This is a genomic window from Aquimarina ulvae (assembly GCF_053613295.3).
Genome location: NZ_JBSIBP030000003.1, coordinates 115,344 through 576,716 on the forward strand (window position 1 = coordinate 115,344; position 461,373 = coordinate 576,716).

The following is a 461,373-nucleotide window of genomic DNA, read 5'->3' on the forward strand; positions in this document are numbered from 1 at the left end:
CATTGCCGGATTGGTAATTCACGCTATAGAAAATCAAATTTTTGTTAGGAATCAATATATCTGATATTACCTTAGTATATTGAAGTATTTATAATATCTGGGCTTGCAGATTTTTATTAATTAAAATAACATAAAAATTCCCTATTAACATATTTTTATGTTAATAAGACGTATCAAAGGTTAAAACCCGTTAAAGCCCTTGACAAAATCGCTATTCGCTATATATTAATAGTGTTGATTTATTAAAACAATGTAATCAGCATTTCGGATTTGATGGCGTAACGTCTTGAATTCGTTATAATTTGAAATCTTGAAGAGTTAAAGGATGTATAGTATAGACATTTTAATTGTTATCATTGTAATAGCAATTTTCGTGGCAAGTGCTATTGCCGATTAACTTTTTTCATTCGCTTATAGATTATTAGAGTATGATTCCTTGAAATAGGATTGGATTTTAGATTTTTTTCAAAACTAATTTTTAACATTTAAAACTAAAGTATGTCAAACAACAGTAACACAATAATCGGATTAGTAGCAGGAGCAGCATTAGGAGCAGTATCAGCATTATTATTCGCACCCGATTCAGGAAAAAATACAAGAAAGAAAATAAAGGTTAAAGTAAAAGATACTAAAGATGACTTAGCCGAACGAGCCAATAAAATATCAGATGAATTAACTTCAAAATTCCATTCTCAAAAAGCTGAGTTTTCGAAAGAAATAGATGGATTGGTAGGAGATATGAGTCTTAAAGCAGATGATGTAATCGTTACACTGGAGAAAAAATTGGAAACGTTGAGAAAAAGAAATGAAAAGATTAATGCTAACTAACGGCCTGTTAACGTCATTCATGATTTAAGTAGAATTAAGAAGAGTTAGTATTTAATAATTTCAAAAACAACCGCATGAAAATTTTTAATAAAATACCATTTGTAGTTTTATTATTCAACTTTGTAACTATTAGTGCACAGGAGCACAATATGGAAGTGATGAAGGAAACTACAGTAAAAACTTACAACTTAGATAAAGGAGATATGACAATTCCTTATGAAGTTACCATATGGAATAAAGAATTAGATCCTATTAAGTTAGAAAAAAATGATGAAAATAAAGTGAATCAAGGTCGAGCTGACACTCAGGAAAGAATTACTAAGGTGATCAAAATTGATGATCAGTATGACAATTCTTTTGATAACACCATTCAAGTATCATACTTAAAGAAGGCAGATAAAGATTTTAAAATTATGCCAACTGACGAGGGGTTCATGATTATGGTAAAGGGTGAAGAACTTAGATATTCTGTTAGAAATAAGGATTATAAAGTAAAAGAATCATCTAAAAAGGATTTCTTTACAATAGAGAAAATGTCAGACTCTAAATAAAATTTTTAAAAAATCTTATATTGATTGAAAGTTCGGGTTGCATTTAAATTAGTTTTGAATGTTGACCCGGATTTTTTTACATACCAATACTACTCTCTCATTCAGGCAATTTATAGTAAAAAATAAAAAAATATCCCCACCATCTTTTATTTTGAATTTTTTGCGTATTTCCGAAACACTTTCAGGAAAGTTACGTGTAGTAATATTTGCCTTTATAAACTTCTCTTTCTTTAAAACTTGTTTTCGATAGGGCAGAATTGATATTATTTGGAAACTTCTTCCTGGAAAAATAATCAACTCATTGGATGTGTATAAATGTGAATGTTGATGAAGTTTTTGTGCGCTAAGAATCCTTGTGACACTTTTGAAACCTCCAGCTTTCATAATGGCGGCATTTGGCTCGTAAAGGTACTTTTTGGGTAAAGATAATTCAGCAGAAATATTGTTTTCGTTTTCTAACAAAAAAGAGAACTTTTGGCTGTGACTATCTATTATATTAATAGATTTAATCATAACCGCATCTTTAATATTTTTTTCTAAAACCCAGAGTAATTCTTTTACTTCATTCTGTACAGCTACAACGTGAATTTCTTTTACGAATTCTAACGAATTTAATCCTGCTCGAATATCCAATAGCGGAGAGGTTTTTATTAATATTTTATTAGACTTAGAAAACAAAAAATCTAGGTTTTTGGGTACATTAGGCAAACAATCTTCCATAAAAAAAACTTTACCTTTATTATCATTTCTTCTAGATGGATCTATATAAATCCATTCAGCTTTACTAAGGTTTTCAAGAGTTTTTAATCCGTCTCCCAGTATAGTCTTTACACTAGTCGATCCTAAAACTTTAAAATTATGAGAAGCTATTTCGTTTAATTCCGCGTTTAGCTCACAATGAATAACCTGCGTTATTTTTTTTGAAAAATAATAGGCATCGATGCCAAAACCTCCAGTAAGATCTATTAGCAGATCACCAGAAACAAGGCTACTTTTATAGATTGCAGTAGCTGCAGAAGAAGTCTGTTCCAGGTTTAGGGTTGGTGGGTAATAAATACCTTTTGTTTGGCTCCATATGGGAAGTTTTTTTTTTGCTTTTAACCTACCATTTATTTGTTGTGCCAATTCCTGAGGACTTACATTATCAAATGGGATTCCAGAAAGAATTAACTTTGTAAGATCGATATTTGTTTCAGATTTTTTAAAAATATAATCCTGTACTTCTGTATGTAGAATTTGGGTATTCAATTACTATAATTCTTTAGTCAGTTGTTTTACGATCTTATATTCAGACAAAAATTCTTTGGCAACAACTTTAATTGCAGTATAAAAAGGCACTGCCACGATGAGTCCTCCAATACCAAATAAAGCTCCAAAAATAAGAATTGCTAGAAAAATTTCTAAAGGATGTGATTTTACACTATTTCCAAAAATTAACGGTTGGTTGAGGAAATTATCAATTAATTGTATCACAATGTACCCGATGAGAATATATGTTAATTTTGGTAAGATTATGGATTGAAAATCATATCCCAAATTACTGGTGGTAGCTAAGGTCAATACCAAAGCTCCACCAAACAGAGGTCCAATATATGGAATCAAATTAAATATAGCAGCAATTAAGGCAACAGCAATTGCATTATTGACTCCGAAAATCAATAACAAAACTGAATATAGTAAGAACAGGATTAATACCTGAAGTAACAGCCCTACAAAATAACGAGATAAGAGATCTTTAATTTTATTAAATGCTCTTCTAAATCGCGTTTCATTCTTTGACTTTGCAAAAACCAACATACTATTCACTAATAGTTTGCTATCTTTTAATAAGAAAAATGAAATAAACAAAACAGAGAATAACCCTATTAACACAGCACCAAAACCACTTAAAAAGGTATTAATAGCATTAGGTATTGCTTTCAAATTTAAAGATTCGATAAAATCGGTTTGTTTCATCAACTCTTCAAAGTTTAATTTTTCTATATTAAAATAATCGCTGATTTCCTGATTTAAACGATCTAGATCATCACTCACTTCGTTAATGTCTATAGTACCAATCAATTGACCTTGTTCCGTAATAATGGGAACGAACAGTAAAAAAAGACTTAAAAATAACCCTATTGTGATAAATAAAGCAAAGACTACTGCTAGTGTATTATGGAATTTCAATCGCTTTTTTAGAAATAAAACGAGCGGTCTCCCCATAAGAGAAATTACTGCTGCAAAAGTAATGTAGAGCAGAATAGATTGTATTTTATATAAAAACCAAAGTAGTGCCAAGATACCAACAATTACGGCAATAGCTCTAAGAATACCGTATGCGATTGTTTTAGAATTCATATGTTACATGTTTTCAGGTAAATGTAAATTTTTCTAGAGTATATCTATTTCTATAATTATTTTTCATGACCCATCAACTGCCTGGTGATCTCATAAAGAGCCACACCTGTTGCTATGGCCACGTTCATACTACTATTGGTGCCATACATATTGATATGTACACATTTAGTAACTTTTGCTAAAATATCTTCAGAAATTCCTGAGTTTTCTTCTCCAATGACCAAAGCAATTTTATCCTTTGAAGAAAAAGTATACTTGGCAACCGGAATACTATTTTCGGTAATTTCTAAACCAATAATCCTATAACCATCAGCAATTAGGGTATCGATCACTGGTAGAATAGCATCTGTGGTCTGATAAGGTATGATCTCGTGAGTGGCTCTTGCCGTCCGTTGCATTCTTTTACTTATTATGGTGATATCTTCTCCACAAAAAATGATCTTTTCAATACCAAAACTATCAGCAATCCTAAAAATACTACCAATATTAGCTGGAGAATTGACTCGGTCGCAAACCAGTGTAATAGGAAATTGTTTTTTTACAAAAGTTGTGGTATCGTGCTGTAACTGTTCTGCCATTTAGTTAATTCTCAAAAGCGTATTTGATAATGTTTGCTCCCATTTTTAATGCTTTTTGACGCACTTCTTCAGGGTCATTATGAATCTCAGGGTTCTCCCATCCATCACCCAGATCACTTTCAAAAGTAAACAACAGAACTAGTCTTCCTTCGTGTATGATTCCAAACGCCTGAGGTCTTTCTCCATCATGTTCATGTATTTTTGGCAACCCTTGTGGAAAAGTATAATTAGCTGAAAAAATAGGATGTGATGCAGGTAATTCTATCAATTCCTTCTCAGGAAAAATCTTTACCAATTCCTTTTTGATATATGGTGCCATCCCGTAATTATCATCGATATGTAGAAACCCTCCGCTTAGTAGATAATTTCGAAGGTTTTCTGCATCTTGCTCTGTAAAAAACACATTACCATGACCCGTCATATGGATATACGGATACTGAAAAATGTCTAAACTTTCTGGTTTTACAGTTTTTGGCTTCGGACTTATTGCAGTACGAATATTCTGGTTACAAAAACTAATTAGGTTTGGCAATGCTGTAGGATTGCTATACCAATCACCACCGCCATTGTATTGCAATATTGCAATATCTTGGCCAAACATAACTCCCGAAAACAACAAAAGGAAAATAAACCGTGTAAGCTTTGTGATCATCATCGTCTAAATAATAGAGTCTAAAAGTACTAAAATAAACGAGATGATAAGAAACCTTTTGATAGTATTAACGATCACAATTTATTCAAATACCACTGCTCAACACGATAGTAAATCGATTGTGGTTATGGAATTATTCACCTCTCAGGGTTGTAGTAGTTGCCCTCCAGCAGATGAACTATTAGATGTTATAAAAGATACATATGAATATAATAATGTATTTGTTTTATCGTACCATGTAGATTATTGGAACCGATTGGGATGGAAAGATCCTTTTAGTACAGAGGTATTTAGTGATTATCAAAGAGATTATGCGGAACAGTTTAAAAGTCGATCGATTTATACTCCTCAATTAGTGGTCAATGGCAGCGAACATTTTACAGGATCTAATCGCTCAAAAGCATTAGAAGCTATTGATCGGTATTCAAAATCCACACCAGGTAATTCCATCAAATTAATGAATCTTAAAAATGATGACCAGCAGATTGTTTTAGAATATGATATTGAAGGTTCTACGTTTGATCAAGTTACCTTCGCATTGGTAGTATCGAAACGAATTACAGAAATTAATAGAGGAGAAAATAGAAACAAAACACTTAGCAACTCCAATATTGTAGCCAATCGTTTGGTTATGAAAGATGCATCTGGATGGGTTACCATCCTAGTCCCTAATTGGATTGACGAAAAAGATAAATTGTCGATTATTGCGTACACGCAGAATAACGAGTTGGAAATTACGGGAGCAAGCAGTACAAACATCTAATTAAGAAAAGTAATAGCGTATTAGAACCACAGCGACTTGTTGTGGTTTTTTGTTAATAGAATTTTCCTTTTCTTTAAAGAAAATATATTTTATCTTGGATGAAGTATTTATGAACTTGTTTAATCAATGACTAACTAATATACTTTAATAATTAATTTATAGATAAGTTATATAGCATCAAAATCAATGAATGTAACGTCCAGTTTTCAGAAAAGTTTAGCAGTATTTGGAATACCATTGTTTATTATTGGATTAATGATTGTAATTGTTAAGTCATCAATATTCAGAAATAATCCAGATGAATTAGCTATTGGTATAACGTTTGACTTACTGTTAACAGTTCCTCTGGTATATTTCTTATTGATCAGAAAAACTAAAATTCCAAAAATAACGATTGTCCCTTTTTTGGTTTTAGGTTTAATCATCTGCACATTAGTACTTCCTTCAGAAAATCATTATTATCTCAATCTTTTTAAGACTTGGGTTTTTCCAATTGTGGAATTATCGGTTTTATTGTTTGTAATCTACAAGATTAAAAAAGGGATTAAAAACTACAAATTAATTAACACCGCATCTCTTGATTTTTTCAGTACTTTGAAAAATACCTGCTATGAAATACTTCCTAAAGGACTTGTAATCCCTGTTGTTACTGAAATTGCAGTTTTTTATTATGGATTCGTGTATTGGAAAAAAAGAAAGTTAAAAGAAAATGAGTTTTCTTACCATAAAGATAGTGGTACCATAACATTATTTATCGCAATCATATTGATTGTCGCGATAGAGACAGTAGTACTTCATATTTTAATCGCAAAATGGAGTGATATCGCAGCTTGGGTTCTGACAATTTTAAGTATATATTCTGTAATTCAAATATTTGGATTTTTAAAATCGATGTCTAAAAGACCAATTGCAATTGATAACAGTAAACTTTATCTTCGATATGGTATTATGACAGAAACGACTATCCCCTTAAAAGATATTGATAGAATAGAAATTTCATCAAAAGATATGGAGCTCAACCAAGAAACAAGAAAGTTATCAGTCTTGGGTTCATTAGAAAGCCATAATGTTATAATTCATTTGAAAAATGATAATGAATTGATTGGACTTTACGGAATAAAAAGAAGATATCGTATTTTAGCATTATATGTCGATGATAACATTGAATTTGAGAACCAAATAAGGTACGGTTTACAAAAACTTGTATAGTGAACATTCTATAGGATTATAGAAGCAAAAGTACCATACAATAGCTATTCGTTTTAGCACTAATTGCAAAAATAGAATGTGATGAAAGTCTTTTTTCAAACTAATTCTATTTTTATGATTTTTTAAAATAAAATTATTACAAGACAATTAGAAAAATAATACAAATAAAGAATTGGAATATAAAGCTATCTAAATTCCAAGAATAGATAAAGATCCGGAACCAATAGAAGTAACAAGTTGAAACTGAAAAAACGTGTCTAGTTTTAGCATGACGTATTATACAAAACAGTTTCTATCAAAATACTTTTAATAAGTTATCTAATAAAAATATATGACTCTGAACAAAATTATAGTTTTCTTTTTTGTTATTGTATTGTATACAAGTTGTCAAAAAGAAGAAAAAGATAAAGCAAACGATGAAATCACTCACTCACTGGATTTCGAACAAGAGAAGCACGCCATTTTGAAAACATTGCATAATGAAACTAAAGCAGCTTTTCAAAGGGATTTTAAAAGTTGGCGGTATCATTGGATACAAGATTCAACTATCTACAAAACGTACATAAATTTTGAAAAAAATAGTTTTTCAGAATCTATTGGATGGAGTGAAATTAGCAGTTTTGTTAAGACATTTATTGAAGAACATCCCGAACCAGAACCAGTTCCAGAATTAGTGAAAGATATTGAAGTTCGATTATACAATAATGGCGCATGGGTTACCTATGAACAACAAGACTCTATACGCGGTCTAAAACGCGAAACGAGACTTATGGAAAAAACAGATGGAGTATGGAAAATTGCCGGTATGCATACGACAATTTATGGATTGAAAAAGAAAAAATAGAAAGTTGTTTTAATAAAAGAACATGGTTATGTACTGTACTAATGGTTGAGAGTTCAGTTCTATTATAAGCTTGTTTGATTACTATCTTAGTATATCATCTGAGGATGACCATCAATCATATCCACACATAAATTACTTAGATATTCTGGAAGAGATTATAGATGTATTTTTTGATAGAGCATTAGTGAGGAGTGGAAGCTAAATAAACGATTAAACACCGAATTGGGAATATTAATATGTTATAGGTAGTCTTACATAAAAAGTTAAAAAATGGAGAAAATAATGAATCTTAAAGAGAACAAAAAGAACGCTGTTGCTTTTTATAAAACAGCGTATGAGGGTAACCCTAGAAAAGCAGTGGAGCAATATGTTGGTAAAGCATACATTCAGCATAATCCAGATGTTTCAGATGGAATAGATGGGTTTATATCTTATTTTGAAAGAATGCAAAAAGAGTATCCGTATAAGTCAATAGAATTTGTTAGATGTATTGCCGAAGAAGATTTAGTTGCCCTCCATACACACCAAAAATGGCCTGGGAATGATCAATATATAACCATGGATTTCTTTCGCTTTGATGAACAGGGTAAAATATGTGAGCATTGGGATGCTATTCAACAGATCCCAAAGAAATCAGCTAATCCAAATACAATGTACTAAAAGAATCGAAATTTAGGAATAAAAAAGAGCATTGTTGATTCCAACAATGCTCTTTTGGTAATTGTAAAAAATGCTTATTCAATGACTAATTTCTTAGTTACTGATACATCATTTTGGTCCAACCTAACAATATAAATACCATTGTTAAGATTAGATATATTTAAAATATTTTCGTTTAGCGTTTGCGAAAACACCTGTTTTCCTAACATATCAAATATACTCACAGTTACCACAGCATTGGATTTTGTAGCAATATTAATAAAGCCTGTGTTTGTTGGATTAGGGAACATGGTAAAGTTTTCGGATAGCTCATCAAATGAATCAACTGATAGCACTGTGTTGTCATTTTCTTCACCTGGAGTACCAAGGTCACCGCTGCCAAAAGGCGAAACAGCCTCTAACCAGTTAATACCATCATCGTTATCTGTACTATTGAGATGATTTATAGATAACTCCATGCTAGCTCCTGTTGGATCAGGAAACGTGGCTCCATTATCCCATATAACCTCATCGATAACTGCAGAATTACATTCTATAATTATACCATCGGTACCATTACCTAAAGAAAAACCAGTAGCATAGGCATAGTCTGGCGTGATTCCACCGTTAGGAGTAGCAGCATTTGCAAGTAATACATACCCCATTGCAGGTACAATTACCGAGCTAGCTATCACATGAGTTTCTCCAGCTTGATTATCATCTTTGATAACCCAGCTTTGAATATCAATCGGGTTTGCTGTAGTATTGTATAACTCAAAATATTCTCCGTTAGGATCATTTCCCGCGGCAGCAGGGTTTTGCATTACTTCGGTTATGATAATATCCCCAACATTAGCACATACTGCCACAGGTGATACGATACCATTTAAACCTAATGTTTGATCTGTAGCACCAGCTGATGATGCTGTAACATCTCCAGCATACGAATTGGCTGTCAGACCAGCTGCCATTCTTACAAAAATTTCAGTAGCATTAACAGTTCCCATGGATGGTGTAATTGCTACAGTAGATCCAAAACCTGTTCCCGTGGTAAGCGACACTTCAAAATTCATCGGAGCCGTAACCGTAAGGTCGCCAGTAAGAAATAAACCTTCCACATTGAAACTGTCTTCTGCAGAAGGGCCTGATCCTTCAAAATAAGAAAAATCCCCAACAAAACCTGTAACTGTAATCTGAGGATCATCTGGTGTTACGATTCCGCTTAATGAAACTGTTTGATCAGTTACTCCTGTTGAAGACACTGTTGCATCACCCGCATACGAATTCACGGTTAAACCTGCTGCCAAACGCACATATACTGTTGTCGTCGCCACAGATCCCATATCAGGAGTAACATTTACTGTGGTACCAAAACCACTTCCAGAGGTCAATGAAATCTCAAAATTGGTTGGAGCAGAAACTGTTATGTCAGCTGTAAGATTTAGTCCGGAAACCGTAAAGGTTCCTTCATTGGAAGGGCCATTTCCTTCAAAATAGTCCAAACCTGAAACTGCTCCACTAACATTTATTGTCGGAGTCGTAGAAACAGTGGTAGAATATGTACCAATACCCCCAATTAGTGTTTCGAAGGTATCATTTCCTCCATTACAAGTTCCTAAATTATCTAAAGTATTAGCCCCTGAAAAAGTCCAGTTTAATCCGGTAAAACCCGCATCAGGACCTGTACCATCTACACGTTTTGCAAATGAGTCGAGATATTCCCAAGATTGTACTGTTCCATCTTGACCATCAACACCATATTGATCAACTGTAGCACCTGAACTATCTAAAATGATTCTAACTCTATCATCACCATTAACATTGAGTGCTCCAGAAGTGATTATATTAGCCATAGATAAGGAAGGAAATTCAGAGCTAATACTTGCGGCACTTCCCGTAGTAGTAACATACACAAAATCATCAGTAACTACACCGAACCCAGCAAGATTCTGTGTATTTCCCCAAGTAGTATTAGCATTGGTTTGATTTTCTATTGAATATAATGAGAAGTCAACCGTTCCATCCGCGTAAATCTCTAATAATTTTGGATTTCCTCCAGTGCAGGTTCCATCTACAATGGCCGTAATAATGGGACTTTGCCCAAATGAAGCAAACGAAAATGTAATAGTAAAAAGTAAAAAATAAAATTTTTTCATAATTGTAATTATAATTGAGTGAAAATTGATATGCAATATACAAAGAAATCGGTGTGGTAAAACCATAGTTTGCAGGATTTTGTAATTCTTAATTATAACTTAACAATGGTGCATTTTTCTGATATTATCGTTAATTGAAGTTATTTATTAATAAAAATTAAGGGAGTATCCTAAATTCAATCAGTTAGTTTAATTGTGGAAACAATGTAGTAAAGTTATTATCAGAGATAACTAGCGGAGATGTACTGAAAAAAATAGCGTGAAACAAAGGAGTATACGGTTTTTCTTATCTTAGCTATTAACCTTATATATATTGGTGCTTACTTTATGAGTTAAGAAAAGAAACACTATGTGCTGCCACAATCGCGGCAGTTTCTGTTCTAAGTCTCGTTTCACCCAAAGTTACTGGTAAATACCCTGTTTTTACTGCAGTTTCAATTTCTTTACTAGAAAAATCTCCTTCGGGACCAATTAAAATAGTTGTATTGCGCTGCACAGTAAGTACATCTTTTAGGGATCTTTTTGTAGATTGCTCACAATGTGCAATCAGTAATTGATCTATACTTTCTTTCTGTATAAACTCAGCAAAAGAAATCGCTGGATTCAGTTGTGGTAAAAAGCACTGTAAAGATTGTTTCATAGCACTTTGTAAGATACGTTCAAAACGTTCTAGTTTAATTACTTTACGTTCACTGTGATCACAAACAATAGGAGTAATTTCATCAATCCCGATTTCTGTTGATTTTTCTAAAAACCACTCATAACGATCGTTCATCTTGGTAGGGGCTACTGCCAGGTGTAATCGGTAATTTCTGGAAGTTTGTAATTCTTTATTTGCTAATGTTATGATGCATTTATTAGGGCTTGAAAAAGTAATAATTCCTTCACATAAAAATCCTTTTCCATTGGTGATATGAAGTGTGTCCCCCTCTTTTTTTCGCAATACTTTAGCGATATGTTTACTTTCTTCTCTTGAGAATTCAAACTCATTAGTAGTCTCAATAATATCTTTACTATAGAATAATTGCATGTTTCAGTTTTCAGGTTTCAGTTTTTTCTGATTGAACTAAAGTAATCTAAAATTTAGCAATCAAATAGTCCGATCAAAACATTATATCCAATTCGGACGCCTTCATAGTTCTCAGTTTATATTAATTACTTATTGCTACATTCAAAACTTAATTCTCGCTTTAGCGACAATACTCATATCAGCAAAATCTTTTTTAAGGTATTTTAAATAGCCTACAATTCCAATCATAGCAGCATTATCAGTTGTATATTCAAATTTTGGTACAAAAGTTTTCCAGCCATATTTTTGTTCCCCATCCTTGAGAGCTTTACGGATTCCTGAGTTCGCAGAGACTCCACCGCCAATAGCGATTGCTTTTATTCCAGTTTCTTTAGAAGCTTTTTTCAATTTATCAATTAATATATTAATAATGGTATATTGAATAGATGCACATATATCCTCAAGATTTTCTTTTATAAAGTTTGGATTTTCTTTCACTTGTTTTTGTACAAAATATAATACCGCAGTTTTAAGACCACTAAAGCTAAAATTCAATCCACCTACTTTTGGTTTTGTAAACGGAAACGCTTTGGGATTTCCTGATTGGGCGTATTGGTCAATTAATGGTCCTCCAGGATAGGGAAGCCCTAATATTTTTGCACTTTTATCAAAAGCTTCTCCAACCGCATCATCTAAAGTTTCACCGATGATTTCCATATCAAAATGGTCTTTTACTTTTACGATTTGGGTATGCCCACCACTAATTGTTAAGGCTAAGAAAGGAAATAAAGGTTTGTTAAATCCTTCTTCCTCTATAAAATGAGCAAGAATATGAGCCTGCATATGATTAACATCAATAAGTGGAATATCTAATGCCAAAGCTAGTGATTTTGCAAAGGATGTACCAACCAACAGAGACCCCATCAAACCAGGACCTCTTGTAAAAGCAATTGCACTTACATCGGATTTGTCAATATTGGCTTGTTGTACTGCCTGATCAACTACCAGAACGATATTCTGCTGATGTGCTCTAGAAGCCAGTTCGGGAACCACACCGCCGTATTGTTCATGAATTTTTTGAGAGGCTACAACATTTGATAATACGATATCGTTGCATAATATAGATGCAGAGGTATCATCGCAAGAAGATTCGATACCTAGAGTGTATACATTTTGTGAACTCATTATGAGGAAAAGGGCATAGAAATTGTTAATATTGTCAACAAAGTTAAAACAATAAAACGTATCAAAAAATTCGGGAAAATATTGAAGAGGGTATTGCTTACCCTTATTTCACTTTTTATAGTACTGGTGATCCTATTTTCTATTCCTGCAGTACAGACTTTTTTTGGTAAAAAAATCACTACGTATCTTCATGACCAATATAATGTAGATATCAATATAGGAAGAGTAGGGCTTACCTATTTTGGTGATGTTGATTTAAGAGAAGTATTTGTCAGAGATCATCATCAGGATACTCTAATATACGCAAAAAGCATCGCCACTTCAATTCTTAATCTTCGGGAAATTTCTAAAGGTCAACCAGAGTTAGGCAATGTCTCGATAGATAGCCTAACATTTAGAATGAAAATGTATAAGGATGAAAGTAGTGACAATCTTATGACCTTTATCAGGAAATTTAATACTGGTAACAAACCTACATCCAGTTCAAAGTTTGTACTTACTACTGGTAATGTAACTATGGAGAACAGCAAGTTTAGTTATATAGATGAAAATTTAAGTTCTTCTAGAGTAGTAGTGCTGCGAGATATTAGGCTGGATGCCCAAAGTTTACGAGTAGATGGAGAAGATTTTTATATAATAACTAATCTACTTTCATTTAAGGATTATAGAGGTCTAAATGTTTCTAACCTTACAACCAATTTTTCTATTACCCCCACAGAAATGAAGTTTAAAGAGTTGTTGATAGAAACAGCAGATTCTAAAGTCGAAGGTGAAATCGTATTTTCTTATGAAAGAGGTGGTATGATTGATTTCGAAAACAAAGTAACTATTATTGCTGATTTTAAAAAAGCTACAGTATCTACTAATGATTTGATACCATTTTATAAAGAATTTGGAAATAATGAAGAGTTGCTACTTAAAAATACGACCGTAAAGGGAACTCTTAATGATTTTGAAATACTGAACTCAGATATTTCTGGGTTAGACAGATCAATAATTAAAGGGGATATTAGAATACGAAATGCGGTAACAAACGTTTCAAAATTTCGATTAGACGGGGATTTAAGAAACCTTACGACCAACTATTATGATCTCGTAAACCTTCTGCCCAGAATTTTAGGTGAATCATTACCAAAACAACTATATCAATTAGGAAGCGTAAAAGCTGTTGGGTCTACAATAGTGACAATAAAAGATGTCGATGTAGACATGGATTTTTATTCTCAACTAGGAAAAATAAATGCTTTTGTACTATTAGGGGATCTTGATAACGTGAAAGAAGCAACGTACAACGGAAATATTATATCTAATAATTTTAATTTAGGTCAATTATTAAGTAAAAAAAATCTTGGTAACGCAGCTTTTAATATACATGTAGATGGAAGTGGATTTACATTAAATAATCTTGATACAAAGCTAGAAGGAGATATTACAAAACTAGAATTCAATGGATATACCTATACGAATCTTAATGTTGTAGGGAATCTAAAAGACCCTGTTTTTGATGGAAAACTTGTTTCTGATGATCCAAACGTGAAATTTTCTTTTAATGGAGTGGCTGATTTGTCAAAAAAGATCAATAATTATGATTTTACAGCAAATGTGGATCATATTGATCTAAATCGATTAAATATTTTTACAAGAGATAGTGTGTCTGTATTTAATGGGGATGTTATTATGAAAATGAAAGGAACTGGTATCAATGATGCTTTTGGTACAATTTCTTTTGAAAAAACATTGTATAAAAACCAAAATGCAAGTTATTATTTTGATGATTTTAATATTACTTCGAGTTTTGATGAACAAAATGTAAGAACTATCACCGTGAACAGTCCTGATATCATTGATGGGAGTGTTAAGGGAGTGTTTAGATTTGAAAACGTATATGATCTGTTTCGCAATTCGATAGGTAGTTTATATACCAATTTTGAACCGACAGAAATTACGGATAATGAGTTTATGGAATTTAATTTTAAAATCTACAACAAAATTGTAGATGTGTTTTTTCCAGAAATTGAATTTGCGTCAAATACTTTTATTAAGGGTAAAGTAGAAAGTGATGATTCTGAGTTTAAACTTACCTTTAAATCCCCTTCTATTAAAGCGTTTGATAATCTAATGATGGAAGTAGATATACAAGTAGATAATAAAAACCCTTTATTTAATACATATGTAGCCATTGATAGTATCGATACACAGTACTATGATGTGTCTAAATTTAGTTTAATTAATGTAACACTAAAAGACACGTTGTTTATGCGTTCAGAATTTAAAGGGGGAAAAAATAATGTAGATAATTATAACCTTGAGTTTTATCATACAATTAATGAAGATAATAAATCCGTCTTGGGGCTTAAAAAATCTGACTTTACCTTTAAAGGATATACTTGGTATGCAAATCCAAACAGAAGCAAAAGCAACAATAAAGTTATTTTTGATAATAATTTTCAAAATGTAGATATACAACCTATCTTATTAAAACATGAAGATGAAACAATCAGTGTTTCAGGAACGATGAAAGGCAAAAAAAATAAAGATATTAAAGCTAATTTTAAAGATGTTGACTTAAACAAGATTACTCCGTATATAGAGAATCTTAAATTATCAGGTATAGTCGATGGAGATCTTAAAATACTTCAAGATAAAGGGGTTTATTTTCCTAGCTCTACAGTGATAATAAATGATCTGGCAGTAAATGAAACAGATCTGGGAGAATTACGTATCAATGTTTCTGGTAATGAGTCCCTAACAGAATATAATATAAATACCAGATTGGTAAACAAAAAAAGTGTAAAAACACTTTCTGCAATTGGATCTATAGATGTTTCTGATCATAATCCCAATATGAATATCGATCTAAATTTGGATCAGTTAGACATGTCTGGATTTAGCGCTTTGGGTGGGATCGTCATATCAGACCTTAGAGGCTTGGTTACTGGTTATGCAAAGGTAACTGGTAAGTATATAAACCCTACGATGGATGGTGTTTTAAAATTAAACAAAGCAGGTTTGAAAATTCCATACCTCAATGTCGATCTTGATCTTGATGAAGACTCCAGAGTTATCTTAAATAAACAGCGCTTTAATTTTGATAACGTAGATATTACCGATACAAAATACAAAACCAAAGGAGTTTTAGGAGGGTTTATTGGCCATCAACGCTTTACAAAATGGGAGTTAGGACTCAATTTAACCGTTAATGAAAGGTTACTGGTGTTGGATACAGAAGAAGATGAAGAATCATTATATTATGGAACAGGTTTTATCAGTGGTGACGCAACTATTGAAGGTCCTACTGATGACTTAGTGATTAACGTAAATGCAACAACAGAACGAGGAACAGTTTTTAAAATCCCTTTAAATGAATCCGAATCTATCGGAGATAACTCATATATCCATTTTTTAAGTTCAGAAGAGAAACAAGCCAGATTAGATGGTAAAGAAATTGTAATAGATGATATCAAAGGTTTATCGCTTAATTTTGATTTGGATGTAAATGATAATGCATTGGTAGAGGTTGTGGTGGATAAGAAAACAGGTAGTTCTCTAAAAGGCAGAGGAGCCGGAACATTACTAATAGAAATTAATACAAATGGTAAATTTAATATGTGGGGGGATTTTGTAGCCTATGAAGGAAGCTATAATTTTAGGTATGGAGGGTTGGTTGGAAAGGATTTTACAGTTAGATCAGGAGGAAGTATCAATTGGGATGGTAGTCCAACGAGAGCTAAACTTAACTTAAGTGCGGTATACAAGACAGAAGCAAATCCTGCCGTACTTTTAGAAAATGCAACCATTAACCGAAAGATCCCTGTTGAGGTCGTAGTAGATTTAAATGGAGAGTTAGCGCAGCCTGATCTTAATTTTAATATAGAATTACCTAATTTAAGTTCTGTTGCCAAAAGTGAGTTAGAGTATCAGTTAGAAGATCAGGCAACCAAAGAGCTTCAAGCGCTGTCACTGGTAACTCAGGGACAGTTCTATAGCGGCAACCTAGATCCGACTTTTATCACTGGTAACCTCGTGGAGCGTGCAGCGGGACTAGTGAATGGTATATTCTCTGGAGATGATGACAAATTTACAGTGGGCGTCAATTACGTACAAGGAAATAGAAATATTGATCAAGAAGCAGCAGATCAGTTTGGGGTTACTGTTTCAACCCAGATCAATAACAGAATCCTAATTAATGGGCGTGTTGGAGTTCCTATTGGAGGCGTTAGTGAATCTGTAGTAACAGGAGATGTAGAAATAGAATACTTATTTAATGAAGAGGGAACGCTAAAAGGGAAAATTTTTAATCGTCAGAATGAGATTCAATATATCGGTGAGTCACAGGGATATAAACAAGGTATAGGTATTTCTTACTCTGTAGATTTTAATAATTTTAATGAGCTTTTGGAAAAGGTTTTTAAATCTAAAAAAGAAAAAGATACATTGATAGTAAAAACTCTTGATACAACTAAAACTGAAACTCCTGAATTTATTAATTTTACAGATAAGAATAAGTAATTTGATTAAATTTAACACAGTATATGGCCAAACAAATTAAGACTATTGGGGTAATGACTTCCGGAGGTGACTCACCAGGAATGAATGCTGCTATCAGAGCTGTCGCTCGAGCCTGCACTTATTATAACGTAAAGTGTATCGGTTTTTATAGAGGATATCAGGGAATGATAGAAAACGATTACTGTGAGTTGAATGCCAGAAGTGTTCGTAATATCATAAGTGCAGGAGGAACCATTCTTAAATCTGCTCGTTCTGAAGCATTTAGAACACCAGAGGGAAGAAAAAAAGCAGCAGAAAACTTGAAAAAGGTTGGTGTTGATGCCATGATATTGATTGGAGGTGATGGCACTTTTAGAGGCGGCAAAATTTTTAGTGAAGAGCACGATATTCCTGTAATAGGAGTACCCGGAACTATTGATAATGATATTGCTGGAACGAATTTTACAATCGGATATGATACAGCACTCAACACTGTTGTTGAAGCAATCGATAAGATTAGAGATACTGCCAGTTCTCATGACCGTTTATTTTTCATAGAGGTAATGGGGCGCGATGCCGGCTTTATCGCATTAAATACTGGTGTAGGAGCAGGAGCAGAGGAAATTTTAATTCCTGAAGAAAATTTAGGATTAGATAGACTGCTGGAGTCTTTAAAAAGAAGTAAACGTTCTGGTAAATCATCAAGTATTGTAGTAGTTTGTGAAGGTGATAAAATCGGAAAAAATGTCTATGAACTTGCCGATTATGTAACGGAAAACTTACCCCATTATGATGTGAGGGTAACAGTATTAGGGCATATGCAGCGTGGAGGTTCGCCTTCTTGTTTTGATAGAACATTGGCAAGTAGACTTTGCGTAAACGCAGTAGAGCTATTATTGGATGGAGAAGAGAACGTAATGGTAGGTTTACTTAATAACGAAATTGTTGCCACTAATTTTAACGATGGGCTAAAAGAAGATCATAGTATCAATAAAGAGTTATTGCGTATTTCGGATATACTCTCTGTTTAATAAATAATTATGACAATCGCAATCATTGCTCACGACGGTAAAAAAGCAGAAATGGTTCAATTTCTGAATGAACATCAGGAAACTTTGCAATCCAAAAACATAAAACTTATTGCTACAGGTACTACTGGCGAAAAAGCAAAACGAGCGGGTTTTGAAGTAAACGCTTTGCTTTCTGGGCCTCTGGGTGGTGATGCCCAGATAGCTTCTGGAGTAGCAGAAAGAAAAGTGGATATGGTCATATTTTTTAGAGACCCATTGGCAAAACATCCTCATGAACCGGATATTTTTATGTTAATGAGGTTGTGTGATGTTTATGATGTGCCTTTAGCGACCAATCCAGCGACAGCGCAATTACTATTAAAAGGATTGTAGATTTAATAGGAATCATTTATTATAAATATTCTTTACTTTCTAACGGCTCTTATCCAAAAAAAACTCCAATAATCTCAGATGAGTTATAAGTTAATTATTTAAAAATCAAATATTTATAAAAAACTAGAAATTTTTTCCAAGTTTACTATTGCATATGGTGTTAAAGAAACTATTTTACCGCAATTACTGAAATTTCTACATTTACAAATTTTGGTAAAGCTGCCACTGCAACCGTTTCTCTTGCAGGTGCTGTGTCTTCGTTGAAATAACTTCCGTATACTTCATTTACTTTAGAGAAAGTATTCATATCATTTAAGAAAATAGTTGTTTTGATAATATTTTCAAAAGTCATTTGTACTTCTTCCAATATGCCTTTCAGGTTTTGCATAACCTGTTCAGTTTCTACCGTAATGTTATCCATTACGAGTTCGCCAGTATCTGGATTGATTGCAATTTGACCAGAAGTATATAGCATATTTCCACTCATAATAGCCTGATTGTAGGGGCCAATTGGAGCTGGTGCTTTTGTGGTAGTTATGATTTTTTTCATGATGTATAAAGTATATTGTATAATTTGATTAAGAAAACAGTTATTAAATCCTTCAAAATTAACCTATAACTGTCTGTCTGGTTCCCGCCTTTTGTCATATTTAATATCACTCAGTACCGAAGACTTGATCCCAATAAAGAAATTCCAAGAGGTACGCTCACTAAAAGGTATCCAATTAAAATTCATAGTCCAACTATCCAGGTCCCTCTGAAATCTCAAATTCGTATAGGTAAACCCTGGGTTTTTTAAATCATATCCAGAAGAAACTCCAACAGTCCATTTTGGTGCTAATTCTACATCGCCAGAGAACATAATTGAATGTGATGATATTTCGTTTTGTCTGGCATTGTTACTGTAATTTACAGTGTATGATAAACGCAAAGACCACGGAATTTTATAATTGTAATTGGTAACATCGTTCTTCTCATTATTTGTGTTATCCTGTTGGCGATATGATTGCTCCTCTCTAAAATCAGTTCCTCCACCAAATAAATTATCTGGTCTACCACCATTTTGTAAAGTTTGATTGGTTAGTGGATCTAAATCAGTTTTACCTTTTTCAAAATCTTTACTGGAGAAAGAATACCCAAAATTAGCACTAGCTCTTGTTAGTCTAAAGAGACTTCCTCCATTATTAATATTCCAAACATCAATTTTACGATTATTATTGTCCAATGCGTATGGATCTAACTCTGCATTAAAATTAATATCTAGTTTATTTTGGATAATTGGTATATTTCCAGTTACGGATAATGGACTGAATTGAAGAGAATCTCCTGCAATATTATAGGCGGTTCTAAAGTTCAAATTATTTAACAGCACTACTTTTCGAGGTTCTAAATCTGTCGTATCTTTACTTTGAACCTTTGCTTCTAGATTATTACTCAAAGAGAAGCCAATACTACTAGAAAAGGTATTGCTCGGAGCACCAAAGTATCCGCCTTGAAAACGAGAATATTCAACCACTTCACGTTCATTAATATCCACCGTACTTTGATCATCAGGTATAATATATTCATCATAGAATTGATCAAAAGCAGGATTAATACTATAACTAACCGAAGGTCGCATCGTATGTCGAATCGCCTGTATTTTTTTATCTTTCTTAAAATTAAAAGTTCCGTATACAGTGGTTCCTAAACTAGCAGAGAAATTATATGTTCTAAAGGCATCAAAGCCAGCAATGGTATCTCTTACTACTTCTCCGGCGCCATCGTTGGCATCTTCATCATAACTTTGTTCAATCGTCTCAAATACCCAGTTTTCCTGAAAACTGGTTCCCATAGTAGCACTTAAGTATTTAAAAATCTTAAAATTAGTACTAATTGGGATTGAGTGTTGCATCCCAATTCTGGCACCCTTGAACATTTCTGCAGTAAAAAGTTCCTCGTCTGTAGTAGTAATTCTGTTTTCCCCTCTAAAGTTGTATTGCGTATTAATATTATGGATAATTCCTTTTTTAACACCTACTTTTGGAGCAAAAGGAAATATTCTGGACATACTGGCACTAACATTAGGAAGGGATAGATTTACTACCCCGGTATTCGTATTAGAATTATGCGTAGCAGCTACATTAACATTAACCTGAGGATCTCCTTGAAAAGTTTTTGCATAAGAAATTGAAGAACTAAGCTGGTTATTTAAGAAGTTCCCTGTATTAAGTTGATTCGTAGATTGCTGAAAGAAATCACTACTACCAAAGTTTACCGAAGCTGAAAACCTAGAATTAGGATTGGCTTTGGCATCCTGAGAATGAGTCCACTGAATGTTATAGGTAGTTCTTTGTGCAAAATCAGGAAAACCTCGCTCACTAGTCAAGTTATTTTCAAACCTAAAACGAAGATTACCTCTGTACTTATATCGTACTGCATATGCCGATTCTGTAAGAAGGGTATAACTACCGTTGGTATAATAATCACCAGTTACAGTTAAATCAGCGTAATCACTTAAGGCAAAATAATATCCGCCATTTTGTAAAAAATATCCTCTATTGTTCTCTTCTCCGTAACTAGGGATAATAAAACCGGAAGTTCTTTTTTCTTGTAATGGAAAATAGCCAAAAGGCAATCCAAGAGGTGTAGGCACATCTGCAATAAACATGTTAACAAGACCAGTAACAATCTTCTTTTTAGGAACCAATTTTATTCTTCTTGCATAAAAGTAATAATCTGCATTGTCCACATCTTCTGCAGTAGTAAACTTTACATTACTCATGTAAATAACAGAGTCATTTACGCGCTTCGATACTTCTCCTTTAACATTCATTTCTCCCTGTTTTGTTCGAGAGTTATAAATAAGTGCTTTTTCTGTATCAAAATTAAAACGTATAGAATCCGGTTCTACTACATTCTGAGCCTGTTTAAAAACAGGTGTTTGGCTGTAGTCGCCAACAGAATCTTTAATTCCGTATGCATATACTTCATTTTTGGCATTGTCTACAATGATAAGACCTGCATTAATTTGCATTTCACCATATATAATCTCGGCTTCATTGTAGAGAAACATTTTGTTTTCTCTGCGACTTAACCTCATATAGTCCGTAGACTTATACTTCACTTTATCAGTAAGTAATTGAGGTGGTTCTACAACGGTGTCCTTTTTCGTAGTATCCTGATCTTTCTCATTTTGGAGTACCTCTGATTTTGGATTTGCTTTTTTCTCGGGCGAATTAAGAGAATCTTTCTGAGCGGGAACTGGCTTCGCAGTAGTTTTATCAAATTCTTGTGCAGTTGTATAACAAATACAAAATAGTGAAAAACTTAGTGAATAAAGTATGTTACGTACCGTTGTTTGCAATGGTTTAAATCCTATTTTTGTAAAACTATGGCTTAGTTTTTGAAGTGCCAAAATTACATATATTTTTTATGTAGAGATTGTAAATGATAAAAAAATAAATATTTATATCAAATACAGCACTCTGACGTTATTTTAAATAAAAACTTACATAGTAATTCATAAGATCATAACCATATGATTTTAGAATTAGTATACTAAATACTGAAACTATTAAAGAATGTTTCAAGTTAAGTGATAATTTTGCATAATTATGAAGAAGAAAATAATATATAGCTCCTTGTTGATGGTATTAGTATCTGTACTATCCGCATTTTCGATATCCCCTAAAGGAATCAGTACTAAAGAAAAGTTTGTCGTTGTTTTGGATGCTGGCCATGGAGGTCATGATCCAGGAAATAGAGGAAATGGATATAAAGAAAAGGATATCGCTCTTAAAGTAGTGCTGGCAGTTGGAGCTGCTTTAGAAAAAGATGACCGTTTTAAAGTTGTGTATACCAGAAAGACTGATAAATTTATTGAATTACATGAAAGAGGAAAAATTGCAAATAAGGCAAAAGCTGATTTATTTGTATCCGTTCATTGTAATTCTCACCATTCTCAAGCATACGGTACAGAAACATTTGTTCTTGGTCTGCACGCTAATGAAGAAAACTTTAATGTGGCAAAGAACGAAAACTCGGTTATATTATTAGAAGATAACTATCAGGCAAATTATGATGGTTTTGACCCTAATTCTCCAGAATCAATCATTGGACTTACCCTGATGCAAGAAGAATATCTCGATCAGAGTCTTATCTTGGCAAGTTTTGTACAGAATAAATTTAACAAAGCATTAAAAAGAAAGAGTAGAGGAGTCAAGCAAGCTGGATTTGTGGTGTTACATCAAACCTATATGCCTAGTGTATTGATAGAACTTGGTTTTCTTACTAATAATAAAGAAGGTAAATATCTGAATTCTACAAAAGGCCAAGATGAAATGGCAAAGTCCATCATAACCTCTATAGTTGATTATAAAGAGAGTTTGGATGCTACGTACTATGTACCAGAAACAAAAACTCCAGAAATTCCTGAAATGATCCAGAATGACTCGATAACAAACAATGTGGAAGAAGACTTGTATGAAGGAATAACTTTTAAAGTTCAGATTGCTGCGGGTTCTAATGACATTAAATTAGAGCCAGCAAACTTTAATGGTCTGGATCAATTATCCAAAGTTCAGTTTGACGATTTATATAAATATTACTTTGGGAGTACGTCTAATTACAATTTAATCAAGGAGTTAAAAGACGTTGCAGTACAGAAAGGATATCCCTCTTGCTTTGTGGTTGCTTTTAAGGAAAATGAAATAATTCCACTTGCCGAAGCATTAAAAACAGATACTTCATCGAATTGATCTAAATAAATACTGATAATTCGTTCGTTAATAATCTTTGGAAGTATATTTTTTATTCTAAATTTGTGTTCTAAATATATACTATTTTGAAATTTACTCGAGAAGTTAAAACAGGAATTTTAGCGCTATCTGCTATAGCACTTCTGATTTTTGGTTATAGTTTTCTGAAAGGTAAAAACCTTTTAGAAGACGACCGAACATTTTATGCGATTTATGATAACGTAGAAGGGCTAATACCCTCTTCTCCGGTAACTATTAATGGCTTGGTCGTTGGAAAGGTACTATCTATTGGTTTTGCAGACAAAACAGGCAAGCTTATTGTAAAGTTTAATGTGGACAGCGAGTTTTCGTTCTCTAAAAACAGTGAGGCAAAAGTTTATGGAGGCGGATTAATAGGAGGAAAGTCCTTAGCAATAATCCCCATTTATGAGGCGGGTTTGGAAGCAAAAGATCAGGATACATTACCTGGACGAATCGAAGCAGGACTTTTAGAGCTAGTAAATGAAAAACTTACTCCTTTACAGCTCAAGCTAGAAACTGCTATTTCTGATGCTGATACTCTATTAACTTCAGTCAATGGCGTATTATCCACAGATAATAAAAAAAATCTAAATTCGATTTTTAATGACCTAAGTGTCACAATGAAGAATTTTAGAAATGTTTCAAACTCTTTAAATACTGTGTTGGCAGGAAATGAGAAAAAATTAAATACAACGTTTAATAACCTCGAGGAAATGTCTTCAGAACTTAACCAATTTACCAATTCATTATCAAAAGTTGATGTAGAAAGACTAGGGAATGATTTAGAAACCGTTTTAACTAATATTAATAAAACAGTTACTAGTTTGGATCAAGGAACCGTTGGGAAATTAATAAAGGATGATAAATTATATGATAATCTAGAAAGAGCAACCTACGAACTGGAGCTATTATTAGAAGACGTGCGATTAAACCCTACTCGATATATTAATGTATCGGTCTTTGGTAAAAAGAATAAACCATATGTACCACCGACAGATACGATAAACTAACTATTCCAAACTATGCAATATATTCCTAATATCGTATTCATAATTGCTTTAATAGCAGGGATTGGATATTTTACTAAAAACATTCGTAAGGTCATTCGAAATATTCGATTAGGTACGGATGTAGATCGCACAGACAATAAAAAAGAGCGTTTCAATAATATGATGTTGATTGCTTTTGGGCAGTCTAAAATGGTAAGAAGGCCAATTGCAGGGATATTGCACGTCATTGTCTATTTAGGATTTATTATTATTAATATTGAAGTTCTTGAAATTATCATAGATGGTATTTTAGGGACACATAGAATCTTCAGCTTTTTAGGAGGCTTTTATGATTTCTTGATTGGTTCTTTTGAAATTTTAGCCCTTTTAGTTTTAGTAAGTGTTTTTATATTTTGGATTAGAAGAAATGTGATCAACATACGACGGTTTAAAACGTTAAAAGGGTGGCCTAAGAACGACGGTAATATTATTTTATATTTTGAAGTTGTTCTCATGACATTGTTTCTCACCATGAATGCTGCAGACTTACAACTGCAGAGTCTGGGTGCAGCGCATTATGTAAAAGCAGGAGCTTATCCTGTTAGTCAATTCATTACACCTTTGTTTAATGGGATGGAAGAAGGAACATTAATTCTTATAGAACGAGGAGCTTGGTGGTTACATATTATAGGGATTTTAATATTTCTTAATTATTTATATTTCTCCAAACATTTACATATTCTTTTGGCATTTCCTAATACCTACTATGGAAGTCTAAAACCAAAAGGACAAATGGATAATCTTGAAGCAGTGACTAAAGAAGTTATGCTTATGATGGATCCTAATGCAGATCCATTTGCTACTCCTGCCGAAGAAGAAACAGAAGCAGAGCCTTCAACATTTGGTGCATCTGATGTAATGGATCTTAATTGGGTTCAGTTACTAAATTCATATACCTGTACAGAGTGTGGCCGTTGTACCAGCGAATGTCCAGCAAACCAAACAGGTAAGAAGTTGTCGCCTAGAAAAATTATGATGGATACCAGAGATCGCCTGCAAGAAGTAGGAGAAAACATTGATAAGAATGGTAGTTTTGTGGATGATGGAAAAAAATTGTTGAATGATTATATAACCACAGAAGAATTATGGGCGTGCACAAGTTGTAACGCATGTGTAGAAGCTTGTCCTATAAGCATCGATCCATTATCGATTATTTTAGATATGAGAAGATACTTAGTTATGGAGCAAAGTGCAGCACCATCAGATCTTAATAATATGATGTCAAATATAGAAAACAATGGAGCTCCTTGGCCATTTAACCAAATGGATAGATTAAACTGGAGTAAGGAATAATTTTATTGTTTAATTATTATTTCTATTAAGCGTTTTGATTTCAATAATCAATATGAAAAGAAGTAAAAATTAATAATTAAGAATTTATAACGATTTTAATTAACCATAACTATTAACCAAAAGTTTTAAAAATTAAAGAGAACTTAGAAATTATGAAGAAGGAAGAAGTAGAGAAATTATTACACGATAAGGTAGAAGAGGGTGAGCATATTAGTCCTGTCTTACCAGAAGGTATTAAAAATTATCTTATTGACATTGATGGAACCATTACCGAAGACGTACCTAATGAAGAGCCAGAAAGAATGGTTACTTGTGAACCATTTCCAGATGCATTAACTACATTAAACAAGTGGTATGAAGAAGGACATATTATATGTTTTTTTACCTCCAGAACAGAAGACCATAGAGAAGTAACAGAAACGTGGTTAAATACACATGGATTCAAATATCATAGTCTTTTAATGGGTAAACCAAGAGGAGGAAATTATCATTGGATTGATAATCACCTCGTAAAAGCTACTCGCTACACTGGTAAATTTACTGAATTAGTAGAACGAGTGGTAACTATCGAAGTTTTTGATGATGGTAAACATGATTAGATACAGGTTTTTGGTTCGAAACTTTTCAAGCCAAAAATCCATTTACATATAAATAGTATATACATATGAGTGAAACAGTAAAGGTGCCAACAATGGCAGAGTACATGGCAGAAGGAAAAAAACCGGAAGTTTTATTTTGGGTTGGCTGTGCTGGTAGTTTTGATGACAGAGCCAAGAAAATTACGAAAGCTTTTGTTAAGTTACTTCATAACGCTAATGTAGACTTTGCTGTATTAGGTACAGAGGAAAGTTGTACTGGTGATCCTGCTAAAAGATCAGGGAATGAATTTTTATTTCAGATGCAGGCAGTTACCAATATAGAGGTAATGAATGCTTATGAAATCAAAAAAGTGGTTACGGCTTGTCCTCATTGTTTCAACACATTAAAAAATGAGTACCCTGTATTAGGTGGTGATTATGAAGTTATGCACCATACACAGTTCCTAAAGTCTCTTTTGGATGAAGGAAGGTTATCTGTCGAAGGAGGTAAGTTTAAAGGAAAACGAATAACATTTCATGATCCTTGTTATCTGGGCAGAGCCAATAGTGTATACGAAGCTCCCAGAGATCTTCTAAGAAAACTAGAAGTTGAGCTTGTAGAAATGAAACGTTGTAAACGCAATGGTTTATGCTGTGGAGCAGGAGGAGCACAAATGTTTAAAGAGCCAGAACCTGGTCATAAAGATGTTAATATCGAAAGAACTGAGGATGCACTGGAGACAAAACCTGATATTATTGCAGCTGGATGTCCTTTTTGTAATACCATGATGACAGACGGTGTTAAAAATAAAGAAAAAGAGGATAGTATAGAAGTGATGGATGTTGCAGAACTGATTGCTAATGCTCAAGACCTTTAGAATATTTTTATATAATTTATACAATAATGAAGGAGTTGATATGTTTGTTCATATTAACTCTTTTTTATTACTAAAATTAGAAATAGTTTTTGTTATTTTAGAAAATAAAAAGAAAGCAGATGTTAGTAGATTTTAATGAACTTTCGGATACCTCAAGAATTTGGATATACCAGGCTAACCGATCCTTTACGATAGAGGAGTTAGATGAAATAAAGGACAAATTAAATACCTTTATTACCGCCTGGACCGCACACGGAGCTGATCTCAGAGCAGGATATGATATAAAGTATAAACGATTTATTACCATTGCGCTGGATCAAGAAATGAATCAGGCAACGGGTTGTTCTATAGATGCTTCAGTACGTTTTATACAGAAACTGGAAAGCGATTATAATGTAGACTTAATGGATAAGATGAATGTATCTTATAAACAAGGAGAATTTATTGCCTATAAGTCATTAATAGATTTTAGGAAGATGGCAAAGAACAAATCGGTATCTCCTAACACTATTGTATTCAATAATTTAGTCACTAATATTGCCGAATATAAGACAGATTGGGAAGTTCCTGCTAAGGATAGTTGGCATAATCGTTTTTTAAACTAGTTATTTGTGCAATATATTTTTGAAAAATATTTTTCCTTTATAATTTTTATTTTCACAGTATCTCTTTTTTCTCAAGAATCTGATGTGGTAAAGAAAGATACTGTTGCAGGAAATAAGACTGACTCGCTGACATTAATTCTTAAAGCACACCAAGTACGATTAAATCCGCTTGTGGTCGAAAAAGAATATGATGCGCAAAGATTATGGGTAGATAGTATTTACAATAAAATGACTTTAAAGGAAAAAGTAGGTCAGTTATTTATGGTAGATGTTTTCTCTTCAAAACCTAAAAAAGATACAGATAAAATAAAAAAGCTAATTGAGGAGTATCATATAGGGGGTGTGATCTTTTCCAAAGGAGGACCACAACGACAGGTTAAATTAAACAACGAGTATCAAGCATTATCCAAAGTTCCTTTGCTTGTCGGGATGGATGCAGAATGGGGGTTGGCTATGCGATTGGATTCTACTAAAGCATTTCCTTGGAATATGACCTTGGGTGCAATTCAGGATAATAGTTTAGTAGAAGAAACGGGTAGGCAAATAGCAAAACATTGTAAACGATTAGGAGTTCATATGAATTTTGCTCCGGTTGTGGATATAAATACGAATCCCAAAAATCCTATCATAGGCAATCGTTCGTTTGGAGAAGATAAAGACAATGTCACAGAAAAAGCACTGGCCTTTATGACAGGCATGCAAAAAGAAGGGGTACTGGCCAGTGCAAAGCACTTTCCAGGTCATGGCGATACCGACAGTGATTCTCATAAAACATTACCAACTATTATTTTTGATCAACAAAGAATCGATAGTATCGAACTATATCCTTACCGAAAATTGATTGCGGATGGGTTGTCGAGTGTTATGGTCGCACATCTTAATATTCCGAGTTTAGAAGCCAGATCGGGATACCCATCTTCAATTTCTGAAAATGTAGTGACTCGTGTTTTACAAGATAGCCTTGGTTTTAAAGGATTAATTATAACAGATGCATTGAATATGAAAGGAGCTTCGGATTTTAAAGCTCCCGGTGATATTGATCTGGCCGCACTAAAAGCAGGAAATGACATTCTTTTAATATCTGAAGATGTTCCATTGGCGTCTCAAAAAATCGTTTCAGCTTATTATGCAGGCGAAATTACCGAAGAGCGTTTATCAATTTCTGTTAAAAAAATTTTGCTGGCCAAATACAAAGCAGGACTTCATACATATAAGCCTATAAAAACAGAGTACCTAAATGAAGAACTTAATAGTATTGCTAATGAAGTGCTTCATCATAGGCTAGTAGAAAACTCCTTAACACTAATTAAAAATAAACATGGAATTCTACCTGTTAAAAATTTAGATTTAAAAAAAATAGCCTATGTTTCTCTGGGTAGTGATTCCGGAGAAGAGTTTTTAAAAGAATTGAATAAATACACTAGAGTAGACTGGATTAAAGGTAATCAGCTTTCGGATATTTTGGATCAGTTGCAAAATTATAATTATGTTATTGTTGGTTTGCATACATCAAATGATAACCCGTGGAAGGATTATAAATTTGAAGATAAAGAATTGGTGTGGCTTTATGAAATAGCCAGGCTTAACAATACTGTGCTTAGTGTTTTTTCTAGGCCTTATGCTATGTTAGACCTACAGACAACCACCAATTTTGAAGGAATCTTAATGGCATATCAAAACAGTACTGTGACACAGCACAAAGCTGCACAATTACTTTTTGGCGCAATTGAGGCTAAAGGAAAGCTTCCTGTAAGCCTGGGAGCCGATTTTCCTATAGACACCGGACTGGAGACTAGGTCTTTGAAACGCCTTACCTATGGTATTCCGGAGACAGTAGGTATGAATTCTCATAAATTAGAACGGATTGATTCTATAGTTAATATCGCACTAAGAGAAGAAATGGTACCAGGATTGCAGCTTATTGTCGCGAGAAAAGGCAAAGTAATTTTTAATAAAAATTACGGATATCATACGTATGCAAAATCCAGAAAAGTTAAGAGTACAGATATTTATGACCTTGCTTCTTTAACAAAAATTCTTTCAACATTACCGCTCACGATGGAACTCAAAGATAAAGGTATTTTATCGTTAGATACTCGGGTAGGAGAGATGCTTCCTTCTTTTAGTGATTCCAATAAAAAAGATATTACCGTGAGATCGATGCTGTCTCATTACGCACGATTGAGAGCCTGGATTCCTTTTTACTTAAAAACCCTAGACACAATAACCTCAAAACCAGATAAGAAATATTATAGGTATAAGCGTTCTGATGATTTTAATATTAAAGTAACCGGCAATCTTTATCTGAGAAGTGATATGAAGGACTCGCTGATGTTGCGAATAAAAGATAGTGAATTAAGAAGTAGGCTAAGTTATAAGTATAGTGACCTTCCGTATTATCTTATGAAATCATTTATAGAAAAACACTATGAAAATAATTTAGATGCACTGACACAGCAACACTTTTATCGAGTAATGGGAGCAAATAATATGGGCTATTTACCTTTAAATAAATTTGATAGAAAACGCATTGTTCCCACTGAGAATGATCAAGCTTATAGGAAAGAAATTGTTCATGGATATGTGCACGATCAGGGAGCAGCAATGTTTGGGGGTATTGGTGGTCACGCAGGGTTATTTGCGAATGCAAATGATGTTACGAAAATGATGCAAATGTATCTTAATGAAGGATATTATGGAGGTAAACAATATATAAATAGTCAAACAATAGCAGAATTTAATACCTGTACATACTGTGATAAAGACGTGCGAAGAGGTGTTGGTTTTGATAAACCCCAATTAGGTACTGTAGGACCAACCTGTGGTTGTATCTCCATGAATAGTTATGGCCATAGTGGTTTTACTGGCACATTTACTTGGGCAGATCCAGATGAAGAAATTATTTATGTGTTTTTAAGTAACCGCACGTTTCCGGATGCTGCTAATCGTAAGCTGATATCAAATGATATTCGATCAGAAATTCAACGATTGATTTATGAAGCTATAAACTATTAGTAAGTTGTTTTTTTTTTGAGTGCCATCAAAAATTTAAAAGAGAATGAATACAAAAATTTCAGAAAATGGACCGATATTTTCCAAGATTGTAGCAGGTTGTATGAACTGGGGTGTATGGGGAGCAAATCTTACAACTAATCAGTCACAAAAATTGATAGAAGATTGTCTTTCTATTGGGGTGACTACATTTGATCATGCTGATATTTATGGGCATTACACTACAGAAGCCCTATTTGGGAATGTTATAAAAGGGAATATTGCATTAAGAGAAAAGATGCAATTGGTCACTAAATGTGGTATAAGACTTGTGACACCTCATAGACCGGATAATCAAATAAAATCATATAAGACTACTAAGAAATATATCATAGAATCGGTAGAACAATCGCTCAAAAATTTACAAACAGACCGTATAGATCTATTGTTAATTCACAGACCAAGTCCTCTAATGAATCCTTCAGAAATAGCAGAGGCTTTTGATAAATTAAAATCTAATGGAAAAGTATTACACTTTGGAGTATCTAATTTTACCACTTCTCAGTTTCAGATGTTACAAGCTGTTTTTCCTTTGCAAACAAATCAGATTGAAGTTTCTCCTGTCCATTTAAATCCCTTTACTGATGGCTCTTTAGACCAATGCCTAAACTATAATATCAAGCCTATGGCATATTCTACTTTAGCCGGAGGTAAATTCTTCTCAAAAAACCCAAGTGAGCGGGTAATACGAATTAATAACGTTGTTAAAACGCTAAAAAACAAGTATGGTGTATCGGCAGATCAAATACTAACCTCTTGGTTAGTAAAACATCCTTCTCGGATAATACCTGTTATTGGATCCACTAAAATAAATCGTATTCACTCTGCAGTTGATGCTTTGTCGCTAGAAATTACAGATGAAGAATGGTTTATGATATGGGAAGCATCAACAGGCGAAGAAGTAGCCTGATTACTTTGATTTATGAACTCAAAAAGAGATTCTATCGGTAATTTTATGAGTAGGTACAGATAGGAAGTAAAAATCATTGTTAAATATTGATTTTTGTGCGTCGTAATAAGTCAAAAAAAAATAGAATATCAAGGTAACAAAACAATACTGAACGACACATGTATAAAGTACTTGTTTCGTTTGATCATAATGGTAGGCATTTAATTCAGATGAACGTTACTAAAAAATCCATGGTTATGGTTGTGTAGGGATATGTGTGCCGTAGCTTGATTTTTATAAGATGTATTGGTAGTCATTTCAATAAGGTTGTGAGTAATTATGTGTTAATTGTTAATAAATTACGGTTAAACTATTTGTTTTATTATTTTTTTGTACATTTAACTGGCTTAACAAACGACCTCTATGATTTTATCCAGAATTATTAAAATCATAATGTACTAAAACAAACACAAATCGTCATTACTTTAAACCTCGTAACCCCGCTAATGAACAATTACAAACTTACGATCATCGGATTATCTATATCTGTGTTCGTGTATTTCTCCGCTATTTTTTTAGAAATCGATCTTTATGAGCGTCTATTACTATTTCTAGCCACGTTAGAGCAGTATGAGTTTGATAAGTTTATCATTCCTTTTTTGATATTCTCTATCTTCCTTGTATTGGATATGCGCAGACGTGTTAAAAAAATCAAATTAGAAAATGCAAAATTGAAGATTTATAAGGCAATGCTTTCTTCTAGTCATCATATCCTTAATAATTTTATCTATCAGATGGATATCTTTAAAATTACCGCAGAAGATACTCCTGGTTTTGATGCAAAGATATTGGCCTTTTATGAAGATATTATTAGCAATACTTCACATCAGATCCATTCGCTCAGTAATCTTTCCAGTATAGATGAATATTCGATACGGACTTCTGTAATGACGGGATAGGTTGTTATCCTATCACACTGCTTAGTTTAAACATAGGTAAATACATAGCAATCAAAATAACTCCTACGATAATCCCAACCATTATAGTTAAAACAGGATTTAAAACGTTTGAAATCAATTGGGATTGATGTTTTACCTGTTGATTATACTGCTCATTAAGCTTTTGAAAGATAAATTCAGTTTGATTAGTTTCTTCAGCTACTCGAATCATAGCGATTAATTTTTTATCAAAAATTGGACTTTTTGCAAATGCTGTACTTAATTTATCTCCTGCAATAACAGCTTGATTAGTTGTGTGCAAACCTTTTTGTAGGGGATAAAAATTAATCATATTTTTCACTAAATTTATACTATCCACCATAGGAACTTTTGCGTAGGTTAATAAAGAAAGAGCCTGCGTAAATTGAGCCATATAGATTCTTCTAAAGTAATTTCCAAGGATAGGTATTTTAAGCTGTAGATTTCCTAAAAACTTGCGATACCATTTCTTTTTAGATACCAAAGTAATTGACACTATTCCTATAACGATACCCCCTAATATAAGCAAGCTGTGATCGGCAGTAAAATTAGAAAAGTTAATAATCGCCTCTGTAATCCAAGGGAGATCCACTTTATTTTGTTTAAAAATATCAACAAACATGGGCACTACATATCGTAGCATAAAAAAGATTACTATTAATGCTGTAAGCAGTACTATAATAGGGTAGGTAAGTGCAGAAATGATTTCTCTTCGTAAATCATTTTTTCTTTTATAAAACTCGCTTAACTCTAATGTAATTTGTGCTAATTCTCCAGTTTGCTCACCGATTTTTACTGCATAATATTCGTAATCAGTAAAATTTTTATCTGCTTTTAGTATTTCGGAAAAAGCGCTACCATCGATGAGTTTAGATAGCATTGAGGTCATTAATTTTTGATCTTTTTCTTTTTTTTGGGTTTCTGACAACAATTCTAAACCACTTTTTAGATCAATTCCGGATTTTAATAAAACACTAATCTCCGCATACCATTGTTCCTTTTTTTTACTGCTAAAGGCACTTCCAAATAAGGTAATTTCTTTCGTGAGAATTTCCGTCATATTAAAAGAGTTGTTCTTTTGTTTTGTGTTATTTGTATTTTCAATTTTAATTCCCATGTTCAGAAATAGATTGTCGGATCATTATGTTTGTAAATAAAAATACGATGTAAGTCAGTCGTTTTATCAAAGGTAAGTTTTATAGCGTCTATATCTCCAGTAGTTACTTCCTCTCCTTCAAAATAATAGATGATGTCCTTGGTTTTTAGTATAAATAAATCGATATCATTGGAGATGCTGTCAGAACTAAATGTATACACTCTTTCTTGAATGGGTGACGAAAACCTTAATATATTTTCATTTGGATTCAGCTGTATTCTAGGGTATCTATTAAAATCTACTGTCAGGGCTACTTCCAGAGATTGTATTTGCGATTTGTATTCATAATTATTTTCAATACTTCTCATATTGTTTTGAACAATTCCTAAAATAGTAAAGGCCAAACCGACTACAATGGCAGAAAGCACGATAACAACCATCATTTCGGTTAAGGTAAAGGCTTTTATTTTATGAGAAGCATTATTCAAGTATACTTAATTGTTTTTCGTAAGTACTATCCCCACTACTATATACTACAATATTTTTATTATTTCTGGTAATAATTTCTATTTCCCAAAGACCAAAATCTTCTGTATATGGTAATGTTAGGTTATCGTGAATTATATGATATTTTAATTCTTTTATTCTGTTTTCTATGGCACTTTGATCCCTTTTTAAATGGTTGGTGAATATGTTATTAAAACTTAAACTAGCGATCATAAACACAATAATAATCAGTACCGAAGCTGTTAGGGTCTCAATTAAAGTAGCAGCACGTATTTTTTTTAATATAACCATTTTGCTATACTCTTTTTTGAGTTTTTAAACGGAAGTCCTGCATACTTACGAATAGGGTTTACAAGAACTTTACCGTTATATAAGTGATTAAGATACACCGACCCTGATTGATGAGCTATGAATTGTTGGGTATATAAAGATCCTTGTACAGTGCCCAAAAACTCAATATTACCTTGGCAATAGACTTCACCAATTATTTTAACGTTGCTTTCTACTTTTAAATGTGTTTTAATTCGGTCTCGGATAGCTGATTTCTTTTGTAAGTAGCTTATAGAACCTTCAATAATTGTATTTTTATCAATACTGAAGTCTGGGATTCTGTTTTGAGAACCATTCGCCTGATTTACTTTTGGAGTACTATTTTTATCTAAAAGTGTAATCGAAGAAGGGTAAGAGAGGTGGCACTGTTTTCCAACTTTAATTTTTTTGGATGCAATTAGTTGAAATCGTCCTTTTGTATAATCCTGAACAATAATGGTTGGGGCAATCAATACAACGTCTGTCAATTGAGAAGCAGCGGTAATTATGATGCTAGATGCTGATTGTATGATCACATTTCCGGATATTTTTTCATCTCCCAGAATAATAGATTTTTGACTATAAATAACCTTCGGAGTGTTATGAAATGAGTTTTTAACTTCCTTTTCAAGTGAAATCATTAGATCTTCTTTGATATACCCTCCTTTTAAAAGGGATTCGAGGTAGGAGTGCCATTGATTATCCAGCTCCGGAATTATTTCTTTACTCTCTATCGTGCGTCCATAATACAAACTGGATCCCTGATAATAAGTGCCTGATATATTACCTGCTTTGATACCTTGTTTTGGAACATAACTAATGCCCTCTAGTCGTGTATTACCTACTACTACCAGTGGAGCATTTTTATTAACTAAATATAGGTTGGGTGTTTTTTGATTTAAAACAGCTCCAGAAAAAGCAACCTTGCTAACTTTTCTTTGTCTTAGGATTACTTCTGAAAATGTTTTTGTCCAAGCTCCGTGATAATCAGTAGTTAATTTTAAAGTTTTTGTATCTAGAACAGTACGAATAGTATCGTTTGATATAGTTGCCGTATCCAGGGATTCGAATATTTGGAGGTTAGCTAATTCCGTAGTTTGGATTAACTCTTTAGATTTAATCCTAAAAAATGACTGTACGTGGGTAAGCAATAAAAAAGCACTCAATATGATTGCAATAATTACAGAAATGAGCAATGCAAACTGCATGGCTTGCGCTTTTATTTTGTAGAATATTTTCAATTCAAAATTTGAAATTGCTTGGTTTCACCTTTGTAACGTAGTTTTATCGAGCCAGAAGAACTTTTGATAAGTTTGATTTCAGAAAATGAATCTTTGATTTTCATCAATTGATCCGATCCGTTGATTTCTACCAAAAATATTACGGTAGCATTGTTTTGATCAGCCACCAAACCTTTATAACGGATAGATGGCCAGACAACCTCTTGTTTTTTTATGATGGGCTTTGTACTTATTTTAAGTATCTTTTTTGGGCGATAGATAGTTCCTAAAAAAGGATCTCGATCTACTTCTCCAATAGTAAATTTTTCTCGCTCTTTGGTTTCTATTGCTGCAAAAGATACCTTTGTAATATCAGAAACAACAGGGTCGTCATCAGAAAATGCATCTACTACCTGAAAAATGATAGCTCCCCAGATAAATACCACGAGTGGTAATAAGATATACAATCCTTTTTTTCCTTTTAACATCCTGCTAATTTATTGTAAAACTGAAGGTATCACTGGCTTCACTTTGATTGGACGCTTCATCAAAAGCTTTGACGAACCAATAATAGGTGTCACTCGCATCTAATGTAATATCTGCAGGAGAAGTCACCTGATCTTTAGTCGCCAGATCTGTTAATTGCTCATTACGGTATACATAAATACTGTCTAACTCTGTAGTACCTTCCAGGGTTTCCCTAGTCCAGGAAAAAGAAACGACGGTATTGGTTACTGTTGTCTGGTTAGCCGGTGCTGTCGCAACTGGTTTTAGAGGGTTCATGGTGTCAACCGTAAGTGTCCTACTAAAATAGAGTGTACTTTGGGTATCATTTTCCGCCCGAACCTGCCACCTGATAATTCCTTCTGGAAACACACCCTGAATAGAATTCGTAGCACTTGTACTTTCATCAATCACCTGATCATTATCATTCAATAATTGTATACGATACGTTATGGCATCCGTTACTGGTTGCCATTGTAACGTAACAGTCGTATTATTTGTAATCAGATTATTTTGTGGAGCTGATAATAGTACCTCTCTGGCAGAAAAATCTTCACTTTCTATCACATTAAAACCTGCAGTCGTGTACGTGGTTTGTGATGCCGAATTCTGAGCACGTACACGCCATTCATACTCGTTTTTTACCAGGCTAACACTAAAATTAGTGTTTGTTACTGTAGTATCTTCTACAATTTGTACTGCGTTCTCAAATGTGGGTTTCGCAATCTGAAGTCGGTATGAGGTAGCCTGATCTACAGCATTCCAACTAAAAGAAACTGATGTGTTTTCTACTTGCGATCCATCAGAAGGAGCAATCAAGATAACTACAGCATCGGTTATGTCTTCTTCAAACAAGATTTCTTCGCAACCTGGAACAATTGCCAACAGTGCTAAACTATATATAAAGTGTTTTTTCATATTTATCTTTTTAGTAATACTTGTTCATTTTCTTTGTTTGCCCAAATAAAACGGAACCAAAATAAAGCACTTTTTAAAGATGTTTTTTAGTTTCACTGAAAACCAGATTTTTCACTAAAATCTTTCCAAGGCTTCATGATTTCTTAAAGTAAAAGAAATCTTACACTGGAAAAAAAAGATTTTTAAAGCGTTGTTTTATAACGATTATCAATTCTTTTAAAGAATACATTGATTACAACTTACTATATTTATTATCACTTAAAATAATTTATTTTTTCTTTCGCTTTTTCAGCATTTTTATAGGTATGTTTTGGGCAATTATCATTTTCATCTACAATGTCAAAAAGCGCTGCTCTTCTTTTATCATTTTCTCCCCAGCAGAAATAAGATAATCGGTATCCAAATATGGTAGTATCTGCAAAATCGATGGTTTTATAGGTTTTACCATCTTTTACCAAAGCTAATCCATATTGTTTGTAGTTTTCGTTTACTAAGAACACTGCTTCTGCTTTTTGTATGTCAGTAATAGTCTGTTGGGACACTGCTATAGAAACAGAAGAGATTATTTCTGCATCCGCTTGTCGTTTTAGATATGCTATAGTTTGTTGATTATATTCTTGCTGAAGTTCTGCAATAATGGTGACCCAATCAATCAATTCAATTTTTAGAAACTCTGGTTTAGTTTCTAAAGAATCTATGTAGACAATTTTTTGATTGTCATTAGTTGAAGCCTCCAGATATGCATTGTAAGTAGTTTTATTAAAACCTGTTGCAGTAATTCCTACCCGGATTCCTTTTTTATAAATCGGTATGGCGGTTACCTGAAAATTGGTAGTACGCATATGATTTTCATGTATCCCGATAACCCCTATTGCTACCGGAGTTGTGGTAGCAGTGTGCATAGCAGATTTGTTCACGGATATACTACGACATCCGGCAAAACAGATAACACTAATTACTACTAAACTATATTTTTTGAATTGCATAAACTATGTTTTGTATCTACCACAAAATGAGCCGCCAAAGATAATAGAAGACAGCTAATTATACTAGTAAGGCGCTGATTATTATGAGTATTATGACCGGTACCTGTGGTTTCTTATTATATAGTGTCAGTTTGGTGTAAAATGTTACCCCTGTTTTGATTAAATTTTTGGTTTGGGTGTTTCGTATTGGATGTTGCACGTCGGATGTGCGAGGCTAGACGTTCAATGTTTTATTATTTTGTTAAAAAATTAACAATCCGTTGTGCTAAAGGGGGCACTTCATAAGTACCCTTTCCCTACCTCCAGAGCACCTAGGGGGCACTTATATAAGTGGGTTTTGAGTATATTTCTACGATTTTTGTTATAGAAATGTTAAATATTTATTTTAAAATTCGTATCAGAATTACTAGAAACTAGACTTTTATTTTGGAAATCAAAGAGAAAATCAGACTATACTATTAAGTGTTATTAATGATGCGATCCATCCTGAAGGCTGAGGCTTTCGAAGTTCGATAAAACATTAACAATATCCTATAAAAACATCAACAAGCTATTTTATAAGATCGTTACTATTTCTAATATGTTTTAGATTTTTAATTCAATTCTGTAGTGAACGAGATTTCAACAAATTTCTTGCTGCCTGAACTGCTTCTTTTTGATAACTACCTTCATTAAGTATAATATTTTCTAGTTCTTCTTGAGATTTACTTTTGAATTTCGACATCAAAGCATTAATCCTTTCATTGTTATTGTTTTCTTTTCCTTGTCGTATAGAAGAACTGGAAGAAGATAAATCAATTAAAGGAAATAATCTTCTTTTTTCAACTATCAGATGACTAGGTATGAATTTCTCAAATTCATCACATAATAAACAAGTCACAACTATTTTTTCTCCGTTTTTTAATCGCACAAGGGCATAGTAGTATTCATCCCAAAAAAATAATCTAACATTGTTATAATAGAGTGGAAAGGATTGATTAAAAACTACTTTGTCAATACTCTCTACTCTAAAGGTGAAAGAATTTAAATTTTCCTTATTGTTGTAATAGTGAATATTATGGTTTTCAATTTTTAAACTAATGTTTCTATTTTTTTTCCTATAGTTAAAAAATAATATCAATAAAGGGAGTAGATAAACTAATATCCCCCATAGCATAGTAACCTGAATACCTCTAAGCGCTACTGACTCAGAACTACCTACTAGAACAAATGATAGTATTCCTAAACTTATTAATATCATTAATATCAAGGGTTTGTATAGAAATACTTTTTTATATGGTAAATTGGAATACTCTTGCATCATCTTTTTAATAATTAACGAAACATACTAAACCCTCTATTTATATTAGGAAAACTAAAGTTAAAATTTAGATTTCCTTGAACTGGACCATCAGGATTAACGAAAACATCATATCCTTTTTCAACCGTTGCTGCTCCTACACCAAATAGTGCTCTCGGTCCAGCACTTTTCTGTGGATTGTTGATAATCCACGGTTCTATTTTTTTAAACTAAAGCAATAGAAGTTTTGCACAGTAACATAGCACTATGCAGCGATTATATCTTAAAACTTTGTTATTCTTCTATTTTGGGGTAGCAAGAAGAAGAGCGCGAGTATAGTGGTTTAAGGCAAAACCGTAAAGGGAATTTTACTATTGTTAATAAATGCTTAAAAATGTTAAGAAGTAATCTTTCGATACTCCACGTAATACCAATATTGCTCATATAATTTTTAATTTAGCTACTGTTAATTTTATCTCTTTTTTCTTTATTATATAAGTAAGTGTCATTATGTCTGATTATGTTACCATAGAAATTTGATTTTTTCCATTTTTTTCTGATTTGGTGTTGGATTTCAGAGGCTGGATGTCGAAATTCAGAGGTGGTCTGTAAGAGGTTGAGTTTAAATATTAAAAAATCAGCTATTTAAAATTAGATGTAAGTGGCTGAATGTCGTAAGTCAGATGTTGGAAGTGTAAGAAACCAACTTACGGCTGAAGAGTTGGGATTTCACTATTTAGCGCTTTATAAGCTTGGTGATAGTCAAAGTTATTGCTTGTAACTCTTAATGAATTCTCTGTAATAAAAGACTACATTGCAAAAAACTCTTTCCTGTTCTAAAATTCTTTTTCTTTTCGAAATTAACGTGGATCACATTACCAAAACTGTATTTTTGTTCCAATGCATACACTACCTGAATTAATGACTTGTAATCTCCCTGTAAAGTAAAGTTATAAGTGGTTGTGGTTTCTTTTGATGTCTCGTCGTAATAGGTATGAGGTTCTTCAAAAGTGATGATCTTGTATTTTGAATCTCCAGACAAGGTGTTGAGTACTTTTAGTATACTATTTTGCAGCGAGTTTCCTTCTACATTATTTTTTTTCAGGATTTCATCCAGTTGCCGTTCCTTGTTGGTTAATGCAGCCAGTTGAGCGGGAGCAGATTGATATGCTTCTTTTTGACTTTGTAGGGCAACCATTTTGTTGTGTATCGCAAAAGTTTTGGCAAAACCAAACTGATACGCCACATACAAAACCAGTAATAAGCTTATAACTAATAGTATGTTTTTATTTCTCTGTGTCATTAATTAAAAGTATTGCCAGTTCGAATGCAGATGTGTTTTTTTGATCCCATCCATAATTAATCGTGGTAGTCTGTACAAAAGATACATCTTCAATCGTATCTACCCAGGCAGTAAAAGCAGCCTTATCTGATGAGTTTCCTGTAATTAGTAATGTATTCTTTTTTATCATAATTGGTTTATCATCTCGTATTGTTTTACCAATCGGTTGATATGAAAATGATTTGAGAATAACTGTGGACGGAAGAGATTGTATAATTTGATCAATATAATAAGAACTCTTGGAGAAACCAGTGGTTAGTATGCTGGTCACAATGGCCTCTTTAGTATGTACTGTAGATTTACGCTTTTTGATATGCTCTTTTTGTATAGCATAAATTTGTTCTTCTTCCTGAAGCCCTTGCCAGGTTTTATAGGAGCTGTTAAAAACGAAAAAATTAATCAATAAAGAAATTAATAAAAAGCTAATTCCGTATTGCAAGGTATTTTTGAAAAATAGAGATTCTTTATATACGTTAAAGAGTTCTATGTTTTTTTCTTCAGTATTACCAGAAATAGCCGATTGACCGGAGATCGTATCCAGAATGCATGAAAAAGGTAACGTATGCGTGCTGGAAATAGTCGTTGTACCAATTTTATAATCTTCTTTTACATCTTGATGTGGCTGAATAGAGAGAATCTTTTCTTGATCGTTTTTGATAACTGCAGTATACGTGATTAATTCTGTATTCGATAAATACGATAACAAAGACGAGGTTGTAAGGTTACCCAAATCAATTTTAGTGATTAGTATATTTACCTTTTTATACGCATCTACTAAGCTGTGAATATACTGTTTTCTACAAAGCGCAACGAACGATTTCGTATCTGTTTTTAAGATTTGATAATAAAAATCATCAAGGTCAACATTTGGATAAGCATCCGCAAGAATTTCCTGATCCGTACCTGTAGTATGTACTTCTTTACTAAGAATCTTACTATCAGTAATCACTAAATTTGCTCTTATAGAAGATTTACAATATTCTGAGATATTACCAATGTCATCAACTACAAAATCTTGAATGATATCTAATTCGTCATTATTTTGTTGTACTTCAATTCCAAGAATTACAAGATTATTTTCTTGCTCGGAGTGTTCAAAAGCAAAACTTTTCTTTTTTAATAGCTTATATTTTGAAAATGGTGCTCCCATTAATAGAATACTGTAGGTTTTATAATTACATTCAATTTTTTCCTGGAGTCTTCTCTTCTTCTTTTACTAAAAAGCCATTTTAAGATCGGTATACGGGATAATAATGGAACTCCTGATCCGGAATCATTTTTTACTTTTTCTTCGATACCTCCTAAGATGGCAACGTCATTTGCCTGCATTCGCATTATTGAAGAAAACCTTCTGCTGTTAATATCTGGTGGTGCATCTTCTGCAATGCGTTCCCCACTAAAATTAGATTGTATAACTTGTATGTTTAAAGTGATCTGACCATCTCCAGAGACAAAAGGTTTAAATTCCAATGCTAATTCTGCATCGATAGGTTGATAATTTACAATCTCTGATGTTTGTGGGTTTTGTGATCCAAAAATATTCTGACTGGTTATAGCATAATACGTAGTCTGCCCACTTGATAAATATGCTTTATGACCATTGAGCGTGCTTAGTTTTGGAGTGGATAATATTTTTACATTTCCATTAGACTCCATGGCTTTAATATCCATATAAAAATTAGGAACTACGTTACCAAGGTTCAGTGATCCAAATCCATCAAATCCACCTATAATTCTATTGATTGTTTGTGCGCCCAAAGTAATATTTGCATTTGGGTATGTAACTCCTTCTGTTGTAGAAGGTTCTTTGCCGATACCAAATTCCAAGCCAGCTTCTACCGTAGCACTTTTGCTTACCTCCAAAATCATAACCTCTATAAGAATGAGTGGAACAGGTTTGTCAATATAAGTTACAAACTTTTTAAACTTTTCTACCCGGGTTCCGGATCCACTAACGATAAAGCTGTTCAGTTCTGTATCTATTTTAATATCTAATCCCTGGATTACAGATGCAGGAAAAATATCAGAAATAGACCCAGCTTGTGTATTTCCAGACCTATTAGATGAAGCATTTCTTGAAACACCTGTATTGAGTCCTCTTTGATTTGTGGTATTTCCTCCATTTTGATTAAAATTAGAATTTCCTTGGTTACCAAAAAAGTTAGTCCCTCCCGTAACAAAACTATTATTTCCAAAACTATTTCCTCCTAATCCTCCTGCCGGATTCGCATCACCCAGCATTGCGATAGAACGATGCATCATTTGTACAATTTCTACTTTCTTAATGGTTAATTGATTTTCTGTACCAAAATAATAAACATTACCTTCTTTTTTGAAAGTAAAATTGGTTGATGTTGCAGTTGCGGCATTGTTTTGAAAGCCTCTCTGTTGACTCGGGTTGTTATTATTTCTGCTGTTCTGGTTGTTTGTTGTTGAATTTGGTGCTACGGCGTTGGATTTACTTTCAAAAATCTTAACAAGTAAATCATCAAAACTTATCGCTTCTGCTTTTACGGTTACCGTACCGGCATTCTCTAAGGGAGAAGCTGTAAAAATATTAAGGTTTAGATCTTCTGATACATCTTGAATAAGTGTCGCTACATCAGCATTCTTTAAATCAACTGATAAAACGCTATGCAGCGTATCTACTACCTTGTAATTAGAATTTCTTCTACTTCTTCTGTAGTTCGAACCAGTATGGTTAGAACCATCATTTAAACCTGGGATACTTTCAAATTCGTAGAATCCGTCTCTTGTTTTATTATAGTTTAAATTATTTGTTTCTGCTAGTTTTTGTAAAGCAACTTCTATAGGTACATTACGTAAATATAGTGTTACGTTTTTTGAATTTAATTCTGGAGTGTAAAGCAGGTTTTTTCCAGAAACTTCAGTGATTTTTCTAAATACTTTAGGTAAAGGGTCATTTCTGAGGTCTGTAGATAAAGTTCCAGCTACCAGATCATAATTGATAATCAGTTCTTTTTCTTTTGGAATTTGAACAGGAGGTATGTACTTCTTTATTGATAATATATTGCCGGTAAATTCGATATCTAATTGATATTCTTTCGCTAAAAATAACAGAAGATCCTGCACATTAACATCATTAAAACCATTTACGATCGTAATCGTGTTGAGTTCATCAGAAAGATTGATATTCATGTTATGAACCTGTGAAACTGCTCTTAAAAAATTGAGTAACGTAGTATTAGAAATATTCACATTTACTTTTTCTCCCAGACCTGGTACTTCTAAACTGAGTAGCCGCAGTTTATTCTCTAATGTAGCAATTCTGGTGTTACTTTCTGATTGCGTTTGAAACGTATCCTGAGCGTAGGAGAAGGTTCCAAGATTTAAAATAAGATATATTAAAAAGATATTCTTTTTCATAGCATTAGTTGTTTGCCAATAATGCATAAACTTCTTCTGCAGAAGTTACACCTTCTTTTACAAGGCGTATCGCATTTTTTTGGAGCGTATCGATATTTTGGGTCGCAATGTAGTCATCAATTTGTAGGTTGTTATGACGTATTGCAGTTTCTAATTCTTTAGTAATAGGTAACAATTCATAAATTGCCTTTCTACCTAGGTATCCTGTTTGATAACAATGATTGCAACCGGTTGGGATATAGAGCCTTATTATATTTTCTGGAATATCAAATCCCAAAGGAAAATCTTTTGCTTCAACTATTTTTTCTTTCTTGCAATGAATACACAATTTCCTTACCAATCTTTGCGCAATGCTCATTGTTAGGGTGCTGGCTAATAAGAAAGAGGGAACTTTCATGTCAATTAATCTGGAAATAGTTGCCCAAGCTGAATTAGTATGTATGGTAGATAATACCAAATGCCCGGTTAAAGCAGCCTTAATTGCCATATTAGCTGTTTTATCATCCCTAATCTCACCAACCATGATGATGTCTGGGTCTTGACGTAAAAAAGCACGAAGAGCCGCAGGAAAATCAAATTCGATATCTTCCCTTAATTGTACTTGATTAACTCCTTCTAAGGTGTACTCTATAGGATCTTCTATAGTTAATATATTAGAAGTTTCTTTATTTAATTCTTTTAAAGTAGCATATAATGTTGTTGTCTTTCCAGAACCTGTTGGGCCAGAAATAAGAATAATTCCCTGTGGTTTTTTTGTAGCTTCTCTATACAGATTAAGCTCTTTATTGGTAAAACCAAGATCGTGGAGTTGCACATCCTGTGTGTCACGGTTTAACAGACGTAAAACGATTTTTTCTCCATAGAGGGTTGGCATTGTAGAAACCCTGATGTCAAATTCTTCAGTGCCATTTTTAAATGTAATACGCCCGTCTTGTGCCAGTCTTTTTTGAGAAATATCCAATCCTGATCGTATCTTAATTTGATTGATGAGTTGAGGGTATTCTTTATTACTAATTGTGTATTGTTCTTTCAGTTTTCCGTCCAATCGTAATCGTACCCTGCAAAACTTTTCGTACGGTTCCATATGAATGTCACTACTTCCAAAATCCTTGGCTGTCGTGATTAACTTCTGTAAAAAATTATCTTCATAATGTAATTTACTATTGGAAGCAGCGGTAGTTTTCCGATAGTTTAATGTAAGATAAGATTGTAAGTTTTCCTTTGTTTCAGGAATGAGAACAACCGTTTGATTAAGAATAATAGAAAGCTCTTTTTGCAGCATTGAAGGGTTTTCTGAATCAGTTTTAAAACTTACAATGTCATTCTGTTTAGAAAATGGAATTATTCTATAATGAAAAGCTTGATTGGGAGTAATCAATTGTTTTATATGAACCGGTATTTCAAAGGAATTTATTTTCATTAGAGTGCATATAGGTTAATTGATGTATAGATCCAACTACCGGTGTAAATTAATATCAAAAAAACTGACATATATCCAGCTAGCGGTATTGTCTTATGCTTAGAATACTTTTTTTGAATCAACCATAGTATAAAAGAGAATAGTATGGAGAATACAAATAGAATTGTAAAGTTTACTGTAGGAAAAGCTACAGCAAAGACTAAAAAAAATAGCACATCACCGAGTCCAAATACCTCTTTGAAAAATGGTCTTCTAATCCTGATTGTAGCGTAAATATAAAGTATAACCAGTATGGAGGTTACTAATGCTATATTTATTAAAATTGCATTTTTGAAATGAATCAGTAAGACGGTATCATAATGAAGAAACCCAGACAAGATTAGTAGACTTAAAAACAAAAACCAATAAACTTCGCGATGAAGTAAGTCTTGCCCAGCGATATAACCAAGGTTAAAAAGTATGAGTCCTTTCAAAATAAGCATTAATCTTTAGTGATTTGTTTAGGACTTCCGCTTTGGTCAATTTCCCATACGTTAAAAACCCCATCTCCATCAAAATCAATTACAGCAGTTGCTCTTGCCTTGAAGTTTGAAATGGAAGCTTCAATAATTTCATAACTATAGTTCGCTGTACCACCGCTTTTGACGGTAACCGGAGATTCATAATTTATTTCATTAAAGTCCAAGGAGTATTTAGAGTTAAGATATCTATATTGGGTTTGCATATTACTAATAGTCTTTAGTTGTATTTTAGCCTCCTGTGCCTTTGTTTGTGCAATAAGAGGCAAAAAATTAGGTAGTGCTATCAATAATAATATTCCTATAATTGCCAAAACCAAAAGCATTTCCTGAAGATTGAATGCTCTGATTTTGTGTATGTTGTATTTCATGTTACGTAGGCGTTAACTAGTCTTCTGTTTTTAGGTTTGCAAAAATATACTTTTTTTGATTTACTTAGCTGCCTGATATTCATAATATTGATAATTTATAAACACCCGACGTATATACTAGTGTCATGAAAGCAGATTTTGTTACCATGTACATTTGAAAAATTATTGTTCTTTTAAGTAGTACCTAATCGATTATAACAATAAAATGTAAGGAGAAGATGATTGATTCTCTGATTATATAGCGTGAAACGTACTATACCGGCACTAGTTATAGTGGTTATTTTGTAAAATATAATAAAGGTTTGACAGCGATGTAGGGTTTCTCATAAGAAGAAAAATAAATATATAGCAGGAATATTTTAAACAGAATGTTTATGCTGGATAGCTACGTTGAAAAGATTTATATATTTGGTTTTTACTAAGTTATGTACTTTTCCGAAAGTAGAGACACTACCATTATTAAAGTATTTTTTCTTAAAAATTCTAAATACTTAAAGTAGTTTTAATAAATAAAGGAGCCAAACTTTCGGTAAGACTCCTTTAGACACACAATAATATTTCTTTTAATTAAACTGACATACTTTGTATGACGAAAAAGGAGAATATCGGCATGAAACATCTCCAGGTCCTAAAAAAGGAGAAAGATTCCAACAGTCTGCATTGGTATTACAACGTGTTCCGGCGATATTTCCTCCATTGATTTCTTTTTGTTGTGCTCTCGTTAGAGATGCTCCTAAATCTTTGATTTTTTTGATCATAATGTAAATTTTACGTATTAGATTTCCCTAATATAAATTTGTAATCATTACGAAAATGACTGTTGTGGAGTTTCGACAGAATTATGTGGATAAACGGTTGTTTTTTATTAAAAACTGAGTTTGGATTTGTTCCTTTAAAGATAATCAACAGGTTTTTTCGAAAAAACTAAAAACAGATCCTCCATATTTACGGGAATTCTTAAAATTGATTACATCATCTAATGTAGTATGTTTGGAATGTTCGATGATTAAAACACCATCTTCATTAAGCAAGTCATGTTCAAATACCAAATTGGCTATTTTTGCAAACTGCTCATTTGTGAAATCATATGGTGGGTCAGCAAAGATAATATCTGATTTTTTCTTTACTTTTTCCAGATAACTGTATACATCACTTTTAATAGTGTCTATAGTAAAATCAAGTTCTTTAGCAATACTTTTAATATAGCCTACGCATCCATAATGTGTATCTACTGCAGTAATATTTTCAGAACCTCGAGAAGCAAATTCATAACTTATGTTTCCGGTTCCGGCAAAAAGATCGAGTAATGTGACTTGAGAAAATATATAGTGATGGTTAAGAATGTTAAATAACCCTTCTTTGGCCATATCTGTGGTAGGTCTGACCGGTAGTTTTTTAGGCGCCTGTAAACGCTTTCCTTTATATTTTCCTGAGATAATACGCATATTAAAAGTTACTTAATAAAACAAAATGCTGATGATCCTCCATAGGAGGTAGATCATCAGAGATGTTGAGGTTGCTATTTCTTTCTCCAAAACGTACATTACGAATATAAGTATGAGCAATAGTGCAAGTAGTACTATCTTTAGAGATATCCCCTAAAAAAATTAATTGAAATTCTTCTGGGTTCAATCGTAATTGTTCTGCAGCAAACATCACATAATACAAAAAATCTTCATGCGTTTCATATACATAAGAATTACCCAATAATAACTTTCCTTTTCGAGTTATTACCAAATCAAAGGATCTGGCACTCATATGGGCAAATACGCTGATAATTTCACTGTTTTTTTCCTTTGTTAGAATACTATCGATAAGTATGGTTGTGGCATGTTTATAAGTAAAAGTACCAAAGGTTTCAAAAAAGAAATTATTAATATTAGCATACGGAATATAAACAATTACTATTTCGTGTTGATCTAATTCATCATAAGCTATGAAATCATTTTCTAATACTTTGATAGTGTATTTCAAATAATCTTTTAGAGATTCACTGTCAAATAAAACTTTGGGGACACAGGTGTATAAATCGTTTTGATAAATTACTTCTACCGTATCAAAATCATATTGAAGATTCGGGTTGTTATCAAAAGTGTATTTGATTTTTTCCAGAACCTGTTCTGGAGATAAATAGACTCCAAAATTATCCTGTTCTAAGGCAGTTATTTCACCATCAGTATTTACCGTGCAAAAAGAAAGTCCATTCAGGCTTACCTGAATGGACAATGTATTTTTTGTAATACCTGAATTATTACTCTTGTTTTGTATTTGAATCATACGTTTTAGGCCAGTTACCAGTGGTGTTAACTTCTTGCATAGAACCTACGGACAAAAATGGTCCATCTACACCCTCTACAGAAACCACTTGCTTTTCCTGATATAATAAATCCTTATCCAGATCGTGTAATAACACATCTTTAGAAACTTTAGCTTCAAAAACACTGATTCTGATTCCGTTTTTATCAATAAAACCAGCATCCAGATCAAATTTAGCATCGACTCCTTCTATTGGAACATTCATCATTGTTTTATAACGATCGCTTCCTCCAAATAAAGAATCTTTAATTGACGCATAACCAAGCGTATCTACTACAACAGTATCTCTCGGCTCATCAATTTTCAATATTTTATTAAATCTGATAAAACTAGAATCTCTACGTTGAACAAGTGTAAATTTAGCAGTATCTATAAAAGCAATTAATTTAGCAGGATCTTTTTCAAATCTCCCGACTACTGTATTATGCGCTAGCTCTGCTTGTCGAATATCTCTTAGGTTTTCAATGGCTTTTTCATAACGAACTTTTTTAATCTTGTTAAATCGTACAGGACCCATTACTGAATTGTATACCATGTAACCCAAGGCTGCGATAATTACCCATAGAACTAGTTGAAGAACAATTTTCATTTTATAATTTAGCTTTTAGACATTAGTGTATACGCAAATCTACAATTTTTTTTTAATCGTAAAAGTTTATAGCCAAAAAATCATTACTATCTTTGATTTATTAACAGATTAACGCAGTAAAGGAATACAATTTTTCATGAGAGAAACAGAGTTTTATCAATTGCTTAGAGATGATTTTCCTTTTGAACCTACACTAAAACAGGATATTGTACTTCAGAAACTTGCAAATTTTATCTTATCCGATACCAGAAACAGTCTTTTTTTGCTTAAAGGGTATGCAGGAACAGGAAAAACAACTTTAATAGGCACTTTGGTCAAAAACCTATGGAAGGCCAAGCTTCATTCAGTATTATTAGCTCCTACGGGTCGTGCAGCCAAAGTAATTAGTAACTATTCTGGTAGACCAGCACAGACGATACATCGAAATATTTACTATCCAAAAAAAAATAGTAGTGGAGGACTGGCTTTTCAATTAAAACAAAATAAAAGCAGAAATACAATTTTCATTGTTGATGAGGCTTCTATGATACCGGATACGCCAAGTGAAAGTAAATTGTTTGAGAATGGTTCTTTGCTAGATGATCTAATGATGTATGTATACTCTGGTCATAATTGCAAAATACTGTTTATAGGGGATACAGCGCAGCTACCACCTGTGAAATTAGAGGTAAGCCCCGCGTTGGATTCGGATACATTGTCCTTAAATTTTGATAAAGAGGTAACTCAGATAGAATTAGATGAAGTAGTAAGACAAGCCGTGGATAGTGGAATTTTAATGAATGCAACCTCCTTAAGAGAATTATTGAACGATGGGTTTTATGAATCTTTCCAATTTAATATTTTAGGATATCCAGATATCATTCGGTTAATTGATGGACACGATATTATGGATGCATTAAACGATTCGTATGCTAGTAAAGGTCATGAAGAATCTGTAATTATACTGAGATCTAACAAAAGGGCCAATATTTATAATCAACAGATTCGATCCAGAATACTTTTTCAGGAGGATGAGCTTTCTGCCGGAGATTATTTAATGGTTGTAAAGAACAACTATTTCTGGTTAGATACTAAAAGCGAAGCTGGATTTATTGCCAATGGAGATATTATTAAAATCCTCGAAATTTATGCTATAAAAGAGCTCTATGGATTTCGATTCGCCGAGGTTAAAATATCCATGGTAGATTATCCTGATCAAAAATCTTTAGAAACGGTTTTAATTCTAGACACCTTAACTTCTGAGAGTCCTTCTTTATCCTATGAAGAGTCTAATAAACTGTATCAGGAAGTGTTGAAAGATTTTGAAGATGAAACATCAAAATATAAGAAATTTATGGGAGTGAAAAACAATAAGTTTTTCAATGGATTACAAGTAAAATTCTCGTATGCAATTACGTGTCATAAATCGCAAGGTGGACAATGGGATACTGTGTTCATAGAACAACCTTATTTACCCGAAGGTATGAATAAGGATTATTTACGTTGGCTGTATACCGCAGTGACGAGAGCCAAAGAAAAATTGTATCTTATAGGATTTAAAGACGATTCCTTTACCGAAAATTGATAAAAGAAGCTTTTTAGTTTTTTTCATTATAACTAAGAATAAGATAATAGTGGTAAAGTGAAAGCGTGTTAATTGAGTTGATTTTGAATGCAATATGCAAGAAACAATTTTAAGTATATGTCTTGGAGTCGGATTAGCCGCTTCTGTAGGGTTTAGAGTGTTTTTACCGCTATTGGCAATGAGCTTGGCGGGTCATTATAATATAATTCCACTAAATGATAATTGGCAATGGGTTGGAAGCAATACGGCATTAATTGTATTATTGGCGGCTACACTGATAGAGATTTTAGCCTATTATATTCCGTGGTTTGATAATTTACTGGATACGATTGCAATTCCGCTGGCTGCCATCGCCGGAACAGCCGTTATGGTATCTACTGCTGCTAATTTAAGTCCTGTAGTAACCTGGGCATTAGCTATCATTGCAGGAGGAGGAACAGCGGCAACTGTAAAAAGTACCATGAGTGCATCCAGATTAACTTCTACAGCGACAACAGGAGGGTTGGCTAACCCTGTTATTTCTACAGCAGAAACAGGAACTGCAACGATTATGTCTGTATTGTCTATATTCCTTCCCTTATTGGCAATAGTTGTTTTAATAATTTTATTTTTTGGTTTAAGAAAAGTTTATAAAAAACTATTCATTAGCTCTTCTTGAAAATCGATTTAAAAAAGTTATTTTTGACCCTGCAAAAGCAAGCAATTTTGAACAAAACGAACCTGAAAACCATCGCAATGATCCCTGCGAGATATGCTGCATCCAGATTCCCTGGAAAATTAATGCAGGATCTTGAGGGCAAATCTGTTATTTTACGTACGTATGAAGCAGCGGTTAATACATCATTATTTAATGAAGTATACGTAGTTACGGATAGTGAAATTATATTCGATGAAATTACATCAAACGGTGGTAAAGCAATCATGAGTATCAAAGCACATGATTGTGGAAGTGATAGAATAGCAGAGGCGGTAGAAAATATGGACATCGATATCGTAGTCAATGTTCAGGGTGATGAACCTTTTACAGAAAGAGAAAGTTTAGAAAAGGTGTTGGAAGTTTTTGAAGGAGATGATGCCGATAAGATAGATCTTGCAAGTTTAATGACTCCTATAAACGATTGGGATGATATCGTGAATCCTAATAGTGTAAAAGTGATTGTGGATAAAGACAATTATGCTCTTTATTTTTCTCGTGCTCCCATACCTTATCCAAGAGATAAAGAAATACATCATACGTATTTTAAACATAAAGGAATCTATGCGTTTAAAAAGCAAGCCATTCTGGATTTTTATCGCCTACCGATGAAAACACTAGAAGCTTCTGAGAAAATAGAATGCATACGATATCTTGAGTATGGTAAGAATATTAAAATGATAGAAACACATCATGAAGGTGTGGAAATTGATACCCCGGAAGATTTAGAAAAAGCTAGAAAACTAATTAACAAACAAAATCTTTTGAATATAACAGCTACAAAGACTCCTAAGGTGAAGGAAGCTCTTCATAAAAATTTCCCTATGGTACCAAGAGTGGTTTTTGGTAAAGGTTCTTTTGACCAATTAGAACAAATCCTCTCTTCTCAACGAAAAAACGGAGCTCCATTTATTTATCTAATTGATGATGTTTTTGAACAGAATAAAGCATTCATTGAAAATAGAATACAGCTATCAGGAAATGATAGAATAGTATACGTCTCTACCAAAGAAGAGCCCAAAACATCACAGGTTGATATGCTTGTTTCAGAATTTAGGAGCAACTATAGTTTTGTACCAAGTGGTATTATTGGTATTGGAGGTGGATCTATAATGGATCTGGCAAAAGCAGTTGCCATAATGATGAACAACACAGGTAGCGCTACAGAATATCAAGGTTGGGATCTTGTTGGAAACAGAGCGGTGTACCATGTTGGAATCCCGACAATTTCAGGTACCGGTGCAGAAGTTTCGAGAACTACAGTATTAACTGGTCCTGAGAAAAAATTGGGTATTAACTCTGATTTCACCCCATTTGATCAGGTAATTTTAGATCCTGAGTTGATTAAAGATGTACCAAAAGATCAGTGGTTCTATACAGGAATGGATTGTTATATACACTGTATAGAATCCTTAAAAGGAACATATTTGAACGCTTTTAGCCAAAGTTATGGAGAAAAAGCACTCGACCTTTGCAAAGAAATTTTCTTAGACGAAACACTAGACAAGGAAGAAGCAGATGCAAAATTAATGATGGCTTCTTGGCATGGAGGGATGAGTATTGCATATTCGCAAGTTGGAGTAGCTCATGCAATGAGTTATGGACTTGCCTATGTATTAGGAACGAAACACGGTATAGGAAACTGTATTGTATTCGATAAATTGGGCGATTATTATCCTGAAGGTGTTGCACTCTTTAAAAAAATGAAAGAGGTACATAAAATAGAACTGCCAACAGGAATTTGCGCTACAATCACTGAAAAACAACTAGACACTATGGTATCTGTAGCCTTAGGTTTAGTGCCATTATGGGAAAATGCCTTGGGTAAGAATTGGGAGGATAAAATAAGTGCGGATATATTAAAAAAGATTTACCGAACTTTATAGCTGATTTTTCATAACTGAAATTACCATGACAAAACTAGCATCTTTTATATTTTATAAAATCATGGGATGGAAGATGATTGGTGACTTCAATAGTAAGACTATAAAAAAATGTGTCGTTATTGCAGTTCCTCATACAAGCTGGCACGATTTTTATCTTGGATTATTAATTCGGAAGATACAACAGGTAAAAATTAGTTTTATGGGAAAGAAAGAACTTTTCAAATGGCCATTTGGTTGGTATTTTAGAAAAGTTGGGGGGATCGCTTTGGATAGAACACCTGGGCAGAATAAAGTCGAAGCGATCGCAAAAGAATTTGAAAAACGAGATGAACTAAGATTAACACTGGCTCCAGAAGGCACTCGAAAGAAAGTGACTACTTGGAAAACAGGATTTTATTATATTGCTAAAGCTGCCAATGTTCCTATCATTATGGTCGCCTTTGACTTTGGAAAAAAAAGAGTAGTAATTTCTTCTCCTTTTTACCCAACAGATGATATTGATAAAGATTTACAGTTTATGTATAGTTTCTTTAAAGGTGTTAAAGGTAAAATTCCTAAATATAGTTTTGAACCAGAAGCCTAGAATTTTCGAGTTTCCTGTTTTTTAATAACTTCTTTTTTAGTTTTTTCTTCTTCTAAAGACCCAGCACCAAAAAGTAATTCTGTGCTGGTAAATGTAGTTCCAAATGTTTTTGCAGCCAAATATACCTGAGATAATGCGTTTTCTACTTGTTCGACACTCAATTCTTCTAGTGGATGAACATATGCCGACCAAAGAATTCCATTAGAAATGGCATATTTAACATCCAGCGCCGAATGAAAATTAGCTGTCATAGCATCTAATAATAAATCTTTATCAAGATGGGTTGACTCTATGATAGGTGCAATGATGCGCATTCTGTTGTTTTTTGCATCAGTAATACAAAGCATAGTAGTTTGCTTATAAACAAACTGCCAGTTCCCTGATATTCCACCTAATGTATCTGCTTTTTTAGTTATAATTTCGCCTAAAATATCATTATTCATGTCTTGTGCTTGAGCAACTAATCCAAAAAAAAGAAATACCAAAAAAATCCAAGGTTTCATAATCGTGCTGATTTTTAGTTAAGTCGAAAACATATTTTAAACTTAACAAAAAAAGACTGCCTTTTGTTGGCAGTCTTTTTATAAGGTATTGTTGTTAATTTAGCTATCCATCAGAAGAGGACTCTTCCATCGTATGATATACGTTCTGAACGTCATCATCTTCCTCAATTTTTTCCAAAAGTTTTTCTACATCTGCTGCTTGTTCTGGTGTGATTTTTTTTGTTACCTGTGGAATTCTTTCAAAACCAGATGATAAAATTTCGATCTCCCGACTTTCTAATTCTTTTTGAATGGTTCCAAAACTTTCAAAAGGTGCATAGATCAATATTCCATCTTCATCCTGAAAAACTTCTTCTGCTCCAAAATCTATAAACTCTAATTCTAATTCTTCAGGATCAAGACCTTCTCCATCAATTCTAAAGTTACAGGTATGGTCAAACATGAATTCTACCGACCCAGATGTGCCTAGGTTACCATCACATTTATTAAAATAAGATCTAATATTAGCGACGGTTCTATTGTTGTTATCAGTAGCAGTTTCTACTAGAATAGCTATTCCGTGAGGTGCATACCCTTCAAAAAGTACTTCTTTATAATCTCCCTGACTTTTGTCAGAAGCTCTTTTAATAGCACGTTCTATATTGTCCTTTGGCATGTTTACAGATTTAGCATTCTGTATAACCGCTCTTAACTTTGAATTGGAATCAGGATCGGGACCTCCTTCTTTTACCGCCATAACGATATCTTTGCCAATTCTAGTAAATGCTCTGGCCATTGCAGACCAACGTTTCATTTTTCGTGCCTTTCTGAACTCAAAAGCTCTTCCCATAATCTAAATTTAAAATCAGAATACAAACATAAGTAGAAACCAAAAGTTTCACAAATGCATATTCATTTCCATTTTATCTTTTATTCTTCTTCTTCTACAATTCCATCGATGGCTTTGGCAAGTTGAAAGTCTTTTTCAGTTACTCCATCAGCATCATGTGTTGATAGGCTTATAGTAACAACATTGTATACATTGGACCAATCAGGATGATGATTTAAAGCTTCGGCTTCAAAAGCAATTCGAGACATCGCTGAAAAAGCATCTTTAAAGTTTTCAAACTCGAATGAAGTATGAAGCGCATTATCCTCATATTCCCAACCTCCCATTTTTTCTAGACGTGATACAATCTCATTTTCAGTAAGTTTCATAATTTATATAATTTTGTTTATTTAAGGTTATTATTTGTAAAGTTATTAAAGCCCTAATTCTTTTCGGAGTACTTTATCTACATTACTATTTTTATTCCAGTAAGGAGATTTCATGCGCTTTATCTTGGTAGCTTTGGTAGTTAATTCTTTTACATTTGCACCAAACCCACTTTTAAAGGTCTCCGTCCAGCTTTCTATCTCGTAAGGGAAATCACTATTGAAAATGACACCAATACTTCTGTTCAACGATGGATAATCTATTGTATAGGTGTATAAACTATCGCTTTTTTGTAAAGTAGCTTTGGCAGAATATGCTTTGATCTCTTGATGCTTAAGTCGGCAATATTCTAATGAAGGAATAATTTTTAGGTCTCCCTCAGGAAGATTATCAGGGTCAATTCTGATTTTTGTCCATAATTCGTTCTCAAGAATTTCTTTTTCTAATGTAAACGCCTGATCCGCTTCTCCCTGAAAATAAGAGTGAGACATAATATCAAAGGTTTCTCTATTGTTTAATTGTGCATACACATGACCACACCATTCTTGTATAGAGCTCGATACTTTGATTGCATGCTGGTTATCTGCTACAGGGTAAAAAGTACTTTGCATAATGGAATATGGATAAATTCCTGTAGTAAACTTTTTAGTAGCGTTTAGTTTTAGAATCGGAATATTTGTATCGTTCTGGTGATCAGCTTTTACCTGTTCTTTTGGCAAAAAATCTTCAGTTACATAAATAAGAACAGCTTTTCCCTGTCTGATTTCACCATATCTGGCTTGTTCTAGTGTGTAGGAAGTGATTTCGGCATTACCGGCATACCAGTATTCTTTAAAAGCTGGAGAAAGCTCTTTAGCTTGTTTTACAACCGGATCTGTATTCTTTACTACTGTTTTTTTTGTATTTCCATTCTTTTTATCTGCTTTGATATTGCTGCAAGCAATAAATACCAAAGCACCTAATATCCCTAATAGGAACAATGACTTCTTCATAGTTTTATTTTTTGGTATTCGTGTAATTTCTTATAAAACCTATAGGTCGAATGTATAATATAACACTTCCCTATTTTATTGTTAAACTAAAGTACGATAAAGCTACGATCCGACAATTTCTCTTAACGTTTCATAAACAAGTTGTACTGGTAATCCCATCACATTAAAATAACTACCTTCAATATGGGTGATGCCAATATAACCGATCCATTCTTGTATACCATAGGCGCCCGCTTTATCAAAGGGAGTATATGTATCTACATAGTAATTAATTTCTTGAGAAGTTAACTCTTTAAAAGTTACTTTGGTTGTTTGATGTATAATTTTGGTCGTTGTGGTTGTCTTAAAACAAACAGAGGTAATAACTTCATGCGTTTGTCCTGAAAGTGAAGATATCATGTTTTTGGCATCCTTTGCATCTGTAGGTTTTCCCATGGCTTTTTCATGATGCCAAACAATCGTATCACTAGTAACCAGAATATCTTTGGGTTGAAGTTCTGTAAACTCATCCGCTTTCAGCTTTGCTAAATAATCAGGTATCGCCGAGGCTTTCAGGTGATCTGGATAAATTTCTTCAATTTCCTTTAATTGAATGGTGAAATCTAAATCTAAATCTTTGAAAAACTGTTGTCTCCTGGGTGATCCTGAAGCTAAAATAAGACGGTGGTTTTTTAATAATTCTCTAAGCATACCCCTATAGTAAAATAAATTGATACAGTAATAATGATAAAGAGGACAGAAACAAAACTATTTTTAAAATAAGTCGTAACGTTTTAAAATCTTTGTTGTTATCTGCATTCCAGCTCCTAAACATAAAATATAACAACGGCGCCACCAGTAAACCTAAAACCAATACCACTGTAACAGAATTGCTGAAAAGATAGGTATATACATAATAAATGATCAATCCAACAGGAAGTATGGTCAATCCACTGATAAGTTTGGCAGTGCGATCTTTTCCTAAGGCAATTGGAATGGTTTGTAAACCAGTATTATGATCTTTATTAATTGTAAGACAGTCTTTTACAATTTCTCGTATCGTAACTAGAACGAATGCAAAAATAGCGTAGTCCACAATAATTAAAAAGATAACTTTCTGTGAAGCCCTGTTCTGTTCAGTAATAGCCGGTAGTAAATCAAAAACAGCTACAGCGATCAATCCTAACGCCATTAAAATGCCTATAAGTAGATTTTTGACAATTAAAATTTCTTTTAGGTATGTGGCATAAATATAAAATATACCAGAAACCACAACAAACAATGCCGCTAATTTTGGTTTTCCAATAATGTTCGCTAGATAAAAGCCCATACCCACACCGATTACATTAAAAATTATAAAAAGGCGATTAGCAGTTTTTTCTGATATCATCCCTTTTGTGTTTTTTTTTAAAGTAGTATGTTCCTTATTTTGGATATACAGCATAACATTTGCAGCTGCTACTAATAAAATTGTAGAGAGGATCAAAAGGGAAATTCCAAATCCATTTAAGGTAATGTCAATCTCAAAAGGCTCAAAAAGACCGTATTTAATACATAGTTGTGCTATCGCAATCAGGATAAGATTATCAAATTTAATTAGCTTCAAATAAGATTGCATATGCGATTTGTTTGATTCGTTCGCAAATGTAATAATTAATACTTTTTATTAGGGTATTAACTTAACTTCTTACATCCATTATTTAATAAAGAAATTAACACATATTAACGTTAACGGTGGGTTAACGATGTTGAATTTTTCGTTTTGATTGCAGGGATCCTCTACATTTGATTCCATCAACAATCAAAAAAAGAATAGTAATGTTACGAATCATCATCATTTTGTTTGTAGTTTCTAGTTCATTTGGACAGACAAAATATCAAAAAGACTTTGATTATTATTGGAAAACGGTAGATCAATACTTTGCATATTTTGATGTCCAAAAAACAGACTGGGATGAAGTAAGAAGGATTTATCAACCTACGGTCGATACAATTAAAAATGATGATGATTTTATTCGTTTATTAGAGATGACCAATAACGAATTGTACAATGGGCATATAAGTCTGAATACTAATTTGGTTTCTTCAACCAGGTTAATACCATCTGGAACAGATATCTGGGTTTCTCATAAGGATAATGATTTTATTATAACTGCTATTAGGGAAGGTTTTCCTGCTGAGGAATCGGGTTTAAGAATTGGTATGAAAATAACAGCATATAACGGAGTTCCAATCTCAGAAGCGATGAAAAAGTATTTACCGAAAAGTATAAAGAAACATACAAATTCAATCTACGAATACGCGGTAAATCTTTTGATTGCTGGTACGCACAACACAAAAAGAAGTATCTATGTTAATGACTCATTAACTTTCAATATAGAAAATGTAAAAAATGATAGCCAAAAAGAATTAGTAACATCAAAAATTATTGACAATACAATCGGTTATATAAAAATTAATAACTCTTTAGGAAATAATAACACCATTGAAGCTTTTGATATGGTTATGAATAATCTACAAAATACCAGTGGAATTATTTTAGACCTCAGAGATACACCTGGCGGAGGCAATACTACAGTGGCACGAGCTATTATGGGATGGTTTAGTACAAAAGAAATACCTTATCAACGCCATAGTTTTCCTTATGAAGAAAAGCTATATGGAATTAAGAGAAATACGATTGAATTGGTTTCTCCCAGAGGAAAAAGTTATGAGAAACCGCTAGTCATTCTTAGCGGAAGATGGACAGGTAGTATGGGAGAAGGAATTACAATTGGATTTGACGGGATGAACAGAGCAGCAATTGTGGGCACGGAAATGGCGGGCTTATTAGGAGCAATTTATAACTATACAGTAACAGAAACAGGTATTGGGTTTCAGATTCCTGTAGAAAAGTTGTTTCATATTAATGGAACACCCAGAGAGAAGTTTAGACCAAAACATTATATCTTAGATACCAATGATCAATTGCAAAAAGCAATTGAAATTATCAAAGCATCCTTCTAATGAAAAAAAAGATAAAGATACTGATCATCACATCTGCAGCAGCCTTAATAGCACTATGCGCCATACAAGCTTATCTAATACACAATACGTATCAACTTAAGAAGGATGTGTTTATTCGAGAGACAAAAAGTGCTATTAGTGATATTGATAACACTAAAGAGATGGATTCGCTAGCAGAACTTTGGTACACCTATTTAAGTGAAAGTCTATTAGAATATAAGAAAAATAATATCCTCAAAAAAGAAGCACTCAATAGTTTTAAACCGAAAACAGATTCGTTAAATGGTTTGTTCATAGCGTATTATAAAAAAGAAATTGCAAACCGGAATTTAGAATACGATATACAATATAAAAAAGATATTAAAAGCATCGTGATTTTTGATAACGAAGAGATGGACTCTATTTTTTCAGCAGTAGATGGAGAGAACAGGTACGCTTTTGGAGAAAAATTTCCCAAAAAAGATGAAGTTGTAATGAGTAGGGGACGCTGGTTTACTGATTTTGATTATGAAAATGAAGTTAATAATGATGTAATCAATGTCTCATTAAATATAGAGATCAAAACAGTAGATTATATCAATATTATAGGTTGGAAACAGATCGTGTTTAAACAGATGGCGACGTTATTTATATTTTCAGTGTTATTATTTCTTTTTGTAGTGAGTCTAATGTTTTATTCCATCAGAAACTTGATTCGACAGAAAAAATTAGCGGATATAAAAACTGATTTTATTAATAATATCACTCATGAATTGAAAACTCCGATGGCGACTTTGGGAATAGCTTCTAAAAGTTTGAGAAAAACAGCGATACAGAATGTTCCGGATGCATTTTCGAATACACTAGACATTCTGGATCGTCAGAATAACAGGCTACAAAAACTAGTGGATCAAGTAGTGACGAATAGTTTGGGTTCTGAAGAAATAGAGCTCAACAAAGAAGAAGTATTGGATGACGTTTATTTTCAAAATGTTTTAAAGGATTTTGAATTATCTGTTCAAGATAAAAATGTGAACATTACATCAAAAATTGAATTCAGAGAAGTTCTTTTGAGTATAGATAAATTTATGTTTACCACAGCCTTGTTAAATATTTTAGAGAATGCTGTAAAATACGGTAAAGAACCTGTAGATATTGTTTTTAGAACATATCTTAAAGAAAATCAATATGAGATATCCATTCATGATAACGGAATAGGGATTTCTGAAAAAGAACAACGTAAGATTTTTGAAAAGTTTTATCGTATTACTAAAGGAGATGTTCACGATGTAAAGGGTTTGGGATTAGGGTTGTTTTACACAAACCAGATTGTGAAAGCACATCAAGGGACAGTTACGTTAGAGAGTAAATTAGATTTAGGAACTACGTTCACTATAACAATACCTGTAAACGAATAATTATGAAGCATATATTATTAGCAGAAGATGACTTTGATTTTGGTAGCATTTTAAAGCAATATTTAGAACTTCATGGATATAATGTGATTTGGGCTAAAGACGGTAAAGAAGCTTTGCAGGTATTTTCTGAAGAACAATTTGATATTTGTGTTTTTGATGTGATGATGCCAAAAATGGATGGTTTTACATTAGCAGAAAAAGTGATCGATATGAATCCTGAAACTCCATTCGTTTTTCTTACTGCAAAAAAAATGAAAGAGGATAAAATCCGTGGATTAAAACTGGGAGCTGATGACTATATCGTAAAACCTTTTGAAGCAGATATTTTGATTTTGAGACTTCAAAATATTCTAAAACGATCCCAACGGATCATGGCAATACGCGAAGAAATAATATCTGTAGGGGATTACAAATTTGATGCAACTAATCATTGTTTAAAATTAAATGGAGAACGTCAGAAACTTACAGAAAAGGAAACTATCTTAATTCAATATCTATATGATCATAAAAATACCCTGATAAAGAGAGAGAATCTATTAAAAGAAGTTTGGGGTAATGACGATTTCTTCTCCGGTAGAAGTATGGATGTATTCATCAGTAGATTACGAAAATATTTTAAAGAAGATAAAAAGATAAAAATAGAAAGTGTGAGAGGAGTAGGGCTTACATTTTATTTAAAATGAATTTCATCAATCATCAATCATCAATCAAAAAACGAAAAATATGAGAACCATTAGTTTCATTTTATGTCTTACAATCTCTTTTTGTGTGAATGCACAATCATTAGAAGATCAGTTAAATGAAAAAATAGACTCCTTATATAAAACTAGTAATATAGCTGGTTTAGGAGTGTCTATATTAACAACTGATACAATACTTTACAAAAAAGGTTTTGGTTATGCGGATATCAAAACAAAGAAAAAATATACCGTAAATACGACACAAAACATTGGTTCTGTTTCAAAGACTTTTGTTGGTGTCGCTTTAATGAAAGCGATTGAGGATGGTAAAATAACAATCGATACGCCTATCAATAATATTTTGCCGTTTAACATCAATCATCCAAAATATCCCGAAGTTGCTATTACGGTAAAGCACCTGGCAACCCATACCTCTTCTATTTTGGATACCGATGCTTATGAAAAGAGTTATGTGATGGAAGATGGAATAGTACTAAATGAAGGGAATTTTACAAAAAAAGAATGGAAAGAGTTGAAAGCAATGAGAGCTAATAAAGATGATAATCTTGAAAACTTTCTAAAAAATCATTTGACTCCAAAAGGGGAATGGTACAAAACAAATAATTTCTTGAAGTATAAACCAGGAAGTAGGTACGAATATTCTAATATAGGATGTGCATTACTAGGATATATTATCGAAATAGTGACAGATACTTCTTTTCCCGAGTACACGCAAAGACATATCCTGGAACCTTTAGAACTAAATAATTCTGGTTGGTCATATAAGGTCGTTAATAAAGAACAATATGCTTCTACTTATACAGAGACAGGAAATAAAATACCACGATATCATTTAATTACTTATCCCGATGGAGGATTTAAAAGTAATATAGAAGATTTGTCCAAATATCTACAAGGCTTAATGAGAGGATACTACGGCGAAGATGCTATTCTCAAAACATCATCCTTTCTGGATATGATGTCACCTAAGTTAACTAAAGAACAATTTAATACTAAAAAAGAATTAAAAAATAACTACGGGTACTTTTGGGAAGTATCTCCTACTGGAAAAATGGGGCATAGCGGAGCTGATCCTGGTATATTAACATTAATGTATTTCAATAAAGATGAAAAAGTAGGAGCTATATTTTTAATGAACACAAGTTTAGAGGGAAATAAGGATATGCTTAAATCAGTCCGAGACATATGGAATGTAATAAAAGAATATAAAAAACAATACATCAATATTATATAGAAACATCAATCATTAATCAGTCCTCCTATGGAGGATCAAAAAACGAATATTATGAGAACATTATTTTTAATTATTACAAGCTTGATTATGGGCTTGTTCACAGTAAAAGCCCAAACAACAACTAATACATCAACATCTTCTTCTACCAAAGTATCTGTAAGTATTGATGGTGATACAGAAAAAGAATCATATTACAGATCGTTTGTCACACTAGATATGGACAATGATTATAAAATTAAGGTTCGGTTTATGAAGGATATGAAATCTGATGTAAAACTCTATTTGATCGATCAATTTGGAAAAGAAAATATGGCTGCAAAGGATGGCACATACGCTTGGTATAAAAAAATAGACGAAGAAGAGATATATGAAGTGAGATTAAAAGGTACTAAATTAAAGATTCATTTAAACAAGGGGCTTGCATCTGATGCGCTTCTTAAGAGATTTAAAGCAATAGGTAAAGAACTAAAGTCTATTACTTCAAACTCAGAAAAAAGCTAATTCTAGAATAATCAACATCAATCAATAACCTGTCCGCCTAAGGTGGATTATTAATCAAAAAAATGAATAGTATGAAAACCATCATTATTATATTATGTATGATATTTACTATGCCGATGATCAATGCACAAACGAACGCTACTTCTAAAGTAACAGTTAAGTATTCCAATAATGATGCTAGCGAGAATGGATATAGAATAAATATTTCTATCTCTAATACCAATGATACTTATACTTTGAACGCAAAGTTCCCATCTCACAAAACCGAAGAGGTGAAGCGGTTTTTAAACGATCATTTGGATACAAAATTTTCTAAGAATTATGGGGCTTATACTTGGAACTATCATAATACCGGAAAAGAAGTATATACCGTAAAACTTAGAAAAGGAAAGTTATCCATTTTTTTGAATAAAGAATATGCATCTATCGACCTTGTCGAAGATTTGCTAGATGTTTTTGGAGATTTAAGGGACTTAATAAAAAAGGAGTCATAATTTTTTGAAACAACTACGAGTAACAAAAAGTCTGTTAGGTAATCAATCAAATAATTAAATATGAGAAAAATATTCATTTTGCTATTCGTATGCATTGGTTTCTTGTCTTGCTCAAAAAGTGAAGAAGACAAATTAGTATATGAAATATCGCATAGTGTAACAGATAGTATTTCTTTAATCAAAATCAACATGAAATTTAAACCAGATCCTGGCAAAACAACAACACTTCGGTTTCAGAATGATGCTTGGGGAGAAAAAGATCTTCATAAAAGTATTCATAAAATGAACCTGGTAAACACAAAAGGAAAAGCGGTTAAAAACAGCGATAGTAACTGGATACAGATAACACACCCCAAAGGAACAAAGGAGATTCATTTCGAGTACGTTCTTAAACAGGATTTAAGTACTGACTTGGTAGCTCAAAATAGATATAGACCAATAATTGACAAGAACTATTTCCATATTTTTTCACATAACTTGTTTATGCTTCCAAATCATCTTATTCGACAAAAGGAAGATACATTTGATGTAGTTTTACATTGGAAGAATTTTCCAGAAGACTTTATCATTCATAATAGCTTCGGAAGTAAAAAGCGAAGACAATACATAGAGGATGTAACAGAAGAAGAATTTCATTCGGCAATTTTTGTTGGAGGCGATTTTAGAATCTATACCAATGACATACAAAATAATCAATTAATATTTGCCACCCGAGGAAGTTGGATACCTTTTAATGACTCTATTGTATCTGATTTACTCTACAGAACGGTCAAGGCCCAACGTAATTTTTGGAGCGATCATTCACAAGAGTATTTTACGGTAACTATGATTCCATTTCCCCAAAAAGAAGGAAGCAGCTTTGGCGGTACTGGATTGACCAATTCATTTGCTACTGCAGTTTCTAATAATGATCAAACATCTATTGAGCAACTAAGTTATTTGTTCAATCACGAATTGATGCATAACTGGATTGGTCAGGCTATCAAAAACGAAAATGAAGAAGCACAATATTGGTTTAGTGAAGGCTTTACAGAGTATTATACACAAAAAAATATAGCTAAAAATAAAATACTAGGATTCGATGAAGAGAATTTTATTAGAGAAATGAATAGTACGATCAAAAATTTATTCTCATCACCGGTAGCAGATAAACCCAATAGCGAAATTAACTACAATAATTTCTGGTCTGATCGAGATTATGAAAAGCTCCCATATTATCGAGGTTCAGTGTTTGCGTTTCTTTTAGACTTAAAAATAAAAAAAGAATCTAATGATCAATATAGTCTTGATAATGTAATGAAGACTCTTTTTGAGCAATCAAAAAAAGGTAAAAAACTGAATTCAAAAATGTTTATTGAAACAGTTAGTAAATTTACATCAAAGCGTATTGATTCCTTTTTTGAACGACATATTATAGAAGGCCAATTGTTTGATCTAAGCGTTATTTTTAATGATTTGGGTTTAGAATATAGTTCAAAGGCTAAAGTTTTTGATCAAGGCTTTTCTTTTGATAAAAAAACGAATACTGTTAGAAATGTTGATGATAGATCAGCTGCATACAAGGCAGGTCTTCGGTCAGGTGATTTGCTAAATGGATGGAGCATACATTATGGCAATATCAAAAAAGAAGTAGAACTTAAAATAGATAAAGAAGGCAAAGAAAAAATGATAACCTATGTACCGGTTAAAGAGATAGCTGTTCCGCAATTACATGTTAATGAAAGTACTAGCAAAAAAATTAACCTATAATTATCGATGATGATAAGGCTCATTTCTTAAAATGGTAAAGCCTCTATATAATTGTTCTATAAAAAACAACCGAATCATTTGATGAGAGAATGTCATTTTAGATAATGAAATTTTACCATTCGCTCTATGATATATTTCTTCGCTAAATCCATACGGTCCCCCAATCACAAAAATTAATTGTTTGATACCACTACTCATATGCTTCTGTAAGAGTTCAGAAAAACCGACCGAATCAAACTGCTTTCCCTTTTCATCCAATAGAACAAGAACATCAGAAGCAATAGTTTTGTTTAAAATTAGTTTGCCTTCTTTGTTTTTTTGTTGGGTTTCGCTCAGGTTTTTAGAATGTTTTATATCCGGAATAATTTCAAAAGTAAATTTCACATAAAACCCCAATCTTTTGATATATTCAGAAATAAGATTTTCTAGTTGTTGATGATCGGTTTTACCGATTGCGATTAATTTAATTGTCATGGATATGGTTTCTTTAAGTACTTTGTACAGCCAACTTCGTACTTCTAATTTCTTTTCCTACTTTAGCAAAAATAACCATTCAATATGATTACAAAAACTCAATTTGATACCGAAATTGAATTAATAATTGCAAATGCCATCAGGGAAGATGTGGGGGACGGGGATCATAGTTCTTTAGCCTGTATTCCAGATACCGCAACTGGAAAAGCTAAATTGTTAGTCAAAGATGAAGGAGTTTTGGCAGGTGTTGATTTCGCAAAGAAGGTATTTAGTTATGTAGATCCAGAACTGAAGGTTGAGATACTGATTGAAGATGGATCAAAAGTAACATATGGAGATATCGCTTTTTATGTGTCTGGAAGTTCTCAATCCATTCTAAAAGCAGAGCGATTAGTGCTCAATGCAATGCAAAGAATGAGTGCTATCGCTACCAAAACAAATAAATTCGTGCAATTGTTGGAAGGAACAGGAACTAACATTTTAGACACAAGAAAAACAACACCCGGTATTCGTGCATTAGAAAAATGGGCGGTAAAAATAGGAGGAGGAGAGAATCACAGATTCGCTTTATACGATATGATCATGTTAAAGGATAATCATATTGATTTTGCGGGCGGTATTACGAAAGCTATAGAGAAAACAAAAAAATACCTCACAGATACTAATAGAGATCTTAAAATCATTGTAGAAGCTCGTGATCTTGATGAAATAAAAGAAATCCTAAAAACTCCGGGAGTATATCGAATACTGATTGATAATTTTAATTATGAAGATACCAGAAAAGCAGTAACGCTTATAGGAAATACGTGTCTTACTGAATCTAGTGGTGGAATCAACGAAAAAACCGTTCGTAGGTATGCAGAATGTGGAGTAGATTTTATAAGCAGTGGTGCATTAACCCATTCGGTATATAATTTAGATTTGAGCTTGAAAGCAGTATAAATTATGTCAAAAGTAGTTGAAGATAAGCTAAATAAAATACCAATTATTAATATTTTAGTAAAAATTGGTAAAAGGATTATTCTTCCTGGCTTTGAAGGACTTTCACTCTATGATCTGGTAGAAATTTATACTATTGGAATCTTAAAAGGGACTTTTTCGGCAAGAGCAAGTTCTATTTCTTGGAGTTTTTTTTTGTCGCTGTTTCCTTTCCTATTATTCTTATTGAATCTAATACCTATTATACAAATTGAAGGTTTTCAGGAAGATTTTTTTGAATTTATAACCTCTGCATTACCAAATCAATCTAAATTATTTTTTGAGGGTATTTATCAAGATATTTCGGCAAATCCAAGGACAGGTTTATTATCTACGGTTTTTGTGCTTTCCTTGTTTTTAATGACAAATGGAATAAACGCAGTGTTTTCTGGATTTGAGTACTCCTATCACGTTACGTTAAATCGAAATTTTGTAAAACAATATATTGTAGCTTTAGGTGTTTCGTTAATTGTGGCATCGTTATTGTTAATCACAGTCATAGTAACATTGTATTTTAGTTATTTGTTAGAAAATTTAAAAGAAATGGGCGTTATGGATAATACCGTTTTCTGGTTACAAGTTGGGAAATACGGATTGTTCACACTGATGATTTTTTTAGTTGTAGCAACTCTTTTCTATTTTGGCACCACAGAAGGTAAGATGAATCGATTTTTCTCACCAGGAGCATTTATGACCACCATACTCATAATGATAACTACCTACCTGTTTGGAGTATATATTGATAACTTTTCTAACTATAATAAATTATACGGTTCTATAGGAGCAATGCTAATTTTAATGGTTTATATATGGCTCAATGCAAATTTACTTTTGTTAGGGTTCGAATTAAATGCATCTCTTATTAAATTGAAGAAGAATTTTTAATATTTTAGCAACATACAAACAATTAATTTAATAAAAATGAAAAAATTAAGCTTATTATTTATTCTTTTAATAACTGTTGTAGGATCTACTGCGCACGCACAGGTTAAGGTTGGAGACGCTACTTTGCCAAATAAGGTAACTTTTAGTGGTGAAGACTTAATGATAAATGGAGCAGGAATGCGAGAAAAGTTTTTTTTCGATATATATGCAGGAGGATTATACCTTAAGAAAAAAAGTGCGAGTGCAAGTTCAATTGCTGCGGCAGACGAAACCATGGCGATTAAATTACATATTTTATCTGGCATGATGTCTAGAAGTAAAATGGAATCAGCGCTAAGAGACGGCTTCAAAAAATCTACTAATGGTAATACTGCTTCTTTAAATAAACGAATAAATACTTTTGTTGGATTTATAAAAGATGAAATAGAAGAGGGACAGATTTATGACATCGTTTATGAGAAAGGTAAGGGAAGTGTAATCTATAAAGATGGAGTAGAAAAAGGACATGTGGAGGGATTGGACTTCAAAAAAGCCTTATTTAATATATGGATAGGAGATAATCCTGCCGATAAAGGATTAAAAAATGAAATGTTAGGTGCTTTTTAGGATAAAAAGCATTATTTTAGCGGTGAAATACACAAATTAACGTTTTTTTTTCGGTTGTTGCTATGCGCGCATAACATATATTTAGTACTTTTGCAAAAGAAGGAAAAATTTAATATTAATACACCCCAGATAAAACTTTAACAAAGATGAAAAAAATTACTTTACTAATTGTAGCACTTATTTCTTTAGCTACCGCTACAGCACAAATCAGAGTAGGTAAAGCTGTATTACCTTATGAAGAGAATTTCGGGGAAACAGATCTTAAGTTAAATGGGGCAGGGATGCGTGAAATGCTTTGGATCGATTTATATGCTGGAGGACTTTATCTACAGGAAAAAAGTAAAGACCCAAGAGCAATTCTGGATGCAGATGAAACCATGGCGATAAAACTAAATATAGTATCTGGTTTTGTAACACAAAAGAAAATGATCAAAGCAGTACAGGATGGTTTTGTAAAAGCAACATTTGGTAATATCAAACCATTAGAAGAGCGAATTAACAAATTTATTATGTTTTTTAATGAGCCGATCGTGAAGAATGATATTTTTGATATTGTATATATAAAGGATAAAGGAGTGAAGGCTTTTAAGAATGGAAAGGAACTAGGAGTTATCGAAGGAAGAGACTTTAAATATGCTTTATTTAAAATTTGGTTAGGCGATGAGCCCGCGAGTGAAGGAATTAAAAATGGAATGCTTGGGCTTCAATAATTCAGTTACCTAAAAAACATAAAAAAAAGCTATCTAATTTTAGATAGCTTTTTTGTTTTTATCATATTTTCTATATTCACAAAAAATAAAAAATTAGTTCAGATGAATATATCCAAAACCTTTACCATAGTACTAATATTTTTGGTAAGTATTATAAATGCCCAAAGTGAAGTCATTGGTAAGTGGAAAACTATTGATGATAATACAGGTGAGGCCAAATCCATTGTAGAAATCTACAAAAAGGGAAATAAGTTGTATGGTAAAATTGCTAGAATTCTTAAAGAATCAGACAGGGATAAATTATGTGTAGCTTGTGAAGGGGATGATTATAATCAACCAATCGAAGGAATGGTTATTCTAAAAGGCTTACAAAAAGATGGTGATGAATATGAAGATGGAACCATTATGGATCCAGAAAATGGGAAAGTGTATAACTGTAAGATTTGGGTTGATGAAGACGATCCTAATACATTGAATGTTAGAGGGTATATAGCGTTTTTATACAGAACTCAGCGGTGGGTTAAGGGATAGTTTATCCATAAATCTTTTTCTTTTAAATGAAACTTTAACACTTTTACTGTTAGTTTTTTAAAAGTTATGGAACTAAGTTCCTATAATTTCTTAAAAACTAAATCATGAAAAAAATAGTTACACTATCCATTTTATTAGTCCTTACCACCATTACCACGGCTCAAATTAGAGTAGGAGAGGCTGTTATACCATACAAGGTTACCTTTGAAGGAGAAGAGCTTACACTTAATGGGGCAGGTGTCCGAAAAATTTTAGGTGTTGAGACTTATTCAGGTGGATTATATACTGTTAATAAATATACAGATGATGGCGCTGTTTTAGATGCAGACGAGAGCATGTCTATTCGTCTTCAAATCAATAATAAGAGAGTGACCAATAAACGAATGGTAAAAGTGTTTAAAAAAGGTTTTGACGATGCGATGTTTGGTAATACCCAAAGTCTGGATGCAAGGATTGATACATTTTTAGAGCTTTTTGATACGCAAACACAGATCAACGACTACTATGATTTAGTTTATATCAAAGGAAAAGGTATTAGAACTTTTAAAAATGGAGAAGAAGTGGGGTATATAGAAGGAAGAGATTTTAAATATGCTTTGTTTAAAATTTGGCTAGGAAATGAACCTGCTTGTAAACTAATTAAAGGCGGAATGCTTGGACAGAACGGATAAATAAATTGTCTTTAAAATAAATAAAAGCCTGATCAATTGATCGGGCTTTTGTTGTATGTAATAAAGTTAATCATGTATTTTTGTTTAGAATCAAAAGTATCAATGACATATTTTATAGATGTAATTCTTCCTATTCCTCTTGATAAAGAGTTTACCTATTGTATTAATCAAAATGAAGCTTCTTTCTTGAAACCGGGAATGCGGGTGGCCGTACAGTTTGGTAAAAGCAAGGTCTATGCGGCATTGGTTATCAGAGTGCATCAAACTCCGCCGCAAATGTATGAAGCTAAAGATATAGAACATATTTTAGATGAAACTCCTATAGTCACCGATGAACAACTAGGACTTTGGACTTGGATTTCAAAGTATTATATGTGCTCCAAAGGAGAAGTGATGCGAGCTGCTTTGCCCAGTGCCTTTTTGTTAGAAAGTGAAACTATTATTTTAAAAAACCAGAAGGCATCTATCGATGAAAATTTGCTCAAAGATGATGAGTTTCTGTTGTATGAAGCGCTACAGCATCAAAGTTTGCTTCGGATACAGGAAGTAATGGATATTATAGGTAAAAAAAATGTACTTCCCGTCATTAAAAGATTAATAGAAAAACAGGTAATTACGGTACAAGAAGAAATCTACGAGCAATACAGACCGAAGTTAGTCAGGTATGTTAAGTTACAATCAGAATACACTGATGATGCTGGTTTACAATCATTATTAGATGATTTGACCCGAGCACCAAAACAAAGAGATGTGCTTATGCATCTATTTATGTTGCAAGCTCAGAGTGAAAAAGCAATTAAGGTGAGTGAGCTAATAAAGGCGGCAAGTAGTAATGCTAGTGTTATTAAAGCCTTGATTGATAAAGAAATATTAGAAGAGTACCACAAACAAACCGATAGGGTACAATATGAGTTTAGTAACGTAGGAGCTACCAAAGATCTCAATACATATCAAGATAAAGCATTACAGGAGATCAAAGAATGTTTTCTGGAAAAAGATGTTTGTCTGTTTCATGGAGTTACATCATCAGGAAAAACAGAAGTCTATGTTAAATTAATTGAAGAGCAATTACAAAAAGAAAAACAAGTTCTGTATTTATTACCCGAAATTGCGTTAACCACACAACTGATTGTTAGGCTCCAAGAATATTTTGGAGAAAAACTTGCTGTGTATCATTCTAAATATTCTGTAAATGAAAGGGTAGAAGCCTGGAATAATGTGAAAGAAGCAAAGTCCAAAGCTCAAATAGTGATCGGAGCAAGATCTTCAATCTTTCTTCCTTTTACAAGTCTTGGATTGATTATCATAGATGAAGAGCATGAAAGTTCCTTTAAGCAATACGACCCTGCACCAAGATATCATGCCAGAGATACTGCGATAGTATTGGCGAATATGTTTAAAGCAAAAGTAGTGCTTGGATCCGCCACACCTGCTTTAGAATCATATTATAATACAGATCAAGGAAAATACGGGTTAGTGGAATTGAACAGGCGTTATGGAAATGTATTGATGCCAGATATTAATCTGGTAGATATCAAGACTAAATATAAAAAAAAGGAGATGACGGGGCATTTTAGCGATACCCTGTTATTAGCTATTCGAGAAGCGCTAAAAGAAAAAGAGCAGGTTATTTTATTTCAAAATCGAAGAGGGTATTCTCCAGTGGTAGAGTGTAATACGTGCGGACATTCGCCACAATGCCCTAACTGTGATGTGAGTCTTACCTATCACAATTACCGCAATCAGTTGCGATGTCATTATTGTGGGCACCATATAGCGATGTTGCAAAAATGTATGGCGTGTGATAGTCACGAATTGTCTACCAAAGGGTTTGGAACGGAGCAGATAGAGAATGAACTTAGAGAATTGTTTCCTGATCATAACATGGGTAGGATGGACCAAGATACTACCAGAGGAAAACACGGATATGAGAAAATCATAAACAAGTTTGAAGATGGAGAAATTGACATTTTGGTTGGGACACAAATGCTTACAAAAGGATTGGATTTTAGAAATGTGACTTTGGTAGGAATTATGAATGCTGACAACCTTCTTAATTTCCCGGATTTTAGAGCCCACGAGCGCAGTTATCAACTGATGCAACAAGTAGCAGGTAGAGCAGGCAGAACAAGTAAGAGAGGAAAGGTGTTGATCCAGACATATAATCCATTTCATCAAATTCTTCAACAAGTATCAATCAACGATTATATAGGAATGTATAAAGATCAGATTGAGGAACGGTATCAATATAAGTATCCGCCTTTTTACAGAATTATTAAGATCACAGGACGTCATAAGGATTACAACAAAGTTAATGAAGCGACGCATTGGTTTGCAAAATCTCTGGCAATAACGTTTAAAGAAAATGTACTAGGTCCAGAATTCCCTCCAATTTCAAGAATAAGAAATCGGTACAATAAAAATATTTTAATTAAAATTCCTAGGGGACAATCGTTAATCAAGACAAAAGAAGTTATTAAAAAAATAGAAAGTTCTTTTAAAAGCATTAAAGAATTTTCGGGGGTTCGTTTGATTATTAATGTAGATAATTATTAATTTTTCAAATAAAAAATCCCACTTACAAAAGTGGGAGGAAGATATTTTATGAATAAATGTTTTTATCCACTTAATGCTTCGATTAAGGAATGTTTTTTATGTCGACTTAGCGGAATCTTTTCATCTGCAATCTCAATATTACGACTATTATAGCGCTCTACTTTATCGAGATTTACGATATATGATTTATGTATTCTAAGGAAACGATCACTTGGCAATTCAGCTTCAAAAGATTTCATGGTTGCTAACACTACAATTGGGTCGCCATCTTCCATAATTAATTTTACATAATCACCTAAAGCCTCAACATACTTCAGTTGACTTAAAAAAATCTTTCGCTTTTTTAGATTACTTTTTACAAAAATATAATCATCATCCTCAATAGATGCCTGCTCCGAGTTTAAGCGTGACATACTGATCGCTTTTTCTACCGCAGCATTGAATCGATCTTTTTTAAGCGGTTTTCTTAAATAATCAATTGCATCATAATCAAAAGCTTTAAACGCGTATTTTGTTTTTCCAGTAACAAAAATAATATGAGGTTTGTTTTCAAGATCATCCAAAAGATCAAATCCAGTAAGGATCGGCATTTCGATATCTAAGAATAACAAATCTACCGGAGTATCTAGTAATCCATTTTTTGTCTCAATAGCATTGTTCCACTCAGCCACTAATTCTAGTGATGAATGTTCATCTATTAATTTAACAATAGCCAGTCTTTGCAGACGAGAATCATCTACTACTGCGCATTTTAATTGAGATTGTTCCACTTGCATAGGTTAATATTCTATACAATATTAATGAATATATATTATTTCCACAAACATTTGAAGCTTTTTATCGATAAAAGATGTGTTTCATCGAAGTGGTTTTTAGTTTGAAAATCAAAAAAATAATGTTACTTTTGCAGCCAATTTAATTAAAATAGATTTTTTATGAATCATTATGAAACTGTTTTCATCTTGAATCCCGTTTTATCTGAAGAACAGATAAAGGAAACAGTTAAGAAATACGAAGACATTCTTGTTTCTAACGGTGCCAAGATGATATCCAAAGAAGACTGGGGGCTGAAAAAGCTTGCATATGCAATCCAGCACAAGAAAAGTGGTTTTTATCACTTATTTGAGTACACTGTACCAGGTGAGGCTATCAATACTGTAGAAGTAGAGTTCAGAAGAGACGAAAGAGTAATGCGTTACCTCACTGTTCGTCTAGACAAGCACGCAATTGCTTGGGCTGAAAAAAGAAGAAATAGAAACAAACAAAAAGCTTAATTATGTCATCTATAGAACAACAAGCTAAAGGAAAAAAAGATGGAGAGATCAGGTATCTTACTCCATTAAATATAGATACTTCAAAAGCAAAGAAGTATTGTCGTTTCAAAAAATCAGGTATTAAGTATATCGATTATAAAGACCCTGATTTCTTAATGGCATTCGTAAACGAGCAAGGAAAATTATTACCTCGTCGTCTTACAGGTACTTCTTTAAAATACCAACGTAAAGTAAGTGTTGCAGTTAAAAGAGCAAGACACCTGGCCTTAATGCCATACGTAGGTGATTTATTAAAATAAAATTGGTCATAACATTATGGAACTTATATTAAAAAAAGATGTTGAGAATCTAGGATTCATCGACGATGTAGTAGAAGTGAAGAACGGTTATGGACGTAACTTTTTAATTCCAAGAGGTTTTGCTGTTTTAGCAACTCCATCTGCTAAAAAAGTATTAGAAGAAACGTTAAAACAACGTGCTTTTAAAGAGAAGAAAGAAATCGAAGATGCTGAGAAAATAGCTAAAAAAATCGCTGGACTTGAAATTAAGATTACTGCCAAGGTAGGATCTGGTGATAAGTTATTCGGTTCTGTATCTAATGCAGATGTTGCTGAAGCTTTAGCTAAAGAAGGTGTAGAACTCGAGAAAAAATTCATCACCGTACTAGGTGGAACGATTAAGCGTTTAGGTCAGTATGAGGCATCTGTTCGTCTTCATAGAGCAGTTATTACTCCATTAACTTTTGAAGTTATAGCGCAAGCTAAATAAATATTGATTTTTAAAACCGGTTAATAACTGGTTTATAAGAATATAAAAAACCGTTCTTAGGAGCGGTTTTTTTGTTTAATTTCATTGGAACTCACACAAAAGTATTAACCAATGAAAAAAATATTAATCACCTTAGTTTTTGCGCTATTAGCAACTACTTCTCAAGCTCAGGTAACTACATCAAATATTTCTGGTTTAGTATATGATAACAATAATCAGCTATTGCCTGGAGCGAACATCACTGCCATACATTCACCAACAGGAACTACCTATGGAGGAACTACTAATTTTGACGGTCGATTTGATCTTATCAATTTAAGAGTAGGAGGGCCATATCGAGTAACCATTAGTTATGTTGGTTTTAAGAAAAAAGTATACGATGATGTTTATTTACAACTAGGACAAACATATAACATAGATGTTGTCATGACAGAAGATGATAATCAACTGGAAGAGGTTGTTATTACGACAAATAAGAATGCTACTTTTAGTAGTGAAAGAACAGGAGCAGAGACAAGTATTGGCAGTAGAGAATTAAAATCTTTGCCTACCATTACCCGTTCTGCGGCAGATTTTTATCGTTTAGAACCTACAGCTTCCAGTAATGGGTCTTTTGGAGGGAGAAATGATCAGTTTAATAACTTCAGTTTGGATGGTTCAATTTTTAATAATCCTTTTGGACTGGATGCTGCAACTCCAGGAGGTCAGACCAATGCACAACCAATTTCTTTAGATGCAATTGATCAAATTCAAGTTTCTACAGCGCCGTATGATGTTACACAAGCCGGATTTACGGGGGCATCCGTTAACGCAGTGACCAAAAGCGGGACTAATGAATGGAAAGGAACTGTATATGGTTTTTATCGTAATGAGGACTTAACAGGGGATAAGGTAGGGGATGATGATATTATCGTGCCAGATTTGACACAAGCACAATACGGATTGAGTGTTGGTGGCCCGATCATCAAAAATAAATTATTCATTTTTGGAAATTTTGAAATTGATGACCGCGAAGATTTAGGATCTAATTTTTTAGCGTCTAGACCTGGATTGACTGGAGCTAATGTTTCGAGAGTAACGGCAGAGGATTTGGACTATGTTTCTCAACAATTAAGTTTGTTAGGGTATGAAACTGGACCCTATGAGGGATACACGCATAACACAGAATCAACTAAAGGGATTTTAAAATTAGATTGGAACATTAGCGATCATCACAGGATGGCGTTGATTTATAACTTCTTAGATGCTTCACGTGATCTTCCCGCCAATCCAGAAGCTGTAGGAAGAAGAGGTCCAGATCTAACGACACTTCAATTTAGAAATGCAGGGTATACTATCAATAATAAAATTAATTCTTTCTTAATAGAATTGAATTCTAATTTTGGAGGAAATATATCTAACAAATTTCAAGCAGGATATACATTTTTTGATGACAGTAGAAATCCTTTTTCAACACCAGCACCACCCATTAATATCGCACAAGATGGAGTTCGATATATTGTAGCTGGTCATGAACCATTCTCTATAAATAATAGATTGGAACAAAAGGTATATCAAATAACCAATAATCTAAATATTGTTGTTGGTAAGCACACAATTACCTTAGGTGGAAGTTTTGAACGTTTTGAATTTGATAATTCATTTAATCTTGGTGTATACACATATTTTAATGCAGATGGTGGAGTGGGTACGTTTGCACCTGATTTTGATAGTGTTCGTATAACGCCTGGTTCTACGAATAGCTTTGAACAAGCTATTAATAATGGTCTTATCGCAGAAGCCTTGGCAAATGCTCAAAGTATTTTTGATACTAATAATACAACTGATAATTGGGCATTGGCCGAAACAAATGTAGGTCAGTTAGCATTTTATGCCCAAGATAAATGGAGAATGAATGATAAATTTACGATGACTTATGGTATCCGGGTTGATCAACCACTTTTTTTTGATACCAGAGACAAGATTGCTGAAAATATAGAAAGAGCTGCTGGTGGCGAATTCCCTGATGGGGATTACCAACCGGGTATTACCTATTTTGATGAAAACGGAACCCCCACAAACTTAAACAGCTTGGATTTACCTTCTAAAAAGTTGTTGATTTCTCCAAGGTTGGGGTTTAATTATGATGTAAAAGGTGATAAAACGATACAGATACGCGGTGGAACTGGTATTTTTACAGGTCGTCTTCCTTTTGTGTGGATCGGTAATCAGGTGGCGAACCCTAATTTCTTTTTTTATACCACATCAGCACCAGATTTTCAGTTTCCTCAGGTATTTAGAAATAGCTTAGGAGTTGACTACAAGTTTAAAAATGGTCTTATAGCTTCTACTGACATCATTTATACAGAGGATATCAATGCGCAAATGGTAAGAAACTATGGATTGTCAACTCCTTCCGGAACGCTAAGTGGAGCGGATGATAGGCCAATATATCTAGCTTCTGACAGGGCTGTGGATGAATTTGGAGGTATTACCAATGCCTATGTTTTCACAAATACAAACGTAGGGTATTCATTTAATTGGTCTTTTAAATTACAAAAGAATTTTGAAAATGGAGTATTTGCTAGTGTGGCTTATAATTTTTTGGAAGCAGAAGATGCCAGTTCTTTGGATGCCGAAATTTCTAGCGATGCTTATGATAGAAACCCTGCGTTTGGTAATGTGAATCAAGCAGTTAGTACAGCATCCAGATATGGAGATAAGCATAGAATCGTAGGACAAATTAATAAATCCTTTACGTACGGAAAAAATAAACAATGGAGAACTTCGCTTGGAGCTTTTTATGAGTATGCACAAGGAGGAAGGTTTTCATACACCTACTCTGGGGATATTAATAATGATGGTTCTGTATTGAATGATTTGATTTATATTCCGACTGAAACTGAATTAGGATCTTATGATTTCAGTGGCACTCCTGCAGAACAAGCAAGCCAGAGAGCTGCGCTAGAAGCATATATAGAACAAGATGAATATCTAAGAGAACGTAGAGGAAATTACGCTGAGAAATACGCTATTTTAAGTCCGTGGAGAGGAAGATGGGATGTAAAATTATTACAAGATTATAATTTCCAAATTGGCGATAAAACAAACACGATCCAATTAAGTGTTGATATTCTAAATTTGGGTAATTTATTAAACCCTGACTGGGGTGTGATCGAAATACCTGTGAATGATCAACCTATTGGAGTTACCGTAGATGCGACCAATACACCAACGTATTCCTTTGATACTTCCCAGACAAGTACATTTGCAAATGATTTTAGTTTGGACTCCAGGTGGCAGGCACAGGTTGGGCTTAGATACATTTTTAATTAAAACTGTATATTTATAAGAGATTTAAAATCCATTCTTAATTTATAAGGATGGATTTTTTATTATTACTATTTTTGCTGCCAATTTTACCAGAAAGCATGAAATATAAAAGACTTACCAAAGAACAGTTAGAAGAATTACACCAAGAGTTCATCAATTTTTTAGCCACGCAATCTATCACAGCAGATGAGTGGAAAGAAATTAAAGAAAATAAACCTGAAGTTGCAGAAGAGGAGTTGGATGTTTTTAGTGATTTGGTTTGGGAAGGCGTATTAAGTAGTGCCAAGTTTTTAGAACATTTTTCTAAAGATCAAATACATCTTTTCTACTTAGGAGAAACAGAAATGAATCTAATAGCCATTAAAGTGAATGCTCCTGATATAGATATTACCACACAAGAGGGATATGATTGGTTACGAAATAATCTATTGGATGATCAAGTTGCTTTTTATAATGCTAACAAAGAATATAGTGAGGACCCTAATACGGATAAGTTTAAACTTATCTTACAAGGAGCTAATATTACCAAAGGTGAATTATATCAGTATTTTGAAAAGTTAATTAGTAATAGAGCCTAAGGTAGCTAGACTGTTTTTTTAAGATATTAGTTATCATATCAATACATTGTCTTTATGAACTACTTTATTCAGTGTCCACTACTCATACCTTAATGACTCAATAGGATCTTGTCTTGCGGCTTTTACAGCAGGATATGATCCAGAAACTACTGCGGTTAAAAAAGACGTTACCACAGCAGCAAAAATGGCTAACCAGGGAATGCTGAATTCAAAACCTGAAACAGTAACTATGATTGCACCTATAGTTATGCCTAATATAATACCTACAATGCCACCAATTTGTCCTATGATTACAGTTTCCATAAAGAATTGAACGGATATCGTATTCTTTTTGGCGCCAAGGGCTTTACGAACTCCAATTTCTCTGGTTCGTTCCGTTACAGAAACAAGCATGATGTTCATCAATGCAATAGAAGAACCAAAAATAGTGATGATACTTATGATCCAGGCTGCCCAATATAAATAAGAAGTAATACTAGAGATACGATTGATCAAATCATCACTTCGTTCTATCCCAAAATCATTTTCTTCTACAGGATTTAAGCCTCTTATCTTTCTAAAAGTAATAATCGCTTCATCTTGCGCACCTTCCAAAAATTGTTTGTCATCTACCTTTACACTAATATTATAATTGATGCTTGGTAAAGTATAAATAGAACGGGCAACTTGTAATGGTATCAAAACTTTAAGATCCTGATTATCTCTAAAAGTAGCTCCTTTGCTTTCTAATACGCCAATTACTTTAAATTTAACACCTCTTATGCTAATTGTTTTGTTGAGTGGATTTGTGTCTTTAAATATATTTTTTTTGAAATCAGATCCTATTAAACAAACATTAGTATTATTTTCTATATCAAAAAAAGTAAAACTTCTTCCGAATTCTACTTCAGTCCCTGTGTTTTCCAGATAATTTTCGTTCACGCCAACAACAGAAGCTTCAGGATCTGTCTTTTCGTTTTCATATTTAACTTCAGCATTTCGCGTTCCGGTAAAAGAGACAGAGGTTTTAGAAAATGGATATTGAAACTTTTCTTTAAACTGTCTTACATTACGATAACTAATAATAGGATTTATTTTTTCTCTTTCTCCACTACCACCGCGCCTGGTCGTAAATTCATAACGTTGGATATTAAAGGTGTTTGAACCCATCGAGGCAAAATCACCAGTTATGGTCTTTTCCAGAGCGCCAAGAAATGTTAGGATACCAACTAATGCGGTAATACCGATAGCAATAATCAAAACAGTAAGAATCGTTCGCAAAAGCTGCCCTTTGATAGAATCTAAAGCAATACGGATATTCTCTCGAAAAAGTGAAAACATAGTAGGTAAATTAGTTTCGTTTGCAGTATAAGACTACAAAATGAGCTTAAAGTTACTTAAAAAAGTAAATTTTATAGATATATGTAAAACTCTTTATGCTTTTCCTGTAAAATTTTAATGCTTTTTAAGATATTTACATCCGTAAGAAATTGATAATTGTTGGTGGTTTTTAAGTAACAGGACACCCATCATTAACTAAATTATAGAATAAGATTATACATGGCACAAAAACCATCCATACCGAAGGGTACACGTGACTTTTCTCCTGTAGAGGTAGCAAAGAGGAGTTATATTATGAATACAATCAAAGAGCAATTTCAGTTGTTTGGATTTCAACCGATAGAAACTCCAAGTTTTGAGAACAGTGAAACCCTAATGGGAAAGTATGGAGAAGAAGGAGATCGATTAATTTTCAAGATTCTAAATAGTGGGGAATATCTTAATAAAGTAGATGATGCCTTATATGAAACTAAAGAGACTGCGAAGATCACTTCTAAAATTAGTGAAAAAGCGCTTCGTTATGATTTAACAGTTCCTTTTGCTCGCTATGTAGTACAACATCAGAATGAAATTAGTTTTCCGTTTAAACGATATCAGATACAACCCGTTTGGAGAGCAGACCGACCACAAAAAGGGAGGTTTAGAGAATTTTATCAATGTGATGCTGATGTAGTAGGGAGTGTCTCTTTGTGGCAGGAGATTGATTTTATTCAGTTATATGATAAAGTGTTTAGCAAACTTGGTTTAGAAGGAATTACTATCAAAATGAATAATCGTAAGGTTCTTTCTGGTATTGCAGAAGTTATTGGAGCCAGTGATAAATTGATTGATTTTACGGTTGCGTTGGACAAGCTTGATAAAGTAGGAGAGGATGGGGTTAAAAAAGAAATGCTGGCTAAGGGGATTTCTGAAGTTGCAATCGAAAAAGTACAGCCGCTTTTTAACTTTTCAGGGAGTACCTCTGAAAAAATCAGTAAGCTAAAAGAATTATTAGCGTCTTCTGAAGAAGGAATGAAAGGGGTTAGGGAGCTGGAGTTTATAATTAATACGATTATTAAACTCCCCTTGGATACAGCCACCCTGGACTTGGATGTTACCTTGGCTCGCGGACTAAATTATTATACAGGGGCAATTTTTGAAGTATCCGCACCAGAAGGTGTGAAGATGGGCTCTATTGGCGGAGGAGGAAGATATGATGATCTTACTGGGATTTTTGGTTTGAAAGACGTAAGTGGTGTTGGGGTTTCTTTCGGATTAGATCGTATATATCTGGTATTAGAAGAGTTAGGGCTGTTTCCTGAAACGGTAGCACCATCTATAAAAGCATTATTTATTAACTTTGGAGAAAAAGAGGCGTTATATTGCTCAAAAGCGATAAAGGAATTAAGAAGTAATGGGATCATATCAGAGTTATATCCCGATAGTGCCAAAATGAATAAACAGATGAAATATGCCGACAAAAGAACAATCCCTTTTGTAATTCTTGCGGGAGCATCAGAAATGGAAAACGGTCATTTTACTGTTAAAAATATGGAAACCGGTACTCAAGAAACCAAAAACATAGAAGAATTAAAAGTATTTTTACAATAGGCAAAGTTGTATGAAACCAAGCTAAAAAATAATTATTATTTAACTACCCTAAAATTGAAATTATGAAAAATTTCGTATCGAGTTCGCTGGTGTGCTTGTTATTGGTATCAGTAATATCTTGTAAAAAAGACCCTAAATCTGATAAAGAAGAAGTAATAGAAGAAGTAATAGAAGAAGTTACGGATTCAACCGATGTTGTAGAAGAGGTTGTCGAGGAAAAAAAAACTGTTGTAAAAAAGAAAAAGAAGCCTAGAAAAAAGAAACCAAAAAGTAATGTTGTAGAGGTTCCCGCTGGAGCTCCAATTTTTGAAAGTATGGCAGCTAGAAAGTATATTAGAGACTACGAAACATATGTATTAAAATATAAAAAAGCTGTGGAGTCTAAAGCGGATATGGATGCTTTTTTGAAGTTAAGTGAATCCAGTAGTGACCTAACGAAACAGTATAGAAAACTAATTTCTACGCTTCCTGCCGGTGAAATTGAAAAAATGAGTAAGTATATGCAGGAAAAAACAAAACAGATTGATGCGCTGAGCAGACAAATGTAAATATATAATATTTTAGAACCATCCACTTTTGTCGGATGGTTTTTTGTTTACGGCTTACAGATGTATTATTACATTTAATTAACTAGAATTCTTCCATAAAACAAAAAAGTCCTTAAAAATAATGGCTTTATCGAATCAACTGTAGCGAGAGGGGGGCACGCCCATCCGCCTTAGGCGGATATGAATCTTTACTTCAGTTGGTCAGTTTGTTTTTGACCCATTCTCTTCCTTTACCAGATTTCAAGAATTTCTCTTTAATAATTTCTTTTTTTTTAGTTTTAATAAATTCCAGATAGACAACTTTCCAGGGTCTATATCGTACTGTAAACCCTTTTGTTGCAAATTGATTATGAGATCTAAAACGACTAATTAGGTCAGCAGTATATCCTGTATACGTTTTGTTATACTTTTCGGAATATGATCTATAGACTACGAACTCTTCCATAAAATAAAAAAGCCCTTAAAAATAAGGGCTTTATCGAATTAACTGTAGCGAGAGGGGGGCACGATCCCCCGACCTCTGGGTTATGAATCCAACGCTCTAACCAGCTGAGCTACCTCGCCAAATAGATGCTACATCCTTTTAATTCGGGTGCAAATATAAAAACAAAATAGATTGTAGCAAACAATAAAACAGAATTAATTTTTTTCAAATACTTTTAAAGTCAATAATTAATCTATATATTGGCTTACTAACAATTTCAAATATGTCTGAAAAAATAAAGTACGAACTAGAATTCGTAATACAATCCTCTCCTCAACTGTTATATCAATATATTTCTACACCATCAGGGCTTTCTGAGTGGTTTTCTGATAATGTAAATTCTCGTGGTGAAATGTTTACGTTCATTTGGGATGATAGTGAAGAAGAAGCAAAACTATTAAGTAAAAAAAGCGGAGAAAGAATTAAATTCAGATGGGTTGCCGATGATGAAGATGGGAGCGATTATTTTTTTGAAATGCGAATTCAGGTAGATGAGATTACCAAAGACGTATCCTTAATGGTTACAGATTTTTCTGATGACGATGAAATCGAAGAAAGCAAAATGTTATGGGATAATATGATCAGTAATTTAAAACAAGTTTTAGGTTCTGCATAAATCCTTTATTTTATAATGTATATTTGCCCCGCCCAATAGCTATTGCTAATAAGGGGCTTTTTTATGGTAAATATTAATGGAAAAATAATAGCAGATAATGATGCTATGTTATCTACTGCTAATAGAGGATACGCATACGGAGATGCGTTGTTCGAAACGATACGCGTAAATTCTGGAACGGTTCTTTTTTGGGAAGATCATTACTTTAGATTGATGGCTTCGATGAGAATTTTACGGATGGAAATTCCAATGAACTTTACACCAGAGTTTTTACAACAAGAAATTCTTGAACTCATTGAACAAAATGGTTTGATAAATTCTTCAGTGAGAGTCAAAATAAATGTGAATCGAAAAGAAGGTGGTTTATATACTCCATTAATGAATACAATTGACTACTGTATCTCGGTCAAACCTCTGAGTACAAAGTTTTTTACGCTTTCTGAAGAGGACTATGAAGTAACCTTATACAAAGATCATTATGTTGCTCCTGATTTACTTTCAACGGTAAAATCGAACAATAAATTAGTGAATGTTTTAGGAAGTATTTTTGCAAAGGAAAATAGTTTTGATAACTGTTTATTATTGAATACTAATAAAATGGTGATTGAGGCATTAAATGGTAATCTGTTTTTAATAAAAGGGAATATGATTAAAACGCCACCCGTAACTGATGGTTGTTTAAAGGGTGTCTTGAGAACCCAATTACTAAGGATTCTTGAAAAATTACCAGAATTTCAACTAGAAGAAACTTCCATATCTCCATTTGAATTACAAAAAGCAGATGAACTTTTTATAACTAATGTAATCACTGGATTACAACCGATTACTAAATTTAGAAAAAAGCACTATACTTCAGAAATAACGCGTAGGTTATTAGGGGTCTTAAATGCTAGAATACGAATTCGGGATTAATTATAGGTGGGATCTTCTGGAGCGTTAGACCATAGTAAGTATTCTCCGCCCAATTCTATCATTTTTTCTTTCCAAAAAGTGTTATACGATTTACTAATAATGTTTTTTTCATAAGTGTTTTTTACGATCACCCAGGAGTTAGCCTCTAATTCCTGCAGCAATTGTTCTGCATCCCATCCAGAATATCCTAGAAAAAAACGAATTTCCTTAGAAGTAATTTTATTTTCAGCAATTAATTTTGATACGACAGAGAAGTCCCCACCCCAATAAATTCCGGACGAAATTTCTACACTGTTAGGTATTAAATCAGGGATTTTGTGAATAAAATATAAATTGTCTTGTTCTACAGGTCCACCATTGTAGATTTTAAACTCTGCTTCTATCTCAGGAACAAGATCAGATAGCACATAATCAAGCGGTTTATTCATAATAAAACCAATAGATCCCTGATCGCTGTGATCTGCGAGAAGTACAACCGAGCGATTAAAGGAAACATCACCGATAATGGATGGCTCTGCAATGAGAAGATGTCCTTTTGCGGGTTGAAGTGATATCATTGATGGTGTAGTTTATATTAAAACTAAATAATTATTTCTAATAATCAAAGCAGTTGCCCTATTTTTACGAGTAAGACATAAAAAAAGCTTCCTAAAAAAAAGGAAGCTTTCTATAATATCAAAAACTAATTAGATTAGTTAACTGAACTCGATAAATCTGCACCAGCTTTGAACTTAACAACGTTTTTAGCAGCGATCTTGATAGTTTTACCTGTTTGAGGGTTTCTACCTTCTCTTGCAGCTCTTTTAGAAACTGACCAAGAACCAAATCCTACTAAAGAAACACGGTCACCTTTTTTAAGAGAACCTTCAACATTTCCCAAGAAAGATTCTAAAGCTTTCTTTGCTGCTGCTTTTGTAATTCCAGCGTCAGCCGCCATTGCATCGATTAATTCTGTTTTGTTCATAATTCTGTTTTTAAATTAATTGTTGGTTAAACCAAATTTTTGTTAAACGCTTTACAAATTTATACGGATTTATGATTCATGCAAGGATTAGCCCAGTAAATACGGGGTTTTGTTGATAACTCAGGGCGATTGTTAATAAACAAGTAAGATTTTTATGAATTTTCTTACTCTACTGATAGCAAGGGCTCAGCCCATTTTTGCATCTTTATAAAAGGTATACCCATTTAAGAGCGCTTTAGACTCCATAGCTTTTTTCCCTGGTAGTTGAATTTTACTAATAATGATATATCCATTATTAACGGCCACTTTTATTAGAGAATCTTCTACAATAACTTTTCCAATATCGAAATTATGTTCTTGATTTTCCAGCGCTACTTCGTATATCTTTACAGATATTTTTTCTCCTTTATTGTATAAATAGCACCAAGCAGAAGGATATGGACTTAAACCTCTGATAAGGTTATAGATGGTTCGCATATTCTTATTCCAATTGATCTTGGTATTATCACGATGTAGTTTATAAGCCGTTTTAAGTTCACCTTCCTTAGGCTGCTCTTTTGTGGTAACAGTTTTATTTTCTATCGACCTTATTGTATCTATGACTAGAGAAGCACCGGATTTCATTAACTTATCATGAAGAATCCCAGCAGTATCATGTTCCTGAATTTCGATTTCTTTCTGTAAGATAATATGACCTGTGTCAATTTTTTCATCGATAAAAAAGGTGGTAATACCTGTTCTTTGTTCCCCATTAATAATAGCCCAATTAATTGGTGCAGCACCTCTGTAGTCAGGTAATAACGATGCATGAAGATTAAATGTTCCATACTCCGGCATATCCCAAACGATTTTTGGTAACATTCTAAAGGCGACGACAATATGTAAGTTGGCCTTTAGTTGCTTTAGTTGTTCAATAAAACCTTTATCTTTCAAATTAGTTGGCTGTAAAACATGTAGTTTTTTAGCTAATGCAAATTCTTTAACTGCAGAAGCCCTAAGCTTTCTGCCTCTTCCGGCAGGTCTATCAGGAGCAGTAATAACACCGACTATATTATAATTATTTTCTACAATTGTTTTTAGGATTTCTACCGCAAAATCTGGAGTTCCCATAAATAGTATTTTTAAGTCTCTCATTGTATGTTATAGTAGTTGATAGTTATTATATGGATCGATTTTTATGATGTTATGTTCGTTCAACTCCCTTAAAACCTCTAGCACATTTTCTTCGGGACAGGATAATTGTGTCATAATCTCTCGTGAGGATAAATGTTGTTTTTGTAGAAGTGCAATGATACTATTTTTAATTTCTATAGGGTTTAGTATTGCTTTTTTATTTCTTATACAAACGCTGCAGATGCCACAGTCTTTAGATTTATTTTCTCCAAAATAGGTGAGTAGCTGTCTACTTCTACAAACCGATTCATTTTGCACAAAATCAATCATTGCTTTAACCTTATTAGTTTTGGAAGTACTTAATTCTTTAATATAAGGTTTTACTCTGTTAATCGTACGGTCATCTTCTCTTGGTACTAAAAAAATAATATCTGCATCAGTTAATTGATGATCGAACTTTAGTAATGCTACGTCTTGCAGTTTTTTTAAAACTTGGATCACGTTTCCTTCCGTGGTATTAACTTTTGAAGCAATTAGCGATATGTTAATAGGCACCTCTTCATCAAAAACACCACTATAGGTACGTAATATAGCTTTGGTAATCAATTCTAAGTGCGAGTGCTGTTCTAAATATTTAAGGAGATGATTTCCTGTGGTGGTAATATGGACAGTACTTTTTTTTGTGAAGCGCTGTGTAAAGTTGATAACACTACAACGATCCAAAAATTGCAATGCATTATAGGTTATCAGGGTATTTAGGTTGTAAGTTTTACAAAAAACATTAAAATTGAAACCATGTGTAGATCGTTCTCCTTCTCCGTATGATATTCTGAAATAATTGGACAACTTACGGTAGACTAGTTTAATAAAATCTATATCAGGGAGTACCTTTATAAATTGATTTTGTACTCGTATGATATCATTTTCATTTTTTAGGAGAAAAGCATAGGAGGTTGCTCCATCTCGTCCAGCCCTTCCAGCTTCCTGAAAATAACTTTCGATACTCTCAGGAATGGCGTAGTGTATAATGGTTTTTACATTGGATTTATCAATACCCATCCCAAAAGCATTCGTAGCGACCATAACTCTAATTTCTTCTGTTAGCCATTGCTGGAACCGTTTCGTTTTTTCTTTAGCATCAACGCCTCCGTGATAATATGTAGCAGCATATCCGCTTGCATTCAGGAAATCACTAATTTCTATCGCTGCTTTTCGATTTCTAACATAAATGATGGAACTTCCTTGATAACGCTCCAGAATGCGGATGAGTCTATCATTTTTATCTAACGTATGATACACCATATACCCCAAATTATTTCTATAAAAAGATTGCCGGAATATTTTAGGTTGAAAAAGATCAAGTTCTTTAATGATATCATCTACCACTTCAGGAGTAGCAGAAGCCGTTAAGGCGATTATGGGTACAGCAGGTTTAATTCCCCTTAAGATTTTGATTTTTTTATAAGAAGGTCTAAAGTCATTACCCCATTGTGAAATACAATGCGCCTCATCAACTGCAATCAGGTTAATCTTCATTCTTTTAAGTCGCTCTTTTACCAAATCTTGCTGAAGACGTTCCGGAGAAAGGTATAAGAATTTATAATTACCATAAATACAATTATCCAACAATGTATCCAGTTCAGAATACTTAATTCCACTGGTAAGTGCAATCGCTTTAATCCCTTTTTGCAGCAAATGCTGCACCTGATCTTGCATTAACGCGATGAGTGGCGAAATCACAATACAAATTCCCGGTTGGAGTAATGCGGGTATTTGAAAACAAATAGATTTGCCGCCACCAGTTGGTAGTAATGTAAAAGTGTCATTCTTTTCAATTACAGAATTGATGATTTCTTCCTGCAGTGGTCTGAAAGTATCATAATTCCAATTCTCTTTTAATAGTTGTATTGGGGTAGTCATCAATACTATATTACATGTTGTAATATAAAGGTACTACGTTCTTTTACATTTCCAAAAGGAACTTCTACACAATTATATCCAAACAAGGAATAGGTTTCTAATAAGTGGCTGTAGATAAGTTGTGCTTCTTCAAAACTTTCGTATCGTTCATCATCAGATATATAGATTTCTTTCCAAGGAGGTAGTAAAAAGACTTGATTGTAAGAGTGGTCGTTACACGCTTGCACAAATGTTTTATCATATTTTTGATTAAAAAGATCCATATATGCAAGCACATCTGGTATTCCTCTATCATAGAAAACAATTTCTTTATCATCAGCAACCGGATCTTTATATTGTCGTATCCTGCCATTTAACAATTGTATATTAAAATCGTAAGGATCAGCAACAGAAACTATTGGATTAGAAACAATCGGTGTAGCGTTTTTGCTTTTTGCTTCTTGAGTGATACTTCTTATAAATTCATGGAAACAAAAGAAACCTTCTTCTTCAAGTCTTTTAATAATGGATGTCTTTCCTGTAGAGGGACCTCCTGTAATAACTATTTTACGTGTTGCCAAAGAAATAATTTTAGCTTCAAATTACGGAATTATAAAGCGATTTTAAAAATACTTTAGTGAGTATACTATAAAGCTCTGTTAAAATTAGATTTGCTAACCGGTATTTTTAGTAACTTCAGAGGCCAAATAGTGATTTATATGCTATTTAAACTAGTTAAATACAAATCCTAAAAATTAAACTCATGCCTGTTTATAATCTTCAAGTAAATGGTCAATCACTCTCTGTAGAAACTGATGAAGACACTCCTCTTTTATGGGTATTACGTGATCATTTTGATCTGGTGGGAACTAAATTTGGTTGTGGTGTCGGACAATGTGGAGCGTGTACGATTCATGCAGATGGAGTCGCAACAAGAAGTTGTTTGTTAAAAGTTTCTGTAGCAACCGAAATGGACATCAAAACAATAGAAGGTTTATCGAAAAATGTTTCACATCCGGTACAACAAGCTTGGAAAGAAATAGATGTTCCGCAATGTGGATATTGCCAAGCAGGTCAGATTATGACAGCAGCAGCTTTTCTGGAACAAAACCCTAATCCGAACAGAGAAGAGATTCGAAATGCTATGAGTGGCAATATTTGTAGATGTGCTTCTTATAATAGAATCGAAAAGGCGGTGCAACAAGCTGCAAGTAAAATAAGCTAACCAATTTAAATCCCACGATAATGAAACGTATAACAACTCCTTCGGTAAGTAGAAGGTCATTTATAAGAACATCCGCGTTAGCTGGTGGAGGAATATTGATTGGTTTTAACCTATTTCAGGCGTGTAAACCTGAAGTTGCTCCTCCTACAGATGTAATAGATATTGCCGATCTGAATTTCAATGATTTCAATGCTTTTATAAAAATTGCGGATAACGGAATGGTAACTATTTTTTCTCCAAACCCAGAAATTGGTCAAGGTGTTAAAACTTCTATGCCTATGCTCATCGCAGAAGAGTTGGATGTTGCTTGGAAAAATGTACACGTAGTTCAGGGCGCATTAGATACTAAAAATTTCACACGACAAGTTGCTGGTGGAAGTCAATCACTTCGACACGGGTGGGAACCACTTCGACAAACAGGAGCTACTGCTAGACAGATGTTAGTTAATGCCGCTGCCGCGAAATGGGGTGTAGATGCTTCAACGTGTAATACAGAAAACGGAGTAATCACAAATAAAAATGGTGACGAACTTGGATATGGAGAAGTGGTCAAAGAAGCAGCCTCTTTAAAGGTGCCTGAAAACGTAAGTTTAAAGAATCCAAAAGATTTTAAAATTATAGGGAAAGATATTCCTAATGTGGATGTTGATAAAATTATTACCGGAACACCTTTGTTTGGTCTGGATTATAAGGAAGAAGGTATGGTTTATGTTTCTGTTGTTAGACCTCCTGCTTTTGGTAAAAAATTACAGGATTTTGATGCTACCGAAGCAAATGAAGTTTCAGGTGTAATAGATATTTTTAAATTTGGAGATAAAATTGCCGTACTAGCCAAGGATACTTGGTCTGCGATGAAGGGAAAAAAGAAGGTGAAAGCAAAATGGATGATTGATACTACGCTTGAAAACACAAAAGATCACGATAAAATATTGGTTGACCTTCTAAATGGTAATGAATTCAACACTATGCGTGCAGATGGTGATGTCAAAAAGGCATTTGCAGCAGCTGATACGGTGTTAGAAAGAGTATATGAGTCTCCATTTCTTCCACACAACTGTATGGAACCTATGAATTTCTTTGCTCACGTAACAGATAAGAAGATTCGGTTAGTTGGGCCAATTCAAACACCAGCAGGAACAGCCAGAAGAGTTGCTGAATTGTTAAACAGAAAGCCAGAAGAGGTTTCTGTAGATATGACAAGAATGGGTGGCGGTTTTGGAAGAAGATTATATGGTGATTTTGCTTTAGAAGCTGCTGAGATTTCTAACATATCAAAAAAACCAGTGAAGGTGGTATACTCTAGAGAGGACGATATGTCTGCTGGAATTTACAGACCCGCAATCAAGTATAAAATAAGTGCTGCGATTAAGGATGGCAAGTTAACAGGATATCATCTTAAAGAAGCCGCCGTTAACTCTAATATGTATGGGCTGATTCCTAATTTCTTTCCGGCAGGAGCTGTGGAGAATTATCAGGTGGATGTCGCAAAGTATGATAGTAATATCACGATCGGTGCTTGGAGAGCACCATATACTAACTTCTTAGCATTTGCAGAACAAAGCTTTTTTGATGAGTTGGCAGATGTGATGAAAGTTGATAATGTTCAACTTCGATTGGATTTATTACAGAATGTTAAAGGAAATACAGACGATAGGATACAGTATTCACCAGAGCGATTGGAGCAAGTAATCAAGACTGCAGTAGAAAAATCGGAATGGGGTAAAAAACCCGATGGAGTGTTTCAGGGATTTAGCTCCTATTATTGTCATAACACTCATGTTGCTGAAGTAGCGGATGTAGTTCTAGAAAATGATCTGCCGGTAGTTAAAAAGGTAACTTGTGTAGTCGATTGTGGAATCGTGGTAAATCCTTTAGGTGCAAAGAATCAAATAGAAGGAGGAGTAATCGATGGAATTGGTCATGCGATGTATGGTGATTTCTCTTTTAAAGATGGTGAACCACAAGATACAAATTTTGATACCTACCGTTTGATCCGTATGAATGAAACTCCGATTGTAGAAACTCATTTCATAGAAAGTGATATAGCTCCTACAGGGTTAGGAGAACCTACGTTGCCACCCGCTGGCGCAGCAGTTGCTAATGCTATCAAAGCAGCAAAAGGTATCAGGTTAACTAAACAACCTTTTGTCAAAAACATGGACAATAAAGCAGTTTTGGGATAGTATATGACACATGAGTTTAAAGAAATAATTGCATCATATCAACAAGCACGTCAAAAAGGATATCGTGCTGTCATGGCTACTATAGTAGATATTGACGGCTCTTCTTACCGGAGACCTGGAGTGGGAATGTTAATCTTGGAAAATGGACAAATGACAGGTGCAGTAAGCGGTGGCTGTGTAGAAAAGGAAGTTTTTAGGCAGTCACATTCAGTTTTTGAAACTGGAAAAGCTAAGGTAATGACCTACAACGGTCGATATCGTTTGGGGTGTGAAGGGGTATTATATATACTGATCGAACCTTTTTCGATTAGTAAGGATGTAATTACATCAATTCAAGAATATTTGATTTCCCGTGTTTCTTTTCAGGTGGTATCTTATTTTATAAAAGATGAGGAGTCTGATAGTCCCATGGGGTCTATAGTTTCGTTTGAAGACGATCACCAATTTAAGTTTTCCGATCATTTTGATATGAATATGGTAAAGCAAAATGTTCGTTTGGATTGTTTTGACCGTAGTATGCAACCTTGCTTTAGGTTAGTTATTATTGGATCCGAACACGATGCAGTACAATTAAGCAGTATAGCAAGAGCAACTGGTTGGGAAGTTGAAGTGGTCAACTCTCCTAAGACTCCAAAAAAGATATCTGATTTTCCCGGTGCAAACAAAGTGCTCAATGAATCTCCCGAAAATCTAGTAATTGATAAGGTAGATAGACAAACTGCAATTATTCTGATGACCCACAATTTTGCAAAAGATTTATTATATCTGCAGGCTATTAAGGATGAACAACCGATATACATTGGGTTGTTGGGGCCTTCAAAAAGGAGAGAGAAATTATTGTCTTGTTTTATAGAATATGTACCAGATGTAACGGATGAATTTATGGATTGCATCCGCGGACCTGCAGGATTAAATCTGGGGGCAGAAACACCTCAGGAGATTGCTATTTCAATCATTGCCGAGATACTTTCCGTTGTTCGTGACCAGAAACCAATTCCGTTACAAGATAAAAAAGGAGGAATACACGTGGATATGCGAAAGAAAACAATCGATAGTATTGCAAGCAATCAGTAAGAAAATCGGACATATTATCTTAGCAGCAGGATCTTCAAGTCGTATGGGAAGTCCGAAACAGTTATTACCGTGGAAAAGTAATAGTTCCTTAATATTACATGAAATAGAAAAATCATTATCACTGAAAAAGTTGACCACTTTTGTAGTGCTAGGCGCCAATTTCGAAATGATCGAAAAAGAAATAATCCATTTGCCGGTAGAAATTCTTTACAACCAGCATTGGCAATCAGGAATGGGGACCTCTATTAGTTGCGGATTACGACATATTCTTCAGGATGAAGTTAACGTTGAAGGAGTATTGATAACTTTAATAGATCAGCCCATGATTGACGAGAATCATCTAAAAAGTTTAATTTCGAAATTTGATAAGGGTCAAGAAGGAATTGTTGCTACTATAACCAACGAACGAATAGGTGTTCCAGCTATTTTTTCTAGTCAATATTTTGATGAGTTATCAGTTCTTAATAATGATTATGGAGCACGGCAGATCATCAAAAAATACAAGAAAGATATAAGTACCATTAATGGAAAGGGGAAAACAGATGATATTGATACTATCGAACAGTATAAAGCGCTATTAGAAAGGGTTAAAGAGTAGGTAAAACAATTCTGATATATGAGTAAGAAGGTGTATCTTTGTCACAAAATTTGTGATCCATGAGTGATGCTCCTAATTCTGAAGAATTTTATAAAAAATTAAAAATACAATTAGCGGACACCGCATTGTGGCCAACAGCGTATTTATATAAATTTATTGTACCAACAGATAGAGATAAGGTAGATCAAATTGAAGGTATATTTGACAATCTTGGAGCGGTAATTACTAAAAAACAATCCAAAAATGGCAAGTATACTAGTGTATCTATAAATGTACGAATGAAAAATCCAGACCAAGTAATTACGAAGTATAAAGAAGTAGCAGTAAAGGTTGAAGGAGTTATTTCCTTATAAACAAAATATTTTAAGCACTTCAATAAACATACTAATTTTATTTTAGTATTTTGCAAAATAATTAATGAGCTACTAAAAAGTCTACACTTTAGCAAGTCTGTTTCATAACTTACCATTCTTTTTTAGATAAGCTCATGCTACAATATATTTTATGGACGTTAATAATTATATGGAGATTAATAATTTAGAATACAATACAGAGCGTGATAAGCTCATTATACCTGAATACGGTCGTCATTTGCAGAAGATGATTGATCAAGCTGTCGAAATTGAAGATAAAGAAGAAAGAAATAAAATAGCAAAAGCAATTATTGCTGTAATGGGAAATTTGCAACCTCATTTAAGAGATGTACCAGATTTTCAACATAAACTGTGGGATCAGTTGTTTATCATAAGTGATTTTAAACTTGATGTAGATGCACCTTATCCTATCCTTACTAAAGAAAAACTGGAAGAAAGACCAGAACCCTTAGAATATCCTCAAAACTTCCCAAAATACCGTTATTATGGTAACAATATTAAAAGGATGATTGATGTAGCAAACAGCTGGGAAGAAGGTGATCTAAAAACGGCGTTGATATATACCATTGCCAATCATATGAAAAAATGTTACTTAAACTGGAATAAAGATACGGTAGACGATCAGGCAATTTTCAACCATCTTTTTGAGTTAAGTAATGGTAAAATAGACTTAAGAAATAGTTCAGAGGATTTAAGCGCTGCTACAGACTTAATGAGAGGCAAGAAAAAAAATTACCGTTCGGGCGGTTCCGGAAAAAAGAATTATCGTGGCGGAGGAAGCAATCGCGGTAAGAAACGTTATTAGCCAATACCAAAAACCTATAACCATTCAACTTTTATGAGTACTTTTCAGATAGAAGGAGGGCATCAGCTCAAAGGTGAAATTACGCCTCAGGGAGCCAAAAATGAAGCCTTACAAATCCTTTGTGCCGTATTATTAACCCCCGAAAAAGTGACAATCTCTAATATTCCTGATATTCGGGATGTTAATAAATTAATAGAGATTCTTAGAAATCTCGGTGTTAGCATCCAAAAGTTGGGTAAAGGAAAATACACATTCAAGAGTGATGAGCTTAATTTAGAGTACCTAGAAAGCGAACAGTTTAAAGAAGAAGGCAGTAGTCTTAGAGGATCTATAATGATCGTCGGACCTCTGCTAGGAAGATTTGGTAAAGGGTATATTCCACGTCCAGGAGGTGATAAAATTGGACGTCGTAGATTAGATACACATTTTGAAGGTTTTATTAACCTTGGAGCAGAATTTAGATATAATAAAGAAGAACGCTTTTATGGAGTAGAAGCACCTGAAGGGCTAACCGGAACTTATATGTTGCTGGACGAGGCTTCTGTGACAGGTACTGCTAATATCGTCATGGCTGCAGCGCTGGCGAAAGGAAAAACTACCATCTATAATGCTGCTTGTGAACCATACTTACAGCAGTTATGTAAGATGATCAACGCTATGGGTGGAAAGATAGAAGGAGTTGGTTCTAATTTGTTGACTATAGAAGGTGTAGAATATCTGGGAGGTTGTATGCACTCCGTATTACCAGATATGATAGAAATTGGTTCCTGGATAGGATTAGCTGCGATGACTCAAAGTGAGATTACTATTAAAAATGTGAGTTGGGAAAATTTAGGTGTAATACCAAATACCTTTAGAAAATTAGGAATCACATTAGAGCGCAAAGGAGATGATATATATATCCCTCCGCATACCGAAGGATACCAGATCGAAAGTTACATCGATGGGTCGTTTATGACAATTTCTGATGCTCCTTGGCCAGGTTTTACACCTGATCTATTAAGTATTGTATTGGTTGTAGCAACACAGGCTAGAGGAGAAGTGATGGTACATCAGAAAATGTTCGAGAGTCGCTTGTTCTTTGTGGATAAGTTAATTGATATGGGAGCAAAGATTATTTTATGTGATCCGCATAGAGCAACTATCATAGGTCACGATTTTCAGTCCACATTAAAAGCTACTACGATGGTATCCCCTGATATTAGAGCAGGAATTTCTTTATTAATTGCAGCATTGAGTGCTAAAGGAACGTCTACAATACATAATATCGAACAAATAGATCGTGGTTACGAAGATATAGACGAACGCTTGAGAGCCATTGGAGCAAAAATTATTCGAGTAAAGGCTTAATTTTGATTCTAGGCAATAAGTGAAAGAATACAGCTTATTTGGATATAGTTTTTCTCTTTTTTTTCTGAATAAGAAATTAAAATAAATGATGGTATCCCGAATAAGATTGTTTCCATTAAAATGGAAGGGTATATTATAAGTTCGAGAAATTAGTGCTGTATTTCAACATTGATTAGATCAACGAAACTCGTACTTTTTTCTTTTTAAGTTTAGTATTTGTGACTTGTTCGATAACCTTTTTAGCTTTGCTTGCTTTTACCCCTACAAAGGCGCAGTCTGGTTTAATTTCGATGATCCCCAGCTCATTTTTACTTAGTTTACCTTGTTTAAAGAAAAGCCCGGCAATATCTCCTTTAGAAATTTTATCTCTTCTTCCTCCTGAAATAAATAAAGTCCTCCAATCAGATGATGTTGGAATAGGAGCTTCTTTTAGTTCTTGTATTTTAGGGATACCAATAAAATCGGGTAGTTCTTCATTTTTCCATTGTAAAATATAAGCATTTCCATCAGCATTCATCCTGGCGGTTCTTCCATTTCTATGAGTAAATTCCTGACTTTTAAGCGGCAGATGATAGTGAATAATATATTTGATTTCAGGAACATCAATACCTCTTGCAGCCAGATCTGTGGCAATAATAATTTGATGAGTTCCATTTCGGAACTTGATCAAAGCTCGTTCTCTATCTTTTTGTTCCATGCCTCCATAAAAACAACCATGATTGATCTTATGTTCTTTTAGATAGTCACTTACTCGCTGAATCGATTCTTTATAGTTGCAAAAAATAATTACAGGTTGATTACCGATATGGCTCAATGCTTTTACCAATGTCGGTAACTTGTCTTTGGTTTCGGAAATAATAGTTTTGATTTGTAATTGCGAAGAACTTTGATCCAGATAATCAATTTGAACGGGGTTTTGTAACCCTACAAATTCTGGCACAGCTACTTCTTGAGTTGCAGAGGTTAAAACTCGTTTTTGGATGTTTGGTAAAGCAGCTATTATTGCTGTCATTTCTGCTTCGAAACCTACCTCTAGCGATTTGTCGAATTCATCAAGAACGATCGTATTAATATTATCTACCGAAAAATTATCTCTACGCAAACGATCTGCAACTCTTCCAGGAGTTCCAATAAGAATTGCAGGGCGATGCCTAAGGTCTAACTTATCCTGTGATCCAGATCGACCTCCATATACGGCGTTGATTTTGTAACCGGTTCCCATATCTCGAGCCACTTGCTCGATCTGTATGGCAAGTTCTCTGGATGGCACTAAAATCAACGTCTGGATGTTATTACAATCAGGATCTAAATGATCGATAATTGGTAGTAGAAAGGCAAGGGTCTTACCCGTTCCTGTTGGAGATAGTAATATTACATTATCGCTAGAAGAAATTGCTAGTTTTGCTTCTTCCTGCATAGGATTTAACTTTTCGATCCCTAGCTTTTGTAAAATAAGCTGCTGGTTTTTTGGTGTTTTTGACATCCAACAAAGGTACAGTTAATAGAAAAATATTCCAGTGCTTTTTATCATTGGACTATGGAATAATGTATTTAAACTTTTTTGTACTGTTTTGAAACCTAATTCCCTAACGATATGATACTATTCTATAGTAATCAACAATATAATGCAGTTTTTTGAGCTTTTCTTCCTCAATTTTGTTCATAACCAAGGTTATTCACAAATTTTTGTTTATCAAGGATGTGTTTTTAATAATTTTGTTTGGGTTATTAACATTTTTTGTAGGACAAAAAGACTTATTGTTATTAATCTGCAAAAATTTAATGTTTTTAATCGGTTAATGATGCTTTATGTATAGTTATTAATAGTACTTATCTTAAATTGTTGATTATATGTTAATAACTTAGCATATTTACTATAGTTTAATCTTACATCACACCGTCATGAATCAGTTTTATTCTTCTATCGATTTTATTTTAAAAAATGTTTTAGATTTCTTAAAAGACCTTCCCGGCGCATCCAGTTATGCGATCCGTAAATAATAAATTGTTTAGTGTAGTTAATGAATGTTTAAAGAGATTGATCCCATAAGCAATCTCTTTTTTTATACACTTCTGTTCCACGAAACCTTAAGAGTATATTTGGTGTAAGATGATGTGACGGATTGGTTTATCTAAATATGATTAAATAACAAAAACAATATTATAATCTGAATTATAACTTTTATCACGCTTGCCCAATACCTAAATATTTTGTTCTTTCGCTAATACAGCCCAATATCTTGAAAGATTTAGAACAAAAAATACGCTCCTTTACACCTATTAGTGATTCTGATATGGAGTATGGATTGCAATTTTATAGGAAAGAGACTTTTATAAAAGGAGAATTCATAGTACGACCGGGTCAGTACCTTCAGAATTTTTATTTTATGAAACAAGGCTGTGTCACCTTTTATTCTATAGAAGAAGGAGTTACTAGGGTCATGGAGTTTTTTACAGAAGGTTCTTTTTTCACAGACTTGTATCCCTATATACAGGAAATTCCTTCTGAATCTTATTTAGAAGCCACAGAAGATACCATAGTTTATACCATTTCAAAAACAGACGCTTTAAAAGCTTTTAACCATTCACATGCCTTAGAACGTTTTGGAAGATTGTCTATGCAAAAAGCATTTATCAATAATTTTCAACGAATCAAACGAATCAAAAACCTATCTAATCAGGAACGATATCTACAATTGCTCGAGAAACGACCATCCCTTTTTCAACGGGTGCCACAATATCTTATCGCTTCCTATTTAGGATTAACACCAGTGGGGCTTTCTAAAATCCGTAAAAGATTAAGTGAACAATAGCTAATTTAATTACTGTATCCTTTGTCATTTTGAGCGGAGTTAGGAGGTTTCGATGTTCTTCTTAAAAATTATAATCTATACAGTTGTTTTTCTGTAAAAACCAAAGAATATCCTAAAAATCAATTTTTATTAAACCAGTTTAATGGGAATTTCTTAAATATTCACGAAATTTATTGTATTGTTAATAATCATCTTCTTAAAACTTCTCACAATGGCCAAAAAATATGTAGATATAGATACCCTAAAATACCTTTTATATGATGTTCATCAACTAGAAGAGATTTTACAGCAAGAGCGTTTTGCAGATCACGATGAGGCATCCCTAAATTTATTTTTAGATTCTGTTAAAGAATTTTCTGACCGGGAATTGTTTCCATATTTCAAAGAAATGGACGAAAAACCTGCGTATCATAAAGATGGTGGGGTAGTTGTACATAAACAAGTAGAAGTAATGATGAAAAAAGGTGGCGAGATGGGACTCATTTCTGGTACTTTTGATTACGAAGCTGGAGGATTGCAATTGCCGATGATGCTATATACAGCATCTGCTTTTATTCAAGAAGCAGCAAATAATCATCTACCTGGCTATGTTGGATTAACACTTGGCGCAGCAGAATTAATCGTTCATTTTGCCAATAAAGATTTGAATGATACATATGTTCCCAAAATGCTTTCGGGAGATTGGGGTGGGACTATGTGTCTTACTGAACCACAGGCGGGTAGTTCCTTATCTGATGTGGTAACCAAAGCAACACCACAAGAAGATGGTTCTTATAAAATTTTAGGACAGAAAATCTTTATCTCTGGTGGTGATCATCAATATGCAGAGAATTTTGTGCATCTCGTGTTAGCACGTATTGAAGGAGCACCTGCAGGAACAAAAGGAATATCTCTATTTATTGTACCTAAAAAACGACCAGATGGAAATGGCGGTTTGGTTGCTAATGATGTAACCACAGTTGCGGATTTTCAAAAAATGGGGCAACGAGGGTATTGCACCACACATTTGGGTTTTGGCGATGCGGATGATTGTAAAGGGTGGTTAGTAGGAGAACTGCATCAAGGTTTAAAATATATGTTTTTGATGATGAACGGTGCTCGTATTGCAGTAGGAAGAGGAGCAGCGGCAATTGCTACAGCTGCTTATCAAGCTTCATTACAATACGCAAAAGAACGCCCGCAAGGCAGAAAATTAGCCAGTACTGGTAAAAAAGATCCTGAACAAGGGCAAACTCTTATTATCAATCATCCCGATGTGCGAAGAATGTTATTACTACAAAAGGTAATAGCAGAAGGTTCATTAAGTCTAGTGCTTTTAGCTTCAAAATATTATGATTTTAAAGAAACACTCCAAGATAAAGACGAGAAAGAAAAGTATTCCTTATTACTGGAATTAATAATACCCATGGTTAAAACGTATCCATCTGATATGGGGGCACACGCGGTTTCTAATGGATTACAAGTATTGGGGGGCTATGGATTTTGTTCAGACTTCATTTTACAACAATATCATAGGGATATTCGTATTTTTCCAATATATGAAGGTACAACAGGAATCCAATCTCAGGATTTATTAGGAAGAAAACTTTTAATGGAAAATGGAAAAGCTCTAGAATTACTGAATAACGAAATAATGCAAACGGTACGATTAGCTTCATCATTTGATGATCTAAAAGGATATGCCAATACCCTTGGTGAAAAATTATTATTAACTCAGAAGGTAATTGGTTTCTTGGTAGGTTTTGCAAAAAACGGAGACTATGAACGTTTTCTGTCTGATGCTACACCATTTATGGAATTCTTTAGCAATATTACGATTGCCTGGATATGGTTAGATATGGCTTGTAATGCTAAAAAAGCGATCATCACCGGGAAGAAGACCTATTCTGAAGATTTCTATGAAAGTAAGATTCATGCTATGAAATTCTATTTTAGATATGAATTACCAAAAACCAGTGGTCTCGCAGAGATTTTAATGGATGAGGAAGCATTAACTATCGCTGGAGAGAAGGAAGTTTTCAATTAATCTATCAAATTATTTACTAATTTTTATCATCATAATATTAATTCATTAACAACCTAATGAACAGTATAAAACAATCATTCAATTTAGAAGGAAAAGTCGCCATTGTTACTGGCTCTAGCAAGGGAATCGGAAAATCAATAGCACAAGGATTAGCGGAACACGGGGCCAAAGTAGTTATTAGTAGTCGAAGTCAGGAAGCTGTGGATAACGTGGCAACCGATTTCAAAAATGCAGGTTTAGAAGCAATAGGTATTGCTTGTCATATTGGCAAAACAGAGCAACGGCAAAAGCTTGTCCAAAAAACAATAACACATTATGGCGGAATAGATATTTTAGTCAATAATGCTGCAATCAATCCGGTGTATGGTCCTATCCAAGATGCAGAAGAGGAAGTGTTTGATAAAATCATGGACATTAATGTAAAAGCACCATGGATATTGTCTAATCTTATTTTACCTTCTATGCAACAACGCGGTGGTGGCAGTATTATTAATATTGCTTCAGTAGAAGCACTGCATCCTGGTGCAGGATTAGGATTATATAGTACGAGTAAAGCTGCTTTATTGATGCTTACAAAGAATCAGGCTAAAGAATGGGGTCAGTATGGAATTCGTGCCAATGTTTTATGTCCCGGATTGATTAAAACCAAATTTAGTGCAGCCCTATGGCAAAATGAAAAGTTACTGAATAAGATAGAAAAAACTTTACCAACTGCCCGTATGGGAATGCCTGATGAAATGGCCGGAATGGTATGTTTATTAGCATCAGAAGCAGGTGCCTATATGACCGGAAGCGTATACAATGCAGATGGAGGTTATATGATTTCCGGGTAATTACCAATACAATAGTAAACTAAATATTATTTGACTGTATAGTCAATATATCACAAGATAGATACACATGAATTTTGATTATTCAGAAAAAATGATAAAACTCCAACAAAAGCTTACGGCTTTTTTTGAAGAACATATCTTTCCAGTTGAAGAAGAGGTAAATACTTTTCTCTACAATCCCGATAACCGATGGAAGTCTTGGCCAGGAATGGAAGACCTGAAAAAAAAAGCAAAAGAGGCTGGTCTGTGGAATTTGTTTTTACCAAAAGGTTATGGAGACTTAAGTCCGGGATTGACAAATCTGGAGTATGCACCTTTAGCAGAATTTATGGGGTGTATTTTATGGTCGTCAGAAATATTTAATTGTAGCGCTCCTGATACTGGAAACATGGAAGTTTTAGCCAAATATGGCTCTAAAGAACATCAAAAACAATGGTTAGAACCCTTAATGAATGGAAATATCCGTTCTGCCTTTTTAATGACAGAACCTCAGGTTGCTTCCTCGGATGCAACAAATATCGAGACTTCTATTATAAAAGATGGCGACGAGTATGTTATTAACGGTACCAAATGGTGGTCTTCTGGTGGCATGAATCCTGACTGTAAAATCGCTATTGTAATGGGTAAAACTGATCCCAATGCCCCAAGACATCAACAGCAAAGTATGATATTGGTCCCGATGAATACACCTGGGTTAAAAATTATTAGGCCTTTATCGGTATTTGGATTCTATGATTCTCCAGAAGGTCATGCGGAGATCGTTTTAGATAACGTAAGAGTTCCGAAAGAGAATTTGATACTAGGCGAAGGTAGAGGTTTCGAGATTGCACAAGGACGATTGGGACCAGGACGTATCCATCACTGTATGCGTTTGATTGGTATGGCGCAACGTTCCTTAGAATTAATGTCTAAACGCGCCGCAGAACGTATTGCTTTCGGAAAAGCATTCAAAGATTATAGCAGTATCCGTCAAGAAATAGCACAGTCACAATGTGAAATTGAACAAGCAAGATTGTTGACACTTTCGGCAGCAGATAAAATGGATAAGTTAGGGAATAAAACGTCCAAAAACTTAATTGCAATGATCAAGATCGTAGCGCCTAACATGGCGTTAAAAGTAATTGACCGAGCTATGCAAGTACATGGAGGAAAAGGAGTAGGACCCGATACACCATTAGCACATTTCTTTGTTGCAGCCAGAATGTTACGCTTAGCAGATGGTCCGGATGAAGTGCATATGTACCAGTTAGGAAAAAGTGTAATTAAAAAATACTCAGAATAAATATGCAAAACGTACGCAAAGGTGAAGAATTAAACGAAAAGAACTTAAAATCATTCCTGTACGAAGAAGGATTGATTGGTGATGATCAGAGCAGTTTGCAAGTGGATCAATATGCGCATGGATATTCTAATCTCACATATTTATTAAAAATAGAAGATAAAGCGTATGTATTACGCCGTCCTCCCTTTGGAGCAATAAAACGAGGTCACGATATGGGTCGTGAGTATACTGTGCAATCAGGGATGTATAAAGCATTTCCCAAAGTACCTAAAATGTTTGCTTATACAGAGGACAAAAATATTTTAGGCTGTCCTTTTTATATCATGGAAAAGGTAGATGGTATTATTCTAAATGCTCAAGAGGCCAAAAAAAGGAATATTTCTGCAAGTAATTTTAAAACAATTGCAGATACTTGGTTATATACTTTTGTAGAACTTCATCATATAGATTATGAAGCAGTAGGACTAGGAGGTCTGGGTAAACCTGAAGGGTATGTAGAGCGGCAAGTTGAAAATTGGTCGAAACAATACCTCAAGGCGGCCATTGATGATGTGCCAGCTTCAAAAAAAGTAATGACTTGGATGCAAGAACATCAACCTAAAAAATATAGCTATAGTCTCGTTCACAATGACTTTAAGTATGATAATGTGGTTTTTAAAGATGATAGCTGGAAAGAGGTAAGTGCAGTATTAGACTGGGAAATGGCTACCCTTGGTGATCCATTGATGGATTTAGGAACTTCTTTAGGGTATTGGACCATGAGTACTGATCACGAATTTGTTCAAAAAGGGATCCCATCACCAACAATTATGGAAGGAAACCCGAGCCGAAGTGAGATGGTTACGTTATATGAGCAAAAAAGTGGAAGAGCGGTTGATCATCTTGTTTTTTATTATGCTTTTGGGCTTTTTAAGATTGCCGTGATTGCGCAACAGATTTATTATCGATATCAAAAAGGATTAACTAAAGACCCTCGTTTTGCTCAATTAAATAAAGCAGCAGCGTTACTTTGTAATTTAGCGTGGCAAGCTATTCAAGAAAAGAAAATAGATTAAAAATAATACAATGGACTATGTAACTGAAACATTCTATTTTGATTATGAAACCGATGAAATCCAAGATCTCATTGTAGAATTTAATAGAGACACCCTAACAGATAAAGAAAAAGCTACACTGTTATATCTTAAGGTTAGGGATCACTGGCGCTATGATCCCTATCACATAAGTCTTAAAAAAGAAGCATATAAAGCAAGTACTATAGCTAAGAAAAATAGTGGGCATTGCCTCGATAAATCAATACTCTTGATTGCCTGTCTAAGAGGGTTAGGGATACCAGCTAGAATTCATCTGGCTAAAGTAAAGAATCATATAGGAGTAGAACGATTGATAGAAAAGTTTGGCACTAATGAATTAACGCCGCACGGTATGATTAATGTTTACCTAGATGGGAAATGGCTGAAAGCATCACCTGCTTTTAATAAGGCATTATGCGAAAAATGCAATGTTGCACCACTGGAGTTTGATGGAGAACAAGATTCTATGTTTCAGGAATATGATAATGACGGAGGTGTTTTCATGGAATATATCGAGGACTACGGTCATTTTGAGGATGTACCTTTTGATTTTATATTACGTAATTTAAAAGAGCATTATACCACAATCCTTAAGCAATATGAAGGGCTTACGGAAATCAGATTATAAAAACAACCAGTATGGATATCACATATACAGGAATTACTCAAAAACAGTTTCATGATTTTATGGAGTTACCGATCGATGGCTCTTTTCAGATGATTAATTTATTAAAATTTAAAGAGAACGTAAAAGAAACAGGAACCACCGGAGCCCAAGCGTATGCAGAATATATGAATGCGATCATACCTTTTTTTCAAAAGACAAAAGCTAAAGTGGTATATCAAGGGAAACCCATATTTGGTTTAATTGGTCCTGAAAATACTGTAGAATGGGATAAAATACTTATAGTCGAATATGAAAGTAAGCAAGAATTTATAGAAATGATTACTAAAAAAGAATATCCGGCAGAAATGCGTAGCCGTGCTTTAGCGGATTCCAGATTGATTATGTGTACGTCAAAATAATAAGGAATAACCAACTTAAATAAGTTTATGCAAGTAAAGAATAAAATAGTTATAGTCACAGGAGCAGGCTCGGGAATAGGAGCAGCTACCGCAAAACATTTTGCAAAACATCAAGCAACTGTTGTGGTTTCTGATATCAAAGAAGAGAAGGCAAAGTATATTGCAGATGATATTAATAATGAAGGTGGAAAAGCAATTGTTATTGCAGCCAATGTAGCTAAATTTGAAGAAGTAGAACAATTAGTAGCTAAAACAACAGAACAATTTGGACAATTGGATATTATCGTAAACAACGCCGGAATAGGTCCAAAAAACATGTCCAAAACTGCCGAATATACGCTGGACGATTGGGATAGTGTTATTGCAGTAAATCAAACTGGAGTGTTTTATTGTATGAAATTAGCATTACAACAAATGATGAAGCAAGGACACGGAAATATAGTTAATATCGCATCTTTAGCGGGATTAAAAGCTTCTTTAAACAATCTTTCTTATTGCGCCAGCAAATTTGCAGTGGTCGGAATGACAAAATCTGCAGCTTTAGAATACGCAACAAAAAATATAAGAATTAATGCAGTATGTCCTGGATATACAGAATCTGCTTTATTAAGTAAATTGTTATCAGTACGACCAGATATGGATCAAATGCTAAAAAGTGTGATCCCAATGAAACGATATGGGTTGGCAGAAGAAATAGCAGAGGCAGTTGTTTGGCTCGCTTCAGACAGTACCAAATTTATTACAGGGCAAACGATTACTTTAGATGGAGGAACATCCTTATAGCATATAGAATTATTTATAAAATTAGCCTAAAATCTTAGAGATATTCTATTATAATATAAAGAAAACAATAGGAGCTCATTGCATTGACTTAGAAGTGGTTTAACCAAAATCAGAAACCAATTCTGAGATTGTAAGTACCAAGTAAATTTTGTAAAGATTTAGAACGTATGAAAGAAGTCTCAAAAAGGTGAACTTATATTGAACCATTGCACTATGATGGAAACCAAAATAACGATAGAAATAAAGCGTAAATTAGGAACTACTTAGAAAATAACTCATTAAAAAACAAATAAAACAGTACACAATGAATAAGCAAATCATCTTAAAAAGCCGCCCGGAAGGATTACCGGACAAACACACTTGGGGACTACACGACAATCCAATTCCTGAACCCGCTGAAGGAGAGATATTAGTTAAGCATCATTATATTTCACTTGACCCGGCAATGAGAGGCTGGATGCGTGAAGGCAAGTCCTATATAGAACCTGTAGAGCTGGATGACGTGATGCGTGCAGGCTCTATCGGAAAAGTGATAAAATCCAATAATCATCCCAAGTTTAAAGAAGGAGATTATGTAACCGGTTGGGGAGGTGTGCAACAATATGCTGTTACTAATGGAGATAATTGGTATGCAGTTGATGCCGATTTAGCACCTTTACCAGTATATATTGGCACCTTAGGTATGCCTGGAATGACAGCATATTTCGGAATCTTAGAAGTTGGAAAAATTAAAGAAGAAGATACGGTGCTGGTTTCAGGAGCCGCCGGAGCAGTTGGAAGTGTAGTGGGACAAATTGCAAAAATCAAAGGTTGTCGTGTTATCGGAATCGCAGGAGGAAAAGATAAATGTGATTATATAAAGAATAAACTTGGTTTTGATGGTGCAATCGATTATAAATCTGAAGATATCTATGAAGCTATAAAACGTGAGTGCCCAAAAGGTATTGATGTCTATTTTGATAACGTTGGTGGAGAAATTTTGGATGCTGCATTATCAAGACTTCGTATGCATGCACGAATTGTGATTTGCGGAGCTATCTCTCAATATAATAACAAGAAAGATGTGCAAGGACCTAAAAATTACTTGTCATTATTGGTAAACCGTGCAACGATGCAAGGAATGGTTGTTATGGATTATTCCAAAGATTATGGAAAAGCAGCCAAAGAAATGGGAGGTTGGTTAGCCCAGGGAAAGCTTAAAAGTAAAGAAGATATTTATGAAGGTATTGAAAACTTCCACGAAACATTTTTACGTTTATTTTCTGGTGATAAAATGGGAAAATTAGTCCTGAAGGTTATTGAAGAATAGATCTGAGTCTGTAAAAGTATTTGGATTTATTAATCTCGGTCATATGGAAATGAGTCAAAAAGAATGATGAATCATGTATTTCTTGACTCTGCTCAAAATAAAAGAAACGTATTTATATAACTCACACATAAAAACTCAAAAGCTAACGATGAAAGCGATAATATGCAAAAAATATGGACCTCCATCTGATTTAGAATTAGAAGATATTGAAAGTCCAAAACCAAAAAAAAATGAAGTAATAATTACAGTTAAAGCTTGTGGAGTCAATTTCCCAGATACGTTGATTATTCAGGGTTTGTATCAGTTTAAACCAGAGCTGCCTTTTACTCCGGGAAGTGATGTTGCAGGTATTGTAAAATCAGTAGGATCAGAGGTAACCCATCTTGCAATAGGTGATGAGGTTTTTGGTTTTGTCATGCAAGGTGGGTATGCAGAAGAAGTCGCTGTGCCCGCCAATGTTTGCTTTAAAAAACCACCACAAATGGATTTTCCTATTGCAGCATCCTTCATGATTGCCTACGGTACATCATACCACGCGTTAAAAGATAGGGCAAAATTAAAAGAAGGAGAAACGTTGTTAGTTTTGGGCGCATCAGGAGGTGTAGGACTTGCAGCAGTAGAATTAGGCAAATTGATGGGAGCTAAAGTAATTGCTGCCGCCTCTTCTAATGAAAAACTGAAGTTATGTAAAACATATGGAGCTGATGAGGTTATTAATTATACAGCGGAGGATTTAAGATCTAGAATCAAAGAACTAACTGATGGTAAAGGTGCTGATGTGGTATATGATCCTGTGGGTGGCAATTATTCAGAATTTGCTTTACGTGGTACAGCTTGGGAGGGAAGATATCTTGTTATAGGCTTTGCAGCAGGTCATATTCCTAAAATACCTTTAAATCTTACACTTCTAAAAGGTTGTTCTATTGTTGGTGTATTCTGGGGTAATTTTGCAATGAAAACTCCTAAGAAAAATATGGAAAATACGATGCAACTAATGAAATGGCTGGAAGAAGGAAAACTAAAACCACATATTCACAAATTATATGCACTAGAAGAAGCTCCCGATGCTTTGGAAGAGATGATAAGCCGAAAAGTACGAGGTAAAGTTGTGATTCAGTGTTCTTAAATCATTTCAAAAGGTAAATAAACCTATCAGTTATCAACTTTAGTTTCCTCAAGAGGCGACTTAGTATGATGCTGCAGAATTAGGTAAATAATATTCAATATGAGATTAAAAGATAAAGTAGCGATCATTACTGGTGGTGCCAGAGGAATAGGTAAAGCAATTTCAGAGTTGTTTGCTCAAGAAGGAGCCAAAGTGATTATATGGGATTTGTTGCCCGAAGGAGACCATGTTGCTAAAGCTATTGTCGAAAATGGTCAGGTTGCAGAATTTATAACTATCTCAGTAACTGATAAGACAGCGATAGCGGCTGAAGCAGAGAGAATTTATAAAAAGTATGGTGCCATAGATATTTTAATCAATAATGCTGGTATTACGAAAGATCGCACGCTTCATAAAATGAGTGAAGCCGAGTGGGATGCAGTGATTGATGTAAACCTAAAAGGTGTGTTTCTATGTACTCAGGTGGTTTCACAATATATGAAAGAAGCAGGATATGGACGTATTGTTTCTGCAGCGTCAAATGTGGGATTGCGTGGTAATTTTGGACAAACCAACTACGCAGCAACCAAAGCCGGAGTGATTGCCATGTCTAAAACCTGGACCATGGAATTAGGAAAATACGGAATTACAGCCAATGCATTAGCACCAGGCTTTACGTTGACAGAAATGACAGAGCAGATTCCAAAAGAACATCTTGCAGGAATCAAATCTCAGATTCCGTTGAAAAAAGCTGCAACACCAATCGATATCGCCTATGGATATTTGTATTTGGCTTCAGATGAAGCTTCTTATGTTTCTGGTATTTGCTTAACGATTGACGGAGGAATATCCAGATAAAATTTACAACGGTTCATTTGGTGTTTTTTGTTGTTTTTAAGTACAAGGGATACCTATGAAATAAGATTTAGAGGGTTTTTTTGTAGTGTTGAATATTTTTCAAGGAGTGAAAGGGAGTTAAATGTACTGATATTAATTTATTAAATATAAAGTCATGAATCAACTAATGTGTAAAAACTTTGAAGAATTTAAAACTCATGAAGGAAAATCATTACCAATAGGCGAGTGGTTGCAAGTCACACAGGATATGATCAATTCCTTTGCAGAAGCAACACAGGATTATCAATGGGTTCATGTTGATCTCGAGCGTATTAAAAAAGAATCTCCCTTTAAAAATCCAATTGCCCACGGATTTCTTTCAGTATCATTGATATCCAAAATGTTGATGGATTTGATCCATATAGAAAGTTTAGCGATGGGTGTAAACTACGGATTGAACAAAGTTCGTTTTCCACACCCAGTATTGGTCGATAGTAAATTGCGACTACATAGTAGTATCCTAACCATTGAAACTTACGCAGAAAACGGGCTAAAAATTACTTGGGACTGCTCGGTAGAAATAGAAGGTGGTAATAAACCTGCTTGTGTGGCGGAGTTTGTTTCTTTGATGTTTGAGAGGTGATCAAACCACCTTTTTATTCCTCAATATCATTGTTTATTTCTTCCCCTTTTGCATTAAACTGTTTATCTAAAAAATGTAAACCATTCATAGTATCTTCATAGGTTATTTCTGCTATACCATCACTGTTTTCTGTAAGATTGCCATTTTGATCATAATAGGTGACCTTGCCAATAAGACTCGAAGCTAAGCGTTTGTATTCATATTCTGCAATCCCTTCATCATCATTTGTAAGCGTAAGATCGATTCCATAAGTACTTTCCTTAACTAACATATCAGAATCATTATATTCATAGTTGACCTTATGGTATCCATAGGGTCCGGTTGTTGGGAGGCCTTTTTTATTGAAATATTCGTAAGAAGTTATGTTTCCAGCAGTATTAAGAGTTTGTTTTTCGTGAAAAATACCATTTTCGTCATGGGTCGGTTGATTATAGATATTATAATACTTACTGCCAATATGGCGTTGTCTATGATCGTAAAGGTATTCAATCGTACTTATGCTATTATAAGATGTTCTTTGATTTTTAGAATTATAATAGGTCTGACGCATTATTTTGCCATATTGATTATATGCATAACGTGTTATACTGACTCCTTTGATAAGTTTATTTTTGGTATTAAATTCCTTTACAAGTGTATCTTGACCAAAGATGTTTGGAAAATACGTTGTTCTAAAAACACCATCTAACAAAGTAGGCTTCATATTTTTATCATAATTGGTACGCTCTATAATAAGGTTGTCTTTATTATAGGTGAAAAAATGATATGAAACATTTTGACGGGCATTGGCTAATGTTTCTTCTGCATTATAGTAAGTTGTTTTCGTCTTGTTATTATGGCTGTCATATTCCCAACGTGTTGTTGATATATCAAAACTATATGTTTTTGACTTACCTAACGAATCTAATCTGGTTTCCTGAATAACGTTGCCATTTTTATTATAAGCATATTCATGGATTTCTACCCCATCTGCAGATAAAGCAAAGCATTCTTGTTTGTCTAGAAATATCTCTTTTACAATTTCACCTTTTGCATTTTTATGTTGTTTTCTTATGGCGAATCCAAAATCGTTTTCAAAGATGGTATCATAAGCATCAACATTTAAAACTAGATAAGTAGAATCATTTATGTATTCATATTTTGTTGCACCATTTCTATTATTATCAAACGCAAGTACGTAACCATCGTAATACTTAGCAGTAAAATCAATTCTGTTTTTATAGTCGTAATCCCATACTTGCATAAAATAATCATCATTTCCTATAACAGGTAACTCTGCTGCGTTGTATCTCTTAACACTTGTGTAATTATCTTGTATGTCATAAGAATATTTATAAATGCAAATCCCTTCATTATTCTCAGTTTGATCTCCATTTTGATCCAGATTAACAAATTTTATTAAATTGCCTCTTTCGTCATAGGTATAATGCATATTATATTCGTTTATATGCATAGCAAAACTTCCATCTTTATCATATAACCTCGCTCTTTTTACTTTGTGGGTTTCACCGAAAACATAGTTATAGATAGCAACATAATCCTTATCATTCATTGGCTTATGTTCTGAATCAAAATTGGCTATTTTTATAGTTCTTCCCTGATTGTCAAACTCCCTTTTTTCATGAAAAACAAGATCGTTATTTGTCGTGGAGTTGCCATGAATATCATAATATGTAGAATACCGTTTTTTAGTCTTTGGGTCATATTTCCATACCGTTTTGTGTATGGACTTGTGTACTACAGGATTATCATTAGCGTCATAATAGGAAGAAATTATGTCATTATTTTCGTTCCGCACTGTTTTGACAATAGACCGTTTAGAAATAGTATTTAGAGTTAGATCTTTATTATAATAACGTATTTCGGTATTGATTTCATCCAGTGTATTGATTTTGGTGATTGCTGTTTTAAAAATTCCTCCGTTAGTTAGTTCTCCATCCTTATAATATTCAACTACGACTTCACCATCATTGCGTACTACCTTATAGCAGTCGCCTTTAATATGATCTACTTCACTAGTTGGGTATGAAGTCAAAATTTGATGGTCTAATGTATGATAAACATGTTTATAGTATTCAGTACTTTGTTTTGTGTAGTTGTAATAGCTAAAAACATTTGGGTTTTTGTAGTAGGCCGTTTGGCGTAATAAGTCATCAATTTTTAATTCCCAATACCGTTGTTTTTTGAAATCTACGTTATGTTTAGAAACATCATCATATTCGAATTGCATGCTTGCTCTTTCTTGGTCATATTGATCATATAAAACTTGAAGCGCAGCTGTTGAAATGTTTTCCTCTCCTCTTTGCACAATTTGTTTACGTAATAAACGTGCGTGATATTCTGTGATGTTAAAATGATACTGTTCGTGTTTTAATAATTGAGGGTCAAGCACCGAATCTTTTAATCTTTTAGATTGATTAGGATCCATAAAAGCATATACCAGCGGCGTATCATAATCAATACTGTTTGGGCAATATATATTTGAAAATATTGTAGCATCAAATTCGTCATCAATTTGATCCACTTGCTGAAAATCTAACCAGTTTACTGGACGATCAGACCATTTAAGGATATCTCTGAGTTCAACTTTGTTTACATAGCCTACAGTAAATATTAAAAAGAATAAGAATAGGGAAGTATAGAGATAGTGTTTAGTTTTCATCTTTAATTTCCTCCTTTCTTTCTTTAAAAATTGATTTATAGAGTACAAGCGGAATATAAGTAATGCCCAGTAGCGCAACTATTATGAAAATCGAATAAAAGATGTTTTCTAATTCAAATGTATAGTAATTAAATGTAAGATTGTATAAGTAAATACTTAATGAAAGCATCGCGGAGTAGGCGAATCGTTGCCTAAATAGATATGGAGTTAGTTTTGGCAGCGGATGTTTCTTATTGGTAAGTATAAGTAACAAAAAGTAACACACCAGAATAGAAAGAAATATACTCAATATTCTAATGAATTCCTTTTCCACGTAATTATTAAAAAGTTGGATAAGTAATGTATTTAATAATGCAAAACATAGCACTTCGATCAGGATATCTGTGGTTGATTTTCCTGGTGGTAATGGTGTTTTTAGCTTAAAAGGTTCTCGTTTAATGATAGGAGCATCAATTTCTTTTGGATTGTAGCCATATTTATTAGTACCGTGATTTCCTTCTCCGAAAATCATAAGAAGTCCGTAAAACGGAATCAACTGATAAAAACCACTATTACCGAGATCATGACACCGTTTAGCACCTTGTGCTATTAAAAACCAGTATGAAGGTATAATCATTAATACGATAATGGATTCGACTTCCGGAACTATTTCGGTAAAAGCTCCTACTAAAAAAAAGGAAGCCATGAATATGATATAGGTAAGGCCATATTCCAACCTGCGTATCCTTCCGGAGAAGGAAAAGGGATTTTTAAACATATCTTTGGGGCGTATGTTACTTTTGTAATCCGCGAATATAAAAGTTTTTTGAGAAAATTAAAATTTCCCTAATTGTTTTAATAATAAATATAAGCTACATAACTTTATAAACTCTTCTTTTTGTGTGAAGGGGTTTTAGTTTTTCGAGCGATTACTCTTTTTTCTCCTAAAAACAGCAAAATCTACTGCGAATATGATAATCGCTAAACTCCCAATGACCATCATCAGCATCATTTTTTCTTGTAATATTGCAAATAAAAGTGTGTCTACTTTTCCAGTTTTCCAATATACTCATTCACTTGATAGTTTTGTTGCTAGTATCGGATGTCCGGTTTCTAAAATTATAATACCATCGCCATTACTTGGGTTTAGGCGAAACGCAGTATTAATAGGAGGTGTACTATTTCCATCATGCCTAATAATAAAATCATTAATCTCAGGAGGTGTATACAACATTGTGCCTAACCCCCAAATATCTTCTCCCAAGACCTTGGCATGAGGTTTTCTCATCATCCTAAGAGTCTCTGGTTTTAGAATGTTTCTTCCTATAGGTTCATTGTTTTCTCCTTTTGAGTAAAATTTAAAAAACAATTCTAAATCAGATAGAGAGGTGTAGAGGGAAGTAGCTGCTTGAGAAGTGTATACATAATGTTTCGCAGGCGTACCATCTTCGTGATAAAATTCGCACAAATTATGATTAGAAGAATCTTTCCATTCATAACAGCAATGATTCATTTGCAATGGTTTGAATATATTCTCCATCATAAAATTATTAAAAGATTGTCGGCTGTTTTCTTATATTATAAGTTGGAGTAGGGTGTTACCTCCGCCAGAATATTTAAACTGAATTCCAGGCGCTATACCGACTTTTACCTCTCCATTAGAGCCATCATCAGCATCTGAAGCTTTTGTTAATGATGCTTCAATATTTTGAGTTTCTTTTCCGAATTCGACCCCAGAATATCCTAGTTCATCTGTAAGTCCCGCGGTATGACTTAGTAAACGCCTTATCGTAACCTTGTCATTATCAAATGAACTAGGAGGAAGTTTCCATCTACTTATATATTGATTTACCGGGGTATCTAAATCAAGTGTGCCATCTTCTACTAATTTCATTATTCCAATAGCAGAAACCAGTTTAGATAAGCATGCTACCTGAAAAACCGTTTGCTGGTTTACAGGGGTTCCATTCGATAAGAATAAACGGTCTACAACCTTACCTTTTTCAAACAGTACTAAAGCAAGGTTGCCAACAAATTCCTTATCGATTATTTTTTTAGAAGCTTCTAAAAAATCCTGATTTGTATTTTGATGAGTAATTGGCTGATGATACCAACCAAGTATAGTAGCTAAAAAGATAAGAGTGATCCATATCAATTTACAAACGATTACAAATCCAATATATTTTAGTATTCTTTTCATCGATGTATTGTTTAGATTAGTCTAACAATAATACTTTTCAAATGGATAAGACGCAATTATTTGCTTTGTATTATCCCCGTCATTCACCCGACTTTTATTTTAAGTGTTTGATTTTTAGTTATAGTTAGAAGTAATCCATTTGGTAAAAACAATACTCAGTGTTTATAAGAGGTTTGGGAAAAAACCATATAATTAGTGTAGATTTGTTTTAGTTTCACGAATTCTTACCTATAGACAAGGTTCTTGTGGGCATTGTTTACCTGCTCAATAAAGCAGATGATGGCTATTATAATATATAGAGACACTTTCGCTAGACTTTGATTTTAGTGGTATATTTATATATGGAACATCAGGAATTCTATTTTAATTTTAAAGAACACAGGCTCTTTGGACAATATTGGCTACCAGAAGAGTGTAAATCAATAATTCTCTTAGTACATGGTATGGGCGAACATTCTTCTAGATATGGAGATTTTGTAGTTCCTGAGTTACTTATAAAGCATATTGGTGTTATTACTTTTGATAATTTTGGACATGGTAAGAGTAGTGGTAAAAGAGGGCACTGCCCTGATTACAATGCGCTAATGGAAGTAATAGATATCGTTTGTCAAAAAGCGAAAGAGATCGCTAAAAATCTCCCTGTTTTCTTGTATGGCCATAGTATGGGAGGGAACTTAGTGATTAACTATGTTTTACGAAAAGATCCAAACATCACAGGAGCGATTTTAACAAGTCCGTTTTTACGATTAGCATTTAAACCTCCAGCTTGGAAAATAATAATGGGGAAGTTTTTTTTAAAAATAGCTCCTTCCATTACATTGCCCTCAGGGTTAGATGTAAAAGCTATTTCGAGGATATCTGAAGAAGTAGAGAAATATAAAAATGATCCTCTTATTCACGATCAGGTGAGCCCCAATTTTTCAATACCCATTATGAATGCTGGTTTGTGGGCAACAGAGTGGGGATCATTACTTAAAAAACCAGTTTTACTGGCACACGGAACAGCAGATCAATTAACCGATTATCAAGCAAGTTACATGTTTGCAAAATCTTCTGAATATGTTGACTTTTTTTCCTTTACTGATGGATATCACGAGCTTCACAATGACATAGAGAGAAAAAAGTTGATAATGACCATAGTCAGTTGGATTCAAAAAAGGTTGTAAGATACTGGTTGTATGTTGTTTATAATTAATTTTTGTAGGTGTATTCATACCGGATTATTAATGGGATGATGTTAATTTTCCTTATTTTTAATCACGATATTTATGTTTTGCCAAATACTACCAACTTTTAAAATAAACACAAAAAAACAAAATTATGAGTGAAGTAACAGAAAAAAGACAAAAGACCTCGGTTCTAGATATCAACCCCGAGCAACAGATTGGAATGAACAATTGTTGGGCAGCAGCTTTATCAATGGCATTACAGAGTTATGGGTTGCATATGCCAGAAAAAAAACTGGATCAAATGTTTGAAGCCGATAATCAGGGTATGGATTTATTTACTTTACAACCACAGTTATCTTCCCATTTTAGTTATATACATAGCGAGTACAGAAGCTTAATTTCTGGAAAAGATCCCATTTTAACTTTTAACGAGATACAAGGTCTGATTGATGTCAATCGCCCTATTCTTATTGGAACGCAAAACTATAATAGTTTTATGGCTCACGCATTGTTAATCGTTGGTTACACTGATGATGATACGGTTTTTATCATTGATTCGTGGGTAGGAGCGATGAAAGAAATCGAATACACAGAATTAGGAAATTATTGGGTAGAGACCATAATTTTTGATGGATAAAAGATAGCTCAATTTAATGTAAAGAGAGGGAAGGTGTTTTAAAAGCAAACATTGCTATCAAGCTTTGGAGTAGGGAATTGTAAAATAGAAAGCAGTACCTAAATCTATTTTACTTTCTAACCAGATGTTACCACCAAGCATCTCTGTATAAGCCTTGGCAATAGATAATCCAATACCTGCACCTTCGATAGCATAATTGTTCTCTATGTCAGCTTGTACAAACCGTTCGAAAATAGCTTTCTGACGATCTTTGGCAATACCCATGCCTGTATCCTTTACATAAAACTGTAAGAATTTGTCTCGTAACTTATACCCAAAAGATATAGATCCTTCTGGAGTGTATTTAAGAGCGTTTTTAACCAGATTGGTTAGAATGGCGTTAAATTTTTCTTTATCTGTTTTAATTAGCGCTACATCATCCGCTAATTCATTATTAAACGTTAATTGTAGTTCCTTTCTGTCTGCTTCAGGTTTAAAAAATTGGTATAAATATGCTACCTGGTCGTTTATATTTACATCAGAAAGATACACTTTTACCTGTCCGGATTCAATTTTGGAAATATCGATAATGTCCCTAATGATGTTAAGCATTCTAGCACCACTTTCTTCTATTAAACTGATATATAACTGTTGTTCATCTCCAGTAAGTATGGGCTCTTTAAGTAATTCGGCAAAACCCAAAATTCCGTTCATCGGAGTTCGAATTTCGTGACTCATATTTGCTAAGAATGCTGATTTTAATCGATCACTTTCCTCTGCTTTGTCTTTCATCTTATTCAGCTCTATTTCATAGAGTTTTAATTCGGTAATATCTGTAGTCGTACCTACATACCCAATGATTTCATTTTTCTCGTTATATTCAGGTATAGCTTGCCCTAAAACCCATTTGATAGTGCCATCAGAACGTAAAAACCTATATTCGGCGTGTGACGAATCACTTCTTTTCGCGTCGTCATACCATCCGGATTTTAGTTTTTTTCTATCTTCAGGGTGTACCGCTTTCAGCCATCCATCATCCATAGCTTCATGCTGCAATAATCCCGAAATTTCGCACCATCTTTCATTTACAAAAGTTGTTTTGCCATTTGCTGTAGTCATGAAAATTCCTACGGGAGAAATATCAGTAAGCGTTTGGTATCTACTTTCGCTAAGTTGTATTACCTTTTCTGCTTCTTCAAATTTTTGTCGATAGGTTAGGGAATGATAAACATCTTTAAAGGTCGAATATGAGTTTTCAGAAACTTCTCTCTGAATATATTTTAGATATATTGTAAACAGTATTCCGTAATAAAAACTCATGGTTATTTTGGATACTAATCCTGAAATAAGAAAATTAACGAAGTTATCAGAATTCCAAAAAGCAATTACACTGAACATGACCGCATCAAAAGAAAGAACTATTAGCATTGTCAAAAACACCCTTAAAAAAAGGCTCTTAATGTATTTGGAAATGTATTCGAATATAAAAATCAATAAAATCGAATCAATAAACAGTAGTATTGTTCCATAGACTAATAGAAAAACGTTTGTATTAAAGAAGTCCGCTAGAATCGTAAATGATACTTGATGCATATTAGAATCCTTTAAATTGATACCTAAAAGGAGCAGAAGAATAACGATCATAAGATTAGCCGTTACCAGCGCATAAATAAGTCTTCTGGTTATTGAAGCATCTTCTTTTATGTAAAATATCAAAATAGTAAAAAGGGTAACAGAGAATAATAACGAAGAACCTGGCGATACCGTAATACCATCGTATAATTCAAAATACATCGTAGTGGCGGTAAATACTTGAATGAACTGAAACATCCCTAAAGCGGTAAATAACAACCCATTACCTGTTACTTTACGAAAATGAAATAGCGATAAGACTAAAAAGGAAATGACGAATCCTTGTAAAAGAAAAATTGATATTTGATAAAAATTAATTGCTTCCATAGATCATAATGAATCATCTATATCTTTTAGTAGGTAAACAAAGTCTTTTAATAATAAGAGCCCGAAAGATGATCAAAGTGCGTAAATTCGTTAAGGGAAATTTATACTACCTGTATTTTCGAAGATACAAAAGTAATTGGATTTAAAGGACTTAAAAGAATGTAACTTTTTTGTTTAAAAAATTATATAATAGTTTATCGGATACTATGAATGTTTTGTGGTTCTATTGCTAGATCAACGGATTAATCATCGTAATGGGATGATCTTTGCCTGCCCGGAACTTAGTACCCTCGGATAATAAAGGAAACGCATGAATTACTTATAATGTACCAATGATAATAGATATTGCTTGTATCTTACAAAAAAAACTAAACATTAGTTTCATGCCAGTTAATTCGCTAATTAACATTCCAGAAAAATCATAATTGTTTCTAAACTGAAGTGATGTGGGTACGCCAAAAAAATGAAAAATATTATGAAGTAGCGTAAGGCACATTCTAGAATATTTTTGAACCTCATAAACAATCCTTAGCTATCTGAGGATTAAGCAAAAAATATTGTTATCATTTTCGGTTGGAATTAAGTTTTAGCAATTTTTATTCTCCAACATATGACAAACAACAAGGTGATAACAGAAGGGGATAACCAAACCCATAAATTGCTGTAATCTAATGCCGCTAGTAAAAAAGCAGTAACTGCAGCTCCATAAGCACCTGACATCTTGCCTATATGATTGGATAGATGTGCCTTAGGATCCGCTTTAAATGTCTTATAGAGTGAAATATCCCTTATACTTGCCATAATACCAAACCCGCCAAAAAAAAAGAATAAAGGACTCTTAGGAATTTCATGAACACAACGATGGATGCCAACGGATATCATTCCAATAAAAACTAGTCCCATAATACTGGTAATCAATATGTCTGTAATTCCTAATGTGTGATTTTTTTTAAATTGAAGTACACGGTTACCAGAAACGACAAGATATAAAGTAAAAATGGAGAGAAGATGAAGAAGTAGATTTCTATGGCTAGGAAATAAGGTAATAGGAATAGCTATCGAAGCACTGATAAACATGGTTATTGAAAATACAACTCCTGCTCTTTTATGATAAAACCCTCCCTTCTTTCCAATAATGCTTATAAGGCCAGATAATAGTGCAATGCCACCAAAGATAGCATGAATATAAATGAAGGTTACGGCTATTGATTCCATCAATGCGACTGAGTAAGTATAAAAATATAAATAAATCGCGAAATAGAATAATAAATCCTTAGGAGGAAATAAATTTCATAAGGTAATAAACCAACCTAGCAGCCAATCTTGCAGTACAATTATCAATATCATATATGGGGTTTAGTTCTACGATATCTGTACTGATCAATTTACCAGATTTACAGATTTCTTCAATAACCGTTAATACGATATCTACGGAAAAACCAAATGGAGAAGGAGCACTTACTCCGGGTGCATATGCGGAGGAAAAACCATCCAAATCTATAGTCAAGTATAAGTAGTCTACTTCGCTTATAAATTTTTTAAGTATCGATAAAACATGATCTTTATTTTGCATGGTAAAATCGGTATTCTCTATGTATTGTACTCCAAGTAGCCGAGCTGTATCAAATAACTCTCTGTTATTAGATGCTTCTTGAATTCCTAAACAAATATATTTGAAACGATCGTTCTCATCAGCAATTTGATAAAAAGGTGTTCCAGAGTTTCCTTTGTTTTCTAATTTTCTTAAATCAAAATGTGCATCAAGATTAATAATTCCAATAGTAGAATCTGACATCTTTTCTTTAAGACCATTATAATGTGCATAAGCCAGATCATGTCCGCCGCCAATTACGATTGGAAAATACTTGTTTTCAACTATTTGAGCTATTTTATGTGAAGTAAAACTTTGAGTTTGTTCTAAGTGATTTTTGTTGCAGATAATGTTTCCTGTGTCTATAATTTGAACCGTATTATCAAAATGATTTGGTAGGGTGGCCATTATTGTTCTAATGGTATCAGGGGCCAGTGCTGCACCAATTCTTCCTAAGTTTCTGCGAACTCCTTCATCACAGGCGTATCCTAATATCGCAAAAGAAATATGTTTATTTTTAGGTAATTTTTCGTTTTCTAGATTAATACATATTATCTTTTCATGAAGGTATAATTGATCTTCAGATATCCGTCCTGTCCAAATATTTGTATCTGTTTTTTTGTAATTGTTCATGCGTAAAATATTGCTTGTGTATAAAATATTACACAAATGTATTTTTTGTTAAAATAGATCTTTTAAGACACTATTGTCTAAATAGTTAGGAACAGTTACTTTGAGTTTAGGTGTACGTTTCATTTCTCTTTTTATCGCGAACACAGCCTCTTCATTTCTAGCCCAGCTTCTTCGAGAAATACCGTTGTTTACATCATAAAAAAGCATGTTTTTTAATTTTCTTGAAGCTTCGTCAGATCCGTCTAATAAAAGACCAAACCCTCCATTGATGACTTCACCCCAACCGACTCCACCGCCATTATGAATGGAAACCCATGTAGCACCTCTAAAACTATCCCCGATCACATTATGGATCGCCATATCGGCTGTAAATTTACTTCCATCATAAATATTGCTGGTCTCTCTATACGGAGAATCGGTTCCACTTACATCATGATGGTCTCTACCTAACACAATTGGAGCTTCTATATACCCCGAATTGATAGCTTTATTAAACGCCTCAGCAATTTTTGCTCTTCCTTCGGCATCAGTATACAAAATTCTTGCTTGAGAGCCTACAACGAGCTTATTTTGGTTTGCTTCCTCGATCCAGGTAATATTATCCTGCATTTGTTGCTGAATTTCCTTTGGTGCATTCGTTTTTATTTCCCTCATAACTTCTAATGCAATCTGATCTGTTTTGTCCAAGTCACTGGAATTTCCTGAGGTGCAGACCCATCGAAAAGGTCCAAATCCATAATCAAAACACATAGGGCCTAAAATATCCTGAACGTAGGATGGGTATTTAAAATCAATTTCGTTTGCTGCCATCACATCAGCACCTGCACGTGAAGCCTCTAAAAGAAATGCATTTCCATAATCAAAGAAATAAGTACCTTTTGCGGTATGCATATTAATTGCCTTTGCATGTCTTCTAAGTGATTCCTGAACTTTATGTTTAAATGTCTCAGGATCATTAACGATCATATTGTTTGATGCTGAATAACTAAGGCCTACAGGATAGTAGCCACCAGACCAGGGATTGTGTAATGAGGTCTGATCAGACCCCAGATGCACGTAGATATGCTCTTCATAAAAGCGCTCCCAAACATCAACGATATTTCCTTGATACGCTATAGATACAATCTCTTTATTTTGTATTGCTTTTTGTGTACGTGCAACTAATTTATCTAATTGGTCGATAATTTCATCAACCCAGCCTTGTTCATAACGCTTTTGAGCAGCTTCTGGATTCACTTCTGCGCAAACTGTAATACATTGTGCGATATTACCTGCTTTAGGTTGTGCGCCGCTCATGCCTCCTAAGCCTGCAGTTAAAAAAACCTTCCCGGCCGATTTTTCTTCAGGCTGTAATGTTTTTCTGAAAGCATTCATGATGGTAATAGTGGTTCCGTGTACGATACCTTGCGGACCAATATACATATAGCTTCCTGCGGTCATTTGGCCATATTGGGTAACTCCCAGCGCATTATATTTCTCCCAATCATCGGGTTTGGAATAATTTGGAATCATCATCCCATTTGTAACCACTACTCTTGGAGCTTCCTTTGAGGAAGGGAAAAGACCCATAGGATGACCTGAATATATATGCAATGTCTGATCTTCTTCCATCGTAGATAAATAGTGCATCGTAAGTAAATATTGTGCCCAATTCTGAAACACAGCGCCGTTTCCACCGTACGTTATTAATTCATATGGATGTTGTGCTACAGCAGGGTCGAGATTATTTTGTATCATAAGCATAATTCCTGCTGCTTGCTTAGTATTGGCGGGATATTCGTCTATAGATCTGGCATACATACGATAATCCGGCATAAATCGATACATGTAGATCCTTCCATATTCATTGAGCTCTTCGAGAAACTCTTTGGCTAATTCTTCGTGCCAGTTGGGTGGAAAATACCTTAATGCATTTCTAAGGGCTAGCTTTTTTTCTTCAATGGATAAAATTTGCTTTCTTTTTGGAGCTCTACTTATTTCCATATCAAACTTCTTTTTGGACGGAAGTTTTTTCGGTATTCCAATGATGATTTGTTTTTTGAAAGTTGTCATGCTGATAACGTGTAATTTCTAATGAAACTTTTGTTTGTCAAAATATTACTTTGATTCAATTTTTTTTATAAACGGCCTCTCCTCGTTTCCATACTTGTGCAGGAGTTAGTTTACCTTGGTGATATAAGATTTCGTTGTAGTGGTTTGTGGAAAAAAGACAGAAATCTGCCAGCATTCCGGGAGCAAGTTTGCCGCGGTCCTCCAATTTCAAAGCAGCGGCAGCTCTAGATGTAATTCCGGCCAATACCTCTGCACTGCTAAGTTTCTGAAAAGTTCCCAAAATAGATGCTTGCGTGAGTAAATCTCCCATAGGAGCGGACCCTGGATTCCAATCACTGGCAATCGCCAAAGCTCCACCAGCATCCAGAATCTTTCTGGCAGGTGTAAAATCACACCCCAATCCGATAGAAGCTCCTGGTAGAGCAACCGATATAACATCACTATCTGCCAACATCTTAATTTCTTTGTCTGTACTGGCTTCCAGATGATCAGCACTAACTGCATTAATTTTTACTGCTATTTCACTGCCTCCGGGAGTGAATTGGTCTGCGTGAACTGTAATGTCAAAACCCATTTCCTGTGCTTTTCTGAGATACGGTTCTATATCTTCTTTTGAAAAGGCGCTTTCTTCAACAAAGGCGTCAATTCTATTGGTCAGGTTTTCTATTGTAAGAATAGGAAAAAGTATAGCGGCTATTTCAGAAAGGTATTCTTGGTGGTTTCCTTTGTAATCCCTGGGCAGCATATGCGCAGCCAGACAAGTTGAAATAAGATCTGTTTCAACGTATAAATTAGCTTCTCTTATGGCTCTCAGCATTTTAAGCTCCTCGTCTATAGAGAGTCCGTACCCGCTTTTAACCTCTACTGTGGTGATTCCACTTTTAAGAAGATGGTTGGCTCTCTTTACAACCGCATGACACAATTGCTCTTGGCTGGCGATTCTTGTTTTGGTAACAGTGTCCCATATGCCTCCTCCAGCTTTTGCGATTTCCAGATAAGATTTACCTGAGTTACGCATTGCGTAATCATTTGCTCTGGAACCCGAGAAACAAATATGAGTATGCGCATCAATAAATCCTGGAAGGCACACATAATCTGATGATAACTCTATAATTTCTGCATCAAAACTAGCTGCTGTTTCTTTTAAATCAGTATAAACTCCTATGTCATGAATGTATGCTCCTTCTATGAGTATACCAGCATCAAGAATTTTGGGAAGTTCATTGTCTTGTAAGGTACCTTTTAAAGGCAACCCATGCATAGATACAAGTTGAGAGATAGGACCAATAAGTTTGTGTTTTGCCATAAATTAATATACTTCAAATTGAGTGGAGAACCTAGTTTCAATGGATAGTTTTTCTCTTTTAGCTACACTATCAGCTAATGTAATGATGGTTTTGCTTTTGATAAGATCAATACCTTTTTCTATATCATCTGAAAAAACACGGTCTTTTTCAGCAAATGAAACTTCTTTTCTCACTGCCTTATGAATTTCATCGAGTATAATACCTGACTTCATTGGTTTTCTAAATTCAAAAGCCTGAGCTGCAGTGAGTAGTTCTATAGCTAATATTTTTTCAACATTTTCGATTACTCTTAATGCTTTTCTTCCTCCGATCGATCCCATGCTCACGTGGTCTTCTTGACCAAGAGATGTTGGTATACTGTCTGCACTTGACGGAAAACAAAGGCCTTTATTTTCACTGGCTAAGGCGGCGGTGGTGTATTGTAGAATCATATAACCTGAATTAATACCAGTATCTTTCATCAATAGTTTTGGAACTCCAGGAGAATTACCTTCTAATGCTAAATATATTCTACGATCAGAGATGTTACCAACTTCGGATGCTGCTAAACAGGCATAATCTATTGCCATTGCTAAAGGTTGTCCGTGAAAACTTCCGCCACTTATCGTCAGCTCTTCATCTATGATTATTGGATTGTCAGTTACTGAATTTAATTCAGTTTCAACTAATTCCTTTAAATGGAGCCAGGCATTCCTGGAAGCTCCATGTACTTGTGGAATACATCGTAAAGAATAGGGGTCCTGAACACGGTCGCAATCGATATGATCTTCCATTATTTCCGAACCTTTCAATAGAGATTTAACTCTGGACGCTACATGAATGTTACCTTTAAACGGTCGCAAATCGTGCAATTCATTATAAAAGGGTTTTACAGAACCTTGTAACCCTTCTATCATAATCGCTCCAATAATATCTGCATGCGAAAGGCAACCATGAAGTTTTTCAACCACTTTTATAGCATGTGCCGCAATAAATTGTGTGCCGTTAATGAGTGCAAGACCTTCTTTTGGACCAAGCTCTAGAGGAGCGAGGCTTTTTTCTTTAAAAAGAGTAGCAGCGGTTATTTGATTTCCATTATAAACTAATTTTCCTAATCCAATTAAAGGTAAGAAAAGATGAGAAAGAGGAGCTAAATCCCCAGATGCTCCTACAGAACCTTGAGCAGGAACTACAGGGATCGCATTGTTCTCAATGTGCCAGAGAATACGGTCTAAAGTAGTTTCTGATATACCAGAAAACCCTTTGGATAATGACTGAAGCTTTAAGATGAGCATCAATTTGGCTATTTCCTGATCAATAGGTTCACCAACACCTACACTATGACTCTTCAATATATTAGATTGAAGTGTTTTTGTCTCTTCTTTTGAGATCATAGTAGTACACAAAGGACCAAAACCAGTATTTATACCATACACAGGGTGACCTTTGTTCACTATGTTTTTAACAACCTGATGGCTTTTTCTAATTTTTTCTCTGGAAGGTTTGGATATTACTCCCTTAATTTCTCCAGATGCTATTTTGATGGCAATACCACTGGTTAAATAATCTTCTCCAAATCGGAATTTTGATAATATATTAGACATTATATAACATTCATATTTGTGTAGACTAAGATAATATGTATTTTTAATACCTATAAATACTTATTTTATCAATAATTAATAACTATGAGGTATCAGTTAGAGTTACGTCACTTTACCTATTTTTTGGCTGTAGCCGAAGAATTACACTTTAGGAAAGCGGCAGAAAGACTTTTTATTTCACAACCGGGTTTGAGTAGGCAAATCAAACAAATGGAAGAAATTATCGGAGCCGAACTTTTCATTAGGAATAAAAGAAATGTAAGTTTGACTGTTGCCGGCAAATATCTTAAAAAAGAAATTGCCTATATTTTTAACCATATTGATTTTACTGTAAAACAGACCAGATTAATTGACAAAGGAAGTGAAGGTGAAGTTAGAATTGGTTTTTTGGGTTCTGCTATTCAGACCGTAATACCAGATCTTTTGGTGCATGTGGATAATGAGTATCCTAAAATACAGTTTAGTCTGGAAGAAATGTCTAATTATGACCAGGTGAATGCTATTGTAAGCGACGAACTGGATATAGGTTTTGTCCGATTGGCCAGAGTGCCTAATGGTTTGTGCATAAAAGCAGTACAAACAGATACATTTTCCTTGGCATTGCCCAAAAATCATTTTTTGAATGAAGATAATTTTAAAGACGTAGCACAGGTTGCTGAAGAGCATTTTGTATTGTTTTCTTCTGATTATAGTTCCATTTATTATGATAAAATTATGAGCATCTGTGAGGATAAAGGATTTACACCTATTGTGTCTCATAAGTCTGTGCACGCCCAAACAATTTTTAAGTTGGTAGAGAGTGGATTAGGTGTTGCGATTATACCAACTTCCCTGCAATACGGATTTGATTTAAATGTTAAGTTTTTAGAAATTCCTGAAATAACTCAAAGAGCAACATTATCAGTTATTTGGAAAAAAGATAATCGCAATCCCGCTTTAGAGAGGGTAAGAAAGTTTTTGTAAAATATAAGGTTTTAAAAGTAGTGAATAATAACTAGACCTAGCCTGAAATGGATATAGGTAGACATAAGCTATTAATTTTCCGATTTTGATTATTTTACTGTGTCGGCATCGAGTAAAAGAATTGTTCTTCGACTATTTTACCATTGGTAACATTATATACAGCTAATTCTTCAATTTGCATACGTCCTTGATTTTTAAAGGTGCAGTCCATCTTCATTTTACAGGAAAAATGGTTTTCTGTAACAACTGGATCCGAAATTTCACTTCCATGAAATTCCTCTACGCTGGCGTACCATTCCTGACTTTTTTTTGTTACTGCATCTTTACCACTAACAACAGCATTTGGTGCTCCTGGCATCTCTTTGCTTACAATATCCTCTGCATACAGTTCTTTTAGTGCTTGCATATTTTCACCTTGACGGCAAAGTTCCACTAAGCGGTTAGCTACATCTTGTGTTTTCATTGGTCTGAAGTTTATTGGTTTATGTATGTTTTACGTGCCATTAAATTACAAAAAACTTCTATCCATATTTTTAAAGAAATGTTATAATTTGATTATTATGCAACAGCTTCCTTATACGCTTTTAAGCAACGCTCTCTTGCCATTTTATGGTCTACAATGGGTTGGGGATATGTAAGTTCATTGATATCTTTTACCCAAGTATGTATATATTCGTGATTTTTATCAAATTTTTTAATCTGTGTTGTGGGATTAAAAATTCTAAAATATGGTGCTGCATCCACTCCGGATCCTGCTGCCCATTGCCAGTTACCAACATTTGCTGACATATCATAATCCAATAATTTTTCTGCAAAATAAGCTTCACCCCAGCGCCAATCGATCAATAAATGCTTACATAGAAAACTAGCAACCAACATTCTCACTCTGTTATGCATATACCCAGTTTCATTAAGTTGACGCATACCAGCATCGACCAAAGGGTAACCAGTTTCACCTTTTTTCCAGGCTTCAAATTCCTCTTCATTATTTCTCCATTCTATACGATCATACTTTGACCTGAAAGCTTTGTTTTCGGTATGAGGATAATGCCATAGAATTTGCATAAAGAATTCACGCCAAATCAATTCTGACCAAAAAATCTCGTTTTTTTCGGCAATTGCTTTTTTCATCATTTTACGAATACTTACGGTACCAAAACGCAGATGAGGGCCCAGTCTAGATGTCCCGTTTTCTTTGGCAGGAAAATTTCGGGTATCTTCATAATTATCAATAAGTGTTGGAGTAACAACGTATTCGGGCACTTTAATTGACGATTTTTTAAACCCTATATCTGATAATGATAGATTGGGTAACCGGGTGTTTTTAATCAAATTATCTATATACTGACTAGTATAATGGATTGTTAGTTTTGATTCATCAAATTCTTCTTTCCACTTATTTTTGTATGGTGTATAGACAACATAAGGGTTACCATCCGATTTTACGACTTCACTTTTTTCAAAAATTACTTGATCCTTATATGTTTTGAAATCTATAGTAGTATCCCTAAGTAGTTTGCCTATTGATTCATCCCTTTCCTTAGCATATGGTTCATAATCGTGATTGGTATATACTTTTTCAATAGTGTAATCTTTGATCAATTCTTTAAACACATTGATAGGTTTGTCGTGGAAAAAAGCGATAGAGCTACTGTTATTTTCCTGCAATTCTTTACGCATATCCTGCAACGTATCATATATAAAAGAAAGTCTAGCATCGTCTTTGGGAAGTTTATCTAAGATTTCACTGTCAAAAATAAAAATTGGCAATACAGGTTTATCATCTTTAAGCGCTTCAAGAAATCCTATATTGTCATCAAGCCTAAGATCTCTACGAAACCAAAATATATTTATTTTTTGGGACATATGTTAATTAATATTTAAGGTAGACATACCTCCATCAACGCCGAGTACTTGTCCTGTAATCCAACTACTATCATCACTTAATAAAAACTTAGCAATATTAGCAATATCTTCTGCTTCTCCAACACGTTTTAGTGGGTGACGCTCATCCATTTTCTCACGCTTTTTTTCATTTCCCAGTAATCTTTTAGCGAGAGGGGTATCTGTTAAGGAAGGTGCTATTACGTTTACTCTGAATTTTGGCGCATACTCTGCAGCTAATGCTTTAGCAAAACCTTCAATAGCACCTTTTGCAGCAGCTACGCTAGTATGGAACGGCATACCTACTTTAACTGCTACAGTACTGAAAAAAATTAAACTTGCCTGCTCCGAATTTTTTAACTGAGGAAGAATAGCGTGCATAATTTTTATTAAAAACATAAAATTAATTTGCATATCCTCTTGAAATGAATCTGGACTCAGCATCTTAAAAGGTTTTAGATTAATACTTCCAGGACAATACACAAAACCATCAATTTGCTCTGGTAACTTTGATGTATCAATTTCATCTGTAGAGGCATCGTACGGAATATGGGTTACTTCTAAATTTCCTAAATTCTCAGAAGTACGTGAAGCTATATAAATATTGTGATCATTGTAAAGTTTTAATGCGATTTCAAATCCAATTCCATGACTACCGCCAATTAGTAAAATATTTTTTCTCATACTTTATACTTAAACCAGTTCGACTTTTTTTTCATTTTGATGCTCAAAATCACCAAATAATTCTAGTAACTTTTTTTCTCTGTAATTAAATATTTCTTTTAGCTTAGGTTTTACCAAAAATGGATGCACTAATTGCCCTAATATACCAAATGGAACTTTATAATCAATAATGTCTTCCATTTCTACGCCTCCCGGAATTTCTTTAATAAAATGTTTATGATGCCAAAGCGCATAGGGACCAAACCGCTGCTCATCTACGAAATACCTTTTATCAACGACATGGGTTATTTCAGTAACCCATTTTGTTTTAATTCCAGCCACAGGTGTTACAATATATTGAATGAGTTGCCCAGCATACATTGCTCTGTCTGCACCAGACACTATTTCAAACCCCATATAATCAGGAGTTATAATTTTTAGATTTTTTGGATCAGAAAGAAAATCCCAAGCTTCCTGTAAAGAAATTGGAAGGTTTTGTTTTGCTCTTAGTGTGTATATTTTCATCTTTGCACCTATTTTCAGGTTAAAGGTACAATGATTTTGTTTAATCTTTAAACAACAAATGTTAAACAAAAAATAAAGTTGATATACAATTTATTCTTAATGTTTAAATGTTCAAAATGACTATGTTGATAAAGCTTATAAAGTGGTCAGCATTCATTACAACAATTGTCTGCTTTGATAAGTTTACAGGTCATAACAGCCAGTAGTGCTCCTATGATCGGTGCGATCATATATAACCACTGATGTTCCCAATGAGTTGATAATAATGCTGGTCCTAATGATCTTGCCGGGTTCATAGAGGCATTGGTCATGGGACCGGCAAACATAGCTTCTAGAAGAACTACACCTCCGATAGCTATTCCAGCCATCATGCCAACTTCTTTTGATCCGGTTGATACATTAATTATAACTAGCATTAAAAAGTAGGTAAGTAGTAATTCTAAAACAAATGCTCGTAGATTATCGAAAGCGGGTAAAGTACCACCCAGAAATTCACTATCAGGAAAAAGAAAAAGCAAGATGCTACTAGCTGCAATTGCTCCAGTGCATTGGGCAATAATGTATTTAGGGACTTCTTTCCATTCAAATTTTTTTGCATAGGCAAAACCGATGGTAACTGCCGGATTAAAATGCGCTCCTGATATATCCCCAAAAGCATAAATCATTGCCATTACGATAAGACCCCAAGTTACTGCAATACCTACATGAGTAACATCGCCTCCAGTGATTTCGTTAATGGTCATAGCACCTGTACCACAAAACACCATCGCAAATGTTCCTATTGTCTCTGATATATATTTACGTCTCATAATCGTTAGAAATGATGGCAAATATAGCATTACTTATTTTAAGTTTTTGTTAACTCTTAATATAGGTGTAATTGTTAATTTCGTTATAAGTAAACTAATTAATAGACTAAATATAAACACAATGAAAAAGATTATCTTATTCGTATCGGCTATCTTTATTTCTTTAGGTATAGAAGCCCAAGTAGAAACTCCACAACCAAGTCCTTTTTCTAAAGTAGAGCAAGTAGTTGGATTGACAGATGTCTCGATAGAATATTCGCGTCCAAGTATGAAAGGACGTACCATATTTGGAGATCTTGTTCCTTATGATAAATTATGGAGAACAGGTGCCAATGCAAACACAAAAATAACATTTAGTGATGATGTTAAAATTGGCGATGCAGAACTTAAAAAAGGAGAGTATGCGATTTTCACAAAGCCAGGAAAAGAAAACTGGGAGGTTATTTTCTATAACGATACAAGTAATTGGGGAACACCACGAGAGTGGGATGATAGCAAAGTAGCAGGAAAGGTGATGGTAAAAGCGACTAAGATCCCTATGAATGTAGAAACATTTACTATCATGTTAAGTGATTTTACTATGAATAGTGCACATATTAATTTCTTGTGGGAAAACACAGAAGCTGCTATTAAATTGGAAGTTCCTACGAAAAAGAAAGCGATGGCAAGTATAGAGAAAACTATGGCAGGCCCATCTCCTAATGATCATTATCAGGCAGCTGTTTTTTATAAAGATGTAGAAGAATATACGAAAGCTAAAGCACATATAGAGAAAGCTGTGGCAGGTAGAGCAGATGCATTCTGGTATCATAGACAACATTCATTAATTTTAGCTAAAACCGGAGATAAAGCAGGAGCGATAAAAGCAGCTAAAACCTCACTAGAACTTGCAGAAAAAGCTAAAAATGCTGATTATGTAAAGTTAAATAAAGACTCCCTTGCAGAGTGGGGAGCTAAATAAGTACTCTTTTTTTCACACAAATAGAAAAAGCGCTTTAATAATTATTAGAGCGCTTTTTTTTAATAATTCATCGTTGTATCAAAAGAAAATATCCTTTTCAGATTTTTTCGAATAGTTTAATAAATCTTAAGACCAACACTCTCGAAGGAGTATACGTGTTTTTTTCATCACGTTATTAGACTGTATAGGTATGCATTGTTCTTTTTCTTCACAACCAGATAGATTTCTTCTACCTGATATAATTAAACCAATGAATGAATATTAGAAGAGATTTAAACATATGTTAGATTGATTTTATCTCTAACTGCATCTAATAACCGAATCATTTCCAGACTTTTGGAAAAAGTCATTATTGTACTTTCTGTATTTCCTAACCTAAGCATTTCCTGAACATGTATGGCTTCAAAACTATATCCGTTTGTATGAACGGGAAACTCATACAAAGTTGAGATTCCATTTATTGTAATGGTTATAGAAGAAGGTTCATGAAATCTACTATTGATAGATATGGTTCCTTCTTCTAATTCGATGATAGCTTCCGTATTTGTTTTTTGCGTAATTGAGCAATATAAAGAAGCTTTAACGTTTTCTTCATATATCAGGGATATACTACAATTCTCATCGATTCCATTGTTGCTAAATGACGCATTTGCTTCAATTTTATTAGGATACCCTAATAGCGTTAATGCTGCAAATAATGGATAGATTCCTACATCTAATAAACTTCCTCCACCTAGTTTCTTATTAAAGAGCCTATTTTCTGGATTATAAGTACCAGCAAATCCAAAATCGGCCTTCAGGTTTCTAATCTTACCAAGCTCATTAGATGCTATGATTTGCATGACATAATTGTAATGTGGCAAAAAATAGGTCCATAACGCTTCCATTAAAAAAGTGTTATTGCTCTTCGCAATAGCGATCATTTCTTCTACCTGAGAGATATTCATAGCAAAAGGTTTCTCACATAGTACGGGCTTTTTTTGTTGCAGGCACATTATGGTGTTTTCAAAATGAAATACGTGAGGAGTTGCTATATAGATAATATCTACATCGGGATTTATGGCAACTTCTTCATAGCTCCCATAATATTGGGTGGCATTGTACATCTTTCCAAAATCTTCAGCCTTTTTCAAATTTCTACTTGCTACAGCATACACCTTTGCATCTGGAACGGTTGTAAGATCTTCTGCAAATTTATGTGCAATTTTACCACAGCCAATAATACCCCAGTTATATCGAGTTTTATTCTTCATTGATTTTTCTAAAAATATTCATACATTTTTATTGAAATAATTAAAGGGTATTTTCCCTTATTTTTAATTCAAATAAATTCCTTTTTTCTGAGCTTAATTTACGATTTGATGACAATTTAGTTATGAATCGAGTAATTTTTTAACATAAATATAAAACATATATTTAAGTAAGGAGTTTTTTTTGAGTTGTAATTAATTATTAGTAAATTTAATAGACTCACTTTAAAACCAGACTATTATGATTACTCAAACCACTTCAAAGCAATCCGAAAATCATCAAACATACTCTTTAAGGCTGAGTCGTATGAAGAACGAACTCTCTGCCTTGCTTACAAAACTTCATTCTTATCGGTATGAACCTTGTACAACTGAAATGCATAAAGAATTTTTAGAACTGGATGAAAGCGGACATAGATTAAAGCACGCAATTATTAAGATATTAGAAGTTTTAAAAGGGTCAGTAAGGTTTTCAAAAGAAATTGGAGAAGAAACATTCGGAGTAATGAAAAAGTATCATACATTTCAAAAAAACATATCTACGTATATGTCAGAAGCTATTATCCATCATTGAAATAAAATAAAAACTTACAGTCCGTCTTAAAAGTCTGTAGATTGCCTTACTCATATAATGTATCATCGTCTTTCTCTAATCTGTTCTTAATAATTATTTAGAGTCTAAACTACTTATATTCAGATTTCTAGCTTACAAAAAAAGGTTTTGCTGTTAGTTTATGATTACAGATTTTTTTTTTTTTTCATAAACGACCGAACAGAAATCAAAAGTTTTATTGTTGGTGACCTGTTAGTAATTCTTATATTTGAAAACACAAATCTTACATGTCATATCAATTATGGTATGTAATACCAAAAAAATATTATAGAGCCGATGAATCTCTTACAAGGTAAAACTGCCATTATCACAGGTGCTACCCGTGGTATTGGAAAAGGAATAGCGCAGGTTTTTGCAAAACAAGGTGCTAATGTGGCATTTACATACAGTTCTTCAGTAGATGCAGCAAAAGAATTAGAAAAAGAATTGAATGGTTTAGGTGTTCAGGCGAAAGCTTACCAAAGTAATGCAGCTAGTTTTGAAGAATCTGAAAGTTTAGTAAAGGATGTTCTCGAAACTTTTGGAAGTATAGATATACTGATTAATAACGCTGGTATTACCAAAGATAATTTGTTGATGAGGATGAGTGAAGATGATTTTGATAAAGTTATCGAAGTGAATCTTAAAAGCGTTTTTAATATGACCAAGGCAGTGCAACGAACAATGCTTAAGCAACGCAGTGGTAGTATTATTAATATGAGTTCTGTGGTCGGTGTTAAAGGAAATGCAGGTCAGTCTAATTATGCTGCCTCTAAAGCTGGTATTATTGGTTTTTCTAAATCAATTGCTTTAGAATTGGGTTCCAGAAATATACGAAGTAATGTAATTGCACCTGGTTTTATTGAAACAGAAATGACAGGTAAGTTAGATGAAAAGGTAGTTGATGAGTGGAGAAAAGCCATACCTCTAAAACGAGGAGGAGCTCCAGAAGACATTGCCAATGCATGTTTATTTTTAGCTAGCGATCTTAGTGCATATGTAACAGGACAAGTGCTCAATGTAGATGGTGGAATGCTTACCTAATAAATTGAATTCTCGAACTGCAATTGACGATATTCTAAGAGTTTTTTAATAAGTTTAAGATCTTTTTAATTAAATGTGATTATTTTCAGCGCTGTAATGTACTATCTTCAAAATTAGAAAGTCAAAATTGTAATCTGAATATTTACATAGTAATTAATAAGAATGCAGACACAAAATATAGGATTGATCATAGCAGCAGTAATAATTGCATTACTTATAGCGCTATTTCAATATAGGTATAAAGCAAAGAGTGGTGTTAAAAAAAATCTCCTTTTTGCTTTTTTACGTTTTCTTAGTGTCTTCGCATTATTAGTTTTGTTAATAAACCCTACATTTCAGAAGAATACATATTATATAGAAAAACCTACTTTGGTCGTAGCTGTTGATAATTCTTCTTCGATAAAACACTTGGGACAGAATCAATCAGTAATCCAGTTGATAAATCAGATTCAAACTAATAAAAACCTTAAGAATCGTTTTGATATAAAGTACTATTCTTTTTCTGATGATCTAAAAGATACGTTGTCTCTGAAATTTGATCAGAAACAAACTAACATATCTAAAGCACTGGATAATTTGGATCAGATTTATAAAAATTCTGATGCACCAACAATATTAATTACTGATGGTAATCAAACCTACGGTACAGACTATCAATTTAGAAGTAATGCATACAAACAGCAGATTTATCCGATAATAACAGGAGATACAACAAAAGTTACGGATACCAAAATCCAACAACTCAATGTAAACCGTTATGCGTATCTTAAAAATAAATTTCCAGTAGAAATTATTCTCACATATTCGGGAACGCTAGATGTGAACACAAAGTTAGAGATAAAGTCGGGTCGGAATTTGGTGTACTCAGAGCCAGTTTCTTTTTCCAAAGAGCGTAATTCTAAGGTGGTCAGTTTTACATTAGCTGCAAGTAAGGCAGGCGTATTACAATATAATGCCAGATTGATTCCTTTAGAAGGTGAAAAAAATACGATTAATAATAGTAAGGATTTTGCTGTAGAGGTAATAGATCAAAAAACCAATATACTATTGGTGAGTGATATACTGCATCCTGATCTTGGTGCTATTAAGAAAAGTGTAGAAAGCAATGAACGAAGAAGCCTTAGTATTGTTAAACCATCAGAGGTTAAAGATATAGAGGATTTCCAACTCGTTATTCTTTATCAGCCAAATGTTAGATTTAGTAGTATTTATGAAAAACTAGAAAACTCCCAAAAAAATCATTTTACAATTACAGGATCAAAGACGGATTGGATATTTCTGAATAGAACTCAGAATAAATATCGACAAGAAATTACCAGACAAACGGAATATTACATACCTAGATTCAATTCTAATTACGGAACATTCTTATTAGAAAATATCGGTTTTGATGGGTATCCTCCATTAATTGGTGCATTTGGAGACATAAATATGAACTCGTCTTACGATGTATTGTTATACAGAAACGTAGATAATATAACAACAGAAGCTCCATTATTAACAACGATCGAAGAGAACGGAATAAGAGAAGCGGCTTTATTTGGAGAAGGTATTTGGAGGTGGCGAGCACAAAATTATTTAGATAATAAAAATTTTGAAAGTTTTGATGATTTCTTTGGTAAATTAGTACAATATCTGGCCTCGAATAAACGTAAAAGTAGGTTAAATACCTTATCAGAATCTTTTTATTATGGTAATGCAAATATTATAATTCAGGCAGAATATTTTACCAAAAATTATGAGTTCGACCGTAGAGGAAGTTTGAAAATAGTTGTTAAAAATAAAAATACAGAAGCTTCTCAGACAATACCAATGTTATTGAAAAGTAATATTTATGAAGCGGATCTTAGTAATCTCTCTTCGGGTACTTATGACTATACCGTTTCTGTAACTGGCGAAAATATTTCACGCTCCGGAAGTTTTAGTATTTTAGATTATGATGTAGAACAACAATTGTTGAATGCAGATGTAACAAAACTGAGACAAGTAGCGACTAATACAAAAGGAAAAGCCTATTTTCTGGATCAAAATGATATTTTATTTACCGATCTTATTGAAGATCAGAGATATCAGCCAATCCAGAAACGCAAAGAAAAAATCGTATCTTTAATAGATTGGAAATATCTATTAGCAATTATCATATTTTTACTCTCGATAGAGTGGTTTATGCGAAAATATAATGGGCTTATTTAAAATTTAAAAACTAAACATTTATTATGGAAAAATTACCTAAAATAGGATTACCTATTCTAATTATTGTTGTACTTGTTATTGTATTCATTACAAAATCTACAGTTACAATTGGCTCCGGTGAAGCTGGGGTGCTTTATAAAACTTTTGGGGGTGGAGTTGTAACTGATGAAGCTCCACTAGGAGAGGGATTTCATTTAGTTGCTCCTTGGAACAAAGTAATTGTGTATGAAGTTAGACAACAAGAGGTTTTCGAAAAAATGCAAGTACTTTCTTCTAATGGTTTGGAGATTAAGTTAGATGCATCCGCTTGGTTTCAACCGAAATATGAAAAATTAGGGTTATTACATCAAGAAAAAGGAGAGAATTATGTACAACGAATTTTGTTACCTACTATTCGCTCTGCGGCTCGTAGTGTAGTAGGAAGATATACTCCTGAGCAATTATACTCTAGCAAAAGAGATGTTATTCAGAAAGAGATTTATGAAGAAACTAAAAAAATTGTTGCTAATGAGTATATTCAGTTAAACGAAGTTTTAGTTCGTGATGTAACATTGCCACCAACGATAAAAGAAGCAATCGAGCGTAAATTAAAACAAGAGCAAGAGTCATTAGAGTATGAGTTTAAGTTAACCAAAGCTCAGAAAGAAGCAGAAAGACAAAAGATTGATGCAGAGGGTAAAGCGGTGGCGAACCAAATACTTAGTGCGTCATTAACAGATAAGATTCTTAAAGAAAAAGGAATTCAAGCAACTTTAGAATTAGCAAAATCATCTAACTCTAAAGTGGTAATTGTTGGTTCCGGAAAAGACGGAATGCCTTTGATACTAGGGAATCAATAGAAAATATTTTATTCTATGTAAAAACCATCCTGCATACCGTAGGGTGGTTTTTTTTATGGGAATAGCCGTAAATTTTGAGATTGTGAAAAAGCCGGTTGTGTAATTTTTTATTTAAATAACATGTTCTTGTTGTAACAATCCCTCTAATACTACTACTAATAATTAAAGGCCGTTAAGTTCTACAGTGCCTTTACTTAATTTTGAAGTAAAAACAGAACAATAGAAACGAAGATGCCTCTTTGTTATTTTGCGTATTCCTGAAAGCAATCTTGATGATGTTCGTTTATCGAACATTTGTTGGTTGCATAATTTATAAGATTTAAAATTTCTAAACAATGAAAAAGTTGATCCCTATAAAAATGTTGAAGAAGCATTGATGGCATTGGATAATGGAGGAAGATTTTATAATATACTTACAAAGTCTGAAGATGGAGTAATCTCGCAATCAGAGTTAGGTAAAGTTGCTGGTCTTTTTAGTAATAAGCAAAAGATGATTCTTTTTTTAGATTTGGCAATTTCAGAATTGGATATCGAGCTTAAAAAGCAAATTATTTCTTCGTTATCAAATGATTTACAATTTACTTACAAGAAATATACTGCAAAAGAGTTACTGCCATCTAATGTGATTGAGCGTGGCACGCTATCTTCTAATGTTATCATCACCGGCACACCTAGAAAAGTAGCTTCCAAATCCAATTTTAATGGATTTATCATGATTCCTATAGTCGCTGGCAATGTAACGACCTTTTCAATGATACCTATTATGGAAACGTATGATGTATATGAAATAGTGGAGGAGAAGTCATCAGAAACATGTGTCATTGCGCATTTGAAAGGTGCTCAAAAACTTCCAGAAAAAAAGATAAAAGTAGCAGGAGTGTTAAAGCAGCTAAAATCTAAAAAAGAAGAAAAAACAGCTTCAAAAAAATTTTTAGAAGCAATTTATTATGTGGATGCATAACTATCTTTTGGTTATAACGATCAAAAGAAGGTTGCTACCTGCTACCCCTGAAAAAAAAGAGATTTGCTCACCAATGACTAGACTTGTAAATGGTTTCCATATGATTTACTCAATCTAATATAAGGTTTAGGTACATTAATTTTTTAACAAAGCCTTCATGAGCATCATTCATAAAGGCAAGTTTTGTTACAAGGCATATTATAATGATTTGTTTTTTAATTTTTCTGCCTGTGCTGTCCAATTATCTCGTTCAATACGACCCGGAAAGAATTGTATTAAATCTGTTACAGTATCTATATCTTCTTTAGTAAACCTGCTTATTTGATCAAAGGTAAATATTCCAATACTGTTTAGTTTCTTTTCTATAAAAGGCCCAACACCACTTATTAGTTTTAGATTATCTTTTTGTGACGCATCAGCCCTGCCGAAACTTTCAAAATTTAATGTAGGTTTTTCTTCACCCTTAGCAAATGTTTCAGTTTTACCAGATGTAATTGCTTTTTCAGTATCATGCGTTTCAACTGAAATTGGTGGTACAAAAGTTGTGTTTGCCTTTTGGAAATTGCTACTTCTTAGTTTTTCCTTTTCTCTAAGGCATCGATTTAGCTTTTCTTGATATTTATTTTTGAGGCTCCACTTTGATAAAAACCATCCCAATAAGAATGCAATTAATAATAATAATAGCAGGCACCACCAGTTTGCTTCGTTTAAAAAATCTAACATAGTTGTAGTAATTTAGTTTACAATTATTTCTATTCTTCTGTTTTGAGCCCTGTTTTCTTCAGTGTCATTAGGAGCAACCGGGCTCGATTCTCCTTTTGATTGAGCAGTTAGTTTTTCTAAAGTAATTCCTTGCGAAGCTAAATAGTTTTTAACATTCTGCGCCCTCTCCAGACCTATGGACCGATTTGCAATATCATCGCCAATATTATCGGTATGTCCTGTTATTAGAATTTTTTTATCAGGATATTTAGTTAGATAATTTTTAAGTTCTAACGTGTAATTTCTTAAAGTGGCATCTGGTTTAAAATCCTTAGATCCAAAATCTGAGTACAACGTTTTGTTTGCAATTCCTTTTTCAATTTCTTTTAATCTCGATTGATCTATTTTAGAGAAATTAAAAAGAATACCACCGTTATAGTTTCCTGCATTATCATATTGATAAGTAACTAATTTTGCCTCGGTAACAATACGATCTGCATTGATACCTGCTTTGATTAATATGTTTTTTAAGTAATTAGCTCTGGCGATTCCGAGTTGTTTTTCGTTTGATTTTTCAGAAGATGTCTGATATCCGTTAATCACCAATTCCTGATCTTGATTTTGTCCAAGGTAATTAGCCACCTTAGTTTCAAAACCTTGAACTCCTTTGGGGATATAAACATTTCCATTACTATTATTAATTCGCAGATTTTCAGGATATCGAAACACGTCTATATTATGAATATCTTTAGCATAAAAACCTTGGACGAGTGAGAGACTATCGTTATACGCTTTTTTTGCTTTTTCCTCGGCTTTGGGATCCATGGGTACCTCTATAACAGAAGTCCCCTCATTTCTATTTCCAATACACCAATTACAGGAGTAGTACCACCACATCCCTAGTAAGGTAAATAAGATAAAAATTAAAAATGATATTAAATTTTTCATATGTTGATGATTTGTGTTATCCTCTTAAAGTTATAAAAATGTTTTAATTAAACTATTACGCTAGAGCGATTTATCCTTGCGAAAAAGATAAATAACAAAAATTTAAGCCGAAATGCATTTCAGAAAAAAAATATTTTTTATACATTAGCATTTAATTATTAAAAACGTGAAAAACATTCTTATACATCATCATCATTCTTACATTTCCGCCCAGGCGTGGTAAGTTGATATGTGTATAAGTAAATCATATATAATAACCCGTTTGAGCATATTCAAACGGGTTTTTTATTTTAAAGCATGTTTGAACTGACCAAACACAACAACAAAGAAAATGTCAAAAATTAAAATTGCTATTCAAAAGAGCGGTAGACTTAATGAGGATTCTGTTCAGATTTTAAAAGATTGTGGTATCTCTATCGATAATGGAAAAGACCAGCTAAAAGCAGCAACAAGAAATTTTCCTATGGAAGTCATGTTTCTTCGTAATGGGGATATCCCTCAATACCTAAGAGATGGTGTGGTAGATATTGCTATTATTGGAGAAAATGTCTTAGTAGAAAAAGGCAAAGATATTATGATAGCAGAACGGTTGAATTTTTCTAAATGCAAGGTTTCACTGGCAGTTCCTAAGGATGTTGCTTACAGCTCTATCAAAGATCTTGATGGAAAAAGAATTGCTACTTCATATCCTAACACAGTAAATGAATACCTTAAAGCAAAAGGAATCTCTGCTGATTTGCATCAGATTTCGGGATCAGTAGAAATTGCACCCAACATTGGTTTGGCAGATGCAATTTGTGATATTGTTTCTAGTGGCAGTACGTTGTTTAAAAATAATCTGAAAGAAGTAGAAGTAATGCTTACATCAGAAGCAGTATTGGCGGTTTCTCCTAAGATTAGTGAAGAGCATAAAGCAATCCTGAAAAAGCTACAATTCAGAATACAAGCTGTATTAAAGGCCAGAGCTTCTAAATATGTATTGCTGAATGCTCCAAACGATAAAATAGATCGAATTGTGAATATTCTTCCAGGAATGCGAAGTCCCACAGTATTGCCTCTTGCTGAAAAAGGATGGAGCTCTATCCATACAGTCGTGGAAAAGAATAAGTTTTGGGAAATCCTAGATGAATTGAAAGCAGAAGGAGCAGAAGGAATTTTGGTGTGTCCAATAGAAAAAATGGTTTTGTAATGTTTGATATTCAACGAATACCAAAACAAAACATACAAGTTATACTACCTTTATTACAGAAACTTAATGATCAAATTCCTCTAGAAGTGTTACAATCACGAATTAAAGAAATGATCTCTTCGGGATATGAATGTGTTGGGGTCTATAATCATTCAGTATTAATTGGAATTTCCGGAATGTGGTTTCTGAACAAGTATTATGTAGGTAGGCACGTAGAACCTGACAATGTTTATGTCTTACCAGAATATCAAGGAAAAGGTATAGGAAAATTAATGATGAATTGGATTTTTGAATATGCAAAATCCAAAGGTTGTATTGCCTCCGAATTAAACGTATATACTAAAAATAAAAAAGGTCAACAATTTTGGGAAGACCTTGGTTATGAATGTATCGCTTTCCATTATCAAAAGAGATTATGAAAAAAATATATAGTCCTAAGAAAAATACTTGGTCTGAAATTTTAAAAAGACCTACGCAATCAGTAGCAGATATTGAAGGTACTGTTTTAGATATTTTTAACCACGTTAAAACCGAAGGAAATATAGCTGTCAATAGATACACGAAGAAATTTGATAAGGTAACATTAGATTCGATTTTAGTTTCAGAAGAAGAAATAAAAAGTGCTAAACAACTTGTGTCTGAAGAACTAAAGGAAGCTATTGTATTGGCAAAATCAAATATTGAAGCTTTTCACACTGCTCAGAAAACTAAAAGAGTGTTTGTAGAGACTGCTAATGGTGTTTGTTGTTGGCAGGAGAAAAGACCTATACAAAAAGTGGGGCTGTATATTCCTGGTGGAACCGCGCCTTTGTTTTCGACGATTTTAATGTTAGCAGTTCCTGCAAATATCGCCGGTTGTAAAGAGATAGTTTTATGTTCACCTCCTGATAAAGAAGGGAAAATCAATCCAGCTATCTTATATACTGCCAATCTTTGTGGAGTAACTAAAATTTTTAAAGTTGGTGGAATTCAAGCAGTTGCCGCAATGACATTCGGTACAGAAACCATCCCAAAAGTGTATAAAATTTTTGGTCCCGGAAATCAATTTGTTACAGTCGCAAAGCAATTAGCTACTAAATTTGGAATTGCTATTGACATGCCAGCTGGTCCCAGTGAATTGTTAGTTGTAGCAGATGACTCGGCAAATGCTTCTTTTGTAGCTTCAGATCTTCTTAGTCAGGCAGAACACGGCAAAGATAGTCAGGTAGTTCTAGTATCTACTTCAAAAAAACTTATAGAAGAAGTAGAGAAGGAAGTAATCATCCAGTGCCACGTTTTGCCAAGAAAAGAAATAGCAAATGCTGCCATAGCCAATTCTAAAATAATTTACGTAGAAAGTGATGCAGAAGCATTAGCACTGATTAATGAATATGGTCCCGAACATTTTATCGTTTGTACAGCAAATCAAGACTTTTATGTGGACAATATTGTGAATGCAGGCTCGGTTTTTATAGGTAATTATACTCCAGAAAGTGCAGGGGACTACGCTTCAGGAACCAATCATACTTTACCAACTAATGGATATGCTAAACAATATAGTGGAGTGAATTTAGATAGTTTTATGAAATCGATGACATTTCAAAAATTATCCGAAGACGGAATTAAGAATATTGGCAAAGCAATAGAGCTTATGGCTGAAGCTGAAGGACTACAGGCACATAAGAATGCAGTAACATTACGATTAGAAAGTTTAAAAAATAACAAATAAGAGGCCTGCTAGGTTTTAAAACCTTTATGGTCTACACTACAAATTGAAATGAAAACAGCACAATTCAATATAGATCAGCTGATACGTGAAAACGTAAAAGGGCTTAAACCATATTCCTCTGCACGTGATGAATATGTTTCAGATGGTTCTGATATGACCTTTTTGGATGCCAATGAAAACCCTTATGATAATGGCGTTAATAGATACCCAGATCCGCAACAGCGTAGCTTAAAGGCTATAGTAGCCAAACAAAAAGGAGTCACGGAGCAAAATATACTATTAGGAAATGGCAGTGATGAAGTTTTGGATCTTTTGTTTAGAGCATTTTGTGAACCTAAAATAGATAATATCATTACATTGCCACCAACTTATGGAATGTATAGTGTATTGGCGAACACCAACGATGTTCAGAATAAAAAAGTTCTTTTGAATCATAATTTTGAACCTAATGTTACTAAGGTATTAGATACAGTTGATCAACAAACTAAGATCATATTTTTATGTTCTCCTAATAATCCTACAGGGAATTCTTTTTCAGAAGATAGTATTGTCCAGATTTTAGAAAATTTCAAAGGATTGGTTGTTATAGATGAAGCGTATATTGATTTCTCTTCTAAAAAAAGTTGGGTAAACAAAATCAATGTATACCGCAATCTTGTAATCACACAGACGTTATCAAAAGCATATGGAATGGCAGGAATTAGACTAGGATTGTGCTATGCTTCAAAAGAAATTATTCGAGTACTGAATAAAATAAAGCCTCCTTACAATGTAAATGAACTTACCCAGCAAAGAGCATTAGTAAGAGTAAACAATGTGAGTCAAGTAAGAAAAGAAGTTGCAGATATTCTGGATGAGAGAGAAAAGCTTATCACTATCTTATCTGAAATTGATTTTATCGAAAGAATATATCACAGTGATGCTAATTTTGTTTTAGTAAAAGTTGATGATGCCGATATGCGATACCATCAGTTACTGAAGAAGGGAATCGTAATTCGCAATAGAACAACCCAACCATTATGCGAAAATACATTACGTTTTACAATAGGGACAAAAATTGAGAATAGTAAATTAATAGAAGCATTAAGACAATTGTAGTTGTTATTCCTGATTTAATCTGGAATCCATAAATAACTAAGTGTTTAAGTAAAATAAACTCCAGTCAAAGCTGGAATGAAAAAAATATGAAAAAGAAAGTATTATTTATAGATAGAGATGGTACGTTGGTTTTAGAACCGCCTGTTGATTATCAATTAGATAGTTTGGAGAAATTAGAGTTCTATCCAAAGGTGTTTCAATATATGGCTAAAATTGCGAGCGAATTGGATTATGAATTGGTGATGGTAACTAATCAAGATGGGTTAGGAACAGATTCTTTTCCTGAAGACACTTTTTGGCCAGCTCATAATAAAGTAATAGCAGCGTTCGAAAAAGAAGGAGTTGTGTTTAATGCTGTTCATATTGATAAAACATTTCCTTATGAAAATGCAGATACCCGAAAACCCAGAACAGCTCTTTTGACCCAGTATTATGATAAAGAAAAATATGATTTAGAAAATTCGTTTGTTTTAGGAGATCGAATTACAGATATGGAATTAGCAAAAAATCTTGGAGCTAAAGGGATTTTTCTGTCGGAAGACCCGGAACTTGGAGTAGATGAAACAGAGGCGAACATAAAAACCATCAGCGAATGTATTGCGTTGACATCAACAGATTGGAAGGAAATTTATGAATTTCTAAAGTTAAAAGATCGAGTAGCAGAAATTACCAGGAAAACCAATGAAACCGATATTTATATTAAATTGAATCTGGACGGAACAGGTAAAAGTAATATAGCTACAGGATTAGATTTTTTTGACCACATGTTGGATCAAATATCTCGTCATGGACAAATGGACCTTGATATTCAGGTTAAAGGAGATTTAGAAGTAGATGAACATCATACTATTGAAGATACGGCGATTGCTTTAGGAGAAGTTTTTAGCCAAGCACTGAATAATAAACTTGGTATAGAAAGATATGGTTTTTGTTTACCAATGGATGACTGTCTAGCCCAGGTAGCGATCGATTTTGGAGGACGCAATTGGTTAGTATGGGAAGCAGATTTTAAACGTGAAATGATAGGTAAAATGCCAACAGAAATGTTTTATCATTTCTTTAAATCATTTACAGATGGTGCAAAGGCTAATCTTAATATAAAAGCAGAAGGAACAAATGAACATCATAAGATAGAAGCTATCTTTAAAGCGTTTGCAAAGGCAATTAAAGTGGCGGTGAAAAGAGATTCTGAAAAAATGATTTTACCAAGTACGAAAGGAATGTTGTAAATAGAAAGTATTGAGTGGTCAGTATCAAGTATGAAGTTAAAAAAACTATGCTTACTACTTTCTACTCACAACTTAATACTCATTATATAAATGAAAATAGTAATCATAAATTACGGAGCAGGAAATATTCAATCCATCAAGTTTGCAATTCAGCGATTAGGATATGAAGCAGTTCTGAGTGATGATCGAGAAGAAATCAACGCTGCAGACAAGGTTATTTTTCCAGGTGTTGGAGAAGCAAGTAGCGCTATGAGAAAACTAAAAGCTTCTGGTTTGGATACTTTGGTGCCTCAATTAAAGCAACCGGTTTTGGGTATTTGTTTGGGGATGCAGTTGCTGTGTAACTATTCCGAAGAAGGGAATACCAAAGGGTTAGGGGTTTTTCATACAGATGTCATAAAGTTTAATAACGATGTAAAAGTTCCGCAGATTGGATGGAACCAAATAGAGTCTTTAAAATCTCAATTGTTTGAAGGAGTGTCAGAAAAAGAATATATCTATTTAGTACATAGTTATTATGCACCAGTAATGAAAGAAACCATTGCGCAATCAACTTATGGAATTACGTATAGTACAGCTTTACAGAAAGATAATTTCTACGGAACTCAATTTCATCCAGAAAAGAGTAGTGATGCAGGTGAGAAAATTTTACAAAATTTTCTAGACCTAAAAATTAATAACCAATAATTATATTATAAATATGAGAATCATACCTGCAATAGATATCATTGATGGAAAATGTGTTCGCCTTTCTAAAGGAGATTATGATACTAAGAAAATATATAATGAAAACCCCTTAGAAGTTGCTAAACAATTTGAAGCACACGGAATTCAGTTTTTACACTTAGTAGATTTGGATGGAGCTAAGTCCAAGCATATTGTTAATCATAAAGTGTTAGAACAAATTGCTTCTAAAACAGATTTGAAAATAGATTTTGGAGGCGGTCTGAAATCAGATGAAGATCTAAAAATAGCTTTTGATAGTGGGGCTCATCAAATCACCGGAGGCAGTATTGCTGTCAAAGATCCTGATGTTTTTAAATCTTGGTTACAAAAATTCGGGAATGGTAAAATTATTTTAGGAGCAGATGCGCAGCATGAAAAGATTGCAGTAAGCGGTTGGTTAGAAGAAAGCGATAAAGAATTAATTCCATTTATAAAAGAGTATCAAAAACAAGGCGTTTCGTATGTAATATGCACGGATATAAGTAAAGATGGAATGCTAGAAGGACCTTCTTTTGATTTGTATAAAAAAATGTTGAAAGAAATAGAAGATATAAAGCTAATTGCATCTGGAGGAATTTCAACTTTTAATGAATTACCGAAATTAGCTGAAATTGGCTGTGAAGGAACAATCATTGGAAAAGCAATTTATGAAAACCGAATTAGTCTAAAACAATTGGAAAATTATATTCTTCAGAATGTATAAACAATGAATGAAGAAATAGCACAAGAGGTAAAGGAGCAGATTGTTTACAGATTAAATGAAAGCCTTAGGATGATTACTATTAGTTTTAATCATCTTACAGAAGATGATATATGGAAACGATTTAATCAATCTTCTAATAGTATTGGAAATTTAATGCTTCACCTTTGTGGTAATATTACGCAATATGCTATAGCTTCCTTAGGTGGTTTGGAAGATAAACGTGATAGAGATGTTGAGTTCGAAGCTCAAAAAGGTTTTGCTAAAGCAGAATTATTACTAAAGTTGACTAATACCATTAAAGAAGCAGAAACGGTTCTGTTAAATTGCTCGTTTACCGAATTAATGAGAAAACGAGAGGTCCAAGGATTTACTTTTTCAGGAATCGGAATAGCAATTCACGTCACCGAACATCTATCATATCATACGGGACAGATTGCTTTCTGGACAAAACAATTAAAAAATAAAGATTTAGGTTTTTACGAAGGAATAGATCTTAATACTAAAAATAAAGAAAACTAATGTTAACTAAGAGAATTATACCGTGTTTAGATATTAAAAACGGTCGAACTGTAAAAGGTGTCAACTTTGTTGATTTAAGAGATGCAGGTGATCCAGTAGAATTAGCAGATGCGTATTCCAAAGCGGGAGCAGATGAGTTGGTATTTTTAGATATATCAGCTACTGAGGAGAGAAGAAAAACACTTGCAAATTTAGTACTTAAGGTTGCAAAAAAAGTGAATATTCCTTTTACAGTAGGAGGAGGAATATCTTCTATAGAGGATGTAGATATCTTACTTCAAAATGGAGCAGATAAGGTTTCTGTAAATTCATCTGCAGTTAAAAACCCGCAATTGATTAACGAGTTAGCAGGAAAGTTTGGAAGTCAGTGTATTACAGTGGCTATTGATGCGAAACAAATTAATGGAAAATGGATAGTACATTTAGTAGGAGGAAAAGTGCCAACCGAGCTTGATTTGTTTGATTGGGCAAAAGAAGTAGAAGAAAGAGGCGCTGGAGAAATATTATTTACCTCAATGGATAATGATGGGACTAAAGATGGTTTTGCAAATAAAGCATTAGCAAAATTATCAAATGAGTTAAATATCCCAATAATAGCTTCTGGGGGAGCAGGTAATACACAGCATTTTATAGATACTTTCAAAGAAGGAAAAGCAGATGCAGCATTAGCTGCAAGCGTCTTTCATTTTAAAGAGATAGAAATAGAAGATTTAAAAAGGGAATTGAGATCAAATAAGATTCCGGTAAGATTATAACAAAATAGTATTCCGGACCTTGATCTGGAAACCAAAATATAGATTGATAAAATGGAAATAAATTTCAACAAAAATAATGATGGACTTGTTCCTGCAATAATTCAAGACGTAACTACAAAAAATGTTTTGATGCTTGGTTATATGAATGAAGACGCATACAAAAAGACAATAGAAACTAAAAAGGTAACTTTTTTTAGTAGAACTAAAAATAGATTATGGACGAAAGGCGAGGAGAGTGGAAACTTTTTAAGCTTAGTTGATATAAAGAATGATTGTGATAAAGATACACTTTTGATTTCTGTTAATCCCATTGGACCAACTTGTCATACTGGATCGGATACCTGTTGGAATGAAAATAATGAACAGTCTTTTGGTTTTTTGACAACTTTAGAGAATACGATACAGGATAGAAAAGAAAATCAAGATAATGAAAAGTCTTATGTAGCGTCTCTGTTTAGAAAAGGGATAAATAAAGTTGCTCAAAAAGTAGGAGAAGAAGCTGTAGAAGTGGTTATAGAAGCAAAGGACGATAACGAAAAATTGTTCTTAGATGAAAGTGCGGATTTGCTGTTTCATTATTTAATTTTGTTGCAAGCCAAGGGCTATAAATTAGATGACATAGTAGAGGTTCTGAAAAATAGACATTAAAGTGTAAAACTTTGCTTTCTAATAAATTATATTGTATTTTTGCAGCCCTTTTTAGCGAATAAGAGAATATAAAAAGGATAAAAATAATTAAATTTAACGCTTCTGTATAGGTTTTCGTATTGATTCTCAAACAAATACAGGATACAAATTTTATCTTCAATGTCTGAAGAAACAAAAAACACAGACGTTCAGGAAGTAGAGGCTCCAAAAGCAGCTCCAGCTGTATCGCCTCAACAAGAAAATCCTGAGCAATTTTTAAAGGAATTTAACTGGCACAACTACGAAGAAGGTATTGACCCGATCGCAGATTCTAAACTTGAAGAGTTTGAAAAATTAGTGGCAGAAAATTTCGTTGACACTTTAAATGATGAGGTAGTTGATGGTACTGTAATCAATATTACAGATCGTGATGCTATTATTGATATTAATGCAAAGAGTGAAGGGGTTATTTCATTAAATGAATTTCGTTACAACCCTGATCTAAAAGTAGGTGATAAGGTTGAGGTATTAATTGATGTACGTGAAGATGCAACAGGTCAGTTAATATTATCTCACCGTAAAGCTCGTGTGATCAAGGCTTGGGATAGAGTAAATAATGCTCACGATACTGGCGAAATCGTAAACGGTTTTGTTAAGTGCAGAACTAAAGGAGGTATGATTGTAGATGTTTTCGGAATTGAAGCATTCTTACCAGGTTCTCAAATTGATGTGAAGCCAATCCGTGATTATGATGCGTATGTAGGTAAAACAATGGAATTCAAAGTGGTTAAGATTAATCACGAATTCAAAAACGTTGTTGTATCGCACAAAGCACTTATCGAGGCTGATATCGAAGAGCAAAAGAAAGAAATTATTGGTCAATTAGAAAAAGGTCAGGTATTAGAAGGTACTGTTAAGAACGTTACTTCTTATGGTGTATTCGTGGATCTTGGAGGTGTTGACGGACTTATCCATATTACAGATCTTTCTTGGTCTAGAATCAATCATCCAAATGAGATCGTTGAACTTGATCAGAAATTAAACGTAGTAATTTTAGACTTTGATGAGGCTAAGACACGTATCCAATTAGGATTGAAACAGTTGAAAGCACATCCTTGGGAAGCTCTTGATAACGAACTAAAAGTTGGTGATAAAGTAAAAGGTAAAGTAGTTGTAATCGCAGATTACGGTGCGTTTATCGAAGTAGAAGAAGGAGTAGAAGGATTGATTCACGTTTCAGAAATGTCTTGGTCAACACATTTACGGTCTGCGCAAGATTTCGTAAAAGTTGGAGACGAAGTAGAAGCCGTGATTCTTACGCTGGATAGAGAAGAACGCAAAATGTCTCTTGGTGTTAAACAATTAACTCCGGATCCTTGGACGGATATTACGACTAAGTATCCTGTAGGTTCTAGGCACTCAGGTATCGTTCGTAACTTTACTAACTTTGGAGTATTTGTTGAGTTAGAAGAAGGTATTGACGGATTAATTTATATCTCTGATCTTTCTTGGACTAAGAAAATCAAGCATCCATCCGACTTTACCAATGTTGGTGATACGCTTGATGTTGTAGTTCTTGAGTTAGACGTAGAAGGACGTAAATTAAGTCTTGGTCATAAACAAACTGAGGATAATCCTTGGGATAAGTATGAAAAGGAGTTTGCTGTAGGAACGAAACATACAAATACCATTGCAGAGATTGTAGACAAAGGTGCTACTATCGATTTCAATGAAGATATTGTTGCTTTTGTACCATCTCGTCATCTAGAAAAAGAAGACGGTAAGAAACTTACAAAAGGTGATGAGGCTGAGTTTCAAATCATTGAATTTAATAAAGAATTCAAAAGAGTTGTAGCTTCTCATACCGCATTGTTTAAAGAAGAAGAGGCGAAAATTGTTAAGCAAGCTGCGAAGAAAGCTGCCGCTAGTAACTCAGAGAAAACTACTCTTGGTGATATCGATGCGTTAGCAGATCTCAAAGCTAAAATGGAAAAAGGAGGTAAATAACCCCTGATTTTATAAATATGATAAAAGACCGTTCAATTATTGGGCGGTCTTTTTTTTGTTATTAATAGACAGAAAAAGGGGTGTTGTTTATACTGGTTTTGTGGTGTTTTGGTGGTGGTGTTTTATCGAAATTTGTTAAAAAAATAAAGACAAAAATGATAAAAAGTATATATCTATTAATTTTACATTTTTTGTTTGTTATTTTGTTAAATAGCCAAAGTATGTATACCGAACAGCAATTGAAAGAGTTCAAAGAGAGAGTAAATCAAACAAAAAAATTAGGAAGAGCAGCTATTATCAATATTGCTGCAAAAACAATCAGCGATGACCCTAAATCTCTTATTCGCGATGATAACGTACTTGTTTCTGTTTGGTATAATAATGCAGAAGTAAAAGTTGAGTTTAAAGAGCGTTCTCCAATAAAATATCTTACATATGGAGCAGAGGTTTATTGTAATGTTGTTGTAAGAGTTTCTCTTGATAGAGTCTCTGGCAGCGGAGGTTCATTAATTAGTAATTCTGAAAACAACACTTCAGAATCTGTTTTTTCTACAAGCTATTTATATCGCACTACAAAAGAAACTCAAAAGGCAATTGATCGAGTGTTGAAATTGAATAATTCCAACGATCCAAAATACCATATCAATACATCTTCAACAATAAATACAATCATAAGAGAACAAAAAGACCACTATGCAATACAGATTTATGACGTACATTCCATAACCTATAAAATCAATAAAAAATCAGGAAAAATTCATGATTATAAGAACCCTTATAAAAATTTTTACCCAACCCCTGCTGTTTTACCTCAATATCCGAAACCGTTTGGTCCTTGGATAGAAATAAAAGAATAGATTAGCTCAGTTTTATTTTTTTATTTAACCAAGAAAGGAGAAAATGACGGTTTTTTTACAAGTTATTTTTTAGACGATGGCTCCTTTTTTAAAACCTACTTAAAATTGATTAGTTCTAAAATTTCATTACTTTTGTACACCAAATGTCTATTTGGAAATTATGAGTCAAAAATTACTACTTAGTGCAAAGGAGATAGATATTATTCTGCACCGTTTGGCTTGTCAATTAATCGAAAACCATACTCATTTCGAAGATACGGTGCTTATAGGAGTTCAGCCTAGAGGTACATTTTTAGCGGATAGATTAAAAGATCTTTTGGTTAAAGATTACCATCTTAGTAATGTGAAAATGGGATATCTTGATATTACCTTTTATCGGGATGATTTTAGGAGAGGAGAGAAACCTTTGGAAGCTAATAAAACGAAGGTTGATTTTACAGTAGAAGATAAACGTGTCGTTTTTATTGATGATGTTTTATATACAGGACGGAGTATTCGGTCTGCCTTAACAGCGATACAATCGTTTGGAAGGCCTAAAGAAATAGAGTTGCTTACACTCATTGATAGACGTTTTAGCAGGCATTTACCAATACAACCTAATTATCGTGGGAGACAAGTAGATGCCATAAATCAAGAAAAAGTTAAAGTGCATTGGATGGAAAACGAAGGTGAAGATGCAGTGTATTTAATAAATAGTTAATGTTGAATAATTTCTGGAATCTATTATAGGCATTTCAGAAGTATAATAAGGATATAGACGAATGAGCGAATTAAGTGTGAATCACTTACTTGGAATTAAATATCTTACAAAAGAAGATATAAAACTCATTTTTGAAACAGCTGATCATTTTAAAGAAGTAATCAACAGGCCCATAAAAAAGGTTCCTTCGCTTAGGGATATAACGATTGCTAATCTCTTTTTTGAAAATAGTACGAGAACTCGGCTATCATTCGAGCTCGCTGAAAAAAGGTTGTCTGCAGATGTAATTAATTTCTCTGCCTCCTCATCCTCGGTTAAGAAAGGAGAAACGCTAATAGATACGGTAAACAATATTCTTTCCATGAAAGTGGATATGGTAGTAATGAGACATCCAAATCCGGGAGCAGGGGTTTTCTTATCTAAGCATGTTGATGCAAGTATTATTAATGCTGGAGATGGTGCACACGAACATCCTACGCAAGCGTTATTGGATTCCTATTCAATTCGAGAGAAATTAGGAGAAGTACGAGGAAAAAAAATAGTTATTGTTGGGGATATTTTACATTCTAGAGTAGCTTTGTCAAATATTTTTGCGCTAAAATTACAAGGTGCAGAAGTTAAAGTTTGTGGACCAAAAACACTTATACCCAAGTATATAGAACGACTTGGAGTTACCATAGAGACAGATCTACTGAAAGCCTTGGAATGGTGTGATGTTGCAAATATGTTACGGGTTCAGAATGAACGAATGGAAATAAGTTATTTTCCATCAACAAGAGAGTATACTCAACAATTTGGAGTAAACAAAAGGTTGTTGGACAGCCTTGATAAAGAGATTGTAATTATGCATCCGGGACCTATCAATCGTGGTGTTGAGATCACGAGTGATGTTGCTGATTCTAAACAAGCCATAATATTAGATCAGGTTCAGAACGGAGTTGCAGTAAGAATGGCAGTTATTTATCTTTTAGCTTCAAAAATAAAACAATAAGCATATGATATTCAATAAAGAAGGTACAACAACCATAATTACACAGGAAAAAGCTACAATTGTAGATTTTGTTAAAGGGATTGAGAATAAATATGAAACCTTTAAAAACGATAATATTGTGGCTAACTTATTTTCATTGAAAGAATTGTCGATAAGCGATATCAATGAATTTCTAAGAATTTCAAATACTCATAAAACAAATGGGCGTTCTTTTGTCATAGTGACAGATAAAGTGTCCTATGATGAGACGCCAAAAGAAATTACGATTGTACCCACTTTAATCGAAGCATTAGATCTTATAGAGATGGAGGAAATAGAACGGGATCTGGATTTTTAATTTTATTTTTTGTAATCTTTGGGTTTTTCTTACGTCTTAGTTCTTATGACTAAATTAGCCCCATTAATTTTTGCCCTACTATTTGTGCTCTCAAGCGCAACTTATGCACAAGATTGGAAATACGATTATGACGAAGCAGTTGTTTTGGCAAAAGAAAAAGATCAAAACATGGTGGTTCTGTTTACTGGATCAGATTGGTGTCCACCCTGTATTAAGTTAGAAAGAAAAGTTTTTTCTAATCCTGACTTTAAGGAGTTTGCAGATCAAAATTTTATTTGGGTTAAGGCGGATTTTCCTAAACGTAAAAAAAACCAATTATCAGAAGTTCAACAAGATAAGAATGAATTGCTTGCAAAACGATATAATAGAAAAATGGTTTTTCCTGTTGTCTTGGTAATTGATGTAGAGGGAAAGGTACTTGGAGCAACTGGTTATAGAAATATGTCAGCGAAACGATATATAGAATTGCTCACTACTTTTAGTTCTTTTAGCAACGGATATTGATTAATATACTAGATTAGATTATCTTGACACTTTTTAAATTAATATAGCAAAATTGAAAGTAACAATTTTAGGTTGCTATTCGGCAACTCCCAGAACATTTACAAATCCAACTTCTCAGGTTTTAGAAATAAACAATCACGTTTTTTTAATTGATTGTGGAGAAGGGACTCAGGTAGAACTAAGAAGAAACAAGGTTAAATTTTCAAGAATCAATCACATCTTTATATCACACTTACACGGTGATCATTTTTTCGGATTAGTGGGATTAGTATCTACATTTAGAATGTTAAACAGAGAGAATCCACTTCATATTTATGGTCCAAAAGGAATAAAAGAAGCTATTACATTACAATTAAAGCTTTCTAATTCCTGGACAGATTATCCATTACATTTTCACGAACTTACAAATAAGGAATCTGAGCTGATATTTGAAGACGATAAAGTAATTGTCCGTACCATACCTCTGCAGCATCGTATTTATTGTAATGGTTTTTTGTTTCAGGAGAAATCTGGAGATCGAAAACTAGTAATGAGTAAAGTACTTAATTACGATATTGATAAGGTCTACTATAAGTCAATTAAGAAAGGTAAAGATGTTTTGTTGAATGACGGAACCGTTATATCGAATACCGAATTAACAGATGATCCTGCTCCTGTAAAAAGCTACGCGTTTTGTAGTGATACCCGCTATGATGAGGATAAAATCCCTTTAATAAATAACGTTACCGCGTTATATCATGAATCTACCTTTCTGGAGAGCCATAAATATTTATGCCATAGAACAGGGCATAGTACAGCTATAGAAGCTGCTACTATTGCTAAGAAGGCTAATGTTGAAAATTTAATTTTAGGACATTATTCAACCAGGTATGATAATATTGAGCAATTTAAAGATGAAGCGCTAACAGTTTTTGATCAGGTAGAAATTGGGGATGACGGTAAAGTTTTTGAATTCTAGTTAGAAAGATCGCGTAATTCATATTACATTTAAATAAAATATAAAACTATCATCATGAATAGAGATCTTACTGGTTACAGAAAATCCTATGATAAAAAAGCCTTGGAAGAAAATAACCTACCAAAATCTCCTTTTAGTTTATTTTCTAATTGGTTTAAAGAGGTTGAGCAAGAAGGTGGAGTAGAAGAGGCAAATGCGATGACACTAACGACATTTGGATTAGATGGTTTTCCTAAAGCTAGAATTGTACTACTCAAACAATTTGATGAAAATGGATTTGTTTTTTTTACGAATTATGATTCAGAAAAAGGAAAAGCTATCAGTAACAATAATAAAGTTTGTATTTCGTTTTTCTGGCCTAATTTAGAGCGTCAGGTTATTGTCAAAGGAGTGGTTAGCAAAATATCCAAACAACATAGTGAAGCGTATTTCCAATCCAGGCCAAGAGGTAGTCAATTAGGTGCTTGGGCATCGGATCAAAGTACAGTGATAGATTCAAGAGACATTTTAGAAGATAAACTCGTGTCTTTAGAAAAAAAATTTAAAAATAAAGAAATACCAAAACCTGATTTTTGGGGAGGATTTTGTATTGTGCCAATAGAATTTGAGTTTTGGCAAGGAAGACCTAATCGATTACACGATAGAATTAGATATACATCATTAAATAGCATTTGGAAAAGTGATAGATTAGCACCTTAAAAAAAAAATTAATCCATGATAACAAAATTAGATCTTCTGTTTTTTCTGTATTCGTCTTCTTCACAATCCTGACCATCAAGACAGTCGTTAACGGGTCTAGTTTCTCCAAAACCTTGGTAAGAAAGTATTCTATTCTCTGATATCTCCTGACTAACTAAATATCTAAAAATAGATTCTGCTCTTTTTTGTGATAAATCTAGGTTATAATCGTGATTTCCTCTGCTATCTGAGTGCGTTTCAATTTTAATGATCATATCAGGATAACGTTCTTTCATTAATCTTACAACCTTGTCGAGTTCAATTTCTGCTTTTTCAGTAATACCCCACTTGTCGAACTCAAAATAAATTTCATTTAATTTAATAAGATCATTAATCGTTTTATTAACCGTAATATCAGAAGTCAATTCAGATGCTGGGCCTTGTGTTGTGTTTAGAACATCGTTATTATTGATACCCGTACTTTCTGTGTTTTCTGATTTGTTTGATGTATTTAACTCTACTAAATTCTTATCCAATTCTTTTGTTCTGTTAACAAAATCAGTATTGGCATTAGGGCAATTTAATCCACTAATGTCCACAGCTAATTTTAACTGATAATAATCAGGTAAATTACATTTGTTTATATGATTGTAACCCTTAGAATATTTTTTAGTCCCATTCAAAGATCCGTTAAACTCAGCAATAACTGGCTGATCTACAATCTTAATTTCTCCAGTTTCATTTAGTAAATCACAACTTGTATTTACTTTGATTGCATATCTAATTTCAAACGGTTCACTATCAATTTTGACCATTTTATCAGGGACAGTAAATCGTACTGTTCTAGAAGGTTCGTCATAAGAAACTTTAATTCTCTTTGAAGGGAGAACAACCGACTCTTTCGAAAAAATTACATTTTCAGGAAGTATATCCTTAATGATAGTATTCTTTGCATTATCGTTACCATCATTATTGATTGTTAAACTATAAATAATATCCTGATCAGGCGCTATGATGTCATTAGGAAACACAAAACTATTGTCTGTATATCGAGACCTTTTAATGATCTGAATTGCCGGCTCATAAATTTCAACACTAAAAGCAACTGCAGTTACAGAATATCCATCATTATCTGTTAATAACCTGAAACTTGATTTAGTTTGATTATTTCCAATGATGCTATTTCTTGGGTTTTTAATATCGAATAAATCTGCGTCATAGCCTAGTGTGTTTTGACTTGCAGGAACCCTGGAAGTTATGTTCTTTCCATTTTCTGTAATGTTTGCATTAAAGAAATTATTCATTGGGTTCGTATTGTCTGTAATACCTTTAAACTTATTAGTCTCGTTGGATTTAACCTGGAAACGATCTCCACGTATTCCTTTATCCCCTTCATATGAAATTACACCAATTTTCGCATGAACAGCTCCTTCCGGAATGGTTTGAAAATTATCGAAAGAAAACTCTACCGGTTTGGCTTTAGAATCTATATTAACGAATCCGTCATATACATAAAAACGCTTTCTTGGTTTAGCTTTATCCTCATAAATAACAACCATTGTCCATCCACCTGCTAAACCATTTCCTAATGCCGCATCATCATTAATTTCAGATGTAGTCGCAGGAATGTTGGCTACCGTGTAAGTTCCAGTGGGGTCTTCCAGACTCATAACTTGAGCAGTAATGTCTTTGTAGCAAGAATATTGTTTAAACAATGATTTGTCATCATTATAATAATCATGGATGATTTCAGCATTCCTTATAGCCGTATAAGATTGGTGTCCTGGATATTTTATTTTGATTGATCTAATGTCATTCCTTCTTTCTTCATCAGCATAAGAGGCTGTCCAATAAAGACCGACATGTTTAATAGAGGCACAACCAGAAGTTATTTGTAAGTCAGCACTACTACTATTAAATGTAGACGGGTCATTATCGATGTCGATAAAACCCATTCTGAACTGATTATTCAAACCACCATTATTGTAGCTTTTATTAGGATCAAAAACTTCCGTTCCATCATCCTTACTAACCTTCCCTAGGATAGTATTAGAAACAAACTTAAAATCACCTTTAATTGTGAATTCGGTTCTTTTTTCTAAAGGTACTTCTACCTGACCATATATATTGAAAGATCCATATAACATGGTAAATATAAGGCAGATACTAACCTTAGAATATTTTTTTATTTTAGCACCAATTTTTTCCACTTTTTCTTTTTTATTCCCTAATGTATATAACTTAATTTTTCTTTCTAAATTGTGTTTGATTGATTAGGGTAAACTTTTATTTGATAGGGGGAAACCGTAGGTAAATGTATATTTTAACATTTGATTATGTAAGTAAAAATCATTCTTTTCGATATAAAATACAGTTTTACCGACAAAGTGCTTTTTATTATTTATCTCGTTTTCATAGGTTTATGTGGTATTTTATAGTTTTCTTTTCTTTTATTTGAATGTATTCCGTGTAATATATTTTCTTTTAAAATTCTTTTTTATGATTTTATACTTAGAATTGTAAAAGCTTATTCTTAAACTTGCGAATACAAAATGTGTTTTGTCTAAAACTTTGCAGCCAATATGAAAACTTTATACATCATAAGACATGCGAAATCTTCTTGGGAATTTGATCTCGAAGATCATAAAAGACCATTAAACAAAAGAGGTTTACGCGATGCGGATTTAATCGGGAAACAATTAAAAAACCTTGTAAAATCAGTCGATAAGGTGTTAAGCAGTGATGCCGTAAGAGCAAAAACAACAGCAAAAATTATTTTCGAACATCTTGATTTTCCAAAGGATATATTTAGTTTAGAACCAAAACTTTATGATTTTAATGGTCATCAAGTTATTGAAGTAATTAAAAATTGCAACGATAAAATTAATGACCTAATAATTTTTGGGCATAATCACGCATTTACCTCGATAGCAAATCTTTATGGAGATAAGACCATTGATAATCTACCAACTGCTGGTGTGGTGGGTATCCAGTTTGATGTAGATCGTTGGAAAAGTATAGATGTAGGAAAAACCGTACTAACTTTGTTTCCTAAAGAATTAAGGTGATATAAATGACAGAAAATCAAGTTAATACATATATAAATAGGGAGTTAAGTTGGTTGCAATTTAACGCCAGAGTATTACAGGAAGCATCTGATGATAGTGTACCGTTACTGGAAAGACTAAGGTTTATAGGAATATTTTCTAATAATCTGGATGAATTTTTCAAAGTTCGATATGCAGCAATCAAAAGAATAGATCTTTCTGGACGTGATGGTAAAAATGTACTAAAAGGTAAAACGGCTAGCGAACTGTTAGAGCAAATAACCAGCATCGTAATAAAGCAACAGTCAGAAAGTCTTAAAATAATTAAAACTATCAGTGAAAAACTAAAGGAGCACGATATTTTCATTATTGATGAACATCAGGTGACTACTGAGCAAGATACTTTTATACGTAGACATTTTGTTGATAAAGTAAGTCCTGCTTTAGTAACATATATATTAAATGATCTAGACAAGTTTCCACACCTCAAAGACAGCGTTGCATATCTGGCAGTAAAACTGGTTTTAAAAGAACGTGTTCCAAAAGAAGGAACGATTTCTAAAATTTTGCATCAGAAAACAAAAGAAAAAATCTATGCTTTGGTTGAGATTCCGAAGAATATAGAACGTTTTGTTGTGCTACCAGAAAAAGACGGCAAAAAATACATTATTGTTCTGGATGATTTGATACGATACTGTTTGCAAATCAACTTCAGTATTTTTAATTATAGTAGTGCTTCTGCCCACATGATCAAAATCACCAGAGATGCACAGTTGGATTTTGATAATGATTTCAGTAAAAGTTTCATTGAAAAAATTTCCAGTAGTGTAAAATCTAGAAGGGATGGAGAGCCCGTACGGTTTGTATATGACAAAAAAATAGATAAAGATACACTCAGTTTTTTAATGGAAAAAATGGGTGTGGATAACACAGATAGTATAATTCCGGGAGGAAGATATCACAATCGTAGGGATTATATGAGTTTTCCAGACTTAGGTAAAAAGGAGTTAGTGTATCAGCCATTACCCCCTTTAACTATTCCCGGATTAAGCTTACAAGGAAGCCTGTTGGATAAGATCGCTAAAAAGGATTACTTACAATATACACCGTACCATACTTTTTCCTATACCGTAAAATTTTTGAGAGAGTCTGCAATTGATCCCAAGGTAAAAACGATTAAAATAACCATTTATCGATTAGCAAATATATCCCATATTGCCAGCTCATTGATTAACGCGGCTAAAAATGGTAAGAATGTGACCGTACAAATTGAGCTTCAAGCCAGATTCGATGAAGAAGCGAATATTGATTATGCAGAACAAATGCAGAGAGAAGGAGTACATCTAATCTTTGGTGTTTCTGGACTGAAAGTGCACTGTAAAGCTTGCGTAATAGAGAGAGAAGAAAGGGGTAAACTTAAAAGATATGGTTTTATAAGCACCGGAAATTTCAATGAATCTACAGCAAGAATATATACAGACTATACCTTGTTTACCACCAATGAAGCTATTCTGAAGGAAACAAATAAAGTTTTTAAATTTTTTGAAATTAACTATAAGGTAAGTAGATATAAACATTTATTGGTTTCTCCTCATTATACTAGAAGTTCTCTGGTGAAACTCATAGACAATGAAATCACAAATAGTAAAGCTGGTAAACCGGCAGGGATTAAGTTAAAATTGAATAGCCTAAGTGATTATAGTATGATCGATAAGCTATATGAAGCCAGTAGGGCAGGTGTAATGATTGATTTGATTATAAGAGGGATATGCTGTTTGATTCCTGGAATTGCAGGGATGAGTGAAAACATCAGGGCAATTAGTGTGGTAGATAAATTTTTAGAACATCCAAGACTTTTGATTTTTAAGAATGGGGGTGATCCAAAAGTTTATATATCTTCTGCCGATTGGATGAGAAGAAATTTAGACAGACGGGTCGAAATAACTTGTCCCATCTATGATGATGACATTAAAGAAGAGCTCATGGATACTTTTGAGATTTGTTGGAGTGATAATGTGAAGGCACGAAAACTTTCAGAAAATCAAGATAATGGGTATATTCGGAACAATAATGAGAAAGTGAGATCTCAGATTGCCACATATGAATATTATTTAAGAAAATTAGGAAATTAAATATTTTGTTGACTATAGAAAAATATGGAGCCATTGATATTGGTTCAAACGCTGTAAGATTATTAATTAGTAGTGTTCATGAAGAAAACGGAAAAACGACAAGGTTTAAAAAAACAAGCCTGGTACGTATCCCTATTCGATTAGGAGCAGATGTGTTTTTAACGAACAAAATTTCTGAAGAAAATACAGTTAGGATGTTAGACGCAATGAAGGCGTATCAACTTCTTATGAAAACACACAAAGTAGTTCGCTATAAGGCTTGTGCAACATCTGCTATGCGTGAAGCAGAAAATGGTAAAGAAGTGGCAGATCTTATCCTGGAAAAAACAGGAATACAAATCGACATTATCGATGGTACTGACGAAGCTGCAATTATTGCAATGACTGATCTTCACGATTTAATCAACTCTGACGCTACTTATTTATATGTGGATGTTGGTGGCGGTAGTACAGAATTTACATTATTTCATAATGGTAATACAATTGCCTCCAGATCTTTTAAATTAGGAACCGTAAGACTATTAAACAATGTGGTTTCAGAAAATACTTGGAAAGAAGGTCAGGAGTGGGTAAAAAGCGTAACCAAAGGGTACTCCAGATTATCATTAATAGGATCTGGAGGAAATATAAATAACATTTTCAAAAACAGTGGAAAAGGAGTAGGAAAACCGTTATCATTTCTTTATCTGAGTTCGTATTACGAACTATTAAATTCATTATCCTATGAAGAAAGAATATGGGAGTTGAATCTTAATCAAGATAGAGCAGACGTAATTTTGCCAGCAACCAAGATTTATTTATCTGCTATGAAATGGAGTGGTGCACGAAAGATCTATGTTCCTAAAATTGGGCTATCTGATGGGATCATAAAGTCGTTATACAACGAAAAAATAAAGACAAACTAGACTGTATAATCCTAATCAAGATAAAACGAATTTAATAAAATCATATTTTTGTCATAAATTGTTCCAATAACTAAATTTTAATAAATACTTGTGCGATGAATAAAATTTTACTTATAATTTTTACTTTGTTAATTAATATAGTAACCCTAAAAGGTCAGGAATCTAGATATGGTATTAGAATAGGAGCAAATGTTAGTGCTATAAATTCTGATGATATTACTGGAGATTTAGACCAAAGTCGAATAGGATTGGTAGTTGGTTTTCTAGCAGACTTTAGATTAACTGATAAGTTAAGGTTACAACCAGAGTTTCAATACTCAGGTCAGGGAAACAAAGATAAAGATTTGCGTATTGACTATTTACAAGTACCAGTTTTACTAAAATATAACATTACGGATCTTTTTAATATTCAATTAGGGCCCCAAGCGGGAATTAAAATCTGGGAATGGGAGGATAATCAGGGAGGTAATACTGATTTTGGCACATTTGATTTTGCTGGAGTAATTGGGGTTGGAGCGAATATCACAGATAACTTTTTTGTAGATCTTCGTTATGCTTTTGGATTGTCTAATGTTTTTGATGATGGAGCGGGTTTAAATATAGACGGAACAAACCGAAATATTCAATTATCTGTTGGTTATAGATTGTAATAATCTTGCTTTAAAATCCTTTCTGATAGTCAAAAAAACTTTTTTTTAAAATAATTTTTTGCTGATTAGATTCAATTAGTAGATCTTTTTTAAGTTTATTAATTATTTTATTAATAGTGACTCTTGTTACTCGAATATAATTAGAAATCTCTTCTTGATTGAGTGGTATATCAATGATGATGTTCTGATTATTATCTGATATTGATTCAAACTTTTCCATGAATTCTAGAAGAACATTGATTAGTCTTTGTTCCGCGCTGTTATTTGTTAAAGTTCGTATTCTTCTTTCTAATTGGAAATAATGTTTCCCTAGTGCAATCAGTATATCTTTATTTTTGAAATGATTTTCTTTAATATAATTCCTCACTTGTTGAATGTCAAATTCGTACAATATTGTTTCTTCGTTAAGTGATTCGCAGAAGTAATTTATGTACGAATTATCTATAATCGGGTTCGATCCAAAAACCTGTCCTTTATTTAGTACAAATAATATTACTTCATCCCCTTTTTCTGTTAGACTACTAACTTTTACAACTCCGTTTTTAATGATGTAGAATTTGTTACATATGTACTCTTGATTAGTTATAATTTCTTTTTGATTGTAGTGATTCCGCTTGTATTTAACGGCTTTTATAAGGCCATCTAATAAATTAATGTGCATTCTCTATTTTTGATTTTTTTATAGTAAATCTTTATGAAATGTTAAAATAATATCGATTTAATGTTTAAAATCATATTTGATTGCCATTATCACATATTTTTTTTATGGTAATCACATCATTTATTACTGTTCATAGCTATAATAAAGTAAAGTTTATGTTAGAATATTTATAACTAAAAAATTGAAGCTGCTATAATTTTGAATCTTATAAATATTAATTTTTAACTCTTAAACTCAAACCAGTTATGAAAGCAGATAGTCTAAAACCAACTTGGACGTTTTTTGTCGGAATTTTTGTCTTAATCTTATCATCATCATTTTTGGTAACTACCAAATCAACTCAAGCTGAAATTAAATACAAAGATTCTGTCGTTAGTTATTTTGGAAATGAAAATATTACCGAAAAAGATCTTTTAAAAGAGGCAAAACTTATTGACAAAGCGGATCGTCGTTTCGAATCTAAATGGAAGAATAAAGATCCAAAAGGGATTTCGGAAGAATATACGAGTAAAGGTGCCGTTTTTATGAAACCAGGAGTCAAACCTAGAATAGGTAGAATCCAAATTGAAAAAGAATTTTCTCTAAGTGTAAAATCAGTAGATAGAGTTGAGTTTTTTCAAGATGAATTACAGTTTTTCGGAAAAATGAATGTGGCATTTCAAAGATGTCATATGCTCGGTTATTTAGATTCAAAAAAAGAGCACGTTTTCGAGGGATCTTATGTGATTCTATGGAAAAAAGAAAATGGCCATTGGCTTATAGAGTATGATATGTTTAATTCAGATAAATAAAATTCCACACCTTCCTTAAAAGACTCTTAAAACTCAATACTTAATAAGAACATAGTACTCAATAGAGTAGTATGTCTTGCTGTAGCTAAACACGTATATCAAGTTTACTACTGATAATTACAAAAAAAATGAAAAACAATAATAAAGAAATAATATCCGCTGTGGATAAATATGGAACACCAGCATATTTTTATGACGGAGAACAATTGATTACCAATTATCTAAATTTAGTTAATGCGTTACCTTCTTGCGTCGATGTATTTTATGCTCTTAAAGTAAATCCAAATGTTTCTTTGGTAAAATTGTTACGAGCACAAGGAGCTTGTACAGAAGTATGTTCTATCACAGAAATGGAAATCGCTCTTAAAGCCGGAACACCTGTACAAGATATTATTTATTTAGGTCCTTGTAAAAAAGATGAAGAGCTTAAAAAAGCAATTGCATTAAACATATTTGCTATAGTAATAGAATCTGAAATAGAATTAGAAAGAGTATCTTCTTTTGCTAAAGAACTGGGAATTACGGCTGATGTTGCGATTCGTATTAATCCAGATTTTTCTGCAGAGGGATCTCCTTGGAAAATGGGAGGTAGACCTACTCATTTCGGGATTGAAGAACAACAAGCGATTCGTAATTTTAAAACTTATTTAGATACACCTAATGTAAATATTAGAGGTATTCATGTATATAATGGTACAAATATTTTAGAAGCTAAATCAGTATATGAAAACACTAAGTATATTTTAGAATTATACGAAAAGATTGTTGAAAAATACAATTGCGAATTCACTATGGTTGATGTAGGAGGAGGAATGGGAATTCCATATTTTAATAATCAAGAAGAACTAGACCTTAAAGAATTTCGAGACCTAATGATCCCGTTATTTAACAATTTTAATAAAAAGTTTCCCAATACTAGAATCATTATGGAGTCGGGGAGGTTTATAATTGGTACTGCAGGTTCAATGGCGGTAAAAGTAAATAATATGAAATCTAATCATGGAAAAACTTTTGTTGTAACTGATGGAGGTACTAATTGCCATTCCGCAGCGGCAGGCTCAGGAAGAGTTGTAAAAAGAAATTTTCCGATGAAAAATATATCTAATCCTGATGATAGTTTTGTAGATAAATATCAAGTTTCGGGACCATTATGCAGTCCAGATGATATCATTGGGCGCAATATTATGCTTACTAAAGTAAATGTATCGGATATTTTGTTAGTCGAGTTGTCAGGAGCGTATGGTCCTACATCTTCTCCTGGGCTTTTTCATAGTCATGGATTCCCTTCTGAGATATTATTATATCGTGGAGAAACCTACCTCATTAGAGGTAGTGATACAACAGAAGATATTGTAAATAAGCAAATACTAGTAAATTTTAAACAAGAAGAACTAATCTTAAGTTAATTGACACGATAATGGATACTGATAAAATTTTAGATATAATAAAAGAAGGTTTACTAGATAGTATTCCTAATATTACCAAAGAACAGATCTTAACAGAATCACATCTTAAAAATGATTTAGGAATTGATTCGCTTTCATCTATGTTTTTTCTAACATATTTAGAAGATAACATTAATGGTTTTGAGGTGAATCCTGATACTATAGAAGCCAAACACTTTAATACGTTGCAAACAATTTTCGAATACGTACTTACCGAAATGAATATAAATGTTTCGGTCTTATAACTTATAAAACTTTCATTTTAATTATTGTAGAGAGATTCTAGATTTCTTTACTGTAAGTACTTATTGATACTCTAGTCATTTTATGAGTATCAATAAGCTACTTGTTACTTCAACTTATAAATATTTTATAATGACACCAAAAATTCAAAATTTCTTGGAAGAATCCGTACATCTATATCCTAACGAAATAGCTGTAGTATTCGGAGAAGAAGGATTTACATTTTCTGATATAAATAAAAAATCTGATTCGCTTGCTGCATATTTTCAAAATATCGGTGTTAAAAGAGGTGATCGGGTTGTACTTCAATTAGGAAATGCTATAGAGACTGTTATTTCTTTCTGGGCAGTTCTAAAAACTGGAGCTATTGTAGTTCCAGTAGGAACTGAGCTAAAACCCAATAAAATTGCATATATACTTAATGATTCTGGTGCGATAGTTTTTATCACTAAAGATGATATAGCAATTCAGAATAAAGAACTATTAAACAATTCCGAGCTTAAAAAAGTGGTTATCCCTGATAAATCTATAAGACTAGAAGAAGATTTATTTGTTGACTTTGGCGTTGCATCGAATAAAGTAGAAAAGCAATTAGCTCCTGCGAGTATAATCAGTATTGATTTAGCTGCTATTATATATACCTCTGGTTCTACAGGAGAACCAAAAGGAGTGATGCTAACCCATCAAAATATGATAGCTGCTACCAATTCATTAAACAGTTATTTGGGGTATAGTAAGGATGATAGAATCTTATGTGCTTTACCGTTATCATTTGATTATGGTTTATACCAAATGATTATGAGTATTTCTGTTGGAGCTACTTTACTATTGGAAAAAGAATCCACCTGGCCCATATTTCTATTAAAAAGAATAAAAAAGGAGAAAGCAACAATAATACCTGCAGTACCAACGATGATCATGCTATTGTTTGAACAAAATAAGAAATATCATTTTGATTTAAGAAGTATTCGTTCCGTAACAAATACTGGAGCTGCCTTAACAAGCAGTAACATTCAGATGATCAAAAATATATTTCCAAAGGCTCAAATATTTTCAATGTATGGCCTAACGGAATGTAAGAGATGTACATACTTACCTTCGGAAGATATTGATAATAAACCAGATAGTGTGGGGATAGCTATTCCAAATACCGAACTGTGGTTAGTGGATTCTGATGATAACAAAATATCTACTCCAAATACAATAGGTCAGTTAGTAATAAGAGGTGCAACTGTAATGCAGGGATATTGGAATAAGCCAATTAAAACATTAGAAAAACTTAAACCAGGTAAGTATTTAGGTGAAAAAGTATTGTATACCGGTGATTACTGTACTATTGACGATGATGGATATCTCTATTTTAAAGGTAGAATGGATCATATGATTAATTCTAGAGGTATAAAAGTTAGTCCTAAAGAAGTCGAAGATTATATAGGAAATATTAAAGAAGTCAACGCTGTTGTAGTAACGGGTGTTCCTCATACAGATTATGGAGAAGCGTTATTTGCGTTCATCGTACTTAACTCAAATGAATCAATTACAGAAAAAGAGATTTTATCACAATGCTCTTCTAATTTAGAAAATTATAAAGTACCAGAGCATATTAAGATTATAGAATCAATTCCAAAAACTCCGAATGGAAAATTTAATGTAATTGCGTTAAAACAAAGAGCATTAAAAATCATAGAAGAAGCTAACAATACGATATCTATTTAATTATGGAATTAGTATTGGATATAGAAGGTTTTAAGATTAGTGCTAAAACCTGGGGAGATAAGACTGGTCGGCCGCTGCTTGCTATTCATGGTTGGTTGGATAATGCAAATACATTCGACAAGATAGCACCATTACTTTCTGAGGATATTTATTTAGTGGCTCTTGATTTAGCAGGTCACGGTTTTTCTGATCATCGATCAGTTAATGATTCCTATTATTTGTGGGACTATGCGATTGATATATTGAATTTAGTAAACATATTAAAGTGGAAGAATTTTTCGATTCTTGCACATTCGATGGGTACGGGAGTGGCCGCTATTATTGCGGCTGCAATGCCCGAATTTATTGATAGGCTAGTTTTTATTGATGGTTTAGGTGCTCCTTTTGTAATTAATGAAGGAGATGTTGTATCTAATTTTAGAAAATCCATAACACAATTGAAAATGGCTAAGAAAACCAAGTTGTTTGGTTTTTCTTCAACAAATTCATCTCAATTTGATACTAGGGAAGAAGCTATTAAGGATAGAATGAAGAGCAACATCAGTAGTATTTCGTATGATGCATCTGCTTGTTTGATAGGGAGATCTTTATATCAAACATCTAGTGGATATCGATGGCGGTATGATCCACGTATTGCCTTACCAGAATGTTATAAGATGACAGAAAGACAAGCACAGTTTTTTATTGAAAAAATATCTTGTGAGGTACTTGTCATTTTAGGAAAAGAGGGCCTTTTCTCAAATGGAATGTTCAACGAAAGGCTTAAGAGGTTTAAAAAAGCCAATATTCATTGGATAAAAGGAGGTCATCATCTACACCTAGAAGAAACTCATATAGAAACCTCAACATTAATAAATCAATTTTTACAAACAGAATTTTAATTATGAAAAAGAATATATTAACGATTATGGCATTCTTATTAATGATGTATACTTCTAGTGCTCAGGAAAAAGAAGAACAGAATAAAACTACATTTGCAACCAAAATAATTCATAATAGTGTTGCAGGTTTTTATCCTATTTTCTTTGGTAATTTTGAAACGAATAAAAATTTTGACATTACCTTTTATACTATTTTTTGGACAAATCCGTCTTTTGGAAATTTACCATCCGGAAGTGATCTATTATTAGAAACTTCGGTTGGATTAGGTTTTAAGTTCTTGAACAAGTCTTTGTATGTTAATCCATCTTTTGGTTTTACTAGTGGTAAGTTTTCATCCAATAGTACAGGAACTAAAATAGGAGAAGGGATTGTTCCAAGTTTATATGTAAACTATCAAAAAGGTTTGATTGATTTTGAAGGATATATATCTTATTATAAATCAATAAGAGAAGATGATGGTATCCTGACTAAAGATTATCTTTTAAATTGGATGGCTCCGGGAGTAGGTGTAAGTAGGCGCGTAGTCTTAGGAGCTTTTTATGAATCTTTTGGAATTACACGCCAGGAAGAAGGTGATCCCTTACTAGTTTATCAGTGGTTAGGAGGATCGATAAAACTAAAATTTGATAAAGGAATTGCTTTTAGAATATCGGCAGGAGCAACCTTAAATACGGATGCAGGAACCTCTGATGAGTTTTATAAAGTTTCTGCATTTATACCGTTATAAATCATACAGGAATTTGCGTAAAGCGAGTGTAAAAAATAAGTTATACTCGCTTTATACTATCCATGAATAGTTTCTTTTTTGCTTAATGATTTCATAATCTCGGCTTCAAAGTCCAGTAAGTCTTGCCATTTTTGATCAACCTCCTTTCGATCTCCATATTGACGTGCAAAATTAAGAAACATAGTATAGTGGTTAGCTTCGCTTACCATAAGGTCTTTATAAAATTTTGCCAGTTCCTGATCTTCTAACTCTTCAGAAAGTAGTTTAAATCGTTCGCAACTTCTGGCTTCTATTAAGGCGGCATATAGCAATCGATGTACTAGTTGTGTGGTTCTGCTACCTCCTTTAGGGAAAAAAGTAACTAATTGAAGTACATACGCATCTTTACGATCTCTGCCTAAAACCCAGCCTCTTGCTAGAATTTTATCGTGCACCATTTTAAAATGACTAATTTCTTCTTTAACCAATTTTGTCATTTCCTGAACCAGTTCGGTATACTCTGGGAAACTTACAATTAATGAGATAGCTGTAGAGGTAGCCTTTTGCTCGCAATAGGCGTGATCCGTAAGAATTTCTTCTATATTTTTTTCTACAATATTAACCCATCTTGGATCTGTTGGAAGTTTTAAACCTAGCATCATTTATTTCTCTTCTTGAACAATAACAAAATTAACACTTTGTAATCTCTTAAACTAGTACGTGTAATAAAAGATGGAAATAGTATTGAGCACTCTAAAAGATTATTAAGGACAATTTATAGATCAGGGTACAATCTTAATTTTTTTTAGTAAACTCATAAATTAAACCAACTTGTGGTTTAAGTTGATATGTAAAAGAAATATTTTTGTGAAGTAGAGAGTTTTTAAGGTTGATTTCAAAAGGTATTGTTAATGAAGATTCACCTCTGGTTAATCTTAGGTTGTCGTAAATATGTACTTCCGTATCGATAATAATACGATCATTATTTTTCGTCGAATCCAATTTTACAGTTTCTGAAGGAAAGTCTTGAGGTAATTCTTTTTCCAAAGAACCCACAGAATGACGAGTATCAAAAACAATTTTAGTTATTACTTCTGTAGTATCCTTATCGTTACTAAGTAAATCAACTTTTAGCAATACATTATTAGGAATTAAGATAATATCGCTTGATAATTGTGGAAGCATATTAGCTAAAATAGGGACGTAGGATTCTCTAAAAAGTAATGCGTCTAAGGTTTCACTAAAAAGAATGTGAAATGATTTGGATTCTGGAATTGAAAAGGTCACAGCGTCTGCTTGATAATAATCTTTTATATAATCTATTAAGGATAATTTTTCAATCAATTTTTTGGCAAAATCCAAGGAGTCTTTGTTTATTTCCAAGACAGAAAACTGAACCTCTGAGGTTTCGAATAATGGTGCAACTAATGTAACAAAAGGAGCATAAGGTCCGCATCCAGCATAGAATATTTGTATCGTTTCATTAGGATTATCGTTTTGCGCATCTTTAATGGCCTTTACAAGTCCTTTTAAAAAAATAACGGTTCTTTTGTAATCCAATAAGCATTGTGCTGCGTGATTTAGTGATAATGCCATACCACTCGCTGTAGGGACAGCAGCTAAATGATTGAACTCCATATCATACCCAGAAATTGTAGTTATTTGATTAAAATACTCGTGAATTTCATTAATTATATTCACATTATCCTCATGGGTACTATCTTTTTTAAGGAGCTGATTAGTTAATTTTTTTATGTTAGGTATAGGTTTTAATAAATTCATTTTGGCATTGCTTTACCACTAAAGATGCAATTTTTTTATGAATTCTGGTGGAATATCGTACTTGTATTATATATCTAAATCAAAATCTGCCCGTAACTTGTCGATTAGAGGGTTCTTCTCGCGCAGTTTTTCATATTTATCTTGTGGAGTAAAAGCATATTTTTTCGCAGCTTCTTCATTAACTTTAATATCAAGAGCAACACTATAATTGTTTAATTGCTTGTAAAGAAACTGAAATAGTCCGGGGAGTGCACTTTCAAGATCAATCTTCATGGATCGGTTTGGTAGCTCTAGATGAATTTTACCATCAATAAGCGTTGGGATATTCATAGCAAACATAGACCCTATAATACGTTCCCCTTTTTTATCCTGCATTTTACCATACGCGATCCAGGCTTCTTGCATTTCGGATTCTGTAAAGGCATCACTTGGTAAATTTTTTGGATCAACAATGGTGTCTACCTTTTTCTCTTCATGTTCCTTTTTCTTGCGAATACTACTAAGCGATAAACCAGAAGTTCTTCGTTCTCTATGCTGTATAATAGGCTTTTTTTCTGTTATAGTAACAGTTTTAGCTTGTCTAACAATACTATTTTGGAGAGGAGATTTTTTAGGCTGCTCATCAATTGGTTTTGAGGTTTCAGATACTTCAGGAATTTTTACAGAACTTTTTGAGGTAGCAGTTGCTTCATTAACTTTTTTCTTGGCTTTCTCTTTTAATTCTGATGAAACCTTAATTGGCTGGATGCCTTTTTTCTTGAAATAATCCGGAGGAATTATGTAAGGTTGGTCATTTTTTTTTTCTCCGTCTTTAGTAAGAACAGAGGCAAGTTGCATTAAACATAGTTCAACCAATAATCTTTGGTTTCGACTTGTTTTATATTTTAGATCACAATCGTTTGCGAGTTCAATACCTTTAATTAAAAATGGATGTGGGGATTTTTGAGATTGTTCTAGGTATTTTGCTTTTGTCTGTTCTCCCACTTCCAGAAGACTAATGGTTGCCTGGTTTTTACAAACTAAAAGGTCTCTAAAGTGTGATGCGAGCCCAGAAATAAAATGATGACCGTCAAACCCTTGCGCCAAGATCTCATTAAATTCTAACAATAGTAGGGGAATATTATTTTCTAATATTAAGTCAGTAGTCTTAAAATACGTTTCATAATCTAAAACATTAAGATTTTCTGTTACTGCCTGTCGGGTTAAGTTTTTTCCACTAAAACTAACAACTCGATCAAAAATTGAAAGGGCATCACGCATCGCGCCGTCTGCTTTCTGAGCAATGATCTGTAATGCATCTTCATCCGCAGTAATTCCTTCCTGTTCCGCGACTTGCATTAAATGATTTTTTGCATCAGTAACCGTGATTCTTTTAAAATCAAAAATTTGACAGCGAGATAAGATTGTAGGTATAATTTTATGTTTTTCTGTAGTCGCAAGAATAAAAATAGCGTGCTTAGGCGGTTCCTCTAACGTTTTTAAGAAAGCATTAAAAGCAGCCTGAGAAAGCATATGCACCTCATCAATAATATAAACTTTATATGTTCCTACTTGGGGAGGAATTCTAACCTGATCAATTAAATTTCGGATATCGTCAACAGAGTTATTGGAAGCTGCATCTAATTCGAAAATATTGAAAGCAAAATCCTCATCTGGATTTTCATGGCCTTGTTGATTGATGGTTTTAGCCAGAATTCTTGCACAAGAGGTTTTACCAACGCCTCTAGGTCCAGTAAATAAAAGAGCTTGTGCAAGATGGTCATTTTCTATAGCATTCAGCAATGTATTAGTAATAGCCTGTTGCCCCACTACATCTTTAAATGTTTGAGGTCTGTATTTACGTGCAGATACTATAAAATGCTCCATCGATACAAAGTTAAAAATTGATAGGAAATAAAGAATAGTAGTATTTGGTTTTTATACCGAGTTATTAACAGGTAAAATTAGTATAGATTTATGAATTCTAGTATACAAATTGTTCTATTTTTGCCGAAAGCAGATCACCTTATCGCCGTCCGCCTTATGCGGAAGGAGGAAAGTCCGGACACCGCAGTGCAGCATAACGGGTAACTCCCGTCCGTCGTGAGACGAGGACAAGTGCAGCAGAAAGAATGTACAGGTAATGCTGTAGTGAAATCAGGTAAACTCTATGTGGTGCAACGCCATGTAAACCAACGCTTAAGGGTTGCACGCCCAATGTTGGAGGGTAGGCGGTTTGATCCTGATAGTAATATCAGGACTAGATAAATGATAAGGAGTTCGCCTTTGGCGGATTACAGAATCCGGCTTATGATCTGCTTTTTATTTTTATAGATAATCCAAATAACTTTTTACAAATCCTTTAACAATAATCAATACTAATTTTCTTGTACATTGTGCAACGAAAACAAAATTGTGTTTAGGAAAGGATCCAGAATAACTAAGATTGTAATCAATCTCAAAAACTTTGGCTAATTGTATCTAACCAGTTGAAAAAATAAAATAAATAGATGAACATTGCGATTGTTTGTTACCCAACCTTTGGCGGAAGCGGAGTGGTTGCTACAGAATTAGGAATAGCCCTTGCGAAACTAAACCATCAGGTACATTTTGTTACTTATAAACAACCTGTCAGGCTAGGATTGTTGAATCCCAATATTCATTTCCACGAGGTTACAGTTCCAGAATATCCTCTTTTTCATTATCAACCGTATGAACTTGCTTTATCAAGTAAATTGGTAAATACTGTAAAAAAATATGACATAGAACTCCTGCATGTGCATTATGCCATACCGCACGCATATGCAGGCTATATGGCAAAAGAAATATTAGCAGAAGAAGGTATTTACATCCCTATGGTAACTACGTTACACGGAACGGACATAACACTCGTTGGAAATCATCCCTTTTATAAACCTGCCGTTACCTTTAGTATTAATAATAGTGAAATTGTAACTTCAGTTTCGCAAAGTTTAAAAGATGATACATTACGTCTTTTTAATATTAAAAGAGAAATAGAAGTAGTTCCTAACTTTATTGATGCTAACTTACGAAAAACACAGTTTACAGATTGTCAGAGAGAATTAATGGCGACTCCCGAAGAGCGAATAGTTACCCATATAAGTAACTTTAGACCAGTAAAACGAATTATGGATATTGTGGATATTTTCTATAATATTCAGAAGGAAGTTCCTGCTAAACTATTAATGGTTGGGGATGGACCAGAACGGGAGCACGCTGAAAAAAAATGTAAAGAATTAGGAATAAAGGATAGTGTTATATTTTTAGGAAACAGTAATGAGATTGATAAAATACTATGTTTTTCAGACTTATTCTTACTTCCATCAGAAAGAGAAAGTTTTGGATTAGCAGCTTTAGAGGCTATGGTAAATAAGGTACCGGTTATTTCAAGTAATGCTGGTGGTATTTCTGAGGTAAATGTAGAAGGAGTTTCGGGATTTTTAAGTGAGGTAGGTGATATAAAAGAAATGTCCGAAAATGCAATTAAGATTCTAAAGGATGATGATACGTTGGAAAAGTTTAAGGACGGAGCGTATAACCAGGCGTTGAAATTTGATATCGATAACATTGTTCCGTTATATGTAACGCTTTATGAAAATGCTTTAGAAACTGTATAAAATAAAAGCACCGTATGAATCAACGGTGCTTTACAACTAAACATAAATCAAAATTCTAACACCGTTAGAAGATATACCTTGCAGCGATACCTATATTGACTCCAAAATTATCTACATCGTCGAACCCAGAAGCGTTTTCGATAGTATGGATATCATAGGTAGGACGGATACTAAATGCTACTTGTAATGGGAAATCAAAACGATAATCTACCCCAAAATCAGCTCCTACATATGGGAAGAATTCACTATCGCGATCACTAGAAACCCCAATACCAAAAAAACTGTTTTTAAAATCAATATATCCCGCACCAATTCCAGGACCTGCAAACCAGTTTAGGTTATCCCATATATTATAACTCCAATGAAAATAGCCACCACCACGGTACGTATGAATGAAAGAATTGGTTCTCCAACTTAGATTGACATCAATTCTGTTGTGTTCACCAAACATTTGTCTTTGGTACGTAATTTCTGGTCCAAATCCTTCATCACCAACAACACCTTCAGATAATCTAATACCAATTGCATTTTTAGGAATTTCCTGAGCTTGTAGATTCATACTCGTTATTACTAAGATGACTACAAAAAATAATTTTTTCATGAATATAAGTTTTTTTAAGATTTACCTTTTGTAGGGTAAAAAACTTATAGGTTAACATTAAAACAGGAAAAATTTTAAAAGGAAAACCCTGAACGTTATATTCAGGGTTTAAAAAATGAAATTATTAGGACATATACTAAAATTTATATCTGGCGCTAAGACCTAAGTTAAAGGTTATATCATCATTGTTATAATCGTCAAAGTATATTTCGGGTCTGAAATCCAGTGAAATTAATAATGGGAAATCGAAATTATATTCTATTCCGACATCACCGGTTACAAAACCAAAAGTTTCTAAATCATCCCTATCATCAAGATCATTATCAAAATCTACTAATCCACCACCGATTCCTGGACCCACATACCAATTAAGACCACCATCGATATTAAAGACCCATTGATACATACCTGTAAGCTTTACGGCATTATATCGATTTCTTCCCTGAACACCAAGGTCTAGTTCGATTCTAGTATCAGAACTTAATCTAGCCTGATAACTTGCTTCTGCCCAAAAACCATCACTTTCGCTGAGGCGCAAACCGATTGCGTGTTCTGGGATTTCCTGCGCTTGTGATGAAAAGATAGAAGCTAGTAATGCTGTTGCAAAAATAAAAATATGCTTCGTCATTGTAATTTTGTTTTTTTATTGTTATCCAAATATAACGCTAGATCCTGTTTTTTAATGTAAAGAGGTTGCTTAAGATTTTGTTAATAAAATAAAGGGTTGTTACATCTTGTTTTAGGCTTTTTGAAGTTTCATATCTGTGCTTTCGAATATTTTATCTGCCGAGTTTGCTATAAAACCTGTAAACAATTGACCATCATCCTGTTTATGTCTATAGGCAAACTCGTAGTAGCAAGAAGTAACTTCTTCTATTCCTTCTATAAATTTCATTTTAACTTTGTCAGCAAGAATACTGGATTGCTCTAGGAACTGTAGGGGTGTTCCTTTTATTTCCCCACCAGATGTATTCATCATAAAACCGTGATCCTTTAGAAATTTATTAAGTTCGTTTAAATTTTTAAAACCTTCAAGCTTATTTACATCTACTGTAAAATGATTAGAGCAAAATCCATTTACATACATCCACGCTGCATACTCTGATTCATCTTGTAGCATTTTATAAATTTCAAAAGAAGGCGTTTCCCAAACCCTACCTTTTAAAATAAGATCCACTTCGCAGAAGATACGGTCATCACAATCATTAAGTAGCTTTTTTATAACAGCTTGTAACTGATCAGAGAAATGACGGGTAAGTAACTGGCTTATAAATATTTTTGGTGCATTTGTATCCTCCGAATGCTCATAATGTTTTGCATACAGTTTCTTGGTCTCGAAATGATATTCGCCCATTTCAGTATACCCCATAGCGATAAAGGGTTTAGCAAGAACTTCGATATGAGTTCTTGGATCATCAAAAGTCCGTATGGCAATATGATCATTAAAAACTGTTTCACCTTTGTTTTCTAAAAGTGACTTAACTTTATATGCAGAAGGGGTTTTACTGGTATATTGTTTCCAGAGCTCTTCAAAAAAAAGTGTAGAATTCATTCTGTAATTATTTGTTTTTACAGCAAAAATACTACTTTTGATTAATTTTATTTATTTATGTGATTGATTTAGTTAATAATTATTTTATTATATGTCAAATTGATTTTATTGTAAAATAGGGTTTCTTATGTAGCTGTAGATCTTTCAAAATTATACGTATTATGAATCATTTTGATTACATAGATCAGCAGATATTACTGCAGATCCGTGAAGATGCCAGAAAACCATTTTCTCAAATAGCCGAAGAACTAAAGGTTTCGAATTCTTTAATTCATCAAAGAATCCGAAAACTAAAAGAAAATGGTGCTATTAACAAAGCAGAATTTGTAATTGATGAGAAACAAATTGGTTACAAGACGAAATCCTATGTAGGAATACGACTAAAAGAAGCCAGGTATGCCAAATCTGTTGTTGAAGACTTAACTAAAATACCAGAAATACTAGAATGTAACTATGTGTCTGGTAATTATGCACTTTTTATATTGATATTTGCATACGATAATCATCATCTGCGTAATATTTTATACGAACAAGTGCATCAAATTGAAGGAGTAGCGGGAACAGATAGTTTTATTTGCTTTGATACTAATTTTAAAAGACAGATAACCTTGGATTCATTGGTAAAAGGGAATACAATATGATAAAAAAGGGTGACCTGAAAGTTTTAAAAGATCAGTTAGAAGGTGAACTGGAATTTGATGTACTTACTAAATCATTATATGCAACGGATGCTTCTGTATATCGAAGAATACCTACAGCGGTTGCTTTTCCCAAGAACGTATCAGACATTAAAAAAATTATAGATTTTACAACAAACAATCAATGTGGTTTAATTCCTAGGACTGCAGGTACATCATTAGCAGGACAATGTGTTGGAGATGGAATTGTCGTAGATGTTTCAAAGTATTTTACAAAGATCATATCTCTTGATGAGTCAAAAAGAACTGTAATTGTTGAGCCTGGTGTTATTAGAGACGATCTGAATCGCTTCTTAAAACCTTATGGACTATTTTTTGGTCCAAATACTTCCACCTCCAATCGATGTATGATTGGTGGAATGGTTGGTAATAACAGTAGTGGTACTACTTCTATACAATATGGTGTTACCAGAGATAAAGTAATGGCATTACAAACGGTTTTGTCTGATGGTAGTGAAGCAATTTTTTCTAAAATTTCAAAAGAAGATTTTATGCTTAAAATGGCTCAAAACACACTAGAAGGAAAGATATATAACACTGTTTTTCAGGAACTTTCATTAAAAAGTACACAAGAGCGTATACGTAATAACTTTCCAAAGCCTACTATACACAGGCGTAATACAGGGTATGCAATAGATGAATTAATAGAATCTAATGTTTTTTCTGATACAGAAGGTGAATTCAACATGTGTAAGTTATTATCTGGAAGTGAAGGAACATTAGCTTTTACAACACACATTACTTTACAGTTAGATGCATTACCTCCTCAAGAGTCGTTAATGATAGCAGCACATTTTCATACGATAGCAGATTGTTTGAATGCAGTAGTACCCGTGATGAAGCATACTTTATTTACTTGCGAGATGATGGATAAAACCATTCTGGATTGTACTAAAAGTAATAAAGAACAACTCAAAAATCGTTTTTTTATTAAAGATGATCCACAAGCAATTCTGATGCTGGAATTAAGAGGAACTAGCAAGGAAGGTCTTGAGAAACAAAAATTAACTCTTTTATCTACTCTAGAAACTTCGGGATTGTCGTATGCAAATCCAATTTTGTTAGGTGATGAGATAAATCAAGCACTAGAACTTCGAAAAGCAGGTTTGGGGTTATTAGGTAATATAGTAGGGGATAAGAAAGCGGTCGCTTGTATAGAAGATACAGCTGTAGCATTACCTGATTTGGCAAACTATATAGCAGAGTTTTCGAGTCTTATGAAAAAATATAATCAAGATGCAGTTTATTATGCACATGCTGGAGCAGGAGAGCTGCATCTTAGACCTATTTTAGATTTAAAGAAGAAAGAAGACGTAATACTCTTTAAGAAAATAACAGACGATGTTGCTGCTTTGGTAAAAAAATACAATGGATCTATGAGTGGCGAGCACGGTGATGGTATTGTACGTGCAGGATACATTCCTTTTATGATAGGAGAAGAAAATTATGAGTTGCTGAAACGTATTAAAAATGTCTTTGACCCCGAAGGTATTTTTAATCCGGGTAAGATTGTAGATGCATATCCTATGAATGAACATTTGCGATATGTTGTCGATAGAGAAGAACCAGAAATCGAAACCTTATTTGATTTTACCGATTCAGCGGGTATACTTAGAGCTGCAGAAAAATGTAATGGTAGTGGGGACTGTAGGAAATCAGTAGCGGCAGGAGGAACTATGTGCCCCAGCTATAGAGCTACCAATAATGAAAAAGATACAACCAGAGGTCGAGCAAACGCTTTGCGAGAAGTATTGACCAACAACATAAACCCGAATAGATTTAATAAAAAAGAATTAAAGGAAGTATTTGATCTTTGTCTTAGTTGTAAAGGTTGTTCTAGCGAATGTCCCTCTAACGTGGATATAGCAACGTTAAAGGCAGAGTTTGAATATCAATATCAAAAGGAAAATGGAGTTTCACTCAGAACTAAGTTATTTGCCTACAATAATAAATTGAATTCCTTTGGAAGAATTGCTCCTGGATTAACTAATTTCTTTTTTAAGAATACGGTTACTTCAACAATTTTTAAAACTACGTTAGGTATTGCTAAAAAGAGAGAGTTACCGTTGCTTAGTAAGAAGTCTCTCAGGAATTGGTGTTTCAAAAATTTAGCATCAATACAACCAAAAAATCCAATCAAAACAGTCTATTTTTTTGTAGATGAATTTACAAATCATCTGGATACGCATATAGGGATAGATACAATAGCGTTATTAACCAGTTTGGGATATCATATAAAAATTGTAGATCACGAAGAAAGCGGCAGAACATTTATATCCAAAGGGTTATTAGAACAGGCTAAAATATTAGCCAATCATAATGTTAGAGTTTTTGAAAAATTGATCTCCAATGATACCGTGCTAATCGGATTAGAACCTTCTGCTATACTGACATTTAGAGATGAGTATCTTAGGTTGGTAGATGACAAAGAAGCGGCAAAAATTCTGGCTAAAAACGTTTTTCTTGTTGATGAATTTCTAAAATCTGAAATAGAACTTGGGCATATTACTACCAGTCAATTTACTGAAGAAGAAAAAGTGATTAAACTTCACGGGCATTGTCATCAAAAAGCCTTGTCCAATATTCAAACAACGTTTGTATACCTTAATTTACCAAAAAACTTTAAAGTGACTATAATTCCATCAGGTTGTTGTGGTATGGCAGGATCTTTTGGATATGAAAAGGAGCATTATGATATCAGTATGCAAGTGGGTGAACAAACGCTTTTTCCAGCTATTAGAAAAGCTCCTGAAGGCACTATTATTGCTGCTGTCGGAACGAGTTGTAGACATCAAATAAAGGATGGAACACAACGTATTGCTTTGCATCCTATAAGTATATTGAGAAACGCTTTACAGTAAGTTGTATGATGTAAGAGCTTTATAATCAATTTGTTTTAAAATTGTGAATATCTAATATCAAAATTCGTACTAAATACTTTTTTAAAATTTATATTTGCCCTCTTAAAAAAATAGAAATATATGAGCGCTACTTGGTACGAATGTAAAGTAAAATATAGAAAGATAAATGACTCTGGGGTACAAAAAGTTACTACAGAACCGTATTTAGTTGATGCTGTTTCGTATACAGAAGCAGAGACTAGGATTAATGAAGAAATGGCTGCATACGTTAGTGAAGAATTTATTATAACTAATATAAAAGTTGCAAATTTTGCAGAGATACATCCCGTTGAAAATTCTGATCGTTGGTTTAAATCAAAGGTGTCTTTAATTGCTTATGATGAAGAGAGTGGTAAAGAAAGAAAAACAAATATGTATCTTTTGGTGCAGGCCAATGATGTAAAAGAAGCATTTGATAACACCAATAGTGCTATGAAAGGTACAACAGGGGATTATACCATACCGGCAATCGCTGAATCGCCAATTATGGATGTTTTTCCTTATTTTACTGGAGAAGAAGATCAATTAGAAAAATTCAAAGCGTTACGTGATTCTATTCAGGAAGTAGAAGAAGTTGAAATTGATGAAACTGTACCTGCTGCTCCAGGTTTCATTGCAGAAGAGGAAGAATAAGTAGTCTCTTCGTAAAGAATGTAGAGATTTAGTTTTATTGCTAGTTAGGATAAAAAGTTTTTGTACCAAGAATTTCTTTTAGGGTACAAAAACTTTTTTATTTTTAATAGTTCAACAATAGACTTTCTAATTTTCCTTAGTTTTTAGTAACCTATTCTTCAAATTGTCGTCATACAGAAAACCCTTGTGTTGAAACAACAATCCTATCAATTAAAATAAAGTCACATGAAATTATCACTAAGAAGTAAAACGTTCGCACTGTCTTGTATCTGTACAATAGTATTTTCTCTTTCACAAGCTCAGAATATGGAAAAAGAAATTGATGATATTGTCTCTTCCATGTATACGGCAGGAGAGCCTGGTATTTCAATTTTAATAGCAAAAAATGGTAAACCCTTCTATCGCAAAGCATTTGGAAAAGCAAACTTGGAATTGGATGTCCCAATGAAACCCGAAAATGTATTCGAAATAGGTTCTATAACCAAGCAGTTTACTGCAGTGGCAATTCTAATGTTAGAAGAACAGGGGAAACTGAAAATTGAAGATGAGATTACAAAGTATATCCCTGATTATCCTACTAATGAAAAGAAAATCACCATTCATCATCTATTAAACCATACATCCGGTATAAAAAGTTACACAGGGATGGGGAGCTTTATGGAGTCAGCTCGCACGGATATGACGCCTACAGAACTAATAGATGTTTTTAAAAATGAACCTATGGATTTTGATCCGGGAGAAGAATTTCGTTACAATAATTCTGGTTATATACTTTTAGGTCATATTATTGAAGTAGTTACCAAAGATACTTATGAGAACTTTATAGAAAAAAATATCTTCGAAAAGATAGGGATGAATTCTTCCTATTATGGAAGTATGAGTGAGCTTATTAAAAATAGAGCTTCTGGATATAAACAAGAAGGTGATAGTTACTTAAATGCAGATTATCTAAGTTTAACATTACCGTATGCTGCTGGTTCATTGATGTCCACAGTAGACGATCTTTTGAAATGGCAAAATGCCGTTAGTGCTAATACCTTTATTAAAAGAACGAGTTTAGAAAAAGCAATTAATGGTTCTACGCTCAATAACGGAGAGGAAATTAATTATGGGTACGGTTGGGGTAAAATTAACATCCAAGGTTCTAAAGGATATGCGCACAGTGGTGGTATTTTTGGGTATACTACCAATGAAATTTTTCTAAAAGATGAAAATGTATATATAATTGGATTGACCAATTGCAACTGCAAAAATGTAAGTGAAATCACCATGAAAGTTGCCGCTACGGTTATTGGAAAACCTATTCCGGACAAAAAGGACGCAATAGCGTTGTCTGTTGATCAAGTCAAGAAATGGGTGGGAGCCTATGAGTTTAAAGATAACGTGATTAGACACATCATACTAAAAGAAGGTAAGTTGTTTAGTCTTAGGGAAGGTGAAAATTCCAGAGAATTTCAAATTTATCCAATGAAAGATGGTTCTTTTATTTTTGATGATGGGACTATATCCTATAATTTTTCGATGACAGATGATGGTAAGCCAGAAGCAGTATTCAAAACTGCTGATGAAATTTTTATGGGTAAAGGAATTAATAAAGCACCTCCTGCTGGAAGAAAAAGCATTACAGTAGCACCAGATGTTTTGGAAAAATATATCGGTAAATATGAATTGCAACCAAATTTTATTATAGAGATCACTGTAGAAGGTAACTCCATATTTGCAAAGGCTACCGGACAACCAAAATTTGAAATTTTTGCCAAGACAGAAACATTATTTTTCTTAAAAGTAGTGCCAGCAGAGATCACTTTTCACAAAAGTGATACAGGAACAATCCATAGTTTAACATTAAATCAGGGAGGAAGACAAATGCCCGCTAAAAAGATTAAATAAACTAACATTTATTCAATTAAATACTGGTATTCAGGATATAGTATAATGACGAAAATGTAAAAAAACCAACTTTGTTTTAAGGAGTTGGTTTTTTTATAAAGTTGAAAAAAGATCGCCCTACAGAACTTTTTTGATAGTATTACTGATCATTAGCGAAGCTTGCAAACTTTCCAAACTCATATCTAGATCTTCCATGTCATCCATTGATGTTTCGGTTTCAGTGCTTTCATTTTGATAGGTTATCAATTTCCATTCCTTGTGGTCATATTCCAAAGCAGTTAAATTTTCTACCCAATCTCCTGAATTGAGATATATACAAGATCCTTGTTTATTAAATTTCTGGGTAATCTGCGGTTGATGTATATGTCCACAAATGACATAATCATAATTATTATCGATTGCTAAATCGGAAGCAACCTGCTCAAAATCATTAATATATTTAACCGCCTTCTTTACACTGTTCTTGATTTTTTTAGACAATGAGAATTTCTCTTTACCTAGTTTTACTAAGCACCAATTCATAATTTGGTTGATGAGGATCAACAGGTCATATCCCCAACCACCAAGTTTGGCTAGCCATTTTGCATTTTGGATAGATGCATCAAAGATGTCTCCATGAAATATCCATGCCTTTTTTTTGTCTAGTTCCAAAACGACTTTATCTACTAATTGAAAATTACCCATTTTAGTATCACTAAATTTCCTGAGCATCTCATCGTGATTTCCTGTTATATAGATTACTTCGGTTCCCTTTGAAGCAAAGTTGATAATCTTCTTTATGATCTTAAGGTGTGATTTAGGGAAATAGTGTTTTCTGAATTGCCAGATATCTATAATATCTCCGTTTAAAATAAGTTTTTTAGGCTTAATGCTGTTGAGATAATGTAACAGTTCTTTTGCTTGACATCCGAAAGTTCCTAAGTGAATATCAGAAATAACAACGACTTCAACAATACGCTTTTTCATAGAAAGAGATATGATACAAATAAACTACTGTAACGTTAAAAAAAAATTAAGGGATGATGAGCAAATTGTTATTTATGCCAGCATATTTTAACGTACTATTTCGAAAGCATTAAGGTGATATTATTATCAAAAAGTTTTAAACCACTAACTATTCATTTTTTTAATTGTTTTTTTGAAAAATGTAATAAAATACCGTCGTTTTATTACAAAGAATACTTCTATAAACTTTCTTAACAAGTTTTTGATTTAAAGGTTTCATTTTTTTGATACAATTGTTATGACTAAATTCATTGCATAAGATAGGATAATAGTTAGGATGAGTTTTAGTAATGTATACATAGTTTATGGAGTTTCTGGAAGCGGTAAAACAACCGTTGGAAAAGCGTTAGCCAAGAATTTCAAGCTTCCTTTTTTTGATGCGGATGATTTTCATCCGGACAATAATATTAAAAAAATGGCTACTGGAGTTTCTTTAGATGATATTGACAGAGAACCTTGGTTGCAAGCTTTATCAAAAGAAATTGGTAACTGGAGTTCTAAAAAAGGAGCGGTGCTGGCTTGCTCTGCTCTAAAAAAGAAGTATAGAAATACCCTCCAATCAATAGATTCAAAATATATCAAATGGATATTCCTAGACGGAAGTTTTGATTTAATTGCCAGTCGTTTGGAATCAAGAAAAAATCATTTTTTCAAAAAAGAGATGCTGGTTTCTCAATTCGAAACTTTAGAAACACCAGACAAGGGTATTATGGTAGACATAGATAAGAGCGTTAATGAAATTGTTAGTGAAATAATTTTTAAACTACATGGCAACACATCACAATTAGGTCTGATTGGTTTAGGTGTTATGGGCAAAAGTTTGGCTAAGAATATATTATCTAAAGGCTTTTCGTTATCAGTATATAATAGGCATGTAGCTAATTATGAAGTTGATGTAGCTAAAAAATTTACAGAAGAACAGCCCCAAACTAATATGATAGGTGGGTTTGATGATTTGTATGCATTTGTAAATTCATTAGAACAGCCACGAACCATCATAATGATGGTCAATGCCGGAAAGCCTGTTGATGAAATGATAAATACACTAGTACCAATTTTATCTAAAGGTGATTGTATTATTGATGGAGGAAACTCTCATTATAAATCTACTTCAGAACGAAGCGAAAGATTAGCTGAAAAAGGAATTCATTTTTTAGGAGCAGGAATATCAGGAGGAGAAGAAGGTGCTCTAAAAGGTCCTTCTATAATGCCAGGAGGATCTATAGAAGCCTATCATAGATCTGGCAATTTTTTGGAAGCTATTGCAGCAAAAGATAAAAACACGAAGGCCTGTTGTTCATATATTGGACCGGAAGGATCCGGACACTATGTAAAAATGGTTCATAACGGAATTGAATATGCCGAAATGCAACTATTAGCAGAAACGTACTACATATTGCGCTTTTATGTACAGAAAACACCTGATCAAATAGCTGATCTTTTTACTACTTGGAGAAAACGGGGGTTGGATAGCTATTTGCTAAAAATTACTATCGATATTCTTCATAAAAAAGAAGGACACGATTTTTTAATTGACAAAATACTAGATAAAGCTGGACAAAAAGGAACAGGTGGATGGTCTACCGTTGCAGCTCTTGAAGTCGGTATGCCTGTGTCTACTATTTCTGAAGCTGTGATGGCTCGTAATATTTCGGGTATGAAATCATTGCGAGTTACCGCTTCAGAAATATATCAGCGAAAACCTTCTACCATCACTACAGATGATAAGGTATTCATCAAAAATCTGGAAAAAGCTTTTCGTGCGGCAAATATTGTTAATCACCATATTGGCTTCGAATTATTGAAAGAAGCTTCTAATGAATATAACTGGAAGCTCGATTTGTCAGAGATTGCCAGAATATGGACCAACGGTTGTATTATAAAGAGTGCTACAATGGAAGAGATTTGGAGTTTATTTTCTAAAGAAAAAAACACCTCATTATTAGTATTTCCAGAAATAGTCAACAAGCTGCAAAATACCTATAATGCGCTGACGGATATTGTTGCTACGGCAAGTAAAGCCGGATTTGCTTTACCAGTGTTTTCTGCAGCTGCTAATTATTTTTTAATGTATACTTCTTCTGATTCGTCGGCAAATATGATACAAGCACAACGGGACTATTTTGGAGCACATACGTATCAAAGAAACGACAAACCTTGGAATGAATATTTTCATACAAATTGGAAACCTTAAAATATGGAGTATCAATTATTAGTAGCAGTTGGGGTAGGAATCATTGCACTACTTTTTATGATTCTGAAGTTGAGAATACAAGCATTTATTGCACTGCTTATTGTTTGTATACTCGTTGGACTTGTCGCCGGATTACCTGCAGACGATATTCTTAACAGTATTAAAAATGGCATGGGAGGTACCTTGGGATTTGTGGCGACAGTTGTTGGCTTAGGAGCCCTATTCGGCGGATTACTAGAAAATTCTGGTGGAGCACAAGGATTGGCAAACTATATTTTAGGACTTGCAGGAGAAAAAAATGCCTCATGGGCCTTAATGATCACTGGGTTTATCATTGCTATACCTGTATTTTTTGACGTTGCTTTTATTATATTAGTTCCTATTATTTATGCTATCGCAAGAAAAACAAAAAAATCATTATTGTTGTATGCTATTGCTCTTTTGGCTGGATTGGCAATTACTCATAGTTTTATTCCGCCTACACCAGGTCCGGTAGCAGTAGCCGATATTTTAGGAGCCAATCTTGGTTGGGTGATTGTATTTGGGTTTATAGCAGGAATTCCCGCAGCAGTTATTAGTGGACCAATGCTGGGCAAATATCTTGCGAAGAGAATAGATATTGTTATACCCCAAACGGATCAGCCAGATGTGACTATACAAAACCCTCCTAATCCAATAGGAATTATTCTCATAATTACATTACCAATTTTGCTGATTGTGCTAAAAACGGTTTTATTAGGAAACTGGTTTGAGAAAGATGTATTACCAAAGTCTCTGGTGTATGGTATTACATTGCTGGGGCACCCTTTTACGGCTTTGATTATCGCCAATTTAATTGCGTGGTATTTTCTAGGAATCAAAAGAGGAGAGACAAGAGATGATTTGTTAAAAATATCCATGAAATCTTTTCGACCAGCAGGAGCTATTATTTTATTAACAGGAGCTGGCGGAGCATTTAAGCAGATCTTAGTAGATACCAAAGCTGGTGAGTTATTGGCTTCTTCACTACAGAGTTCATATATTCATCCATTGCTATTTGCATTCATCGTGGCTGCTTTAATTAGAGTATTACAAGGTTCTGCTACAACGGCTATGATTGCAGCTGCAGGCATTACTTCACCTGTAATCCTCGCAGGTAATTTTAGTGCAGCGCAAATAGCACTTTTTGTTATTTCTATTGCCTCGGGAGCAACAATTTTATCCCATGTAAATGATAGTGGATTTTGGTTAGTAGGACAATATCTGGGTATGACAGAGAAACAGACCTTTCGCTCCTGGACGGTAATGACTACGTTGATTGCAATTACAGGAATGCTCATGTCTCTGTTGTTATGGTGTTTTTTTTAAATGTTCTATAGCATTAAAAACTAATAAAACAAGAAGTTGCTATAAAAAAGCTAATGTAGAAGTTTATAGGTTTGGAAACATTATTTAAATAATTAAGAGCGAGCAAGAGTAAAAAATTCCAAAAGGCAAACAACAAAGATTAGTAGGTATCTGTTCCAAAATAGCAATTACTTTTTATCAATGAGAACAACTTAAGGAAATAGTATTTCAATCCTTATTTTGATTGTTCCATTTATCCAGAATTTTGATGATTTCATCAAAGTGTTCTTTTGGAGATTTTTCTTTGAATATGGTAAAAGCGCTAAACGTATATCCATAAGCGTCCATTGTTGGAGACTCACTTCTAATAAAAGGACCTGATAAGCCCGTCATGTAGCCGTCTTTTTTCCAGGTTTCATTGTCAGCCATGAATTTCCATAAATAAAAGTCTGCTGGTCCTACATCATCATATTCAATTGTAAATACTTCGACTAATTCGATTTTTGTTGGTACTCTGGCAAGTTCGGTTGGGTATACAAGCCAATTTACCATGTCTGCACGCGATAAATCTTCCTGATTTAGATATTCTTTTGGAAAGTATTGTAATTGATTCAACTCTTTTAAAAAAACATATAGTAAACCTCTGGTTTCATCTTCTTTAGATATCGCTAACAAAACTTCGCTATCTATATCAATATTTCTTCTCCATAAGGATACTGTTGCAAAAAACAGAGGCTTAGTATCTAAATAATAGGCAACAGATTCTTTTAACTCCACTAAAGAGACTAGATTTTTACAATAACCAAGTAGATCTAATATAATTCCAGAATTAGCCCTATTATCCATATATGATTGATCATTCCATACCCAATTGTGATATTTTTTTTCTTGTTTTAAGGTATTTCTGAAGTATTTGTTCTGCTCTACAAGTTTACGTTCGGATTCGTCATCAATTTGTAATACATTGTTCGATACCAATCCTAAGCAAAGATTTAGCAGGGAATAATCGAATGTTACTTTCAAAACACTATTTATGTTCTTATTTAGTAATTCCTTATGTGGTATTAGTTTTGAAGCATCTTTATTAAAGGTCTGTAATAAGAATGAAATCGATTCCTTACGATCATTTTCATTCATTACATTATTAATATTGTTTAGCACGTCTCGATCGGTTTGGGCAATTAACGGATTTAAAATGTTTATGAATAAAATGAAGGTAAAACATTGTTTCATTGCTGCGATGTTGTCTAGAGTGTACGACATATTTTTAAGTAGTACAAATATATGTATTGTGCGATAAATCATTTTTGAGGTTTAGTTTCCTTATAACTTTCTAATCTCAGCTAATATTTTTTCAGTTTTATCATTTAATTTCATTTTTCCATCGAGTTGTATTATGGTACAGTTTAGTAGTGCTATCCAGTTTAAATGAATTTGTAAAGATCTGCCTTCAAAATTAGGATTTTCATATTGGTTAGCCCAAGCTAAAAATGCTTTTGAATTCTTCTGTATATTTTTGTCAGTCAAAAGTTTTGTACCATAACGTTCTTTTTCTCTTTTATACAAGCGACTCATTCTTTCTTCGTTGTCCAGATGTATAAAAACAGCCAAATCAAATATAGACTCCCATTCTTTACCCCAACTTACCAGGGATCCACTAACAACAACGTTATCAAATTTTTGTACGTCAATTTTTAGGTATTGATTCCGCTTGTTTAATGGTACTTTTTCCTGAAAAGGAGGCGCTGTCTTTTTCCAGTAGTAGTCATCCACATCTAGATGAACAAAACCGATTTTATTTTCGATTTGCTTTGCTAAGGTCGTGGTTCCCGATCCAGATGCTCCAAAAATTAAGATTTTCATTTGTTTGGGTTATATTTTAACAGTAAAGCACCACTGAATAATATCCATGCGGCAATACTAAAAGTAAATACTCTAAAACCATTTAAACTAGTGAATAAAAAGTCATTTAGTCCACCTAAAATTGTCAAAACTGAAATAAGAATTCCAAAATACCCAAGCCATTTTGGATAAGAATTTTCCAGTAATATGATAATTGAGTATACTAATATTGACAGACAACAAGCTATTATAAAAATATAATCCAAAGGAATATTTATCGCAAAGCCATAGTTTGTTATAGATTGCAAAACATCAATATTCTTATCTAATGCACCTGAGTATTTATTTAAAAAATAGGGTAGGGTAAGTCCATTAAAAACTGCTGCAAACATTGCTGCAATTAAACCAAATGAAATGATTATGAAAGCTAGAATAGACAATCTCCTCGTATCTAAAAGCGCCATTGATAATCCATAAAAACCAAATAGAATTACAGGCATACTAAATATGGCTATGGCGTGTGCTACTTGGATTGTTGTAGAAATTTTGATGATATATTCTAGGTTTCCACCAGTAGGATGTAATACCATAGTTGCAATAATTAATAATGCTCCAGAAATAAGAGAGATGCCTGTACTTTTGTAAAATTGATTTTCCATGTATTTTGATCTTTGATTAGCATCCCAAAGGTCCATGGTTTATTATGAAGGACCACTTGATCGTAATCAAGAAATTACTTCATTCGTTTTCTAACTCTGCTTAAAGTTTCTGGTGTGATCTTTAAAAATGATGCGATTATTTTTTGTGGAAATTTTTGAAGAAGCATAGGTTTGTTTTTTAGAATGTATGCATACTTTTCATCAGGCGTGTTATTATTGTCAAAAAATGTTATGCGAGAATTGGAGGCTTCTAAAACAGAACCAATCTGGAAGAATGTTTGTGATATTCCAATTAGTTTGTGTATAGCATCCATAGAGAGTTCATAAACAGCACTATCTTCAAAAGCCTGAATTGTATATGCCGATGGCTTTCTGGAGCTAAAACTTTTATAATTAATCACCCAATCGTTGGGTATACTTAGATCGATAACTCGTTTATCAAGATCTGAATCTATGGTATATTGATAAAAGCTACCAGAAACAACAAAAAATAGTGATGAGCAAGTTTCACCTTTTTGTACTAAAAAATCATCTTTCTTAAGCTCTCTATAGGCTACTTCTTTTTGAAGAAGAGATGATTCTTCATCCGAAAATTTTCCAGCATTATTCAAAAACGTTAACATGGATGTATTCATTATAAAGTAATTTCTTTTCTTCAATTTGGTCTAAAATACCAATAAAACGGTATTACCAACTTCAAAAATACATTATAGCAGATAATTCGTACGTTTGTTTTAATCTAGAAGTTGAAAATGAGTCTTGTAATCCCTACAATAAAATATCTATGAATAAAGAACAACATCAGGCTCAGAAAATAAAAGAACCTTGGCCTACCAAAGATGCTATGATACAGGTGTATGAAATGAAACTTTGGGGAAATAATAATACTGACTTTTATTCTGGTGATGGATCGCATCTTTCAGAGATTGTGCATCCCTATGTAGATGTTTTAAGATCTTTTCTAACATCTTTTAAGGAGCCACTCACCATATGTGATTTAGGTTGTGGAGATTTTAATGTCGGAAAAGAACTGGTGCAATACACAAAAAACTACATTGCTGTCGATATTGTACCTTCCTTAATTGGTCATAATAAAGAAAAATTTAAAATGGAACGCCTGAAATTCCTTTGCATGGATATCGCCGTAGATGAATTACCGATTGGAGATTGTGCAATTTTACGACAAGTGTTACAACACCTCTCTAACAGAGAAGTACGACGTATTGCCCATAAGCTATCTAGTTTTAAATATGTTATTGTAACAGAACATGTACCTGAAGGAAATTTTGTGGCCAATAAAGATATTATTTCGGGACAAGGGATCAGGCTAAAAAAGCAAAGTGGAGTAAACTTATTGGCATCCCCTTTCAATCTGAATATAAAAGATGAAAAGAAACTATTATCTGTAGTATTGCCTGATCAAAAAGGGTTGATCATCACTAAATTATATCGTATTTTTTAGAGAAAGGATGCGCAACGTTATTCTGTATTTAATTATTGGTGTTAAAATCTCAATTATTTAACGTATTCGTTTTGCCTGTGTTGTAAATGATAAACCTTGTTGCCCCATTGTTGATGTCATTACTCCCTCAAACAGAGGTTCTGAGCAATTTTTCGGTATTTTCCACTCAAGGATAAAGTTAGAACCTGTTCCTCCAGAAACGTCGATTTCATCTATTATTATTTCTGTCGTTTCCAAGGGAGCTAAAAAAATAGGTGAATTAAAATATTTTCGAATGGACAGACCGTGTGTGTCATAATATTCTGCTCTTAACAGATAAATTGTGTCTGATTCCCTTGTATTTCTCATACTTACCAATGACGTCAGGTTATGAGTTTTTTGTTCTGTTGTACTATAAATCTGAGAATAAACGGATAGGTAAGATGTACCGAACTCTAGGGAATCTTTTGAAGATATATTAATAGCTCGTTTTGACCAATTTTCTGGATTCATAGAACTAATTTCTTTCTTTTCGTTGCAACTAAAAAGTAAGACGATCATTATTATGCTTAGATATTTTATTCTCATATCGGTATAATGTTGGTTAAGATACATAGTTTACGCAAGTTAACGATTAGGCATTTACACTTATTTAGTATCTACCCATGTTGATTGTTATTTTTTTCTTGGTTGTTTTTAATGAAGTATCCTTTTAAAACTACATTTCTAAAATACTATTTACAAATACATATTGGCTAGGAATTACATGGTAAGAATTATTTATCTAAATACGTATTCCAGGTAGTTTTTGATAACCTTTCGCTGCCATTTTCATCAAGCAATCCCGAGTCTCTCCATAGTTGGCCAATGTCTTTTAGTGCTGCGGGAAATGTTTCCCAAAGTGCATCATAATCCCTATGCGTCCACCAGATTACAAATTCATAATTCTGTTCCTGGGCATTCTCTAATAAGGTTTCTAGATAGAGGTTTTGCTCCATTTCGGTTCCCTGAATAGCTATACTTAAATCAGGCACTATTAAATCTTCTGCAATATGACTTGTTTCTACAAAAGAAATAGGTTTGTTAATGTGGTTATGCAAAAAATCAAAAACTTGTTGAAACTCGTTTTTTGTATGTAGGTTTTTAAAAAAAGGATAAAAGCTAATAGCTACAAAATCCATTTGATTGATATAGTTCATCATTTCATCTATATACGCTGCTGGATTAGTAACATCAGGTTCATATAAATTATGTAATGATATCGATTCGGAAATTTTTATGGTTGGGTATACTTCTTTAATTCTTGATTTTACGTTCTGAATTAATAGTTTGTACGAGTTCCATTTACCTTCAGCTCGTACTCTTAATTCATTTACTTCAATAGCTATAACCAAATAGTCTGGTGTAAACTGACTTACTAAATAGTCAATATGTTTAAAATAAGCATCTTCAATTTTAATATCATTTAGATTTGTATAGGTAGGAATTGTACCGTCTAAATCTTCGGCAAGTTCATCTCTTTGTAAGTTTAATAAGCTAACAGAAAGTAATAATTGAGCATTGTCAATCTTTCTATTTACTTTACCCATGATTTCATTTGTAAATTCTGTAGGTAACGCAAGGTTGTTTATCCAGGCATTCCAAGGGATTTTATTATCAATATGTTCGGTATAGATATCTGAATTATTTTCTATAAATGAATACGTATCATTTACATCCTGTAAATTAGGTCCAAAACTCCAAGTAGTAAAACCCATCTCGAAATTTCTAATTTCGGCAGGTTCAGCAGGGGTATCATCCTTATTACAGCTAGATAAAGACATAAGGATACCAAATAGGAGTATATGAAATTTAGGTGTCATAATTGTATTAGTTCTAATAATTAGTGTGTTGAGCAAATGACTATTCTTCTTTTTCGTTTTTTATTTTAGGTATTATTTCTTTTCCGTTCCACCCTAAAATTCGTCTGATCGTTTTGTTTTCAGTCCATTCAGTTTCATAATCTTTGGTTTCGCCAATCTCGCTTTTGTAAACTATTTTTCCTTTTATTCCGTCTTTTTCATCCGGAAAAATGTACTCTTCTTTAAACCAATATAAGTCACCGTCTGCAACGCTTGTATAATCAATTACCTTTAGTAAGTCATTGCCATCATAGAATAAATACATTCCGCCACCATTAACTCCACAGGATTCGGCCAAGTAATCTATTTCAAATATACTTTTTATCTTTTCTAGTCCTTTATTTCCAGTTGTTTTAATTGAAAATTCACCTGTTAACAGTTGAGAAACGTTTTCTTTGAAACTTGATCCGTTTTCCAAAACTCTAGTTTTAAGAAATAATCTTAATCCATCTTTTTTTAAAGAAATCAAATAAGTAAAGGCTCCATTGGTTGATTTGTCCAGTGAAATTAGGCTTCCTAGGACAAATCCAATGTTGCCTTTTGTTTTTACTTTGTACCACGGTGATTCAATTCCGTCAAATTTCATTTTAGAATCCGACTTTTCTATAATCTCAATTTGTTCACCAATTTTCAATAGTGACAAAACCCTAGATTCGGTATTTGGCTGGTCTCTAAGTTTAACATCGTTACCAAACATATAAGCAATTTCTCCAGTTGTAAATTCGTAGTTTTCAGAAATATATTTGGTGTCCTGACCAAATCCAGTTTTTGAAATTAGAAGAAATATTATCAGTAGTTTTTTCATTTTTTCTAATGTTTACTTATGCTAACTATATGACTCGTTATAATGGAAGCAATCCCGAACCAATTTATTTATTATTCAATTTATAACAACTTTATACCACTGCAAAAAGGAAATACCCATTGATAAAATATTAAGTTATTCTTATTTTACAAGTCTTTGTAGTGTACAATATAATAGTTTTCTTTTAAAAAGTATTCTGGGACACTTATTCAATGTATTGGTTTGCGAAAGGTTAGTAAGATATAAAAGCAGACTAGTAAAATTATTAATTTACCTGCAGCGGCATATCATTGGAAAAAGGATACCAGCTTCATAAGATAACAAGTGAGGAAGTCCCAGCTTTCTTATTTGAAATTATAAAACTACATTTCTAGATTCTTTAACTTCCAAATAAAGATCTTAAGTTTTTATCTGATACTGGTAAAAATGCCTCAACAAAGAAGCTTAAAGAATTAAGTGTGTATGTAAGAGTACCGTTCTTGGCAGTAGCTATTTTAGTCAATTTTTTTTATTGCTTAACCCAATTTGATATTCCATAGGCATATTGAAAAAACCAAAATGAACTGAAAGTGCCTGTTTTATCTTTGTTAAAATGATAGGTTGAAATGCTATTTGGTCTAAAAAATGTATGTAAATAATGGTATTCGACTTTATACTTGGCATTATTCCAGGATTGTTTAAAGTAGAGTTCGTTGTTTTCTGATGTTACTGTTATTCTTAAATCTTGACCAACTTCTAACCCTTTAGTTTGTTGATATATTCCAGTTATATTTTTAATCATCTCTTTATCATAAGATAAGGTTTTTCTTTCATTTTTTTTAATTACTTGGCTCTCGGCAATGTCATATTCATATCCTTTGGACAGCGTATAAAATTGTTTGTCATTTTTCTCTAATTGATATATGGTATCTCGTTCTTCCGACCATCTCGTATTATCATAAATCGTAACATAGCTTTTTCCGATTACTCTAAATTTGTTTTCGTGAAGAATAACTCCTGTGCCCTCATCAATTCCAATGCCTAAAACATCCGGTCTTTCATTTTTTAATTCAAACATATCGAATTGTCTGTTTCGGGCTATATGATGTTGGTCTATTGCAAAATTCTTGATGAACCCAAATCCATTTTGATAATCGCCAAGCATGCTAGTTGAGTTATTAATGCCTCCTCTTACAAGAACGTCTCCCATTATAGAAGCTCCAGCCGAAGTACCAGCAATAACTTTTCCCTCGTTCAAAAGGGTTCGTAAGGCGCTTTGAATTTTTGAGTCATTATAAGCCTTTGCTAAACGCCATTGTCTACCACCAGTTATCCAAACCCCATCAGCAGATAATAATACTTTATTTAAAGAATCACTGTTAGCAATCTTCGTTTCTCTAGTGTGAACAATGCTAATATTTGAAAAGCCAATATCCCTGAAAGGTTTTTTTAAAATATCAAAATCTCTTTCTGAGTCCAAGTATCTATCTTCCATAGCAGTAGGAATAATAACAATATTCTTTTCAATACTACCCACCAAACCTGCAAATTCTGAAATGAAGAAATCATTTGTACAGTCACCACCCATAAGTAATATTGTACCCTTTGTAGTCATTGTACTGCTCTTTTGAGAAAATAGTAATATTGGTAGAAGGGTAGTGAGTATTAATACAGTAGAACGTACTTTCTTCATATTCTGTTTTTAATTATTGCAAGAATTAATGTATAGATCATTATGTAAATGACTAAGATATAAAAAAAGAGTAGGGGGTTAGAAAATCCATCGGGATTATGGAGATACTACTTACATACTGTGAAGCAATGAAAGATACCTGTTATCGGGTACGGTTTTGTTAATGTCTCAAAGGACAAAATCTTTTTTTTGAATTATCATTGGCGTTATAGCAGTTCCGTAAAAATCTGTTGTCTCACCTATTATTTTTCCGCCAATTTTTGAGATCATCTTTACGGTTATATCTCTAGCATCAATTTTTACTTTTTCAATACTCATTTGAAATAACTCAGTTAATGATTTCTTTGTAATTTCTTTTCCCACTCCAAATCCTCTTACTTTTTTGTCAATAGCCAAACGTCCCCAATGCCATTCGGATGTAATCTCCCAAGCGGCAGCAATTCCTACGATGGCATTATCTGTTTTAATGCACCACCAGATATGATTATAACTATAAAGGGGTATCAACTCCTTTGGAATACCTTGCTCTTCATAAAATACCTTTTCAAGAAATGCTATTGCTTGAGGTGATATTTTTTCAAATGATCGTTCTATTGCAAACTCAGATGATCTCATTATTCTTTATTTAGACAATTGTAATAAACACAATGCGATAGTAATTTATTGAGGAGTTTAGGAAATAGGAGAGAATAAGCTATTACTTGCCGTATCGTTTTGTGCTTATTTATTTATTTTCATTTTCTTTGAGTAAATTAACAAATTCTTCAGGGGCAGACCATTGCGCATTATGGTCAGCTGTAAGCTGTAATATTGTCCATCCTTTTTTTGTAGCTCTTACTGCTTGTGAGTAAAAATCATCTTTTTTAGGGTCAGCTCCTTTATCAACAGTAAGTATGTACGTTGTTTTTAACTGGAGTCTTTCCGGATTTTTCAATGAAATACTATCTGTCCAGGTTTTCAAAGGATGTGGTACATCTTTAGGAGGTGATTTCCCTTCTTTTACCCAATGGGGAATTACATATCCGTTTGATATTTTAAATCCTTTTTCGCTCATCCCTGATATTGACAGTAGACTTTCATCGTTTTCGGGGACAAAGGCATCGATGTAAATCAGTTTCATAATCCGTTCAGGAATTCTATCTGCAACACCAGTTACAACCATTCCCCCATAACTGTGACCAATTAATATAACATTATTAAGGTTTTCAAAAAGAATAGTGTTTACAATATCATCAATATGTGTGTTTAAACCTACGTTTTTTGTAGCTAAGTGCACCCTTTCTCCTTGACCAGTGAGCGTGGGTCGATATACATTACTTCCTGTTTCCCTAAGTAGCGAATCCACTTTTTTAAAAGCCCATCCGCCTCCCCAAGCTCCGTGTACGATAACATATACAGGTTTTGAAGCTTTTTGTGAACATAAAGACTGAAATGAAATTGCTATGATCATTAAAATCAAAAAGTTTTTATAATATTTCATAATATGTATTTTCTAAAATTTGCTATTAAAATGATATACAATGTTTGTTACAATAAGCATAGGGCTGTATATAAACACTGGTTTCCTGATGGTTACAGAGTTCAATATAGTATTTTGGTTTAATATTTTTTGTGAAAAATACCAAATGTTTTAGTTGGTAACTATTTTAAACTGCTCCCTAATACTGATATTCTTTTCAACCATTTCGCTCTAAAATCAGAACTGGAATTTTTAATTGGAGCTATATAAGTTATTTTAACAGGATTAATGCCGCAAAATTGTAAAGTACCTTTTTTAAGCTGATTAATAGCCGGTCGTTTCATAATTATAATGTCATACCACTTTGGTGTATCTGCTGTAATAATTAATCGTGCTGATTTTCCTTTTAAAAGTTTTTTAGGAAATGCTTTTCCTTCAATCGGTTGAAAGGTGATACCTGGTAGAAATATTCTGTCGATAAATCCTTTCATAGATGCAGGTTGGCTGTACCACCAAATTGGAAATACCCAAACAATATGGTGAGCTTTTTTTATCTTATCAATTGCATCTATTAAATCGGGTTCTAACACTAATCTTTTTCGATATCCAAACTTTAAATCAGGATTAAAATCCAAATCTGAAATATTAATTTGGTGCAATACTGAATTTGTTTTGTTAGCTCCTTGTAAGTATGCCTCTGATAAAGCATAGTTAAAGCTATCTTTATCAGGATGTCCATTGATTATTAAGACTTGTTTCATTTTTGTTCTATGTTTTTTAGCAAAGAACTACACTATAAAATTTCTTTGAAAGGACATATGTCTAATTCGAAATCAACTTTCTTATTCGACTTAAATGTCTTTGAGTGATACCTAAATATGAGGAAAGGAAGTTAAGAGGAATTAACTGTAAAAGTTCTGGTTGATTATTTAGTAAATCACGATAACGTTGTTCAGCAGTCTCTTTTTGTAACAAAAAAATTCTTTTTTCCATTTTGATATATTCTTGTTCAGCTATAATTTTAAAAAGCTTTAACCAATTAGTGCTTGACTTCTCTAGTTTGAGAATCTCATCTTTAGAGATAGTGAACAATTCAATATCTGTCAAAGCTTGGATATTTTCAGCTGTTTTTTCATGAGATAAAAAAGAAGAGTAAGCACTCACAAAAGAATTGGAAAAAGTAAAACAATATGTTACCTCTTCTTGTAATGAAGAATAATAAAATGACCTAAATAGTCCAGATATGACAAAACCAACCTCCTGAGATACCTGACCTTCTCTAATAAAAAAATCTCCCTTTTTTAATTTTTTATAAGCTACTTTTTGTTCAAACAAATTAATTTCATCGTTGGTCAGTATATTAAATTTACCTAAGTAGTTTCTCATTTTTATAATTACTGCCAATACAAAATTTATAAACCTTAGCAAGGGCAAGATGCCTTAGTCAATTGATTTACTTATGAATTTTTATTTTTATTTCAATTTATAATAATCTTGTACTATTTCAAAAAGGAAAGTACTTTTTGATTGAAAATTGAATTATTCCGATGTTAGAAAACGCTTATTTTACAATATAGTTGATTTAGCTTCAGAAAAAAAATTAAAAACCCATTTCAATACAATAAGACATAGATTAAGCCCAATAAGAGAGGTTTAAGATATGTTATAAAGTTTTATATGTTGTGTACCTATTACTGGTATTATAAATAGTTATTTATTTCCTCTGTACCTATTAAATCTTCCTTTTATTTTTTTGTTTTATCCCAGAAAGGATAAAATGGCATTTTTTTAAAAGTATTTTTCAGATTTGTTTCGGCATCTTTATAGTCTTTGCTTGAATAACTTTCTGATGCAAATTTAACACGAGCACACTATTCTAAATAACCACATTCCTGAGCTGATATCTGTTTCATCCAAGCAATAAACATTGTTATTAGTAGAATTCCCCTCATAGATTGCTAACATTAAATATATCTAGCGTAGTCGTATAAAATAGAACAAACGTTTCGGTTTATAACTTAACTAAATATAAATATTTCGTCTTTACTTTTTATAATACAAGACGTATACAAATACTTAAAGTTTTGTGTTTAAAATTGCCAAACAAATTTTTATTCCCTGTCTGATATTTCCAATTCTAATATTTTCATTTGGGCTATGTTGATTATTATCCATGTTAACCATAGGAACAATTAGTGTGGGTATATTCAATTTGTTAATTAAAGGTACAATAGGTACGGTTCCTCCCATTAATCTTATTGTGATAGGGGAATAATCAAAGGTGTTTTCTAACTGGGCTCGTATTTTCCTTCCAAAATCAGAATCAGGGTTGGTCCTAAAAGAATTTACCACTCTTGAGGATGCACAAAATTTCACAATTTTAGAATAATCACGTCTTTCTTTATCTGTAGGATCTCTATCAATAACATAATAGCCTTTTTGCTGTATATGTTTTTCTATTTTTTGCAGTTGTAGTTTTCCATCAGTTTCCGGAACTAGTCTAACATCTATATTTGCAATAGCATATTCTGGTATGACGGTTTTTAAACCTTTTCCTTTCCAAGAAGTTCCAATTTGGCGTACGTTCAAAGAAGGATATTGTAGCGCCTCTTGATAAGTACTTCCGACGTTTTCTGAAGTATGAATACCTAATTTTGTGTTCAATTCTAAAGAATCGAATGGTACTGTTTCCAAAAGCTTAGTGGTTTTTGTATCTATATGAATTCCTTTGTAATAATCTTTTATCAAAACTCTACCTTGTTCATCCTTCATACTTGATAATAGATTTGCTAAATCAAACACCGGATTTGGTACATAATTTCCGTAGTGACCACTATGTTGCGGAAGCTTAGATCCGAAAGTTGTTATAGAACAAGTTGCAACTCCTCTACACCCAAATGTGACTGTTGGTTTGTTAGAATTGTGAATCGGTCCATCCATTACAATAAAGAAGTCGGATGCATAAGCTTCTTTATATTTATCAAGGGTGGATAGCAAGGCGTTAGAACCGTATTCTTCTTCTGGATCAAATATTACTTTTATATTAAATTTTGGTTTTTCTTTCTTTTCGATTTTAAGAATTCTAAGTGCTTCCAGTAACATGATTATTGGTGCCTTATCATCAGCTGCTGCTCTTGCAAAAATGCGCCATTCATCATGGATGCCATCATCAAGTTTTTCCCAACCTATGGTTTGCCACTGACCATTTTTGTTTATTTCCTTTAAAACTGGCTCAAAGGGATTTTTTTGATTCCATGATTCCGGATCAATTGGCTGTCCATCAATGTGAAAATAGAATAATACTGTTTTAAATTTTGGATCAAAAATTTTTTCCGCGACAAGTATAGGAATCGTACTTGTCGTAAGAAGCGTTGTTTTAAAATCTAATGTTCTATACTGATTAGCTATCCAGTTAATATTCTCAATCATCAATACTTCATTTTGAGGCAAATTGGGAATACTTACAAATTCCTTATGCAATAGCAAAGTATTTTTGAAATTGCTATTGATATGTAGTGTATCCTTGGATTGTCCAAATCCATTAAGAGGTAATAATATAATTAAACATACGTTTATAATAAGTATAGTGTTTTTAATTAATTCCAATAGTTTTGTTAACTGTTTCATATAGTTTACTAAATAAAGACTTACGGTTGTTTGCCTTAAAACTGCCATTAATTTTAATTAAATTTGTACAATTTAGGATATTTCTATTTTTGTTAGGTGAACCAGATGTATAATGTAAATATTCGAGTAGTTAGTTTGGATAAAGGTTCTGAGGTTTTTTTACCTTTTTTTAAGGTTATTAACTAATTTATCAGATCTTTTTCATGAGCTAACAGTGAAACCTTCTTTTAAAATGATATATACCAATTCCTTCGACATTGTTTTGCCAGCTGCTTTATTTCTTACAGTATCAAAAGTACATCGAAAGTCACATCCATTTTTATACTCACTACACCCATAAGCTGTTTTGCCTTTTAGGATGTGTCCCTTTTTACATTTAGGACAGGACATAGAATCCGATTTAGTTTTGGGTGTTGCTAAAGGAGCTGGCTTTTTCTGTTCCAAAACGACACCAAAACTGTCATCAAACCGCAATAAACCTTCTACAGTTCCTGTATCTGTTGCAAAGCCTTTTAGATTTACAGTAGCCCCTTTTTGTAATAGGCGGATATATTGTTTTTCGGATATTTTTTTACCGAGGTAGCTAAAGGGTAGATTAAAATTACATCCTTCTTTATAAGTGCTACAACCAAAAGCCGATGTTCCTTTTAACATTGTTCCTTTTTTACATTTTGGACATTTTTCCGCAGTAATTTGAGAGGTTTTCTTTACTTTTTTTTCAGTTGTCTTTGCTTGTTTTTGATCAGTCTTATGAGAGATGTTTGCTCTTACTTTTTCTGTTCTCACCTCATACACCAATTGATCTACCATCTGTTTCATATTCTTTATAAAGGCACCTGCATGAAAATCACCTTTTTCGATCTCTTTCAATTGTTTTTCCCATCTTCCTGTTAGTTCAGCAGAAACAAGAAGCTTGTTTTGTATCGTATCAATGAGTTGCAGACCTGTAGTCGTTGGTAGTATTTGCTTTTTGTTACGTTCTATATATTTCCGTTTAAACAAAGTTTCAATAATATTAGCTCGCGTAGATGGTCTTCCTATGCCGTTTTCCTTCATTAGTTCGCGCATTTCATCATCATCCACTTGTTTACCAGCAGTTTCCATAGCTCTCAGCAATGTTGCTTCTGTAAATTGTTTTGGTGGTTTGGTTTGTTTTTCCAGAAATGACGGTTCGTGCGGGCCTTTTTCACCTTTAACAAAACCCGGAAGTAATCCGGTTTCTTTTTTACTTGGGGCATCTGGGTTTTCAAAAACAACCCGCCATCCTTTTTCAATAATGACTTTACCAGTTGTTTTAAATGGAACTGTAGCTGCTTTACCGATCACAGTAGTACTTGCAACTTTACAATCATCATAAAAGACTGCGATAAAACGTTTTACAATGATATCATAAACCTGCTTCAGATTGTATTGTAAATTTAGTTGCTCACCTGTGGGAATAATTGCGTGATGATCTGTTACTTTTTTGTCATTAAAAACTTTCGCTGATTTCTTAATTTTTTTATCTAGTAATGGCGTTGTTAATGTATTATAATCTGTTAGTTTCTCTAAAATTCTCGGTACTTTTGGATATACATCATTGGGTAAAAAAGTGGTATCGACTCTAGGATAGGTTACTACTTTTTGTTCATAAAGTTTCTGAACAATTTTTAAGGTTTCATCCGCAGAAAATCCAAACTTGTTATTACAATACACTTGTAACCCGGTAAGATCAAATAATTTTGGAGCATACTCTTTACCATTTTTTTTTGTGATAGTCACAATCTCAAAATCACTTTCTTTTACTTTATTGGCCAGTAATTCTCCATCTTCTTTTTTATAGAAACGTCCGTCTTCATAACTAAATAACGTATCCCTATATAATGTTTGAAGTTCCCAATAGGGTTGTGGTGTAAAATTTTGGATTTCCAGATAACGATATACTACCATTGCCAGTGTTGGCGTTTGTACCCTTCCTATTGATAAAACTTGTTTATAACCACCATGTTTTACGGTATACAACCGGGTGGCATTCATGCCTAACAACCAATCACCAATAGCTCTGGAAAAGCCTGCATAATATAAGTTATCATATTTTTCTGAAGGTTTTAAATTCTCAAATCCTTCTTTAATAGCCTCGGTGGTTAGCGAAGAAATCCACAAACGTTGTACTTTTCCTGTATAACCTGCTTGATTGATAACCCATCGTTGTATCAACTCTCCTTCTTGTCCAGCATCCCCACAATTGATAACTACATTTGCTTTATCAAAGAGGGATTTTACAATATTGAATTGTTTTTGAATACCTTGGTTATCCACAACTTTTATTTTGAATTTTTCGGGGAGCATCGGTAAATTATTAAGATCCCAGCTTTTCCAGTAAGGTTTATAATCATTGGGTTCATACAAGGTACATAAATGTCCAAAAGTGTAGGTAACTGCATATCCATTTCCTTCATAATAGCCATCACGTTTTGTGTTCGCTCCTAAAACGGTAGCAATTTCACGGGCAACACTTGGTTTTTCGGCTATACAAACCTTCATGAATAATTCTTTTATAACAAGGATGAAAAGTAAGAAATTTTGGATAAAAATAATAGCTGTATTGATAGGCAGATCAAGTTTTTATTTATCAGGATCTAGATCTTCACAGAAATTACTAGATTACCTAATCATTTCAGTATCGTTATTTTTTAGAAGATAGAAAAGGGATCATACTTAGACAAGAATTAAGATAGGTACTTTACCATAAATTTGAGTTTTAAAGGAAACGGTAGCACAACTATGGTAATTGAAAGCATAAAAATTTCTTCAAATACTCATTGTGCAAAAAATGGGTTTGAAATCTGAAAGAGTTATAATTTTTATAAAGGAAACAAACGTTTTTCTATCAAATTACTATCGGGTTTTTAAAGATTAACAAGTACATTTGTTAAAAATTGTTTTTTAATGGCAGGAAATACATTTGGAAACCTTTTCAGGGTAACCACTTTTGGAGAATCACACGGAGTAGCTATTGGTGGAATCATAGATGGCTGTCCATCTGGGGTAGCATTGGATCTTGAAGCAATACAAGCTGAATTAGACCGAAGAAAACCTGGACAATCAGCTATCGTTACACAGCGTAAAGAACCAGATACCGTAGTGTTTTATTCCGGTATATTCGAAGGAGTAACGACCGGTACTCCTATAGGTTTTGTTATTAAAAATGCTAATCAAAAATCCAAAGACTATTCACATATAAAAGACTCCTACAGACCTTCTCACGCAGATTATACGTATGATCAAAAATATGGAGTTAGGGATTATCGTGGTGGTGGTCGTTCATCTGCCAGAGAAACGGCAAGTAGGGTAGTAGCCGGAGCTATTGCAAAACAAGTGCTTTCTGGGGTTTCATTTAATGCCTATGTAAGTGGTGTTGGTGTAGTAAAACTGGATAAGCCATATACAGAACTCGATTTCTCATTAACAGAAAGTAATATTGTTCGTTGTCCTGATCCGATGAAAGCCAAGGAAATGGAACAGTACATCAAACAGATCCGGAAAGAAGGCGATACAGTAGGTGGTTTAGTAAGTTGTGCAATTGCTGGCGTTCCTATTGGATTAGGAGAACCTGTTTTTGATAAGCTGCATGCCGAATTGGGTAAAGCAATGCTGTCTATCAATGCTGTAAAAGGTTTTGAATATGGTAGTGGTTTTGCTGGATCAGAACTTAAAGGTAGTCAGCATAATGATTTATTCAATACAGACCGAACTACCAAAACTAATCTATCCGGAGGAATACAAGGAGGAATTTCTAATGGAATGGATATTTACTTTAATGTAGCTTTTAAGCCTGTAGCTACCATTATGCAGGATCAGGAAACCATTGACAAAGAAGGTAATGTGGTAAATATGCAAGGTAAAGGAAGACACGATCCTTGTGTTGTACCTAGAGCAGTACCCATCGTAGAAGCAATGGCAGCATTGGTTTTAGTGGATTATTGGTTAATGAATCGTACAATTAAAAAGTAATACTGAAGTTAAATATTCTGGTATTTTAGTGATTTCTATTTTTTTGTTTTTCTAACTAAGAAATAATAATTTCCTCTTCTTTTTTTATTTGATTTAGGTTGTAACGTAAATAAGATGAATTGAAAATTCACTGCAACCAAAACTTCTATGAGTTAATGTTTATCTGATTTTAGACAAGGTCTTGCTAAAGAATCATTCAAATTTGTCGATATAAATAAATACTAAAATTATGAAAAAAGTAATTCTAATAGTAACTTTAGCAGTGGTTGGATTTATTACTTCTTGTAGAGATACTAAAAAAGAAAAAGTTACTGTTGTTAAAGAGGTTGAAGTAGAAAAAAAGGAAAAAGGAGTGCTAGAGAGAGCAGCAGAAAAGGCAGATGAAGAAATCGACGAACAAATTGATAAAATGGGAGATGATAATTAATTGATCATTTTTCTTAGTGAAATAATTAGGATATAATTCTTATATCGTTCTATTTACGGTAATCTTCATAAGGTTACCGTTTTTTTGTTTTAAATTTATATCTTCGACTTTTTGTATTCAAAAAATTAGATAACTCACATGAAGAAACTTGCATTACATTGGCAAATCCTGATCGGGATGGTTGTCGGAGTATTATTCGGATTTTTAATGACTCAGTTTTCTTGGGGTAGCGATTTTACCGCAGACTGGATTAAACCTTTTGGTACTATATTTATTAACTGTCTTAAATTAATAGCAGTACCATTGATTCTTGCTTCTCTTATCAAGGGAGTTTCTGATCTCAAGGATATCTCCAAACTTTCAAAAATGGGAGGTCGAACCATTGCCACATACATTATCACTACAGTAATTGCTGTGAGTATTGGTTTGCTTGTGGTTAATATTGTAAAACCTGGTTCTGCTATTACCGAGGAAACACGTACAGAACTGATCGAAAGTTATAAAGGGGATGCGGATAGTAAAATAGCTGATGCAGAAAAACAAAAAAATGCAGGTCCTTTGCAAGCATTGGTAGATCTGGTTCCCAGTAATATTTTTAATGCCGCGGGTGATAATAGAAATATGTTACAAGTAATATTTTTTGCTATATTTTTTGGAATAGGGTTGATATTGATTCCTGAGGATAAAGCAAAGCCTGTAAAAGATTTTTTTGATGGTTTTAATGACGTAATTCTAAAACTTATTGATCTAATCATGTTAGCAGCTCCTTATGGTGTTTTTGCCTTATTAGCAGCTTTGGTAGTAGAATCTCCAAGTGCTGACTTGTTTGCTGCGTTAGGCATGTACGGAGTTTCTGTATTGATAGGTTTGGCGTTGATGATAGCGGTATACATACTAATAGTTTGGATTTTTACGAAAAGAACACCATCATTTTTTATCAACGGAATTTCTCCAGCTCAATTACTGGCATTTTCCACAAGTTCCAGTGCGGCAACTTTACCAGTAACAATGGAAAGGGTTGAAGAGCATTTAGGTGTGGAAAAAGAAGTAACAAGTTTTGTTTTACCAATAGGAGCGACAATTAATATGGATGGAACGAGTTTATACCAAGCGGTAGCGGCCGTATTTATTGCTCAAGCTTTTGGTATGGATTTAACCTTAGGAGCTCAATTGGGTATCGTAGCTACTGCTACATTAGCATCTATAGGTTCTGCCGCAGTTCCTGGGGCAGGAATGGTAATGCTGGTTATTGTACTTGCACAAGCAGGGATACCCGAAGCAGGTTTGGCATTGATTTTTGCTGTAGATAGACCACTGGATATGTGTAGAACTACAGTGAATGTAACTGGAGATGCTGCGGTATCTATGATGGTAGCCAAAAGTGTTGATAAATTAGGAAATCCTAAGATTAAAGATTGGGATGATAATTATCAAAAGAAGTAATACGATCTGTTTGTTATTGTTTTTCTAAAACTTGATGCGATACCATTGGGATCACATCTTTAGAGCGTATTGATGAATCAAATTCAACATGAAGGAAAGTATACCCATAGACGAGTTGTTAGAGCAACTATACAGTCCGTCAGATTTTAGAGAGATTGGTCATGAACTGGTGGATGTTTTGGCCGATCATTTGGATCAGGTACAATCACAAAAAGAACTTCCTGTTCTTACATATCAGCATCCGGAAAAAGAATTAACATATTGGAAGGATGATATGTCTTCTGATACAGGTTTGATGGATTTTTATAAAAAGATTCTGGAGCGATCTATTCATGTGCATCACCCGAGGTACATCGGACATCAGGTGGCAGTTCCTGCTGTGATTAGTAGTTTGTCAGGATTAGTAGCCGATCTATTAAGTAATGGCACTGGTGTTTATGAAATGGGAATGGCTTCCAATGCTTTAGAAAAAATAGTTACCGATTTTGTCTCAAAAAAAATAGGATATGGATCCGATGCAGCTGGTTTTCTTACCTCAGGTGGTACTTTGGCCAATCTAACCGCATTACTTGCAGCCAGACAAGCAAAGGCTCCCGGTTCGGTTTGGGAACATGGTCATCACGAAAACTTAGCGGTGTTAGTTTCAGAAGAAGCCCATTATTGCATTGACCGTGCCGCAAGGATTTTGGGATTTGGATCAGCGGGTATCATAAAAGTGCCAGCAAATAATTCTTATCAGATTGAAACTTCGTTATTAGAACAATATTTGATAGAGGCAACAAATAATGGATTAGTCGTGATTGCTGTAGTTGGTTGTGCGTCTTCGACATCGACAGGTTCTTACGATGATTTAGAGGCTATGGCTACGTTTGCTAAACACAATAATCTTTGGTTTCACGTAGATGGTGCACACGGAGCAGGTGTGGTCTTTTCTAAAAAATATAAACATCTTGCAAAAGGAATAGAGAAAGCAGATTCAGTGGTGCTTGATTTTCACAAAATGCTATTGACACCATCTTTAACCACTGCTTTGATTTTTAAACAAGCAACCACATCTTATAAGACTTTTGAGCAAAAAGCTCAGTATTTATGGGATTCTCAGCAATCCAGAGAGTGGTATAATTCAGGAAAACGAACCTTTGAGTGTACTAAATTGATGATGTCGATAAAAGTATATTCGATCATGAGAATGTATGGAACAGATATTTTTGAGAAAAACATAAATCGATTGTTTGATCTTGGAAAGTTATTTGCTCAAATGATATCCAATAGAAATGGTTTTGAATTGTTGGTAAACCCAGAAGCTAATATTGTCAATTTTAGATATATAAATATTGCTTCAGAAGATCTCAATACATTTAATTCTACCATACGCGAAAAATTGATCTTATCAGGAAAATTTTATATTGTACAAACTTTAATTGGTGATCATAGATATTTACGCACTTCCATTATGAATCCACTGACCAGCGAAGAAGATTTTGAAGCATTGTTAGATGAAATCGAATATATTGCGTCTTGTTTAAGATCAGCTATATAGATTTTTTTCTATGTTTCAATAACATCTTAAGGTTATTCTTTAATTAGTGAGGCTCTAGAAATTCTATTTTAAGAGATAAAATATCAAGTTATTTTTTTCCCATACGCAACCAATAGGTAAGGAATTCATCTAACAAATAAATTAACGAATAAACAGCAATGTATGAAATGCTTTTGTGTCCTATTATTTTCGGTTATACTTTTTAGTTGTAGCAATGATGATGATAATGTAGAACCTACACTACAGGGAAAATGGAACCTAGTTAATGTATCCGGAGGGTTTGCTGGATTAGATGAAGATATTGCTAAAGAAATCATTGTTTGGGATTTTAATACGGTGACAGGTATGGTAACTATACAGAACTCGATAACCGATGCTTCTTTTAATACTGTATTAGAATCCGGAACCTACCCATATAGTGTTTCGGCACCGGCAGATGCAGATCTGTTAATTGTGAACGAAGTAAGTCTTGGTAGATTTAATTTGCAAAGTACCTCTTTTACCGTTGAAGAAACTTTTGAAGATGGGTTTATATTTCTTTTCGAACGATAACCAATTACCTTAACGTTTCCGTAATAGTTAGAAACGTTAAGGTAATTTTTAAAAGCAAAGGTTATAAATTAACCCTTTTGTTTTTAGGGTATTTTAATTGATAGGAAAACTGTTTTTCAAGTTGTGTATTAGGCTTTACATTTAATTTCCATCTCATTATTCCTGTATTACTATTATAGCTACTATCATTCGTTTCTATAGTGTCAATTTTGATTTCTTTATTTTGAGAGATTGGAATTCGATCTTCCAGAATCAATTGAATCGTATGTTTCTTATTATTTTTTAGTTGTAAGGAATACCCTAGATCCACGATTCTGTTATTTCCATAAAAGGATTTACTTTTAAAAGTTTTGAGAGGCTTTCTTTTTACTACAATATTGGGATCTGTTCCTAAAGAAACAGTCAAACTATCTGTTGTGGCTTGTGGATCAATAGTTGTTTTTCCTGCATAACTTCCTTCAAAATAAATAGTGGCTTCACCCGCAAGTAGATCAAACTGTTCCCAATTACCTAATTTAGCAGTCAAAAATACATTTTCATTCAACTCTGGAGCCACATAATAACTGTATTTAGCTTTGATATCAAAATTATCAATTTCAATTGTAGTTATATCGGTGTTGGATTTAATTGTGTATCTCTTTTTAATAACGAAGCGGGTATTTGTGACTCCTTCTTCCTTAGATGCCACAGTAAGATTGTATGCTTCTTTTTTTACTTGTACACCAGAAGTTTTCCCGCTTAATTTGGATGAAGATACGTACCCACTAATGACCACTTCTTCTAATGCATTGTCATCTTCTTTCAGGTTTACATTAACAACAGAGCTCCCGATGGTTATTTGTTCTGTGATAAAGCCTAGATACGAGAAAGATAATTGTTTTCCTTGTTGAATAGCAATGGTATATTTACCTTCAAAATCGGTAGTAGTTCCATTGCTGTGTCCTGTTTCAATTACATTAACACCTGTGATCGGAAGTCCTTGTTGATCTGTTACAATTCCGCTAACAGTTTTTACAGTAGGATTATACGTAGCAGAATATCGATTCGTAGCACTCTTTCTTTTATAATTAGCATAACCAAAGTTTAAATACCTCGTAGTTAGATTTGGTTTTAAATTATTTGTATTTGGATCGCCAGTAGATAGAATTACTTTCGTATCATTCCAATCCGTTCCAGTTTTTTGGTATACATTAGCCTTATATATTATTTTTACAGGAGTATCTGTGTTTTTTGATTTAATATCGTATACAGGAAACCATCCAGCGTCGGTAACATTGTATTGTAATTTTAGCCCAAGATTTGTGGCAGCAGGTACATCTATCTTGACCTTGATTTCTCCTCGTTCTTCTTTGGTGTTATCACTAAGTCTATTTATTTGGTTGACAATACCTTTAATCTCATCCTGTAATTTGTTCTTCTGTAATTTGATTGTATATGTTTCATTTTGAATAACTACTGATCGTTCTCTGTAATAAGTAGATAGTTGTTTTACCTTGTCTAGCGAAAGTGCCACTTGCTCACTACCTATTCGTTGGTTGTTTTCTAATAACTTTTTTTCCTGATGAAATCCCGAAAGCAAATTTTCTAATGTATTTTCTTCTAATAATAGTGCTTCTAATCGATTTCCTAATGCATCTAATTCTTTGGAGTTTTTTTTCTTTTCAAGATAATTAATGACATATTTTATAGATAAAATGGATACATTCTTTAAGCCCGAAATTTGTATACTGTTTTCATCAATCTTGTTAGAAAGATCAGAGAATACGATTTCATGTATTCCTGGCGGCAGATCAGTAATTGCCATTCTCTGTATACTTGCTCCGGATATATAAACGGTAACTTCATTTATGGAAGAAGACAGTCTTATCTCATTGTTCCCAAAAATGAAGGTTGGTAAAAGTACTATTAATAGCATAAGGGTTCTCATGGTTATTTGTTTTTTGGATTTAAAACGAATGTAATATGGTTTTATTCAGAAATAAAGTGATACTTAGTGAAGTAGCCATTTGATTGAGTTAACACTAACAATAAGTAAGTTTACAGGTTTAAAAAACTCCATTTAATACTAATCACTTAATAAAATAGGGGGAAAACCCCTATAGGATTCTTAGCTAAAGTCCCCTTCCTTTGCAGAGTAGATAAACTTACTTTTGAACCACACATATTAATAAATCTTAATACACTCATTATGAAACGGCTTTTTCTACCCATAGCTTTAATCACTTTTGCAGTTATATGTTTGAGTATCGTACATATAGACAATGTGAACAAGCTGGATAAAAAATATAATCAGTTAAGAGAGAAACACGAAATAGAAAATAGTTTGGGTACCGAAATTACCACGGTCGAGAAATTAGATAATAACGAGAAATTAGATAGTAAATGAGGAGCGGATCAGGATACGTTACAATCCAATCAGGAAAAGAAAGAAATTTCTTCTGATATGGAAAAATAAAGGGAAAACAAAAAGAGTAACGGATCACTCCAAAACTGTCTTGCAGCTTTCTGTAAGGCAGTTTTTTTATGAGGTAACGATAAGGACCACTTTCTAGTATCATAGTATTCATAGCTATCTCTATAATGTATTGTTTCTACGAATTCTAATTAAGTGTCTACGAATTCTAAAATACCTACATGCTCACTGAATAATCATGATTACTTTTAAACCGTAATTAAAGGATGGTCTTTTTTTGCTAACCAAATCATTGAAACCCAAAATAACGATGAAAAAGCTTATCATACCATTTATACTAATTTGCTTTGCAATAGCATGCTTAGGTTTTATACATATAGATAATATGAATAATCCTGAATTGAATAGGGTAACATCAAAGGGGGGAAGTTTTGATTATAATTCATAATGTTATTGCAAAAGTAAATAGTATGTTATTGGTCGATAAAGAGGGCTTTTAGCTTTGGAGTTGGAATCATACAACTCTCTTTTTTACCAAACCACTTATATCTGTTTTTCGAAATAATATCGTAAACACAATCTCTTAAGAACTTAGGGAAGATTAGAAAAACAGAAAGTAACGGGTAACCACCAGACAGCTGTTTTGCTATACGCAGAGCAGCTGTTGATTTATGATAATATGCCACGGATGGTTCTATAAGCAAGATCGTATCCAGTTTAGAAATATCGATACCTCTTTCTTCTGCTAATTTTTTACCTATTTTACTTTGTAAAGAAGCATATCTGAACACATCATTTTTATCGCGTTTGATAATAAAATTCACTGCGCCATTACAGAGATTACATACACCATCAAATAATATAACCTTTTTCCCTTCAATATTCATACAACAAAGATAAGTACGAATAATCAATTCCTCCTATGGATTATAATTTCATTATGATTCAATTATTTTAAAATAATCGAATCAATGACCTGTCTGGTGGTGATTTGTAGATTCTGTGGTAAGGCATTATCTTTTGGTAAGACCGCCAGATATCTGTCATTATTGGAATCAAAAACTTGTTTAAAAGCAGGATTTTCTAACTGCAACATATCACAAATTTCGGTAATGAGATCCAGGTGATAAATCAGATCAGTACTTCCCAGATGAAAAATACCTTTTTTTCCTTGGTTAATAATGAAGTGTAATTGTTGTGTTAATTTCGAAATTGATGTGGCATTGATAATCACATTCGGAAAGACCTCTATGGGTGCGTCTAGGTCGTACAATGTCTTTAGTTCTTGTACTCTTGGTGTACCCGCTCCAAAAACCATTGGAATTCTCGCTATCACATATTTATGTGTTGGTAAGCGCATTAGTGCATTTTCAATTTTAATTTTCAATCTACCAAAAACACTGGTGCTTAACGTTTTATCATATTCATAAGAAGGATAGTTACTAAAGGTGTCAAAGACGTTAGCACTGGATAGGAATATTAATTTGGATGTATTTGTCTTTATCCATTGTATGATGCGCTGATGTGCATCTAACTGTGAATTAAAATTACCTCTAATAGCAGAAACGATCACTGTGGGTTTTAGATTGTCTAATAGTATAGAGATATCTTCCAGCTCCATGTCATACTGAAAGAATTTCTGATTTTTCTCGTAAAATGTATTGTCTGTACGATAGGTACCATAAGTATCAAAATAGGAATTAAGCTCTTTATAAAGAGCATTTCCTATGAATCCGCTAGCGCCTATGATAAGAATTTTTTTCAATACTGGTTATATCCTTAAAAAAGTTAAGTTTCTAAGATCACTACTTGGTGTAATCCTGAAACTTAACGTAAGCTTTATTATTGTTATAAAATAATTATCCTTTATAAAAAGGTAATTTTACTACGGTGGCTGGGATCGCTTTTTTACGTACCTGAATGTTAATGTTACTTCCTGATGTAGCCAAAAATTTTGGTACATATCCTAAACCTATTCCTTTTCCAAGAGACGGCGACATGGTACCAGAGGTAACTACTCCGATTTTTTGCCCATTACCATCTACGATATCATATCCCTGCCTTGGTATTCCCCTTTCATCCAATTCAAAACCTACAAGTTTTCTTTCTGTTCCATGTTCTTTTTCTTTTGCTAATGCTTCTGCATTTACAAAATCTTTGGTGAATTTGGTGATCCATCCCAACCCTGCTTCTATAGGAGAAGTTTCGTCAGTAATATCATTCCCATAAAGACAATATCCCATTTCTAATCGCAAAGTATCTCTTGCGGCCAAACCTATTGGTTTGATTCCAAATTCTGCACCTGCTTGCATTACTTTATCCCAGACCTGTTGTACTTCAGAATTTTTACAATAGATCTCAAAACCACCACTGCCAGTGTATCCGGTCGCAGAAATAATTACATGTTCGATACCGGCAAAGTCTGCAATTTCAAAGGTATAGAACTTCATTGCTTCCAGATCAACAGAGGTTAGAGATTGCATAGCTAATGCTGCTTTTGGTCCCTGAATTGCTAATAACGAATATGTTTCCGATAGATCCCGCATATCTGCGTTCATGATATTGTGACTTTTAATCCAGTCCCAATCCTTCTTAATATTAGAAGCGTTTACTACTAGTAAATATTTTTCGTCTGCTATTTTGTACACAATTAGGTCATCCACAATACCTCCTTTATCATTTGGCAGACAACTGTATTGTGCCTTTCCATCGACTAATTTGGATGCATCATTAGAAGTGACTTTTTGAATTAAATCCAATGCGTGCGGTCCTGTTATTAAGAATTCTCCCATATGTGATACATCAAAAACACCAACACCATTTCGAACAGTCTCGTGTTCTATATTAACTCCTTCATAAGATACCGGCATATTATATCCGGCAAACGGAACTATTTTGGCGCCTAATGCAGTATGAGTTTCTGTTAATGCAGTGTTTTTCATAATCGTTCTATTTGTAGAATTAAGAATCAAATGGACGCCGAAAGTAAAAAACTTTGTGCTGGTATACAATCCTTTTATCTGATAAATTATTAACTTTTTACTAATCCAGAAGCGAATAATTACGGATATAATAATAATGTCGTAAAGTCGCTGTGTTTTTTTATAACTTTATCAGGAATTATTCGTTTTTAAACGATATGTCTGCTGGTTATTCAGAAACTTCACTTGCAAAAAAATTAGGATTAAAAGAAAGGGGTACGGCTTTTTTCTATAACCTTCCGGATCATTATTAGATATTTCTTTTAGATGCAACTATCAATAAAAAAACTAAATAAAGCAGAACAAGAAGGAGCAGATTTCATTCACAGTACATTTTTATCTAATAAAGTTCATAGAGCTTCGATAAAGCACTTAATTTCCAAAAATCTGATACACGAACATTTAATTCCATGATATGAAATTATCTAAAAAAATTGCGTACGCAAGTACCGCGCTCATTCTGATACTTTTGATGTATGTTGTTGCGAATAAATGGGCAACGTATCAAATAGAAAAAGAATTGATGAAACTTTCGGATAATGAAGTTTCAATCGCCTATGAATCGGTCGATGTTCAGCTTATAAATCGAAAGGTCAGGTTACAAGAAGTACTCATTAGAAACCAGAAAAATAACAAACTTTTTGTAGAAACAGTATCATTATCGGGTATCGAAATCATAAAGTTGCTTATTGACAATGAAATACATGCATCCCATTTAACTATTATAAAACCTAGTGTAACCAAAATTGATACAGCAAAGGAAAAAGAGACTAAAAAAAGAGATTCATCGAGTAGCAAGCAGTTTTTAGTTGCTATAGAAAATGTATCAGTCAAACAAGGTACGGTAGTTTTTAAAAAAAGCACCGATGATCAGAATAACTATTTTAGTATCAGTAACTTTTCATTAGAAATCAAGGATGTAAGACTGTCAGATACAACTATGAACCAAACAATACCTTTCGCGTTCACTTCGCAGGTATCAGAATTTAAAGGGATCAACTATAGGTTGAATGAGTTTCATACGTTTTCGATTCCAGTATTAATAAGCAATAACGAAAAGATTGAACTACATAACTTTCAGATCAATCCGACGATGAGCAAATCCGAATTTTTAAAATCCATAGCTAGGGAACAGGATTACATGAAGCTACAAGGAAAACATTTGGTAATCAACTCTCCAAAAATTACCACATTACCAACGGGTCAAACCGTGTTGAAAGTGAATGAATTAAAACTGGATAGTATATCTTTTGATGTTTACAGAGATAAAAGGCTTGCAGATGATACATCACCAAAACCGATGTATAGTAAATTGATTCGTGATATAAGTACAGGGTTTATCATTGATTCGACCCGTATTCAAAGGAGTTATATACGCTATGAAGAGCATCCTGATAATGAAAAAAATCCGGGATTATTAGAATTTCATGAGGTAAAAGCACAAATATCTGCGATTAGTAACTTACCAGGTACGTCTAAGGTGGATGCTCATATTTCTGCTATGTATATGAAACAAGCACCAATGCAGTTACATTGGAGTTTTGACGTGCAGGATACATCTGATACTTTTCTTATAGAAGGTTCTGTCAAAAAAATTCAAGCCGAGTCTATGAATTCTTTTCTGGTTCCGGTTACAGATGTTAGGGCAGTAGGAGTCATAGATGAATTATATTACACGTACCAAGGCAATGCAATAGAAGCTTCTGGAGCTATGAAAATGAGGTTTGATACGTTTGAATTGAAAGCAGCCTCGGGTTCGACAAAAAAAATAACTAAAATTCTTACTTCCATTGCTAATGTCGTTATCAGTGATAAAAAAGATGAAGGTCTAGTTTCAGAAGATGCCATTGCCGTTAAAAGAGATCAAACTAAATCATTTTGGAATTACTTTTGGCTTTGCATTAAAAACGGAATAGTAAAAACAATGATATGATAGTATGGTATTTTGTGTTTTATTAGAAACTAAACCTAAGCAACCTAATCGTTTTTGCTGCATCTATATAAAAAAATAATATAGTGATGAAAAAATATACTTTTCTTTTTTTGATCCCTTATTTAAGCTTGTTCTCTTGTGATAACGATGATGCAGATAACAGCAATCCCGATATCGTAGGAACATGGAGGTTGGTAGCACAACTGGTGGATCCTGGAGATGGTAGTGGCACATTCCAACCAATAAACAGTGATTTAGAATTAGAATTTATGGAAGCTGGGATATTAAATGTATCTAATGGAACGCTTTGCTCACTAGCAATTGATACCGCAGGAAGTAGTGTAGAAAGTTATTCTATCGATGAGAATACGATTGCTGTTGCCTGTGACAACCCTGTAACAATTAGTTTTGAGATCTCCAAAGGAAGCTTATTTCTATATTATCCTTGTATAGAAGGTTGCGCGCAGCAGTATCAGAAACTATGACAAATGCAGCGTTTACCTGTACAATGTGAGATATTTAAGTAGGATAACAATGGTCAAAACAATCACTGTAAGAATCGAAACTATAGATCCAATTTTTTTCCATCTTTGGAGTGTTTTAGTATCTCCGAACCCCACGGGTTTTTGAATATATAATCCATTCGGGATGTTTAGCGAACCAATGGTGTCGAATAACTCATCAATCGTAATTTTCCCTCTCAAAAACTCAATAAAAATAGGGTTTTTACGAATAAGGTCATGATTTCCTTTTTGTTTGATCACAGTATATTCATCACATACATAGATTTTGGTAGCTAAACTTTGTAAATGGGTGATTGCTATATTTTGATCATGAACTTCTTTGGTTGTATATAGCGTGAAGTTACCTATCTTTTTTGTCGTTGTTGTATCTTCTCTAATTTTCAGAGGATGTTCTAGCAATGCTTTTTGTACATCTCCTTTGATCACCAACAATTCTCCTATTGCTATACGACCAGAACCACCCATGTTCTCTGCGTATGCTTTTAATCTTAAATACTTCTCGTGGTTTTCGGCAGTAAGTATATCATCTTCTAATTTGTGAAATGACAACCCTATAGAATGGACTTCTTCTTCAAAAACAGATGCAAACTTCTTAAGTAATAACATGGCTGTTTATTTAGTATTATATATGACTATAGTGGTCTTTTTAAAATAGCAAATCCCGTTCTAAAGAAAAGAACAGGATTTGCAAAATAACCCCCATCAATTAAGGAAACTAAACTTACTCTTTTCTAAGTAATTACTGCATAAGCTTTTTAGACAACTCTTGTAATTCAGCTGACTTAGCAATCATGTAATCATTCAGTTTTTGTACATCGTCACCAGAAAGGTTCCCCATTACTTCTTGAGCTTTGGCACCTAATTCCTGACCTTTTTGACCTAAAGAAGCAAAAGCAGTCATATCCTTACTTTCTACCACTTTCTTGTATTCTTCAATATAAGCTTCGTAAGAATTTACATATTCTTGTACTTTTTCATCACTAAAACTTGGTACACCATCTGATGCTGCAGCTTCAGTGTTATCAGTTTCTTCTTCTTCTGTTTCTTCAGTTTGAGATACTTCTTCAGTTCTCTCATCGTTATCAGTTGCTTCTGATTTTGTTTCGTTTTTACAAGAAGCTGTAAATAGAACAGCTACAATTAGTGCGAAATTTAAAATGGTTTTCTTCATGATTTTTATATAAGTATTAAATAATTGGTTTGTTAGTTATTAACGAGACAAATATATGCCGAATTTAATCGTTACCAAACACTTTTTTCAGTGAAAAAAACCCCCTGTTTTCAGGGTGTCCATATGAAATTGCCCTCTTATCAGAAGTCAAGTCGTTGATATTTAGTTATTTGATCTGGTTTTATATAACTAAAATTCAAGTTTATAGGATAACCATACTAAATAAGGGATAAATCCCTGTTTTTAAAGAGTTGAATCCCCGTTGATACTTGATAAACAGTACCGTAAGTTTATCATATCAACTTTTAAAATATATTATTTATGAAATTAAAAACAACAATGGTATGGTGTCTTATGATATGGATTACTGCATTATCATGGTCCCAACAGACAAAAACAATCAACCAACAACAGTTTTTAGAAGAGAAAAATGGTTGGAAATTGGTTGATGAGCAGACCGGTCAAAAGTTTGTAGTAAGTGACGAAATTACAATTCAGTTTACCAAAGCACCTTCGCAGCAAGAGATCGAAAGGTTGGAAAGAACGTATGGAATGAAATTTATGAGAAGCAATAGATTAGGTTTCTATGATTTCAAAATTACAACCAAGAGTAAGATACTTGACTCGTATGAAAGGATCAGTAGAGAAGTAGCAGCAAAACAGGTTTTTGTCAATACGATAGGAACCTATATTTTGACACCCAATGATCCACAATTTGGACTGCAATGGGGATTGGAACAAGCAAGTGATGCTGATATTGATGCAGAAGACGCCTGGGATATCAGTACCGGAAACAGTTCGGTAATTGTGGCAATTTTAGATAGTGGAACAGACTGGACTCACGAGGATTTGGGCTTAGGAACCGACGGGTATCAGAATGTATATCTTAATCCTGGAGAAGATGCCTGGACAAACCCTAATGATCCAACTACCGGAAATGGGGTAGATGATGATGGTAACGGTTTTGTAGATGACTGGAAAGGCTGGGATTTTCATAACGCAGACAACGATTCCAGAGGGCCCTTTTGGCACGGGACTCATGTAGCCGGAATTGTTGGAGCCAAAACGAACAACAATACAGGGATCTCTGGTATCGCAGGAGGTAATAATGGTGTAGGATCCCGATTGATGTTAGAAGGTGTCGGTGATAATTTTCCGAATGGCGCAATTATAGACGATGCAATTATTTATGCAATGGATAATGGTGCTGATGTAATTCAGTTTAGTTTAACAGTTGGCAGTAATGCAGCAATTAATACAGCATTGCAGAATGCGTATAATGCAGGTGTGTTTATTGTAGGTGCAGCAGGTAATTCTGGAGCCGGAGCAATTTCGTATCCCGCGTCGAATGCGAATGTCTTTTCTGTTGGAGCAACTACTGCCGCCGACGCAAGAGCAGCATTCTCTCAGTTCGGAACTAATTTGGATTTGGCAGCGCCAGGAGTGGGTATTCGCAGTACCCAGATTGGAAATACGTATGCTAATAGCGACGGTACGTCTTTTGCCGCACCGGCTGTATCAGGTACGGTTGCATTAATGCTTTCTGTAGATCCAACATTGAGCAATCAGGAAATAGAGGATATTCTAAAATGTACAGCAGATAAAGTGGGCGGATATAACTATAACTGGAGTGCTGCACAGCCTGGACATTCTCAGGAACTTGGATATGGAAGACTAAATGCGCACCAGGCGGTCTTAGCAGCAGACACTTCTGATATGTACATTAGAGACACCGTGGCGGATGATGGAACAGAACCATCCTCAGGAACCATGTATCTTAGTCCGGATATCTGGGTACGTAATGATGATGATGGCGTACTAACTCATGAAAACCCGGAATATAAATTACTAAGCCCAAATTGGGTATATATAAGGATCAATAGAAAGGATTGCTCTAATATCGATGACGGAGTTTTAAAATTATACTTTAGTAAAGCTTCTACAGGATTGTCCTGGCCATTGCATTGGGATAATTATTATCAGATGGTGAGCGGTGCTAATGTGTTGCACGGTGATTTTATAGGTGATGCCGCTATCCCAACCTCTCCAGATGATGAAATAATTGTAAAAATCCCTTGGTACCCGCCAAACCCGGCAGATTTTACAAACGATGTACATCACTTCTGTTTATTGGCGAGAATAGAATCTGCCACCGATCCAATTGGAGCAGAAGGAACATCAGTATGGAACAACACCAAAAATAATAATAACATAGCCTGGAAAAATGTAAGTGTATATGATATCAATGCATTTAACAACACAGCACCGTATGTATTTATCAGAAATGTTGACAAGCGGGTCAGAGCGATTAATTTATCATTGGATGTAACTGAAAATAAAACCGATATACCATTCGAGAAGATAGGAGCTTTTTATATCATTCCTGATGAGAAGTTAAACGAATTATTAGCAGAAGCCAAGATGGAAGGCATCGAACGGGTCGATAGAAATGTCTATAGAATATATTCACCAAAGGCTCGCATCTATGAAGTACGTGCAGAACCGTATCAGACCTTTAGTCTTCAACTTTTGGTAAAGCCAGAAGTAGCTCTTAAAGAAGGTACTTATCTAAATTATAATATTTTACAAACTGATGAAAAATTCCAACCGATGGGGGGAGAGCAGTTTACCATAGGTAATTTTGGAGGAAAGGAAGAGGATCGTGAAGACACAACACCATCAGAAGATATGAAGACAATTAACTTTACTGCTTATCCTAATCCAACACAAGGTGAAGTTACTATACGTCTTAATGACACCTATACGAATGTAGGGATAGTGATCAGAAACATGGCGGGAGATGTCATCTATGCAGATCATCAAAAAGAAACAGATCAATTCAATTTAGAATTAAAAGGATACAAAGGATTGTATTTTGTAAAAATCACTGCAGCCAATGGAGTAACCACCACAATGAAGTTGCTTAAGAATTAGTAAATGTATGAATACCCCAAGATTAAATAAAACCGCTCTTTTCTTTAGAGCGGTTTTTTCTGTAAGTGATCATGCTTTGCAATTCATTCGTGGATGTTTTTTTGCTACTTACCGATCTAAAGGGTAGAATTAAATGGATTACACTTAGTTTAGATCACGAAATGTAATACATTTGTTGCCTATGCAATACCTTAAAGACTCTATATATTATCATGATGCTATACATGAATTAAATTATTCTTTTGGAAATTTTTATTTGTTTGACGGATTCGTAGTTGGAGAGTTTAGAGAAGATACAGTGGTTACTTGGGATGACCACGCAAAACTTTTAGTAGAAGATTTAACGAACCTTTATGATCATAATGGTGATAATGTAGTGTATATCACCAATCGGGTACACTCGTATGCGGTAAAACCGAGTGATTGGATAAAGTTTTATAGGAGTGATTATAAAATGAGAGGATATGCCATTATAAGTTATACTAAAAAAGGAATACTTAATGCATTGATAGAAAAACTCTTCATAAAAAGTAGGTTTCGTAGTTTCGAATCTTTAGCTGATGCAGTTACTTGGGCTAAAAGCTTAACCAAATCTCCTGTCTCCAAATAAATATTATTTCGTTTTGTATGCGCTGAATGATTTTATAGCCATTTGATTTCTTACATAATAGATCGCCTATATCTAAATTAACAGTTTATCACGGGAAAATATACCTATATCGAAATATTTCGTGGTGGTAACCGCTGTTACATATATTTTTGATATTTTCAACTTTCCAAATACCAAATTCAACCGCTTATGGCCTTTCAGGCAAAACTATTTATTAATGACGAAGAGCGAAATGTAATTGACAGTACATTTTTATATCAACAACTGATGGATAGCAATGGTCGTCCTAAAACTACGATTCAGGATGGTAAAATCAATGTTTTAATAGAATCCACTAAGAATGACGAGTTGTTTTACGATTGGATGTTTTCCACACATACCACGTATAACGGATATGTTCGATTTTTTAAACGAGATGGATTTAGTAAACTATTTGATTTCGAATTTGCGAACTGCCATTGTGTTCATTTAGAGGAAAAATTTAATGCAGAAGGGAATAGTCCGTTAAAAATGGAATTGGTATTGTCGCCAGGTATCCAGAGAGTGCGTGGTCAGATTTTTGAAAAAAACTGGAATCCTAGCAATCCTTTTACGAATGCTACACCGATTACGGAACGGGAAGAGAACGCAGAGCCTGAAATAGAGGATATGTATTATACAGATATGAATGGAGAAATGATTCCGGATGATGAATTGCAATCAGGTACTGCAGTGTATCTAGTTCTAAAAACCAAGAATAGTGTTGGTAAGGATGTTGATATAGATCTTGATGATAATGAAAATGATTTTAAGTACAATGGAGAAGTTTTAGTTAATGATGTTATAGAAGATTTAGTAATCAAGTCTGATACACAAAAAATAAAATTGGAGATTATTTCTCAAAAAAAATAGATTATGCCTACTTTAAAATTTAAGGATTTTCCAAATATTTTTAAAACCATTACTCCACTTAGTATCGTAAGACCAAAAGTTACTAAAGCGTATTTTGCGGAAGCTACTATAGAAGAAGTGGAGGTAGAGGGCGAATCAGGCGAACAAGAAAGTGAAATATATACAGTAGTTTCTGGTGATACGCTAGGTAAAATTGCGAATAAAAAAGGAACAACAGTATCAGCTATAATAGAAAGCGATGAAACGATTACTACTGCGAATCAAAACAGCCTTAATATAGGACAAGAAATTACATTACCAAGTACTGTAGCAGCAAAAGAAAAGAAAAAGAAAATAACTTTTAAAAAAGTTGATACAGGTAATTTAGGGCAAGAAATATACGTTATTGTAGAGACTGAATTATTGCAAGGTAAAACCATGGCTATTAATGTTCGTCAAGGAAAGGAAAAGGGAATTGAAGAACAGGATGAGAATATAATGTTTAAGGATGATCAAGATAATTACCATACTATGGTGAAGACAACTATCGGTGGTATGTGCGAGACTGATTATTTAAATAAAAATGATTTTGCCGATCAAGCTATTTTTAAGATAGCTATTGATAGTAGTGATAAAGAAAAAAAAGACGGTTGGATTCAATCTTTGAATGATGCTACCGATAAGAAAACCTTATTATACATTTTAGCCGATGCACATACTTTAGAGGGTCAAACGGAATTGAATATTCAATATTTTGGAGATACTGAAGAAGGAGAAATAAGAGGGGAAAAAATTACAAACCGATGGTTAGATACGGATGGACAATGGTTTGAATTCAAAAAAGGTTGTGATTGTGGACAGAAATATGATAAACAATTCAAGTGTGTAAAAAGCGGTAGCAAATATGGTCCTTTGTACATGGGGAATCAAAAATTGGCAGATTATAAACATTGGGATTCTTTAATAAATGAAGGGAGAATAACAAAAATGGAAAAAGACATTTTAGTAGGAATGTCTGAGAATGAGGGTAATTTGGATAGTGTTCAGTCTTATGATAGTGAAATATTGACTGTTGGTGCTATGCAAAAAACTATAAATCCTATCGGAAAAGGAGAATTTCCAATACAAGTTGAAGAATTCAAAAAAAGTAATCCTGATAAATATAAAAATCTATTTGAAGATTGTGGATGGACTGCTGATGAAAAAAAAATGTATTATAATGATCCAAATGATTCATCATCTTCAAAAATTACGGGAAGTGCCTTAAAAACCAAAATAAGAGAAGGTTTTGTAAGTAGTGAATATAATAAAAAGATAAAATGTAAGCCACTAGAACCTATTGTGAGAGCTTCCAAAGATAAAGATTTTCAAGCTAAACAGGTTGGAGATTTTATTGATAGATTGAGAAATAAAGTATTACCTCTAAAGCCAACTGGATATACATATAAACTTTCTGATTATTTAGAATCTAAATTAGGTAGAGCATTGGTTTTGGATCATCATGTAAATAGACCAGGGCACGTCAAAAAATACTTTGGAGAAGCACTTAATCGTTTTTTTAAAAAGAAAGATGATGAAGTAGAGGAAAGAAATAAGGATAAAAAGGAAGAAGAAAAGGAGAGTAAAATATCTAGAAAACCTTCTGAGTGGGGTGAACAACATTCATCTTATGAGAAAGCAATAATTAAGATATATGGGCCTCTAAGAGGAGAGAAATTAGCAGGTGTCAAACATCCTATGACTCATGCTACTAAAAGATATAATAACCTTAAGAATAAGCTATGAGAGTAATAATTTCTTTAGTGTTAGCATTATGCTTTTTTAATAGTTGTAATTCAAATACTAAATCGAGTACCAGTGTTAGTAATAATAAAGAACTAAAAGAAAACAAAAATAATATCAAATCCTCCTTAAAATCTGTTTCACAAGAAAAGATTTATGAGAATCCTGATGATGACAACATTCAGTTTAAATATGGTGATTTGATCTATAAAGACTCTATTAATAATATAAATATATGGAATTCCATTTATATAATTATTAATGGAAAAACAAAGAAAATTAGTTCAGGAAAACGAAATTTTTATACAGACTATGAACAGATTGGTTGGTATAGTGATAATAAATTGTTCGTATATAAAATATTTCATGGTAACTTAAATAAAGATTTATCAGAAAATATTAAAAATGCGTATAATACATCTAATGTGTTTTTTGATATTGAGTTCAATTTTCATGGAGAACCCTTATTTACAGAGGATTTAGATTGTTATCTTGCTCATAATGATAGGATTAGATGTTTTGATAAAGAGTATCCTGAAGATGATAATAATTTGGTGCTAATTAGAGATTTAATTTTTAAAGATGTAGATCAAGTAATTTCTTCGAAAAATAGTATACCTAAAGAAAGAATTGAGAAATATTTAGATATTTTAGAAGGTTTTGATTTCAAATCAAGTACATATGGTCTTTTGTTTAAATATTTGATAGATATTAATAATAAATACTCTACTTTAAATACGAAAAAAGATCATTCCTTTTTAAATGAATCTTTATTCTATAAAATTAAGAATATTAACTTTCTGACTCTAAAAGATGAGCCATCTATAAAAAATTATAATAATCTAGCTTATTACCTAGAACAATCCAAAGCTTATGAAGAGGCTGTTTTTCTTTTAGAAAAGATCACTAAAGAAGCACCAAACAGAACAGTCGCATATATTAATCTAGGAGATGCATATTGGGGATTAGAAGAAGAAGAAAAGGCTAAAAAAGCTTATCAGACTTATATAGAACAAATGAAAGCTAATGGTAAAGAATCTAAAATACCAAAAACTGTTCTAGAAAGAATGTAAATATGTAACTCCATTTCTTTATTATATCCATTATAATATGTTTTTCTCATGTAAAGGAAAAAAGAGTAGAAAGATTTCTTCTATTGATGATAAAACATCTAAAGATATCAGCATTGATACGATAAGTAGCGATAAACAGGTTGATACTATAATACCTACTATAAAAATGATCCTTTAATTTTTAAGCTTAGTGATAGGGTATCTCATTTCCCAGACAAAGAAGAAAACGGTTGGAAGAAGATTCAAGTAAAAAAACTTGAGAATGGAGTTATGGTTAATGTTAATATACCTAAAAAGTTAAGTTACGATAAAAGTGATGTTCCGGACTTTTTTGAAATCTCATCCCAAAAATAGAACTCAGACTACAAGCTTGCAGTACATTTCTAGTTGGCAGGCCGACAATATCGCAACTATAATAAACCTTGTAACCCTTACATAACAAACAGTGGTTTTAAGGGTTGACTTTGATCTAAAACCGCAGTTATTTTGAGGTGTACAAACCAACAAAGCACCGTATGGCTATTCTTACTATCAGCAAGCATTTAGAACATTATCAAACCCTCAACGACCAATTTGTATCTCCTTATATACATATCGAAGTGATGATGGAAGTGCGTTTGTATAAAAAGATCATTAGTACTGGTTTGATAGAAAACATTCAAAAGAAACCTGTAATTACTTTTTATACAACTACAGATCGAACTGAAATCCCCAAAAAAGATTGGACGCAGCAAATGAAAAAAGCGGCGGTCATATATGCAAAAGAATACCCAGTTACCGATGCAGGAAAAACATATTCTAGCTTGGGTAAGCTCGTATTTTCTACTGCTATTATAGGAGTGCTTAGTGCATTTGCACTGGTTTTCTATATATTTTATTTTAGCAATCCACAAACCAAAATGAATATAGAAGAGTTTGTGTCGTTACCTACTAACGGAGATAAATACTACGGATTTATAAATCAATCATTAGACGAAAATAAAACCCCTTTCTTAGCGCACGGATGGATTAAAGTGATCGCTGTAAATCCAGTAGATAGTACGTGTACCTATGTAACAAGCACAGGAGTCGGAGAACTTACCTTTGATACATTAGAAGCCGATCATACTAATTTTTCCAACACCCAAATCAAAGGCAAATTTAAAGCGGATAAACGAGCTCAGAAAATAGCACTTATTTCATCAGACAAACGTTGGAGGTTCGAATCACAAGTGATCAGTAATAAAACAAAGAATTATAAAATCACAGCAGAGTAGGTATAAATATAAAGAGGACACAGAAAGTATAATAAATAAAGTTTCAGAATAACTATTTTCTTTATCGGCGTCATTATTTCACGTTATACACGAACTTTCTACTAAGGTCTAACCACACTAATAGTCAGCATATTTCTTGGTTCCTGATCGTATACATAGGACAACCTCTATACGAATGAGAACTAATTTTTTACATCAAGTTCATGGTATTCGCAGACTAGATATATCGATATCGTACACATCGCAGAGGTTCGTAAGAGACTTAAAGAAAGGAAATTTCCCATAAAAACAGTGGTTTTCAGGGGTTGTTTTAAAAGATAAATGTTGTTACTTTGAAGTACTGAAAAACAGAGTCCCTAAAATATGTCCATGCTAGCGATTAGTGAACATCTTGAGCATTACAAAACACTGAAAAGTCAGTTTGTTTCTACAAATGATAAGATAAAAGTGTTGTTGGAAGTTCGGTTATACAAAAAAGTAATTAGTAAAGGTTTAATCGAAAATACCGATAAGAAACCTATAGTTGCTTTTTATACCACCACCGATCAAACCAAAGTACCACAAGAATATTGGACACAACAAATGAAAAAAGCAGCCGTAGCATATGCGAAGGAATATCCAGTAGCCAGCGCAGGAAAAGCCTATTCCATATTTGGGATGATTTTGTTTTAGACTGCTGCTACGTATGTTATCTTTCCTTTGGAAGTCTTAGTGTAGATACTTCGCGATTTTTCTGACAGTACGCCGCATGTAATTCATAGGTAAGTAAGCTCTCAATTACTTCATCAGGATCCTAAAAATTATGATACGACAGGAGAGCTGTCCTAAGAAGGTAATACATACAAAATGCAGTACGATTTGGTTCTGTAGCTTTTATTATGGGGCAATGTGGTGTTTAAACAAATCTACAGTTTCATTTTATGCAACGAAGTGAACGAAATTTTTAGCAATAGTTCCTTAAAACTATCGTTTTTTGGTTCTTTTTTGGGCAATACAACAAAAGAATGAGCAAATACCGCATTCTAAAACTGCCACAACGCCAGTATATCCCAAACCTTTGCCAATAGCACAGTCAGTATCCATCGAATGAGGAATTGTAAAAAATAAAATCAAAAACGTATTGATCTATAAAGAAAGCGTATATAAGACCCCTGTAATTAAGTGTTTTGTAAGAGATTCAAGCTGTCAGTAGTATTATGTAAGGATTTTGGTATTAATAGAAATTTACATATAATGTTAATTATTAGTTAGTTAAGCTGAATGTAACAATGTAACTCATTTTTCATTTTTTAGAAACCGGACTCAAACTAAATTTATTCGGTGTTTTCCGGGCTTCGACTCCGCTCAACCCTCGAAAGAGAATACAATCGAACCCTGAGCATTCCCGAACCCTGAGCGGAGTCGAAGGGTGAGGAATTGGGTTTCGACTCCGCTCAACCCTCGAATGAGCATACCATCGAACCCTGAGCATTCCCGAACCCTGAGCGGAGCCGAAGGGTGAGGTTACTCAAAGGGAGAGTGCAACACCCCCAATCGCTGGAAACAACGGTTGGGGGTGTTTTTTATGTTTTTTTAATCATTAATTGACATAATTCCCAAAAGGAATACCGATACTAAAACCCAATGCATGTGTGCTTTTTCCATCGAGTGTTTTTTCGTGTATTTCGCGCCATTGTAACTCTACACTCACAGCAGAATCATCATTTTTTCCTTTAATATAGAAGGGAATCCCAACTTTCCAGGTGAAGGCTTCATATTCGCCTAAAGAATAATCAAAAGAAGCACTTAATCCAACAGGTAATTTTGGAAAAAAGTAAACAAAATCACCTTTAAGATTATGAGTGACAAAAGACTCAAAATCACCAATAAATTTCTCCTGCGTACTTAATTCTACTGGCGCAGTAGGTATATTGTTTGGGAGCGTAGTAAATGTTCTTTCTTTTAGCATATTAGCCGCTATAGAATTATTTATAAAACCATTGTACGAGGCTGTTAGCTGAGTCGCTCCTATTCGCTTAGATTTACGATAATAGCTAAAAGAACCTTCCCAGGATAAAGGATAAAGACTTTTGGTTTCAGAGTTAGGAGAGGATTCTTCAGCAAATACTTCATATTCTTTGGTACTTATGGGCATGTAAACTCTTGCTGACCACCAAGTTTTTCGTAAAGCTTTGATATAGTCTCCTTTGGCTATGGTTTCAGCTTCTTCTGCCAGTGTTTCATTATAGGCAGTTTTTACAGCCGTTGTGTAAGCATTATTATATGCAACCTCTGTGTTGATAGAAGGGTCAAGGGATTTTTTCTTTTCTATGGCCAGATCTATTTCTTTCTGAGCCTCTTTATAGTTTTCATATTTATGTGCTAATGCCTGATCAAGTAGGTACTGATCTCTAAAATTTTTGATGTTAGTTTCATCAGTATACCAGATATTTCCGCGAAAGAGTTGTGTAAATTTCACAAAAACACCAATATTGTTTTGTATCTGCCCATCTGTAGCCAGGCTCGAAAAACTATCCGCTATATCTGCTTCGATTCCCATACTCCAAATAGTACTCACGTAGTTAGTAGTGCCTGTGGTAGTATTGTTAGGACTTATAGAGTACCCTAAAGTAAGCCTGTCGTTTTCTTCTTCTAGAGTAGCAAAGGCAGATCTGGTAGATAGATCAGAAGCTTCTGTTAGGAGCTTATTGATTTCTTTATTAAAAATAATGTTTAAGGCTTTGTAATGTATGAATTTATCGTTGTTATATAGTTCATCTTGATAGAGCTGTTTAACATCATTTTTAAATTGTTGTTTTTTGTCCTCCTCTGAAAATTGAGCGTGGCTATTAATGACCGTTAGTAATAAAAATAAGAATAAAGTAATTGTACGACCCATTTGATAACGTTTTTTAGTTTATCCAAATGTAAGTGAAATAGTACTTTTTTAAAATACCCAATAGCAGGTAGATGTTAGTTATAGTATCATATGGTTTCATGAAGCTTTCGAATTGTCAGTCATTGGTTAATCATGAATATATGCCTATAAACTATTTTGAGCTAGAAGATGAAACGCTATTGGAGTTTGATAACGTTTAAAAACCCAAAATAATAATCAGATTTGCTTATTTTAATAATCGAACTCAGGTTATAAAAACAGGATAGGGGTACTTCAAACAGAGGTAGCACGTATGTCTGAGGGAAGTGCCACTTGCGTTTGACACAGGACACACCTATTGCAGAAGACGGGGGTGGGTACTACAACAGTGGGGGTGGGGTACTTCTTTAGTACCCCATGAACGTATAAAAATGTTAATTTTTTAACATATACCAAACCCTACGGCACTCGAGCTCTAAAACGTAGCCGAAGAGAAACTTCAAGTATCCATCAGTCTATTATATATTTTGAAGAATACCTAGTAAACCGCTCCACAACACACCGATTTAGCTGTTAAGTTTTAAACAATAAAGTGTTAAAGTGTTGATTTTTTATAAGTAAAATTCCCTTCAAAAGTTATTTTCATATATTAATCAATACAATACTATATATGTTACACAACATTTTAAAATTAGAAGGAGTCAAAGAACTCAAAAAGTCAGAACAACATCACATTCAGGGACAAGGTTGCTGCCATAACTGGGAATGTGTTAAAGATGCTGACTGCAATAATCTGGAGCAGGTATGCGAATTTGGCAGATGTTTGTATTTTATTTAAATCCACGGTAATGATATAAGATTTATCAAAATTACCAGGGATTAAAACCCTGAGTAAAAAAGAACAGGAGATCATTATAGGTAATGGTCCTTCTTTTCGTTGTTTTACGTGCAGAGTTACTTCAGACTGTTGCGATCCTGCAGCATTTTGTGTTAGCGGTGCATGCAGCATATGGGTATAATCAATCTTATATCGTGTATTTTACTACAATCAAAACTCCTAACAAATTAGTGTTAGGAGTTTTTTTTATGAACAACTACAAGACCACTACACATCAGAACAGACACACCTCACTATTCTGAAGGGAGCGGTGTTTGAAGGTAGGTTGTCGAAATTAGGTTTCTAATTAAAATGTATGTGTATTCGATACGATTTTCTATTGAAAATCACTCAGACAGACATTTTCTTACATCGGATTCACGTAATAAAGGCAACAAAATAAATTGCTGCCTTTACATTCAGGTTGTAAGAATATGAATACTGTGCGACAGTATTAGATATTAAATCCGGGATTGGTATTAAACGCATTATTATGTACGCTTCGTGCCCGATTTCTAGCCATATTTCTGATGGCACTGGTCGTTCTGGTGCCATCAACAGCAAACCACCACAGGTAGAGTACCTCATACATATTAGAACCTTGATACGACCAATTGGTATCACAGGATGCAGCTCTCGGGCAGCCGCTACCACCGTTATGACTTTTTCCTCCATTGTGCCTGGCTTCGTGTAATAAAGTTCCTGCACGGGTAACTACATCAAAAGAATAAAAATATGGAATGTATAATTCTACGCGGCTACCATAGGCCCAGCCTGCCCATTGTCCGGGACTAGAACCTGGTTTGTAACATAATGCCTGTAACCTACCGGTGTTGTTAGCCGTATATGGATACGCCCAACGCAGTGCATTGCCACTATAATCTCCGGTATTGGTTGCATAATCTTCTGCAGAGTACGTGAGCAGATATAAAGCTGCAAAGGTACGTGCAAGCGGTAAGTCTAAGTTACAAGGATCATGAAATCCAAAACCGCTGTCCCAATCTTTTTTTCTCATATTGAGTACGCCCCACCAGTGGTCTACTCGTGCCTGATTACATAAACCGGTAGCATATACCGAACTTCCGTCGGCTACATTATCATGAGGTGGTACCGAGCAGCTTTGTTGCGCATTGATTGTGATCGAAAATAGCAGTACAAAGATTAGCAGTATATAAAATGTGGTGCTTTTATAAAGATGTTTATTTTTCATGGTTATCTTATTTTTGGTGTTTCTTTAGAATCGTTTTCTTTTAGGTCAAAAGTTTCGGGCATATCCGGATGTTCTACCTTTCTGATATTAGTCGTCTCCTCTGTGATATACCAGTATTCTTCTCTCGGAAGTTTTTCATACAACTCTTTTTTCTTTTCCTGGATGTTTCCGAAAGGAGATAATAAATAACTACGTACCGCCATCTGACGCACGGATAAATCCTCATGGTCTATTAATTGTATCAGCGCTTTTTCTGCTTCCTCATTTTTGTTAATAGCCAATATTCCGATGCCTTCTACAGCAGTTAACCGAATGATGATTTCATCGGTTCGGGTATCAATTTCTTCATTTTCTGGTTGCGTATCTCTGGGGATACGCGTCATAGCAATCTTATATAGATATTGTAACGAAGTATCGGTGTTTAGCTCTTTTAGCGCTTCTACCACCATGGTACGGTACAGATAGTTTTCTGCGGGTACTTTATGGTATATTTCGAATAAAGATGCGCTTATCTTAGGTTGGCGTCTTAGCATATAAAGAGAACGCTGGTATTTTTCTTCAGCATCTTTTCCGAATCCCATAGAAAGATTGATATGTTCGTTTACTAGGTTTCCGTAAGGAAGACCAGACACAATCTCTCCAATAGATACGATTGATGATTCGTCGAACGAAAGTACCGAAGAATGTTCCTGTGCTTTTTCCAGAAGCTCCTCTGTTTCGGATCCTGATACCGTTGGATGGTCACGCTCGCAACTCATAACTACCAGCAGTAGTAAGAGGATTAGTAGTGATGTGCGTGTTAATTTAAAAGTGTGTTTCATAATTTTTTAGAATGAATTAGTTAAACAATGATTATGAATAGCATACAAAAACCGTATGCTTTTATAATTGGTGGCAAACATACTGCGGAGTTAACCGTATTGTAAGAGGGAATACACTTTAAAACGATATGTGTAAGTCCCTATTTTTCTAAGTTGAAAAACGGTTTTCATATGGGTAATATCCCCTTATTTTTATAGAGATCGCTCGATTAACGGGGTAGCTTCTTAAAAAAGTTAAAAGAATTTCTAAGACTACAAGAGATCCTCGAACCTGAAACCAGAACGTTGACTATTTGAATAGTAGGATAGGTACTTATAAAAAAAATGTGTATTGCAGTTGCGTATGTGGTGTTGGGCAATTGGCTGCCGGTTATAAACCATTAAGAAATTCTTAAAACCCCAGTTAAACCCTCGTTAAAACCCGGTTTTCTTTTGTCTTTGACAGGTAGTGTGCTTATATTAAATGTATGGAAAAAATATTAGTCGTAGGTGCAACAGGCACCACAGGAAATAAAGTCATTAGCGAATTAAAAAACCACAAAAATTTTGAACCGATCGCGATGGTTCGTAAGAAGGACCAGCAAGCTTCGTTCGAGCAACAAGGAGTTGCCACGGTACTTGCAGATCTAACGGAAGATGTTACACATACTACAAAAGGCGTGGACAAGGTAATATTTGCTGCCGGTTCTAAAGGAAAGGCTTTGGATGCAGTAGATCGTAAAGGAGCGATGAAAATTATTGATGCTGCCAAGAAGCATAAAGTAAACAAGTTCGTGATGTTAAGTTCTATAGGAGCAGATGCCCCGCAGGAATCGAATCAGTTGCAAGAATATCTGCAAGCCAAAAAGGATGCTGATGCGTATTTAGGGAACAGTGGTCTTGATTTTACGATTGTAAGACCAGGAACTTTGAATGATGATATGCCAACAGGAAAAATAAGGTTGGCACCGAGTCTGGATTCTAAAGAAGGAGCCATTCCCAGAGGTGATGTTGCCAAAGTATTGGTACATAGCCTTAAAGATGCTGTTGCGAAACGAGAGGTCTTTGAAATTCTCAACGGTGAACAACCCATAGCAGAGGCTTTAGAAAATGTATTAACGGTACAGTAACATAGGTTGATTGTATCTTAAATACCCAGTTTGTATACCCTTATAATCCCATAGACGCTCGTTAGTTTATGGGATTATTTGCTTTATATATTATTTTAATCAGAACTTGTTACGGTTCATTTGGAGGGCCATAAGTGACACGTTCTATCCAATAAAAGAAAATCATTCCCCAAAAATATAGTAACACATCTATCCAATCAGAAGTGTAGCGATCCAGGTGTTGCGGTAAATACCACTCAAAATAGAAAGCATATCCCGTAGTAACGAATAGTAGTAGTGGTAGGGATAACAGGATATCAGGATCACTCTTTAATTTTCTGATCATCATCTGACACATGTTGAGTATTATTGGCATGCATAAAAAATCATTTACATAACTCTGTACGATGACAGGCAAACGGATATCCGTTTGTTGAACTCCGTAGACACTAACAGCCAATAAACAACATATCTGAAAGTAATAACGATATAGGAATACAGCTACGATATTTATAAAATAATTGGATTTATGCGGCCACATAGCCAATAATAAATGCCAAAAATGATCCAACTGCTATGACTACCACCCAAACAGAGTAAAGAAATCGGGCTGTATAGCGTATTACGATGTTTTGGTGTTGCTTTGCTCTTTCAAAAAAAAGGGTGATTTTATTTGGTTTTTTAGCGATACGAGCCTTTTCTCTTTTCGCTAATCGCTGTTTTCTTTCCTGTTTTCTTTGTAGGGATGTGTTGATAAGTGATCCACACGCTTTACAATAATCTCTGTTTAAATTTAGTGTACCACAATTGGAACATTTTCGGTAAATATCACTCATACGTCTTCTTTTTTCAAAGCTTCTATAAAGAAACTAAAAACCAGATTAAATCTGGGGAACATTAACGTCTCTTAAAGAATTACTTAATACTTTTTTATAACAATTGGACGGTAGGAGTATGTTTGAATATGAGTAAGCTTGTTTTTATAAGTACGTAAAAATATGGCATATCATTCATAACGGTTCGTTAGGCATATGTTTATAAAAACAGTATACGCTTCCTTTTTTCTTAGGGTGCGTATTCTTTATGGATGTAGGATGGTATGAATATTGACTTCTTGCTGCTTTCCTTTGAGTAGAACACTTCCTAAAAAAGAGGTAGCTATTGTATGATTTTTAGGAAGATCGTATAATAACTGTTCAGAGATCAGAAGCTTTGCGTTATGGGTATTACATTCTGCCTGAATGCGTGCAGAAGTATTAATTACATCACCGTGGTAGGCAATTTCTTTTTTGATTACACCCACTTCGGTTACCATAAGCATGCCACCGTGTAATCCAGCTTTAAATTCAGGTAGGATGCCATACTTTTCTTTATAATAGGTAGCCTTATAATGTTTTTTTTGTTGAAACGCAAAGAACAACGACACACAGTTCGCTTTAACTAACCCCTTTTTATAAGGCCAGCTCAGTACAGCTTCATCACCAACGTATTGATAAATTTCTGCATCGTACTTAGAAACAACTGTGTTTAGATCGTAAAAACAATCTTGTAATAACTGACTGTATTTAAAATGGCCTAATTTTTCTGCAATAGCTGTGGAGTCTTTAAGATCTAAAAACATAAAAATTCGATGCTCTTCCTGCGGATTTTTATATTTTCCTAATAGCATTTTTATAAAGACACCTTTTCCGAATTTTTCTGTCGCTATTTTAATGAAAGAGAACACAAAAGAAACCATGACAATATAAAGGATGGTTGCCCAAAAAGATTTGTTTTCTTTCCACCAACCTGTATTCGTATTCAGGTTAAGATTATAAATTTCAGAAAATATCTCCATAATAATCGTAAAGATGATAATGGTTGTTATAAAATATAACAAGGTTCTAACGATCAGATTATAAAATAAGGAGCGCTTATTCGAAGAATATTTATTAAAAATAACATTAATGGATGTATATACGATCCCAAGAAACAATCCAATGCTCGAAAATCCCATAAGCGCACGAATCGTTCCTTTATATCCACTATACTTGGGTATCACGGTGAAGCCTTCTTCTTCGTCTATTCCATAATACCTGAATATAGAATAGAATGCCATAGCAAGGGACCAGAAAAGCACAGATCGCCATAACAATTGCCAGTATTTTAATAAGCTGCGTTTCATTTCAATTCTTTAAGCCGAGCATTTTTTTGTGCCTATCAGGGTAAAATCGTATCAAAAGTAACCAAAACCAGCCAGACTTTGATAGCCTTATTTTGTGTCCTATTGGTATAGAGAAGAAGCGTATCCATCTATCCATGTTTTAGGATGTGCATACCATGAGATTTGGTTTCTTTTGTTAGAAGACTGTTATAAGTTTAGGAGTTGGTGGTCATTAAATTTTAATGTAGTACGGTTTGTTAAATAACGGTGCAGCACTTTGATGTTTCTTATATTATGAATGCTACAACACCTAAGTTTGAAGGATTGCCCGTTAAAAAAGTGAGTCAAATATACACAGTTGTAGAAATAATACACACTTTTTATGATAGCGGTTATTTATAAGTGTTTGGTATTCATAATCTTAATAATTGGTATCAAATTTGGTTTTGCTGAGTGGTAATAAAAATCATTATGGAGATATCAAGATCTTATGACCTTGCAGAAACGCAAGTAATTGAAAATTCATTTGCAGACCGTTTAAAGAATAGTATGTTCAATGCTTCCTCGTTTTTAATTTTACTAGGAACCTTTTTGTTGCTATTTGGTGCTGCATCTTTATTTTATTTCTTTCAACCTTATTTTGAAGAAATTCACTTAGAGCGAATGAATACTGTATGGGGAATCGGTCTGATGATCGCTGGACTTACCTTATTATTGATTAAGGTTAGTTTTTTAGTGTATATCTTTCGTTTGTACCTTAGATATAAAGAAACCAACGCTGTTACAGATAAGGAGTTACCCTTGTGTACGGTGATTGTACCTGCTTATAATGAAGGTGCCTTAGTGTATAAGACGCTACAAAGTTTGGTAGAAAGTGATTATCCCATCGAAAAATTACAAATTATTTCTATAGATGATGGTAGTCAGGATGATACCTGGGAATGGATGAAGAAAGCCAAAAATGAATTAGGGAATCGTGTATCCATCTATCAACAACCCAAAAACAAAGGAAAAAGACATGCATTATACAGAGGATTTAATCTGGGTATGGGGGATGTATTTATTACGGTAGATAGTGATTCTATCGTAAAGAAGGATACACTACGGATAATGGCTTCTCCTTTTGTAAAAAACGAACATTGTGGAGCAGTTGCCGGAAATGTTCGGGTGCTTAACAGAGATAAAGCCTTGATACCGCGTATGCTTAATGTAAGTTTTGCTTTTAGTTTTGAGTTTATTCGTTCTGCGCAAAGTACGATAGGTTCTGTTTTATGTACACCCGGAGCATTATCTGCTTACAGGAGAGAAGCTGTGATGAACTGCCGCGAGGCTTGGATTTCGCAAACTTTTATGGGACAAGTTTCTAAAATAGGAGAGGATCGTGCTATGACCAATATGATCCTAAAGCAAGGATACAAGGTATTGTTTCAGCGAAAAGCGTATGTGTATACTAATATTCCTGAACGGTATAAGAACTTATATAAAATGTTTATTCGTTGGGAGCGAAGTAATATTAGAGAGAATATTGCAATGAGTAGGTTTGCCTTTGGTGATTTTAGAGAAGGTGCAAAAAGCGGTACTAGAATATTACTATTAAACCAATGGCTAAAAATGACGATGGCATATCCTGCTACTTTTTTAATGTTATTTTTTATAGGTACATATCCGGTGTTGTTCTTAAGCTCCACGTTGTTAAGCATATTGGTGTTTTCTAGTATACAAGCCCTGTTTTATGCAAAAAAACACAGTTTATCAGAGTCTCTTTGGGCATATCCATACAGCTTGTTTTATGCTTTTACATTGTTTTGGATCACACCATATGCAATCGCAACAGCAGGAAGGAGTGGATGGCTTACTCGGGACCTTACTAAAAAAGAATTAGAAGAACAGCAACAAGTAGTTTCTGTTTCATAATAATATATCAATTACCCTTTATATGAATTAACCAGCCAGTTTATTTCCTTTTTCAGGGTCTTGAAGGTTTTATGTTTAGAAACAGTCATACCCTGCGGGGAGATACATTTTGCTTCCGAAAGGATGCGTTATCAAGAATACTCAAACTCAACTATATTTTTTTTTGCTTATCAAAACTATGATAGCTAACCTACCTAAAACTCCTCCTATTTTTACATAGGGGGAGTTTTGCTATTTGTTAGAAATATCTTGTAAGTAGTTACAATTTCATTGTTTTCAGGGATAGTCATTGTAAACTCGATGATTATTTTTACACACACTAAACTTGTATACCGTTTACTTTTATGAGAATTTCTATACTAAGAAAATTTATTGTACCTCTTTGTTTGTTGATAAACTGTGTTTTATATCAAGTTATTGGCCAAAATGATACCATTTGGCTTACGAAAAGTAATAAAGTAACTGATGATGTAAAAAAAGATAGTATCTACAGGTTACCAGCTACTAAAAAAGGGAATCTGTATGTATTAAACTATTACCACAAAGATGGCACTCCCTATTTATCTGGAACCGCTTCTAAAATAGATAAAGTGGTTTGGAATGGTACTGTAAAATGGTTTACAAAAGATGGAAATGTATCACAATCCATGGATTACGAAAATAATATATTACATGGAAATGTGGTAACCTTTTACAAGAATCAAAAACTCAAAGCGATTTATGAAAATGGAGTTCCAATTGCAGGTTCAGCAAATTTTAATCAAATATACCCGAAACAATTTATAGAAAGGAAAGATAGTATTATAAGGGAGGTCACTTATGAGAAAGACGTGAAAGGTATCCGGTATGAAACGATTTTTATAGTTCATGGTAACTCGTTAAAAAAGAAAGAAATACGGTATTATGGAAACGATGGCGAATATATTGGAGTCTCAACAGATGAAATCGATTTATCTGGGCATAAAGGAATTGAAGTGAAGTATTTTAAAAACCCTCTTCGGGTTAGGCGAATTAAAAAAACTGATGATACGGGTATAAGAATACTGGCATCCTATTATAAAAATGGTCAGATTAGAGAACGTTTGACAGATGGATTACCCCAGAAAATTCAATATTTCGGTCCTGATGGGAAAGCGTTGGGCACTGTAGAGGTGAAGGGGTATAACTCTTATGGTTGTCGGTATAAGAATGGGAAGCAAATAATGTTTTACTCTAATGAAAAGCCAGAACAAATGCATTTAATTGGAGCAATAACGGAATACGATAAAGAAGGAAATATCATTTATACTAAATATTTTCATGAAAATCAACAAGTCGAATTTGAGACTATTCATGAAAATAGTTTTGTAGCGGAGTCATATAACTATGATCAAAATGGAAGAGAAATAGCAAAAATGATATATAACAATGGTTTGCCTGACCAAGGAGTACTTATTGAAGGTAATACCTTACTATCTTATGACAAAGGAAATATTATACAAAAACTTACCTATTATCCAGCTACTACATTAGTATTTCGGGTATTTAAGGATGCCAAAGCAACTTATTTTGATAAAAAAGGAGAAAATATTGGAGAAATCTCCTATTAATCTCCAAATGGAATTAATGAAAAGAATGGTACAGAACATTATCTGAATAAGGAAGGAAAAATAAAAAGAACATTAAGATACCGTAACGACATAAATACATATCAAAAAAAATATAAGTATCGATATAATAATGATAGCGTTCATACAAAAGAATATTATCAAAATGGAACTTATCGAACAAAAGATATAACCAATTATAATAATTCAAAAAAAAAGCGATCCATACTTTACTATAAAAAAGGGAAAAAATATCAGGAAGAATTTTATAATCGTCAAGGAAAGAAAATTGGAGCATATAATCACCAAGATAAAGATGGAACATTATATAAGTACGCTTCATTTAGTGATCAATTGCAAAGTATTGAAGAAATACGGATGGGTACGGTTGTAAATAAAAAAGTGTACAAGTGAGATATCATAATCCGTTTAGATAAGCCTTTAAAATATACAATTTCCTATAGAGATTAACTGTCAATATATCTGAAAACTAGTATGATAGCAGTTGATGATACTACAAATCTTATATTTGTAATACTAACACATCTATTAACCCATTGAAAAAAGGAATACTCGTCTTGTTATTGATACTGAGCACAGTAATGCATGCTCAGTTAAAGGATTGTACTGATTGTGATACTATTTCATATACCACAAAGGAAATTGCAAATAACAGTCTCTATGACCTTCAGCTTTTGCGAAATGAGATCTTTGCCAGACATCAGTATATTTTTAAAGATGAACGTTTATTAGCATATTTTCAGGAATTTCGATGGTACCAACCTGATTATAATAATCCAGTCCAAGTAATCCTCAATCCTGTAGAAAATGAAAATATTGTACTTTTTAAAACTGCAGAAGCACGTATTAAAAAACAACGACAACAACTTTTTAGCGAACTAAAGGAATTACAAAGAGCCTTACAACAAAACGATAGGATCACTATCAATTTGTTTATGGATGATGCATTACCTAATGGTATTCATCCGGATGAAGCTTTTAAAGAGTTGGATGCTATTTTTTCTAAAATAGATCTAACCGATGTCAATTGGTATAAAGATACTGCCATTTATAAGGTGACTATAGATAATGGATTTGTAGTACGAGATACAACGCTACATATCAATGGGAGCGAAGTAACCCTAAGTATGGGTGATATACAACACTCAAAGATTATGACAGCACCTTTTGAATACGGAAGTAATTACTATTCTGAAGATGAATACAAGACGATCTGGATTTTCTCATTTGACGGTCAAAAATTACGGTTAGTAGAGTACCTCATAGCTGGTTGATCCATACACATCGTAACCAGATTTTTTAAAATCTATGATTTGCAATGGTTTTAAAAAATGATTTTCTAAACGTATTACCAATAGGTAACTCTTTTCCTTGAATCCAAAGGGTTTCATTATCGATTTTATCAATGTGTTTTATGGAAATGATATACGATTTATGTATTTGTATAAAACCAGTTATGGGCAAGGTTTCCTTAAAATGTTTTAATGTATTATAGGTAATAATTTGTTCGTCGTTAAGGTGTATAGCAATGTAATTTTTGAGACTTTCGATATATTTAATTTCCCTTAAAAACACTTTAGCATATTTGTTTTTTCCGTCCGTTTTAAAAAAGAAAAACTCATCTGTACTCTCATCAATTGCAACATTTACAGTATTAGTACGTTTTTCTTTGATTTTGGATACAGCATTATAAAACCGTTCAAAATCAATAGGTTTTAGAAGATAATCAATCGCAGCTATTTCATAACTATCCAATGCAAATTGAGGGTATGCCGTGGTAAAAATTATTTTGGTATTCTTATCAATGATTTTGGATAGCTGTATCCCGGTAATTTCGGGCATTTGTATATCTAATAATACCAGATCAATAGGTTCACTTTCTAAATATGATAATCCTTCTAAAGGATTGGTAAATGTATTTTTTAATTCTAAAAAAGAAACCGAGGCAATATACTTTGCCAATAACCGAACAGCTGCTGGTTCATCATCAATAATTATACATGGTATTGGGGCTTTCATATGAGAATAATTACCTGATTATAATGGAAATTGTATGTATGCTTCAAATTGATTGTCATTTTTTTGATATTCTAAAATAAATGAATCCTTATAAATAACCTCTAGTCTTTCTTTGATATTTTGAGTTCCTATTCCGGGTTCGGTATACATGGTTGAAGTATTTATATAGTTTTTAGTTCTTAGTTCCAGAAAATGGTCGTTTATGCGTATAACGATACTAGCAGGTCGGTTTTTATTATTGATGATGCTATGTTTACAAACATTTTCAACAAAATGTATTAAAATAAGGGATGGTATTTTTTGAGTATGTACAAACCCTTCAATATCTAATTGTACGTAAAAATTGTATTCATACCTCCGTTTGAAAAAATATAGGTAATCTTCAATAAAGGCAATTTCTTTGCTCAGTAAAGTTACATCGTCTTTGGTATCATAGGTGACATATCTTAATAGTTTTGACAATTTTAAGATATCACTGGCAGTTTTTGGTTTGTCATCATACAACTCTTCATAAAAATTGTTTAATGTATTAAATAAAAAGTGTGGGCTAATCTGGGATTTCAGTACAGAAAGCTTAGCTTTTTGGTGCGCTATTTGAAGACGGTGTATTTCTTCTTTGTTTTCATTATACCTAAAGAATAAACATAGTACAGCACTGATCAGACAAACTCTCAGTGTATAATAAAAAGAGTCGAATAAATAGGTGACAATTAGATCGCGTAGTGGTACATCAAAGAAGTAGTTGTGTATACCTATAATATTGAAAAGAATAATTTCTTCCATTAAGAACCGTATCGCAGCAAATAAAAGAATCATAACTATAAATGAGACGATGTAATGAACATACCTTTTTCTGAATAAGAATCGGGGTACACTGTATACATAATTTACTATATAAATTATGAGCAACGCAATGGTAAATGTAGTTTTAAACAGGAATCCGTGTATGTCTGAAGAAAATATATCCCTGTTGAAAATAATGTAGCCACCCAGAATATCCAAGACGGCTATTGTAAGTATAATAAGGATATTATAGAGGATTTCTTTTTTAATATGCATCCCCTAAAAATACACGAATTACAGTACTTTTCTTATAATTTATTATGAACAGTATGATTTGTAGGACGAACTATGATGCGTAGACAACGAACATGATCGTTTGTCCAAACGGTTGATTGATATACTATAGAAAGGTGTTTGTATAAAATTGTAATGGTATGTGTAATATACTTCTATTATTGTAATGAACATATTAATTAAAATATCATGAAATACAGTCATTTATTACTTACCAGCGTTATACTTACTCTTTTTACTACGAACGTAACTGCACAAAAAATAACGAAGGAAAACGAAGGAATTCTTAAGCCATATGCAAGTTATTACCCAAAACAAAAAACAAAAGTTTTGGTCGTTGGTACGTTTCATTTCTCATATCCTGGTTTAGATTATACAAAAACAAAAGATACTGATAAAATTGATGTGCTAAAAGAGCCAAAAAAGTCTGAAGTAGAAGAATTAGTAGCATACATTAAAAGATTCAAACCAACTAAAGTTGCTATTGAAGCAAAAGAAGATTGGGGTATGGAAAAAAAGTATAAAGAATATCAGGTAGGAAAACATAGAGCGGTTAGAAATGAGAGTTATCAAATAGGAATGCGTATAGCCAATGATTTAGAGCACGATAAAATTTACTCGATAGATGCAACAACATTTAGCTCAGAATTAGAAGAAAAGTATCCTGGCTTTATCGAGAAACTTACAGAAGATTATGATTTTCAATCAGATGATCCTTTTTCAAAAATGGTACAGAAATCATTTGATGAATCTACGCAACTGCCTTCCAGAGTAAAAATCCTTGATTATATAAAACATATGAATACGATAGAGGGACATCAAAATAATTATGGAGCCTACTTAGTAGGAGATTTTAAATTGGATAACAATCGCGGTGCTGATTTTTTATCTATATGGTGGTATAACCGAAATCTAAGAATGTTTAGAAAAATTCAGCAAATAGATCAATCAAAAGAGGACAGAATACTTGTCATTGTTGGTAACGGTCATGCATCTATATTGAGACATTTATTTGAGTATTCTCCTGAGTATGATTTCATAGAATTTGGTAGTCTGTAAAGCCAATAGAAAAACATCAAATTCGTGATGAACGAGCATATCTGGTTCATCACTTCATCGGACAAGAAATCTAAGTGGGTATGATATGAATGCTAAGAATTGATTATTTTGTAACCGTGATAGCACTCTTTTTTATCTTAATGATGCGTAGTTTATCCAGCAATACCATGATAAAATAAGTTGGATCAATTTCGTGCCATCGCACACCACCAAAATTAGCTCTTCCACTATATTTGTGATGGTTGTTATGATAACTTTCGCCCATCATTAAGAAATCAATAGGCAATAGATTTTTGGAAGTATTGTCAACTTTAAAATTAGTATATCCAATGATATGACCAAACCAATTGATAATTACTCCATGTATCGGAGCCATAAAGAATGCTACTGGCAGAAACAACCAATGCCACCATGCCGAAGCAAAGAAATAAAAGAAAACGGTATATCCTAATCCCCAGGCAATCCTAGAGAAATTGGAGCTGGCGAAAACATCAAAAGCTTTCCATTGAGGAGTATTTTTGGTAAACTTCGTGTCAAGCGATATTCTTTGGTTGTTGATGTCCTGATATATGCTTTTTGTGCGCCACATCATGCTAAACATGTTATGGTCGTACTTGGGAGAATGAGGATCTTTCTCGGTGTCCACAAAGGCGTGATGCATTCGGTGCATTACCCCATATCCATAAGCACTTAGATAATTGGACCCTTGACAAACCCAAGTCAGAAAAAAACATGCTTTTTCAGTAAAATTAGACATGGTAAATGTTTGATGTGCTGCATATCGATGCAAAAAGAAACTTTGAAAAAATAATCCTGTATACCACAATACAAGCATAAAAATAAGAATAGCCATTTTAAAGTAAGGTTAAGAGTTGGTCATCATTATGATGCATATATATATTAATATCGTATATCCATCACAAAATGATAGTTGTATAAGACACCTACAAAAGTACGCATAGATCTAGCATATATTTCGCTATATATGGTTTATTTAACATCTTAAAGTTTCTTTAAAAGAAATGTATCGTATAATTCTTTCTCTGAATGATGACTATTGGTTGTAATTGCTTGGAAATCATAATTTTGTTTGTGATAAATAAAAAAAACAGGCCTTTTTTACAGGGCCTGTTTCTATAGTGTGTTTTATTGCAATTGCTTATCTGTACACATCGTATTTGATTACACAAGAGTTATTTTGTCTGTCGTTACATTCCCAGTAGATAATATCAGCACTTACAAAAGCAGCTCCACCAGAGCCAACAAGTTGTGATACTTGTGCCTGTAGGTCATCTTGATAATGATCTAAGTTTATGTCGCTGTCTCCGTCTACATAATACACCATACTTCTGTAGTAGGTATTCACCACACCAGAAGGTGGCCAGTTTCTGATATATGTAGTACATTCGCGTACATATCTTTCGAACTCAGATTGCGCATCGTCAGAACATCCTTCATCACCACTTAGAGTACACCCGGCTTTTTCTATAATAGCAGGTATAGTACGTAGTTCTTCTGTAGATGCGATACGCTCTTCTTGGGTACCAACAAGATCAAAAGCAGTACTGTCTACAGTTTCTGTGGTTTCAGTAAAATTAGTGTCATCAGTACAAGAGACAATAATAAATGATACAAATAATGTTCCTAATAAGGATTTTAAAAGTGATTTCATGATACTATATTTATGGTTAAAAGTTGAGATAAAATTAGTGAATGACCTTTAAAAATAGCGATAATCACTTTTAAGAAAACGTGAATAATACCCCATGTAAATTGGGGAATTTTTAAATTTTTATAATAGTAATATAATATCAGGATAATATACACTCTGCTAGCACTTGAAAACAGAAGTTTTTTGATTTATAGAAGTAATTTGATTTTTTTAATATCTAGCTAAAAATAAATAATTTGTTGTGATATAAACACATACGTCGCTATGTGTGTTTAGGTGTACAGTTAAAAAGATGCTTTTGTAAATTTGTAATTGTATTCCTTTTATCAGGTATGCTGTACTAAAAACGGTCTATTTCTCATAAAAATAGACCGTCGTACACTAGATTATATTTCTAAACTATCTTAAAAGTTTATTCTACCTGTTCCTGTATTACCGCTGTTAAAGCTATCCCAACTGTTATCTGTTGGACTATCTAACCAAATATTAGGATTTGCCCAAAAACCAGAGAAACCAGTTGCCGGCAATGTTTGATCGCTTGTCCATAATTGTATAACAAAATCTGTAACAAACCATCCGTCTTGTCCTTTGAGATATAAAGTAGCACCGTCTACTTCAACCCACTCGACAGCACGATCAGGAAATGAAGTTTTGAATAAGTATGCATCCCAACCACCTTCTCGGTCGTCACCAAAATTATCCATCCAGTTAAAAGGAGGGTTAAAAGTTCCTGCACTAGTAGTAAATCTCACGTACGTACCAGCATCCCCATCGGTATCGTTGTTACTCTGACTACCTGTAAATGTCCAAACTCTATAAAACCACTCCGTGCTAAAAGCTTTTTGCTGTATGGGTTGGTTGCTGATGTATTCTTTTACAGCCTGATCCCATTGAAGGTTTGCTTTTTCCATGTCGACATTTTCGTCAAAATGCATATGTAATAAAGGTTTACTGTTACTTGATGCTACATCGTTTAGGAACTCACCACTTCGTCCTGTAGTACTTTTAAACCCTTCTTGTTGTATATCCTGTTGTATAATTTCCTCTGTTTCTGTTTGTACATCTGATTTTTCGCAGGAAACCACGAATAAAACGCCTACTATCAAAGATGTGAATACCTTTAAATTACTTAAATTTTTCATTTGTTTTAATTTATAATTAATATTAGATGATGGTGTTGTTTATTTTATCATATCCGCCGGCAAAATAGAATGCTAAAACAACTGTTGAGACAAATGTATTTAGTTTTTACACCCATATTTAGGGGGAAATATCCCATTCCGTAGTCGTTCATTACCCGATTTGTTATGTGAGTTTGTAGCGTTATGACCAGCATTCGTATGCATTGGTTAAAAACGCTTGAAGACTCTTTAAACAAAGAAGCGGAGCGAATTGATATACCTAGTTTTTACTCTAAAAAGAGGAGCGATACATGAAAGATTAACATTTCATTTGTTGACCTGTTTCAGGAAAAGTCCATTTTTCGATATCCCAAAACTCTATACGATACGAGAATGTAATAGAAGATGTACCGTAAATCGGATATAAAAAATATACTAGGCTTCGTATGATTGTTCAGACAGTAAAACTTCTGCTAATGCTTTAAAAAAACTACGGAATTCAATGCTATTCCAAGATGAATTTTTCACACAGAATTCAAATTTTTTTTATGGATCCAAAGAAAGTTTTTTATGTCTATAGTTACTGTCTTTTGGATGTTTAAAGGACTTATATTTACTACAACAGTACTTACTTTGTTACAAATAGGAATTATATTTAATAATCTTATTTAAAAATTTGATTTTCCATCATAAAACCTTTGGATACATGATTCAATCCTATAAACAACGACCGCAGCTAGAAGAAAAGTACGATACTATTATTATAGGATCCTGAATGGGTAGTCTTACAGTAGGTGCCATATTAGCAAAAGAAGGAAAGAAAGTACTCATTTTAGAACGGCACTATACACCGTGCGGATTTACTCATGTATTTAAGCGTAAAGGTTATGAGTGGGATGTTGGAATTCATTACATAGGAGGTGTACAACAGGAGAACAGTCCAATTCGTAAGTTGTTTGATTATATCACAGATGGTACATTGGAGTGGGCAGATATGGGAGAAGTATATGACCGTATTATCATCGGCGATACCCAGTATGACTTTAAAAAAGGCGTAGCTAATTTTAGGAATCAGTTGGTAAGCTATTTTCCCGAAGAAGAAAAAGCAATTGATGGATATATTGATTTGGTTTTTAAAGCCAATAAAGTAATGGGGGCTTTTTATAAAGAAAAGGCACTACCAGGCTTTCTTCGTTTTTTTATAGGTGGATTTTTGAAACGACCGTATTTGAAATATTCGGATCAAACTACTTATCACGTGCTGAGCGGGCTTACTAAAAATCAAGAATTGATCAAAGTTCTATCTGCACAATATGGAGATTATGGCTTACCGCCAAAGCAAAGTAGTTTTGCTATGCACGCTTCTGTAGCGAGACATTATTTTGAAGGTGGAAATTTTCCAATTGGTGGATCTTCCAGAATTGTCAATACCATTGATCCCATTATAACAGCTGCTAATGGCACTAAATTGACCAATGCAACGGTAGCAGAGGTGATCATAGAAAACAATAGTACCAAAGGTGTACGTATGATTGATGGAAAGGAGTTTTATGCTAGCGGAACGGGTGTTATGAATACCTTCGAAAAATTAATTCCAGAATCGGTAAGTGTCAAAACAACACTAAAAGAACAATTAAAAAAAGTAACACCTTCTGTTTCCCATGCTTGTTTATATCTAGGGTTTAAAAGTTCACCAGAAGATTTAAAATTACCAAAAATGAATTTTTGGATATATCCAAAGGACGGTGATCACGATAGCTGCGTACAACGATACTTAGATCATAAAGATGCTCCTTTTCCTGTTGTTTACGTTTCATTTCCTTCTGCTAAGGATCCCGATTGGTCTAACAGATATCCTGGTAGAAGTACGATTGATATCATTACTTTGGTGCCATACGAGACGGTGGCCAGATGGAAAGATACACGTTGGATGAAAAGGGGAGAAGCATATGAATTCTGGAAAGAGAAGATTGCGCAGCGTCTTTTAAAAGCATTGTTTGCACAGCTTCCACATCTGGAGGGACAAGTAGATCACTATGAACTTTCTACTCCTTTAAGTACAGAACACTTTGTAAACTATAAAAAAGGCGAGATTTATGGTATTGATCATACGCCACAGCGTTTCCGGCAGAAGTTTTTACAGCCCAGAACACCTATTAAAGGATTATATCTAACTGGACAGGATATTGTTACTGCAGGTGTTGGTGGAGCACTTTTTGCGGGATTGGTAACGGCTTCTGCGGTTACCGGGATTCATTTTAAAAAGAAGATTTTCGCATAGTATAGCACATTAGCACGTTCATGTTACATCTTATAATTATTATGTATCTTTAAAATAAAGTCATAAATCGTAATGTATGGCTGCAAGTGATATAAGAAAAGAATATACCAACGGAGAACTCACAATCGTTTGGAAACCTGGAAAATGTATTCATTCTGGAATTTGTGTAAAAACCTTCCGAAGGTTTATCATCCAAAAGAAAAACCCTGGATTCAATCAGAAAATGCAACGACCCAAGCATTGAAAGACCAAATAGATACTTGTCCTTCTGGTGCTTTACGTTATTATATGAATACATAGTTAAGTAGTGAATGGATGTCAATAAAAAACCGAATCCTGCTAAAAGGATTCGGTTCTTTATTTTAAAATGGTTCTGTTTATTTTTATGCAATCAGAATAGATTTTACATTCACAAACTCTTTTACACCAAAACCACCGTGTTCTCGTCCATACCCAGATCTTTTGACACCTCCAAAAGGCATTCCAGGATCTGCTAGTCCGAAAGAGTTAATAAATACCATACCGGTATCAAATTGCTGTTCTGCTAATTGCGTAGCTTTTTCTATATCTTTGGTAAAAATACCACCACCAAGTCCAAACCTACTATCATTGGCGATTCTCATAGCATCTTGTTCATCTTCAGCTTTTATTAGAGAAGCGACAGGACCAAATAGTTCATCGTGATAGGCTGGTTGACCGGGAGCTACGGATCCTAGAATAGTAGCAGGATAATAAAATCCTTTTCCATCAGGTATTTCTCCACCACAAAGTATTTCTGCACCGTTTTCAACACTTTCTTTAACTTGCTCATGAAGTTTTTCTCTCAAATCTTTTCTAGCCATAGGCCCCATATCGTTATCCGAAGCTGTAGGGTCGCCAGTTTTTATAGCTTTCATCGCTTTTACGAACGCATCTTTGAATTGATCGTAAATCTTGTCGACTACGATAAAACGTTTTGCTGCAATACAGGTTTCGCCATTATTATATATACGTCCTTTTACACACGTCTTGACAGCAAGGTCGAGATCTGCATCTTCTAACACCACATACGCATCATTGCTACCTAATTCTAAAACGGTCTTTTTTAATTCCGCTCCGGCTTTTTCTGCTATAATTTCACCTGCTTTTGGACTTCCCGTAAGGGTAATACCTCGTACCAACTTATTTTTGATAACGGCATCTGATTGTTCGTGATCTATAACCAAAACACTAAAAAGGTGTTTAGGTAAACCAGCATCTAAAAATACTTTTTCTAATAGTTTCGCGGTTCCGGTAACATTAGCAGCATGCTTTAAAAGCACTCCATTTCCTGCCATTAAGCTTGCCACTGCATAACGTACCACCTGATAGGAAGGATAGTTCCAGGGTTGGATTCCGTATACGACCCCAATCGGTGCGTAGGAGACGATTCCTCGACCTCCTTCAGAGAGTGTTCTTTCTTCTGATGCAAGATCATCAGGACCGTGATCTGCTGTGTAGTTGCATATAGCAATGCACAAATCAACTTCCTGGTGGCTTTGTTTTAGCAACTTCCCCATTTCTTTGGTCATCAAATCCGAGAGTTTGGATGAATGCTTCTTAAGACTTGATCCTATGGATTTTATTTTTTCTGCTCTTTCTGATGGAGAAAGTGTTTTCCATTTTAAAAAGGCATTGTGACAATTCTGAACTTGTTCTGCTACTTTTTCATCTTCCAAGTACTCATAATGTTCAATAGCTTCTCCTGTAGCTGGATTTATTGTAGTGATTACTTCTTGATCTATTTCTGTTTCCATAATATTTTAATTTTATTGTAAACTAATATTTTTTAGAGTCTTAATTCTTAGTGTTGCTCACTTGGCAATACGTGAATATCATTTATATTTACTCTTGCAGGTTGTGTTAACGCATATACAATAGCTTCTGCAATGTCTTCTGATTCTAAAGTTGTCATATTCAACATATCCGAAAATTTATCTAAGACATCCTGATCTGTTATAGTTTCTGTTAATTCTGTCGACACCGCGCCTGGTTCTATAGAAGTAACATTAATTCCATATTTAGGTGCTAGTTCTTTTCGTAACCCTTCAGAAAACATTTTTACGGCTGCCTTTGTAGCACAATACACAGCACCTCCAGGAAAATATTGATATGCGGCTGTGGATGAAATATTAATAATATGTCCTCCTTTATTTTTAATTAAGGTTGGTAAAACTGCGGATACGCCATTGAGTACACCTTTGATGTTAACATCTATCATGGTATTCCATTCATCCGTTTTAAGTTTTTCTACGTATGATAATGGCATTAACCCGGCATTATTTATGATGACATGGATCGTGTCAAAAGCGTCTATGGTTTTTGAAACAACATTTTCAAAATCATCTTTTTTAGTAACATCACCGGTAACTACCAAAGCTTCACCTCCGTCATCTTCTATTTTCTTTTTTAATTTTTCTAGGCGTTCTTTTCTTCTTGCAGTTAGTACTACTTTTGCACCGTGTTTAGCGAGTTTTAGTGCGGTAGCTTCACCAATTCCGCTAGAAGCACCTGTAATAATGATTACACTTTTTTCTAATTTCATAGCATTTTTTTTTGTTGTTACCCAAAGTTCATTAATACTTTAGGGTTAGGTGAATTCAATCGATATTATTGTTAATGTAAATGCGATTTTTTAGTACAGTCTTGCCCTTAATATGGGGTAAAGAGTAGGGTATTTGTAAAAGATTTGGATACTTAGAAAAGTAGTTTAGTTTTACCTAAATATGCATGGGGTTCAATGCAATCCTGTAAATTATCTAATGACAATCCGGAAGAGGAAAAAATGGGTTCCACAGTAACAACCAGTGGTTTTTGTTTATAAAGAAACCTGTAAGGTTTCGCAAAAAGGCATTTTTCAAAACATGAACAATGTTAATTTTATAAGAGAAAAGAAAAATACAATATATTCTTAGAACGAAATTGCAGTAACGAGCAAGTAGACATTATCACAGGTAAGAAAGCAACAATCGCCAGAGAGAGGATATCGTTCTTTTTTCATGTTTTTAAAACTATAGAATCCATCTTATAAAATTATTGTTACAGTGGTTTATTATGTAAGTTTGCAACTCCACACTTCATCTTATGTAATTATATTTTTGTAAGTATCATACGTTGCCAATTTTTATAATAAGCGACTATTGCTAATGAATTATGTAACTGAGCCTGGAAATACTGTCCTTTTCACGGTAAGGAGTTGGTAGATTAATTGAGTAGTTATGACTTTCCTAAAATCATATATGGTATCAGGTATATTGAAGAATATTTTTTTGTTCTTTGTACTACTAATTTTTGTGTCCTCTTGTAATGATAAAAGCATGATGGATCAAAATGCCGTTTTCGCCTGTTTAGAAAAGGGTGAAAGTATAGCAAAACTTATTAAAGAATCTAATACTCAAAAGCTGCAAAAGGTTTTGGTGGATATACCAAATCTAGCGTATCTTTTGGAAATATTAGATGATGAAGTAATGATATACGAAAAGTATACAGTAAGCCAACCTAATATTTTCTATAATCCATATGGAGAAGAATACATTTATACGATCTATGCCAGTAAATGGATTGATAACGGAACCGACTGGGGGTTAAGTGACTATCTCTTTGTATTTCAGCTAGCGTTTACCTATGATGAAGAATCAGAAAAAGTCTCCGTTCAAAATAATCGAATTTTAAAAGACCATGTTGGATTCAAGAAATGGTGGTTTTCTTTTATGCAATCGTATACTATAAAAAGCTGTAGAAGAGATTTTTGGGCAGATTCTTATGGGATCGTTCCACCACCGCCTCCTGCTCCTGCAACAGAAGAATGGCTGTCTGGAACGTAATTCGAGTTCATATGTCTATAAACAAGTATTTATACGCATAGATAAACCGCGTGTTCTTAGTAGATTTAATGCTCACAAAAGATAATGCTGTGATTATATTGAAAATTAAATTGGTTTTAGTATTAATTTTAGCGATTGTAAGTAGTAGTTGTAATAAACACAACAAAATTAAGATCAAAGAAATTGCGTCAGAAGATATTGAAATGGTGAAGGATTCTGTTCTGCTAAGTTTTTCATTGGTTGGATGTAACAGAGTTCAGTATAGTGATTGGCATAATAAAACCGCAACGAATGCATCTACAGCTAATCTTTCTGTTTTGAAACGCATATTTAATGATATAACCTGCCAGAAACAAAAGTCATCACTACTCTTTTTTTTAGGCGATTTGGTATTGGCAGAATCAGATATAATCAATTTAGAAACTCAATTAAAAGCTTGGGTAGACGTTTATGAAGACAAAACTTTTAGTAAAATCAGCGACGCGGGAATAGAACTGGTTGCTATTCCTGGAAATCACGAGATGTTATTTTATAATGCTAAGGACGATAAAGAATATCCCTTAGCAGGTTCTACAGAAGTCTGGATGAAATATATGAATCCTTATATGCCAGCAGATAGAAATTATATTACTGGAAATGATAGTCTGGTGAATCAAATGACATTTTCTTTTAGGCGAGACAATGTAGGATTTGTGGTAATGAATACAGATACCTATAATCCGCCAACTAAACAGAAACCCTATGGTGTTGAAGGATTAATACCTACAGAGTGGATCGTAAGTCAAATAGAAGGATACAAGCAAAATCCGGATATTGATCATATTTTCGTATTAGGACATAAACCATATTATGTGGATGGAAAACCTGAGACAGGACATAAAGGATTTCCTGAAGGTCCGGTTCTTTGGTCAGAATTACAAAAAAATAACGTAGTAGCCATGCTATCTGCTCACGTTCACGATTACCAACGAATGCAGCCAAATGGAAAAGGCACGTATCAAATCATTGCAGGAAATGGAGGAAGCGATGGACCGGCTCCTTTTTTTGGTTACAGTACGATTCAAATTATGAGTAGTGGAGAAGTTCGTTTTGTTTCCATAGGTTTTGATAAAGGAAATCCCTACTATCAAGATGTACCTAAGAATATGATGAAAGTTCGGGATAGTACTACGCTAACCTGGTCTCCTAATCAAAACCCATATACCTTACATTAGTCATTCAGTTCCCAGTTATATTTTAAATATTGAATTTTTGCAGGTTCCTGGACTTTTGTTATTGCATATTGGTTAATAAACGGGATCACACCTTTTTTAAAGTCAACAACATACCATTCAAATATTTTACTAATTTCTAAGCTGTTATTAGTAATCTTGTTTTTTGTTGCATCATTGATCCACGATGTTGCTAATTGATTGAGTTGCGTAGTAAGTTTAGTAGGAGTGAAGGCTTCATTTAATAATTTAGGGCACGAAATCGCTGCACAATTGAAAGCAACATGAAGTCTGGGCTCATCAAAATTGGGACGAACAATGGTGTTTTCTATTTGATTTAAAGAATAGATTTTATCTCCGGATTTTATAAACTTTTTATCCCATGGTTTTCCGCCATTAATATCTTTAATGCTTTGTATCGGATAATGAGTAGTAACCAAATAAATGGTGGCAGCATTATACAAATTAAACCAATAGGCTAACTTTTCATTTTTCGTCCAGTCCTTCTGAACAGATGTAAGCTTCAAATGGTCCAGGTATGCTTCAACTTTGGAAATTTCTGTTTTAAAACCCTTATAATTAACTTTTCCGCTGGAAGACACATATTTTTTGGTTAAATAATTCCAATCAGAATGATCAGGTAGCATCTTTTTTATATCTGATTTGATCTCCTTTTCTTTTATTACTTCTTTTAATGGAGTCGTTTTCTTCAAAACATTTTTAGTATTCACAATTTCTTTTTTGGGTGCCTCTAACTCGCCAGTAGCTAAAATAGAATCTTTGATTTCTTGATTATTACTTCTCGTATCGTTAACTACCGCATCCTTTACATCAATATAGGTAATGGAGGTATCCGTAACGTTCGTATGTTCAGAAGTAGTATTGGTGTTTCTTTTTTTATCAGGAGCACACGCTACAATCAAAAGAATCGTTAATAAGAAGAAAACCTTTTGCATACGATAAAATTTAGATGAGATTTCAAATTACTCTTTTTATTTTAAAAAATATTCCGAAAATCTATTTTAGATTACTTAAAATAAAATCTAATTTTTGATTTGCATTCAGGTTTTGCTCATAAGAATCTGTTATATGTGCTCCTGGTATAGCAAGACCTAATTCTTGTAATCTCTTAATATCACTTTTGTTTTCGAGTGTAACCTTACCAGTAAGCAAAAGACTCATATCTTTATTATTATGGTAGTAATCGTATATTTTTTTAAGTCCCGTTAGATACAAATAATCTTTAGTAAATCCACCTCCACGATGAACTCTCAGTGTAATTTGCCATGCAGTTTCCCTATCTAATTTATATTGGCTATAGAGTAGATCAAAGGTATCTTTAAAATCATATCCTTTTATGAGACTATCTGCTGCAATAACCCGATACGCCAACTCTTTCATGCGTTTCAGCGTTAAACATCCAGACATAAATTCACTAAAAACAGCTAAACCTTCTTGTGTTTCTGTGTTCTTTACAAAACCATTAGAAAATATTTTGAGTGGCTGACTCTTTCCATTAAAGGTCGTTACCATATGTACCCCAATTTCGTGATTTGCTAATACTTGCAACTCATTACCACTGAACGCATAGTTTTTCTTTAAAACCAACGTTTCAGAAGCATTTAAAACCATTGCGGATGCCGAAATGTGTGTTGATTTTTTGATATTAAAATTAAAGTCATACCGCTCTGCAAATTTTCTAAAATATGCTTCAGCATCTAATGCTGAATGCTTTTTAGCAAATTCTTCACCGGGTTGTTCATCTTCGAAATGAAGAATGAAACGTGCATTTTCCACATCACGTTCTTTTGGGGTACCAAAAACTTTTAAAGAGTTGTAATAAAAATTTTTTCCACTTCCAATAGTTTCTATACATTGAATCAAACCAGCGTATTCATAAATAATATCTTGGTATAAAGATCGGATCTCTTCATCTTTAATTCTTTCTAATTGCTGATTAAAAAACAGGCCTTGTAATTTATAAGGGTCGAATTTTATCTTTCTATAGTTAAATTTTGGGTTGAAACGGTATTTACTTGCAAAAAAGCTCTTTTTTTCCTGTTCGATATTCAATGGATTCAGGTAGTTAAGAAGTTCAATATTCTTTACCAATTTGTCCAGATTTTGATCAATTTCAAACAAATCCGTGTATGTGTCTACAACATCTTTGATCATATATGTATTTTATTAATGGCAAAAATAATAGAATAACTTTTCAGAAACACTACGTTGGATCAATAAAGCTTTGATAAAACAATAATGCGTGCTCAGGGATTCTGGATTTTAGTTCTTGTTCAATGGTATGCACAACTTCTGGATATATAATATATTCTAATTCGTGGCAATAAATTTTTGAAAACTCTGTAGCCAGCACTAACGTATGATTAAAATGACTAGTGATGTATTTAAGAAAGTATCCATTTCCTTGAAAAGTATCGTTAATAGCAGTAGTTATTTTCGCATTGTTAGGCAGTTTTATATTTGATAAATTTTCACACCAAGATGCAGCCAATACAGAAAAACGATCATTGTCAATATTTGAAGTCCCTAGATTCACTACTGGAACTTCTCGACCCCAGCGTCTCCAGTTATAAGAATGCATGTCGTATACAATAGCAGCCCCATATTTAGATTCTATTTTGGTCACTAAAGCGTGAACGACTTTATAAAAATTGGAATGCTTTTGTAGTGATCGCTTTTTGGATTCAGGTGTAAGGGTGCTTTTCCACAATTGTTTTCCCCACGCATCTTCATAAATAGCATTTTCCGGATCTCGATTAAGATCATATTCAAATCTGGAATCACAACCTGCGATTACAATAGGATGATTTTGTACCATTTGTCTAGTGGCGGGATCCTCTTCATACCAGCGCTCATATTCTGTATGGAGACAGTTATCCCAGAGTTCTTTTCGAAATTGATGACCGTCGTGTATGGCTCCACAAATGTAGTAGGAATATGAAGTGATCTTTAGTGTAAAAGAGTAATCTTCGGCAACAGCATGAAAAGGTTCTTCACCCTGTATTTTATGGAGCAAATCTTTTACAGAAAGCTTACGCATCATCTACGGTTTTTCTAAGTTTTGCTTTTCTATCAAATCTATTTACTCTTTGAACCACTTTATCTTCAATAAAGTCAACCACTTTTTCCTGTAATCTTATTTTGTATTTTTTATTGATATATGTAATTCCACCAGGACTCATCACATTAACCTCTACCAACATACCGTTTATGACATCAATACCAACAAAGTATAGTCCATCTTTAACCAGTTTGGGACCAATTAAACGGCATAGTTCTTTTTCTTGTTTAGTTAATGAGTGTTTCACCACAGAACCTCCTGCCGTAACATTAGATCGATGATCATCTTCTCCCGGAATTCTGCGCATAGCACCTATGGGTTTTCCATTAAGAATTAAAACACGAACATCTCCTTGATCAGCACCTTCTATATAATCCTGAAGAATTACATAATTAGTAGTGCCATCTTTATTATCTATATAGAAATCTAACAGAGATCGGATACTGGTCATAGCTCGCTTTTCTATTAAAATAACACCAGAACCTCCAAAACCATTAAGTGGTTTCAGAATCATTTTATCACTGGTAGACTCTTTAATCATATTAATTAAATAATCCTTGTTTTTAGTTACGTGTGTTCGTGGAATAAAATGAGTGTCAATATCATCAAAGGCAGCTGTATAAAGTTTATTGTTCGATCTTCTGATTCCGTCAATATCGTTCATAATAAAAACATCATCCTTTATGGAATCCAAAAAATTAAGCATAATCATATCCAAAGGAGGGTTGCTTCGTAAAACAATAGCATCAAACCCTGCCAACGGCAACATTTCATCCCTAAACGTTGTTTTCATATAGAAGGACTTCATAGAAGATGAAATTTTCTCTTGTCGATTCATGACTTTACAAAAGGAATAGGTTACACTGTCCCTTATGGTAAGATTGGATGGTGTTGCCACAGCAACTCCATGTCCTCTTTTTGCAAATTCATGTATTAATGTAAGACTAGTATCGTTTTCTGGGTCTATTTCTTCCCATGGATACATTAGAAAACAAACGTTCATTATAAATTATATTTTAAAAAAGAAAAATAATAAATTTTGTGCTTAGAAACTTAGAAAAGTAGTAAAACTTATAATGTTCATCTTCTAAAAATATCAAATACAGTCTATATTTATGATTACTTCATTTAATTTATTCCAAACAGCATGAGCGATTGGTTGTGGAGAAATTTTAAATTGTATTATATGTCTATCTGTTTTTTTACAATACATGTAGGTTGCCACGATGTTTAAATTCAATTCCTTTTTTGTGATAAAAGCATCATACGTTAAAACTTTACCAGCATAAGTATGATTATTAATTTTTTCAAAAAAAGCTGTTGTTTTTGGAATGGCTGCTGCTCGGGAAGCATTAGTTGTTGAAAATTCTTGCATCAAGCCATCAAAATAAACAGCTAGTTGCGATTCTAAGTTACTACTGGAAAGTTGTGGATCGTTTTCCAGATACCAAAGAAACGAATAAGAAAAATACTCATCAGAACCTTGTTTTCCCCAACCAGGAGCAAATCGAACATATTCTGTACCTTTATGATCAAGTGACTGAGCAAATGATAATGGAAATGCTATGGTCTCTTTTCTCCAGTTATCCGGAGCAGACAAAATGTTAAAATCGGCAGGTACTTTTTTACATTGCACAACGATTAAAAAAAGAATGGTAAAAAATGGTATAGTTTTTGAATTTCTCATTTAGAGACAGTTATTTTAAGCAATAAGAATACTATTTGTAAAACTATGTATTGTTTTTTATAAATTTGTTATAAGGAAGGAAAAATACGAATACAAAAATTTAAAAATGAAACTATATAAGTTTAAAACATTACTACTACTTATTTTTTGCGTTCAGGTTTCAATGGCACAATCATTAGATGATGCTAAAGAAGCAGAAATAATTAATATTCAAAAAGATATAGTTGGTAAACTTACCGGACATACACCTATAAAAGGTAAGAAAAAGTTATCAAGCCGTTCTAGTACTTCGGAAAGAAGAATTACAGCGGATTACTTATTCAATTCTTTAAAAGAAATTGGGATTAAACCTAAACGAAATACCTACAATGTTCAGGATAAAAAAGGAAAACAATATAGTGGAGCCAACATCTATGCAGAAATTCCGGCAACTAACGGTAGCGACGAATATATAGTGCTTGGAGCGCATTACGACACTGCAGAGGATAGTCCGGGAGCTGTTCATAATGCAACCGGTATAGCATTAACCCTTTATGTTGCAGAAAAGTTGACAAAGTTGGCAAATAGAAATATCAACTTTATGATTGTGTTTTTTGATCAACAAGAAACAAATATGATCGGCTGTAGAATGTTTGTTAAAAAATTACAAGATGATAAGTATAATGTAAACTCTATGCATCGCGTAGATTATGTAGGATGGGATAATGACGAGGATAGAGCCATAGAATTATTGGCTTCTAATATAAGTTTAGAATCTGCATATCGATTAGAGTCTGGTGTCCCTGTTTTTAAGAGAAGGGTTTCTACACCAGAAACAAGAGTGTTTTCAACCTTAGGATATGATACGATCACGATTACCGCCGAACTAATGAATGGAGATAACTCGCCATATGTACATCAGACTGAAGATAAATATACAACCGTTAATTTCAAGTATTTAGCATCTACATCAGAGATTGTCTACAAAGTGATGAAATCATTATCGAAGTAAATAGTTTTTAGAAATGATATTTTAAAGAGTTCTCTCTAACTTTTTATGTTAGTAAGAACTCTTTTAGTCTGTCATAATCATCTATTTTGATGCGTACCTTTTCCTTATGTAGTACTTTTTGAATTTGTTCAGGTATCGAAATTTTTGTTTCTAAAGTTTCTTCTACAATATCCAGAAATTTCACAGGGTGTGCAGTTTCCAGAAAAACACCATATTCGTCTTCTTGCAGGTTGTATTTCTGTAAACCTAAATAACCCACAGCTCCATGTGGATCCGCTACATATTTGGCTTTTTTAAAGATATCTTTCATAGCTTTTCTGGTCGTAGGATCATCAAAACTGTAAGCAGAAAAATTGTTCTTTAGTAACTCGAAATTATTATTAAATAATTGTTGAATTCTTATAAAATTACTTGGATTACCAACATCCATAGCATTAGAGATAGTGGCCTTTGAAGGCTTTGGATCATACTCAGATGTCTCCATATACCTAACCACGGTGTCATTTACATTTGTAGCAGCAATGAAGTGTTTGACCGGTAGTCCTAATTTATGTGCCACAATGCCCGCACAGATATTACCAAAATTACCACTCGGAACCGAAAAAACAATGTCTTTACCTTTATTTTTTAGTTGTTTATAAGCAAAAACGAAATAAAATAACTGTGGCAACCATCGTGCGATATTGATCGAATTGGCCGAAGTCAATTGCATATGGTCGGTGATGGTCTTATCTAAAAAGGCTTTTTTTACCATATCCTGGCAATCATCAAACACACCATCTACTTCGAGAGCAGTAATATTTTGTCCCAAAGTGGTAAGTTGACGTTCTTGTATATCGCTCACTTTTCCGGATGGATATAAAATCACTACATCCACACCCTTTACTCCTAAAAAACCTTTTGCAACAGCGCCTCCCGTGTCTCCAGAAGTTGCAACGAGTACGGTGACTTTATCATCATTATTTCGATTAAAATAGCCTAGACAACGTGCCATGAATCTAGCACCAACATCCTTAAAAGCCATTGTTGGACCGTGAAAAAGTTCTAAGGTTCCTATGTTTTCTTGAATATCAACTACAGGAAAATCAAAACTTAACACATCCATTAGGATGTCTCTCAATTCAGTTTCTGGTATCTCATCGCTCACAAATTGCTTAATGGTTTGATATGCAATTTCGATGGTGTCTAAATTTTCAATTTTATCAAAGAATGATGTAGGTAGAGGAGTGATACTTTCAGGAAAATATAATCCTTTATCTGGAGCTAGGCCCTTAATAACTGCTTCTGAAAAAGAAACCTGCGGGGCGTTATGATGTAAACTGTAATATTGCATGAATGTGCTGTCTTGTTTTATGAAACTATAGCAGAAAATTCTATTTCTACCAATATCTTTGGATCAATTAATTTTGATACTTCGACCATGGTGGTAACTGGTTTTATCTTCTCAAAAAAAGCTCCGTGTGCTTTTCCAATTTCTTCCCACTTCGTAATATCTGTACAGTATATTCTGGTTCGAATTACATTAGGCAGATCAACACCTAATTCAAGGAGTACTTTTTTTACTGATTTAATAATCGCTACTGTTTGTTCATATTCATTTGATCCCGGTGCCGTTGTACCCGAAACCTCGATTATATTACCAATTTTTATAGCTCTGGAGTATCCCACCATAGTTTCCCAGGGAGCACCTGTAGCAATTTTTTTGATTTCTTGCATATCAATTAATTATTTTAATTCCTTCGGTATTGATTTTAGAAATATGAATATCAAAGTCAATACCGGTTTTGGTATACACTTCTCTAATTGCTTCTGCAACTTTTTTTGCTGTTTCCATACCTTTGCTTAATGCGAAAATAGATGGTCCTGAACCCGAAATCCCACATCCCAGAGCACCCTGAGCAATAGCTTCGTTTTTAACGTTCTTAAATTCAGGAATCAATATAGATCTTAAGGGCTCTATAATCACATCTTCCAGGCTGCGACCAATAAGTTCATAATCTTCTGTAAACAATCCTGATACAAAACCACCTACATTTCCCCATTGACGAATCGCCTGTTTTAGTGTTACATTTTGTTTAATAACAGATCTGGCATCCGAGGTTTTTACTTCAATTTGGGGATGGATCACAGTCATAATCAGATCCTTAGGAGTGTTGAGTTTTATAATATCTAATGGATCATAACTTCTGACCAACGTAAATCCACCTAAAAGGGCAGGAGCAACATTATCAGCATGTGCATTACCACTTGCAAGTTTTTCACCTTCCATCGCAAACTCTATCAATTTATGTAGAGAAAAAGGGTGATTTAGAAGGTGATTTACTGCCCAGACGGCTCCTGCACTGCTTGCAGCACTACTTCCTATACCGCTACCTGCTTTTATTTTTTTATAAATCTCAATATGTACACCTATGTTATCCTTGTAATTCTTTAAAAGTGCTTCGACAGCAACACCTGCGACATTCTTTTTTGTGTCTAAGGGTAAATCAGCTCCTTCAATTTTAGTAATGCTGACCCCTGGTTCTGAATGTAAAGAGATGGTCATTTCATCTCCTACAGTATCCAGGCAGCAACCAAGTACATCAAAACCGCAGGAGAGATTGGCAACAGTAGCAGGAGTAAAGATCTTTATACTTTTCATCAAATATGTTACTTAATTTTTAAGATGGATAAAAAAATTATCTCTTTCAGTGTATGCGAACACTGCTTAAAGTGATAACGAATCCTTTCAAATATATCAGAATTCTTCATTTTATTGCGTTAATAATGATTTGGTTTTTTTATTGTAGACCACTCACTACCAATTTTATTACAGTCTCTTTATTTTTTGCCAATTCTGATAATATCTGCAAAAATCCCTGAAGCTGTTACTTCGGCACCGGCACCCGCACCCTTTACAATAAGCGGTTGTTTTGGGTAACGATCGGTATAAAAAAGGACTATATTATCGCTTCCTTCCAAATTATAAAAAGGATGATCTGCCGGGATGTGCTGCAAACCTACTTTGGCGTTTCCATCCTCATATTGTGCGACATATTTTAAACGACAATCTTTTTTATTGGCTTTATCAAGAATTTCTTCAAAAAGGGGTTCGTTTGCCTTAAGTGATTCAAAAAAGTCAGCTACATTGTTCGTTTCCATGCTTTCCTCAGGTAGAAAAGCTTCTTTTTGAATATCTTCTAACTCCATGATATTTCCACTTTCACGAGCTAAAATTAGTATTTTTCTTGCCACATCAACACCACTGAGATCGATTTTTGGATCTGGTTCTGTGTATCCTTCTTCTTGTGCTTGTTTCACCACATCATAGAAATTCACTCCTTTTTTGTAGTTGTTAAATACAAAATTAAGACTTCCGGATAATACTGCCTGAATTTTATGTACGTGATCTCCAGAAGCAATAAGGTTGTTTAATGTATCAATAATTGGTAACCCAGCACCAACGTTGGTTTCATAAAGAAAAGAAGAGCTAAATTTACGAGAGAGTTCTTGAAGTTCAGAATAGTTAGCGTATTCATCAGCACAGGCAATTTTATTACAAGTTACCACGGCTATGCTTTCTGCTAAGTAATGTTTATAAACTTTTGCTATAGCTGGATTTGCTGTATTATCCACAAAAATAGAATTACGAATATTCATTTTTTTGGCTGTATTGAAAAATGTTTCAGAATCAGCTTTTTCTCCCTGAGCGAGTCTTTCTTTCCAGAAACTAAGTTGTATACCATGTTCGTCGAAAATCATTGTTCTTGAATTAGAAATCCCAACAACACGTATTTTTAGTCTTAATTTTTCTTTTAAATAGTTTTTCTGTTGTTCTAATTGTGAGAGTAATTTACTCCCAACGTTACCGACACCTGTAACGAACAGGTTTAATTGTTTTGTTTTTACTTCAAAAAAGCGTTCGTGTAAAATATTAAGTGCTTTCTTTATATCTTTTTTTCCGATAACTACAGAAATATTTTTTTCTGATGCTCCTTGGGCTATCGCTCGTATATTGACGTTGTTTTTACCAAGTGTACTAAACATTTTACCGCTTAATCCTTGGTGGTGGTACATATTATCACCTACTAGCGCCACGATAGCAGCCTCGTGTTCAATTTTTACAGGATCCACTCTATGTTTTGTGATCTCGAATTCGAAAGCGGTGTCCAAAACCATTTTCGCTTTTTCTGCATCTTGTTCATCAACAGCCAAACAAATAGAATGCTCAGAAGAAGCCTGAGTAATCAGAATAACGTTAATATTTTCGAGAAACAATGCTTCAAATAATCGCTTAGAAAATCCTGGTATTCCAACCATACCACTTCCTTCCAGAGATATAACTGCAATATTATCGATATGGCTTATTCCTGTAACTGGTTTAGGTCTATTAGTAACTTCTCTTGTAATTAAAGTCCCTGCATCTTCGGGTTCGAAGGTATTTTTGATGACAATTGGAATATTTTTGTCTAAAACGGGATGAATAGTAGGTGGATAGATCACTTTGGCTCCAAAGTGAGATAATTCCATCGCTTCCTGATATGATATATGTGCTACGGGTTTTGCTTGTTTTACTAATTTTGGATTTGCCGTATACATCCCACTAACATCTGTCCAAATTTGTAATATATCAGCTTGAACCGCAGATGCTAAAATAGCAGCTGTAAAATCAGAACCTCCTCTTCCTAGGGTAGTTGGTTCTCCATCGTACGTTCTTGCAACAAACCCGGGAAACAAACTAATCTGATGTTTGTTATCCTGTGCATAACGGTGTATTCTGAAATTAGTCTCTTCGTAATCTATCGTAACTTTTACTGCATCTGTGGTTATGATGTAGTCTCTTGTGTCTTTGAGAACGATATCTAAGCCTTTTACTTTTACAGCTTCAGCGATTATAAATGATGATAACATTTCACCAAAACTAGCTAGTACAGATTCGGTTTTCGGAGATAACTCACTTAAAAGGTAGACACCTTCGCATAAAGACTCTAGTTTGTTGAGTTCTGATTTAACTTTACTAATAACAGAACTTTGTGAAACCACCGGAATAAGCTCTTTTATTGCCTCCAGATGCCTGTGCTCTATAGTAACAAGGGTGTTTTTATATTTTTCATTGTTTGAAGAAGCCTCTTTTCCGGCTTGTATGAGAAGATCTGTAATACCACCAAGAGCAGAAACAACTACATAAACCGGCTTGTTTCTGGATTGATTTTCGATGATTTTGATAACTTTTTCTATGGTCGCTGCATTTGCAACTGAAGAACCCCCAAATTTTAGAACGTTCATAATATATTTTTTAAATAATGTAATTGATAAGACTTTTCGGTAATTTCTTTACGTATAAAACAAACTACTTACTTAAATTCTGCGAGATATAAATAAAGAACCCCTAAGGGTAATCGTTAAAGCTGTGGTACAAGTAAATGAAGTATAAGCAAAAGCTGTTGTTGTTCCTAACAAGAAAAGTAGAACCGCGACTAAAACTGTACTAAACATTAATTTGCTTTATATTTAAGTCCAAATGTATAATTTTTTACTTTTGAACAAAATAAAATCGGTGGTAATCATAAACTTTTATTGATCTTTTAATTTAAATAAAGATTCGTTAAAGCATTCTTAAAAAAAATAAGATTTAGAGTGTTATTGTATTTTTGAAGTGTATGGTTCCATCATACTAAAATTTAAACTTGTGAAGATATTTTCCGCTGATCAAATGCGACAAGCAGACGAAATAACGATTCAATCTCAAAAGATTACCTCTTTAGATTTGATGGAAAGAGCTGCAACTCAAATATTCAATGTTTTACATCAACGATTACAAGGAGCTCCAATACCTATTCATGTGTTTTGCGGCATTGGCAATAATGGAGGCGACGGTTTGGTAATTTCGAGATTGTTAGTAGAACACGGATATCATGTAAAAACATATATTGTTAATTTTAGTGATAAGCGGTCTGAAGATTTTTTATCGAATTATGATCGATTGAAAGCGATCGTTTCAGAATGGCCTATACAACTTAAGTCAGAAGAAGATTTGCCAGAGATCAAACAGCAAGACATGGTAATTGATGCCATTTTTGGTATAGGACTTAATAGACCATTATTACCGTGGGTTATCAAGTTGATCAAACATATCAATGCTTCCAGATGTTTTACCTTATCCATAGACATCCCCTCAGGATTATACGGACACAAGGCTCCTGACGATCCCAAAGGCGTTATGTATGCAACCACTACCGTAACTTTTCAATTACCAAAATTACTATTTTTCTTGCCAGAGACAGGTCAATATTCTCAAGACCTGGAAGTTATTGATATCGGGTTGAACAGAGATTTTATTACACAGACACGTGGACAGGCTGAACTGGTAGCTAAAAATGAAGTCCTATCATTGTATAAACCACGATACAAATATGCACATAAAGGTACTTATGGGCATAGTTTATTAATAGGCGGTAGTTATGGAAAAGTAGGAAGTGTGGTACTGGCTACAAAATCCGCATTACGAACAGGAGCAGGTTTGGCAACTGCATATGTCCCAGAATGTGGATACGAAATTATGCAAACTTCAGTTCCTGAAGCGATGGTGATCACTGATGTAGAAAATAATTATATATCCAAAATAACATTTGAGCTTAATCCGTCTGTTATTGGAGTTGGTATTGGATTGGGAACCAGAGATAAAACTATTGATGCATTTGGTGAATTTTTAAAAGGAAACAAAACCAAGTTAGTCATTGATGCAGACGGTATTAATATACTATCAAAAAAACCAGATTTGTTACAATATTTGCCCGAACAGACTGTACTTACTCCTCATCCTGGTGAATTAAAACGTTTAGTTGGGGATTGGAAAGATGATTTCGATAAAATAGAGAAGACCCAAGAATTTTCCAAAAAAAATGATTGTATAGTAGTAATTAAAGGGGCTAATTCATTAGTTATTTATCAAGAAGAGATATATGTAAATACTTCGGGAAATCCCGGAATGGCAACTGCAGGAAGCGGTGATGTGTTGACCGGAATTATTACTGGATTAATTTCTCAGGGATATGATCCGTTACGTGCTTCAATTTTTGGAGTATACTTGCATGGTAGTGCAGGGGATTTAGCAATCCAGGAAACAGGGTATCAAGGGTTATTGGCAAGTGATCTTATTTCTTATATAGGAAAATCATATTTAGAACTGTTTAAAAAACCAGAACAAGCACAACAACCTCAAGCCTGATTCTACTTTAAAAAATAATGGTTTTCACGTACAATTTTGTTTACTTTTTATAGTTATGATTACCGATGATTTGTATAATTTTATTTCATTAATTAAAAAGCAAAAAATGATGACAAAAAAGATGATGGTAATGGCAACAATTGCCTTGGGATTATTAGGAGTTTCCTGTTCGAGTGATGATGGTCCACCGGTTTCTAATTTAACCTTAGAACTTATTGGTTTAGAAGTGTTAACTAATGGTGCGACATATGAAGGCTGGCTGATTGTAGATGGAGAACCTATTTCTACAGGGAAGTTTAATAGTGCGGCAAATTCGTTAACTTTTTCGGTGATTACTTCCAATTTAGAGGACGCAACAGAATTTATTTTATCAGTTGAGCCACCAAATGATTCGGATCCAGATCCTTCTAAAACAAAATTATTGAGTGGGCTTTTCAGTGGAAATGTTGCACAGGTTAATGTTAATACTGTAGTAGGAGATTTTTCTTCGGTTTCTGGAAAGTTTGTGATGGCTACTCCTACAGACAATGTACCAGATAATGATGAATTTGGTATTTGGTTTGAAGATCCAAGCGGTGTACAAACCGTAGCTGGTTTAAATTTACCAACGCTTACAGATGGTTGGAAATATGAAGGTTGGGTTGTGTTTAATAATATTCCGGTAACAACCGGAACTTTTAGCGATGTTGATAATTTTGATGACGCATCTCCTTATAGTGGTAATGGTCCTTCACCAAATTATCCTGGAGAAGATTTTTTAAATAGTGCTCCTCAGGGACTTACTTTTCCAGCCGATGGTGATGTTCGTGGAAAAACAGTGGTTATCTCAATAGAGCCTTTTCCAGATTATGATCAGGCAACACCATTTTTCGTAAAACCTTTAAGTGGAATGGCAGGGCAAAATGTAGCTCCTGCTATTAATGATATATCAGCAACTAACAATGCTCCATTTGGTCGTGTTTTACGATAGTAAATGGAAACATAAACAAATAAATCCCGATAGATATCGGGATTTATTTGTTTATTTATAGGCTTTTTGTTCAAAAGACAATAAGAAGAACCCGTTAAAAGTTTTTTTAGCTTTTTTGATCTCTTTGTCAGAAAGTGAATTATTGTCCAAAAGTAGCCCGGCTAGTGGATATTTTTCTGTTTCATATGCTTCCGGAATACTTCGAATCTGATTATTATTGATATGTACCATAAGTAATGATTTCATTTTTGAAAAAATAGGAGGGAGTTCTTCAAATTGGTTATAGCCTGCATGAATCACCCATACTTTTCTCATTTCTTTTAACTGTTCTGGGAGTTCCTTTAAATGGTTATGATCAATGTATAAAAAACGAACTTGTCTCAGCCTCCCGATGGTTTTTGGGAATGTTTGTAATTCATTATGATCAAGCCATAGAGAATATAGTTCAGGTAGTTTTCCCAGATATACATAACTAGTAAGGTCGTTGATGGAATTATAAGATAAATTAAGGTCTCTAAGATGAGTTAGTTTAGAAATGTTTTCAGGTAGTTTTGTAAGCTTGGTATTTTTAAGATTCAAAAATTCAACAGGTAATTCTGAAATTTGGTCAATTACTTGTTTCAAATCAAGGTTAGGGTTATCTACTAATGAAATTTGTTTTAGATTTGGAAATAGTTTTATGGATGTTGGGATTTCTTTGATATCCAAACTATCAAGAATTAAAATTTTCAGATTTTTATGTATTGCTAATTTTTTAAGTGTTTGATCTAAATTTAATGCGGTGTTATTACTTAGATTAATCATTCTCAGATCTTGTATACTGTCTACCGCATCAGGTAATGTCTTCAATCCTTGATAGCTTAGGTCCAGACGATAAGCCTTGTTCTTGTTTTCTGCAGTAATCTCACTATACGTTTTTCCATAAAATGTAGTGTAGGTAGAACAACTACCTAGTAGTAAAAAGATACAAAAGAGATATATTATTTTTCCTTTAGTCATCATTCATTGTATTTAGAAACAGGTTCCCAGTAGCTTCTATATATATCTTACCTTTACGTTGCACGTGCCACGGAAATCTGGGATTTAACCCCAAACCATCGTGAAGTTTATTTTGAATGTATGCTCCTGTTTTTTGACTGTTCATCCCAAATTTAGTGTGTATAGAGAAATCATTTTTCTGATAAGTAGCGTAGGCGTTTACATTTCCATAAAATAGCTCTTGAAAAGGAGGTAAAGTAAACCAAACATTTTTACGTCCATCATCAGAATTCATGCTATTTCTTGGGGAAATACTATAATTTGGTCTAGGAGTAAACAAATCAATTCCAATTCCTAATTTTTGGGCGGTTTGCGTGTCTACAATTTTTGTAAAACCCATATCCAAGGAACCTGTAACACCATAATCAGTTCCTGATCCCTTAAATAGCCCTATGCTAAAATCATTCTGAAAGGAAAGATGTATATTGTAATCGGCATTACTAAAACGCATAAGAAATGCACCGCGTCTTATTCCAAAAGATTTTAGTGATTTTGGTAAATAATCTTTACTAAAACCAAACCCCAACCCATTAAATCCACTTTTTCCTTTGGGATTGAAAATAATTGAAGTATTCATATTAGAAACTGAGGATCCTAGCAAATTACTGTTTTTACCAATACCGGCTAGAGTGAACAACTCATAAGAGTATGCTAATCCAGAAGTTTTAACGGTATGACGCTTTAAGAACTGATACGAAGCAAAAGACACCCCACTTTCCATAGAAATATCACCATAATTTAGAGTTCCAAAACTATAAGCTCCTAATTTTAGCCATTGATTTTGATTACCAATGGTGATTTCTGCTTTTATCAATACACCCCCATCAGCTTGGAGTTTCTGTGCACAGATATACGAATTACTCAATATTACAATACTTACTATTAGTCTTTTTAAGCTTTTTGTATGCATATTATCTTCTAGGGTGATATGTATTGATGACTTCGCTTAAATGACTTCTGTCGATATGCATATATATTTCTGTAGTTGTAATACTTTCATGACCTAGCATTAGTTGTATAGCTCTTAGATCTGCTCCATTCTCTAATAGATGTGTAGCAAAAGAGTGCCTGAACGTATGTGGGCTTATATTTTTATGTATTCCCGCCTTTTCAACAAGTCGTTTGACAATCGTAAATATCATAGCTCTTGTAAGTTGCTTTCCCCTTCGATTTAAAAACAACGTATCTTCGTGTCCTTTTTGGATATTAAGATGGTTTCTTATTTCTTTTTTATAAATATCGATGTATTTCTGGGTCACCTCTCCAATAGGAACAAATCGTTGTTTATCTCCTTTTCCTGTTACACTTATAAAACCTTCATCAAAGAAAAGATCAGAGAGCTTTAAATTAATTAATTCGCTAACCCGAAGTCCACATCCATAAAGCGTTTCTATAATTGCTTTGTTGCGTTCTCCTTCTGGTTTGCTAAGATCGATCTGAGAAATGATCGTATCAATCTCTTCTATAGCAAGGGTATCAGGCAATTTTCTTCCAATTTTTGGTGCTTCTATAAGTTCCATAGGGTTGGTATCTCTATAGTCCTCAAATACCAAATAATTGAAAAAACTTTTTAAACCAGAAATGATACGAGCCTGAGATCTTGCATTTACCAGTTTTGCTGTTTCATAGATAAACTGTTGTAGTGTGCTTTTTTCTATAGAAAGTGGCGTGGTTTGTATATCGTTTTCTTCAAGAAACGTTATCAATCGTTGAACATCCAAATTATAGTTGATAATTGAATTATCAGAAAGCCCTCTTTCGATTCGTAAATAATGTTTATAATCTTTTATAGCGTGACTCCATTTCATCGTTCTAAGATATTAAAAAGATTAGATGAAATAGTACCTGTCTTTTATAGATTTATAACTTTTTCAAAATGAATGAATTATAGTATAATAAGAAATTAAAATAGGGTGTGATTTACATTTTTGTTGTTTTTTTTTTGTGTATTATATCGGTAAAAAACATATTTTTGGCGACATTATTATAAAAACTATAAAAAACAAACAATGATTAAAAAACTATTATTTGTCGTATTATTCGGAGCAGTTACTTCAGGTGTAACGGCTCAAGAAGAAAAAGTAAGATTTGGTGCTAAAGCTGGTTTAAATGTCTCAAATTTAACTGGTGACGTAGAAGATGAGGATTCTAGAATTGCTTTCCATTTAGGTGCAGTAGTTGAAATCCCTATCGCGGAAAAGTTTGCTTTTCAACCGGAATTGTTATATTCTGCTCAAGGATCTCAATCAGAAGACTTTGGTGTAGATTTTAAAACTAATTTAAGTTACATTAATTTACCTTTAATGTTCAAATATTATGTAGCATCCGGGTTAAGTATTGAAGCTGGTCCTCAGGTAGGATTTCTTGTATCTGCCAAAGGAAAAGCCGAAGGGAATGGTATTGATGAGGAAGAAGATATTGATGAGTTCTTAAATGGTGTTGATTTAGGTGCAAATTTTGGACTTGGATATCAGTTAGATATGGGGTTATTTTTTCAAGGAAGATATAATCTAGGACTTTCGAACATTAATGACGAAGATGATGCTGATGATTTCAAAATCAAAAACTCTGTATTACAATTTTCTGTAGGATATAAGTTTTAAAGAGTCAGTGATAGTTATAAATAAAACCCCCATTATTTCAGCAATAATGGGGGTTTCTTAGGATGTTTCTCTAAAATTTATAATTAGTCCTAGATTAGTACCACATAGGGTTACTAAAAAAGTAAAAACATCTTAAAAAAAGTGATTTGACAAGTTTTTATAAATGAATCGCAAATCCAACATTTAGTTGAAACGCATCGGTAAAGAAGTCATCATTTAAGCTAAGATTATATCTTATGCCAGGTTCGATACTTACGTTATCTCCGATAAAAAATGCATATCCCCCTTGAATACCGAAGAAAGAAGGATCCTCATCAGCATCACTACTTACTCCACTATAGTCAACCTGTACAGGTATAGAACCTATAATATAATACTTAGCACCGATTTTGTAACTAAACCTGTCAACCGCATCCGCGTCAGAATTTGCTTTAACCGATCCATACCCCAACCCAGCTTTTAAAGCAAGGTTATCAATGATGAAATAACCACCTTCCAGTCCAAGATTAAAGGCAGATCCAGCGTCGTCAGAGAAAGTCACGAATTGAATACCAGTATTTGCTGTGTGTGCAGCGCCAAAATTGGTGTTTGCTTCAATTAACCACTTTCCTTTAGCGGTTTGTTCTCCATCTTGAGCATTAACAAAAGTTAAGCTACATACTGCTAATGCAGTTAAAATTAATTTTTTCATGATAATTGTTTGTTTATGTATTAATACAGCAAATTTATAGAAATGAAAAAAGAAAAATATCACTGTTTTCAGGGAATACTAAACTTGAAGACTAGTAAAATAAATAATTTATTAGTTTGGATAACTATTATAGTGTTTTTAGCATTTGTTAATGTTTTTTAATTTCCTTTTATCTTGTTCTAAAAAATAAAGCTACTTTTGATTATTAACTTATTTTCATGAATATGAAGAGAAATATTTTGATAGGTATACTAATCATCTTCGGTTGTATTTCTGGTTATGCGCAGAAAATAGAAGATGAAAATCCATTGTATGCAAGAGCAGGATTTAAAGGAGGTATTAATTATACAAGTATTTTGGGTGATACGGATGATACAGAAGCTAGAGTTCGGATTCACCTGGGAGCTGTAGTAGAGTATCCCATTTCAAGTAAATTTTTTATTCAAGGGGAATTATTATATGCTACACAGGGTTATAAAGTACAAGTAGGAGACCAAGAGCAAAAAATAAGTTTAAATTATTTTTCGTTACCGATAATTACAAAAACCTATATAACAAACACTATAAGTCTAGAGACGGGACCTCAGTTTTCGTTATTAACATCTGTCAGTAATGACGATATTCCTGATAATGATCCTTTCTTTGATGCCTTCAATGATCTCGATATTAGCTGGGCATTTGGCGTTGGTTATAAGTTAGAAAGTGGTTTGTTTTTTCAGTTACGCTATAATTTAGGTCTGACTAATATAAATGATACCGGAGTGATAGACATAGCAAACAGGAATTCTGTTGCACAAGTATCTGTAGGATATTTATTTAAGACAAAAAATAATCGAAGAATCATACAAGAGCAATAAAAATGAAGCTTTTAATAATTAATGGTCCCAACTTAAACCTTTTAGGCAAAAGAGAGCCTGATGTATATGGAAATCAGTCTTTTGAAGATTTTTTTTCAGAATTACAAATGAAATTTAGAGATGTAGAATTAGGGTATTTTCAATCAAATATAGAAGGAGAGTTAATTACCCAAATTCAGGAAGCAGCGGATATATACGATGGTGTTATTTTGAATGCAGGAGCATACACTCATACTTCTATCGGAATAGGAGATGCAATAAAGGCAATAGATGTGCCTGTATTAGAGGTGCATATTTCCAATACATTTAGCAGAGAAGAGTTTAGACATCAATCCTATATTTCTCCAAACGCGAAAGGCGTTATTCTTGGTTTTGGTTTACAGAGTTATACGCTAGCAATTCAAAGTTTTCTTTAAGAAATGAACAAAGCTTATTTAAATTGGAGTAGCGGAAAAGATTCTGCCATGGCTCTTTATCTGATTTCGAAAGAAAAAGAAATTGAGGTTGACAAACTATTCACCACGATTAATTCTGATTATAAACGAGTTACTATGCACGGTCTGAGGCAAGAACTCCTTTATCAACAAGTAGAAAGCATTAATTTGCCATTTCAGGAAGTGAATCTTCCTAAAGATGTCTCTATGGAATTGTATGATAAAGAGATGTTTGAAGCTGTTTCTCAATTAAAGGAAGAAGGATTTACACACGGTGTTTTTGGAGATATTTTTTTACAAGATTTGAGAAGTTATCGTGAGGAGCAATTAAGAAAAATAGGAATTCAAGGAGTATTTCCATTATGGAAAAAAAACACTAAAGAACTATTAGAAGAGTTTATGTCCTTAGGCTTTAAGGCAATAACCGTTTGTGTAAATGCAAAATATCTTGATAAATCTTTCTGCGGTAGAATTATAGATCAACATTTTCTAGAAGAATTGCCTGCCAATGTAGACGTATGTGGAGAAAATGGTGAATTTCATACCTTTGTTTTTGATGGTCCTATATTTGATTATCCGATTCGTTTTGAAATAGGAGAGAAGGTGCTTCGTAGCTACACGCGATCAGAGGATGATTCTGATAATTGTTTTACAGATGATGAAGCCCATAAAAATTGGGATTCATCATTTTGGTACTGCGATTTGATACCTAAATAACTGCATAAAAAAACACCTTACATTTTTTATAAGGTGTTTTTTACTAAAATTTTATAGGTGTTTTATTACAAATGTATCACTTCATCATAGGCATCGGCCACAGCTTCCATCACTGCTTCACTCATCGTTGGATGTGGATGCACAGTTTTTAGCACTTCGTGCCCTGTTGTTTCTAGTTTTCTTCCTAACACGGCTTCTGCGATCATATCAGTAACTCCCGCTCCGATCATATGACATCCAAGCCATTCTCCATATTTAGCATCAAAAATCACTTTTACAAAACCGTCTTTGGTTCCTGCAGCACTCGCTTTACCTGAAGCCGAAAAAGGAAATTTTCCCACTTTAATATCGTAGCCAGCTTCTTTAGCTTGTTTTTCTGTCATCCCTACGCTAGCAATCTCCGGAGATGCATACGTACATCCTGGAATATTACCATAATCAATCGCTTCTACGTGCATACCCGCTATTTTTTCTACACAGGTAATACCTTCTGCAGAAGCTACGTGCGCTAACGCAGGACCGGATACAACATCACCAATAGCATAAATGCCAGGAATGTTAGTCTGATACCAGTCGTTTACCACAATTTTATCACGATCAGTAGCGATACCTAATTCTTCTAATCCTATATTTTCGATATTCGTTTTAATTCCAACGGCAGATAGTACGACATCTGCTTCAAGAGTTTCTTCTCCTTTTTTAGTTTTTACGGTTGCTTTAACTCCATCACCACTAGTATCCACACTTTCTACAGAAGAATTAATCATTACCTTTATTCCAGCTTTCTTGAAGCTTCTCTCGAATTGCTTAGAGACTTCTTCATCTTCTAACGGGACCAGATTTGGTAAGAATTCTACAATAGTAACTTCCGTTCCCATTGCATTATAAAAATGGGCAAATTCTACACCAATTGCTCCAGAACCTACTACAATCATTTTTTTAGGTTGAGACTCTAAAGTCATAGCTTTTCTATATCCAATTACCTTCTTACCATCTTGTGGCAAGTTTGGTAATTCTCTTGATCTGGCTCCTGTAGCTACAATAATATGTTTAGCTTCATAATCGGTAGCTTTCTCATCTTTGTCGGTAACGGTAACTTTATTACGTGCTTTTAATTTACCAAAGCCTTCAATTACATCAATTTTGTTCTTCTTCATGAGGAATTGTACACCTTTGCTCATTCCTTCTGCTACGCCACGACTACGTTTTACCACTGCATCAAAATCTTTATCAAATTTCTCAACGGTTAAACCATAATCAGAAGCGTGTTTTAAGTAATCGAATACTTGAGCACTTTTTAATAGTGCTTTTGTGGGTATACACCCCCAATTTAAACAAACACCTCCAAGACTTTCCTTTTCGATAATAGCAGTTTTAAACCCTAATTGAGAAGCTCTGATAGCAGTAACATAACCACCAGGTCCACTTCCTAATACGATAATATCATATGCGCTCATAAATGTGAATTTTTTGAAGACACGAATTTACGGATAATTCAGTTAATCAAAAAGGGATTTGTATTTTCCGTTTTTATAATCATACTATAATAGAAAGTACAAAAAAACACTATCGTTAGGATAGTGTTAATTTTTTTTGAATTTCCCTATGTTTTTAGAATAGTAAAATAAATTATTTATTTTTTTACGATTTAAAACTCAAGATTCAGTGCTTTTGAAACTTCGTTAAAATCTTGTAGATTGATATCTGTGTTTTCTGCAAATGCTGATGGTACAACGACAACTCTAAACGTTTGATTATTAGTTAAATCAGCAGGAACTAAATCCGGAGCATTGCTTTCTAGTAATACATCTACATCACCTGAAGTGAAATTATAACGATAGAGAACTGTAATCTCGCCTCCATTTCCATCATCAATAAAAATAGTTGCTGTAGGTAGAGGTTCCCAAACATCTAAACCATTATTGACTGCTTCCAACCGATAAACTAATACAACGTCTGAATCAAAAATGTTTTCATTAAAAAAGAAACGGTCAGCATAGCCATTCCCAGCATTGAAGTTTGAAGTGAATTCGAATGTTAGCCCAATCGTATCGAAATCTACATCATCGTCATTGACGCAAGAAGTGAATACTAATGTTGATAGCAATAATAGTGTGAAAATCTTTTTCATAATGTGTAATTGTTTATTGTTTTGATATTAAATATAATTATCAATAAGCGTTCCAAAGTTCTCTATCGATACTTTTTTATGTTTTATCAAAATCTATACTTACCGAATTTACGCAATAACGCTGACCTGTTTCGGTAGGTCCATCATTAAAAATGTGCCCTAAATGACTACCGCAGTTGGCACAAAGTATTTCTGTTCTGATCATTCCGTGAGTGGTATCTTTAATATATTCTACATTACCTTCTATGGATTCATCAAAACTAGGCCATCCACAACCAGAGTCAAATTTAGAGGTGCTTTCGAAAAGAGGAATGTGACACGCCATACATTTATAAGTACCATCTTCTGAATGGATATTATATTCTCCTGTAAATGGACGTTCAGTTCCTTTTTGCCTCAGCACTCTGTATTGCTCTTCAGTAAGTTCTTTTTTCCATTCTTCTTCTGTTTTTTGAAAAGGGTATGTACTCATTGTTTATCTTCTTTAGGTTCAAAAATTAGTGCATCACCATTAATGCAATGTCTTTTTCCGGTAGTTTCTCTGGGGCCATCATTAAATATGTGTCCCAAATGTCCTCCACAAGTAACGCAAAGCAATTCGGTTCTAGCGTATCCTAACTTATAGTCTGTATCTACAGAAACATTTCCTTTTACAGCTCTATCAAAGCTTGGCCATCCAGTACCACTATCGAACTTATGTTCACTCTCATATAAAGGAGTATTGCATCCAGCACAATAAAAAGTACCTGCTTTATACACTTTATTTAATGGACTGGAATAGGGTCTTTCGGTCCCTGCTTGTCTAAGAATATAATATTGTTCATTAGAGAGGATTTCTTTCCATTGTTTATCCGTTTTTGAAACCGCATATTCTTTTTTTTCTTTTTTGACTTCTTTTTGTGCATTACCAGTACAACTTATAGTTAGCATACCGATGCATAATATCAGGATTTTTTTCATCATTTTTATATTAAATTATAGTTTCTTTAAATAGTCGTTACATGTCTTTAAAGATAACGCCAAAGTCATTATTTTGTAATAAAGTGAACTATAGTGTCAATTACCTTTTTATCTCCTAGAATTTTTCTATGACCTAGTTTTTCGGTTAGCAACAAGGTTCCGTTTTTTAATTTTTCGTGTATTGCTTTTGCAGCCCTGTAATGTACATCGACATCGTTTTTATCGTGAACAACCAGTGTTGGTATGTGAACACCTTCTGCAGAAATTCCACCTGAGTAATTGTCAAGGTTTTCTCCATAGTGCTTATCAAAATATTGTTTCATCAATGAACCCGTTTTCTGACCTAATTGTAAGTTTTTAACAAAGTTCTGGGTTATCTTGGTGATGCTATCAGCAGTACCAATAATCACGAGTTTTTCAATATTTAAGCCATGTTTTGTCGCTCTCAGTAATGACATTCCTCCTAAGGAATGTCCAATTGCACTTATAAACGGACCGTGTGTTTTATCCAATTGATGTATGGTCTCAATAAAATGTAACATATTACTTCTTTTTCCTGGAGCTTCACCGTGTGCAGGTGCATCAAAACTTATGGTGCTGTAACCTTCAAGCACTAATTGATCAGCAATCTTAGAAAGCTGCGTGCCACTACCAGACCATCCGTGGGCTAGTAAAATCTTTTTATCAGAGTATCCATAATTATAAACTATGACCTCTCTGTTAATCTTTTCTATTTTTATTTTTTCTTTGCGACTCTCCACAGCCATATTTTTTTCTCTTTCTGGTCTATCATATTTAAAAGGTGTTAAGAATAAACGCGCGCCAAATCGAGAGGCTAAAAAAGGTGAAATCCAACCCAATACTTTTCCAGTATACAAAATTGGTTTTGGTATTAGTAATGCCTGTACAGGTATCAGGTCTTTATTAATCTTAGTCATTAATGAATGCTTCAATTTTTATTTAAAACTAAAATTAAAACAACAAAAATAGATGTAAGAAATATTATGATTAATTAACATTATGTATAGTAACTGATGAAATAAAACGAAATATATCCTTTGAATTCTTGTATATGAGTTAATAAAGTGCTTAATTTTGTAGCTTATTTTTAATTTTAAAACAAATGCGGGTGAAACCCACTGAAATAGAAAAAAAAGAACAAAAAGTACTTTATGACTATCAGGCCAGAGATATTGACAAAATTTTTGGGCGTTTGCAAGAGTTTCCTAAAAACTATAATTTACTATACCAGCTCCCAACAGGAGGAGGGAAAACAGTTATTTTTTCTGAAATAGTAAGAAGATATATAGCCACTACAAAGAAAAAAGTTGTGGTACTCACACATCGGATTGAACTCTGTGATCAAACTTCTAACATGCTTACTGAGTTTCGTGTAAAAAACAAAATCATTAACAGTACTGTAAAAAAGCTAGAAGATCAAGATGAGTATATGTGTTTTGTTGCTATGGTGGAAACCCTTAATAATCGGTTGAATGATGATCAACTGGAGATTAATAATGTAGGAATGGTAATTATTGATGAAGCACATTATAACTCATTTAGAAAGTTATTTCGCTTTTTTAATACTTGTTTTATTTTGGGTGTTACAGCAACTCCACTTAGTTCCAATATGAAACTTCCAATGAAGGATAACTATCGTGAGTTGATTGTAGGGAATACCATATCATCACTTATTGAAAGTGGTTTCTTAGCTAAACCCATTACTTATACTTATGACGTAGGGCTAGGTTCTCTAAAAATTGGAATGAATGGTGATTATACGGTAAAATCATCTGAAGAACTTTATACCAATATACTAATGCAAGATAGGCTGTTAAAAGCCTATGAAGAAAGAGCAAAAGGACAAAAAACATTGATATTCAATAATGGAATCAATACTTCTATTCAGGTATTTGACGTTTTTCGCAGAGCAGGATATCCTATAAGGCATTTGGATAATACCAATAGTAAACAAGAAAGAGCTGATATTTTAAAATGGTTTAAGCATACGGATGATGCAATCTTATCTTCGGTTAGTATATTGACTACAGGTTTTGATGAACCAACTGTAGAGGCTATTATCCTTAATCGCGCTACAAAATCCTTAACACTCTATTTTCAGATGATAGGTAGAGGTTCTAGAATATTACCGAGTAAATCAGAATTTTCTATAATAGATATGGGAAATAACACAGCGCGGTTTGGTCTCTGGAATGGAGAAATAGATTGGCAGGCAATCTTTAGATCACCAGATTTTTATTATGACACTTTGGTAAGTGACGATGAGATAGAGCGTAATTTTAAATATGTAATGCCCGAAGATGTCCGAAAGGAGTTTGCTAATTCTACAGAAATAGATTTTGATATCGAAACGGCCTATGCTAATACTAAAAAATACGGTTTGCGCAGTAAAAGTGTATTAGAAAAATCGATAGAACAACACGCAAAGATGTGCGCCGAAAACAGTGAGGATGTTTTCGATGCAAGAATTCTGAGTAAATTACTAGATCGGGATATTGAGTACAGAGTTCGACGATATTCATATTGTATTAGCAAAAGCACTAAAAATTATAGGGATTGGCTGCAGGAAGATTATACTAGAAAACTACGTTCTCGAATCAATCAATTTTTTTATAATAAATAACTACGCTTTTACAAGTAGTTTTCCCAAGTTCTTCCCATAAAATAACATATTTAGAGCTTCAGGTAATTTGTCAAAACCTTCAATAATGGTTTCTTGATATTGGATCAACCCATTTTTTACCCAAGGAGTCATTTCTGAAAGCATTTCATTCATTCTTTCATTATAATCACGAGCTAATACCCCTTGGATAGTTGCTCGTTTGTAAAGAATTTTATGTAGAAATCTAGGTCCCATTTCTGGTGTGTCTAATCCGCCCGAGTATTGTGAAATTTGGCCACAGATGATAATTCTCGCGTGGAGATTGATATGGTCAAAAACAGCATCGGTAATATAACCACCCACATTGTCATAGTATATATCAATTCCATTGGGACATAATCGTTTTAACTCCAGAAGTATTGTTTTGGTAGATGGATATTTTTTATAATTTATGACCTCGTCAATACCAATAGTTTCTTTAAGAAAGGTTGTTTTTTTATCAGACCCTGCAATTCCAATGACATTACAGCCCTTGATTTTGGCAATTTGTGCCACAATTTGCCCTACGGCTCCTGAGGCTCCGGAAATGACAACAGTTTCCCCTTTTTTAGGTAGTCCAGCTTCAAGAAAACCAAAATATGCTATGCGTGCAGGCATTCCTAGAATGCCTAAAGCAGTTGTAACCGAAGTTTCATTGGGATCCAACAAGCGAAGACTACTAATTTCTGTAATTGCATATTGTTGCCAACCTGTATATGATAATACCCAATCTCCTTTTTTGAGAGAAGATTTCTTGTCATTAACGGCAACTATTTTTGCAACTACGGCACCGCCTTGAACAGCGCCAATTGGATGTGGTTCTTCCCAAGTGTTGCTTTTGGATTGTTGGATTCTCATATACGGGTCTATACTAAAATATATAGATTTTAATAATGCTTGTCCCGGTTTTAGATCTGAAACCGAAATAGCAGACGCTTGTAACGTATAATGTTGTTTATCGACTAACTTTTTAGGTCTTTTACTATAAATCCATTGTTTATTTTTAATGTGGTTCATCTTGATAATTTTAATTTAATTTCACCTACTAAGTAAGGAACGGAGTATCCACTTAGAAAAACACGATCTGACTCTAATTTACAATCAATTTCGCCACTCCTTTTAGATAGTTGACGTGCTTTCAGCTTTTTCTTTTTTAGTTTTTTAGCCCAAAATGGTACTAATGCGGCATGTGCAGATCCGGTAACAGGGTCTTCTAAAGGAATTTCGGGGTTGGCATCAAATACTCTAGATACAAAATCCGAAGTTTTTCCTTCGCAGGTTATAATAGTACATAAATAGGGGAGTCCCTTAAGAATATTTAATGTTGGTTCTTCATTGATGACTTCTTCTTCTGACCCTACAAGTATAATTAGATCTCTTCCTGCAAATGCTTTTATTGGTTTGGCTTTAAAAGCTGTATACACTTCTTTTGGAATATCAATAGGTTGTGGTGGCCGAGATGGAAAATCTAATGTAATGGAACCATTGTTTTCTTTTTTAGCTTTAAGAATACCGCTTTTCGAAGAAAATGTTATATGATTTATTGTATCATCAATATAATTAAAAATAACATAAGCTGCAGCTAAGGTGGCGTGACCACATAGATCAATTTCCGCATAGGGCATGAACCATCGTATTTCATAAATAGCATCTCTTTTTACAAAAAAACCTGTTTCTGCAAGATTATTTTCTTTAGCAATATTTAATAAGGTCTGATCATTTAACCAATAAGGCAAAGGGCAAATTGCCGCTGGGTTTCCGCTAAATAATTGTTGTGTAAAGGCATCGATTTGATATATTGGAATTTTCATAGGTTCTAGTTTTTTAATAAATCTTCAGAATTTGACCAGTATTGGTATTGGTTAAGCTATGCTCATATATCTTAAGTACATCATCTATTTTTACAGGTAGATAGCCTGCAAATTTTTTATCTTTTGGAAAATCACCAGCGATGGCTCCGGGTGCTACCGCATTAAGACGAATACCTCTTTTCAATTCACGAGATGCTGTATTCACAAAACTATGTAACGCTCCATTCACTAAAGAGAGTGCTACTGCATTGGGTTCATAATGTTCTGCAAGAATTCCGGTTGTTAATGTAATGGAACCATTGTCGTTTAGATAATGATTTGCGGTATGTACAAGATTTACCTGTCCCATTAATTTACTTTGTATGCCCAAATAATAGTCTTTTTCATCTAACTTATATAATGGTTTCCAAGTTGCTGTTCCGGCAGCATTAATAACGGCATCTAGTTTTGGTAATTTTTCAAATAATGATTTAATAGAATCTTTATCTGTAATATCAATAGGGTACTGATCACTCGTTCTATGTGCTCCAAATACTTTATGTTGATCCTTCAGATAATGGTAAATTTCTTTACCAATTGTTCCGGTTGCTCCTATAACTAAAATTTTCATAATTATATATTTAGTTTTTTAAATATGTTATTGTAAATTTTTTTATAAATTATTGGTTATTTCATGAATATATTCCAGTATCATCTTTTCATTTCTTTTAAAATAGGTCCACTTTCCGTGTCTAGTAGGGATCAACAACCCTGCCTTATTCATGGTAGCCAGATAATGTGAAATAGTAGGTTGAGATAATCCAGATTTATCCTGAATATATTGACCACATACTCCAAAATCAAAATGACCTAAATCCACGTGTGTAGGAAAATTAGACGCAGGATCTTTTAACCATTTCAGTATATCTAACCGAGTCGAGTTTGCCAATGCTTTATGTATCTCTAAAATCTTTTCCTTTTTCATTTGTCAAATATACATATTTAATTTTATAAATATATGTATAGAATTTACTATTTTACAATTATGGCACAAATCTAAAGAAATATCAGATGTTATTGATTAGAACATGCGTGTATCTATCCAGATTCTTTAAAACCATGTCACTTCCTTTAACAACCATTTGCAGTGGGTTCTCTCCCTTGTATACGGGCAAGTCTGTGGCCATAGAGAACCGTATATCGAGTCCTCTAAGCATGGAACCACCACCCGTTAAAAAAATCCCCGTTTTATAGATATCCGAAGAAACCTCTGGTGGAATATCTGATAACGTATCCAATACTGCATTTTCAATCTGTCTAATAGACTTATCCAAGCTTTTTGCAATCTCTTTAAATGTGATATGAACTTGTTTTGGTTTACCTGTCAGGATGTCTCGGCCACGTACTGCAACTTTTTTGGGAGGAGATGTTAACGTGTCTAGTGCAGAACCAATATTAATTTTGATCTCTTCGGCTGTACGTTCACCAATATGCAGGTTGTGATACTCTCTAAGGTACTTAATAATATCTTTATTAAAGACGTTTCCAGCTATTTTTACAGATTTCCCTGATATAATTCCGCCAAGAGTTATTACTGCAATTTCAGTAGTACCACCACCTATGTCAATGACCATATGGCCTTTAGGTTGTAATACATCAATGCCAGCTCCGATAGCTGCTGCCATTGGCTCAGATATTAAATACACTTGTTTTGCATTGAGACGTCTTGCAGAGTCTTTAACAGCTCGCATTTCGACTTTAGTAATTCCACAAGGAATTGCAATAATTATTTTGAAAGATTTTATGAATATCGCATTACCGACTTCAGAAAGCTTTTTTATAAAAATTTTAAGCATTTTCTCTGATAAGTCAAAATTTGCAATAACTCCATTTTTTAGCGGAGAGAGGGTTTTAATATTCTCGTGGATTTTGCCACGCATGGAGTTGGCCTCTTTCCCTACAGCTATTATGTTTCCGCTTATTCTATTGATTGCTATTATAGAAGGTGCATCGATTGCTATTTTACCTTTATGAGTAATCAATGTATTGGTAGTACCTAAATCTACTGCTATTTTATTGTTTAGAAAGTCAAAAAAGCCCATAATTGTTGGTTGAGTTTGTATTGATTTGTGGGTAATTGTTCTCTATGGTTTCTAAATCCTAATAACTCTATTAAGCACTTAATATTGTAGTTGTTTTTTAAACAACTGTAATTTATTTTTTATAATTTTTATTCTTTTGTTTGTCACCTTTAATGGTATTGATGTAGAATATTCTTAAAACTAATAGGTAACTTGGATTTCTTTGGAGTTTTTTTCAGGTCTTTGGTCTTTTATTTTAAGTCTGGTAAAATTTTTATAGCTAACTATCGTTTTCCAGATAGTTTCTATTATTTTTGCTGCTAATGATGCGTAAATACATTTTTTTGGTAATAATTTTTTTTACCACTTTTACCTTTTCACAAATAGGTGGAAGATATACTTATCAATTCCTGAATTTGGTTTCTTCTCCAAGACAAGCAGCGCTTGGTGGAAAGTATGTTACCGGTTACAATATGGATCCAACATCAGCAATGCTTAATCCCGCTGCAATTAATATTGAAATGGATAACCAACTGGCTGTGAATTATGTAAATTACATTGCAGACGTCAACTATGGTTCTGTATCATATGCCAAAGCCTTTGGAGAAAAGAAACATGTATTTCATACAGGAATTACTTATATAAATTACGGTAGGTTCGATGGGTTTGATGAATTTGGAAATGAAACAGGTGATTTTGGAGCAGGTGAAGTAGGATTGTCTCTCGGTTATGGATATGCAATTCCAAATTCAAATTTTCACGTGGGAGCTAGCGGAAAATTTATTTCTTCGAAGTTAGAAGAATACACTTCTTTAGGAGGTGCGTTGGATTTTGGAATCATTTATCATCATCCAGAATCAAAATTTGATTTTGGTTTTGCAGTACGTAATCTTGGTACACAATTTACGACCTACGCGGACACAAGAGAAAATTTACCGTTATCAGTGGATATGGGATTCGCACAAACATTAAAGAATGTACCAATTCGATGGAACTTCACATTAGAAAATTTACAAGTTTGGGAGGTGGCATTCCGAAATCCCGCACGAGATATAACCGATCTTGAAGGAAATGCAGAAGCTGATGATCCAAGTTTTTTCAATAATGCCTTACGTCATGTGGTTCTTGGACTCGAGTTTTTTCCTGATAGCGGATTTAATATACGGTTAGGATATAATTTTAGAAGATCAGAAGAACTGAGAATAGTTGATCAAAGATCCTTTGCGGGGATTAGTGGTGGATTTTCTCTAAAACTTGGCAAGTTTCGATTTGCATATTCTTATGCGCGCTATAATTCTGCTGCCTCTTCGAGTACTTTTGGTGTAAACATAAATCTTCAATAGTGAACAAAAAAATTATCATTGCAATAGACGGTCATTCTTCAACAGGAAAAAGTACAGTGGCAAGGCAGCTAGCCAAAAAACTTGGGTATATTTATGTTGATACAGGTGCTATGTATCGCGCAGTTACATTATATGCCATGAGAAAATGTTATATTGACAAGAATCGCTTTAACAAAGAAGCATTAGAACGTTTTCTTCCATTCATCAATATCAAATTCGAAGTGAATTCCAAAACAGGATTGGCTGAAGTGTTGTTAAATGATGAGAATGTAGAAAAGACCATACGAAAACTAGAGGTGTCCAATTTTGTAAGTCAAATTGCAGCTGTTTCATTAGTTCGAAAAAAATTAGTAGAACAACAGCAATTGATGGGTAAAGATAAAGCAATTGTAATGGATGGTAGAGATATAGGTACTGTCGTTTTTCCTGATGCGGAATTAAAGTTGTTTATGACAGCCACCGCAAAAGATAGAGCAGAACGTAGATATAATGAACTAATAGATAGAGGAGAAAAAGTTACGTATGAAGATGTTCTAAAAAATGTTGTTGATAGGGATCATATCGATAGTACAAGAAAAGATTCTCCACTTCGCAAAGCTGAAGATGCTATAGTCATTGATAACTCTAACCTTACTCTTGAAGAACAATTTGACAAAATTCTTACGATAGCCAAAAATGTTATAGCAGAAAAAGGAAATTAAACCTTCTTAGTCATGAAGTTGTTAATCCGAATCTTTGGATTCTCTAAGTTTGTAGAATGTCATCTTTCCTTTTACCCATTCTATAAGTTCTTTTTGTTGATCTTTTTCAGTGACTAATAATACTCTGTTTAGGATTAAGGTTTTGTCTTTGAATGTATATCTAAGTGGAATAGTTGTATCTGTAACAGCATACAACGGAGTTTCCTTAAGAATTCTATATTCCTTGCCATTGTTCATCACTACAGATTTTTTAGACTCATAAATAATGCTCGTTTTGGACAACGATTGTGCATATCCAGACACAGATATTATGAAGAGGAATGAAAATAAAATCGATTTCATACTTATTATAGATTTGGAGAGTATTACGGTAAAACCACAAATTTAGTCATTTTATTGCTTTTAACCAGTATTTTTCTTTAAGCACGTATATGTTAAAATTTTCTTTAGATATTATTGAAAATCATCACAGGTATTGAGCAATAAAAAAGACCTTCCATTATAGTTCGGAGGGTCTTCCATATTTAGTGTTTTCAACAGTATTTCTTATAGATTTGGGATAATCAATTCCTGATCAGGATGAATAACATCTGGGTTTTTTAAAATATGTGTGTTCGCAGCAAAAATCTCTTTATATTTCATTGGATCCTTGTAGTAATGTTTTGCTATTTTACTTAAAGATTCTCCACTTTTTACAGTATGCTTATGATATATCGATTCATCGGCAACTTTAATGTCTGCCATGATATCAGAAGGAGCTTCTCCACCAATTTCTTTAATTTTATCCCATAACAGGTTTTTTTCGTATTGTGTATTCGCAGTACCCCGAACTTCTAAAACTCCATTTTCTACTTTAACATCGCCATTTTGTATATTTAATTCTTGTCCGAGATCTAAAACGTCTTGATATTTTGCTTTAACCATAACTAAGTTGATTTTTAAAATTAGTAATTAGATTTACTCAAATATAATAATTTCTAAAGTTGATTTTACATTATTTCCTGATTAAAAAACATCATATAATCGTTGAAATACATAATTTATCTATATTCGAATATTTATAAAAAAAGACACTATGTTTCGAAAGCGATTCTACTACCTCATTCAACTCCAATATTTAGGTTTTAGATATCATGGGTGGCAAAAACAACCTAATGTCAATACGTTACAGCGAATGGTTGAAAGAACGATTAAATACGTTTTGGATTCCAATAACTTTAAAGTTTTGGCAGCAGGACGAACAGACGCTAAGGTTTCTGCCAATGAAGCATATATTGAATTGTTCGTGGATCATAATTCACTGGTTTTGAAAGATTTTTTTGAATTATTTAATCAAAATTTACCTCAAGACATAAGAGCAATTAGTATACAAGAAACAGATAATCAGTTTAATATCATTCAGCATCCAAAGATTAAGGAATATATATATATGTTTTCTTTTGGTGAGAAGTTTCATCCGTTTAGCGCTCCCTTTATGTACAACATTATGGAATCTCTTAATATAGATGAAATGATAAAAGCTGCTACATTGTTTGAAGGGAAGCATAATTTTAGGTCTTATTGTCACAGACCAAATAAGCATACAATTGTTAACGGTGAAATTTTACAATGCGAAATAGTTAGAAACAATTTGTACACTGCAAGTTTTTTTCCTGAAGAAAGTTATATACTAAGGGTCAAAGGAGAAGGATTTAAAAGAAACCAGATTCGATTGATGATGGGAGTATTACTGGATTTAGGAAAAGGTAACATAACAATTGATTTTATTAAAAAGACATTAGACCCTACTGCAGACGAAATAGTCCTGGAACATATCGTTCCAGGTTCTGGATTGATTTTAAATGCGGTAGAACTAAAAAATGGATAAGATGAAAGTAATATCTACTAATATTGGTAAACCTAAAGTTATTTCTTGGAGAGGAAAAGAAGTAAAGACGGGTATTTATAAATATCCTGTAAGTAAACCCATTTTTCTTGATATGGAGGATGTAAAAGATGATCATGTTGTAGATAGGCGAGTACATGGAGGTGTTGATAAAGCCTGTTATTTATACGCGGCGGAACATTATCCTTATTGGAAAGAAAAATATCCGGATCTGCACTGGAGTTATGGAATGTTTGGGGAAAATGTAACTGTATTAGGACTCGATGAACGTACGATATATATTGGAGATATTTATAAATTAGGAGAAGCCATTGTTCAAGTTACGCAACCAAGACAACCGTGTTATAAGCTAGGAATACGTTTTGGAACACAAGCAGTTTTAAAACAGTTTATTGAAGCAGTAAAACCTGGCATTTATATAAGAGTATTGACTGCTGGTTTTGTTAAAACAGATGACATTTTGATACCTGAGAAAATTCATACTGAAGGAATATCAATTAGCGATATGTACGTATTATTATACGATCAAAATTTACACATAGATCTAGCTAAAAAGGCTTTAGATGATTTGTTTGTAACCGTAAATAATAAGAAAAATATATTAAATAAATATGGAAGCTCAATATAGGGATGATTATAAAATTTATTCATTTTGGGATCATAAAAATTAAATAAAGGATATGAAACATTGTAGCAATTTTAATAGGATCCATGGTTTGATGATTAGTTTTTTATTACTTTTTATCGGTTGCACGGATACGACAACTGTTACTACTGGGAAAAAATATAGATCCATTAATCTTCCTGATGGTTCTTTAGCGTTACTCAATCATAATAGTTCGATCAAGTATAATGAAGATTTTAATTTGCGTAATGTAAAATTAGAAGGAGAAGCTTTTTTTGATGTAGTTGCTCATGAGCATCCCTTTGTAGTAATAACCGATCATGGAGAGGTTAAAGTTTTAGGTACAGAATTTAATGTAAAGGCAACCACAAATCAGCTAGAAGTGGATGTCAAGGAAGGGCTGGTTGAATTGAAGACAGCATACAATCAAAGTAAGCTAAAAAAGGGAGTTAAAGTGGTTTACAAAGAAGGAGAAAAGACTTTTCAACAAATAAAATCTAATCAGGAATTTAAAAAATGGACCAAAGAGCTAAAGGCTGAGTTCAAGAAACTAGGTAAAGAAATTAAACCTGCAGCTAAAAACATTGGCAAGGAATTTAAAGAGGTTGGTAAGGAAATTAAAAAAGAGTTCCAAAAACTGAAGAATAATTAAAATACTTCATAAATGAAACCTATCGATGTTGTTGTTTCTTTAGTAAGTCTATTGCTTATTGTTCTCAAAGATATTAGAGTTCATTCTTTACGGGTATATTCTTCCCGTTTTTAGAGAAGCTTACACATTGTAGAATTGATAAATACAATTTTAGGAGAATGTTAGGTGCTATTCTCCATCACTCAAAAACTATTCTCACTAAGATTTCCAAAAACTACACATGATTTCACGGTTTACAGGGTATGCTCAATGTATTGATTTCAGGAAGTTTGTAGTATGCTTTCTATAGAATTGTTTAACATCAGACTGTAATGAAATATAAAATGCTACTCTTTTTATTATTGCTTATAACAAGTAAGCATTTAACCGCTCAGGAATCCCTTAAACCTTTTGTGAACCATTATAGTGATAATTTAATTCTGGAGAACCTTCCTGCTATCTCTGAAGATGGTTTTCATTACTTGGTTGAATATAGTGCTTATTCTTGTTGTATTGATTTGGGTACTTCTCTGAAAAAAATAGGATCTGCAGAAGGAAAAGTGATACGAGAAATAATTATTTCTCCCAATGAAGAAGCTGATCCATTTACGGTTACTAAACGACAATCAATTTATGAAAGTGTAAATAATATTCTCGAAAATGATACTTACTATACATTGACAATGGTTGAAAAATTTAAAGTAGTAAATGAAGGTGATATTGATGGAATGTATGTTAGCGTACATATGGATGCTATTCCATACACCAGTGAAAAGTTTACATTACCCAGAATAATGTCACACGGATTTTGTTGTAATGGTGGAATAGATATAGATGAAAATTGTTTACTGTATCAAAACGTGATTGCAGTTTACTTGTCTGTAAAACGGAAAGTTTTTTTGATAGAAACTGGATTAAGGGAACTTATGGATGGTTGTGATCAGGGACCTTTTTACACTATGATTCCTATTTCTTGTGATTAATTACTTTCTAAAACTGCTAGTGCTAATTTTATAGTATTATAATCAAGCGCTTGTTCAAAATGCTCAAAATAAGACTTTAAGCTATCTGGATTATCAAGTATTTCTTTTGCTTCTTTTACAGAATTAACATCATCGTTACTGACAAATTGTTTCAAATCAATATTCTCTCCATCTTGGTGTAGTTTCAAGATATGAGAAAAAATAGTTGACTGTGCCAGTTTTCTTTCCTGTGCAATTTCTTCTATAGACAATCCTTGCTCGTATAGATTTAGGGTTTCTTTATAGGAATTACCTTTGTTTTTATTTGACTTTTTCTTCCTTGTAGTCTTTTCTGAGGAAAAATCGATAATTGCTTTTATGAATTGATATCCATAGTTCTGCATTTTTAGCTTACCAACACCACTAATTTGCATAAACTCCTCATCGCTCATCGGTCTGGACTTTTCCATTTCTTTTAAAGAGGCATCATTAAAAATCTGATATGCAGGAATTCCTGCGTCTTTAGCGAGGTCTAATCGCAATTCACGTAATTTCTCGAACAATGAGTTTGGTTTGGTTTTTTTAATTGGTATCTCAACTGATTGTTTGATCTTTTCAAATTCTGCCAAATTTGCCAGAAGCACCTTTTCTCCTTCGAATAGTACTTTTTTAGATAGAGATGTGAGCTTAAGTTTATTATGTAGATGAAAAGCAATTTCTAGATACCCCTGATTTATAAGCTGGATAATATATTGCTGCCAATCTCTCCAGGAAATATCACTAGCAATTCCATACGTTTTAACTTTTTGATATCCTTTATCTAAAATTACCGCATTTTGCGCTCCTCTAAGTATATCAATTACGGTTCCGATCGGTTCTTCTTCTTTGATCCTAACCACTGTTGATAAAGCTTTTTGGGCGATAACAGTACCATCAATAAAGCTTGGTGGGTTCTTACACACATCACAATTACCACAATCCTCTTCAATTAATTCTCCAAAATAGCTCAATAGTATTTTCCTTCTACAACTTAGCGAATCTGCATATTGCTTCATCCTTTCTAACTTGGCCATTTGTACTTCTTGATTACCAGATGTGGTGGCAAACTTCTGCAGTTGTACTACATCGGCATAACTATGAAAAAGGAGAGTAGATGAAGGTAATCCATCCCGACCAGCACGACCAATTTCTTGATAATATCCTTCTATGTTCTTAGGCAAATTATAGTGAATCACCCAGCGCACATTGGATTTATCGATTCCCATTCCAAAGGCAACGGTGGCGCATACGATTTGTATGCGGTCATTTATAAATCCCTCTTGCACGTTAGCACGTTTTTCGTGATCAATTCCTGCATGATACGCTTCTGCAATGATTCCCTGACGTTGAAGTTTTTCTGCAAGCATTTCTGTCGTTTTCCTGCTCAAACAATAGATGATACCGGCATCATTAATTTTGTCTTTAAGAAAATCAAAAATCTGTTCTATTCTCTTGTTACCAGGGCGAACTTCTAAACTTAGGTTTTTACGGTCGAAAGAAGCCAAAAATTGTTTTGCATTTGGAATATGTAGTTGTTCACATATATCCTGACGAGTAGCTTTATCTGCTGTAGCTGTTAGTGCAATAACAGGCGTATCAGGAAATCTTTTTTTAAGATACCCTAATTGTGTATATGCGGGTCTAAAATCATGACCCCAAGCCGAAATACAATGTGCTTCATCAATCGCGACCAAGCTAATTTCTGTTTGAGAAAGCATGTTATCCAGAAAATTCAGGCTTTCTGGAGCTACATATAGCAGTTTAATCTTACTATCCTGAATTTTTTCATAAATTTCTTGTTGTTCTTTTTCATTTTGACTGCTATTTACAAAAGCAGCCTGTACGCCGTTGGCAAGTAATCCATCTACCTGATCTTTCATTAAAGCAATTAACGGAGAAATCACAAGTGTTATACCTGGCAGCAGTAGTGCAGGAAGTTGATAGCAAATTGATTTTCCACCACCTGTTGGCATTACAACCATATTATCATTCCCTTTAAATACAGATTCAATAATATTTTGTTGTAATGGTCGAAAACTATCGTAACCGAAATAGTCTTTTAGTGTATTTAGAATTTGTTGTTCTGGCATAAATACAAAGAAAGTAAAAAAGCATCTATTACTTATTTCTTTTTTAAAAGTTGTAAAATTTATTTATAATATCAAGATCCGGTTCAACTTTTTAAAAGATAGCGTATCCCAGGATTATTGATAATGAATTGTATTTAGAATTCCAAGAAGGCGAAGAACCTAAAACATTTCGAATTGTCTGATTTCTTAACTCTATGGTATAGGTGTTTTTATATGTATATCCTATACCGTAAGAAAAATTAACTTCAGAGCTTAAATCAAGTGTTGGGCCTCTTTCATACGTAATAGCAGCATCACCAAGTGGGAAATCAAGAACAACTGCGCCATTAACAAACAATTTTGATTGTTTACTTAAAAACAAATAATGCCTTATTCCCAAAGGTAATTCTATAGAGGTATAATCCACATCTACTTTTATTCCGGATTCGAAAGTAAAAGACTCTTTATAGGATTGATAAGTGGGCTCTGCAAAAAAACTCCATTTATTTCTGTTAAAAGGCAATATAAATTCTGCTTCTATACCAAATCTTGCGTCGATTTTACTATCGAAATCTACCGAAAAAGTAGGTAGGTCTGTCGTGAAGTTATTTATAGAAAGTGACGAGCTTTTAATTCCCGGTCTAAAGCTTAGGTTAAAAAAGTCTCGTTTTTGTTTGGTTGTATAATTGGTAAATTCGGATTGTTGACATTTATTGTAGTTTTCAAAAAAACGAGTAAGATCTTTGCTATTGTAACCTACATTATTTATCGTTTTAATCGTGATAGAATTACATTTCAAATCTTGCCATAATTGTACTTTATACGCTGTGTTCTTTCCTATTTTATTTTCAGAATTGATGTAATTTTTGAAAATTAATTGCGAAATAGTATTATCATCTTTATTGTAAAAGTACCTTGTTAAGTTTTTATCCGCATACTTATAAAGATTTTTTTCTCCTTCTATAAGTATTTTTAGAAACAGCACTTCTTTGTTAAAAATAGGCTCTTTGTTTACACTTAAATCGGTTGTGTTATTACTGGATCGATCTATTTGTACTTCTGATCTCTGATACTTAGATATATTATCAATACCAAACTCTTTGCAGTTTTTGGTAGAGAAAACTTTTTCTTCAGAATCTTCGTTTAATTTGTACTTGATTTCTTTAGGATTGTTTTTCCAATCATTATTTCTAATGAGGCATTCTACTTTTTCATTTGTATTGGTTATAAAATATCCTTGGTCAAAAGTAATTTGACCGAAGGTGCCTATACTAAGTAAACAAGCTATAATTATACCGATTTTTTTTTCCATAGTGTGATTGTTATAATTTCCTTTCTTTAATTAGTTCCTTTAGTGGGGAAAATGTTACTCTAACTTGTACACTTTTTTATACTATAATAAAAAACCAAGCATTTGTGTATTACGGGCTCAATATATTGATATTTACCTTTGAATTTTATAAAAATGATGAGAAAAATAAGGTAACAAGTGATACTCTATAGAAGTTTTATCCTTCTCATTCAAACCGCTATAGTATATTTTGGGGTTTTCAAATATTTTGATGAATAGTGGTATATTGAAATAATAAAAAGATCCATGTTATGCGTGTAAAACATAATTAGTACACAGAATAGTATAAAAAAAGCTTTGCCTATTGTATGAAAGTTTTTATACAAGCTTGTGTTATTTTATTGCTCATCATCGATACTATATTTAGTTCATACTAACTAATATACATAAAATGAAACAAGTCACATTTAGCCAACATTTATTGAAAAAAAAACTTTTGAAAGTTACTCTAAAATCCCTCTTATCGCTCCTGAAACAATATCATCATTGATATAGGGGGCACTACGACTTTATTTTTCACTATTTTCTTTCCTTCAAAATCAAACGTGTTGCCCGATACGGCTATTTTCCAATTTCCTTTAAGATCGTGTGTGATCGCTTTAGGGTTACTATTATAAATCACATAGATGTTTTTCCAAGAATCACCATTAGCATTGTTGCTAATCTGGTAGCTAATTAACCCATTTTTATCATTTGTAAACTCTAAATTAGTCGTAACCTGATCAGCGTCATTCATTCTAAACGCCGGATGTGCTTTTCTTAAAGCAATTAGGTTTTTATAGTAAGCAACCACATCTGAGTTGGTACTTTTCCAGCTCCAATCAATTTGGTTAATACTATCAGGAAGATTATAAGAGTTGTGTTCACCATTTTTGGTACGTAACATTTCCGCTCCAGCATGTATAAAAGCAATTCCCTGAGAAGTCATTACAATAGCATTGGTTAGCCTCTGCATAGCTACTAATTGTTTATGTGAAGCATCTTTTCGGGATATTTTCAATTTGTCAAATACGGTATGGTTATCGTGACAAGAAACGTAAGAAACCGATTGCCAAGGTTCATTTGCCCAAGGGGCTTTGGAATAATTTATTTTAGTATAATCAACTTGTGGATGTTTGATTGATCCTACTATTCCCATTTTAACTGATTCCTCCGTGTTTTTAGCGCCACTTACAAATCCTGTACTTTCTTCTTTAAAAACAGAACCTTTTAACCCATCTCTTAGATCATCACTAAAAGCAGAAATTTGTGGCATTTTCATAGTATACTTTTTTAATGCTCTTCTTTCTTCTGCTAAAGGAGAATCTCCGGCGGTCCATCCTTCACCATAGATAAAGATATTTGGATTGATACCTTTCACAGTTTCAGCTACCTTATTCATAGTTTCTGTATCGTGTATCCCCATCAAATCAAATCGAAAACCATCTAAATGATATTCTTTTGCCCAATATGCTACAGATTCAGTAATGTATTTCTGCACCATTACTCGATCCGAGGCAGTTTCGTTACCACAGGCCGACGCATCAGAAGGTTTTCCATCTTCCCATTGGCGGTAATAATATCCGGGAACTTCTAAATTAAAATTAGAATTTTCGGTTTTCCCGGTATGATTATATACCACGTCCAAAATAACACCGATCCCATTATCGTGAAAAGTTTTAACCATTTGTTTAAACTCTTTGATTCGCACTTCCGCATGATAAGGATCAGAAGAAAAGGAACCTTCCGGCACATTATAATTTTGCGGATCATATCCCCAATTAAATTGAGGTTTTTCTAATTTTGTTTCATCGATAGCGTAGTGGTCATACGTAGGAAGTAAATGCACATGTGTGATTCCTAATTCTTTTAGGTGGTCTATTCCGGTAGCTATACTATCAGGTCCTTTGGTACCTTTTTCTACCAATCCCAAATATTTACCTGGCATACTTGATCCTGATTGTGGATGAATTGTCATATCTCGTATGTGAAGCTCATAAATTATAGCTTCATTTGGATATTTCAGTTCAGGACCTCTATCTTGACTCCATTTATCAGGATTTGTAGTCTCAAAATTTAGCACCATTGCTCTTTTCCCATTTACTCCGGTGGCTTTTGCATATATTCCTGGGGTTTCTTCTAACCAATTTCCATCTATCATCGTTTGATAGGTGTAATAAGTGCCTTGCAGGTCTCTCTTAATTTGCAATTCCCATACTCCTTTTTCTCCTTTTTTTAATGCTAAGGTTTCTAACGGAGTACCATCGTTACCCGTTTGATATAGATGTAATTGTATTTTTTCTGCGGTGGGAGACCATATTTTAAACGATGTAACTTCTCTAGAATAATCTATCCAAAGGTTCGCTTCTGTGGGAGTAGGATATTCTTCAAAACTGGTATAGGCTACTTTTTTTTCTGAACACGAAATGATTGTTGATAAGATAGATAGGTACATGAAAATACGTTTCATACGTTTATACTTATAAGTTTATATATGGTTACGGTTAGTTACTATAGGTTTGAAAAGTATGCTTTATTTATAAAAACAAGTCTGAACTAAGATACCGATCACCACGATCGCAAATAATAGCTACCAGAACACCATGATCTAATGTTTCTGCTAACTTTAATGCTGCGGTTACAGATCCGCCACTGCTCATTCCTGAGAACACACCCTCATCTTTGGCAAGTCTTTTGGCCATTTTGGTAGCTTCTTCCTGACTAACTTCTATAACTTGGTCTACTTTAGAAGGATTAAAAATTTTTGGGAGGTATTCTTTTGGCCATTTTCGAATTCCTGGAATTCGTGATTCATCTGTGGGTTGTACGCCAACAATTTTAATGTCTTTTGATTGTTCTTTTAGATAGGTGGAAGTTCCCATAATGGTCCCTGTGGTTCCCATTGAGGAGACAAAATGAGTTATTTTACCTTCGGTATCTTTCCATATCTCAGGTCCTGTTGTTTTATAATGTGCTTTCCAATTATCATCATTGGCAAATTGATTCAACGTGATATAACCACTATCAGCTACTTTAGTTTCTGCATAATCACGTGCTCCTTCGATTCCAATATCTTCAGGGGTTAAAGTGACCTTTGCACCATATGCACGCATTGTTTGTACACGTTCTTTAGTAGAATTTTCTGGCATCACCAGTTCTATATCCAGTTTAAATATACCAGCAATCATGGCTAATGCAATACCAGTATTACCACTGGTTGCTTCAATTAGCTTCGTATTTTGATCAATATCACCTCTATTTAAAGCAGATTTAATCATATTATAAGCTGCACGATCTTTTACGCTTCCTCCTGGATTGTGCCCTTCTAATTTTAAAAATAATGTAATATTTGGATTTTTAATAAGCGAAGTAGCTTTCACCAAAGGCGTGTTTCCGATAAGGTCTAAAATACTATGCGACATTAAATAACTTTTTTGATCTTTATTTCTGAAGTATTTGATATAATTGAGTTTTGGGGTACAGAGGAGGTAATCCAAGCATTACCACCAATGGTACTATTCGCCCCAATAATTGTTGTGCCACCCAAGATGGTGGCGTTGGCGTAAATAGTAACATTGTTTTCTACTGTAGGGTGTCTTTTAACATTTCGAAGTTTTCTATCTACATACAACCCACCTAATGTAACACCTTGATATATTTTTACATTATTTCTGATAATCGCGGTTTCTCCGATTACTATTCCGGTTGCATGATCAATAAAGAAAGATTCTCCAATCTCAGCACCAGGATTAATATCTGTACCAGTCAATCGATGGGAGTATTCTGTCATTAATCTTGGAATTAGCGGTAATCCAAATTTTAATAGTTCATGACTCAATCTATAAATTGCGATAGCATAAAATCCAGGATATGCGAGATACACTTCTTCTATAGAATTTGCTGCAGGATCACTTTTCATAAATGAATCTGCGTCTTTATTGAGCTTTTGTAATATTTCTGGTAATTTTTGTAAATACGAGTGCCATATTTTGCTACAAGGCCTTTCTACTTCCCAACAGGCAAGATCTACAAGCTCTTCGAAGGTTTGTTCTAACAGATCAATATTTTTCTCCACTTCTGTGTCAGAATCAAATAAAGTGTAAAAAAGAAGATTGGTAAAATACTCGGTTCTTTCTTTCAGTTTTAGCTTTAGATTAGGGTTTTTTTTCTGTTTTTCAATCTTAGCTATAATTTGTTCTCTTTCTCTAGTCATTGTGCCTATTTTGAAAAGTCTAGTAAATATATAGAATAAAGAAATAGAGAAGTCTTATTTAAATATAAATACTTACATTTTTACAATAATTATAACAAAGAAAGGCAAGAATTGATAGTAATACATAAATTTAGGTCAAAACTCGGAAGAGAATAATCAAGTTTATTCGTAACAATAGTTTATACTGGAAGTAACTTCGTAAAAAAATGATTAGCCTTTTACTCTTATATGTAACTGACATTTATCATAATTTTTGTTGGAATATAATAATAAATTTGAATATCATTTTTAAATTAATTCAACATGAAAAAAAGAACTCCTGTTTCCAAACTAATGACTTCTGATGTGATCACATTAAATAGCACAAACGGATTAGAAACTGCAGAAATGCTATTCAAAGAAAATAAAATCAGACATATACCTGTAGTTAAAGGTGATGCCATCATAGGAATGTTAAGTTATACAGATTTACTGCGTATAAGTTTTGCCGATGCGATTAATGATAGTGATGGAGATGTAGATACAGTGGTGTATGAGATGTTTACTATAGAACAAGTCATGGCGAAAAACCTGGTAAGCGTTAGCTCCAATACAACGATAAAAGAGGTAGCAGAAATATTAGCCAAGAGAGAATTTCACGCATTACCAGTTATCGATAATGGTAAACTGGCAGGAATCGTAACAACTACCGATTTAATAAACTATTTGTTAGAACAATTCTAATAGTATATATCAGTTTTTCTTGGTAACATTTATATGAATATTTGGTAAACCTTCTTTGATTTTTTTTAAAGAAGGTTTACGCTATTATTTAAAATTTAGTTAAACTTCTACTCAACGTTTAGATTTTAGTAATTTTAATACTAAAGTAAATTTATGAGTACGATACCTAAATCATCCTTTGAGTTCTTAAAAGACCTAAAAAATAACAATCACAGGGATTGGATGCAAGAACATAAAAAACGTTATCAAGCTAATGAAAAAGAATTGAAAGCATTTTATACCGCAGTTGCAGAAAGACTTAATGAACATGATGAGATAGAAAAAACAAAGATTTTTCGTATTAACCGCGATGTTCGTTTTAGTAAAGACAAAACTCCCTACAATATACATAGAAGTGCTAGTTTTAGTAGGGCAGGAGCTCATAGGCGGGGAGGATATTATTTGCGATTAGAACCTGGTAATTCTTTAATGGCTGGTGGTTTTTTTAGTCCAGAACCCAAGGATTTGTTAAGAATACGAAAAGAATTTGAAATGGATGATCAGGAAATACGAGATATTCTTTCTGATTCAGAATTTAGTAAAGCGTTTGGTGGTTTTAACACAGAATACCAGGTAAAGACTTCACCAAAAGGCTTTAGCAAAGATCACCCTGCAATTGATTTGATTAAAAATAAATCATTTTTTGTACGTCATCAATTTACAGATAAAGAGGTGTTTGCTAAAGATTTTTTAGACAAACTAGTGCATCATTATGAATTATTACGCCCATATTTTGATTACATGAGTGATGTGTTAACAACGGATTTGAATGGAGTTTCTTTGATCGATAAGTAATGTAATTTTTATTTATTTTAAACGACAATAAAATGTGTTTACAACAAATTTATAAACCAACAAAACATTAAAATATGAAAAGAATAGCAATCAATGGATTTGGGAGAATAGGTCGTGCTGCCCTAAAAGTGATTATGGAAGAACCTGGATTACAAGTGGTAGCAGTCAATGACTTAATGTCAGTAGAGAACGCACAGTATCTTTTAAAATATGATAGTGTTTACGGAATTTATGATAAAGAAGTACGCGTTCACGAGGATCATTTACACGTTGATGAAAAAAAAATATTATATTATAATCAAAGAGATCCTGAGCAACTACCATGGAAAGAAAATAATATTGATATTGTAATAGAAAGTACTGGTTTTTTTACCAATCGTGAAGATGCAGAAAAGCATATTAAAGCTGGTGCTACTAATGTAGTTATCTCAGGTCCTACAAAGAGTAAAGACACGCCAACTGTTGTCCACGGAGTAAATACAGCGGATGGTAAAACAGCGATCTTTTCTTGTGCTAGTTGTACAACTAATAACATCAGTCCCGTTGTAGAAATTCTAGGTAGAACTTTAGGAATAAAAAAAGCAATTCTTAATACAATTCACGCATATACAGCATCCCAAACTTTGGTAGATGCCCCGTCTAAAAAGAATCCCAGAATGGGCAGAGCAGGAGCCATTAATCTTACACCTACTTCTACGGGTGCAGCAATCGCAACGACAAAAGCATTACCACAGTTTGAAGGTAAGTTTGATGGAGTAGCTGTTAGAACACCTGTTCCTGTGGGATCTGTAAGTGATGTTACCTTTATAGCAGAAAGAGATACAACTGCAGAGGAAATTAATGAGATACTTCTAAAAGAGGCTAAAACAGATCGATATAGGAAGGTGCTTGACGTTACCTATGAGCCTATAGTATCTTCAGATATCCAGATGAATCCTTTTGCGGCCACAGTGGATGCCTCTATGACTAGGGTAGTAGATGGAGATTTGGTGAAAATTATGATTTGGTATGACAACGAATGGGGCTTTACTAATCAGATGATCAGACAGATATTAGAGCTATGATTATACATAGTTTATGTCCGCAAATTTTATAATTGAGATAAAACATGTTGCTGAAGATTTTTATTTTTTTATAAGGATACAGCCCGTGTTTTGACTCTTGCAGTCATTTTTGTTATGCTAAAACTAAAATAGGAGTGAAATTTCTAATATAGAAAAAGGGTTGATAATAAATTATCAACCCTTTTTAGTTCTAAAAAAAAGACTATATCTGACTCAATCCACCATCTACTTCCAGTTCCACTCCATTAATATAAGAAGCATCATCTGAAGCGAGGAATAAAGCTGATTTCGCTATTTCCTCAGACGTTCCAAAACGTCCAAGTGGCACCTGTTGTGCAAATCCTTTACCCATTTCTTCTACTACATCTTCTGGTAATCCCATCTTATCATAAATCGGAGTATCGATAGGTCCGGGTGCTATGGCGTTTACACGTATACCTCTAGATTTCACTTCAGATGTTAACACTCTTTGATAAGCTCTCAATGCCCCTTTGGAAGCAGAGTAGACTGCCAATCCATCAAATCCTTTTTGATGAACAATAGAACTTGTAAAAAGGATTGTGCCTCCATCCTTAATATGTGGTAATGCTTCTTTAGTGGCGATGATAGGTCCTTTGACATTAATGTCAAATATATGATCGTAGTGGTCTTCTGTAATATCAGAAGTAGGCATAGGTGGCGCTATTCCGGCATTAAGAAATAAGATATCGATTTTTCCGTATTTGCTAGTAGCTTCCTGTATCAAACGCTTATTATCTTCTGCTATGGAAACGTCTGCTTTTACCGTTATGAAATCACCTTCTAAATCTTTTGCTACTTCATCGAGTGCTTCCTGACGCCTTCCGGAGACTACCACTTTAGCACCTTCTTTTAGATATAGTTTGGCAGTTGCTAATCCAATACCACTGTTAGCTCCTGTTATTACAGCAACTTTGTTTTTTAATTTATTCATGTTATGTTAATTTTATTTGAAACAATCGTTTCAAAATAAGTTAAAAAAATTAGTATAGTACTTTAAGTACCGTGTTTATTAGGTTTCTCAGTTCTTCTTCATTATTATTAAGTATTCCAGTCATGCGAAATCCTTGTATTGCCAAGTATAGATAAAGAGCATATTGGCTAGCGGATTGATGCTCATTAAAAATCTTTTCCATTTGGCCATTATGAACCAAATCTTCAAGAATGGCAAGGGTTTGTTCTTGATTTTGTTCCATAAAAGATTTAATCAAAGGTTCTTGATTCGTCATTTCGGATTTACAATTGACAATCAAACATCCTTTTCTATCTGTATCTGATATAATATCATTCAAATACATTTCAAAAATTCTATTAACAATATCTGAAGAGTTTTGCGCTTGTATCATCTCTTTCGCGATATCCTTTTTTGTAATAGATTGATAATAAGAAAGTACTTCCAGAAACAGACCAAGTTTACTTCCAAAAGAATTATAAATACTAGAACGGTTTAGAGTTGTGGCATCTACTAAATCCTGCATGGACGTTCCGTTGTACCCCTTTTTGTGGAATACTTCTGTTGCACTCTGCAACACTTGCTTTCTATCAAATGTTTCTACTTTTGGCATTTTACTGAAATGATCGTTCCAAATTTATGAAGAATAAAACTATCTGAGTGTTATGAAAATACTAAAATTTTAACTTGCTATAATAGTACACGTTTCATCATAAGATCAGTTTGCTCATCTGATCCCAGCATAAATTTGTGTTCGTCAAAGGTTTTGAACCCATTTCGTTCATAAAATCGGACGGCTCTTTTATTATAATTCCATACACCTAACCAGATGAATGCTACTTTCTTTTCTTTTGATATATTTAATATCTCATTAATTAAAAATTGTCCAATGCCTCTACCTTGATAAGTGCTTACCAAATAAATCCGTTCAATTTCCAGTCCATTTCCTGCTAAAGGTTCTGTTTGCGCTTCCTTCGTATTCAATTTTAAATAACCAATGATTTCATCGCGCAATTTGGCAAAATAAAAATAAGAGTTAGAATCCTTTAGTTCTTTTGTTATGTTATCCAGAGTGAATTTTTCATTTAGATACTGCTGGATATTTTTTTCGGTATTAAGCGGAGGTCCAAAGGAGTCGTAAAATGTTTGACGACTGATCTCTAGAAGTTTATGGGTGTTCTTAGTAAAAACTCTGCCTATTTGTAACACTGAAGTATCAATAGTTTTCATTTTTTACACAATTTTCTTGATCACCCTTAATTTATGTGTATATAGACGTCTTTCTACATTAAAAATGCCTGTGTGGTCTATACGATCCACGCGCACTTTGCCGTGCGCATGGATGATATAGTTATCTTTCATAATAATCCCAACATGGGTAATAGCTCCCTCATCATTATCAAAAAAGGCAAGATCACCTGGTTCACTTTCCTCAATAAAACTTAGTGGATCCCCTTGCGTTGCTTGTAACGAAGCATCTCTTAACAGCTTGTATCCGTTTAATCTGTAGACCATTTGGGTAAACCCGCTACAATCAATTCCAAAGTTTGTTTTTCCACCCCATAAATACGGTGCATTTAAAAAAAGAAATGCTGTTTCAACCAACTTTTCTTTGGGTTGCGTTTTAGTAATTCTATTACCATCATACTGGTGTTTAAAAAAATCTAATGCCCCTAAAGAAGACCCTAAAATAATTGGCATTAGTTGATGTTCTTCGCAACTTACAAAATCAATTAAATCTGATGAAACATCCAACGGCTTCAAATCAAAGTACTGATATGATTCTTCAGTAATTTCAAGATATTGTTTATTATCTATCCAACCTTCATATGTATCAAAAGCCAAGCGAATTCGGCTCCATTTTTTTCGTTTTTCTATTACTTTAAAATATTCACCATATAACACTTGTGATACCATTTCACTAGGATCACTTGGTTCCAAACGTAAAGGAACAATACTAAGATTGCAAATACCGTATAGCATGTATGTTTTGAGGTACTAGATATTAAAAACTTAATAGAATTTCAAATAATACTATTCAACCTAATTACAATCGTTCAATTACCATTGCAGAAGCACCGCCACCACCATTACAAATAGCTGCTGCACCGGTCTTCGCGTTGTTTTGCTCGAGAACACTCATCAAGGTAATTAGGATTCGCACACCGGAACATCCTAAAGGGTGTCCTAAAGATACAGCTCCTCCATTAATATTGGTATTAGTATCCTTTAACCCAAGTAATTTCATGTTGGCTAGTCCTACCACAGAAAAAGCTTCATTAAATTCAAAGAAGTCCACATCATCTAATGTGATTCCTGCTTTTGCTATTGCTTTGGGTAATGCTTTTGCTGGTGCTGTAGTGAACCATTTGGGTTCCTGAGCTGCATCTGCATAACTTTTGATTTTGACAATAGGTTTCAATCCAAGTTCAGCTGCTTTCTCTGCGCTCATAACTACTACCGCTCCAGCACCGTCATTAATCGTAGAGGCATTGGCGGCAGTAACCGTTCCATCTTTTGTAAAAGCAGGACGCAAAGCAGGGATTTTTTCCATTTTTACGTTTCTATATTCTTCGTCTTCAGTAATCATTACAGGTTCGCCGCGACGTTGTGGTACGGGAACAGGAACTACTTCATCAGCAAACTTACCATCAGACCAAGCTTTTGCAGAACGCTCATAAGATTGAATAGCAAAAGCATCCTGATCTTCTCTACTAAAATTATGCTCTGTAGCACAAAGATCTGCACAAACTCCCATGGCATTTTGGTCGTATACATCAACTAAACCATCCCGTTGCATACCATCTTCTAATGTTTGTGAGCCAAATTTATGACCCGCTCTCAATCTTACGTAATGTGGAATCAGACTCATGTTTTCCATTCCGCCAGCTACAATAATATCTGCATCGCCTAAGGCTATTGCCTGAGCAGCATGCATGACAGCCTTCATACCACTAGCACATACTTTATTAACAGTTGTACAAGGAACAGTATCACTAATTCCAGCGCCTAAAGCGGCTTGTCTGGCAGGTGCTTGTCCATTACCGGCCTGTACAACATTTCCCATAAATACTTCCTGAACTAGAGAAGGGTCTAAATTTATTTTTTCCAAAGCTCCTTTAATTGCTACTGATCCTAATTGAGTGGCTGGGACAGTAGATAAACTACCCAGAAAACTTCCTATTGGTGTACGTGCAGCTGATACGATTACGACATCTTTGCTCATTATATTATTCGTTTTGATATATGTGTTTGTTTTTTGCGAATTTAAGGATTTTTAGAGGATATACATAGCTAAGTTATTTATAGGATTTATGATTTCCATATAATAAGTACATACCAATTCTTTGGCTTCTTTTTACTGACTTATTTTTTAGTACTTTTGGATATTATATAGTATTATTCTTGTGAAGAAATTTTTAAATAGTTTTTATAAAAACCAGTCCCTTTTATATAAAGGTTTTCTCCTTATCAGTACATTGATACTGATTGTTTATCTATTTCCTAAAGGAGGCATTTTTAAGTATGAGTTTACCAAAGGAAAGCCTTGGCAGTATGAGAACCTTTATGCTCCGTTTGATTTTGCCATAGCAAAAACTCAGGCAGATATTTATGCAGAGAAGAAGCGTATAGAAGATAACAATATACCATATTTCCAGTATGATACGATAATTGCTAAAACGGCAAAAGAAAACTATGATGCTGCTTTCAAGAGTAATCTGGAAACTTTAGATGAGAGTAGTTCTGGAATACAGGCAAAACTTTTTGGAAGAATTTTACTTAATGATATTTATCGATATGGTGTTTTGCAGGAGATATACACTTATGAAAATAACCGACAAATTTTTCTTAATAAAGGAAATAAGGCAGAAGCTATCACCTTTGGTCAAATTTTAACGCCCAATGGGGTTACCGATCTTATAAGTTCCAGAATTGACAAAAGCGAGTATGCAAAATTTAAGAGTGGTTTTGTCGCCATGTTCTATGACTTGATAAAACCTAACGTATCCTTAAATCAAAATTTAACCGAAAGCACCCTAGAAAACGAACTAGCACAGGTGCTTACAACTAGAGGGAGTGTTTCTAAGGGTAGTAGGATTATAGCCAAGGGAGAAGTGGTAGAAGGGAACAAGCTACAAATATTAACTTCATTAAAAGCAGAGTATGAGTCTCAGGTATGGAGTGATAAAAATTTCTATTGGATTGTTTTTGGATATGGAATCTTGGTTTCTCTGGCGCTTTTGATGTTATTGCTTTTTGTCAGAAAATATCGTAGAGATATTTATGATAATAATACACAGGTTACCTTCATCGCTTTTAATATATTACTTATGGTTCTGATCACTACACTGGTAGTGAAATATAAATCAGATTATATTTATATCGTTCCACTATGTATTTTACCTTTAATTCTAAAAGCCTTTTTTGATTCTCGACTTGGTTTGTTCACACATGTAGTAACGGTGTTAATTCTTGGCTTTGTAGTTCCTAATAGTTATGAATATACATTTTTACAAATTATTGCAGGTATTGTAACCATTTTAACTATTTCTGAATCCTACAAACGAGCAAACTTATTCATTACTGTAGGACAGATTACTGTCATTTATATATTAGCCTATATTGCTTTTCATATCATCCATGAAGGAAGCATAAGTGAAATTGACTGGACGGCCATAGGATTATTTGTAATAAGTGGTTTTGCGACTTTGATTGTGCATCCATTGATTTATGCATATGAAAAAATGTTTGGATTAATTTCTGATGTTTCTCTGTTAGAGCTTAGTGATACGAATTCTTCGTTATTAAGAGAGCTATCAGATAAAGCACCAGGTACTTTTCATCATTCTTTGAATGTGGCTAATATTGCTGAAGCTGCTGCTAGTGAAATAGGTGCAAATGTAATGTTAGTAAGAGTGGGAGCATTATATCATGATATCGGTAAAATGGCGAATCCTACTTATTTTACTGAAAACCAAACGGCTTCAGGTAATGCGCATGATGTTTTATCTCCGAAGGAAAGTGCTAAAATTATTATTGACCACGTAATAAGGGGAATTGAAATAGCAAAAAAAAATAAACTTCCTGATAGAGTTATTGATTTTATAAGAACACATCACGGAACCAGTACAGTATATTATTTTTACATGAAAGCTAAAGAAATCAACGAAAATGTGAATACCGAAGATTTTCAGTACCCGGGACCAAAACCTTTTTCCAAAGAAACTGCTATTTTAATGATGAGCGATAGTGTAGAAGCAGCTTCCAAGAGTTTGAAAAACCCTACTAGTAGTTTAATTGACTCTTTTGTAGAAAAAATTGTAAATAAGCAAATGGACGATGGGCAGTTTCTGAATGCGAATATTACGTTTAAAGAAATTCAACAAGTTAAAAAAGTGTTTAAGCGTAAGCTAACGAATATTTATCATCTTAGGATTGAGTATCCAGAGTAATATAATAGTTTTTTGTAAAGATTGGTACCATGTTTGGTTAGAACATATTTAACACAAGTGATTTAATCAACAATTATGAAAACTATCAATTTTTTAACTATTCTTTTTTGTTTTTTTTTAGTTCCTGTAGCGCATAGCCAAGTAGTAATAGGTGGAGGAGTGTCTGTAGATGTAAATATCGATTTGCCAATTCCAGATGTTGTGGTAATAGGGCGCAAAGAAGGACCAAGACGAAGAACGAAACCTAGAGTAGTTACTAAGCCTAGAAAACCTGTTATTCATTCTTGTAATCAAGGTTGTAATCATCATAATGGTTCGGTTTTTGGTGAAATTCAAAATCAGAATGGACCATATGGTAGGCAAATATATAATGTGGTACAAGCAAGATTATCAGGGTACCAAAATGGTTTAGAGAAAGTTATATATCGTCTTAATTCGGGAGATATTTTGGAATTGATAATAGCTACTGCTAATGAAAATGATTATAACTATCATAACTACTCAAATTGCGAGTGTAGTCAGAATAATAGAATCATTGAAGTGTTGTTAAATGGTCAATACATCCCACTTAGAGATGGTAGTTTATCTTTGCAACCAAGAAATGGAGGTTTTCACTCTGTAATAAACTTGCATAGTCAAAATGAAGGAGACTTTAATGGTACAGTTAATTTTTAGAAAGATATTTTTTATCCATCCAGAAAGTTCCGAAAGGAATAATAGAGCATAGTAACACGATGACTAATGTTTTACTGTTCCATTGCTTCTCTGATTTTATCAAAAAAGCAAATACGATATACGCAAGAAACAAAAAACCGTGTGCCATCCCTATTACCTTATTAGGTTCTGGCGATGCAAATAAATATTTTAATGGCATCGTAACAAATAGTATGGCTAGGTATGAAATTCCTTCGAGATAGCTAATTAATCTGAAAACGGTAATCATATTTTATAGATAAAAGGTACTGAATAACTAGGTGCAAATGTAAGGCTCAATATATTTATAAACGTAAATAAATAGCTATTTTTCAATAGCATAATTCAATTCGAATACTTCGAGATTAAAATAGGGGATCGCTGATAATAAATGATCAAAAATGTCTGCCACTATTTTCTCATAGTTTTTCCAGATTTTATCATTACAAAAAGCATATATTTCTAATGGGGTTCCTTGTGCTGTAGGCGCTAACTGACGACTCATAATCGTCATATCTTCGTTAATATACGGATGGTTTTCTAAATACAGTTCAACATACGTTCTAAAAACACCAAGGTTGGAAAGGTTTCTACCGTTTACTAAAATTTCTTTATTTATCTTATTTTCCTGATTATAAAAATTTATTTTCTTTTGTGCTTCTTCGATATATTCATTAATCAACGTTATGTTTTTCAGACGGGCTATATCTTCTTCTGAAAGAAAGCTAATACTCGAAGTTTTTAGCAGTAACGCTCTTTTGATTCTTCTTCCTCCAGAATCCATCATCCCTCTCCAATTTCTAAACGATTCAGAAGTAAGGTGATATGTTGGAATCGTAGTAATGGTTTTATCGAAATTCTGAACTTTTACCGAGGACAAGTTAATTTCTATCACATCTCCGTCCGCTCCGTATTTATCCATAGTAATCCAATCACCAATTCTTACGGTATCATTTACCGCTACTTGTATACTTGCAACAAACCCTAGAATAGTGTCTTTAAATATTAGTAGTATGACTGCAGACATGGCTCCAAGAGCCGTTAAGAAGGACCAAATAGATTTTCCGGTAATTGATGAAAAAATAAAAATAGCTCCAATAGCCCAGATAATAATCATAAATACCTGAACATAACTATCTATAGGTTTGTCTTTTAAAGACTCCAAAGATTTTAAAACATCCCTAAAAGTTCTCAGGATACTTCTTAGGATCCAAATAGTCAAGGCGATTATTAAAATATCAAATAGTCTTTCCAGGTAACTTTCTGCGATCGGAAAAGCGATAAATAATTTTGGTACTATCCAAATACTAATGGATAAAGGTATGATGTGGGATACATAATCAAATGTTTTATTTCTTACCAGAAAATCATCAAAGGTATTTTTTGACCGTGAGGCATATTTTTTAAAAAGATTTAGAACTACTTTTCTAATAATTTTATCCAAAAGATATAAAACTAGCAATAAAAGAAAAACACCTATAACAACATTCAAGTATTCTGCAATGTTTTCAGAAACGCCTTTGCTTAGCAAGAGTTCATAAAAAAAACGATCTAATCGTTCCATAAAAAGAAATCAATTTATTTAGAATTTTCGTAGAAAAGGATACGTATTACTTGAAAGCATCTTATTTATACCAAGTTAAAAATGGCAACAGCATAGAGATAGAATCGTACAAATCGCAATAATCCAAAGAGTAAATAATTAATAAAAGGATACTTTATCATTCCGGCAGCTATACTGGTAATCGAAAAAGGTATCGGTAATAATGCACCAACAACAATTAAAAAACCTCCCCATTTACGAGTGTTTCTTAAATGTTTGGCCATTTTAACTTCTAGATATTCGTGAACAGAAGGTATTTTGGTAATGGATTTTCCGATAAAATAAGAAATAACTCCGCCCAGATATGATAATAAAGCTAATACAGAAAGGTATAAAATAGGAGTCGAGGTTTTATCACTCCAAGCAATAAAAATTTCTGGTGGGATAAGACCCAATAAAGATTCTGAAGCGAAAAAAACACCAAATACTACATAATCAGAATAATTTTGGGTTACATAAAGCAATAAATCATTAATATTTATAACAAAATAATTAACGATTAATAATCCCGCTATAAATAATAAAATAGGGGGTAACGCTTTTTTTAAACTGGTTCCTAAAAATTTATAGAAACCTGTATAACTATAATACTGATGTAATAATTGTAATCTCGTTTTTTTAATAGATCTAGAATTTGTCTTCATAATAATTTTCCGCAAGCAACAAAAATAATATATAATTGATTTTTTCACCTTTATAAAATCATAAAATTTGTCGAAAAAATGTTATTATCATTACAATTGACAAAAAAAACAGCAATAAACTACGATATGGCCTTAGATTATTAAAAAAAGCCTTGAAATATCAAGGCTTTTGAAGGTCAGTATTTTAATAAATTTATGAACTAAGCATTCAATGCATCTCTGTAATCCGCCAAATCCATCACATTCATTTTGTTTTTCAAATCCTTTAATAGCGAAATAAGGTACATAAGACTTTCTACCGGATTTACATCTTCGCTTTTTTCTGCTGGTGTTTCATTTTCTTCGATAGGCTCATCATCTGGAATTGGAATAAGAAAACTATTATTTTCCAGAAGATGTTCATAAGTAAGTCGTAATACCTTCACCACTAATGGTACTTGTTGTTCTAAAGCATATGATCTTAATGTTTTTAGATCTTCAATTAGTGTGTCTGTGTTGATACCGGATTTTTCCAGATCATTCAGAATTTTGTCAATTAACTTGAGCGCCTTTTTATTTTCCAAGGATTATAAAATTAGTATGGTTTAAAAAATGATTATGGCAAATTTAACCCTTTATATAAATCTTTAAAATCTTTTAAAACAATAAATTTAATTTTTGTTGTTAAATAAATAAATTTCAAATTTAACAATTTGATTATTTAGAGGAATTTCCCCCTAAATAATTGATTCATAGTGCCTTATTTGTTGCGTACTAATATTCCAGCTAAAGTTTGAGGTTTAACCGTAACCAAAATTCCATAATCCTCTTTATCTTTGAAAAGTATTCCAATTACAATTTTTCCCTTACTTTTTTTGTTTTCCCCAACACTTACCTCCTTGAATACAGGAGGTAAGTTCTTCTTGGGGTATTTCGTAATTAAAATAGTGAAATCGTGGTATCTCTATAGTCTTCTTTAACGGTTACTAATAATTTTCTTTTTCCCAATGAATTTACCTTTTAAACTTTAGTACCTGTGGTCCAATTCTCTTTTCTGGTAGCCTGCGGCATCATCGGAAAGCCGTAGCTAAATTTTGATCCATCAGGGTTGGGTCCTTCTACAAAGAAATGGTTTCTGGTCATCGAGTTATTCCTGATAACAAACTTTATATATTTTATAGATGTGTTTTTTTCTTTCCTATTTTTGCTCACTATTTTTTTGCATCCCCTCTAATTCTATTAGGTGTGTTCATTATCTTTAATATGGAATCATCACTTAATTTTGCGTCCAATTCATTCGTGACAAATACTCTAGCAGATCCTTGGCTCCAGATATCTATTCTGGTATTTTCTGCAATTAAATCCGATGCATCGACAGAAGCAAGTTCTGCAGCGATACGTAATTCTTTTGTTTTTCCGTCCATAAAGATTTTTCCTATCGGAGCTACCACCTGGATATACTCATTATTAAAATTTATTATTCTAGTTATGTCGTGCGTACCGCTTTATACTTTTCTAAGGCTGGGAGCTCCAATAATAATTTTAGCATTTTCTGAGGGTTGTATCCATTCTCTTTGATCTAAGTATAAAGTACCACCTACTACTTCTTTATCAATGTAATTAAATAGATTACTTTCGGTTGTAATGGTAAGACTTTCTTTTTTAGATTGGTCAATAATTACTTGTGCATAGAAGTTTATCTTTATGTTATTGATATTACTAACATCAAAAGTTCTGGTTGTTATTTCTTTATTTCCTTTTATTTGAGCTGTAATTGTCAAGCTAACCAACAACATCAATAGATTTATAAGTTTTTTCATGATTTTTTTAAATTAAACTAGAATTAAGTTGATTTTTAGGTGCTTTAAACCATTTTTTGCTTATTATATAATCGATACCGAATCTTCCAGATCCAAGAATAAGATTATAAATAGAAATCCATAAGAACCCCATTGCCGGAAGCATCCGCCATATTCCGTTATTCCATTTCTGAAGAAATATTGCTACAATCATTGTGCACATAATCAGGAAAGAAGCGATTCTGGTTTTGGCACCTAACAGCAGAAATACACCGCCAATAGCTTCACTAGCAGCACCCATCCAAGCAAAAAACACCGGGAACATAGCAAAAAGTCCACCGTATTCGGCAATATCATTTGGAAACCAGTCTACAACTTCCAGAAAGGCTAAATCTGGAGATCCTTTGGGACTCCACGGCGCTCCAAATTTGCTTCCTCCGAAATTGAATGCTAAAAAATAACCACAGATAATTCGGGGAAATGCAAAAACTAGATCTGTAGGCCAATGCGCCGTTGTAATCGGTATAATAATTTTTTTGATACTATTTTTCATAATTGAAATAATTTTAGATTATTTGATGTTTCAAATGTCTGAATCAATTATGAATACTAGGCCTCAAAACAAAATAGGACGGCTCAAATTATAATTTGAGCCGTCCTATTTTAGTGAGTCGGTTTGCTAAATATTATTTTTTAGCTTCTAATAGTACTATTTCGTACTCAGATTTGAGTGTTACGTTGCCATCTTTTATAGTAGCTTCTATTCCCGAATAGGTGTCTTTTACAATAGTTCCATCCGTAAAAACGGAACCAACCTTTAAAGTTTTCGTTCCTTTTCTCAGATTTAATCCTACTACAACACCATCAACCAAATTATCTTTGCTATACGTTCTAGAAAAGACATATGGACTTTCATTAATCATCTTATGCTTTCCGGCGCCAATAGCTGGGTGATTTCTTCTGAATTTGCCTAATTTTTGCCAATGCTGCAATAATAATTTTGTTTCATCTTGCTCTAAAGCATCCCAATTCATATTAGATCGCAATGTTGCATCCCCCTGTGCTCCTTCAATGACTAAGGATCTTCCTGTTTCATCTCCATAATATATTTGCGAAATACCAGGAGTCAATAAAAGTTTGGTCGCAGACTCGTATGTTTTGTTTCTTTCTTTGTCAAATGGATCTCCATCATCGTGAGAGGTGATGTAGTTCATGACACTCTTACCGATCAAACCGGTTTGTAATGTAGTACTATATTTATTGTATAATTTTTCATAGTTCAATTGCTTTGCATCATATTTAAACTGAAAATTAATAAGGTTATCGAACCCGTGAGCATAATAATCTACTTTGCGATCTCCAAAATCATAGAAACGTTTTCCATCGATTCCATATCCATACAACTCTCCAAGGACATAAAACTCATTATTATCCAACACTTTATCAGGATTATTGTTTTTCCATTCTACAAACGCATTTTTAGCTTGTGTTGCTAGTGTAGCCCAAACATCTTCTTCTACATGTTTTACAGTATCTACCCGATATCCATCAATTCCTAACTCTCTTATGTAATCTGTTAGCCATTTAATAATGTAGTTTTTTGGAGACCTTTTAAGTCCTGTTTCTGCAAAAAAGAGCTCTAATTCATCCATTTCAGCCTCTAGTCTTCCTTCTTTTTTCCATTTTTCTACTAATACCTCCGGAAGCTTTACTTCTGTGTCACTTTCTGTTTTGATATCAGGAAGATTCTCAACCAGCGTACATTTTACAGCAGTTTCGTAATCCTTGTAGGTACATTGAGGAGAGGTACGTACCCAATCGTCGGGCCATACGGGATCTTTTTCTGTTACGGGGCCCGTGTGATTGATAACTACATCCATCAGGATTCGTATTCCGTTTTGATGTGCAACTGTTACTAACTTTTTAAGGTCGTCATAAGTTCCAAAATTAGGATCAATAGCAGTCCAGTCTTTTGCCCAGTATCCGTGGAAAGCGTATGTGTTGCCAGTTCCTTCATCTACACTGTCGTGAATCTGTTCCACTAATGGATTTACCCAAAGTACAGTAATACCTAGATCGTTAAAATAACCATCTTCGATTTTTTGAATTATACCTTGGATGTCTCCACCTTCAAAACCACGTAATACACCAGTTTCTTTGGTTCGTTCTAAAACCTTGTCATTCGTTGGATCTCCGTTTTTGAATCTATCTGCAAGCAAGAAATACACATTAGCTCCTTCCCAAAGAAAAGGCATGTTTTCTGTGGTTACCGATTTTACCGTTTTTGGTTCGTTAATTTTGGTTTTAGAAGATATTGATTTGGTATCATCCTTACAGGAAATAAGAAAGGAAAACAGAACGAAAAGTGTTGTTGTAACTAAATGTTTCATGTGTTTATTTTTATTGTCTCAAAACATATTTGTTTCATTTATGTAGATCAAGAATTGTATTGAAACAGAAATCAATACTAGTTTAAGTTGCTAATCTATAAAATTGAGTGTAAAAATCCATCTTAGTAGAATTGCGAAATTCATAAAAATTAGGCTATCACTTATTATTTTTGAGATTGAGCATATTGAGAAGGAGATGTATTTGTCAGTTTTTTAAAAACACTGTTAAAGGTTGCTTTGCTATTAAACTCACATTCATAAGCAATACCTAATAGCGATAATTGTTCTTGTTTTCCTTTTTGAAGCATTTTTTGTACCGCTTCAACTCGATATGAGTTTACAAAATCATTAAAATTTTTGTCAAATCCTGAATTGATTGTATCCGAAACTGTTGATGCAGAAATTTTAAGCATTTTAGAGAGCTCCGTAAGATTAAGGTCGGGGTTCATATATGGTTGTTCCTCTTCCATAAATCGCTGTATTTTTTCTTTATATCTAATTATTTCTTCACGTAATACAGTTCCTTCTGTTGCATTATTCTTTTCAATAGTTAGAGAAAAGTTAAGGTTTTTTAATTTGTGAGTGTTTGTAAAATATCCTTTAATGCCAATATAAATAATAGCTATTGCTGTAAAAAAATGACACCACCATCGTTGAGTCCAGTGCAAGTCTGTTATTATAGATCCGATTACTCCCTGAAACAAACTATAAAGAAATAAAAAAGAGTACATAAAAAGAAAGTTTCTAATCCAATTGAGCTCTAAACTGTAGGTGTTAGAAAAAAAATGTTGAATTTTTTTTCTGTAGATATAATAGAGTTGAATTGTAAAAGCCAGATACAATAGCATCTGCAAATTTTCTACAATCCCAACAAGTGGCCCAACATACTTCTCATCTAATACAATCTTGAGGTATCCATTTTGCGTTTCTTTAAATCCTGGTTGCGCAGCATCATAAAGAAAAATTGAAATTTTATAAACGATGTATACACTAACTGGGATACAATGTAAAATATCCTTTTTTCTGAATTTGAAATTAGAAGTGGTGATTGATTTTACATAAAAGTATAAAAGAGGATCAATGGCTAGCGATAAGGCAATAAGCCAATAATTAATTTTTGTATTGCGATAGATTTCATACCAATCCATAAAGCCAATAGTGTATGTGGTTCTATGATACCCGGTAATAAAAATAAGCAAGGATAAAAATAAAGTAGAGAAGTGTTTTTTTAGAAAAATCTTACCAATAGAAGAAAAGCAAAAATATATGCCTGAACTACCAATACTAATAGTGGTGTACTGTATATGTTAAAAGAAGGAAATTCTAATGGTAAAGGAATTGGCATATTGCTAATTTAAATAATTCCCAGATTTTTTTTATTTTTTTTTAAAATTAAAATACTGTTCCTTTGATGATAATTTAGATGAGAATGAACAAATTGAAAGCTTGGATTTCAGCAGCAAGACTTCGAACATTACCGTTATCCGTATCCGGAATTATTGTGGGGTCGTCCATGTTTAATAACGGTTCAATAAATATAGATCCATCTTTTGAATATAAAATTGGTTTTGGAGGAAAACTTTTACTTTTTTCAGAAACTTCTATTTTTTGGTTAGCTATTGCTACAACTCTTGGACTGCAAATACTTTCTAATTTTGCAAACGATTATGGAGATGGAGTTAAAGGTACAGATAATGAAGATAGAGTAGGACCCCAACGTGCATTACAAAGTGGTGCTATTTCAAGGAAAGAAATGTTTAGAGGAATTGTAATTACCGCTATGGTTACCTTGGTATTGGCAATATTTCTTATCTATGTTTCTTTTGGAAAGGCGTATTTTCTATATTCAGTATTCTTTTTTATTTTAGGTATAGGAGCAATTACAGCTGCGATAAAATATACCATAGGTGATTCTGCCTACGGTTATAAGGGCTTTGGCGATGTATTCGTGTTCATTTTCTTCGGATTGGTAAGTGTCGTAGGTTGCTATTTCTTATTCACAAAAGAATTGAACTTGTTAGTTTTTCTTCCTGCTATAGCTATAGGTTTACTGAGTACTGCGGTACTTAACCTTAATAATATGCGAGATCACGATAGTGATAAAAAAGCTGGAAAAAATACACTGGTAGTAACGCTAGGAATTGCAAAGGCTAAAAAATATCATTACTTTTTGATTACGGGTGCTATGGTATCTATGCTAATATTTTTATTTTTTACTTATATACGATATATGAATCTATTAGTATTGATAGCTTTTATCCCTCTATTAATTCATTTAGTTAAAGTAGTAAAAACAAAAAACACTAAGCATTTAGACCCAGAATTAAAAAAAGTAGCGCTATCTACTTTTTTACTCGCCATATTGTTTAGTTTAGGACAGATTTTATAATTTAGTGATGCTTAGTTTTAAAGAACTCAAAACTAGTGGAGCTTGATACTATCTGAAAAAAGATATAATATAGATAAGGTACCGTGTGCTTTTAATGTTGCTCAGAACAAGCTAAAGTTAAAATGAATAGAGAACTAATAACTATTTGTTCTCGAATAGCTCTCAATAGCAGATTAAATAACTTTTTGAACAGTCTTCTGTTGTTATCATTTTTGTAAGATTATTAATTTTAAAACCTCACACAATGAAGATCACATTCTACGGACACAATACACTTTTATTGGAAATAAAAGAAACTAAAGTTCTGATAGATCCGTTTATTTCTGGAAATCCATTAATTAAAGATACGGTGAATATCAACGATTTTAAAGTTGACTTTATATTATTAACGCATGCACATCAGGATCATACATTGGATGCAGAAGTCATTGCAAAAAATAGTGAAGCTACCATAGTTTCCAATTATGAAATTGCAATGTACTACCAAGAAAAAGGAATCGAAGTGCATCCTATGAATCACGGTGGAAACTGGGAGTTTGATTTTGGGAAAGTAAAATATGTAAATGCAATCCATACCAGTAGTTTTCCAGACGGAAGTTATGGAGGGCAACCAGGAGGATTCGTAATTGAAGGTGAACACAAAAATATTTATGTAGCTGGCGATACCGCTCTGACCATGGACATGAAATTAATTCCTTTAGCAACAAAGTTAGATTTAGCAATATTACCAATAGGAGATAACTTTACAATGGGTGTCGATGATGCAATAATTGCCAGTGATTTTATAGCATGTGATAAGGTTTTAGGTGTTCATTATGACACTTTTGGATATATTGAAATTGATCATGATGAAGCGAAAAAAAAGTTTTTTGCGAAAGATAAGGATTTGATGTTGTTGGCTATCGGTGAAAGTATAGAACTGTAAAGAAATAAATTATAAACACTTGAAAGCTACCTATTATAAACACATTTTAGAATTTAAAAGACCCAGTGGAACTTCTCGGGGTATCTTAAAAACCAAAGAAACATGGTTTATTGTTATTACTTCTGAAGGGAAACAAGGTATTGGAGAATGTGGAATTCTAAGAACCTTAAGTATAGACGACAGACCTGATTATGAAGAAAAATTGCGATGGACTTGCAAAAATATTCATTTGGGAGTAGAACGACTTTGGGAAGAATTAAAAGAATTTCCAAGTATCCAGTTTGGTGTAGAGATGGCTTACAAATCCTTTGAAAGCAGATCACCTTATGCGTTGTTTCCTTCTAATTTTACCGAAGGTATAGAGGCCATTCCTATCAATGGATTGATATGGATGGGAGAGAAGGAGTTCATGAAAAATCAGATCGTTAAGAAGTTAGATCAAGGGTTTGATTGTATAAAGATGAAGATTGGAGCTATTAATTTTGAGGAAGAAATAGCATTATTGTCTTACATACGTTCTCAGTTTTCTAAAGATATTATTGAACTTCGGGTAGATGCCAATGGCGCTTTTACTCCAGAAGATGCGTTGGGGAATTTAACACAATTAAGTACCTACCATCTTCATAGCATAGAACAGCCAATTAAACAAGGGCAATTACAGGACATGAAATCATTATGCAAAAGAACTCCACTGCCGATTGCATTAGATGAAGAATTAATTGGTGTTTTTGATGTAACAGAAAAGAAAAAGTTGCTACTAACTATACAACCCCAATTTATAATTTTAAAACCAAGCTTGATAGGAGGTTTTAAAGGTACACAAGAATGGATTGATATTGCAAATGAATTAGATATAGGATGGTGGATTACTAGTGCTTTAGAAAGTAATATAGGATTAAATGCTATAGCCCAATATACGTACACTTTGGGTAGTAACATGCCACAAGGTTTAGGAACTGGAGGATTGTATACTAACAATATAAAAGCACCTTTATTAGTAAAAGAAGGAACATTACAATATCAACCTACTAAAAATTGGGCAGGGTCCTATTTAAATTAAAAATAAATTGTAGATGTATATAGAACAAGGAAGAAAAGGAAAATTAGGAATGTGGAAGTATTTCTTTCCTCCGGTTGGATTTTTAGGGTTAATTGCTGTTAATCTTTTGTTTTCTAAGGGAGTAGATGTTGAAGCTATAATGGCAGAACAAATAGAAACACTGGGGAAGCCACTATTTTTTCTTATCTCAGTAGGGCCATTTGTAATTTTTTTGGCAGGTTTGTTTTTTTGGGTTAAAGTTGTACATCAACAAAGTATAAAATCACTAACTACATCCAGAGCGAAAATTGATTGGAAAAGGGTTTTATTTATGTTTAGTGTAGTTACCCTATATATTATAGGTACTACGGGAATATTATACTATTTCTATCCCGAAGAATTTCAACTTAATTTCGAACCAAAAGCATTTATGGTTTTAGCAATTATGGCTATTCTAATTGTTCCTATACAAACAAGTTTTGAGGAATATTTGTTTAGAGGTTATATGATGCAGGGTTTAGGTTTAGCCACTAAATTACGATGGGTAGCACTAATTGTAACGTCGGTTATATTTGGACTGATGCATTTTGGAAACCCAGAAGTTGCAAAAATAGGTCCACAGATTATGGTGTATTATATAGGCACAGGATTATTTCTGGGTATCATTACATTAATGGATGAGGGTTTAGAGCTTGCATTAGGTTTTCATGCAGCAAACAATCTGGTGACTGCCTTACTAGTTACATCATCTTGGACTGCTTTTCAGACCGATTCTTTATTATTATACACTGGAGAACCCGAAAGTGGATTCGAAATATTGATTCCTGTCTTTGTGGTATTCCCAATTTACATTTTAATTCTTTCCAAACGGTATAAATGGACTGGATGGAAGGATAAGTTATTTGGAAAGATTAAAGTAGCTCCTCAACAAGAATAATGATAACAAATTGATAACATACAATTTACACAAACATAACCCATGAGTATGTGAGAAAATTGAAATTTGAATATGCAAAAAGAACGTACATTTTCTATTCCGGAGATACACGAAGGTTTTAGTATTAATAAACAGTCTTCGGATACAATTGGATTGCAACAAATTGCCCGTGTTTTTATTGAAGAAGGAGAATTCTATGAGCAGGAAGTAGGTTATTTTTTATTGGATTGGTTAAATGATAACGACTATATAATTGTTCAGACCTCGGGATCAACAGGTAAGCCGAAGAAAATCAAAGTTTATAAACAACACATGATCAACAGCGCTAAGGCGACTGGTGCTTTTTTCAAGGTAGAAGCAGATACAACCGCCTTATTATGCCTACCTGCCGCATATATTGCTGGTAAAATGATGTTGGTTCGAGCAATGATTTTGGGATGGAAGATAGACTTGGTTCCGCCAAAGACAAATCCATTAGATACCGTATATAAGCAGTATGATTTTTGTGCGATGGTACCTTTGCAGCTGGATAATTCAATTAATAGGTTGCACTTAATAAAGAAATTGATTGTAGGCGGAGGAAAGGTGTCAGAGAACCTTAAAGAGTTAATTCAAGGGATCAAAACCAAGGTTTTTGAGACGTATGGAATGACCGAAACCGTTACGCATATCGCAGCAAGACGAATTAATCCAAAGAAAAAAGATAAAAAAGAGGCTAAATATTTTAAGGCGCTACCTAATATCACTTTAAATACTGACGAAAGAAATTGCTTGATTATTAAAGCTCCTCAATTAAATGAAGAAACGATCATAACTAATGATGTTGTGGAGTTAAAAACATATAAAAAGTTTATCTGGAAAGGTCGCTTTGATAATGTAATCAATAGTGGAGGCATTAAATTATATCCAGAAGAAATAGAAACTAAACTTCAGCTACTTATTGGGCATCGATTTTTTATTGCTGGTATTCCTGATAATTCCCTGGGTGATAGAGTAGTGTTGTTAGTAGAACGTGATTTTGATATTGTAGTAAAAGAAACATTACAAGAAGCAATGCAACATATACGTATTTTGACGAAATATGAAATACCTAAAGAGATCTATTTCCTACCCCAATTCATAGAAACTGATAATGGAAAAATCCAGCGTGCTAAGACGTTGGAGATAGTTCATAATGATTTACACTAACAATTTAGGCGACTTACCTAATTAAAACATCTACTTCCCTCAGTATAGATTGTAAGCAAGATTTTCTGGTGGTAGTTTTATTTCATAATAAAATAATCAATTATGAAATTACTAAACTACTTTACCCTGTTGTTTTTATTCACAGGAGTATTGCGCGCACAAGAACTAACAATTACAGGAACCGTTACAGATGCAGTCAATAACGAACCAATTCCTGGAGTAAATATAATTATTAAAGGAACGAACAAGGGTTCTCAAACTGACTTTGAAGGGAATTATTCGATTCATACGAATACTGGAGATGTTTTAAATTTTTCTTTTATCGGTTATGAAACTGAAGAAGTAGAAGTTAAAAAAGATGGTTCCATTATGAATGTTGTTATGAGTATATCTACCGCAAAATTAGAAGAAGTTGTAGTAGTTGCCCAAGGTATAAGTAGAGAAAAAAGAACGTTTGGATATGCAGTTTCTGCAATTTCTAGTGAATCCGTAGCAATGTCCGGAGCAGAAAGAAGAAAAGCCAAAAGAACAAGAAAAACATCAAACACTTCTTCAAATAAAGTACGAAGTGGTAAAGTAGCTGGAGTCACTGCAACTAACAATGCTGGTTATGTAAATTCAAATAGTTCAGTTATAATTAGAGGTGCTAATAGTGTTTCTACTTCGCAACAGCCATTATATATAATTGATGGTGTTCCCGTTACGAAAAAAGGTGTAAATAATATTCAAAATTTAGATCCTGCTATAATAGCAAATGTTAAAGTTGTTAAGGGTACGAGTGCTACTGCTTTGTATGGATTTGGAGCAATTCATGGATGTGTTATCATTACAACACATAGCGGAAACTTTACAATAGAAAATAATGAGTCTTACGAAGAATTCTCAGAAAATAATTTTGAGAAAGTACTGACCTCCCCATTATCTACATTTTCTATCGATGTGGATAAAGCATCTTATAGTAATGTAAGACGAATGATCAATAATGGTCAGCAAATACCTGCGGATGCAGTAAAAATAGAAGAAATGATCAACTACTTTGAGTATGATTATAAAGTACCTAAAGATGATCATCCATTTGCAATACATACAGAATACGGCAAAACACCTTGGAATACAGATACTCAATTGGTGAAAATTGGTTTAAAAGGAAAAGAAATTCCGCAAAACGCGATTCCACCATCAAATCTGGTATTTCTACTGGATGTCTCTGGTTCTATGAGTAATGTTAATAAATTACCACTATTAAAAAAGGCATTTAAATTATTGGTAAATCAGTTGAGAGAAAAAGACAAAGTTTCCATAGTAGTATACGCCGGAGCCGCAGGTATGGTATTGAAACCAACATCAGGAGCAAACAAAAATGAAATTAATCATGCATTAGATAATCTTAACGCGGGTGGCTCTACAGCGGGTGGTGCAGGGATCCAGCTTGCTTATAAAATTGCTCAGAAAAATTTTATTAAGGAGGGTAATAATCGTGTAATTCTTGCCACTGATGGAGATTTTAATGTCGGGATGAGTAGTGATATGGATATGAAAGCTTTAATCGAAGAAAAACGTAAATCAGGAGTGTTTCTAACGTGTTTAGGGTTTGGCATGCACAATTATAAAGACAGTAAATTAGAAATTTTAGCAGATAAAGGGAATGGAAACCACGCATATATAGATACCATGCAAGAAGCACAACGAGTTTTGGGCGAAGAATTTGGTGGGACATTGTATACCATCGCAAAAGATGTAAAAATTCAAGTAGAATTTAACCCAGAAAAAGTACAAGCATATCGTTTGGTAGGATATGAAAATAGATTGTTAGCCAATGAAGATTTTGTAGATGACACAAAAGATGCCGGTGAATTAGGAAGTGGACACACTGTAACAGCTTTATATGAAATAATTCCTGTAGGCATCACAAGCAAATACCTAAAGCATATTCCAGATCTAAAATATACAGATGCAAAGATCAATCAAGAATATGGCGATGAATTATTAACGTTGAAATTTAGATATAAAAGACCGCAGGAAAATAAAAGTATTGAAATGGTTCACGTATTAAAAACAAATGATAATAAGGTATCAAAAGATTTCAATTTTGCAGCCTCGGTTGCTTGGTTCGGTATGAAAGTTAGGAAGTCGAAGTATATAGCTAATAAAGACCTCAAAAATATAATCGCATTAGCAGAAGAAAGCAGATCAATTGATAATCAAGGATATAGGGCAGAGTTTATTCGTTTGATGCATAGTTATAGGGTAAAATAGATACATTTTAAGAAATTTAGTAAGGAAAGAGACATCTACAATACATTGCAGGTGTCTCTTTTTTGTGATACATTTATTTGATCTTAATGAATCACACCATGAAAAAACTTCTTATTATAATAGTAGTCTTTATAACTTATAATTCCAAGGCACAAATCCTTCCGGAAAGGGATAGAGCAGAGATCGTTGATCAAATCTTGGCAGATCGCTTTAATAAACTGTTACCTCAATTGATGGATCGTACTGGTATTGATATGTGGATTTTAATTTCGAGAGAATATAATGAAGATCCGGTGTTAAGAACGATGTTACCCGCTAAATGGTTGAATGCAAGAAGAAGAACCATATTAGTTTTTTACAGAAATAAAGAAAAGAATACCATAGAACAACTGGCAGTAGCAAGATACAATGTAGGGAAGTATATTGATTCTGCATGGGATAAAGAAAAGGAGCCCGATCAATGGAAAGCATTAATCGATATTATAGCAAAAAGAGATCCTAAAAAAATCGGTATAAATTATTCTAAGCATTTCGGAATCGTAGACGGAGTAGTAAAAACGGATTATGAAGCGTTTATGAACCAACTCCCTGAAAACTATAAACAAAGGGTGACTTCTGCAGAGAAATTGGCGATAGCCTGGATAGAAACCCGAACCGAACAGGAAATGGAGTTGTACAAAGAGCTGGTTCAAATAACGCACAATATCATTGCGGAAGCTTTTAGCACTAAAGTTATCAAGCCTGGAACTACAACTACAGATGATGTGGTTTGGTGGCTGCGACAAAAAGTAACAGATATGGGGTTGGATACATGGTTTCATCCTACGGTAGATATTCAGCGAAAAAATGAGCAATTAAAAGATCATATTGTTTCTTTTTCTAATAGACCCAATGATAAGATTATTAAGCAAGGTGACCTCATACATTGTGATTTTGGCATTACCTATTTAAGGCTCAATACAGACTGTCAGCAGCACGCTTATATTTTAAAAAATGGGGAGATGGCTCCACCTGATTATTTGATCAAAGCATTTTCTGATGGAAATCGTGTTCAGGATATTTTTACAGCTAATTTTGAAACCGGAAAAACTGGAAATGAAATTTTATCAAAATCGTTGGAAGAAGGTAAAGCAGAAGGTTTAAAGCCTGCAATTTATACGCACCCTTTAGGACTCTATGGTCATTCGTCAGGTACCACAATCGGCATGTGGGATTCGCAGGGCGGTGTACCTGTTAATGGAGATTATCCATTATACGAAAATACAGCATATGCGATAGAATTAAATACCACAGTCACTATTTCTGAGTGGAGTAAGGATATTAGAATCATGCTAGAGGAAGCAGGTTTTTGGGGGAAAGATGGATTTAGATATATCAACGAAAGGCAAACTGAATTGATCACCATTCCTAAAAGACAGTGATAAAAAAAACATCCGTAAATTTTTACGGATGTTTTCTAAAATTAAACTCAGAAGAAAGTTATAGGTCAATCTCTTCTGTAGTGCCATCTGGATAGGTTACTGTTGCTTTATTATCACAGGTTCCATCACCGTAATTGATAGAAGCACTTAACGCATTTTTGGTCATTACTAAAGTACCAGTAGTTATATATTCGCAAGTAAAAGATCCTTCTAAAGTAGGGTCAGTTGCTAATGAATAACTATCGCTACCTAAAGTTACAATCCAGCTACCACCAATAGTATAGCTAGCACTCGCTGTGCCAAGACCATTTACTGTATATGTTTTAGTACCTTGCTCAGAAGCTGTTGTACCATCAGCCTGCATAATGGATAAATCCGACACTACCGTATATACAAAATTTCCTCCATCAGTAGTGTCAAGTGAATAGGATGTACTCTTACTACCGTTAATTGAGTTTCCGGCATAAGTTAAATTATCAAAAGTAATTGTGGTTGATACTTCATTATTTTCGATAACTATAGTCACATTAATAGCACCACTAATAGATTCTCCATTTTCGGTAGTACAATCTGTAAAAGTAAGGGTGTATCCATTTTCAGTTATAGTAAAGTCCGCACAACCAGGTCTGTTAAATTTTGAGGATATTACAACATTAGACCGGTTCATAGAAATGTTGTCTAACGTTAAATCATCAATGAAATTAGAGATCTCTTCTACTTCCAAACTTTTCATAACATCTTCTTGAGTGATTTCAGTAGAAACCTTATCACCGTCATCATTGCTACAACTTATAATAAATAGAGCGGAAAGTATAGCAATACTTAATACTTTAATTTTTAAAAATGATTTGTTCATTATTTTTTGCTTTTTGTTTATAAATATTGAACTTAATAATACGTGTTTTAGTATGTTACGAGTAAGATTTTTAGTAAAAAACCGTATTGCAATAAAAATATAAAGACGATACAAGTATGTATCGCCTTTAGAACATTCTTTTGAAGAAATGAAAAATGTTATGCTATTTGACACATTCCCCAAAAACAAAAGAATTCTTCATATTCAAAGCCAGGTATCGAATTTAAAGCGCTACAATCAGAGTTACTGTAACAGCGCATGCCAATATTACCTCCATTTATAGATTTTTGCGCTCGCTTGTTTAAAACTTGAGTTCCCTTTACTTGTGTTATTTTTTTCATTTTAAGATTATTTGTTTTTATGTGTAACAAATACTTTAAGACAGTTGCCGTTTTCTGTCTGTTTTCGTTGAGAAGTTTCTTAATTTAATTATACTCAAACCTGTTCAGAATATTCCTAATTATTATTTTAGGTAAAAGAACATATAGCAAGTGTAATAGGGTTTCCATTGATTATTTTTTCAACTCCACAATTTCCTGAACAGCAATCACTATCATCAATGCACTTTCTCGCTACATTTTGACATCCGTAAGCACCTCCCTGAATCGATTTTTGATCCTCTTTTTTAAGAAGAACAACTCCATTTATTTTTATAACTTTATGAATCATGATATTGTATTTTAAAATTATAGTACATAAAAAATCCCCTAAGTATAACTTTGGGGAAATTGTAATTAATCTATTTGTTCAAAACAACGTCCAAAAGAACAACGTCCGCTACAAAGACTAAGGCATAGATCTCCATAGTACGTTCCTGCTTTAATAGTTTGTTGTTCGCTTTTGTTTAGCTTGTTAATCCCTTCTAAGTTTAGAATGTTGTCTAACATAATTTTAGTTTTAGTTACCTACTCTGTCATTGGCTTTTCAGTTTCCGCCTTTTTGAATCAATTATATAGCTTTGGCTATTTGCCGATTTATGGGCAATTTGGATTGCAAGGTGGATCTATTGGATTTCCGTCACCTCCTGTATTAGGTCTACGTACAGTTCTACCATCAGCCCACTTTCTAGGATCAGGATTTACTACCCAAATGCGTAATCCTCTACTAGCAAATTGATTGCGCTCATATTGAGATGATAATCGTAATGTAATGACTTGTTGTCCTTGAGCATTTGTTGTTAGTGTACGATTAGAACCTCTATAAGTTCCTATAATACTAGAACCGGTAGTAGTTCTGATATCTACATAAGAATTGTTATCAAAATTAGAACCTTTGATCCAAATACAATAATTATCATTACATCCTGGCCCTGCATTTGTTAATCTTGGAGTTCCATCTCTTTTTACGATAGCCGAATTATAAATACCTAAAAATAAATTCGAATTTGAACATTGGCTATTGAATATATATTCTTCAACGAAGTATCCGCTAGGAATCCCATCTTCAGAACATACAATGAGGTATTCGGGATTACTTTTTTCATTAATTTTATTTTCTAAAAGCACTTGTTCTTCCATAAAAGAATCATCTTCTTTTTGGCAACTGTGAACAGTTATTAATAGAAACATTACTGTAATTATTCTTAAATGATTTTTCATGTTATTAATTATGGTTTTAAAATGATTTATGATTCTCGTCGACTAGAATACATTGGTAAAATTATATGTAAATCATTGATTAAGAAAAAGAAGAAAAGTCAGTTTTATAAATTTGATCTTGTTTATAAATAGATTTTCTATAGGATTTTACTCATGAAAAAAGCGATTTCTTAAATTAATGAAATCGCTTTTTTCAGATTGATATTTTAGTGGTACTATTCCTTTTTTAAGATAGTGCCGTAAAATTGAATATTGTTGACTAAAAGGCCATAAATATATCTACCAGGAGGTAGAACATCATTAGCGTATGATATTGTCTTTGCACTATTATCAGGGGATCTCCAATAACCTTGTTTACTACAAAAATTTCCATTTCTGTCATAGATGGTGAGAACAACTATAGGGTGTGATTTTTTACTCATAAAAAATGTGAAATTTACCATATCCTCGAATGGATTAGGATAGGCCTTTATATTAGTATTGGCCGATTGTAACTCTGGAACATAATATCTAAATGTATTGTTATACTCATCTCGTTCGAATATTTCATTCTCTGAGTCTGCTACGATAAATACATAATCATTGACAATTTTTTGATACGTATTATCACTAAAAAATAAAGAAACAGATTTCCTTTCTCCTTTGCCTACCGGTTCCAATATGATTGATCCTAATAACTTATAATCATTTTCTTTATTCGAATAAAAATTAAGCTTAGATTTCTTGATCACATCCTTTTCCCCAATGTTTTCTATATAGCTTTTGATAATTACTCCATCCCTAATTCCACCTAAGTTGCTTTCTAGCACTTCGGCATTTGTTATTTCTAAATCTGCTAAAGAATTAGAATCGTAAATATCTACATTGAATTCCTTTTCATCAACTATAGTATTATTCGCATTTTCTTCTACTCTTAAAGTAAATAAATGATCCCTAGGTACAAGCTCATTATAGTGCACTAGATCAAGATAAAAGCTACCTAATAAAACCGTTGCCTCATTCCTTATTGTTGATTGAGTTCTTGTACCTGGATCTGGGCGAGTGGGTGGTATGATAATAGGAGTTAAGGTAGTTTGTATAAAATTAGGATGTATAAATAAAACTATATTTTTCTTTGTAGGAGGTATTTGTAAAGATTCCTCATATTTTCCATATACATTTATGGTTATTATTCCCCAAGCTAAGACTTTCAGGTCTAGAATATCTGATTGATTGATTTCTATTTCCCCTGAATTAACATTTACATCAACATTTATGGTAATGTCAAAATAATCATTGTGATTTTGTGAAAAAGAAGTTGTTGATGAAATTATTAGAAAAAATAGATAGTATAGTACTTGTTTGTAGTTCATTATTTAGTTTTTCGTATTCGTATTGTAAAAATAAAGCTTACATAGATAGTACTAATATCATTAGATAGTTATAAACATCAATTTTATAAAATTGATATTATTCTACTGGATATTTAAGAGGTTATTCGAAAGGATTGCTCTGCATCATTTATTTCTTTAATTACTTTCTTAATATAGTACGAATGACTTAATCCAGTTTGCTTTTTGAAAGCAGATGCAAAGGTGTTGACACTTCCGTACCCTAACTCACCAGCAATCGCCTTAATAGTATATGAGCGAAATTTTGCATCAGTGTTTAGTTTGTTTCTAAAATATTTAATCCTTAGTTCATTTATATAATCATTAAAAGATTGTTTGCGATATTCGTTAATTATTTTAGACAAATATGTGGTATTAGTTCCAATATTTTTCGCCGTGTTATAAAGATTACAATCCATATGTAAGTAAAATTTGGTTTCTTCTATGGATGATAATTTTTTTAATACACTTTTTACTTTTTTGTCAGTGATAAATTCTTTTTTTGAAAGAGTCACAGGGTTTGCCTTTAACGTTGTTTCTTGTATTCTTTCAGTCTTTAATTCTTCGTATAAAAGTTTATTTTTACGTTTGATTTTAACGTAAAAAATCGAGGCTATGACAGCTACAATTAATGTTACTAAAAAACTAATAATATAAAGGGTATTTCTGGAAACTAGATCTTGATTTTGTTCCTCTAGGTTTTCTAGATCATGGTCATACAGTTTTTCTTGCGCGCTCATATCATTTTGATATAGAGAATCGATAATTTTATTGTATGCTTTAGTATATTTAAATTGCAGATTTGTATCATTTAGTTTTTCACCACATCGGATTGCTAGTGCATATACTTCTTGTATTTTTTCGACTTCTATATCATCCTTTATAAGATCAAAGTTATCTAATAATAGATATTTTGCTTCACTGTACTTTTCTTGCGCATAAAGACAAGTAGCTATGTGAAGGTTAGCTGTAAAAAGATCCGGATCATTTTTTTTGTTTTCTTTTAAAATGTCGGCTTTGGTAATTTCTAAATAAGAAAGTGCTTTGCTATATTTTTTCTTACCAATATATGCTTCTCCTATATTGAGATTGAAGTCTATAATATATTCTTTGAGCCCTTGTTTTTCTGCATATTGTAGTCCTTTGTAATCATAATTTAAGGCTTCATCATAATCATTTATCTTATAGTAGCAAACTCCAATACCCTGAACAGCAGATAAGTACTTAGCATCATAATTATTCTGAGATTTATATGTTGGTTTCTCTAATAATGCTAATACCTCTTTTAAGGCTTCTAATGCTTTTTCGTGTTGATCCAGTCTAATACGGATTTGACCAATACTTATTAAATTTTCAATTTCGTGTTGTGTAAGATTATATTGTTTTATAATCTTTTTCATTAATAAATATTGTTTTAGCGCATTTTTTCGATCTCTTTTTTTTTGATATGCCCCACCAGTAATGGACAATCCACTTATTGTATAATTTCCGTTTCCTAATTTTTCACCAATTTTTACAGCAGTATTGGCATGCTCTATGGCTAAATCATAATTTTTACTTTTATATTTGATATACCCCAAATAATAGGAAGAAAAGAATTGAATGGTATCGTTTTCTTCTTTGATACCTCTAGCTAGATAAAGTTGATAACCTTCTTCAGCCAGTTCAGCATCACTTCCTATTTTCTGAAATAAGTAAGATTGTATGGTATCATGATCGATTTCATTCAAAATAAACTCCGTGTCTGTTTTGGAAATACTTTTTTCCTGAAAAGCCAATGCTTCATAAAAAGACATCAATAGTATTATTGATAATAAGGGTACTGTAATAACTCTCATAAGTAAAAAGATACGATATCTAAAAAGTATTTAGATATATAAATTTTATGTTTACAGTATTTGGATCAAATACCTATTAATAGTAATGCAACTTTAAAATAACTACTACTTTAATTGAACATTGGAATCGTTATTCCTTACACCTGTATCACTCCAAGATTAAATGGTTTTTCTATCGGAGCGTGGTCTGCAGCTTCAATCCCCATAGAAATCCATTTTCTGGTATCTAATGGATCAATAATCGCATCAGTCCATATCCTTGCAGCCGCATAATATGGTGAGATTTGTTGGTCATATTTTGCTTTAATTTTATCAAAGAGTACTTTTTCATCCTCTTCAGAGAGTTTTTCTCCTTTCTTTTTTAGGGAAGCAGTTTCTATTTGTGTTAGTACTTTGGCAGCCTGGGCACCTCCCATAACAGCAAGCTCTGCACTTGGCCAGGCACATATTAACCTAGGATCATAAGCTTTACCACACATCGCATAGTTTCCAGCACCGTAAGAATTACCTATAACGACAGTAAACTTTGGTACAACACTATTGCTTACTGCATTTACCATCTTTGCGCCATCTTTTATGATTCCTCCGTGTTCACTTTTGCTCCCAACCATAAACCCTGTAACATCCTGTAAAAATACCAACGGAATTTTCTTCTGATTACAATTAGCGATAAAGCGAGTTGCTTTATCTGCAGAATCAGAGTAGATAACCCCTCCAAATTGCATCTCGCCTTTTTTTGTCTTTACAATCTTACGTTGATTTGCAACAATGCCTACTGCCCATCCATCGATACGTGCATATCCCGTGATAATAGTTTGACCATAACCGGATTTATATTCTTCAAAATCTGAATCATCTACTAATCGATAAATGATTTCCATCATATCATATTGTTCGTTTCTTGCTTTTGGCAAAATTCCATAGATATCTTCTGGGTTTTCTTTTGGTTTAGAAGCTTTGATTCTGTTATATCCAGCTTTATCAAAGTCTCCGATTTTGGATACTATATTTTTTATAGTATCCAACGCATCTTTATCATCTTTAGATTTATAATCTGTTACACCAGAAATTTCGCAATGTGTTGTTGCACCACCTAATGTTTCATTATCAATACTCTCACCAATAGCAGCTTTTACTAAGTAGCTACCGGCAAGAAAAATACTTCCGGTCTTATCAACAATTAAGGCTTCGTCGCTCATTATTGGTAAATAAGCACCTCCAGCAACACAGCTTCCCATAACAGCCGCTATTTGGGTAATCCCCATGCTACTCATCACCGCATTATTTCTAAATATTCTTCCGAAATGTTCTTTATCAGGAAAAATCTCATCCTGCATAGGGAGATAAACTCCGGCACTATCTACAAGATATATAATCGGTAATTTATTTTCCATGGCAATTTCTTGTGCCCTTAGATTTTTTTTTCCAGTAATAGGAAACCACGCACCAGCTTTGACGGTGGCATCATTAGCTACTACGATACACTGCTTACCACTAATATATCCTATTTTGATGACAACCCCGCCGCTAGGGCATCCGCCATGTTCAGAATACATGTCCTCACCTGCAAACGCTCCAATTTCTATTGCTTCAGCAGTACTGTCTAACAAATAGTCTATTCGTTCTCTGGCTGTCATTTTGCCTTTGGCGTGTAGTTTTTCAATTCTTCTTTCTCCGCCTCCCAGCTTTACTTTTGCTAGTTTTTGACGTAGGGCAGAGACCAGTAGCTTATTGTGGTCTTCGTTTTTATTGAAGTTTATATCCATTTGTGTGTATTGTTTGCACGAAAATACAAAAATCAGAGAGTTTTTAAATCATTAAAACCGAAACGAAATACATGGATTGATTTTTCATATATAAGTTTCATAAACGTTACCGGTTGATATATCTATAAGCCGTTATATTACAGTTGGCTAATATCTTTTTTTTAGATTTTTAACAAAAGAAAGCAGTGTTATATTTACCTTAAAAACAGTTATTTAAGTATGAGTTTTACAATAATATCAATAATGAAATTAAACCTATTCTTGTTGGTGTCCTTGCTATACTATTTTTAGTGAACTTTACTACAGAAGAGTTACCTTACGATGAAAATATAATGTCAATTGCTAAACAAATAGATAGTACAATTTAGTTTCGAACGGATTATTATGATAATAAGAAATCACAAGATCACAATTTTACAGAAAAAAGACTAATGGTTTTACCGAAACCTACAAATCCGGGTTCAAAGAAATTTCTGCAGTAGGATATTGTTGCTGATTGAACTCAATTTAAAACTTCTGTAAATAACATTGAAACGTTTTCAATTAGTAATAAAACAGGTACTTACCATATAAGTTCCTGTTTTTATTAAAATCACTTCGATAACTATCTGTTTGACAATAGATAAGATATTTGATTAGTTGAAGATCTATACAAAAAGCTGTTTTTTGACGATAAAATACCGATATTTGTATGCTGTTTTTGATTTGATACTAAAAAACACTAAACTAAATAACTTGCTATGGGAATGAATAAAAATACAGTATTAGCGTGGGCTACATTTATAATGATTCTAGCTGGACTTGGATTGATAGCTTTGGGAGCTTTTAGATACAGAGATGTTTCTGGTTGGGGTTTTGCAGCGGTTGGCGTTGGATTTCTTGCAAATGCTTGGGTATTTAATGCCTTGAAGGGTAGAGTATAACTAATTAAGAATTAAGATTAAAAGATATTATTTAAAATAATTTAGGGGCTTATGTCAGACGATAAAAAGATTATCTTTTCTATGTCTGGAGTTACAAAAACTTATAAAAGTGCAAATACTCCAGTTCTAAAAAATATATATTTAAGTTTTTTTTACGGTGCAAAAATTGGTATTCTGGGACTTAATGGTTCCGGGAAATCAACGTTGCTTAAGATCATTGCGGGTATTGATAAGAACTATCAAGGTGATGTAGTGTTCTCTTCTGATTATACTGTTGGATATTTAGAACAAGAACCTCAATTGGATCCGGACAAAACAGTTATGGAGGTTGTAAAAGAAGGAGCTTCAGAGATGGTTGCTGTTCTTAATGAATATAATAAAATCAATGATAGTTTTGGTCTGGAAGAAGTATATAGCGATGCGGATAAAATGCAGAAGCTTATGGATCGACAGGCAGTCTTACAAGATCAAATTGATGCAGGTAATGGATGGGAGCTTGACACCAAGCTAGAAATTGCTATGGACGCTTTAAGAACCCCGGATCCAGATAAAAAAATAGAAGTGCTATCGGGTGGGGAACGAAGACGGGTTGCACTTTGTCGTTTGTTGCTAAAGGAACCAGACGTATTATTATTAGATGAACCAACGAACCATCTAGATGCAGAATCTGTACATTGGTTAGAGCATCATTTGGCTCAATATAAAGGAACAGTGATAGCAGTGACTCACGATAGATATTTCTTAGATAATGTTGCAGGTTGGATCTTAGAGTTGGATAGAGGAGAAGGAATTCCCTGGAAAGGAAATTATTCTTCTTGGTTAGATCAAAAGTCTAAACGTTTGGCACAAGAGAGTAAATCAGCTTCAAAGCGTCAGAAAACATTAGAACGAGAATTAGAATGGGTTCGTCAGGGTGCTAAAGGAAGACAAACCAAGCAAAAAGCACGTTTGAAGAACTATGATAAATTGATGAGCCAGGATCAAAAACAGCTGGATGAAAAATTAGAAATATATATTCCAAATGGACCTCGGTTAGGAACTAATGTATTAGAAGCTTCGGGAATCAGTAAAGCGTATGGTGATAAACTGTTATATGAAGATCTTAATTTTAAACTTCCTCAGGCGGGAATCGTTGGAATCATAGGACCCAACGGAGCGGGGAAAACTACTATTTTTAAGATGATTATGGGTGAAGAAACTCCGGACAAAGGTAGTTTTACTGTAGGGGAAACTGCAAAAATCGCCTACGTAGATCAAGCGCATTCTAATATTGATCCGGATAAATCGATTTGGCAGAACTTTAGTGATGAACACGATTTAATCATGATGGGAGGTAAAGAAGTAAATTCTAGAGCATACCTAAGTCGTTTTAATTTTGGAGGAAGCGAACAAAATAAGAAAGTATCCACGCTTTCCGGAGGAGAACGCAATAGATTACATTTAGCAATGACACTTAAGGAAGAAGGTAATGTGTTACTTTTAGATGAACCTACTAACGATCTTGATGTCAACACATTAAGAGCTTTAGAAGAAGGACTTGAGAACTTTGCCGGTTGTGCGGTGGTTATCTCTCACGACCGTTGGTTTCTTGATCGAATTTGTACCCACATATTAGCTTTTGAAGGAGATTCTCAGGTATATTTTTTCGAGGGTAGTTTTTCTGATTATGAGGAAAATAAGAAGAAACGTCTAGGCGGAGATTTAATGCCAAAACGTATTAAGTATAAAAAATTAGTGCGATAATTTTTTTAATCTGTATGTTATGTTTTTTCTAGGTTCTATTTGTTATTTGTAGCAATATTCATATCTAATTTAGTAAATGCGCTAGTTTCTTATTAAGATACATTAGTTTTACATGATGGTTCTCAATTTGCAGGTAAAATAAATATTAAAACGAACAAAATAGTTATCAAACCCAATGCAAATAGTAAGAAACAGGTATACAATAAAAATTTAGTAAAGTCCGTAACCTGGGTAAGTAGAAAAGGGAACGTAAAAAAGAATATTATAAAGAAATAGGGAAAACGAATAGAGTTTATAGACTTGAAAAGTTGATGGCAGGAAAACTGGAATACTTTCTAAATGAAATTACCGGTCAAAATGGAGAAGTTTACATAACATATTTTTTAGGACAACATAATGATAATTTTGTAACGAAAATTAAACATGGTTCGAGATTTAAGAAATTTCAAAAAGTCATTGATGATTTTTTTCAGATTGTAATGAACTTATGGAAAGAATTAAATCAAATGAATTTGGTCAGGATATTAATGCACTACCCAAAATTGTTTATTTTTTTAATAACCACTGTAATTGATGCTTGAAAATATTAAAGTTATTGCTTTTGATGCGGACGACACCTTATGGGTAAATGAAACATTTTTTAGAAAAGCTGAAGATGAGTTTTGTGAATTAGTGTCAGAGTATCTTCCTAAAGAGCAAGCTAATAAACTTCTCTTTGAGGTAGAAATGCAAAATCTCGATTTGTATGGTTATGGTATCAAACCCTTTACACTTTCGTTGATAGAAGCTGCCATCAAGATTACTAATGGGAAGATAACTATCCAGTTGGTTGAAAAACTAATCGCAAAAGGGAAGCAGATGCTACAGGAACCAGTGGAGTTGATAGATGGAGTAGAAGAGACGCTTCAATATTTATCCAAAAAATATCGGTTGGTCGTAGCTACCAAAGGTGATTTATTGGATCAGGAACGAAAATTGGTTAAATCAGGTTTAGAAAAGTATTTTCATCATATAGAAATTGTTTCCAATAAAACAGAAAAGCAGTATAAAAAACTCGTAAACCATCTAGATATTAACGAAACGGAATTTCTGATGGTTGGCAATTCGCTAAAATCAGATATTTTACCCGTTCTTACTATTGGTGCGCATGCATTTCATATTCCATTTCATACCACCTGGGTGCATGAGGTACATCACGGAGCTATCGATCATCCTAATTTTAGAAGCTTGACCAATTCAAAAGAATTACTAAAATATTTGTAATGAATAAAAGGGAACTAAATCTCAAGACTTGGAATAGAAAAGAACATTATGAGTTTTTTAGTGCTTTTGATGAACCATTTTTTGGAATAGTTTCAACGGTAGATTTTACGTCAGGGTATCAAAAAATTAAAGACAATGGTTACCCATATTTTTTGTTTTACTTACATAAAGCAATTAAAGCAGCTAATAAGGTAGAACCTTTTCGATATAGAATAGAAGAAAACAACGTATACGTGTACGATCAAGTACATGCTTCTGCCACTATCGGAAGAGAAGATCATACATTTGGTTTTTCGTTTATAACTTTTGATGAAGATTTTAAAGTTTTCCAGAAAAATGCGCTTCTAGAAATAGAAGCTGTTAAAAACTCAGTAGGATTGCGACATAATGATGATGCAAAACGAACGGATAGTCTACATATTTCCTCAATTCCTTGGTATAATTTTACAGGAATTTCTCACGCCAGGCATTTTCAGTATCGGGATAGTGTACCCAAAATTTCATTTGGAAAATATACAAAAGAAGGTAATAAAATGAATTTACCAATCTCTATTCATGTACATCACGGACTGATGGATGGTTACCATGTAGGGTTATTTCTGGAAGAATTTCAGCGTTTGTTAAACCAGTAATTACAGACTTCTTAGATTGTAGTGTGAGCCTTAAAAAGGAAACAGTAGGATAATAGTACCTATTTAAATGACTTATGTATTCACTAGATTTTTTTACATAAAATTAGATCAAGTAGTATCCTAATTGCCTTGCTGTAATATTTCTTTTAACTCAATCACTTCGCCAACGTGCATGCTTTGTAGTCTAATATTTCCAACTCTAACCCTAACCAATCGTAATGTCGGAAAACCAATTGCAGATGTCATTTTTCGGACTTGTCTGAATTTACCTTCTTGTAATGTGATAGAAACCCAACTGGTAGGGCCATGCCTTTCATCTCTTATTTTTTTTGATCTTTTGGGAAGATCAGGAAAGTCTTTAATTCTAAAAGCTTTGCAGGGCTTTGTAGTGTATTTTTTTCCGTCAAAACCAATCTCAATACCATTTTGCAACATTATGATAGCATCAGCAGTAATATTTCCATCCACTTGTGCATAGTATTCTTTTTCTATACCACCACTACAAATAAGATTACTCGTTTTACCATCTGTTGTTAGTAACAATAATCCTTCTGATTTTTCATCTAATCGTCCAACAGCCATGATTCCACTTGGGAAATCAAATAGTTCTCCAAGAAGTTTTTTGGAATGTTGCTTTTGACCATTGTTAACAAATTGACTTAGATAGCCGTACGGTTTGTATATCATAAAATGTCTATGATCTTCCGTCTTATTATTGAGCATTATGGATTCAATGTTTATAATGGAATACTAATTAAATACCGTCAAATGTAATAATTGTAAAAACGTGATACGAATTTTTTATAATTTAAAGTGAGCATTGATACTAGGTATTTAACTAATTGAAACTGTATTTAGTTACCTTGTACTTCAGGAATATTTAAGTAATATCAATACTACTGAACCGAAAGCTATATTTTTTTGGATACATCAAATTAGTTAATTTAAAAAGGATCATTTATCTTTGTAAAAAATAAGTACAAATCGATTGCTATTTTATGCTCTTTGTACTTGGTCGTTGTAACCACTGGGTTAATTGTTCGGTAAATCAATCTTTTAGAATTGTCATTTTCCAATCATTCGTTTAGTATTTCGATGACAGTTCATATTTTAAAAATTAATTATACATATACTGAATGGCAAAATCACAACAGACTTTTAGCAAGATTGAAAAAGAAAAAAAGAAATTAAAGAAACGAGAGGAAAAGCAGAAAAAGAAGGAGGAACGTAGAGCAAATTCTAAAAAGGGGAGTGGTTTCGATAATATGATTGCTTATGTTGATGAAAATGGCCACCTTACAGATACTCCTCCAGATCCCTCAAAAAAGAAAAAAGTAAAAGCAGAGAATATAGAAATTGGTATTCCTAAAAAGGAACATGTCGAAGAGGATCCTATCAAAAAGGGTAAAGTAGCATTTTTTAATGACTCTAAAGGATATGGTTTTATTACTGAGCAAGAATCTCAAGAAAAATATTTTGTGCATGTCAATGGTTTGATGCAAGAAGTGCAAGAAGGGGATAAAGTTACTTTTGAACTAGAAATGGGAATGAAAGGATTGAATGCAGTAAGAGTTAAGAAAGTTTAACACTTACACTTAATAAAATAAATTATCAAAAAGGCAATTACATATAATTATTCGTAATTGCCTTTTTGATTTTACTGTACTATTTTTTAGTGCCTGGTAATATCTCCAGAACCAGAAACCTTTTTGTCTTCTCTTTCTGGATTCCCTTGATAATCAATATCTCCAGAACCAGTTACACGAGCTTTTAAAGAAGCAGTAGAAGTAATTTTTATATCTCCAGAGCCTGTTACAGATGCAATTACATCTTTGGCTTTCAGGTCATATGCTTTTACATCTCCTGATCCGGTAACCTTGCATTCCAAATTATCTGTAGTACCTCTTAATTCCAAATCTCCGCTTCCTGAAACGTAACTTTCCATACGAATAGCTTCTACAGCGAGCCTAATGTCTCCAGAACCAGAAACACTGGTTTTAAAATTCGAAGCTTTGATAACATCGTTGCCATAAATATCTCCGGATCCTGATAAACTCACTTCGTCTAAATCCTTAAAAGGAACAGTAATCAATAGCTTTTTGCCTTTACTTACTTTTAGGTAATATCCTTTTTCAACATAAATTTTTAATGCTTCACCTTCGATTTCGGTTTTCACATATGGAATGAGATTACTTTCTCCTTCGATTTTTATCGCTCCTTCTGTTCCAGAAACAAGTGCTACATCCAAGCTTCCTTTAACTTTTACCTGATCGTAGTCTGACAAGCTTCTGGTTTTGGTAACTACGTTACCATCACCTTCTATTTTTTTACCGTTCCCCCACCATTGTGCGTGAATCGATGTTACTCCGCACAACGCTAAACTTAAAATAATTGTTACTGTTCTCATAATTGATTGAATATTTGATGATTAATTTTTTCTTAGTTTTACTCCACCATAACTAGTATATATACTAATTGTCGCCCCATTATTTTTTTGACCGTGATAACCTTGATAATCTTTGCTGGAGTTATCTTTATTCTTTTTTAGCGTATTAATATCATCATCCAGATTGATACCTCCATAAGATGTTTTAATAATAAAATCGAAATTCAAATTGGCACTATAACCTATATCAACACCAGTGTAATCAGTTCTTATGGTAACGTTTTTTGTGGTAGCTTCCAGGTTTTGAATATCAATAGATCCATAATCCGAGTTGATATCGATTTCCTTACTGACATTTCCGATATTGGTATCTAGATAATCTCCGTTTCCTTTAAAAATTACTACATTTTCTACTTTTAGACTTCCATAATCACAATTGTAATTAAGTTCTTTTACCGCCTTTATTGTGGATTGAGTATAATCGGCATTAAGAAGTATTTCTTCTCCGTTTTCTAAAATGAAATCAGAATAATCAGCATTTATTTTTCCATTTTTAATATACTTTATGGTGCTATTATGTGTATAATCTATACTGATGTAATTATCATTTCCCATTAATTCACCAATGATAATTTGTCCGTAATCACAGTTTATTCTTGCATTACCTTTTATTTTATCAAGTGTGATGCTTCCATAGTCATTGCTAAGATCAATACTATTTGTAGCGGGAACTTTGACCGTGTAATTAATTTCCATTTTTATATTACTTCCTCCCCAACCATCTGAAAGTTTTGACCACCAGGATTTTCCATCTTTATCAAAGGTAGTTTTTGCGCTGACTAATTGGGAGGTAGCCTCAAAAACTACATCAATACTTTCTAGCTTTTGTATCACTTTTTCCTCATCATTTCCATTAACTTTTATGCTAATTTCCATGACAATCCTGTTTTGATTCCAAGAAGTGACATCTAGGTTTCCGTAGTCATTACTGATTTTTAATAAAGCATCACTACTTACCGAAAACTCTTTTTTTAATGATTTTTCTTTGGTATATTTTCCTTTCATTCCATTGTCTCCACTTGCAATAGTTATTGCAGGCACTAGGAATAGTATACAGATTATTTTATAGTATATTGGTTTCATTTTCTGATAATTTTAATTCGTTGACATTGTTAATTTTTTCTAGTACTTGTTCCAGTAATAATGCTCGTTTCTGAAAGTTTTTAACCATCGCGCTGATTACTCTCTTGTCATTACTGCTTTCTACTAGGTCTTTTTTTAGAATTTCATAACTAGTTTCTAATTTTTGTAATTGCAGCATAGCATCTGTAACTAATTCTGCAGTTGCCGCAGAAGAATTGTTGTTAATTTCTTCCAACTGCGAAGTAATAGCTACTGTAAAAAAATTCTGGGTATCCTCCATTTGTGGAGAAACACTTGCTAAATCAGCTTTTTCTTTATCTTTAAAAATAGGAGCAATCGATACCATTCCTATAAGTATAGCAATAGAAGCAGCAATTGCTAATGGTTTGATCCAATTTCGTTTTTTAGGGTGTAAGGTTACAACGTTGTTTTGCTCTTGTAGCTTTTCTAAAAAACGTATCTTATGATCAGCCGATGGTTCAAAAATATCAAGTTGATTTTCCATACGTTTAAACAATTTTTCTATTTCATCTTCAGTTTTCATGCAACTAGTAATTTTTTTCGTAAACTTTCTTTTGCGCGAGAAATAAGTGTACGACAATTAGAATACGATATATTCAAAATTTCACAGATCTCTTCATAATCATACCCTTCTATAAGGTGTAATGATAATGCAGTACTATAGCTTTCTTTTAATTCTTTTAGTGTATGTAAAACAGCATTTGCTTTAACACTTGCTAATTCATCTCTTACAACCCCTTCTGTTTCATCTGTAAGCGCATATGCTACGGTTTCTAAAGGGACCTCACCATAAATAGTACGTTTACGAGATATTGTAAGACTTGAATTAATAACTATTCTTTTTAACCACGAACCAAATAACTTATTATCTTCCAGCATCGATAGCTTAGTGAAAGCTGTTAAAAACGCTTCCTGCATTACGTCTTCAGCTTCTGCAGAATCTTTTATAATCCTAAAAGCACTATTGTACATAGCTTTATAATAGCGATTATAAATTTCCATCTGTGCTCCCTGATCACATTTGCGGCATCTTTCTACCAGTTGCTCAGTATTTAGTTTAGTTAGTGTCAAAAACTTCAGTTTACTTTATATAAAGATATAGATCCTATTATTTTGTTACAGTTTTAAGAAAATTTTTTTGAAGTTTGTGGCATAACAATTGAAATACCTAAGTAGAATCATACGTAACTGGTTAATTTTACTATGGTTATTGATTCTAAAATTAGTTTTAATTAATTTTTAAAGAATGTCGTTTTGTATTAATGACAAAATGACTTTGATATATACTTATGACGAAATCCAAATTAACAACTCTTGACAGTTTGTCATTACAAGGAATAAATGAAGATGCAGAATTAATACCCTTAATGACACCTGAAGATGAAGAAGAAATAAATAAAGAAGATTTACCCGAGATGCTTTCGATATTACCATTAAGGAATACGGTTTTATTTCCAGGTGTCGTAATTCCAATCACTGCGGGGCGCGATAAATCTATAAAACTTCTTAATGAAGCGAATAACGGAAATAAAACTATCGGTGTAGTTTCACAAAAAGAAGAAGACGTAGAAAATCCAACATCCAAAGATATTAATAAGGTTGGAGTAGTGGCCAGAATACTGAGAGTACTAAAGATGCCTGATGGCAATACAACCGTCATTTTACAAGGAAAGAAAAGATTTAAGATTAATGAAATCTTAGAGGAAGATCCTTACATTAAAGCTAGTATTTTAGAAGTCCCTGAAGCCAGACCGTCTAAAGAAAATGAGGAATTTAACACCATTATAGATTCTATTAAAGAGTTGGCCTTAGAAATCATCAAAGAAAGTCCAAATATTCCTTCTGAAGCATCTTTTGCAATAAAAAATATAGAGAGTAGTTCTTTTCTAATCAATTTTGTTTCTTCAAACCTTAATCTACCTGTGGATGAGAAGCAAAAAATTCTGGAGATAGATAATATTAAAGATAGGGCACTTGCTACATTAAAATATATGAATCTCGAGTTTCAAAAACTGGAACTTAGAAATGATATTCAGAATAAAGTACAGCACGATATGAGCCAACAACAACGTGAATATTTTCTTCATCAACAGATGAAAACTATTCAGGAAGAACTTGGTGGCGTGTCTCACGAAGATGAAATAGAGGAGATGCAGACTCGTAGTAAGAACAAAAAGTGGGATGAGAAGGTAAAAAAGCATTTTGATAAGGAATTATCTAAAATGCGCCGTATGAATCCTCAAGTGGCAGAATACTCTATACAACGTAATTATCTTGATCTGTTTTTAGATTTACCTTGGAATGAATTTAGTAAAGATAAGTTTGATCTAAAACGTGCTAAAAGGATTCTCGATAGGGATCATTATGGGTTGGATGAAGTAAAAAAGCGGATTATTGAGTATTTAGCAGTGCTTAAACTTCGTAATGATATGAAGTCACCAATCTTGTGTTTATATGGACCTCCTGGTGTCGGTAAAACTTCTTTAGGAAAATCAATTGCTGAAGCATTGGGACGAGAGTATGTACGCGTCTCATTAGGAGGGTTACGTGATGAAGCAGAGATAAGAGGACATAGAAAAACATATATTGGAGCAATGCCTGGTAGAATTATTCAGAGTCTTAAAAAAGCAGGAACGAGTAATCCTGTATTTGTATTAGATGAAATTGATAAGTTATCAGCAGGAAACCAGGGAGACCCTTCTTCTGCTTTGTTAGAAGTGTTGGATCCAGAACAAAATTCTGAGTTCCACGATAATTTTCTTGAGATGGGATTTGATCTCTCTAAAGTTATGTTTATAGCAACTTCTAATAGTTTAAATACGATACAACCAGCATTAAGAGATCGTATGGAGATTATTAATGTTACAGGATATACTATTGAAGAAAAAGTAGAGATAGCGAAGCAGCATTTACTTCCTAAACAATTGATAGAGCATGGATTGGATAAATCGAACCTTAAGATAGGAAAAATACAGTTAGAGAAGATTGTAGAAGGATATACAAGAGAGTCTGGTGTTCGAGGTTTAGAGAAACAAATAGCAAAGATGGTTCGGTATGCAGCAAAGAATATCGCAATGGACGAACCATATAATATAAAAGTTAACAATGAAGATGTTGTAGAAATTCTGGGAATCCCAAGATTAGAACGTGATAAATACGAGACCAATGAAGTTGCCGGTGTGGTAACGGGATTAGCTTGGACTAGCGTAGGAGGAGATATTTTATTTATAGAATCAATCCTCTCTAAAGGGAAAGGTAATCTTAGTATTACCGGAAACTTGGGGAAAGTGATGAAGGAATCTGCAACTATTGCAATGGAATATATCAAAGCAAATGCAGATATGTTGGGGATCAATCCAGATATTTTTAGTAATTATAATGTACATATCCACGTGCCTGAAGGTGCTACACCAAAAGATGGGCCAAGTGCAGGAATCACCATGCTAACTTCGTTAGTTTCTTTGTTCACGCAACGAAAAGTGAAAAAGAGTATCGCAATGACCGGAGAAATTACTTTACGAGGTAAAGTACTGCCAGTAGGAGGAATCAAAGAAAAAATCCTTGCTGCGAAGCGAGCTCATATTAAAGAAATTTTAATCTGTGAAGACAATAAAAGGGATATTGAAGAAATAAAAGCGGAATATCTTAAAGGATTAAAATTTCATTATGTAAAAGAAATGAGTGAGGTATTAGAACTTGCGTTAACTAAAGGTAAAGTTAAAAATGCCAAAAAACTATAATCAATTATTAATAGGTTATCGAAACATTTAATGGGCACTGATCTTGAAAAGATAATTAATTATGAAAATAATAAGTGCTATAAACCCATTGATTTTACTAAGTATTGAGAGATTTAATGTACTTATATTTTAAAAAATTGAAATAAAAATGTAACAAATTTTAGCGATGCTCGTCATATATATGTAAACAGTAAAGAAATCAACGAAATCTTTTACCAGATAAACGAAAGTTGAACGATTGCTGAAAGAGGATTTATCCTGATACTTCTTGGGATTAGTGCTTTTATTTAAGCAGCTTTAATTTAACCGACAATCAAAAAACGGGATTTGCTTTATTGAGAATTACAAGTTCGAACAATATTTTTTTAGAGCGTGTATCCTGATACTTCTTGGGATAGGCGCTTTTCCTTTTTTATAGTTTAAATCAATCATTTTAGTCCACTTATTTTGAGGTTTAAACGCAAGTTCAAGTGAGTTAATTATATTATTTTTACAAAAGAAACCAGACATCGTTAGAAATCGTGTTTTCATTGACCAACAAACATTTTACACACGAAAAACTCTTAAATCTAAATTAGATATCTTACATATGAAGGTTTATAAGTACCTTTAATCGTAAGTGGCAATTCTAATGAAAAGTATTGGTAAAAACGGGATTGCTATTGCAATCTCGTTTTTTATATGGGTTAGATCCTTAAAACCTGAAAAATAGTATTATTCTTGCATAGTATGAATATAATTACTGATGTTAGTACTCAAAGATTAGCTATAAAGCTGAAACCTATTGCCGAAAAAATGGTAAAAAGAGGACATCCCTGGGTTTTTGAAAATAGTATTGTTAAACAAAATGTTCAGGGAAAGGCAGGAGATTTAGCAATTATTTATGACTACAAAAAAAACAATGTTTTAGCCATTGGGTTATATGATCCATATTCTCCGATTAGAATAAAAATTATTCAGTTTAAAAAAGCTGTCCAGATCAATGATGATTGGTTTGCTAATAAAATAAAGCAAGCTTTTGTGATTAGAAAACCTTTATTAAATACAGACACAAATAGTTATAGGTTATTGTTTGGTGAAAATGATAAGATGCCAGGTTTTATCACAGATGTATATGATACGGTGTTGGTGATCAAGCTGTATTCTCATATTTGGTTTCCGTATTTAAATTGGATAGTTCCACATTTGATAGAACGATCAAGGTGTACAACCGTTGTTGTAAGATTGAGCAGATCCCTGCAAACCGTTGGAGAAACATATGGGATAGAAGATGGGAAAGTGATTTTTGGTGATTTGGAAAACGATGTTGTGATATTTAGAGAACACGGAATATTGTTTTCTGCGAATGTAATTAAAGGGCATAAAACTGGATATTTCCTGGATCACCGACATAATAGAAAACGAGTAGGTGATCTTTCAAAAGGAAAAAGAATATTAGACGTATTTTCATATGCAGGAGGTTTTTCTGTTCACGCTTTGGCTGGTGGGGCTAAAGAAGTTGTCAGCCTGGATATTAGTAAACAAGCATTGGAGATGGCAAAAGATAATGTCTCATTAAATAGACATTCTGGAAACCATAAAGTACTGGCTGCAGATGCTTTCGAGGGATTACAAGAACTAATTAAACAGAATAAGAAATTTGACATTGTAATCATTGACCCGCCATCTTTTGCAAAAAGAGAAAGTGAAATTAATAAAGCTAAAAATAGTTATGCTAGGTTAGCTAAGCTTGGAGCACAATTAGTACATCATAAAGGGATTTTAGTCTTAGCTTCCTGCTCTTCTAGAGTAAGTGCTGAAGTTTTTTTTGAAATATGTGAAGAAAACATTGCTAACTCCAGAAGAAATTTTACACTTCTAGATAAAACATATCACGATATTGACCATCCTGTTACCTTTCCTGAAGGGGCTTACTTAAAATGTGGATATTATCAATTAAACTAACTAATTGTGTAATAAAATAATAAGCTTATTGAAGTATTTGTATGAAACTTTTTAGCAGAAGTATGCTCAGATTGCATTTGTATTCTTAATACGTCCTATAAATCTATACCTTCCCTCCATTCGTAAGGTTAATTTTTATCTTTTTTTAAACCCCTTCAAGAGCAGTTCCTTTTATTATGTCTCGATCGGGACCCTATAATTTACATTTCGGGATACTACATATTCCTAAGTAGCAACCTTGTGTGTAATACTACTTCCTATCAATAAGAATATAATTAAAAATGGCAATGCTATTTTTTTTCTTATTTTTTGTAGTAAGATTTAATAAATTTAAAAAAGGTTTAATTGTAGTGTGATTTAATTAATTATAATCAAAAAAACCACGTATCATTGGGTGTATGGTTTTCGTAATGCAAAATCAAATATGTACTTTAATAGAGTGTATTCAGAGCATTTTTGTCTGTGTCTGTGAACTCTCCATTTTCGTGAGGCCCAAAACATGCTAACATTAACGAATCAGCAAATGGAGAAATAGGAGTTCCCTGAATCAAGATGGCAGGTGGTTCTGCTGGCAGAAAACCAGTATAACCACAACTTTGCCGATTGTACCAGTCCTGATGTCTTAATCCTATGCAATGCCCGATTTCATGACCAATTACATGTTCATTTACATTGATATTAAACATATCCGTTCCTGAATTAATTCGTATCCATTTATGAGGTTTGCCTTGTGGTGTAGGAAATCCAGCACTACCACCACCATCCATATTATTTATCTTATAAACAACGATGTCCGCATCTTCAAAATTCGCCCCAAAAGTTAGATTGAAATTGAGCGTGTTAGATAGTGCATTATAATTATTAACTGCCCAGCTTAATGCTGTTTGCATTTTTGAAGTTAACGCAAAGTTATCGCCAGTATACCCAAGAATGTCAATGTTTCTGTTGACTGAAGATACAATGTTTACATCTCGATATTGTTTACTTCCATCATCCAAAGATTTTAAGTTAGGATATGAATCCAAGTTAGTAACCGGAACCAGTATATCTCCCGAGATTAAATACTGTATGGTTTTTCCATCTGGATTGCTAATTCCCTGTATAGAAACTGCATCAATATTTATTCCCATTTGGTACAGTTTGTCGAGTTGCTCTTTAGTGGGCTCAGAACTGTTTTGATGGGTTTCTTCAATAATTTCCTTTTTTTGACAAGAAAATATCACTGTTATAACAGTCGCACTGAGCACAAACAATTTAATTTTTTTCATGGTAATATATTTCACAGTGGTTGATTTTTAAAACTACTACGTGGGGGTAATTTTTTTAGGTATCCTCTCATAAAATAACAGATAGTGTATTTACAAAAGAAATATGTATCAGGAATAGGAAGCCTATTAATATATGAAACGATACATTAAACTATTTTCAAAAGTATGTTGAAAGGAAATACAATAAAAGGGGCTTATAACCCTAATTAATAGGTTTATCCCCTTTTCTACTTCATATAAATTGAAAAAATTATTAACAACTACCTGAACAATTGTCCTGCTGTGAATACACGATATTCATTATTCAATTCTAGTATAGTTCTCGGACTGAGAATATTGACCATTTTCGTCGATGGTAATTTGTTGATACGAATTCTTATCCATAAGCAGTTCAAATTTGAATACCTGAGTTGTATCTACAATTTTCATCATAGGCCCTGAGGCATATTCTAATTGTTCTTCTAGTATATTCCCATTAACAGAATAAGTTCCATAACCAAACCACTCATTATTATCAACAGGATCAAACCGAGTCCACATTACTTTACCTTTGCTATACATTTTTACCTGGCGATATCCATTGATATTGAAAATAGTATCAGACACCTGATTATTATCATACAACAGTTGATATTGCAAATCCCATACGCCTTCTAGGTTAGAAACATCAATCGGAGTAATGGTGTGTTTGTCATTGATTGTAGCGGTAGAAAATAAGCCTAGTAGAATTAATACAAATATTTTCATAGTAGAGTGATTTATATTGAACCATAATAAGTTACGAAAATTTTGTGAGATTTATTTGTTTTAGCGCTGCTTTATAATTTCTTTGGGAGATTGTGAATAAGAATTTAATAACCTCCAAAATCCACTAATACAAGTAACGATGATAAAAGTTAAATTTGATGTTTGATAATAGTAGAACCTGACCCTAATAAATAAAGGAAAATTTTAATTAAGGTTCTAAAATGATAATCGATATGACAGAGTATGTATTGTTAACCGACGATGAAACTTATTTTGTAGAATATCTTATAGGAGAATTGGTTTTATCTCGTAGTATCAGTGAGGCGATGAAGTTTGATGACGAGTATTTAGCATTGAAATTTAAGCAGATGCTTCATAATTGTTGTAAATTAACAACGAGTGTAAACACTTATATTGGTTAGAAATCATATCAATCAATGAGATAAGCTATTTTTACCTAAGTTGGATACAAAAAGAATCATATAGAAAATAAAAAGTTCTATACAAGAAAAGGGATGCTTATATACATATGCATCCCTTTTTGTTTAACATTGTTTTATTCTAATTAGAAGATAGCATCGCAAAGAATTTATCTAAATTAGGTAATAATACAATTCTCGTACGTCTGTTAATAGCCATATTCTCTTCAGAATCGTTTTCAACTAATGGTTGGTAACTACTTCTTCCTGAAGCTATTAATTTTGACGGATCTACATTGTATTTATTCTGTAATAATCTTGTGATTGATGTTGCTCTTTTTACACTTAAATCCCAATTATCTTCAAGTGCAGGAGTGCTGATCGTTCTAGGATCTGTATGTCCTTCAATCATGACGTCAAGACTAGGTTCAGAATTGATTACCTGTGCTAATTTTTCTAAAACATCATTCGCTTTATTACTTACCCTGTAACTTCCGCTATTAAATAACATTTTATCCGATATTGAAATCATTACCACTGTATTGTCAATATCGATAGAGATATCTTCATCTTCTTTCAAGTTGTCGTCTAATGAACTTTTAAGATTATGAGAAACAGCTAGGTTCATAGAATCTTCTAGTGTTCTGGCTCCTTGAAGCTTTTCGGGATCTACCTGAGCCAGCGTCTCTTTCATTTTCTCTTTTGTGTTGTTGGAAATTACGGCAAGGTTATCCACCATTACCATTTTCTCATTATTAGAGTCCCGTAAGGAATTGATTTTTGCATTGTAATCAGCAACTCTTGTTTCGATTTTAGCAAATTTAGACTCTAGTTCTTCCTTTTCTACAGTGGTTTTCTGTAACGTACTACGAGTATTATTTAAATCCTCTTCTAAAGCAAGATACTTTTTTTTAGACACACAAGAAGTGGTCATCAAAGCCCCTGATAGTACGATTAATGTGAATACTTTTTTCATGGTTATTTAATTAATCTTTTATATGCATCTAAAACTAATTGTTAAGGGTTTTATTATATTTTCACCTACTAAATTTTTCACATCAAAATCTTAAATATTGTTAAAAAATATTAGTAAAAATTGGCGCCATACTTTAATTACGGTAAATTTACAATGTAAATTTAGATAACAAGCTGATTGATAATTTTTTATATTCTGTTGCAGAATTCTTGTGTAAAACCCAATATCTTTTATTGTTGTAACGATATGGAATTTATGTCGTCTTATTACAAAACAGAAGCTCCGAATTAAATTTACTTTAGAATAAAATAATTAAAAATTCATGTTTTTGGATATAAGAAGGCTAACTATACTAGTAATGCTGCTTTTTACATCTTCTATTAGGTTGTATGCCCAGCAATTTGATCAGGGTGATAAAAAAACGCTACTAAACTATAAAACAATAGTACTTAACGGTACTATCTCATATTTACCGATTTATAAGGTCAATTACCAAATTATTTTTGAAGAATCGACTGCTACCAAAGAATTAGAAAAACAAGACTTTAATGCTGTTTTTGAAGACGATTGGAGTAATGTAGTGTTTAATTCTTACTGGAAAAAAAAGGTAACTTATCCTATTCCTTTGCATTTTGAAGATAAGATGTTCGCTTCTCCTGTGGATCATAACATGGTGGTCACTTCGCGATATGGATGGAGGAGAGGAAGACCACATCAAGGTATTGATATTGACCTGAAAACAGGGGATAATGTAAAAGCTTTATTGGGAGGAAAGGTTCGGTACGCAAGACGTCACGGAGGTCATGGAAAAACTGTAGTCATACGTCATAATAATGGATTAGAGAGTGTATATGCTCACCTTTCTGAATATTTAGTAAAAGAAAATGATTTAGTTGAAAAAGGTCAAGTCATTGGTAAAGGCGGAGTTTCAGGTAATGCCAGAGGAAGTCATTTACATCTAGAAGTTAGATACTTCGGAAAAAGCATTCACCCAGAATACCTTTTTGAGTTTACCAAAGAAACCAAAGTGCGATCAAATGATATTGTTGTTACTAAAAAATGGATGACGCCAAGATCACATAAATCAACAAGGAAAAGTAAAATTATCATACAGACAGATACAGAGGAAGCCACCCAAAAGGATCCTGCTAAAAGTATTTATGTTGTTAGAAAAGGAGATACTTTACACGGAATTGCCAGAAAACACGATGTAGAGGTTTCAGAAATATGTAAGATGAATGCGATACAATATAACGCTGTTCTAAACGTCGGGCAAGAAATCGTACTATACTAACGTTAATTTTTAAACATATTTTTTGATCATTTCTAATAATACAATTTTATCGTAAGGTTTTAAAATATAGTCGTTTAAGCCAGCTTGTATAATTTGTCTGTTTAACTGCGTTACATCGACCGCTGTCAATGCAATAATAGGTGTTTTGTTATCAAACTCCCGAATTCTTTTTGTAGTACCAATACCGTTGAGTTTTGGCATATTAATATCCATGAAAATAATATCATAACTGTTATCCTTTACTAATTCTATAGCATCAAATCCATTATCAATAGTGGTGCAAGCAAAATTTTCTTTGGAAAGTATTTTATCGGCTACTAGTAAGTTTAATTTGTTGTCATCCACTATTAGAGCTTTGTGTTTATTGGTTCCTGAGCTAGTATCGGTAGTATTGTCAATCGTATTGATCGTTTCTATATCCACAACAAAAGCATATTCGGAACCTGACAGACCGTTATTTTGCAAGATAATTTCTCCATTCAAAGATTTGGCAAGTCTTCTAACTATTGTAGAATTAAGACTTGCACCCAAGTATGAATTTTTTACATTTTCAATACCAATAAATTCTTGATAAATAGACTTTTCATCTTCTTCAGAAACTTCGTTTCCATCATGAGCAACTTTAAACGAAATATTATTAATATCACTTTTTTTATTAATTAACTGAACAGAGAAAATAACGTTTCCATTTTGTGTAAATCGTAATGCGTTGTTAATTAGATTCATGACAATCTGTGATAAAATCGCCGGATTCCCACTTAACATTTCCGGAATCTCATCGTCAAAATCTAATGTTAATGAGTTACCACTACTTTTAATAGCATAACTAAAAGAGTGAATAATATTTTGAGTTAGTTCTTTTAGATTAAAAGGCTTTTTGTTAGGGATAATTTCATTTGTTTCTAAAATATTAATTTGCAATACATTGTTTATAAGTGTTAACAGATAATCCCCGGTGAATTTTAATGACTTCAAGTTTTTATTGTCTTCTAATTCCGGATGTTCATCTACCAGAATATTCGTCAAACCCATAATTCCATATAAAGGTATTCTTAATTCCTGGCTGAGCGAAGAAATAAATTCTTGATGCATCTGAACTTTTCTTTCGGTAGTAAGACGTAGCGTGTTTAATTCTTTGTTTCTGCTTTTGACCTTAGTAATCAACACAAAGCAACGGTATCCTAAAATGATAATGATCAGGATCAGTGGAATTCCGAGGGCATAATAAACCATTTAAAATATTTTCTAGCAAAATAAAAGATATCGGATTTATCTTACAAGTTTGAAACGTTATTTTTTAATAAAATAGTGGTTTTTCCACATATTGTTATAGAATCATTAGTTTGGTCGAGTTTTTGATTATCTATAATAAAAAAAGTTAAGGATTAATTATCTTTAACGACTCTATGTATGATAAAGGAAGAATGTATATGAAATTCAAAGCTACTTCGATATTATTTTTATTATTTTCCATTTACGTAAGTGGACAAATTGAAAAGCCCTTATCTTCTGTAAAAATAGAAGACAACAGTGATTTGAAGACCAGTAATTATAGCCTTTCACCCAGTTTAACGAAACCAAAAAACAACTTTAATTTATACAACAGCCTTGAGGATTCTATAAGATTTAACAGGACTCAGAAACCTTTTGATATGACTGGAAATACGGATTTATTACAACCAAAATTTAAAGTAGTTCCCAAATACTTCCAGAATGACAAGGAGATCAAAGAAGAGTATAAATCGGATCAATATCTTGGAGATTTTAAAAGTAATGCTGAGTATGTATATCTTATTTATAGAGACCATCAATCTGTGGATGGAGACGTCGTAAGGATTTATATAAATGATGATGTGATCAGATCCAATGTCTATCTGGATGCTGTTTTTCAGGGGTTTAAAATAGACCTGATAAAAGGATTTAATAAAATAGACATACAAGCCCTTAATCAGGGAACATCCGGACCTAACACTGCAGAGTTTCAACTACATGACGATCTGGGAAATGTGATTACCGCTAACGAATGGAATTTAACTACCGGTGTTAAAGCTACTATTATAGTGGTAAAAGAATAATTCTTTTGTTTCTTACTTTCTTTTTTTATTAGGACTTTTATCTTATCAAAATTACTTCTCTAGCTTTCTTGTGAATTTTATTTTACACTTTTTTTACCATCCTAAAAACACCCATAATTTCATAATCTTTATTGGATGTTATCTATGTTAATTCATAGTTTTAAAAGTATTTTTTTTAAAATATTATGTGATTTTTTGAATGTATCGAATACTAATAAGAAAAAAACAAGCTTTATATGAGTAAAGAAGAAGAGTTTACTCGCATTATAAAAGATAATGAAGGTGTTATTTTTAAAATAACTACTGTATACAATGATAGATCATAAGATCAACAAGATTGATATCAAGAAATCGTGTGCCAATTATGGAAATCTTATGGTAGTTTTAGAGGAGATGCAAAAGCGAGTACCTGGATGTACCGCGTAGCTCTAAACACAGCGATTACCAGATTAAAGAAGGAGAAAAAAATGGTAATCGTGTTGGAGTTGATCAAGTGGTACTGAAACAAACAGAAAATTACAATACAGAATTCGAAGAGAAGTTGAAGATTTTATACACACATATAAAATTGCTTAACGATTTGGAAAAAGGTTTAATACTGTTGCTTTTAGAAGGAAAAAAATATGAAGAAATAGCACTGATAACAGGATTAACATCATCAAATGTTGGAACCAGAATATCAAGAATTAAGCAAAAATTGAAAACTCAAATAATAAAAAAATAGGTGGCTATGGAAATGGAGGAAATGCAAGCCGTATGGTCTGATATAAGTGGCCAATTAGAAAAACAAAAAAAATAGCTGATAAAATGATTATGATGATGACACAAGAACAATATAGGAAAAAATGGAATAAAATTGCATACCCAGAAATGCTCGGTACTGTTATTTGCTATAGCGTAGCCATAATGATCTTTGCTAATATTAGAGCATTAGAAACCTGGTATAATATATTGCTAGGTGTATTATCCGCGACCATACTCTTGGTACTGCCAGTATTATCGCTACGATCAATTTATTAAATGAGTGGGATCGATTTTTATTCCAGTAGTTATAAAGATACTTTAATTAAGTATACGAAGAACAAAAAGCAATTTCAATCACTTCAAAACATTTCTTTCTATTTAAGCTTTATATTAATCTTTGTAATCCTGCCTGTCACAACAAAAATAATAGGAGGAAAGGATATGTTTGACGGAATTGATACTATATGGCCTTTGATATTTTTTATACCATTAGGAATTACCTTCTTTGTGTTTTTTGCAAAATGGGTAAAAAAATGTTAAGGAAAAAATATTGATGAGGCAGAAAGTATATTAAAGGATTTACAAATAGACGAATAGTTGTTAAAAAAAGTAATTAGACATAAAACCCGGAACCCCATTGAGGTATTCCGGTTTTTTTATTAACTATGTCTATTTAGTAAGGATTCAAGACATATAATGTTTTTGTATCTTTAAAAGATAATTAATTTTACATAAAAAATGAATTTTCAAACAATTTTCAAGAATCGGAGTAAAACGCTATTTTTTCTGATTATTTTAGGATGTATCGTTATCTCTTGTAATCGTGATCAACAGGTTTTTGACAAAAACTTTGTGCATACCGTTTTTATTTGGCTTAACGATCCAAACAGTGAGGAAGATCGAAAGCTTTTTGAGGAATCATTACAAAGGTTTTTGAGAACATCGAAGTATGCGAAGACCAGTTTTGTAGGAACTCCGGCTGACACTGATAGAGAAGTAGTTGATAATTCATATACTTATGCACTAGTGGTTACCTTTTCTTCTAAAGAAGAACAGGATTTATACCAAAAAGAAGAAGCACACCTTTTATTTATCAAAGAGGCTTCTTTTTTATGGAATAAAGTTCAGGTATATGATGCAATTGGTTTGGATTGAAATTCTTACTATTTTTTATTCTTTTGAGTCTAGGTAAGATCCTAAATTGCCTAATGTATCATCCCAGAACTGTTCATAGAATTCTAACCAGTTATGTATTTCTTTTAAAGGTTTTGTGTTGGCAACGCAAAAACGTTCTCGTCCTTTAGAATTTATTTGTACCAACCCAGCTTCCTCCAGGTTTTTTAGATGTTTCGTAACACCCTGACGGGTCATATCAAATTGACTCGAAATCTGAGTGATTGGAAGAGCGGTGGCTGCTATTACCAGTGCGTGAAATATTTCACGCCTAGTAGGATCAGCAACTGCTTTAAGTACCTGTGTGATTTTATCTTGCATAAACTTCTGGTGTTAAATATTCTGATATTTTGATAATACAATTGTCCCAGCCGCCATTAAAACTATTAAACATTGTTACAGCGGTGTCTCCAGAGTAATTAGCGATGCCAGAATGCTCCAAATACAACTTGGTGCCTTCATTTGTTTTTTCTAATTTCCAGGTAACAGTCGTTTCTACATTGGTTTTTGCTACCATCCAGGTATAAACAAGAGTATATGGACTGGATTGTAGTATAGTTCCTGTAATTTGACTACAATTTTCTTCGTCTGTAGCATTAAACGTATACTTGTAGCCAACTTCGGCTTTAAAATCTGCAGGTAAAAACCAGGCAGAAATTTCTTCTTCTTTAGAAATGGCATTCCACACTTTATCAATTGAGTATTTAAAAATGTGTTCTTTACGAATAGAATCTTTCATCTGTAATGTATTTAAAGTTAAAAAAGCAACCATATGGTTGCAAATATAAGTATATTTTTGATAAAGCAACTATTGGGTTGCTTTATTTTGAGGATACGATATATTGTTTAGCCCATAATAGAAGAGAAGATTTTGTTTATAGAAATGACTATTACAATTTTGTTTAACAAATTTTTCTCACTAATTTAACCGTTAACAATTTTTCAGTTTATCCCCAATTTTTAATACTAAAAACGTTGGTTTCCATTTCGGATATCAATAATATCTTGCTTGTTTTGTGATAAAAAATTATAGTATTATATGAATTAGTATAAATATGACCTCAATATAAATTTCAATACCAATTGGATAAACTAACTATTTACATATGTCTTCGGATAAAAAGAAACCTATAATAAACTGTCACACCCATATTTTTAAAGGAGAACATGTGCCTCCTTATCTGGCAAAAACTTTTGTTCCATGGCCTATAAGTTATTTGCTAAATACGGCTTGGATCCTTAAGTTATATAAGAAGAGTGTTCGTAGTAGCAGTAGAAAATTTCAGGATCCTTACGTAGAAAAAAGACGAAATAGAGTTATAAAAGCTATCAAGCTTAGAAGAAATAAATTGTTTTCAGGTATCTTGTCTTTTATAGGAATTGTGCTCACGATCCACGTCTTATTTTTTATATTTAGATGGTTATCATTAATTTTTGACCCTAAGCAAAATGAGTTTATAGGATATATCGTTAAACTTCAGACCTGGTTAGTACATCATAAGGTGTTGCTCCCAATTCGTGATGTTTATTTGCAAATTCTTCTGACAGTTATCTTATTTGGTTTTTTTAAAAGTGGAAGAAACCTCATCTGGTTCATACTTAGAAAAACAGTTAGATTTTTTGCTATTCTTCCTGGTAAAATGACAAAAGATTTACTGGAAAGATATCTGTTATTGGGCCGTTTTACATTATACAAAAGTCAAAGTAAAATTTTCTCATCAATGAAGGAGCAATATATACCGGGAACTAAGTTTATTGTTTTGCCGATGGATATGGAATATATGGGTGCAGGAAAATTAAAACCAGAAAACACTTATAAATATCAAATGGAAGAGCTGGCCAAAATTAAAGTTGGTAGTACTAATAAAGATTCTTTTCTACCATTTGTATTTGCTGAGCCGCGGAGAATTAGGGAAGAAGAAAATCATTTAAAATATACGTGTCAAAATGGTAATGTAACACTACAAGATTGTTTTATTAAAGAATATATAGAAGAAAAGAAGTTTGAAGGATTCAAAATTTATCCTGCGCTGGGATATTATCCATTTGATGACGCTTTACTACCATTATGGAAATATGCAGCGGATCGTGGGATACCTATAATGACGCATTGTATTAAAGGAACTATTTTTTATAGAGGAGCAAAGAAAAAGGAATGGGAAGCACATCCTGTTTTTAAAGAAAGTGTAAATCTCAAAAATGAGATCTATGCACCGTTATTATTGCCACAGCACAAAAATAAAGACTTTTCTCTAAACTTTACGCATCCGATGAATTATTTAGTTCTGCTAAAAGAAGAATTACTTAGGATATGGGTTAGTCAATGTAGTGAAGATATTAAAAAGCTTTTTGGATATACAGATCTTAACACAGCTTTGGTTCATGATTTAACGCATCTCAAAATATGTTTTGCACATTTTGGAGGAGAAGATCAATGGAACCGATATTTAGAATTGGATCGCTACGGTTATAGTAATGAACTAATCAAAGAACCCGACATGGGAATTGATTTTTTATATACTGCTAACAAGAAATTTAGTTGGAAAAAACTCCAGGATTGTTGGAAATATGTGGATTGGTATTCTATTATTTGTAGTATTATGTTACAACACGATCATGTTTATGCCGATATTAGCTATATACTTCATGATGAAAAAATTTTCCCTTTATTAAGACAAACAATTAATCAGGATAAACTGGGAAAAAAAGTGTTGTTCGGAACGGATTTTTATGTAGTGAGAAATCATTCTGCAGAAAAAAACTTGGTAGCCACAACCACTGGGCATTTAACTGTAAACGAATTTGATGTGATTGCACGTGATAATCCTGCAGTGTTTTTGTCACGTCTTTAATCACAGTCTCTAATAGCGTACCATTTAGCAATGGTATTCTCCGCAGGTTTATATCGAGGAGAAAAATCAAGGTTAGTAGAAGCATTTTCTTTTTTTGATTGAGTATTCCACTGCCAAATATAAGTTCCTGCAAACCAATCTTTATCCCAAAATGTTTCATAAAGAGCTTCGTATGCAATTTGCTGGGTTTTATCAGATTTGTGTTTTGATAGAATACTTAGGGCCGATCCCCATTCCCAAGGTTTGATAGTCGCAGAAGCTTCACTTTTATACCCTATTTCTGTAAATAGGATAGGTTTATCGTGCTTTTTTGATAAAGACTCCAATTGGTTACTATACATATTCCAACCATTTTTGATGGTTTTTTTATCAGGGTGCGGATCTTTTGTTAACGGAAAATATGCTTGGATACCAATATAATCCAACTCATTCCAAAAGTCCACCAACTCAAATTCACCATCCCAATTTGCAGCGTAGGTTAGTTTTCCTTTATAAATAGTTTTAATTTCTCTAACTAGAGATTTCCATTGTTCTGGTTGATTAATTAGAGAGCTCTTTAGTTCTGTTCCAATACAAAATAATTCTACTTTAGTTTTAGCAGCCATTTTAGCGTAATGAATGATGTTCGCCCGATACGATTTGAACCAAATATTCCAACTTGATGAGGAAGAATGGGATATATGAGATCTCCATCCAGTACCTAACCAAAGATGCGGTTTTAGCATCACCTGTATATTCCTTTCTTTAAGTTTAATAATCGTTTTTATATGTAAACTATCTCTTCTTGACCATTGACCAATTGTTTTAGGGATTCGTATTGTTTCTGTTTTTTCATCTTCTTGATCCATAAAAGGAACTACTGCCACCCATTCAATATTGGACCGAACGATATCATCGATTGCAGTTTTAGAGTCATTATTAAAACCCCAGCCAAACACTGTCATTCCACGATGTTTTCTATCAATTTTATACAATTCTTTAGGAGTACCACTATTATTTTCTATTGATGGAATCCAGGTATATGCGAAGTCTTCTGAACTGTTTTTGACTATTATAAACTTGAAGATGGCAAAGAGAACTAATGCCGGAGTACATAGTCTTAATAAGAAATGCTTAAACATTACTTTTAAACCTTTCTTTCTCTGCATTCTGATAAAATACCTCAAAATTAAAAAGAGCAGATAAACTACAAGAAATAAAATATGAAGTACGATAAGAAATCTCGGTTTCTTTAAGGTTTTACCAAAATATAGAATAGATTCTGAAATAGTAATACCGTTACTCACTCCACCAATAATAAAAAGAACTAGGCTCATTAAACCAGTAAATACATATACTTTTAGTGCGGTAAATACTTCATTTTTCATATACTGAATTACTGATTTGATGTAGTAAAAACTTACTACTTGTAATCTTACATAGAATTTTGATAATTATGACATTTAAAATGTAAATTAAGTATAAACTTTTCATAAAGTAAGGATTTAAATATTAAATAACCTGTATTTTAATCCTGTTAACTACCACATAATCAGTGTTCTTTTTAAAATCGAAAACGTATGGAACTACATAATAAATTACTTACTATATTAATTTTACTTGGATTCAATTGTATCCAGGCTCAATATAAAGAAGATCATTGGAAAGAACGAGACACTTGGATGAAAGTACCAGAGATACTTGAAATAGCTGATGTTAAACCAGGTAGTTTTGTGGCAGATATAGGATGTCACGAAGGATATTTATCAATCCATATGTCCAAGGTAGTTGGAGAAACCGGAAAAGTTTTTGCAGTTGATGTAAGAGAAGACAGATTAGAAAAATTAGAAGTTCATCTTGAAAATAGAAATATTAAGAATGTACGTACAATTTTAGGGGATTATGATGACCCCAAGTTGCCACAAAATTCATTAGAGGCAGTTATTATTATGGATACCTACCATGAAATGGATAATTATAAAGAAATTTTATCTCAAGTAAAAAAAGCACTTAAACCTAATGGGAATATTGTAATTATTGAAAAATTTAAAAAACATATGCTTCATAAATCGAGAGAAGAGCAAACAGATGCTCATACTTTGGCGATGTATTATGTAAAAGAAGAATTGGAAACAGCAGGTTTTACGATAAAAACAATAATTGAAGATTTTGGTAGATGGAAAAAAGAGAAAGACAAACGAATATGGATTTTAGTTGGGGTACAATCTTTGTGAATTTAGAAAATTTTACAGATCGAAGACAAAGCAGGTTTTCACCATTAGTATTACCACCTAATAATGATCTAACTTTTACAGAGATGTATGCTCTAACAGATGGTTTTATTTTTAGTGCAGGTATTCTTATAAAACCATTCGGGCAAAAGGAGCATCATTAATAGGGAGGTCTATGAACTTTTTATTCTAAAGGAGTTTCTAGCAAAGGGTGTTTGTTTTTGAATTTTGTGAATATTAATATGATTTAATTTTTAGATCCAATTTCTAATTTATATCCAACACCGTGCACATTCGTAATCTTTATTTCTGATTCTCTCCCTAATTTTTTACGTAATTTAGAAATAAACATATCAAGACTTCTTCCTACAACAACTCCTTGATCTTCCCATACTTGTTTGATCAGTAACTCTCTTTTTACAATTTGATTGGGATATTGTGCAAAAATAGCAAGGAGCTCACATTCTTTAACTGTTAACGAAGTTTCACTATTTTCTGTACATAATTTTAGTTGATCAGGGTAAAAAATAAGGGTACCCAGTTTTATGTGTTTATACGGAATTTTTGGAGTGTTTATTTCTGAACTCTTTTTAAACAACGTAGTTGCACTTAGTAAGATGATAAGAAGGATAGCCAAAGAAACTGTAAATAAATTACCTATAGTACTGTAGAGTGCAGTAGTATCCTGATCCAGCATGATTACTTTAATTGCATAACAACTTTTAGGTAGATTTCGACCTAAACAAGAAATTTCATTTTCTTTAAATGGACCTACTATTTCATAGCTGTAAGATACCTCGTTGGTTTTGCAATTAATTAATTCGGTTATATATTTTTTTGGTACTCCTGCTTTTTTAAGTTCTTCATCAATAACTGCTACTAACATCTCAGGGTTAATGTATATGTCTCTTTCAAAGGATAATTTAAAAGCGCCGTTGGATATTTCCTTGACTGGTAAAACCAATGATATAGAATCATTATTGTTTAATAACAGTTGATTACCAGCACGTCGTAAAGCAACCTTAATTTTTTCTGGATAAAAAGAAATTTCTTTGGATGAAAAGCTATGTATTGACAAAACAACTATGCATATAAGAATTACAGCCGCTACTATTTTGACTTTATTTTTCATGCTATACGATTCGTTTTTACAAATAACGGAATTTTTACAATTGTGATACACTTTTTTACAATTCATTTAGCATCATAAGATCTAATCAACATTATTTTCGCTTCAAGTAAAACCAAAAAAAGAAGATTAATGAAAAAAAATGAAAGAATTCGATTAAAAAAAAATACCCTTCATTGTATTAAAATATACCTAAGTATATTGGTCACTACAGTAATTGTTAGTTGTTCTTCTAAAAATGACTTCACAACTACAACTTCTGGTTTACAATACAAAGTAGTAAAAAGTGGTTCGGGTTCGGTCGTTGAAAAAGGACATGAAGTACTCATCCATGAGACCACTACATACCGTAATGGTGTCATAGTCTATACGTCTAGAAACAACGCAACTCCGTTAAAAGTTTTGGTAGGAGGGAATCAAGTAATAAAAGGAGTCGATGAAGGACTACAGGGTATGAAAAAAGGAGAAGTCAGAACACTAATAGTTCCACCTTCTTTAAGCAAAAGAACGGGTAACATAAGATTTCCTCATCCTGATTCTACATTGCTTTACAATATAGAATTAGTTGATATTATGAAAAAAGAAGGAGCTTCTGGTCCAATCGGGAGTAATGTTCTAAAAATAAATCAAGAGACAAGTAAACTAAGATGGGAAGGCTTCAATAAACTTCACACAAATGGGCATTATGGAATTGTTCGTTTTCATAGTGGTCAATTCTTTGAAAAAAATAAAAAGATTATAGGAGGTGAGTTTGTTATTGATATGAATTCTATAATCAATACAGATGGCGATTATAGTGAGTCATTAGTAGATCATTTAAAAAATGCTGACTTTTTTGAGACAGATAAGTATCCTGTTGCAACGCTTACGATTGCAGATGTAAAATACATAGATGATTTTGATGTATCGATTAAGGCTGATTTAATTATTAAAGACATAAAACAACCGATAACTTTTGACGCACATATTAAAAGCAATAAAGACAAGGTGCTTTTTACATCAAAATTTATTATTGACAGAACGCGATGGAATATATTCTATCAGTCAGGCAGTGTTTTTGATAATATAAGTGATAATTTAATCTCTGATGAGATTCATTTTGAAGCAACTATTTATACCGAATAATTATTAAATTTTGTTGAGACTATTTGTAAAATAATTGAATTTGAAAAAATAATTGACATTTTTTATGATAAAAATTCTGCAAAAAAGCATAAAAGGAAGTAGTTTTGCAGCCCTAGAAATTAGAAAAATATGTCGGAGCTCACAACAGAATCACAAGAAAAAAAAACAGGAAAGGATCTTTATAGTTATCAGAAAGGAGCAATCAATAAAATTTTCAAAAGTTTTGAAGATGCAAGAGAGGATTACCATCTTTTGTACCAATTACCGACTGGAGGAGGTAAAACGGTTATTTTTTCTGAGATTGTAAGACAGTATCTAAAACATCACAATAAAAAAGTATTGGTGATGACACATCGGATAGAATTATGTAAGCAAACATCTAATATGCTTACTGGGTTTGGAGTGGACAATAAAGTGGTCAATAGCAAAGCAAATCTGGATGATCAATATAAGTACAGCTGTTTTGTGGCCATGGTAGAAACCTTAAATAATAGGTTAAATGAAGATAAGTTAGATATATCTGACATAGGGTTAGTGATCATTGATGAAGCTCACTATAACTCCTTTACCAAGTTATTCAAGTTTTTTGAAAAATCTTTTGTTTTAGGAGTCACTGCAACACCATTAAGTTCTAACTCTAAGTTACCAATGAAGGATAATTATGATGAGTTAATTGTTGGTGAAACTATTGAGTCTCTGATTGAAAATGAGTTTTTGGCACGAGCAGAAGTATATGCATACAATATGGGACTAACTTCTTTAGAAGTTGGTTCTAACGGAGATTACACGGTCAAATCTTCTGAGGACTTGTACACCAACAGTAACATGTTGAGTCAATTGTTACAAGCGTATGAAAAGCACTCTAAAGGAAAGAAGACATTAATATTCAATAATGGTATCAATACATCGCTACACGTTTATGATACTTTTAGATCTGCTGGATATCCAGTTGCTCATTTAGATAATACAGCTACAAAAAAACAAAGAAGACTGATTCTTAAATGGTTTAAAGAAACTCCTAATGCTATTTTAACCTCTGTCAGCATTTTAACTACTGGGTTTGATGAACCTACAGTAGATACAATCATTTTAAACAGAGCTACCAAATCATTGACGTTATATTATCAGATGATAGGTCGTGGCTCACGTATTCTCAAAAACAAATCAACATTTAATGTAATTGATTTAGGAAACAATTATCATCGATTTGGACCTTGGGGCGCTGATTTAGATTGGCAAAAAATATTTAATTCTCCGGACTATTATATGGATAAGCTTCTGAATGATGAGGAGATTGAAGGTAAATTCAGGCATGAAATGTCGGAAGAATTAAGAGCAGAATTTGCGAATTCTGAAGAAGTGTATTTTGACATAAAGGAAACTTATAAAGATTCAGTCAGAAAGGGAGAGTCTTCTAAAGTAGTATTGGAAAGATCCATTGCACAACATGCTAAAATTTGCATAGAAAATAGTGAAGATGTATATGATGCTATTGCCTTGGCTAAAATGTTAGGTGATGATATAGATCATAGAATACAGAGTTATGCAAAATGTATCAGTAGAAGTACGCATAACTTTTTATCCTGGTTAAAAGATGATTACCGAAAAAAATTGAACGCATATCTGAGAGAGAATTTTGACGCCAAATTTGAGGAAATTCACGGCAGACCACCTGAATAAAACTTTTTTTTTATTCAAGTTTTACTTAGGAAATTATTTTTTCAAAAAACTCCAGGCTATAAAGCGGCTTTGTTTTTTTCCTTGAGACATTTCTACAGTTTGATGAGCAGCATTTAGCTTATGAAGTTGTTTATAAATTTTAGGCAAGTTCTCTTTTTTAGAAACTAAAGAAGTAAACCAGTCAACTTGATCTTTGTATTGGACACTTTGTTTGATCATTCGTTTTATAAACAAAGCTTCGCCACCATTACACCATAATTCATTTGCCTGTCCTCCAAAATTTAATTCTACCGTATTAATTTTGGCCTCACTAACCGATAGGTTTTTTAATTTTCTTAATGTTCCCTTGGTTGCCTCAGTTTCTGAAGAATGGAAAGGAGGGTTACACATGGAAAAATGATAATACTCATCTGGTTTGATAATACCTTCAAAAATATTGGCATTATCTTTTTGATGTCTTATTTCGATATTATTTTTTAAACTCGGAGTCAGATCTATATTAGCCTTTGCCGATGAAACTGCCGTTGTATCAATATCAGCGCCTACCATTTTCCACTGATACACTTGAGATCCCAAAATAGGGTAAATACAATTAGCACCAACACCAATATCCAATCCACGAATTTCTGCATCCTTATGATCTCTTTCCAGTAATGCTGCAATATGATGGATATAATCAACTCTTCCTGGAATAGGTGGGCACAGATAACCTTCAGGAATATTCCAGTCGTTTACCCGATAATAATACTTTAGTATTGCTTTATTCAGGGCTGTTACAGCCTTATTGCTAGAAAAATCGATACTTTTTTGGCCACGAGGGGTAATAATAATATAAGAGGATAATTCTTTGTGCTTGATAATTAAATTATCAAAGTTATACGGCGAACTATGAATATTTCTTTTATGCAAACTAATTAGAAATGATATTGGTATAAAGATAACAATTGTTGTTTAGAATAGATGCTTTAATTGTTGAAATGGAATACGATGTGGTATAATTAATATCAGGTTATAGATATTCTATTTTCCACTAATTCTTGTTCAATTTTGTCAAGAATATAGGTAATATTTTAAAATTTCTTATAAAATTTCGATGAAAAGCACAACATATATCGATGAAATACACTAAAATACCGATAAAAAACACTGTTAAAATTGTTAAACTTAGGGTTTTTCCGTGTTAAAGTTGAGAAAATAGACATGAAAAACTTAGTTTACTTAAACCTTAAGACAATTACGTTCAAACCGTAATTCATAAATTTTAACAATTAAATGTTAAAAGATGCTTTTTCTTTTATATATCAGTGTTTTCAAAGATTTATTTTAAAAAAAGCATCATTATTTGTTAACATTTAAAAGTTCTTAATTTTTATTTTAACACATTGTTAATTGGGGTTTTAAAGAATTCAGGAGGGGGCTTTTCCCCCTATAAACATTGACATAATTCCCTATCTTTGAATTGATCGATCATCACATATTCATTCACTCAAGTTTTTTATTCAGTTTATAATGAAGAATTATAAATTTTAATAAAAAAGTACTGATGGCTTATTTAGAAGAAGGAATAATTGCGTTTGTAGTTATAAAATACAAAGTAAGATTAATCTTTCAATTAAAATTAGAGTATTTAGTATCAACACCTAAAACAATCAGACTATGAAATTCTTAAAAATATTACTTGTGTTATCGATCTTTGTTTCTTGTACAGCAGAAGATGATTATATTCCTTATGAAGTAGAACAAGTATTTTCGGATAATTTAGATAGAACTATCAAAGTAAATATAACTTATATTCAGTCATCTAATAAGGCACACAACACCTCTTATAATTTGAATGAGGTACATTTTATAAAAAATCTTAATGGTAGTTTTTTTCATAGATATGGTATTGGTTTAGAACTGGGAGAAACTAAAACAATTATTAATGACGAATTATATGATTTAAGAGATAATAGAGGACAAGAGTCTGCTGTTTTTCTTTCCCAAACCCAAGATATGTACGAGGAGGATAAAATTAATATATATGTGATCAAAAGGTCAAATACAGTAGCTATTGCCGGTATAGGAAGAAATCAAAGAGCATTAATAACAGATGAATTTTTGTACACGTCTACAGCTCCGCATGAAATTGGTCACGCTTTAGGCTTATTTCATTACCCAGAAGAAGGAAACATTATGAGTGAAGTAAGACCACATGCAAGAAAAGAATTTACAAATGCACAGGTTGATAGAATGAAAACTATTTTGCAAGAAATGAAAAATAATGGATAACCTATAGTTATTTATATGTACCCCAAATTACCCATCCCAGATTGTTTGAACTAAATCACTAGTAAATGTGTGTTTTTTATACAGTACTTCTAGCTAAAGTAACTTATAAAAATATGACCAAACAGGTTTGAAAAGTGCACAAAATCTGTTTGGTTTTTTAAAAATGAAGAACGGAACAAGCTATCAAATTTACAGATAATTAAGTCTAATTGTTTTAATTAAAAATACCCGTTTTCGGGTATTTTTTTATTTACGGTTAATCTGTATTTTTATAAATAAAATTATATAACTTGTTATAAATCAGATTTTATGTTTATTAATAGATGTAGGCGAGTAAGTTTCCCCAATAGTTATATTCCCCGATTTCTCAGTTTTATATAGACACCTATTGATATCCTTATAACGAATCCTTAATAGATGATGTGCAATAGGTAATCAACGATATCTTGTAATTACTTTTAGAACATTTTTAAAATATATGTATGAAAAAACAACAACCAAAGACTTTTTTAATTGAGTTATTACTCGCATCCGTTAAAGGGTCAAAAGAAAAGAACGATAAACAACAAGCACTATTAGATATTTTAGAGGATCCAAAATTTAACCCTTCTGCATTAGAGAAAGTGTTACAAAATAAGGATCTGACAGACAATTGGATTGAAGAAATAATAGACGGCGGTATTCTTAGTATGCTGAATTTAGAGAAGATAGAAAGCGCTACAATTTATCGAATATCTAATTCAGAAGAACTTCCTGAAGAAAAAAAGAAAGAAGTTCTTACAGACCTCATAACCCGAATACGATTAGATCCTAATGATTGGAAGGACTTAAGAATTCGGATAGATAAAGATTGGAAGGATATTGAACGCATACGATTAGATAATGACTGGGATAGGATAGAGCGAATCCGCTTGGATAAAGATTGGGAAAAGAATTTAGGAATACAATTAGATCCGGATAGTAAGAATGAACTATTGTAAAGTAGTAAATACATAAAGAAATGGAACCGTTAAAAGACCAACTTCAGCTTGTAATTAGTAAAATTGAGAAGCTGGAAGAAGTAAACCGAAATGAAATACAGAAAACATTTTTAGAAGAACTTACTAAAACTGACATTGATAAAGAGAAATTGTTACTGTTTTTAAAGAACGATACGCTTTTTGAAACTTTAGATCTAGTTGAAAAAGAAGCTGAACATGTGCAATCCATTATACGAAAATTAGAAACTCAAAAAAACATAGAGTCAGCGACTATAACACCTGAAAAACATATACTTTACTACAGAACTGAATACGAAAACTATAAAATCGAAATGTTTCTTAAAAAACCAATAGGGTATACGATACCAACAGAAATATTTGAATTTATTAGTGCTGTAGAAGATATACAAACAGTAATTAAGGAAAATTGCAAAACCAACGATGAAGCAGATAAATATTTATCCACACTATATGGAATAGCAGAAGTAGGAGGAACCTCTACCTATAATTCTTTTGCAAAAAAGCAACTAGAAGATTTTGAAGACAATTTTGTAGCCTCAAAATGGTGGTCTTTAAAACTACCGTTTATAAAAGAATTAGGGATCACCATGTTTGGTGCTGTGTTGGTTTGTCTTATTTTGGTTTTTTTATTAAAAACCGAACTGATTCGAGATGAATTCTATGAGAAAATGAATGTAGACAAAGGTTATATTACAAATTGGTTTTTTGTGTTAATCGGTTCGTCAATGGGTACCTGGGTTTCGTTTTCTTTATTCAAAAAGAATAAAACCATCGAAGAAATAAAATCATTGAGAGATAATATTCCACATCCGTTTTATCGTCTTGCCATTGTTGCGTTGGTCTCTTCGATTTTTTACTTATTCTTCATCACTGGATTCTTTAATGTCGAAATAGGGAAAGGTGACTTACTGTCTACCAAAAACATAGGTCTAAAGAATTTTGAAAATTTAGCACTTTTGGTTGGTATATTTATAGGTTTTAGTGAAAATTCGGTTGGTCAAAGTTTGCGTAAAAGAATTGAATCATTTACTTCTAAACTATAAATTGAGAGGTTAAGAACGAATCGTTTAATATAGATACTCACATAAAAAAACAGGCTATTGCAAGCCTGTTTCGTATTTGTTTAATGGTTATTGTGAACACAACTATCCCATTTCACCGATGTGGATAGGACTTAACTCATTGGATTCCTTATTATTGTACATTCTTGATTTTATGATAAACCTAACTCCTAAAGGGATTTCTAAGGAAAAGCTGGAGCCACGACCTTCTGTAATATCAACGATCAGTTGTGTATGTTTCCAATATTCAAATTGATCCAAGGACATATAAAAATCACAATTATGTATTTTTCCAAGCCAAACATCAGTTTCATTGATCATTAATTCGCCTTTTTCAAAACACATAGGTGATGAACCATCACAGCATCCTCCGCTCTGATGGAACATCAGTTGTCCATGTGTTTCGCTTAGCGTATCAATCACTGCTTTTGCAGCCTCTGTGATGGTAACCCGTGGTGTCATAATTAGAGGGGGGTTTAAAAGAATCCAAGTGGTTTCTTATCGTACGAAATAAGCATGTTTTTGGTTTGTCGGTAGTGGTTCAACATCATTTTATGATTTTCTCTTCCAATACCCGATTTTTTATATCCTCCAAAAGGTGCGTGAGCAGGATACGTGTGATAACAATTTACCCAAACACGACCAGCTTGCACGGCTCTTGATATTTGGTAGGCTTGATGCATGTCACGAGTCCAGACACCAGCACCCAAGCCATACAAAGTATCATTTGCAATTTCAACAGCTTCTTTTTCATCCTTAAAGGTCGTTACGCAGGCAACCGGACCAAATATTTCTTCCTGAAATACACGCATCTTATTATTTCCCAACAATAAAGTAGGTTCAATATAATATCCATTTTCCAAACCTTCTACATAGGCTGCTTTCCCACCTGTTAATACTTCGCAGCCTTCATCTTTTCCAATATTGATATAACTAAGAATTTTTTCATACTGATCATTGGATGCTTGTGCTCCCATCATCGTTTCAGGATCTAATGGGTGACCCAGTTCGATTGCTTCAGTACGCTCAATAACACGTTCTATAAATTGATCATAGATACTTTCCTGAATTAGAATTCTGGATGGACAAGTGCATACCTCACCTTGATTAAGCGCAAACAATACCGCACCTTCGATACATTTATCAAAAAAAGTATCATCTGCTTTAATAATACTCTCAAAAAAGATATTTGGTGATTTGCCACCAAGCTCTAATGTAACAGGTGTAATATTTTTAGATGCATACTGCATAATTAACTGGCCAGTAGTAGTTTCTCCTGTAAATGCCACTTTTTTTATTCTGGCACTAGAAGCTAAAGGTTTTCCGGCTTCAATACCAAAACCGTTAACAATATTGAGAACTCCGTCAGGGAGTATCCCTTCAATAAGTTCCATTAGTATCATAATTCCTACCGGAGTTTGTTCTGCAGGTTTTAATACAATACAGTTTCCTGCAGCTAGTGCAGGGGCAATTTTCCAGGTAGCCATTAAAATTGGAAAATTCCAAGGAATTATTTGTCCAACCACACCCAATGGTTCTAGAATATTGATAGAAACGGTATTAGAATCAAGTTCACTGGCAGACCCTTCTTCTGCACGGATTACACCCGCAAAATATCTAAAATGATCTATAGCTAGTGGAAGATCGGCTGCCAAAGTTTCGCGTAAAGCTTTTCCATTGTCCCAGGTTTCGGCTCGTGCTAATGCTTCTAGGTTGTTTTCCATTACATCAGCAATTTTTAACAAACAGTTACTACGATCGGTAGCAGAAGAGGTGTTCCATTCTGGAGCAGCTTTCCAGGCTGCATCAATAGCAAGTTCAATATCCTCTGCGGTGGATCTGGCAATTTTGGTGAAACTAATTCCATCAACCGGTGAAATGTTATCAAAATATTGTCCGTTAACAGGAGCGGTCCATTTTCCACCAATGTAGTTGTTGTATTGGTCTTTGAAGTCAGGTTTTCTCACCTTACCTTTTGGGGTTGGTCTTACGATACTCATAGTTATAAGAGAATTAAAAAGTTATTAGAATAGAAATTCTATTGTTTTGTCAAACAAAAGATATAATGTGTTGACAATAAAGGACGTATCTTTTAATATACTATATTTTGAAAGATTTTATAGAATGGAAATTGTTAATATTATTATTAAATTTCACAAAAAACTGTTACGTATTTGTACGTTACAGTACATATGATTTTATTGAAAATTTAATAAAAATTCGGCTTATTGAAGTTGTATATCTAGTTAGGTATTATTCGTATCGCCTCGAAAGTTTTGAATAAGATACCCTTATAAGCTCTAATGTAACAAAGATTCGTATTATCTGAGTCTATCCAAACTTTTACATCATAAGTCTTTCCGCTATCTGCATTGTATATGGTTCCTCCTGCTAATTCTCCATCCTCAAAGCTTAGATTATTGAGGATGTTCATTCCTAACAAAGGTCGACGTCGTAAAGTACGATCAGGATTGTTATTATCTAGGCCGTTAAGATTGGAGATCGGCCGTTCTGCACGTTTATTTATTTTTCCAAAGAAATGATCTCCGTCTCTATAGATCTCTATTATAGATCCGCCTTCTATTTTCCACTTACCAATATAGGTTTCTGGGGTTATAGATGAGAAATACAAAAAAGAAATTAAAGCAATAAATATAAATCTCATGAATTAAAAAGTTGATCAGTTTCTTCTTAAATATAAGTATAAAAGTTTGATTTTAACTTTTAATTCTGGATTACAAGGAAATATTAATATGGTTCAAGGTAGGTATAATTACAAAATATGAATGCAATATGATATGAAAATATAAGTAAAATGACACCAATATAATGGAATAGAGGAGCGCATTTGATTATTTAATACCATCTATTATATCTTTTATGTCTACCTCCATATAGTCAGCGATCTTTTGTAATCGTTCAAAGTCTTTAGCGAGATTTTTTTTCTTAACTACATAGTCTCCTGCCTGGGGACTCACTCCTAATGTTTTAGAAATTCCATATACCGTCTTAGCTCCTTTACTTTTTTTTAGGAGCCTTTTTAAATTCTTATTTACCATAATTCAAACATACATGTAATTTTTTAATATTCAAATAAAATTTTATTAAAAAAATATTTGTATAATCAAATTATATATGTATATTAGTCCAATCAAAACTAAAAATCATCACTTATGAAACTCCTACTGATTACTGCTTTGTTCTTTGTATCATTTGGATATAGCAACTCAACTACGAAAAACGAAAAAGAAAAAACTAAAAAAGAAAAGAAAGATGTTAAAAATGAAAACACGTTGGCCTCAAGAAATTTTCATTCTGTAAAAAGATGGAAAATGACAATTGAATATAATAGTGGAGAGGTAATAACCAAGACGATTACACTAGATGAAAAAACATCGGTTAGTCCGATGGAACGAGCTTTTATGGAAGCTGAAAAATATATGAAAACATTAAAAAATGTAAAGAGTTATACTGTATCTCCTGTTTCGCGCAATTCATTTGTATTATTAGCGGGAAATTAAGATCCTAAACGAGTCTCAAAACTACTACTGAGATAGTTATACCTACTGAAGCAAGCAAAGGCAGTTTTTACTGCCTTTTTATTTTAACAAAAATGTAAGTTTGTGATCTTTGACTGGAGTATCTTGATTTGAACTATGATCTATTTTATTATCAAATAATCGATTGAAGTTGTTTCCTGCTAAATCTTCAATAGTTGGTCCGAACAAAATTTGATAATTATCTTTTTTCCAGGGTTCTAAAGGCGTAAATGACAATACTGTTTCATTATCTAAAAGTTTCCAACTGCCTTTGACTTCTAATTGTTGATTATCTATAACCGTCACATTATCGATACAACTTCCATAATCAAGTGGTTCAGTAGACTTAATAGTCAAATTGGATAAAGAATTTATTTTTGGGAGATTTATTTTCCATTCATCTATATTAGGCTTTACCCGATCTGCTGTAGTTATCTTAAAATTATGGTTAAAACCCGCCTTCATTGGAACTCCCTTATTATCTTTAATTTCTCTAGATATTAACAGGTGATAACTTTCTCCATTTTTAAAGATTTCTCCTAATTGTTGATTCGGTTTCAGTCCTCTTTTTTGTCTTCCGGGCTCCATCCAAATTGTTAAAACGGTGCCATCTTCCGAGACCAGAACATTTTCTAAAGGTAGGATAGCTCTGGTTAGTGTATCACCTGTAGCGCCAACAAGTTGGATATAGTTATAAACTTGTATGGTACTAACAGGTTTTGAAAATTTTATGTGCCATTTTAATAGATTAGCTGGTAACCAAGTAACAGAAGGATATATTTTTGATACTGTGAGGAACTCGTAATTTTTAGGGATTGGTAACGAAAAATATACTATGGTCTTATTGTATATCACTGTATATTTTTCATCCCATCCAAATGGAATTAATGGGATAAATCTAACTTCTTTTTCAGTTATAACTGTTTTTCCGATAATTGGAGTTGAATGATGTAGATCATCTTTAGAGATTTCTCCTCTATATACTTTGATGCTAGCGGTTGTAGATCCAGTTTTCTTAATAACTATTTGATCCTCTTGAAAAATAAAATTTGGAGATGATTGCGCACATAACTTTGGAACTATACTAAAGACAACAAGCAGAATAGAAAGAAGATTTCTCACTTTTTTAATAATTATAATAGAAGATAAAAGATAAAAGATAAAGAATTAATTGTATTATTTTATCCACCAACTGCTTCCAGTTTTTAGCGCTAGGTTTCCATCAGATTCTCTTTGTACAATCAAAAAAGTATCTCCTAGTTTATCTAGTTGCTGTACATTTACAAATGGTAAATTAACAAAATCAACTCCCACCGCAGCTCCTTTTTTGTTGACAGGTGTTGTCAAAGAGCCTTGATACGTTTCAAGGTCTTTGAAATCGATCTTCATCAGCGGTCTATTTGTATTTGCAATCAATAAATAACGTTTGTCTTCACTTTTAATTTCAATCATATCTACAGGAGAATTTCCACTACCTAATTCGGCAACAGTTCTCCCCTTATTGTGCGCTCCGGATTTTATTTTATTCATTGGAAAAACAACTAAAGGGGTACAAGTATATCCTGCAACCAGATGAAGATTTCCGCTTATATTTGTTGGAATAAATGCTTTTATAGGAGCGTGTGTCTCATATTTTCCGTGTGCGGCGTGATATATTTCTAAAGAACTATAATTTTGTTGATCACTAAATGGAAAATCAATAGACCTGAAAGTAGAAGCAAATTCTTGATTGCTTAAACCGGATAGAAAAACTTTTCCGTTCAAATATTTAATATCAGCAACAGCCCATCTACGTAGTTTTCTTCCGCGTTTGTCCTCAGCTTCCTTAGCAACGGGGTTTTGCAATAAAATTTTACTATAGGATACATTATCTAAAGGTACCTGTTTTAGCACATTATTTTCTACTCTTAATAAAATTGGAACACCAGAACTGTGATTGATAGAAAGGTAGATGTTATTATTTTCAGGATTCACTACCATGTCTGTAATCTGTATTTGATCAATAGTAGTTCCCATCATATCTGCTATTAGTTTATCCAATTGATCTAAGTTTACTTTAGAATTATCTAATTTTTGGTGGTCACTTAAATCCACTGCTACAACCTGAGCTGCTTTACTGTCTCCTATAAATAGAATTCCTTCTGGACCGAAAGTCATTTTGTGTATGGAGGATACATTAGGGTTACCAGTTTTAAAATTTGCTTTTAAGGAGGAGTCGGCTTGTACGCTATTAATAAAAACGGATAAAATTAATAAAATGGCAAAGGTATGGAGTGTTTTCATGACGTGTTTTTTATTGATAATCAATACCTTAAAATTAATAAAAATGGAGGAGGCTTACAGTTAAATAAATGCCAATTACTATATTTTCAACTGATCATTTCTTGTATCGAACAGCATTTACTAGTCTGGTATTGATAGCGAGTAAATTCACACCTCAATTTTCATTGCAATTATCTCCGACATCTATTCTTAGAGGTTTTTCTGTCTTTGATGAAGATTCACACAACCATTTTTCATTAGACGTAAGAACAAGGTATAAAGAGATATATCTATTGTCTCAGAATACCATTATTTAGCAAATCCTTTAAAATCTATTGATATGTATGCTGCTGTTGTATTAGGAGTAAGCTGGGAATGAGTGATTTAAAATTTCAGTTTCAAATTACCAATGCAAGGAGTATGGTAGAGGATACATGCGTTATACAAACGCCAAATAACTTTAATTGTAGTGATGGGAATTTTGTCTTTGGTTTTAATGCTACTTATGTTTTACATTTTAAACCGAAGAAGTTATAAAGCACAGTTTTTATTAGAAGAGAAGTATACATAATATTTTATGAAGCAAAAAGAGACTTGATTGGTTTAATCAAGTCTCTTTTGATAATAACGAAACAAATTAAGCCTATTTATTTTCTGCTTTATCCACTATAATTCGGTTTTCGCGATTTGCTAATTCCCAAGCAGTATAAAATACCAATCGAGTTCTATTTTCTAGTAGATCATATTGAATTTTGTCCGGAGTGTCACTAGGTTGGTGATAGTCGTCGTGAGTTCCGTTAAAATAAAAGATAACAGGGATATTGTTTTTAGCAAAATTATAATGATCTGATCTATAATAAAAGCGATTAGGATCATTTTCATCGTTATAAGTATAATCCAATTCTATGTTCGTATATTTTGTATTTACTTGTTCAGAAATGTTATGAAGTTCTGTACTTAATTTATCACTACCAATTAAGTATACATAATTTCTGTTTTCACTTTTACGTTTAGGATCTGTACGACCTATCATATCGATATTTAGATCTGCAACTGTATTTTCTAAAGGAAAAATTGGATCCACATCGGTATAATAACGAGACCCTAAAAGTCCTTTTTCTTCGCCGGTTACATTAAGGAACAGAATAGATCGTTTAGGACCATTACCATCTTTTACAGCTTTTGAAAAAGCTTCGGCGATTTCTACAACAGCAACAGTACCAGATCCGTCATCATCGGCTCCATTATAAACTTCGCCATTTTTCACACCTTCATGATCCAAATGTGCAGATATCACGATGATTTCGTCGGGTTTCTCGGACCCTTTGATAAATGCAGCCACATTTTCTGAGGTTATTTTTTCAGAAATATTTTTGTAGTCAATTGACATGTTAGTTTTTATAACATTACTAGTGTCATTAGTCTCTATATCAGTTACTATAGCTTTAGCTAGATCGGTATTAACAAGAAAAAAATAAGCATCTGCTTTGTTATCAGAAAGAGACATTCTGCCAGATGAATTCCCAAACTGAGCAACGACCATTTGATATACTTCAGGAAAGTAAAATAAGATAGCTTTTGCTCCTTTTTCTTTTGCAGCATTACTTTTTGCGGCAAACTGTTGTCTCATATTGGACCACTTAGAACCTTCTGATGTACCAGTAATCTTAAATGTGCCATCCGCATTTTTAGGTTCCCCTGACTTGATAAGAACCATCTTGTCTTTTATATCAATATTTGTATAACTAGAAAATTTTTCATCCTCAATTCCATAACCGGCATAAACAATCTCGTCTAGAGATAACATATCTGTTTTGCCAGCACTTAGGGATAAGAAATCATCCTTATAGGTGAATGATTTATCATTAACTGTCAATGTTACTTCAGGTGTTCCCGTTACCTCTAATGGTACTTCCTGATAATAATTACCATCCTTCTTTGCTGCGGGAACGCCATATTTAACATAATGGTCTTTTAAAAAATTAATCGCTAATTTTTGGCCTGGTTTACCAGTTTCTCTACCTTGAAATTCATCAGAAGCATAGGTGTATAAAGCAGTCTTTAAGTCCTCTGACGTTATTGTACTAGCGTACGTAACCGGATTTTTTTCTACTTTTTTTATTGTTGCTGATTGCGTGCTATTTGCATTTTTAGTAGTACCACAGGCAGCAATAAATGCCGTTATCACTAAAACGGAAATTACTTTTTTCATAAAAGATGTGTGAATGTTAATTATTTGATTTTGCCAAAAATACAAGAAATTACGTGTGAATTTGTTAAGTGATTGCAAAAATAGGCTAAATCATATATTTTGTGTATATTTTTATCTTTGATATTGTAGGATAAGTACGTATAAAATAGGTCAAATTATATTTGTAATTTCGCTTTGTACAATCAAAAAATGGCTTTATTCTATATGTATATAGATATGAACAGATATTCATATTCCTGAGTCTAGTAAATATGAGTGCTAGTGTCTACTTATAAATAAGAAGTTTTGACCATCTTTTTGTGAAAAGGATATCCTTAGTCAATCAGTATATCAATAAATAAGAGTGTTTAACAAATAATTACAAATGTCTGCAATCAATCGGTGTAAAAATTGTGAAAAATCTTTTGACGAGTCTTTTGATTACTGTCCTTATTGCGGACAAGAAACTGCAGATAAATTAACTTTTGGAATATTATTTAGTAACACAATTAGTAACTATTTTTCTATAGATGCCCGGTTTTTTAGAAGTTTCATTCCGTTAATGACTCAGCCTGGCGTCTTGGCTAGGAGATTTGTAGATGGAAAAAGACTTTCTTATTTACATCCTGCCCAATTTTATCTTTTTATCTCTGTGGTCTTCTTTTTTGCTTTTTCATTTCATGTTAGAAAAGCAGATGATAATCTCACCAGAACATTTAAAAAAGGTTTCGGTCAGGAAATACAGCTGGATTCACTAAATGTAATGAAAGATTCTATGGCTATGGCAAAGGCAACAGAAGCGATCAAGAAAAATGTAGCGCTTGGAAAATTTTCTCAAGAAGAAATGAACGTAATTGATTCTTTGATGTCAGCAAAACAGAAAGGTCCTGTAGTATCCTTCAGTTTTGACCGTGTTGTATTGGATTCTTTAATATCCGTAAATGCTACAGAAGCTGAAAAATTAAAGGCTATGGGTTTAGAAGAAGATGATGGTGCCATCACCAAAAAGTTTTATACACAAATGCTTAAGTTTTATGAAAATAAAGGTGGAGGAATTCTAAATACGCTATATGACACAATACCAATAACTATGTTTCTGATGCTTCCTTTATTTGCTTTTATTTTAAAAATATTCTATTGGAGAAGAGGTAGTTTTGCACATCACATGGTATTTAGTTTTTACTTTTTTACCTTTGTTTTTACGTCATTTTGTATTTTGATTTTAGCTAATTCCTTGCTAGAGATTCCAATCTGGCTTCAATCAATCTTCTATCTATCGTTTATAGTATATCTTATAATAGCGTTTAGAAATTTTTATAAAAGCAGCTGGATAACTGCTTTTTTAAAGGCAAACATGGTTTCCTTTATCTATATGATGTTTATAGTACCCATTGCCTTTCTAGGGGTAATGACAGTTTCTATTTTCTTATATTAACCGAAATAACATTCATACTTAAACTACTAATGAAATTTACGATTCAAAATACGTTTTCTAAAGAATTACCAGCAGATCCAGTAGAAGAAAATACACGCAGACAAGTTAGAAACGCTTGTTTTTCTTATGTTGTTCCAAGGAAGACTTCAAATCCTTTGTTATTGCATGTTTCCAAAGAAATGATGCGTGCATTAGGACTTTCAGAATCGGATATCCGATCAGATAAATTTCTGCATATAATGACAGGAAATAAGGTTTTAGAAGATACCAAACCTTATGCTATGCATTATGGAGGGCATCAATTTGGTAATTGGGCAGGACAATTGGGAGATGGTCGAGCTATAAATCTGGCAGAAGTTGTGTATAATTCAAAACGGTGGGCAATCCAACTAAAAGGTGCTGGTGAGACTCCGTATTCTCGTAATGCCGACGGTCTCGCCGTATTGCGCTCCTCTATAAGAGAATATTTATGTAGTGAAGCAATGTATCATTTAGGAGTTCCTACAACTCGTGCTTTATCGCTTGCAACAACTGGAGATATGGTTTTAAGAGATATGATGTATAATGGGAATGCTGCCTACGAAAAAGGAGCTATCGTTTGTAGGGTTGCACCTAGTTTTATTCGTTTTGGTAATTTTGAAATTTTAACAGCTAATGGAGATCATAAAAATCTGAAACTACTTGCTGATTATACTCTCAAACATTTCTTTCCTGAGATAAATATGACCGGAAAAGAAGCCTACATATCATTATTCTCCGAAGTTAGCAAGAGAAGCTTGAAAATGGTAATCGATTGGCAGCGTGTAGGTTTTGTTCACGGTGTCATGAATACAGACAACATGTCTATTTTGGGATTAACTATTGATTATGGTCCTTATGGATGGTTAGAAGGTTTCGATCCGGGATGGACTCCCAATACTACGGATCGTCAATTTAAACGTTACCGATATGGTGCTCAGCCAGAAATCGTGCTTTGGAACCTATATCAACTAGCAAATGCTTTATATCCTTTGATCGAAGAGGTGGATCCGATGGAAATAGTTTTGAATACGTATCAAAATTCATATAAGAAAGAGTATACCCATATGATGCTATCTAAAATCGGATTGTACGATAAAAAGGAGCTAGATCATTTAATCATAAAGGATTTAGAAGAATTATTACAACACACCGAAACGGATATGACTATCTTTTTCAGGAATCTTGCTAATTATAAAAAGGGCGATCCAACCAAGGGAATACAAATCATCAACGAAGCATTTTATACTCCTAGAGATATAACAGAGGATATTTTAAAACATTGGAATAATTGGTTTTCAAGGTATGATACCAGGCTTAAAGAAGAGCATATAGTAGAAGAGGAGCGTAGAAAAAAAATGAATACTATAAATCCGAAATATGTTCTTCGTAATTATATGGCTCAATTAGCAATTGATGCTGCTGATAAAGGGGATTATACATTAATTGATGAACTATATCAAATGCTTAAAAAACCGTATAATGATCAACCAGAGTATCAAAAATGGTTTGCAAAACGCCCCGAATGGGCAAGAAACAAGGTAGGGTGTTCCATGTTATCCTGCAGTTCTTAGCTTACTATGGTGCTAGAAAAAATTAGAAAAATTACCAAAGGGATACTTCGAATAAATATAACAATGCCAAATATGGTATTACTAAGAAATTTTTCAATAACGGAAAGTCTTTCAAGGTCAATGTCAAAGAATTATAAGGAAATAATTTTATCAGTCTAAATTACTGCATAACATCCCGTTCAGAATTATTAAAACCTTGTGAAATGTTTGTACAAAAAGCAATTGATTTTTAAAAAAAACATGATTTTGAGCTAATTTTTTAACCGTTAGATTTTGTTTTTAAGCCATTGATCGTAGTTTATTTAAATAAAAAGTTTACTGTTATTCTTCTCCCGGATGGTAAGTTTTTGTTGCGCGTTCAAGAACATCTTCTTTGTAATACGCAGCCTCTTTAAATTGCACATCAACATACGGTTGTATTTGATCATCAAAATGAGGAGAATCTGGATCACCACTTTGACCACCAGCTAAACTGGTTTTTGCTTTTACTTTATTCCCAAATTCCACCACAGCAACAAAACTGTTCCCTCTGGTGCCATATATTTTCTTTGTGTTATTGGTGTAACGCTCACCATAAGCGGCCAGCGCTCCCCAACGTCCTGAGGCAAATCCTACCGCTGTACTTGGTTTAGCGTCATCAAAAGGTTGTCTGATATCGCCATTAATTCGCTGAAAACGATTTACTTCACCCCACGGAAGAATTCCATCAAAATCTGTTTCCAATTGTTGTAGGGTTTCCTTAAAAATAGCAAGCCTTTCTTCTAATGGAGATGCTGTACCAAAATAGGAGAGGAGTTCCATATCACTCATAGGCTCTTCTGGCCTTCTTCCTTTTTTTGCATAGTTGGTTCCATAAAAGTGAGCAATTGTCATTGCTCCCGACTTTTTAGAGGTTTTATAATTCCAATTTCGTAAAACTTGTATTGCTTCTGCTACCTCCTCAGTTTTTCCTATTTTATCATAGGCTTCCACAAGACCAGGTATTAGTTTCGAAAATGCTGGTAAATATGGATCGTATGCTAATGAAATAAGACTGTCTAAGGTATAATCTCTTTTCGCTTTAAGTAATTCTACTGCGTGTATACCTCTAAAGTTTTCTCTGTCTATAGACATGTACTTTGGATAATCCTCTTTTTTTGGACTGTACTCTAACGCCGCAGTAAAGGGTGTAGAGTTACAGTTTTGTAACCAACCATTAGCCGGATTTAAAAGCGTGATAGCTTCTTTTACAGGGTGTAAACCATTCCAATCAGTTTTGGGATTACTTCCGTCCACAGGCTTTGTGTAATCAAAAGATGAATCTCTTACCGGAATAAAATTTCCATGAAAATACGCGATATTTCCTTCTGCATCGGCATACACAGTATTATTTGATGAGTTCGTCTTCATATCCATCATCCTACGAAACCCTTTGTACCCATCTTGCTTTGTGCGTATATAAGATTGCTCCAGCGCTTTGACTGGTTCCCACATCAAAGCTGTTGCTACCCATTTCCCTTCTTTGAGGTGTGTAATAGGTCCATGATGTGTACGATAAGCAGGAAATATTCTTTCTTTTAGAGAATCTCCATCTTTATACTTCAAAGTAATATCATATTTGGTAACTGGTCTTACTTCATCACCATATTTGTACATAGGTTTTCCATCTTTTTCGACGGTAGTTTCAATAAACTCATCAATAACATCCGTATACGTAGAAGTATGCATCCAGCCCGTTTTTTCATTAAAACCTTGGTATACAAAAAACTGTCCCCAAGTTACTGCACCGTATGCATTTAATCCTTCTTCACTTACGACATGGACTTCCCCTCTAAAATAAAAAGAAGTGTGAGGGTTTATTAACAACATAGTATTACCAGATTGTGTAAGTGATCCTGAAATGGCTATTCCATTAGAACCTTGTGGTTCTAACATTTCTTTTTCCTTTTTTAAAGCTATTTCTTCTGAATTAGGTATTTCCATACCATTTTCATACATCGCTTTGATTTTACGTGTAGAAACGCGCTCTATATCGCCACCAATAGAACCTTCACTAAAATACATAGGCATCCATGGTTCAAAATGAGTAAGCAATCTTGGTTTTACTTCTGGATGTGTTTTTAAAAAATAGTTGATACCATCGGAAAAAGCAATACATAATTCTTTCAACCACTGTGGACTCTTTTCATAATTAGCTATGGCTTCTTCCTGAGTCATAAAAAGCTTAGCTCTTATGTCGCTATATATCGCTTCTTCTCCTTCAACTTCTGCCAGTCGACCGGTTGCCCATATATAATTTTGCTCCACTCTATTGAAATCATCTTCACACTGCGCATATAATAGTCCAAAAACAGCATCGGCATCAGTTTTTCCGTAGATATGAGGCACGCCAAAATCATCTCGTATGATCGTTGTCTGTAGTACATGTTCTTGCCATCGTTTCTCCTCGTCACTAATTTTTAATGTTGTTTCAGTTTTACAGGAAAACAGCAGCAGTACTGTTATACTGATTAGTATGCTTTTAAAACACGTCATAGTTTTAATTTTATAGTATGTATTTGAAGTAAATGAGTTATTATTTTAGAAGTGTATGTACTCCATTTTCTAAGGTATATAAAGTTGTGATCTCTTTTTGCGTGAGACTTCGATTAAAAATTGAAAGTTCATCCATCAGCCCTATATATCCTAAGCCGAGATAAATATTAGATTGATCAAGTTTCCAGGTAAAAGGGTCACTGATACCTTCTCTTTTTCCTTTTAGTTCACCGTTTATATATAAAGAAGTTTTCCCTGTATCAGAATTCAGATTTTTATAGTTGATAAATATATGTGTCCAGGTTCCTTTTGCAAATGGTGGTTCAGAAACAGGTAGTAATTGATTAATGAAATCCGGATCATCATTATCTGAAACTGTTGTGTCTTTTTTCCAGGCGGTTTTATCACCAATCACTCCGAGTCGGAAATCTCTAGGATTATTTTTTGTAAAATCCACCCATATAGATGCATCATTATAACTTACATCTGTAATCTGGATTGGATCACAATATCCCGGTTCTAGATCAGTAGCAGGATCAAGGTTTAACCAAAAAGACACCGCACCATTCCAATTATCACTATTGTAAGTAATATTATTTTTGCTTATATAATAAATATATCCTTTGTTATTAGAAGTGTACCGGAGCGCATCTCCGTGAAGCCCTTGGTTTTTGGCAACTTGTATTCCTTCTTTATGCAAGCCTGCTTTTGCAGAGTCTCTAGCATCACGGCTAGGAACAGTATATAATTGTGGATCACCTAGAGCAAAATCCGCTGGAACACCCTTATCAAAAGAGGCATAAAATGTAAGAGCTTCTTTTAGGTCAAATTTTGTATTGTCTGATCCACAAGAGACTCCAAAAGCTACAACGATGATATATACAAAAATTCTAAGGCAAATATTGAATTTCACAGAGGTCATGTAAGATGTTTTGTGTGAGTTTAAGTGGATATAAATATATAAAAATAGTTTTTAGCGTGATTAAAGAAACTGGAAACTAATGGTTATTATATTCATTTTAGTAATTGTATAATATTGTTTTTAAACATGGTTCCGATAGGGATGATATCATCTACAAGTAAGATTCTATTTCCTTCAATATTTTTTATATGTTTTTTGGATACAGCAAAAGATTTGTGCACTTGTAAAAAATCATCACAGGCGAGTGTTTCTAATAAATCACCTATTTTTTCTCGTACAATAATGGTTTCGTTAAGAGTTACTACTTTTAAGTAGTTTCCGGAAGATTCTAAATATTGAATATCTCCAAGTATAACCTGTGTGTATTTTTTGTTATTTTTTAAGAAAACACTTCTTTCTTTAATGTCGTGATGCATTATGGATGGTGCACTTTTTTTTGGAATAGAAGTTACAGCTTTGTTAATAGCTTTTAAAAAACGTTCAAAACTAAAAGGCTTTAATAAGTAATCGGTTATATTTAGCTCATAGCCTTCCAATGCATATTCGCTATAAGCTGTTGTGACAATCACTTTAGGAGGTGAAGGAAGCGTCTTTAAAAAATCAAAGCCTTTTAATTTTGGCATGTTGAGATCTAGAAAAATTAAATCAACTTCATTTGTATTTAGATATTCAAACGCTTCTAATGCGTTATAACATTGCTGAAGTAATTTCATGTTTGGTAATAAATCGCAATAACGTTTTATAATACCGTGAGCTACGTGCTCGTCATCAACAATTATATATTTGATCATAAGTTTTGTAAAGTTAATTTAGCTTTATAGACATCTTCTGTCGTATGAAAAGATAAAGAATGTTTTTTTGGATAGACTAATTCCAATCTTCTTTTTAAATTTTTCAGACCTATTCCTGCTTTCTTTGGTAGTTCTGAAGGATCAAAATTATTTATGACTTCAAAATGAATTTCGTTTCCTCCGTTAGCAAGGTTAATAACAACATAGGGATTTTCTGTAAGATTTTCTACACCGTGTTTAAAGGCATTCTCCAGTAATATTATAAATAATAAGGGCATCACTTTATATCCTTTACTCTGAATGAACACATTAAATTTTACATCTATTATTTTATGATAGCGCATTTTATGAAGCGCTATATAATTCTGAAGATACGTTATCTCTTGCTCTAAAGTCACTATATCTTTTTTACCTTCATAAATGCTATAGCGCATCATATCTGAAAGTTTAAGTATTAATTCCTGAGCTTTTTTCGAATCCTCTTCTACTAAACCATATAGATTATTTAGGGTATTAAAAAAGAAGTGTGGATTCACTTGACTTTTTAGATGTAATAATTCCGTTTTAGACTTTTCGTTTTTTAGTTTTATGATTGTTTTTAACTGTCTCGACACCCAACGAATCCCCACAATAAATAGCATACCGAAGTAAAAGAAAGATAAAAGAGTAGCCACTAATTCTTCTTCCGAAGCAACCAAAATGATCAAGACAAAAGGAGTACATATAGCAAATAGCCAAAAAACGATTTTTAGAATTCTAGATCTCATATTCAATATTAATTAAATAAAATATATCCACCAAAGAAGTTGACGAACACAATGTATCCCTGTATAAACAATACCAAATTAGGGATGAATTTACTTCTTGTTTATTCATCACATTTGTGTCCCAATTTAGGCCTACTTAGTAACTATTATTTAAGAATTCGATACTTGGTTCATAGGTTTGATGAAAATAAAAATCAATCAAAAAACGAACAGTATGGAACTAATCATTGATAACATATCAAAAACTTACACAAATAGAGTAAAAGCTTTACAAAATATTACACTTCATATTCCTAAAGGAATGTTTGGGTTGCTTGGTCCCAATGGGGCAGGGAAGTCCACATTAATGAGAACAATAGCAACCTTACAAGATGCGGACTCAGGTACGATTTTGTTAGAAAACCTGAATGTACTTAAACAAAAAAATGAGGTGAGGAAAGTTTTAGGGTATCTACCGCAACAATTTGGCGTTTATCCTAAAGTATCTGCTAATATATTACTAAATCATTTTGCTGTTTTAAAAGGAATTACTAATAAAAGTGAACGCAAAGATATTGTCGACGGACTACTACATAAAACAAACCTATATAATGTTAGAAAGCAAAATCTAGGAGGATATTCTGGCGGAATGAAACAACGTTTCGGTATTGCTCAAGCTTTACTCAACAATCCCAAATTACTTATAGTTGATGAGCCAACCGCTGGGCTAGACCCTACAGAGCGAAACCGATTTTATAACCTTCTAAGCGAGATTGGAGAAAATACGATCGTTATTCTATCAACGCATATTGTTGATGATGTAAAAGAGCTATGCACCAAAATGGCGATCATAAATCGTGGTCAAGTAGTATTGCAAGGAAAACCTTTGGAACTTATTGAGAACATGGAAAATAAGGTATTTAAAAAAACAATTCACAAAGATGAACTGGAAGCTCATAAGAAGGAATATAAAGTTATCAATGAAAAATTATTTCTAGGCAAACCAATTATTCACGTTTTGTGTGATGATCATCCAAAAAATGGCTTTGTTCCTGTAAATGCTGGGTTAGAAGACGTTTATTTCTCTCAAATTAACAACTAAAAACAAAACTATGTGGTACGAAATATTCAAATTTGAACTTAAATATAGAATAAAACGCCCTGAAACATATGTATTTTTCTTATTTCTGTTTTTGTTCTCCATTGTGGGTGTAGATTTTATTTTTCAAGGTGTAGAGATTGGTCTTGTTAAAAAAAATGCCCCATTAGTAATTGCTAAAACTATGGGGGCGATTACAGGAATTTTCATGATTATGGCTTCGATGATTATGGGGGTTCCTGTACTGCGGGATTTTCAATATGGGATAACATCATTGCTATTTACAAACCCAATAAAAAAACGAGCATATCTATTAGGTAAATTTTTAGGGTCATTCATTATATTGTTATTAATCTTTATTGCAGTACCACTTGGTATGATGGTTGGTGAATACATGCCTTGGCGTACAGATCTATTGCCTTTTGCACCTGGTATTTATTTTCAATCGTTCCTTGTTATTATGTTTCCTATATTATTATTTGGGGCATCTTTATTTTTTGTCACCGGAATGTTAAGTAAGAAATTATTAGTAGTATATACACAGGGGATATTTTTATTTGTTGTTTTTTTATTGACAAAAGCAATCAAGAATGAAACTATACAAGCGATTTTAGATCCTTTTTCATTAACCACCTTAACTAAAGTTGCCAAAAACTGGTCCGTTGCAGAGCGTAATTCATTAGAAATATTGTTTAACGGTGTTCTACTTTATAATAAAATGTTTTGGGGAGTATTAGGAGTTGTTCTATTGCTAATAGGATATCAAAAATTTTCTTTTACCATTCTTTCAAAAACTTCTAAGAATAAGAAAGTATTAGAATCCAATCAGCAAGAAGTTTCTTTAAAAGCTAAATATCAAATTCCCAAACTGAATATAAAATACTCTGTTAGAACATACTGTCTTCAATTGGTAGGGCTTTCAAAGTTTTATATAGTTTCTTTACTCAAAGAAACTTCATTTTGGGCGATTGCTATTTGTGGAATAATTATCATCTTAATCAATTCGGTGAGCTTGGGAACGGTGTATGGTGTAGATAGCTATCCAGCAACTTATTTTATTGTAGAAGAATTACAAGAAATGTCTCTCTATTTCTTTATAATTATACTGCTTTTTTATTCTGGAGAACTTATTTGGAAAGAACGAAATGCCAAATTAAACTTATTGTATGACGCCACGTCTATTTCTGATGTACTTCCTCTTGTAAGTAAGTTCATTGCTCTTGTAAGTATTTATGTGATATTGATGTTAAGCTTGATCCTAACAGGCATACTATTTCAAGTTTTTCATGATTATTATCATTTTGAATTGGAGGTTTACTTTTTTGGATTCTTTTTAGAAATATTACCATTCTTAGTACTTTACACATTTATCGCATTTTTTTTCCAAGTAGTCAGTAATAATAAATTCATTGGAATCCTTCTGACATTGTTATTTTTTATCATTAACCTAAGCTCTGAAGCTATTGGATTTCAGCATAGCTTATATAAGTTCGGTGGTAAAACTTTGGGGACTTATTCAAGTATGAATGGGTATGGTCATTTTCTGAAACCATATTTATGGATTAAGTCGTATTGGCTTGTGTTTGGCAGTACATTGCTAATTATTAGCGCTGTGTTTTCTGTCCGGGGTACAGAAACCAAACTATTTAAACGTTTAAGGAGTATTAGATATCGTCTTTCCAAACCTTTAAAACAATTTGTTATTTCAGCTAGTTTTATATTTGTAATTATAGGAGGTTATATTTTTTATAACATGAATATACTTAATGAATATTGGACTAATCCAGAAAAAAAAGTATTTAGAGCTACTTATGAAAAAGTTCTGAAAAAATACGAGTATATACCACAGCCCAAAATCACAAAAGTACATTTGAAGGTTGAGTTATTTCCTAAAAACAGGGCATATTCGGTTGATGGGTATTATATATTAAAAAACACATATGATCATCCAATTAGGAACATTCATATTCAGAAAAAAATCGCAAGCCACATACTTTTAGATTCTGTGTTTTTTAAAAGTGGAGCTTCCGTTCATAGAGCATATAATCAATTTGATTACACTATTTATTCGTTGTCGAAAGCACTACAACCAGGAGATTCAATAAAAATGAATTTTATACAATCTTATATTCCCAAAGGATTTGATGATCAAAATGATGACACACAACTAGTCAATAATGGTACTTTTTTTGACAATCAGGAGTTTCCGACAATTGGGTATGATAAAAAATATGAGCTCCGTGATGCAGACGAACGTAAGGAATATCAACTAGAACCCAGAGTAAATAAGCCTAACAGAGCGGATGCACGTGAATTGGTTAATGCCATTTCTGGAGGCGATTCAAATGGTATCAATTTTGAAGCTATTATTGGTACAACAAGTGAGCAGACCGCAATAACATCTGGTACTCTTATTAAACAGTGGGAAGAGAATAATCGAAATTATTTTCATTATAAGATGGATCAGCCCATGATAAATTTCTATTCAATAGTTTCTGCAGACTATAATGTCAAAAAAGACAGTTGGCAATCATTATCGTCTAGTGCTACAGCACCTGTCTCTTTAGAGATATATCATCACAAAACGCATACCTATAATTTGGATATAATGATCGCTTCTATGAAAGCTTCTTTAGATTATTTCAGTATTAATTTTAGTCCTTATCAATACGAACAATTACGTATAATGGAATTTCCAAGGTATAAAGTATTCGCTCAGTCATTTCCAAATACCATTCCTTTTTCTGAAGCTATAGGGTTCGTATTGAATATTGACGAAAAAAAAGATGTAGATATGGTATTTTATATTACAGCTCACGAAGTAGCACATCAATGGTTTGGTATGCAAGTAGAAGCAGCAAACGTTCAGGGTCGTCATATGATTTTAGAAACTTTATCACAATATGCAGCTTTGATGGTTCTAAAAGATAATTATCCAGAAGAAAAGATACATCAGTTTTTAGAGTTTCAAAAAGACACATACAACCGTGAACGAAAAAAATCAAAAGTCGAAGAGCCCTCATTAGAATTTGTAGAAAATCAGGATTATATCTATTATAATAAAGGGGCTTTAGCTATGTATACACTGCAACAGGAAATAGGAGAGGATGCTGTTAATCTCGCATTAAAACGTTTTATTGAAGATTGGCATGGTCAGACTGGCAGACTTAAAACTGTATTGGATAGATACGCAACTACAAAGGACCTATTATCATATTTTAGAGAAGTTACGCCAAACCATCAAAAGCACGTTATTACTGATCTATTTGAAACCGTAAAATAAATTATTCTTCTGGTAGATGATTTAAAATTTTCTTAACATAGCATATAAGGCCTGATGGTATCGATACGAGCATGAGATTGTAGTTGTATCCTAATTTCTAATCCTGCAAATAATGAATTAATCGTAGAATACTAGTACATTTATAGCGTAACAATCAAAACTTATTTTTTCATGAAAAACAAAATCATCAATCTATTTCTTATTCTCTCAGTGTTTTTTATAGCATGTAATAAGACGAAAGAAGAAAAATCCGAAGTAAAACAAAAACCGTATGAATCATTAGATACTCCCGTTGCCAAAAAAGTAGCAGAAGAATTAACGGCACATGGGGATACACGAACCGATAATTATTTTTGGATGCGTCTTAGTGATGAGCAGAAAAACGCTGAAACTCCCGATGCACAAACACAAGATGTTTTAGATTATTTACATGCGGAAAATGATTATAAGGATGCTGCTATGAAACATACGGATAGTCTTCAAAAAACGTTATTTGATGAAATCGTAGGACGAATCAAAAAAGATGATTCATCCGTACCCTATAATGATAACGGGTATTCCTATTATACTCGATTTGAAAAAGGAATGGACTACGCGTTATATTGTCGTAAACAATTAGAAGAAGGTGCAAAAGAAGAAATTATACTTAACGGCCCAGAAATGGCTAAAAATCTTTCTTATTTTGCACTAGGAGGTAGATCTATTAGTTCGGATAATAAAATACTGGCATATGGAATTGATACCGTATCAAGACGTAGATATACTATTTATTTTAAAGATTTAATAACCAATGAATTACTTTCTGATGAATTAGTAAATACTACAGGAAGCGTTGCTTGGGCGAATGATAATAAAACAGTTTTTTATACCTCTAAAGATTCAATTACACTAAGAGCCAATAAGATTTATAAGCACGTATTAGGAACTGCTCAATCAATGGATGAGCTTATTTTTAATGAAGAAGATGATACCTTTAGTACATTTGTGTATAAATCAAGATCCGATAAATATATTATTAGTGGTAGCTATCAAACTTTATCAACAGAATACAGGTATCTGGATGCTGATACTCCCAATGGAGAGTGGAAGGTGATACAACCTAGAGAAAGGGATCTGGAGTACAGTGTAGCGCATTTTGGTGATCATTTTTATATTCATACAAATCTAGATGCGAAAAACTTTAAACTTGTGAAAACCCCTGTTACTGAAACAACTAAAGAAAATTGGGTAGATGTAGTACCACATAGAGATGATATTTTGTTACAAGATTTCACTGTTTTTAAAAATCATTTGGTCCTTAGTGAAAGAAAAGAAGGTCTAAGTACGATTCGTGTAAGAAAATGGGATGGAGTAGAGGATCATTACATATCATTTAATGATCCTGCATATGTAACGTATCCGTCTACAAATCTTGATTTTGACACCAATATTTTACGATATAGTTACACTTCTTTGACTACACCCAGCAGCGTTATAGATTATAATATGGATACTAAAGTGAAAACAGTTTTAAAAGAACAAGCGGTATTAGATCCTAATTTCTCTAAAGATAATTATGTATCAGAACGTCTGTATGCCACAGCAAGAGATGGTGTAAAAGTTCCTATATCACTTGTTTACAAGAAAGGAATTAAAAAAAGTGCCAATACACCTTTGTTATTGTATTCTTATGGTTCATACGGAAGTAGTACGGAGCCTTATTTTAGCTCTACCAGACTCAGTTTGTTAGATCGTGGATTTGTATATGCTATGGCGCATATCAGAGGAGGACAAGAAATGGGAAGATATTGGTATGAAGACGGAAAGCTTCTTAAAAAGAAGAATACATTTACTGATTTTATTGATGCAGGAGATTTTTTAGTAAAAGAAGGATACACAAGTTCAGATCATTTGTATGCTTATGGAGGTAGCGCTGGGGGATTGTTAATGGGAGCTGTTCTAAATATGAAACCAGAGCTTTGGAATGGAGTAGTTGCTGCTGTGCCATTTGTGGATGTTGTGTCAACGATGATGGATGAGACGATACCACTAACAACTTTTGAATTTGACGAGTGGGGGAATCCTAAAAATAAAGAATACTATGAGTATATAAAGTCCTATTCTCCTTATGATAATGTGGAAGCTAAAGAATATCCAAACATCTTGATCACAACTGGATATTGGGATAGTCAGGTGCAATATTGGGAACCGGCCAAGTGGATTGCCAAACTTAGGGAGCTAAAGACAGACAATAATCTCTTAATTATGGATTGTGATATGGAAACTGGTCACGGTGGAGCATCCGGCCGTTTTGAGCGATATAAAAGTACTTCTCTAGAATACGCTTTCATGCTCGATTTAGAAGGGATAAAAAACTAAAAATATTTTATTAAAGCGAGTTAGAGTTCAATTTTTTTGCTCGCTTTTTTTAATTAAAATGAATTTTGAGAATAGTAATAACTCCTTTTTTAATGATACTAGTGTATAAAAATTTATGAAAGTAGTACTTACCACAGTTATATGTGTTTTTATATCATACTTTAGTTACAGTCAGGCTGTTCAAGATTCTAAGGGAAGCTTGTCTAAAAGATGGCAAATTCAACGAGATAGTATAAAGCGTTTTAAGATTGAACCTTACAAACCTGTATATTTCTTAATAGCTAATTACACTACCGATATCAATAATTTTCCTACGAGCGATAATCCTCTTAATACGGTAGAAGAACCATCTGATTTCTCTGACACGGAATTAAAATTTCAGTTAAGTTTCAAAACAAGAGCAGTAAGAAATCTTTTAGGAAAAAAAACAGGTGGCGATGTTTGGGTGGGGTATACCCAATCTTCTAGGTGGCAGTTATATAGTGCCAACATATCTAGGCCATTTAGAGAAACTAATTACGAACCTGAAGTGATGCTGATTTTTCCGACACCTTATAAAATTTTAGGATTGAAAGGAGTGTTCTCTGGCATAGGAATTAATCATCAGAGCAATGGAAGATCTAATCCATTATCAAGAAGCTGGAATAGAATTGTATTACATTTTGGATGGGAAACTTCTTCCTGGAGTTTTGTACTAAGACCTTGGTGGCGATTGCCAGCAACTACTGTTGAAGACGATAATCCGGGTATTGAGAATTATATCGGTAGAACCGAATTTTTAACCATTTTTTCTAAAGGAAGACACGATATCAGCATTCTGGCAAAACATTCGCTACGTGATGGAAGCAACAACAGAGGAAGTATACGTTTGGATTATGCTATTAAAATTTTAGGTCAATTGCAGGTTCAGGCACAATTGTTTCATGGATATGGAGAAAGTTTAATCGACTATAACCATAGTCAAACAACTTTTGGAATTGGTTTATCACTTATGCAGTGGAGATAATATCGTAATACAAATAATGTAAAAAGACTGCCAATCAAAATGATGGCAGCCTTTTCAAGTACTTATTGGCTAATAAATATTCTTAGTTTATTTCTTTACAAGAAACCTTTTTGTAATTGCTAATCCTTCAGAATTAGTAAATCTTACAAAATACAATCCATTAGAAAATTGAGAAATATCAACTCCAAAAGAAGATTCTTTTGGAGTTATTTTTTTCACAATAGCTCCATTCGACGAAATCACAATGATCTCATCAAATCTCTCTTCATTCAGATCAATATTCAGTATTGAAGTTGCAGGAATCGGATGTAATCGGATCTTTTTATCAGCTATTCTTGTAAAAGAAACTAATTCATCACGACTAGAGGCTCCAATAATTACTACGTAATCTTCAACTTCTCCATATCTAAATGATTCGCAAGTTGATGGTATATCATTATATTTCATAGATACACGCATACGAGTTGCTCCTTGAGACGCTCCTGATGGAACTGTAAAACTACCTGTATTAACTGCATCTCTTGAAGGACTCTTTGACCATACTAATTCATTTGCATCTGCAAAATCTCCATCTCTGTTATAATCTATCCAGACGGCATATGCTTCAGGATAGATCGTTCCGGTCCAAGTAGGCGTAACCGTAATCGTATTGGTGTTACTTAAGGTTGTAGTAATAGATGTATAATCACCATATCCACCAGTCTCGGCTGTAGTTACATTGTTTATACTACCTAGTTGTACTCTAGATATATATTCATCACTAGTTATTTGACCGTTAGAATCACAATAACCAGTAGGCGGAAGTGTGTCGCCATCTCCATCACTACTTAAGTTAATAGTATAATCTTCTACTTCACCATACGTAAAAGTCTCGCAAGAAGTAGGAATAGCATTGTACTTCATAGAAACTCTCATCCGTACTGAAGTTTCAGAAGTTCCATTCGGAACAGTAAAGGATCCACTATTTGGAGTGTTCGTAGATGGAGATTTTGACCAAACCAGTTCGCCCGCATCATCAAAATCTCCGTTGTTATTGTAATCAATCCATACGGCATACCCTTCTGAATATATTGTACCAGTCCAGGTAGGTGTTACGGTAACAGTATATGTTTGGCCTTCATTTAGATCCGTAGAAATAGCACTAAAATCAGAATAAAACTGAGCTCCAGACGCATTGTTTATCGTATTCAATTCAACGTTACTAATAAATTCGTCACTAACATTTGTGCTTTCAGAATCACAATAAACAGTAGTGCTTCCATCTATGGTTGTAAATGAAGCGGTTGCATTTCCAGAAACATTTCCAGCGGCATCTTCAGCACTTACAGAAGCAGAATACGAGGTTAAAGGAGAAAGTCCAGTGACATTAAAGTCTGTTGTAGTAGAAGTACCTACTACAGTACCATCAATAGAAATAGTATATCTAGCTACACCTATATTATCCGTAGAAGCAGTCCAGTTAAGTATTGCTCCACCAGAAGTAATATTGCTAACAACTAAGTTTGTAGGATCTGTAGGCGCTTCTGTATCAGGAATTCCAGCTTCAACCTGAAATTTACCAACAACACCTCTTCGACCACTATTTACATACTCATTAATAAACCAAAATGAGGCATCATCAGATGGATCTACATCAATTTTACTATAATCCCCATAGCGTGTTCCCGGAATGTTCCCTGTTCCATTAGCTATCAGTTCTTCTGCACTCGTCATCGTCCCTAAAGGATCAGAACTTAATCTACCGGTAAAATAAGAACTTACTCTTACTGTTGTTGGCGTTGTTGGTCCTGACATAGATGTATATCCCATCCCTATATTTCCTTGACCGTCCATTGCCAAACTTGCGTGCCAAGCGTGTCTTCCGTCTGGTGCTGTATACGTTCCTTCCTGATATAAGGACCAAGGTTGATTGTCTCCGCTTTGGCGAAATTCATACCATCGTATTGCGGCTAGTTCTCCAGAACTTGCATCCGCATCTACTACAAAATTAAATACAGCAGAATTATGAGTAGCAAATTTTCTAAATTGTGCTTGATTCATAATGGTTGCTTGTAAAGCATCAATAGAAGTACCTCCTCCTGGTTGTGTTAGATTAACAAAACTTCCTCCGTCAAAAACACTGATAAATGGTGTAGTAACAATTTCTTGTGGATTAGAAACCGTAGAATTTCCAGGATTATTCCAATCTACATCTGCCGTCCATACTTTAATATGATCAACAGATACGCCATTCCAAGCATTATCTTGTAAGTAAAGGATTGTAGCTCCTCCGGGAGCAGGTAAATTACCATTAGTAACATTTAGCGCCTGTGGACTAAAAAAACCACTAGTTACAATTCCAGGGAGGTTAAAGCCAAGAATTTGGGCATTTGGATCCCCAGCTAACATAGCATCTCTTTCTAATGCCCATAATTTATTAGTTCCGCCCGTGTTTTCTGTTATATAATATCCATCGCTCCAAACAGATAACTTTTGATAATCCTGTATTCCTGATATATTATACACGAACCATCCCGATGTTACTGGATTGGGGCCATCAGAAATTGCTACTTGAGCTCCTGATCCCAGAAACGAAAGTACCCATCTATCTGCTGCATTATCATAAGAGGCTGTAAGATCACAACAGCCACCCGAAGGGAAAATAGCTGGATTTGGAGATGTTTGTCCAACTAACTGGTTACCAGATTTATCATAAATCATAAAGCCAGTATTATATACTACAATTACGTGATTAGGCCCAACAGCTATAGAAGGATCTGTGGGTTGAGAATTTGAGGTGTACGTATCAAAAACTAAACTAGCAGGAGCTCTTTGTACACTTTTCTCCATCGCATTTTTATTTCTGAAATAATAATCATTTTCAGTTTGTGGATCTTTACCCGAGATAATTTGATTTCCTAAAGACCTTTTATCCTTGGCTTCTCTAACAGAATTATCGGGTGGAACTAGATCGTTGGGTCTTGATGCTAATGAGGAAACATATTCTACAGAAGAAACTTTTCCATGATAGAAGGCTTTTGTTCCTGTTTGTTGTGCATTGACCATAAAAGAGCCCCAAAGAAAGGCTGTTAGTAAGGTGAGTTTTAATTTCATTTGTGTTAGTTTAAATAGTTAATTAATTTAAATTTAAGTTAAATTTTAACACAATATTGAAATTATCTTAGGTTTTTTAATAATAAAAGGGAAGACCATATTAAGGTTGTGTAATAACCATTTATTTAGTCGTTTACATTCGTTTCTAGTAAATTATAGACAGAAAGTAACGGTTCATTAACCTTATGAAATATAACTCAAAAATGTAAGGGAATCTATGCCAACTTTTTTCCATATTATCGGTCTTAAAAATAAATTTGAAGTATTTTTTAAAGGTTATTTTATACAAAGACTGAACCTGAATTTAAACTAACGAAATAGTAGCATTTTGTAATAATCAAAACCACTACATACAAAAGACTTTTTGTAGTATAAATAGTGAAAGCCTTTTTGTAAAATATTTTACAAAAAAGGCTTTCACTTTAAAACAAATACGTTTCTTCTATCTAATATGCCATCTCTACAATTTCGGCTGCGACTTCTGGAGTAATATCCTGATGTTCGCCCAAAGCAGTCATTCCATGATCAGTAAGGTTTTTTGCAACTTTTTTCGAAAACCCCTCATAATCATCAGTATAATCTCTTAATCTGGTATCGATGCCTAGGGACTGATAAAATCCTTCTGTTTTTTTAATAGCTTCCCTCGCTTTTTCTTCAATCGTGCCTTCGGTAATATTAAAAACACGTGTCCCATATTGTGATAATTTCTCTTTTTTCTGTTCAAATTTCTTAGCGTATGCACTAGGCAATATCACGGCCAGTGTGCGTGCGTGATCAATTCCGTAAAAAGCGGTGAGCTCGTGTGCAATCATATGTACACTCCAATCTATTGGAACCCCTTTTTGTATATATCCATTCAATGCCATGGTACAACACCACATAAAATTAGAAGCAGCTTTATAATTACTCGGATCTTTTATTACTGTTGGAGCAATCTCTATTAATGTTTGTAAAATTCCTTCAGAAAATCGATCCTGTAATGGAGCATCTGCTGGATACGTCATATATTGTTCTAATACATGCGTATACGCATCTGCAATACCATTTGCCAGTTGTCTTTTGGGGATACTATGAACTACTGCGGGGTCACAAATTGAAAATTCTGGAAATAATCCTGGTCCACCCATAACCATTTTTTCGTTTGTTTCTGATCTGCTAACTACAGCACCACTGTTCATTTCGCTTCCAGTTGCTGGTAATGTTAGCACTGTACCAAAAGGTAATGCGTTGACTGTCCTAATTCTTTTTGCCAGAATATCCCAAGGATCATCTCCTTCATAGCGTGCAGCAGATGCCAAGAACTTTGTTCCATCAATTACAGAACCACCACCAACTGCAAGCATATAATCAATATCTTCCTTTTTTATGACTTCTAATGCCTTAAGTAAGGTAGTATATTCTGGATTTGCTTCAATTCCACCAAATTCGATAACCGTATGATCCTTAAGTGCAGTAGCTACCTGATCATAGACTCCATTTTTCTTTATGCTTCCTCCTCCGTAAAGCAATAAAACTTTTTTATCTTTAGGCACTTCAGCAGTCAACTTTTTAATTTCTCCTTTACCAAAAATTATTTTGGTTGGGACATATAATTCAAAATTCTTCATGACTTATATTTTTTCTATTCTTTAGTTACACGTAAGGTTATATTTATTTACAAATTTCAAAATAAAAAAACAGTAAATAATTGATCTATGGTAAGAAAAAATAAAATCTTACGACATTACTACTATGGATTGGAATAATTAATGTTGTATTACGCTCCATTAGATCCAGATTATTTTTTTAGATTCGTCCCAATGATATCACCTAAGATTCCAAAAAACGAAAAACAAAGGCAAGTAGCTGTAGAAAAATATGGATTGTTAGATACTTTTCCAGAGGAAAGCTATGATAGCATCACATCCATTATCGCTTATATTTGTGATGTGCCGATTTCATTAATTACGCTTCTGGATAACGATCGCAACTTTTTTAAATCCCATCTTGGTGTACCATTTAACGAATCCCCAAGGGAAATCTCATTCTGTGGACATGCTATTAATTCTGATGACCCCATAACTATAATAGAGGATTCCAGAAAAGATGAACGGTTTCAAAATAATCCTTTAGTAGCACAATATCAAACAGTTTTTTACGCTGGTGTACCTTTAGTAGATTCTGAAGGCTTTAAACTGGGTACGTTATGTATATATGACAAGAAACCGAGAACGTTAACACCTGAACAGAAAGAGGCATTACTCGCTATGTCCAAACAAGTCGTTAATCTATTCGAACAACGATGTCAAAACTTAAAGCTTACAAAGCTTAGTGACCAACTTGAAAAAAGAAACGAAGATTTAAAGAAGTTTGCTAGTGTAGTATCTCATGATCTTAAATCACCTTTAGCTAATATAATCTCACTTACAGAACTTTTAGAAGATGAAAATAAGAATAATCTTAACGAACAATCTTTACAATATTTAGAGTATCTTAAAACTTCATCCTTTTCCCTTAAATATTATATTGATGGGATTTTAAAATTCTATAAGAGTGATGATTTACTAAAAAGCACAAAAGAAAAGATATATATCGATCATCTTATCGAAGAGCTAAAACAAATAACAGATTCAGAACATAAAGTAACTTTCAATCTTTTTGGAAATGTAAATGAAATAGTAGCGAATAAGTCTGCTTTGATGCAAATACTAGTTAATCTCATCACCAATGCAATAAAGTACAATTCGAATCCTGATGTTGTTATTAATTTTACAGTCGATGAAACTGAAGGTATATATAAATTTTCTATAAAAGATAATGGTAACGGTATTCCAAAAGATTACCTAGATACAATATTCGACCTTTTTACAGTTGTTGGTGTAGCAGATAGAGATGGAAACCTTGGAACAGGTATCGGACTGGCAACTGTAAAGAAAATAGTACAAAATTTGGACGGAGACATCGCTGTTGTTTCTTCTGAAGGAAATGGAAGTACTTTTACTTTTTCGATAGCTAAAACTTAAATACATTTAGGTAAACGGATTTTTTATATAACAACGGTTTTAACTCTTACCAACAATTTATGCTGACGGAATTATCATTTCGACAGCTTTTATGATATCCTTTAAGTTACTTCGTGCTATAATTTTATAAATTTATAGTATGTCTAGAAAGTATCGAATTCTTAAATGGATTCTAATTTCCGTTATTGGTATCGTTGTTACAATTTTCATTTTTGGTTGGTGGTTTATGAGTTTATTACCTGCTAAAAATAATCAACAAGATATTACTTTAACACAACGATCCGATTTACCCTATGTATCGCAAGATGTTATTCCGAAACATGGAAAAATTCTGGCAATAGTAACTAGTACGGATACTATGGGAAACACTGATGAAAGCACTGGTTATGAGTTAACGGAATTGTCACGTGCATACTATGTTTTTCTGGCTAATGGTTTTGAAGTTGACATTGCTAGTCCAATGGGCGGCGAACCACCAGTGGTGATTGATGATGAGGATATGGGGCCATTTGACTTTGCATTTTTAAACGATAGTATTGCACAATATAAAGTTGGGCATACTATGTTGGTACAAAACGTTGACCCTGATGCCTATGAGGCTGTATTTTTTGCTGGAGGCAAAGGAGCTATGTTCGATTTTCCTGAAAACAATGCGATTCAGTCGATTATTCGTAACCTGTATCAGTCTAATAAAGTGATTGGAGCCGTATGTCACGGACCGGCAGCTTTAGTAAATGTTACACTGGACTCTGGTAAACCATTGTTAGAAAATAAAATGGTGAGTGGTTTTACAAATAATGAAGAATTGTTATTGATTCCTGAAGCAAAAACAATATTCCCTTTTCTCTTAGAAGATAAACTAAAAGAGAAAGGTGCAAATTTTAAGGAAGGATCATTATATCTGGAAAATATAAGTCACGATCAAAACCTAATCACAGGTCAAAACCCCTGGTCTACATGGCTATTGGCCGAAACAATGATTGCCGAATTAGGATATACTCCAAAATATAGAGAAACTACCGCAGAAGAACATGCAGTAAATGTGTTGAAGGTCTATGAGTCACAGGGATCTCAAAAAGCCAAAGAGATGATTAAGCGACTGTATACGGTAGAGAAGAAACCGTTATCTAGAATACTTATCGCAAAACATAGCATCATGGCGGCAATGCAAGGCAAAATGGGTAAGTTTATTAATTTGGTTGGACTGACATCCTATACCAAAGCTATAGCTGAGAATAAGGGCTAGCAGGAGACAAGAAAAAAAAATCATATGACTAACGACAGGATAACGAAGCTGTATCAATACGTATATATTTTAGTAACATACCAAATAATGTTACTTTTGAAAAAAAATGCCTATTGAGCTTTCTAGATATTTTATTAATCATTGTAAGTAGCGCAGGACTTCTGCACGGGATACTATTTGCTGTTTATTTAATTTTTTTCAAAAAGAAAAAAACTGTTACCAATCTTTTACTAGGATTACTATTGATTTTTATGGCATTTCGAATTGGAAAATCTGTGATGCTTAATTTCGGTGATAATTTAGAACCTATCTTTATTTTTATCGGCTTAGCGTTTCTATTATTAATTGGTCCTCTTTTTAGATGGTATACAATGGGAATGACACATCCTAATTTTAAATTACAAAGGTATTATACAATAGAACTGGTTCCATTTATTTTAGTTTTTGGAGCCAGTCTATTTGTAACCAGAGCATGGTATCAACAACAAAGTAAACAGGTCATTATTATATTTAGTAGTGTGCTTATTTTTATTTACCTTCATTTGGCTTTTTATATTTTATTATCCTGGCTGATACTTAAGAAAAAGATAAAAAAACATCAACGAGTACCACAAATAAAATCACAAAAATTTATTTTTAAGTGGTTACGATTTATGGTTATTGGTGTGTCTATAATATGGGGATCTTATGTATTGAATATTTTAGATGAGACAGTACCCTATGTATTAGGTCCTATGGTATATTCTGTAATAATCTATTTTCTGAGCTATAAAGCCTTTCAATTAAAGGTCACCGATCTGGATGGTACTGTTTTTAAGTCAAATAATGATGATGTTTTATTTGATCAGATTCTTACAATAGTGAGAGATAACAAACTATATCAGGAACCAGATATTTCATTAGCAAAAATTAGTAAGTCACTAGGTAAAAACACGCAAACGATATCATCAGTAATTAATCAATACGCCGAGCAAAATTTTAATGATTTTATAAACTATTATCGAATCCAAGACGCAAAAAAGATACTCACTACTACCAAAAGCGAAAGGTATACTATTTCTTCTATCGCTTTTGATACCGGCTTTAGTAGTCTTTCTTCATTCAATGGCGCTTTTAAGAAATTTGAAGGCATTACTCCATCTTCGTATAGGAAAAGAATATTAAAAAAATAGACTATAAGAAAATTAAAAATGGCTTCGGATAATTAAACTATACCAAAAATATTGAATAGCTAAATATCCGTAAGTATTTGTATTTCATTGATTTAATGGTCAAATATCACTTCATTTAGAAATCTTAATTAACCACAATTATAAAAGTGTAGTCTATTTAAATGTTTACAATCAGTATAAATTTCCATAAAAGATAAAATATAATTCCTTATATCTATTTAAGGCTTTTGTATAGTGATGGCTTTAACATAGGAGATCTTTTTTTCATTCCAAATAAAAATCGAGTAATCCTAAAGGGGTAAATCAATAATCTATATATGCATATAGTAATACAAAAGGATGTAATCCCTAAAAGTATAAACTTTACAAGGATACTCCAGGGTTGTTGTAATATATGATATCCTACTACAATTATAACAGTCTGATGCAGTATATAAAAAGGATAGATCCCTTCATTAAGTTTACTCAACAAACTACTTGGTTTAGCTAACAAAATCTGACCATATCCCAGTAGAGTAATGATGATTGACCAACTCAGTAGGGTAGTTAATCCATACCAAATGTTCCATCGAGTAGAAATACTCCAATAAGTCGCAGCGATGTTTTCTGGTAAGAGATAAAAAGTATAGAATAGTATGACAGCAATAATGGCAGCAACAAGATTCCACTTTCTATATTTTTTTAAGGAATCCCATAATGTTCTAGTTCCGGCTAATATAATTCCTGTGATGAAAAAATAACCATAAAAAAGCGTAGTAGAAAGATTTGTAATAGATGTATCATCATCAGGAAAATACTTTTTAGTCACTATTTTAAGAATGATAAGAGGGGTTACCATAGAAAATAGTCCCAATGGTTTTGAACAAAAGTAATCCAATGCTACTTTAAAAGAAGTAGCGTAATACGATTTTATGAATAAAATCAAAGGAATGCAGACTACAGAAAAGTAAAATAGATTTTCAATAAACCAAAGATGATTTATTTCCAAATGCTTCAGTAAATCCATATAAAAAGCAATGTATGATGTGTACAACGTATGATGCTCTATGTATGTTTGCGGTGGCACAATCACCAAAACACCAAAAACGAAAGGCACTAATAGCCTGGTAGCACGTTCTTTTATAAACTGCCTCCAACTTCGTTTTGAAAAAGCAAATACTGTTCCGGTTCCTGAAATGACAAATAATAATGGTAACCTGAACTGCTCAAAAAATACCATAATATCATCCAACAACTTACTGGATGACGTATTCATAATATGAAAACCATCTCCATTAAAAGGCATTCCTGTATGATGTAAGAAAACAAGGAAGATGGAGATGACACGCCACCAGTCCAGATCATAACGTCTTTTGAATTTATGCATAACGAAGGATTAAATAAACAGGACCAAAAATATATTTTGGTCCTGTTTAAAACCACGCCATTTTATAAATGTCGGGTAAATGACGGGATGTTCAAAATTGTATTAAAACTATTGTAATCAATTACTTTATAGTATTACTTTTTTTAAATCATTGAATAATAGTATTTTAAATGAGGTAATTTAAATTTAAACTTTAATTTATTTCGTTTTGCCTTATATAAGAAATGTTTACAATTAGTTGAAGGATACCCTATTAAAAATAGCTGTCTCATTTGATAATCCGAGTTTCTCACGAAGCACTTGTCCAGCTTGAAGACCAGAAATAATAGCCCCTTCATAATACCCGACATTAACACCAAAGTTAATCCAATCTCCGGTTAGGATAAGATTATCAAAACCTGATTCATCTGCTTTGAGACGGTATCTGTTAGAACCTGGTAGTGATAACGTATATCTATCTGTCGGATTTACATTTGCTCTAAAAAATTGGGTTTTTAGTCGACCATAACCTGTTTTAGCTTTTTGTGAAAAATCATGGATCACATCAAGTTTCATTCCTTCTGGGTATTCCAACGTTGTAGCATTCGGGAAAAACCAACCCATTTTGTCCCGCAACCATTGTTCTGAAACACGTATAATTCGTTCTAGTTGCTCGTGAGGATACCTATGATCAGAAAAGGGAGGTATTTCTTCCGGATCCAGGAATGATCCTGTATAGTAAATCAAAACACCTGGACGATCTTCATTCCAATCTTCATATGAAATTACCTGTGACATATCAATAAAAGAATATTGAGGGTCTGCATAGGTTACTAAGTTTGGTAATGACCCCACAGGAAAACCCCAATCAGATAAATTCATACCCAATTCTTTTAGGGTAGGTTTAATCCATAATTGCATAGACATCGTAGGAATACTTTTTACATAATGATACATGTTATGCCACGCTTCACTATTACTTATGATTTCTTTACAAATACCTTCATCACCTCCTAAAACGTCAATAGGAATTCCTAAGATCACATAATCAAAATCCTTCCCTTTTTCTAAAGAAATCTGACCGATATTTTTCCAACCACACCAAGATTCTTCAAGATCATATTGTCCTTCTTTAAGTGCTTTTGCTTGTGCATCATCAATTTGGTCATAAAGCGGTTCTTCTGGCCATACATCCAGGTTTTTGAATTTATAAGTAGGAGTATAGGTGCCATTTTTTAAAGTAACTTGTTCAGCCATTGATACTTTTTCTATAGCGCCCGAATCCGAATAATGAACTTGTTCAACTTTGTGAAAGAACTTGAACTTTACTCCTCTATTTTTAAGTACCAAATAAATTGGAGTAATCATGGTATCTGCAGTACCAGCTTTAAATTTCCAAACAAATGATCCCTTATACCCGGCAGAGTTCGTTAGAAAATGAAGTCCTACACCAGCTGCTAAACTCCCTTGTTGATCAGGTCCGGTAAGGTTATGAAATGTTCCTGTATATAAAAATCTAACCATAGCAGAACTCAATAATCGTTCACTTGCGCCATGCTGCTGAAGCCACTCACGATAATCTAGGTCATTGATACGTTCATACTCTAATTGGTGCGTTTCAGGATTATAAACATCATCAAAAGTTCCTTTCATGTTTATCAGTCCAAATTCCACAAAAACAGCTAGCCAATAGATATACTCGTCCTGATCGGTAATTGAATCAATAAGTTTTGACACCCATTTAGCGAGTATATCAAAAAGTTCATTGATAATGGAATGATGTTCTTTTCGTGTGGAGTAATTATGATCTCTTTCGCTCAAATGCTGAACTAATTCAGCAACATAATTCAATAACTTTTGTCCTTCATGTTGAAAAACTTTATTCTTTATAAATTCTTCAAATTTAGCGCTGAAATTTACCCAAAGAGGATGATGTTCTGGAGGTTTAATTTCTGTAGCAGGTTTTGAAGTAGCACTAGCACTGAGTAAACTTTTTTTGTTTGGATCTGTACCAAATAAAATTTCAGCAATCAGACCAATAGCCTTTTTAATAATAGCTGAAAAAGGTAATGGACCACCTTGACCAGGTATGTAATCGTTAGATGGAAAAATAATATTTTTTTTGATCCATTGATTTGTTTTAGGATCAAAATGAGTGAGTAGGGTAGTATCCTCTCGGTCAAAACCATCTTCCCAGGATTTAAAAGGGCTATCAGGCATTAGATTATGCTCTTCACATTCCTTATAAGAATCTTGTATCAATCGGAATGCATTTTCGTACCATCCTTGAGCAATATGAATACCGTGCTCCTGAATACGTTCTTTTGGGCCTCTACCTGTTGCTGTCTTTCCGCCTAGTCGCCAACCCATTTGGTATATCGTAATATCGTAGTGATCATGCCAGTTTTTATAAGCGCTAAGTTCATAAGCAGCGGTAAGTGCTGACATACCACTCCCCAAAATAGCTATTTTCTTTTTGTTCTTTTCTGTGTTATGCATTGGTATATTAGTTTTTAAGAAGTATGAATATTTCTGGTTGTTAAGACGTTATTGAAATGTATGGAGCTTGATTGTTGTTCTGTAATGGGGTAGATAGGCTTGTTGTTTTTAACATAGTTCAACACTATTGGAGAGTTATTCCACTTTGCAGCTTCTTTGTATAATTTGCTTAAATGTGGTACAATTAAAATCTTATCGAAAAGATCTTCTATCAATCCTGTAAAATTATGAGCGTGATGTATAACATAGGCAATATCTTCTTTGGATAAAGGATAATGACTAGGATAAAAAGCCTCGATATCGGTAATGATAGAAACTGCATATCCTCTGGGGTTAGCAAAAATTTTACCCAAAATTCCAAAACTAACACCCTCTACCATCGATTGAGCATACAGCAACCGATAGAGCACAATATTGACAAAATACTGCTCATATATATTTTCTTGAAATGCAATTGAATCAGCTATCTCATATCCTGAAATAATACTAGAGTTATGAGCACGATACCATGAACATTCATTAGGAGTGTCTATGTAATCTAACCAAAATTTAACAGGAACAGCCAAATTCGTAAAGCTTTCCCCTGATTGTTTGATAAGTTGTGCAAGGGTAGCCATATACAAAAACTGACTATTCACAATTCTCCACCAAGGACTACCTGAAGGTGAGCTGTTTAATGGATTAAGGGTGCCTCTCCTTATTTCCCATTCAATAAATGCTAATTCAGAATTGCCTAGTCCTTCTTTACCTTGTTCAAAAGAGTCACCATATTTTTGATAGAATTCGAACCTTAATTTGTAGCGGCCTTGTGGATCATTGGCAACGCTTTGTACGATTCTTTTTGCTTTTTCCTCAAGTATTTCAAGTTTGTTCATATATTCGTAAAATGGTTTATAAACTTACAAGTTAAATTGCTAAATACAATAAACTTTTAGTAAATTCAGAAAGTGATTTTTATTAAAAATCCTTATATCCAACATTACGAATGACCCCTTTTTTCAAATACTGTTTGGGAGTATTGTCAATAGTATTATTGTCACCTTTTCATATATCCGGTCAAACAGAGATTCTTCTAAATGACACTTCAGAATTACAAGATATTGGTTTGCAAACTCTTTATCTGGAGGATGCTTCTTCAGAATTATCCATTAAAGATATTGTACGGGATAGTATTCACGACGAATTCACGGCGAATTCCCAGAAAACTATCAATTTTTCGAGCACTGCTTCAACGTATTGGTTAAAGTTTAAGATCAGGAAACTCACCTCAGATAACCTTTATCTTAACGTTGGCTCTGCTTATATTGATGCTATATCACTATATGAATTTGATGATTCTGGTCAACTGATCGCAACCCGACATACTGGTGACAACTTGCCTTTTGATACCAGAGAAATTAAAGTAGGGAATTATTTATTTGCCCTTGATTTTGATAAAAATACTAGTAGAATTTTTTATCTAAGGGTAAAAAGTGATCAACCTTTGTTTTTTCCACTAAGAGTGGGGACACTTCCTGACTTTGTGGGCTATGAACACGATTTAGATTTTCTTCAAGGAATTTATTTCGGTTTCATGTTGTTGATATTTCTTTATAACCTGTTCTTGTATTTTTCGATAAGAGAAAGAATATATCTGTATTACATCGCTTACGTATTTAGTATTACTTGGTTTATGGCATCTATTTTTGGGTATTTTTTTGAATACTTTTGGCCCAATGCACCTTTTCTGAATCAATTGGTAGTGGTCAGTTCGGGATTAACTATGATTACTGCAACCTTGTTTACTCAACAATTTTTAGACACCAAGAAATCGGATTCTCGTATGCACAAGGGGTCTTTTATATTCCTTATTATAGGGGTTTTAGTGTGTGCTTTGGTAGTTGTAGGTTTTAAGATTGAAGGGTTGAAATTAGCGCAAGGTGGTCTGTTATTAATGGCTATATATTTTCTCATATTAGGAATACGATTTAAACTAAAAGGCTTTCGTCCGGCAATTTATTATTTATTGGCTTGGGGAGCACTCATTATAGGAATTTGCTTTGCAATATTAGAGTCATTAAATCTAAGTTTTGTAATGACTTATTTAAATGCAATGCAAATTGGTTCTGCATTAGAAGTATTACTGCTCTCTTTCGCGTTGGGAGACCGAATTAATATGTATAAAAAACAAAAAGAAGATGCACAATTACAAGCGCTGATATCTGCTAAAGAAAATGAAAAATTAATTCAAGAGCAAAATATAGTATTAGAGGAGAAAGTCAAACAACGAACTGCCGAGGTAGCCAGTCAGAATGAAGCACTAGTGAATCTTAATAATGAAAAAGATATGCTAGTAGATATGGTTGCACACGATCTTAGAACTCCTTTGCACCAAATGAAAGGAATTATTTGGCTATTGGATATACCTGCTATGGAATTAACAGAAGATCAGGCAACATATTTAAATGAAATTGATAATTCTGTGGATCGCCTTACAGATATGGTTGGTCGTATTTTGAATACTCACGGAATGGAAAGCAATCAGGTTAAATTAAAAAATGAAATTATTGATTTGGTAAAGTTTGCAGAAAATATGGCCAAGCGTTTTCTTTTAACGGCCAAAGAAAAAAATATCGAAATAAAAGTAAAAGAAGCAGAGGGCAGCCATTTTGCCGAGTTGGATAAAAATTATATATACAAGTTTTGGAAAACCTGTTATCCAATGCTATTAAATTTTCTGAAAAAGGAAGTGAGATACAGCTCCATATATACTCTAAAAGTGATAAGACATATATGGTGGTCGAAGATAAAGGACCTGGTATTAGTGAAGAAGACCAGAAAAAGCTATTTGGCAGGTTTCAACGCCTCAGTGCACAACCTACGGCTGGAGAATCGTCAATAGGTCTAGGGCTATCTATTGTAAAGAAATATATTGAAGCAATGAATGGTCAAATTCAATGTGAAAGCCAACTAGGCATTGGTTCTAAATTTATTATGTCTTTTGAGGCCAAAGATTCTGTGGGCAACTAATACCTGAAAAATATAAATTTCTCATTATAAATTTGAGATACCAAGAAACTCCATCGGTAGGGATCCATATCCTCAAAACTACCAGAAAAAGGAATCTTTTAAAGTCAAATTTAAACATCAAACATTCAACAAATGTTTGATTGTTGTTTCTAACCTTATTTTCAATAATTTTTTATAAACATAAGATTATCAACACAATATACCTACCATTGGGTATTGTTTTCATTTAGTATCAGTAGTAGCTTCGTATCTAATACATTCACTTATTTTTTTAACACATTACTTGCTTAAATTCTAGTAGATGCAGGTATATAAAAAACAGCAGTTATTATGAAAATTTTAAAGATTTCAGTACTATTTATTTTGGGTATTGCCATGTTGACTTCCATGTCATCTGGTACAAAGAAAAATAAAGCAAATGAAGATACACGATCCTGGACCTTTTGCTGTACAGACAGGTCACACCAAACACTTAGAAGCTCTGCTTGTGTTGTTACATCAACTCGATACAATGATTACAAATCTTGTTATAAAAGAGTGAAAAGCCATAAAAAGGCATATCCAAGACATGGTTGTGGATGCCGTTAATTCTGTAATAAACCCGCATTATGTATTAGAAAATCTATTACATCTGTGAGCCACTTCAAATACTGATGTTTCACTTCTTATTTTTATTTCACCGTAGCGGTGCACGCTAAAATCAAGAAAAAGCCACTATTTATTGGGTCTCAAAGCTATATTACGAAGTTCTAATGCATAATCTGGGATACAAGTTTAGTTGACTGGGTTCTAAGGCAAGAAACCAAAGAATTCAGTCACTTTTTTTGGCAATAACTCAATGTTTGGAGGCTAATAGTGGCAAAGTGAAAGTCGGTTATAATATGGATTTCGTACTATTATGTGAAAATCTTTTAAAAAATAGTGTAAATACCAGAGCAATTGAAGCTGTAATTACCCAAGGAACTTTTTAGACAGAAATACTTTATACACTATACTACAATCGGTTAAAGATGTAGACAATAGTAGTCGTAAAGTAACTACTGATGATTTCCTCTAATAGATAGCCTAACCAAAAGTTACCAATTTGATCTAAACATTATCGTACGACCTTTTCTAAAACGTCCCAAACATTATCTGCAAGAATTTTTTGCCCTTCTGCAGTGGGGTGAATGCCATCTGCCTGATTGAGTTCTACGATACCACCGACATCCTCTAAGAGAAAGGGGATAAGTAGTAACTCGTTCTTCTGAGCCAGTTCAGGAAAAATGGATCTGAATTCAGTTGTATATTCAGCTCCCATATTTGGCGGCAATTGCATACCCGCTAATATGATCGTTGTTTCTGGACTTTTTTTTCGTACCGAATCAATAATAGCCTGAAGATTATCTCTGGTTTCTGTTAACGGAACGCCACGCAACCCATCGTTAGCGCCCAACGCTAGTATAAAAATATCAACTTTCTGATTGAGTATCCAGGCAATTCTACTTTTTCCTCCTGCTGTAGTTTCTCCGCTCAGTCCAGAATTAATGACAGTATATGGTAAACCTAAAGAATCTAACCTGGACTGAAGTACTGCTGGATATGCATCATTGATGTCATCTAAACCATAACCGGCAGTCAAACTATCTCCAAAACATAGAATAATCTTAGCATTATTGTTTTGAACAACATCACTACTAGTTTCAGCAGATGTATCGGCGGTAGTTAACTCTTTTTTGGTCGTGTTTTCTCCGCAAGAGAGGAGCAGGCCTAACAATAAAAAATAACAAAACTTTAAGGAAATCTGCTTATAACGACTATATAAATTAGAAACCATTTGCTTATTTTTCATCCTTAACATTCCCTAATTAAATTAATTAAAACTAACATGCCAAAGATATTAAAGATTCGTGAACTGGAGAAAACATATAACAGTGGTTCGAAAAAGCTTAGGGTGCTACATGATATCTCATTTGAGGTAGAAAAAGGTGCTACCTTTTCTATTATTGGCCCTTCTGGGAGTGGTAAAACTACCTTACTTGGACTCTGTGCAGGATTAGATCATCAGGATTCAGGTACTGTTGAGTTGTGCGGACAGAATCTTCAGGAACTTGATGAAGATCAACGTGCAGAATTACGAAATACAGAAGTGGGGTTCATATTTCAGGATTTTCAATTATTACCCACATTAACAGCCTTAGAGAATGTGATTGTACCTTTAGAATTGCAAGGCGTTAAAAATGCAGCTAATCAAGGGATGGAATTATTAAAAAAAGTAGGACTATCGGATCGTTTTCATCATTATCCTTCGCAATTATCTGGTGGAGAGCAGCAACGTGTTGCACTGGCCAGAGCCTTTTCAAATGCACCATCCATATTGTTTGCAGATGAACCTACAGGAAATTTGGATGAAGAGACCGGAGAAAAGGTCATACAGCTTCTGTTTGAATTGAATAAAGAAGCCGGAACCACCTTAGTAATCATTTCTCACGATCTGGATCTGGCTAACAGAACACAACAGATACTTCGATTAAAAGGAGGTAAAATTATAAGTAACGAAAAAACCTTAGCCCACTAATGAAGAAACTTTCGTATTCCAAACCGGGGATCTCCTGGCTCTTAAAAATGGCATGGCGTGATGGAAGGGCAAGTATTTCAAGGCTTTTTCTTTTTATGGCATCTATCATTCTCGGTATTTCTGCGGTGGTTTCAATACAATTGTTCAGCGAAAACGTAAAACGAAATATCGAACGGCAGTCCAAAGTATTAATAGGTGCGGATTTTATTATTGATAGTAGGCAACTTCCTAATGAGAAAGTTCAGGCGATCATTGATTCTTTAGAAGCAGATGCGTATGAAGTAAACTTTCCATCAATGGCAGCGTTTCCAAAAACAAAAGCTGCAAAATTGGTACAAGTACGAGGTATGGAAGGTAACTTTCCGTTTTATGGCACTTTGGAGACTCAACCTATTACTGCAGCTGCTGAATATCAAAAAAGGGGAGGAGCCTTAGTAGATGCTACGCTGATGTTACAATATGATATCAAACCAGGTGATTCGATTAAATTAGGAATGGTTACCTTTCCTATTATAGGCGCTATTAATTCGATGCCTGGTAGCTCAGGAATCTCCACAACTGTAGCTCCAACGGTAGTGATTCCTTTTCGATTTGTAGCAAAAACCGAACTGCTACAAATAGGCAGCAGAAAGAGATATCAATATTTTTTTGAAGCACCAGAAGCTGATTTAGTTCAATTAGAGAAAAACGTAGATCCTATTTTGGATGCTGAAAATGCGGATCTCGATACGCATACCAGTACCAGTCGGCGAATAGGTCGTGGTTACGGAAACCTAGGTAAATTTCTTAATTTGGCAGCGTTTATCGCCTTATTATTAGGATGTATTGGTATTGCCAGTTCTGTACATATTTATATTAAAGAAAAATTAACCGACGTTGCAGTGTTAAAATGTTTGGGTGCAAGTAGGAAGCAGGCTTTTTTGATTTTTTTGATACAAATTGCTGTAATGGGTTTTATTGGAGGTGTTTTAGGAACCGTAGGAGGTATAGGACTTCAACAGGCGCTTCCTTTTCTTTTAGAAGATTTTTTACCTTTTGATGTTCGGGTTTCTATAAGTTTACAACCCATAATTATGGGGGTGTTACTTGGAGTCTTCATGTCGGTATTATTTGCATTGTTACCTTTACTCGGAACTTGGTATGTTTCACCTTTAGAAGTGTTGCGGGTATCAGAAGAACAACCAGTTACATCAAGAAAGATAAGAGCATTTACCTTTGGAGCGATCCTGATTTTTATTCTCTTATTCTCGATTTGGATTTTTAAAGATGTCCTATTCGCGCTGGCTTTTGTAACTGGAGTTTTTATAACCTTCGCGATCCTGGCGGGTATCGCTACCTTGTTTATTAAGGCAATCAAGAACTATTTTCCTACAGCTTGGGGATTTACCGCTCGAACTAGTTTATTGAACCTCTTTCGTCCTAATAATCAGACTACCGTGCTCATCTTTGCTATTGGTCTGGGAACTTTTTTGATTAGCACGCTATATTTTACAAAAGATATCTTGTTAACCAAAGCAGCGCTTGATAATGGTAAGGACAATGCCAATATTATTTTGGTAGATGTACAACCAGATCAGCGAACAGATGTGGTTGCCAGTGTATCCCAAAAAGGCTTAGAAATTATAGATAACCTCTCGATTGTTACCATGCGAATGCATCGTATTAAAGGAAAATTAGTTAATGAAATTCGAAAAGATACAAGCACAACAATCAATGATTGGGTTTTAAATCACGAGTTTAGAACAACTTTTCGTGATTCACTCATTGCTTCAGAAACTGTTACCGAAGGGAATTGGATTGAAGAGGTCCTACCAGATGAAGTGGTTACTATATCTATTTCAGAAAGTCTTGCAGAAAATGCCAAAATAGGAATCGGTGATCCCGTTGTTTTTAATATACAAGGAGTGTTGATGGAAACTATCGTTGGGAGCATTCGGGAAGTAGATTGGACAAGATTACAGTTAAACTTTATGATTGTTTTTCCTAAAGGTGTATTAGAACAAGCACCACAATTTCATGTACTAACCACCTATGTTTCGGATAACGTGAAATCAGCAGCTTTGCAGCAGCAGCTGGTTCACAAGTTTCCCAACGTTACCGTATTTGATCTTCGACAGATATATACGGTTATCGAAGACATTCTAGAAAAAATATCCTGGGTTATTAACTTTATGGCCTTCTTTAGTATTCTTACAGGGCTTATTGTATTGATTGGATCCGTTCGTACGAGTAAATATCAACGTATTAAAGAGAGTGTTTTGTTACGTACATTAGGTGCTAAAAGCAAGCATATCCTTGGTATCACGGCATTTGAGTATATTTTTTTAGGAGTACTTGGTAGCTTGGCGGGTATTTTGTTATCACTAATTAGTAGTCAATTATTAGCAACATTGTTATTCGAAGAACCCTTTGTACCTTCTGGTATTCCATTCCTGTTATTTCTACCTGGTATTGTGATATTGGTATTGATTATTGGGTTAAGCAATATCAAAAGTGTATTGAAAAGCCCGCCTTTGGCAATACTGAGAAAAGTAGGGTAATGAATACATGATATAAACAAAACCTATGTATGGAACATAATAAGAAAATAAAAACGAAGCTGAATTGGTTGCAAAAATCCCGCGAAAGCTGGAGTCACGTAGGTACTAAGAGGCCTCCTTTTGCCATAGAACCAAAAAAACATCAACGATCAGTTTGGGATTTTCCACGTCCTCCGATTGTTGAAAAAGTGAACAAAACCGTTACTGTAAAACATAATGACACTGAGATCGCACATTCTTACAGTACCTTGGCAGTTCTTGAGACAGCTAGTCCGCCAACCTATTATATACCGAAGAGTGATGTAAACCTGAATATCCTTATTACCATATCCGGCAAGACTTCTTTATGTGAATGGAAGGGAAGCGCCGTATACTGGACATTGAATACTATGATTGACCGACCAGTAGCGTGGTCATATCCAAATCCGTTTCCAGAGTTTAAAGCATTAAAAGATCACATCGCGTTCTATCCTCAACACTTGGAATGTTATGTTGATGGCGAGCAAGTAACCGCACAATCCAGCCCATTTTATGCAGGATGGATTACGTCGGACCTAGTTGGACCTTTTAAGGGAGAACCAGGAACAGGACATTGGTAAGGAATGAGTGTGGAATATAAAGAATTGTTCATTAAATTTCTTCTCAACCATTTTTAAATGAGATCAAACAGGAAGATCAATTTTTAAGTAATTTAATGGTGTCTTTATATGAGACGCCAATAGGAATTTCCATACCTCCAGATAGTATAACATCTTTTGAAGTTAATGCGGCAATTTTTGTAGTATTAATAATATAAGAACGATGTATCCTTAAAAAATCGGGAGGGAGTCGTAACACAAAAACACTTATTTTATCTTTGGTAGTTATGATATCATTTGCTGTATGTATTCTTATATAGTCTTTAATACTATCAATAAAGAATATGTTAGTAAATGCTATCCTAATCATCTTTTTGTTTGAATTCACATAAATATGATCGACTGTGGTGTCCTTCGATGGGTTAGTGACAGGCAATGTACTTGCATGCAATGCCCTGTATTTATTAATAGCTTTATAAAATCGAATGAAAGATATTGGCTTTAATAAATAATCAACGATATCCAATTCATAGCCCTCCAAAGCATATTTTCTATAGGCTGTTGTTAATATGACTTTGGGTTGTATCATCGTATTTTTTATAAAATCAATACCTGTAACAACAGGCATTTGAATATCTAAAAACAACATGTCGATACTCGTTTTTTGGAGAAAGTGTCCAGCATCTATGGGATTATCAAAAGTAGAGACCAATTCCAAATCAGGTACTTTCATAATATGATTTTCTAGTACCTTAATAGCTAACGGCTCATCATCTACAACTACACATTTTATGACCATCTCAATTCAAATTAATCGTTAATATGACCTGAAAATCATAATCAGTTTTAATGCTTTTCAGGTCATAGTTATTTTTATAATTTAGCTCCAATTGTCTTTGCGAATTTGAAAATCCAATTCCAGTACGTGATTTATTTTCTATATCCGGTTGATTACCATCAGGTAGTGTATTGAAAACTCTAAAATTAAGTTGATCTTGATTTGTGATTAGTTCAATTTTAATGATAGAATTCTTTAGATTGTTACTTGCCCCGTGTTTAAAAGCATTTTCTACAAATGATATCAGTATCAATGGAGCAATCATAACGTTTGGATTATGAAGGTGATATGAAAAGTTTAAGGCAAGCTTATCGCCATAACGCAGTGATTCTAAATCTACATAATCCTGTATTAGAGAGATTTCATTGACTAACGGGACTTCAGAGTCTTTACACTGATAGAGCATATAATCTAGCATATCCGAAAGTTTTAAAACAACTTCAGGTGCTTTATCAGATTGTTCTAGTGTTAGTGAATACAAATTATTTAATGTATTGAACAAAAAATGCGGATTGGTTTGTGCTTTTAAAAATTTAAGCTCCGTATTCGCTTTTTCTTTTTGTAAGACTTCGAGTTGATGTCGTTCTTCAAAACGGTCTTTAAATGCTTTGGTCATCAGCATTAAAAAAACAAATACATACACGGATGGGAAATACACTACAGCCAGATGAAATGGATCTGTTATAATCTCTTGTATACTTTTATATTCGTAATATTTAGGAACAAAAATTTTAGTTAAATACATACTTAAAAGCTTAGAAAGCACTAAAAAAGTATATACAGATATTAAAAAAGACATTCCAAACTTGACGTATTTCTGTCTAAATAAAAGTTTTGGAACCTGATAATAGATTAAAAAATAACTTGCTAATAGCTGGGCAGGTAAAAAACTTAAACCACTGATTATGGTTTTCTTAACACTTCCATCATTTAAGGCAGCTAATATGGGTAAACTGATAAACAATAAAAACCAAAATACGACGTGCGAAACGACTCTATTCTGAATGATCCAGTCGATCAAGTTCTTTCTTTTGACCATAGTTTATAAATATATAAAATAAGAATCTATCAGTTCTTCAAAAAAGACGAATCTTGATCTTCTACTGCCCAATTCTCATTTCCTGCTTATGAAACATATTGTCTGCTAATGACAGGTTTATATCAGCAGGAAGTTATCATTGGTCTATTTTACATTTTTCAATGTATTCCAATTGATAGATTTGTTTTAAGACACCGTGTTTAGGACATATTAATGAGCTACTTACTTCTTAATATCCGAACATAATGAAACTAAAAAAATAATGAAAAAAACATATTTTGTTTTAACGCTTACAGGAGTTTTATTTATAAATGTTTGTACTGTTAAAGGTCAGAATTCAAAGAATAACAATTTGACAGCAATAGAGGATTCATATCTCGGACAAAAACCACCTGGCTTAATTCCCCAGCTATTTGCTCCAGAAATCGTTTCAACAAAAAAACATTTGGAAATTGAAGGCGTTTTCGCACCTGGCATGACAACATTTTATTTTACTAGACAGGTAAAAGGACAAGTGTCTAAAACGCATGTCATTGAATATAAAAACGATGCTTGGTTAGAATCATTGGTTACGCCTCGTACCGGTGAAGTCTTTATATCAACTGATGGCAATACAATGTATCTTGGGAACAAATTTAAAAAACGAACACATTCAGGATGGTCTTCAGAAAAAAGCCTAGGACCACTATTCAATAAAATTCCTATTATGCGTCTTACAGCTTCAATGGCTGACACCTACGTTTTTGATGAACGAAATACAATTGGCACTATTTGTTATGCGCGATTGGTACAAGGTAAACGTGAAAAACCAATAGTATTTGGAAAAGAAATCAATACAGGAAAATGGATAGGGCACCCCTTTATTGCTCCGGATGATAGTTATATCATTTGGGATAGTGAGCGAGAAAACGGTTATGGAGCCTCAGATTTATATACTAGGTTTCGTCATCAAGACGGTTCTTGGGGATCTGCTATCAATATGGGAAAAGACATCAACACCAAATATGATGATGCCTATGGCAGTGTTACACCAGATGGCAAATACTTTTTCTTTCATAGAGTACAGTTAAACAAAGAAAGTTTTGAAGAAAGTCATGCAACATATTTTGGGTAGACGCTCAAGTCATTAAGAACCTTAAGTACAACCATAAAAATTAGAACAATGAAAAAGGCATATATTATTTTAATATTGATATTGATCACGCTTTTACAAGCCTGCAATACTAAAAAACAGCATTCAGAAAATATGGATGAACCAGTTGTGGAGAACACATATCTAGGACAAAAACCACCTGGGTTAACGCCAGAACCTTTTGCTCCTGGTTTGATTGTACTGGATAATTGGGAATATGGAGGAGTGTTCACACCTGACCTAAAAGAATTTTACTTTATCAGAGAGGTTGGAGTAGTAGAGGAGGATAAAAAAATGGAATTTGTTGTTTTTCAACAAAAGAATAATCGATGGCAGGAATCCGTGATATCAGCCAGAGTAGGACAACCATTCATCTCACCCGATGGTAAGACTATGCATTTGGGCAGAAAATATAAGGAACGCACTAAGACTGGCGATTGGTCAGCATTAAAAAAATTAGGTTCTCCTTTCGAGGAGATAGCGATCATGCGTCTTACAGCATCATCCAAAGGAACCTATGTTTTTGATGAAGCAGGCATGCCAGAAGGAGATGGGATTATTCGTTATACCCGATTGATAGACGGAAAGCGTCAAGCACCAAAGGCATTTGGAAAAGAAATTAATACCGGAAAAATGAATGCTCACCCGTTTATTGCACCAGATGAGTCTTATATTTTATGGGATGGTAGAAGAGCGAGTGGATTTGGTAATTCTGACATCTACATCAGTTATAAACAGCCAGATGGTTCTTGGGGAGAGGCTATTAACCTGGGAGACAAGATTAATACAGAAGCTTGGGAAGCTGCTGCAACCGTGACACCAGATGGTAATTATTTATTTTTTAACAGGAACATGGGAAAGGCAAAAGAATCAGACAAATACGATAATGTTGATATATTTTGGGTAGATGCTCAAATTATTGAAACACTAAGGCCAAAACAATGAAATGTTGATAACCTATGTTACGATGACATTGTATTTTATCGAAAAGTAGTGAATTTACAGAATAAATGAGCGCTTCAGGTGTTATTACATTAACAGTACTATAATAACCCACTAGAATGAAAAAGCTATTATCATTACTCTTTATTTGTTTCTTGATTTCTTGTTCAACAGATTCGGATGCAACCAATACGGTTCCTGAAGTGGATAATCCTGATGAAACAGGTCAAGATGTAACGGATTATGTGGATTATTATGATGGGCGTATTGTATTTAATTTCGCAGAGAATTATACCGTAGGTCAATTTGCTAATGGAGATTATTGGGTACATAATAATGGTGATAATGTGGTTATTACTGAAATTGTTCCAGCATCTAGAAAAGACGAAACGGGTAGAGTCATTCACGGTACTATGGTCAACCCAGCAGTATCCGGAACACAGGGTTACGATAGTGAACCCAGAGACATGAATTATGATAATGCGCTCAATGTAGATCCAGGAAATACTACAGAAGCACTTACTGCAGCTCCTGGAAGTTCTGTAATCAAATCGATTTCGAAGGAAAATAATGATGGAAGACCGATGATTAGTGATGCAGCTATCTTAACAGTATTAGCTAAAAAGCCAGACAAAGGATCCTTCCGTCCTGGATATGTAGGTACTGATAAAAGTAGTATCGCTACTATCGACGATTTAGACTACTCGTTATTAGGAAAACATGCGCCTATTGGTGGAGAAGCTGATCTTGATGAAGTGGCAAAAAAGTATGAACGTGTTTGGTTAGAACATAATACAGAATGGACAGCACGAGACATTCATCCAGAAAATCATATGCCTGACTATGGTAGAGATATTACGACTGCCTTGGCTGAGGGCTTACTGTTATTACAGATGGATTATAGTAATGAGCAGAAAGAAAAATTGCTAATCAATATGGTACAGTATGGGTTGGACGTTTATAATGTTGCAAAAAATGGTGGGGAATGGTATAATAACGGAGGACACAACTTAGGACGAAAAATGCCACTTGTTCTGGCTGCAACAGTGTTGGGTAATTCAGAAATGTTGGCGTACGCTGATAAAGAAAAGCATTTTATATTTCAGGATGACCAGAACCACTTTTATATTGGCCAAGAGGATGTTGATATTACCCACAGTCCTTCATGGAATCCTGATGATAGAGCTACTCCTATACCTTATGAAACCAGTGATATTGGTCGTGCAGAGTGGGGGATTCGAGCCGCAGATCAACCACAGAAAAACAATAAAAGTATGGATGCCACGTACAGAAATGTCTGTGGTCCAGGACAAACGCAGCACATATTGGCAGCACGCATGATGGGAGTAGAAGCTGTCTGGAATTGGAATCCTGTTTTTGATTATGCAGACTTTTATTATGAAGCGTCTCCTGATAGATTTGATAACTATTTCAAAGCTTTGTGGCAAGCGTATCGCTAACCGTGGTAAAATCTATCATAATCAAATCCTCCAAAAGGTCATTTAAAGAGTTGGCTAAAGTATCGAATGTGGATTTTATTCAAGATAGGGGGGCAATCCTATAGTATACAGTACTAAAAAAACAACCTTCTAAAATCTAGAAGGTTGTTTATCATAAATTTTGGTTTGTTCTGCACGAACGAATTCTTAGTTTATCACTAGTTTCGCACTGCGTCTGGCACCAGAATCATCTACAATGTTCACCAAATACATTCCAGATGTAATTCCAGAAATATCGATTGTTAATTCGGTAGTACTTGTGGGTACTCTTAGGGATTTTAGTTTCTTTCCGCTTAGGTCAGAAATCATAATGATACTATTTTTTAAATCCGTTGTGTTTTTAATTGAAACACGACCAGTTGCAGGATTCGGAAACATTTCGAAGAGTTTATTTTCTATTTCATTCTCTCTGTTGATAGCAGTTTCGCACACTGGTGCTGTTGCAGAATTACTAAAATAAATAGCGTAATCTTTGGCTACCAGTACAAAATTTCTTTCATCAATTGTTACAAAATAATCTCCATCTAGACCAGGAATACCTGTACCTACCAAAGAAATTTGAGGATTCGGTTGATTGAAGTTTTGTGTAGTATCCGAAAAATCAATATACCAAGGAGCTATATCTAAATTAAACGAAAATTGATATAACCCATTGTTAGCCAAATTCCAGTTTAGTGTAAACAAATTGATATTGTCTAAATCCGGACCTCCAGTTCCTAATACGTAGATATTTTCATAAGATGTATTTATACTTACCAAAGAAGTTTCTATTGGTGCGCCAAAAGAACAATCACCAGTAGGTGGATCTATAATATCATCTGTAACTATGATCATAACCGAAGCAGTATCGGTACTACCATTTCCATCGCTAACCGTAACAGTAGCGGTATAATCACCTGTTGTGTATGTATGTGTAGAAATAGCATCTGATCCAACGGTTCCATCACCGTAATCAATACTATAGGTCAGCGTATCATTATCTGCATCTGTCGATCCAGAAGCGTCTAATACAACCTCCAGCGGAGTCACTCCAGTAGTTGGCGTAGCAGTTAGGCTAGCTATCGGAGCCGTATTTACAGGATTAGTGATATCACCGCATTGTGGAGCGATATCAGAATTACTACAATAAATAGTAAAATCGCCAGTGGCAGAAACTAGTACCAGATTATCTCCATCTAAGGTCGCATAATAGCTTCCATCTAATCCTACAAAACTAGAACCCGCAATTGTAAGTTGTGATCCAGAAGCATTAAAATTTTGTGTGGACACGGCAATTAAATCATTATACCAACTTGGAATACCGTTGTTAGTACTAAATGAAAATTGGTATAAACCATTATTTCCTAAATCCCAATTGATAGTACAATTGGCAATGTTATCTAAATTAGGACCACTATCTCCTAATACATAAATATTGGAATACGAATTATTTACAGACGGTAGTGGAGTGGCTCTTGGTGTATCAAAAGGACAAACTATTTCTTCGCAATCGGTATCTACCACTAGGTCAATTGTTTGTACTACACCGCTACTAAAAAATCCATCACTAACTGTTAAGGTTACCGTAGCACTATCTAGATTGGCATAGCTATGGGAAACAGTAACACCTTCTGCAGTAGTACCATCACCAAAATCCCAAGAATACGTTAACGTATCTCCGTTAGGATCAAAGGAATCACTGGCGTCAAACTCCACATCTGAACCACCACATCGACCATTATCACTTGAGAATTTAGGTACAGGAGGTTTTGGTTCTGTAGTTTGACCAAAATCAACATCACTAGTAGAATAAAAAGCTTCTTCTGTAAGCGATCGTTGCCAAATACTATAAATAACGTGTTTACCAGTTCTTGCAGGAAGTACAACATCTATATTGTCAATGGCAGATGCTTCTCGCGGTTCTGTTTCTACAAGAAGCTCGAGGCTATCCCATGTTAAAGGTTGATCCGGAGTCCAACTGGCTTTCGTAATATATACTCTATAGTACAATGTTTGATGTGGAGCAGTATTGGTCCAAGTGACAGTAAATGGGCCAGGAGTAACCGGTGTAGCGATCCAGTCATCACGTACTTGATCCAGACCACCATACTTATCTGGGCGTCCTGCGCTAGCAAGATTACCATCTGCAATGATTGCTTGATGCATACCATTCGCATCCATACGTGCCACTTCATTCCAATCATATAATGCTTGCGTACCATACAAAGCAACGGCATCAATACAGGCTGGTGAATCTGGGCTTTCTGGATTTTCTTGAAAACAAATCCAGACTCTACTAGGAGGACTGGTTACGGTACCGTGCGAAAAAACGGTTTGAAGGCTTGGAAAAATAAATGCGACGCCTAAGAATAATGGCGTTAACGATTTTCTTAGGTAGGAAATCATCCAACCTAAATTTTTGGTTTTAGAGCTTGTTTTTTTCATGTTGTTATTGAATTGTTAGTATTGAATTTACGTATCAAAAAAAACAGGGTGGTTCAATAACAAGCTTGAAATTACTATTTAGGATCGTTGTTGTCAACTAATTAACATTTTTTAAAATCATATTTAACATAAATAAGGAATACTTGAAGATTTGTGTTTTTAGTTTTCAATTGATGTGTGTAAAGTTGTACATAATAAGTAATTCCCTAATCGCTGAGAATCGCGTATTTAAAAATTTCTGGAGGATAGTAAGGAATAAGCAATTTATAGAATACTAATTTGATATGAGAAAAAGGTAGAACCAGTAAGTTTCAAAATATTCTATTTTACATAATATAAATTATAGTACAAATGTATATTGTAGCAAATTGGCGCATACGTAGTATTTTACATAATTGCAGATATAGTGACACCGCTAGGTGTTCTATATCGTCAGCAATTATGTAAAAGCCAATTTGCGAAACGTTTAGCTTATTAGTAGCTATAATGTAGTATTATGTAAAATATCCCAGTAATATTAGCTACTTGGGTCATCATAATTCTAAAAAACTATTGTTGAAACATTCGCAGCCGCATCATCTCGCCATCAAAACGAATCATCCACTGGATAATTTATTTTGCCACGTATTTGTAGCTATAATTTGCCGTTATGTACGGAACAATTTTAAAGATTGAGAATCTTTAGAATTGTTAGCGAGCTGATGTGGCTGGGGTTGCCTATGCGCTCGATTGCTTTTTATAAATTAAACGTTTACTGGCAATTTATTTTAAACACAATTATCCACCGCTTGCCAACGCCAAAATAAAAGCTAACCTTTTTGCTGTTATTAAAAATCGCGTATTCGATAAAATATCCGTAATAAAAAATTTTAGACGATTCTCGTAAGCTTGCCACAAGAGCATAAATTTTATGAAATCGACTTTTTAGGAGATTCACGAACACATTTGAAGTTTCTACAAATAATTAAATATGTGAGTAAAAATAAAATTCTATGCACTTGTTATATATAGAACTTCAATTAATCATTTTTTTAATGTTTCATTATCTTTTGTCTTGAAACAAAAGAAACAAAAATTCAAGGCTGCATATAATTTTGGAAACAATTAACGGCTCATTCGCTATATTTTAGGAAACATTGTAACTGGTTAACAATGCTTTTAAATCCCTTGTATAATTGAAACTCTTAAGAAGCTGTATTACTAAACCCCTAAAATATCGACGCTCATTTCTCCTATTGTTTTAGCCAAAATTTTATGAGGCCTTTTTGCGTATATCACTAGAATTTGGATGAATTCCACCTCCTTTCCATTCTCCAGTAATATGCCAATTTTCATAATGATATAACCATAAAATTGTCCAAGGAATAATACAGTCAGAAATTAACATTTTTGAATTAAATTCTTGATATTTAGGATAATACAAGCACAATTCATTTAATGGATACACATGAGGGATTTTATCATTATTAAAATTCCTCTTTAATTCTGGATTCAAAATATTCACTTTCGGTCGTTTGCCTATTCTATATATTAACTTAAAAGAATAATTAACACTTCTTGAAGTAGGCCTTATTAATCCAGTACATATAACACTATCCTTTAAAAGCTTAACATTGAATTCAGGATAGCTTCTTTTTAGAGCAATAAATTGCTCTGACAAAGTATATGTTTTTTGTTTATTCACTTCCGAAAAAAGTATTTTTTTTTATCGGTTTCGTATTAGCAACTAGTGATTCAGATATAACGCCAGTCGTAGTATTTATACCAATATTTTTCAACTTTCTTGCTTTTTCAAGTTGGTTTACTTGTGATTCTTGTGCACGTAAGAATACTTTTTCGCCAAATAGTCCCTTTATCGTATTTGCTTCCTCAATAACACCATTTTCTTCTTTTAAAATTTGCCATTGCTTATCTAAATGAAGTATGAATTTCTTAAAATGTTCATATAATTCAGGTTCTTTATCATCATCCCATTTATCGCTAAAATCTTCTTGAGAGTTAATAGGGTTTAATATTTTTAAGCGATTACCAACTAGACCTACAATGCTAAAATTTTGCTTTATTTTATGTATTATGTTTTCAATAGTATCAAAAATTGATTCTTCACCATCATAAAACTCACCTGCAATAGTTGTTAAAATTATGCTGGATGTGGCCATTTTAGGATTCGACTTAAAATATTCATCGCGATACATTTTGATTAACTGAACGGCTCTTTGTAAAGGCTTCTTTTTAGAAAATTCATCTGCTGGCAAATTTTCCATTGCATACGCCTTTTCTAGTAAGGTCATTTTTGCTAAATTTGACTTGTCAACAAACCAATTACCATAACCTCTTGGGTTACTTGAAGTCCAATCTCCTAATTCTCTATCTGGTATAACTAATTTGTCTTCGTCATAACTTGTTTCTTGACAACCAGGTAAAATATCCATATGAAAGTCACCAGCATAGTTTAGGCGAATACATCTATTCTTTAATTCAACTTTATCTTTATATCTGTCACTGTTTTGTAGAACTCTTTTCAATTGATTGTAAATATATTGTGGAGAATATTTCTCCCAATCCATAACAATATTTACAACTATATCTAAATCGAACTCATTTTTTCCAGTAGGCTTAACAGTTGTGCCAATCCTAACAGAACCTTGAGGATATATTTCAAAAACGGCGTCTTTAAAAAAGCCAGTATCTTCATTAAGTAAACTCTCAATAGCTCTGTAGGCTGTTTCCATTCTTTCCTTACGCGTATCGTCTAATTGAATTTGTTCTGCGATTCTGGCTAATAAATCGTCCAACTGCGTATTTTTATTTTTAAATAATATCATGCTTTACTCCATTTTAAATTTAAAACCCACTTTGCGTGAGGTCCAATATTGTATTTAGTACTTAACTCTCCCTCATCATAACCTAGTTTATTAATCATTTGAGCACTAGCCCATATTATATATTCACTATCTCCTTTTAATAATAATTCTTCTAACTCCTTTTGTTGTGATTCATTTGGTATCAATTCTAAAACTTCGTATTGTAAAATCTCCCAACAATCCCAGCCGGATTCAATTGGAGCTCTTTTTAACGGAGTTTGAACTGATTTTATAAATCTGTAATTAACATATGGGAAATTCTTTTTTTTAAGAATTCGATTATCTGCCTTTCCTCCCAACAACTCTTCGTAAAATTCTCTCCAATGAGAAATTTCACGATTTTTTTCACTATTAAACCAATCAAGAAACTTCATTGCATTTCTAGCAGGAACAAAAACCGCTAAATCATCTTTTTTTAATCCAGCTGTCTTCATTTTTAAATCGTCAGTGGCATTCATTCCCTTTAAAACACTTTGTGTTTCAGGTAATCTTTTATACTTCCCTCCTACGTGTTGATACCAATTCCAATTTGGGTTTGCATTTTGTACTAAAAGGTATTTATCATTAACCTTAATTACATACTGATAAGACATGGAAAATCTTATGTATTTTCCAGAAAGGCTAATCCAAAAACAATGCAATGCTAATTTTAACCTTTTCCAGTTTTTGTAAAAAAAATTAAAACCATCAATAATCAAAATAGTGATAAGTAAAATAAATCCGCCTCCAATAAATTCAGGACGAAGCGACTCATCTATATTATAACCTATGATAATTAGAATTAATGCAACTAATATTTTTAAAATGAATCTCAACATACATATTTAGTATTAACCTTTTGGTGGAAAATTATCGTTACCAAAACTATCTTTCTGTCTAATTTGGCCTTTTTGGTTATGAACTAAAAGTTCAGATTTTTGATTTTTCGCAATATTTCTAGCTATTTTAATTGCCTCCTTTTGAGTAGGAGTAACTTTTGTTGCCTTTTGATTCCCTGCTCCTTTAACTGCCCAACCATTATTATGTGGAACTACGTGTTAATTCTTTTTCATTATTTATATTTTAAATTTTTATAACACTTTCTACAATACCTTGTATTTTAAAGTCTCTCGTTAATATTATTGGCTGATGCTCTTTAGTTGTTGATTTTGGTAACAAAACAATATGATCAACATTATTTTTAAATTCCTTGATTGTAGCCTCATCATCAATTAAAGCCACTACTCTATCTCCATCTTCAGCGGTTTGTTCATTTCTTATTAATACTAAATCTCCATCATCAATATTAGCCTTGTTCATTGAGTCACCAGATGCTCTAAGAATAAAATACTTTTTATCCTTTCTAATGAACTTTGTTGAAATAGAAATTTCTCTTTCAATATTTTCTTCTGCAAAAAGTGGATAACCACATGCAACATTCCCTAATACTGGTATGCTTATCATTTTTTCATACTCTTCTCCACCTTCAGCAACACTTAAATTTGCTGATTGTATAGAATCATAAGTTTTATAAGGAGTATGTGTTTCTAGTAATTCAGCAACTGCAACATCCAATATTTTTGCAATCTTGAATAAATCTTCAAGACTTGGTTGTCTCCTATTTTGCACATATGAATTAACCATATTGTAGCTCTTTTCTAATCTTTCAGCTAACCAAGTTTGCTTAATACCTTTACTTTCTAAAACTATTTTTATACGATTCATTATAATGAATTGATTTACAGTAACAAATTTAAGACATAGTGTTATAATATCTCATACTATGAGATATTATATATTAACATTATGATGTTAATTATCAACATTTATAATGTTAAATTAAAACACTACGTAGAAAAATATTATTTTATATTGCATATATGTTAGTAAAAGAAGTTTTTAAAAAGCTGTATTATTATTCAGCTGCAAAGGGTAACAATACTTGGGAATTAGTATGTGACTGTAATGATGACAATATTCTAGCAGCAGTTGAGCACTTAATGCAGATTGAGTTTATAGGTATTGTCAATAAATATAAACTATCAGAAAAAATTAATTCAATTGTACATGTTGTTTTTGATGAAATAATCGATTTGAGAAGAAGATGTAAAATACCTGAATATGAGGACAAATTGGCATACCTACAATTAAATTGGGGAGTTTGCGCATCTACAAGATTTAATTCTCAAGGAGAGTTTTTATATTGTTATGGTATTTTTAATAAATCTATTTTCGAACAAGTACCAGAAAATGGGGAGCAACAATATTTCGATACTCAATTTTTGTATAGACATATGTTCTCCAAAAGTGAATATCTACGAAGGAGTATTGATTTAATTGATGCTTGGTTAAATCAACTTTTTTATTATTCAAAATCCTTTTCGGGTTTATCGGAATGGTGTAATCTTTTTTATGATGATTTGGTAAATAGACTAATAAGAAATCCTTTTATTCCAGCATATTACACTAATTTTTTATCAACTCTAGTGTCTTGGGGAGAACTGCATGAAAAAAATGATTCTGTAAAAAAAATCAAAGAGTTTATACAAATAAGCTTTAACGAAACTAAATGGACCACTAATGTGGATGAAAACAGGGTTAAAGCAGAATTTGGTTTATCACTTTTGATGTTCAAAAATTATCATTCCATTGAGGAAAAGGAATTAATCTATTTAGATTTAAAAAAGTCTGGTGTTTTGAATAGCCTTAACATGCTCCAAGCAGCGATAGAAATTTCTTTTGATATTTCTACACTGGATAAAAATTCAAATGAATTAATCAATGCTATTTCTGATTATAATAATGATGTGCAACTAAAAGATGTGGGAGAAATTGAATGGATTTATAATAGAGCTAGAATTTTTAAAAATTTATTAAATACACCAATACAAGTAGCAATTACAAATGGACGAAGTGATTATATAGAAAACATTTTAACCAACTATTATAATATTAATCGTCCAAGTAATTCTAATGAAATTATATTTATCTCACCAAATCAACCAGAAGGTGTTACCTATTGTTTTAATAATAGAACATCATTTGTGCCAAATGATGCCAAAACTATATTAGTTGAACTTGTAGATTTAGAGAACGAGATTTTCAATATAGTTAGATTATTTAAAAGTAAAACAAGTCAAAAAATAGTTATTCCTGATAAAACCATAGGTCAACCAACTACACAAAAAGCTCAATCTTTTAAAACCAAACTTCTAAATTATTATAGATTTGACTTAATTAATTATAAAGAAATTACAACAAGACATTCTATTTCTCAATTCGATTTAAATTCTTTTCCAATTCAACCTTTAATGCTAGAGCAAACAGGCATTACCTTACCATTAAATTTAAGTTTAACAGAAAAATTACCTTTCTTAAAAGTTAAAAAAGTACTTTTTTGGCAAGGGAATAGTATGACTTCTGAAATTGAAACGAATGCAATTACAGAAATTTTTGGTTTATCTAACATTGAACTAATTACTCTTAATTCAAACGAATCTAATAAAGAAGAATTTCTAAAAAAATGTAATACAGAAAACTTTGACATTATTTGGATTTCATCTCATGGACATCATGCACATTATGAAACTAATATATCGCAGATAATTTTATCTGATACTGAAAATCTATCTATAAGAGAATTTAAATCATTAAGTAATAACAATGAAAAAAGAAGGCTTCTATTTCTAAATATTTGTGAAGGCGGAGTCCATTCACAAAATGGCGAATTTAAAAACATAGGATTTCCAAACTTACTAGTTGATTTTAATCAAGATGTATTATCACATCTTTGGATGGTAGATTGGAGAATTTCATCTGTATATGGTGCACTAATCGGAATTGGAATAGTGAATTACTCGTATAATTTTTTTGAAGCGTATCAATTTTCTTTAGACTTATTATTAAAAGGCAAAGATTCAGTAATAGAAGAATTAAAAGGTCATAAGTACAATCTTGAAGAATTAATTGCTAGAATTGAAAATGATGGTAATACAGATTGGGATAATCTTGTAAATATTTATAGTCCTGTCTATCATATTTGAAATTTAAGTAAATACATCTAGTATTTCAATCCATTCCATACACATTCCCACTTCTCTCCTATCGTCACTTCGGGCAAAGAGTATTCCATTACATTTTTAAAGAAACTTTTTAGAATAAATTTTTTCAAGATACTGTGGTAACAACTTTCGCTTTTAACCAAAGCTCAAGTTACATAACGCAGAACATTATAGTACAAATATATTTATTGAAGCAAATTGATGGATGCTTGCATTTTACATAATTGCAGATATAACAACACGGCAGTGTTTTATATCGATAGACAAATCGACTTTAGGAGATTCACGAAATCCATGATATCAAATATAAACCATGAGTAATTATGTAAAAGTCAATTTGCAAAACGTTTAGCTCATTCGTAGCTATAATGTTACGAAACAAGAAATGGGAATTATTGTTTAACAAAGGCCGGTACAAGGGTTTCAAAAACGGGTTTCATGATTTTATCATCATCCCCGTCGTGACCGGAAATAACAATGGTTAAGTCAAGTTCTTTTACAACCATAACACGCTGGCCACCCCCTCCCCAAGCCAATGTCATATCATAGCTTTTGTTACCTACCTTTACTGGTGTGTAGTACCAAAAATATCCATATAGATAATTCTTAGGCATCCAATCTATTGCAGGTCTTACAATACCGCTAGTAACTTTGGCAAGATAGTCTACAGAAATAAGCTGTTCGCCGTTCCATTTACCGTTATTGAGAACCAAATTACCAAATTTGAGCATGTCACGAGACATCAGACTTGCCTTCCAACCTGCTTGTGGCAGACCACTTACATGGGTAGACCATTTATAATTAGTAATACCTAGTTTATCAAGTAGCTCTGTTTTTATAAAATATTCTGCTGTTCCGGGGACTACGGCGTCAATGACTGTCATTACTAACATGGGGTTAAAATTACCATACAAGTAGGTCTGAGAAGCATCTGTAATGGGTTCGGAGTATTCAAGTAGGTTTTGTACCAGCCCCTGCCCTTTTAATATAACCGAATCACTTTCAATTTCTTTCCATTTATCCCTATCTATTGTTAAACCACCTTGCATCGTCAATGCTTTATGTAGGGTAATTTTTTCAAATCCTTTGGTGAATTTTTTTGGGTCAACATCTTTTAGAAAATGAACTAAAGGCTTGTCTAGGTCTTCCATGGATAGATACCCCATTTGAATTGCCCTACCTAAAACCAAACTGGTATAACCTTTTACCGCAGAAGCTTGTCCGTGTGGCAAATTAATACGTCCTTTCTTATAATAGGATTCAAAAACTAATCTGTTTTTATGCGCAATGAGCAAGGCGTCGTAGTTCCCATATCTGTCGTCAAAAATTTCTTGGGCAACATTTAGGATGGCCTTCTTTTTATTGCTGTCTACCGATAATTCACCAACTGGTATACCATCATCTCTATCCTCGGGAGCTGTGCTTATAAAGGCATTATTAAGGTGGGGAATATCCCAGAATGAAACTTCTGCGGTATCACTTGAAACATGAGTCACTATTGATGACAACCAAGCGACACTTGCTACAGCAATCCTTGGGAAAGCAGTTTGGTGATTACCTTCAATGGTTTTGTTTTGAATGGTTAATTCTAAATTGGCGCTATCATTGAATAACTTAAGAAACTCTTCCGTTAGTTCTTCCTTTCCTTCCTCTAAGTTACCATGTGCAATAAATACATTGGCATGTAATTTCTTACTGTTATCTGGCTCAGAAGATACAAGTTTAGCATTAATCTCTGATAGCGAGGACATGTTGTTTTTACTCATAGGACTACCAAGAATGTAATTATTAAAAGTGTTAGGTTGCGTAAGTAATATGTAAGCACCGAATGCACCGCTTAGGGAATAACCAAAGTAGCTGCGACTGTTGGCACAGGTACGATAGTTTTTTTCCACATACGTAATTACGTTGTTTCTAATAAATGTTACATGATTTTCAGCCTGGCCAAATTTTAGCTTGGGATGATTTGGGTTGGTTTTTTTTCTGAATGAATAATCGGTAAACCGGCTGGCGTGAACCCCATATTGTTGCTTTACATCTGATGCTATGTCCTTTTGCCAAGAAATTCCGACTAGAATAACGTCTTCTAACATGTATTCCGATGCACCAGAAAGCATTTCTAGATGCCACATAGCATCTGTATAATAAAGGACAGGATACCTTTTATCCGTATTCTCAGCATAATCTTCAGGTAACTCTATATAAAGTTCATATTGTTTTTCTGTTTGGGTGTCTTTTATTGGAACTACCTGAATTTGTGGCATTACGAAGGCAGAAGTTTCGCCATTTGAGACCAAATCAAGTTCTCTATTTTTTTGGGTAAAACCTATATTTATTGTGGCTAGAAAAAGGATTATAAATAATACTCCTGTTTTGTTTATCATCTTGTTATTTTTTATGAATGCACCTTAAAAGTACTGGATAAACTGTATTATTTATAGTAAACAGTATAAGCATAGAAATTAAATGATAAGTTGATTTCATCATTGATATAGGCCTTTTGTAAGAAATTATGATAATTTAAGTTTGAACGCAGTATTTTTATCTCTTAACGAAAAGCATGATACAGAAGTTTTTGAAGAATACCATACTCATTAACTTGGGTGCATTTTTATTGGTGCTACTCCTTGAACTATTTAGTAATTTGATTATAAAGGACAAATTAGGTTCCGATTACGCGCTATTCATTCACAGTTTAAGTTATACTATGCACATCATGGGAATCATTTGGATTAACCATTTTATTCTCATTCCTTATTTTCTGGACAAGAAGCGCTATCTGTTATTTTCGATACTGTTTGTTGCCACCATCTTCGTTGCAATTTCTACCAAAGGCAATTTCAGTTACGACTGGATAACTATTTCTAAATTTTTCTTCTTTTTTTTATATACCACCGGAACTGGAATGGCAGTTTTCTTTTTAAGAAGGAATATAGGCATTGAAAGAGAAAATAGTGAAAAAGAAAAATTGCAAAGAGAGTTGGAACTGAATTACCTAAAGGAACAAGTAAATCCTCATTTTTTATTTAATTCATTGAATAGTATTTATGCTCTATCCAGGCAACAATCTAAGGAAACACCTGAGGTGGTAATGCAACTTTCAGAATTAATGCGGTATCAATTAGAAAGTGCTAAAAAAGACTTTGTTTCTTTGAAGGAAGAGTTAGAATTTATAGAAAATTATTTATTCCTAGAAGAGAAAAGGTTAAGCAAACGCTGTACGATTGAATTTTTAATTGAAGGAGAACTATTAAATTATAAAATAGCGCCCATGTTGTTGATACCATTTGTTGAAAACGCAATTAAACACGGTGCACAAGCCACGAATGAACAGAGTACAATTGAAGTAAATATAGATATAAAAAACACCAAACTTCATGTAGATGTTGTAAATTCAAAACATACTACGGTTGTTAAATCGACAAGAACTGGCATGGGACTGGAAAATGTAAAGAGACGATTGAATTTATTATATTCGAATGCTCACATATTAGAGATTAATGACATGGAGAAAGCGTATCATGTAAATTTAACCATCGATATAACAGACTAGGAGGAATGATTAAAATTGCTATTGTTGATGATGAATTGTTAGCACGTGAGGTGTTAGAAGAATATTGTTCTAAAATAAATAATTTTGAATTGGTCCTAAGTACAGGGAATCCTATTGCATTTGTTAATTTTATCCAACAAAATACAATTGACCTTGTTTTTTTGGATATAGAAATGCCAGAACTTAATGGAATAGGGATTTTACGTTCAATGATAAAGTCACCAAAGATTATTTTAACGACGGCATATTCCGAGTATGCATTAGAAAGCTATGATTTTGGCGTGGTAGATTACTTATTAAAACCCATAAAACTTGAACGTTTTCTACAAGCAATTAACAAAGTTTCAACTTTAAAAATAACAGAACCCAAAACGAAGAATAAAAAAGAAGAACTTACCATAAAACATGACGGATTACCGGTAACCATCCCTTTTAACTCCATTCTCTACATCCAGAGTTTCGGGAATTATTTAAAAATTTTTACAGATACTAGAATGTATCTTATCTCCGAAACACTTATTAATATCACTACTTTATTATCTGAAAATTTTCAACGCACACACAAATCATACATTGTTAATTTAAACAGAGCTACAAAAGCTACCCGAACGTTTTTATTAATTGAGGATAAGGAGGTTCCTGTTAGTGCTATGTATAAGGTGGTTGTTTTTGAAAAATTGGAAGCTTTACCTAAGTCATAAATATTTACTCTAATTCTAAGTCATCTGAAAAAGAGACTTTTTGAAAGAAAAATTTAAAGAAAGTGTAGCGCCAAATACTTTGCTTTACCCAAGCAAAGTGACCCTTCGGCAAGCTCAGGGTAATACATAACGCAAGTATATTATGATTCAATTCCAGAAATCATAATTAGTCATTATGTAAGATGGCTTTGGTATCTCAAAAAAGATAATATTTAGTATCTAATTTTAAAATTTTAATCCATTTCTTAATTTATAATCTACAAATACTCTAGCTAAGCAACGATTATTCCGATGATATAGTCGCTTACAATATAGCTATAAGAACAAAACCGGGTCTTGCCGTAAAGCAACGATGTTTATCCTTCTGCTTTTTTAAAATTCTTAGAGAATCGCTACCAATTATTCGCCTTATGACTTATCTACTAGTTTTATTAACGCATTTCTAACCAAACAGCAGCAGGTATTTTCTCGAGTTCCATAGCTAACGGGTGTAAAATACACTATTCATTAAACATTCAAAAATTAAGAGCTCCTAATTAATGCACTTGTAATTACTTCCATTCCAAACAAATTCACCTACTCTCCTACTGTCGTGGCATAAAAAATGTTCCATTACCTTTTTTTATTGGAACTTTTAGCTCACAAGGTTTTTATTGTTTTAGAGGAGTTCGTGAATCTTCGATTTCGTTAGAAAATTTTTAAAGAACAGATAGAAAATACCTTAAAAATTCAATATTAAATATACGCGTAGTAGCTCCTTTTATCATGTCTAAAAATAGCTGTGATCCTTTTGTATAGCTTTTGTTGTATCCTTATAGTGTTTTTTTATTGCTTTTGTTGTGTTTATGTATTGATTTTGTATTGATTTCGTTGTGTTTATGTTGAGCGTAATTATATAGTGAAGCGTTTTATTTTATATAATTTCACAAAAAACGAATACTATTGTTAGCTACGCTCCTTTTTTTTAAAGACGTATGTATCCTTACCTCGTGAGTAGACTAACATGATTAATAAATCCAATAATTAAAACCTCATGAAAAAAACCACACAATTAGTCACATCTTTTTATTTGCTATTTTTTACAATACTTAGTATAAATGCTCAGGATTTGAACCTGAAATTGATGTCTTTCAATATTCAACAGCCTCATGGTACAAATTGGGAGAGCCGAAGAGCGAATGCCGCTTACATTATTAATACTACACAAGCAGATGTTATTGGTACCCAGGAGGCTATCGATTCTCAACGTACATATCTTATAGAACAAACAGGTTATGCCTGGTATGGGACTGGTCGTGATGGTGGTGATTCTGGTGAAGGGTCTTGGATATTGTATAAAGGAGATAAGTATTCATTAGACACCTCAAATTCTGGGAGCTTCTGGATGTCTGACACACCAAATGTTCCCTCCAGTTTTGGGGGTTCTTATAATCGAATTTGCACCTATGTGCGATTGATTGAAAAATCTTCGGGTCAAGGATTTTATGTTTTTAATGTACACTTTCCTACGTCAGGTTTTTTTGATGCCAGATTTAAAAGCATGAGACTTGTTGCAGAACGAATGGCTACCAGAGCAGTGCAATCTGATCCGGTATATGCTACCGGAGATTTTAATTCAACAGAGGGTGATGCTGTTACCCTTTGGATGAAAAATGGCGTTGACAATCCTATCAAATGTCGAGACACCCACAGAGATATTGATCCAACCGGACCTGTAAATACTGGTTTTGGAACCAAGTTCGATTATATCTATAGCCCTAATAATACTAACTACACCACTCAGGCATCCTGGGTTATTGAATCACCCAAAGCTTCAGATCATAAACCCATAGTGGCTCAGGTGAGATATGAAAATCAGATCACTCCACCAAACTCAAATCCGTTACCCATTCCTGGGAAGATTGAGGCCGAAGACTACGCCAATGCCTTTCAGGTAGAATTAGAAAACACTACGGACACTGGCGGTGGAAAGAATGTTGGGTATTTGGATAGCAATGATTGGGTAGAATACAAAGTACTTGTGGCTGGTACAGGCAATTATTTGTTTGATTTGCGCATCGCCAGCAACTCGGAAGGTGGAAAACTTAATGTACTAATTAATGGAGAATACAATCAAACAATAGTGATTCCTGTAACTGGCGGTTGGCAAATTTGGAAAACCATTAATAAGGCGATAGACTTACCAAAAGGGATACACACCATTAGACTTGAGGTTGTCGAGCCAGGATTTAATTTAAATTGGTATAATTTTGTATCCAACAGTACCGGTAGTCTTTCCATTCCCGGAAAAATTGAAGCAGAAAACTACACGGCTGAATTTGGTACGGAGCTCGAAAATACAACCGATGTTGGTGGAGGGAAAAATGTTGGCTATTTAGATGTAAACGATATTTTGGAATATAATGTTCAGGTATCTGGAACTGATCATTATAATTTTGATATCAGAGTAGCCAGTCTGGACAAGAGTGGCAGTATCAATGTCATTGTAGATAATCAATCTCAAAAAACAATTAATTTACCCGTAACGGGCGGATGGCAAAATTGGCAAACGCTAACTAGCAGTATTTATTTAACTCAGGGAAATCATCAGTTGAAATTCGAGGTCGTAAATTCTGGATTTAATTTAAACTGGTATAATTTTTATCAAAATGGTTTATCTAACATAACAATACAAACTGGTTTTAAAGCACCAGATTTGACCTTATTTTATCCTAATCCTGCAACCAATTACATTTTTTTTACAGATATATCCGATTGGACTGTATACACTATTTCTGGTAAAAAAGTATTGTCAGGAAATTCAAAAAAAGCAGCTATAGGCGTATTACATTCTGGTATGTACTTGATACGGGTCAACAACGGAGAGGTAAAAAAAATACTTATTAATTAGAGAATCCCTATGTTTAACAGCTAGTTTCTATAGCGCATTTACATTACATTTTAAGATGCAATGACTTCTAACCGATCCGTTAGAAGTCATTGCGTTATGAGAAACAGTGATATTTAGATCAACCTGCACTACACTTTTCTTTTACATTGTGACTACGCTCATTGCTGCTATAATTAAATAATCATACTATTGGTGTCATATAATATGTATGAAACCCTCCAAAAAAATAAAATCTCATGTTATGGTCATTCATTGCCTATTTCAGACAAAAGTACTTTAGCAACTTGACCTACTTCTCCATCTCTATCTAAAGAAATTGCCTTATGGAGTACTTCTTCTGCTTGTTGTGTTTCTCCCACTGCCATATAGGATTCTCCTAGATATTTATATCCGTTTGCCGAATTTGGAAATAACTGTAAAACCATAGAAAATAACTGAATGGAAGCCCGAATTTCTGGCTCACGACCACTTTGTAATAGCATATTTCCTAGTTTAAGTAGCCCTGTCTCAAAATCACAAAATGCATACAATGGGTCTTGGATCATTTTGGGAAGCTCTTCTGCCAATTGTTGTGTTTGCCCAGATAGATACAAGCTTACGACATAATCTATCGGCTTTGGTTTAAAATTAGGTACATCAAAAGCTAATGCTGCTGCCAGTACGGGGTCCTGATTGGTAGCATACTCCTCGAAACTCATCGTAACCGGAATACTAGGTGCCATCCACGCTGCATTTTCTAACGCGGGTTTATCTTGCCACCATAGATACGATAAAGAGATTCTAAGCGAGCTATTTGGTAGCGTTACAGGACGGTTATCACCCCAAAAATTGATATTTTCTGCTGTGGGCTCTCCTACAAAAATGACATTGGTATAATTATCAATTTCATTAACCAGATTTTGGCAAGCAGAAAAGGTTCGCTTTCCAAGGATAACAAACAGCTTTCCTATTTTATTGATCTTTTCAGCCTTTATAAGCCCTTTGATAATGTCTTTATTTAAATAGTTGTTTCCTCCGCCATTTAAACGCAAATCAATTACTAATTTCTCGGCATCCTTAGTTTCTATTTCTTTAAAAACACGGGTGTAAAACTCCTTCGTACTTTCTTCAGCCTCATCTTTAATCCTACTATGTCTAACATACATCGCCTTTTCTTTTGCTAAATATTCTGAAAAGTACACCTTATCCAGCTGTTGTAAATACAAAGGAGTTGTTGATTGATCTCTAGCCGATAACCAAGTTTTATTTTGATGTACATACCCACGATGTGTCGGTACTCTTTCTCCGTTTTCGAGAGCAGTAAAAGATTCTGTAAATACATTACCATTTTTTTCTAAGGTAAGGGTAACTTTATCTCGAAGAGTTTTTGTTATTTTCTGGGCGTGTAAGACTTCTGGATATCGTATATTATTAATTCCGTAGGCTTTAAAATATTGTGGATTCTCTACTTCTACTGTCGGTTCAATAGCTTGTAGTACCTCAGAAATTGGCTTCCCTTCTATCGCTATAACCTTTGCACCTAATACTTCTGAGTAGTCCTTATGTGTTCCCTCGATATAAATCCCGTCATTATACGCATACAAATTGAAAGGGAATTGTGAAAATCTAAAAGGCTTTTGATGAAAACTTACGTGAGTATGTCCGTACTTGAATAAGGATACAAGTCGAGAAAACCCAACAATAATTTCATGCTCTTCTATATTCGGAATGTCATTATATAGTGTTTCCACTTCAATATCAAAATTTTCTTTTGTTGTTTTTACGAAAAGAAATGAATAGTCTGTATGTATCGTGTTTTGTAAAAATCGAAGGTCTTCCTGCCATTGGCTAGCACTTACAGTTTCTTGTGCAGACAATTGAAAAAAAAGAAACATGCTGAGTATAAAAAGTGTTTTTTTCATGAGTATGGTTTATTTAAAATGTATGTTCTACTGCCAAAACTACGTGCATTGTGATGTATTTATGCTACACTAGAGCGTAGTTTTTAAAAATTGGATTAGTTACTTACGGTTTATGTAGATAATTAGCACTACACGCTCGAGTAGTTTTTAAAAAAACTTATATTTGTTACTATGGCCGACAGTACTTCTTTTTTTTCTTTAAAAAACACCATCGGGAAACTGACAGATAATGATATCAAACAAACAGCCAATTATCTCGATGCCATAGAAGCTTTTACCAGAACTACATACAAGAGTGTTTATGTAATTGATTATAAGATAAAAGGATTTGAGTATGTATCAGACAACCCATTATTTTTATGCGGGAATTCTGCTTCTGAAGTCAAAGAGATGGGATATGATTTCTATTTTAAACATGTGCCAGAAAAAGACTTAAAACTTCTTTTAAAAATAAATACCATTGGTTTTGACTTTTATGAAAATATACCGATTCGAGAGCGGAAAGAGTACAGTATATCCTATGATTTTCATTTGAAAAATGAAGAAGGTAAAACCATTTTAATCAATCAAAAATTAACTCCGCTATTTTTAACAGAAAGTGGAAAAATATGGAAAGCAATTTGTTTCGTATCCCTATCTACACAACAACAATCTGGTAATATTACCATTACCAAAAAAGAGGGAGGACAAAAAATGGCGTATGATTTAACGACCGATTGTTGGAAATCTATAAAAAAGATAGGGCTCTCTATGAGAGAAAAAGAAATACTGCAATACTCCATTAGTGGCTATACTATACAAGAAATTTCAGAAAAAATTTATATTTCTCCGGATACTGTAAAATTTCACAGAAGAAAACTTTTTGAAAAGTTGGGTGTTGCTAATATTTATGAAGCTATTTCTTATGCCACTATAAATAAATTATTATAAATCATATTCTCTTATTTGGTTTATAACACCTATGCCATTATTTATATAATTGTATATCGGTACGATGCTGTATACAGCTATTTGCTAATTAAAATACATCTTTACAGGATGATGTAGGTTGTGCTCCAAAAAAAAGGTACTTTTATCTTTATATAAATATACATTATCTTGAAACTACTCTTTTCATCTTTGGATCCGATTATTACCATGGTTTCTATATTGGCCACACTGGTTATAGTCATTAGTATAGTACTCCGAAAGTTTAACCAAACGTATATTATAGGCTATATTCTGGCAGGAGTTATCCTGGGAGATCATGGGTTAAATGTGGTCAAAAACAAAGAATCCATTCATCTTTTAGGAGAGTTGGGTGTCATTTTGTTACTGTTTTTTATCGGTATGGAAATCAATCTTATCGATTTTTTAAAACGCTGGAAACTTGCCGTAATCGGAACGCTTTCACAAATAGCTATTAGTGTGGTATTGGTATTGTCTATAGGGCATTATTATGACTGGAGCTTTGCAAGATCTGTAGTTTTGGGCTTTGTTATTGCCCTAAGTAGTTCTGCAGTAGTAATCAAATTACTACAGGATAAACAACTTATTGACTCTAAAATTGGTAAAAATGTATTGAGTATTTTATTGGCTCAGGATGTAGCCTTGGTACCGCTCTTAATTATTATCTCTCAATTAGGAGGAAAATCTGAATCAGTAGAAAATATTATCTTAATGGTTGTAGGAGCTATTTTGATCATTGCCGTTTTGGGATATATTTATATCAAAGGAATCATCGTGCTTCCGTTTTCTAAAAAAATATACAGAGACCACGAACTACAGGTTTTTATGGCCATATTTTTATGTTTTGGATGCGCTTTGGTTACTTCTTTCTTTGGATTATCTTCGGCTTTAGGTGCTTTTGTGGGCGGTATGATTATTAATGCAGCTCGGGCCACTGGCTGGATACACGATACACTTCATTCTTTTAGGATACTATTTGTTTCTTTCTTTTTTATCAGTGTAGGCTTGCAACTGGATCTAAGCTTTATCTATAATAATTTTTGGACCATCTCTCTTGCCATTTTAGTTGTATACGTTACTAATCACTTATTAAATTCTTTGATCTTACGGGTATTTTCTTGTAACTGGAGGGAAGCTTTACTAGGAGGTGCGTTATTAGCACAAATTGGTGAGTTAAGTTTCTTACTGAGTTCTACGGCATATACATTAGAAATCATTGGAGTTTTTGGATATAATTTTACGATCAGTCTAATTTCACTTACACTAGTCGTGAGTCCTTTTTGGATTGCTTTAACAGAAAAATTAACCAGATATCATACCAAAAATAAGTCTGCATAATCATTGAAGACAGTAATGACTATTTTTAATGTAGTATTCCGTAAAGAAAAATGCTCCAACGATCCCGTTGAAGCATTTTTATCAATTAAGTAGATGCTTAGAAAATCATTATTGAATGATTAGTTTTTTTGTAATAGCATCATTACCTTGAGTTTGGATTTTTACAATATACACTCCAGAACTCAATGCTAAACTGCTTGCAGAAAAATTAGTTACTCCTGCGTTTACTTGAGTTTGGTATTTTTGCTGTCCTAATGTAGTATAAATCGTAAGGATTGTTTTTTTATTACTTTCAGAAGTTACGTGCAATGAGAATTGATCTCTTGTAGGATTCGGAGCCATTTTTATCGCTTCGATTCCTTCTTGATCAGTTCCTAAAACAGGTCGTTTATCATCCAGGTTCGCGATAATTTCTGCTGCAGATCGACCATTACAAGACCCTTCGTATATTTTTACATTAGAAAAAATAGAATTATTTCCAAAGCCACCATCATTATCATTGATAAATACCAATCTGTCCATAGCTCCGGTATAGAAATTTCCGACAGGAATCACATAGGTAGTAGTACCGGATGAGTAATTATCAAAGTTGGTTACTCCATAATTTTGTGTTCCATGTACTTTAAAATAACGAGAGGATGTGAGCGTATTATTATTCTCAAAACCAACCGCATGAATTTCTCCTTGTGAGGTGCTGCTAAAATCAAATTCAATAACCGTATTGGGAGTTACCGTATAATTGATAGGAATGTATTTCCAGGTATTATTGGTTAGAGATAAAGCCTCTCCACCATTTCCTATAGTGAAATCTCCGGCACTATCTTGATTAGAAAATGAAGTAATTGCATAATCATTAAAATTAATACTATCACACGTTGGATTTGGATCTACAGAACCATTTTGGATCGTGATAGCATCAATAGCAATATCACTTTGCCATCCGCTACTTCCATTACCCGTTACCACAATAAATCGCAACTGAACACTAGATTCTCCTGCATAATCTGATAGATTTACACTCGCGCTATTCCAGACATTTCCCTGGTTTCCGTTGTTATCAAATACTCCAGACCAACTTCCTGTGTTATCAACTCTGGCTTCAACCGTCAGACTATTGATTGCACTACCAAACATGTGGTATTGAAAATTTAACGTTGGAGATGTTACATTACTAAAGTCTAAACACGGAGAATCCAATATTGCTGTTTTATTGGGATAACCGGTTCCATTACCCGATGCCTCTACATAAAGGTAAAAATTACCATCGGCACCATTAGAAGGCCCAGTACTATTAGAAGGAGTACCACCAGAATCTCTAGTCCAGTTAATATCATCATTGGTAGATTGTGACCATAATCCCAAGGTGTTTTCAAAACTTTCGTTGTACGGAAAAGATGATACAATTTCTGAGCACGTATCTACAGGAGGAGGCGTCGAATCTAAGGCACCATCGATATCAAATCGGGAAAAGAAATTCCAAACTTCTTGAGAGGTACTTACATTTCCTCCATTCCAGCTATGTCCTTTTCCCTGTACTCTTATAAACTCGGCTGTTACACCATTATCCCCATTATCCCAAATCGAACGGGTAGATCCGCCACCTAATTGGATAACATCAGGTGTTGTATCAGCGTTGTTTACAGCAGCCCAATATTCCATAACATTCTGTATCGGTTCATTGGTTCCGTTACCGTTTATAGAAATTACATTATCATTCGTACCCGTAATTTGTAAAACTGCTGTAGGATGTTGCGGTTGACACTGATTATTGTCGATCCATACCCTTGTCATGCTTCCTGCTACCGAAGCTACTGCAGCAATTCTTGGACTTAATTCACAGGCCAGTCGATAACTAAAAAAACCACCGTTAGAGAATCCCGTAGCATAGATGCGTTTTTCGTTGATATTGTAATCCTCTTGAATTTTATCAATTAAAGCATCAGAAAATCCTAAATCATCCTCATTCCCACCAAAATTATTGTTGATGGCCCATCCGGAGAAAAAGCCTCCCAACCCTTGAGGCGTAACAAATATAAATTGATTGTCTTCGGCTAGCTGCCGAAAGTCACTTTGATTGTACTGTATATCAATATTATTTGTAAAACCATGGAAATTTAAAATCAGTGGAGCCGGTTTGGTAGCATCATAACTGGCTGGAACATATAAGCGATATTGCCTTGTTCTTCCATCATTTTGTAACGTGGCGTTGATAACCTGCTGCGCGTGAGCAGTGATTGTTGTGAAACAAGTAATGGCAATAAGCCATAAGAATTTCTTCGGAAAGTGTAGTTGAGTTTTCATATTCAAGTTTTAAGATGAATTGATTGTGTTAAAAAATGTATTTATTATGCACGAATAATAAATTAGTTACACGCAAATATATTCATATAAGTAAATAAAAATCAATTTTTGTATTAAATTTTTACAATATTCTCAATAATGTTATATAAAAAATAAAGGAAGTATAATTCTTACATATGTTTTATCTTTTTCAGTTCAATGACCAATAAGAGAGAATTATCGGTTTTTCACCCTGTTTGCATGCTTTTGATGATGTTCACATTCAAATTCTACATTCTCAACTATAGATAAAATTTACCAAAAACTTATATTCGCAGCATGTGGATGTATCTGGGCTTACTAGCGGCATTTTTTTTAGGATTACACAATTTGTGTAAAAAACATGCAGTACAAGGAAATGAAGTGTTTCCTGTACTTCTTGGCACCATCGGCTCAGGTTTTCTGGTCTTGCTACCCTTTTTTATTGGCTCTCAGTATTTTCCGGAATTTACTGAGCGAATTGGTTTTCAAATCGAACGAATTCCATGGAAAACTCACGGATATATTTTTATCAAGTCCATGATTATGGCTGCATCCTGGACGTTAGCCTATCAGGCTTTAAAACATTTGCCCATTACCATTGTAACTCCTATACGTTCTGCCGGTCCGTTTTTTACTTTTATAGGAGCGATGTTAATTTATCAAGAAAGACCTAATCCTTTACAATGGTCTGGATTTTTCCTTATTATATTTTCCATGATGCTCTATGCCAGAATTGGTAAACAAGAAGGAATTAATTTCAAAAAGAATAAATGGATACTCGCTATTATTGCAGCAACATTTTTAGGAGCTTCCAGTGGGTTGTATGATAAGTTTTTAATTCAGAGTTTAAATCTCAATCCGCAAACATTACAATTCTGGTTCTGTTGGTATACCGTTCTGATTTTAATGGTTATTTTATCATGTACTTGGTTTAACCATAAAGAAAAGCGAAAAAACTTTAAATGGCGCTGGACGATTGTAGCAGTCGGTGTTTTATTACAAGCAGCAGACTACTTCTATTTTAAAGCACTGCAAGATCCTGACGCATTAATTATGTTGTTATCTGCTATAAAACGTAGTCAGATACTTATTGCAGTGGTGATAGGTGGTCTTCTCTTTAAAGAAAAAAATAAGCGAAAAAAATTAATCCCTTTATCCGGAATTATGATTGGAGTGTTTTTGATTTTATATTCCTAGAATTAAACTACCTTTATTCCAACTACCAGAAACCATGATTGACTAAATGAATCGAAAATTTCTTATACTCCTCTCTTTGGGTATTTTTAGCTTCTCGTGTAATAAGAGCTCTACTGCCTATGAACGTTTTTTTATACCAAAAGGTTTTGGTAATAAAGGTGTCGTTAATAAATATTATATACACATCTACCCGAAGAATCAACAGAACAAAAAAACCATTCTTGATTATTCTTTCCTAAAGAAACTGAATGATAGTATTTATAGCAAAGAAACCTTTGGTCCTTCTTTTGGATTGCAATCTTCTAAACAATTTAGAATTGCAGGTGAAGATGTTATAGAAACTACTTACAAACGATATTATTTAACAGATACGCTAGTAGCACACTATACAAACGATACAGTTACTACCTTCTTAACTTTTCAGAAAGATACGGTTTATTATAAGACTAAACTGAAAAATAAAGATTCTTTAGCTCTTGATGTGTATCAGTATACAAAGACGATTAAAGATACAATCATACAAAACAAACCGGCAAAAATCATAGGGCAATTCACTACCAATACTACCATTTTTGGAGAGACTCCCCGAGATACTATACGATATCATGCGCGTTCCATTTATGTTCAGGATTTAGGATTGTGGAAATCTACCCTTACTACAGATACCGATGTTGTGGAGCGAGTTTTAGTAGAACAATTGCTTCCAGAACAATTTGACAAACTATCGAAACATGGGATAGAAAGAGTTGGTTATATTGATTTTGACAAAACTATAGATAAAGACAAAAAACTAGAACTCTGCTCCTCTACAGATTTTATTGTAGATTATTATAATGGCGGGAATGATCGTGCAGGGTTTATTGGTGGTAAGGGAAATCTGAAAAAATTGGTGGGCAGTAAGCTGGATACAAATAAGCTACATAATGAATCAGGCTACTTAACCTTTAGGTTTGTAATTAACTGTAAAGGTAAAGCTGGTAAATTTATAACAGATGAATCAGCCGATTTTGATTATAACAAGAAGCAATTTTCTAAGAAAACAGTTATGCATCTTTATGATATAATTTCGGGTGTAGAACAATGGAAACCGTGTGTGATTAGAAACACAAAGAGAGATTCCTATTTCTATGTAACTTTTATTTTAAAAAATGGAGAGATTCAAGATATTTTACCGTAGTGTTTTTTGCTGTGCTTTGTTAATGAGTTCTTGCGACCAGCAACCAGAATTATACAAAAAAGAGTTTGATGATGCCATATCAAAAAAATATGCTAGACAGTTTATAAAGGGATTACAAGGTTCTTATTATCAAGGTTCTGCTGAAGAACAGTTTTTGATTCAGGAAGCTAAACATCTGGATAGTACTTTTTCTGATATCTATAGAGAAATGGGAGCTTCTAGAGTAAAAAGAGGGATTAATACCGAAGCAATGAAGAAATATAAGAAAGCCGTAGCACTAGATCCCGAGTCCTGGCAAGGATATCGTGGATATTTGTATTTATATTTCTATAGAGATTATGATAATGCCATAAGAGATTTTGACGAATTGGACACTCTTACCCCTAATTTTGTAGATTATCCACAGTCTGAGAATATAGATTTTATGCGTGGCGTGGCGTATATGATGAAAAAAGAATATCTTAAATCTCAGGCATACTTCGAGAAATTTTTTGAACACGAATCAAAATCCGGAGACATTGCGTATGTAGAAAGTAGAGCATTTATGTACTATGGAATTACTTATTTTGAAACGGGTGATTTTGATAAGGCTTTAGAAAAATTTGATTTAGGAATCAAACACAATAAAAATGCAGATCTTTTTTATTGGAAAGCAAAAACACTGATGAAATTAAAGGGTAGTTCACTTAAAATTAAGGCTATGTTGGAAAAATCTAAACAACTTTTAGCGCAGGGATATAATAGTAGAAGACCTTATGTAGAAGAGTTTTATCAAACTTACATAGAAGATATCAAAGAACTGGATCGTCGTCTTTAAAAATTAACTAAAGTAACGAAAATGCTTCCCTCCTTTTTCGCAGATTATTTTTGAGCTAAAACAGCTTTATATATTCATTAATTAATGGCCAATCCCTCATCTGACTCTAAAGTTGATATGGTTCCTCGATATCGAATAGAAGTACGATGGGAACTGTTTATTGTAATGCTGCCATTCCAGTTAGGAAATAATGTGATGATTACTCGATATGATTCTTGGTCATTCTTTGCAGAAAACTTTATAGTATGCTGTTGTCTTTTTTCATCTTTTATCAATTCGTAGCGATCTGGTATTCCACGAAATACAATTCCGCCTTCATTTCTTATAAGTTTTCCAGGTAATTGCTGTTCTCCGAAATAGGGTAAACGCATAGCAATGCTATCTCCATAAAATTTTATATGATTGGGATTTCCTATTAAATTGATACTATTTACGGTACTACCGGGTTGTAATAACCCACTATTAGAAAGACTTGTCAAACTAGCTGTTGCTAATGGATATGCCCAACTCGATTCTATGCTGAATTTTTTTGTAGCAATCAATGCCTCCAACGCTTCACTTTTTGCTGTTGGAGCGATGGTGTTTTTAGTACTATTACAACCTATTAGCATCCATCCTACTATCCATAAAAAAAATACTATCCTCATTTATCTTTATATTATTTTGTATAACAATGCATTACGAGCAATTTCTATACCATAATTTACGAATTTTATAGTAAATCCTACATAAGAACCTGAACAAATCTTTTATACTAATCCCTTACTACCTCTTTTAATCTATCTAGAATATCGTTTTACGTTATTAAAGTTTATTGTGATTAGAATTACTTATTACCAATAAAATAATTTCTTTTAGAGCTTACAGAATTTATTTTTATATTCGATTTCCTTCCATCAGAATTCTACGTTATTAATTACACAATTACATCTCTCGAATATACAATAATTTAACATGGATACTTCACCACCAAATCGTTCATACTAAATAATAGTTAATTAGTAATACTGAATATTACGCCGCATCATTAAATAAATTACTTTTGCCCAATGCTTCATAAAAAAAAGTTTGCACAGCTAGAATTTATTGTCTTAATGGCATCATTGATGTCTATTGTGGCATTGGCTATTGATGCATTGTTACCAGCGTTGGATATTATTGGTATTAATATCGGTACTACAGAACTAGCAGATAATCAATTATTGATCACGATGATCTTTTTAGGTCTTGGTATCGGACCGCTTATTTTTGGTCCGGTGTCCGATAGTATTGGAAGAAAACCTGTGGTATATATGGGTTTTGCTCTCTTTATAATTGCCAGTTTTATGTGTATTAATGCTACGAGTCTTACCGTAATGATTGCTGGTAGAATAGTACAAGGAATTGGGCTTTCTGCTCCAAGAACAATTGCTATTGCTATGATAAGAGATATCTACAGTGGCGATCATATGGCTCGCATTATGTCTTTTATCACAGTTGTATTTATTTTGGTTCCTATTATAGCGCCAGCGTTGGGGAAGTTCATTTTGGACCATTATAATTGGCAAGCTATTTTTTACATTCAGTTAATATTTAGTTTATTGGTTTCATTTTGGTTTTGGAAACGTCAAAAAGAAACCTTAGAGGTATCAAAACGCATTCAGTTTTCTTCTCATATTTTTGTAGATGGTATAAAGGAATTAATCAAATACAAAACTACCATTGGGTATACCCTTATCTCAGGTTTTATTGTAGGTTCTTTTTTAGTGTACTTAAGTAGTTCTCAACAAATTTTTGAACAGCAATATCAGCTCAAAGAGGAGTTTCCTTATATTTTTGCATTGTTAGCGATTTCTATCGGTACGGCTACTTTTTTAAACGGTACGTTGGTTCTTAAATATGGAATGGAAAAACTGGTATCGATTTCACTTTATGCATTCTTTGGGGTTTCACTATTGTATATCATCCTATTTAATAATAGTGCCAATCCCAATGTCGCCATTTTATTAATTTTCTTTGGATTACAATTCTTTTCGATTGGATTTTTATTTGGCAACCTAAGAGCCTTGGCAATGGAACCTGTTGGACATATTGCGGGCATCGCAGCGGCAATAACAGGATTTATAAGTACGCTTATGGCCGTTCCAATTAGTACCTTTATAGGAAGATACGTAACAGATACTGCAATCCCTCTATTTCTGGGGTTTCTTATTTGCGCAACAATTTCTATCGGAATTCTTTTCTATCTAAAAGCTTCCAGACAAAAGACACTAAGTAACAACATTTAGTCTTTAAGGTTTGTGTCCCTCGATACTATTTCTAACAGGAATCGAAAGCTCACCATCACCATTAATAGCAAACTTATCTCTCTTTGATCCATATCCAAAATTAGAAGATCTGCGATATTTTGTTTGGAAATCTGCAAACTTTCTTTTTGACCAGGATTTCTCTTTATTTTGATTTTCCATATCTCAAGATTTATGGTTTATATACCTGACAACCAATTAATTTCATTTCTAATTTAGATGATTTTTTAGAATATTGAAGAAACGTTAACATCAAATTATCATTATTTACCTGTTTTTGGTTTACTTTACAATTATTGATTTCTAAATATTCTTGGAATACTAATTGATTCCGTTTATATTTAAAAAATGAACCAAGTCATGAAAACCTATATCAAATCAATTTTTTTTCTTATTCTTTGGATTCCAATTGGCTACGGTCAATTTTCTCCTCCTTCTGATGATATGATAAATATAGCTAATCGTTATACGGGCCAAGAAGAAGCTTTGATTGATGATGTTATTAAGTTAGATTTTGATAAAAAAAACGCAAAAATATCATTCGATTTTGTTTCTGAGGAAACATCTGGTACCATTGCCGGTTTAGATTTTAAAATATCATTTAATCCAGAAGATCCGGATAATGCGTATTTTAAAGGAACTGCTTTAGTGAATACGTTAGACACTGATAACTTTTTAAGAGATGGTCATTTGATGTGGGAAAAGTTTTTTTATAAAAAGAAATATCCCAAAATTGCATTCGAAAGTAGTCAGGTAGTTCATTTCGGTAATAATAATTACAAAGTAATCGGAGATTTAACGATCAAGGGAATTACCAAAGAAATCATTATCAATTTTACGTTGGATATTACTAAAAAACTTCTGGGAAAAACTACAATTTATACCAGCGATTTTGGAGTAAATATCCTTGATGAACGTAAAAAAAACAAACTGGATATTGTTTTTGATTTCCCTATTTTGAAATAAGAAGTATGGATATTCTTGATTTATAAATGTAAACTATATGCCTTCGCTAGTCTTACAGAATTCTTCTGAATCCCAGTATTGACCAAGTTGACTCCTTTTAGCCGTGTAATTTCAATTTTATTTTCCCAAACTTTTTTCTTTTTAATTGTCAATTGCGTGATCATATTGAGTAGTTTTTATGTATTCATTTTCCCTACAACAAAGGTACAGATGCTTCATTGATAATTTCAGGGGATTAGTACGGTATTTTACTCGGGCGTTACCCCCTATTATTATATCATATAATAAAATAAGCTATACGCTGTTACGGTCGTCAAAAAAATAACGACGATCGTCAAAATAAGGTAACTATTCTATGCTGTATTCTTTACATTCGAAGAAACAAAACAAGTTATGGCTTATATTAAATTAAAAATCGTGTTTTTAGGAATGTTTATATTAACACAGTTTTATTCTTGTAAGATAAATGCACAGGAAAGTATTACCAACAAAATAGAGAACAAAGAAATAGCGCAGCTTTTAGAAGAAAAACTACTCCTTTTCCCAAACCAAACAGAAGTATCAATTGCTTTGATTGATCAAAAAAGCAGTGAATTTTTTGGAATTGTTAGAAAAGAAGACTCTTTACAAATTAAAATGAACCAAAATGCAATATATGAGATTGGTTCGATCACAAAGGTATTTACAGCAACCTTATTGGCAAAACTGGTGATGGAAAAAGAAGTATCCTTAGATGATTCTGTAATTAGTTTACTTCCTTTTACATTAGAAAATCCAACCGAGGATCAAAAGCATATTACCCTAAAAATGTTAACCAATCATACTTCAGGTTTACCAAGGATACCTCAAAATATAATCCCCTTAATAACTTCGAACCAAGGCGACCCATATCGCAATTATGACACTGATAAATTGTATGAATATCTTAAAACTGATTTTAAAACAGAATCGACACCGGGAGAAAAAAGTACGTATTCTAATCTTGGAGCAGGACTCTTAGGACATTTGCTAACTCTTAAAACAAATAAAACTTATGAAGAATTGTTGCAAGAAAAAATATTCAACCCATTGGATATGAATAGTTCTACAACAGATTTAGAAAAAATTCTAGCTACTAGTATTATAAAAGGACTTGATCCAAAAGGACACGAAGTCTCTAATTGGAACTTTGATGTACTCGCAGGAGCAGGTGCGATAAAATCTAATATAGTCGATTTGGAAAAATTTGTAAGAAAACAAATGAGTAATGATCCTGTGTATGAATTGACCCAAAAACAAACACATACTCTAAATAAACAAGTTTCTCTAGGGTTGGGTTGGCATATCGTACATAAAGATGATCAGACAATACTGTTTCATAATGGTGGAACAGGAGGTTATACTTCAAGCCTTGTAATCAATAAAAATGCTCAAAAAGCCGTGATTATACTTACAAACATTTCTGCTTTTCATCCCAAAAAACATGCTATCGATGCGCTATCCTTTAAAATGCTTAGTCTCATCAAGTGAATTTAAAGATTTATAGGTAATACCGTATATTGTGTGCTTTTATGAATAGCTATAATGAATCCAGAAAAAACATCTTCAAAGGCCAGTAAATCTATTTAGTAATATCCATTCTTTCAGAAATTGATGCAAAAGAAAATATTTCAACGTTGGATTTTTATTTTTCACTTCGTCTTTTGGGGAGCACATTGGAGTGTTGCTTTTTTGGGTTTTAATAATCTAACCTGGAATGGTTTCTCAACAGAAAATAACTTGTTGTATATTGCTTTTGTTTACGGAATTTTAAGTAATATGCTATTGTTTTATTGGCAATACTTTATTACTGTTCCTAAATATTTTATAAAAAATAAGTTTTTCAAATTTTTAGTAGCCACAACATTGTTTTTCCTTCTAGTTAATGGCTTTGAAGGGTATTTAGATCATTATTACACCCAGACTCATAATATTCTTGGAGAAGAATTTACTTTTTTAGAATTTTCGATGATATGGTTATTCCCTAATTTTCTTTTTAATTTTTTTTATACGTTTCTTGGTTTTTTATTTCGATTCCCTTTAGAGTATTTTACATCTGAAAGAACAAAACAAGAATTGCTAAAAGAAACTCATAATAGCGAACTTAAATACCTAAAAGCGCAGCTTAATCCGCACTTCTTGTTTAATGGCATCAATAGTATTTATCATCTTATAGATCAAAACTCAGCGCAAGCTAAAAACACACTCCTTCAATTTTCTGACTTGCTTCGTTATCAGTTATATGAAATCGGAACTGCAAAAATCGCCCTAAAAAAAGAATTAGATTATATTTCAAAATATATTGAAGTTGAAAAAATCAGAAAAGGAGAAGATATTAGGTTAGCATATCAAATCTCTACAATAAATAAAGATCGACCGATTGCTCCACTATTACTCATTCCTTTTATAGAAAATGCTTTTAAACATGTAAGTAATGATGATGACCCTTCAAAAAACCATATAAGTATTCAACTACTTGAAATAGACAACAAATTGACATGTAAAATAGAAAACACATTTGATTCGATCAACAACAAGAAAAACTCAGGTGGGATTGGATTGCAAAATGTACAACGAAGATTAGCTCTTTTATATAAGGATCGATATGATTTACAGATCGCTAAGAAAGGAAATGTTCATCAAGTTTTTTTAGAAATAAATTTATAATTAATGGTACTTAAATGTCTTATCGTAGATGATGAACCTCTAGCCAGAGAAGCTCTTAATGGTTATTGTAAAGCTATTGATTTCTTAGAGGTCATTGGTGTCTGTAAAAACGCCCGTCAAGCTCAGGAACTTTTACAAAAAAGCCACGTTGATCTTTTATTTCTAGATATTCAAATGCCAATAATTACTGGAATTGAATGGTTAAAAACGCAAAAAACAGTTCCGCCAACTATTATCACAACAGCATATTCTGAGCACGCATTAGAAAGCTACAGTTTTAATGTTGTTGATTATTTAGTAAAACCTATTTCTTTTGAACGGTTTAAACAAGCTGTTGACAAGATGTATAACTTAATAAATAACAAGGAATTATCGAACTATTTATTCATTAAACAGAGTAAGGAGTTAAAGAAAATAGAAGTAAATAAAATTTTATTTATCGAAGCTCAGCAAAATTATGTCAAGATCATAACCAACCAAGAGACAATACTCACCCATAGTACACTAAAAGGTATGCAAGATTCATTGCCTAAGGAAGCTTTTATAAAAACACATAAATCTTTTCTTGTATCACTACATAAGATTGAAAAAATTTCTGAAAATGAAATTTTTATTGGTAATCATGTATTGCCGCTTAGTAAACGTCGCAAAAAAGAGGTAGTTACCAGGATCAGGTTGAATAATCACATTACTGAATATGAATAGATTTAACTCGCATTATGCATTAGAAAATCTACTACATCTGTCAACCACTTCAAATACTGATGATTCTTTTTTATTTCACCGTAGCGGTGCTATGCTAAAATCAAGAAAAACCCACTATTTATTGCGTCTCAAAGCTTCATTATGAAGTTCCAGTGCATAATCCGGGTGGTTTAATGACTGGTAAAAGAGTATTTTCATAATTACATATCGATAGCAAAAGCTGAAAAAGAACCATGACTGGATAAGGAAAGTGGTATATCTGTTGATTTATTATATATTTTTATTTCCGGAATACCATTATCATCTTTGTGTAACTTAACATCACAGTCCCGAATTCCTTTCATATCTGCAATATAATACCGAAGAATGTTTTTATATTGATCTTGTGCTACGGTAAACACTCTAGACACAAAGTTTGTTTTAATTTCATCACTATATGCTATGGTATAGATATAGTTTTTTGTATGTTTCGAAATGGTTCGGTATGTTTTTTTTTAATAACAACATCAGTATCTAAACAAACAAAATCCCAAGGATTGTATTTTGGAGATAAAGAAAAACACCGTTGATGCGCTTTATATGTCGCTTCTTTCATACTCCATAATTTCCAGACCATTTGGCCGGGGTTTTTAGCATACCAAATTCTTTGTTGTTCTGATGCAGTAAAAACTTTGTTAAGCCAACCTTTTCGTTGCCAATTGCTTTGCACGGCAGCAAGTTTAAGATCTATAATATCATTGCCTATCATCTATTTAGCGGATAATTTTTCCTGAATTACAGCTATAGAAGCTTTTACAGTAAGCATTCTATCCATCCCGTCATTATCGATTTCAATACCAAACTCATCTTCTACATCCAGAATTACATCAACCAAATTGGCAGAGTTTATTTCTAAGTCTTCTATAAAATTGGTTTCTTCTGACAGCTGTTGTAATCCCTCTTGATTTTGAACATAAGGCTCTATTATTATTTTTAATTTGGATAGCAATTCTTCTTTTGTCATGAATTTTTGATTATGAAAATTTTTTAAAGATAATACAAGCATTTACATCTCCAAAACCAAAGCTAGCTTTTGCTGCTATCGTAAAAGGCTTGGATATAGTTTTTGTAGGAATTCTTTCGCTGTCTACCATCGATTCAATTTTTGGATGTATGTCATCACAATTGACATTTCCAAATATGAATCCTTTTTTCAATTGCAATACAGTGGCAACACTTTCTATACTTCCTGATGCTGCCAGGCAATGACCTACCAGACTCTTTAATGAATTAATATAGGGGAAATCATTTCCTTTTCTTCCTAATGCTTCACACCAATTCTCAATTTCTACAACATCTTTGGTTGTAGCGGTTAGGTGTCCATTAATCACATCTATATCTTTTGGTTCGATATTGGCATTAATGATTGCTTGTTTGATACATTTTTGGACTGCTATATTATTTGGTGCTGTCATAGTTCCACCATTACGCTGTCCACCGCTATTTACGTGACCTCCTAATATTTCTGCATAAATAGTAGCTCCGCGTTTTTGAGCACTAGCTAAGCTTTCTATAACCAATGCCCCTGCTCCACTGCCTGGTACAAAACCGCTAGCAGTTGCGCTCATAGGTCTTGAGGCTGCAGTTGGGTTTTCATTATATTTATGCGGAAGAATCCTCATCGCGTCAAAACCACCCCAAACATATGGACCACTGTCACTGGTACTTCCAGCTAATATAATTTCTGCTTTTTGCGCCACAATACGATCATACGCCATTAAGATTGCTTCTGTTCCGGTGCTACAGGCTGAAGAATTCGTGGTTGTAACATTCCCACATCCTATGATACCGCCTAAAAATGCGCTAATACCACTCGCCATGGTTTGTACTACGGATGTACTACCCAATCTTCTTACATTACCAGCATCGACTTTATAAATGGCTTCTCTAAATTTATCAACGCCCAATACACCTGTTCCAAAAATGGTTCCAACATTCCATAAAGGATTCTCTGTTGTATTATCAATAGAAAACCCAGCATCTCTCCAAGCATCAATTCCGGCGATTACGCCATATTCTAATCCTGAAGCATTTAATCCTTTTAATTGAATACTATTGAAGTAATTATTTAAGTGATCGCGTTTATAAAATGGTTTTCCAGCTATTTGACACGAAAATTTTAATGCATTTAATTCCTCAATATATTGAATTCCAGAAGTACCTTGTTGTATTGCTTTATTAAATACCGAAACGTTCGCTCCGTTTGGTGCAACTACTCCTAATCCTGTAATAACTACTCTTCTATTACTCATCAGTAATCGCCTTATTAATGATAGAAACTATTCTTTTACGCGCTATCGCTCCCTCTTTAAAGTAAGGTAAAAAGGGCCAAATGTGTGGCATCCCTTTTCCAACAATTACCTCAATTTCTCCTCCTTCTTCTTTTACTTTTTCGATAAACACCTCTTGATCAGGTCTTAAGATGTCGTGGGTTGCCATAAAAATATGAATCGGAGGGAAATCTCTAAATGAACCGTACAACGGTGATATAATTGGATCTTTTAAAGAAAAATCACCCGCACACATCTTTTTAGCAGAAAGCACTCCTTCATAACTTAAAATAGGATCTATAGGATCAATTTCTGCAATTCTTGGGTTTGTGAGACTAGCATCGACCATGGGTGTGATTAAAATAAGACGACTAGGCGACTCCCTTCCATCCTCAATTAATCCCTGTGTTAATGAAGTAAGCAAATTACCACCGACAGAGTCTCCAACAAAAATTATGTTAGAAGGGTCATATTTTTCCAACGCTTTATTGTAGGCTTCACAGATATTTTGAGTAATTTTTTTTATATCATTTTCGGGTGCTTTAGGGTAATCTATCATCCAGGCACGAGTATGGGTTTGTTTTACAATGCGCGCAATAAATTTCCAATTGTTTTTTGTTGGACCATAAATAAAAGCACCTCCGTGACAATAAAAAAGTAGATATTCATTCGATGGTTGAGCTGGTATTATCTCGGTTATTTTACTATCAGCAACAATCTTTGTTTGAAAAGAATTTCCCAATAAAATTTTGCTATTTGGTTCATCAATATCTTCTTTACGTTTTTTTAAATAATCCACAGGATCAGCTGACCAGGATTTCTTTTCTCCTCTTATTTTTAACGCAAGTTTTACTATAGAATATCCTAAGCTCATTTAATCTATATTTGTTATCATTCCTGCAATTATCCCCTTAGCTACTAGCTCATCTGCCTCATTATACATGGTAACTTTACACTTTAACTTATTGAATCTAAAATATTCTTTTTCAGATTTTACAATGACTGTTTCACCAGGTAATACCGATTTATAAAAATCCATTTGTACACTACTCATAGCAACTCCAACAACAGCATCATCCAATAATTGATCTTTAAAAAGAAAAATGCCTAGGCAAACTAAACCAATTTGTGCCATAATCTCTGTTAGAATAACACCGGGAGTAATGGGGTAATCCTTAAAATGACCTTGGTAAAAATACTCATCAGTTTTTAAGGTATAAAAACCAAGGATATGGTCCTGATCTACTTCCGTAATCTCATCTACAAACAAGAAAGGTGCTTGATAAGGTAATTTATTAATAATTTGTTCTTTTGTCAAAACGCTATTATTTTTAAAAGGCACATCTGTCGGGCAAAGGCACTGTAGTCTCTAATTCATTGGCAAAATCAGTCTCTAGTATTTCCTGGCTAAATCCACCAAATACACTACCTTTAAAAACAACATCTCCATATCCTTTATTATTCATATGTGCTCGTATATATACTACTTTATCCTTACTAATAGCAACAGGACCTCCTGATCTGTTGAATGGCTGTTCATTTACATGGCTATGTGCTAAAATTCTTCGATATACTAATATCCCATTTTCCGTGATGATTTCCCACCAATCAGCATATTGATCACATCCTACGTCAGGACTTTTTATTTGTACACTAAACGTGTAATTGTTCTCTTCTCCTATTACCGAAACATTAGTAACGCTTGCAGTGATTTCTGGTGTAGAAACGTCAGTTTCTGTTGTAACGTTATCATTTTTTGCGCACGCTGTTATTTGTATTGCTATTAAAAACAGATATATACATATAAATTTCATTGTTTACAGTACTTTTTTCTTTTTTAAAACTATGTTTGTATTATTAGGTAAAGTAATTGTTACATCCATTGCATTCTTAGAGGTCTCTTCTTGAAATTGTTGTAAGCTACAAAAATCCTGAAACGTTTTTCCGTTAATCATTTTCACTTCATCCCCTTGCCGTAACCCTTGTTTCCATGCTTCACTATCGCCCAAAACTTTTACTACTTTTATTTTATTCTGTTGATAAACAAAAGCGCAACCATAATCCATATGGTATTCTTCTATTTCTTTTAGATTGGTATAAAGTATTGCTCTGTCAAGACTCAGAAACAATATATTATTCTTCCACAAGGCATTACCAATCTTGCTACTTTTTTTACTTACTTCAAATATTCCATTAATAGTTACATCATTTGTTGTAACCGAAGGAAATCTCATTATGAGGGATTTTAATTGAGTTAAATCACCTTTAAAATCAAAAAAACCACTATATGCTTCCCTTTGGATGTGGTCTATACTTTGTATCCCTTGGTAACTTTTAGTATTAATATCAGAAAAAGTTGCTCCTGTATCAAGTAGAAAACGTATTCGCTTGTTTCCAAAATTAAGAAAAGCCCAAGGTTTTTTATCAATATAGCTAAAATCGATCTTATGCATTTTTTTTAGATCATCTGGAAAAAAACCTTTGTGATACATTACCAAAAATTTTTTATCATAGTTAATTACCCAGTTAAACTCTCCTATAATATCCACTCCTAAAACCCCGTCGATGTTGTAACAGGAAAAGATATCACTATCTCCTGTCATAAGGATTCTGTGTTTAGTAATTTTTGCTGAGGCCAGATTTACAGAATCACTTTTATAATATCGTAATCTACTTTTCCTTCTACTGGAAGACGTTATTTTTATAGTTTTTGATGTTCTGGAGAGCTCATTTTCAACCCAGGAAAAACCAACTGAATGGGTAGCTCCTGTATCAAACATAAACTTTTTTTCTACTCCATTGAACTTGATTGGCACAACAATTAACCCCAAATTATTTTGAAACGGAATCGTATCGCTAAATTGCTTCTGCGCAACCATCACGCTGTATGCTAGAAATAAAACTAAAACAATACTTGATTTCACTTTGAATAATTTTAATTGTGCTACCATTGCAATAGTATTCTTTGTGCAGAAAATCCAGGGCCAAAACTTAGCATTAACCCAGTATCTCCTTTAGCCGGTTTCTTTTTCATAAAACGTTCTAACACATATAAAACCGTAGCACTGCTCATATTTCCATAGTCTCGTAAAACAGCTTTAGTATCGTCAATATTTTTACCAAGATCTCCAAAAAGTTGTTCGACCGTTTGCACAATCTTCTTTCCTCCAGGATGAAATATTAAATGATCGATTTCTTCTATTGATTTACCATGTTTTTTTAGAAACGGATTAATAATATCTGGAAAATGAGTAGCAATTTTTGCAGGGACTTCTTTATCCAGCACCATTTGCAGACCTGTGTTGGTTAATTTGAATCCCATCATAGTAGTAGCATCGTAAAAATGGTACATTTCTTCTCCTACAATCATCGGTCCATCCATTTCTTCTTCTGATGATAGCAACGTGCAAGCCGCTCCATCTCCAAAAATGGCCGCGCTGACAATATTTACCATACTAAAATCATTATGCTGAAAGGTAGTTGTTGGGGATTCGATAGCAATTACAGCAGCCCTTTTACTTGGATTAGCTTGTAAAAAATTTTTAGCATAAATTATTCCCGAAACACCAGCCGCACACCCCATTTCGGTAACCGGAAGCCTTATAATATCTTGTCGAAGATTTAACGCGTTGATCAAATAAGCATCCAATGATGGAATCATAATACCAGTACAACTTACAGTAATAATATAATCAAGAGATTTTGGATCCCACCCTGCTTTATTCAATGCTTTTTTAATTACTGATTCTCCTAGCTTTTTGACTTCACGAGCGTAGATATCATTTTTCTCTTCGAAAGATGTAGCTGTAAATACTTCTTCAATACTCATAATCCCATATCGTTTATCTACCGCCGCATTTTCAAAAATTTTAAGAACTTTTCTCCTAAAACGATCTTCCTGACCTGTAAGCCATTGAGATACAAAAGGAATAATTTCTTTCGTTTCTCTTACATATTCTGGTAATTGTTTTGCAACTGTTACTATTTTTACGCTCAATTTACTTCACTTTTTTATTAATTACTAATGATCCAACAATATCTGAAAGCCCATTTCCATTTTAATCGATAGCTTTTAAGCTGCAATTCTTTTGCATAATGAATCAATTCTTTTCTTTTAAATCCTCTTTTAATTGACACCAATCCATCATTTTTTGCGATATGTCCTTTAATAAAAAAGAAACTAAATATTTTAAATAAATAGTATGCTAATTTATTTCTGTGTAGATCATTAATAATCAGTACACCAGAAATCAATTCCATACTTTTTTGGAGAACCTTTTTTATCTGATAGTCTTTAAAATGATGTAATGTTAAGGTACAAATAATGATATCACAGTTAAACTCATCCTTTTTTAATGTTAAAATATCACGACTATAAAATTCAATTTCTTTATACGAATGACTTAATTTGTTGGCTTGTACTATGCAGTTATGGTTATTATCAATTCCGATTAACTTGGCTTTTATTTTCTTTCTTCTAAAAATGTCTGTTACTTGTCGGAGCATTTCTCCATCACCACATCCCAGATCGATGATCGTCCATTCTTTAGTAGTACCAGTAGTACCTTTTTGATTTATTTGGTTTAGCACTGCCTGTATTGTAATATTGTTTCCACCTAGCCATTTGTTTACCCTCGATATATCAGAAAGTGCCACATTTAGGTCTTCACTATCAACCTCAGGATGATCCATCAGTTCTTCTTCATTGCTTCTATGTGAAAGATTTACTAGCATATTAAAGGTTTTCCGTGTGTTTGTTTTATGATTTGAGGTACAATAGATGGCGCAGCCGTTGCTACTTTTTGAGCAATTTGCTGAAATCTTTGATTTAGCAATATTTTTTGCAATATTCTTCCAGCATACAGTCTTTTAGAAAAAGTGCTATTCCATTGTTTGGTGTATATTTTTTTAATCTCTTTAATAGTATAATTATTCAATTTGTAATTCTTTATCAATACCTCACATAAAATTTGAGAACTTTGGATTGCCATGGCCATACCATTCCCACAAAGTGGATGAATAAGTCCGGCAGCATCTCCCACCATAAAAATATTATTTTCTACAGGTTTTTTCTTATCAAAATTGATTTGACTGATACTAAGTGGTTTTTCAAATACGGGATCAGCATTTTTAAAAAAAATATTTAAAAGTGGGTTTTTACAGATAATTTCTTTTTCAAAATTTTTAATATCTTTATATCGTTTAAAACTTTGATAATTTACCAAATAGCAAGCATTTACTGTTTTATTTTCTACCATGGATAAACCACAATATCCACCTTCAAAATTATGTAATGCAACAATTTTAGGATCAAAATCAGCTTTGTAATGTGTTTTTACTGCTAACCATGGAGATTTCTTTTGACTAAAATTACGGTTCATATTTTTATCTAATACAGAACGTTTGCCATAAGCTCCAATAACGAACTTACTTGTAATCAAACCGTTATTAGATGTTTTTATTTGAAATATATTGTTTTGACAATCTATATCTACAACTTGATCGTTAATCATTTGTACACCAAGATTTTTAGCCAAATTCCACAAATAATGATCTAAGGTATAACGGCTAATTCCAAAACCACCTAACGGTAATTTACTTTTGATTAGGTTACCCTTGATCGTACTGATATTTAATTCAGAGATTTTCACGGGTTTTAGAATGTCCAGGTCTATTTTTAAAGAGTTTAGATAGGGCACTACTTCATTAGAAATATACTCGCCACAAACTTTATGTTTAGGATATACATCCTTTTCTATCAGTACAACAGGAACTTGAGACGTAGCCAAATGAATAGCACTTGTTATACCCGCCAAACCGCCTCCGATGATTGTTATATGTGTGTGACTATTCATCGATTGAAGATACATAAATTTTAAGCATAAAAAAACCCCGAATATTACATCGGGGCATATTATTCTCAATTACAAGATCTTACTCTTTAATTTGTGCAACGACTTGTTTTCTTAATGCTTCATTTGGTGAGATAGTAACCTCTACTCTTCGGTTTTTTGATTTTCCCTCTGGCGTATCATTACTATATTTTGGTTGGGATTCACCATAATATTTAACCGTAAACCGTTGTTCTTCTACTCCTTGCAGAATGAGATAATCTCTTACAGACTGTGCTCTGTATTTTGATAAAATGAAATTAGATTCTTCTTTTCCAACATTATCCGTATGGCCTTCTATTAACACATTAGAATTAGGATATTCTTGAAGGATCATTGCTAATTTTTTGATCGTTTCTTTAGAAGATTCATTTAAGTCGTGTTTGTTACTTTTAAAATACACTCCACTTTCTTCATCAAACACGATATTAATTTCTTCTTCTACCCTTTCTACGGCTACGCTTGGCATCTCTTGTTCTATTTTTTTTGCCTGTTGATCCATCCTGTCTCCAATGACACTTCCTACTGTAGCTCCAACGATTCCGCCAATAACTGCACCTATTTCTGCTTCTTCGCCTAAACTTTCTCCTACTACTCCTCCTATAATTGCTCCTCCTGCGGCTCCGATAAAACCACCTAACTCGGCATTTTTCATGGATTTACAACTAACGAGTGTTATAAGTAATATTAAAAAGTATAATGGTTTCTTTGAGTTTTTGATAATGTGTGATTTCATCTGCATATGATATTTGTTGGATTCTTATTTTTAAAAGATTTATTGTTTTTCAAAATTTAGTTTTACTGTAAATTTTTTACCATCAACAATCAAATCATAACTCCATGTCATTTTGAATGCTCCGATTTTATAAAGCTCCATGCGGTATCCTTTATTATTCTTTTCGCTTTTCATTTTAGCATTAACTGGTTTCAATAAAATCGAATGGTTAAAACCATACATTTCTTTTGGAACAGACCATATAAAGTTTTGTATCTCTTTCGTTGGGCAATATGATCCTGACAGTGCATAACTCCCAGTATTATTATTAGAAATGAATTCCCAATTCGTATTTTCTATACATTTCAGTGGGATATTATCCAGAACCGTAATATTATAAGTTCCTTTATTTTCGGTCTCAAAGTTTGCTTCTTTTAATATCCAAACTCCATTGATTGAACTTTCTGCGGCTCGGGTAAGTTGATCTGATGCACCACAACCAAATAACACTGAACATATTAATACTAAAAATATTATTCTCACAAGACTTAGGTTTTAAAGAGGTTCTTAACTGTTACAATACAAATATCAGCATCTTCCTCTTTATAAATCACATCATAAATGGTGAAAACCATACCACTGTTTTCGGGGTAAAGGAAATGTAAGCGCACAAAAAATCCCCATAAAACAGGAGTTTTATGGGAATTTTTATCTTTTTGTGATACTTACACTAGTCTACTTTCTGTTTTGCATCCTCAATCATTTTATCATTCGCTATTATTCCGAATTCTACCCTTCTGTTTTTTGCTCTACCTTCTGCAGTAGCATTATCATATTTTGGTAATGTTTCTCCGTGATAATAGGTAGTTAAACGGTTTTTATCGATTCCTTGAGATATTAAAAAACTAGTCACAGAGTTTGCTCGTTTCTTAGATAGTTCCATATTGTATGCATCATCACCTGAACTATCGGTATGGCCTTCTACAATAATATTGGTATCAGGATAGTCTTTAAAAACATTTACTAATTTGTTTAAATTTTCTCTTGATTTTGTATTGATATTATATTTATTGGTATCAAAATACACCCCACTATTTTCATCAAATACAATATCAATTCCTTCTCCTATCCGCGTTACTTCTGCACCAGGAATCTCTTCTTCTATTTTTTGTGCCTGCTTGTCCATTTGCTTACCGATAACACCTCCGGCTACACCACCAACTACACCACCAATAACAGCTCCTAATACTGAGTTTTCTTTATTACCAACATTGTTCCCTATTACACCACCAAGAACGGCTCCTGCGGTAGTACCAATTACGGCACCTTTCTGTGTGTTATTTGCATTTTGTACGGTATCACAACTATTTAACATAGTTAATATCATACATGCGATCATTATTTTATTTAAAATTGACTTCATCATTGTGTAAAGATTTGATTTATTGTAGTTTATTAAAATCCATTGTAATAACAAAAGGTTTTCCTTCCAGGCTCACTGTCTGTGTCCAAGTCATGGTAGTGTCATCCAAATGTTTTAGCGTCATTCTGTATCCTTTATTGTCATTGGTACTTCTCTTTTTTTCGTCAATAGGTTTAAACAGGAAACTATAATCACCATTTTCTGAAGGTTCTGGAATGGTAAACCTAAAGTTTCTAGCTCCGGTAGAAGTACACTGATTATCATTTACAGTATACATTCCTGTATTGTTATTAGGAATAAATTTCCAGATACCACCTGTCAGACATTCTGCAGAAGCATCATTGTATAATGTAACTTCAAAAACACCAGAACGATCGTAGGATATTTTATCTAAGGACCATTCTCCTTTAAGTGTTTTTTTTGCCGCGATGATGGTTTTTTTGCTAGCAGAACAAGAAGCAAGCAGAATTACGGTAAGTACTAAAATTACTTTTTTCATAATCGGTTATCGTATTAATATGATTTGTAATACTAACGATTTTTTTACTTCTATATTTCTTTAACAATACACTTTTACATGTAAATTCTAAGCAAATATTGTAGGTAAAAAACGTATATTATTATTATAGTAAAATTACGATATGGCTTGTATGCAAGTGTCCTCATATGAAAGAATATTTAATTCTTATAGAAATACAGCGATTATTGATTTCTAGGGACCCTAAATAAGAGTAAAACTCCTATCACAAAAAACAGTATGAGAAAAAGTATTGAATATCGGATGCTTCCTGTTAATTGAGCAACGATACCATAAGAAAACATACCAATCACAATTCCTATTTTTTCCGACACGTCATAGAAACTGAAATAAGAAGCTGTATCAACAGCATTTTCTGGTAAAAACTTAGAATACGTTGATCTAGACAATGATTGAATTCCTCCCATTACTAAGCCAACGATAGCCGCAGTAATATAAAACTGAATAGGTGCTGTAACCGTATATGCAAACACGCAAATCCCTATCCAAACAAAATTAATAAAAATTAAAACTTTTATATTTCCGAATTTTGCGGAGGCTCTAGAAGTAAGAAACGCACCTAAAACGGCCACCAATTGAATCAATAAAATACTAATGATCAAACCAGTTGTCGCATCCTGATCTCCCCAGTCTAATTCTTCGATACCAAAATATGTGGCAATTAACATAATCGTTTGTACAGCCATGCTGTATACAAAAAATGCAGAAAGATATCTACGAAGCACTAAGTTATGTTTCATTGCTACCCATATGCTCTTCAGTTCTTTAAAGCCATTAAATACTACATCTTTTGTTAGTTTATCTTTTTTATTTCCTTTTGGCAGATAGTAATATGTATATTGACTGAATCCAATCCACCATACTCCTACAATTGCGAAAGATAATCTGGTCGGAACTCCTTCGTTTTCAAAACCAAAGGTGTCATGGAAAAATATCATAATCAGGTTTACGATTAGAAGAATTACACTTCCAATATATCCTAAAGAATACCCTTTTGCACTAATAGCATCTTGTTGCTCTGGAAAAGCAATATCAGGTAAATATGAATTATAAAACACCAAACTTGCCCAGAAACCTATTAATGCTAAAAAGTAACACAATAACCCAAACCATAGATGTTCCATACTAAACCAGTACAGACCAATACAGGATGTTGCACCCAGATAACAAAAGAATTTTAAAAAATTTTTCTTGTTCCCAACATAATCTGCGATACCAGATAATAAAGGACTAAGCACAGAAACTACTAAAAAGGCCAATGCTGTTATATAACTTATTAAAGAATCATTATTAAAATCAATTCCTAAAAAATGGACAGTATCATTAATTATTGTATTATCAGCGTCTCTAACAA

At 33.4% G+C, this 461,373-nt stretch carries 429 protein-coding genes, 1 tRNA gene, 1 other RNA gene and 6 pseudogenes (2 of these 437 running past the window's edge); 221 read left to right on the forward strand and 216 right to left on the reverse strand.

What is annotated here, in order from left to right; all coding sequences use genetic code 11:
* From ACWGOQ_RS07385 to ACWGOQ_RS07395, 3 genes are all read left to right on the forward strand, one after another.
* Positions 1 to 64, forward strand: partial view of a response regulator gene (locus ACWGOQ_RS07385; RefSeq protein ID WP_452057312.1) — the 3' portion only. It extends 605 nt beyond the left edge of the window; the window shows 64 of its 669 coding nt (coding positions 606-669); the start codon falls outside the window, past its left edge; the stop codon is at positions 62 to 64.
* A gap of 434 nt (positions 65 to 498) precedes the next feature.
* Positions 499 to 828: a YtxH domain-containing protein gene (locus tag ACWGOQ_RS07390; protein ID WP_452057313.1), complete on the forward strand. Its 330-nt coding sequence runs from the start codon at positions 499 to 501 to the stop codon at positions 826 to 828.
* A gap of 74 nt (positions 829 to 902) precedes the next feature.
* Entirely contained in the window at positions 903 to 1,379 is a 477-nt protein-coding gene (locus ACWGOQ_RS07395; protein ID WP_452057314.1) for a hypothetical protein, read from the forward strand.
* 48 nt (positions 1,380 to 1,427) lie between these two features.
* Here ACWGOQ_RS07395 and ACWGOQ_RS07400 read toward each other — a convergent pair whose 3' ends face one another.
* The 4 genes from ACWGOQ_RS07400 to ACWGOQ_RS07415 are packed head-to-tail and all read right to left on the reverse strand — an operon-like array spanning position 1,428 to position 4,949.
* Positions 1,428 to 2,627 (reverse strand): THUMP-like domain-containing protein, encoded by a 1,200-nt coding sequence (locus ACWGOQ_RS07400; protein ID WP_452057315.1) that lies wholly within the window; start codon positions 2,625 to 2,627, stop codon positions 1,428 to 1,430.
* A gap of 3 nt (positions 2,628 to 2,630) precedes the next feature.
* On the reverse strand, positions 2,631 to 3,719 hold the full coding sequence (locus ACWGOQ_RS07405) for an AI-2E family transporter (RefSeq protein WP_452057316.1): 1,089 nt from the start codon (positions 3,717 to 3,719) through the stop codon (positions 2,631 to 2,633).
* A gap of 56 nt (positions 3,720 to 3,775) precedes the next feature.
* Complete coding sequence (locus ACWGOQ_RS07410) at positions 3,776 to 4,297, reverse strand: TrmH family RNA methyltransferase (protein ID WP_452057317.1); 522 nt, start codon at positions 4,295 to 4,297, stop codon at positions 3,776 to 3,778.
* Between the two features lie 4 nt (positions 4,298 to 4,301).
* Positions 4,302 to 4,949: a DUF4159 domain-containing protein gene (locus ACWGOQ_RS07415; protein ID WP_452057940.1), complete on the reverse strand. Its 648-nt coding sequence runs from the start codon at positions 4,947 to 4,949 to the stop codon at positions 4,302 to 4,304.
* Between the two features lie 43 nt (positions 4,950 to 4,992).
* On the opposite strand from ACWGOQ_RS07415, the gene ACWGOQ_RS07420 reads away from it, so the two are divergent.
* The 4 genes from ACWGOQ_RS07420 to ACWGOQ_RS07435 all read left to right on the forward strand — a co-directional run bounded on the left by ACWGOQ_RS07420 (position 4,993) and on the right by ACWGOQ_RS07435 (position 8,425).
* Positions 4,993 to 5,712 carry a DUF1223 domain-containing protein gene (locus ACWGOQ_RS07420; protein WP_452057318.1) on the forward strand — a complete coding sequence of 240 codons (720 nt, stop codon included), beginning with the start codon at positions 4,993 to 4,995 and terminating at the stop codon, positions 5,710 to 5,712.
* A gap of 186 nt (positions 5,713 to 5,898) precedes the next feature.
* Positions 5,899 to 6,921, forward strand: coding sequence for a hypothetical protein (locus ACWGOQ_RS07425; RefSeq protein WP_452057319.1), 1,023 nt, complete (start codon positions 5,899 to 5,901; stop codon positions 6,919 to 6,921).
* A 331-nt stretch (positions 6,922 to 7,252) separates the two neighbouring features.
* Complete coding sequence (locus ACWGOQ_RS07430) at positions 7,253 to 7,765, forward strand: hypothetical protein (RefSeq protein WP_452057320.1); 513 nt, start codon at positions 7,253 to 7,255, stop codon at positions 7,763 to 7,765.
* A 282-nt stretch (positions 7,766 to 8,047) separates the two neighbouring features.
* Complete coding sequence (locus tag ACWGOQ_RS07435) at positions 8,048 to 8,425, forward strand: nuclear transport factor 2 family protein (protein WP_452057941.1); 378 nt, start codon at positions 8,048 to 8,050, stop codon at positions 8,423 to 8,425.
* Positions 8,426 to 8,499: 74 nt separating this feature from the next.
* Here the strand turns inward: ACWGOQ_RS07435 and ACWGOQ_RS07440 are convergent, their stop codons facing one another.
* The 3 genes from ACWGOQ_RS07440 to tsaD form a co-directional block, all read right to left on the reverse strand.
* Positions 8,500 to 10,560 (reverse strand): lamin tail domain-containing protein, encoded by a 2,061-nt coding sequence (locus ACWGOQ_RS07440; protein ID WP_452057321.1) that lies wholly within the window; start codon positions 10,558 to 10,560, stop codon positions 8,500 to 8,502.
* Between the two features lie 325 nt (positions 10,561 to 10,885).
* A complete protein-coding gene (locus ACWGOQ_RS07445) occupies positions 10,886 to 11,590 on the reverse strand; it encodes a 16S rRNA (uracil(1498)-N(3))-methyltransferase (protein WP_452057322.1) in 705 nt (234 codons plus the stop codon).
* A gap of 141 nt (positions 11,591 to 11,731) precedes the next feature.
* Complete coding sequence (gene tsaD / locus ACWGOQ_RS07450) at positions 11,732 to 12,754, reverse strand: tRNA (adenosine(37)-N6)-threonylcarbamoyltransferase complex transferase subunit TsaD (RefSeq protein ID WP_452057323.1); 1,023 nt, start codon at positions 12,752 to 12,754, stop codon at positions 11,732 to 11,734.
* A gap of 81 nt (positions 12,755 to 12,835) precedes the next feature.
* Here tsaD and ACWGOQ_RS07455 point away from each other — a divergent pair, with 81 nt between their 5' ends.
* Genes ACWGOQ_RS07455 through ACWGOQ_RS07465 form a run of 3 tightly spaced genes read left to right on the forward strand, consistent with a single transcriptional unit; the run spans position 12,836 to position 18,645 of the window.
* Positions 12,836 to 17,263 (forward strand): translocation/assembly module TamB domain-containing protein, encoded by a 4,428-nt coding sequence (locus tag ACWGOQ_RS07455; RefSeq protein WP_452057324.1) that lies wholly within the window; start codon positions 12,836 to 12,838, stop codon positions 17,261 to 17,263.
* 23 nt (positions 17,264 to 17,286) lie between these two features.
* Positions 17,287 to 18,273, forward strand: coding sequence for a 6-phosphofructokinase (pfkA, locus tag ACWGOQ_RS07460; protein ID WP_452057325.1), 987 nt, complete (start codon positions 17,287 to 17,289; stop codon positions 18,271 to 18,273).
* A gap of 9 nt (positions 18,274 to 18,282) precedes the next feature.
* Positions 18,283 to 18,645 carry a methylglyoxal synthase gene (locus ACWGOQ_RS07465; RefSeq protein ID WP_452057326.1) on the forward strand — a complete coding sequence of 121 codons (363 nt, stop codon included), beginning with the start codon at positions 18,283 to 18,285 and terminating at the stop codon, positions 18,643 to 18,645.
* Between the two features lie 169 nt (positions 18,646 to 18,814).
* Here ACWGOQ_RS07465 and ACWGOQ_RS07470 read toward each other — a convergent pair whose 3' ends face one another.
* Positions 18,815 to 19,195 (reverse strand): RidA family protein, encoded by a 381-nt coding sequence (locus ACWGOQ_RS07470; RefSeq protein ID WP_452057327.1) that lies wholly within the window; start codon positions 19,193 to 19,195, stop codon positions 18,815 to 18,817.
* A 63-nt stretch (positions 19,196 to 19,258) separates the two neighbouring features.
* The gene (locus tag ACWGOQ_RS07475; RefSeq protein WP_452057328.1) at positions 19,259 to 22,042 is read right to left on the reverse strand and encodes a putative LPS assembly protein LptD; all 2,784 of its coding nucleotides are present in this window, start codon (positions 22,040 to 22,042) and stop codon (positions 19,259 to 19,261) included.
* 199 nt (positions 22,043 to 22,241) lie between these two features.
* Between ACWGOQ_RS07475 and ACWGOQ_RS07480 the strand changes: the two genes are divergently transcribed.
* The 9 genes from ACWGOQ_RS07480 to ACWGOQ_RS07520 all read left to right on the forward strand — a co-directional run bounded on the left by ACWGOQ_RS07480 (position 22,242) and on the right by ACWGOQ_RS07520 (position 32,707).
* Entirely contained in the window at positions 22,242 to 23,384 is a 1,143-nt protein-coding gene (locus ACWGOQ_RS07480) for an N-acetylmuramoyl-L-alanine amidase family protein (RefSeq protein WP_452057329.1), read from the forward strand.
* Between the two features lie 86 nt (positions 23,385 to 23,470).
* The gene (locus ACWGOQ_RS07485) at positions 23,471 to 24,415 is read left to right on the forward strand and encodes an MlaD family protein (protein WP_452057330.1); all 945 of its coding nucleotides are present in this window, start codon (positions 23,471 to 23,473) and stop codon (positions 24,413 to 24,415) included.
* A 12-nt stretch (positions 24,416 to 24,427) separates the two neighbouring features.
* Positions 24,428 to 25,747 carry a 4Fe-4S dicluster domain-containing protein gene (locus ACWGOQ_RS07490; protein WP_452057331.1) on the forward strand — a complete coding sequence of 440 codons (1,320 nt, stop codon included), beginning with the start codon at positions 24,428 to 24,430 and terminating at the stop codon, positions 25,745 to 25,747.
* Positions 25,748 to 25,899: 152 nt separating this feature from the next.
* Positions 25,900 to 26,346 (forward strand): LNS2 domain-containing protein, encoded by a 447-nt coding sequence (locus tag ACWGOQ_RS07495; protein WP_452057332.1) that lies wholly within the window; start codon positions 25,900 to 25,902, stop codon positions 26,344 to 26,346.
* A 65-nt stretch (positions 26,347 to 26,411) separates the two neighbouring features.
* Entirely contained in the window at positions 26,412 to 27,203 is a 792-nt protein-coding gene (locus ACWGOQ_RS07500; RefSeq protein WP_452057333.1) for a (Fe-S)-binding protein, read from the forward strand.
* A gap of 119 nt (positions 27,204 to 27,322) precedes the next feature.
* Positions 27,323 to 27,808, forward strand: coding sequence for an ABC transporter ATPase (locus ACWGOQ_RS07505; RefSeq protein ID WP_452057334.1), 486 nt, complete (start codon positions 27,323 to 27,325; stop codon positions 27,806 to 27,808).
* Positions 27,809 to 27,814: 6 nt separating this feature from the next.
* Positions 27,815 to 30,823 carry a serine hydrolase domain-containing protein gene (locus ACWGOQ_RS07510; protein WP_452057335.1) on the forward strand — a complete coding sequence of 1,003 codons (3,009 nt, stop codon included), beginning with the start codon at positions 27,815 to 27,817 and terminating at the stop codon, positions 30,821 to 30,823.
* A gap of 43 nt (positions 30,824 to 30,866) precedes the next feature.
* Positions 30,867 to 31,769 (forward strand): aldo/keto reductase, encoded by a 903-nt coding sequence (locus ACWGOQ_RS07515; protein ID WP_452057336.1) that lies wholly within the window; start codon positions 30,867 to 30,869, stop codon positions 31,767 to 31,769.
* A 485-nt stretch (positions 31,770 to 32,254) separates the two neighbouring features.
* Entirely contained in the window at positions 32,255 to 32,707 is a 453-nt protein-coding gene (locus tag ACWGOQ_RS07520) for a hypothetical protein (RefSeq protein WP_452057337.1), read from the forward strand.
* Between the two features lie 4 nt (positions 32,708 to 32,711).
* Here the strand turns inward: ACWGOQ_RS07520 and ACWGOQ_RS07525 are convergent, their stop codons facing one another.
* The 12 genes from ACWGOQ_RS07525 to ACWGOQ_RS07580 form a co-directional block, all read right to left on the reverse strand.
* Positions 32,712 to 33,842 (reverse strand): type II secretion system F family protein, encoded by a 1,131-nt coding sequence (locus ACWGOQ_RS07525; protein WP_452057338.1) that lies wholly within the window; start codon positions 33,840 to 33,842, stop codon positions 32,712 to 32,714.
* A gap of 2 nt (positions 33,843 to 33,844) precedes the next feature.
* Positions 33,845 to 34,309 (reverse strand): PulJ/GspJ family protein, encoded by a 465-nt coding sequence (locus ACWGOQ_RS07530; protein ID WP_452057339.1) that lies wholly within the window; start codon positions 34,307 to 34,309, stop codon positions 33,845 to 33,847.
* Positions 34,302 to 34,619 carry a hypothetical protein gene (locus tag ACWGOQ_RS07535; RefSeq protein WP_452057340.1) on the reverse strand — a complete coding sequence of 106 codons (318 nt, stop codon included), beginning with the start codon at positions 34,617 to 34,619 and terminating at the stop codon, positions 34,302 to 34,304. The genes ACWGOQ_RS07530 and ACWGOQ_RS07535 overlap by 8 nt, the downstream gene beginning before the upstream one ends.
* The gene (locus ACWGOQ_RS07540; protein ID WP_452057341.1) at positions 34,607 to 35,878 is read right to left on the reverse strand and encodes a hypothetical protein; all 1,272 of its coding nucleotides are present in this window, start codon (positions 35,876 to 35,878) and stop codon (positions 34,607 to 34,609) included. The genes ACWGOQ_RS07535 and ACWGOQ_RS07540 overlap by 13 nt, the downstream gene beginning before the upstream one ends.
* Positions 35,875 to 36,345: a hypothetical protein gene (locus ACWGOQ_RS07545; protein WP_452057342.1), complete on the reverse strand. Its 471-nt coding sequence runs from the start codon at positions 36,343 to 36,345 to the stop codon at positions 35,875 to 35,877. The genes ACWGOQ_RS07540 and ACWGOQ_RS07545 overlap by 4 nt, the downstream gene beginning before the upstream one ends.
* A gap of 4 nt (positions 36,346 to 36,349) precedes the next feature.
* Complete coding sequence (locus ACWGOQ_RS07550) at positions 36,350 to 37,279, reverse strand: fibronectin type III domain-containing protein (RefSeq protein ID WP_452057343.1); 930 nt, start codon at positions 37,277 to 37,279, stop codon at positions 36,350 to 36,352.
* 254 nt (positions 37,280 to 37,533) lie between these two features.
* Positions 37,534 to 38,265 carry a hypothetical protein gene (locus ACWGOQ_RS07555; protein ID WP_452057344.1) on the reverse strand — a complete coding sequence of 244 codons (732 nt, stop codon included), beginning with the start codon at positions 38,263 to 38,265 and terminating at the stop codon, positions 37,534 to 37,536.
* Positions 38,266 to 38,863: 598 nt separating this feature from the next.
* Complete coding sequence (locus tag ACWGOQ_RS07560; RefSeq protein WP_518515940.1) at positions 38,864 to 39,568, reverse strand: PH domain-containing protein; 705 nt, start codon at positions 39,566 to 39,568, stop codon at positions 38,864 to 38,866.
* Between the two features lie 760 nt (positions 39,569 to 40,328).
* Positions 40,329 to 40,847 carry a hypothetical protein gene (locus ACWGOQ_RS07565; protein ID WP_452057346.1) on the reverse strand — a complete coding sequence of 173 codons (519 nt, stop codon included), beginning with the start codon at positions 40,845 to 40,847 and terminating at the stop codon, positions 40,329 to 40,331.
* Positions 40,831 to 42,036: a hypothetical protein gene (locus ACWGOQ_RS07570; protein WP_452057347.1), complete on the reverse strand. Its 1,206-nt coding sequence runs from the start codon at positions 42,034 to 42,036 to the stop codon at positions 40,831 to 40,833. Before ACWGOQ_RS07570 ends, ACWGOQ_RS07565 begins: the two co-directional genes overlap by 17 nt.
* Positions 42,036 to 44,273: a type II secretion system protein GspD gene (locus ACWGOQ_RS07575; protein WP_452057348.1), complete on the reverse strand. Its 2,238-nt coding sequence runs from the start codon at positions 44,271 to 44,273 to the stop codon at positions 42,036 to 42,038. The genes ACWGOQ_RS07570 and ACWGOQ_RS07575 overlap by 1 nt, the downstream gene beginning before the upstream one ends.
* Positions 44,274 to 44,277: 4 nt before the next feature.
* Positions 44,278 to 45,693, reverse strand: coding sequence for a GspE/PulE family protein (locus ACWGOQ_RS07580; RefSeq protein WP_452057349.1), 1,416 nt, complete (start codon positions 45,691 to 45,693; stop codon positions 44,278 to 44,280).
* Positions 45,694 to 45,837: 144 nt separating this feature from the next.
* Between ACWGOQ_RS07580 and ACWGOQ_RS07585 the strand changes: the two genes are divergently transcribed.
* Positions 45,838 to 45,966, forward strand: a complete 129-nt coding sequence (locus tag ACWGOQ_RS07585) for a hypothetical protein (RefSeq protein ID WP_452057350.1) — start codon at positions 45,838 to 45,840, stop codon at positions 45,964 to 45,966.
* 208 nt (positions 45,967 to 46,174) lie between these two features.
* Here ACWGOQ_RS07585 and ACWGOQ_RS07590 read toward each other — a convergent pair whose 3' ends face one another.
* From ACWGOQ_RS07590 to ACWGOQ_RS07610, 5 genes are all read right to left on the reverse strand, one after another.
* Positions 46,175 to 46,582 (reverse strand): prepilin-type N-terminal cleavage/methylation domain-containing protein, encoded by a 408-nt coding sequence (locus ACWGOQ_RS07590; RefSeq protein WP_452057351.1) that lies wholly within the window; start codon positions 46,580 to 46,582, stop codon positions 46,175 to 46,177.
* Positions 46,583 to 47,145: 563 nt separating this feature from the next.
* The gene (locus ACWGOQ_RS07595; RefSeq protein ID WP_452057352.1) at positions 47,146 to 47,340 is read right to left on the reverse strand and encodes a hypothetical protein; all 195 of its coding nucleotides are present in this window, start codon (positions 47,338 to 47,340) and stop codon (positions 47,146 to 47,148) included.
* 144 nt (positions 47,341 to 47,484) lie between these two features.
* On the reverse strand, positions 47,485 to 48,027 hold the full coding sequence (locus ACWGOQ_RS07600) for an RsmD family RNA methyltransferase (RefSeq protein WP_452057353.1): 543 nt from the start codon (positions 48,025 to 48,027) through the stop codon (positions 47,485 to 47,487).
* Between the two features lies 1 nt (position 48,028).
* A complete protein-coding gene (locus tag ACWGOQ_RS07605; protein ID WP_452057354.1) occupies positions 48,029 to 48,859 on the reverse strand; it encodes a DUF3822 family protein in 831 nt (276 codons plus the stop codon).
* On the reverse strand, positions 48,834 to 49,487 hold the full coding sequence (locus tag ACWGOQ_RS07610) for a hypothetical protein (protein ID WP_452057355.1): 654 nt from the start codon (positions 49,485 to 49,487) through the stop codon (positions 48,834 to 48,836). The genes ACWGOQ_RS07605 and ACWGOQ_RS07610 overlap by 26 nt, the downstream gene beginning before the upstream one ends.
* 136 nt (positions 49,488 to 49,623) lie before the next feature.
* On the opposite strand from ACWGOQ_RS07610, the gene ACWGOQ_RS07615 reads away from it, so the two are divergent.
* The 5 genes and pseudogenes from ACWGOQ_RS07615 to ACWGOQ_RS07635 all read left to right on the forward strand — a co-directional run bounded on the left by ACWGOQ_RS07615 (position 49,624) and on the right by ACWGOQ_RS07635 (position 54,214).
* Positions 49,624 to 51,051, forward strand: coding sequence for an ATP-dependent DNA helicase (locus ACWGOQ_RS07615; RefSeq protein WP_452057356.1), 1,428 nt, complete (start codon positions 49,624 to 49,626; stop codon positions 51,049 to 51,051).
* Between the two features lie 94 nt (positions 51,052 to 51,145).
* Positions 51,146 to 51,709, forward strand: a complete 564-nt coding sequence (locus ACWGOQ_RS07620; RefSeq protein ID WP_452057357.1) for a DUF4126 domain-containing protein — start codon at positions 51,146 to 51,148, stop codon at positions 51,707 to 51,709.
* 77 nt (positions 51,710 to 51,786) lie between these two features.
* A pseudogene (gene kdsB / locus ACWGOQ_RS07625) lies at positions 51,787 to 52,491 on the forward strand (3-deoxy-manno-octulosonate cytidylyltransferase); the annotation flags it as partial.
* A gap of 78 nt (positions 52,492 to 52,569) precedes the next feature.
* Positions 52,570 to 53,631, forward strand: a complete 1,062-nt coding sequence (locus tag ACWGOQ_RS07630) for an iron-containing alcohol dehydrogenase family protein (protein WP_452057942.1) — start codon at positions 52,570 to 52,572, stop codon at positions 53,629 to 53,631.
* A gap of 25 nt (positions 53,632 to 53,656) precedes the next feature.
* Complete coding sequence (locus tag ACWGOQ_RS07635; protein WP_452057358.1) at positions 53,657 to 54,214, forward strand: 1-acyl-sn-glycerol-3-phosphate acyltransferase; 558 nt, start codon at positions 53,657 to 53,659, stop codon at positions 54,212 to 54,214.
* On the opposite strand, the gene ACWGOQ_RS07640 is transcribed toward ACWGOQ_RS07635, so the two are convergent.
* The 6 genes from ACWGOQ_RS07640 to ACWGOQ_RS07665 form a co-directional block, all read right to left on the reverse strand.
* Entirely contained in the window at positions 54,211 to 54,717 is a 507-nt protein-coding gene (locus ACWGOQ_RS07640) for a hypothetical protein (protein WP_452057359.1), read from the reverse strand. The genes ACWGOQ_RS07635 and ACWGOQ_RS07640 overlap by 4 nt on opposite strands.
* Before the next feature lie 103 nt (positions 54,718 to 54,820).
* On the reverse strand, positions 54,821 to 55,546 hold the full coding sequence (locus ACWGOQ_RS07645) for a YebC/PmpR family DNA-binding transcriptional regulator (protein ID WP_452057360.1): 726 nt from the start codon (positions 55,544 to 55,546) through the stop codon (positions 54,821 to 54,823).
* Positions 55,547 to 55,626: 80 nt separating this feature from the next.
* Positions 55,627 to 55,917: a 4a-hydroxytetrahydrobiopterin dehydratase gene (locus ACWGOQ_RS07650; RefSeq protein WP_452057943.1), complete on the reverse strand. Its 291-nt coding sequence runs from the start codon at positions 55,915 to 55,917 to the stop codon at positions 55,627 to 55,629.
* Positions 55,918 to 55,959: 42 nt separating this feature from the next.
* On the reverse strand, positions 55,960 to 56,904 hold the full coding sequence (locus tag ACWGOQ_RS07655) for a septum formation inhibitor Maf (protein ID WP_452057361.1): 945 nt from the start codon (positions 56,902 to 56,904) through the stop codon (positions 55,960 to 55,962).
* 102 nt (positions 56,905 to 57,006) lie between these two features.
* The gene (locus tag ACWGOQ_RS07660; protein ID WP_452057362.1) at positions 57,007 to 57,594 is read right to left on the reverse strand and encodes a Maf-like protein; all 588 of its coding nucleotides are present in this window, start codon (positions 57,592 to 57,594) and stop codon (positions 57,007 to 57,009) included.
* 4 nt (positions 57,595 to 57,598) lie between these two features.
* Positions 57,599 to 58,501 carry a geranylgeranylglycerol-phosphate geranylgeranyltransferase gene (locus ACWGOQ_RS07665; protein ID WP_452057363.1) on the reverse strand — a complete coding sequence of 301 codons (903 nt, stop codon included), beginning with the start codon at positions 58,499 to 58,501 and terminating at the stop codon, positions 57,599 to 57,601.
* A 200-nt stretch (positions 58,502 to 58,701) separates the two neighbouring features.
* Here ACWGOQ_RS07665 and ACWGOQ_RS07670 point away from each other — a divergent pair, with 200 nt between their 5' ends.
* The 7 genes from ACWGOQ_RS07670 to ACWGOQ_RS07700 all read left to right on the forward strand — a co-directional run bounded on the left by ACWGOQ_RS07670 (position 58,702) and on the right by ACWGOQ_RS07700 (position 65,965).
* Positions 58,702 to 59,889, forward strand: coding sequence for a S41 family peptidase (locus ACWGOQ_RS07670; protein WP_452057364.1), 1,188 nt, complete (start codon positions 58,702 to 58,704; stop codon positions 59,887 to 59,889).
* A complete protein-coding gene (locus ACWGOQ_RS07675; protein WP_452057365.1) occupies positions 59,889 to 61,286 on the forward strand; it encodes a sensor histidine kinase in 1,398 nt (465 codons plus the stop codon). Before ACWGOQ_RS07670 ends, ACWGOQ_RS07675 begins: the two co-directional genes overlap by 1 nt.
* Positions 61,287 to 61,288: 2 nt before the next feature.
* Positions 61,289 to 61,969: a response regulator transcription factor gene (locus ACWGOQ_RS07680; RefSeq protein WP_452057366.1), complete on the forward strand. Its 681-nt coding sequence runs from the start codon at positions 61,289 to 61,291 to the stop codon at positions 61,967 to 61,969.
* 40 nt (positions 61,970 to 62,009) lie between these two features.
* Positions 62,010 to 63,221: a serine hydrolase domain-containing protein gene (locus ACWGOQ_RS07685; protein WP_452057367.1), complete on the forward strand. Its 1,212-nt coding sequence runs from the start codon at positions 62,010 to 62,012 to the stop codon at positions 63,219 to 63,221.
* Positions 63,222 to 63,272: 51 nt separating this feature from the next.
* A complete protein-coding gene (locus ACWGOQ_RS07690) occupies positions 63,273 to 63,722 on the forward strand; it encodes a hypothetical protein (protein ID WP_452057368.1) in 450 nt (149 codons plus the stop codon).
* Positions 63,723 to 63,793: 71 nt separating this feature from the next.
* The gene (locus tag ACWGOQ_RS07695; RefSeq protein ID WP_452057369.1) at positions 63,794 to 64,216 is read left to right on the forward strand and encodes a hypothetical protein; all 423 of its coding nucleotides are present in this window, start codon (positions 63,794 to 63,796) and stop codon (positions 64,214 to 64,216) included.
* Positions 64,217 to 64,276: 60 nt separating this feature from the next.
* Positions 64,277 to 65,965 (forward strand): M1 family aminopeptidase, encoded by a 1,689-nt coding sequence (locus ACWGOQ_RS07700; protein ID WP_452057370.1) that lies wholly within the window; start codon positions 64,277 to 64,279, stop codon positions 65,963 to 65,965.
* On the opposite strand, the gene rlmH is transcribed toward ACWGOQ_RS07700, so the two are convergent.
* Positions 65,966 to 66,439 carry a 23S rRNA (pseudouridine(1915)-N(3))-methyltransferase RlmH gene (rlmH, locus tag ACWGOQ_RS07705; protein ID WP_452057371.1) on the reverse strand — a complete coding sequence of 158 codons (474 nt, stop codon included), beginning with the start codon at positions 66,437 to 66,439 and terminating at the stop codon, positions 65,966 to 65,968.
* Between the two features lie 84 nt (positions 66,440 to 66,523).
* Between rlmH and nadC the strand changes: the two genes are divergently transcribed.
* The 7 genes from nadC to priA all read left to right on the forward strand — a co-directional run bounded on the left by nadC (position 66,524) and on the right by priA (position 73,376).
* Positions 66,524 to 67,381: a carboxylating nicotinate-nucleotide diphosphorylase gene (nadC, locus tag ACWGOQ_RS07710; protein ID WP_452057372.1), complete on the forward strand. Its 858-nt coding sequence runs from the start codon at positions 66,524 to 66,526 to the stop codon at positions 67,379 to 67,381.
* Between the two features lie 3 nt (positions 67,382 to 67,384).
* Complete coding sequence (locus ACWGOQ_RS07715) at positions 67,385 to 68,302, forward strand: YihY/virulence factor BrkB family protein (protein ID WP_452057373.1); 918 nt, start codon at positions 67,385 to 67,387, stop codon at positions 68,300 to 68,302.
* A gap of 36 nt (positions 68,303 to 68,338) precedes the next feature.
* A complete protein-coding gene (locus tag ACWGOQ_RS07720) occupies positions 68,339 to 68,908 on the forward strand; it encodes a chalcone isomerase family protein (RefSeq protein ID WP_452057374.1) in 570 nt (189 codons plus the stop codon).
* 146 nt (positions 68,909 to 69,054) lie between these two features.
* Positions 69,055 to 69,618 carry a chalcone isomerase family protein gene (locus tag ACWGOQ_RS07725; protein WP_452057375.1) on the forward strand — a complete coding sequence of 188 codons (564 nt, stop codon included), beginning with the start codon at positions 69,055 to 69,057 and terminating at the stop codon, positions 69,616 to 69,618.
* A gap of 102 nt (positions 69,619 to 69,720) precedes the next feature.
* Complete coding sequence (locus tag ACWGOQ_RS07730; RefSeq protein ID WP_452057376.1) at positions 69,721 to 70,149, forward strand: DUF2147 domain-containing protein; 429 nt, start codon at positions 69,721 to 69,723, stop codon at positions 70,147 to 70,149.
* 104 nt (positions 70,150 to 70,253) lie between these two features.
* Complete coding sequence (locus tag ACWGOQ_RS07735) at positions 70,254 to 70,820, forward strand: chalcone isomerase family protein (RefSeq protein ID WP_452057377.1); 567 nt, start codon at positions 70,254 to 70,256, stop codon at positions 70,818 to 70,820.
* A gap of 102 nt (positions 70,821 to 70,922) precedes the next feature.
* On the forward strand, positions 70,923 to 73,376 hold the full coding sequence (gene priA, locus ACWGOQ_RS07740) for a replication restart helicase PriA (protein WP_452057378.1): 2,454 nt from the start codon (positions 70,923 to 70,925) through the stop codon (positions 73,374 to 73,376).
* A 62-nt stretch (positions 73,377 to 73,438) separates the two neighbouring features.
* Here the strand turns inward: priA and ACWGOQ_RS07745 are convergent, their stop codons facing one another.
* On the reverse strand, positions 73,439 to 74,152 hold the full coding sequence (locus ACWGOQ_RS07745) for a LytR/AlgR family response regulator transcription factor (protein ID WP_452057379.1): 714 nt from the start codon (positions 74,150 to 74,152) through the stop codon (positions 73,439 to 73,441).
* 159 nt (positions 74,153 to 74,311) lie between these two features.
* Here ACWGOQ_RS07745 and rpsF point away from each other — a divergent pair, with 159 nt between their 5' ends.
* The 5 genes from rpsF (at position 74,312) to ACWGOQ_RS07770 (ending at position 79,308) form a co-directional block, all read left to right on the forward strand.
* Positions 74,312 to 74,650, forward strand: coding sequence for a 30S ribosomal protein S6 (rpsF, locus tag ACWGOQ_RS07750; protein ID WP_027391118.1), 339 nt, complete (start codon positions 74,312 to 74,314; stop codon positions 74,648 to 74,650).
* On the forward strand, positions 74,650 to 74,949 hold the full coding sequence (rpsR, locus tag ACWGOQ_RS07755; RefSeq protein WP_170837001.1) for a 30S ribosomal protein S18: 300 nt from the start codon (positions 74,650 to 74,652) through the stop codon (positions 74,947 to 74,949). The genes rpsF and rpsR overlap by 1 nt, the downstream gene beginning before the upstream one ends.
* A gap of 16 nt (positions 74,950 to 74,965) precedes the next feature.
* Positions 74,966 to 75,418, forward strand: coding sequence for a 50S ribosomal protein L9 (rplI, locus tag ACWGOQ_RS07760; protein ID WP_452057380.1), 453 nt, complete (start codon positions 74,966 to 74,968; stop codon positions 75,416 to 75,418).
* 111 nt (positions 75,419 to 75,529) lie between these two features.
* Positions 75,530 to 78,733 (forward strand): TonB-dependent receptor, encoded by a 3,204-nt coding sequence (locus ACWGOQ_RS07765; RefSeq protein WP_452057381.1) that lies wholly within the window; start codon positions 75,530 to 75,532, stop codon positions 78,731 to 78,733.
* A gap of 95 nt (positions 78,734 to 78,828) precedes the next feature.
* Positions 78,829 to 79,308, forward strand: coding sequence for a DUF6495 family protein (locus ACWGOQ_RS07770; protein WP_452057944.1), 480 nt, complete (start codon positions 78,829 to 78,831; stop codon positions 79,306 to 79,308).
* Between the two features lie 78 nt (positions 79,309 to 79,386).
* Here ACWGOQ_RS07770 and ACWGOQ_RS07775 read toward each other — a convergent pair whose 3' ends face one another.
* Positions 79,387 to 80,628 carry an ABC transporter permease gene (locus tag ACWGOQ_RS07775; protein WP_452057382.1) on the reverse strand — a complete coding sequence of 414 codons (1,242 nt, stop codon included), beginning with the start codon at positions 80,626 to 80,628 and terminating at the stop codon, positions 79,387 to 79,389.
* Positions 80,629 to 80,847: 219 nt separating this feature from the next.
* Between ACWGOQ_RS07775 and hisS the strand changes: the two genes are divergently transcribed.
* Together hisS and ACWGOQ_RS07785 are read left to right on the forward strand one after the other, a co-directional pair.
* Positions 80,848 to 82,218 carry a histidine--tRNA ligase gene (hisS, locus tag ACWGOQ_RS07780; protein WP_452057383.1) on the forward strand — a complete coding sequence of 457 codons (1,371 nt, stop codon included), beginning with the start codon at positions 80,848 to 80,850 and terminating at the stop codon, positions 82,216 to 82,218.
* Between the two features lie 62 nt (positions 82,219 to 82,280).
* Entirely contained in the window at positions 82,281 to 82,766 is a 486-nt protein-coding gene (locus ACWGOQ_RS07785; protein WP_452057384.1) for a hypothetical protein, read from the forward strand.
* Between the two features lie 193 nt (positions 82,767 to 82,959).
* Here ACWGOQ_RS07785 and ACWGOQ_RS07790 read toward each other — a convergent pair whose 3' ends face one another.
* Positions 82,960 to 83,211, reverse strand: coding sequence for a GIY-YIG nuclease family protein (locus ACWGOQ_RS07790; protein ID WP_452057385.1), 252 nt, complete (start codon positions 83,209 to 83,211; stop codon positions 82,960 to 82,962).
* A 45-nt stretch (positions 83,212 to 83,256) separates the two neighbouring features.
* A tRNA-Met gene (locus tag ACWGOQ_RS07795) sits at positions 83,257 to 83,330 on the reverse strand.
* 143 nt (positions 83,331 to 83,473) lie between these two features.
* Here ACWGOQ_RS07795 and ACWGOQ_RS07800 point away from each other — a divergent pair.
* A complete protein-coding gene (locus ACWGOQ_RS07800; RefSeq protein ID WP_452057386.1) occupies positions 83,474 to 83,866 on the forward strand; it encodes an START-like domain-containing protein in 393 nt (130 codons plus the stop codon).
* Between the two features lie 63 nt (positions 83,867 to 83,929).
* A complete protein-coding gene (locus tag ACWGOQ_RS07805; RefSeq protein WP_452057387.1) occupies positions 83,930 to 84,778 on the forward strand; it encodes an aminotransferase class IV in 849 nt (282 codons plus the stop codon).
* On the opposite strand, the gene ACWGOQ_RS07810 is transcribed toward ACWGOQ_RS07805, so the two are convergent.
* The 5 genes from ACWGOQ_RS07810 to ACWGOQ_RS07830 form a co-directional block, all read right to left on the reverse strand.
* Positions 84,775 to 85,335, reverse strand: coding sequence for a YqgE/AlgH family protein (locus tag ACWGOQ_RS07810; RefSeq protein WP_452057388.1), 561 nt, complete (start codon positions 85,333 to 85,335; stop codon positions 84,775 to 84,777). The genes ACWGOQ_RS07805 and ACWGOQ_RS07810 overlap by 4 nt on opposite strands.
* 134 nt (positions 85,336 to 85,469) lie before the next feature.
* Entirely contained in the window at positions 85,470 to 85,742 is a 273-nt protein-coding gene (locus ACWGOQ_RS07815) for an HU family DNA-binding protein (RefSeq protein ID WP_027391128.1), read from the reverse strand.
* Positions 85,743 to 85,928: 186 nt separating this feature from the next.
* Positions 85,929 to 86,876: a methionyl-tRNA formyltransferase gene (gene fmt / locus ACWGOQ_RS07820; RefSeq protein WP_452057389.1), complete on the reverse strand. Its 948-nt coding sequence runs from the start codon at positions 86,874 to 86,876 to the stop codon at positions 85,929 to 85,931.
* 6 nt (positions 86,877 to 86,882) lie between these two features.
* Positions 86,883 to 88,775 carry a RecQ family ATP-dependent DNA helicase gene (locus ACWGOQ_RS07825; protein ID WP_452057390.1) on the reverse strand — a complete coding sequence of 631 codons (1,893 nt, stop codon included), beginning with the start codon at positions 88,773 to 88,775 and terminating at the stop codon, positions 86,883 to 86,885.
* Between the two features lie 5 nt (positions 88,776 to 88,780).
* Positions 88,781 to 89,335, reverse strand: a complete 555-nt coding sequence (locus tag ACWGOQ_RS07830; protein WP_452057391.1) for an AAA family ATPase — start codon at positions 89,333 to 89,335, stop codon at positions 88,781 to 88,783.
* 182 nt (positions 89,336 to 89,517) lie between these two features.
* On the opposite strand from ACWGOQ_RS07830, the gene ACWGOQ_RS07835 reads away from it, so the two are divergent.
* The 7 genes from ACWGOQ_RS07835 (at position 89,518) to murA (ending at position 96,363) form a co-directional block, all read left to right on the forward strand.
* Positions 89,518 to 89,979, forward strand: coding sequence for a (2Fe-2S)-binding protein (locus ACWGOQ_RS07835; protein ID WP_452057392.1), 462 nt, complete (start codon positions 89,518 to 89,520; stop codon positions 89,977 to 89,979).
* A 20-nt stretch (positions 89,980 to 89,999) separates the two neighbouring features.
* On the forward strand, positions 90,000 to 92,162 hold the full coding sequence (locus ACWGOQ_RS07840) for a xanthine dehydrogenase family protein molybdopterin-binding subunit (RefSeq protein ID WP_452057393.1): 2,163 nt from the start codon (positions 90,000 to 90,002) through the stop codon (positions 92,160 to 92,162).
* Positions 92,163 to 92,165: 3 nt separating this feature from the next.
* Positions 92,166 to 93,236 (forward strand): XdhC family protein, encoded by a 1,071-nt coding sequence (locus tag ACWGOQ_RS07845; protein ID WP_452057394.1) that lies wholly within the window; start codon positions 92,166 to 92,168, stop codon positions 93,234 to 93,236.
* On the forward strand, positions 93,220 to 93,834 hold the full coding sequence (locus ACWGOQ_RS07850; protein WP_452057395.1) for a nucleotidyltransferase family protein: 615 nt from the start codon (positions 93,220 to 93,222) through the stop codon (positions 93,832 to 93,834). The genes ACWGOQ_RS07845 and ACWGOQ_RS07850 overlap by 17 nt, the downstream gene beginning before the upstream one ends.
* A 59-nt stretch (positions 93,835 to 93,893) precedes the next feature.
* Entirely contained in the window at positions 93,894 to 94,187 is a 294-nt protein-coding gene (locus ACWGOQ_RS07855) for a DUF493 family protein (RefSeq protein ID WP_452057396.1), read from the forward strand.
* A gap of 169 nt (positions 94,188 to 94,356) precedes the next feature.
* Positions 94,357 to 95,013, forward strand: coding sequence for a DUF4290 domain-containing protein (locus tag ACWGOQ_RS07860; protein ID WP_452057945.1), 657 nt, complete (start codon positions 94,357 to 94,359; stop codon positions 95,011 to 95,013).
* A gap of 33 nt (positions 95,014 to 95,046) precedes the next feature.
* Entirely contained in the window at positions 95,047 to 96,363 is a 1,317-nt protein-coding gene (murA, locus tag ACWGOQ_RS07865; protein ID WP_452057397.1) for a UDP-N-acetylglucosamine 1-carboxyvinyltransferase, read from the forward strand.
* 172 nt (positions 96,364 to 96,535) lie between these two features.
* Here murA and ACWGOQ_RS07870 read toward each other — a convergent pair whose 3' ends face one another.
* Entirely contained in the window at positions 96,536 to 97,846 is a 1,311-nt protein-coding gene (locus tag ACWGOQ_RS07870; protein ID WP_452057398.1) for a DEAD/DEAH box helicase, read from the reverse strand.
* A gap of 757 nt (positions 97,847 to 98,603) precedes the next feature.
* Between ACWGOQ_RS07870 and ACWGOQ_RS07875 the strand changes: the two genes are divergently transcribed.
* From ACWGOQ_RS07875 to ACWGOQ_RS07930, 12 genes are all read left to right on the forward strand, one after another.
* Positions 98,604 to 99,176 (forward strand): Crp/Fnr family transcriptional regulator, encoded by a 573-nt coding sequence (locus ACWGOQ_RS07875; RefSeq protein WP_452057399.1) that lies wholly within the window; start codon positions 98,604 to 98,606, stop codon positions 99,174 to 99,176.
* Positions 99,177 to 99,387: 211 nt separating this feature from the next.
* Positions 99,388 to 101,202 (forward strand): acyl-CoA dehydrogenase family protein, encoded by a 1,815-nt coding sequence (locus ACWGOQ_RS07880; RefSeq protein WP_452057400.1) that lies wholly within the window; start codon positions 99,388 to 99,390, stop codon positions 101,200 to 101,202.
* Between the two features lie 56 nt (positions 101,203 to 101,258).
* On the forward strand, positions 101,259 to 102,035 hold the full coding sequence (locus tag ACWGOQ_RS07885) for an SDR family NAD(P)-dependent oxidoreductase (RefSeq protein ID WP_452057401.1): 777 nt from the start codon (positions 101,259 to 101,261) through the stop codon (positions 102,033 to 102,035).
* A 91-nt stretch (positions 102,036 to 102,126) separates the two neighbouring features.
* Positions 102,127 to 103,317 (forward strand): acyl-CoA dehydrogenase family protein, encoded by a 1,191-nt coding sequence (locus ACWGOQ_RS07890; RefSeq protein ID WP_458202577.1) that lies wholly within the window; start codon positions 102,127 to 102,129, stop codon positions 103,315 to 103,317.
* 2 nt (positions 103,318 to 103,319) lie between these two features.
* Entirely contained in the window at positions 103,320 to 104,372 is a 1,053-nt protein-coding gene (locus tag ACWGOQ_RS07895; RefSeq protein ID WP_452057403.1) for a phosphotransferase family protein, read from the forward strand.
* A 10-nt stretch (positions 104,373 to 104,382) separates the two neighbouring features.
* Complete coding sequence (locus tag ACWGOQ_RS07900) at positions 104,383 to 105,018, forward strand: transglutaminase-like domain-containing protein (RefSeq protein WP_452057404.1); 636 nt, start codon at positions 104,383 to 104,385, stop codon at positions 105,016 to 105,018.
* Positions 105,019 to 105,029: 11 nt separating this feature from the next.
* Complete coding sequence (locus ACWGOQ_RS07905) at positions 105,030 to 105,416, forward strand: hypothetical protein (RefSeq protein WP_452057405.1); 387 nt, start codon at positions 105,030 to 105,032, stop codon at positions 105,414 to 105,416.
* Positions 105,417 to 105,443: 27 nt separating this feature from the next.
* Positions 105,444 to 106,199: an SDR family NAD(P)-dependent oxidoreductase gene (locus tag ACWGOQ_RS07910; RefSeq protein ID WP_452057406.1), complete on the forward strand. Its 756-nt coding sequence runs from the start codon at positions 105,444 to 105,446 to the stop codon at positions 106,197 to 106,199.
* Between the two features lie 304 nt (positions 106,200 to 106,503).
* On the forward strand, positions 106,504 to 107,508 hold the full coding sequence (locus tag ACWGOQ_RS07915; protein ID WP_452057407.1) for an NADP-dependent oxidoreductase: 1,005 nt from the start codon (positions 106,504 to 106,506) through the stop codon (positions 107,506 to 107,508).
* 148 nt (positions 107,509 to 107,656) lie between these two features.
* A complete protein-coding gene (locus ACWGOQ_RS07920; RefSeq protein WP_452057408.1) occupies positions 107,657 to 108,634 on the forward strand; it encodes an NADPH:quinone oxidoreductase family protein in 978 nt (325 codons plus the stop codon).
* A gap of 99 nt (positions 108,635 to 108,733) precedes the next feature.
* Positions 108,734 to 109,471 (forward strand): 3-oxoacyl-ACP reductase FabG, encoded by a 738-nt coding sequence (fabG, locus tag ACWGOQ_RS07925; protein ID WP_452057409.1) that lies wholly within the window; start codon positions 108,734 to 108,736, stop codon positions 109,469 to 109,471.
* 154 nt (positions 109,472 to 109,625) lie between these two features.
* Complete coding sequence (locus ACWGOQ_RS07930) at positions 109,626 to 110,093, forward strand: MaoC family dehydratase (RefSeq protein ID WP_452057410.1); 468 nt, start codon at positions 109,626 to 109,628, stop codon at positions 110,091 to 110,093.
* 13 nt (positions 110,094 to 110,106) lie between these two features.
* Here ACWGOQ_RS07930 and ACWGOQ_RS07935 read toward each other — a convergent pair whose 3' ends face one another.
* From ACWGOQ_RS07935 to ACWGOQ_RS07945, 3 genes and pseudogenes are all read right to left on the reverse strand, one after another.
* Positions 110,107 to 112,755: a hypothetical protein gene (locus ACWGOQ_RS07935; protein WP_452057411.1), complete on the reverse strand. Its 2,649-nt coding sequence runs from the start codon at positions 112,753 to 112,755 to the stop codon at positions 110,107 to 110,109.
* Positions 112,745 to 113,512: a DUF805 domain-containing protein gene (locus ACWGOQ_RS07940; protein ID WP_452057412.1), complete on the reverse strand. Its 768-nt coding sequence runs from the start codon at positions 113,510 to 113,512 to the stop codon at positions 112,745 to 112,747. The genes ACWGOQ_RS07935 and ACWGOQ_RS07940 overlap by 11 nt, the downstream gene beginning before the upstream one ends.
* 291 nt (positions 113,513 to 113,803) lie before the next feature.
* Positions 113,804 to 114,934, reverse strand: a pseudogene (locus tag ACWGOQ_RS07945) (serine hydrolase domain-containing protein).
* A gap of 341 nt (positions 114,935 to 115,275) precedes the next feature.
* On the opposite strand from ACWGOQ_RS07945, the gene ACWGOQ_RS07950 reads away from it, so the two are divergent.
* Together ACWGOQ_RS07950 and ACWGOQ_RS07955 are read left to right on the forward strand one after the other, a co-directional pair.
* Positions 115,276 to 116,100: an alpha/beta hydrolase gene (locus ACWGOQ_RS07950; protein ID WP_452057413.1), complete on the forward strand. Its 825-nt coding sequence runs from the start codon at positions 115,276 to 115,278 to the stop codon at positions 116,098 to 116,100.
* 154 nt (positions 116,101 to 116,254) lie between these two features.
* Positions 116,255 to 116,740: a C39 family peptidase gene (locus ACWGOQ_RS07955; RefSeq protein ID WP_452057414.1), complete on the forward strand. Its 486-nt coding sequence runs from the start codon at positions 116,255 to 116,257 to the stop codon at positions 116,738 to 116,740.
* A 57-nt stretch (positions 116,741 to 116,797) separates the two neighbouring features.
* Here the strand turns inward: ACWGOQ_RS07955 and ACWGOQ_RS07960 are convergent, their stop codons facing one another.
* The 6 genes from ACWGOQ_RS07960 to hutH all read right to left on the reverse strand — a co-directional run bounded on the left by ACWGOQ_RS07960 (position 116,798) and on the right by hutH (position 125,844).
* Positions 116,798 to 118,678, reverse strand: coding sequence for a sensor histidine kinase (locus ACWGOQ_RS07960; RefSeq protein WP_452057415.1), 1,881 nt, complete (start codon positions 118,676 to 118,678; stop codon positions 116,798 to 116,800).
* Between the two features lie 579 nt (positions 118,679 to 119,257).
* The gene (locus ACWGOQ_RS07965; protein ID WP_452057416.1) at positions 119,258 to 119,893 is read right to left on the reverse strand and encodes a DUF2306 domain-containing protein; all 636 of its coding nucleotides are present in this window, start codon (positions 119,891 to 119,893) and stop codon (positions 119,258 to 119,260) included.
* Between the two features lie 58 nt (positions 119,894 to 119,951).
* Positions 119,952 to 120,902 (reverse strand): formimidoylglutamase, encoded by a 951-nt coding sequence (hutG, locus tag ACWGOQ_RS07970; protein ID WP_452057417.1) that lies wholly within the window; start codon positions 120,900 to 120,902, stop codon positions 119,952 to 119,954.
* A gap of 48 nt (positions 120,903 to 120,950) precedes the next feature.
* The gene (gene hutU, locus ACWGOQ_RS07975) at positions 120,951 to 122,954 is read right to left on the reverse strand and encodes a urocanate hydratase (RefSeq protein ID WP_452057418.1); all 2,004 of its coding nucleotides are present in this window, start codon (positions 122,952 to 122,954) and stop codon (positions 120,951 to 120,953) included.
* A gap of 55 nt (positions 122,955 to 123,009) precedes the next feature.
* Positions 123,010 to 124,260, reverse strand: coding sequence for an imidazolonepropionase (gene hutI / locus ACWGOQ_RS07980; RefSeq protein ID WP_452057419.1), 1,251 nt, complete (start codon positions 124,258 to 124,260; stop codon positions 123,010 to 123,012).
* A 3-nt stretch (positions 124,261 to 124,263) separates the two neighbouring features.
* Positions 124,264 to 125,844: a histidine ammonia-lyase gene (gene hutH, locus ACWGOQ_RS07985; protein WP_452057420.1), complete on the reverse strand. Its 1,581-nt coding sequence runs from the start codon at positions 125,842 to 125,844 to the stop codon at positions 124,264 to 124,266.
* A gap of 84 nt (positions 125,845 to 125,928) precedes the next feature.
* Here hutH and ACWGOQ_RS07990 point away from each other — a divergent pair, with 84 nt between their 5' ends.
* Entirely contained in the window at positions 125,929 to 126,807 is an 879-nt protein-coding gene (locus tag ACWGOQ_RS07990) for a LysR family transcriptional regulator (RefSeq protein ID WP_452057421.1), read from the forward strand.
* A gap of 94 nt (positions 126,808 to 126,901) precedes the next feature.
* On the opposite strand, the gene ACWGOQ_RS07995 is transcribed toward ACWGOQ_RS07990, so the two are convergent.
* The 5 genes from ACWGOQ_RS07995 to ACWGOQ_RS08015 all read right to left on the reverse strand — a co-directional run bounded on the left by ACWGOQ_RS07995 (position 126,902) and on the right by ACWGOQ_RS08015 (position 130,688).
* On the reverse strand, positions 126,902 to 127,270 hold the full coding sequence (locus ACWGOQ_RS07995; RefSeq protein WP_452057422.1) for a SnoaL-like domain-containing protein: 369 nt from the start codon (positions 127,268 to 127,270) through the stop codon (positions 126,902 to 126,904).
* Positions 127,271 to 127,365: 95 nt separating this feature from the next.
* On the reverse strand, positions 127,366 to 128,673 hold the full coding sequence (locus tag ACWGOQ_RS08000) for a cryptochrome/photolyase family protein (protein ID WP_452057423.1): 1,308 nt from the start codon (positions 128,671 to 128,673) through the stop codon (positions 127,366 to 127,368).
* 3 nt (positions 128,674 to 128,676) lie between these two features.
* Complete coding sequence (locus ACWGOQ_RS08005; protein WP_452057424.1) at positions 128,677 to 129,375, reverse strand: SDR family NAD(P)-dependent oxidoreductase; 699 nt, start codon at positions 129,373 to 129,375, stop codon at positions 128,677 to 128,679.
* Positions 129,376 to 129,384: 9 nt separating this feature from the next.
* Positions 129,385 to 129,879, reverse strand: coding sequence for an SRPBCC family protein (locus ACWGOQ_RS08010; RefSeq protein WP_452057425.1), 495 nt, complete (start codon positions 129,877 to 129,879; stop codon positions 129,385 to 129,387).
* A gap of 146 nt (positions 129,880 to 130,025) precedes the next feature.
* Entirely contained in the window at positions 130,026 to 130,688 is a 663-nt protein-coding gene (locus ACWGOQ_RS08015; protein WP_452057426.1) for an MIP/aquaporin family protein, read from the reverse strand.
* Between the two features lie 121 nt (positions 130,689 to 130,809).
* Between ACWGOQ_RS08015 and ACWGOQ_RS08020 the strand changes: the two genes are divergently transcribed.
* Entirely contained in the window at positions 130,810 to 131,649 is an 840-nt protein-coding gene (locus tag ACWGOQ_RS08020) for a DUF2911 domain-containing protein (protein ID WP_452057427.1), read from the forward strand.
* Positions 131,650 to 131,921: 272 nt separating this feature from the next.
* Here the strand turns inward: ACWGOQ_RS08020 and ACWGOQ_RS08025 are convergent, their stop codons facing one another.
* Positions 131,922 to 132,902 carry a Gfo/Idh/MocA family protein gene (locus tag ACWGOQ_RS08025; protein ID WP_452057428.1) on the reverse strand — a complete coding sequence of 327 codons (981 nt, stop codon included), beginning with the start codon at positions 132,900 to 132,902 and terminating at the stop codon, positions 131,922 to 131,924.
* A 238-nt stretch (positions 132,903 to 133,140) separates the two neighbouring features.
* Here ACWGOQ_RS08025 and ACWGOQ_RS08030 point away from each other — a divergent pair, with 238 nt between their 5' ends.
* From ACWGOQ_RS08030 to ACWGOQ_RS08050, 5 genes are all read left to right on the forward strand, one after another.
* Positions 133,141 to 133,473 carry a hypothetical protein gene (locus tag ACWGOQ_RS08030; protein ID WP_452057429.1) on the forward strand — a complete coding sequence of 111 codons (333 nt, stop codon included), beginning with the start codon at positions 133,141 to 133,143 and terminating at the stop codon, positions 133,471 to 133,473.
* 315 nt (positions 133,474 to 133,788) lie between these two features.
* Positions 133,789 to 134,535, forward strand: coding sequence for a 3-oxoacyl-[acyl-carrier-protein] reductase (gene fabG, locus ACWGOQ_RS08035; protein WP_452057430.1), 747 nt, complete (start codon positions 133,789 to 133,791; stop codon positions 134,533 to 134,535).
* Positions 134,536 to 134,697: 162 nt separating this feature from the next.
* Positions 134,698 to 136,728, forward strand: a complete 2,031-nt coding sequence (locus ACWGOQ_RS08040; RefSeq protein ID WP_452057431.1) for a VWA domain-containing protein — start codon at positions 134,698 to 134,700, stop codon at positions 136,726 to 136,728.
* A 23-nt stretch (positions 136,729 to 136,751) separates the two neighbouring features.
* Positions 136,752 to 137,567 (forward strand): prohibitin family protein, encoded by an 816-nt coding sequence (locus ACWGOQ_RS08045; RefSeq protein WP_452057432.1) that lies wholly within the window; start codon positions 136,752 to 136,754, stop codon positions 137,565 to 137,567.
* Between the two features lie 376 nt (positions 137,568 to 137,943).
* The gene (locus tag ACWGOQ_RS08050; protein ID WP_452057946.1) at positions 137,944 to 138,528 is read left to right on the forward strand and encodes a hypothetical protein; all 585 of its coding nucleotides are present in this window, start codon (positions 137,944 to 137,946) and stop codon (positions 138,526 to 138,528) included.
* A gap of 198 nt (positions 138,529 to 138,726) precedes the next feature.
* Here ACWGOQ_RS08050 and ACWGOQ_RS08055 read toward each other — a convergent pair whose 3' ends face one another.
* Together ACWGOQ_RS08055 and ACWGOQ_RS08060 are read right to left on the reverse strand one after the other, a co-directional pair.
* Positions 138,727 to 139,251 (reverse strand): helix-hairpin-helix domain-containing protein, encoded by a 525-nt coding sequence (locus ACWGOQ_RS08055; protein ID WP_452057433.1) that lies wholly within the window; start codon positions 139,249 to 139,251, stop codon positions 138,727 to 138,729.
* A gap of 12 nt (positions 139,252 to 139,263) precedes the next feature.
* On the reverse strand, positions 139,264 to 140,178 hold the full coding sequence (locus tag ACWGOQ_RS08060; protein WP_452057434.1) for an OmpA family protein: 915 nt from the start codon (positions 140,176 to 140,178) through the stop codon (positions 139,264 to 139,266).
* A 331-nt stretch (positions 140,179 to 140,509) separates the two neighbouring features.
* Here ACWGOQ_RS08060 and hisG point away from each other — a divergent pair, with 331 nt between their 5' ends.
* The 18 genes from hisG (at position 140,510) to pdxH (ending at position 155,785) form a co-directional block, all read left to right on the forward strand.
* On the forward strand, positions 140,510 to 141,367 hold the full coding sequence (hisG, locus tag ACWGOQ_RS08065; RefSeq protein ID WP_452057435.1) for an ATP phosphoribosyltransferase: 858 nt from the start codon (positions 140,510 to 140,512) through the stop codon (positions 141,365 to 141,367).
* Entirely contained in the window at positions 141,367 to 141,786 is a 420-nt protein-coding gene (locus ACWGOQ_RS08070) for a GNAT family N-acetyltransferase (RefSeq protein WP_452057436.1), read from the forward strand. Before hisG ends, ACWGOQ_RS08070 begins: the two co-directional genes overlap by 1 nt.
* Positions 141,783 to 143,075 (forward strand): histidinol dehydrogenase, encoded by a 1,293-nt coding sequence (hisD, locus tag ACWGOQ_RS08075; protein ID WP_452057437.1) that lies wholly within the window; start codon positions 141,783 to 141,785, stop codon positions 143,073 to 143,075. Before ACWGOQ_RS08070 ends, hisD begins: the two co-directional genes overlap by 4 nt.
* Positions 143,076 to 143,123: 48 nt before the next feature.
* Positions 143,124 to 144,173 carry a histidinol-phosphate transaminase gene (gene hisC, locus ACWGOQ_RS08080; RefSeq protein WP_452057438.1) on the forward strand — a complete coding sequence of 350 codons (1,050 nt, stop codon included), beginning with the start codon at positions 143,124 to 143,126 and terminating at the stop codon, positions 144,171 to 144,173.
* 86 nt (positions 144,174 to 144,259) lie between these two features.
* Positions 144,260 to 145,402: a bifunctional histidinol-phosphatase/imidazoleglycerol-phosphate dehydratase HisB gene (hisB, locus tag ACWGOQ_RS08085; RefSeq protein ID WP_452057439.1), complete on the forward strand. Its 1,143-nt coding sequence runs from the start codon at positions 144,260 to 144,262 to the stop codon at positions 145,400 to 145,402.
* A gap of 90 nt (positions 145,403 to 145,492) precedes the next feature.
* A complete protein-coding gene (gene hisH, locus ACWGOQ_RS08090) occupies positions 145,493 to 146,089 on the forward strand; it encodes an imidazole glycerol phosphate synthase subunit HisH (RefSeq protein WP_452057440.1) in 597 nt (198 codons plus the stop codon).
* A 13-nt stretch (positions 146,090 to 146,102) separates the two neighbouring features.
* Positions 146,103 to 146,831 carry a 1-(5-phosphoribosyl)-5-[(5-phosphoribosylamino)methylideneamino]imidazole-4-carboxamide isomerase gene (gene hisA, locus ACWGOQ_RS08095; RefSeq protein ID WP_452057441.1) on the forward strand — a complete coding sequence of 243 codons (729 nt, stop codon included), beginning with the start codon at positions 146,103 to 146,105 and terminating at the stop codon, positions 146,829 to 146,831.
* A 3-nt stretch (positions 146,832 to 146,834) separates the two neighbouring features.
* Entirely contained in the window at positions 146,835 to 147,350 is a 516-nt protein-coding gene (locus ACWGOQ_RS08100) for a DinB family protein (RefSeq protein WP_452057442.1), read from the forward strand.
* Positions 147,350 to 148,105 carry an imidazole glycerol phosphate synthase subunit HisF gene (gene hisF / locus ACWGOQ_RS08105; RefSeq protein WP_452057443.1) on the forward strand — a complete coding sequence of 252 codons (756 nt, stop codon included), beginning with the start codon at positions 147,350 to 147,352 and terminating at the stop codon, positions 148,103 to 148,105. Before ACWGOQ_RS08100 ends, hisF begins: the two co-directional genes overlap by 1 nt.
* Positions 148,106 to 148,156: 51 nt before the next feature.
* Positions 148,157 to 148,753 (forward strand): bifunctional phosphoribosyl-AMP cyclohydrolase/phosphoribosyl-ATP diphosphatase HisIE, encoded by a 597-nt coding sequence (gene hisIE, locus ACWGOQ_RS08110; protein WP_452057444.1) that lies wholly within the window; start codon positions 148,157 to 148,159, stop codon positions 148,751 to 148,753.
* A 159-nt stretch (positions 148,754 to 148,912) separates the two neighbouring features.
* Positions 148,913 to 150,739, forward strand: coding sequence for a 30S ribosomal protein S1 (gene rpsA / locus ACWGOQ_RS08115; protein WP_452057445.1), 1,827 nt, complete (start codon positions 148,913 to 148,915; stop codon positions 150,737 to 150,739).
* 221 nt (positions 150,740 to 150,960) lie between these two features.
* Positions 150,961 to 151,596, forward strand: a complete 636-nt coding sequence (locus ACWGOQ_RS08120) for a hypothetical protein (protein ID WP_452057446.1) — start codon at positions 150,961 to 150,963, stop codon at positions 151,594 to 151,596.
* 160 nt (positions 151,597 to 151,756) lie between these two features.
* The gene (gene pyrR / locus ACWGOQ_RS08125) at positions 151,757 to 152,296 is read left to right on the forward strand and encodes a bifunctional pyr operon transcriptional regulator/uracil phosphoribosyltransferase PyrR (RefSeq protein ID WP_452057447.1); all 540 of its coding nucleotides are present in this window, start codon (positions 151,757 to 151,759) and stop codon (positions 152,294 to 152,296) included.
* 61 nt (positions 152,297 to 152,357) lie between these two features.
* Positions 152,358 to 153,287 carry an aspartate carbamoyltransferase catalytic subunit gene (locus tag ACWGOQ_RS08130; RefSeq protein WP_452057448.1) on the forward strand — a complete coding sequence of 310 codons (930 nt, stop codon included), beginning with the start codon at positions 152,358 to 152,360 and terminating at the stop codon, positions 153,285 to 153,287.
* Positions 153,288 to 153,291: 4 nt separating this feature from the next.
* The gene (locus ACWGOQ_RS08135) at positions 153,292 to 153,624 is read left to right on the forward strand and encodes a ribonuclease Z (protein ID WP_452057449.1); all 333 of its coding nucleotides are present in this window, start codon (positions 153,292 to 153,294) and stop codon (positions 153,622 to 153,624) included.
* A gap of 45 nt (positions 153,625 to 153,669) precedes the next feature.
* On the forward strand, positions 153,670 to 154,128 hold the full coding sequence (locus tag ACWGOQ_RS08140; RefSeq protein WP_452057450.1) for a thioredoxin family protein: 459 nt from the start codon (positions 153,670 to 153,672) through the stop codon (positions 154,126 to 154,128).
* A gap of 52 nt (positions 154,129 to 154,180) precedes the next feature.
* Complete coding sequence (locus ACWGOQ_RS08145) at positions 154,181 to 155,086, forward strand: ribonuclease Z (protein WP_452057451.1); 906 nt, start codon at positions 154,181 to 154,183, stop codon at positions 155,084 to 155,086.
* A gap of 54 nt (positions 155,087 to 155,140) precedes the next feature.
* The gene (gene pdxH / locus ACWGOQ_RS08150; protein ID WP_452057452.1) at positions 155,141 to 155,785 is read left to right on the forward strand and encodes a pyridoxamine 5'-phosphate oxidase; all 645 of its coding nucleotides are present in this window, start codon (positions 155,141 to 155,143) and stop codon (positions 155,783 to 155,785) included.
* Between the two features lie 8 nt (positions 155,786 to 155,793).
* On the opposite strand, the gene ACWGOQ_RS08155 is transcribed toward pdxH, so the two are convergent.
* Positions 155,794 to 157,974 carry an OmpA family protein gene (locus tag ACWGOQ_RS08155; protein WP_452057453.1) on the reverse strand — a complete coding sequence of 727 codons (2,181 nt, stop codon included), beginning with the start codon at positions 157,972 to 157,974 and terminating at the stop codon, positions 155,794 to 155,796.
* A gap of 372 nt (positions 157,975 to 158,346) precedes the next feature.
* Here ACWGOQ_RS08155 and ACWGOQ_RS08160 point away from each other — a divergent pair, with 372 nt between their 5' ends.
* From ACWGOQ_RS08160 to ACWGOQ_RS08175, 4 genes are all read left to right on the forward strand, one after another.
* Positions 158,347 to 158,832, forward strand: coding sequence for a SixA phosphatase family protein (locus ACWGOQ_RS08160; RefSeq protein ID WP_452057454.1), 486 nt, complete (start codon positions 158,347 to 158,349; stop codon positions 158,830 to 158,832).
* 5 nt (positions 158,833 to 158,837) lie between these two features.
* Positions 158,838 to 160,943, forward strand: a complete 2,106-nt coding sequence (gene ppk1, locus ACWGOQ_RS08165) for a polyphosphate kinase 1 (RefSeq protein ID WP_452057455.1) — start codon at positions 158,838 to 158,840, stop codon at positions 160,941 to 160,943.
* Between the two features lie 5 nt (positions 160,944 to 160,948).
* Complete coding sequence (locus tag ACWGOQ_RS08170) at positions 160,949 to 161,848, forward strand: Ppx/GppA phosphatase family protein (protein WP_452057456.1); 900 nt, start codon at positions 160,949 to 160,951, stop codon at positions 161,846 to 161,848.
* A 95-nt stretch (positions 161,849 to 161,943) separates the two neighbouring features.
* On the forward strand, positions 161,944 to 162,498 hold the full coding sequence (locus tag ACWGOQ_RS08175; protein ID WP_452057457.1) for a porin family protein: 555 nt from the start codon (positions 161,944 to 161,946) through the stop codon (positions 162,496 to 162,498).
* 10 nt (positions 162,499 to 162,508) lie between these two features.
* On the opposite strand, the gene ACWGOQ_RS08180 is transcribed toward ACWGOQ_RS08175, so the two are convergent.
* Positions 162,509 to 163,159 carry a Crp/Fnr family transcriptional regulator gene (locus ACWGOQ_RS08180; RefSeq protein WP_452057458.1) on the reverse strand — a complete coding sequence of 217 codons (651 nt, stop codon included), beginning with the start codon at positions 163,157 to 163,159 and terminating at the stop codon, positions 162,509 to 162,511.
* A gap of 245 nt (positions 163,160 to 163,404) precedes the next feature.
* Here ACWGOQ_RS08180 and ACWGOQ_RS08185 point away from each other — a divergent pair, with 245 nt between their 5' ends.
* The 6 genes from ACWGOQ_RS08185 (at position 163,405) to ACWGOQ_RS08210 (ending at position 168,963) form a co-directional block, all read left to right on the forward strand.
* Positions 163,405 to 163,950 carry a YybH family protein gene (locus ACWGOQ_RS08185; protein ID WP_452057459.1) on the forward strand — a complete coding sequence of 182 codons (546 nt, stop codon included), beginning with the start codon at positions 163,405 to 163,407 and terminating at the stop codon, positions 163,948 to 163,950.
* Between the two features lie 128 nt (positions 163,951 to 164,078).
* Complete coding sequence (locus ACWGOQ_RS08190) at positions 164,079 to 165,356, forward strand: type III PLP-dependent enzyme domain-containing protein (RefSeq protein ID WP_452057460.1); 1,278 nt, start codon at positions 164,079 to 164,081, stop codon at positions 165,354 to 165,356.
* 11 nt (positions 165,357 to 165,367) lie between these two features.
* Complete coding sequence (locus ACWGOQ_RS08195) at positions 165,368 to 165,640, forward strand: acyl carrier protein (protein ID WP_452057461.1); 273 nt, start codon at positions 165,368 to 165,370, stop codon at positions 165,638 to 165,640.
* A gap of 130 nt (positions 165,641 to 165,770) precedes the next feature.
* A complete protein-coding gene (locus tag ACWGOQ_RS08200; protein WP_452057462.1) occupies positions 165,771 to 167,354 on the forward strand; it encodes a class I adenylate-forming enzyme family protein in 1,584 nt (527 codons plus the stop codon).
* A gap of 2 nt (positions 167,355 to 167,356) precedes the next feature.
* The gene (locus ACWGOQ_RS08205) at positions 167,357 to 168,235 is read left to right on the forward strand and encodes an alpha/beta fold hydrolase (protein WP_452057463.1); all 879 of its coding nucleotides are present in this window, start codon (positions 167,357 to 167,359) and stop codon (positions 168,233 to 168,235) included.
* A 2-nt stretch (positions 168,236 to 168,237) separates the two neighbouring features.
* Positions 168,238 to 168,963, forward strand: coding sequence for a DUF6733 family protein (locus ACWGOQ_RS08210; protein WP_452057464.1), 726 nt, complete (start codon positions 168,238 to 168,240; stop codon positions 168,961 to 168,963).
* Positions 168,964 to 169,019: 56 nt separating this feature from the next.
* Here the strand turns inward: ACWGOQ_RS08210 and ACWGOQ_RS08215 are convergent, their stop codons facing one another.
* The 3 genes from ACWGOQ_RS08215 to ACWGOQ_RS08225 form a co-directional block, all read right to left on the reverse strand.
* Entirely contained in the window at positions 169,020 to 169,601 is a 582-nt protein-coding gene (locus ACWGOQ_RS08215) for a MiaE family protein (RefSeq protein ID WP_452057947.1), read from the reverse strand.
* Between the two features lie 136 nt (positions 169,602 to 169,737).
* A complete protein-coding gene (locus tag ACWGOQ_RS08220) occupies positions 169,738 to 170,724 on the reverse strand; it encodes an SAM-dependent methyltransferase (protein WP_452057465.1) in 987 nt (328 codons plus the stop codon).
* 66 nt (positions 170,725 to 170,790) lie between these two features.
* On the reverse strand, positions 170,791 to 172,590 hold the full coding sequence (locus tag ACWGOQ_RS08225; protein ID WP_452057466.1) for a DNA polymerase III subunit gamma/tau: 1,800 nt from the start codon (positions 172,588 to 172,590) through the stop codon (positions 170,791 to 170,793).
* 126 nt (positions 172,591 to 172,716) lie between these two features.
* On the opposite strand from ACWGOQ_RS08225, the gene rnpB reads away from it, so the two are divergent.
* Positions 172,717 to 173,029, forward strand: an RNA gene (gene rnpB, locus ACWGOQ_RS08230) — RNase P RNA component class A.
* A gap of 184 nt (positions 173,030 to 173,213) precedes the next feature.
* On the forward strand, positions 173,214 to 174,341 hold the full coding sequence (gene bshA / locus ACWGOQ_RS08235; RefSeq protein ID WP_452057467.1) for an N-acetyl-alpha-D-glucosaminyl L-malate synthase BshA: 1,128 nt from the start codon (positions 173,214 to 173,216) through the stop codon (positions 174,339 to 174,341).
* A gap of 64 nt (positions 174,342 to 174,405) precedes the next feature.
* On the opposite strand, the gene ACWGOQ_RS08240 is transcribed toward bshA, so the two are convergent.
* The 3 genes from ACWGOQ_RS08240 to ACWGOQ_RS08250 form a co-directional block, all read right to left on the reverse strand.
* Positions 174,406 to 174,942: a hypothetical protein gene (locus ACWGOQ_RS08240; RefSeq protein WP_452057468.1), complete on the reverse strand. Its 537-nt coding sequence runs from the start codon at positions 174,940 to 174,942 to the stop codon at positions 174,406 to 174,408.
* A 136-nt stretch (positions 174,943 to 175,078) separates the two neighbouring features.
* On the reverse strand, positions 175,079 to 175,570 hold the full coding sequence (locus ACWGOQ_RS08245; RefSeq protein WP_452057469.1) for a hypothetical protein: 492 nt from the start codon (positions 175,568 to 175,570) through the stop codon (positions 175,079 to 175,081).
* Between the two features lie 111 nt (positions 175,571 to 175,681).
* Positions 175,682 to 176,494, reverse strand: coding sequence for a DUF1338 domain-containing protein (locus tag ACWGOQ_RS08250; protein ID WP_452057470.1), 813 nt, complete (start codon positions 176,492 to 176,494; stop codon positions 175,682 to 175,684).
* Between the two features lie 161 nt (positions 176,495 to 176,655).
* Between ACWGOQ_RS08250 and ACWGOQ_RS08255 the strand changes: the two genes are divergently transcribed.
* The 4 genes from ACWGOQ_RS08255 to ACWGOQ_RS08270 all read left to right on the forward strand — a co-directional run bounded on the left by ACWGOQ_RS08255 (position 176,656) and on the right by ACWGOQ_RS08270 (position 182,615).
* Complete coding sequence (locus tag ACWGOQ_RS08255; protein WP_452057471.1) at positions 176,656 to 177,135, forward strand: Lrp/AsnC family transcriptional regulator; 480 nt, start codon at positions 176,656 to 176,658, stop codon at positions 177,133 to 177,135.
* Positions 177,132 to 180,053, forward strand: coding sequence for an FAD-binding and (Fe-S)-binding domain-containing protein (locus ACWGOQ_RS08260; RefSeq protein ID WP_452057472.1), 2,922 nt, complete (start codon positions 177,132 to 177,134; stop codon positions 180,051 to 180,053). Before ACWGOQ_RS08255 ends, ACWGOQ_RS08260 begins: the two co-directional genes overlap by 4 nt.
* A gap of 120 nt (positions 180,054 to 180,173) precedes the next feature.
* Complete coding sequence (locus ACWGOQ_RS08265; RefSeq protein WP_452057473.1) at positions 180,174 to 180,725, forward strand: DUF4494 domain-containing protein; 552 nt, start codon at positions 180,174 to 180,176, stop codon at positions 180,723 to 180,725.
* A 225-nt stretch (positions 180,726 to 180,950) separates the two neighbouring features.
* Positions 180,951 to 182,615: a serine hydrolase gene (locus tag ACWGOQ_RS08270; protein ID WP_452057474.1), complete on the forward strand. Its 1,665-nt coding sequence runs from the start codon at positions 180,951 to 180,953 to the stop codon at positions 182,613 to 182,615.
* A 117-nt stretch (positions 182,616 to 182,732) separates the two neighbouring features.
* Here ACWGOQ_RS08270 and ACWGOQ_RS08275 read toward each other — a convergent pair whose 3' ends face one another.
* Positions 182,733 to 183,581, reverse strand: coding sequence for a UDP-2,3-diacylglucosamine diphosphatase (locus ACWGOQ_RS08275; RefSeq protein ID WP_452057475.1), 849 nt, complete (start codon positions 183,579 to 183,581; stop codon positions 182,733 to 182,735).
* 316 nt (positions 183,582 to 183,897) lie between these two features.
* Between ACWGOQ_RS08275 and gnd the strand changes: the two genes are divergently transcribed.
* Both gnd and ACWGOQ_RS08285 read left to right on the forward strand, forming a co-directional pair.
* A complete protein-coding gene (gene gnd / locus ACWGOQ_RS08280) occupies positions 183,898 to 185,814 on the forward strand; it encodes an NADP-dependent phosphogluconate dehydrogenase (protein WP_452057476.1) in 1,917 nt (638 codons plus the stop codon).
* Between the two features lie 3 nt (positions 185,815 to 185,817).
* A complete protein-coding gene (locus tag ACWGOQ_RS08285) occupies positions 185,818 to 187,161 on the forward strand; it encodes a GntP family permease (RefSeq protein ID WP_452057477.1) in 1,344 nt (447 codons plus the stop codon).
* A gap of 207 nt (positions 187,162 to 187,368) precedes the next feature.
* Here the strand turns inward: ACWGOQ_RS08285 and ACWGOQ_RS08290 are convergent, their stop codons facing one another.
* From ACWGOQ_RS08290 to ACWGOQ_RS08305, 4 genes are all read right to left on the reverse strand, one after another.
* Complete coding sequence (locus ACWGOQ_RS08290) at positions 187,369 to 188,403, reverse strand: hypothetical protein (RefSeq protein ID WP_452057478.1); 1,035 nt, start codon at positions 188,401 to 188,403, stop codon at positions 187,369 to 187,371.
* 60 nt (positions 188,404 to 188,463) lie between these two features.
* Complete coding sequence (locus ACWGOQ_RS08295) at positions 188,464 to 189,003, reverse strand: AAA family ATPase (protein ID WP_452057479.1); 540 nt, start codon at positions 189,001 to 189,003, stop codon at positions 188,464 to 188,466.
* Complete coding sequence (locus tag ACWGOQ_RS08300; protein WP_452057480.1) at positions 189,000 to 189,641, reverse strand: hypothetical protein; 642 nt, start codon at positions 189,639 to 189,641, stop codon at positions 189,000 to 189,002. The genes ACWGOQ_RS08295 and ACWGOQ_RS08300 overlap by 4 nt, the downstream gene beginning before the upstream one ends.
* Before the next feature lie 74 nt (positions 189,642 to 189,715).
* Positions 189,716 to 190,276, reverse strand: a complete 561-nt coding sequence (locus ACWGOQ_RS08305) for a Crp/Fnr family transcriptional regulator (RefSeq protein WP_452057481.1) — start codon at positions 190,274 to 190,276, stop codon at positions 189,716 to 189,718.
* 149 nt (positions 190,277 to 190,425) lie between these two features.
* Between ACWGOQ_RS08305 and ACWGOQ_RS08310 the strand changes: the two genes are divergently transcribed.
* Positions 190,426 to 191,103 carry a class I SAM-dependent methyltransferase gene (locus tag ACWGOQ_RS08310; protein ID WP_452057482.1) on the forward strand — a complete coding sequence of 226 codons (678 nt, stop codon included), beginning with the start codon at positions 190,426 to 190,428 and terminating at the stop codon, positions 191,101 to 191,103.
* 57 nt (positions 191,104 to 191,160) lie between these two features.
* On the opposite strand, the gene ACWGOQ_RS08315 is transcribed toward ACWGOQ_RS08310, so the two are convergent.
* From ACWGOQ_RS08315 to ACWGOQ_RS08360, 10 genes are all read right to left on the reverse strand, one after another.
* Complete coding sequence (locus ACWGOQ_RS08315) at positions 191,161 to 191,643, reverse strand: DUF3124 domain-containing protein (RefSeq protein WP_458202599.1); 483 nt, start codon at positions 191,641 to 191,643, stop codon at positions 191,161 to 191,163.
* A 215-nt stretch (positions 191,644 to 191,858) separates the two neighbouring features.
* On the reverse strand, positions 191,859 to 192,944 hold the full coding sequence (locus tag ACWGOQ_RS08320) for a glycosyl hydrolase 53 family protein (RefSeq protein ID WP_452057484.1): 1,086 nt from the start codon (positions 192,942 to 192,944) through the stop codon (positions 191,859 to 191,861).
* A gap of 40 nt (positions 192,945 to 192,984) precedes the next feature.
* Positions 192,985 to 193,788, reverse strand: coding sequence for an SH3 domain-containing protein (locus tag ACWGOQ_RS08325; RefSeq protein ID WP_452057485.1), 804 nt, complete (start codon positions 193,786 to 193,788; stop codon positions 192,985 to 192,987).
* A 508-nt stretch (positions 193,789 to 194,296) separates the two neighbouring features.
* Complete coding sequence (locus tag ACWGOQ_RS08330; RefSeq protein ID WP_452057486.1) at positions 194,297 to 195,460, reverse strand: cyanophycinase; 1,164 nt, start codon at positions 195,458 to 195,460, stop codon at positions 194,297 to 194,299.
* Positions 195,461 to 195,628: 168 nt separating this feature from the next.
* A complete protein-coding gene (locus tag ACWGOQ_RS08335; protein WP_452057487.1) occupies positions 195,629 to 196,075 on the reverse strand; it encodes a GNAT family N-acetyltransferase in 447 nt (148 codons plus the stop codon).
* A 109-nt stretch (positions 196,076 to 196,184) separates the two neighbouring features.
* A complete protein-coding gene (locus ACWGOQ_RS08340; RefSeq protein WP_452057488.1) occupies positions 196,185 to 196,940 on the reverse strand; it encodes an alpha/beta fold hydrolase in 756 nt (251 codons plus the stop codon).
* A 161-nt stretch (positions 196,941 to 197,101) separates the two neighbouring features.
* Positions 197,102 to 197,680 (reverse strand): NAD(P)H-dependent oxidoreductase, encoded by a 579-nt coding sequence (locus ACWGOQ_RS08345; RefSeq protein WP_452057489.1) that lies wholly within the window; start codon positions 197,678 to 197,680, stop codon positions 197,102 to 197,104.
* A 61-nt stretch (positions 197,681 to 197,741) separates the two neighbouring features.
* Positions 197,742 to 198,323: a Crp/Fnr family transcriptional regulator gene (locus tag ACWGOQ_RS08350; protein ID WP_452057490.1), complete on the reverse strand. Its 582-nt coding sequence runs from the start codon at positions 198,321 to 198,323 to the stop codon at positions 197,742 to 197,744.
* Positions 198,324 to 198,995: 672 nt separating this feature from the next.
* The gene (locus ACWGOQ_RS08355; RefSeq protein WP_458202602.1) at positions 198,996 to 200,546 is read right to left on the reverse strand and encodes a M20/M25/M40 family metallo-hydrolase; all 1,551 of its coding nucleotides are present in this window, start codon (positions 200,544 to 200,546) and stop codon (positions 198,996 to 198,998) included.
* A 201-nt stretch (positions 200,547 to 200,747) separates the two neighbouring features.
* Entirely contained in the window at positions 200,748 to 203,069 is a 2,322-nt protein-coding gene (locus ACWGOQ_RS08360; protein WP_452057492.1) for a type IA DNA topoisomerase, read from the reverse strand.
* Positions 203,070 to 203,474: 405 nt separating this feature from the next.
* Here ACWGOQ_RS08360 and aroC point away from each other — a divergent pair, with 405 nt between their 5' ends.
* The 5 genes from aroC (at position 203,475) to ACWGOQ_RS08385 (ending at position 208,501) form a co-directional block, all read left to right on the forward strand.
* On the forward strand, positions 203,475 to 204,539 hold the full coding sequence (aroC, locus tag ACWGOQ_RS08365) for a chorismate synthase (protein WP_452057493.1): 1,065 nt from the start codon (positions 203,475 to 203,477) through the stop codon (positions 204,537 to 204,539).
* Between the two features lie 229 nt (positions 204,540 to 204,768).
* Positions 204,769 to 204,966 (forward strand): hypothetical protein, encoded by a 198-nt coding sequence (locus ACWGOQ_RS08370; protein WP_452057494.1) that lies wholly within the window; start codon positions 204,769 to 204,771, stop codon positions 204,964 to 204,966.
* 138 nt (positions 204,967 to 205,104) lie between these two features.
* On the forward strand, positions 205,105 to 206,409 hold the full coding sequence (locus tag ACWGOQ_RS08375) for a dicarboxylate/amino acid:cation symporter (RefSeq protein ID WP_452057495.1): 1,305 nt from the start codon (positions 205,105 to 205,107) through the stop codon (positions 206,407 to 206,409).
* An 88-nt stretch (positions 206,410 to 206,497) separates the two neighbouring features.
* Complete coding sequence (locus tag ACWGOQ_RS08380) at positions 206,498 to 207,949, forward strand: pyridoxal phosphate-dependent decarboxylase family protein (RefSeq protein ID WP_452057496.1); 1,452 nt, start codon at positions 206,498 to 206,500, stop codon at positions 207,947 to 207,949.
* A 162-nt stretch (positions 207,950 to 208,111) separates the two neighbouring features.
* The gene (locus ACWGOQ_RS08385) at positions 208,112 to 208,501 is read left to right on the forward strand and encodes a hypothetical protein (RefSeq protein WP_452057497.1); all 390 of its coding nucleotides are present in this window, start codon (positions 208,112 to 208,114) and stop codon (positions 208,499 to 208,501) included.
* Positions 208,502 to 208,562: 61 nt separating this feature from the next.
* On the opposite strand, the gene ACWGOQ_RS08390 is transcribed toward ACWGOQ_RS08385, so the two are convergent.
* Positions 208,563 to 210,428: a mucoidy inhibitor MuiA family protein gene (locus tag ACWGOQ_RS08390; protein ID WP_452057498.1), complete on the reverse strand. Its 1,866-nt coding sequence runs from the start codon at positions 210,426 to 210,428 to the stop codon at positions 208,563 to 208,565.
* Between the two features lie 261 nt (positions 210,429 to 210,689).
* On the opposite strand from ACWGOQ_RS08390, the gene ACWGOQ_RS08395 reads away from it, so the two are divergent.
* Positions 210,690 to 210,887 (forward strand): hypothetical protein, encoded by a 198-nt coding sequence (locus ACWGOQ_RS08395; RefSeq protein ID WP_452057499.1) that lies wholly within the window; start codon positions 210,690 to 210,692, stop codon positions 210,885 to 210,887.
* A gap of 500 nt (positions 210,888 to 211,387) precedes the next feature.
* Here ACWGOQ_RS08395 and ACWGOQ_RS08400 read toward each other — a convergent pair whose 3' ends face one another.
* The 3 genes from ACWGOQ_RS08400 to gcvT form a co-directional block, all read right to left on the reverse strand.
* Complete coding sequence (locus ACWGOQ_RS08400; RefSeq protein WP_452057500.1) at positions 211,388 to 211,801, reverse strand: thiol-disulfide oxidoreductase DCC family protein; 414 nt, start codon at positions 211,799 to 211,801, stop codon at positions 211,388 to 211,390.
* 62 nt (positions 211,802 to 211,863) lie between these two features.
* Positions 211,864 to 212,679: a sugar nucleotide-binding protein gene (locus ACWGOQ_RS08405; RefSeq protein WP_452057501.1), complete on the reverse strand. Its 816-nt coding sequence runs from the start codon at positions 212,677 to 212,679 to the stop codon at positions 211,864 to 211,866.
* A 94-nt stretch (positions 212,680 to 212,773) separates the two neighbouring features.
* The gene (gene gcvT, locus ACWGOQ_RS08410) at positions 212,774 to 213,856 is read right to left on the reverse strand and encodes a glycine cleavage system aminomethyltransferase GcvT (RefSeq protein WP_452057502.1); all 1,083 of its coding nucleotides are present in this window, start codon (positions 213,854 to 213,856) and stop codon (positions 212,774 to 212,776) included.
* A 454-nt stretch (positions 213,857 to 214,310) separates the two neighbouring features.
* Between gcvT and ACWGOQ_RS08415 the strand changes: the two genes are divergently transcribed.
* Both ACWGOQ_RS08415 and ACWGOQ_RS08420 read left to right on the forward strand, forming a co-directional pair.
* On the forward strand, positions 214,311 to 215,828 hold the full coding sequence (locus tag ACWGOQ_RS08415) for an AsmA family protein (RefSeq protein ID WP_452057503.1): 1,518 nt from the start codon (positions 214,311 to 214,313) through the stop codon (positions 215,826 to 215,828).
* A gap of 86 nt (positions 215,829 to 215,914) precedes the next feature.
* Positions 215,915 to 216,313, forward strand: coding sequence for a hypothetical protein (locus tag ACWGOQ_RS08420; protein WP_452057504.1), 399 nt, complete (start codon positions 215,915 to 215,917; stop codon positions 216,311 to 216,313).
* A gap of 12 nt (positions 216,314 to 216,325) precedes the next feature.
* Here ACWGOQ_RS08420 and ACWGOQ_RS08425 read toward each other — a convergent pair whose 3' ends face one another.
* Together ACWGOQ_RS08425 and ACWGOQ_RS08430 are read right to left on the reverse strand one after the other, a co-directional pair.
* A complete protein-coding gene (locus ACWGOQ_RS08425) occupies positions 216,326 to 216,958 on the reverse strand; it encodes a hypothetical protein (protein WP_452057505.1) in 633 nt (210 codons plus the stop codon).
* A 133-nt stretch (positions 216,959 to 217,091) separates the two neighbouring features.
* Positions 217,092 to 217,523: a hypothetical protein gene (locus tag ACWGOQ_RS08430; protein ID WP_452057506.1), complete on the reverse strand. Its 432-nt coding sequence runs from the start codon at positions 217,521 to 217,523 to the stop codon at positions 217,092 to 217,094.
* Positions 217,524 to 217,844: 321 nt separating this feature from the next.
* Between ACWGOQ_RS08430 and ACWGOQ_RS08435 the strand changes: the two genes are divergently transcribed.
* From ACWGOQ_RS08435 to ACWGOQ_RS08465, 7 genes are all read left to right on the forward strand, one after another.
* Positions 217,845 to 220,457, forward strand: a complete 2,613-nt coding sequence (locus tag ACWGOQ_RS08435; protein ID WP_452057507.1) for a S8 family peptidase — start codon at positions 217,845 to 217,847, stop codon at positions 220,455 to 220,457.
* A gap of 181 nt (positions 220,458 to 220,638) precedes the next feature.
* Positions 220,639 to 221,067, forward strand: a complete 429-nt coding sequence (locus ACWGOQ_RS08440; protein WP_452057508.1) for a hypothetical protein — start codon at positions 220,639 to 220,641, stop codon at positions 221,065 to 221,067.
* 189 nt (positions 221,068 to 221,256) lie between these two features.
* The gene (tssD, locus tag ACWGOQ_RS08445; RefSeq protein WP_452057509.1) at positions 221,257 to 221,958 is read left to right on the forward strand and encodes a type VI secretion system tube protein TssD; all 702 of its coding nucleotides are present in this window, start codon (positions 221,257 to 221,259) and stop codon (positions 221,956 to 221,958) included.
* A gap of 3 nt (positions 221,959 to 221,961) precedes the next feature.
* A complete protein-coding gene (locus ACWGOQ_RS08450; RefSeq protein ID WP_452057510.1) occupies positions 221,962 to 223,722 on the forward strand; it encodes a LysM peptidoglycan-binding domain-containing protein in 1,761 nt (586 codons plus the stop codon).
* Entirely contained in the window at positions 223,719 to 224,792 is a 1,074-nt protein-coding gene (locus ACWGOQ_RS08455) for a tetratricopeptide repeat protein (RefSeq protein ID WP_452057511.1), read from the forward strand. The genes ACWGOQ_RS08450 and ACWGOQ_RS08455 overlap by 4 nt, the downstream gene beginning before the upstream one ends.
* Before the next feature lie 515 nt (positions 224,793 to 225,307).
* Entirely contained in the window at positions 225,308 to 226,048 is a 741-nt protein-coding gene (locus tag ACWGOQ_RS08460) for a hypothetical protein (protein WP_452057512.1), read from the forward strand.
* A gap of 369 nt (positions 226,049 to 226,417) precedes the next feature.
* Complete coding sequence (locus ACWGOQ_RS08465; RefSeq protein ID WP_452057513.1) at positions 226,418 to 226,720, forward strand: hypothetical protein; 303 nt, start codon at positions 226,418 to 226,420, stop codon at positions 226,718 to 226,720.
* A 907-nt stretch (positions 226,721 to 227,627) separates the two neighbouring features.
* On the opposite strand, the gene ACWGOQ_RS08470 is transcribed toward ACWGOQ_RS08465, so the two are convergent.
* From ACWGOQ_RS08470 to ACWGOQ_RS08485, 4 genes are all read right to left on the reverse strand, one after another.
* Positions 227,628 to 228,926: a hypothetical protein gene (locus ACWGOQ_RS08470; RefSeq protein WP_452057514.1), complete on the reverse strand. Its 1,299-nt coding sequence runs from the start codon at positions 228,924 to 228,926 to the stop codon at positions 227,628 to 227,630.
* A gap of 697 nt (positions 228,927 to 229,623) precedes the next feature.
* Positions 229,624 to 229,914: a hypothetical protein gene (locus ACWGOQ_RS08475; protein ID WP_452057515.1), complete on the reverse strand. Its 291-nt coding sequence runs from the start codon at positions 229,912 to 229,914 to the stop codon at positions 229,624 to 229,626.
* Between the two features lie 322 nt (positions 229,915 to 230,236).
* Positions 230,237 to 230,992, reverse strand: coding sequence for a hypothetical protein (locus ACWGOQ_RS08480; protein WP_452057516.1), 756 nt, complete (start codon positions 230,990 to 230,992; stop codon positions 230,237 to 230,239).
* A gap of 2 nt (positions 230,993 to 230,994) precedes the next feature.
* On the reverse strand, positions 230,995 to 231,813 hold the full coding sequence (locus ACWGOQ_RS08485) for a HEAT repeat domain-containing protein (RefSeq protein ID WP_452057517.1): 819 nt from the start codon (positions 231,811 to 231,813) through the stop codon (positions 230,995 to 230,997).
* Between the two features lie 467 nt (positions 231,814 to 232,280).
* Here ACWGOQ_RS08485 and ACWGOQ_RS08490 point away from each other — a divergent pair, with 467 nt between their 5' ends.
* Positions 232,281 to 232,922, forward strand: coding sequence for an SDR family oxidoreductase (locus ACWGOQ_RS08490; RefSeq protein WP_452057518.1), 642 nt, complete (start codon positions 232,281 to 232,283; stop codon positions 232,920 to 232,922).
* Between the two features lie 109 nt (positions 232,923 to 233,031).
* Here the strand turns inward: ACWGOQ_RS08490 and ACWGOQ_RS08495 are convergent, their stop codons facing one another.
* The 3 genes from ACWGOQ_RS08495 to ACWGOQ_RS08505 form a co-directional block, all read right to left on the reverse strand.
* A complete protein-coding gene (locus ACWGOQ_RS08495) occupies positions 233,032 to 233,361 on the reverse strand; it encodes a hypothetical protein (RefSeq protein ID WP_452057519.1) in 330 nt (109 codons plus the stop codon).
* A 67-nt stretch (positions 233,362 to 233,428) separates the two neighbouring features.
* Positions 233,429 to 233,737, reverse strand: a complete 309-nt coding sequence (locus ACWGOQ_RS08500; protein WP_452057520.1) for a hypothetical protein — start codon at positions 233,735 to 233,737, stop codon at positions 233,429 to 233,431.
* Positions 233,738 to 233,982: 245 nt separating this feature from the next.
* Positions 233,983 to 235,065, reverse strand: a complete 1,083-nt coding sequence (locus tag ACWGOQ_RS08505) for an adenylate/guanylate cyclase domain-containing protein (RefSeq protein WP_452057521.1) — start codon at positions 235,063 to 235,065, stop codon at positions 233,983 to 233,985.
* Between the two features lie 528 nt (positions 235,066 to 235,593).
* Between ACWGOQ_RS08505 and ACWGOQ_RS08510 the strand changes: the two genes are divergently transcribed.
* From ACWGOQ_RS08510 to ACWGOQ_RS08520, 3 genes are all read left to right on the forward strand, one after another.
* Positions 235,594 to 236,958: a glycosyltransferase family 2 protein gene (locus ACWGOQ_RS08510; protein WP_452057948.1), complete on the forward strand. Its 1,365-nt coding sequence runs from the start codon at positions 235,594 to 235,596 to the stop codon at positions 236,956 to 236,958.
* A gap of 344 nt (positions 236,959 to 237,302) precedes the next feature.
* Positions 237,303 to 238,547 (forward strand): hypothetical protein, encoded by a 1,245-nt coding sequence (locus tag ACWGOQ_RS08515; RefSeq protein WP_452057522.1) that lies wholly within the window; start codon positions 237,303 to 237,305, stop codon positions 238,545 to 238,547.
* 554 nt (positions 238,548 to 239,101) lie between these two features.
* Positions 239,102 to 239,839 (forward strand): YARHG domain-containing protein, encoded by a 738-nt coding sequence (locus ACWGOQ_RS08520; protein WP_452057523.1) that lies wholly within the window; start codon positions 239,102 to 239,104, stop codon positions 239,837 to 239,839.
* A 25-nt stretch (positions 239,840 to 239,864) separates the two neighbouring features.
* Here ACWGOQ_RS08520 and ACWGOQ_RS08525 read toward each other — a convergent pair whose 3' ends face one another.
* Positions 239,865 to 240,584: a LytR/AlgR family response regulator transcription factor gene (locus ACWGOQ_RS08525; RefSeq protein ID WP_452057524.1), complete on the reverse strand. Its 720-nt coding sequence runs from the start codon at positions 240,582 to 240,584 to the stop codon at positions 239,865 to 239,867.
* 18 nt (positions 240,585 to 240,602) lie between these two features.
* The gene (locus tag ACWGOQ_RS08530; protein WP_458202611.1) at positions 240,603 to 241,367 is read right to left on the reverse strand and encodes a sensor histidine kinase; all 765 of its coding nucleotides are present in this window, start codon (positions 241,365 to 241,367) and stop codon (positions 240,603 to 240,605) included.
* Between the two features lie 483 nt (positions 241,368 to 241,850).
* On the opposite strand from ACWGOQ_RS08530, the gene ACWGOQ_RS08535 reads away from it, so the two are divergent.
* Complete coding sequence (locus ACWGOQ_RS08535; RefSeq protein WP_452057526.1) at positions 241,851 to 242,720, forward strand: DUF5694 domain-containing protein; 870 nt, start codon at positions 241,851 to 241,853, stop codon at positions 242,718 to 242,720.
* A 103-nt stretch (positions 242,721 to 242,823) separates the two neighbouring features.
* Here the strand turns inward: ACWGOQ_RS08535 and ACWGOQ_RS08540 are convergent, their stop codons facing one another.
* From ACWGOQ_RS08540 to ACWGOQ_RS08550, 3 genes are all read right to left on the reverse strand, one after another.
* Positions 242,824 to 243,573, reverse strand: coding sequence for an acyl-CoA desaturase (locus ACWGOQ_RS08540; RefSeq protein WP_452057527.1), 750 nt, complete (start codon positions 243,571 to 243,573; stop codon positions 242,824 to 242,826).
* Between the two features lie 306 nt (positions 243,574 to 243,879).
* Entirely contained in the window at positions 243,880 to 244,392 is a 513-nt protein-coding gene (locus tag ACWGOQ_RS08545) for a hypothetical protein (RefSeq protein WP_452057528.1), read from the reverse strand.
* A gap of 404 nt (positions 244,393 to 244,796) precedes the next feature.
* Positions 244,797 to 245,534: a hypothetical protein gene (locus tag ACWGOQ_RS08550; RefSeq protein ID WP_452057529.1), complete on the reverse strand. Its 738-nt coding sequence runs from the start codon at positions 245,532 to 245,534 to the stop codon at positions 244,797 to 244,799.
* 754 nt (positions 245,535 to 246,288) lie between these two features.
* Here ACWGOQ_RS08550 and ACWGOQ_RS08555 point away from each other — a divergent pair.
* Both ACWGOQ_RS08555 and ACWGOQ_RS08560 read left to right on the forward strand, forming a co-directional pair.
* A complete protein-coding gene (locus ACWGOQ_RS08555; protein WP_452057530.1) occupies positions 246,289 to 247,794 on the forward strand; it encodes a phytoene desaturase family protein in 1,506 nt (501 codons plus the stop codon).
* Positions 247,795 to 247,870: 76 nt separating this feature from the next.
* Positions 247,871 to 248,094 (forward strand): annotated as a pseudogene (locus ACWGOQ_RS08560) ((4Fe-4S)-binding protein).
* 83 nt (positions 248,095 to 248,177) lie between these two features.
* Here the strand turns inward: ACWGOQ_RS08560 and ACWGOQ_RS08565 are convergent.
* Both ACWGOQ_RS08565 and ACWGOQ_RS08570 read right to left on the reverse strand, forming a co-directional pair.
* The gene (locus ACWGOQ_RS08565) at positions 248,178 to 249,569 is read right to left on the reverse strand and encodes an NAD-dependent succinate-semialdehyde dehydrogenase (RefSeq protein WP_452057531.1); all 1,392 of its coding nucleotides are present in this window, start codon (positions 249,567 to 249,569) and stop codon (positions 248,178 to 248,180) included.
* Between the two features lie 47 nt (positions 249,570 to 249,616).
* A complete protein-coding gene (locus ACWGOQ_RS08570; RefSeq protein ID WP_452057532.1) occupies positions 249,617 to 250,357 on the reverse strand; it encodes an SDR family oxidoreductase in 741 nt (246 codons plus the stop codon).
* Between the two features lie 673 nt (positions 250,358 to 251,030).
* Between ACWGOQ_RS08570 and ACWGOQ_RS08575 the strand changes: the two genes are divergently transcribed.
* Both ACWGOQ_RS08575 and ACWGOQ_RS08580 read left to right on the forward strand, forming a co-directional pair.
* Positions 251,031 to 251,636, forward strand: coding sequence for a hypothetical protein (locus ACWGOQ_RS08575; protein WP_452057533.1), 606 nt, complete (start codon positions 251,031 to 251,033; stop codon positions 251,634 to 251,636).
* Positions 251,637 to 251,725: 89 nt separating this feature from the next.
* Positions 251,726 to 252,850, forward strand: a complete 1,125-nt coding sequence (locus ACWGOQ_RS08580) for a metallophosphoesterase family protein (protein WP_452057534.1) — start codon at positions 251,726 to 251,728, stop codon at positions 252,848 to 252,850.
* Here the strand turns inward: ACWGOQ_RS08580 and ACWGOQ_RS08585 are convergent.
* The 5 genes from ACWGOQ_RS08585 to ACWGOQ_RS08605 form a co-directional block, all read right to left on the reverse strand.
* Positions 252,847 to 253,803, reverse strand: coding sequence for a DUF547 domain-containing protein (locus ACWGOQ_RS08585; RefSeq protein ID WP_452057535.1), 957 nt, complete (start codon positions 253,801 to 253,803; stop codon positions 252,847 to 252,849). The genes ACWGOQ_RS08580 and ACWGOQ_RS08585 overlap by 4 nt on opposite strands.
* 61 nt (positions 253,804 to 253,864) lie before the next feature.
* The gene (locus tag ACWGOQ_RS08590) at positions 253,865 to 255,022 is read right to left on the reverse strand and encodes a peptidase MATCAP family protein (protein ID WP_452057536.1); all 1,158 of its coding nucleotides are present in this window, start codon (positions 255,020 to 255,022) and stop codon (positions 253,865 to 253,867) included.
* 49 nt (positions 255,023 to 255,071) lie between these two features.
* Entirely contained in the window at positions 255,072 to 255,908 is an 837-nt protein-coding gene (locus tag ACWGOQ_RS08595; protein ID WP_452057949.1) for an N-formylglutamate amidohydrolase, read from the reverse strand.
* Positions 255,901 to 256,932 (reverse strand): glutathione synthase, encoded by a 1,032-nt coding sequence (gene gshB / locus ACWGOQ_RS08600; protein WP_452057537.1) that lies wholly within the window; start codon positions 256,930 to 256,932, stop codon positions 255,901 to 255,903. The genes ACWGOQ_RS08595 and gshB overlap by 8 nt, the downstream gene beginning before the upstream one ends.
* Before the next feature lie 93 nt (positions 256,933 to 257,025).
* Positions 257,026 to 257,616: a hypothetical protein gene (locus ACWGOQ_RS08605; RefSeq protein WP_452057538.1), complete on the reverse strand. Its 591-nt coding sequence runs from the start codon at positions 257,614 to 257,616 to the stop codon at positions 257,026 to 257,028.
* A gap of 106 nt (positions 257,617 to 257,722) precedes the next feature.
* Between ACWGOQ_RS08605 and ACWGOQ_RS08610 the strand changes: the two genes are divergently transcribed.
* Positions 257,723 to 258,607 (forward strand): M28 family metallopeptidase, encoded by an 885-nt coding sequence (locus tag ACWGOQ_RS08610; protein ID WP_452057539.1) that lies wholly within the window; start codon positions 257,723 to 257,725, stop codon positions 258,605 to 258,607.
* A 43-nt stretch (positions 258,608 to 258,650) separates the two neighbouring features.
* On the opposite strand, the gene thrC is transcribed toward ACWGOQ_RS08610, so the two are convergent.
* The 4 genes from thrC to thrA all read right to left on the reverse strand — a co-directional run bounded on the left by thrC (position 258,651) and on the right by thrA (position 263,872).
* The gene (gene thrC, locus ACWGOQ_RS08615; protein ID WP_452057540.1) at positions 258,651 to 259,940 is read right to left on the reverse strand and encodes a threonine synthase; all 1,290 of its coding nucleotides are present in this window, start codon (positions 259,938 to 259,940) and stop codon (positions 258,651 to 258,653) included.
* A 17-nt stretch (positions 259,941 to 259,957) separates the two neighbouring features.
* The gene (locus ACWGOQ_RS08620; protein ID WP_452057541.1) at positions 259,958 to 260,323 is read right to left on the reverse strand and encodes a RidA family protein; all 366 of its coding nucleotides are present in this window, start codon (positions 260,321 to 260,323) and stop codon (positions 259,958 to 259,960) included.
* Between the two features lies 1 nt (position 260,324).
* On the reverse strand, positions 260,325 to 261,248 hold the full coding sequence (locus tag ACWGOQ_RS08625; RefSeq protein WP_452057542.1) for a homoserine kinase: 924 nt from the start codon (positions 261,246 to 261,248) through the stop codon (positions 260,325 to 260,327).
* Between the two features lie 179 nt (positions 261,249 to 261,427).
* Positions 261,428 to 263,872 (reverse strand): bifunctional aspartate kinase/homoserine dehydrogenase I, encoded by a 2,445-nt coding sequence (gene thrA, locus ACWGOQ_RS08630; protein WP_452057543.1) that lies wholly within the window; start codon positions 263,870 to 263,872, stop codon positions 261,428 to 261,430.
* A gap of 403 nt (positions 263,873 to 264,275) precedes the next feature.
* Between thrA and ACWGOQ_RS08635 the strand changes: the two genes are divergently transcribed.
* Positions 264,276 to 265,814, forward strand: a complete 1,539-nt coding sequence (locus ACWGOQ_RS08635; RefSeq protein ID WP_452057544.1) for an NAD(P)H-hydrate dehydratase — start codon at positions 264,276 to 264,278, stop codon at positions 265,812 to 265,814.
* 106 nt (positions 265,815 to 265,920) lie between these two features.
* Positions 265,921 to 266,784 carry an anti-sigma factor gene (locus ACWGOQ_RS08640; protein ID WP_452057545.1) on the forward strand — a complete coding sequence of 288 codons (864 nt, stop codon included), beginning with the start codon at positions 265,921 to 265,923 and terminating at the stop codon, positions 266,782 to 266,784.
* A gap of 51 nt (positions 266,785 to 266,835) precedes the next feature.
* Here ACWGOQ_RS08640 and ACWGOQ_RS08645 read toward each other — a convergent pair whose 3' ends face one another.
* Genes ACWGOQ_RS08645 through xerD form a run of 3 tightly spaced genes read right to left on the reverse strand, consistent with a single transcriptional unit; the run spans position 266,836 to position 269,630 of the window.
* A complete protein-coding gene (locus ACWGOQ_RS08645; RefSeq protein WP_452057546.1) occupies positions 266,836 to 267,786 on the reverse strand; it encodes a leucine-rich repeat domain-containing protein in 951 nt (316 codons plus the stop codon).
* The gene (locus ACWGOQ_RS08650; protein ID WP_452057547.1) at positions 267,776 to 268,732 is read right to left on the reverse strand and encodes a hypothetical protein; all 957 of its coding nucleotides are present in this window, start codon (positions 268,730 to 268,732) and stop codon (positions 267,776 to 267,778) included. Before ACWGOQ_RS08650 ends, ACWGOQ_RS08645 begins: the two co-directional genes overlap by 11 nt.
* Position 268,733: 1 nt before the next feature.
* On the reverse strand, positions 268,734 to 269,630 hold the full coding sequence (gene xerD, locus ACWGOQ_RS08655; protein ID WP_452057548.1) for a site-specific tyrosine recombinase XerD: 897 nt from the start codon (positions 269,628 to 269,630) through the stop codon (positions 268,734 to 268,736).
* Between the two features lie 201 nt (positions 269,631 to 269,831).
* Between xerD and ACWGOQ_RS08660 the strand changes: the two genes are divergently transcribed.
* On the forward strand, positions 269,832 to 270,425 hold the full coding sequence (locus tag ACWGOQ_RS08660; RefSeq protein ID WP_452057549.1) for a porin family protein: 594 nt from the start codon (positions 269,832 to 269,834) through the stop codon (positions 270,423 to 270,425).
* A 157-nt stretch (positions 270,426 to 270,582) separates the two neighbouring features.
* Here the strand turns inward: ACWGOQ_RS08660 and ACWGOQ_RS08665 are convergent, their stop codons facing one another.
* Positions 270,583 to 271,116, reverse strand: a complete 534-nt coding sequence (locus ACWGOQ_RS08665; protein WP_452057550.1) for a putative outer membrane beta-barrel protein — start codon at positions 271,114 to 271,116, stop codon at positions 270,583 to 270,585.
* Positions 271,117 to 271,340: 224 nt separating this feature from the next.
* Here ACWGOQ_RS08665 and ACWGOQ_RS08670 point away from each other — a divergent pair, with 224 nt between their 5' ends.
* From ACWGOQ_RS08670 to ACWGOQ_RS08680, 3 genes are read left to right on the forward strand one after another with little or no spacing between them, the layout of a single operon-like run.
* The gene (locus tag ACWGOQ_RS08670; protein WP_452057551.1) at positions 271,341 to 271,973 is read left to right on the forward strand and encodes a porin family protein; all 633 of its coding nucleotides are present in this window, start codon (positions 271,341 to 271,343) and stop codon (positions 271,971 to 271,973) included.
* A gap of 2 nt (positions 271,974 to 271,975) precedes the next feature.
* A complete protein-coding gene (gene aroQ, locus ACWGOQ_RS08675) occupies positions 271,976 to 272,389 on the forward strand; it encodes a type II 3-dehydroquinate dehydratase (protein ID WP_452057552.1) in 414 nt (137 codons plus the stop codon).
* A 3-nt stretch (positions 272,390 to 272,392) separates the two neighbouring features.
* Complete coding sequence (locus ACWGOQ_RS08680) at positions 272,393 to 273,124, forward strand: Dph6-related ATP pyrophosphatase (RefSeq protein WP_452057553.1); 732 nt, start codon at positions 272,393 to 272,395, stop codon at positions 273,122 to 273,124.
* Positions 273,125 to 273,189: 65 nt separating this feature from the next.
* Here the strand turns inward: ACWGOQ_RS08680 and lpdA are convergent, their stop codons facing one another.
* The 5 genes from lpdA to ACWGOQ_RS08705 form a co-directional block, all read right to left on the reverse strand.
* Complete coding sequence (lpdA, locus tag ACWGOQ_RS08685; protein WP_452057554.1) at positions 273,190 to 274,581, reverse strand: dihydrolipoyl dehydrogenase; 1,392 nt, start codon at positions 274,579 to 274,581, stop codon at positions 273,190 to 273,192.
* Positions 274,582 to 274,772: 191 nt separating this feature from the next.
* A complete protein-coding gene (locus ACWGOQ_RS08690) occupies positions 274,773 to 275,255 on the reverse strand; it encodes a hypothetical protein (RefSeq protein ID WP_452057555.1) in 483 nt (160 codons plus the stop codon).
* A gap of 76 nt (positions 275,256 to 275,331) precedes the next feature.
* Positions 275,332 to 275,727, reverse strand: a complete 396-nt coding sequence (gene msrB, locus ACWGOQ_RS08695; protein WP_452057556.1) for a peptide-methionine (R)-S-oxide reductase MsrB — start codon at positions 275,725 to 275,727, stop codon at positions 275,332 to 275,334.
* Positions 275,724 to 276,215: a peptide-methionine (R)-S-oxide reductase MsrB gene (gene msrB, locus ACWGOQ_RS08700; protein ID WP_452057950.1), complete on the reverse strand. Its 492-nt coding sequence runs from the start codon at positions 276,213 to 276,215 to the stop codon at positions 275,724 to 275,726. Before msrB (ACWGOQ_RS08700) ends, msrB (ACWGOQ_RS08695) begins: the two co-directional genes overlap by 4 nt.
* Before the next feature lie 68 nt (positions 276,216 to 276,283).
* Positions 276,284 to 277,153, reverse strand: coding sequence for an alpha/beta hydrolase (locus tag ACWGOQ_RS08705; RefSeq protein ID WP_452057557.1), 870 nt, complete (start codon positions 277,151 to 277,153; stop codon positions 276,284 to 276,286).
* 185 nt (positions 277,154 to 277,338) lie between these two features.
* Between ACWGOQ_RS08705 and ACWGOQ_RS08710 the strand changes: the two genes are divergently transcribed.
* Positions 277,339 to 278,859 (forward strand): DEAD/DEAH box helicase, encoded by a 1,521-nt coding sequence (locus ACWGOQ_RS08710; RefSeq protein ID WP_452057558.1) that lies wholly within the window; start codon positions 277,339 to 277,341, stop codon positions 278,857 to 278,859.
* Here the strand turns inward: ACWGOQ_RS08710 and ACWGOQ_RS08715 are convergent, their stop codons facing one another.
* The 5 genes from ACWGOQ_RS08715 to ACWGOQ_RS08735 all read right to left on the reverse strand — a co-directional run bounded on the left by ACWGOQ_RS08715 (position 278,860) and on the right by ACWGOQ_RS08735 (position 282,769).
* Positions 278,860 to 279,894 carry an NADP-dependent oxidoreductase gene (locus ACWGOQ_RS08715; protein WP_452057559.1) on the reverse strand — a complete coding sequence of 345 codons (1,035 nt, stop codon included), beginning with the start codon at positions 279,892 to 279,894 and terminating at the stop codon, positions 278,860 to 278,862.
* Positions 279,891 to 280,688: a PhzF family protein gene (locus tag ACWGOQ_RS08720; protein WP_452057560.1), complete on the reverse strand. Its 798-nt coding sequence runs from the start codon at positions 280,686 to 280,688 to the stop codon at positions 279,891 to 279,893. Before ACWGOQ_RS08720 ends, ACWGOQ_RS08715 begins: the two co-directional genes overlap by 4 nt.
* A gap of 13 nt (positions 280,689 to 280,701) precedes the next feature.
* Positions 280,702 to 281,298 (reverse strand): short chain dehydrogenase, encoded by a 597-nt coding sequence (locus ACWGOQ_RS08725; protein WP_452057561.1) that lies wholly within the window; start codon positions 281,296 to 281,298, stop codon positions 280,702 to 280,704.
* Between the two features lie 42 nt (positions 281,299 to 281,340).
* The gene (locus ACWGOQ_RS08730) at positions 281,341 to 281,652 is read right to left on the reverse strand and encodes an ArsR/SmtB family transcription factor (RefSeq protein WP_452057562.1); all 312 of its coding nucleotides are present in this window, start codon (positions 281,650 to 281,652) and stop codon (positions 281,341 to 281,343) included.
* A gap of 82 nt (positions 281,653 to 281,734) precedes the next feature.
* On the reverse strand, positions 281,735 to 282,769 hold the full coding sequence (locus ACWGOQ_RS08735) for a rod shape-determining protein (RefSeq protein WP_452057563.1): 1,035 nt from the start codon (positions 282,767 to 282,769) through the stop codon (positions 281,735 to 281,737).
* A gap of 323 nt (positions 282,770 to 283,092) precedes the next feature.
* Here ACWGOQ_RS08735 and porQ point away from each other — a divergent pair, with 323 nt between their 5' ends.
* Together porQ and cmk are read left to right on the forward strand one after the other, a co-directional pair.
* A complete protein-coding gene (gene porQ, locus ACWGOQ_RS08740; RefSeq protein WP_452057564.1) occupies positions 283,093 to 284,091 on the forward strand; it encodes a type IX secretion system protein PorQ in 999 nt (332 codons plus the stop codon).
* Positions 284,091 to 284,792, forward strand: a complete 702-nt coding sequence (gene cmk, locus ACWGOQ_RS08745) for a (d)CMP kinase (RefSeq protein ID WP_452057565.1) — start codon at positions 284,091 to 284,093, stop codon at positions 284,790 to 284,792. Before porQ ends, cmk begins: the two co-directional genes overlap by 1 nt.
* Positions 284,793 to 284,813: 21 nt before the next feature.
* Here cmk and ACWGOQ_RS08750 read toward each other — a convergent pair whose 3' ends face one another.
* A complete protein-coding gene (locus ACWGOQ_RS08750; RefSeq protein ID WP_452057566.1) occupies positions 284,814 to 285,134 on the reverse strand; it encodes a hypothetical protein in 321 nt (106 codons plus the stop codon).
* Between the two features lie 204 nt (positions 285,135 to 285,338).
* Complete coding sequence (locus tag ACWGOQ_RS08755; RefSeq protein ID WP_452057567.1) at positions 285,339 to 285,716, reverse strand: LysM peptidoglycan-binding domain-containing protein; 378 nt, start codon at positions 285,714 to 285,716, stop codon at positions 285,339 to 285,341.
* 151 nt (positions 285,717 to 285,867) lie between these two features.
* Here ACWGOQ_RS08755 and ACWGOQ_RS08760 point away from each other — a divergent pair, with 151 nt between their 5' ends.
* From ACWGOQ_RS08760 to ACWGOQ_RS08775, 4 genes are all read left to right on the forward strand, one after another.
* Positions 285,868 to 286,659, forward strand: coding sequence for a tRNA pseudouridine synthase A (locus ACWGOQ_RS08760; RefSeq protein ID WP_452057568.1), 792 nt, complete (start codon positions 285,868 to 285,870; stop codon positions 286,657 to 286,659).
* 1 nt (position 286,660) lies between these two features.
* Positions 286,661 to 287,305 carry an MOSC domain-containing protein gene (locus ACWGOQ_RS08765; protein WP_452057569.1) on the forward strand — a complete coding sequence of 215 codons (645 nt, stop codon included), beginning with the start codon at positions 286,661 to 286,663 and terminating at the stop codon, positions 287,303 to 287,305.
* A 52-nt stretch (positions 287,306 to 287,357) separates the two neighbouring features.
* On the forward strand, positions 287,358 to 287,954 hold the full coding sequence (locus tag ACWGOQ_RS08770) for a FecR family protein (protein WP_452057570.1): 597 nt from the start codon (positions 287,358 to 287,360) through the stop codon (positions 287,952 to 287,954).
* A 311-nt stretch (positions 287,955 to 288,265) separates the two neighbouring features.
* Positions 288,266 to 288,916 (forward strand): hypothetical protein, encoded by a 651-nt coding sequence (locus tag ACWGOQ_RS08775; RefSeq protein ID WP_452057571.1) that lies wholly within the window; start codon positions 288,266 to 288,268, stop codon positions 288,914 to 288,916.
* On the opposite strand, the gene recQ is transcribed toward ACWGOQ_RS08775, so the two are convergent.
* From recQ to epsC, 5 genes are all read right to left on the reverse strand, one after another.
* The gene (gene recQ / locus ACWGOQ_RS08780) at positions 288,913 to 291,024 is read right to left on the reverse strand and encodes a DNA helicase RecQ (protein WP_452057572.1); all 2,112 of its coding nucleotides are present in this window, start codon (positions 291,022 to 291,024) and stop codon (positions 288,913 to 288,915) included. The two genes, ACWGOQ_RS08775 and recQ, sit on opposite strands and share 4 nt — an antisense overlap.
* A 91-nt stretch (positions 291,025 to 291,115) precedes the next feature.
* A complete protein-coding gene (locus ACWGOQ_RS08785; RefSeq protein WP_452057573.1) occupies positions 291,116 to 292,315 on the reverse strand; it encodes a tRNA modification GTPase in 1,200 nt (399 codons plus the stop codon).
* A gap of 499 nt (positions 292,316 to 292,814) precedes the next feature.
* Entirely contained in the window at positions 292,815 to 294,803 is a 1,989-nt protein-coding gene (gene pulA, locus ACWGOQ_RS08790) for a type I pullulanase (protein ID WP_452057574.1), read from the reverse strand.
* Positions 294,804 to 294,870: 67 nt separating this feature from the next.
* Positions 294,871 to 295,755, reverse strand: a complete 885-nt coding sequence (cysM, locus tag ACWGOQ_RS08795; RefSeq protein ID WP_452057575.1) for a cysteine synthase CysM — start codon at positions 295,753 to 295,755, stop codon at positions 294,871 to 294,873.
* Positions 295,755 to 296,546, reverse strand: a complete 792-nt coding sequence (gene epsC / locus ACWGOQ_RS08800; RefSeq protein ID WP_452057576.1) for a serine O-acetyltransferase EpsC — start codon at positions 296,544 to 296,546, stop codon at positions 295,755 to 295,757. Before epsC ends, cysM begins: the two co-directional genes overlap by 1 nt.
* A 303-nt stretch (positions 296,547 to 296,849) precedes the next feature.
* Between epsC and ACWGOQ_RS08805 the strand changes: the two genes are divergently transcribed.
* From ACWGOQ_RS08805 to gap, 3 genes are all read left to right on the forward strand, one after another.
* Complete coding sequence (locus ACWGOQ_RS08805) at positions 296,850 to 297,269, forward strand: CBS domain-containing protein (RefSeq protein WP_452057577.1); 420 nt, start codon at positions 296,850 to 296,852, stop codon at positions 297,267 to 297,269.
* A gap of 153 nt (positions 297,270 to 297,422) precedes the next feature.
* Complete coding sequence (locus tag ACWGOQ_RS08810) at positions 297,423 to 298,103, forward strand: DUF2461 domain-containing protein (RefSeq protein ID WP_452057578.1); 681 nt, start codon at positions 297,423 to 297,425, stop codon at positions 298,101 to 298,103.
* Positions 298,104 to 298,177: 74 nt separating this feature from the next.
* The gene (gene gap / locus ACWGOQ_RS08815) at positions 298,178 to 299,167 is read left to right on the forward strand and encodes a type I glyceraldehyde-3-phosphate dehydrogenase (RefSeq protein ID WP_452057579.1); all 990 of its coding nucleotides are present in this window, start codon (positions 298,178 to 298,180) and stop codon (positions 299,165 to 299,167) included.
* Between the two features lie 202 nt (positions 299,168 to 299,369).
* Here the strand turns inward: gap and ACWGOQ_RS08820 are convergent, their stop codons facing one another.
* The 5 genes from ACWGOQ_RS08820 to ACWGOQ_RS08840 form a co-directional block, all read right to left on the reverse strand.
* Positions 299,370 to 300,119: an SDR family NAD(P)-dependent oxidoreductase gene (locus ACWGOQ_RS08820; protein WP_452057580.1), complete on the reverse strand. Its 750-nt coding sequence runs from the start codon at positions 300,117 to 300,119 to the stop codon at positions 299,370 to 299,372.
* A 49-nt stretch (positions 300,120 to 300,168) separates the two neighbouring features.
* Positions 300,169 to 300,750, reverse strand: a complete 582-nt coding sequence (locus tag ACWGOQ_RS08825; protein WP_452057581.1) for a TetR/AcrR family transcriptional regulator — start codon at positions 300,748 to 300,750, stop codon at positions 300,169 to 300,171.
* A gap of 77 nt (positions 300,751 to 300,827) precedes the next feature.
* On the reverse strand, positions 300,828 to 301,367 hold the full coding sequence (locus ACWGOQ_RS08830) for a GNAT family N-acetyltransferase (RefSeq protein ID WP_452057582.1): 540 nt from the start codon (positions 301,365 to 301,367) through the stop codon (positions 300,828 to 300,830).
* A gap of 3 nt (positions 301,368 to 301,370) precedes the next feature.
* Positions 301,371 to 302,120, reverse strand: coding sequence for a C40 family peptidase (locus tag ACWGOQ_RS08835; protein WP_452057583.1), 750 nt, complete (start codon positions 302,118 to 302,120; stop codon positions 301,371 to 301,373).
* A 64-nt stretch (positions 302,121 to 302,184) separates the two neighbouring features.
* Positions 302,185 to 303,363, reverse strand: coding sequence for an acetyl-CoA C-acyltransferase (locus ACWGOQ_RS08840; protein WP_452057584.1), 1,179 nt, complete (start codon positions 303,361 to 303,363; stop codon positions 302,185 to 302,187).
* 181 nt (positions 303,364 to 303,544) lie between these two features.
* Between ACWGOQ_RS08840 and ACWGOQ_RS08845 the strand changes: the two genes are divergently transcribed.
* Both ACWGOQ_RS08845 and ACWGOQ_RS08850 read left to right on the forward strand, forming a co-directional pair.
* Positions 303,545 to 305,590 (forward strand): HD family phosphohydrolase, encoded by a 2,046-nt coding sequence (locus tag ACWGOQ_RS08845; protein WP_452057585.1) that lies wholly within the window; start codon positions 303,545 to 303,547, stop codon positions 305,588 to 305,590.
* A gap of 75 nt (positions 305,591 to 305,665) precedes the next feature.
* On the forward strand, positions 305,666 to 306,265 hold the full coding sequence (locus ACWGOQ_RS08850; protein ID WP_452057586.1) for a hypothetical protein: 600 nt from the start codon (positions 305,666 to 305,668) through the stop codon (positions 306,263 to 306,265).
* Here the strand turns inward: ACWGOQ_RS08850 and ACWGOQ_RS08855 are convergent.
* The 9 genes and pseudogenes from ACWGOQ_RS08855 to ACWGOQ_RS08895 all read right to left on the reverse strand — a co-directional run bounded on the left by ACWGOQ_RS08855 (position 306,255) and on the right by ACWGOQ_RS08895 (position 313,846).
* Entirely contained in the window at positions 306,255 to 306,533 is a 279-nt protein-coding gene (locus ACWGOQ_RS08855; RefSeq protein ID WP_452057587.1) for a DUF3817 domain-containing protein, read from the reverse strand. The two genes, ACWGOQ_RS08850 and ACWGOQ_RS08855, sit on opposite strands and share 11 nt — an antisense overlap.
* 75 nt (positions 306,534 to 306,608) lie before the next feature.
* On the reverse strand, positions 306,609 to 307,847 hold the full coding sequence (locus tag ACWGOQ_RS08860; protein WP_452057588.1) for a mechanosensitive ion channel family protein: 1,239 nt from the start codon (positions 307,845 to 307,847) through the stop codon (positions 306,609 to 306,611).
* A gap of 65 nt (positions 307,848 to 307,912) precedes the next feature.
* Positions 307,913 to 308,530, reverse strand: coding sequence for a YqaA family protein (locus ACWGOQ_RS08865; RefSeq protein WP_452057589.1), 618 nt, complete (start codon positions 308,528 to 308,530; stop codon positions 307,913 to 307,915).
* Positions 308,531 to 308,730: 200 nt separating this feature from the next.
* Entirely contained in the window at positions 308,731 to 309,093 is a 363-nt protein-coding gene (locus tag ACWGOQ_RS08870; protein WP_452057590.1) for a hypothetical protein, read from the reverse strand.
* Between the two features lie 436 nt (positions 309,094 to 309,529).
* A complete protein-coding gene (locus tag ACWGOQ_RS08875; RefSeq protein WP_452057591.1) occupies positions 309,530 to 309,721 on the reverse strand; it encodes a hypothetical protein in 192 nt (63 codons plus the stop codon).
* Positions 309,721 to 310,329: pseudogene (locus tag ACWGOQ_RS08880) on the reverse strand (GIN domain-containing protein). The gene ACWGOQ_RS08875 and the pseudogene ACWGOQ_RS08880 overlap by 1 nt, the downstream one beginning before the upstream one ends.
* Before the next feature lie 7 nt (positions 310,330 to 310,336).
* Entirely contained in the window at positions 310,337 to 310,861 is a 525-nt protein-coding gene (locus tag ACWGOQ_RS08885) for a DoxX family protein (RefSeq protein ID WP_452057592.1), read from the reverse strand.
* Between the two features lie 133 nt (positions 310,862 to 310,994).
* Positions 310,995 to 312,698, reverse strand: coding sequence for an alpha-amylase family glycosyl hydrolase (locus ACWGOQ_RS08890; RefSeq protein WP_452057593.1), 1,704 nt, complete (start codon positions 312,696 to 312,698; stop codon positions 310,995 to 310,997).
* Positions 312,699 to 312,862: 164 nt separating this feature from the next.
* Positions 312,863 to 313,846, reverse strand: a complete 984-nt coding sequence (locus tag ACWGOQ_RS08895) for a helix-turn-helix domain-containing protein (protein ID WP_452057594.1) — start codon at positions 313,844 to 313,846, stop codon at positions 312,863 to 312,865.
* Positions 313,847 to 314,127: 281 nt separating this feature from the next.
* Between ACWGOQ_RS08895 and menA the strand changes: the two genes are divergently transcribed.
* The 7 genes from menA to ACWGOQ_RS08930 all read left to right on the forward strand — a co-directional run bounded on the left by menA (position 314,128) and on the right by ACWGOQ_RS08930 (position 322,853).
* The gene (gene menA / locus ACWGOQ_RS08900) at positions 314,128 to 315,087 is read left to right on the forward strand and encodes a 1,4-dihydroxy-2-naphthoate octaprenyltransferase (RefSeq protein WP_452057595.1); all 960 of its coding nucleotides are present in this window, start codon (positions 314,128 to 314,130) and stop codon (positions 315,085 to 315,087) included.
* 244 nt (positions 315,088 to 315,331) lie between these two features.
* The gene (locus ACWGOQ_RS08905; RefSeq protein ID WP_452057596.1) at positions 315,332 to 316,012 is read left to right on the forward strand and encodes a metal-dependent hydrolase; all 681 of its coding nucleotides are present in this window, start codon (positions 315,332 to 315,334) and stop codon (positions 316,010 to 316,012) included.
* Positions 316,013 to 316,031: 19 nt separating this feature from the next.
* A complete protein-coding gene (locus ACWGOQ_RS08910) occupies positions 316,032 to 317,072 on the forward strand; it encodes an o-succinylbenzoate synthase (protein ID WP_452057597.1) in 1,041 nt (346 codons plus the stop codon).
* A 13-nt stretch (positions 317,073 to 317,085) separates the two neighbouring features.
* The gene (locus ACWGOQ_RS08915) at positions 317,086 to 317,988 is read left to right on the forward strand and encodes a CPBP family intramembrane glutamic endopeptidase (protein WP_452057598.1); all 903 of its coding nucleotides are present in this window, start codon (positions 317,086 to 317,088) and stop codon (positions 317,986 to 317,988) included.
* Positions 317,989 to 318,060: 72 nt separating this feature from the next.
* On the forward strand, positions 318,061 to 319,176 hold the full coding sequence (locus ACWGOQ_RS08920) for an AMP-binding protein (RefSeq protein ID WP_452057599.1): 1,116 nt from the start codon (positions 318,061 to 318,063) through the stop codon (positions 319,174 to 319,176).
* A gap of 102 nt (positions 319,177 to 319,278) precedes the next feature.
* A complete protein-coding gene (locus ACWGOQ_RS08925) occupies positions 319,279 to 321,432 on the forward strand; it encodes a vWA domain-containing protein (RefSeq protein ID WP_452057600.1) in 2,154 nt (717 codons plus the stop codon).
* A gap of 98 nt (positions 321,433 to 321,530) precedes the next feature.
* Positions 321,531 to 322,853, forward strand: a complete 1,323-nt coding sequence (locus ACWGOQ_RS08930) for a M24 family metallopeptidase (protein WP_452057601.1) — start codon at positions 321,531 to 321,533, stop codon at positions 322,851 to 322,853.
* Between the two features lie 58 nt (positions 322,854 to 322,911).
* On the opposite strand, the gene ACWGOQ_RS08935 is transcribed toward ACWGOQ_RS08930, so the two are convergent.
* From ACWGOQ_RS08935 to ACWGOQ_RS08970, 8 genes are all read right to left on the reverse strand, one after another.
* The gene (locus tag ACWGOQ_RS08935; RefSeq protein WP_452057602.1) at positions 322,912 to 323,709 is read right to left on the reverse strand and encodes a hypothetical protein; all 798 of its coding nucleotides are present in this window, start codon (positions 323,707 to 323,709) and stop codon (positions 322,912 to 322,914) included.
* Between the two features lie 158 nt (positions 323,710 to 323,867).
* Positions 323,868 to 324,050, reverse strand: a complete 183-nt coding sequence (locus tag ACWGOQ_RS08940) for a hypothetical protein (protein WP_452057603.1) — start codon at positions 324,048 to 324,050, stop codon at positions 323,868 to 323,870.
* Positions 324,051 to 324,177: 127 nt separating this feature from the next.
* Entirely contained in the window at positions 324,178 to 324,378 is a 201-nt protein-coding gene (locus ACWGOQ_RS08945) for a hypothetical protein (protein ID WP_452057604.1), read from the reverse strand.
* Between the two features lie 65 nt (positions 324,379 to 324,443).
* Positions 324,444 to 324,596, reverse strand: a complete 153-nt coding sequence (locus ACWGOQ_RS08950) for a hypothetical protein (protein ID WP_452057605.1) — start codon at positions 324,594 to 324,596, stop codon at positions 324,444 to 324,446.
* A gap of 87 nt (positions 324,597 to 324,683) precedes the next feature.
* Positions 324,684 to 325,307, reverse strand: coding sequence for a hypothetical protein (locus tag ACWGOQ_RS08955; RefSeq protein ID WP_452057606.1), 624 nt, complete (start codon positions 325,305 to 325,307; stop codon positions 324,684 to 324,686).
* Positions 325,308 to 325,522: 215 nt separating this feature from the next.
* Positions 325,523 to 326,659 carry a CARDB domain-containing protein gene (locus ACWGOQ_RS08960; protein WP_452057607.1) on the reverse strand — a complete coding sequence of 379 codons (1,137 nt, stop codon included), beginning with the start codon at positions 326,657 to 326,659 and terminating at the stop codon, positions 325,523 to 325,525.
* 113 nt (positions 326,660 to 326,772) lie between these two features.
* Positions 326,773 to 328,515 (reverse strand): helix-turn-helix domain-containing protein, encoded by a 1,743-nt coding sequence (locus tag ACWGOQ_RS08965; protein ID WP_452057608.1) that lies wholly within the window; start codon positions 328,513 to 328,515, stop codon positions 326,773 to 326,775.
* A gap of 137 nt (positions 328,516 to 328,652) precedes the next feature.
* On the reverse strand, positions 328,653 to 330,281 hold the full coding sequence (locus ACWGOQ_RS08970; RefSeq protein WP_452057609.1) for an acyl-CoA carboxylase subunit beta: 1,629 nt from the start codon (positions 330,279 to 330,281) through the stop codon (positions 328,653 to 328,655).
* 740 nt (positions 330,282 to 331,021) lie between these two features.
* On the opposite strand from ACWGOQ_RS08970, the gene ACWGOQ_RS08975 reads away from it, so the two are divergent.
* The 5 genes from ACWGOQ_RS08975 (at position 331,022) to ACWGOQ_RS08995 (ending at position 334,842) form a co-directional block, all read left to right on the forward strand.
* The gene (locus ACWGOQ_RS08975; RefSeq protein WP_211073417.1) at positions 331,022 to 331,204 is read left to right on the forward strand and encodes a CAL67264 family membrane protein; all 183 of its coding nucleotides are present in this window, start codon (positions 331,022 to 331,024) and stop codon (positions 331,202 to 331,204) included.
* Positions 331,205 to 331,255: 51 nt separating this feature from the next.
* Positions 331,256 to 332,947 carry an energy-dependent translational throttle protein EttA gene (gene ettA / locus ACWGOQ_RS08980; protein ID WP_452057610.1) on the forward strand — a complete coding sequence of 564 codons (1,692 nt, stop codon included), beginning with the start codon at positions 331,256 to 331,258 and terminating at the stop codon, positions 332,945 to 332,947.
* 311 nt (positions 332,948 to 333,258) lie between these two features.
* Complete coding sequence (locus ACWGOQ_RS08985; protein ID WP_452057611.1) at positions 333,259 to 333,528, forward strand: hypothetical protein; 270 nt, start codon at positions 333,259 to 333,261, stop codon at positions 333,526 to 333,528.
* Positions 333,521 to 334,210, forward strand: coding sequence for an HAD family hydrolase (locus ACWGOQ_RS08990; RefSeq protein WP_452057612.1), 690 nt, complete (start codon positions 333,521 to 333,523; stop codon positions 334,208 to 334,210). Before ACWGOQ_RS08985 ends, ACWGOQ_RS08990 begins: the two co-directional genes overlap by 8 nt.
* Complete coding sequence (locus ACWGOQ_RS08995) at positions 334,210 to 334,842, forward strand: CatA-like O-acetyltransferase (protein WP_452057613.1); 633 nt, start codon at positions 334,210 to 334,212, stop codon at positions 334,840 to 334,842. The genes ACWGOQ_RS08990 and ACWGOQ_RS08995 overlap by 1 nt, the downstream gene beginning before the upstream one ends.
* 120 nt (positions 334,843 to 334,962) lie before the next feature.
* On the opposite strand, the gene ACWGOQ_RS09000 is transcribed toward ACWGOQ_RS08995, so the two are convergent.
* Positions 334,963 to 335,565, reverse strand: a complete 603-nt coding sequence (locus ACWGOQ_RS09000) for a pseudouridine synthase (RefSeq protein ID WP_452057614.1) — start codon at positions 335,563 to 335,565, stop codon at positions 334,963 to 334,965.
* 413 nt (positions 335,566 to 335,978) lie between these two features.
* Here ACWGOQ_RS09000 and ACWGOQ_RS09005 point away from each other — a divergent pair, with 413 nt between their 5' ends.
* A complete protein-coding gene (locus ACWGOQ_RS09005; RefSeq protein WP_452057615.1) occupies positions 335,979 to 336,428 on the forward strand; it encodes a cold-shock protein in 450 nt (149 codons plus the stop codon).
* Positions 336,429 to 336,514: 86 nt separating this feature from the next.
* Here ACWGOQ_RS09005 and ACWGOQ_RS09010 read toward each other — a convergent pair whose 3' ends face one another.
* Genes ACWGOQ_RS09010 through ACWGOQ_RS09025 form a run of 4 tightly spaced genes read right to left on the reverse strand, consistent with a single transcriptional unit; the run spans position 336,515 to position 339,463 of the window.
* Complete coding sequence (locus tag ACWGOQ_RS09010; protein WP_452057616.1) at positions 336,515 to 337,249, reverse strand: head GIN domain-containing protein; 735 nt, start codon at positions 337,247 to 337,249, stop codon at positions 336,515 to 336,517.
* Between the two features lie 21 nt (positions 337,250 to 337,270).
* Complete coding sequence (locus tag ACWGOQ_RS09015) at positions 337,271 to 338,371, reverse strand: DUF4097 family beta strand repeat-containing protein (RefSeq protein ID WP_452057617.1); 1,101 nt, start codon at positions 338,369 to 338,371, stop codon at positions 337,271 to 337,273.
* Entirely contained in the window at positions 338,352 to 338,915 is a 564-nt protein-coding gene (locus ACWGOQ_RS09020) for a hypothetical protein (protein WP_452057618.1), read from the reverse strand. The genes ACWGOQ_RS09015 and ACWGOQ_RS09020 overlap by 20 nt, the downstream gene beginning before the upstream one ends.
* The gene (locus ACWGOQ_RS09025; RefSeq protein WP_452057619.1) at positions 338,912 to 339,463 is read right to left on the reverse strand and encodes an RNA polymerase sigma factor; all 552 of its coding nucleotides are present in this window, start codon (positions 339,461 to 339,463) and stop codon (positions 338,912 to 338,914) included. The genes ACWGOQ_RS09020 and ACWGOQ_RS09025 overlap by 4 nt, the downstream gene beginning before the upstream one ends.
* 218 nt (positions 339,464 to 339,681) lie before the next feature.
* Between ACWGOQ_RS09025 and lon the strand changes: the two genes are divergently transcribed.
* A complete protein-coding gene (gene lon, locus ACWGOQ_RS09030; RefSeq protein ID WP_452057620.1) occupies positions 339,682 to 342,132 on the forward strand; it encodes an endopeptidase La in 2,451 nt (816 codons plus the stop codon).
* A 729-nt stretch (positions 342,133 to 342,861) separates the two neighbouring features.
* On the forward strand, positions 342,862 to 344,076 hold the full coding sequence (locus tag ACWGOQ_RS09035) for a class I SAM-dependent rRNA methyltransferase (RefSeq protein WP_452057621.1): 1,215 nt from the start codon (positions 342,862 to 342,864) through the stop codon (positions 344,074 to 344,076).
* A gap of 431 nt (positions 344,077 to 344,507) precedes the next feature.
* On the opposite strand, the gene ACWGOQ_RS09040 is transcribed toward ACWGOQ_RS09035, so the two are convergent.
* Complete coding sequence (locus ACWGOQ_RS09040; RefSeq protein ID WP_452057622.1) at positions 344,508 to 345,344, reverse strand: M57 family metalloprotease; 837 nt, start codon at positions 345,342 to 345,344, stop codon at positions 344,508 to 344,510.
* A gap of 300 nt (positions 345,345 to 345,644) precedes the next feature.
* Positions 345,645 to 346,091 carry a hypothetical protein gene (locus ACWGOQ_RS09045; RefSeq protein ID WP_452057623.1) on the reverse strand — a complete coding sequence of 149 codons (447 nt, stop codon included), beginning with the start codon at positions 346,089 to 346,091 and terminating at the stop codon, positions 345,645 to 345,647.
* 233 nt (positions 346,092 to 346,324) lie between these two features.
* On the opposite strand from ACWGOQ_RS09045, the gene ACWGOQ_RS09050 reads away from it, so the two are divergent.
* On the forward strand, positions 346,325 to 346,513 hold the full coding sequence (locus ACWGOQ_RS09050; RefSeq protein WP_452057624.1) for a hypothetical protein: 189 nt from the start codon (positions 346,325 to 346,327) through the stop codon (positions 346,511 to 346,513).
* A gap of 139 nt (positions 346,514 to 346,652) precedes the next feature.
* Here ACWGOQ_RS09050 and ACWGOQ_RS09055 read toward each other — a convergent pair whose 3' ends face one another.
* Positions 346,653 to 347,486 (reverse strand): OmpA/MotB family protein, encoded by an 834-nt coding sequence (locus tag ACWGOQ_RS09055; protein ID WP_452057625.1) that lies wholly within the window; start codon positions 347,484 to 347,486, stop codon positions 346,653 to 346,655.
* A 358-nt stretch (positions 347,487 to 347,844) separates the two neighbouring features.
* On the opposite strand from ACWGOQ_RS09055, the gene ACWGOQ_RS09060 reads away from it, so the two are divergent.
* Positions 347,845 to 348,780 (forward strand): LysM peptidoglycan-binding domain-containing M23 family metallopeptidase, encoded by a 936-nt coding sequence (locus ACWGOQ_RS09060; protein WP_452057626.1) that lies wholly within the window; start codon positions 347,845 to 347,847, stop codon positions 348,778 to 348,780.
* A gap of 9 nt (positions 348,781 to 348,789) precedes the next feature.
* Here ACWGOQ_RS09060 and ACWGOQ_RS09065 read toward each other — a convergent pair whose 3' ends face one another.
* Positions 348,790 to 350,013, reverse strand: coding sequence for a response regulator (locus ACWGOQ_RS09065; RefSeq protein WP_452057627.1), 1,224 nt, complete (start codon positions 350,011 to 350,013; stop codon positions 348,790 to 348,792).
* 197 nt (positions 350,014 to 350,210) lie between these two features.
* Here ACWGOQ_RS09065 and ACWGOQ_RS09070 point away from each other — a divergent pair, with 197 nt between their 5' ends.
* The 5 genes from ACWGOQ_RS09070 to ACWGOQ_RS09090 all read left to right on the forward strand — a co-directional run bounded on the left by ACWGOQ_RS09070 (position 350,211) and on the right by ACWGOQ_RS09090 (position 352,754).
* Positions 350,211 to 350,855, forward strand: coding sequence for a hypothetical protein (locus tag ACWGOQ_RS09070; RefSeq protein ID WP_452057628.1), 645 nt, complete (start codon positions 350,211 to 350,213; stop codon positions 350,853 to 350,855).
* Positions 350,856 to 351,208: 353 nt separating this feature from the next.
* Entirely contained in the window at positions 351,209 to 351,358 is a 150-nt protein-coding gene (locus tag ACWGOQ_RS09075; protein ID WP_452057629.1) for a sigma factor, read from the forward strand.
* On the forward strand, positions 351,349 to 351,579 hold the full coding sequence (locus tag ACWGOQ_RS09080; protein ID WP_452057630.1) for a sigma factor-like helix-turn-helix DNA-binding protein: 231 nt from the start codon (positions 351,349 to 351,351) through the stop codon (positions 351,577 to 351,579). Before ACWGOQ_RS09075 ends, ACWGOQ_RS09080 begins: the two co-directional genes overlap by 10 nt.
* Positions 351,580 to 351,671: 92 nt before the next feature.
* Positions 351,672 to 351,875, forward strand: coding sequence for a hypothetical protein (locus ACWGOQ_RS09085; RefSeq protein ID WP_452057631.1), 204 nt, complete (start codon positions 351,672 to 351,674; stop codon positions 351,873 to 351,875).
* Between the two features lie 462 nt (positions 351,876 to 352,337).
* Positions 352,338 to 352,754, forward strand: coding sequence for a Dabb family protein (locus ACWGOQ_RS09090; protein ID WP_452057632.1), 417 nt, complete (start codon positions 352,338 to 352,340; stop codon positions 352,752 to 352,754).
* A 15-nt stretch (positions 352,755 to 352,769) separates the two neighbouring features.
* On the opposite strand, the gene ACWGOQ_RS09095 is transcribed toward ACWGOQ_RS09090, so the two are convergent.
* Positions 352,770 to 353,093, reverse strand: coding sequence for an ArsR/SmtB family transcription factor (locus ACWGOQ_RS09095; RefSeq protein WP_452057633.1), 324 nt, complete (start codon positions 353,091 to 353,093; stop codon positions 352,770 to 352,772).
* Positions 353,083 to 353,511: an SRPBCC family protein gene (locus ACWGOQ_RS09100; RefSeq protein WP_452057634.1), complete on the reverse strand. Its 429-nt coding sequence runs from the start codon at positions 353,509 to 353,511 to the stop codon at positions 353,083 to 353,085. The genes ACWGOQ_RS09095 and ACWGOQ_RS09100 overlap by 11 nt, the downstream gene beginning before the upstream one ends.
* A 367-nt stretch (positions 353,512 to 353,878) precedes the next feature.
* Between ACWGOQ_RS09100 and ACWGOQ_RS09105 the strand changes: the two genes are divergently transcribed.
* A complete protein-coding gene (locus tag ACWGOQ_RS09105) occupies positions 353,879 to 355,624 on the forward strand; it encodes an amidohydrolase family protein (protein ID WP_452057635.1) in 1,746 nt (581 codons plus the stop codon).
* Here the strand turns inward: ACWGOQ_RS09105 and ACWGOQ_RS09110 are convergent.
* Positions 355,621 to 356,991, reverse strand: coding sequence for a glycoside hydrolase family 113 (locus ACWGOQ_RS09110; RefSeq protein ID WP_452057636.1), 1,371 nt, complete (start codon positions 356,989 to 356,991; stop codon positions 355,621 to 355,623). The genes ACWGOQ_RS09105 and ACWGOQ_RS09110 overlap by 4 nt on opposite strands.
* A gap of 192 nt (positions 356,992 to 357,183) precedes the next feature.
* Here ACWGOQ_RS09110 and ACWGOQ_RS09115 point away from each other — a divergent pair, with 192 nt between their 5' ends.
* The gene (locus tag ACWGOQ_RS09115) at positions 357,184 to 357,837 is read left to right on the forward strand and encodes a class I SAM-dependent methyltransferase (protein ID WP_452057637.1); all 654 of its coding nucleotides are present in this window, start codon (positions 357,184 to 357,186) and stop codon (positions 357,835 to 357,837) included.
* Entirely contained in the window at positions 357,834 to 357,998 is a 165-nt protein-coding gene (locus ACWGOQ_RS09120) for a hypothetical protein (protein WP_458202642.1), read from the forward strand. Before ACWGOQ_RS09115 ends, ACWGOQ_RS09120 begins: the two co-directional genes overlap by 4 nt.
* A gap of 83 nt (positions 357,999 to 358,081) precedes the next feature.
* Here the strand turns inward: ACWGOQ_RS09120 and ACWGOQ_RS09125 are convergent, their stop codons facing one another.
* Positions 358,082 to 358,966, reverse strand: coding sequence for a winged helix-turn-helix domain-containing protein (locus ACWGOQ_RS09125; RefSeq protein WP_452057639.1), 885 nt, complete (start codon positions 358,964 to 358,966; stop codon positions 358,082 to 358,084).
* A 129-nt stretch (positions 358,967 to 359,095) separates the two neighbouring features.
* Between ACWGOQ_RS09125 and ACWGOQ_RS09130 the strand changes: the two genes are divergently transcribed.
* Complete coding sequence (locus tag ACWGOQ_RS09130) at positions 359,096 to 360,088, forward strand: YceI family protein (protein WP_452057640.1); 993 nt, start codon at positions 359,096 to 359,098, stop codon at positions 360,086 to 360,088.
* A gap of 129 nt (positions 360,089 to 360,217) precedes the next feature.
* Positions 360,218 to 361,768, forward strand: a complete 1,551-nt coding sequence (locus ACWGOQ_RS09135) for a DEAD/DEAH box helicase (protein ID WP_452057641.1) — start codon at positions 360,218 to 360,220, stop codon at positions 361,766 to 361,768.
* 33 nt (positions 361,769 to 361,801) lie between these two features.
* Here the strand turns inward: ACWGOQ_RS09135 and rlmF are convergent, their stop codons facing one another.
* Positions 361,802 to 362,677, reverse strand: a complete 876-nt coding sequence (rlmF, locus tag ACWGOQ_RS09140) for a 23S rRNA (adenine(1618)-N(6))-methyltransferase RlmF (RefSeq protein ID WP_452057642.1) — start codon at positions 362,675 to 362,677, stop codon at positions 361,802 to 361,804.
* Between the two features lie 747 nt (positions 362,678 to 363,424).
* Here rlmF and ACWGOQ_RS09145 point away from each other — a divergent pair.
* The 3 genes from ACWGOQ_RS09145 (at position 363,425) to ACWGOQ_RS09155 (ending at position 366,083) form a co-directional block, all read left to right on the forward strand.
* Positions 363,425 to 364,039 (forward strand): matrixin family metalloprotease, encoded by a 615-nt coding sequence (locus ACWGOQ_RS09145; protein ID WP_452057643.1) that lies wholly within the window; start codon positions 363,425 to 363,427, stop codon positions 364,037 to 364,039.
* 482 nt (positions 364,040 to 364,521) lie between these two features.
* Complete coding sequence (locus tag ACWGOQ_RS09150) at positions 364,522 to 365,019, forward strand: hypothetical protein (RefSeq protein WP_452057644.1); 498 nt, start codon at positions 364,522 to 364,524, stop codon at positions 365,017 to 365,019.
* Between the two features lie 20 nt (positions 365,020 to 365,039).
* Positions 365,040 to 366,083: a hypothetical protein gene (locus ACWGOQ_RS09155; protein ID WP_452057645.1), complete on the forward strand. Its 1,044-nt coding sequence runs from the start codon at positions 365,040 to 365,042 to the stop codon at positions 366,081 to 366,083.
* Between the two features lie 102 nt (positions 366,084 to 366,185).
* Here the strand turns inward: ACWGOQ_RS09155 and ACWGOQ_RS09160 are convergent, their stop codons facing one another.
* The 4 genes from ACWGOQ_RS09160 to ACWGOQ_RS09175 all read right to left on the reverse strand — a co-directional run bounded on the left by ACWGOQ_RS09160 (position 366,186) and on the right by ACWGOQ_RS09175 (position 369,160).
* Complete coding sequence (locus tag ACWGOQ_RS09160; protein ID WP_452057646.1) at positions 366,186 to 366,563, reverse strand: DUF779 domain-containing protein; 378 nt, start codon at positions 366,561 to 366,563, stop codon at positions 366,186 to 366,188.
* A gap of 14 nt (positions 366,564 to 366,577) precedes the next feature.
* A complete protein-coding gene (locus tag ACWGOQ_RS09165; protein WP_452057647.1) occupies positions 366,578 to 368,101 on the reverse strand; it encodes an aldehyde dehydrogenase family protein in 1,524 nt (507 codons plus the stop codon).
* Between the two features lie 242 nt (positions 368,102 to 368,343).
* Positions 368,344 to 368,766 carry a DUF2147 domain-containing protein gene (locus ACWGOQ_RS09170; protein ID WP_452057648.1) on the reverse strand — a complete coding sequence of 141 codons (423 nt, stop codon included), beginning with the start codon at positions 368,764 to 368,766 and terminating at the stop codon, positions 368,344 to 368,346.
* A gap of 187 nt (positions 368,767 to 368,953) precedes the next feature.
* Positions 368,954 to 369,160: a hypothetical protein gene (locus ACWGOQ_RS09175; RefSeq protein ID WP_452057649.1), complete on the reverse strand. Its 207-nt coding sequence runs from the start codon at positions 369,158 to 369,160 to the stop codon at positions 368,954 to 368,956.
* 114 nt (positions 369,161 to 369,274) lie between these two features.
* On the opposite strand from ACWGOQ_RS09175, the gene ACWGOQ_RS09180 reads away from it, so the two are divergent.
* Complete coding sequence (locus ACWGOQ_RS09180) at positions 369,275 to 369,622, forward strand: hypothetical protein (protein WP_452057650.1); 348 nt, start codon at positions 369,275 to 369,277, stop codon at positions 369,620 to 369,622.
* 78 nt (positions 369,623 to 369,700) lie between these two features.
* Here ACWGOQ_RS09180 and ACWGOQ_RS09185 read toward each other — a convergent pair whose 3' ends face one another.
* Both ACWGOQ_RS09185 and ACWGOQ_RS09190 read right to left on the reverse strand, forming a co-directional pair.
* On the reverse strand, positions 369,701 to 370,762 hold the full coding sequence (locus tag ACWGOQ_RS09185) for an Ig-like domain-containing domain (RefSeq protein WP_452057651.1): 1,062 nt from the start codon (positions 370,760 to 370,762) through the stop codon (positions 369,701 to 369,703).
* 54 nt (positions 370,763 to 370,816) lie between these two features.
* Positions 370,817 to 371,923: a hypothetical protein gene (locus ACWGOQ_RS09190; protein ID WP_452057652.1), complete on the reverse strand. Its 1,107-nt coding sequence runs from the start codon at positions 371,921 to 371,923 to the stop codon at positions 370,817 to 370,819.
* 68 nt (positions 371,924 to 371,991) lie between these two features.
* On the opposite strand from ACWGOQ_RS09190, the gene ACWGOQ_RS09195 reads away from it, so the two are divergent.
* Both ACWGOQ_RS09195 and ACWGOQ_RS09200 read left to right on the forward strand, forming a co-directional pair.
* Entirely contained in the window at positions 371,992 to 372,219 is a 228-nt protein-coding gene (locus tag ACWGOQ_RS09195) for a DUF5777 family beta-barrel protein (protein ID WP_452057653.1), read from the forward strand.
* A 58-nt stretch (positions 372,220 to 372,277) separates the two neighbouring features.
* Positions 372,278 to 372,439, forward strand: a complete 162-nt coding sequence (locus tag ACWGOQ_RS09200) for a DUF5777 family beta-barrel protein (RefSeq protein ID WP_452057654.1) — start codon at positions 372,278 to 372,280, stop codon at positions 372,437 to 372,439.
* Between the two features lie 106 nt (positions 372,440 to 372,545).
* On the opposite strand, the gene ACWGOQ_RS09205 is transcribed toward ACWGOQ_RS09200, so the two are convergent.
* Positions 372,546 to 374,114: a M28 family peptidase gene (locus ACWGOQ_RS09205; RefSeq protein WP_452057655.1), complete on the reverse strand. Its 1,569-nt coding sequence runs from the start codon at positions 374,112 to 374,114 to the stop codon at positions 372,546 to 372,548.
* A gap of 364 nt (positions 374,115 to 374,478) precedes the next feature.
* Between ACWGOQ_RS09205 and ACWGOQ_RS09210 the strand changes: the two genes are divergently transcribed.
* Both ACWGOQ_RS09210 and ACWGOQ_RS09215 read left to right on the forward strand, forming a co-directional pair.
* Entirely contained in the window at positions 374,479 to 375,528 is a 1,050-nt protein-coding gene (locus tag ACWGOQ_RS09210; protein ID WP_452057656.1) for a DUF3667 domain-containing protein, read from the forward strand.
* Between the two features lie 29 nt (positions 375,529 to 375,557).
* Positions 375,558 to 377,120 carry a protein adenylyltransferase SelO gene (locus ACWGOQ_RS09215; RefSeq protein ID WP_452057657.1) on the forward strand — a complete coding sequence of 521 codons (1,563 nt, stop codon included), beginning with the start codon at positions 375,558 to 375,560 and terminating at the stop codon, positions 377,118 to 377,120.
* 321 nt (positions 377,121 to 377,441) lie between these two features.
* Here ACWGOQ_RS09215 and ACWGOQ_RS09220 read toward each other — a convergent pair whose 3' ends face one another.
* The 4 genes from ACWGOQ_RS09220 to ACWGOQ_RS09235 all read right to left on the reverse strand — a co-directional run bounded on the left by ACWGOQ_RS09220 (position 377,442) and on the right by ACWGOQ_RS09235 (position 382,114).
* On the reverse strand, positions 377,442 to 379,634 hold the full coding sequence (locus ACWGOQ_RS09220) for an acylase (protein WP_452057658.1): 2,193 nt from the start codon (positions 379,632 to 379,634) through the stop codon (positions 377,442 to 377,444).
* Positions 379,635 to 379,674: 40 nt separating this feature from the next.
* Positions 379,675 to 380,556, reverse strand: a complete 882-nt coding sequence (locus ACWGOQ_RS09225; RefSeq protein WP_452057659.1) for a LamG-like jellyroll fold domain-containing protein — start codon at positions 380,554 to 380,556, stop codon at positions 379,675 to 379,677.
* Between the two features lie 92 nt (positions 380,557 to 380,648).
* On the reverse strand, positions 380,649 to 381,347 hold the full coding sequence (locus tag ACWGOQ_RS09230; RefSeq protein WP_452057660.1) for a LytR/AlgR family response regulator transcription factor: 699 nt from the start codon (positions 381,345 to 381,347) through the stop codon (positions 380,649 to 380,651).
* On the reverse strand, positions 381,344 to 382,114 hold the full coding sequence (locus tag ACWGOQ_RS09235; RefSeq protein ID WP_452057661.1) for a sensor histidine kinase: 771 nt from the start codon (positions 382,112 to 382,114) through the stop codon (positions 381,344 to 381,346). Before ACWGOQ_RS09235 ends, ACWGOQ_RS09230 begins: the two co-directional genes overlap by 4 nt.
* 214 nt (positions 382,115 to 382,328) lie before the next feature.
* Between ACWGOQ_RS09235 and ACWGOQ_RS09240 the strand changes: the two genes are divergently transcribed.
* From ACWGOQ_RS09240 to ACWGOQ_RS09255, 4 genes are all read left to right on the forward strand, one after another.
* Positions 382,329 to 383,195, forward strand: coding sequence for an ABC transporter ATP-binding protein (locus ACWGOQ_RS09240; RefSeq protein ID WP_452057662.1), 867 nt, complete (start codon positions 382,329 to 382,331; stop codon positions 383,193 to 383,195).
* 10 nt (positions 383,196 to 383,205) lie between these two features.
* The gene (locus tag ACWGOQ_RS09245; RefSeq protein WP_452057663.1) at positions 383,206 to 386,475 is read left to right on the forward strand and encodes an ABC transporter permease/M1 family aminopeptidase; all 3,270 of its coding nucleotides are present in this window, start codon (positions 383,206 to 383,208) and stop codon (positions 386,473 to 386,475) included.
* 171 nt (positions 386,476 to 386,646) lie between these two features.
* On the forward strand, positions 386,647 to 388,833 hold the full coding sequence (locus ACWGOQ_RS09250; RefSeq protein WP_452057664.1) for a S9 family peptidase: 2,187 nt from the start codon (positions 386,647 to 386,649) through the stop codon (positions 388,831 to 388,833).
* A 115-nt stretch (positions 388,834 to 388,948) separates the two neighbouring features.
* Positions 388,949 to 389,839, forward strand: a complete 891-nt coding sequence (locus ACWGOQ_RS09255; protein ID WP_452057665.1) for a phospholipase A — start codon at positions 388,949 to 388,951, stop codon at positions 389,837 to 389,839.
* 87 nt (positions 389,840 to 389,926) lie between these two features.
* Here the strand turns inward: ACWGOQ_RS09255 and ACWGOQ_RS09260 are convergent, their stop codons facing one another.
* Together ACWGOQ_RS09260 and ACWGOQ_RS09265 are read right to left on the reverse strand one after the other, a co-directional pair.
* Entirely contained in the window at positions 389,927 to 392,932 is a 3,006-nt protein-coding gene (locus ACWGOQ_RS09260; protein ID WP_452057666.1) for a GEVED domain-containing protein, read from the reverse strand.
* 446 nt (positions 392,933 to 393,378) lie between these two features.
* Positions 393,379 to 394,539 carry an iron-containing alcohol dehydrogenase gene (locus ACWGOQ_RS09265; protein WP_452057667.1) on the reverse strand — a complete coding sequence of 387 codons (1,161 nt, stop codon included), beginning with the start codon at positions 394,537 to 394,539 and terminating at the stop codon, positions 393,379 to 393,381.
* Between the two features lie 192 nt (positions 394,540 to 394,731).
* On the opposite strand from ACWGOQ_RS09265, the gene ACWGOQ_RS09270 reads away from it, so the two are divergent.
* From ACWGOQ_RS09270 to ACWGOQ_RS09280, 3 genes are all read left to right on the forward strand, one after another.
* The gene (locus ACWGOQ_RS09270; RefSeq protein ID WP_452057668.1) at positions 394,732 to 395,934 is read left to right on the forward strand and encodes a GAF domain-containing sensor histidine kinase; all 1,203 of its coding nucleotides are present in this window, start codon (positions 394,732 to 394,734) and stop codon (positions 395,932 to 395,934) included.
* Positions 395,935 to 396,073: 139 nt separating this feature from the next.
* The gene (locus ACWGOQ_RS09275) at positions 396,074 to 397,180 is read left to right on the forward strand and encodes a type 1 glutamine amidotransferase domain-containing protein (protein ID WP_452057669.1); all 1,107 of its coding nucleotides are present in this window, start codon (positions 396,074 to 396,076) and stop codon (positions 397,178 to 397,180) included.
* 113 nt (positions 397,181 to 397,293) lie between these two features.
* Positions 397,294 to 398,352, forward strand: a complete 1,059-nt coding sequence (locus ACWGOQ_RS09280) for a helix-turn-helix domain-containing protein (RefSeq protein ID WP_452057670.1) — start codon at positions 397,294 to 397,296, stop codon at positions 398,350 to 398,352.
* Positions 398,353 to 398,566: 214 nt separating this feature from the next.
* Here the strand turns inward: ACWGOQ_RS09280 and ACWGOQ_RS09285 are convergent, their stop codons facing one another.
* The 3 genes from ACWGOQ_RS09285 to ACWGOQ_RS09295 all read right to left on the reverse strand — a co-directional run bounded on the left by ACWGOQ_RS09285 (position 398,567) and on the right by ACWGOQ_RS09295 (position 403,071).
* Entirely contained in the window at positions 398,567 to 399,718 is a 1,152-nt protein-coding gene (locus ACWGOQ_RS09285) for an acyltransferase family protein (RefSeq protein ID WP_452057671.1), read from the reverse strand.
* 234 nt (positions 399,719 to 399,952) lie between these two features.
* Complete coding sequence (locus ACWGOQ_RS09290) at positions 399,953 to 402,196, reverse strand: NAD(P)-binding protein (RefSeq protein ID WP_452057672.1); 2,244 nt, start codon at positions 402,194 to 402,196, stop codon at positions 399,953 to 399,955.
* Between the two features lie 14 nt (positions 402,197 to 402,210).
* Positions 402,211 to 403,071, reverse strand: coding sequence for a hypothetical protein (locus tag ACWGOQ_RS09295; RefSeq protein WP_452057673.1), 861 nt, complete (start codon positions 403,069 to 403,071; stop codon positions 402,211 to 402,213).
* Between the two features lie 110 nt (positions 403,072 to 403,181).
* On the opposite strand from ACWGOQ_RS09295, the pseudogene ACWGOQ_RS09300 reads away from it, so the two are divergent.
* From ACWGOQ_RS09300 to ACWGOQ_RS09310, 3 genes and pseudogenes are all read left to right on the forward strand, one after another.
* Positions 403,182 to 404,684, forward strand: a pseudogene (locus ACWGOQ_RS09300) (7TMR-DISM family protein); the annotation flags it as partial.
* A 194-nt stretch (positions 404,685 to 404,878) separates the two neighbouring features.
* Positions 404,879 to 405,205 carry a sensor histidine kinase gene (locus ACWGOQ_RS09305; protein WP_452057674.1) on the forward strand — a complete coding sequence of 109 codons (327 nt, stop codon included), beginning with the start codon at positions 404,879 to 404,881 and terminating at the stop codon, positions 405,203 to 405,205.
* A 330-nt stretch (positions 405,206 to 405,535) separates the two neighbouring features.
* Positions 405,536 to 405,793, forward strand: a complete 258-nt coding sequence (locus ACWGOQ_RS09310) for a hypothetical protein (protein WP_452057675.1) — start codon at positions 405,536 to 405,538, stop codon at positions 405,791 to 405,793.
* Between the two features lie 508 nt (positions 405,794 to 406,301).
* Here ACWGOQ_RS09310 and ACWGOQ_RS09315 read toward each other — a convergent pair.
* Complete coding sequence (locus ACWGOQ_RS09315) at positions 406,302 to 407,045, reverse strand: arylesterase (RefSeq protein ID WP_452057676.1); 744 nt, start codon at positions 407,043 to 407,045, stop codon at positions 406,302 to 406,304.
* A gap of 27 nt (positions 407,046 to 407,072) precedes the next feature.
* Here ACWGOQ_RS09315 and ACWGOQ_RS09320 point away from each other — a divergent pair, with 27 nt between their 5' ends.
* From ACWGOQ_RS09320 to ACWGOQ_RS09330, 3 genes are read left to right on the forward strand one after another with little or no spacing between them, the layout of a single operon-like run.
* Positions 407,073 to 407,762 carry an ABC transporter ATP-binding protein gene (locus ACWGOQ_RS09320; protein ID WP_452057677.1) on the forward strand — a complete coding sequence of 230 codons (690 nt, stop codon included), beginning with the start codon at positions 407,073 to 407,075 and terminating at the stop codon, positions 407,760 to 407,762.
* Positions 407,763 to 407,809: 47 nt separating this feature from the next.
* Positions 407,810 to 410,302 (forward strand): ABC transporter permease, encoded by a 2,493-nt coding sequence (locus ACWGOQ_RS09325; protein ID WP_452057951.1) that lies wholly within the window; start codon positions 407,810 to 407,812, stop codon positions 410,300 to 410,302.
* Between the two features lie 29 nt (positions 410,303 to 410,331).
* Positions 410,332 to 410,901 carry a DUF427 domain-containing protein gene (locus ACWGOQ_RS09330; protein WP_452057678.1) on the forward strand — a complete coding sequence of 190 codons (570 nt, stop codon included), beginning with the start codon at positions 410,332 to 410,334 and terminating at the stop codon, positions 410,899 to 410,901.
* A 76-nt stretch (positions 410,902 to 410,977) separates the two neighbouring features.
* On the opposite strand, the gene ACWGOQ_RS09335 is transcribed toward ACWGOQ_RS09330, so the two are convergent.
* A complete protein-coding gene (locus ACWGOQ_RS09335) occupies positions 410,978 to 411,679 on the reverse strand; it encodes a LytR/AlgR family response regulator transcription factor (RefSeq protein ID WP_452057679.1) in 702 nt (233 codons plus the stop codon).
* A 1-nt stretch (position 411,680) separates the two neighbouring features.
* Positions 411,681 to 412,757, reverse strand: a complete 1,077-nt coding sequence (locus ACWGOQ_RS09340) for a sensor histidine kinase (protein ID WP_452057680.1) — start codon at positions 412,755 to 412,757, stop codon at positions 411,681 to 411,683.
* 262 nt (positions 412,758 to 413,019) lie between these two features.
* On the opposite strand from ACWGOQ_RS09340, the gene ACWGOQ_RS09345 reads away from it, so the two are divergent.
* The 3 genes from ACWGOQ_RS09345 (at position 413,020) to ACWGOQ_RS09355 (ending at position 416,291) form a co-directional block, all read left to right on the forward strand.
* The gene (locus tag ACWGOQ_RS09345) at positions 413,020 to 413,871 is read left to right on the forward strand and encodes a hypothetical protein (protein ID WP_452057681.1); all 852 of its coding nucleotides are present in this window, start codon (positions 413,020 to 413,022) and stop codon (positions 413,869 to 413,871) included.
* 48 nt (positions 413,872 to 413,919) lie between these two features.
* Entirely contained in the window at positions 413,920 to 414,834 is a 915-nt protein-coding gene (locus ACWGOQ_RS09350; protein ID WP_452057682.1) for a TolB-like translocation protein, read from the forward strand.
* Positions 414,835 to 414,950: 116 nt separating this feature from the next.
* Entirely contained in the window at positions 414,951 to 416,291 is a 1,341-nt protein-coding gene (locus ACWGOQ_RS09355) for a hypothetical protein (protein WP_452057683.1), read from the forward strand.
* A 186-nt stretch (positions 416,292 to 416,477) separates the two neighbouring features.
* Here the strand turns inward: ACWGOQ_RS09355 and ACWGOQ_RS09360 are convergent, their stop codons facing one another.
* The 6 genes and pseudogenes from ACWGOQ_RS09360 to lexA all read right to left on the reverse strand — a co-directional run bounded on the left by ACWGOQ_RS09360 (position 416,478) and on the right by lexA (position 423,322).
* On the reverse strand, positions 416,478 to 418,754 hold the full coding sequence (locus tag ACWGOQ_RS09360; protein WP_452057684.1) for a lytic polysaccharide monooxygenase: 2,277 nt from the start codon (positions 418,752 to 418,754) through the stop codon (positions 416,478 to 416,480).
* Between the two features lie 1,252 nt (positions 418,755 to 420,006).
* Positions 420,007 to 420,438: a type II CBASS E2 protein gene (locus tag ACWGOQ_RS24100; protein ID WP_518515941.1), complete on the reverse strand. Its 432-nt coding sequence runs from the start codon at positions 420,436 to 420,438 to the stop codon at positions 420,007 to 420,009.
* A complete protein-coding gene (locus ACWGOQ_RS09370) occupies positions 420,431 to 421,579 on the reverse strand; it encodes an SMODS domain-containing nucleotidyltransferase (RefSeq protein ID WP_452057686.1) in 1,149 nt (382 codons plus the stop codon). Before ACWGOQ_RS09370 ends, ACWGOQ_RS24100 begins: the two co-directional genes overlap by 8 nt.
* A complete protein-coding gene (locus ACWGOQ_RS09375; RefSeq protein ID WP_452057687.1) occupies positions 421,576 to 422,436 on the reverse strand; it encodes an SMODS-associated NUDIX domain-containing protein in 861 nt (286 codons plus the stop codon). The genes ACWGOQ_RS09370 and ACWGOQ_RS09375 overlap by 4 nt, the downstream gene beginning before the upstream one ends.
* A gap of 12 nt (positions 422,437 to 422,448) precedes the next feature.
* A pseudogene (locus tag ACWGOQ_RS09380) lies at positions 422,449 to 422,643 on the reverse strand (DUF2188 domain-containing protein); the annotation flags it as partial.
* Positions 422,644 to 422,680: 37 nt separating this feature from the next.
* Positions 422,681 to 423,322, reverse strand: coding sequence for a transcriptional repressor LexA (gene lexA, locus ACWGOQ_RS09385; RefSeq protein WP_452057688.1), 642 nt, complete (start codon positions 423,320 to 423,322; stop codon positions 422,681 to 422,683).
* A gap of 155 nt (positions 423,323 to 423,477) precedes the next feature.
* Here lexA and ACWGOQ_RS09390 point away from each other — a divergent pair, with 155 nt between their 5' ends.
* Positions 423,478 to 425,640 carry a CHAT domain-containing protein gene (locus ACWGOQ_RS09390; RefSeq protein ID WP_452057689.1) on the forward strand — a complete coding sequence of 721 codons (2,163 nt, stop codon included), beginning with the start codon at positions 423,478 to 423,480 and terminating at the stop codon, positions 425,638 to 425,640.
* 410 nt (positions 425,641 to 426,050) lie between these two features.
* On the opposite strand, the gene ACWGOQ_RS09395 is transcribed toward ACWGOQ_RS09390, so the two are convergent.
* Positions 426,051 to 428,042 (reverse strand): alpha/beta hydrolase-fold protein, encoded by a 1,992-nt coding sequence (locus tag ACWGOQ_RS09395; protein ID WP_452057690.1) that lies wholly within the window; start codon positions 428,040 to 428,042, stop codon positions 426,051 to 426,053.
* 332 nt (positions 428,043 to 428,374) lie between these two features.
* On the opposite strand from ACWGOQ_RS09395, the gene ACWGOQ_RS09400 reads away from it, so the two are divergent.
* The 3 genes from ACWGOQ_RS09400 (at position 428,375) to ACWGOQ_RS09410 (ending at position 432,802) form a co-directional block, all read left to right on the forward strand.
* A complete protein-coding gene (locus ACWGOQ_RS09400; RefSeq protein WP_452057691.1) occupies positions 428,375 to 429,211 on the forward strand; it encodes a sensor histidine kinase in 837 nt (278 codons plus the stop codon).
* Positions 429,212 to 429,216: 5 nt separating this feature from the next.
* Positions 429,217 to 429,912: a LytR/AlgR family response regulator transcription factor gene (locus ACWGOQ_RS09405; protein ID WP_452057692.1), complete on the forward strand. Its 696-nt coding sequence runs from the start codon at positions 429,217 to 429,219 to the stop codon at positions 429,910 to 429,912.
* Between the two features lie 1,033 nt (positions 429,913 to 430,945).
* Positions 430,946 to 432,802 carry a carbohydrate-binding protein gene (locus ACWGOQ_RS09410; RefSeq protein ID WP_452057693.1) on the forward strand — a complete coding sequence of 619 codons (1,857 nt, stop codon included), beginning with the start codon at positions 430,946 to 430,948 and terminating at the stop codon, positions 432,800 to 432,802.
* Positions 432,803 to 433,047: 245 nt separating this feature from the next.
* Here the strand turns inward: ACWGOQ_RS09410 and ACWGOQ_RS09415 are convergent, their stop codons facing one another.
* Positions 433,048 to 434,703, reverse strand: a complete 1,656-nt coding sequence (locus tag ACWGOQ_RS09415; RefSeq protein ID WP_452057694.1) for a S41 family peptidase — start codon at positions 434,701 to 434,703, stop codon at positions 433,048 to 433,050.
* A 171-nt stretch (positions 434,704 to 434,874) separates the two neighbouring features.
* Here ACWGOQ_RS09415 and ACWGOQ_RS09420 point away from each other — a divergent pair, with 171 nt between their 5' ends.
* Positions 434,875 to 435,633 carry a helix-turn-helix transcriptional regulator gene (locus tag ACWGOQ_RS09420; protein ID WP_452057695.1) on the forward strand — a complete coding sequence of 253 codons (759 nt, stop codon included), beginning with the start codon at positions 434,875 to 434,877 and terminating at the stop codon, positions 435,631 to 435,633.
* Positions 435,634 to 435,801: 168 nt separating this feature from the next.
* The gene (locus tag ACWGOQ_RS09425) at positions 435,802 to 436,989 is read left to right on the forward strand and encodes a cation:proton antiporter (RefSeq protein WP_452057696.1); all 1,188 of its coding nucleotides are present in this window, start codon (positions 435,802 to 435,804) and stop codon (positions 436,987 to 436,989) included.
* A gap of 108 nt (positions 436,990 to 437,097) precedes the next feature.
* On the opposite strand, the gene ACWGOQ_RS09430 is transcribed toward ACWGOQ_RS09425, so the two are convergent.
* Positions 437,098 to 439,290, reverse strand: a complete 2,193-nt coding sequence (locus ACWGOQ_RS09430; protein ID WP_452057697.1) for a T9SS type A sorting domain-containing protein — start codon at positions 439,288 to 439,290, stop codon at positions 437,098 to 437,100.
* Positions 439,291 to 439,608: 318 nt separating this feature from the next.
* On the opposite strand from ACWGOQ_RS09430, the gene ACWGOQ_RS09435 reads away from it, so the two are divergent.
* From ACWGOQ_RS09435 to ACWGOQ_RS09445, 3 genes are read left to right on the forward strand one after another with little or no spacing between them, the layout of a single operon-like run.
* A complete protein-coding gene (locus ACWGOQ_RS09435) occupies positions 439,609 to 440,508 on the forward strand; it encodes an EamA family transporter (RefSeq protein WP_452057698.1) in 900 nt (299 codons plus the stop codon).
* 46 nt (positions 440,509 to 440,554) lie between these two features.
* Positions 440,555 to 441,685, forward strand: coding sequence for a hypothetical protein (locus ACWGOQ_RS09440; RefSeq protein WP_452057699.1), 1,131 nt, complete (start codon positions 440,555 to 440,557; stop codon positions 441,683 to 441,685).
* Positions 441,657 to 442,502 (forward strand): tetratricopeptide repeat protein, encoded by an 846-nt coding sequence (locus ACWGOQ_RS09445; protein ID WP_452057700.1) that lies wholly within the window; start codon positions 441,657 to 441,659, stop codon positions 442,500 to 442,502. The genes ACWGOQ_RS09440 and ACWGOQ_RS09445 overlap by 29 nt, the downstream gene beginning before the upstream one ends.
* A 77-nt stretch (positions 442,503 to 442,579) precedes the next feature.
* Here the strand turns inward: ACWGOQ_RS09445 and ACWGOQ_RS09450 are convergent, their stop codons facing one another.
* Positions 442,580 to 443,149 carry a DUF4251 domain-containing protein gene (locus ACWGOQ_RS09450; protein ID WP_452057701.1) on the reverse strand — a complete coding sequence of 190 codons (570 nt, stop codon included), beginning with the start codon at positions 443,147 to 443,149 and terminating at the stop codon, positions 442,580 to 442,582.
* A gap of 402 nt (positions 443,150 to 443,551) precedes the next feature.
* Between ACWGOQ_RS09450 and ACWGOQ_RS09455 the strand changes: the two genes are divergently transcribed.
* A complete protein-coding gene (locus ACWGOQ_RS09455; protein WP_452057702.1) occupies positions 443,552 to 444,769 on the forward strand; it encodes a multidrug effflux MFS transporter in 1,218 nt (405 codons plus the stop codon).
* A gap of 3 nt (positions 444,770 to 444,772) precedes the next feature.
* Here the strand turns inward: ACWGOQ_RS09455 and ACWGOQ_RS09460 are convergent, their stop codons facing one another.
* Positions 444,773 to 444,949, reverse strand: a complete 177-nt coding sequence (locus ACWGOQ_RS09460) for a hypothetical protein (RefSeq protein WP_452057703.1) — start codon at positions 444,947 to 444,949, stop codon at positions 444,773 to 444,775.
* Between the two features lie 198 nt (positions 444,950 to 445,147).
* Here ACWGOQ_RS09460 and ACWGOQ_RS09465 point away from each other — a divergent pair, with 198 nt between their 5' ends.
* Positions 445,148 to 445,753, forward strand: a complete 606-nt coding sequence (locus ACWGOQ_RS09465; RefSeq protein ID WP_452057704.1) for a YceI family protein — start codon at positions 445,148 to 445,150, stop codon at positions 445,751 to 445,753.
* A 20-nt stretch (positions 445,754 to 445,773) separates the two neighbouring features.
* On the opposite strand, the gene ACWGOQ_RS09470 is transcribed toward ACWGOQ_RS09465, so the two are convergent.
* A complete protein-coding gene (locus tag ACWGOQ_RS09470; RefSeq protein WP_452057705.1) occupies positions 445,774 to 445,917 on the reverse strand; it encodes a hypothetical protein in 144 nt (47 codons plus the stop codon).
* Between the two features lie 229 nt (positions 445,918 to 446,146).
* Between ACWGOQ_RS09470 and ACWGOQ_RS09475 the strand changes: the two genes are divergently transcribed.
* From ACWGOQ_RS09475 to ACWGOQ_RS09485, 3 genes are all read left to right on the forward strand, one after another.
* Complete coding sequence (locus ACWGOQ_RS09475; RefSeq protein ID WP_452057706.1) at positions 446,147 to 447,262, forward strand: serine hydrolase domain-containing protein; 1,116 nt, start codon at positions 446,147 to 446,149, stop codon at positions 447,260 to 447,262.
* 123 nt (positions 447,263 to 447,385) lie between these two features.
* A complete protein-coding gene (locus ACWGOQ_RS09480) occupies positions 447,386 to 448,438 on the forward strand; it encodes a sensor histidine kinase (RefSeq protein ID WP_452057707.1) in 1,053 nt (350 codons plus the stop codon).
* A gap of 3 nt (positions 448,439 to 448,441) precedes the next feature.
* Positions 448,442 to 449,143 carry a LytR/AlgR family response regulator transcription factor gene (locus tag ACWGOQ_RS09485; RefSeq protein ID WP_452057708.1) on the forward strand — a complete coding sequence of 234 codons (702 nt, stop codon included), beginning with the start codon at positions 448,442 to 448,444 and terminating at the stop codon, positions 449,141 to 449,143.
* 200 nt (positions 449,144 to 449,343) lie between these two features.
* Here ACWGOQ_RS09485 and ACWGOQ_RS09490 read toward each other — a convergent pair whose 3' ends face one another.
* From ACWGOQ_RS09490 to ACWGOQ_RS09565, 16 genes are all read right to left on the reverse strand, one after another.
* Positions 449,344 to 449,553, reverse strand: coding sequence for a hypothetical protein (locus tag ACWGOQ_RS09490; protein WP_452057709.1), 210 nt, complete (start codon positions 449,551 to 449,553; stop codon positions 449,344 to 449,346).
* Between the two features lie 29 nt (positions 449,554 to 449,582).
* Complete coding sequence (locus tag ACWGOQ_RS09495) at positions 449,583 to 449,891, reverse strand: 4'-phosphopantetheinyl transferase superfamily protein (RefSeq protein ID WP_452057710.1); 309 nt, start codon at positions 449,889 to 449,891, stop codon at positions 449,583 to 449,585.
* Positions 449,892 to 450,146, reverse strand: a complete 255-nt coding sequence (locus tag ACWGOQ_RS09500; protein WP_452057711.1) for an acyl carrier protein — start codon at positions 450,144 to 450,146, stop codon at positions 449,892 to 449,894.
* A 10-nt stretch (positions 450,147 to 450,156) separates the two neighbouring features.
* Entirely contained in the window at positions 450,157 to 451,434 is a 1,278-nt protein-coding gene (locus ACWGOQ_RS09505) for a beta-ketoacyl-[acyl-carrier-protein] synthase family protein (RefSeq protein ID WP_452057712.1), read from the reverse strand.
* Complete coding sequence (locus ACWGOQ_RS09510; protein ID WP_452057713.1) at positions 451,427 to 452,326, reverse strand: alpha/beta hydrolase fold domain-containing protein; 900 nt, start codon at positions 452,324 to 452,326, stop codon at positions 451,427 to 451,429. Before ACWGOQ_RS09510 ends, ACWGOQ_RS09505 begins: the two co-directional genes overlap by 8 nt.
* Complete coding sequence (locus tag ACWGOQ_RS09515) at positions 452,327 to 452,770, reverse strand: 3-hydroxyacyl-ACP dehydratase FabZ family protein (RefSeq protein WP_452057714.1); 444 nt, start codon at positions 452,768 to 452,770, stop codon at positions 452,327 to 452,329.
* A gap of 13 nt (positions 452,771 to 452,783) precedes the next feature.
* Positions 452,784 to 453,266 (reverse strand): hypothetical protein, encoded by a 483-nt coding sequence (locus tag ACWGOQ_RS09520; protein ID WP_452057715.1) that lies wholly within the window; start codon positions 453,264 to 453,266, stop codon positions 452,784 to 452,786.
* A 3-nt stretch (positions 453,267 to 453,269) separates the two neighbouring features.
* Positions 453,270 to 454,376 (reverse strand): retropepsin-like aspartic protease, encoded by a 1,107-nt coding sequence (locus tag ACWGOQ_RS09525; RefSeq protein WP_452057716.1) that lies wholly within the window; start codon positions 454,374 to 454,376, stop codon positions 453,270 to 453,272.
* Between the two features lie 20 nt (positions 454,377 to 454,396).
* Positions 454,397 to 455,449 (reverse strand): type III polyketide synthase, encoded by a 1,053-nt coding sequence (locus ACWGOQ_RS09530; RefSeq protein ID WP_452057717.1) that lies wholly within the window; start codon positions 455,447 to 455,449, stop codon positions 454,397 to 454,399.
* 17 nt (positions 455,450 to 455,466) lie between these two features.
* A complete protein-coding gene (locus ACWGOQ_RS09535) occupies positions 455,467 to 456,186 on the reverse strand; it encodes a methyltransferase domain-containing protein (protein WP_452057718.1) in 720 nt (239 codons plus the stop codon).
* Positions 456,180 to 457,307 carry an NAD(P)/FAD-dependent oxidoreductase gene (locus ACWGOQ_RS09540; RefSeq protein ID WP_452057719.1) on the reverse strand — a complete coding sequence of 376 codons (1,128 nt, stop codon included), beginning with the start codon at positions 457,305 to 457,307 and terminating at the stop codon, positions 456,180 to 456,182. The genes ACWGOQ_RS09535 and ACWGOQ_RS09540 overlap by 7 nt, the downstream gene beginning before the upstream one ends.
* A 79-nt stretch (positions 457,308 to 457,386) precedes the next feature.
* Positions 457,387 to 458,079, reverse strand: a complete 693-nt coding sequence (locus ACWGOQ_RS09545) for a YiaD family glycine zipper/OmpA-like lipoprotein (protein WP_452057720.1) — start codon at positions 458,077 to 458,079, stop codon at positions 457,387 to 457,389.
* Between the two features lie 39 nt (positions 458,080 to 458,118).
* Positions 458,119 to 458,601 (reverse strand): hypothetical protein, encoded by a 483-nt coding sequence (locus ACWGOQ_RS09550; protein ID WP_452057721.1) that lies wholly within the window; start codon positions 458,599 to 458,601, stop codon positions 458,119 to 458,121.
* 187 nt (positions 458,602 to 458,788) lie between these two features.
* Complete coding sequence (locus ACWGOQ_RS09555; RefSeq protein ID WP_452057952.1) at positions 458,789 to 459,481, reverse strand: YiaD family glycine zipper/OmpA-like lipoprotein; 693 nt, start codon at positions 459,479 to 459,481, stop codon at positions 458,789 to 458,791.
* A 19-nt stretch (positions 459,482 to 459,500) separates the two neighbouring features.
* Complete coding sequence (locus tag ACWGOQ_RS09560; RefSeq protein WP_452057722.1) at positions 459,501 to 459,980, reverse strand: lipocalin family protein; 480 nt, start codon at positions 459,978 to 459,980, stop codon at positions 459,501 to 459,503.
* A gap of 203 nt (positions 459,981 to 460,183) precedes the next feature.
* Positions 460,184 to 461,373, reverse strand: the 3' portion of a protein-coding gene (locus ACWGOQ_RS09565; protein ID WP_452057723.1) for an MFS transporter. Its footprint extends 130 nt past the window's final position; 1,190 of the gene's 1,320 nt are visible here — the last part of the coding sequence; the start codon falls outside the window, past its right edge; it ends in the stop codon at positions 460,184 to 460,186.

Excerpts from the sequence above, each read along its gene's own strand:
- ACWGOQ_RS07390 (WP_452057313.1), top strand. The coding sequence starts at position 499 with ATGTCAAACAACAGTAACACAATAATCGGATTAGTAGCAGGAGCAGCA.
- ACWGOQ_RS07395 (WP_452057314.1), top strand. The coding sequence starts at position 903 with ATGAAAATTTTTAATAAAATACCATTTGTAGTTTTATTATTCAACTTT.
- ACWGOQ_RS07405 (WP_452057316.1), bottom strand. The coding sequence starts at position 3,719 with ATGAATTCTAAAACAATCGCATACGGTATTCTTAGAGCTATTGCCGTA.
- ACWGOQ_RS07410 (WP_452057317.1), bottom strand. The coding sequence starts at position 4,297 with ATGGCAGAACAGTTACAGCACGATACCACAACTTTTGTAAAAAAACAA.
- ACWGOQ_RS07415 (WP_452057940.1), bottom strand. The coding sequence starts at position 4,949 with ATGATCACAAAGCTTACACGGTTTATTTTCCTTTTGTTGTTTTCGGGA.
- ACWGOQ_RS07420 (WP_452057318.1), top strand. The coding sequence starts at position 4,993 with ATGATAAGAAACCTTTTGATAGTATTAACGATCACAATTTATTCAAAT.
- ACWGOQ_RS07425 (WP_452057319.1), top strand. The coding sequence starts at position 5,899 with ATGAATGTAACGTCCAGTTTTCAGAAAAGTTTAGCAGTATTTGGAATA.
- ACWGOQ_RS07430 (WP_452057320.1), top strand. The coding sequence starts at position 7,253 with ATGACTCTGAACAAAATTATAGTTTTCTTTTTTGTTATTGTATTGTAT.
- ACWGOQ_RS07435 (WP_452057941.1), top strand. The coding sequence starts at position 8,048 with ATGAATCTTAAAGAGAACAAAAAGAACGCTGTTGCTTTTTATAAAACA.
- ACWGOQ_RS07440 (WP_452057321.1), bottom strand. The coding sequence starts at position 10,560 with ATGAAAAAATTTTATTTTTTACTTTTTACTATTACATTTTCGTTTGCT.
- ACWGOQ_RS07445 (WP_452057322.1), bottom strand. The coding sequence starts at position 11,590 with ATGCAATTATTCTATAGTAAAGATATTATTGAGACTACTAATGAGTTT.
- tsaD (WP_452057323.1), bottom strand. The coding sequence starts at position 12,754 with ATGAGTTCACAAAATGTATACACTCTAGGTATCGAATCTTCTTGCGAT.
- pfkA (WP_452057325.1), top strand. The coding sequence starts at position 17,287 with ATGGCCAAACAAATTAAGACTATTGGGGTAATGACTTCCGGAGGTGAC.
- ACWGOQ_RS07465 (WP_452057326.1), top strand. The coding sequence starts at position 18,283 with ATGACAATCGCAATCATTGCTCACGACGGTAAAAAAGCAGAAATGGTT.
- ACWGOQ_RS07470 (WP_452057327.1), bottom strand. The coding sequence starts at position 19,195 with ATGAAAAAAATCATAACTACCACAAAAGCACCAGCTCCAATTGGCCCC.
- ACWGOQ_RS07480 (WP_452057329.1), top strand. The coding sequence starts at position 22,242 with ATGAAGAAGAAAATAATATATAGCTCCTTGTTGATGGTATTAGTATCT.
- ACWGOQ_RS07490 (WP_452057331.1), top strand. The coding sequence starts at position 24,428 with ATGCAATATATTCCTAATATCGTATTCATAATTGCTTTAATAGCAGGG.
- ACWGOQ_RS07495 (WP_452057332.1), top strand. The coding sequence starts at position 25,900 with ATGAAGAAGGAAGAAGTAGAGAAATTATTACACGATAAGGTAGAAGAG.
- ACWGOQ_RS07500 (WP_452057333.1), top strand. The coding sequence starts at position 26,412 with ATGAGTGAAACAGTAAAGGTGCCAACAATGGCAGAGTACATGGCAGAA.
- ACWGOQ_RS07505 (WP_452057334.1), top strand. The coding sequence starts at position 27,323 with ATGTTAGTAGATTTTAATGAACTTTCGGATACCTCAAGAATTTGGATA.
- ACWGOQ_RS07515 (WP_452057336.1), top strand. The coding sequence starts at position 30,867 with ATGAATACAAAAATTTCAGAAAATGGACCGATATTTTCCAAGATTGTA.
- ACWGOQ_RS07520 (WP_452057337.1), top strand. The coding sequence starts at position 32,255 with ATGAACAATTACAAACTTACGATCATCGGATTATCTATATCTGTGTTC.
- ACWGOQ_RS07525 (WP_452057338.1), bottom strand. The coding sequence starts at position 33,842 with ATGGGAATTAAAATTGAAAATACAAATAACACAAAACAAAAGAACAAC.
- ACWGOQ_RS07535 (WP_452057340.1), bottom strand. The coding sequence starts at position 34,619 with ATGGTTATATTAAAAAAAATACGTGCTGCTACTTTAATTGAGACCCTA.
- ACWGOQ_RS07545 (WP_452057342.1), bottom strand. The coding sequence starts at position 36,345 with ATGTTAAAAGGAAAAAAAGGATTGTATATCTTATTACCACTCGTGGTA.
- ACWGOQ_RS07550 (WP_452057343.1), bottom strand. The coding sequence starts at position 37,279 with ATGAAAAAACACTTTATATATAGTTTAGCACTGTTGGCAATTGTTCCA.
- ACWGOQ_RS07555 (WP_452057344.1), bottom strand. The coding sequence starts at position 38,265 with ATGCAATTCAAAAAATATAGTTTAGTAGTAATTAGTGTTATCTGTTTT.
- ACWGOQ_RS07560 (WP_518515940.1), bottom strand. The coding sequence starts at position 39,568 with ATGATGCAAGAGTATTCCAATTTACCATATAAAAAAGTATTTCTATAC.
- ACWGOQ_RS07565 (WP_452057346.1), bottom strand. The coding sequence starts at position 40,847 with ATGACACAGAGAAATAAAAACATACTATTAGTTATAAGCTTATTACTG.
- ACWGOQ_RS07570 (WP_452057347.1), bottom strand. The coding sequence starts at position 42,036 with ATGGGAGCACCATTTTCAAAATATAAGCTATTAAAAAAGAAAAGTTTT.
- ACWGOQ_RS07575 (WP_452057348.1), bottom strand. The coding sequence starts at position 44,273 with ATGAAAAAGAATATCTTTTTAATATATCTTATTTTAAATCTTGGAACC.
- ACWGOQ_RS07580 (WP_452057349.1), bottom strand. The coding sequence starts at position 45,693 with ATGAAAATAAATTCCTTTGAAATACCGGTTCATATAAAACAATTGATT.
- ACWGOQ_RS07585 (WP_452057350.1), top strand. The coding sequence starts at position 45,838 with ATGGAGAATACAAATAGAATTGTAAAGTTTACTGTAGGAAAAGCTACA.
- ACWGOQ_RS07590 (WP_452057351.1), bottom strand. The coding sequence starts at position 46,582 with ATGAAATACAACATACACAAAATCAGAGCATTCAATCTTCAGGAAATG.
- ACWGOQ_RS07595 (WP_452057352.1), bottom strand. The coding sequence starts at position 47,340 with ATGATCAAAAAAATCAAAGATTTAGGAGCATCTCTAACGAGAGCACAA.
- ACWGOQ_RS07600 (WP_452057353.1), bottom strand. The coding sequence starts at position 48,027 with ATGCGTATTATCTCAGGAAAATATAAAGGAAAGCGTTTACAGGCGCCT.
- ACWGOQ_RS07605 (WP_452057354.1), bottom strand. The coding sequence starts at position 48,859 with ATGATTCAAATACAAAACAAGAGTAATAATTCAGGTATTACAAAAAAT.
- ACWGOQ_RS07610 (WP_452057355.1), bottom strand. The coding sequence starts at position 49,487 with ATGAAAATTGTTCTTCAACTAGTTCTATGGGTAATTATCGCAGCCTTG.
- ACWGOQ_RS07615 (WP_452057356.1), top strand. The coding sequence starts at position 49,624 with ATGAGAGAAACAGAGTTTTATCAATTGCTTAGAGATGATTTTCCTTTT.
- ACWGOQ_RS07620 (WP_452057357.1), top strand. The coding sequence starts at position 51,146 with ATGCAAGAAACAATTTTAAGTATATGTCTTGGAGTCGGATTAGCCGCT.
- ACWGOQ_RS07630 (WP_452057942.1), top strand. The coding sequence starts at position 52,570 with ATGGTACCAAGAGTGGTTTTTGGTAAAGGTTCTTTTGACCAATTAGAA.
- ACWGOQ_RS07635 (WP_452057358.1), top strand. The coding sequence starts at position 53,657 with ATGACAAAACTAGCATCTTTTATATTTTATAAAATCATGGGATGGAAG.
- ACWGOQ_RS07640 (WP_452057359.1), bottom strand. The coding sequence starts at position 54,717 with ATGAAACCTTGGATTTTTTTGGTATTTCTTTTTTTTGGATTAGTTGCT.
- ACWGOQ_RS07645 (WP_452057360.1), bottom strand. The coding sequence starts at position 55,546 with ATGGGAAGAGCTTTTGAGTTCAGAAAGGCACGAAAAATGAAACGTTGG.
- ACWGOQ_RS07655 (WP_452057361.1), bottom strand. The coding sequence starts at position 56,904 with ATGAAGAAGTCATTGTTCCTATTAGGGATATTAGGTGCTTTGGTATTT.
- ACWGOQ_RS07660 (WP_452057362.1), bottom strand. The coding sequence starts at position 57,594 with ATGCTTAGAGAATTATTAAAAAACCACCGTCTTATTTTAGCTTCAGGA.
- ACWGOQ_RS07665 (WP_452057363.1), bottom strand. The coding sequence starts at position 58,501 with ATGCAATCTTATTTGAAGCTAATTAAATTTGATAATCTTATCCTGATT.
- ACWGOQ_RS07670 (WP_452057364.1), top strand. The coding sequence starts at position 58,702 with ATGTTACGAATCATCATCATTTTGTTTGTAGTTTCTAGTTCATTTGGA.
- ACWGOQ_RS07675 (WP_452057365.1), top strand. The coding sequence starts at position 59,889 with ATGAAAAAAAAGATAAAGATACTGATCATCACATCTGCAGCAGCCTTA.
- ACWGOQ_RS07680 (WP_452057366.1), top strand. The coding sequence starts at position 61,289 with ATGAAGCATATATTATTAGCAGAAGATGACTTTGATTTTGGTAGCATT.
- ACWGOQ_RS07685 (WP_452057367.1), top strand. The coding sequence starts at position 62,010 with ATGAGAACCATTAGTTTCATTTTATGTCTTACAATCTCTTTTTGTGTG.
- ACWGOQ_RS07690 (WP_452057368.1), top strand. The coding sequence starts at position 63,273 with ATGAGAACATTATTTTTAATTATTACAAGCTTGATTATGGGCTTGTTC.
- ACWGOQ_RS07695 (WP_452057369.1), top strand. The coding sequence starts at position 63,794 with ATGAAAACCATCATTATTATATTATGTATGATATTTACTATGCCGATG.
- ACWGOQ_RS07700 (WP_452057370.1), top strand. The coding sequence starts at position 64,277 with ATGAGAAAAATATTCATTTTGCTATTCGTATGCATTGGTTTCTTGTCT.
- rlmH (WP_452057371.1), bottom strand. The coding sequence starts at position 66,439 with ATGACAATTAAATTAATCGCAATCGGTAAAACCGATCATCAACAACTA.
- nadC (WP_452057372.1), top strand. The coding sequence starts at position 66,524 with ATGATTACAAAAACTCAATTTGATACCGAAATTGAATTAATAATTGCA.
- ACWGOQ_RS07715 (WP_452057373.1), top strand. The coding sequence starts at position 67,385 with ATGTCAAAAGTAGTTGAAGATAAGCTAAATAAAATACCAATTATTAAT.
- ACWGOQ_RS07720 (WP_452057374.1), top strand. The coding sequence starts at position 68,339 with ATGAAAAAATTAAGCTTATTATTTATTCTTTTAATAACTGTTGTAGGA.
- ACWGOQ_RS07725 (WP_452057375.1), top strand. The coding sequence starts at position 69,055 with ATGAAAAAAATTACTTTACTAATTGTAGCACTTATTTCTTTAGCTACC.
- ACWGOQ_RS07730 (WP_452057376.1), top strand. The coding sequence starts at position 69,721 with ATGAATATATCCAAAACCTTTACCATAGTACTAATATTTTTGGTAAGT.
- ACWGOQ_RS07735 (WP_452057377.1), top strand. The coding sequence starts at position 70,254 with ATGAAAAAAATAGTTACACTATCCATTTTATTAGTCCTTACCACCATT.
- priA (WP_452057378.1), top strand. The coding sequence starts at position 70,923 with ATGACATATTTTATAGATGTAATTCTTCCTATTCCTCTTGATAAAGAG.
- ACWGOQ_RS07745 (WP_452057379.1), bottom strand. The coding sequence starts at position 74,152 with ATGCAAGTGGAACAATCTCAATTAAAATGCGCAGTAGTAGATGATTCT.
- rpsF (WP_027391118.1), top strand. The coding sequence starts at position 74,312 with ATGAATCATTATGAAACTGTTTTCATCTTGAATCCCGTTTTATCTGAA.
- rplI (WP_452057380.1), top strand. The coding sequence starts at position 74,966 with ATGGAACTTATATTAAAAAAAGATGTTGAGAATCTAGGATTCATCGAC.
- ACWGOQ_RS07765 (WP_452057381.1), top strand. The coding sequence starts at position 75,530 with ATGAAAAAAATATTAATCACCTTAGTTTTTGCGCTATTAGCAACTACT.
- ACWGOQ_RS07770 (WP_452057944.1), top strand. The coding sequence starts at position 78,829 with ATGAAATATAAAAGACTTACCAAAGAACAGTTAGAAGAATTACACCAA.
- ACWGOQ_RS07775 (WP_452057382.1), bottom strand. The coding sequence starts at position 80,628 with ATGTTTTCACTTTTTCGAGAGAATATCCGTATTGCTTTAGATTCTATC.
- hisS (WP_452057383.1), top strand. The coding sequence starts at position 80,848 with ATGGCACAAAAACCATCCATACCGAAGGGTACACGTGACTTTTCTCCT.
- ACWGOQ_RS07785 (WP_452057384.1), top strand. The coding sequence starts at position 82,281 with ATGAAAAATTTCGTATCGAGTTCGCTGGTGTGCTTGTTATTGGTATCA.
- ACWGOQ_RS07790 (WP_452057385.1), bottom strand. The coding sequence starts at position 83,211 with ATGGAAGAGTTCGTAGTCTATAGATCATATTCCGAAAAGTATAACAAA.
- ACWGOQ_RS07800 (WP_452057386.1), top strand. The coding sequence starts at position 83,474 with ATGTCTGAAAAAATAAAGTACGAACTAGAATTCGTAATACAATCCTCT.
- ACWGOQ_RS07805 (WP_452057387.1), top strand. The coding sequence starts at position 83,930 with ATGGTAAATATTAATGGAAAAATAATAGCAGATAATGATGCTATGTTA.
- ACWGOQ_RS07810 (WP_452057388.1), bottom strand. The coding sequence starts at position 85,335 with ATGATATCACTTCAACCCGCAAAAGGACATCTTCTCATTGCAGAGCCA.
- ACWGOQ_RS07815 (WP_027391128.1), bottom strand. The coding sequence starts at position 85,742 with ATGAACAAAACAGAATTAATCGATGCAATGGCGGCTGACGCTGGAATT.
- fmt (WP_452057389.1), bottom strand. The coding sequence starts at position 86,876 with ATGAGAGACTTAAAAATACTATTTATGGGAACTCCAGATTTTGCGGTA.
- ACWGOQ_RS07825 (WP_452057390.1), bottom strand. The coding sequence starts at position 88,775 with ATGACTACCCCAATACAACTATTAAAAGAGAATTGGAATTATGATACT.
- ACWGOQ_RS07835 (WP_452057392.1), top strand. The coding sequence starts at position 89,518 with ATGCCTGTTTATAATCTTCAAGTAAATGGTCAATCACTCTCTGTAGAA.
- ACWGOQ_RS07840 (WP_452057393.1), top strand. The coding sequence starts at position 90,000 with ATGAAACGTATAACAACTCCTTCGGTAAGTAGAAGGTCATTTATAAGA.
- ACWGOQ_RS07845 (WP_452057394.1), top strand. The coding sequence starts at position 92,166 with ATGACACATGAGTTTAAAGAAATAATTGCATCATATCAACAAGCACGT.
- ACWGOQ_RS07855 (WP_452057396.1), top strand. The coding sequence starts at position 93,894 with ATGAGTGATGCTCCTAATTCTGAAGAATTTTATAAAAAATTAAAAATA.
- ACWGOQ_RS07860 (WP_452057945.1), top strand. The coding sequence starts at position 94,357 with ATGGAGATTAATAATTTAGAATACAATACAGAGCGTGATAAGCTCATT.
- murA (WP_452057397.1), top strand. The coding sequence starts at position 95,047 with ATGAGTACTTTTCAGATAGAAGGAGGGCATCAGCTCAAAGGTGAAATT.
- ACWGOQ_RS07870 (WP_452057398.1), bottom strand. The coding sequence starts at position 97,846 with ATGTCAAAAACACCAAAAAACCAGCAGCTTATTTTACAAAAGCTAGGG.
- ACWGOQ_RS07880 (WP_452057400.1), top strand. The coding sequence starts at position 99,388 with ATGGCCAAAAAATATGTAGATATAGATACCCTAAAATACCTTTTATAT.
- ACWGOQ_RS07885 (WP_452057401.1), top strand. The coding sequence starts at position 101,259 with ATGAACAGTATAAAACAATCATTCAATTTAGAAGGAAAAGTCGCCATT.
- ACWGOQ_RS07890 (WP_458202577.1), top strand. The coding sequence starts at position 102,127 with ATGATAAAACTCCAACAAAAGCTTACGGCTTTTTTTGAAGAACATATC.
- ACWGOQ_RS07895 (WP_452057403.1), top strand. The coding sequence starts at position 103,320 with ATGCAAAACGTACGCAAAGGTGAAGAATTAAACGAAAAGAACTTAAAA.
- ACWGOQ_RS07900 (WP_452057404.1), top strand. The coding sequence starts at position 104,383 with ATGGACTATGTAACTGAAACATTCTATTTTGATTATGAAACCGATGAA.
- ACWGOQ_RS07905 (WP_452057405.1), top strand. The coding sequence starts at position 105,030 with ATGGATATCACATATACAGGAATTACTCAAAAACAGTTTCATGATTTT.
- ACWGOQ_RS07910 (WP_452057406.1), top strand. The coding sequence starts at position 105,444 with ATGCAAGTAAAGAATAAAATAGTTATAGTCACAGGAGCAGGCTCGGGA.
- ACWGOQ_RS07915 (WP_452057407.1), top strand. The coding sequence starts at position 106,504 with ATGAATAAGCAAATCATCTTAAAAAGCCGCCCGGAAGGATTACCGGAC.
- ACWGOQ_RS07920 (WP_452057408.1), top strand. The coding sequence starts at position 107,657 with ATGAAAGCGATAATATGCAAAAAATATGGACCTCCATCTGATTTAGAA.
- fabG (WP_452057409.1), top strand. The coding sequence starts at position 108,734 with ATGAGATTAAAAGATAAAGTAGCGATCATTACTGGTGGTGCCAGAGGA.
- ACWGOQ_RS07930 (WP_452057410.1), top strand. The coding sequence starts at position 109,626 with ATGAATCAACTAATGTGTAAAAACTTTGAAGAATTTAAAACTCATGAA.
- ACWGOQ_RS07935 (WP_452057411.1), bottom strand. The coding sequence starts at position 112,755 with ATGAAAACTAAACACTATCTCTATACTTCCCTATTCTTATTCTTTTTA.
- ACWGOQ_RS07940 (WP_452057412.1), bottom strand. The coding sequence starts at position 113,512 with ATGTTTAAAAATCCCTTTTCCTTCTCCGGAAGGATACGCAGGTTGGAA.
- ACWGOQ_RS07950 (WP_452057413.1), top strand. The coding sequence starts at position 115,276 with ATGGAACATCAGGAATTCTATTTTAATTTTAAAGAACACAGGCTCTTT.
- ACWGOQ_RS07955 (WP_452057414.1), top strand. The coding sequence starts at position 116,255 with ATGAGTGAAGTAACAGAAAAAAGACAAAAGACCTCGGTTCTAGATATC.
- ACWGOQ_RS07960 (WP_452057415.1), bottom strand. The coding sequence starts at position 118,678 with ATGGAAGCAATTAATTTTTATCAAATATCAATTTTTCTTTTACAAGGA.
- ACWGOQ_RS07965 (WP_452057416.1), bottom strand. The coding sequence starts at position 119,893 with ATGGAATCAATAGCCGTAACCTTCATTTATATTCATGCTATCTTTGGT.
- hutG (WP_452057417.1), bottom strand. The coding sequence starts at position 120,902 with ATGAACAATTACAAAAAAACAGATACAAATATTTGGACAGGACGGATA.
- hutU (WP_452057418.1), bottom strand. The coding sequence starts at position 122,954 with ATGACAACTTTCAAAAAACAAATCATCATTGGAATACCGAAAAAACTT.
- hutI (WP_452057419.1), bottom strand. The coding sequence starts at position 124,260 with ATGGCAAAACACAAACTTATTGGTCCTATCTCTCAACTTGTATCTATG.
- hutH (WP_452057420.1), bottom strand. The coding sequence starts at position 125,844 with ATGTCTAATATATTATCAAAATTCCGATTTGGAGAAGATTATTTAACC.
- ACWGOQ_RS07990 (WP_452057421.1), top strand. The coding sequence starts at position 125,929 with ATGAGGTATCAGTTAGAGTTACGTCACTTTACCTATTTTTTGGCTGTA.
- ACWGOQ_RS07995 (WP_452057422.1), bottom strand. The coding sequence starts at position 127,270 with ATGAAAACACAAGATGTAGCTAACCGCTTAGTGGAACTTTGCCGTCAA.
- ACWGOQ_RS08000 (WP_452057423.1), bottom strand. The coding sequence starts at position 128,673 with ATGTCCCAAAAAATAAATATATTTTGGTTTCGTAGAGATCTTAGGCTT.
- ACWGOQ_RS08005 (WP_452057424.1), bottom strand. The coding sequence starts at position 129,375 with ATGAGAAAAAATATTTTACTAATTGGCGGTAGTCATGGAATTGGATTT.
- ACWGOQ_RS08010 (WP_452057425.1), bottom strand. The coding sequence starts at position 129,879 with ATGAAAATATACACACTAAGAGCAAAACAAAACCTTCCAATTTCTTTA.
- ACWGOQ_RS08015 (WP_452057426.1), bottom strand. The coding sequence starts at position 130,688 with ATGAGACGTAAATATATATCAGAGACAATAGGAACATTTGCGATGGTG.
- ACWGOQ_RS08020 (WP_452057427.1), top strand. The coding sequence starts at position 130,810 with ATGAAAAAGATTATCTTATTCGTATCGGCTATCTTTATTTCTTTAGGT.
- ACWGOQ_RS08025 (WP_452057428.1), bottom strand. The coding sequence starts at position 132,902 with ATGAAGAATAAAACTCGATATAACTGGGGTATTATTGGCTGTGGTAAA.
- ACWGOQ_RS08030 (WP_452057429.1), top strand. The coding sequence starts at position 133,141 with ATGATTACTCAAACCACTTCAAAGCAATCCGAAAATCATCAAACATAC.
- fabG (WP_452057430.1), top strand. The coding sequence starts at position 133,789 with ATGAATCTCTTACAAGGTAAAACTGCCATTATCACAGGTGCTACCCGT.
- ACWGOQ_RS08040 (WP_452057431.1), top strand. The coding sequence starts at position 134,698 with ATGCAGACACAAAATATAGGATTGATCATAGCAGCAGTAATAATTGCA.
- ACWGOQ_RS08045 (WP_452057432.1), top strand. The coding sequence starts at position 136,752 with ATGGAAAAATTACCTAAAATAGGATTACCTATTCTAATTATTGTTGTA.
- ACWGOQ_RS08050 (WP_452057946.1), top strand. The coding sequence starts at position 137,944 with ATGGCATTGGATAATGGAGGAAGATTTTATAATATACTTACAAAGTCT.
- ACWGOQ_RS08055 (WP_452057433.1), bottom strand. The coding sequence starts at position 139,251 with ATGTTAGATTTTTTAAACGAAGCAAACTGGTGGTGCCTGCTATTATTA.
- ACWGOQ_RS08060 (WP_452057434.1), bottom strand. The coding sequence starts at position 140,178 with ATGAAAAATTTAATATCATTTTTAATTTTTATCTTATTTACCTTACTA.
- hisG (WP_452057435.1), top strand. The coding sequence starts at position 140,510 with ATGTCAAAAATTAAAATTGCTATTCAAAAGAGCGGTAGACTTAATGAG.
- ACWGOQ_RS08070 (WP_452057436.1), top strand. The coding sequence starts at position 141,367 with ATGTTTGATATTCAACGAATACCAAAACAAAACATACAAGTTATACTA.
- hisD (WP_452057437.1), top strand. The coding sequence starts at position 141,783 with ATGAAAAAAATATATAGTCCTAAGAAAAATACTTGGTCTGAAATTTTA.
- hisC (WP_452057438.1), top strand. The coding sequence starts at position 143,124 with ATGAAAACAGCACAATTCAATATAGATCAGCTGATACGTGAAAACGTA.
- hisB (WP_452057439.1), top strand. The coding sequence starts at position 144,260 with ATGAAAAAGAAAGTATTATTTATAGATAGAGATGGTACGTTGGTTTTA.
- hisH (WP_452057440.1), top strand. The coding sequence starts at position 145,493 with ATGAAAATAGTAATCATAAATTACGGAGCAGGAAATATTCAATCCATC.
- hisA (WP_452057441.1), top strand. The coding sequence starts at position 146,103 with ATGAGAATCATACCTGCAATAGATATCATTGATGGAAAATGTGTTCGC.
- ACWGOQ_RS08100 (WP_452057442.1), top strand. The coding sequence starts at position 146,835 with ATGAATGAAGAAATAGCACAAGAGGTAAAGGAGCAGATTGTTTACAGA.
- hisF (WP_452057443.1), top strand. The coding sequence starts at position 147,350 with ATGTTAACTAAGAGAATTATACCGTGTTTAGATATTAAAAACGGTCGA.
- hisIE (WP_452057444.1), top strand. The coding sequence starts at position 148,157 with ATGGAAATAAATTTCAACAAAAATAATGATGGACTTGTTCCTGCAATA.
- rpsA (WP_452057445.1), top strand. The coding sequence starts at position 148,913 with ATGTCTGAAGAAACAAAAAACACAGACGTTCAGGAAGTAGAGGCTCCA.
- ACWGOQ_RS08120 (WP_452057446.1), top strand. The coding sequence starts at position 150,961 with ATGTATACCGAACAGCAATTGAAAGAGTTCAAAGAGAGAGTAAATCAA.
- pyrR (WP_452057447.1), top strand. The coding sequence starts at position 151,757 with ATGAGTCAAAAATTACTACTTAGTGCAAAGGAGATAGATATTATTCTG.
- ACWGOQ_RS08130 (WP_452057448.1), top strand. The coding sequence starts at position 152,358 with ATGAGCGAATTAAGTGTGAATCACTTACTTGGAATTAAATATCTTACA.
- ACWGOQ_RS08135 (WP_452057449.1), top strand. The coding sequence starts at position 153,292 with ATGATATTCAATAAAGAAGGTACAACAACCATAATTACACAGGAAAAA.
- ACWGOQ_RS08140 (WP_452057450.1), top strand. The coding sequence starts at position 153,670 with ATGACTAAATTAGCCCCATTAATTTTTGCCCTACTATTTGTGCTCTCA.
- pdxH (WP_452057452.1), top strand. The coding sequence starts at position 155,141 with ATGAATAGAGATCTTACTGGTTACAGAAAATCCTATGATAAAAAAGCC.
- ACWGOQ_RS08160 (WP_452057454.1), top strand. The coding sequence starts at position 158,347 with ATGAAAACTTTATACATCATAAGACATGCGAAATCTTCTTGGGAATTT.
- ppk1 (WP_452057455.1), top strand. The coding sequence starts at position 158,838 with ATGACAGAAAATCAAGTTAATACATATATAAATAGGGAGTTAAGTTGG.
- ACWGOQ_RS08175 (WP_452057457.1), top strand. The coding sequence starts at position 161,944 with ATGAATAAAATTTTACTTATAATTTTTACTTTGTTAATTAATATAGTA.
- ACWGOQ_RS08180 (WP_452057458.1), bottom strand. The coding sequence starts at position 163,159 with ATGCACATTAATTTATTAGATGGCCTTATAAAAGCCGTTAAATACAAG.
- ACWGOQ_RS08185 (WP_452057459.1), top strand. The coding sequence starts at position 163,405 with ATGAAAGCAGATAGTCTAAAACCAACTTGGACGTTTTTTGTCGGAATT.
- ACWGOQ_RS08190 (WP_452057460.1), top strand. The coding sequence starts at position 164,079 with ATGAAAAACAATAATAAAGAAATAATATCCGCTGTGGATAAATATGGA.
- ACWGOQ_RS08195 (WP_452057461.1), top strand. The coding sequence starts at position 165,368 with ATGGATACTGATAAAATTTTAGATATAATAAAAGAAGGTTTACTAGAT.
- ACWGOQ_RS08200 (WP_452057462.1), top strand. The coding sequence starts at position 165,771 with ATGACACCAAAAATTCAAAATTTCTTGGAAGAATCCGTACATCTATAT.
- ACWGOQ_RS08205 (WP_452057463.1), top strand. The coding sequence starts at position 167,357 with ATGGAATTAGTATTGGATATAGAAGGTTTTAAGATTAGTGCTAAAACC.
- ACWGOQ_RS08210 (WP_452057464.1), top strand. The coding sequence starts at position 168,238 with ATGAAAAAGAATATATTAACGATTATGGCATTCTTATTAATGATGTAT.
- ACWGOQ_RS08215 (WP_452057947.1), bottom strand. The coding sequence starts at position 169,601 with ATGCTAGGTTTAAAACTTCCAACAGATCCAAGATGGGTTAATATTGTA.
- ACWGOQ_RS08220 (WP_452057465.1), bottom strand. The coding sequence starts at position 170,724 with ATGAATTTATTAAAACCTATACCTAACATAAAAAAATTAACTAATCAG.
- ACWGOQ_RS08225 (WP_452057466.1), bottom strand. The coding sequence starts at position 172,590 with ATGGAGCATTTTATAGTATCTGCACGTAAATACAGACCTCAAACATTT.
- bshA (WP_452057467.1), top strand. The coding sequence starts at position 173,214 with ATGAACATTGCGATTGTTTGTTACCCAACCTTTGGCGGAAGCGGAGTG.
- ACWGOQ_RS08240 (WP_452057468.1), bottom strand. The coding sequence starts at position 174,942 with ATGAAAAAATTATTTTTTGTAGTCATCTTAGTAATAACGAGTATGAAT.
- ACWGOQ_RS08245 (WP_452057469.1), bottom strand. The coding sequence starts at position 175,570 with ATGACGAAGCATATTTTTATTTTTGCAACAGCATTACTAGCTTCTATC.
- ACWGOQ_RS08250 (WP_452057470.1), bottom strand. The coding sequence starts at position 176,494 with ATGAATTCTACACTTTTTTTTGAAGAGCTCTGGAAACAATATACCAGT.
- ACWGOQ_RS08255 (WP_452057471.1), top strand. The coding sequence starts at position 176,656 with ATGAATCATTTTGATTACATAGATCAGCAGATATTACTGCAGATCCGT.
- ACWGOQ_RS08260 (WP_452057472.1), top strand. The coding sequence starts at position 177,132 with ATGATAAAAAAGGGTGACCTGAAAGTTTTAAAAGATCAGTTAGAAGGT.
- ACWGOQ_RS08265 (WP_452057473.1), top strand. The coding sequence starts at position 180,174 with ATGAGCGCTACTTGGTACGAATGTAAAGTAAAATATAGAAAGATAAAT.
- ACWGOQ_RS08270 (WP_452057474.1), top strand. The coding sequence starts at position 180,951 with ATGAAATTATCACTAAGAAGTAAAACGTTCGCACTGTCTTGTATCTGT.
- ACWGOQ_RS08275 (WP_452057475.1), bottom strand. The coding sequence starts at position 183,581 with ATGAAAAAGCGTATTGTTGAAGTCGTTGTTATTTCTGATATTCACTTA.
- gnd (WP_452057476.1), top strand. The coding sequence starts at position 183,898 with ATGAGTTTTAGTAATGTATACATAGTTTATGGAGTTTCTGGAAGCGGT.
- ACWGOQ_RS08285 (WP_452057477.1), top strand. The coding sequence starts at position 185,818 with ATGGAGTATCAATTATTAGTAGCAGTTGGGGTAGGAATCATTGCACTA.
- ACWGOQ_RS08290 (WP_452057478.1), bottom strand. The coding sequence starts at position 188,403 with ATGTCGTACACTCTAGACAACATCGCAGCAATGAAACAATGTTTTACC.
- ACWGOQ_RS08295 (WP_452057479.1), bottom strand. The coding sequence starts at position 189,003 with ATGAAAATCTTAATTTTTGGAGCATCTGGATCGGGAACCACGACCTTA.
- ACWGOQ_RS08300 (WP_452057480.1), bottom strand. The coding sequence starts at position 189,641 with ATGGAAAATCAATTTTACAAAAGTACAGGCATCTCTCTTATTTCTGGA.
- ACWGOQ_RS08305 (WP_452057481.1), bottom strand. The coding sequence starts at position 190,276 with ATGAATACATCCATGTTAACGTTTTTGAATAATGCTGGAAAATTTTCG.
- ACWGOQ_RS08310 (WP_452057482.1), top strand. The coding sequence starts at position 190,426 with ATGAATAAAGAACAACATCAGGCTCAGAAAATAAAAGAACCTTGGCCT.
- ACWGOQ_RS08315 (WP_458202599.1), bottom strand. The coding sequence starts at position 191,643 with ATGATCGTCTTACTTTTTAGTTGCAACGAAAAGAAAGAAATTAGTTCT.
- ACWGOQ_RS08320 (WP_452057484.1), bottom strand. The coding sequence starts at position 192,944 with ATGACACCTAAATTTCATATACTCCTATTTGGTATCCTTATGTCTTTA.
- ACWGOQ_RS08325 (WP_452057485.1), bottom strand. The coding sequence starts at position 193,788 with ATGAAAAAACTACTGATAATATTTCTTCTAATTTCAAAAACTGGATTT.
- ACWGOQ_RS08330 (WP_452057486.1), bottom strand. The coding sequence starts at position 195,460 with ATGAAGAAAGTACGTTCTACTGTATTAATACTCACTACCCTTCTACCA.
- ACWGOQ_RS08335 (WP_452057487.1), bottom strand. The coding sequence starts at position 196,075 with ATGAGATCATCTGAGTTTGCAATAGAACGATCATTTGAAAAAATATCA.
- ACWGOQ_RS08340 (WP_452057488.1), bottom strand. The coding sequence starts at position 196,940 with ATGAAATATTATAAAAACTTTTTGATTTTAATGATCATAGCAATTTCA.
- ACWGOQ_RS08345 (WP_452057489.1), bottom strand. The coding sequence starts at position 197,680 with ATGAAACAAGTCTTAATAATCAATGGACATCCTGATAAAGATAGCTTT.
- ACWGOQ_RS08355 (WP_458202602.1), bottom strand. The coding sequence starts at position 200,546 with ATGAAACAGTTAACAAAACTATTGGAATTAATTAAAAACACTATACTT.
- ACWGOQ_RS08360 (WP_452057492.1), bottom strand. The coding sequence starts at position 203,069 with ATGAAGGTTTGTATAGCCGAAAAACCAAGTGTTGCCCGTGAAATTGCT.
- aroC (WP_452057493.1), top strand. The coding sequence starts at position 203,475 with ATGGCAGGAAATACATTTGGAAACCTTTTCAGGGTAACCACTTTTGGA.
- ACWGOQ_RS08370 (WP_452057494.1), top strand. The coding sequence starts at position 204,769 with ATGAAAAAAGTAATTCTAATAGTAACTTTAGCAGTGGTTGGATTTATT.
- ACWGOQ_RS08375 (WP_452057495.1), top strand. The coding sequence starts at position 205,105 with ATGAAGAAACTTGCATTACATTGGCAAATCCTGATCGGGATGGTTGTC.
- ACWGOQ_RS08380 (WP_452057496.1), top strand. The coding sequence starts at position 206,498 with ATGAAGGAAAGTATACCCATAGACGAGTTGTTAGAGCAACTATACAGT.
- ACWGOQ_RS08385 (WP_452057497.1), top strand. The coding sequence starts at position 208,112 with ATGAAATGCTTTTGTGTCCTATTATTTTCGGTTATACTTTTTAGTTGT.
- ACWGOQ_RS08390 (WP_452057498.1), bottom strand. The coding sequence starts at position 210,428 with ATGAGAACCCTTATGCTATTAATAGTACTTTTACCAACCTTCATTTTT.
- ACWGOQ_RS08395 (WP_452057499.1), top strand. The coding sequence starts at position 210,690 with ATGAAACGGCTTTTTCTACCCATAGCTTTAATCACTTTTGCAGTTATA.
- ACWGOQ_RS08400 (WP_452057500.1), bottom strand. The coding sequence starts at position 211,801 with ATGAATATTGAAGGGAAAAAGGTTATATTATTTGATGGTGTATGTAAT.
- gcvT (WP_452057502.1), bottom strand. The coding sequence starts at position 213,856 with ATGAAAAACACTGCATTAACAGAAACTCATACTGCATTAGGCGCCAAA.
- ACWGOQ_RS08415 (WP_452057503.1), top strand. The coding sequence starts at position 214,311 with ATGAAATTATCTAAAAAAATTGCGTACGCAAGTACCGCGCTCATTCTG.
- ACWGOQ_RS08420 (WP_452057504.1), top strand. The coding sequence starts at position 215,915 with ATGAAAAAATATACTTTTCTTTTTTTGATCCCTTATTTAAGCTTGTTC.
- ACWGOQ_RS08425 (WP_452057505.1), bottom strand. The coding sequence starts at position 216,958 with ATGTTATTACTTAAGAAGTTTGCATCTGTTTTTGAAGAAGAAGTCCAT.
- ACWGOQ_RS08430 (WP_452057506.1), bottom strand. The coding sequence starts at position 217,523 with ATGAAGAAAACCATTTTAAATTTCGCACTAATTGTAGCTGTTCTATTT.
- ACWGOQ_RS08435 (WP_452057507.1), top strand. The coding sequence starts at position 217,845 with ATGAAATTAAAAACAACAATGGTATGGTGTCTTATGATATGGATTACT.
- ACWGOQ_RS08440 (WP_452057508.1), top strand. The coding sequence starts at position 220,639 with ATGCAATACCTTAAAGACTCTATATATTATCATGATGCTATACATGAA.
- tssD (WP_452057509.1), top strand. The coding sequence starts at position 221,257 with ATGGCCTTTCAGGCAAAACTATTTATTAATGACGAAGAGCGAAATGTA.
- ACWGOQ_RS08450 (WP_452057510.1), top strand. The coding sequence starts at position 221,962 with ATGCCTACTTTAAAATTTAAGGATTTTCCAAATATTTTTAAAACCATT.
- ACWGOQ_RS08455 (WP_452057511.1), top strand. The coding sequence starts at position 223,719 with ATGAGAGTAATAATTTCTTTAGTGTTAGCATTATGCTTTTTTAATAGT.
- ACWGOQ_RS08460 (WP_452057512.1), top strand. The coding sequence starts at position 225,308 with ATGGCTATTCTTACTATCAGCAAGCATTTAGAACATTATCAAACCCTC.
- ACWGOQ_RS08465 (WP_452057513.1), top strand. The coding sequence starts at position 226,418 with ATGCTAGCGATTAGTGAACATCTTGAGCATTACAAAACACTGAAAAGT.
- ACWGOQ_RS08470 (WP_452057514.1), bottom strand. The coding sequence starts at position 228,926 with ATGGGTCGTACAATTACTTTATTCTTATTTTTATTACTAACGGTCATT.
- ACWGOQ_RS08475 (WP_452057515.1), bottom strand. The coding sequence starts at position 229,914 with ATGCTGCATGCACCGCTAACACAAAATGCTGCAGGATCGCAACAGTCT.
- ACWGOQ_RS08480 (WP_452057516.1), bottom strand. The coding sequence starts at position 230,992 with ATGAAAAATAAACATCTTTATAAAAGCACCACATTTTATATACTGCTA.
- ACWGOQ_RS08485 (WP_452057517.1), bottom strand. The coding sequence starts at position 231,813 with ATGAAACACACTTTTAAATTAACACGCACATCACTACTAATCCTCTTA.
- ACWGOQ_RS08490 (WP_452057518.1), top strand. The coding sequence starts at position 232,281 with ATGGAAAAAATATTAGTCGTAGGTGCAACAGGCACCACAGGAAATAAA.
- ACWGOQ_RS08500 (WP_452057520.1), bottom strand. The coding sequence starts at position 233,737 with ATGAGTGATATTTACCGAAAATGTTCCAATTGTGGTACACTAAATTTA.
- ACWGOQ_RS08505 (WP_452057521.1), bottom strand. The coding sequence starts at position 235,065 with ATGAAACGCAGCTTATTAAAATACTGGCAATTGTTATGGCGATCTGTG.
- ACWGOQ_RS08510 (WP_452057948.1), top strand. The coding sequence starts at position 235,594 with ATGTTCAATGCTTCCTCGTTTTTAATTTTACTAGGAACCTTTTTGTTG.
- ACWGOQ_RS08515 (WP_452057522.1), top strand. The coding sequence starts at position 237,303 with ATGAGAATTTCTATACTAAGAAAATTTATTGTACCTCTTTGTTTGTTG.
- ACWGOQ_RS08525 (WP_452057524.1), bottom strand. The coding sequence starts at position 240,584 with ATGAAAGCCCCAATACCATGTATAATTATTGATGATGAACCAGCAGCT.
- ACWGOQ_RS08530 (WP_458202611.1), bottom strand. The coding sequence starts at position 241,367 with ATGGAAGAAATTATTCTTTTCAATATTATAGGTATACACAACTACTTC.
- ACWGOQ_RS08535 (WP_452057526.1), top strand. The coding sequence starts at position 241,851 with ATGAAATACAGTCATTTATTACTTACCAGCGTTATACTTACTCTTTTT.
- ACWGOQ_RS08540 (WP_452057527.1), bottom strand. The coding sequence starts at position 243,573 with ATGGCTATTCTTATTTTTATGCTTGTATTGTGGTATACAGGATTATTT.
- ACWGOQ_RS08545 (WP_452057528.1), bottom strand. The coding sequence starts at position 244,392 with ATGAAATCACTTTTAAAATCCTTATTAGGAACATTATTTGTATCATTT.
- ACWGOQ_RS08550 (WP_452057529.1), bottom strand. The coding sequence starts at position 245,534 with ATGAAAAATTTAAGTAATTTAAAGGTATTCACATCTTTGATAGTAGGC.
- ACWGOQ_RS08555 (WP_452057530.1), top strand. The coding sequence starts at position 246,289 with ATGGGTAGTCTTACAGTAGGTGCCATATTAGCAAAAGAAGGAAAGAAA.
- ACWGOQ_RS08565 (WP_452057531.1), bottom strand. The coding sequence starts at position 249,569 with ATGGAAACAGAAATAGATCAAGAAGTAATCACTACAATAAATCCAGCT.
- ACWGOQ_RS08570 (WP_452057532.1), bottom strand. The coding sequence starts at position 250,357 with ATGAAATTAGAAAAAAGTGTAATCATTATTACAGGTGCTTCTAGCGGA.
- ACWGOQ_RS08575 (WP_452057533.1), top strand. The coding sequence starts at position 251,031 with ATGACTTTCCTAAAATCATATATGGTATCAGGTATATTGAAGAATATT.
- ACWGOQ_RS08585 (WP_452057535.1), bottom strand. The coding sequence starts at position 253,803 with ATGCAAAAGGTTTTCTTCTTATTAACGATTCTTTTGATTGTAGCGTGT.
- ACWGOQ_RS08590 (WP_452057536.1), bottom strand. The coding sequence starts at position 255,022 with ATGATCAAAGATGTTGTAGACACATACACGGATTTGTTTGAAATTGAT.
- ACWGOQ_RS08595 (WP_452057949.1), bottom strand. The coding sequence starts at position 255,908 with ATGCGTAAGCTTTCTGTAAAAGATTTGCTCCATAAAATACAGGGTGAA.
- gshB (WP_452057537.1), bottom strand. The coding sequence starts at position 256,932 with ATGAACGTTTGTTTTCTAATGTATCCATGGGAAGAAATAGACCCAGAA.
- ACWGOQ_RS08605 (WP_452057538.1), bottom strand. The coding sequence starts at position 257,616 with ATGAGAAATTCAAAAACTATACCATTTTTTACCATTCTTTTTTTAATC.
- ACWGOQ_RS08610 (WP_452057539.1), top strand. The coding sequence starts at position 257,723 with ATGAAACTATATAAGTTTAAAACATTACTACTACTTATTTTTTGCGTT.
- thrC (WP_452057540.1), bottom strand. The coding sequence starts at position 259,940 with ATGCAATATTACAGTTTACATCATAACGCCCCGCAGGTTTCTTTTTCA.
- ACWGOQ_RS08620 (WP_452057541.1), bottom strand. The coding sequence starts at position 260,323 with ATGCAAGAAATCAAAAAAATTGCTACAGGTGCTCCCTGGGAAACTATG.
- ACWGOQ_RS08625 (WP_452057542.1), bottom strand. The coding sequence starts at position 261,248 with ATGAAAAGTATAAAGATCTTTACTCCTGCTACTGTTGCCAATCTCTCC.
- thrA (WP_452057543.1), bottom strand. The coding sequence starts at position 263,872 with ATGAACGTTCTAAAATTTGGGGGTTCTTCAGTTGCAAATGCAGCGACC.
- ACWGOQ_RS08640 (WP_452057545.1), top strand. The coding sequence starts at position 265,921 with ATGATGACAAAAAAGATGATGGTAATGGCAACAATTGCCTTGGGATTA.
- ACWGOQ_RS08645 (WP_452057546.1), bottom strand. The coding sequence starts at position 267,786 with ATGATGACTAAAGGAAAAATAATATATCTCTTTTGTATCTTTTTACTA.
- ACWGOQ_RS08650 (WP_452057547.1), bottom strand. The coding sequence starts at position 268,732 with ATGCATACAAAAAGCTTAAAAAGACTAATAGTAAGTATTGTAATATTG.
- xerD (WP_452057548.1), bottom strand. The coding sequence starts at position 269,630 with ATGAAATGGAGTCACGCTATAAAAGATTATAAACATTATTTACGAATC.
- ACWGOQ_RS08660 (WP_452057549.1), top strand. The coding sequence starts at position 269,832 with ATGATTAAAAAACTATTATTTGTCGTATTATTCGGAGCAGTTACTTCA.
- ACWGOQ_RS08665 (WP_452057550.1), bottom strand. The coding sequence starts at position 271,116 with ATGAAAAAATTAATTTTAACTGCATTAGCAGTATGTAGCTTAACTTTT.
- ACWGOQ_RS08670 (WP_452057551.1), top strand. The coding sequence starts at position 271,341 with ATGAAGAGAAATATTTTGATAGGTATACTAATCATCTTCGGTTGTATT.
- aroQ (WP_452057552.1), top strand. The coding sequence starts at position 271,976 with ATGAAGCTTTTAATAATTAATGGTCCCAACTTAAACCTTTTAGGCAAA.
- ACWGOQ_RS08680 (WP_452057553.1), top strand. The coding sequence starts at position 272,393 with ATGAACAAAGCTTATTTAAATTGGAGTAGCGGAAAAGATTCTGCCATG.
- lpdA (WP_452057554.1), bottom strand. The coding sequence starts at position 274,581 with ATGAGCGCATATGATATTATCGTATTAGGAAGTGGACCTGGTGGTTAT.
- ACWGOQ_RS08690 (WP_452057555.1), bottom strand. The coding sequence starts at position 275,255 with ATGAAAAAGATTTTCACACTATTATTGCTATCAACATTAGTATTCACT.
- msrB (WP_452057556.1), bottom strand. The coding sequence starts at position 275,727 with ATGAGTACATACCCTTTTCAAAAAACAGAAGAAGAATGGAAAAAAGAA.
- msrB (WP_452057950.1), bottom strand. The coding sequence starts at position 276,215 with ATGAAAAAAATCCTGATATTATGCATCGGTATGCTAACTATAAGTTGT.
- ACWGOQ_RS08705 (WP_452057557.1), bottom strand. The coding sequence starts at position 277,153 with ATGACTAAGATTAATAAAGACCTGATACCTGTACAGGCATTACTAATA.
- ACWGOQ_RS08710 (WP_452057558.1), top strand. The coding sequence starts at position 277,339 with ATGCGGGTGAAACCCACTGAAATAGAAAAAAAAGAACAAAAAGTACTT.
- ACWGOQ_RS08715 (WP_452057559.1), bottom strand. The coding sequence starts at position 279,894 with ATGAACCACATTAAAAATAAACAATGGATTTATAGTAAAAGACCTAAA.
- ACWGOQ_RS08720 (WP_452057560.1), bottom strand. The coding sequence starts at position 280,688 with ATGAAAATTCCAATATATCAAATCGATGCCTTTACACAACAATTATTT.
- ACWGOQ_RS08725 (WP_452057561.1), bottom strand. The coding sequence starts at position 281,298 with ATGAAAATTTTAGTTATAGGAGCAACCGGAACAATTGGTAAAGAAATT.
- ACWGOQ_RS08730 (WP_452057562.1), bottom strand. The coding sequence starts at position 281,652 with ATGAAAAAGGAAAAGATTTTAGAGATACATAAAGCATTGGCAAACTCG.
- ACWGOQ_RS08735 (WP_452057563.1), bottom strand. The coding sequence starts at position 282,769 with ATGGGCTTTTTTGACTTTCTAAACAATAAAATAGCAGTAGATTTAGGT.
- ACWGOQ_RS08750 (WP_452057566.1), bottom strand. The coding sequence starts at position 285,134 with ATGAAATCGATTTTATTTTCATTCCTCTTCATAATATCTGTGTCTGGA.
- ACWGOQ_RS08755 (WP_452057567.1), bottom strand. The coding sequence starts at position 285,716 with ATGGTTAAAGCAAAATATCAAGACGTTTTAGATCTCGGACAAGAATTA.
- ACWGOQ_RS08760 (WP_452057568.1), top strand. The coding sequence starts at position 285,868 with ATGTTTCGAAAGCGATTCTACTACCTCATTCAACTCCAATATTTAGGT.
- ACWGOQ_RS08765 (WP_452057569.1), top strand. The coding sequence starts at position 286,661 with ATGAAAGTAATATCTACTAATATTGGTAAACCTAAAGTTATTTCTTGG.
- ACWGOQ_RS08770 (WP_452057570.1), top strand. The coding sequence starts at position 287,358 with ATGAAACATTGTAGCAATTTTAATAGGATCCATGGTTTGATGATTAGT.
- ACWGOQ_RS08775 (WP_452057571.1), top strand. The coding sequence starts at position 288,266 with ATGAAATATAAAATGCTACTCTTTTTATTATTGCTTATAACAAGTAAG.
- recQ (WP_452057572.1), bottom strand. The coding sequence starts at position 291,024 with ATGCCAGAACAACAAATTCTAAATACACTAAAAGACTATTTCGGTTAC.
- ACWGOQ_RS08785 (WP_452057573.1), bottom strand. The coding sequence starts at position 292,315 with ATGGAAAAAAAAATCGGTATAATTATAGCTTGTTTACTTAGTATAGGC.
- pulA (WP_452057574.1), bottom strand. The coding sequence starts at position 294,803 with ATGAAACGTATTTTCATGTACCTATCTATCTTATCAACAATCATTTCG.
- cysM (WP_452057575.1), bottom strand. The coding sequence starts at position 295,755 with ATGTCGCATAGTATTTTAGACCTTATCGGAAACACGCCTTTGGTGAAA.
- epsC (WP_452057576.1), bottom strand. The coding sequence starts at position 296,546 with ATGACTAGAGAAAGAGAACAAATTATAGCTAAGATTGAAAAACAGAAA.
- ACWGOQ_RS08805 (WP_452057577.1), top strand. The coding sequence starts at position 296,850 with ATGAAAAAAAGAACTCCTGTTTCCAAACTAATGACTTCTGATGTGATC.
- ACWGOQ_RS08810 (WP_452057578.1), top strand. The coding sequence starts at position 297,423 with ATGAGTACGATACCTAAATCATCCTTTGAGTTCTTAAAAGACCTAAAA.
- gap (WP_452057579.1), top strand. The coding sequence starts at position 298,178 with ATGAAAAGAATAGCAATCAATGGATTTGGGAGAATAGGTCGTGCTGCC.
- ACWGOQ_RS08820 (WP_452057580.1), bottom strand. The coding sequence starts at position 300,119 with ATGAATAAATTAAAAAACAAAGTTGCTGTAATAACAGGAGCTAACAGT.
- ACWGOQ_RS08825 (WP_452057581.1), bottom strand. The coding sequence starts at position 300,750 with ATGCCAAAAGTAGAAACATTTGATAGAAAGCAAGTGTTGCAGAGTGCA.
- ACWGOQ_RS08830 (WP_452057582.1), bottom strand. The coding sequence starts at position 301,367 with ATGAAAACTATTGATACTTCAGTGTTACAAATAGGCAGAGTTTTTACT.
- ACWGOQ_RS08835 (WP_452057583.1), bottom strand. The coding sequence starts at position 302,120 with ATGCTATACGGTATTTGCAATCTTAGTATTGTTCCTTTACGTTTGGAA.
- ACWGOQ_RS08840 (WP_452057584.1), bottom strand. The coding sequence starts at position 303,363 with ATGAGCAAAGATGTCGTAATCGTATCAGCTGCACGTACACCAATAGGA.
- ACWGOQ_RS08850 (WP_452057586.1), top strand. The coding sequence starts at position 305,666 with ATGAAAACTATCAATTTTTTAACTATTCTTTTTTGTTTTTTTTTAGTT.
- ACWGOQ_RS08855 (WP_452057587.1), bottom strand. The coding sequence starts at position 306,533 with ATGATTACCGTTTTCAGATTAATTAGCTATCTCGAAGGAATTTCATAC.
- ACWGOQ_RS08860 (WP_452057588.1), bottom strand. The coding sequence starts at position 307,847 with ATGGAACGATTAGATCGTTTTTTTTATGAACTCTTGCTAAGCAAAGGC.
- ACWGOQ_RS08865 (WP_452057589.1), bottom strand. The coding sequence starts at position 308,530 with ATGAAGACAAATTCTAGATCTATTAAAAAAACGAGATTACAATTATTA.
- ACWGOQ_RS08885 (WP_452057592.1), bottom strand. The coding sequence starts at position 310,861 with ATGAAAAATAGTATCAAAAAAATTATTATACCGATTACAACGGCGCAT.
- ACWGOQ_RS08890 (WP_452057593.1), bottom strand. The coding sequence starts at position 312,698 with ATGAAACATTTAGTTACAACAACACTTTTCGTTCTGTTTTCCTTTCTT.
- ACWGOQ_RS08895 (WP_452057594.1), bottom strand. The coding sequence starts at position 313,846 with ATGGATTGGTATGAAATCTATCGCAATACAAAAATTAATTATTGGCTT.
- menA (WP_452057595.1), top strand. The coding sequence starts at position 314,128 with ATGAACAAATTGAAAGCTTGGATTTCAGCAGCAAGACTTCGAACATTA.
- ACWGOQ_RS08905 (WP_452057596.1), top strand. The coding sequence starts at position 315,332 with ATGAAGATCACATTCTACGGACACAATACACTTTTATTGGAAATAAAA.
- ACWGOQ_RS08915 (WP_452057598.1), top strand. The coding sequence starts at position 317,086 with ATGTATATAGAACAAGGAAGAAAAGGAAAATTAGGAATGTGGAAGTAT.
- ACWGOQ_RS08920 (WP_452057599.1), top strand. The coding sequence starts at position 318,061 with ATGCAAAAAGAACGTACATTTTCTATTCCGGAGATACACGAAGGTTTT.
- ACWGOQ_RS08925 (WP_452057600.1), top strand. The coding sequence starts at position 319,279 with ATGAAATTACTAAACTACTTTACCCTGTTGTTTTTATTCACAGGAGTA.
- ACWGOQ_RS08930 (WP_452057601.1), top strand. The coding sequence starts at position 321,531 with ATGAAAAAACTTCTTATTATAATAGTAGTCTTTATAACTTATAATTCC.
- ACWGOQ_RS08935 (WP_452057602.1), bottom strand. The coding sequence starts at position 323,709 with ATGAACAAATCATTTTTAAAAATTAAAGTATTAAGTATTGCTATACTT.
- ACWGOQ_RS08940 (WP_452057603.1), bottom strand. The coding sequence starts at position 324,050 with ATGAAAAAAATAACACAAGTAAAGGGAACTCAAGTTTTAAACAAGCGA.
- ACWGOQ_RS08945 (WP_452057604.1), bottom strand. The coding sequence starts at position 324,378 with ATGATTCATAAAGTTATAAAAATAAATGGAGTTGTTCTTCTTAAAAAA.
- ACWGOQ_RS08950 (WP_452057605.1), bottom strand. The coding sequence starts at position 324,596 with ATGTTAGACAACATTCTAAACTTAGAAGGGATTAACAAGCTAAACAAA.
- ACWGOQ_RS08955 (WP_452057606.1), bottom strand. The coding sequence starts at position 325,307 with ATGAAAAATCATTTAAGAATAATTACAGTAATGTTTCTATTAATAACT.
- ACWGOQ_RS08960 (WP_452057607.1), bottom strand. The coding sequence starts at position 326,659 with ATGAACTACAAACAAGTACTATACTATCTATTTTTTCTAATAATTTCA.
- ACWGOQ_RS08965 (WP_452057608.1), bottom strand. The coding sequence starts at position 328,515 with ATGAGAGTTATTACAGTACCCTTATTATCAATAATACTATTGATGTCT.
- ACWGOQ_RS08970 (WP_452057609.1), bottom strand. The coding sequence starts at position 330,281 with ATGGATATAAACTTCAATAAAAACGAAGACCACAATAAGCTACTGGTC.
- ACWGOQ_RS08975 (WP_211073417.1), top strand. The coding sequence starts at position 331,022 with ATGGGAATGAATAAAAATACAGTATTAGCGTGGGCTACATTTATAATG.
- ettA (WP_452057610.1), top strand. The coding sequence starts at position 331,256 with ATGTCAGACGATAAAAAGATTATCTTTTCTATGTCTGGAGTTACAAAA.
- ACWGOQ_RS08985 (WP_452057611.1), top strand. The coding sequence starts at position 333,259 with ATGGCAGGAAAACTGGAATACTTTCTAAATGAAATTACCGGTCAAAAT.
- ACWGOQ_RS08990 (WP_452057612.1), top strand. The coding sequence starts at position 333,521 with ATGCTTGAAAATATTAAAGTTATTGCTTTTGATGCGGACGACACCTTA.
- ACWGOQ_RS08995 (WP_452057613.1), top strand. The coding sequence starts at position 334,210 with ATGAATAAAAGGGAACTAAATCTCAAGACTTGGAATAGAAAAGAACAT.
- ACWGOQ_RS09000 (WP_452057614.1), bottom strand. The coding sequence starts at position 335,565 with ATGCTCAATAATAAGACGGAAGATCATAGACATTTTATGATATACAAA.
- ACWGOQ_RS09005 (WP_452057615.1), top strand. The coding sequence starts at position 335,979 with ATGGCAAAATCACAACAGACTTTTAGCAAGATTGAAAAAGAAAAAAAG.
- ACWGOQ_RS09010 (WP_452057616.1), bottom strand. The coding sequence starts at position 337,249 with ATGAGAACAGTAACAATTATTTTAAGTTTAGCGTTGTGCGGAGTAACA.
- ACWGOQ_RS09015 (WP_452057617.1), bottom strand. The coding sequence starts at position 338,371 with ATGAAACCAATATACTATAAAATAATCTGTATACTATTCCTAGTGCCT.
- ACWGOQ_RS09020 (WP_452057618.1), bottom strand. The coding sequence starts at position 338,915 with ATGAAAACTGAAGATGAAATAGAAAAATTGTTTAAACGTATGGAAAAT.
- lon (WP_452057620.1), top strand. The coding sequence starts at position 339,682 with ATGACGAAATCCAAATTAACAACTCTTGACAGTTTGTCATTACAAGGA.
- ACWGOQ_RS09035 (WP_452057621.1), top strand. The coding sequence starts at position 342,862 with ATGAATATAATTACTGATGTTAGTACTCAAAGATTAGCTATAAAGCTG.
- ACWGOQ_RS09040 (WP_452057622.1), bottom strand. The coding sequence starts at position 345,344 with ATGAAAAAAATTAAATTGTTTGTGCTCAGTGCGACTGTTATAACAGTG.
- ACWGOQ_RS09045 (WP_452057623.1), bottom strand. The coding sequence starts at position 346,091 with ATGAAAATATTTGTATTAATTCTACTAGGCTTATTTTCTACCGCTACA.
- ACWGOQ_RS09050 (WP_452057624.1), top strand. The coding sequence starts at position 346,325 with ATGACAGAGTATGTATTGTTAACCGACGATGAAACTTATTTTGTAGAA.
- ACWGOQ_RS09055 (WP_452057625.1), bottom strand. The coding sequence starts at position 347,486 with ATGAAAAAAGTATTCACATTAATCGTACTATCAGGGGCTTTGATGACC.
- ACWGOQ_RS09060 (WP_452057626.1), top strand. The coding sequence starts at position 347,845 with ATGCTGCTTTTTACATCTTCTATTAGGTTGTATGCCCAGCAATTTGAT.
- ACWGOQ_RS09065 (WP_452057627.1), bottom strand. The coding sequence starts at position 350,013 with ATGGTTTATTATGCCCTCGGAATTCCACTGATCCTGATCATTATCATT.
- ACWGOQ_RS09070 (WP_452057628.1), top strand. The coding sequence starts at position 350,211 with ATGAAATTCAAAGCTACTTCGATATTATTTTTATTATTTTCCATTTAC.
- ACWGOQ_RS09085 (WP_452057631.1), top strand. The coding sequence starts at position 351,672 with ATGATGACACAAGAACAATATAGGAAAAAATGGAATAAAATTGCATAC.
- ACWGOQ_RS09090 (WP_452057632.1), top strand. The coding sequence starts at position 352,338 with ATGAATTTTCAAACAATTTTCAAGAATCGGAGTAAAACGCTATTTTTT.
- ACWGOQ_RS09095 (WP_452057633.1), bottom strand. The coding sequence starts at position 353,093 with ATGCAAGATAAAATCACACAGGTACTTAAAGCAGTTGCTGATCCTACT.
- ACWGOQ_RS09100 (WP_452057634.1), bottom strand. The coding sequence starts at position 353,511 with ATGAAAGATTCTATTCGTAAAGAACACATTTTTAAATACTCAATTGAT.
- ACWGOQ_RS09105 (WP_452057635.1), top strand. The coding sequence starts at position 353,879 with ATGTCTTCGGATAAAAAGAAACCTATAATAAACTGTCACACCCATATT.
- ACWGOQ_RS09110 (WP_452057636.1), bottom strand. The coding sequence starts at position 356,991 with ATGAAAAATGAAGTATTTACCGCACTAAAAGTATATGTATTTACTGGT.
- ACWGOQ_RS09115 (WP_452057637.1), top strand. The coding sequence starts at position 357,184 with ATGGAACTACATAATAAATTACTTACTATATTAATTTTACTTGGATTC.
- ACWGOQ_RS09125 (WP_452057639.1), bottom strand. The coding sequence starts at position 358,966 with ATGAAAAATAAAGTCAAAATAGTAGCGGCTGTAATTCTTATATGCATA.
- ACWGOQ_RS09130 (WP_452057640.1), top strand. The coding sequence starts at position 359,096 with ATGAAAAAAAATGAAAGAATTCGATTAAAAAAAAATACCCTTCATTGT.
- ACWGOQ_RS09135 (WP_452057641.1), top strand. The coding sequence starts at position 360,218 with ATGTCGGAGCTCACAACAGAATCACAAGAAAAAAAAACAGGAAAGGAT.
- ACWGOQ_RS09145 (WP_452057643.1), top strand. The coding sequence starts at position 363,425 with ATGAAATTCTTAAAAATATTACTTGTGTTATCGATCTTTGTTTCTTGT.
- ACWGOQ_RS09150 (WP_452057644.1), top strand. The coding sequence starts at position 364,522 with ATGAAAAAACAACAACCAAAGACTTTTTTAATTGAGTTATTACTCGCA.
- ACWGOQ_RS09155 (WP_452057645.1), top strand. The coding sequence starts at position 365,040 with ATGGAACCGTTAAAAGACCAACTTCAGCTTGTAATTAGTAAAATTGAG.
- ACWGOQ_RS09160 (WP_452057646.1), bottom strand. The coding sequence starts at position 366,563 with ATGACACCACGGGTTACCATCACAGAGGCTGCAAAAGCAGTGATTGAT.
- ACWGOQ_RS09165 (WP_452057647.1), bottom strand. The coding sequence starts at position 368,101 with ATGAGTATCGTAAGACCAACCCCAAAAGGTAAGGTGAGAAAACCTGAC.
- ACWGOQ_RS09170 (WP_452057648.1), bottom strand. The coding sequence starts at position 368,766 with ATGAGATTTATATTTATTGCTTTAATTTCTTTTTTGTATTTCTCATCT.
- ACWGOQ_RS09175 (WP_452057649.1), bottom strand. The coding sequence starts at position 369,160 with ATGGTAAATAAGAATTTAAAAAGGCTCCTAAAAAAAAGTAAAGGAGCT.
- ACWGOQ_RS09180 (WP_452057650.1), top strand. The coding sequence starts at position 369,275 with ATGAAACTCCTACTGATTACTGCTTTGTTCTTTGTATCATTTGGATAT.
- ACWGOQ_RS09190 (WP_452057652.1), bottom strand. The coding sequence starts at position 371,923 with ATGAAAACACTCCATACCTTTGCCATTTTATTAATTTTATCCGTTTTT.
- ACWGOQ_RS09195 (WP_452057653.1), top strand. The coding sequence starts at position 371,992 with ATGCCAATTACTATATTTTCAACTGATCATTTCTTGTATCGAACAGCA.
- ACWGOQ_RS09200 (WP_452057654.1), top strand. The coding sequence starts at position 372,278 with ATGAGTGATTTAAAATTTCAGTTTCAAATTACCAATGCAAGGAGTATG.
- ACWGOQ_RS09205 (WP_452057655.1), bottom strand. The coding sequence starts at position 374,114 with ATGAAAAAAGTAATTTCCGTTTTAGTGATAACGGCATTTATTGCTGCC.
- ACWGOQ_RS09210 (WP_452057656.1), top strand. The coding sequence starts at position 374,479 with ATGTCTGCAATCAATCGGTGTAAAAATTGTGAAAAATCTTTTGACGAG.
- ACWGOQ_RS09215 (WP_452057657.1), top strand. The coding sequence starts at position 375,558 with ATGAAATTTACGATTCAAAATACGTTTTCTAAAGAATTACCAGCAGAT.
- ACWGOQ_RS09220 (WP_452057658.1), bottom strand. The coding sequence starts at position 379,634 with ATGACGTGTTTTAAAAGCATACTAATCAGTATAACAGTACTGCTGCTG.
- ACWGOQ_RS09225 (WP_452057659.1), bottom strand. The coding sequence starts at position 380,556 with ATGACCTCTGTGAAATTCAATATTTGCCTTAGAATTTTTGTATATATC.
- ACWGOQ_RS09230 (WP_452057660.1), bottom strand. The coding sequence starts at position 381,347 with ATGATCAAATATATAATTGTTGATGACGAGCACGTAGCTCACGGTATT.
- ACWGOQ_RS09235 (WP_452057661.1), bottom strand. The coding sequence starts at position 382,114 with ATGAGATCTAGAATTCTAAAAATCGTTTTTTGGCTATTTGCTATATGT.
- ACWGOQ_RS09240 (WP_452057662.1), top strand. The coding sequence starts at position 382,329 with ATGGAACTAATCATTGATAACATATCAAAAACTTACACAAATAGAGTA.
- ACWGOQ_RS09245 (WP_452057663.1), top strand. The coding sequence starts at position 383,206 with ATGTGGTACGAAATATTCAAATTTGAACTTAAATATAGAATAAAACGC.
- ACWGOQ_RS09250 (WP_452057664.1), top strand. The coding sequence starts at position 386,647 with ATGAAAAACAAAATCATCAATCTATTTCTTATTCTCTCAGTGTTTTTT.
- ACWGOQ_RS09255 (WP_452057665.1), top strand. The coding sequence starts at position 388,949 with ATGAAAGTAGTACTTACCACAGTTATATGTGTTTTTATATCATACTTT.
- ACWGOQ_RS09260 (WP_452057666.1), bottom strand. The coding sequence starts at position 392,932 with ATGAAATTAAAACTCACCTTACTAACAGCCTTTCTTTGGGGCTCTTTT.
- ACWGOQ_RS09265 (WP_452057667.1), bottom strand. The coding sequence starts at position 394,539 with ATGAAGAATTTTGAATTATATGTCCCAACCAAAATAATTTTTGGTAAA.
- ACWGOQ_RS09270 (WP_452057668.1), top strand. The coding sequence starts at position 394,732 with ATGATATCACCTAAGATTCCAAAAAACGAAAAACAAAGGCAAGTAGCT.
- ACWGOQ_RS09275 (WP_452057669.1), top strand. The coding sequence starts at position 396,074 with ATGTCTAGAAAGTATCGAATTCTTAAATGGATTCTAATTTCCGTTATT.
- ACWGOQ_RS09285 (WP_452057671.1), bottom strand. The coding sequence starts at position 399,718 with ATGCATAAATTCAAAAGACGTTATGATCTGGACTGGTGGCGTGTCATC.
- ACWGOQ_RS09290 (WP_452057672.1), bottom strand. The coding sequence starts at position 402,196 with ATGCATAACACAGAAAAGAACAAAAAGAAAATAGCTATTTTGGGGAGT.
- ACWGOQ_RS09295 (WP_452057673.1), bottom strand. The coding sequence starts at position 403,071 with ATGAACAAACTTGAAATACTTGAGGAAAAAGCAAAAAGAATCGTACAA.
- ACWGOQ_RS09310 (WP_452057675.1), top strand. The coding sequence starts at position 405,536 with ATGAAAATTTTAAAGATTTCAGTACTATTTATTTTGGGTATTGCCATG.
- ACWGOQ_RS09315 (WP_452057676.1), bottom strand. The coding sequence starts at position 407,045 with ATGTTAAGGATGAAAAATAAGCAAATGGTTTCTAATTTATATAGTCGT.
- ACWGOQ_RS09320 (WP_452057677.1), top strand. The coding sequence starts at position 407,073 with ATGCCAAAGATATTAAAGATTCGTGAACTGGAGAAAACATATAACAGT.
- ACWGOQ_RS09325 (WP_452057951.1), top strand. The coding sequence starts at position 407,810 with ATGGCATGGCGTGATGGAAGGGCAAGTATTTCAAGGCTTTTTCTTTTT.
- ACWGOQ_RS09330 (WP_452057678.1), top strand. The coding sequence starts at position 410,332 with ATGGAACATAATAAGAAAATAAAAACGAAGCTGAATTGGTTGCAAAAA.
- ACWGOQ_RS09335 (WP_452057679.1), bottom strand. The coding sequence starts at position 411,679 with ATGGTCATAAAATGTGTAGTTGTAGATGATGAGCCGTTAGCTATTAAG.
- ACWGOQ_RS09340 (WP_452057680.1), bottom strand. The coding sequence starts at position 412,757 with ATGGTCAAAAGAAAGAACTTGATCGACTGGATCATTCAGAATAGAGTC.
- ACWGOQ_RS09345 (WP_452057681.1), top strand. The coding sequence starts at position 413,020 with ATGAAAAAAACATATTTTGTTTTAACGCTTACAGGAGTTTTATTTATA.
- ACWGOQ_RS09350 (WP_452057682.1), top strand. The coding sequence starts at position 413,920 with ATGAAAAAGGCATATATTATTTTAATATTGATATTGATCACGCTTTTA.
- ACWGOQ_RS09355 (WP_452057683.1), top strand. The coding sequence starts at position 414,951 with ATGAAAAAGCTATTATCATTACTCTTTATTTGTTTCTTGATTTCTTGT.
- ACWGOQ_RS09360 (WP_452057684.1), bottom strand. The coding sequence starts at position 418,754 with ATGAAAAAAACAAGCTCTAAAACCAAAAATTTAGGTTGGATGATTTCC.
- ACWGOQ_RS09370 (WP_452057686.1), bottom strand. The coding sequence starts at position 421,579 with ATGATATTATTTAAAAATAAAAATACGCAGTTGGACGATTTATTAGCC.
- ACWGOQ_RS09375 (WP_452057687.1), bottom strand. The coding sequence starts at position 422,436 with ATGTTGAGATTCATTTTAAAAATATTAGTTGCATTAATTCTAATTATC.
- lexA (WP_452057688.1), bottom strand. The coding sequence starts at position 423,322 with ATGAATCGTATAAAAATAGTTTTAGAAAGTAAAGGTATTAAGCAAACT.
- ACWGOQ_RS09390 (WP_452057689.1), top strand. The coding sequence starts at position 423,478 with ATGTTAGTAAAAGAAGTTTTTAAAAAGCTGTATTATTATTCAGCTGCA.
- ACWGOQ_RS09395 (WP_452057690.1), bottom strand. The coding sequence starts at position 428,042 with ATGATAAACAAAACAGGAGTATTATTTATAATCCTTTTTCTAGCCACA.
- ACWGOQ_RS09400 (WP_452057691.1), top strand. The coding sequence starts at position 428,375 with ATGGGAATCATTTGGATTAACCATTTTATTCTCATTCCTTATTTTCTG.
- ACWGOQ_RS09405 (WP_452057692.1), top strand. The coding sequence starts at position 429,217 with ATGATTAAAATTGCTATTGTTGATGATGAATTGTTAGCACGTGAGGTG.
- ACWGOQ_RS09410 (WP_452057693.1), top strand. The coding sequence starts at position 430,946 with ATGAAAAAAACCACACAATTAGTCACATCTTTTTATTTGCTATTTTTT.
- ACWGOQ_RS09415 (WP_452057694.1), bottom strand. The coding sequence starts at position 434,703 with ATGAAAAAAACACTTTTTATACTCAGCATGTTTCTTTTTTTTCAATTG.
- ACWGOQ_RS09420 (WP_452057695.1), top strand. The coding sequence starts at position 434,875 with ATGGCCGACAGTACTTCTTTTTTTTCTTTAAAAAACACCATCGGGAAA.
- ACWGOQ_RS09430 (WP_452057697.1), bottom strand. The coding sequence starts at position 439,290 with ATGAAAACTCAACTACACTTTCCGAAGAAATTCTTATGGCTTATTGCC.
- ACWGOQ_RS09435 (WP_452057698.1), top strand. The coding sequence starts at position 439,609 with ATGTGGATGTATCTGGGCTTACTAGCGGCATTTTTTTTAGGATTACAC.
- ACWGOQ_RS09440 (WP_452057699.1), top strand. The coding sequence starts at position 440,555 with ATGAATCGAAAATTTCTTATACTCCTCTCTTTGGGTATTTTTAGCTTC.
- ACWGOQ_RS09445 (WP_452057700.1), top strand. The coding sequence starts at position 441,657 with ATGGAGAGATTCAAGATATTTTACCGTAGTGTTTTTTGCTGTGCTTTG.
- ACWGOQ_RS09450 (WP_452057701.1), bottom strand. The coding sequence starts at position 443,149 with ATGAGGATAGTATTTTTTTTATGGATAGTAGGATGGATGCTAATAGGT.
- ACWGOQ_RS09455 (WP_452057702.1), top strand. The coding sequence starts at position 443,552 with ATGCTTCATAAAAAAAAGTTTGCACAGCTAGAATTTATTGTCTTAATG.
- ACWGOQ_RS09460 (WP_452057703.1), bottom strand. The coding sequence starts at position 444,949 with ATGGAAAATCAAAATAAAGAGAAATCCTGGTCAAAAAGAAAGTTTGCA.
- ACWGOQ_RS09465 (WP_452057704.1), top strand. The coding sequence starts at position 445,148 with ATGAAAACCTATATCAAATCAATTTTTTTTCTTATTCTTTGGATTCCA.
- ACWGOQ_RS09470 (WP_452057705.1), bottom strand. The coding sequence starts at position 445,917 with ATGATCACGCAATTGACAATTAAAAAGAAAAAAGTTTGGGAAAATAAA.
- ACWGOQ_RS09475 (WP_452057706.1), top strand. The coding sequence starts at position 446,147 with ATGGCTTATATTAAATTAAAAATCGTGTTTTTAGGAATGTTTATATTA.
- ACWGOQ_RS09480 (WP_452057707.1), top strand. The coding sequence starts at position 447,386 with ATGCAAAAGAAAATATTTCAACGTTGGATTTTTATTTTTCACTTCGTC.
- ACWGOQ_RS09485 (WP_452057708.1), top strand. The coding sequence starts at position 448,442 with ATGGTACTTAAATGTCTTATCGTAGATGATGAACCTCTAGCCAGAGAA.
- ACWGOQ_RS09495 (WP_452057710.1), bottom strand. The coding sequence starts at position 449,891 with ATGATAGGCAATGATATTATAGATCTTAAACTTGCTGCCGTGCAAAGC.
- ACWGOQ_RS09500 (WP_452057711.1), bottom strand. The coding sequence starts at position 450,146 with ATGACAAAAGAAGAATTGCTATCCAAATTAAAAATAATAATAGAGCCT.
- ACWGOQ_RS09505 (WP_452057712.1), bottom strand. The coding sequence starts at position 451,434 with ATGAGTAATAGAAGAGTAGTTATTACAGGATTAGGAGTAGTTGCACCA.
- ACWGOQ_RS09510 (WP_452057713.1), bottom strand. The coding sequence starts at position 452,326 with ATGAGCTTAGGATATTCTATAGTAAAACTTGCGTTAAAAATAAGAGGA.
- ACWGOQ_RS09520 (WP_452057715.1), bottom strand. The coding sequence starts at position 453,266 with ATGAAATTTATATGTATATATCTGTTTTTAATAGCAATACAAATAACA.
- ACWGOQ_RS09535 (WP_452057718.1), bottom strand. The coding sequence starts at position 456,186 with ATGCTAGTAAATCTTTCACATAGAAGCAATGAAGAAGAACTGATGGAT.
- ACWGOQ_RS09540 (WP_452057719.1), bottom strand. The coding sequence starts at position 457,307 with ATGAATAGTCACACACATATAACAATCATCGGAGGCGGTTTGGCGGGT.
- ACWGOQ_RS09545 (WP_452057720.1), bottom strand. The coding sequence starts at position 458,079 with ATGAAATCACACATTATCAAAAACTCAAAGAAACCATTATACTTTTTA.
- ACWGOQ_RS09555 (WP_452057952.1), bottom strand. The coding sequence starts at position 459,481 with ATGAAGTCAATTTTAAATAAAATAATGATCGCATGTATGATATTAACT.
- ACWGOQ_RS09560 (WP_452057722.1), bottom strand. The coding sequence starts at position 459,980 with ATGAAAAAAGTAATTTTAGTACTTACCGTAATTCTGCTTGCTTCTTGT.